The organism is Candidatus Nitrosocosmicus sp. R (assembly GCF_054408505.1).
Window position 1 is genome coordinate 2546789 of sequence record NZ_CP167090.1, and the last position, 461373, is coordinate 3008161.

Annotated in this window: 471 protein-coding genes and 8 tRNA genes (2 of these 479 only partly in view); 219 read left to right on the plus strand and 260 right to left on the minus strand. The window is 33.3% G+C overall.

What is annotated here, in order from left to right; all coding sequences use genetic code 11:
* On the minus strand, nucleotides 1-200 hold the 5' end (the start) of the coding sequence (locus AAGU22_RS13175) for a trypsin-like peptidase domain-containing protein (protein WP_458719566.1). It extends 1654 nt beyond the left edge of the window; only the first 200 of its 1854 coding nucleotides appear in the window; its start codon is at nucleotides 198-200; its stop codon lies beyond the left edge, outside the window.
* Nucleotides 201-618: 418 nt separating this feature from the next.
* On the opposite strand from AAGU22_RS13175, the gene AAGU22_RS13180 reads away from it, so the two are divergent.
* The 3 genes from AAGU22_RS13180 (at nucleotide 619) to AAGU22_RS13190 (ending at nucleotide 3025) form a co-directional block, all read left to right on the plus strand.
* Nucleotides 619-999 carry a VOC family protein gene (locus AAGU22_RS13180; RefSeq protein ID WP_458719567.1) on the plus strand — a complete coding sequence of 127 codons (381 nt, stop codon included), beginning with the start codon at nucleotides 619-621 and terminating at the stop codon, nucleotides 997-999.
* Between the two features lie 696 nt (nucleotides 1000-1695).
* Complete coding sequence (locus AAGU22_RS13185) at nucleotides 1696-2283, plus strand: dihydrofolate reductase family protein (protein WP_458719568.1); 588 nt, start codon at nucleotides 1696-1698, stop codon at nucleotides 2281-2283.
* Between the two features lie 265 nt (nucleotides 2284-2548).
* A complete protein-coding gene (locus tag AAGU22_RS13190) occupies nucleotides 2549-3025 on the plus strand; it encodes a VOC family protein (RefSeq protein WP_458719569.1) in 477 nt (158 codons plus the stop codon).
* Nucleotides 3026-3601: 576 nt separating this feature from the next.
* On the opposite strand, the gene AAGU22_RS13195 is transcribed toward AAGU22_RS13190, so the two are convergent.
* The 3 genes from AAGU22_RS13195 to AAGU22_RS13205 all read right to left on the minus strand — a co-directional run bounded on the left by AAGU22_RS13195 (nucleotide 3602) and on the right by AAGU22_RS13205 (nucleotide 6062).
* Nucleotides 3602-4168, minus strand: a complete 567-nt coding sequence (locus AAGU22_RS13195) for a hypothetical protein (protein ID WP_458719570.1) — start codon at nucleotides 4166-4168, stop codon at nucleotides 3602-3604.
* Between the two features lie 845 nt (nucleotides 4169-5013).
* Nucleotides 5014-5529: a nitroreductase family protein gene (locus AAGU22_RS13200; RefSeq protein ID WP_458719571.1), complete on the minus strand. Its 516-nt coding sequence runs from the start codon at nucleotides 5527-5529 to the stop codon at nucleotides 5014-5016.
* Nucleotides 5530-5879: 350 nt separating this feature from the next.
* A complete protein-coding gene (locus AAGU22_RS13205) occupies nucleotides 5880-6062 on the minus strand; it encodes a hypothetical protein (RefSeq protein WP_458719572.1) in 183 nt (60 codons plus the stop codon).
* A 336-nt stretch (nucleotides 6063-6398) separates the two neighbouring features.
* On the opposite strand from AAGU22_RS13205, the gene AAGU22_RS13210 reads away from it, so the two are divergent.
* The 11 genes from AAGU22_RS13210 to AAGU22_RS13260 all read left to right on the plus strand — a co-directional run bounded on the left by AAGU22_RS13210 (nucleotide 6399) and on the right by AAGU22_RS13260 (nucleotide 16591).
* A complete protein-coding gene (locus tag AAGU22_RS13210; RefSeq protein WP_458719573.1) occupies nucleotides 6399-7424 on the plus strand; it encodes a WD40/YVTN/BNR-like repeat-containing protein in 1026 nt (341 codons plus the stop codon).
* Between the two features lie 134 nt (nucleotides 7425-7558).
* Nucleotides 7559-7819, plus strand: a complete 261-nt coding sequence (locus tag AAGU22_RS13215; RefSeq protein WP_458719574.1) for a thioredoxin domain-containing protein — start codon at nucleotides 7559-7561, stop codon at nucleotides 7817-7819.
* Nucleotides 7816-8307, plus strand: a complete 492-nt coding sequence (locus AAGU22_RS13220) for a hypothetical protein (RefSeq protein WP_458719575.1) — start codon at nucleotides 7816-7818, stop codon at nucleotides 8305-8307. The genes AAGU22_RS13215 and AAGU22_RS13220 overlap by 4 nt, the downstream gene beginning before the upstream one ends.
* Before the next feature lie 195 nt (nucleotides 8308-8502).
* Nucleotides 8503-9156: a DM13 domain-containing protein gene (locus AAGU22_RS13225; RefSeq protein WP_458719576.1), complete on the plus strand. Its 654-nt coding sequence runs from the start codon at nucleotides 8503-8505 to the stop codon at nucleotides 9154-9156.
* Nucleotides 9157-9409: 253 nt separating this feature from the next.
* Complete coding sequence (locus tag AAGU22_RS13230) at nucleotides 9410-9778, plus strand: cupin domain-containing protein (protein ID WP_458719577.1); 369 nt, start codon at nucleotides 9410-9412, stop codon at nucleotides 9776-9778.
* Nucleotides 9779-10124: 346 nt separating this feature from the next.
* Nucleotides 10125-10562, plus strand: coding sequence for a hypothetical protein (locus AAGU22_RS13235; RefSeq protein WP_458719578.1), 438 nt, complete (start codon nucleotides 10125-10127; stop codon nucleotides 10560-10562).
* Between the two features lie 111 nt (nucleotides 10563-10673).
* A complete protein-coding gene (locus AAGU22_RS13240; protein WP_458719579.1) occupies nucleotides 10674-11882 on the plus strand; it encodes a cation:proton antiporter in 1209 nt (402 codons plus the stop codon).
* Nucleotides 11883-12952: 1070 nt separating this feature from the next.
* Complete coding sequence (locus AAGU22_RS13245) at nucleotides 12953-13444, plus strand: hypothetical protein (protein WP_458719580.1); 492 nt, start codon at nucleotides 12953-12955, stop codon at nucleotides 13442-13444.
* Between the two features lie 186 nt (nucleotides 13445-13630).
* Nucleotides 13631-14302: an AlbA family DNA-binding domain-containing protein gene (locus AAGU22_RS13250; RefSeq protein WP_458719581.1), complete on the plus strand. Its 672-nt coding sequence runs from the start codon at nucleotides 13631-13633 to the stop codon at nucleotides 14300-14302.
* A gap of 292 nt (nucleotides 14303-14594) precedes the next feature.
* Complete coding sequence (locus AAGU22_RS13255; protein WP_458719582.1) at nucleotides 14595-16250, plus strand: hypothetical protein; 1656 nt, start codon at nucleotides 14595-14597, stop codon at nucleotides 16248-16250.
* 164 nt (nucleotides 16251-16414) lie between these two features.
* Complete coding sequence (locus tag AAGU22_RS13260; protein WP_458719583.1) at nucleotides 16415-16591, plus strand: hypothetical protein; 177 nt, start codon at nucleotides 16415-16417, stop codon at nucleotides 16589-16591.
* 109 nt (nucleotides 16592-16700) lie between these two features.
* Here the strand turns inward: AAGU22_RS13260 and AAGU22_RS13265 are convergent, their stop codons facing one another.
* Nucleotides 16701-16928 carry a hypothetical protein gene (locus AAGU22_RS13265; protein ID WP_458719584.1) on the minus strand — a complete coding sequence of 76 codons (228 nt, stop codon included), beginning with the start codon at nucleotides 16926-16928 and terminating at the stop codon, nucleotides 16701-16703.
* An 840-nt stretch (nucleotides 16929-17768) separates the two neighbouring features.
* Here AAGU22_RS13265 and AAGU22_RS13270 point away from each other — a divergent pair.
* Nucleotides 17769-17996: a hypothetical protein gene (locus tag AAGU22_RS13270; protein WP_458719585.1), complete on the plus strand. Its 228-nt coding sequence runs from the start codon at nucleotides 17769-17771 to the stop codon at nucleotides 17994-17996.
* 162 nt (nucleotides 17997-18158) lie between these two features.
* On the opposite strand, the gene AAGU22_RS13275 is transcribed toward AAGU22_RS13270, so the two are convergent.
* On the minus strand, nucleotides 18159-18668 hold the full coding sequence (locus tag AAGU22_RS13275) for a universal stress protein (RefSeq protein WP_458719586.1): 510 nt from the start codon (nucleotides 18666-18668) through the stop codon (nucleotides 18159-18161).
* A gap of 224 nt (nucleotides 18669-18892) precedes the next feature.
* Here AAGU22_RS13275 and AAGU22_RS13280 point away from each other — a divergent pair, with 224 nt between their 5' ends.
* Together AAGU22_RS13280 and AAGU22_RS13285 are read left to right on the plus strand one after the other, a co-directional pair.
* Nucleotides 18893-19090, plus strand: a complete 198-nt coding sequence (locus AAGU22_RS13280; protein ID WP_458719587.1) for a DUF72 domain-containing protein — start codon at nucleotides 18893-18895, stop codon at nucleotides 19088-19090.
* A 202-nt stretch (nucleotides 19091-19292) separates the two neighbouring features.
* Nucleotides 19293-19484, plus strand: a complete 192-nt coding sequence (locus tag AAGU22_RS13285; protein WP_458719588.1) for a hypothetical protein — start codon at nucleotides 19293-19295, stop codon at nucleotides 19482-19484.
* Between the two features lie 34 nt (nucleotides 19485-19518).
* Here AAGU22_RS13285 and AAGU22_RS13290 read toward each other — a convergent pair whose 3' ends face one another.
* Both AAGU22_RS13290 and AAGU22_RS13295 read right to left on the minus strand, forming a co-directional pair.
* Nucleotides 19519-19932: an ATP cone domain-containing protein gene (locus AAGU22_RS13290; RefSeq protein WP_458719589.1), complete on the minus strand. Its 414-nt coding sequence runs from the start codon at nucleotides 19930-19932 to the stop codon at nucleotides 19519-19521.
* A 529-nt stretch (nucleotides 19933-20461) separates the two neighbouring features.
* Entirely contained in the window at nucleotides 20462-20791 is a 330-nt protein-coding gene (locus AAGU22_RS13295; RefSeq protein ID WP_458719590.1) for a hypothetical protein, read from the minus strand.
* Between the two features lie 82 nt (nucleotides 20792-20873).
* Here AAGU22_RS13295 and AAGU22_RS13300 point away from each other — a divergent pair, with 82 nt between their 5' ends.
* Together AAGU22_RS13300 and AAGU22_RS13305 are read left to right on the plus strand one after the other, a co-directional pair.
* Nucleotides 20874-21317, plus strand: coding sequence for a Rieske (2Fe-2S) protein (locus AAGU22_RS13300; RefSeq protein ID WP_458719591.1), 444 nt, complete (start codon nucleotides 20874-20876; stop codon nucleotides 21315-21317).
* A gap of 70 nt (nucleotides 21318-21387) precedes the next feature.
* Nucleotides 21388-22038 carry a flavodoxin family protein gene (locus AAGU22_RS13305; RefSeq protein ID WP_458721787.1) on the plus strand — a complete coding sequence of 217 codons (651 nt, stop codon included), beginning with the start codon at nucleotides 21388-21390 and terminating at the stop codon, nucleotides 22036-22038.
* Between the two features lie 279 nt (nucleotides 22039-22317).
* Here AAGU22_RS13305 and AAGU22_RS13310 read toward each other — a convergent pair whose 3' ends face one another.
* From AAGU22_RS13310 to AAGU22_RS13320, 3 genes are all read right to left on the minus strand, one after another.
* A complete protein-coding gene (locus tag AAGU22_RS13310; protein WP_458719592.1) occupies nucleotides 22318-22581 on the minus strand; it encodes a hypothetical protein in 264 nt (87 codons plus the stop codon).
* 392 nt (nucleotides 22582-22973) lie between these two features.
* On the minus strand, nucleotides 22974-23108 hold the full coding sequence (locus AAGU22_RS13315; protein WP_458719593.1) for a hypothetical protein: 135 nt from the start codon (nucleotides 23106-23108) through the stop codon (nucleotides 22974-22976).
* 240 nt (nucleotides 23109-23348) lie between these two features.
* Complete coding sequence (locus AAGU22_RS13320) at nucleotides 23349-24983, minus strand: sensor histidine kinase (RefSeq protein ID WP_458719594.1); 1635 nt, start codon at nucleotides 24981-24983, stop codon at nucleotides 23349-23351.
* Nucleotides 24984-25017: 34 nt separating this feature from the next.
* Between AAGU22_RS13320 and AAGU22_RS13325 the strand changes: the two genes are divergently transcribed.
* A complete protein-coding gene (locus AAGU22_RS13325; RefSeq protein WP_458719595.1) occupies nucleotides 25018-25161 on the plus strand; it encodes a hypothetical protein in 144 nt (47 codons plus the stop codon).
* A gap of 497 nt (nucleotides 25162-25658) precedes the next feature.
* Here AAGU22_RS13325 and AAGU22_RS13330 read toward each other — a convergent pair whose 3' ends face one another.
* Nucleotides 25659-27959, minus strand: coding sequence for a CDC48 family AAA ATPase (locus AAGU22_RS13330; protein ID WP_458719596.1), 2301 nt, complete (start codon nucleotides 27957-27959; stop codon nucleotides 25659-25661).
* Between the two features lie 69 nt (nucleotides 27960-28028).
* Nucleotides 28029-28592 (minus strand): archaeal heat shock protein Hsp20, encoded by a 564-nt coding sequence (hsp20, locus tag AAGU22_RS13335; RefSeq protein WP_458719597.1) that lies wholly within the window; start codon nucleotides 28590-28592, stop codon nucleotides 28029-28031.
* 126 nt (nucleotides 28593-28718) lie between these two features.
* On the opposite strand from hsp20, the gene AAGU22_RS13340 reads away from it, so the two are divergent.
* Nucleotides 28719-29078 carry a hypothetical protein gene (locus tag AAGU22_RS13340; RefSeq protein WP_458719598.1) on the plus strand — a complete coding sequence of 120 codons (360 nt, stop codon included), beginning with the start codon at nucleotides 28719-28721 and terminating at the stop codon, nucleotides 29076-29078.
* Here AAGU22_RS13340 and AAGU22_RS13345 read toward each other — a convergent pair.
* The 3 genes from AAGU22_RS13345 to AAGU22_RS13355 form a co-directional block, all read right to left on the minus strand.
* The gene (locus AAGU22_RS13345) at nucleotides 29037-29333 is read right to left on the minus strand and encodes a hypothetical protein (protein ID WP_458719599.1); all 297 of its coding nucleotides are present in this window, start codon (nucleotides 29331-29333) and stop codon (nucleotides 29037-29039) included. The two genes, AAGU22_RS13340 and AAGU22_RS13345, sit on opposite strands and share 42 nt — an antisense overlap.
* A 19-nt stretch (nucleotides 29334-29352) precedes the next feature.
* A complete protein-coding gene (locus tag AAGU22_RS13350) occupies nucleotides 29353-29658 on the minus strand; it encodes a hypothetical protein (RefSeq protein ID WP_458719600.1) in 306 nt (101 codons plus the stop codon).
* 1124 nt (nucleotides 29659-30782) lie between these two features.
* Nucleotides 30783-32612, minus strand: a complete 1830-nt coding sequence (locus tag AAGU22_RS13355) for a thiamine pyrophosphate-dependent enzyme (protein ID WP_458719601.1) — start codon at nucleotides 32610-32612, stop codon at nucleotides 30783-30785.
* 259 nt (nucleotides 32613-32871) lie between these two features.
* On the opposite strand from AAGU22_RS13355, the gene AAGU22_RS13360 reads away from it, so the two are divergent.
* A complete protein-coding gene (locus AAGU22_RS13360; protein WP_458719602.1) occupies nucleotides 32872-34149 on the plus strand; it encodes an alpha/beta hydrolase family protein in 1278 nt (425 codons plus the stop codon).
* Between the two features lie 221 nt (nucleotides 34150-34370).
* Here AAGU22_RS13360 and AAGU22_RS13365 read toward each other — a convergent pair whose 3' ends face one another.
* Nucleotides 34371-36335: a helicase C-terminal domain-containing protein gene (locus AAGU22_RS13365; protein ID WP_458721788.1), complete on the minus strand. Its 1965-nt coding sequence runs from the start codon at nucleotides 36333-36335 to the stop codon at nucleotides 34371-34373.
* Nucleotides 36336-37051: 716 nt separating this feature from the next.
* Between AAGU22_RS13365 and AAGU22_RS13370 the strand changes: the two genes are divergently transcribed.
* From AAGU22_RS13370 to AAGU22_RS13385, 4 genes are all read left to right on the plus strand, one after another.
* Nucleotides 37052-38029, plus strand: a complete 978-nt coding sequence (locus tag AAGU22_RS13370; RefSeq protein WP_458719603.1) for a bactofilin family protein — start codon at nucleotides 37052-37054, stop codon at nucleotides 38027-38029.
* Nucleotides 38030-38843: 814 nt separating this feature from the next.
* Complete coding sequence (locus AAGU22_RS13375) at nucleotides 38844-39464, plus strand: cellulase family glycosylhydrolase (protein WP_458719604.1); 621 nt, start codon at nucleotides 38844-38846, stop codon at nucleotides 39462-39464.
* Between the two features lie 130 nt (nucleotides 39465-39594).
* The gene (locus AAGU22_RS13380; RefSeq protein ID WP_458719605.1) at nucleotides 39595-41406 is read left to right on the plus strand and encodes a hypothetical protein; all 1812 of its coding nucleotides are present in this window, start codon (nucleotides 39595-39597) and stop codon (nucleotides 41404-41406) included.
* A 2-nt stretch (nucleotides 41407-41408) separates the two neighbouring features.
* Nucleotides 41409-42188 (plus strand): hypothetical protein, encoded by a 780-nt coding sequence (locus AAGU22_RS13385; protein ID WP_458719606.1) that lies wholly within the window; start codon nucleotides 41409-41411, stop codon nucleotides 42186-42188.
* A 270-nt stretch (nucleotides 42189-42458) separates the two neighbouring features.
* On the opposite strand, the gene AAGU22_RS13390 is transcribed toward AAGU22_RS13385, so the two are convergent.
* Together AAGU22_RS13390 and AAGU22_RS13395 are read right to left on the minus strand one after the other, a co-directional pair.
* Complete coding sequence (locus AAGU22_RS13390) at nucleotides 42459-43952, minus strand: MFS transporter (RefSeq protein WP_458719607.1); 1494 nt, start codon at nucleotides 43950-43952, stop codon at nucleotides 42459-42461.
* A 491-nt stretch (nucleotides 43953-44443) separates the two neighbouring features.
* A complete protein-coding gene (locus tag AAGU22_RS13395) occupies nucleotides 44444-44911 on the minus strand; it encodes a winged helix-turn-helix transcriptional regulator (protein ID WP_458719608.1) in 468 nt (155 codons plus the stop codon).
* 90 nt (nucleotides 44912-45001) lie between these two features.
* Here AAGU22_RS13395 and AAGU22_RS13400 point away from each other — a divergent pair, with 90 nt between their 5' ends.
* Together AAGU22_RS13400 and AAGU22_RS13405 are read left to right on the plus strand one after the other, a co-directional pair.
* Nucleotides 45002-45385, plus strand: coding sequence for a hypothetical protein (locus AAGU22_RS13400; RefSeq protein WP_458719609.1), 384 nt, complete (start codon nucleotides 45002-45004; stop codon nucleotides 45383-45385).
* 214 nt (nucleotides 45386-45599) lie between these two features.
* Nucleotides 45600-45971, plus strand: a complete 372-nt coding sequence (locus tag AAGU22_RS13405) for an antibiotic biosynthesis monooxygenase family protein (protein WP_458719610.1) — start codon at nucleotides 45600-45602, stop codon at nucleotides 45969-45971.
* A 176-nt stretch (nucleotides 45972-46147) separates the two neighbouring features.
* On the opposite strand, the gene AAGU22_RS13410 is transcribed toward AAGU22_RS13405, so the two are convergent.
* Genes AAGU22_RS13410 through AAGU22_RS13420 form a run of 3 tightly spaced genes read right to left on the minus strand, consistent with a single transcriptional unit; the run spans nucleotide 46148 to nucleotide 47375 of the window.
* Nucleotides 46148-46396 carry a hypothetical protein gene (locus AAGU22_RS13410; RefSeq protein WP_458719611.1) on the minus strand — a complete coding sequence of 83 codons (249 nt, stop codon included), beginning with the start codon at nucleotides 46394-46396 and terminating at the stop codon, nucleotides 46148-46150.
* Nucleotides 46393-47001 carry a hypothetical protein gene (locus AAGU22_RS13415; protein ID WP_458719612.1) on the minus strand — a complete coding sequence of 203 codons (609 nt, stop codon included), beginning with the start codon at nucleotides 46999-47001 and terminating at the stop codon, nucleotides 46393-46395. The genes AAGU22_RS13410 and AAGU22_RS13415 overlap by 4 nt, the downstream gene beginning before the upstream one ends.
* Nucleotides 47002-47027: 26 nt before the next feature.
* The gene (locus AAGU22_RS13420; RefSeq protein WP_458719613.1) at nucleotides 47028-47375 is read right to left on the minus strand and encodes a hypothetical protein; all 348 of its coding nucleotides are present in this window, start codon (nucleotides 47373-47375) and stop codon (nucleotides 47028-47030) included.
* A gap of 131 nt (nucleotides 47376-47506) precedes the next feature.
* Between AAGU22_RS13420 and AAGU22_RS13425 the strand changes: the two genes are divergently transcribed.
* Together AAGU22_RS13425 and AAGU22_RS13430 are read left to right on the plus strand one after the other, a co-directional pair.
* A complete protein-coding gene (locus AAGU22_RS13425; protein WP_458719614.1) occupies nucleotides 47507-48505 on the plus strand; it encodes a GAF domain-containing protein in 999 nt (332 codons plus the stop codon).
* A 245-nt stretch (nucleotides 48506-48750) separates the two neighbouring features.
* Nucleotides 48751-48987, plus strand: a complete 237-nt coding sequence (locus AAGU22_RS13430) for a hypothetical protein (RefSeq protein WP_458719615.1) — start codon at nucleotides 48751-48753, stop codon at nucleotides 48985-48987.
* Nucleotides 48988-49847: 860 nt separating this feature from the next.
* Here AAGU22_RS13430 and AAGU22_RS13435 read toward each other — a convergent pair.
* Nucleotides 49848-51557, minus strand: coding sequence for an ATP-binding protein (locus AAGU22_RS13435; protein WP_458719616.1), 1710 nt, complete (start codon nucleotides 51555-51557; stop codon nucleotides 49848-49850).
* A gap of 686 nt (nucleotides 51558-52243) precedes the next feature.
* Here AAGU22_RS13435 and AAGU22_RS13440 point away from each other — a divergent pair.
* The 3 genes from AAGU22_RS13440 to ligD all read left to right on the plus strand — a co-directional run bounded on the left by AAGU22_RS13440 (nucleotide 52244) and on the right by ligD (nucleotide 56414).
* The gene (locus AAGU22_RS13440; RefSeq protein ID WP_458719617.1) at nucleotides 52244-52366 is read left to right on the plus strand and encodes a hypothetical protein; all 123 of its coding nucleotides are present in this window, start codon (nucleotides 52244-52246) and stop codon (nucleotides 52364-52366) included.
* A 142-nt stretch (nucleotides 52367-52508) separates the two neighbouring features.
* Complete coding sequence (locus tag AAGU22_RS13445; protein WP_458719618.1) at nucleotides 52509-52913, plus strand: hypothetical protein; 405 nt, start codon at nucleotides 52509-52511, stop codon at nucleotides 52911-52913.
* Nucleotides 52914-53438: 525 nt separating this feature from the next.
* Nucleotides 53439-56414, plus strand: coding sequence for a DNA ligase D (gene ligD, locus AAGU22_RS13450; RefSeq protein WP_458719619.1), 2976 nt, complete (start codon nucleotides 53439-53441; stop codon nucleotides 56412-56414).
* Nucleotides 56415-56526: 112 nt separating this feature from the next.
* Here ligD and ku read toward each other — a convergent pair whose 3' ends face one another.
* The 3 genes from ku to AAGU22_RS13465 form a co-directional block, all read right to left on the minus strand.
* Entirely contained in the window at nucleotides 56527-57387 is an 861-nt protein-coding gene (ku, locus tag AAGU22_RS13455) for a non-homologous end joining protein Ku (RefSeq protein ID WP_458719620.1), read from the minus strand.
* 1058 nt (nucleotides 57388-58445) lie between these two features.
* Nucleotides 58446-58637: a hypothetical protein gene (locus AAGU22_RS13460; protein WP_458719621.1), complete on the minus strand. Its 192-nt coding sequence runs from the start codon at nucleotides 58635-58637 to the stop codon at nucleotides 58446-58448.
* Between the two features lie 391 nt (nucleotides 58638-59028).
* Complete coding sequence (locus AAGU22_RS13465; RefSeq protein WP_458719622.1) at nucleotides 59029-59373, minus strand: cupin domain-containing protein; 345 nt, start codon at nucleotides 59371-59373, stop codon at nucleotides 59029-59031.
* Between the two features lie 532 nt (nucleotides 59374-59905).
* Between AAGU22_RS13465 and AAGU22_RS13470 the strand changes: the two genes are divergently transcribed.
* Nucleotides 59906-61015: an endonuclease/exonuclease/phosphatase family protein gene (locus AAGU22_RS13470; protein WP_458719623.1), complete on the plus strand. Its 1110-nt coding sequence runs from the start codon at nucleotides 59906-59908 to the stop codon at nucleotides 61013-61015.
* Between the two features lie 291 nt (nucleotides 61016-61306).
* Here the strand turns inward: AAGU22_RS13470 and AAGU22_RS13475 are convergent, their stop codons facing one another.
* Both AAGU22_RS13475 and AAGU22_RS13480 read right to left on the minus strand, forming a co-directional pair.
* Nucleotides 61307-61549, minus strand: coding sequence for a hypothetical protein (locus AAGU22_RS13475; RefSeq protein ID WP_458719624.1), 243 nt, complete (start codon nucleotides 61547-61549; stop codon nucleotides 61307-61309).
* Nucleotides 61550-62014: 465 nt separating this feature from the next.
* Nucleotides 62015-63079, minus strand: coding sequence for an MBL fold metallo-hydrolase (locus AAGU22_RS13480; RefSeq protein ID WP_458719625.1), 1065 nt, complete (start codon nucleotides 63077-63079; stop codon nucleotides 62015-62017).
* A 484-nt stretch (nucleotides 63080-63563) separates the two neighbouring features.
* On the opposite strand from AAGU22_RS13480, the gene AAGU22_RS13485 reads away from it, so the two are divergent.
* The gene (locus AAGU22_RS13485) at nucleotides 63564-64025 is read left to right on the plus strand and encodes a hypothetical protein (protein ID WP_458719626.1); all 462 of its coding nucleotides are present in this window, start codon (nucleotides 63564-63566) and stop codon (nucleotides 64023-64025) included.
* Nucleotides 64026-64377: 352 nt separating this feature from the next.
* Here the strand turns inward: AAGU22_RS13485 and AAGU22_RS13490 are convergent, their stop codons facing one another.
* The 3 genes from AAGU22_RS13490 to AAGU22_RS13500 form a co-directional block, all read right to left on the minus strand.
* Nucleotides 64378-64611 carry a YwbE family protein gene (locus AAGU22_RS13490; RefSeq protein ID WP_458719627.1) on the minus strand — a complete coding sequence of 78 codons (234 nt, stop codon included), beginning with the start codon at nucleotides 64609-64611 and terminating at the stop codon, nucleotides 64378-64380.
* Between the two features lie 125 nt (nucleotides 64612-64736).
* A complete protein-coding gene (locus AAGU22_RS13495; RefSeq protein ID WP_458719628.1) occupies nucleotides 64737-65270 on the minus strand; it encodes a CBS domain-containing protein in 534 nt (177 codons plus the stop codon).
* 448 nt (nucleotides 65271-65718) lie between these two features.
* Entirely contained in the window at nucleotides 65719-66315 is a 597-nt protein-coding gene (locus AAGU22_RS13500; RefSeq protein ID WP_458719629.1) for a hypothetical protein, read from the minus strand.
* Nucleotides 66316-66567: 252 nt separating this feature from the next.
* Between AAGU22_RS13500 and AAGU22_RS13505 the strand changes: the two genes are divergently transcribed.
* Entirely contained in the window at nucleotides 66568-66822 is a 255-nt protein-coding gene (locus AAGU22_RS13505; RefSeq protein WP_458719630.1) for a winged helix-turn-helix domain-containing protein, read from the plus strand.
* On the plus strand, nucleotides 66822-67289 hold the full coding sequence (locus AAGU22_RS13510) for a hypothetical protein (protein ID WP_458719631.1): 468 nt from the start codon (nucleotides 66822-66824) through the stop codon (nucleotides 67287-67289). The genes AAGU22_RS13505 and AAGU22_RS13510 overlap by 1 nt, the downstream gene beginning before the upstream one ends.
* A gap of 219 nt (nucleotides 67290-67508) precedes the next feature.
* On the opposite strand, the gene AAGU22_RS13515 is transcribed toward AAGU22_RS13510, so the two are convergent.
* Complete coding sequence (locus AAGU22_RS13515; protein WP_458719632.1) at nucleotides 67509-67658, minus strand: hypothetical protein; 150 nt, start codon at nucleotides 67656-67658, stop codon at nucleotides 67509-67511.
* 336 nt (nucleotides 67659-67994) lie between these two features.
* Between AAGU22_RS13515 and AAGU22_RS13520 the strand changes: the two genes are divergently transcribed.
* The gene (locus AAGU22_RS13520) at nucleotides 67995-68447 is read left to right on the plus strand and encodes a hypothetical protein (protein WP_458719633.1); all 453 of its coding nucleotides are present in this window, start codon (nucleotides 67995-67997) and stop codon (nucleotides 68445-68447) included.
* A gap of 245 nt (nucleotides 68448-68692) precedes the next feature.
* A complete protein-coding gene (locus AAGU22_RS13525; protein WP_458719634.1) occupies nucleotides 68693-69589 on the plus strand; it encodes an arginase family protein in 897 nt (298 codons plus the stop codon).
* Nucleotides 69590-70215: 626 nt separating this feature from the next.
* Here AAGU22_RS13525 and AAGU22_RS13530 read toward each other — a convergent pair.
* A complete protein-coding gene (locus AAGU22_RS13530) occupies nucleotides 70216-70518 on the minus strand; it encodes a hypothetical protein (protein WP_458719635.1) in 303 nt (100 codons plus the stop codon).
* Nucleotides 70519-70886: 368 nt separating this feature from the next.
* On the opposite strand from AAGU22_RS13530, the gene AAGU22_RS13535 reads away from it, so the two are divergent.
* Entirely contained in the window at nucleotides 70887-71426 is a 540-nt protein-coding gene (locus AAGU22_RS13535) for a VOC family protein (protein ID WP_458719636.1), read from the plus strand.
* Nucleotides 71427-71898: 472 nt separating this feature from the next.
* Here AAGU22_RS13535 and AAGU22_RS13540 read toward each other — a convergent pair whose 3' ends face one another.
* Both AAGU22_RS13540 and AAGU22_RS13545 read right to left on the minus strand, forming a co-directional pair.
* A complete protein-coding gene (locus tag AAGU22_RS13540; protein WP_458719637.1) occupies nucleotides 71899-72339 on the minus strand; it encodes an SRPBCC family protein in 441 nt (146 codons plus the stop codon).
* 470 nt (nucleotides 72340-72809) lie between these two features.
* Entirely contained in the window at nucleotides 72810-73319 is a 510-nt protein-coding gene (locus tag AAGU22_RS13545) for a cupin domain-containing protein (RefSeq protein ID WP_458719638.1), read from the minus strand.
* A 1426-nt stretch (nucleotides 73320-74745) separates the two neighbouring features.
* Here AAGU22_RS13545 and AAGU22_RS13550 point away from each other — a divergent pair.
* Nucleotides 74746-75618 carry a dienelactone hydrolase family protein gene (locus AAGU22_RS13550; RefSeq protein ID WP_458719639.1) on the plus strand — a complete coding sequence of 291 codons (873 nt, stop codon included), beginning with the start codon at nucleotides 74746-74748 and terminating at the stop codon, nucleotides 75616-75618.
* 192 nt (nucleotides 75619-75810) lie between these two features.
* Here AAGU22_RS13550 and AAGU22_RS13555 read toward each other — a convergent pair whose 3' ends face one another.
* Nucleotides 75811-76671 carry a glucose 1-dehydrogenase gene (locus tag AAGU22_RS13555; protein WP_458719640.1) on the minus strand — a complete coding sequence of 287 codons (861 nt, stop codon included), beginning with the start codon at nucleotides 76669-76671 and terminating at the stop codon, nucleotides 75811-75813.
* A gap of 556 nt (nucleotides 76672-77227) precedes the next feature.
* On the opposite strand from AAGU22_RS13555, the gene AAGU22_RS13560 reads away from it, so the two are divergent.
* On the plus strand, nucleotides 77228-79090 hold the full coding sequence (locus AAGU22_RS13560; RefSeq protein WP_458719641.1) for an ATP-dependent DNA ligase: 1863 nt from the start codon (nucleotides 77228-77230) through the stop codon (nucleotides 79088-79090).
* 44 nt (nucleotides 79091-79134) lie between these two features.
* Here AAGU22_RS13560 and AAGU22_RS13565 read toward each other — a convergent pair whose 3' ends face one another.
* A complete protein-coding gene (locus tag AAGU22_RS13565; protein WP_458719642.1) occupies nucleotides 79135-80046 on the minus strand; it encodes a DNA-formamidopyrimidine glycosylase family protein in 912 nt (303 codons plus the stop codon).
* 252 nt (nucleotides 80047-80298) lie between these two features.
* Between AAGU22_RS13565 and AAGU22_RS13570 the strand changes: the two genes are divergently transcribed.
* A complete protein-coding gene (locus AAGU22_RS13570; RefSeq protein ID WP_458719643.1) occupies nucleotides 80299-80751 on the plus strand; it encodes a hypothetical protein in 453 nt (150 codons plus the stop codon).
* A 204-nt stretch (nucleotides 80752-80955) separates the two neighbouring features.
* Nucleotides 80956-81504, plus strand: a complete 549-nt coding sequence (locus tag AAGU22_RS13575) for a hypothetical protein (protein ID WP_458719644.1) — start codon at nucleotides 80956-80958, stop codon at nucleotides 81502-81504.
* A 163-nt stretch (nucleotides 81505-81667) separates the two neighbouring features.
* Here AAGU22_RS13575 and AAGU22_RS13580 read toward each other — a convergent pair whose 3' ends face one another.
* On the minus strand, nucleotides 81668-81823 hold the full coding sequence (locus AAGU22_RS13580; RefSeq protein WP_458719645.1) for a hypothetical protein: 156 nt from the start codon (nucleotides 81821-81823) through the stop codon (nucleotides 81668-81670).
* 284 nt (nucleotides 81824-82107) lie between these two features.
* Here AAGU22_RS13580 and AAGU22_RS13585 point away from each other — a divergent pair, with 284 nt between their 5' ends.
* The 3 genes from AAGU22_RS13585 (at nucleotide 82108) to AAGU22_RS13595 (ending at nucleotide 85020) form a co-directional block, all read left to right on the plus strand.
* Nucleotides 82108-82230, plus strand: coding sequence for a hypothetical protein (locus AAGU22_RS13585; protein ID WP_458719646.1), 123 nt, complete (start codon nucleotides 82108-82110; stop codon nucleotides 82228-82230).
* 697 nt (nucleotides 82231-82927) lie between these two features.
* On the plus strand, nucleotides 82928-83419 hold the full coding sequence (locus tag AAGU22_RS13590; RefSeq protein WP_458719647.1) for a hypothetical protein: 492 nt from the start codon (nucleotides 82928-82930) through the stop codon (nucleotides 83417-83419).
* 251 nt (nucleotides 83420-83670) lie between these two features.
* Nucleotides 83671-85020, plus strand: a complete 1350-nt coding sequence (locus tag AAGU22_RS13595; RefSeq protein ID WP_458719648.1) for a Glu/Leu/Phe/Val family dehydrogenase — start codon at nucleotides 83671-83673, stop codon at nucleotides 85018-85020.
* 206 nt (nucleotides 85021-85226) lie between these two features.
* Here the strand turns inward: AAGU22_RS13595 and AAGU22_RS13600 are convergent, their stop codons facing one another.
* Complete coding sequence (locus AAGU22_RS13600) at nucleotides 85227-85625, minus strand: DUF1428 family protein (RefSeq protein ID WP_458719649.1); 399 nt, start codon at nucleotides 85623-85625, stop codon at nucleotides 85227-85229.
* 104 nt (nucleotides 85626-85729) lie between these two features.
* Between AAGU22_RS13600 and AAGU22_RS13605 the strand changes: the two genes are divergently transcribed.
* From AAGU22_RS13605 to AAGU22_RS13615, 3 genes are all read left to right on the plus strand, one after another.
* Nucleotides 85730-86029, plus strand: coding sequence for a winged helix-turn-helix domain-containing protein (locus AAGU22_RS13605; protein WP_458719650.1), 300 nt, complete (start codon nucleotides 85730-85732; stop codon nucleotides 86027-86029).
* Nucleotides 86030-86031: 2 nt separating this feature from the next.
* Nucleotides 86032-86652 carry an MEDS domain-containing protein gene (locus tag AAGU22_RS13610; protein ID WP_458719651.1) on the plus strand — a complete coding sequence of 207 codons (621 nt, stop codon included), beginning with the start codon at nucleotides 86032-86034 and terminating at the stop codon, nucleotides 86650-86652.
* Nucleotides 86653-87081: 429 nt separating this feature from the next.
* On the plus strand, nucleotides 87082-87912 hold the full coding sequence (locus AAGU22_RS13615) for a hypothetical protein (protein ID WP_458719652.1): 831 nt from the start codon (nucleotides 87082-87084) through the stop codon (nucleotides 87910-87912).
* 261 nt (nucleotides 87913-88173) lie between these two features.
* Here the strand turns inward: AAGU22_RS13615 and AAGU22_RS13620 are convergent, their stop codons facing one another.
* Together AAGU22_RS13620 and AAGU22_RS13625 are read right to left on the minus strand one after the other, a co-directional pair.
* Nucleotides 88174-88362, minus strand: coding sequence for a YybH family protein (locus AAGU22_RS13620; RefSeq protein ID WP_458719653.1), 189 nt, complete (start codon nucleotides 88360-88362; stop codon nucleotides 88174-88176).
* Between the two features lie 33 nt (nucleotides 88363-88395).
* A complete protein-coding gene (locus AAGU22_RS13625; RefSeq protein WP_458719654.1) occupies nucleotides 88396-88611 on the minus strand; it encodes a hypothetical protein in 216 nt (71 codons plus the stop codon).
* Between the two features lie 986 nt (nucleotides 88612-89597).
* On the opposite strand from AAGU22_RS13625, the gene AAGU22_RS13630 reads away from it, so the two are divergent.
* Nucleotides 89598-89924, plus strand: a complete 327-nt coding sequence (locus AAGU22_RS13630; protein ID WP_458719655.1) for a hypothetical protein — start codon at nucleotides 89598-89600, stop codon at nucleotides 89922-89924.
* Here AAGU22_RS13630 and AAGU22_RS13635 read toward each other — a convergent pair.
* Nucleotides 89908-90192, minus strand: a complete 285-nt coding sequence (locus AAGU22_RS13635) for a DUF6895 family protein (protein WP_458721789.1) — start codon at nucleotides 90190-90192, stop codon at nucleotides 89908-89910. The two genes, AAGU22_RS13630 and AAGU22_RS13635, sit on opposite strands and share 17 nt — an antisense overlap.
* Nucleotides 90193-90257: 65 nt before the next feature.
* On the opposite strand from AAGU22_RS13635, the gene AAGU22_RS13640 reads away from it, so the two are divergent.
* Both AAGU22_RS13640 and AAGU22_RS13645 read left to right on the plus strand, forming a co-directional pair.
* Entirely contained in the window at nucleotides 90258-90476 is a 219-nt protein-coding gene (locus tag AAGU22_RS13640) for a hypothetical protein (protein WP_458719656.1), read from the plus strand.
* A gap of 614 nt (nucleotides 90477-91090) precedes the next feature.
* A complete protein-coding gene (locus tag AAGU22_RS13645) occupies nucleotides 91091-91687 on the plus strand; it encodes a dihydrofolate reductase family protein (RefSeq protein WP_458719657.1) in 597 nt (198 codons plus the stop codon).
* 237 nt (nucleotides 91688-91924) lie between these two features.
* On the opposite strand, the gene AAGU22_RS13650 is transcribed toward AAGU22_RS13645, so the two are convergent.
* A complete protein-coding gene (locus AAGU22_RS13650) occupies nucleotides 91925-92326 on the minus strand; it encodes a DUF1428 family protein (protein ID WP_458719658.1) in 402 nt (133 codons plus the stop codon).
* Nucleotides 92327-92488: 162 nt separating this feature from the next.
* Between AAGU22_RS13650 and AAGU22_RS13655 the strand changes: the two genes are divergently transcribed.
* Together AAGU22_RS13655 and AAGU22_RS13660 are read left to right on the plus strand one after the other, a co-directional pair.
* Nucleotides 92489-92794: a hypothetical protein gene (locus tag AAGU22_RS13655; protein WP_458719600.1), complete on the plus strand. Its 306-nt coding sequence runs from the start codon at nucleotides 92489-92491 to the stop codon at nucleotides 92792-92794.
* A gap of 19 nt (nucleotides 92795-92813) precedes the next feature.
* Entirely contained in the window at nucleotides 92814-93110 is a 297-nt protein-coding gene (locus AAGU22_RS13660) for a hypothetical protein (RefSeq protein ID WP_458719659.1), read from the plus strand.
* Nucleotides 93111-93443: 333 nt separating this feature from the next.
* On the opposite strand, the gene AAGU22_RS13665 is transcribed toward AAGU22_RS13660, so the two are convergent.
* On the minus strand, nucleotides 93444-94202 hold the full coding sequence (locus AAGU22_RS13665; RefSeq protein WP_458719660.1) for a cysteine hydrolase family protein: 759 nt from the start codon (nucleotides 94200-94202) through the stop codon (nucleotides 93444-93446).
* A gap of 340 nt (nucleotides 94203-94542) precedes the next feature.
* Nucleotides 94543-95997 (minus strand): amidohydrolase family protein, encoded by a 1455-nt coding sequence (locus AAGU22_RS13670; protein WP_458719661.1) that lies wholly within the window; start codon nucleotides 95995-95997, stop codon nucleotides 94543-94545.
* 814 nt (nucleotides 95998-96811) lie between these two features.
* Between AAGU22_RS13670 and AAGU22_RS13675 the strand changes: the two genes are divergently transcribed.
* Nucleotides 96812-96940, plus strand: a complete 129-nt coding sequence (locus AAGU22_RS13675) for a hypothetical protein (RefSeq protein ID WP_458719662.1) — start codon at nucleotides 96812-96814, stop codon at nucleotides 96938-96940.
* A 314-nt stretch (nucleotides 96941-97254) separates the two neighbouring features.
* Here the strand turns inward: AAGU22_RS13675 and AAGU22_RS13680 are convergent, their stop codons facing one another.
* A complete protein-coding gene (locus tag AAGU22_RS13680; protein WP_458719663.1) occupies nucleotides 97255-97977 on the minus strand; it encodes a CbtA family protein in 723 nt (240 codons plus the stop codon).
* A gap of 44 nt (nucleotides 97978-98021) precedes the next feature.
* On the minus strand, nucleotides 98022-98240 hold the full coding sequence (locus tag AAGU22_RS13685) for a CbtB domain-containing protein (RefSeq protein WP_458719664.1): 219 nt from the start codon (nucleotides 98238-98240) through the stop codon (nucleotides 98022-98024).
* A 317-nt stretch (nucleotides 98241-98557) separates the two neighbouring features.
* Between AAGU22_RS13685 and AAGU22_RS13690 the strand changes: the two genes are divergently transcribed.
* From AAGU22_RS13690 to AAGU22_RS13700, 3 genes are all read left to right on the plus strand, one after another.
* Complete coding sequence (locus AAGU22_RS13690; protein ID WP_458719665.1) at nucleotides 98558-99214, plus strand: DUF4443 domain-containing protein; 657 nt, start codon at nucleotides 98558-98560, stop codon at nucleotides 99212-99214.
* A 209-nt stretch (nucleotides 99215-99423) separates the two neighbouring features.
* Nucleotides 99424-99837, plus strand: coding sequence for a ChuX/HutX family heme-like substrate-binding protein (locus AAGU22_RS13695; RefSeq protein ID WP_458719666.1), 414 nt, complete (start codon nucleotides 99424-99426; stop codon nucleotides 99835-99837).
* A 478-nt stretch (nucleotides 99838-100315) separates the two neighbouring features.
* On the plus strand, nucleotides 100316-101365 hold the full coding sequence (locus AAGU22_RS13700; protein ID WP_458719667.1) for a zinc-binding dehydrogenase: 1050 nt from the start codon (nucleotides 100316-100318) through the stop codon (nucleotides 101363-101365).
* Nucleotides 101366-101492: 127 nt separating this feature from the next.
* Here AAGU22_RS13700 and AAGU22_RS13705 read toward each other — a convergent pair whose 3' ends face one another.
* On the minus strand, nucleotides 101493-102905 hold the full coding sequence (locus tag AAGU22_RS13705; protein WP_458719668.1) for a carotenoid oxygenase family protein: 1413 nt from the start codon (nucleotides 102903-102905) through the stop codon (nucleotides 101493-101495).
* Nucleotides 102906-103068: 163 nt separating this feature from the next.
* On the opposite strand from AAGU22_RS13705, the gene AAGU22_RS13710 reads away from it, so the two are divergent.
* From AAGU22_RS13710 to AAGU22_RS13725, 4 genes are all read left to right on the plus strand, one after another.
* Nucleotides 103069-103341, plus strand: a complete 273-nt coding sequence (locus tag AAGU22_RS13710) for a hypothetical protein (protein WP_458719669.1) — start codon at nucleotides 103069-103071, stop codon at nucleotides 103339-103341.
* Nucleotides 103342-103391: 50 nt separating this feature from the next.
* Nucleotides 103392-103895 carry a hypothetical protein gene (locus AAGU22_RS13715; protein WP_458719670.1) on the plus strand — a complete coding sequence of 168 codons (504 nt, stop codon included), beginning with the start codon at nucleotides 103392-103394 and terminating at the stop codon, nucleotides 103893-103895.
* A 249-nt stretch (nucleotides 103896-104144) separates the two neighbouring features.
* The gene (locus AAGU22_RS13720; protein WP_458719671.1) at nucleotides 104145-104297 is read left to right on the plus strand and encodes a hypothetical protein; all 153 of its coding nucleotides are present in this window, start codon (nucleotides 104145-104147) and stop codon (nucleotides 104295-104297) included.
* Between the two features lie 3 nt (nucleotides 104298-104300).
* A complete protein-coding gene (locus AAGU22_RS13725) occupies nucleotides 104301-104549 on the plus strand; it encodes a TMEM175 family protein (RefSeq protein ID WP_458721790.1) in 249 nt (82 codons plus the stop codon).
* 309 nt (nucleotides 104550-104858) lie between these two features.
* On the opposite strand, the gene AAGU22_RS13730 is transcribed toward AAGU22_RS13725, so the two are convergent.
* The 3 genes from AAGU22_RS13730 to AAGU22_RS13740 form a co-directional block, all read right to left on the minus strand.
* Entirely contained in the window at nucleotides 104859-105374 is a 516-nt protein-coding gene (locus AAGU22_RS13730) for a hypothetical protein (protein ID WP_458719672.1), read from the minus strand.
* Nucleotides 105375-105743: 369 nt separating this feature from the next.
* Entirely contained in the window at nucleotides 105744-106196 is a 453-nt protein-coding gene (locus tag AAGU22_RS13735) for a hypothetical protein (protein WP_458719673.1), read from the minus strand.
* A gap of 389 nt (nucleotides 106197-106585) precedes the next feature.
* Nucleotides 106586-106954: a hypothetical protein gene (locus tag AAGU22_RS13740; protein ID WP_458719674.1), complete on the minus strand. Its 369-nt coding sequence runs from the start codon at nucleotides 106952-106954 to the stop codon at nucleotides 106586-106588.
* 383 nt (nucleotides 106955-107337) lie between these two features.
* Here AAGU22_RS13740 and AAGU22_RS13745 point away from each other — a divergent pair, with 383 nt between their 5' ends.
* Together AAGU22_RS13745 and AAGU22_RS13750 are read left to right on the plus strand one after the other, a co-directional pair.
* Nucleotides 107338-107463, plus strand: a complete 126-nt coding sequence (locus tag AAGU22_RS13745; RefSeq protein WP_458719675.1) for a hypothetical protein — start codon at nucleotides 107338-107340, stop codon at nucleotides 107461-107463.
* 853 nt (nucleotides 107464-108316) lie between these two features.
* Nucleotides 108317-109657: a hypothetical protein gene (locus tag AAGU22_RS13750; protein ID WP_458719676.1), complete on the plus strand. Its 1341-nt coding sequence runs from the start codon at nucleotides 108317-108319 to the stop codon at nucleotides 109655-109657.
* Between the two features lie 544 nt (nucleotides 109658-110201).
* Here the strand turns inward: AAGU22_RS13750 and AAGU22_RS13755 are convergent.
* Nucleotides 110202-110621, minus strand: a complete 420-nt coding sequence (locus AAGU22_RS13755; RefSeq protein ID WP_458719677.1) for a hypothetical protein — start codon at nucleotides 110619-110621, stop codon at nucleotides 110202-110204.
* A gap of 72 nt (nucleotides 110622-110693) precedes the next feature.
* Between AAGU22_RS13755 and AAGU22_RS13760 the strand changes: the two genes are divergently transcribed.
* Nucleotides 110694-110831, plus strand: a complete 138-nt coding sequence (locus AAGU22_RS13760) for a hypothetical protein (RefSeq protein WP_458719678.1) — start codon at nucleotides 110694-110696, stop codon at nucleotides 110829-110831.
* A gap of 75 nt (nucleotides 110832-110906) precedes the next feature.
* On the opposite strand, the gene AAGU22_RS13765 is transcribed toward AAGU22_RS13760, so the two are convergent.
* Nucleotides 110907-111314: a hypothetical protein gene (locus tag AAGU22_RS13765; protein WP_458719679.1), complete on the minus strand. Its 408-nt coding sequence runs from the start codon at nucleotides 111312-111314 to the stop codon at nucleotides 110907-110909.
* 530 nt (nucleotides 111315-111844) lie between these two features.
* Entirely contained in the window at nucleotides 111845-112441 is a 597-nt protein-coding gene (locus AAGU22_RS13770; RefSeq protein WP_458719680.1) for a dihydrofolate reductase family protein, read from the minus strand.
* Nucleotides 112442-113081: 640 nt separating this feature from the next.
* Between AAGU22_RS13770 and AAGU22_RS13775 the strand changes: the two genes are divergently transcribed.
* Both AAGU22_RS13775 and AAGU22_RS13780 read left to right on the plus strand, forming a co-directional pair.
* The gene (locus tag AAGU22_RS13775; RefSeq protein WP_458719681.1) at nucleotides 113082-114317 is read left to right on the plus strand and encodes a Vgb family protein; all 1236 of its coding nucleotides are present in this window, start codon (nucleotides 113082-113084) and stop codon (nucleotides 114315-114317) included.
* A gap of 1373 nt (nucleotides 114318-115690) precedes the next feature.
* Complete coding sequence (locus AAGU22_RS13780) at nucleotides 115691-116284, plus strand: hypothetical protein (protein ID WP_458719682.1); 594 nt, start codon at nucleotides 115691-115693, stop codon at nucleotides 116282-116284.
* 452 nt (nucleotides 116285-116736) lie between these two features.
* Here the strand turns inward: AAGU22_RS13780 and AAGU22_RS13785 are convergent, their stop codons facing one another.
* Both AAGU22_RS13785 and AAGU22_RS13790 read right to left on the minus strand, forming a co-directional pair.
* A complete protein-coding gene (locus AAGU22_RS13785) occupies nucleotides 116737-117228 on the minus strand; it encodes a hypothetical protein (protein WP_458719683.1) in 492 nt (163 codons plus the stop codon).
* Between the two features lie 195 nt (nucleotides 117229-117423).
* Nucleotides 117424-117984: a hypothetical protein gene (locus tag AAGU22_RS13790; RefSeq protein WP_458719684.1), complete on the minus strand. Its 561-nt coding sequence runs from the start codon at nucleotides 117982-117984 to the stop codon at nucleotides 117424-117426.
* A 1055-nt stretch (nucleotides 117985-119039) separates the two neighbouring features.
* Between AAGU22_RS13790 and AAGU22_RS13795 the strand changes: the two genes are divergently transcribed.
* From AAGU22_RS13795 to AAGU22_RS13805, 3 genes are all read left to right on the plus strand, one after another.
* A complete protein-coding gene (locus AAGU22_RS13795) occupies nucleotides 119040-119327 on the plus strand; it encodes a hypothetical protein (protein WP_458719685.1) in 288 nt (95 codons plus the stop codon).
* A gap of 289 nt (nucleotides 119328-119616) precedes the next feature.
* The gene (locus AAGU22_RS13800; protein ID WP_458719686.1) at nucleotides 119617-119838 is read left to right on the plus strand and encodes a hypothetical protein; all 222 of its coding nucleotides are present in this window, start codon (nucleotides 119617-119619) and stop codon (nucleotides 119836-119838) included.
* Nucleotides 119839-120265: 427 nt separating this feature from the next.
* Nucleotides 120266-120628, plus strand: a complete 363-nt coding sequence (locus AAGU22_RS13805; RefSeq protein ID WP_458719687.1) for a nuclear transport factor 2 family protein — start codon at nucleotides 120266-120268, stop codon at nucleotides 120626-120628.
* Nucleotides 120629-120809: 181 nt separating this feature from the next.
* Here AAGU22_RS13805 and AAGU22_RS13810 read toward each other — a convergent pair whose 3' ends face one another.
* Both AAGU22_RS13810 and AAGU22_RS13815 read right to left on the minus strand, forming a co-directional pair.
* Nucleotides 120810-121898, minus strand: coding sequence for an NADP-dependent oxidoreductase (locus AAGU22_RS13810; RefSeq protein ID WP_458719688.1), 1089 nt, complete (start codon nucleotides 121896-121898; stop codon nucleotides 120810-120812).
* Nucleotides 121899-122154: 256 nt separating this feature from the next.
* Nucleotides 122155-122310 (minus strand): hypothetical protein, encoded by a 156-nt coding sequence (locus tag AAGU22_RS13815; protein ID WP_458719689.1) that lies wholly within the window; start codon nucleotides 122308-122310, stop codon nucleotides 122155-122157.
* 337 nt (nucleotides 122311-122647) lie between these two features.
* Between AAGU22_RS13815 and AAGU22_RS13820 the strand changes: the two genes are divergently transcribed.
* The gene (locus AAGU22_RS13820) at nucleotides 122648-123127 is read left to right on the plus strand and encodes a pyridoxamine 5'-phosphate oxidase family protein (RefSeq protein ID WP_458719690.1); all 480 of its coding nucleotides are present in this window, start codon (nucleotides 122648-122650) and stop codon (nucleotides 123125-123127) included.
* Between the two features lie 632 nt (nucleotides 123128-123759).
* On the opposite strand, the gene AAGU22_RS13825 is transcribed toward AAGU22_RS13820, so the two are convergent.
* On the minus strand, nucleotides 123760-124368 hold the full coding sequence (locus tag AAGU22_RS13825) for a hypothetical protein (RefSeq protein ID WP_458719691.1): 609 nt from the start codon (nucleotides 124366-124368) through the stop codon (nucleotides 123760-123762).
* An 874-nt stretch (nucleotides 124369-125242) separates the two neighbouring features.
* Nucleotides 125243-126784 carry a pyridoxal-phosphate dependent enzyme gene (locus AAGU22_RS13830; protein WP_458719692.1) on the minus strand — a complete coding sequence of 514 codons (1542 nt, stop codon included), beginning with the start codon at nucleotides 126782-126784 and terminating at the stop codon, nucleotides 125243-125245.
* A 108-nt stretch (nucleotides 126785-126892) separates the two neighbouring features.
* Between AAGU22_RS13830 and AAGU22_RS13835 the strand changes: the two genes are divergently transcribed.
* Entirely contained in the window at nucleotides 126893-127144 is a 252-nt protein-coding gene (locus tag AAGU22_RS13835; protein WP_458719693.1) for a hypothetical protein, read from the plus strand.
* Nucleotides 127145-127220: 76 nt separating this feature from the next.
* Here AAGU22_RS13835 and AAGU22_RS13840 read toward each other — a convergent pair whose 3' ends face one another.
* A complete protein-coding gene (locus AAGU22_RS13840) occupies nucleotides 127221-127643 on the minus strand; it encodes a hypothetical protein (RefSeq protein WP_458719694.1) in 423 nt (140 codons plus the stop codon).
* Entirely contained in the window at nucleotides 127633-127863 is a 231-nt protein-coding gene (locus AAGU22_RS13845; RefSeq protein ID WP_458719695.1) for a hypothetical protein, read from the minus strand. Before AAGU22_RS13845 ends, AAGU22_RS13840 begins: the two co-directional genes overlap by 11 nt.
* Before the next feature lie 507 nt (nucleotides 127864-128370).
* On the opposite strand from AAGU22_RS13845, the gene AAGU22_RS13850 reads away from it, so the two are divergent.
* A complete protein-coding gene (locus AAGU22_RS13850; protein WP_458719696.1) occupies nucleotides 128371-129981 on the plus strand; it encodes a S8 family serine peptidase in 1611 nt (536 codons plus the stop codon).
* Nucleotides 129948-130520: a hypothetical protein gene (locus AAGU22_RS13855; protein ID WP_458719697.1), complete on the plus strand. Its 573-nt coding sequence runs from the start codon at nucleotides 129948-129950 to the stop codon at nucleotides 130518-130520. The genes AAGU22_RS13850 and AAGU22_RS13855 overlap by 34 nt, the downstream gene beginning before the upstream one ends.
* Nucleotides 130521-131165: 645 nt before the next feature.
* Here AAGU22_RS13855 and AAGU22_RS13860 read toward each other — a convergent pair.
* Together AAGU22_RS13860 and AAGU22_RS13865 are read right to left on the minus strand one after the other, a co-directional pair.
* Nucleotides 131166-131375 (minus strand): nuclear transport factor 2 family protein, encoded by a 210-nt coding sequence (locus tag AAGU22_RS13860; RefSeq protein WP_458719698.1) that lies wholly within the window; start codon nucleotides 131373-131375, stop codon nucleotides 131166-131168.
* Between the two features lie 630 nt (nucleotides 131376-132005).
* Entirely contained in the window at nucleotides 132006-132872 is an 867-nt protein-coding gene (locus tag AAGU22_RS13865) for a tetratricopeptide repeat protein (RefSeq protein WP_458719699.1), read from the minus strand.
* Between the two features lie 949 nt (nucleotides 132873-133821).
* On the opposite strand from AAGU22_RS13865, the gene AAGU22_RS13870 reads away from it, so the two are divergent.
* The gene (locus AAGU22_RS13870) at nucleotides 133822-135306 is read left to right on the plus strand and encodes a tetratricopeptide repeat protein (protein ID WP_458719700.1); all 1485 of its coding nucleotides are present in this window, start codon (nucleotides 133822-133824) and stop codon (nucleotides 135304-135306) included.
* A gap of 588 nt (nucleotides 135307-135894) precedes the next feature.
* Nucleotides 135895-137037 (plus strand): hypothetical protein, encoded by a 1143-nt coding sequence (locus AAGU22_RS13875; RefSeq protein WP_458719701.1) that lies wholly within the window; start codon nucleotides 135895-135897, stop codon nucleotides 137035-137037.
* A gap of 4 nt (nucleotides 137038-137041) precedes the next feature.
* On the opposite strand, the gene wecB is transcribed toward AAGU22_RS13875, so the two are convergent.
* Complete coding sequence (wecB, locus tag AAGU22_RS13880; RefSeq protein ID WP_458719702.1) at nucleotides 137042-138247, minus strand: non-hydrolyzing UDP-N-acetylglucosamine 2-epimerase; 1206 nt, start codon at nucleotides 138245-138247, stop codon at nucleotides 137042-137044.
* Between the two features lie 569 nt (nucleotides 138248-138816).
* Between wecB and AAGU22_RS13885 the strand changes: the two genes are divergently transcribed.
* From AAGU22_RS13885 to AAGU22_RS13905, 5 genes are all read left to right on the plus strand, one after another.
* Nucleotides 138817-140118, plus strand: coding sequence for a glycosyltransferase family 2 protein (locus AAGU22_RS13885; protein WP_458719703.1), 1302 nt, complete (start codon nucleotides 138817-138819; stop codon nucleotides 140116-140118).
* 365 nt (nucleotides 140119-140483) lie between these two features.
* Nucleotides 140484-140711, plus strand: a complete 228-nt coding sequence (locus tag AAGU22_RS13890; RefSeq protein ID WP_458719704.1) for a hypothetical protein — start codon at nucleotides 140484-140486, stop codon at nucleotides 140709-140711.
* 796 nt (nucleotides 140712-141507) lie between these two features.
* The gene (locus AAGU22_RS13895; protein WP_458719705.1) at nucleotides 141508-141729 is read left to right on the plus strand and encodes a zinc-ribbon domain-containing protein; all 222 of its coding nucleotides are present in this window, start codon (nucleotides 141508-141510) and stop codon (nucleotides 141727-141729) included.
* A 564-nt stretch (nucleotides 141730-142293) separates the two neighbouring features.
* Nucleotides 142294-142515 carry a hypothetical protein gene (locus tag AAGU22_RS13900; protein ID WP_458719706.1) on the plus strand — a complete coding sequence of 74 codons (222 nt, stop codon included), beginning with the start codon at nucleotides 142294-142296 and terminating at the stop codon, nucleotides 142513-142515.
* Nucleotides 142516-142579: 64 nt separating this feature from the next.
* Nucleotides 142580-143098, plus strand: coding sequence for a hypothetical protein (locus AAGU22_RS13905; protein WP_458719707.1), 519 nt, complete (start codon nucleotides 142580-142582; stop codon nucleotides 143096-143098).
* A 705-nt stretch (nucleotides 143099-143803) separates the two neighbouring features.
* Here AAGU22_RS13905 and AAGU22_RS13910 read toward each other — a convergent pair.
* On the minus strand, nucleotides 143804-144175 hold the full coding sequence (locus tag AAGU22_RS13910) for a hypothetical protein (protein WP_458719708.1): 372 nt from the start codon (nucleotides 144173-144175) through the stop codon (nucleotides 143804-143806).
* Between the two features lie 1076 nt (nucleotides 144176-145251).
* Between AAGU22_RS13910 and AAGU22_RS13915 the strand changes: the two genes are divergently transcribed.
* Both AAGU22_RS13915 and AAGU22_RS13920 read left to right on the plus strand, forming a co-directional pair.
* Complete coding sequence (locus AAGU22_RS13915; RefSeq protein ID WP_458719709.1) at nucleotides 145252-147036, plus strand: sensor histidine kinase; 1785 nt, start codon at nucleotides 145252-145254, stop codon at nucleotides 147034-147036.
* A 453-nt stretch (nucleotides 147037-147489) separates the two neighbouring features.
* The gene (locus AAGU22_RS13920; protein WP_458719710.1) at nucleotides 147490-148488 is read left to right on the plus strand and encodes a hypothetical protein; all 999 of its coding nucleotides are present in this window, start codon (nucleotides 147490-147492) and stop codon (nucleotides 148486-148488) included.
* A 134-nt stretch (nucleotides 148489-148622) separates the two neighbouring features.
* On the opposite strand, the gene AAGU22_RS13925 is transcribed toward AAGU22_RS13920, so the two are convergent.
* Nucleotides 148623-149600: a hypothetical protein gene (locus AAGU22_RS13925; RefSeq protein WP_458719711.1), complete on the minus strand. Its 978-nt coding sequence runs from the start codon at nucleotides 149598-149600 to the stop codon at nucleotides 148623-148625.
* 197 nt (nucleotides 149601-149797) lie between these two features.
* Here AAGU22_RS13925 and AAGU22_RS13930 point away from each other — a divergent pair, with 197 nt between their 5' ends.
* The gene (locus AAGU22_RS13930; protein ID WP_458719712.1) at nucleotides 149798-150796 is read left to right on the plus strand and encodes a hypothetical protein; all 999 of its coding nucleotides are present in this window, start codon (nucleotides 149798-149800) and stop codon (nucleotides 150794-150796) included.
* 478 nt (nucleotides 150797-151274) lie between these two features.
* Complete coding sequence (locus AAGU22_RS13935; RefSeq protein ID WP_458719713.1) at nucleotides 151275-152615, plus strand: patatin-like phospholipase family protein; 1341 nt, start codon at nucleotides 151275-151277, stop codon at nucleotides 152613-152615.
* A 560-nt stretch (nucleotides 152616-153175) separates the two neighbouring features.
* On the opposite strand, the gene AAGU22_RS13940 is transcribed toward AAGU22_RS13935, so the two are convergent.
* The 6 genes from AAGU22_RS13940 to AAGU22_RS13965 form a co-directional block, all read right to left on the minus strand.
* Nucleotides 153176-154117 (minus strand): DUF726 domain-containing protein, encoded by a 942-nt coding sequence (locus AAGU22_RS13940; RefSeq protein WP_458719714.1) that lies wholly within the window; start codon nucleotides 154115-154117, stop codon nucleotides 153176-153178.
* A 513-nt stretch (nucleotides 154118-154630) separates the two neighbouring features.
* The gene (locus AAGU22_RS13945; protein WP_458719715.1) at nucleotides 154631-154804 is read right to left on the minus strand and encodes a hypothetical protein; all 174 of its coding nucleotides are present in this window, start codon (nucleotides 154802-154804) and stop codon (nucleotides 154631-154633) included.
* Between the two features lie 187 nt (nucleotides 154805-154991).
* On the minus strand, nucleotides 154992-155120 hold the full coding sequence (locus AAGU22_RS13950) for a hypothetical protein (protein WP_458719716.1): 129 nt from the start codon (nucleotides 155118-155120) through the stop codon (nucleotides 154992-154994).
* Between the two features lie 79 nt (nucleotides 155121-155199).
* Complete coding sequence (locus AAGU22_RS13955) at nucleotides 155200-156261, minus strand: hypothetical protein (RefSeq protein WP_458719717.1); 1062 nt, start codon at nucleotides 156259-156261, stop codon at nucleotides 155200-155202.
* 589 nt (nucleotides 156262-156850) lie between these two features.
* The gene (locus AAGU22_RS13960) at nucleotides 156851-157723 is read right to left on the minus strand and encodes a GNAT family N-acetyltransferase (protein WP_458719718.1); all 873 of its coding nucleotides are present in this window, start codon (nucleotides 157721-157723) and stop codon (nucleotides 156851-156853) included.
* A gap of 610 nt (nucleotides 157724-158333) precedes the next feature.
* Nucleotides 158334-159485, minus strand: coding sequence for an L-dopachrome tautomerase-related protein (locus AAGU22_RS13965; RefSeq protein ID WP_458719719.1), 1152 nt, complete (start codon nucleotides 159483-159485; stop codon nucleotides 158334-158336).
* A gap of 430 nt (nucleotides 159486-159915) precedes the next feature.
* Here AAGU22_RS13965 and AAGU22_RS13970 point away from each other — a divergent pair, with 430 nt between their 5' ends.
* The gene (locus tag AAGU22_RS13970; protein ID WP_458719720.1) at nucleotides 159916-160416 is read left to right on the plus strand and encodes a hypothetical protein; all 501 of its coding nucleotides are present in this window, start codon (nucleotides 159916-159918) and stop codon (nucleotides 160414-160416) included.
* A 179-nt stretch (nucleotides 160417-160595) separates the two neighbouring features.
* Here the strand turns inward: AAGU22_RS13970 and AAGU22_RS13975 are convergent, their stop codons facing one another.
* Nucleotides 160596-160724 (minus strand): hypothetical protein, encoded by a 129-nt coding sequence (locus AAGU22_RS13975; protein ID WP_458719721.1) that lies wholly within the window; start codon nucleotides 160722-160724, stop codon nucleotides 160596-160598.
* Between the two features lie 344 nt (nucleotides 160725-161068).
* Between AAGU22_RS13975 and AAGU22_RS13980 the strand changes: the two genes are divergently transcribed.
* On the plus strand, nucleotides 161069-161695 hold the full coding sequence (locus AAGU22_RS13980) for an alpha-ketoglutarate-dependent dioxygenase AlkB family protein (protein WP_458719722.1): 627 nt from the start codon (nucleotides 161069-161071) through the stop codon (nucleotides 161693-161695).
* 459 nt (nucleotides 161696-162154) lie between these two features.
* Nucleotides 162155-163375, plus strand: a complete 1221-nt coding sequence (locus AAGU22_RS13985) for a glycosyltransferase family 2 protein (protein WP_458719723.1) — start codon at nucleotides 162155-162157, stop codon at nucleotides 163373-163375.
* 152 nt (nucleotides 163376-163527) lie between these two features.
* On the opposite strand, the gene AAGU22_RS13990 is transcribed toward AAGU22_RS13985, so the two are convergent.
* From AAGU22_RS13990 to AAGU22_RS14005, 4 genes are all read right to left on the minus strand, one after another.
* Nucleotides 163528-163890 carry a hypothetical protein gene (locus AAGU22_RS13990; RefSeq protein ID WP_458719724.1) on the minus strand — a complete coding sequence of 121 codons (363 nt, stop codon included), beginning with the start codon at nucleotides 163888-163890 and terminating at the stop codon, nucleotides 163528-163530.
* 547 nt (nucleotides 163891-164437) lie between these two features.
* On the minus strand, nucleotides 164438-165634 hold the full coding sequence (locus tag AAGU22_RS13995; RefSeq protein ID WP_458719725.1) for a Rieske 2Fe-2S domain-containing protein: 1197 nt from the start codon (nucleotides 165632-165634) through the stop codon (nucleotides 164438-164440).
* 103 nt (nucleotides 165635-165737) lie between these two features.
* Nucleotides 165738-166187, minus strand: a complete 450-nt coding sequence (locus tag AAGU22_RS14000) for a hypothetical protein (RefSeq protein ID WP_458719726.1) — start codon at nucleotides 166185-166187, stop codon at nucleotides 165738-165740.
* Nucleotides 166188-166661: 474 nt separating this feature from the next.
* Nucleotides 166662-166832 carry a hypothetical protein gene (locus AAGU22_RS14005; protein WP_458719727.1) on the minus strand — a complete coding sequence of 57 codons (171 nt, stop codon included), beginning with the start codon at nucleotides 166830-166832 and terminating at the stop codon, nucleotides 166662-166664.
* Nucleotides 166833-167006: 174 nt separating this feature from the next.
* Between AAGU22_RS14005 and AAGU22_RS14010 the strand changes: the two genes are divergently transcribed.
* Nucleotides 167007-168203 carry a glycosyltransferase gene (locus AAGU22_RS14010; protein WP_458719728.1) on the plus strand — a complete coding sequence of 399 codons (1197 nt, stop codon included), beginning with the start codon at nucleotides 167007-167009 and terminating at the stop codon, nucleotides 168201-168203.
* A 295-nt stretch (nucleotides 168204-168498) separates the two neighbouring features.
* On the opposite strand, the gene AAGU22_RS14015 is transcribed toward AAGU22_RS14010, so the two are convergent.
* Together AAGU22_RS14015 and AAGU22_RS14020 are read right to left on the minus strand one after the other, a co-directional pair.
* Nucleotides 168499-168744: a hypothetical protein gene (locus AAGU22_RS14015; protein ID WP_458719729.1), complete on the minus strand. Its 246-nt coding sequence runs from the start codon at nucleotides 168742-168744 to the stop codon at nucleotides 168499-168501.
* A 10-nt stretch (nucleotides 168745-168754) separates the two neighbouring features.
* On the minus strand, nucleotides 168755-169282 hold the full coding sequence (locus tag AAGU22_RS14020; RefSeq protein WP_458719730.1) for a hypothetical protein: 528 nt from the start codon (nucleotides 169280-169282) through the stop codon (nucleotides 168755-168757).
* A 938-nt stretch (nucleotides 169283-170220) separates the two neighbouring features.
* Here AAGU22_RS14020 and AAGU22_RS14025 point away from each other — a divergent pair.
* Entirely contained in the window at nucleotides 170221-170823 is a 603-nt protein-coding gene (locus AAGU22_RS14025) for a DDE-type integrase/transposase/recombinase (protein WP_458719731.1), read from the plus strand.
* Nucleotides 170824-170876: 53 nt separating this feature from the next.
* On the opposite strand, the gene AAGU22_RS14030 is transcribed toward AAGU22_RS14025, so the two are convergent.
* The 4 genes from AAGU22_RS14030 to AAGU22_RS14045 form a co-directional block, all read right to left on the minus strand.
* Nucleotides 170877-171248 (minus strand): hypothetical protein, encoded by a 372-nt coding sequence (locus tag AAGU22_RS14030; protein WP_458719732.1) that lies wholly within the window; start codon nucleotides 171246-171248, stop codon nucleotides 170877-170879.
* Nucleotides 171245-171586 (minus strand): hypothetical protein, encoded by a 342-nt coding sequence (locus AAGU22_RS14035; protein ID WP_458719733.1) that lies wholly within the window; start codon nucleotides 171584-171586, stop codon nucleotides 171245-171247. Before AAGU22_RS14035 ends, AAGU22_RS14030 begins: the two co-directional genes overlap by 4 nt.
* 215 nt (nucleotides 171587-171801) lie before the next feature.
* Nucleotides 171802-172059 (minus strand): hypothetical protein, encoded by a 258-nt coding sequence (locus AAGU22_RS14040; protein ID WP_458719734.1) that lies wholly within the window; start codon nucleotides 172057-172059, stop codon nucleotides 171802-171804.
* A gap of 526 nt (nucleotides 172060-172585) precedes the next feature.
* Nucleotides 172586-173242 (minus strand): hypothetical protein, encoded by a 657-nt coding sequence (locus AAGU22_RS14045; RefSeq protein WP_458719735.1) that lies wholly within the window; start codon nucleotides 173240-173242, stop codon nucleotides 172586-172588.
* A gap of 141 nt (nucleotides 173243-173383) precedes the next feature.
* Between AAGU22_RS14045 and AAGU22_RS14050 the strand changes: the two genes are divergently transcribed.
* Nucleotides 173384-174724, plus strand: a complete 1341-nt coding sequence (locus AAGU22_RS14050) for a hypothetical protein (protein ID WP_458719736.1) — start codon at nucleotides 173384-173386, stop codon at nucleotides 174722-174724.
* A 526-nt stretch (nucleotides 174725-175250) separates the two neighbouring features.
* Here AAGU22_RS14050 and AAGU22_RS14055 read toward each other — a convergent pair.
* The gene (locus AAGU22_RS14055) at nucleotides 175251-176279 is read right to left on the minus strand and encodes a hypothetical protein (protein ID WP_458719737.1); all 1029 of its coding nucleotides are present in this window, start codon (nucleotides 176277-176279) and stop codon (nucleotides 175251-175253) included.
* A gap of 524 nt (nucleotides 176280-176803) precedes the next feature.
* Here AAGU22_RS14055 and AAGU22_RS14060 point away from each other — a divergent pair.
* Nucleotides 176804-177193 carry a DUF1428 family protein gene (locus tag AAGU22_RS14060; RefSeq protein WP_458719738.1) on the plus strand — a complete coding sequence of 130 codons (390 nt, stop codon included), beginning with the start codon at nucleotides 176804-176806 and terminating at the stop codon, nucleotides 177191-177193.
* A 425-nt stretch (nucleotides 177194-177618) separates the two neighbouring features.
* On the opposite strand, the gene AAGU22_RS14065 is transcribed toward AAGU22_RS14060, so the two are convergent.
* A complete protein-coding gene (locus AAGU22_RS14065) occupies nucleotides 177619-177855 on the minus strand; it encodes a hypothetical protein (RefSeq protein WP_458719739.1) in 237 nt (78 codons plus the stop codon).
* Nucleotides 177856-178303: 448 nt separating this feature from the next.
* A complete protein-coding gene (locus AAGU22_RS14070) occupies nucleotides 178304-179062 on the minus strand; it encodes a hypothetical protein (protein ID WP_458719740.1) in 759 nt (252 codons plus the stop codon).
* Between the two features lie 97 nt (nucleotides 179063-179159).
* Here AAGU22_RS14070 and AAGU22_RS14075 point away from each other — a divergent pair, with 97 nt between their 5' ends.
* Entirely contained in the window at nucleotides 179160-180482 is a 1323-nt protein-coding gene (locus AAGU22_RS14075) for a hypothetical protein (RefSeq protein ID WP_458719741.1), read from the plus strand.
* A gap of 113 nt (nucleotides 180483-180595) precedes the next feature.
* Here AAGU22_RS14075 and AAGU22_RS14080 read toward each other — a convergent pair whose 3' ends face one another.
* Both AAGU22_RS14080 and AAGU22_RS14085 read right to left on the minus strand, forming a co-directional pair.
* Entirely contained in the window at nucleotides 180596-181552 is a 957-nt protein-coding gene (locus tag AAGU22_RS14080; RefSeq protein WP_458719742.1) for a M43 family zinc metalloprotease, read from the minus strand.
* A gap of 18 nt (nucleotides 181553-181570) precedes the next feature.
* Nucleotides 181571-182086 carry a hypothetical protein gene (locus AAGU22_RS14085; RefSeq protein ID WP_458719743.1) on the minus strand — a complete coding sequence of 172 codons (516 nt, stop codon included), beginning with the start codon at nucleotides 182084-182086 and terminating at the stop codon, nucleotides 181571-181573.
* Nucleotides 182087-182502: 416 nt separating this feature from the next.
* On the opposite strand from AAGU22_RS14085, the gene AAGU22_RS14090 reads away from it, so the two are divergent.
* A complete protein-coding gene (locus tag AAGU22_RS14090) occupies nucleotides 182503-182787 on the plus strand; it encodes a hypothetical protein (RefSeq protein WP_458719744.1) in 285 nt (94 codons plus the stop codon).
* Nucleotides 182788-183389: 602 nt separating this feature from the next.
* Here AAGU22_RS14090 and AAGU22_RS14095 read toward each other — a convergent pair.
* Complete coding sequence (locus AAGU22_RS14095; protein ID WP_458719745.1) at nucleotides 183390-183674, minus strand: hypothetical protein; 285 nt, start codon at nucleotides 183672-183674, stop codon at nucleotides 183390-183392.
* Nucleotides 183675-183925: 251 nt separating this feature from the next.
* On the opposite strand from AAGU22_RS14095, the gene AAGU22_RS14100 reads away from it, so the two are divergent.
* The 4 genes from AAGU22_RS14100 (at nucleotide 183926) to AAGU22_RS14115 (ending at nucleotide 187952) form a co-directional block, all read left to right on the plus strand.
* Nucleotides 183926-184228, plus strand: a complete 303-nt coding sequence (locus AAGU22_RS14100) for a hypothetical protein (RefSeq protein ID WP_458719746.1) — start codon at nucleotides 183926-183928, stop codon at nucleotides 184226-184228.
* Between the two features lie 90 nt (nucleotides 184229-184318).
* The gene (locus AAGU22_RS14105) at nucleotides 184319-184534 is read left to right on the plus strand and encodes a hypothetical protein (protein ID WP_458719747.1); all 216 of its coding nucleotides are present in this window, start codon (nucleotides 184319-184321) and stop codon (nucleotides 184532-184534) included.
* Nucleotides 184535-185641: 1107 nt separating this feature from the next.
* Nucleotides 185642-187378: a PQQ-dependent sugar dehydrogenase gene (locus tag AAGU22_RS14110; RefSeq protein ID WP_458721791.1), complete on the plus strand. Its 1737-nt coding sequence runs from the start codon at nucleotides 185642-185644 to the stop codon at nucleotides 187376-187378.
* A 262-nt stretch (nucleotides 187379-187640) separates the two neighbouring features.
* Nucleotides 187641-187952, plus strand: a complete 312-nt coding sequence (locus AAGU22_RS14115) for an antibiotic biosynthesis monooxygenase (protein WP_458719748.1) — start codon at nucleotides 187641-187643, stop codon at nucleotides 187950-187952.
* A gap of 711 nt (nucleotides 187953-188663) precedes the next feature.
* Here AAGU22_RS14115 and AAGU22_RS14120 read toward each other — a convergent pair.
* On the minus strand, nucleotides 188664-189071 hold the full coding sequence (locus AAGU22_RS14120) for a hypothetical protein (protein WP_458719749.1): 408 nt from the start codon (nucleotides 189069-189071) through the stop codon (nucleotides 188664-188666).
* 228 nt (nucleotides 189072-189299) lie between these two features.
* The gene (locus AAGU22_RS14125; RefSeq protein ID WP_458719750.1) at nucleotides 189300-189611 is read right to left on the minus strand and encodes a hypothetical protein; all 312 of its coding nucleotides are present in this window, start codon (nucleotides 189609-189611) and stop codon (nucleotides 189300-189302) included.
* 414 nt (nucleotides 189612-190025) lie between these two features.
* Here AAGU22_RS14125 and AAGU22_RS14130 point away from each other — a divergent pair, with 414 nt between their 5' ends.
* The gene (locus AAGU22_RS14130) at nucleotides 190026-190280 is read left to right on the plus strand and encodes a hypothetical protein (RefSeq protein ID WP_458719751.1); all 255 of its coding nucleotides are present in this window, start codon (nucleotides 190026-190028) and stop codon (nucleotides 190278-190280) included.
* Nucleotides 190281-190883: 603 nt separating this feature from the next.
* On the opposite strand, the gene AAGU22_RS14135 is transcribed toward AAGU22_RS14130, so the two are convergent.
* From AAGU22_RS14135 to AAGU22_RS14145, 3 genes are all read right to left on the minus strand, one after another.
* On the minus strand, nucleotides 190884-191375 hold the full coding sequence (locus AAGU22_RS14135; protein ID WP_458719752.1) for a hypothetical protein: 492 nt from the start codon (nucleotides 191373-191375) through the stop codon (nucleotides 190884-190886).
* A 472-nt stretch (nucleotides 191376-191847) separates the two neighbouring features.
* Nucleotides 191848-192294, minus strand: a complete 447-nt coding sequence (locus AAGU22_RS14140; RefSeq protein WP_458719753.1) for a hypothetical protein — start codon at nucleotides 192292-192294, stop codon at nucleotides 191848-191850.
* 278 nt (nucleotides 192295-192572) lie between these two features.
* Entirely contained in the window at nucleotides 192573-194639 is a 2067-nt protein-coding gene (locus AAGU22_RS14145; protein WP_458719754.1) for a hypothetical protein, read from the minus strand.
* 362 nt (nucleotides 194640-195001) lie between these two features.
* Between AAGU22_RS14145 and AAGU22_RS14150 the strand changes: the two genes are divergently transcribed.
* Nucleotides 195002-195793, plus strand: coding sequence for a hypothetical protein (locus tag AAGU22_RS14150; protein WP_458719755.1), 792 nt, complete (start codon nucleotides 195002-195004; stop codon nucleotides 195791-195793).
* Between the two features lie 52 nt (nucleotides 195794-195845).
* Here AAGU22_RS14150 and AAGU22_RS14155 read toward each other — a convergent pair whose 3' ends face one another.
* Nucleotides 195846-197225: a hypothetical protein gene (locus AAGU22_RS14155; protein ID WP_458719756.1), complete on the minus strand. Its 1380-nt coding sequence runs from the start codon at nucleotides 197223-197225 to the stop codon at nucleotides 195846-195848.
* Between the two features lie 285 nt (nucleotides 197226-197510).
* Between AAGU22_RS14155 and AAGU22_RS14160 the strand changes: the two genes are divergently transcribed.
* The 5 genes from AAGU22_RS14160 (at nucleotide 197511) to AAGU22_RS14180 (ending at nucleotide 199640) form a co-directional block, all read left to right on the plus strand.
* Nucleotides 197511-197813 (plus strand): hypothetical protein, encoded by a 303-nt coding sequence (locus AAGU22_RS14160; RefSeq protein ID WP_458719757.1) that lies wholly within the window; start codon nucleotides 197511-197513, stop codon nucleotides 197811-197813.
* Entirely contained in the window at nucleotides 197804-198004 is a 201-nt protein-coding gene (locus AAGU22_RS14165) for a GNAT family N-acetyltransferase (RefSeq protein ID WP_458719758.1), read from the plus strand. The genes AAGU22_RS14160 and AAGU22_RS14165 overlap by 10 nt, the downstream gene beginning before the upstream one ends.
* 48 nt (nucleotides 198005-198052) lie before the next feature.
* Nucleotides 198053-198187, plus strand: coding sequence for a hypothetical protein (locus tag AAGU22_RS14170; RefSeq protein WP_458719759.1), 135 nt, complete (start codon nucleotides 198053-198055; stop codon nucleotides 198185-198187).
* A gap of 106 nt (nucleotides 198188-198293) precedes the next feature.
* Nucleotides 198294-198416, plus strand: a complete 123-nt coding sequence (locus AAGU22_RS14175) for a hypothetical protein (RefSeq protein WP_458719760.1) — start codon at nucleotides 198294-198296, stop codon at nucleotides 198414-198416.
* A 408-nt stretch (nucleotides 198417-198824) separates the two neighbouring features.
* Entirely contained in the window at nucleotides 198825-199640 is an 816-nt protein-coding gene (locus AAGU22_RS14180) for a glycoside hydrolase family 26 protein (RefSeq protein WP_458719761.1), read from the plus strand.
* A 314-nt stretch (nucleotides 199641-199954) separates the two neighbouring features.
* Here AAGU22_RS14180 and AAGU22_RS14185 read toward each other — a convergent pair whose 3' ends face one another.
* The 3 genes from AAGU22_RS14185 to AAGU22_RS14195 form a co-directional block, all read right to left on the minus strand.
* On the minus strand, nucleotides 199955-200227 hold the full coding sequence (locus tag AAGU22_RS14185) for a hypothetical protein (protein WP_458719762.1): 273 nt from the start codon (nucleotides 200225-200227) through the stop codon (nucleotides 199955-199957).
* 197 nt (nucleotides 200228-200424) lie between these two features.
* Nucleotides 200425-200772, minus strand: a complete 348-nt coding sequence (locus tag AAGU22_RS14190) for a hypothetical protein (RefSeq protein ID WP_458719763.1) — start codon at nucleotides 200770-200772, stop codon at nucleotides 200425-200427.
* Between the two features lie 64 nt (nucleotides 200773-200836).
* Nucleotides 200837-200927 (minus strand) — tRNA-Lys (locus AAGU22_RS14195).
* 238 nt (nucleotides 200928-201165) lie between these two features.
* Between AAGU22_RS14195 and AAGU22_RS14200 the strand changes: the two genes are divergently transcribed.
* Together AAGU22_RS14200 and AAGU22_RS14205 are read left to right on the plus strand one after the other, a co-directional pair.
* Entirely contained in the window at nucleotides 201166-201438 is a 273-nt protein-coding gene (locus tag AAGU22_RS14200; RefSeq protein ID WP_458719764.1) for a hypothetical protein, read from the plus strand.
* A 457-nt stretch (nucleotides 201439-201895) separates the two neighbouring features.
* On the plus strand, nucleotides 201896-202159 hold the full coding sequence (locus AAGU22_RS14205; protein ID WP_458719765.1) for a hypothetical protein: 264 nt from the start codon (nucleotides 201896-201898) through the stop codon (nucleotides 202157-202159).
* A gap of 60 nt (nucleotides 202160-202219) precedes the next feature.
* Here AAGU22_RS14205 and AAGU22_RS14210 read toward each other — a convergent pair whose 3' ends face one another.
* The 3 genes from AAGU22_RS14210 to AAGU22_RS14220 all read right to left on the minus strand — a co-directional run bounded on the left by AAGU22_RS14210 (nucleotide 202220) and on the right by AAGU22_RS14220 (nucleotide 205579).
* A complete protein-coding gene (locus tag AAGU22_RS14210) occupies nucleotides 202220-202696 on the minus strand; it encodes a hypothetical protein (protein WP_458719766.1) in 477 nt (158 codons plus the stop codon).
* A 77-nt stretch (nucleotides 202697-202773) separates the two neighbouring features.
* Complete coding sequence (locus AAGU22_RS14215) at nucleotides 202774-204492, minus strand: helicase C-terminal domain-containing protein (RefSeq protein WP_458719767.1); 1719 nt, start codon at nucleotides 204490-204492, stop codon at nucleotides 202774-202776.
* 109 nt (nucleotides 204493-204601) lie between these two features.
* Complete coding sequence (locus AAGU22_RS14220; protein ID WP_458719768.1) at nucleotides 204602-205579, minus strand: EF-Tu/IF-2/RF-3 family GTPase; 978 nt, start codon at nucleotides 205577-205579, stop codon at nucleotides 204602-204604.
* A gap of 145 nt (nucleotides 205580-205724) precedes the next feature.
* Between AAGU22_RS14220 and AAGU22_RS14225 the strand changes: the two genes are divergently transcribed.
* Nucleotides 205725-207092, plus strand: coding sequence for a DEAD/DEAH box helicase (locus AAGU22_RS14225; protein ID WP_458719769.1), 1368 nt, complete (start codon nucleotides 205725-205727; stop codon nucleotides 207090-207092).
* A gap of 305 nt (nucleotides 207093-207397) precedes the next feature.
* Here the strand turns inward: AAGU22_RS14225 and AAGU22_RS14230 are convergent, their stop codons facing one another.
* Nucleotides 207398-208144 (minus strand): hypothetical protein, encoded by a 747-nt coding sequence (locus AAGU22_RS14230; RefSeq protein ID WP_458719770.1) that lies wholly within the window; start codon nucleotides 208142-208144, stop codon nucleotides 207398-207400.
* A 53-nt stretch (nucleotides 208145-208197) separates the two neighbouring features.
* Nucleotides 208198-208755, minus strand: a complete 558-nt coding sequence (locus AAGU22_RS14235; RefSeq protein WP_458719771.1) for a hypothetical protein — start codon at nucleotides 208753-208755, stop codon at nucleotides 208198-208200.
* A gap of 516 nt (nucleotides 208756-209271) precedes the next feature.
* Here AAGU22_RS14235 and AAGU22_RS14240 point away from each other — a divergent pair.
* Nucleotides 209272-209694 (plus strand): acyl-CoA thioesterase, encoded by a 423-nt coding sequence (locus tag AAGU22_RS14240; RefSeq protein ID WP_458721792.1) that lies wholly within the window; start codon nucleotides 209272-209274, stop codon nucleotides 209692-209694.
* Nucleotides 209695-210017: 323 nt separating this feature from the next.
* Here the strand turns inward: AAGU22_RS14240 and AAGU22_RS14245 are convergent, their stop codons facing one another.
* Both AAGU22_RS14245 and AAGU22_RS14250 read right to left on the minus strand, forming a co-directional pair.
* The gene (locus AAGU22_RS14245) at nucleotides 210018-211070 is read right to left on the minus strand and encodes a hypothetical protein (RefSeq protein WP_458719772.1); all 1053 of its coding nucleotides are present in this window, start codon (nucleotides 211068-211070) and stop codon (nucleotides 210018-210020) included.
* 429 nt (nucleotides 211071-211499) lie between these two features.
* Complete coding sequence (locus AAGU22_RS14250; RefSeq protein WP_458719773.1) at nucleotides 211500-212420, minus strand: hypothetical protein; 921 nt, start codon at nucleotides 212418-212420, stop codon at nucleotides 211500-211502.
* A 194-nt stretch (nucleotides 212421-212614) separates the two neighbouring features.
* Here AAGU22_RS14250 and AAGU22_RS14255 point away from each other — a divergent pair, with 194 nt between their 5' ends.
* Both AAGU22_RS14255 and AAGU22_RS14260 read left to right on the plus strand, forming a co-directional pair.
* Nucleotides 212615-213229 carry an NADPH-dependent FMN reductase gene (locus AAGU22_RS14255; RefSeq protein WP_458719774.1) on the plus strand — a complete coding sequence of 205 codons (615 nt, stop codon included), beginning with the start codon at nucleotides 212615-212617 and terminating at the stop codon, nucleotides 213227-213229.
* A gap of 104 nt (nucleotides 213230-213333) precedes the next feature.
* Entirely contained in the window at nucleotides 213334-214248 is a 915-nt protein-coding gene (locus tag AAGU22_RS14260; RefSeq protein ID WP_458719775.1) for a DNA adenine methylase, read from the plus strand.
* A 77-nt stretch (nucleotides 214249-214325) separates the two neighbouring features.
* On the opposite strand, the gene AAGU22_RS14265 is transcribed toward AAGU22_RS14260, so the two are convergent.
* The 3 genes from AAGU22_RS14265 to AAGU22_RS14275 all read right to left on the minus strand — a co-directional run bounded on the left by AAGU22_RS14265 (nucleotide 214326) and on the right by AAGU22_RS14275 (nucleotide 218096).
* Nucleotides 214326-215426, minus strand: coding sequence for a DNA topoisomerase IV subunit A (locus tag AAGU22_RS14265; RefSeq protein WP_458719776.1), 1101 nt, complete (start codon nucleotides 215424-215426; stop codon nucleotides 214326-214328).
* Between the two features lie 12 nt (nucleotides 215427-215438).
* Nucleotides 215439-217886, minus strand: a complete 2448-nt coding sequence (locus AAGU22_RS14270; protein ID WP_458719777.1) for a DNA topoisomerase VI subunit B — start codon at nucleotides 217884-217886, stop codon at nucleotides 215439-215441.
* 69 nt (nucleotides 217887-217955) lie between these two features.
* Nucleotides 217956-218096 (minus strand): hypothetical protein, encoded by a 141-nt coding sequence (locus AAGU22_RS14275; protein WP_458719778.1) that lies wholly within the window; start codon nucleotides 218094-218096, stop codon nucleotides 217956-217958.
* A 202-nt stretch (nucleotides 218097-218298) separates the two neighbouring features.
* Here AAGU22_RS14275 and AAGU22_RS14280 point away from each other — a divergent pair, with 202 nt between their 5' ends.
* The 6 genes from AAGU22_RS14280 (at nucleotide 218299) to AAGU22_RS14305 (ending at nucleotide 224480) form a co-directional block, all read left to right on the plus strand.
* Entirely contained in the window at nucleotides 218299-218478 is a 180-nt protein-coding gene (locus AAGU22_RS14280) for a zinc-domain-containing protein (protein ID WP_458719779.1), read from the plus strand.
* A gap of 151 nt (nucleotides 218479-218629) precedes the next feature.
* Complete coding sequence (locus AAGU22_RS14285) at nucleotides 218630-219031, plus strand: S6e family ribosomal protein (protein ID WP_458719780.1); 402 nt, start codon at nucleotides 218630-218632, stop codon at nucleotides 219029-219031.
* Between the two features lie 91 nt (nucleotides 219032-219122).
* A complete protein-coding gene (locus tag AAGU22_RS14290; RefSeq protein WP_458721793.1) occupies nucleotides 219123-220385 on the plus strand; it encodes a translation initiation factor IF-2 subunit gamma in 1263 nt (420 codons plus the stop codon).
* 6 nt (nucleotides 220386-220391) lie between these two features.
* A complete protein-coding gene (locus AAGU22_RS14295; protein WP_458719781.1) occupies nucleotides 220392-220841 on the plus strand; it encodes a hypothetical protein in 450 nt (149 codons plus the stop codon).
* 19 nt (nucleotides 220842-220860) lie between these two features.
* Nucleotides 220861-221520, plus strand: a complete 660-nt coding sequence (locus AAGU22_RS14300) for an MBL fold metallo-hydrolase (protein WP_458719782.1) — start codon at nucleotides 220861-220863, stop codon at nucleotides 221518-221520.
* A gap of 74 nt (nucleotides 221521-221594) precedes the next feature.
* A complete protein-coding gene (locus AAGU22_RS14305) occupies nucleotides 221595-224480 on the plus strand; it encodes a peptidylprolyl isomerase (RefSeq protein ID WP_458719783.1) in 2886 nt (961 codons plus the stop codon).
* Between the two features lie 35 nt (nucleotides 224481-224515).
* Here the strand turns inward: AAGU22_RS14305 and AAGU22_RS14310 are convergent, their stop codons facing one another.
* On the minus strand, nucleotides 224516-225496 hold the full coding sequence (locus tag AAGU22_RS14310; protein ID WP_458719784.1) for a deoxyhypusine synthase: 981 nt from the start codon (nucleotides 225494-225496) through the stop codon (nucleotides 224516-224518).
* A 173-nt stretch (nucleotides 225497-225669) separates the two neighbouring features.
* Between AAGU22_RS14310 and AAGU22_RS14315 the strand changes: the two genes are divergently transcribed.
* Nucleotides 225670-226692 carry a deoxyhypusine synthase family protein gene (locus tag AAGU22_RS14315; RefSeq protein ID WP_458719785.1) on the plus strand — a complete coding sequence of 341 codons (1023 nt, stop codon included), beginning with the start codon at nucleotides 225670-225672 and terminating at the stop codon, nucleotides 226690-226692.
* 64 nt (nucleotides 226693-226756) lie between these two features.
* Nucleotides 226757-227218 (plus strand): aspartate carbamoyltransferase regulatory subunit, encoded by a 462-nt coding sequence (gene pyrI, locus AAGU22_RS14320; protein ID WP_458719786.1) that lies wholly within the window; start codon nucleotides 226757-226759, stop codon nucleotides 227216-227218.
* A gap of 210 nt (nucleotides 227219-227428) precedes the next feature.
* On the opposite strand, the gene AAGU22_RS14325 is transcribed toward pyrI, so the two are convergent.
* Entirely contained in the window at nucleotides 227429-227998 is a 570-nt protein-coding gene (locus AAGU22_RS14325) for a CBS domain-containing protein (RefSeq protein WP_458719787.1), read from the minus strand.
* 76 nt (nucleotides 227999-228074) lie between these two features.
* On the minus strand, nucleotides 228075-230081 hold the full coding sequence (gene rqcH, locus AAGU22_RS14330) for a ribosome rescue protein RqcH (protein ID WP_458719788.1): 2007 nt from the start codon (nucleotides 230079-230081) through the stop codon (nucleotides 228075-228077).
* 241 nt (nucleotides 230082-230322) lie between these two features.
* Between rqcH and AAGU22_RS14335 the strand changes: the two genes are divergently transcribed.
* Genes AAGU22_RS14335 through cobM form a run of 4 tightly spaced genes read left to right on the plus strand, consistent with a single transcriptional unit; the run spans nucleotide 230323 to nucleotide 232773 of the window.
* The gene (locus AAGU22_RS14335) at nucleotides 230323-230616 is read left to right on the plus strand and encodes a hypothetical protein (RefSeq protein WP_458719789.1); all 294 of its coding nucleotides are present in this window, start codon (nucleotides 230323-230325) and stop codon (nucleotides 230614-230616) included.
* A 4-nt stretch (nucleotides 230617-230620) separates the two neighbouring features.
* Nucleotides 230621-231214, plus strand: a complete 594-nt coding sequence (gene cbiT / locus AAGU22_RS14340) for a precorrin-6Y C5,15-methyltransferase (decarboxylating) subunit CbiT (protein WP_458719790.1) — start codon at nucleotides 230621-230623, stop codon at nucleotides 231212-231214.
* 39 nt (nucleotides 231215-231253) lie between these two features.
* A complete protein-coding gene (cobI, locus tag AAGU22_RS14345; RefSeq protein ID WP_458719791.1) occupies nucleotides 231254-231985 on the plus strand; it encodes a precorrin-2 C(20)-methyltransferase in 732 nt (243 codons plus the stop codon).
* The gene (gene cobM, locus AAGU22_RS14350; RefSeq protein WP_458719792.1) at nucleotides 231982-232773 is read left to right on the plus strand and encodes a precorrin-4 C(11)-methyltransferase; all 792 of its coding nucleotides are present in this window, start codon (nucleotides 231982-231984) and stop codon (nucleotides 232771-232773) included. The genes cobI and cobM overlap by 4 nt, the downstream gene beginning before the upstream one ends.
* On the opposite strand, the gene AAGU22_RS14355 is transcribed toward cobM, so the two are convergent.
* Nucleotides 232770-233066, minus strand: coding sequence for a hypothetical protein (locus AAGU22_RS14355; protein ID WP_458719793.1), 297 nt, complete (start codon nucleotides 233064-233066; stop codon nucleotides 232770-232772). The two genes, cobM and AAGU22_RS14355, sit on opposite strands and share 4 nt — an antisense overlap.
* A gap of 415 nt (nucleotides 233067-233481) precedes the next feature.
* On the opposite strand from AAGU22_RS14355, the gene AAGU22_RS14360 reads away from it, so the two are divergent.
* Together AAGU22_RS14360 and AAGU22_RS14365 are read left to right on the plus strand one after the other, a co-directional pair.
* Entirely contained in the window at nucleotides 233482-233745 is a 264-nt protein-coding gene (locus tag AAGU22_RS14360; protein ID WP_458719794.1) for a hypothetical protein, read from the plus strand.
* A gap of 105 nt (nucleotides 233746-233850) precedes the next feature.
* On the plus strand, nucleotides 233851-234543 hold the full coding sequence (locus AAGU22_RS14365; RefSeq protein ID WP_458719795.1) for a hypothetical protein: 693 nt from the start codon (nucleotides 233851-233853) through the stop codon (nucleotides 234541-234543).
* A gap of 17 nt (nucleotides 234544-234560) precedes the next feature.
* Here AAGU22_RS14365 and AAGU22_RS14370 read toward each other — a convergent pair whose 3' ends face one another.
* The 7 genes from AAGU22_RS14370 to AAGU22_RS14400 all read right to left on the minus strand — a co-directional run bounded on the left by AAGU22_RS14370 (nucleotide 234561) and on the right by AAGU22_RS14400 (nucleotide 242661).
* Nucleotides 234561-235490, minus strand: coding sequence for a ribonuclease Z (locus tag AAGU22_RS14370; RefSeq protein WP_458719796.1), 930 nt, complete (start codon nucleotides 235488-235490; stop codon nucleotides 234561-234563).
* Between the two features lie 7 nt (nucleotides 235491-235497).
* Entirely contained in the window at nucleotides 235498-236400 is a 903-nt protein-coding gene (locus AAGU22_RS14375; RefSeq protein WP_458719797.1) for a ribose-phosphate diphosphokinase, read from the minus strand.
* A gap of 299 nt (nucleotides 236401-236699) precedes the next feature.
* Nucleotides 236700-238814 carry a hydantoinase/oxoprolinase family protein gene (locus AAGU22_RS14380; protein WP_458719798.1) on the minus strand — a complete coding sequence of 705 codons (2115 nt, stop codon included), beginning with the start codon at nucleotides 238812-238814 and terminating at the stop codon, nucleotides 236700-236702.
* 86 nt (nucleotides 238815-238900) lie between these two features.
* The gene (gene murI, locus AAGU22_RS14385) at nucleotides 238901-239704 is read right to left on the minus strand and encodes a glutamate racemase (RefSeq protein WP_458719799.1); all 804 of its coding nucleotides are present in this window, start codon (nucleotides 239702-239704) and stop codon (nucleotides 238901-238903) included.
* 43 nt (nucleotides 239705-239747) lie between these two features.
* Complete coding sequence (locus tag AAGU22_RS14390) at nucleotides 239748-240140, minus strand: metal-dependent transcriptional regulator (RefSeq protein ID WP_458721794.1); 393 nt, start codon at nucleotides 240138-240140, stop codon at nucleotides 239748-239750.
* A gap of 180 nt (nucleotides 240141-240320) precedes the next feature.
* Nucleotides 240321-240683 carry a hypothetical protein gene (locus tag AAGU22_RS14395; protein WP_458719800.1) on the minus strand — a complete coding sequence of 121 codons (363 nt, stop codon included), beginning with the start codon at nucleotides 240681-240683 and terminating at the stop codon, nucleotides 240321-240323.
* 325 nt (nucleotides 240684-241008) lie between these two features.
* Nucleotides 241009-242661: a PQQ-dependent sugar dehydrogenase gene (locus tag AAGU22_RS14400; RefSeq protein ID WP_458719801.1), complete on the minus strand. Its 1653-nt coding sequence runs from the start codon at nucleotides 242659-242661 to the stop codon at nucleotides 241009-241011.
* 199 nt (nucleotides 242662-242860) lie between these two features.
* On the opposite strand from AAGU22_RS14400, the gene AAGU22_RS14405 reads away from it, so the two are divergent.
* A complete protein-coding gene (locus AAGU22_RS14405) occupies nucleotides 242861-243499 on the plus strand; it encodes a cyclase family protein (RefSeq protein WP_458719802.1) in 639 nt (212 codons plus the stop codon).
* A 401-nt stretch (nucleotides 243500-243900) separates the two neighbouring features.
* On the opposite strand, the gene AAGU22_RS14410 is transcribed toward AAGU22_RS14405, so the two are convergent.
* The 6 genes from AAGU22_RS14410 to AAGU22_RS14435 all read right to left on the minus strand — a co-directional run bounded on the left by AAGU22_RS14410 (nucleotide 243901) and on the right by AAGU22_RS14435 (nucleotide 251058).
* Nucleotides 243901-245007, minus strand: coding sequence for a hypothetical protein (locus AAGU22_RS14410; protein ID WP_458719803.1), 1107 nt, complete (start codon nucleotides 245005-245007; stop codon nucleotides 243901-243903).
* Nucleotides 245008-245102: 95 nt separating this feature from the next.
* Nucleotides 245103-245783 (minus strand): YqaA family protein, encoded by a 681-nt coding sequence (locus AAGU22_RS14415; RefSeq protein ID WP_458719804.1) that lies wholly within the window; start codon nucleotides 245781-245783, stop codon nucleotides 245103-245105.
* Nucleotides 245784-245868: 85 nt separating this feature from the next.
* The gene (locus AAGU22_RS14420) at nucleotides 245869-248295 is read right to left on the minus strand and encodes an FTR1 family iron permease (protein WP_458719805.1); all 2427 of its coding nucleotides are present in this window, start codon (nucleotides 248293-248295) and stop codon (nucleotides 245869-245871) included.
* Nucleotides 248296-248538: 243 nt separating this feature from the next.
* Nucleotides 248539-249000, minus strand: coding sequence for a hypothetical protein (locus AAGU22_RS14425; protein WP_458719806.1), 462 nt, complete (start codon nucleotides 248998-249000; stop codon nucleotides 248539-248541).
* Between the two features lie 136 nt (nucleotides 249001-249136).
* Nucleotides 249137-250366 (minus strand): ammonium transporter, encoded by a 1230-nt coding sequence (locus tag AAGU22_RS14430; protein ID WP_458719807.1) that lies wholly within the window; start codon nucleotides 250364-250366, stop codon nucleotides 249137-249139.
* Between the two features lie 359 nt (nucleotides 250367-250725).
* The gene (locus AAGU22_RS14435; protein ID WP_458719808.1) at nucleotides 250726-251058 is read right to left on the minus strand and encodes a hypothetical protein; all 333 of its coding nucleotides are present in this window, start codon (nucleotides 251056-251058) and stop codon (nucleotides 250726-250728) included.
* A gap of 124 nt (nucleotides 251059-251182) precedes the next feature.
* Between AAGU22_RS14435 and AAGU22_RS14440 the strand changes: the two genes are divergently transcribed.
* Together AAGU22_RS14440 and AAGU22_RS14445 are read left to right on the plus strand one after the other, a co-directional pair.
* Nucleotides 251183-252211 carry an alcohol dehydrogenase catalytic domain-containing protein gene (locus tag AAGU22_RS14440; RefSeq protein WP_458719809.1) on the plus strand — a complete coding sequence of 343 codons (1029 nt, stop codon included), beginning with the start codon at nucleotides 251183-251185 and terminating at the stop codon, nucleotides 252209-252211.
* A gap of 151 nt (nucleotides 252212-252362) precedes the next feature.
* A complete protein-coding gene (locus AAGU22_RS14445; RefSeq protein WP_458719810.1) occupies nucleotides 252363-252674 on the plus strand; it encodes a hypothetical protein in 312 nt (103 codons plus the stop codon).
* Nucleotides 252675-252759: 85 nt separating this feature from the next.
* Here the strand turns inward: AAGU22_RS14445 and AAGU22_RS14450 are convergent, their stop codons facing one another.
* From AAGU22_RS14450 to AAGU22_RS14460, 3 genes are all read right to left on the minus strand, one after another.
* Nucleotides 252760-254004, minus strand: a complete 1245-nt coding sequence (locus AAGU22_RS14450; protein WP_458719811.1) for a multicopper oxidase domain-containing protein — start codon at nucleotides 254002-254004, stop codon at nucleotides 252760-252762.
* A gap of 678 nt (nucleotides 254005-254682) precedes the next feature.
* Complete coding sequence (locus AAGU22_RS14455; RefSeq protein WP_458719812.1) at nucleotides 254683-255162, minus strand: hypothetical protein; 480 nt, start codon at nucleotides 255160-255162, stop codon at nucleotides 254683-254685.
* 255 nt (nucleotides 255163-255417) lie between these two features.
* A complete protein-coding gene (locus tag AAGU22_RS14460; RefSeq protein ID WP_458719813.1) occupies nucleotides 255418-256188 on the minus strand; it encodes an asparagine synthase C-terminal domain-containing protein in 771 nt (256 codons plus the stop codon).
* Nucleotides 256189-256258: 70 nt separating this feature from the next.
* Here AAGU22_RS14460 and AAGU22_RS14465 point away from each other — a divergent pair, with 70 nt between their 5' ends.
* Both AAGU22_RS14465 and AAGU22_RS14470 read left to right on the plus strand, forming a co-directional pair.
* Complete coding sequence (locus AAGU22_RS14465; RefSeq protein ID WP_458719814.1) at nucleotides 256259-257044, plus strand: 6-pyruvoyl trahydropterin synthase family protein; 786 nt, start codon at nucleotides 256259-256261, stop codon at nucleotides 257042-257044.
* Nucleotides 257045-257213: 169 nt separating this feature from the next.
* Entirely contained in the window at nucleotides 257214-259586 is a 2373-nt protein-coding gene (locus AAGU22_RS14470; protein ID WP_458719815.1) for a valine--tRNA ligase, read from the plus strand.
* Between the two features lie 38 nt (nucleotides 259587-259624).
* Here the strand turns inward: AAGU22_RS14470 and AAGU22_RS14475 are convergent, their stop codons facing one another.
* Together AAGU22_RS14475 and AAGU22_RS14480 are read right to left on the minus strand one after the other, a co-directional pair.
* Entirely contained in the window at nucleotides 259625-259993 is a 369-nt protein-coding gene (locus AAGU22_RS14475; RefSeq protein WP_458719816.1) for a DUF6659 family protein, read from the minus strand.
* 270 nt (nucleotides 259994-260263) lie between these two features.
* A complete protein-coding gene (locus AAGU22_RS14480) occupies nucleotides 260264-262327 on the minus strand; it encodes a discoidin domain-containing protein (RefSeq protein WP_458719817.1) in 2064 nt (687 codons plus the stop codon).
* 318 nt (nucleotides 262328-262645) lie between these two features.
* Between AAGU22_RS14480 and AAGU22_RS14485 the strand changes: the two genes are divergently transcribed.
* The gene (locus tag AAGU22_RS14485) at nucleotides 262646-263572 is read left to right on the plus strand and encodes a hypothetical protein (protein ID WP_458719818.1); all 927 of its coding nucleotides are present in this window, start codon (nucleotides 262646-262648) and stop codon (nucleotides 263570-263572) included.
* A 52-nt stretch (nucleotides 263573-263624) separates the two neighbouring features.
* Here AAGU22_RS14485 and AAGU22_RS14490 read toward each other — a convergent pair whose 3' ends face one another.
* Nucleotides 263625-264101, minus strand: a complete 477-nt coding sequence (locus tag AAGU22_RS14490) for a RidA family protein (protein WP_458719819.1) — start codon at nucleotides 264099-264101, stop codon at nucleotides 263625-263627.
* 83 nt (nucleotides 264102-264184) lie between these two features.
* Here AAGU22_RS14490 and AAGU22_RS14495 point away from each other — a divergent pair, with 83 nt between their 5' ends.
* The 3 genes from AAGU22_RS14495 (at nucleotide 264185) to AAGU22_RS14505 (ending at nucleotide 268270) form a co-directional block, all read left to right on the plus strand.
* Nucleotides 264185-264973, plus strand: coding sequence for a plastocyanin/azurin family copper-binding protein (locus AAGU22_RS14495; RefSeq protein ID WP_458719820.1), 789 nt, complete (start codon nucleotides 264185-264187; stop codon nucleotides 264971-264973).
* A 344-nt stretch (nucleotides 264974-265317) separates the two neighbouring features.
* Nucleotides 265318-267429, plus strand: coding sequence for a thioredoxin domain-containing protein (locus AAGU22_RS14500; RefSeq protein WP_458719821.1), 2112 nt, complete (start codon nucleotides 265318-265320; stop codon nucleotides 267427-267429).
* A 79-nt stretch (nucleotides 267430-267508) separates the two neighbouring features.
* Nucleotides 267509-268270: a hypothetical protein gene (locus AAGU22_RS14505; RefSeq protein WP_458719822.1), complete on the plus strand. Its 762-nt coding sequence runs from the start codon at nucleotides 267509-267511 to the stop codon at nucleotides 268268-268270.
* Between the two features lie 7 nt (nucleotides 268271-268277).
* Here the strand turns inward: AAGU22_RS14505 and AAGU22_RS14510 are convergent, their stop codons facing one another.
* A complete protein-coding gene (locus tag AAGU22_RS14510) occupies nucleotides 268278-268586 on the minus strand; it encodes a hypothetical protein (protein ID WP_196817289.1) in 309 nt (102 codons plus the stop codon).
* Nucleotides 268587-268704: 118 nt separating this feature from the next.
* Here AAGU22_RS14510 and AAGU22_RS14515 point away from each other — a divergent pair, with 118 nt between their 5' ends.
* Nucleotides 268705-269079 carry a hypothetical protein gene (locus tag AAGU22_RS14515; RefSeq protein WP_458719823.1) on the plus strand — a complete coding sequence of 125 codons (375 nt, stop codon included), beginning with the start codon at nucleotides 268705-268707 and terminating at the stop codon, nucleotides 269077-269079.
* Between the two features lie 58 nt (nucleotides 269080-269137).
* Here AAGU22_RS14515 and tolA read toward each other — a convergent pair whose 3' ends face one another.
* The 4 genes from tolA to thpR are packed head-to-tail and all read right to left on the minus strand — an operon-like array spanning nucleotide 269138 to nucleotide 272567.
* Nucleotides 269138-269779 (minus strand): cell envelope integrity protein TolA, encoded by a 642-nt coding sequence (gene tolA / locus AAGU22_RS14520; protein ID WP_458719824.1) that lies wholly within the window; start codon nucleotides 269777-269779, stop codon nucleotides 269138-269140.
* Between the two features lie 57 nt (nucleotides 269780-269836).
* A complete protein-coding gene (locus AAGU22_RS14525) occupies nucleotides 269837-270595 on the minus strand; it encodes an RIO1 family regulatory kinase/ATPase domain-containing protein (RefSeq protein WP_458719825.1) in 759 nt (252 codons plus the stop codon).
* Nucleotides 270579-271979, minus strand: a complete 1401-nt coding sequence (cca, locus tag AAGU22_RS14530) for a CCA tRNA nucleotidyltransferase (protein WP_458719826.1) — start codon at nucleotides 271977-271979, stop codon at nucleotides 270579-270581. Before cca ends, AAGU22_RS14525 begins: the two co-directional genes overlap by 17 nt.
* A gap of 6 nt (nucleotides 271980-271985) precedes the next feature.
* Nucleotides 271986-272567, minus strand: a complete 582-nt coding sequence (gene thpR / locus AAGU22_RS14535) for an RNA 2',3'-cyclic phosphodiesterase (protein ID WP_458719827.1) — start codon at nucleotides 272565-272567, stop codon at nucleotides 271986-271988.
* 97 nt (nucleotides 272568-272664) lie between these two features.
* On the opposite strand from thpR, the gene AAGU22_RS14540 reads away from it, so the two are divergent.
* Both AAGU22_RS14540 and AAGU22_RS14545 read left to right on the plus strand, forming a co-directional pair.
* Nucleotides 272665-273264: an AAA family ATPase gene (locus AAGU22_RS14540; protein ID WP_458719828.1), complete on the plus strand. Its 600-nt coding sequence runs from the start codon at nucleotides 272665-272667 to the stop codon at nucleotides 273262-273264.
* 7 nt (nucleotides 273265-273271) lie between these two features.
* Complete coding sequence (locus tag AAGU22_RS14545; RefSeq protein ID WP_458719829.1) at nucleotides 273272-273658, plus strand: RNA-binding domain-containing protein; 387 nt, start codon at nucleotides 273272-273274, stop codon at nucleotides 273656-273658.
* A gap of 17 nt (nucleotides 273659-273675) precedes the next feature.
* On the opposite strand, the gene AAGU22_RS14550 is transcribed toward AAGU22_RS14545, so the two are convergent.
* Nucleotides 273676-274569, minus strand: coding sequence for a sulfurtransferase (locus AAGU22_RS14550; protein ID WP_458719830.1), 894 nt, complete (start codon nucleotides 274567-274569; stop codon nucleotides 273676-273678).
* The gene (locus tag AAGU22_RS14555; protein ID WP_458721795.1) at nucleotides 274566-276203 is read right to left on the minus strand and encodes a nitrite/sulfite reductase; all 1638 of its coding nucleotides are present in this window, start codon (nucleotides 276201-276203) and stop codon (nucleotides 274566-274568) included. The genes AAGU22_RS14550 and AAGU22_RS14555 overlap by 4 nt, the downstream gene beginning before the upstream one ends.
* A 348-nt stretch (nucleotides 276204-276551) precedes the next feature.
* Between AAGU22_RS14555 and AAGU22_RS14560 the strand changes: the two genes are divergently transcribed.
* Nucleotides 276552-276679 (plus strand) — tRNA-Trp (locus AAGU22_RS14560).
* Nucleotides 276680-276909: 230 nt separating this feature from the next.
* Here the strand turns inward: AAGU22_RS14560 and AAGU22_RS14565 are convergent.
* Both AAGU22_RS14565 and AAGU22_RS14570 read right to left on the minus strand, forming a co-directional pair.
* A complete protein-coding gene (locus tag AAGU22_RS14565) occupies nucleotides 276910-277227 on the minus strand; it encodes a hypothetical protein (RefSeq protein ID WP_458719831.1) in 318 nt (105 codons plus the stop codon).
* Nucleotides 277228-277574: 347 nt separating this feature from the next.
* On the minus strand, nucleotides 277575-278174 hold the full coding sequence (locus AAGU22_RS14570) for a hypothetical protein (RefSeq protein WP_458719832.1): 600 nt from the start codon (nucleotides 278172-278174) through the stop codon (nucleotides 277575-277577).
* 109 nt (nucleotides 278175-278283) lie between these two features.
* Here AAGU22_RS14570 and AAGU22_RS14575 point away from each other — a divergent pair, with 109 nt between their 5' ends.
* Nucleotides 278284-278700 (plus strand): VOC family protein, encoded by a 417-nt coding sequence (locus tag AAGU22_RS14575; RefSeq protein ID WP_458719833.1) that lies wholly within the window; start codon nucleotides 278284-278286, stop codon nucleotides 278698-278700.
* Between the two features lie 171 nt (nucleotides 278701-278871).
* On the opposite strand, the gene AAGU22_RS14580 is transcribed toward AAGU22_RS14575, so the two are convergent.
* A complete protein-coding gene (locus AAGU22_RS14580) occupies nucleotides 278872-280356 on the minus strand; it encodes an FAD-binding oxidoreductase (RefSeq protein WP_458719834.1) in 1485 nt (494 codons plus the stop codon).
* 347 nt (nucleotides 280357-280703) lie between these two features.
* Between AAGU22_RS14580 and AAGU22_RS14585 the strand changes: the two genes are divergently transcribed.
* The gene (locus tag AAGU22_RS14585; protein ID WP_458719835.1) at nucleotides 280704-280988 is read left to right on the plus strand and encodes a hypothetical protein; all 285 of its coding nucleotides are present in this window, start codon (nucleotides 280704-280706) and stop codon (nucleotides 280986-280988) included.
* A 455-nt stretch (nucleotides 280989-281443) separates the two neighbouring features.
* On the opposite strand, the gene map is transcribed toward AAGU22_RS14585, so the two are convergent.
* Nucleotides 281444-282337: a type II methionyl aminopeptidase gene (map, locus tag AAGU22_RS14590; protein WP_458719836.1), complete on the minus strand. Its 894-nt coding sequence runs from the start codon at nucleotides 282335-282337 to the stop codon at nucleotides 281444-281446.
* A gap of 102 nt (nucleotides 282338-282439) precedes the next feature.
* On the opposite strand from map, the gene AAGU22_RS14595 reads away from it, so the two are divergent.
* Nucleotides 282440-282513 (plus strand) — tRNA-Pro (locus tag AAGU22_RS14595).
* 35 nt (nucleotides 282514-282548) lie between these two features.
* Here AAGU22_RS14595 and AAGU22_RS14600 read toward each other — a convergent pair.
* From AAGU22_RS14600 to AAGU22_RS14625, 6 genes are all read right to left on the minus strand, one after another.
* Nucleotides 282549-282953 carry a 30S ribosomal protein S11 gene (locus AAGU22_RS14600; RefSeq protein WP_134483782.1) on the minus strand — a complete coding sequence of 135 codons (405 nt, stop codon included), beginning with the start codon at nucleotides 282951-282953 and terminating at the stop codon, nucleotides 282549-282551.
* 39 nt (nucleotides 282954-282992) lie between these two features.
* A complete protein-coding gene (gene thiL / locus AAGU22_RS14605) occupies nucleotides 282993-284012 on the minus strand; it encodes a thiamine-phosphate kinase (RefSeq protein WP_458719837.1) in 1020 nt (339 codons plus the stop codon).
* Complete coding sequence (locus tag AAGU22_RS14610) at nucleotides 283999-285324, minus strand: phosphomannomutase (protein WP_458719838.1); 1326 nt, start codon at nucleotides 285322-285324, stop codon at nucleotides 283999-284001. The genes thiL and AAGU22_RS14610 overlap by 14 nt, the downstream gene beginning before the upstream one ends.
* Nucleotides 285325-285386: 62 nt before the next feature.
* Nucleotides 285387-285797: a transcriptional regulator gene (locus AAGU22_RS14615; RefSeq protein WP_458719839.1), complete on the minus strand. Its 411-nt coding sequence runs from the start codon at nucleotides 285795-285797 to the stop codon at nucleotides 285387-285389.
* 81 nt (nucleotides 285798-285878) lie between these two features.
* Nucleotides 285879-286172, minus strand: a complete 294-nt coding sequence (locus AAGU22_RS14620; protein WP_196817305.1) for a 4Fe-4S dicluster domain-containing protein — start codon at nucleotides 286170-286172, stop codon at nucleotides 285879-285881.
* A 100-nt stretch (nucleotides 286173-286272) separates the two neighbouring features.
* The gene (locus AAGU22_RS14625) at nucleotides 286273-286494 is read right to left on the minus strand and encodes a hypothetical protein (RefSeq protein WP_458719840.1); all 222 of its coding nucleotides are present in this window, start codon (nucleotides 286492-286494) and stop codon (nucleotides 286273-286275) included.
* 129 nt (nucleotides 286495-286623) lie between these two features.
* On the opposite strand from AAGU22_RS14625, the gene AAGU22_RS14630 reads away from it, so the two are divergent.
* Genes AAGU22_RS14630 through AAGU22_RS14645 form a run of 4 tightly spaced genes read left to right on the plus strand, consistent with a single transcriptional unit; the run spans nucleotide 286624 to nucleotide 290511 of the window.
* Nucleotides 286624-287451: a class I SAM-dependent methyltransferase gene (locus AAGU22_RS14630; protein ID WP_458719841.1), complete on the plus strand. Its 828-nt coding sequence runs from the start codon at nucleotides 286624-286626 to the stop codon at nucleotides 287449-287451.
* On the plus strand, nucleotides 287451-288260 hold the full coding sequence (locus tag AAGU22_RS14635; RefSeq protein WP_458719842.1) for a class I SAM-dependent methyltransferase: 810 nt from the start codon (nucleotides 287451-287453) through the stop codon (nucleotides 288258-288260). Before AAGU22_RS14630 ends, AAGU22_RS14635 begins: the two co-directional genes overlap by 1 nt.
* A 47-nt stretch (nucleotides 288261-288307) precedes the next feature.
* Nucleotides 288308-289570, plus strand: a complete 1263-nt coding sequence (locus AAGU22_RS14640; RefSeq protein ID WP_458719843.1) for an MBL fold metallo-hydrolase — start codon at nucleotides 288308-288310, stop codon at nucleotides 289568-289570.
* A gap of 59 nt (nucleotides 289571-289629) precedes the next feature.
* Nucleotides 289630-290511 (plus strand): DNA-3-methyladenine glycosylase 2, encoded by an 882-nt coding sequence (locus AAGU22_RS14645; RefSeq protein WP_458719844.1) that lies wholly within the window; start codon nucleotides 289630-289632, stop codon nucleotides 290509-290511.
* 15 nt (nucleotides 290512-290526) lie between these two features.
* On the opposite strand, the gene AAGU22_RS14650 is transcribed toward AAGU22_RS14645, so the two are convergent.
* From AAGU22_RS14650 to hisI, 4 genes are all read right to left on the minus strand, one after another.
* On the minus strand, nucleotides 290527-291378 hold the full coding sequence (locus AAGU22_RS14650) for a hypothetical protein (protein WP_458719845.1): 852 nt from the start codon (nucleotides 291376-291378) through the stop codon (nucleotides 290527-290529).
* Between the two features lie 77 nt (nucleotides 291379-291455).
* On the minus strand, nucleotides 291456-292799 hold the full coding sequence (locus tag AAGU22_RS14655; protein WP_458719846.1) for a ThiF family adenylyltransferase: 1344 nt from the start codon (nucleotides 292797-292799) through the stop codon (nucleotides 291456-291458).
* Between the two features lie 43 nt (nucleotides 292800-292842).
* Nucleotides 292843-294069: a threonine synthase gene (gene thrC, locus AAGU22_RS14660; RefSeq protein ID WP_458719847.1), complete on the minus strand. Its 1227-nt coding sequence runs from the start codon at nucleotides 294067-294069 to the stop codon at nucleotides 292843-292845.
* Between the two features lie 80 nt (nucleotides 294070-294149).
* A complete protein-coding gene (gene hisI / locus AAGU22_RS14665; RefSeq protein ID WP_458719848.1) occupies nucleotides 294150-294476 on the minus strand; it encodes a phosphoribosyl-AMP cyclohydrolase in 327 nt (108 codons plus the stop codon).
* A gap of 125 nt (nucleotides 294477-294601) precedes the next feature.
* Here hisI and AAGU22_RS14670 point away from each other — a divergent pair, with 125 nt between their 5' ends.
* A complete protein-coding gene (locus AAGU22_RS14670; RefSeq protein WP_458719849.1) occupies nucleotides 294602-295981 on the plus strand; it encodes a TiaS agmantine-binding domain-containing protein in 1380 nt (459 codons plus the stop codon).
* Here AAGU22_RS14670 and AAGU22_RS14675 read toward each other — a convergent pair.
* The 10 genes from AAGU22_RS14675 to AAGU22_RS14720 all read right to left on the minus strand — a co-directional run bounded on the left by AAGU22_RS14675 (nucleotide 295963) and on the right by AAGU22_RS14720 (nucleotide 305826).
* Nucleotides 295963-296079: transfer RNA gene (locus tag AAGU22_RS14675), tRNA-Met, on the minus strand. The two genes, AAGU22_RS14670 and AAGU22_RS14675, sit on opposite strands and share 19 nt — an antisense overlap.
* Before the next feature lie 430 nt (nucleotides 296080-296509).
* A tRNA-Leu gene (locus AAGU22_RS14680) sits at nucleotides 296510-296628 on the minus strand.
* Between the two features lie 52 nt (nucleotides 296629-296680).
* Nucleotides 296681-297607 carry an ABC transporter ATP-binding protein gene (locus AAGU22_RS14685; RefSeq protein WP_458719850.1) on the minus strand — a complete coding sequence of 309 codons (927 nt, stop codon included), beginning with the start codon at nucleotides 297605-297607 and terminating at the stop codon, nucleotides 296681-296683.
* A 42-nt stretch (nucleotides 297608-297649) separates the two neighbouring features.
* Nucleotides 297650-298777, minus strand: a complete 1128-nt coding sequence (gene dnaJ, locus AAGU22_RS14690) for a molecular chaperone DnaJ (protein WP_458719851.1) — start codon at nucleotides 298775-298777, stop codon at nucleotides 297650-297652.
* A gap of 42 nt (nucleotides 298778-298819) precedes the next feature.
* The gene (gene dnaK / locus AAGU22_RS14695; RefSeq protein WP_458719852.1) at nucleotides 298820-300739 is read right to left on the minus strand and encodes a molecular chaperone DnaK; all 1920 of its coding nucleotides are present in this window, start codon (nucleotides 300737-300739) and stop codon (nucleotides 298820-298822) included.
* The gene (locus tag AAGU22_RS14700; protein ID WP_458719853.1) at nucleotides 300740-301393 is read right to left on the minus strand and encodes a nucleotide exchange factor GrpE; all 654 of its coding nucleotides are present in this window, start codon (nucleotides 301391-301393) and stop codon (nucleotides 300740-300742) included.
* A 109-nt stretch (nucleotides 301394-301502) separates the two neighbouring features.
* Complete coding sequence (locus tag AAGU22_RS14705; protein WP_458719854.1) at nucleotides 301503-301934, minus strand: translation initiation factor IF-2; 432 nt, start codon at nucleotides 301932-301934, stop codon at nucleotides 301503-301505.
* A 494-nt stretch (nucleotides 301935-302428) separates the two neighbouring features.
* The gene (locus AAGU22_RS14710; protein WP_458719855.1) at nucleotides 302429-303043 is read right to left on the minus strand and encodes a hypothetical protein; all 615 of its coding nucleotides are present in this window, start codon (nucleotides 303041-303043) and stop codon (nucleotides 302429-302431) included.
* Between the two features lie 70 nt (nucleotides 303044-303113).
* Nucleotides 303114-305207 carry a minichromosome maintenance protein MCM gene (locus AAGU22_RS14715; protein WP_458721796.1) on the minus strand — a complete coding sequence of 698 codons (2094 nt, stop codon included), beginning with the start codon at nucleotides 305205-305207 and terminating at the stop codon, nucleotides 303114-303116.
* Nucleotides 305208-305232: 25 nt separating this feature from the next.
* Nucleotides 305233-305826 (minus strand): hypothetical protein, encoded by a 594-nt coding sequence (locus AAGU22_RS14720; protein WP_458719856.1) that lies wholly within the window; start codon nucleotides 305824-305826, stop codon nucleotides 305233-305235.
* A 109-nt stretch (nucleotides 305827-305935) separates the two neighbouring features.
* On the opposite strand from AAGU22_RS14720, the gene AAGU22_RS14725 reads away from it, so the two are divergent.
* Nucleotides 305936-306955, plus strand: a complete 1020-nt coding sequence (locus AAGU22_RS14725; protein WP_458719857.1) for a replication factor C small subunit — start codon at nucleotides 305936-305938, stop codon at nucleotides 306953-306955.
* On the opposite strand, the gene AAGU22_RS14730 is transcribed toward AAGU22_RS14725, so the two are convergent.
* From AAGU22_RS14730 to AAGU22_RS14755, 6 genes are all read right to left on the minus strand, one after another.
* Nucleotides 306952-307224: a hypothetical protein gene (locus AAGU22_RS14730; RefSeq protein WP_415310744.1), complete on the minus strand. Its 273-nt coding sequence runs from the start codon at nucleotides 307222-307224 to the stop codon at nucleotides 306952-306954. The genes AAGU22_RS14725 and AAGU22_RS14730 overlap by 4 nt on opposite strands.
* 90 nt (nucleotides 307225-307314) lie before the next feature.
* A complete protein-coding gene (locus AAGU22_RS14735) occupies nucleotides 307315-308124 on the minus strand; it encodes a 7-carboxy-7-deazaguanine synthase QueE (protein WP_458719858.1) in 810 nt (269 codons plus the stop codon).
* Entirely contained in the window at nucleotides 308111-308842 is a 732-nt protein-coding gene (locus AAGU22_RS14740) for a 7-cyano-7-deazaguanine synthase (protein WP_458719859.1), read from the minus strand. Before AAGU22_RS14740 ends, AAGU22_RS14735 begins: the two co-directional genes overlap by 14 nt.
* Before the next feature lie 22 nt (nucleotides 308843-308864).
* Entirely contained in the window at nucleotides 308865-309272 is a 408-nt protein-coding gene (locus AAGU22_RS14745; protein WP_458719860.1) for a hypothetical protein, read from the minus strand.
* 389 nt (nucleotides 309273-309661) lie between these two features.
* Nucleotides 309662-310063 (minus strand): zinc ribbon domain-containing protein, encoded by a 402-nt coding sequence (locus tag AAGU22_RS14750; RefSeq protein ID WP_458719861.1) that lies wholly within the window; start codon nucleotides 310061-310063, stop codon nucleotides 309662-309664.
* A gap of 29 nt (nucleotides 310064-310092) precedes the next feature.
* The gene (locus tag AAGU22_RS14755) at nucleotides 310093-310746 is read right to left on the minus strand and encodes a hypothetical protein (RefSeq protein ID WP_458719862.1); all 654 of its coding nucleotides are present in this window, start codon (nucleotides 310744-310746) and stop codon (nucleotides 310093-310095) included.
* 125 nt (nucleotides 310747-310871) lie between these two features.
* Between AAGU22_RS14755 and AAGU22_RS14760 the strand changes: the two genes are divergently transcribed.
* Together AAGU22_RS14760 and AAGU22_RS14765 are read left to right on the plus strand one after the other, a co-directional pair.
* Entirely contained in the window at nucleotides 310872-312200 is a 1329-nt protein-coding gene (locus tag AAGU22_RS14760) for a cytosine permease (RefSeq protein ID WP_458719863.1), read from the plus strand.
* A gap of 57 nt (nucleotides 312201-312257) precedes the next feature.
* Nucleotides 312258-313466, plus strand: coding sequence for an NAD(P)/FAD-dependent oxidoreductase (locus AAGU22_RS14765; protein WP_458719864.1), 1209 nt, complete (start codon nucleotides 312258-312260; stop codon nucleotides 313464-313466).
* A 252-nt stretch (nucleotides 313467-313718) separates the two neighbouring features.
* Here the strand turns inward: AAGU22_RS14765 and AAGU22_RS14770 are convergent, their stop codons facing one another.
* The 18 genes from AAGU22_RS14770 to AAGU22_RS14855 form a co-directional block, all read right to left on the minus strand.
* Nucleotides 313719-314630: a metal ABC transporter permease gene (locus tag AAGU22_RS14770; protein ID WP_458719865.1), complete on the minus strand. Its 912-nt coding sequence runs from the start codon at nucleotides 314628-314630 to the stop codon at nucleotides 313719-313721.
* A gap of 10 nt (nucleotides 314631-314640) precedes the next feature.
* On the minus strand, nucleotides 314641-315381 hold the full coding sequence (locus AAGU22_RS14775; protein WP_458719866.1) for a metal ABC transporter ATP-binding protein: 741 nt from the start codon (nucleotides 315379-315381) through the stop codon (nucleotides 314641-314643).
* Between the two features lie 47 nt (nucleotides 315382-315428).
* Nucleotides 315429-316454 carry a metal ABC transporter substrate-binding protein gene (locus tag AAGU22_RS14780; protein ID WP_458719867.1) on the minus strand — a complete coding sequence of 342 codons (1026 nt, stop codon included), beginning with the start codon at nucleotides 316452-316454 and terminating at the stop codon, nucleotides 315429-315431.
* 97 nt (nucleotides 316455-316551) lie between these two features.
* Complete coding sequence (locus tag AAGU22_RS14785; protein ID WP_458719868.1) at nucleotides 316552-317487, minus strand: urease accessory protein UreD; 936 nt, start codon at nucleotides 317485-317487, stop codon at nucleotides 316552-316554.
* Nucleotides 317488-317503: 16 nt separating this feature from the next.
* The gene (gene ureG / locus AAGU22_RS14790; protein ID WP_458719869.1) at nucleotides 317504-318214 is read right to left on the minus strand and encodes an urease accessory protein UreG; all 711 of its coding nucleotides are present in this window, start codon (nucleotides 318212-318214) and stop codon (nucleotides 317504-317506) included.
* Nucleotides 318180-318902, minus strand: coding sequence for an urease accessory protein UreF (locus tag AAGU22_RS14795; protein WP_458719870.1), 723 nt, complete (start codon nucleotides 318900-318902; stop codon nucleotides 318180-318182). Before AAGU22_RS14795 ends, ureG begins: the two co-directional genes overlap by 35 nt.
* A complete protein-coding gene (locus AAGU22_RS14800) occupies nucleotides 318892-319458 on the minus strand; it encodes an urease accessory protein UreE (protein WP_458719871.1) in 567 nt (188 codons plus the stop codon). The genes AAGU22_RS14795 and AAGU22_RS14800 overlap by 11 nt, the downstream gene beginning before the upstream one ends.
* A 121-nt stretch (nucleotides 319459-319579) precedes the next feature.
* Complete coding sequence (locus AAGU22_RS14805) at nucleotides 319580-319999, minus strand: hypothetical protein (protein WP_458719872.1); 420 nt, start codon at nucleotides 319997-319999, stop codon at nucleotides 319580-319582.
* A gap of 6 nt (nucleotides 320000-320005) precedes the next feature.
* Entirely contained in the window at nucleotides 320006-321565 is a 1560-nt protein-coding gene (locus AAGU22_RS14810; RefSeq protein ID WP_458719873.1) for a TCP-1/cpn60 chaperonin family protein, read from the minus strand.
* A gap of 120 nt (nucleotides 321566-321685) precedes the next feature.
* The gene (ureC, locus tag AAGU22_RS14815) at nucleotides 321686-323413 is read right to left on the minus strand and encodes an urease subunit alpha (RefSeq protein ID WP_458719874.1); all 1728 of its coding nucleotides are present in this window, start codon (nucleotides 323411-323413) and stop codon (nucleotides 321686-321688) included.
* A 12-nt stretch (nucleotides 323414-323425) separates the two neighbouring features.
* A complete protein-coding gene (gene ureB / locus AAGU22_RS14820; RefSeq protein ID WP_458719875.1) occupies nucleotides 323426-323800 on the minus strand; it encodes an urease subunit beta in 375 nt (124 codons plus the stop codon).
* Between the two features lie 64 nt (nucleotides 323801-323864).
* Entirely contained in the window at nucleotides 323865-324167 is a 303-nt protein-coding gene (locus tag AAGU22_RS14825; protein WP_196817341.1) for an urease subunit gamma, read from the minus strand.
* A 117-nt stretch (nucleotides 324168-324284) separates the two neighbouring features.
* Entirely contained in the window at nucleotides 324285-324884 is a 600-nt protein-coding gene (locus AAGU22_RS14830) for a hypothetical protein (protein WP_458719876.1), read from the minus strand.
* A gap of 169 nt (nucleotides 324885-325053) precedes the next feature.
* Complete coding sequence (locus AAGU22_RS14835; RefSeq protein ID WP_458719877.1) at nucleotides 325054-325284, minus strand: urea transporter; 231 nt, start codon at nucleotides 325282-325284, stop codon at nucleotides 325054-325056.
* Complete coding sequence (locus tag AAGU22_RS14840) at nucleotides 325281-326177, minus strand: urea transporter (protein ID WP_458719878.1); 897 nt, start codon at nucleotides 326175-326177, stop codon at nucleotides 325281-325283. The genes AAGU22_RS14835 and AAGU22_RS14840 overlap by 4 nt, the downstream gene beginning before the upstream one ends.
* A gap of 83 nt (nucleotides 326178-326260) precedes the next feature.
* Nucleotides 326261-326473: a universal stress protein gene (locus AAGU22_RS14845; RefSeq protein WP_458719879.1), complete on the minus strand. Its 213-nt coding sequence runs from the start codon at nucleotides 326471-326473 to the stop codon at nucleotides 326261-326263.
* A complete protein-coding gene (locus tag AAGU22_RS14850) occupies nucleotides 326452-326703 on the minus strand; it encodes a universal stress protein (RefSeq protein ID WP_458721797.1) in 252 nt (83 codons plus the stop codon). The genes AAGU22_RS14845 and AAGU22_RS14850 overlap by 22 nt, the downstream gene beginning before the upstream one ends.
* On the minus strand, nucleotides 326646-327014 hold the full coding sequence (locus AAGU22_RS14855) for a hypothetical protein (RefSeq protein WP_458719880.1): 369 nt from the start codon (nucleotides 327012-327014) through the stop codon (nucleotides 326646-326648). Before AAGU22_RS14855 ends, AAGU22_RS14850 begins: the two co-directional genes overlap by 58 nt.
* A gap of 105 nt (nucleotides 327015-327119) precedes the next feature.
* On the opposite strand from AAGU22_RS14855, the gene AAGU22_RS14860 reads away from it, so the two are divergent.
* Complete coding sequence (locus AAGU22_RS14860; RefSeq protein ID WP_458719881.1) at nucleotides 327120-327659, plus strand: histidine kinase; 540 nt, start codon at nucleotides 327120-327122, stop codon at nucleotides 327657-327659.
* 23 nt (nucleotides 327660-327682) lie between these two features.
* Here AAGU22_RS14860 and AAGU22_RS14865 read toward each other — a convergent pair whose 3' ends face one another.
* The 5 genes from AAGU22_RS14865 to AAGU22_RS14885 form a co-directional block, all read right to left on the minus strand.
* On the minus strand, nucleotides 327683-328588 hold the full coding sequence (locus AAGU22_RS14865; RefSeq protein ID WP_458719882.1) for a ParB/RepB/Spo0J family partition protein: 906 nt from the start codon (nucleotides 328586-328588) through the stop codon (nucleotides 327683-327685).
* A 515-nt stretch (nucleotides 328589-329103) separates the two neighbouring features.
* The gene (locus AAGU22_RS14870) at nucleotides 329104-329496 is read right to left on the minus strand and encodes a hypothetical protein (RefSeq protein ID WP_458719883.1); all 393 of its coding nucleotides are present in this window, start codon (nucleotides 329494-329496) and stop codon (nucleotides 329104-329106) included.
* 8 nt (nucleotides 329497-329504) lie between these two features.
* Nucleotides 329505-329690, minus strand: a complete 186-nt coding sequence (locus tag AAGU22_RS14875; RefSeq protein WP_458719884.1) for a hypothetical protein — start codon at nucleotides 329688-329690, stop codon at nucleotides 329505-329507.
* An 83-nt stretch (nucleotides 329691-329773) separates the two neighbouring features.
* Nucleotides 329774-330034, minus strand: coding sequence for a hypothetical protein (locus tag AAGU22_RS14880; RefSeq protein ID WP_458719885.1), 261 nt, complete (start codon nucleotides 330032-330034; stop codon nucleotides 329774-329776).
* Nucleotides 330035-330397: 363 nt separating this feature from the next.
* Entirely contained in the window at nucleotides 330398-330835 is a 438-nt protein-coding gene (locus AAGU22_RS14885) for a hypothetical protein (RefSeq protein WP_458719886.1), read from the minus strand.
* Between the two features lie 256 nt (nucleotides 330836-331091).
* On the opposite strand from AAGU22_RS14885, the gene AAGU22_RS14890 reads away from it, so the two are divergent.
* Nucleotides 331092-331523, plus strand: a complete 432-nt coding sequence (locus tag AAGU22_RS14890; RefSeq protein ID WP_458719887.1) for a hypothetical protein — start codon at nucleotides 331092-331094, stop codon at nucleotides 331521-331523.
* 547 nt (nucleotides 331524-332070) lie between these two features.
* Here AAGU22_RS14890 and AAGU22_RS14895 read toward each other — a convergent pair.
* The 3 genes from AAGU22_RS14895 to AAGU22_RS14905 all read right to left on the minus strand — a co-directional run bounded on the left by AAGU22_RS14895 (nucleotide 332071) and on the right by AAGU22_RS14905 (nucleotide 333918).
* On the minus strand, nucleotides 332071-332430 hold the full coding sequence (locus tag AAGU22_RS14895; protein WP_458719888.1) for a hypothetical protein: 360 nt from the start codon (nucleotides 332428-332430) through the stop codon (nucleotides 332071-332073).
* Between the two features lie 644 nt (nucleotides 332431-333074).
* Nucleotides 333075-333386: an FUSC family protein gene (locus tag AAGU22_RS14900; RefSeq protein ID WP_458719889.1), complete on the minus strand. Its 312-nt coding sequence runs from the start codon at nucleotides 333384-333386 to the stop codon at nucleotides 333075-333077.
* Nucleotides 333343-333918, minus strand: a complete 576-nt coding sequence (locus AAGU22_RS14905) for a hypothetical protein (RefSeq protein WP_458719890.1) — start codon at nucleotides 333916-333918, stop codon at nucleotides 333343-333345. Before AAGU22_RS14905 ends, AAGU22_RS14900 begins: the two co-directional genes overlap by 44 nt.
* A gap of 343 nt (nucleotides 333919-334261) precedes the next feature.
* Between AAGU22_RS14905 and AAGU22_RS14910 the strand changes: the two genes are divergently transcribed.
* A complete protein-coding gene (locus tag AAGU22_RS14910) occupies nucleotides 334262-335071 on the plus strand; it encodes a CHRD domain-containing protein (RefSeq protein ID WP_458719891.1) in 810 nt (269 codons plus the stop codon).
* A 603-nt stretch (nucleotides 335072-335674) separates the two neighbouring features.
* Here the strand turns inward: AAGU22_RS14910 and AAGU22_RS14915 are convergent.
* Nucleotides 335675-336244 (minus strand): HdeD family acid-resistance protein, encoded by a 570-nt coding sequence (locus tag AAGU22_RS14915; protein WP_458719892.1) that lies wholly within the window; start codon nucleotides 336242-336244, stop codon nucleotides 335675-335677.
* A gap of 1595 nt (nucleotides 336245-337839) precedes the next feature.
* On the opposite strand from AAGU22_RS14915, the gene AAGU22_RS14920 reads away from it, so the two are divergent.
* Nucleotides 337840-338295, plus strand: coding sequence for a universal stress protein (locus tag AAGU22_RS14920; RefSeq protein WP_458719893.1), 456 nt, complete (start codon nucleotides 337840-337842; stop codon nucleotides 338293-338295).
* 124 nt (nucleotides 338296-338419) lie between these two features.
* Here AAGU22_RS14920 and AAGU22_RS14925 read toward each other — a convergent pair whose 3' ends face one another.
* Nucleotides 338420-338944 (minus strand): hypothetical protein, encoded by a 525-nt coding sequence (locus AAGU22_RS14925; protein ID WP_458719894.1) that lies wholly within the window; start codon nucleotides 338942-338944, stop codon nucleotides 338420-338422.
* Between the two features lie 248 nt (nucleotides 338945-339192).
* Nucleotides 339193-339420, minus strand: coding sequence for a hypothetical protein (locus tag AAGU22_RS14930; protein ID WP_458719895.1), 228 nt, complete (start codon nucleotides 339418-339420; stop codon nucleotides 339193-339195).
* A 294-nt stretch (nucleotides 339421-339714) separates the two neighbouring features.
* Between AAGU22_RS14930 and AAGU22_RS14935 the strand changes: the two genes are divergently transcribed.
* The 3 genes from AAGU22_RS14935 (at nucleotide 339715) to AAGU22_RS14945 (ending at nucleotide 341028) form a co-directional block, all read left to right on the plus strand.
* The gene (locus tag AAGU22_RS14935) at nucleotides 339715-340011 is read left to right on the plus strand and encodes a hypothetical protein (RefSeq protein ID WP_458719896.1); all 297 of its coding nucleotides are present in this window, start codon (nucleotides 339715-339717) and stop codon (nucleotides 340009-340011) included.
* On the plus strand, nucleotides 339995-340561 hold the full coding sequence (locus AAGU22_RS14940) for a patatin-like phospholipase family protein (RefSeq protein ID WP_458719897.1): 567 nt from the start codon (nucleotides 339995-339997) through the stop codon (nucleotides 340559-340561). The genes AAGU22_RS14935 and AAGU22_RS14940 overlap by 17 nt, the downstream gene beginning before the upstream one ends.
* 173 nt (nucleotides 340562-340734) lie before the next feature.
* The gene (locus tag AAGU22_RS14945) at nucleotides 340735-341028 is read left to right on the plus strand and encodes a DUF3734 domain-containing protein (protein WP_458719898.1); all 294 of its coding nucleotides are present in this window, start codon (nucleotides 340735-340737) and stop codon (nucleotides 341026-341028) included.
* A gap of 40 nt (nucleotides 341029-341068) precedes the next feature.
* On the opposite strand, the gene AAGU22_RS14950 is transcribed toward AAGU22_RS14945, so the two are convergent.
* Complete coding sequence (locus AAGU22_RS14950; RefSeq protein WP_458719899.1) at nucleotides 341069-341197, minus strand: hypothetical protein; 129 nt, start codon at nucleotides 341195-341197, stop codon at nucleotides 341069-341071.
* 272 nt (nucleotides 341198-341469) lie between these two features.
* On the opposite strand from AAGU22_RS14950, the gene AAGU22_RS14955 reads away from it, so the two are divergent.
* On the plus strand, nucleotides 341470-342207 hold the full coding sequence (locus AAGU22_RS14955; protein ID WP_458719900.1) for a cysteine hydrolase family protein: 738 nt from the start codon (nucleotides 341470-341472) through the stop codon (nucleotides 342205-342207).
* Between the two features lie 1207 nt (nucleotides 342208-343414).
* Here AAGU22_RS14955 and AAGU22_RS14960 read toward each other — a convergent pair.
* On the minus strand, nucleotides 343415-344005 hold the full coding sequence (locus AAGU22_RS14960) for a hypothetical protein (protein ID WP_458719901.1): 591 nt from the start codon (nucleotides 344003-344005) through the stop codon (nucleotides 343415-343417).
* Nucleotides 344006-344226: 221 nt separating this feature from the next.
* Here AAGU22_RS14960 and AAGU22_RS14965 point away from each other — a divergent pair, with 221 nt between their 5' ends.
* Nucleotides 344227-344400 carry a hypothetical protein gene (locus AAGU22_RS14965; protein WP_458719902.1) on the plus strand — a complete coding sequence of 58 codons (174 nt, stop codon included), beginning with the start codon at nucleotides 344227-344229 and terminating at the stop codon, nucleotides 344398-344400.
* Nucleotides 344401-345467: 1067 nt separating this feature from the next.
* Here AAGU22_RS14965 and AAGU22_RS14970 read toward each other — a convergent pair.
* Together AAGU22_RS14970 and AAGU22_RS14975 are read right to left on the minus strand one after the other, a co-directional pair.
* Entirely contained in the window at nucleotides 345468-345980 is a 513-nt protein-coding gene (locus AAGU22_RS14970) for a hypothetical protein (RefSeq protein ID WP_458719903.1), read from the minus strand.
* A gap of 73 nt (nucleotides 345981-346053) precedes the next feature.
* Entirely contained in the window at nucleotides 346054-346833 is a 780-nt protein-coding gene (locus tag AAGU22_RS14975; protein ID WP_458719904.1) for a hypothetical protein, read from the minus strand.
* 101 nt (nucleotides 346834-346934) lie between these two features.
* Here AAGU22_RS14975 and AAGU22_RS14980 point away from each other — a divergent pair, with 101 nt between their 5' ends.
* Nucleotides 346935-347261, plus strand: a complete 327-nt coding sequence (locus AAGU22_RS14980) for a hypothetical protein (RefSeq protein WP_458719905.1) — start codon at nucleotides 346935-346937, stop codon at nucleotides 347259-347261.
* Nucleotides 347262-347366: 105 nt separating this feature from the next.
* Here the strand turns inward: AAGU22_RS14980 and AAGU22_RS14985 are convergent, their stop codons facing one another.
* Nucleotides 347367-348014: a hypothetical protein gene (locus AAGU22_RS14985; protein WP_458719906.1), complete on the minus strand. Its 648-nt coding sequence runs from the start codon at nucleotides 348012-348014 to the stop codon at nucleotides 347367-347369.
* A 310-nt stretch (nucleotides 348015-348324) separates the two neighbouring features.
* Entirely contained in the window at nucleotides 348325-350532 is a 2208-nt protein-coding gene (locus AAGU22_RS14990; RefSeq protein ID WP_458719907.1) for a heavy metal translocating P-type ATPase, read from the minus strand.
* Between the two features lie 205 nt (nucleotides 350533-350737).
* Between AAGU22_RS14990 and AAGU22_RS14995 the strand changes: the two genes are divergently transcribed.
* Both AAGU22_RS14995 and AAGU22_RS15000 read left to right on the plus strand, forming a co-directional pair.
* Entirely contained in the window at nucleotides 350738-350968 is a 231-nt protein-coding gene (locus AAGU22_RS14995; RefSeq protein WP_458719908.1) for a heavy-metal-associated domain-containing protein, read from the plus strand.
* Nucleotides 350969-351169: 201 nt separating this feature from the next.
* Nucleotides 351170-351694 carry a winged helix-turn-helix transcriptional regulator gene (locus AAGU22_RS15000; RefSeq protein ID WP_458719909.1) on the plus strand — a complete coding sequence of 175 codons (525 nt, stop codon included), beginning with the start codon at nucleotides 351170-351172 and terminating at the stop codon, nucleotides 351692-351694.
* Nucleotides 351695-351716: 22 nt separating this feature from the next.
* Here AAGU22_RS15000 and AAGU22_RS15005 read toward each other — a convergent pair whose 3' ends face one another.
* Nucleotides 351717-351860: a YHS domain-containing protein gene (locus AAGU22_RS15005; protein WP_458719910.1), complete on the minus strand. Its 144-nt coding sequence runs from the start codon at nucleotides 351858-351860 to the stop codon at nucleotides 351717-351719.
* 123 nt (nucleotides 351861-351983) lie between these two features.
* Between AAGU22_RS15005 and AAGU22_RS15010 the strand changes: the two genes are divergently transcribed.
* On the plus strand, nucleotides 351984-352781 hold the full coding sequence (locus AAGU22_RS15010) for a hypothetical protein (RefSeq protein WP_458719911.1): 798 nt from the start codon (nucleotides 351984-351986) through the stop codon (nucleotides 352779-352781).
* A gap of 72 nt (nucleotides 352782-352853) precedes the next feature.
* Here the strand turns inward: AAGU22_RS15010 and AAGU22_RS15015 are convergent, their stop codons facing one another.
* A complete protein-coding gene (locus AAGU22_RS15015; protein WP_458719912.1) occupies nucleotides 352854-353021 on the minus strand; it encodes a hypothetical protein in 168 nt (55 codons plus the stop codon).
* A gap of 136 nt (nucleotides 353022-353157) precedes the next feature.
* Entirely contained in the window at nucleotides 353158-353583 is a 426-nt protein-coding gene (locus AAGU22_RS15020; RefSeq protein WP_458719913.1) for a hypothetical protein, read from the minus strand.
* Nucleotides 353584-354319: 736 nt separating this feature from the next.
* Between AAGU22_RS15020 and AAGU22_RS15025 the strand changes: the two genes are divergently transcribed.
* Both AAGU22_RS15025 and AAGU22_RS15030 read left to right on the plus strand, forming a co-directional pair.
* Nucleotides 354320-355786 (plus strand): MFS transporter, encoded by a 1467-nt coding sequence (locus AAGU22_RS15025; protein ID WP_458719914.1) that lies wholly within the window; start codon nucleotides 354320-354322, stop codon nucleotides 355784-355786.
* 263 nt (nucleotides 355787-356049) lie between these two features.
* Entirely contained in the window at nucleotides 356050-356964 is a 915-nt protein-coding gene (locus AAGU22_RS15030) for an NAD(P)/FAD-dependent oxidoreductase (protein WP_458719915.1), read from the plus strand.
* Between the two features lie 397 nt (nucleotides 356965-357361).
* Here the strand turns inward: AAGU22_RS15030 and AAGU22_RS15035 are convergent, their stop codons facing one another.
* Entirely contained in the window at nucleotides 357362-358573 is a 1212-nt protein-coding gene (locus tag AAGU22_RS15035) for a cation:proton antiporter (RefSeq protein WP_458719916.1), read from the minus strand.
* 113 nt (nucleotides 358574-358686) lie between these two features.
* A complete protein-coding gene (locus AAGU22_RS15040; RefSeq protein ID WP_458719917.1) occupies nucleotides 358687-359100 on the minus strand; it encodes a hypothetical protein in 414 nt (137 codons plus the stop codon).
* A 212-nt stretch (nucleotides 359101-359312) separates the two neighbouring features.
* Here AAGU22_RS15040 and AAGU22_RS15045 point away from each other — a divergent pair, with 212 nt between their 5' ends.
* Nucleotides 359313-360755, plus strand: a complete 1443-nt coding sequence (locus tag AAGU22_RS15045; protein WP_458719918.1) for an ArsB/NhaD family transporter — start codon at nucleotides 359313-359315, stop codon at nucleotides 360753-360755.
* 464 nt (nucleotides 360756-361219) lie between these two features.
* Nucleotides 361220-361678, plus strand: coding sequence for a universal stress protein (locus AAGU22_RS15050; RefSeq protein WP_458719919.1), 459 nt, complete (start codon nucleotides 361220-361222; stop codon nucleotides 361676-361678).
* Nucleotides 361679-361882: 204 nt separating this feature from the next.
* Here AAGU22_RS15050 and AAGU22_RS15055 read toward each other — a convergent pair whose 3' ends face one another.
* The 4 genes from AAGU22_RS15055 to AAGU22_RS15070 form a co-directional block, all read right to left on the minus strand.
* Complete coding sequence (locus tag AAGU22_RS15055; protein WP_458719920.1) at nucleotides 361883-362746, minus strand: potassium transporter TrkG; 864 nt, start codon at nucleotides 362744-362746, stop codon at nucleotides 361883-361885.
* Between the two features lie 104 nt (nucleotides 362747-362850).
* On the minus strand, nucleotides 362851-363714 hold the full coding sequence (locus AAGU22_RS15060; protein ID WP_458719921.1) for a CBS domain-containing protein: 864 nt from the start codon (nucleotides 363712-363714) through the stop codon (nucleotides 362851-362853).
* Nucleotides 363681-364994 carry a hypothetical protein gene (locus AAGU22_RS15065; protein ID WP_458719922.1) on the minus strand — a complete coding sequence of 438 codons (1314 nt, stop codon included), beginning with the start codon at nucleotides 364992-364994 and terminating at the stop codon, nucleotides 363681-363683. Before AAGU22_RS15065 ends, AAGU22_RS15060 begins: the two co-directional genes overlap by 34 nt.
* A 112-nt stretch (nucleotides 364995-365106) precedes the next feature.
* Nucleotides 365107-365198: transfer RNA gene (locus tag AAGU22_RS15070), tRNA-Pro, on the minus strand.
* A 92-nt stretch (nucleotides 365199-365290) separates the two neighbouring features.
* Here AAGU22_RS15070 and ahbA point away from each other — a divergent pair.
* Nucleotides 365291-366304 (plus strand): siroheme decarboxylase subunit alpha, encoded by a 1014-nt coding sequence (gene ahbA, locus AAGU22_RS15075; protein ID WP_458719923.1) that lies wholly within the window; start codon nucleotides 365291-365293, stop codon nucleotides 366302-366304.
* Nucleotides 366305-366334: 30 nt separating this feature from the next.
* Here ahbA and AAGU22_RS15080 read toward each other — a convergent pair whose 3' ends face one another.
* The 7 genes from AAGU22_RS15080 to AAGU22_RS15110 form a co-directional block, all read right to left on the minus strand.
* A complete protein-coding gene (locus AAGU22_RS15080; protein ID WP_458719924.1) occupies nucleotides 366335-367327 on the minus strand; it encodes an aldo/keto reductase in 993 nt (330 codons plus the stop codon).
* Nucleotides 367327-368157 carry a DUF1802 family protein gene (locus AAGU22_RS15085; RefSeq protein ID WP_458719925.1) on the minus strand — a complete coding sequence of 277 codons (831 nt, stop codon included), beginning with the start codon at nucleotides 368155-368157 and terminating at the stop codon, nucleotides 367327-367329. The genes AAGU22_RS15080 and AAGU22_RS15085 overlap by 1 nt, the downstream gene beginning before the upstream one ends.
* A gap of 77 nt (nucleotides 368158-368234) precedes the next feature.
* Nucleotides 368235-369068, minus strand: coding sequence for a chlorite dismutase family protein (locus tag AAGU22_RS15090; RefSeq protein WP_458719926.1), 834 nt, complete (start codon nucleotides 369066-369068; stop codon nucleotides 368235-368237).
* Between the two features lie 231 nt (nucleotides 369069-369299).
* Complete coding sequence (locus tag AAGU22_RS15095) at nucleotides 369300-369545, minus strand: hypothetical protein (protein ID WP_458719927.1); 246 nt, start codon at nucleotides 369543-369545, stop codon at nucleotides 369300-369302.
* Nucleotides 369546-369794: 249 nt separating this feature from the next.
* A complete protein-coding gene (sufC, locus tag AAGU22_RS15100) occupies nucleotides 369795-370586 on the minus strand; it encodes a Fe-S cluster assembly ATPase SufC (protein WP_458719928.1) in 792 nt (263 codons plus the stop codon).
* 172 nt (nucleotides 370587-370758) lie between these two features.
* Nucleotides 370759-371274: a cupredoxin domain-containing protein gene (locus tag AAGU22_RS15105; protein ID WP_458719929.1), complete on the minus strand. Its 516-nt coding sequence runs from the start codon at nucleotides 371272-371274 to the stop codon at nucleotides 370759-370761.
* Between the two features lie 431 nt (nucleotides 371275-371705).
* Nucleotides 371706-372308 (minus strand): DNA replication complex subunit Gins51, encoded by a 603-nt coding sequence (locus AAGU22_RS15110; RefSeq protein WP_458719930.1) that lies wholly within the window; start codon nucleotides 372306-372308, stop codon nucleotides 371706-371708.
* Between the two features lie 132 nt (nucleotides 372309-372440).
* On the opposite strand from AAGU22_RS15110, the gene glnA reads away from it, so the two are divergent.
* The 3 genes from glnA to AAGU22_RS15125 all read left to right on the plus strand — a co-directional run bounded on the left by glnA (nucleotide 372441) and on the right by AAGU22_RS15125 (nucleotide 374522).
* Complete coding sequence (gene glnA / locus AAGU22_RS15115) at nucleotides 372441-373847, plus strand: type I glutamate--ammonia ligase (protein ID WP_458721798.1); 1407 nt, start codon at nucleotides 372441-372443, stop codon at nucleotides 373845-373847.
* 88 nt (nucleotides 373848-373935) lie between these two features.
* Nucleotides 373936-374010 (plus strand) — tRNA-Val (locus AAGU22_RS15120).
* A gap of 212 nt (nucleotides 374011-374222) precedes the next feature.
* Nucleotides 374223-374522 carry a hypothetical protein gene (locus AAGU22_RS15125; protein ID WP_458719931.1) on the plus strand — a complete coding sequence of 100 codons (300 nt, stop codon included), beginning with the start codon at nucleotides 374223-374225 and terminating at the stop codon, nucleotides 374520-374522.
* A 114-nt stretch (nucleotides 374523-374636) separates the two neighbouring features.
* Here AAGU22_RS15125 and AAGU22_RS15130 read toward each other — a convergent pair whose 3' ends face one another.
* Both AAGU22_RS15130 and AAGU22_RS15135 read right to left on the minus strand, forming a co-directional pair.
* A complete protein-coding gene (locus AAGU22_RS15130; RefSeq protein ID WP_458719932.1) occupies nucleotides 374637-374918 on the minus strand; it encodes a hypothetical protein in 282 nt (93 codons plus the stop codon).
* Between the two features lie 533 nt (nucleotides 374919-375451).
* Nucleotides 375452-376042: a hypothetical protein gene (locus AAGU22_RS15135; RefSeq protein WP_458719933.1), complete on the minus strand. Its 591-nt coding sequence runs from the start codon at nucleotides 376040-376042 to the stop codon at nucleotides 375452-375454.
* A 734-nt stretch (nucleotides 376043-376776) separates the two neighbouring features.
* Between AAGU22_RS15135 and AAGU22_RS15140 the strand changes: the two genes are divergently transcribed.
* A complete protein-coding gene (locus AAGU22_RS15140) occupies nucleotides 376777-377262 on the plus strand; it encodes a ferritin-like domain-containing protein (protein ID WP_458719934.1) in 486 nt (161 codons plus the stop codon).
* Nucleotides 377263-377655: 393 nt separating this feature from the next.
* Here the strand turns inward: AAGU22_RS15140 and AAGU22_RS15145 are convergent, their stop codons facing one another.
* The 4 genes from AAGU22_RS15145 to AAGU22_RS15160 form a co-directional block, all read right to left on the minus strand.
* On the minus strand, nucleotides 377656-377934 hold the full coding sequence (locus AAGU22_RS15145; protein ID WP_458719935.1) for a hypothetical protein: 279 nt from the start codon (nucleotides 377932-377934) through the stop codon (nucleotides 377656-377658).
* A 22-nt stretch (nucleotides 377935-377956) separates the two neighbouring features.
* On the minus strand, nucleotides 377957-378160 hold the full coding sequence (locus tag AAGU22_RS15150; RefSeq protein ID WP_458719936.1) for a hypothetical protein: 204 nt from the start codon (nucleotides 378158-378160) through the stop codon (nucleotides 377957-377959).
* 1239 nt (nucleotides 378161-379399) lie between these two features.
* The gene (locus AAGU22_RS15155) at nucleotides 379400-379654 is read right to left on the minus strand and encodes a hypothetical protein (RefSeq protein WP_458719937.1); all 255 of its coding nucleotides are present in this window, start codon (nucleotides 379652-379654) and stop codon (nucleotides 379400-379402) included.
* 615 nt (nucleotides 379655-380269) lie between these two features.
* The gene (locus tag AAGU22_RS15160) at nucleotides 380270-381196 is read right to left on the minus strand and encodes a pirin family protein (RefSeq protein ID WP_458719938.1); all 927 of its coding nucleotides are present in this window, start codon (nucleotides 381194-381196) and stop codon (nucleotides 380270-380272) included.
* A gap of 218 nt (nucleotides 381197-381414) precedes the next feature.
* Here AAGU22_RS15160 and AAGU22_RS15165 point away from each other — a divergent pair, with 218 nt between their 5' ends.
* The 3 genes from AAGU22_RS15165 (at nucleotide 381415) to AAGU22_RS15175 (ending at nucleotide 385064) form a co-directional block, all read left to right on the plus strand.
* Nucleotides 381415-381786, plus strand: coding sequence for a winged helix-turn-helix transcriptional regulator (locus tag AAGU22_RS15165; protein ID WP_458719939.1), 372 nt, complete (start codon nucleotides 381415-381417; stop codon nucleotides 381784-381786).
* A 196-nt stretch (nucleotides 381787-381982) separates the two neighbouring features.
* The gene (locus AAGU22_RS15170; protein WP_458719940.1) at nucleotides 381983-383662 is read left to right on the plus strand and encodes a PQQ-dependent sugar dehydrogenase; all 1680 of its coding nucleotides are present in this window, start codon (nucleotides 381983-381985) and stop codon (nucleotides 383660-383662) included.
* A 244-nt stretch (nucleotides 383663-383906) separates the two neighbouring features.
* Nucleotides 383907-385064: a hypothetical protein gene (locus AAGU22_RS15175; protein WP_458719941.1), complete on the plus strand. Its 1158-nt coding sequence runs from the start codon at nucleotides 383907-383909 to the stop codon at nucleotides 385062-385064.
* 164 nt (nucleotides 385065-385228) lie between these two features.
* On the opposite strand, the gene AAGU22_RS15180 is transcribed toward AAGU22_RS15175, so the two are convergent.
* Entirely contained in the window at nucleotides 385229-385444 is a 216-nt protein-coding gene (locus tag AAGU22_RS15180; RefSeq protein ID WP_458719942.1) for a TFIIB-type zinc ribbon-containing protein, read from the minus strand.
* Nucleotides 385445-385734: 290 nt separating this feature from the next.
* Here AAGU22_RS15180 and AAGU22_RS15185 point away from each other — a divergent pair, with 290 nt between their 5' ends.
* The 3 genes from AAGU22_RS15185 (at nucleotide 385735) to AAGU22_RS15195 (ending at nucleotide 388468) form a co-directional block, all read left to right on the plus strand.
* A complete protein-coding gene (locus tag AAGU22_RS15185; protein WP_458719943.1) occupies nucleotides 385735-386022 on the plus strand; it encodes a hypothetical protein in 288 nt (95 codons plus the stop codon).
* Nucleotides 386023-386341: 319 nt separating this feature from the next.
* Nucleotides 386342-387313 carry an alpha/beta hydrolase gene (locus AAGU22_RS15190; RefSeq protein WP_458719944.1) on the plus strand — a complete coding sequence of 324 codons (972 nt, stop codon included), beginning with the start codon at nucleotides 386342-386344 and terminating at the stop codon, nucleotides 387311-387313.
* Between the two features lie 417 nt (nucleotides 387314-387730).
* A complete protein-coding gene (locus AAGU22_RS15195; RefSeq protein WP_458719945.1) occupies nucleotides 387731-388468 on the plus strand; it encodes a VIT1/CCC1 transporter family protein in 738 nt (245 codons plus the stop codon).
* Between the two features lie 55 nt (nucleotides 388469-388523).
* On the opposite strand, the gene AAGU22_RS15200 is transcribed toward AAGU22_RS15195, so the two are convergent.
* Nucleotides 388524-390665: a DEAD/DEAH box helicase gene (locus AAGU22_RS15200; protein ID WP_458719946.1), complete on the minus strand. Its 2142-nt coding sequence runs from the start codon at nucleotides 390663-390665 to the stop codon at nucleotides 388524-388526.
* Between the two features lie 288 nt (nucleotides 390666-390953).
* On the opposite strand from AAGU22_RS15200, the gene AAGU22_RS15205 reads away from it, so the two are divergent.
* From AAGU22_RS15205 to AAGU22_RS15220, 4 genes are all read left to right on the plus strand, one after another.
* On the plus strand, nucleotides 390954-391919 hold the full coding sequence (locus AAGU22_RS15205) for a metal ABC transporter substrate-binding protein (RefSeq protein ID WP_458719947.1): 966 nt from the start codon (nucleotides 390954-390956) through the stop codon (nucleotides 391917-391919).
* A gap of 42 nt (nucleotides 391920-391961) precedes the next feature.
* Nucleotides 391962-392801 (plus strand): metal ABC transporter permease, encoded by an 840-nt coding sequence (locus AAGU22_RS15210; protein ID WP_458719948.1) that lies wholly within the window; start codon nucleotides 391962-391964, stop codon nucleotides 392799-392801.
* An 83-nt stretch (nucleotides 392802-392884) separates the two neighbouring features.
* Nucleotides 392885-393745: a hypothetical protein gene (locus AAGU22_RS15215; protein WP_458719949.1), complete on the plus strand. Its 861-nt coding sequence runs from the start codon at nucleotides 392885-392887 to the stop codon at nucleotides 393743-393745.
* 78 nt (nucleotides 393746-393823) lie between these two features.
* Complete coding sequence (locus AAGU22_RS15220; RefSeq protein WP_458719950.1) at nucleotides 393824-394207, plus strand: CopG family ribbon-helix-helix protein; 384 nt, start codon at nucleotides 393824-393826, stop codon at nucleotides 394205-394207.
* A gap of 22 nt (nucleotides 394208-394229) precedes the next feature.
* On the opposite strand, the gene AAGU22_RS15225 is transcribed toward AAGU22_RS15220, so the two are convergent.
* Nucleotides 394230-394303: transfer RNA gene (locus AAGU22_RS15225), tRNA-Thr, on the minus strand.
* Between AAGU22_RS15225 and AAGU22_RS15230 the strand changes: the two genes are divergently transcribed.
* Together AAGU22_RS15230 and AAGU22_RS15235 are read left to right on the plus strand one after the other, a co-directional pair.
* Nucleotides 394299-394709: a hypothetical protein gene (locus AAGU22_RS15230; protein ID WP_458719951.1), complete on the plus strand. Its 411-nt coding sequence runs from the start codon at nucleotides 394299-394301 to the stop codon at nucleotides 394707-394709. The two genes, AAGU22_RS15225 and AAGU22_RS15230, sit on opposite strands and share 5 nt — an antisense overlap.
* Nucleotides 394710-394772: 63 nt before the next feature.
* A complete protein-coding gene (locus AAGU22_RS15235; RefSeq protein ID WP_196817408.1) occupies nucleotides 394773-395000 on the plus strand; it encodes an LSM domain-containing protein in 228 nt (75 codons plus the stop codon).
* A gap of 65 nt (nucleotides 395001-395065) precedes the next feature.
* Here AAGU22_RS15235 and AAGU22_RS15240 read toward each other — a convergent pair whose 3' ends face one another.
* Nucleotides 395066-396196 (minus strand): hypothetical protein, encoded by a 1131-nt coding sequence (locus AAGU22_RS15240; RefSeq protein ID WP_458719952.1) that lies wholly within the window; start codon nucleotides 396194-396196, stop codon nucleotides 395066-395068.
* Between the two features lie 328 nt (nucleotides 396197-396524).
* Here AAGU22_RS15240 and AAGU22_RS15245 point away from each other — a divergent pair, with 328 nt between their 5' ends.
* Both AAGU22_RS15245 and AAGU22_RS15250 read left to right on the plus strand, forming a co-directional pair.
* Nucleotides 396525-397535, plus strand: a complete 1011-nt coding sequence (locus AAGU22_RS15245; protein ID WP_458719953.1) for an MraY family glycosyltransferase — start codon at nucleotides 396525-396527, stop codon at nucleotides 397533-397535.
* 661 nt (nucleotides 397536-398196) lie between these two features.
* Nucleotides 398197-399273: a PhoU domain-containing protein gene (locus AAGU22_RS15250; RefSeq protein ID WP_458719954.1), complete on the plus strand. Its 1077-nt coding sequence runs from the start codon at nucleotides 398197-398199 to the stop codon at nucleotides 399271-399273.
* A gap of 227 nt (nucleotides 399274-399500) precedes the next feature.
* On the opposite strand, the gene AAGU22_RS15255 is transcribed toward AAGU22_RS15250, so the two are convergent.
* Nucleotides 399501-399839 carry a P-II family nitrogen regulator gene (locus tag AAGU22_RS15255; RefSeq protein ID WP_458719955.1) on the minus strand — a complete coding sequence of 113 codons (339 nt, stop codon included), beginning with the start codon at nucleotides 399837-399839 and terminating at the stop codon, nucleotides 399501-399503.
* A 270-nt stretch (nucleotides 399840-400109) separates the two neighbouring features.
* Between AAGU22_RS15255 and AAGU22_RS15260 the strand changes: the two genes are divergently transcribed.
* Complete coding sequence (locus tag AAGU22_RS15260; protein WP_458719956.1) at nucleotides 400110-400370, plus strand: winged helix-turn-helix domain-containing protein; 261 nt, start codon at nucleotides 400110-400112, stop codon at nucleotides 400368-400370.
* 86 nt (nucleotides 400371-400456) lie between these two features.
* On the opposite strand, the gene AAGU22_RS15265 is transcribed toward AAGU22_RS15260, so the two are convergent.
* Both AAGU22_RS15265 and AAGU22_RS15270 read right to left on the minus strand, forming a co-directional pair.
* Nucleotides 400457-400885 carry a universal stress protein gene (locus AAGU22_RS15265; protein WP_458719957.1) on the minus strand — a complete coding sequence of 143 codons (429 nt, stop codon included), beginning with the start codon at nucleotides 400883-400885 and terminating at the stop codon, nucleotides 400457-400459.
* A gap of 115 nt (nucleotides 400886-401000) precedes the next feature.
* Nucleotides 401001-401276, minus strand: a complete 276-nt coding sequence (locus AAGU22_RS15270; protein WP_196817415.1) for a winged helix-turn-helix domain-containing protein — start codon at nucleotides 401274-401276, stop codon at nucleotides 401001-401003.
* 392 nt (nucleotides 401277-401668) lie between these two features.
* On the opposite strand from AAGU22_RS15270, the gene AAGU22_RS15275 reads away from it, so the two are divergent.
* The gene (locus AAGU22_RS15275) at nucleotides 401669-401971 is read left to right on the plus strand and encodes a hypothetical protein (protein ID WP_458719958.1); all 303 of its coding nucleotides are present in this window, start codon (nucleotides 401669-401671) and stop codon (nucleotides 401969-401971) included.
* Between the two features lie 48 nt (nucleotides 401972-402019).
* Here AAGU22_RS15275 and AAGU22_RS15280 read toward each other — a convergent pair whose 3' ends face one another.
* Both AAGU22_RS15280 and AAGU22_RS15285 read right to left on the minus strand, forming a co-directional pair.
* Nucleotides 402020-402274 carry a winged helix-turn-helix domain-containing protein gene (locus AAGU22_RS15280; RefSeq protein WP_196817417.1) on the minus strand — a complete coding sequence of 85 codons (255 nt, stop codon included), beginning with the start codon at nucleotides 402272-402274 and terminating at the stop codon, nucleotides 402020-402022.
* 80 nt (nucleotides 402275-402354) lie between these two features.
* A complete protein-coding gene (locus AAGU22_RS15285; protein WP_458719959.1) occupies nucleotides 402355-403569 on the minus strand; it encodes a Cdc6/Cdc18 family protein in 1215 nt (404 codons plus the stop codon).
* A gap of 523 nt (nucleotides 403570-404092) precedes the next feature.
* Here AAGU22_RS15285 and AAGU22_RS15290 point away from each other — a divergent pair.
* Nucleotides 404093-404674, plus strand: coding sequence for a hypothetical protein (locus AAGU22_RS15290; protein WP_458719960.1), 582 nt, complete (start codon nucleotides 404093-404095; stop codon nucleotides 404672-404674).
* Here AAGU22_RS15290 and AAGU22_RS15295 read toward each other — a convergent pair.
* Both AAGU22_RS15295 and AAGU22_RS15300 read right to left on the minus strand, forming a co-directional pair.
* Nucleotides 404565-405287 carry a hypothetical protein gene (locus AAGU22_RS15295; protein WP_458719961.1) on the minus strand — a complete coding sequence of 241 codons (723 nt, stop codon included), beginning with the start codon at nucleotides 405285-405287 and terminating at the stop codon, nucleotides 404565-404567. The two genes, AAGU22_RS15290 and AAGU22_RS15295, sit on opposite strands and share 110 nt — an antisense overlap.
* A gap of 80 nt (nucleotides 405288-405367) precedes the next feature.
* On the minus strand, nucleotides 405368-405733 hold the full coding sequence (locus AAGU22_RS15300; RefSeq protein ID WP_458719962.1) for a hypothetical protein: 366 nt from the start codon (nucleotides 405731-405733) through the stop codon (nucleotides 405368-405370).
* An 88-nt stretch (nucleotides 405734-405821) separates the two neighbouring features.
* Between AAGU22_RS15300 and AAGU22_RS15305 the strand changes: the two genes are divergently transcribed.
* Together AAGU22_RS15305 and polC are read left to right on the plus strand one after the other, a co-directional pair.
* Nucleotides 405822-406565, plus strand: a complete 744-nt coding sequence (locus tag AAGU22_RS15305; protein ID WP_458721799.1) for a phosphoglycerol geranylgeranyltransferase — start codon at nucleotides 405822-405824, stop codon at nucleotides 406563-406565.
* Between the two features lie 20 nt (nucleotides 406566-406585).
* The gene (gene polC / locus AAGU22_RS15310) at nucleotides 406586-410203 is read left to right on the plus strand and encodes a DNA polymerase II large subunit (protein WP_458719963.1); all 3618 of its coding nucleotides are present in this window, start codon (nucleotides 406586-406588) and stop codon (nucleotides 410201-410203) included.
* Between the two features lie 20 nt (nucleotides 410204-410223).
* Here polC and AAGU22_RS15315 read toward each other — a convergent pair whose 3' ends face one another.
* The gene (locus AAGU22_RS15315; protein ID WP_458719964.1) at nucleotides 410224-411843 is read right to left on the minus strand and encodes a DNA-directed DNA polymerase II small subunit; all 1620 of its coding nucleotides are present in this window, start codon (nucleotides 411841-411843) and stop codon (nucleotides 410224-410226) included.
* 91 nt (nucleotides 411844-411934) lie between these two features.
* Between AAGU22_RS15315 and AAGU22_RS15320 the strand changes: the two genes are divergently transcribed.
* The 4 genes from AAGU22_RS15320 to AAGU22_RS15335 all read left to right on the plus strand — a co-directional run bounded on the left by AAGU22_RS15320 (nucleotide 411935) and on the right by AAGU22_RS15335 (nucleotide 414517).
* A complete protein-coding gene (locus AAGU22_RS15320) occupies nucleotides 411935-412456 on the plus strand; it encodes a stage II sporulation protein M (protein ID WP_458719965.1) in 522 nt (173 codons plus the stop codon).
* Nucleotides 412457-412562: 106 nt separating this feature from the next.
* Complete coding sequence (locus AAGU22_RS15325) at nucleotides 412563-412856, plus strand: NADH-quinone oxidoreductase subunit I (RefSeq protein WP_134484161.1); 294 nt, start codon at nucleotides 412563-412565, stop codon at nucleotides 412854-412856.
* Between the two features lie 151 nt (nucleotides 412857-413007).
* On the plus strand, nucleotides 413008-413730 hold the full coding sequence (locus AAGU22_RS15330) for an SAM-dependent methyltransferase (RefSeq protein WP_458719966.1): 723 nt from the start codon (nucleotides 413008-413010) through the stop codon (nucleotides 413728-413730).
* Nucleotides 413731-414025: 295 nt separating this feature from the next.
* Entirely contained in the window at nucleotides 414026-414517 is a 492-nt protein-coding gene (locus tag AAGU22_RS15335) for a DUF192 domain-containing protein (protein WP_458719967.1), read from the plus strand.
* A 164-nt stretch (nucleotides 414518-414681) separates the two neighbouring features.
* Here the strand turns inward: AAGU22_RS15335 and acs are convergent, their stop codons facing one another.
* Entirely contained in the window at nucleotides 414682-416616 is a 1935-nt protein-coding gene (gene acs, locus AAGU22_RS15340; RefSeq protein ID WP_458719968.1) for an acetate--CoA ligase, read from the minus strand.
* Between the two features lie 232 nt (nucleotides 416617-416848).
* On the opposite strand from acs, the gene AAGU22_RS15345 reads away from it, so the two are divergent.
* Complete coding sequence (locus tag AAGU22_RS15345; protein WP_144734504.1) at nucleotides 416849-417106, plus strand: winged helix-turn-helix domain-containing protein; 258 nt, start codon at nucleotides 416849-416851, stop codon at nucleotides 417104-417106.
* Nucleotides 417107-417269: 163 nt separating this feature from the next.
* On the opposite strand, the gene AAGU22_RS15350 is transcribed toward AAGU22_RS15345, so the two are convergent.
* The gene (locus AAGU22_RS15350; RefSeq protein WP_458719969.1) at nucleotides 417270-418151 is read right to left on the minus strand and encodes a CdvA-like protein; all 882 of its coding nucleotides are present in this window, start codon (nucleotides 418149-418151) and stop codon (nucleotides 417270-417272) included.
* A gap of 117 nt (nucleotides 418152-418268) precedes the next feature.
* On the opposite strand from AAGU22_RS15350, the gene AAGU22_RS15355 reads away from it, so the two are divergent.
* Nucleotides 418269-419939: an FAD-dependent thymidylate synthase gene (locus AAGU22_RS15355; RefSeq protein ID WP_458719970.1), complete on the plus strand. Its 1671-nt coding sequence runs from the start codon at nucleotides 418269-418271 to the stop codon at nucleotides 419937-419939.
* A gap of 52 nt (nucleotides 419940-419991) precedes the next feature.
* Here AAGU22_RS15355 and fen read toward each other — a convergent pair whose 3' ends face one another.
* From fen to AAGU22_RS15375, 4 genes are all read right to left on the minus strand, one after another.
* Nucleotides 419992-421020, minus strand: coding sequence for a flap endonuclease-1 (gene fen, locus AAGU22_RS15360; protein WP_458719971.1), 1029 nt, complete (start codon nucleotides 421018-421020; stop codon nucleotides 419992-419994).
* A gap of 751 nt (nucleotides 421021-421771) precedes the next feature.
* The gene (locus AAGU22_RS15365; protein WP_458719972.1) at nucleotides 421772-422032 is read right to left on the minus strand and encodes a hypothetical protein; all 261 of its coding nucleotides are present in this window, start codon (nucleotides 422030-422032) and stop codon (nucleotides 421772-421774) included.
* Nucleotides 422033-422698: 666 nt separating this feature from the next.
* The gene (locus AAGU22_RS15370) at nucleotides 422699-422821 is read right to left on the minus strand and encodes a hypothetical protein (protein ID WP_458719973.1); all 123 of its coding nucleotides are present in this window, start codon (nucleotides 422819-422821) and stop codon (nucleotides 422699-422701) included.
* A gap of 241 nt (nucleotides 422822-423062) precedes the next feature.
* Complete coding sequence (locus AAGU22_RS15375; RefSeq protein WP_458719975.1) at nucleotides 423063-423821, minus strand: SDR family NAD(P)-dependent oxidoreductase; 759 nt, start codon at nucleotides 423819-423821, stop codon at nucleotides 423063-423065.
* 198 nt (nucleotides 423822-424019) lie between these two features.
* On the opposite strand from AAGU22_RS15375, the gene AAGU22_RS15380 reads away from it, so the two are divergent.
* Nucleotides 424020-424343 (plus strand): TFIIB-type zinc ribbon-containing protein, encoded by a 324-nt coding sequence (locus AAGU22_RS15380; protein ID WP_458719976.1) that lies wholly within the window; start codon nucleotides 424020-424022, stop codon nucleotides 424341-424343.
* 592 nt (nucleotides 424344-424935) lie between these two features.
* Nucleotides 424936-425898, plus strand: coding sequence for a GNAT family N-acetyltransferase (locus AAGU22_RS15385; protein ID WP_458719977.1), 963 nt, complete (start codon nucleotides 424936-424938; stop codon nucleotides 425896-425898).
* 876 nt (nucleotides 425899-426774) lie between these two features.
* On the opposite strand, the gene AAGU22_RS15390 is transcribed toward AAGU22_RS15385, so the two are convergent.
* The 3 genes from AAGU22_RS15390 to AAGU22_RS15400 all read right to left on the minus strand — a co-directional run bounded on the left by AAGU22_RS15390 (nucleotide 426775) and on the right by AAGU22_RS15400 (nucleotide 430033).
* The gene (locus AAGU22_RS15390; protein ID WP_458721800.1) at nucleotides 426775-428244 is read right to left on the minus strand and encodes a cytochrome P450; all 1470 of its coding nucleotides are present in this window, start codon (nucleotides 428242-428244) and stop codon (nucleotides 426775-426777) included.
* A gap of 211 nt (nucleotides 428245-428455) precedes the next feature.
* On the minus strand, nucleotides 428456-429319 hold the full coding sequence (locus AAGU22_RS15395; RefSeq protein ID WP_458719978.1) for an arginase family protein: 864 nt from the start codon (nucleotides 429317-429319) through the stop codon (nucleotides 428456-428458).
* Nucleotides 429320-429424: 105 nt separating this feature from the next.
* Nucleotides 429425-430033 (minus strand): VTT domain-containing protein, encoded by a 609-nt coding sequence (locus AAGU22_RS15400; RefSeq protein WP_458719979.1) that lies wholly within the window; start codon nucleotides 430031-430033, stop codon nucleotides 429425-429427.
* A gap of 615 nt (nucleotides 430034-430648) precedes the next feature.
* Here AAGU22_RS15400 and AAGU22_RS15405 point away from each other — a divergent pair.
* Entirely contained in the window at nucleotides 430649-430912 is a 264-nt protein-coding gene (locus tag AAGU22_RS15405; RefSeq protein WP_458719980.1) for a hypothetical protein, read from the plus strand.
* A gap of 574 nt (nucleotides 430913-431486) precedes the next feature.
* Nucleotides 431487-431789, plus strand: a complete 303-nt coding sequence (locus AAGU22_RS15410) for a hypothetical protein (protein WP_458719981.1) — start codon at nucleotides 431487-431489, stop codon at nucleotides 431787-431789.
* 676 nt (nucleotides 431790-432465) lie between these two features.
* Here the strand turns inward: AAGU22_RS15410 and AAGU22_RS15415 are convergent.
* Entirely contained in the window at nucleotides 432466-432663 is a 198-nt protein-coding gene (locus tag AAGU22_RS15415) for a hypothetical protein (protein WP_458719982.1), read from the minus strand.
* A gap of 452 nt (nucleotides 432664-433115) precedes the next feature.
* On the opposite strand from AAGU22_RS15415, the gene AAGU22_RS15420 reads away from it, so the two are divergent.
* From AAGU22_RS15420 to AAGU22_RS15450, 7 genes are all read left to right on the plus strand, one after another.
* Nucleotides 433116-433532 carry a VOC family protein gene (locus tag AAGU22_RS15420; protein ID WP_458719983.1) on the plus strand — a complete coding sequence of 139 codons (417 nt, stop codon included), beginning with the start codon at nucleotides 433116-433118 and terminating at the stop codon, nucleotides 433530-433532.
* A gap of 317 nt (nucleotides 433533-433849) precedes the next feature.
* The gene (locus AAGU22_RS15425) at nucleotides 433850-434416 is read left to right on the plus strand and encodes a macro domain-containing protein (protein ID WP_458719984.1); all 567 of its coding nucleotides are present in this window, start codon (nucleotides 433850-433852) and stop codon (nucleotides 434414-434416) included.
* Between the two features lie 397 nt (nucleotides 434417-434813).
* Nucleotides 434814-435527 carry an SDR family oxidoreductase gene (locus AAGU22_RS15430; protein WP_458719985.1) on the plus strand — a complete coding sequence of 238 codons (714 nt, stop codon included), beginning with the start codon at nucleotides 434814-434816 and terminating at the stop codon, nucleotides 435525-435527.
* Between the two features lie 387 nt (nucleotides 435528-435914).
* Nucleotides 435915-436082, plus strand: a complete 168-nt coding sequence (locus AAGU22_RS15435; protein ID WP_458719986.1) for a hypothetical protein — start codon at nucleotides 435915-435917, stop codon at nucleotides 436080-436082.
* A 294-nt stretch (nucleotides 436083-436376) separates the two neighbouring features.
* On the plus strand, nucleotides 436377-436574 hold the full coding sequence (locus AAGU22_RS15440) for a DUF1326 domain-containing protein (protein ID WP_458719987.1): 198 nt from the start codon (nucleotides 436377-436379) through the stop codon (nucleotides 436572-436574).
* A 262-nt stretch (nucleotides 436575-436836) separates the two neighbouring features.
* Nucleotides 436837-437808 (plus strand): DUF2182 domain-containing protein, encoded by a 972-nt coding sequence (locus AAGU22_RS15445; RefSeq protein WP_458719988.1) that lies wholly within the window; start codon nucleotides 436837-436839, stop codon nucleotides 437806-437808.
* A gap of 119 nt (nucleotides 437809-437927) precedes the next feature.
* Nucleotides 437928-438569, plus strand: a complete 642-nt coding sequence (locus AAGU22_RS15450) for a DUF1326 domain-containing protein (RefSeq protein WP_458719989.1) — start codon at nucleotides 437928-437930, stop codon at nucleotides 438567-438569.
* A gap of 30 nt (nucleotides 438570-438599) precedes the next feature.
* Here AAGU22_RS15450 and AAGU22_RS15455 read toward each other — a convergent pair whose 3' ends face one another.
* Nucleotides 438600-438725 (minus strand): hypothetical protein, encoded by a 126-nt coding sequence (locus AAGU22_RS15455; protein ID WP_458719990.1) that lies wholly within the window; start codon nucleotides 438723-438725, stop codon nucleotides 438600-438602.
* Nucleotides 438726-439087: 362 nt separating this feature from the next.
* On the opposite strand from AAGU22_RS15455, the gene AAGU22_RS15460 reads away from it, so the two are divergent.
* The 3 genes from AAGU22_RS15460 (at nucleotide 439088) to AAGU22_RS15470 (ending at nucleotide 442518) form a co-directional block, all read left to right on the plus strand.
* Complete coding sequence (locus tag AAGU22_RS15460; RefSeq protein WP_458719991.1) at nucleotides 439088-440068, plus strand: hypothetical protein; 981 nt, start codon at nucleotides 439088-439090, stop codon at nucleotides 440066-440068.
* A 285-nt stretch (nucleotides 440069-440353) separates the two neighbouring features.
* Complete coding sequence (locus AAGU22_RS15465) at nucleotides 440354-440569, plus strand: dodecin family protein (RefSeq protein ID WP_458719992.1); 216 nt, start codon at nucleotides 440354-440356, stop codon at nucleotides 440567-440569.
* 278 nt (nucleotides 440570-440847) lie between these two features.
* Nucleotides 440848-442518, plus strand: coding sequence for a S8 family serine peptidase (locus tag AAGU22_RS15470; RefSeq protein WP_458719993.1), 1671 nt, complete (start codon nucleotides 440848-440850; stop codon nucleotides 442516-442518).
* 544 nt (nucleotides 442519-443062) lie between these two features.
* On the opposite strand, the gene AAGU22_RS15475 is transcribed toward AAGU22_RS15470, so the two are convergent.
* Nucleotides 443063-443584, minus strand: coding sequence for a hypothetical protein (locus AAGU22_RS15475; protein WP_458719994.1), 522 nt, complete (start codon nucleotides 443582-443584; stop codon nucleotides 443063-443065).
* A gap of 448 nt (nucleotides 443585-444032) precedes the next feature.
* Between AAGU22_RS15475 and AAGU22_RS15480 the strand changes: the two genes are divergently transcribed.
* Nucleotides 444033-444422, plus strand: a complete 390-nt coding sequence (locus tag AAGU22_RS15480) for a hypothetical protein (protein ID WP_458719995.1) — start codon at nucleotides 444033-444035, stop codon at nucleotides 444420-444422.
* Nucleotides 444423-444761: 339 nt separating this feature from the next.
* Here the strand turns inward: AAGU22_RS15480 and AAGU22_RS15485 are convergent, their stop codons facing one another.
* Nucleotides 444762-445787, minus strand: coding sequence for an LLM class flavin-dependent oxidoreductase (locus AAGU22_RS15485; RefSeq protein ID WP_458719996.1), 1026 nt, complete (start codon nucleotides 445785-445787; stop codon nucleotides 444762-444764).
* Nucleotides 445788-446017: 230 nt separating this feature from the next.
* Here AAGU22_RS15485 and AAGU22_RS15490 point away from each other — a divergent pair, with 230 nt between their 5' ends.
* Nucleotides 446018-446230 (plus strand): hypothetical protein, encoded by a 213-nt coding sequence (locus AAGU22_RS15490; protein ID WP_458719997.1) that lies wholly within the window; start codon nucleotides 446018-446020, stop codon nucleotides 446228-446230.
* A 12-nt stretch (nucleotides 446231-446242) separates the two neighbouring features.
* Here AAGU22_RS15490 and AAGU22_RS15495 read toward each other — a convergent pair whose 3' ends face one another.
* The 3 genes from AAGU22_RS15495 to AAGU22_RS15505 form a co-directional block, all read right to left on the minus strand.
* Nucleotides 446243-448678, minus strand: coding sequence for an ATP-binding protein (locus AAGU22_RS15495; protein ID WP_458719998.1), 2436 nt, complete (start codon nucleotides 448676-448678; stop codon nucleotides 446243-446245).
* Between the two features lie 550 nt (nucleotides 448679-449228).
* Nucleotides 449229-449525, minus strand: coding sequence for a hypothetical protein (locus tag AAGU22_RS15500; RefSeq protein ID WP_458719999.1), 297 nt, complete (start codon nucleotides 449523-449525; stop codon nucleotides 449229-449231).
* 431 nt (nucleotides 449526-449956) lie between these two features.
* The gene (locus AAGU22_RS15505; protein WP_458720000.1) at nucleotides 449957-450316 is read right to left on the minus strand and encodes a hypothetical protein; all 360 of its coding nucleotides are present in this window, start codon (nucleotides 450314-450316) and stop codon (nucleotides 449957-449959) included.
* A gap of 381 nt (nucleotides 450317-450697) precedes the next feature.
* Here AAGU22_RS15505 and AAGU22_RS15510 point away from each other — a divergent pair, with 381 nt between their 5' ends.
* Together AAGU22_RS15510 and AAGU22_RS15515 are read left to right on the plus strand one after the other, a co-directional pair.
* Nucleotides 450698-451123, plus strand: coding sequence for a VOC family protein (locus AAGU22_RS15510; RefSeq protein WP_458720001.1), 426 nt, complete (start codon nucleotides 450698-450700; stop codon nucleotides 451121-451123).
* Nucleotides 451124-451279: 156 nt separating this feature from the next.
* Nucleotides 451280-452698 carry a cupredoxin domain-containing protein gene (locus tag AAGU22_RS15515; protein WP_458720002.1) on the plus strand — a complete coding sequence of 473 codons (1419 nt, stop codon included), beginning with the start codon at nucleotides 451280-451282 and terminating at the stop codon, nucleotides 452696-452698.
* Nucleotides 452699-452807: 109 nt separating this feature from the next.
* On the opposite strand, the gene AAGU22_RS15520 is transcribed toward AAGU22_RS15515, so the two are convergent.
* Entirely contained in the window at nucleotides 452808-453302 is a 495-nt protein-coding gene (locus AAGU22_RS15520) for a DUF899 family protein (protein WP_458720003.1), read from the minus strand.
* A gap of 193 nt (nucleotides 453303-453495) precedes the next feature.
* Nucleotides 453496-454491 carry a hypothetical protein gene (locus AAGU22_RS15525; protein WP_458720004.1) on the minus strand — a complete coding sequence of 332 codons (996 nt, stop codon included), beginning with the start codon at nucleotides 454489-454491 and terminating at the stop codon, nucleotides 453496-453498.
* 104 nt (nucleotides 454492-454595) lie between these two features.
* On the opposite strand from AAGU22_RS15525, the gene AAGU22_RS15530 reads away from it, so the two are divergent.
* A complete protein-coding gene (locus tag AAGU22_RS15530) occupies nucleotides 454596-455234 on the plus strand; it encodes a hypothetical protein (protein WP_458720005.1) in 639 nt (212 codons plus the stop codon).
* Between the two features lie 291 nt (nucleotides 455235-455525).
* Here AAGU22_RS15530 and AAGU22_RS15535 read toward each other — a convergent pair whose 3' ends face one another.
* The 3 genes from AAGU22_RS15535 to AAGU22_RS15545 all read right to left on the minus strand — a co-directional run bounded on the left by AAGU22_RS15535 (nucleotide 455526) and on the right by AAGU22_RS15545 (nucleotide 456837).
* Nucleotides 455526-456185 (minus strand): thermonuclease family protein, encoded by a 660-nt coding sequence (locus AAGU22_RS15535; protein WP_458720006.1) that lies wholly within the window; start codon nucleotides 456183-456185, stop codon nucleotides 455526-455528.
* Nucleotides 456186-456291: 106 nt separating this feature from the next.
* The gene (locus AAGU22_RS15540) at nucleotides 456292-456474 is read right to left on the minus strand and encodes a hypothetical protein (RefSeq protein WP_458720007.1); all 183 of its coding nucleotides are present in this window, start codon (nucleotides 456472-456474) and stop codon (nucleotides 456292-456294) included.
* 69 nt (nucleotides 456475-456543) lie between these two features.
* The gene (locus AAGU22_RS15545; RefSeq protein WP_458720008.1) at nucleotides 456544-456837 is read right to left on the minus strand and encodes a hypothetical protein; all 294 of its coding nucleotides are present in this window, start codon (nucleotides 456835-456837) and stop codon (nucleotides 456544-456546) included.
* Nucleotides 456838-456977: 140 nt separating this feature from the next.
* Here AAGU22_RS15545 and AAGU22_RS15550 point away from each other — a divergent pair, with 140 nt between their 5' ends.
* Entirely contained in the window at nucleotides 456978-457457 is a 480-nt protein-coding gene (locus tag AAGU22_RS15550; protein ID WP_458720009.1) for a DoxX family protein, read from the plus strand.
* A gap of 363 nt (nucleotides 457458-457820) precedes the next feature.
* Here AAGU22_RS15550 and AAGU22_RS15555 read toward each other — a convergent pair whose 3' ends face one another.
* Nucleotides 457821-459104: a hypothetical protein gene (locus AAGU22_RS15555; RefSeq protein WP_458720010.1), complete on the minus strand. Its 1284-nt coding sequence runs from the start codon at nucleotides 459102-459104 to the stop codon at nucleotides 457821-457823.
* 1061 nt (nucleotides 459105-460165) lie between these two features.
* Between AAGU22_RS15555 and AAGU22_RS15560 the strand changes: the two genes are divergently transcribed.
* Together AAGU22_RS15560 and AAGU22_RS15565 are read left to right on the plus strand one after the other, a co-directional pair.
* Nucleotides 460166-460453 (plus strand): cupin domain-containing protein, encoded by a 288-nt coding sequence (locus AAGU22_RS15560; RefSeq protein WP_458721801.1) that lies wholly within the window; start codon nucleotides 460166-460168, stop codon nucleotides 460451-460453.
* 404 nt (nucleotides 460454-460857) lie between these two features.
* Nucleotides 460858-461373 carry the 5' portion of a M28 family metallopeptidase gene (locus AAGU22_RS15565; RefSeq protein ID WP_458720011.1) on the plus strand. 471 nt of this gene lie beyond the right edge of the window, so only the first 516 of its 987 coding nucleotides appear in the window; its start codon is at nucleotides 460858-460860; its stop codon lies off the right edge, out of view.

Below are 461373 nucleotides of genomic sequence, written 5' to 3' on the forward strand. Positions count from 1 at the left end.
TTTGCATTTGTAAAATTGTCATCAGTATTAGGCATAGATGGCGATGCTTGTTGAGCAAAAGCACTAACAAAGATCTGACTGCTTGTAACCATCGTATCAATTGTATTTGGTATTAAATAGAAGCCTAAAGATAATGCTACAATTATGGCAGAAAAAAATAGAAACCTTCTCTTATCATTCTTTAATTTATCTAATAGCATATAGATGTCTTAATGTCAATTATCATATTTAAAAAGTACATGTTTAACTTACTGGTCTACTTTATTGAATACATAGATCGAAGATTATATAAAAGCGATAAATTGGGAATACTAGTTTAGTGTATAAATTATCGTTTGACTTATGCTTGTGTAAAAATATAGAATTATTCTTTACTTTATCATTGAATTTGAACAAAAGTCAAAAAACTACTTAGTTTTTAGGTGATAAAAATGACTATTTAAAAATTATCTAACATATCATTATTTCAATTATGATAGAAATATGATTCCCAATTGTCATTGATATTGATATATAATTATTGTTTCTCCGGTTATCAAAATTTGTTAATTATTATAAATTATAGAGTTTAGTTCCAGCAATGATTATTTAACATATCATTTCATTAAATACATCAAAATGTTGGGAGACAAAAACCTTACGGTAAATATTGCTGTTAAGGATCTGAGTATAGCCAAAAAATTTTACGAAGAAGTAATAGATCTAAAACAGGTTGGATCTGAAGGATTGAGCTCGATAATGTTCAGGAGCGGTACCACTGACCTTCTCATTTATCAATCTCAATATGCTGGAACCAATCAGGCCACGGCAGTAACTTGGTATGTAGGTGAAAACATAGGAGATATTGTACAAACACTTAAAGCTAAGAGTGTAACCTTCGAGCACTATGATCGTCAGAACGTAACAATAGAAGGGGATATTCATATTGATGGTAAGATGAAACTTGCATGGTTTAAAGATCCTGATGGTAATATCCTAAGTATTGTCAATGAACGATAACACATAAACATGTGCGTGGGGATGGGCGTGAAGAAAAAGTTCTACTTAATAATACACCTTAATAATAAGAACTACTATAATCATGAGCCAAATTACCACTAGGAACTCTATCTCTAAGGATAAGATCTGTTACTAATAGGTAAAACGCTATATTTTAATCAATATATAAAACATAACTAGACTAGTTCCATATGCTATAGATTCTACTTCGGGATTAACAAACAATAATTACTTGAAAAATTCAAGTATTTGCTTTATAAGAAAGTTTGGTCTCTCTTCAGAGATAAAATGTGTGTATATTAGCTTAATTCAACTCGACCTCCTTTTTTTGAATCAGTCATTGTCTTATCGTATTGTATATATCTTAATTCTATAAAGTCACATGTTACTATAGATAGAGAATGAGTTTAATCTTGAATCACATCCACATGATTTAATTGTGATGTTGGTAAAGAAGAAAATTCCATTATCTATCAATTTATCTCCACTGGAACAACTTTCTGCCTATTATCGTTTTTTTCTTACAAAGCAATATGCATTTCAACTATACATTTGATCCCGTGTATACTTATTAGGCGCCCTTGATGTCTTATTATTCATGACTAATCCTAGCTTGCAAGAATGTTTTGAGTTTGTCAATGAAATTCGGCAAAGGGAACACAGGATCTTCTAAATGAGAATTGTGAGGGAGTACAGATGAACAATAACAAAGAGGTAATGAGAAAATTAAGACTACAGGTGCAAATTTCAGTTGATGGTTGTATCGCAGGACCAAACAATGAAATGGACTGGCTAGTCTGGGATGATAAATACATAAAATATGTAAAGGATATAACAGAATCCGTTGATACCATTATTATGGGACGAAAAATGGTCTATGGCTTTATTCCATATTGGACAGACGTTATGAACAAACCCGATGATCCGATGAATGCACTAGCTAAAAAAATGATTGAAATTCCTAAAGTTGTATTCACTAAAACACTAAACAAACCTAGGTGGATAAATACAGACATTGCAACAGGTGACCTCAAAGACGAAATAACCAAATTAAAGAACCAAAATGGCGGGGATATCATAGTTTACGGTGGTGTTTCTTTCGATTCCTCTTTGATTAAAGAAAAACTAATTGACGAATTTTATTTATTTGTTAATCCCGTTGTAATTGGAAACGGAAAAACTATCTTTAAAAACCTAGAGGAGATTCAAAGATTTACCTTGATCGAATCAAGAGGATTTGACTGTGGTTTAGTTTTGCTCCACTATGAGGTAAAGAAAAATTAAAACCAAAAGGAGTGAGAAAATAACTGGAATAATTAGTTGTTGTTCTTGTATTTAATATCTTGATTGTCCTCTCTATTTATATTTGAAAATTTCAGATCTTTCAATATAATGTATGTTGAAATATTTTAATACTATGTCAAAAAACACATGAAAACTTACGCTGAGTAGTACTATTATACACATTTAATTACAATATTTATAATTAACAAACAGTCAACAAACTTAAACAAGCTATTATAAATTTAACCAATTTATAGAATTATTAATGAACGATGTAAAAAAAATTCCAGATGGGTATCATTCAATCACACCTATGTTAATAGTAAAAGATGGACTAAAGGCAATTGAATATTATAAAAAAGTGTTTGGAGCAATTGACAAGGGAACCATGATGATGCCGGATAATAAATCCATAGCTCATGCAGAATTAATGATAGGCAATTCAAAAATTATGTTATCAGATGAATTTCCAAAAATGAAAAGTTTATCGCCTACTAGTATAGGGGGAAGTCCAGTATCGTTGTATCTATATGTCGAAGATGTGGACAAAACATTTAATCTTGCAGTAGCTGAAGGAGGAAAATCGTTATTCCCAGTTCAAGATCAGTTCTATGGTGATAGACATGGAAGCATCCAAGATCCGTTTGGACATATCTGGGCAATCGCTACACACATTAAGGATCTAACAAAAGAAGAAATGAAAAAGGCAGCTGAAGAAGCATTTTCAAAAATGTCAGTCTAATTTGATTAAGGAATGCAGTACTGATACCATTTAAGTTTGTAAATAGAACCTAGTCCTAAAAGGATTTGTTAAACATCCTTGTTCTAAACATCAAAATGGTGGATATGTCTAAATTAATCATATAATCTAGGTGGCTTACAAAAAGAGTTTACAAAAATGGTATTCATATAAATCATTTTGAATATTCAGTATTTGAAAAGTATGAATAATTCTTGAAGTATCGTATTTGGACCTTTTTTAGTGACAAAATATGCAACGGAAACCACCCGGCCAGTTGTAATTTTAACATTATTTAGACTCGCTAAAAAAGTGAGAGAAAATAGTATTTAGAAAATCACAAGAAGAAATAGAAATGAGGAGTACTGTAACGCATATTCCTTATATCTATAAGAAATGAGATCGCCTCTAGCAAGAGATACTTATTTGAGGCGTCTAAAAATTTTCTTAAAGTTAACAGAGCCGAAAATTGGGACATCCTAAACTTCAATTTGATTATTCTATGTAATACTACCGTCTGCATATTTTAGAAAGAAACTGTCTTTCGTTATCTTTTGTCATTACAATGCCATATTAGTACTAACTAATAGTAAATACAAATGGTTTTGTAACGTTACCAGGCTGCATATCCTCAGTTAGGTAATAAACAGTGGCGGTCGCTGGAGTTTTTCCCGCCTTGATTGCTTGGTATAATGTACCTGGAACCGGACCGGCAACTGTTACCTCTTCTCCTTGGTTTAATTCGAATGGGGATGAATTAGCGGTGCAGCCTTGGAGTTGATCCTGTCTTATGACTACATTTGCCATGAAGAACGCAGTTAAAGGTGAATCACAACGGCCAGCAGGTAATATTATTGTGTCTGGTGATTTATTAACCACTGTTGCTAGTAGTTCAAAAGAGTTCCCCGTCTTTACATTTGAAGGTGAAGGACGAATATCTACTAGCTCTACTCCGGTACTTGTTGCATTCACTGTGGAGATGGTATTGGAAGATTGAGAGTATGCATACCGATCTTGGTCTAATGAAACACCGAGGAAAGTGGAAGTAATTAGTATGGCTACTAACGGTAATAAGACAACTCGTTTAAATTTGCCGTTAATTGTCGCCTTCTCATTCTTCTTCGAGTGTTGATTTGTATTTGTCACACATTATTCATTCAAACCTATTTTATAACATTTGCTATTAGTTTTGAATACCTTATCCAATGATTATAATCATCACCAAATTGGAGAAAGGCTGAAAAACTGATTGGTTTGGTATTCAACAAAAAGTCCTTAGTATCTTTGATTCCCGTTATTGTTTACTAATCATTAGACTATAATTAATTCTTAAGTATTATGAGCAATCAGTAATTTGATAGTAGAATAACGAATTTCTATAGAAAAATTAATGAAATTGTTTATTCATTTCCTATTTCTTAGAATTAAAAAAAATCAAGTAATTTATACTCATAACACATTCATTACTAAATCCACTGGCCAGTTACTATACAGGCTTTTATCTAGATTCTACTAAAATATGATACACAAGAAAAAGTAGCAGAATCGTTCTATCAAAATATTGGATGCGACTTTACCATTGCAGATCGGAGATTAGATTTGGGGTTAGCCATTCACAGAATTGTATTATGGAATAAAAGCATAAGAGAACAATTAGTACATTTGGAGATGAGTATGTTCTTCTCCTGGATCTATATTGATTTTTACGAGTATCGTTTGATAATTCTTGATCTGTGTAGATTTATAGTTGATGAGTAAAGATCAGTATGAAATTTACTAATCAAAACTTGACTATGGAGTAGGTATCGGTAGGCAAGCTCTTAAGACAATTAATATTGAAGGGATCACATTGAAAATTAACTTGATAATATTGAAGTACACATCAAGATTTCTGTCTATAAATCCGTTAAATTAGTAAAATTTGTTACTAGCTCCCATACGCCCCGAATGACGTATCAGAATAAATCTCTTTAAATCTTCTCTGTGACCCTTTACAATAAATTATCCGAATTTCCAAAAACTTCTTTGTAAGCCAATTCGTTTAATGGTTTGCGATTTTTCCTCTTGCCTGTAACAGCCTTTTTAGGATATCCAAAACCCACTACAGCAGAGATGCTAAGATTAGATGGGATATTGAAATCGTTTCTCATTTCATCTTCTCTTATACCCGTATATAATCCTGAACCAACACCATTATCCCATGCAGATAATTGTATATTTTGTATAACTCTTCCTGCATCTAGTACATGAAATCCGTATTTTGGATCTGTTAATATTATGATAGCAAAATTTGCTCCAATTATCCACTGCCCACTAGTACTATCTTCAGACAATTTCTTTAAGTTATTTTTTTCTTTTATTACTATGAATCTCCAATGTTGAGTATTTAGACCACTGCCACTATACCTAGCAGAATCAAGAATTGTAGATATTATGCTTGACGAGACATTCTCATTATTAAATTCTCTTATATCCAGTTTTGTGGCAATACAATCAATAGTCTTCATGTTCTGAAATATATTAAGAATACTACATATTTAAAAAATTTCAATTTCTCTTTAGATATTTAGGAACTCGTACAGTAAAGTAAAGCAAAACAAGATAATTAAATTCTGATATTTTCAAAAGTCTTCAAATCGTGAGATCGACATATTCATCCAAATATAGATTTGCGATTTAGTTTTATATACAAGATTCTCGAAACATATATGATAAAACAGGAAATATTTAGATGGAAGGAATGATTCTATTCCGTATAAGATCAATAGTTTTCTCCAAAGAGGAAATAGAATGTTAGTTGATATTATGGTAGTAAAAGATATTATCTTACCTCCAATCTCGTTACGGTCTGAAGTAACTATAATTTTTCGAATGTTGTTATATATGCATAAGCTATCTTTTCGTTGTCAGAATATGATAAAAAACATTCTGCTCCCCTATCATGTTTGATTGGATCTGTAACAGAGGCTAGTAGCACTTTAGTATGGTCAGGCACTATGGTAATATTATCGTCCTCATATTTTGCAGCATAGTCTGACATTTCCAATAATCTGCCGTAGAACTCTGCAGAGTTTGGTTGATAGATAAAGTGTCAATCAATCATCCTTAATTTTAGATTTAATCGATATTTTACTATTGGCTTAATAGTTAAAATTTTTTATTTAGTATGTTCGTGATAGTCTTAAATTGCTACCTTATCAACATCTTATTCCAACTCAATTTTATAGTCAAATTTGTTATTAGTTTCAATGGATGACGCGAACTAATAGTTATGACGATGATTGAATAAAAGTATCTTCTAGTCAAGTTTGCATTTCATATACCTTCAAAATTAATTCTTAAATAATGTTATCTAGAAACAATAATGATTTTATAGTTGACTACAGTCTTAGCTTCGCTACAAAACTCACTTTTGGTAGCGAATTCTTCAAAAGATGGATGGAGAGTTCAAGAACACTTGATAGGATTGGATCCAAGCAGCCTGGCATGTGATTCGCAAAATTCTGATAGGGCGTATTGTGGTACTTTTGATAATGGACTTTGGAAAACTGATGATAATGGCTATACATGGAATAAAACGTCGTTAAATACCTCTGGTTGTAACATCATGTCTCTTGCTACACGCTCTATGGAAAAAGGTGAAAAGAGGTTTGACAAGTTATTTGTAGGAATGGAACCAAGTATAATTTATTCGTCAATTGATGGAGGTAATACATGGGAAAAGATCGATGAATTTAATAAATTGCATTCATCTTCGAGTTGGTCATTCCCTCCAAGACCGTGGACTCATCATGTTCGTTGGATAGAACCTGATGTAAATAATAAAGAATCTATTTTCGTTGCAATTGAGGCAGGAGCACTAATCAAGAGTGTTGATGGAGGAAAGTCATGGATAGACAAAGCAAAAGATGGGCCATACGATACTCACACATTAAGAACTCATAAAAAGGTCCCACAAAGACTCTACTCAGCAGCAGGAGATGGATATTTTGAAAGCAGAGATTATGGAAATACATGGTACAGACTAAATAAGGGACTAGAAAATCATACTTATCTTTATAGTGTTGCTGTAAATTCTGATAACCCTTATAATATTATAGTATCGGCAGCTAGTAATGCTTGGAAGTCACACTCCATAGAAGATCTAGAGACCTTTGTATATAGATGTGATTCTGACGAAGAAAATCAAGAATGGGTTTTGTCTAATCGTGGTTTACCTGAATCAAAGGGAACAGTAATTTCTATTCTTCAATCTAATCCCAAGATCAAGGATGAATTCTATTGTTTGAATAATAGAGGTATATATTGCTCTGAAGATTCGGGAATATCGTGGAATATATTAGACATTCCTTGGCCTAAGGAATATCGTTTACAACATCCTTGGGCTTTGGCGGTTAGATAATAACTTGCCATGGTTAAAACTTTAGACCAAAACCTTTAACGATTGGTATGATAGATATTCAGACCAGGGTTTTGTTATTGTAGGAGTACATTCACCAGAGTTTGATTTTGAAAAAAATCTAGGAAATGTACAGGATGCTAAAAGAGTTTGGTATCAAATACCCTATAGTCCTCGATAGCGAACACAAGACATGGGATACTTATAACAATAATTATTGGCCAAGGCACTATCTAATAGATTCTCAGGGATATATTAGAGATGATCACATTGGGGAAGGCGGCTATAATGAGACCGAAAAGACCATTCAAACACTGCTTGCAGAAAAGGCTTCTTTAGAAAATAAACCCGAAATAACGTTTAACCTAAACAAATCAAATCAATACTGTCTAGTATGACTTTGGGTAGCCTTGATTATATGAACCCTAATCAAAATCTCTCCCCTGAAATTTATCTTGGATATTCCACAGCCAGATCTCCATTAGGTAATATAGAGAGCTTCCAACCGGATGAATCAGTCGACTATAAATTTGATCCAAATAAAACGTCTTTGGAACCTAATATCGTTTACTTTGATGGAATTTGGAAGAACAAAAAAGACAATATGGAATTAATTAATGATAATGGTAAAATCATTCTGACCTATTATGCAAAAGCAATAAACATGGTTGCATCAGGTAATGGTCAACAAGTATCTATCTTAGAAAACAACCTGTCAAAAATAGGCATTGATAATCATGCTATTGATGTCCAAAAAGATGGAAACGTTATAGTCGACAAACAAAGGCTATATAATGTAGGGCTTTATGACGACTATGAGCCAAGATCAATAATGATTGATGTGAAAGGTAAAAGGTTTCAGATATATACATTTACATTCGGGTAAAACCTACACTATCTAAAATTCAACAAAAGTATATCATATCTTTCCTTTCATTTCAATTTTAAAGATCTTGTTTTTGCATCATTATGACTCACTGACTTGTACATAAAATTATCAGAATACCAAAACCAATATTTGGAACAGATTTGGATCTAATATGGAAGATCCTTTATAGTCTTTCAATCTAATCTATTCTTTATGAATGGTAATGGACATTACCCTATTTTTAAGAAAATTACTTATCTAACTATTGGTGTAGTTGCCTTGATGATAACAGTTTATCTAGCTTCGCCATTGTTCATATCAACAGAAATAAATGAGCAATTTCCTACCAATTCCGCTTCTTCAATATCTTTTGATAAGTATATCAAAATGGGCGAGGATGAAAGGGTCAGAGCCGCAGAGAACATGAGTAATTCTCAGAAAAACCAACTGATGATTCAATATGCCAATTCAAGCAATGATAGCAGTAACAACAAAATTGATGAATCTATAAATAAAACTGTTACTTCATTTGATCCAAATCAACTACTAATTTCAGGTGTATTTACCGGTGTTAACGATGGAATTCACAATGCAGAGGGCATAGCAAAAATTATTCCCCTCCAGGACGATACAAATGTACTTAGATTAGAAAATCTAAAGGTAACAAATGGACCTGATCTGTATGTTTATTTATCAACAGATAATAATGCATTAGATTTTGTAAATCTTGGGAAACTAAAAGCTAATAATGGAAATCAAAATTACGATATTCCTCTCGGTACTGACTTGTCAAAATATGACACCGCCCTGATATGGTGTAAGGCATTTTCGGTTCTATTTGGTAGTGCTGAACTCAAAGTTCAATAGAAAAAAAATTGTAGATTTAGTCAATACATTACAGTTACTAATATAGTAACAATCTGTGAAATATTCTTGTTTATGTTGGCTTTATACATACATACATTGAAGGGTAGATAGTATATCAATACTTTTTGCCACGACCAGATCATTTTGTACTATACAAATAATTGGAGTTATTCAAAAATTTGGAACAAAATTGGAATAGATATGGAATAATGCTTATAATCAAAGCATTACAAACCTACTTTTGATAATAAAAATGTCAACAACAAAATTACTAGTAAAAAATTTTGACTCTCCTGATGAAGTAAGAACCTTTGAAAAGGGAAAAGTTGAGATTGTAAACTTAGGCAACGTCATAATTGGTAGAGCAATCCTCGAGCCAGGTTGGAGTTGGGGGAAATGTGTAAAACCATTAGTCAACACAAATAGTTGTCAGGCTCCTCATACCTCAGTAATTATCTCCGGAAGGATGAAAGTAAGAATGGATGATGGAACCGAAATTGAAGGGGAACCCGGAGATACCGCAGTAATTCCACCAGGGCACGATGCTTGGGTAGTAGGAGATGAACCCTGTGTTTCTATTGACTTTACTGGTATGGGAGATTATGCAAAGAAATCAGAATAAGAGATATAATCCTGCTTTGGTTATTAAACCAGATATCTTTTGGTTTTCAAAGATGATTTTTTATGAATGATTGCTTTTTATTTTGATAATCCATTCATTTTATTGCAAGCAAATCAAAGTACCTACTAAACTAGGGACCTACTTGCTTCAATAGTTTGTAATCTTTCCTTTATACAACTGAAAATTAATCCATTTATCTGGAAAAAAGGTAGTTTAAAAATTAAGTTAAGGAAATTCATAATTTTTTGAGTCAAGCATGTTATAACAAGAAATAATTTTTCTTTCCGACTGTGATTCAGAGATTTTGAATTAAAATGATTTATTCGTCTAATTTCATACTAAATCAGTGAAAGAATATGATGTGGAAAATAAAAACTACGATAAAATAAGGCATCTAGTAGAAGTTGACGATGACATTTTGGCTGTTTTTATTATGGTATCTTCTCAAATGAAAGAATTGTATATTGCCGAGAATTCCAGCATTGATAAAAACTATGTAGATTCTGCAATAGTCCCAGCTTTGGGGCTGAACCTTAACCACGTCAGAGATGATAAAACACCTCAAACAGATAAAATACCACATGCAGCAGTAGTAAATAACAATATTCTTGGAAGATTAAAATGGATAGTTTTAGAATATGAAAATTTACGAATACTAAAAATCTATGAATTTGAGAAAACTATATTCGTTCTAATAAACAGTAATACTCAGCTAGAACACACGGTTGATAACATATTAGGTTACTACTACGATTTGGATGATATACCAAAAAATTTGTTCTAAGATTGTTAAGCATCGTGCTTGTAGAATTAGTTCGTTGGGTACAATTAAGAAAAACAATCTACTTTACTGTTATATTATTATAATGAAAATATTGTAGGATATTTGTAGTCGATGGCATCTGAATCTGTCTTTATTCATATTATCATTTCTCTTTCTATTCTTCTATTTTCTGCCAAAATATTTGCAGAAATATTCCAACGGATAAAGCAACCGGTCGTATTAGGTGAATTATTGGCAGGCATAATCGTTGGTCCCTATGCCTTGGGTGGACTCCCGTTATTTGGAGGTGAACCTTTGGTGGTGCTTGATGAAACCATCAAATATATCGGAGAATTAGCTGCCATCATAATCTTGTTTATTGCGGGACTTGAGATTACACCAAGAGAGTTTCTAAGAGGTGGGATGGCATCATTTACAGTTGGCGCATTAGGTGTAATTGTACCATTCTCTGTTGGATTTATAGTTCTTTCAATATATGGCTTCGATTCATTTGAAACACTGCTCATAGCCACGGCATTAACAGCTACAAGTATAGCGATTTCTATTCAGGTATTAACCGAATTAGGAAGGATGCAATCAAAAGAGGCTCGACTTATACTTGGAGCAGCAATAGTCGACGATATCCTTGCGATAGCCATATTATCAGTTGTTGTTACTATGGTTCAATCAGGTAACACTACTCCTCAAATAATGGATATCGCATTCATAATTCTTAAAATCCTTGGGTTATTTGCAGTGTTACTCATTGGTGCTATCTTTTTCATTCCAAGAATATTGCATAGAGAAAAATTGTGGAAGTCAAAAGGTAGTATAGAAGGAATTACTACAGCCATTTTCTTTGGTATTGCAGGTCTTGCCGCCTATGTAGGTCTATCTCCGATTGTAGGTGCATTTGCTGCAGGAATGGCCGTAGCTAGCACTAAGTTAGTCAAACAAGTTGAAGAATATGCTCACAAATTACAATTTATTTTTGCACCTCTATTTTTTGCAATTATAGGTGCTCAAGTTGATCTAAGAGGTGTTAATATAGATGTTTTGATAATTTCTGGAATAATCATAGCAATAGCAATTTCCACAAAGTTAGTCGGATGTGGGTTACCGTCTATGATATTTCTTAAGGATAAACAAGGATCGATTAGAGTGGGGATAGGGATGATATCTCGTGGTGAGGTCGGATTGATTGTGGCCGGTGTAGGGGTAACATCGGGAGTACTCTCTACAGATATCTATACATCAATAATTATTATGGTGGCTACCACTACAATAATTACTCCAATCTGGTTGAAAAAATCATTTAAGAACAAGTTGGCAGAAAATTAGATAAAGTAGTCGATTATGGCACAGGCATAGGTGACGGCTCTGGAGATGATAAAATAAAGAGTGGAATAGGCGATAACGTTGAATATATAATAACAATCAATTTCCAGACCAGATCATATTCAACATCGAATCCCTCTGGCCCCGAACCTTTAATCAAATTCCAAGAAGAGAACAAAAATTATCTAATGAGTATAATATTACCTCTGAATCCATTAAAGGCTAATTTAGGATCTAATCACGAATATCAATACAACCTCAAATTTGTACCGTTAACAATATAAATCCGACCCGGCCCATTTGTCACAATACGACCTAAAGGAAAAAGCATCATTTCACAAAATATTATTTTTTTATCTGCATTTTTGATTTCTAAAGATACAGTAAAGAAGAAAGTTAACAAGCAATTAAGTAAATTATCGTCTAAAATCATGTTTGATAGTGATACGAATACGGTAGTTAATTCCTTAATAAGCATCAAATTATTTCTAGTTCTCTTTGTAACCTTTATCTTCGTATCTATCAGAAAGAAAAAAATTTATTTCACTAGTAATGAAAATTTGGTGTTTGAATCATGAGTTGCAATGGTATATGCGAACGATTCTAAGCAAAAAGAAATCATACGATTCCATCTAGATATAAGGAAGGACAGAAGAGATGTAGCGTATGCGAGATTTTTATAAAATGGGACGAAACTTATTGTCCTTGTTGTAACTATAAGTTAAGAACAAGATCCTTCCGTGGTTGGGAAATGAGGAAAAAGTATAGGGAAGAAACAATAAAACGATACTAATCATTATCCTCAAAATATATACATTCAAATTGATTGATGTTTGAAACAATGAATTTAGAAAAGATGATGCAACAAGGATTAAGTAAGCATCTGACTATTACCCGCCGTCGCCCTCTAAATGGACGGCGCTATGACTTATGGTGAATAGCAGTTAATCAACCTAAGGGAGCAACTGACTACCATTGTAATATTTAAGCTGTTAAAATTAACTGTATATACACTAACTATTCATCTACAACAAAATACTTTAATTACCAATATTGATCATGGATGAGATAATATGCAACCAACTTTTGAAAAAAAAGTAATTGTCTATGGTTTATTCATAGCAATATTAGCTGGATTAACATTTGTTATAGGTCAGATACTAATGGAAAATGGCAACAAAGTATTAGGGCTATCAGAACAAAATAATCAAACATCAATACCACATAATGCAAAAGGACACGAGTCTCATCAAGTCATTATATTTCAAAATTCTAGTGATGGTCTAAAATATACAGGAATGGTTACATTCAGTCTTTCAAAGCCGGTAGATGTCATTTCATTTGAAGAGGTTACTAATGGACAACCTGTAAACGCGACCAAAAAGATTTGGGAAGTCGGAGATAAAAAATTTGTACCCCGCACACTTTTAAAAAATGTAACTGAGGGATCTGTCAGCTTTAATGGGAGTGGCATATTAGCGCACAGTACTGCTGGAGATAAATACACTGGTTCGTTTACTCTCAATGATACCGCTATTAGCAACAACAATAGTAGTAGTCAATAGATTTTTTGGTAAATACAAAGGACTAGTATTGAATGGTAACCGCCCATAAAGGGCGGCGCAATCATCTTCCGCAGTCCTTATCATATGAAGAATCAGCAATATTTACCACATCAATCCCCGGATTGGTTTTTACCGCCTTAAAACAATTTTGTTTTATAAATAAATTACAACATATATAGAATATATTTGGATAATTATGGTGTAAAAATCTATTATGAACGGGAAAGCAACATCGGTGAGACCATTGAGGACGAAGTTAAGTATGAATACCGCCTAAACACAATACCAACTTTAATCAGCCTATTATTGTACAGGAAGGGAACGAGTCAAGTAGTCGACAAAATCGATTATAAATCCGCGGATTTGTCAACAAGTAAGAGGATTGAGGCTCTTAACACTTTCGAATATATTTCCGACTTAATAAGAGAAGGCGAATCTAAAACTGTCGAATTCAAAGGATTTCAAAACTACAATAAAATATCTGTCAGAAAGGATGAATTATGCGAAACAGTACTGTCATTTGCAAATACATCGGGAGGGATAACCATTATTGGGGTAAAAGATGATAAAAGAATTATTGGATTTAAAGACCAAACACAATTTGATAAACTAAAAAAGGATTTGACAAACTTGATCGACGGAAATTGTGAGCCTCTAATAACATGTTTTATGGAAATTGTTCAAACAGACAAGGGCGAAAATTTACTAATTATTCACGTACAAAAGGGCAACAATCCACCCTATATAAGGAAAGGCAATAATGGCATATTTATTAGGATAAATGATTTGGATAGAGATTGCAGTAGGGTAGAACTAGATCACTTGATATCAAGTAAGAATGAGAACCTGTTGACTTAAAAAGAAGTGTTATTCAGTAGCGAGTTAGTAACATCATATATGACAGAGTATATCAAATAGAGCTCTTATTTTAAAGGTGATAGTAATCATAGTGGGTTATCTGATAAAAAGATTCTATTCAACCTTGAACCATATCCCCCCGGAATTTCCCTCTGGTGTGCTAATTCTTTTTGATAAGTTTGTTATAAAATTCAACTCCAGGGTTTTCCCCTACTTTTAATTGTATAGGTAATGAGAAGGTTTATACTTTTTATTCATAGATATCAAACTGTTGTATATACGTTCTAAACTTATGCCATCATTTTCAATTATTGTAATTTTGACAGTATCCATAGTTTCTTTGGCTTCCGTGACAGTTCTTTACCATGAAGGATCTGATTCATGGATCACAGAATCTGCTTTTGCTCAACTTACTAATAACAATATTATCCAGATTGTAAGCACTTCTACCTTTACAGACGACTTTGGTAACTTTCATGTTATAGGTGAGGTAAATAACACATCAATAGACCCCCAAACAAATATCATAATTACTGCACTTTTATCTGATACAAACACCAACGTTTTAGTTGGAAATCACTCTGCATTCTCGTCAATATCAACTCTTAGACAAACCGAACTATCTCCATTTGATATAGTAATACAGGATCCTCAGATATTAGGCAAGTTTAACTTTATGGAATTTTCTACTACTTCGCAACCTGCAATAGAGAAACCAGCAAACCTTGTATTGAATGGAACTAGTGCCTATTTAGACAATATTGGAAACCCTCATATCACTGGTAATATAATCAACCAAGGACAATCACCTGAACAATTCCTAAATCTAGTTGCAACATTCTATGATAGTTCAAGTCTAGGAGTTGTAGGGACTCAAAGTTTTGGCCTAAATGTTGGCAACTTATCTCAAAATCAGATGACACCATTTGATATCACTATCTTTGATAACAAGACAAAATCTCAAGGCAAGTTCTATTCCCTAAATATGGATTCTACTCAAAGTTCAATGACTTTTCCAACCAACACAAAGTTTCCCTTTGCATCTCTTGGAGGGTTTGTCGATGGTGGGCTATTCTTAAATTCACCGCTAAATGCAAATCCCTTACCTGCAACAGGAAATAACTTTGATAGTGATAACGATCAGTCATCCTCATTAGGTTCCGATAATGAAAATTCGGATGGATCTGATGAATCAAACAATGATTTAGAAATTGATATAGATGTTGAAAAAGATCCTATTGTAAGAGGGAACGTACAAACCGTTGATGTAACGGTTAGTGATGCAAATACACAAGAAAAGATTGCAAGCGCCGATGTGGCATTCAGGATATTTTATGCTAGTGAACACGATGAAAGTGGTAATAGCCAGACAAATGGAGATGGTGTAGCGACATTCCAAGATGAAATTGGGCCGAATTCGAATCCCGGCACCTTTGATGTCACTGTAAAAGTCAACGCGCCAGGATACGGTACAGAAACCGATCAAACAAGTTTTGAGGTAATTAAAAAATCTGACGTCAATAATGGTACTAGTAGTCAAAATAATTCCACAGGTGTTGAAAACAATAACGGTACTTTGACTAATGGCAGTCAAAATGAAAGTAATGATGATTTAGACTGTGAAGATATTGACGAATCGAACATTCCCGTAGGAGACGATCCAAATAACCTTGATGCTGACGGAGATGGCCTAGGTTGTGAATCAGATGGAGGTAATGACAGTCAAACAAACAATGACGGTGGCGAAGAACCAAAGACCGACGACGAAACTACACAAGAGATTCTAGAAGGAATTGACGGAACCGTAATAGGTGGAACAACAGGCGATTCATCCGATAGTAATTCTGAACAAACAGATAGAGATGGTGATGGAATAAGTAATGAACAACCATCAGACGATGGGGATACTGATGGTAACGGTGGTGACGATGAAGATCAGGATACCTAAGAAAATGGTGAAGAGCAAGATTAATGAAGAAGAAAACAGTGATGACTCAGATAGCGACAATAACGACTAGTTAACTATACTATAACAGGAAATACATTAGATTCCGTGTACCTCATTTTCCAATGGGGTGATTCAATTTTATATACAAAGTTCTCAAATTACATATGATTAAACAGGAAATATTTCGATGGAATAATACTATAATGGATGAAATCAATAATTTTCTTCAAAGAGGAAATAAGAAGATAGTTAATATTCAGATAGTGAAGGATTTTGATGCTATGGTCACTGGAGTAAATTATATAGTCTTTTATGAGGAAGATGCTGACTTCACATTTTAATTTTTATAATTGCATACGAGTTTAATAACAGTATTTTTCAAAAATAGAAACAAAAGGAGTAAATCAGGATGTAGGAGTTGCTTAATCACTAAAAAATTGCATATTCAATCTAATACTGACTGTTGGTTTTCATAGTTGTAGTTGTGGAATTTGAATTACCAGGTCCGCTAGTAGTTGTGGTGGTGGTAGTGGTAGACTGAGAGCCAGTATCATTTCCAGATAGGGAATTATTGCTACTATTGGAGGCCTGATTTATCGAGTCAAATGTGTTCTCAATATTATTATTTACTGCATTATTTATCGAATCTGTAAGACTCTGAGCATGTGCAACTTGCACGATAGATAATAAAAATATAGGTAATAAGATTAAACCGAAGTTCATGATATACATAGTATGACATACTATAAAGGGATTTGAATATCAGGATACTGACAATTATTTCAATGAGAATCACGATTTAGCGATGAATTAGTGTCATTATTCAAAAATAAAATTTCATGTTTACGCAGTCCATAATAAATTTAGAAATGGAGAATAAAAATTAGTTACACTCGAAATTTTAGAATATACAATTACATGATATAGGATAAACTCAAGGATTAATCAAAGAAGAAAGGAAGAAAAATTTGTCATAGGAAATAATCGAGGATTTGAACCCTGAGAATACTTTATTTATAATTAGAAGTTGAAACTAAATCCTGAATATGATTTCACAACTCGCCTGTATACCCACAAATACCTGACCGGGATGAACTAACAATAGGGAAAGTCATGTCTTTACCACATTCATATTTCACACATAGGATTTACAAAACGAAGATTGTGTTTTACCACCTTCATTATCATAAAGACAGATAGTACATATCTCCCGTAGCATTTTCTTTTTTGCATTTAATAATCTCGTAATATCTGGTCGATAAAAAGAGTAGACAAATATGGGCCCACTTATTATTCGTTGCAATAAATCCATAATTTCTGGCATCACATCCTTGCATTGTAAACACGTTTCGCAAACCCTATTTTGAAGATCTTTACTATCACTAGACTATAATATTTGTCGATGGAAAAATGTTCTCTAATTAAATAGGGCAATTATCTTACTATTTCTTTTTTGTAAATTATATGTATAAAGTTTAGAATCGTATCATTAATATTTTAAGTATCCAACTGAATATTGTGATAACTAACGTTACTACTAGTGCAATTGTAGTGATGTCCTTACTTTTGGTAGGCTTTCAATCATCGGTATTTGCCCAAAGTTCATCAGATTCAATTAATTCACGGATAGAAGAAGCAGAAGAAAGGATAAACCAGAGTTTGAATGAGAATCAAGATATAGAATATCCAATTGATATAGATATCAAATGGATACTCTTTTTCACCGATCTCTTTGCAATAGATTAAACCATCCTTTATAACCTTACAAGAAGAATTTGTGGTGGAAATAAGGAGTATAAATACTGTTTAAGTGTACCAATGATTCTAAACAACTGTTAGTACATGGGAATGCTCATAACCTATAGTGAAACGTGATGCATCCACGGTGTTCTCAAGACCAACTCTTCTTTAATGTACCACTAACACAGGACGTTTTGATATTTCGACTAAATTTCTTGAAACACTGCCAAGCGCCTTTATTTTTGAAATACCTCCTAATCCAACATTCCCCGCAACTATAAGATCTACTTGTTCTTCTGTTGAGAATTTTACTATGCTCTCAGCAATTGTCCTGCTAGAATTACTTCCTTTGAGCAACTTAGTTCTTATCGAAATGCCTGATTCTGGATATCGAGTTTTGATCTCCGATAACTTATTTAACCATTCTGTCTCCATTATCCGATTCATTTCTTCTATGAATTGAGATAGAGAAACAACTTGATTGGTCTTAATAGACTTCACAGGTTTTTCCAATCCTGAGGGCACATGAAAATAACGAAGTATAGTTATCAGTATTACTTCACTAGGTTTATTTCTTACATCGTTGGCACTGGGATTCATAAGTTTGAGCAGATAAAGCACATATTCCAAGGCCTTTATGGATGGAGTAGACCCATCGATAGGAACTAAGATTTTCATCAAACTAAATTACTTATGGTATAGTATATCTTTGTTCATAGATATCGTTGTATAACCCATCCCCCAATTTTGTTGATCAACAACCATTCCATGTGGTAAATTTTTGAATATCATGGAATACTCTTTTGTAATCTCTGCGTCACAGAAAAAGAAGATACTCCGTATAGGCATAAGCGAAAATTGAAATAAATTCTTTTAATTGCTTGCATTAATCATAATTAATAATGAATATGTATGTTGGATGCTCTGGATGGACATATTCTGGATGGAATGGTGCATTTTATCTAAAAAACCTTGAGAAATGGCAGAGACTATCATATTATTCAAGGTTTTTTAATTTTATAGAAGTTGATTCAACTTTTTATTATGTTCCTTCCAGGAATGTATTCCAAGGCTGGAAAAACAAGACACCTGACATGTGAACAAATCTCCATCCCTCTAACATGTCTAGTCCGTGTATAATTACTTTCGAAAACCAAACCAACTTACACTTCATGAGTTATATCAAGTTTAATTATTAGCGTGGAGATAGAGTCAATGAATCCTTTTTTAGTAGTAATAGCACAACGGAAACCTTCGGCCCCATCTGTTGTACCTTTTAATATTTTGATATTTCAATTTTAAATGATAATCATTTCAAAATCATTTTCTTTAATTTCGCTGATACCGGATTCATTTTGTAATAGTAGTTACACAATTAAATTTGCACTTATTATAGTTATCGATAAAGTCAAGGAAAAAGTAAAAGATGTAAAAGATGCAGTTGTAGACACTACAAAGGATGTTGCAGATAAGACAAAGGATAAAATAAATTGACTACTACTTTTTTGTTCCTCACAAAGGATCTTAGTTACCAACTCGTTGTACTATCTTTATCTTTTACATACTGTTTTGAATGAGTATTTACTGAAGGAGATACTTTTGAATCATATTTATTATTTTGTAGGTGTTCTTCATTCATTGGAGTTACATTATTTTTACGGTACCCTGAGAATGACTCGGCTATCGAATCATGGTTTCTCTGCTTTAATTCTTCTGTGATATATTCTCTGAGTTTACTCGAATAAATGAAGTTATCTAGTGGAGGATTTTGCGCGAGCTTACTGGTGATTGATTTTGAAATATCTTTGGCAAGTAGGAACGGTGTACCAGCTCTACTAATTCCCCTCACAAGCTTTTCCTCGTCAAATTTTTCAGAATTTCCACTCTTTTTTTCTACCATTAATTCGGATAGAGGTGCTTTTTCTTGCGGATTCTCAGTCATTATATTATATTGCGTTAATTCTATAAAAGACTAGATCATTTAGTGTCAAACTTTATCAGCTTACCAATTCAATTAGTTAGTTTTATTTAATTAATCCACTTCTAATTACAGTTAATGGATACAATCCATTACCATTAAAACAGAAAAACAAAATTTTAAGATAGGACAATTTTAAAATAACATAGCAGAAAGATATTGCAGAATTGTCTTAACAAACTCTAATATTTATTATTCGTATTATTATATGTACATCAAATATTGTCTATGCGAAGCAACAGGTCAAATCAACTGGCACCAGGTTACGGATATGACTACTAATAGATCAATATTTGTTATTCATTCAAACCTTTTTCTATATATTAATGCAATCGATAGTGCCCACAAATGTTGCAGTCCAGTATTATTATGTTATGGAAGTAACGTTAATCATCTCAGCCATGCTATCAGGATGATATTCACAATAATATTTCAAAACTTGTGGTTGACCTGTATTAAACACAAATTGAGTAGACGAACCGTGTTCTACTTCTTAGGCTTCGGCTAGATGTTCCCCACCTTGTTGAGGTTCGATCTTTAATTCGTGTTCGGCAGTGTCATTTTGATAGATGCTAATCAAAAATGTGTAGCCTGTATTAGCTTTGAGGTTCAGAATCGGGTTAAATCCAAGTTCATCATTTTTCCACACATAAGAGTCTCCTATTTGATTGGCAGTTAATTCAATGATACTATTTTCATCGAGTGTTTGTTGTGTCTGCCCGAATGTAACTTGATTAAATGGAAAATTTAATGGGATAATTAAAAGGCAACTAACAGATATTATGATAAAGTTGTTTGTCAATACGTTTAACTTTAAACACATTCTCTTATACTTTCTTTTTATTGTTTATTATTTACCAGTTGTATTAATAAGAATCTGAATTCATAAGATCAATTGTAATTTCATGAATGAAGACAAGCAGATGGAGTCTAATGATTCCTCATATCGTTACGTAGGTTTATCAACAGACATAAAACGTGGATTCTCTAAAAGCTATCTTATTAAAAACGAAGAAGAAAAAAATATAGAAATAGCGGTTTTTAATATTGATGGGGTATTTCATGCAATCTCTAATTCTTGCATACACAAAGGAGGGCCACTTAGTAAAGGGTTCCTTGACGGAGATATAGGGACCTGTCCTTGGCATGGATGGAAATACTCTGTAAAAACTGGTGAATCTTCTCATGAAGGTGGAGATAGTGTTAATTCATATAAAGTCAAGATAATAGAAGATAAGATATTTGTAAATTCAATTCCCTCAACTGTTGGAAAAAGAATATTTCAGCCTCATAAAGCCTATTTGAATCTAAAGAACTCTAGAAAATTATTTAATCCACAAGTCCAATAATAAAATACTTCCGGTAGATGATAAAAAAGTAAGAATTCTTGGAATTTCTACGACAAACACAAATGATAAAATAGCACCACGTAAAAGCACGTCTGAGGATACATTAAATTTAGCTCTAAAATATGCCAAAAAAAATTTAGAGGTTGAAACTGTCATGATCAAACTTCGGGATTTGGAATTCAGTCATTGTGAAGGATACTATTCAAAGAATGCTAACGCATGTATTTTTCCTTGTTCCATTTCAGAAAGAGACAGTGAAGATCAAATGATCCAAATTTATGAAAAAGTAATTCTGTGGGCTGATATAGTATTCATTGCTACTCCAATACGGTGGGGTAGTGCGAGTTCCCTATACTATAAGATGATTCAGAGAATGAACTGTGTTCAAAATCAAATGATTACCCATGATCGATATCTAATAAGAGATAAGGCTGCTGGTTTCATAATTACAGGAGGCCAGGATAATGTTCAACATATTGCTGGAGAACTTTTGTCATTTTGGTCACAATTGGGCTTCATATTTGGTAAATTTCCGTTCGTTGATTGGACCAGAGGTTGGTATGCTGAAGATACGGAAAATAATTATGATGAAATGATGTCGGGTCTTAGCGTAAATACCAATACTGTAAAAGAAAGTAAAAATTCGAAGATGTATAAAGATTTGGTTAAGACAATTAATGGCGCCTTCGAAATGGCCTTACTTGTAAAACAAAACAGATAAGTCTAATAGTAATGTTAAAACACCTTCCCTATTTATCATTTGCAACAAATTTGTTCCTCAAACTATGTCAGCTACTACCACTACCATGAGCAAAATGACAATTCCATTTGACATATTGTTATAGAATCGTATTGAATGGACAAATCTCCTTCGATATAATGGGTTTATCTATTGGATTTGTAACTGATTTGCTACTCATATCACATTCAGAGGAGATTTTTATTGATCATAATCTATTTTAATCAACATAATTTAAGTGCTGTTAATTGGGAATATCAATTATGGTATAGTGTATCTTCTAAAGTGAATTTTGCTGAAGGTAGTGGACTCCAATAGTCTTATTAGATCTTGTTTTCCATAATAATGTGGTATACCTTGGCCATCTTGCGCCATTAAGACTACTTGAAATCCTGCAAAAATTCTTTTCTTACAATACCTTATCAAATTATCTGCTTCTTTTTCATTACTTAGGACATCCATTGTTGTTGCAAAAATACCAATTTCAACGCCTTGTTCCGTTATAAATGCGGCATCGAAGTTCATCTATTAATATTGGTAAACATGATTTAAGTAATTCAATTAATGGATTTAGACTCAACTAAAATGATTAGTCGCACTCCAATTTGAAGCCATACTCATTTTCAGCAAATTCAATCGAATTTCCACAATACCAATAAGATATCCACGTTAGAAGGTCAAGAATTAAATCCCCTCCTAGGGCCTTATGTATAGTAGCTTTCAATAAAAAAGTAAACTTAGTGAATTGACTATCCTAATAATTTAACAAATACTATTAACTATGTTACAGCTACTATCAATAGAAACTAACTCCCACGTATAATAATTGTTATTGATTTATAGTATCAAAATAAAAAATTGGCAGTAAGACCTTTAAATTAATCTTTACCGCCTTCACGTGCTACTCTTTTACGGGTTTACTCGTCTGCTGCTTGAAGTCCCCTTTCATCATGTGGGGCCTCTCCACCTGCTCTTGCTACTCTTTCTCTAGTTTCTTCATCTGCCGAGGCTAGGCCTCTATTGCTGTTTTTATCATTGTTATTTCGTGCCATTGTAAATAATTTAATATAATATTTTATTTAACTAATAGAGGACTTTTGCCTGTGTATTACTGTTTGAGAGAACCCATGACAGAGACTATGCTCAGGTCCAAGAATCAAAACGAGTTTCGTAGATTTTTGAAAAGAATTTTGCTAATTTTATAATACCTATTATTCTGGCTTAAATAATATGTCGTATTTGAATAAAATATTTTGAATAAAATAGTTTGCTAGCCTCTACCCTAAATATTTTTATCTAGGTAAACTAAACACAAAAGTAGATCCAATTCCATCGTTATTGTTAAAAGCCCAAATTCTACCGCCGTGAGCCTCGACTAATTTCTTGGTAATAAATAGTCCCAGACCGGTTCCAAAATCAGAGTCTGTTGTAAATTTTTCAAATAACTTTGGCAGAATCTTTGATGATATCCCTTTACCAGTGTCTGATATAGCAACATATATCATTTCTTCTTCTTTTTCGATTTTTTTTCGTTCTCCTTCGCTACTTCTTTTTTCTAGTATCAGGTCATCTGACGTATTATTACTCTTTTCTTCTGTAATATGATTTGTTTCGTCTAATTCTGTTTGATTCAAATTGAGGTCAAAATCGTTGCTATCTCTTATCATGATATTAATAATATCGTCTTTTTTAGAAAATTTGATAGCATTATCGATTAGATTGACTAGAATTTGATTTAATCTTAATTTGTCAGAATAAACCCAATATTGTTCTCCCAGGTTATTATTTATAAAATTCATTTTGATACCTATCTCTCTGACTTTTTGGCTAAATTCAACCTCAATAAGATTATCTATCTCTTTAACTAAATCTACTTTTTCTCTATGGAGTATAATGTTACCCTTACTATTAGACTCAAACTTTGCAACGTCTAAGAGATTATTAGTTAAGACATTTAATCTTAAAGCATTTCTAGAAATATTTTCATGATGCTCATGAAGTTTCACCATAATTCTTGATAATTCTTCATCTGTGATTTTTTGTCTATTTTGCAAGATAAAGTCAAACAATTCATCATTCATTTCAGAATATCCCGTTATGGCTTGAGTTGGTGTTCTCAATTCGTGGGCTGCCGTATTTATAAAATCATCCTTGATTTCTCCCTCATGCTTTAGTTCTTGAGCAAGAATACTTTGATTATATATCATTTCAAATATTGAACTATACGATAAAACTGTTGGAATACTATTAGAATAGATAGAGAAACCAATTAACGGATTTGTTTTTCCTTCCTCCTCTTCTAAGTTCTTTATTTCCATGATAAGACAATCTTTTTTATCTACCACTAATGATTTTATTTTAATGTCAATGCTTGGTGCAATATTTTGAATTTGGATATTGTTGTTGATAGTGTTAGTTAAAAGTGCAAGAGACAATGATTTTTTGACTGTAGAATCTATTGGCACAAGCATGCTAATCTTTAGATTTTCTTTTTGATTAGACATTTCCTTTAAAAGTTCAAGTGTTCCTGTCTTTTCCTGGAGATGAAATGCACCGGGAGTAGAGTAAATTATTTGTATTTCTTTATCGGCTTCTCTAATCATCTCAAATTCTTTACTTTCTGCTTTCGCATAATCACTAAAAACAGTGGTAACTGGTGAGACTATTCCTTTTTCTATTTCTCTTATCCTTTCTTCTGAAGGTATGCCCTTATCCCAGAAAGTATCAAAAACAAACTGTTGTTGGTTTACAATTTCAGGCACATTGCTAAATATAAGTTGGGGTATGGGTTGTGCTTTGTGAAGGGTTGCTACAGCCACATATTCTTTTTCATCTGCTACCTCAAAGTTTCCTTTCATTCCTTCTAAGTGTCTAATTTCAGAGAATTCAAGCATTTCCTTACAATACTTGAGGTTGTCTGCAGTCATCTCAATCACATATCTAAGTTTTATCCCTCTTTTCTTGAATGCAGCAATTCTTGCATTCTTGATGGCTTTTATCTCTACAAATACTGAAGGTGCAGTAGAACTAACACAAGAGTCAATCTTTTCTCTAGCCTTATTAACAAATTCTATAATTGCGCTATCTGCCTCTTCTGAACCATGAACTACTTTAGTAAATGGATTGCCTTCCTTATCCTTTAAAATATCTGAAGGAAAATGTCCAGAGTTATCAAATGGCTCGCGCCTATTCTCATTATTTTTAGTTATAAGTGCACACCCAAATCTTTATTATGATTTATAGTTTTCACTGGATGAATGCGTCCGCACATAATATTTCATGACCATCAAAGTATAATAACATCGTTCTAACCATGAGTTTCTCGTTTGCATCCTAGTCGTCATGTTTTGACCTAGATATTAGAAAAAATTGACAATCTGGTGTTTGAAATACTTGAAATTCAATCGAGTTTTGACCAAATGATGATAACCCCTTAGAAAGGCCTAGATTCGAGTCCCAACTTCATCTAGTTCTTTGAATTAGGAATTAGTAACAGGTATCATGTTTTAGAAAATTACTTAATATTGAATTAGCTATACTAACCTGATCTTTCTATCCAAGTAGCCCAAAGTATTCTTACTATTTATTATATAAAAAATGTGTTATAGGCGCGATGGGATCTTGGTATTTGGTATATCTGACATGTGGAAATCATTTCTTTTCCTTATCTTTTTAAGTGCATCTTCAAAATGTTTCATGCTTATTTCTAATCCTGTAGATTTTGATTGGTTCTTCGGGATACCATCTTTCCGATCATTGTCAGGACTACCAGAAATTTCATCAGCATCTTCTAATTTTCTTGATTTTTCTCTTAAGAATATGTGTTCTTTTATTGCAGCTATAGCTGCCGCATTAACCAATGCTTCCAAATCAGCACCCGTATATCCTTCAGTTAGTTCTATCACTTTGTTAATATCCCATGTTGAATCTAGTGGTTTCTTTTTGGTATGTATTAGCAATATTTGTCGCCTAGCGTCTTTATCTGGTAATGGAACATCTATGATTCTATCAAATCGTCCTGGACGCAACAATGCTTCATCTATTATGTCGGGTCTATTTGTAGCGCCTATTATAACTACACCTTTCAAGTCTTCAAGGCCATCTATTTCAGTCAATAATTGAGATACCATTCTTTCAGTTACATGGGAATCCGTTGCTGAACTAGTATTTCTTCTGGGTGCTATTGAATCTATTTCATCAAAGAAAATAATACAAGGAGCAGCTTGTCTTGCTTTTCTGAAAACTTCTCTAACTCCCTTTTCTGACTCGCCAACCCATTTAGATAACAATTCAGGCCCTTTTATACTGATAAAATTTGATTCTGAAGTGGTTGCCACCGCCTTTGCTATCAGTGTTTTTCCAGTTCCGGGATGTCCATACAGTAATAAACCTTTTGGAGACTTTACATCTCCTTCTGAAAATAAATCTGGATACTTAAGAGGCCACTCAACTACTTCGGCTAATTCGTCTTTAATATCAGAGAGGCCACCAATATCTTCCCAATGCACATTTGGTTTTTGAACCTGTATTTCTCTCATCGCAGAAGGTTGAATATCCTTCAGTGCATTTTCAAAGTCATCGTCAATTATTTTTATTTTGTTAAGAACTTCTATTGGTATTTTTGATTGTTCCATATTTATTTTCGGTAGTTCTCTCCGTAAAGAACGCATTGCGGCCTCTTTTGATAGAGATTCTAGATCCGCACCTACAAATCCGTGAGTAATTTTTGCAAATTGTTCTAAATTGATGTTATCCACCAGAGGCATTCCTCGAGTATGGATTTGAAGTACATCATACCTACCCTCTCTATCTGGTATTCCAATTTCAATTTCTCTGTCAAATCGACCAGGCCTTCTTAAAGCTGGATCGATAGCATTTGGCCTATTTGTAGCACCTATTACTACCACTTTTCCTCTAGCCATCAAGCCATCCATCAGAGTTAATAATTGAGATACGATTCTTTTTTCTACATCTCCAGAGACCTCTTCTCTTTTTGGAGCAATAGAGTCAATTTCATCGATAAAAATGATAGAGGGGGCATTTTCTTCTGCCTGTTTGAAAGTGTCCCTTAATCGTTCTTCCGATTCACCGTAGAATTTACTCATTATTTCTGGTCCCCCAATAGAATAAAAGTTGGCGTTTGTCTCATTAGCTACTGCTTTTGCCAGTAATGTTTTTCCCGTTCCCGGAGGTCCATATAAAAGAACACCTTTAGGAGCTTCTATTCCAATTCTTTCAAATATTTCGGGATGCCTTAGTGGTAGTTCTATCATTTCTCTGACTTTTTGTACCTCGTTTCTTAGCCCACCAATGTCTTCATAAGTAATCCGAGGCATAGCCCCTCTTGTTGTTCCTTTAGGAATAGCGCTAATAATAAACTCAGTTAAATGAGAATCTATGATAGTAACCTTGTTGGCAGGGCTTATACCATTAATAACAAAACCGATTTTTCTTCCCATTATATTTAATGGAATCACATCACCCCTTGTTACTACTCTACCATCGAGCAATTCTGGAAGATGCTCTTCTAGACCTGCTATGTTTAGCTCTTCTGTAGGAGAAAGTATTAGCTGTTCCGCTTTTTCTATATTATCAACCTTTCTAATGGTTACTCTATCATCTATTCCTTCACTAATATTGTTACGTGTATAACCGTCTATTCTTATCAAACCTTTGCCATAATCAGAAGCTGGGCTAGACCACAATAAAACATATGTACTTTTATTTTTCTTATTAATAACTTCGATAACATTTCCAGGCGATAGACTCATCATTTCCATTACCTTTGGATCTACAAGAGCCATTCCCTTTCCTACGAATTTCGAATTAGTTTCAGCAATTTTTAATGATTTTGATTGATCTCTAATATAAGGATCACCTTTATTATTAGAATTATCGGTCATATTATTCTCACACTCACACATCCTCGTGGTGATTTAATAACAAAAATTATAGAAATAAAGTATTTTACTTTACTCTATCTTTATCTCCTTTCCTTTAGATTTTAACGGAGCTTTCAATTTGACCTTTAATTCTAATATGCCATTTGAATAACTGGCTTTGGCCGAGGTATCTACTATCTCTGCATTTAGCGGTATTTCGGTATGATACTTTTTGTCGCCTTTTTCAGCATGTATTACAATTTGCTTCTCCGATGCATTCAATTTGATATCCTCTTTTGAGATACCTGGCATTTCTGCTGTAATTGTTAAGGAATTGCTCTTTTCGTCGACAGAAGTATCCACCAAAGGTTCTCTCGTATTTGATTGTTGCACCAATCCTTTTGAACCGGGCTTAATATTTCCGAATTCTCTTACATGCGGTTTTCCATCAGGGCCCACTGTTATTTGGTATCCATAATAATAAGGAAACCTTGAAGCTTCTCTAAACGAATCCGCAGTTAAAGGACTTATACCCTGCGCCGTATTAAAGACTCGATTTAGCATTTCTTCAGCTTGTGAAAATTCCCTATCCATGTCTCCAAAAAAATTTCTGAATGAATTTCTTCTTGGAATTAAATCCCAATTGTCAAGCATTCAAATCACCTGACAGTTTGTAATACATATTACATTATATATTTTTTTCTAACAGTAGGCGCCAAAAACATGTAAAGTAAAAAATATATTACATATTATGAATTTAGGTAGTTTGGTGATCAAGTTATGAATCCAAAAGAATTTGTAGCAAAAATCATCGTTGGACCAATAAGATCACGACAAAGATTTGTAAGGAAATATTCCTCAATAAGGTGGGTGCTGTTACCTGCTGGTATCCTGCCCTTACTATCTTTGATAAGTACGAATTTTTTTGTGTACGCACAGAAATTAAATGATGAAAATCAACAGCAACAGATCGCAGACCAGATGTATGAAACACTAAATATTGCTCGGGCAAAAGTGGAAACTGCAACATCATTAGGAGCCATCGGAAATGGTGTACCAGATATATATGGTATCCCCGTCCAAGACGGCGCTGTTAACTTAGGCGTCTGGCACCTCCTTGTTGTGTATTTTTACAAATAGATTCAACCAGTTTTTGACATGGTCTAGTTTACACTTCTCTTTACTACATGGAAAGTAATCGTCAAATCCTTCAGTTCGATCCTTGATGTACTGCATAGTTCTTTCAATCAGACTTTTCTCAAACGAAGAATTGATATGGTGTTTTAGTTTTAGGAATCTACAAGCCATTGGGTACCAGGTTCCACCGTCTGTTGATACGACATGTTTTCCGTGAATCTTGATCAGACCTGAAATAAATCTCTCTGCGATAAGCATGTTCCTCTCCTTGGATTTATTAGCTAAGAAAGAGTGCGAGAATTTGCCTATTTTCTGGTTCGATTGCTGCCCATAACCAGGAGTATTCTGAGCCGACTTTTATTAATGTCTCATCAATGAGGTATTCTGATATTTTTGTTCTTCTTGTTGAAACCTTTCGAGGTTTATACCTTTGAATCCAATTCCAAATTGCAACGTGACTTCTATTGATAATATGTAAAAAGGACAATGCCTTGGCAGTATTTCTAAGCGATAAGCCAAGAAAGTACAAATACAGACCATAGTAAATATGCTCTGAAGATGTTTTATTTCTTTTACTTAACATAACAGAAATAGAGCGTCTTTAAGCTAAAGATTTATCGTTAAGTTAACAGGGCCTCCAAGACCTTCTAATAGTTTTTATAATTACTGCGATTGGGAGTATGCTGTCTTATGTAGCTGTCAAAACGTCGCTTAAATATGCAGATAAAATAAAGATTTCCAGAACTTCCATTTGTCACAATATGACCTAAAGGAAAAAGCACCATTTCACAAAATATTATTTTTTTATCTGCATTTTTGATTTCTAAAGATATAATAAAAAAGAATATTAACGAGCATTTAATTAGATTGTTATTTACTTTCATATTTTGTAGATTTACGGATACAGCTGATCAATCCCTAATAATTATCAGATTATTTCTGGTCGTCTACGTTGTTACCATACACTGCCTAACTAAAAAGAAAAAAATTTTATTTCACTAGTAATGTGTGTCATTATCCTATTCTTTGCCTAAATTGGATATACCGCATATTTTTCCTTATTTTATTTCAAATTTTCTAAATCGGCAGAAAGCTAATTTTAAGCCAAAATGTTTATAACAACAATCAATTAACTATTAGTAGGTATGAATCTTTGGTTAGTCTTTTGCATATGTACTTGTAAAACTGCTATTTGTATCTAATTTTTTCTTGACTGTTTGAAGAGTTTCAGACTCAAAAAATGTTTCTATGAGACGGATGCCCTAAATAGGAGGTAGCTTTTATTACATAACCTATCATATAAGGAATAGTCAGATCTATAAAACTAACATACCACAGACGATAAAAACTTGCAATTATCAACAAAGTTTGTGAAGTAATAAATAGCGTTTTGAAAAGTATAACATATCTCCGACAAGAAGTATTGATTAGGATATTACTCATACAGTTCGTCATAAAATACCTTATATCCTTAAAACATTAGGTTCCAAAATATTATACGATAAATAACCATAAAATTTCAAGACCGAATAACTACAAGCATACAAGCTATTAGTTCCATTATTTGTTACTAGTCCCCACGGATGAGGCTTCTATTAATATATTGTATCGAAATAAAAGATTGGTAGGAAATTTAATCAAGATTCATCGTCTTCTCTTGATACACTCTTACGTGTTTCTTTGTCGGCGGCCTGTAGTCCTTTTTCGTCATGTCTCATTATAAGAACCCTTGTGATCATGATCTTTTAATGAATTATGATGATGGAAACCTCGCAATCTTTCATGGATCTGATTTCTATAGAGTGTTAAGCCTATCCTGGAGGCATATGGTTGTCCCCTTGCAAATGATTCCGCAATGTTCTTTACAAACTCCGGTTCCACTTTTGGAGGCATTGGAGGATCAAATGGATCTACATACGCTTCAATAATTGTGGGTTTTTTTTCCTTCATTGCTTGGTGAATGATTAGTCCTACATCTCCTGGTTCTGTAATAGTATAGCCTTTTCCACCACATTCATCAGCAAAACTTGCAAAATTAATAGGAGTAAATTCTACAGCATATTCGGGGTTTCCGAGAAAAGCCATTTGTTCCCACCGTATCATTCCTAATGTGTTATTTTTTATTATCACAACCTTGATTGGTAAATCATATTGAACTGCTGTTGCAAATTCCCCCATTAACATGGTGAAACCTCCATCCCCGACAAAAGCCACCGATTGCCTATCTGGAAATGCAATTTTGGCTGCTATTGCATATGGCAAACCACATCCCATTGTTGCAAGAGTACCCGAGAGCGAAAATTTCATTTTATCATGAACAAAAATATACCGGGCGGCCCAAATAGTATTGGTTCCGCTATCTACGGAGATAATGGCATCATCATCTAATTCATTGGAAACAGCAGTAGCTATGACTTGAGGTTTAATGGGCTTGTCAGTACGACTGCCTTGTTCTTTTAACAAACTTGCCCATTTTTTCATTTCTTTTTGTTTTGATGTTAAAAATTCGTTATCTTCTTTATATCTTTTGTTTAGGAGCGGAATCAGAGAATTCAGTGTTTGTTTGGAGTCTCCAACCAACCCTATATCCACAGGATATCGTAATCCGATTCTCTCAGGTAGAATGTCAATTTGAATTCCTCTTGCTTGTCCGGGTTTTGGAAGATAGTCAATATATGGAAAGGATGTTCCTATCATTAGTATCGTATCTGCTTCATTCATTGCGTCACTGGCGGGACTCGTTCCTAACATGCCAATACCTCCAAGATTGTAGGGACTGTAATCGGAAATTACGGCTTTTGCCAAAAGGGCTTTGACTACAGGGGCATTAAGCATTTCACAAATGGTAACAACCTCGTCACTAGCGTCTAGAGCTCCTTGACCGACCAGTATTACTATCTTTTTTCCATCGTTGAGAATATTTGCAGCCTTTCTTAGTAATTCCGGACTTGGAATAACGTCATGGTTAAAAATATCCGAGGTATGGCCCTTTACCTTATGTGGGGAATATTTACCTTTTAATTTTTGTTCTTGGACATCTATTGGAATGGTCAAGTGACTCACTCCTCTACGGCCCAAAGCATTTCTGCATGCTATATCTACTGCCATTTCAGCATGTTCTGGTGAGTTTATCATGTTGTTATATGTAGCCACATCAGAAAACAGCTGCAAAAGATTGACATCTTGTTGATAGTTGGAGCCAATAAGATCAGAATAGGTGGTACCTGTAATAGCCAGGACAGGTGTACTATCAAGTTTGGCATCATACAATCCGGTTAAAAGATGTATGGCACCTGGCCCGGACGTAGCAACACAAACTCCTAACTTTTTTGTATATTTAGCATAAGCACAAGCCATAAATGCTGCGGATTCTTCATGTCTCACCAAAACAAACTTTATTTTGTCTTGTCTTTGTCTTAGTGCTTCAATAAAACCATTGATACCATCACCGGGTAACCCAAATACAACATCTACACCCCAATCTATGAGTGCCTCAGCCACAATATCGGCCGTTTTAAAATTCTCATATTCATTCATATATTATGAAGTATATCATGAAAGTATTTAGTGACACTCATAATTTTAGACTCTTAAATATGATCATCCTAGGATCATGATTTTTTCCTTGTGATAGAACCCGACCCTAGGGATCTAACCGCAACTGGACTCCGATAAATTTGACTATTAGGAGGTGGTTTTTGACTTTGGAGATATGAAAAATAATTCATTTATGATAAAGCTTGAAATTATTTTATTTATATACTGATAATTCATTGGCTTCATATGATATAAGTAAATGAAGCTAGTTTTTGAAGATCCTACATTTTCTTTACAATTGCTGAGAGCAATTAGTGAAACATATTCTAGAGGAGCTGATATTGGAGAATGTCTGTCAACAGCATATCGGATTAAGGAAGGTAATTTTGATAGTTGGTATGAAGAATGGCTAAAGACAGCAAAAAGGATCCATACTTATGCGGAAGATTGTATTAATAAACATCATAAAGTGAGTGCACGAGATGCTTATCTACGAGCATCAAATTACTATCGTGTATCTGCATTCTTGTTGGTCGAGCCTGATGATCCAAGAATTCAAAATACTATAGAATCAAGTAAAAAATGCTTTAAGAAAGCTACGGCGTTATTTCCATTTCCTGTGGAACAAGTGGAAATTCCATATGAAGGAACCACTCTACCAGGTTACTTTTTTCACGTACCAAAATCAAATCATAGTATAATTGATGATCTAACAAATAGTAGAAAAAATCTTGACAATAATGAAGGCACTCTCTATCCAACATTAATAGCCCATGGCGGTTTTGATTCCACATTGGAAGAGCTATATTCTTTTGCAGCTGCACCAGCAATAGAAAGAGGATATAATTGTTTGATATTTGAAGGACCAGGCCAAGGAGAAGTAATTCGTAAACAGAAAATTCCTTTTAGACATGATTGGGAAAAAGTTGTGACTCCTGTACTAGATTTTGCTTTATCAAGAAAGAGTGAATATAATATAGACCCAAAAAAAATAGCTCTAATGGGCATAAGTATGGGTGGGTATTTGGCTGCAAGGACCATTGCATTTGAACCTCGTATATCTGCATGTGTTCTTTATAATGGCGTTTATGACGGATATGATTCTATAAAATCTGGATTCCCATCAGAATTATCAGATGCAGTTGAAAAAGGTGACTCAGAGTTTGTAAATTCATACCTAAATCGTTTGATAGAAACAGATGCAAACATAAAATTCAATATGAAACATGGGATGCATACTACCGGAAACAATTCACCCTACGAACTAATTACTGGAGCAAAAGCGTATTCAATCAAAGATATTATAAAAGATATTAAAACACCCACCCTCGTGTTAGATGCTGAAAAGGATGACTCATTTCCAGGTCAACCTAAAAAGGTTTACGATGGGCTGGTTTCTGTTCCATCTTCATCCAAAGAATATATACTTTTTACTGAAGAAGAAGGCGCCGAGGAACATTGTCAATCTGGGGCTCCTGCAATTACTAATCAAAGGATATTTGATTGGTTTGATCAAATATTAATGAATAATCCTTAATTTTTTTATTTCCTATTAAGATCTTTTCTGGTTCACTATTACTTAATTGATCTTGTTTATCATCTACATTTATCATGATGAATCTTAATTGTTATTATATTATAGTATATGTATATTTTAGATACCAATAGTTGATAGAATATAGATAAATAATGAGATCAATATGACAAGGAATTCAGATGTGTAAATATGATAAAATGATAAGCAAAATTTTCTACCCGCTAACCTTTGATTGCTTGAATAAACCATCCGGGTAGGGTGTTTCTATTCTTTCTTATAAAATAGCTAAAAGCCGAATCCAAAACATATGTCCTTGCCCAATCATCTTTGGATCTAACTGATCTTCCATATGCCTGTATTAATCTTAATGCTGTCTGCCAATAATACCATTCTTCATCAACATCTCTCTTTGCATTAGTCCACCTATCACTTTTGTTTGGATATGGCACTTTAGTTATAATCTGAAATCTTGACAGGTCATCCTTCAAATCAAGTCCTGTGTGAAGTGAGGGTGAAATAAGTACCGTTGGTTTTGGAGTGGAAGAATGTTGAGATATAATTTCGTCTCTTGGTATTTCTGGATCAGTAATTAGGAGCCTTCTTGCATTCTCCTTAGATAGATTTTCTTTGATAAAGTTAAGTTGCTCATACGATGTTGTATGGATTATGCCCTTGTCATTTTTATGAGTAGACATTAAATTATCAACGACATTAGAAATTTTAGACATAATATCAATAGATTGTAAGTTACTGTAATTAAGATATGCAACTTTTAGGGGATAAATTGCTCTATGCTCTATTGGAAAATCAGATTCAACTTGAATAAATTTTACTTCATCAGAATCTAAACCAATACTTTTACAAAATGCCTTGTTATTTAGGATAGTCGCACTCATTATCAGCGTTTTGGATCCCTTTTCAAAGACAGCCTTACAGTAGGGTGATATATCTAGGGGTTTTAATTCCACTTTCTCTACTTTGTAATTGTCTTTTTTGATATCTGAAATTATCCAATTTTTTGGGTTTGCAAGTATGCTGTTTATTGTTCTTGTCAATCTTTCTGTGTCTTTAATAGCATCAACAGTAAGCTCATCGCCAAGAGTTTTTGTATTATCTTTTGATGCAATTTCAACTTTAGCATATTTCTTTGCTATTTCTTCATCACTTTCAAACAATTCAGTTGCAGAAACTATTCTCTTTTTGTAATCTCGGTTTTCTGATAATAACTTTCTTGAATTATAGTATTCAAATTTAACATTTCTCTCCATATCCAGTACGGATGCCAAAGAATCATTACCAATTGCAGATAATATGTTGGTTTCAAGATCTATTAAAAAATCAATCCATCTTTCAATACTGTCATAACCATAATCAACTATATCAAAATTACCCACATACCGTTTCCATCTTTTTTTAGATATTGATAATCCCCTAAACTTTACAATTTCTGTTTCTAAAAGATGTCCCTCATCTAATACCAAAAGTTCCCTTTCAGAAAGGCGTTTATTATATGGTAAGAATGCAAGAAAAATAGAATAATTGAATATAGAATGACTGGATGCCAATGCGATATTTAGTTGATTGAAGTATTCACAAGGTTTCCACTCTCTTCGTATCTTTAGTTTGCTTATAGGTAACCATTCAGAAAATTGTTTTTGATATTTTCGTTTAGTATCACTGTCAATGTATATTTTTTCATCCTTTGTTCTTTCATTAATTGTCTTAAAGTCTTTCGCAAACGTCCTGTACTTGCAGCCATCCTCTTTAAAGGATTCATTAGTTATACAAGTTCCATATTCAACAGTCGTGTGATAACATTCATTTGGATTAGATGAAGCACATATACCACATTGATAGGTTCCATTGTCTACAAAGTCTTGTTTAAGTAAACAAGGGAAGTTATTTTTTCCCTTAGCTGCCTTAATATATTGAAAATCATTGGAATATTGGGTTTGTAAGTCTTTGGTAGATGTACAGATATAGCTTGAACCTAAGCTCAAAGCAAGTGCTATGGCTACTGCACTTTTTCCAAATCCGGTCGGAGCTTCTAATAACACATATCTGTAACCAGAATTAAAGGCAGTACGTATGTCCTCTAATACCCTTTTCTGATTTTCTCGTTGTGTTGAAAATGGGAAATTCCCTATTAGATCAGATTTCGTAAGGGGTTGTGGAAGGTTATACAGCTAAATTCATTTTATATTATCATGACGGTATTATAAATTTCAGTTCTGTATCATGCTCAGAGATGGAAATGGTAGTTTGAAATTCACAACATAATCGCAAATTTTTAGACCAAATGACAAAACCTAATTAAAAAAGATTTAGCATGATTAGGGCGAGTATGTACAATCCATCTTTATTCGAACCTAGTGCCACTAGGAACTTAATCCCCCGCAGAGCAGCTCTTTGGTCATGACTGGACTCGAAGATATTATATCTTATCTCTACCGATTAATTCATTAAAATAACGGAAAAAACAACCGGTGCGTGGTTAATATAGACACAAGGCGAAGGTAATGGAGTTATGCAACAATGCCCAGACTGCGGATATTGTAATAGGAACCTTTCTTCCTATTACACAATTATTCTAACTATAAGTTTTATTCTCTGTTCATAGTGCTATTCAACGACATTATTCTCTTATTTGACTATCGGTTTGTTTGTTAATGCATCCATAAATATTCTCGAATATCGATTAAATGGGTAAAGTCATATTTTTGCTTAAATTAAAGTATTAATAAAATGTAAGGATGATGATAATAGATGAAATGTTTACCCTATAAATTTAAATTTGACTAGGTATTGGTTATCTAATAAAATGTTGCGAAATAGTGTTTCTGCTAGAATAAAATATTTCTTCATTTTCTGTATAACAGCTCTAGTTTTAGTACCATTAGTTATGCCAGATTCTGCCTTTGCTTTGCAAGCTATTTCGGGAAATCAGATTTCAATACAAGAACCTATACAAGATGAAGTGTTAATCTTTGGAGAAACGGTAAGTATTGACGCACCTGTCAAAGGAGCGATAATATTTGCAAATATTATTCATGTCAATGCACCGATAGAGGGTGACCTTCTTGCAGCTGGGCGACAAGTAACGGTGAATGCAGATGTTTCAGGAAAAATTGTAGCTGCTGGAAATACGATAGATTTGGGGGGAAAATCAACAAATGCAATATTAGCAGCTAACAACATACATTTCGATCCAACTTCTGTGGTAACTAAGGACGCGTATGTTGCAGGCGGAACTATCACCAATGAGGGTAATATATCAGGACAACTGGTAGCGATGACTGACAATTTCCAAAACAATGGCACTATCGGAGACCTAGAGGTAAGGAGCCCAGACTCAATGATGCCGGATATAGAGGGGTGGCTTAATCTTTTTGGTATTTTGTTTGTAATAGGATTTGGTATTTTAGGTATCATACTTGTCAAGTTACTACCAAATCAGTTTGATTCAGTTCGGTTGGTTATGAAAAAATCCATAATAAAAAACACGGTGGTGGGATTTCTATTAATCATATTGTTCGTAGTTGTAATAGTACTATCGGCAATCACTGTGGTAGGTATACCAGTCTCAGTTTTTGGTTTATTGGTTCTTCTCATTGGGTTAATCTTCTCATCTTTAATGGTATCGTTTGCTATAGGAAAAAAAATCCTCGAGTTATTGGGGCGAAAGCCGTCGTCAGGAGATATCAACAATATTTCTTCTTTTTTAATTGGATTTGTCATACTCAATCTTTTGTACGTAGTTCCTATTCCCTACTTTGGTCAAATAGCCCAAGTGATCGTGACTAGTATGGGATTTGGAGCGATTTACTACACGGTTCACAAAGGTCGGTCTCCAGTTTCTAATGATAGGGTGACTATATAATTATTGTAATGCTGATATACGGGGTCGTTCTTATGTAATAGACTGACTCTTTCCTCCAATAAGTGTGTAGTAGATATCTCTGTGAGATAAACCAGAATTGCAATTGCAATTGCAATAATAGGTAAGGATGTAACTTTTTTCTAGTTTATATAGGCTGTCGAATTCTTTTTGAAATCAAATGTCCATATTTGCATTAGAACTCTACTATCACAGGAAACATGATCCACACGAATGAGAACTACTATCAATATGTTGTCAACTAGACATTCATCGAAATCATCATACATTGATATCAGTAAAGAGAATCAATTTGACTCCTAGACTCTAGTTGGTCTAGTAATCGATAACCTGGTTTAAAGCCAAAAATGTTTATAGTTAATGAAAATGAGGTTTAGATAAACAATGAAAATTGGAGTTAATTTTGACGGTTTCAAGATCTCGGATTACCAAAATCGTTCAAAACTCATACCCCCATAACGATATATACAAGATTCCTTCAAAATTTTCCAAGAGCACGGTATAGATATTGTAAGAATTCCTGTTTATTGGGAGTCTTATGAAAAAGATCCAGAAGGCTTTATTCAAGAATTAGACATTATTTCAGATGAGGCGGATAAAAGCAATATTTCATGCTTATATGATAACCATCAATGGGAATGCTCTTCGTTTCTTGGATATGGAATAGGTTTTTCCAAATTCCATTGTATCTCAGCTATATCAAGACAATTCTTCTAAACATGATTCCTTTAAACCACCTTTTAAAGAAGATGTAGAAAAATTTTGGAATAATTGGTGGGATAAGGCAATCAAGTCTTTGGATGGAAGGGATGGATGGGATTTACAGATAGAATACTTTCAAAAAGTAATTGAGACTGTAAATAATAAAACATCAACTATCGCATTTGAACTTTTAAATGAACCTCAGGTGTTTAGGCATGGTGATTTTAAAAAGGTTTCAAGGTATCATGACAATTTATTAATTAAGGTTGCGGAAATAACAGATAAGATCCTGCTATTTTGTTATACTTATGCTGGCCGTATTAGTGCATTTAATTTTCCTTGGACACAGGCTAGAATTAAGCCATCCATTGCTGTAAGCAATAAAATCATGTATGATATTCATCCATATCCTCCATACTACATAGTAATGTTGTATTTTAGATTAATAGCAAGACTAATGAAAATGGATACCTTGCTGGTTGGTGAGTATAACTCAGGTACTGGAGATGGAATTGAAATAAGCTTAAGCCAGCACAGCAAATATTTGAAAACATTCAAAAAGTTTTTACCGCATGGAGTAATGTTTTGGCAGTGGTCCTATATAAAGGACAATGGACACCCAGCATTTAATTTGGCCAAAACAGTTGATGACAAAATATCATTAAATAATAACTTTGATAGTTTTGTCAAAGCCATAAAAGAAGCCTCAAATTAAACGATCATTTGGAATTAATTACAATATTGTGCTAATATCTTAATAATAGATGCTTTCTGGAATTATCAAAATCTTAACCCTGACTAATTCTAAAGCAAAAGATAAGTATATCTTTACGTTGTAGAATCTATTGAGCCTCACAGAAAAATGTGATATTTATGCTGCTATTCATGATGCAGGAATTAATAGGGTGGTTAAACATCTTATGCAACAACGCCCGTCTCTTTTTAATTTTGGTACTTCCTTTTTAGCATCAAATCCAAATCTATTATGTGAAAAAATTATAGCTGTACCAGAAGTAAACAGACAACAGAATCTTCTTTTAACAATACTCGATCCAATCCCTGTCATAGGCTTACCAATAAGCCAGTCTAGTTCAAACAATTTAGCAATAAATTTTGCAATTCAACTTTCCAAAGCTGAAATAGATTTTTACGAAGGGAATATATTTTCTTTACCTTCAGAACTTGCCCCATTAGCAAATCAACGTTTGGCTGCTCATTTCAAAGTTTGTTCCGGTTTGGATTGTCTCGGTGACTTGCCTTTCCTCAGAAGACCTCCAAATACCAGACCGTCTACTTCCAAACTAGAATGTTTTTGTCTAGATTTGTATGCTATAGGCGGATGCAAAATTTCTGGATTAGCAGAAAGCCAAAAAATAGGGCTTAAAATTGATGGTATAGAGATAGTAGATTTAAAGCCTCAAGGTCTGGAAAATGCGATCGAATGTTATGCCAAATCTGTTCTTAATCATGGAATATTTCCCCATGTTGCTGAGATTATTTCCAAATTGACATTTGGGATAATTACTATTCCTCCGTCTACCGGAAGTTTCCAAGTATCTGGTAATTTTCAGCTTTCTGGAACAACGACCGTTCCTAATAATCCTGCAATCGAAGATGATCAATTAAAAACATTTATCAATTTAGATAATTTGGACTTGGATATCGTATTCTCACCAGATACTGGTGGTAGTGGTGGTAGTGGTGGTAGTGGTGGTAGTGGTGGTAGTGGAACAATCACAAGAACAGTAAAATCACGTTCAAGAACAGGCACTTTTGATCTAACCGCTGCTATATCCGAAACCACGTTCAAAAAAATATATGGTGCTCTTCTTGAAGGATTTAAATTTTCAGTATCAGACACAGGCGGCTCTGGCATATTCTCTGTTGGTTATACAGTTTCGGCACATCTAGAGAATGGGCCGATCGATTTGCGTAACAACGATTCTGTTCTAATAAGTGAATTAGATGTTAAATGGGATATATTGCAACTTAACATAGGTATAGATATTCCAACACAAACTATTGGTGGATTTTGTCTCGTTCCAAACCCTTTTGGTGGATGTTTGATTCGTGCTCCGTCAATTGATCTTTTTGAAGCATCTCCTGATATTTCTTTACCCTTGAACTTGGGTGGATTAATAACATCTGAAATTACTTTGAGTGCAATTCCAAAGGTGTTTTATGGAGTTGGCTCTGGAGTTCCAAACAGATGGCAACTTACTTTAGTCCCTACGCTTCCAATCGACTTCGATATAATTGACATGGCGGACACAATTGGAGATTTGTTTCATAATCTGATTGTAAATGCAATCGTCAGTCTTCTTAGTTCTTTGGGACTTCCTGACTGGGCTATATCTTTTATAGATACCGTGCTTGGTGGAATAGAAGGAATAATTCGAAACATTTTAGATATTGGAGACGACGTGGGTGAATTTATTTTAAGTTTGATTAGTAATGCCGGTCTATTCCAGGACTTGATCGATAAACTGGCTAAATTCATTGCCCTAACGATTTTGGAACTCAAGGATCCCTTGGAAGTATTAGAGGGAAATTCTGCCATACCTCTAATTCCAGTAAAGTTACCAATTGAATTTTTGGATGTTCGGATTAATGGTAATGGTAATGAGTTGATCCTTGAAGGAGATGTGGGTAATTAAATATGAATATTAAAATAAACCGATTTTTGTTTAGTCAGACCAATATTGATAGTGGGTCTCTCACTCCACATTCTACCATTGTTTGTAAATTTACAGATCCTGGAGAATATCAGGGTATTATGATGAAAGGATCGGGAATAGTTAGCAGATTTAAATTAAATGTTCTTGCGGAAAGATCATCTAATAGGTTATCATCTTTATCTACGACAAATTCTAAGGAGGTTTCTCAACTCTCCGATGAAAACAAGCAAGTAAATGATACTTCTAATCAGATAAACATCGATTTAAGCAATATTATGAGTCTTTATACACTAAAAAAAGGGGACTATGCTGTTTTCTATGTCTCTACTGGCGCTGGCGGTTATTCGATAGAGATTTATCGATTCGAAAGGGGATCACAAATAAAAACATTTGATAGCAAAGAATTAAAGGATGGAGTGATTTTCTCTGCGATGGTAATTAGACCCGGTACTTATTTGATAACAAATACAATAAACAATGCTAAGGCAGATTTAATTGTAAACTATCCAGAACTTGGAAAGATGAAGAAAATTCTCATACCGATTAATTTAGAAATCAATACTAAAGAAATTGTCCCAAACAAAATAAACATCGATCCATCTCAGGGATTGATTTTTAAAATTAATACTCTATCAAGAATAAGAATTGAATTGACAAAACCTGAGGACAGACCACTAAAATTACACAGAGAACAGTTTGTTATAAGAACCAAAGGAGATGAAAAATTCCTTAAACGATTTAGGATGATTCCTCGTAAATAAGGACATTGACCAATTTATTTTCGGTATTATACATAACAAAAACAGATACAGCACTTAAGAAAAAATTACTACGAGTGGAATGTGTAAGAAAATTAACGATTCATATATCTAATTTTTTCAGATTACAAAAGCCCCTTATGATTCTTTAATTCATTATAACGGTTATCAACCTTGAAGGATAGATAATCAAATATCAAAAAGATTTTTAAAATAATATCAATCCTGTATTGTTTCTAAAAAATTTGGGGGATACTATCCCGGTATTGTTGCTTAAACCGCTGCAGTATGTATCGTTTTTCTTCTTAGTATAAATGCAAATCCAAGGGATACTGCCGATAGCAATACTGCAGTAGAAAATACCAGATCATATGACTGAGCTGATGGATATGATACTTTTGTTCCGATATTTTCATGATCAGCCATATATACTCCAGCCAGGGCCGGACCTATGGCCATACCTATGAACAATAATAGTGCACCAATTCCTACGGATATTCCAGTAAATTCTTTTGGGGAGGAAGACACTATTATATTCCAAATTGCGGTCATTGTAAGCGATAAACCTGAGGCGATTATGGCCAAGTTTACAGAAACTATGAACTCCGTTGCATGGAACATTAGTAATCCAAATGTTCCAAATAGGCTAACGATTCCACCAATTATTATTGGTTTTGTACTGCCTATCTTATTTATGATAAATGGAGTGATGCTTGCAAACACCAAGAAACTGATCATGAAAGGTAACTGAACGTTTGCAGCGTCTATCGAATCACCTCCGAAACCTAACGGAGCTGGACTCCTCACCAACTGGACTATCGTTGGATAAATCATGAACATAGTGATTCCTGTAGCTATTAGTAGGATAAATGAAGGTAGAAGAATTTTATCTCTTAACAATCTCAAGTTAACAAATGGGGGTATAGCCCTTCTTTCTATTATAACAAAGACGGATAATGCGATTGCAGATATTATGAATGCTCCCGCAATTTGTAATATATTTTCATTATTTACACCAATTTGAATGATAGTAAGTGCAATGAGAAATGAAGATATTGTAACTGAAAGAGCCACTATACCTTTAATATCTATAGAAAACGGTTTTCCCTTTTTCTCTGAAACATTTCTTTGTATTTTTGAATTATTTGATCGATTTGGTACTTTGTATTCCTTTACGAATCTTGCAATTAATAATGTTACCAAAATAGCGAAAGGTATTATAGCTAGAAAAGTAGCATGCCAACCAAAGGTTTGGATTATGCTAGCTCCAACCAATAGTCCAACCACTGAACCAGCTGAATATGCAGAACCAAAAACCCCTACAGCTATAGATAGTTTAGCAGGCGGAAACGTATCTCGAAGAAGACTAAATGCTGCTGGAACAGCTGCTAACCCAACACCCTGAATAATCCGGCTAACAAGTAGAAAAGTTATGTTATCTGCAAATCCGCCGGCGGTGAGTCCGGTTATATATATTGCAAGTAAGGATAGTAAAACTTTCTTTTTCCCATACAGATCAGAAAGTCTACCAGCAACTGGAGTCATCACTGCAGCTACAATTAAGTATGCGCTGAATATCCATGCAGCAGTTCCATAAGATATATCCAAATCATCAATTATTTCTGGTATTGCAGGAAGTAGCATGGTTTCTGAGAAAAAAACTGTCAATAGAGTACTACTAAGAATTGCTAAAGTTAACCACGCATGGCGACTTACAACCGTCGTTGCGTTAATCATATTATTTTTTTCATTCCTATCTTTGATCATATCAACTTACCTTATCTCATTAACTATAATAAAGTAAGTATTTAAAATAGTAGGTGACGATTTGGTAAGTAGAAAGAAATTCAAAGAATAAATAATAAATAATTATTAAAAAGAGATATAAAAAGTTAACCTATAGATTCTATACAAAGTAATGATAAAAGATGGGCATTATTATTTGACTCAGTCATATATCAAATGAATAAACTTTGTCTAACAAAAATCTTTAATTTTGACGTTCAAATAATTTATTCATATTTATACCAAATCGAGATATTGAAATGAAATATATGAGTAGCCATTTTAATTGTTGTTTTTTACCATTACGATAAGAGACCTAGGAAAGAAAATAAAACATGTAATATAATATCTTGTAAGAGAGTCAGTCGCAATTTAGATAGTAAACCTGCCAATATTTTTGATTTTCTCTTTCTATAAACTTATTAAATTAGAATCTAGGAATAACTTTTCAATATGTGCAAAGGTTGACTAATTTACATATAATTTCGTAAAGATTTGGCGGTTATCTTTTCAATTTTAATAGGATCGGGGTTGTCAAATATTTGATCACAACAATATTTGAACGAAAACAACGCCATCTGTTCCATTATTGGTTGTAATTCTTTACCTTTTTGAGTAAGATAGTATTCTATCCTAATTGGCGTTTCATTGTATACATGACGTTCAATAAGACGTTTAATAAGACCATCCTTTTCCATCTCTTTTAGCCGTATTGACAAGGTTTTTGGGTTGATCTCTTCTATAGAATTCAAAAATTCGTTAAATCGTTTTTGTTTATCGTAATGCATATTGCGTAATGTTAAAAGAGAAAATTTTTTGCCAATTATATTAAAGATATTAAACACAGGACAACATTTGCATTCCATATCGTCTATTATCTTTTGGTGAATTAGATTTTCTTTCTTTTTTTGATACTGCTCTGAGGTTTTGAGTTCTACCAACTTAACAACCCTATATCTACTTACAGATTAATTACTTACCAGTTTATATACTTACCTTATTATAGTTAATAACACAAAGTGATTTATGAAATGATAGAAACTCAATGTTACTCAAATTGTGCGTCTTACCCCAGAATTGGAGAAGCGGCAAGACATAATCAGAATAGTGCAAGTGTGTGTGGATGCCAAACGATACCTAATGACTGCTACAGCTGTTCTTACTGTGATACAGATCCAATTGAAGCAACAAAGAAACTATTAGAAAGCTCATTTTTTACTGCATTAAAGGAAATCCATGTGGAGAAAATTAAGAAAATTATTGAAAGAGAATGGGGAAGTACCATTGATAGGACCGCTGAATTAGCTGTTAAAACTATTGAAAAACAATGGCAAGCTTCTGTATCATCGTCAAGTACAAACAAAGATTTCTATGAAGAACTAGGAAAGATAATGACATCTAGTAGGAAACAATAACAATATGGAATTTTGTTTTAATTCATCATTTTTTATGTCATTTAATGGAAATCAGCATTTAATAGTTTTTTATTAAAAAATACAAGAATTCAACAACAAAGAATTTGTAAATATTATAAGATAAATCTTTTGGCTTGACTTCAATCATCCTAATAGATGCAAAAAGTGCCCTTATACATAATCTTGAAATATTTTATAGTAGTTATTAGTGGAAATGACCAAAGTAGTTGAAATGGATGAAAGCGTATCAATATTCTCTCAAATGAATGAAGATGCTGGTCCAGTTATATTGATTAACAAATTTAATGTAAATCCTTCCGAGTCCGATGAGTTTGTAAAGGCATGGGCCGAAGAAGCAGAGAATTTTAAAGGACAGGCCGGGTTCATTTCTACACAATTACATAGAGGCATTGGGGGGAGTGGAATATTCATTAACTATGCAGTTTGGGAGTCTGCAGCTCAGTTTAAGAACGCGGTTAACAAAGTTATGAATCCAAATGACAGAACGTCTAAATATCCACCAAGTACCATTGCGTCACCTCACCTATTCAAAAAGGTGGCAGTAGCGGGAGTATGTGTTGACTAAAACATCAGAATCGAGTCTGGATATCTTTTTCGCATACATTATCTATTGCAATGGCATATAACAATACTGATTTAGTAGTGAAAATTTAATACGCTAATGGACTTTGAATAGATAATTTAGATAGCCTTAAAAATGATGACAATATGAAAATGGTAAAAGAAAATATGTCTAATCATCTAACAAACCCTTAGCTGCCACATTGCAAATATTCCTTTTCTGTTTTTCTCGTCGGCATATGATTGGTACACTCCTACTGTACTTTTGAGGAATTCCAAATTTCCAGTAGCGTTAGTATCAAAGAATGCTGCACCCAACCTTTGTATTGTGTTCTCTATCATACTATTCATATCCTTAAGGGAGTAACTGGAACTGCCGTGCTGAGAGACAAATGGTGCTCTACCGACAACAGTCGAGTACCATCTCATACTTGAATTTGACTCCGACATTCTGCTTGCTTGATACTATCTTTTCTATTTTCTAATATCTTTTGTATTCCTTCAAGCATAAAGCTATTTGAATCTGATGAAATTTTTTCTCTTTCTTCCGAACTTAAGAATGTGTTGTTCTGTATTCCCAAATTGTAAAGAACGTTTTCATTCATGACTCTTTTGGATGATGATAAGTCCGTGATGACCTTTAGCAAATTTGTTTTTGATATTTCTCCTTTGATGATTGTTTTACCGATATAGTCATTAGTATAATACATTTCACCACCAATTTCTTGATTATCAGTTACTCTGACATTGTACTTTGAGATAAAATCCTGCACTTGATCCTTAGTTCCCGTATACACTATAGGTATAATTGAATTTGGTTTTTCTATTGCATTATATTCATGTGCTAAGACTCGCAATTCTCTTTCAGCTTCAAGGTCCTTATAGTCTGAGTAAGCAGATCCTAAAATTTCATAACAGATACCATCAACATTGACATTCACATTTTTCTTTGGATAATAGGTGAAGGCTAATGAAAAGCTTACAGCTCCTGCAATTATAAAAATGATAATTAATGGTATTGCTAATCTTAACATATTCTGTCTACCTTTTATTTTGAAGATTAGCAATAATCTGTATAGTATGTATAGCGTCTTTCTACTTCTTTATTGTTTCCACTATTTATGCTATGAATTGCTTTTCTTAATCCACCCTTTACGTAATCTCTGAGATATTCTGTTTGTGTATTTGAAGGATATAGATTAGCCAAAACATATTCGAAATGTTTCATAAATTCCACCACCTTTTTTCTATACTCTTCCTTTGTAGGATTCTTGTTGTTTGTTACCTTAAACCATGTTGTAGCACATGGGGCCGCATATCCCCTTGCCATATCATCAATTACTCTGTCAATTTCAAACAAATCTAGTTGCATGATATAATATACGAAAGTCCAAGTAATATTCTTCATTGAAACAAAAATATCACGATATTTCTGAAACGGAAATAATGTTATGAAGTCTTTTTGATGTACAGGACAGCAGATTTTCTATTTTTTCCGAAATAGAAATAAAGAACAATTTATTATAGTTTGTCATAAAGATGATTGATGAAATCGATAAAGTAATTCTTTCTGATTTAAGTAAAAATGCTCGTATACCTGTGGCTGAAATTGCAGACCATATTCGACAAATGGAACATAAAATAACGGAGAGAGCCATACGATATAGGTTAAAAAGGTTAGAGCAATCTAATACTATTTTGGGATATTCTCCCATCTTCAATCCATCCCTTATCTCGGATAAGATAAGCAGAACCATTCTATTAAAATTCAAAATTACTAGAAATACTTCTGACCTCCTGGAAAGATTAAACAAATACATTGAAAATTCAGATTTCTGTTTGTTTTCTGCTAGAATGAGTGGAGACTTTGATTTCATATGTCATTTTGTTTTTGATTCCATAGAACAATATGAGTTAGAAAGTGATAATTTTATCAACCGCTTTACAGAGTTGGTTTCAGAATATCGAACTTATGATTCTAAAATCATAAAAGCAACTCCTTATTCTATATTAGACGAACAAGAATCCAATGAAAAGAAATTCAGAATTTACAAAATAATAAATTCATTAAGGAAATCAGAAAATCTCAACACAAAGCTTCAACTCACAGTAGACAGCTTGGTCAAATATTTTGATGCTACATTTGCAAGAATGTGGTTGTTTGATAAAGATGGCATAAATCTTATCTTAAAATTCAGCTCAGGAAAATACAGAAACAACAACGGCGAGTTTTCGAAAGTATCAATAAAGCTAGACAGCAAAATAGGCACAATTGTTAAGAGAAATAAACCAGTCATTACAAATGATGTAGTAAACGATCCCAGAATTAAGTATCCCATATGGGCGGAAAAAGAAAAGCTGAGATCATTTGCAGGTTATCCAATAACCCATGCTGGAAAACCTATAGGAGTACTGGCAATGTTTAGTAAAAAGACTCTGTCACCTATTGAATTTGAATTACTTGGAATTTTCGCTGATCATATATCAAAAGAATTATCTGCTTTCTACGAAGCCAAGGAATTGTTAAACATGTCGTGATTTTACTTAGCTGACATAATCTTTTTTTTCTTGGATAAAATCCCAATAAAACAAGGAAGTTGGTTCCTACGGGCGAGTAATAACTAAACTTGTTATAGAAAAAAATCATGTCAACAGAATATACACATGATCAGGTAGATCTAAATGTCCGAATAAATCATCATGACTAAAGTATTATTGTTCGATTATCTTTTTTATAAGAAAAATAAGTATGCCTTAAATCAGATAATGTAAATGAATGTCATGTGACTAAAATAGTTAAGCTACAAGTCATATCGCCACCAAACACAGAGATGAATACAACTTTTACTTTGGATGATAAAGATGTTTTGTTCAAAAGGATCGCACTAGAATCCCACATTTGTGGTTATTGTGGATTTGTCTTGGCAGAAAATGTAATGGTTTATAATTATCGCGACATAATATCGCAATGTCCTAATTGTAAATCTTTTAATGGGGCACCAGAAAATGATAATTTTTAGTAGGCGGTTAGGATAAACTTGTCATCTCCAGGTTTATATAATTCAGACTTTATCAAATTAAATTAGATGTCAAGTTTGACGCGGCATCAGCAATATGAACATGACTGCGTGCCTGTTAATGATCCTCCTGTTAAATCCTCTAATAGTTGATCAGATACTTTCGTCGACTATGGACTTCTTTCATCTTAAATCATGAATTGATAAAAATGATAAATAACGCAACGAAGATTTTACTCTTAATAAAAAAGATTCTCCACCTCATTTCTGAAGTAGGACATGTATGTCATCCGTCTCTTTCCTATAATTTTCGTATTTCGTTTACTCCCATATTAAAAGATGGGGTAATAGATGTGACTGAATGATGGCGCCTTGACTAATGCGTATTTTTGAATAATTTGTTAAATATTGCTAATTTTTTTCACATAAAAGAAATCATATGTTTGAATGTATTAATGTATTGTAATAAAATATATATAAAATATATTTCTCAAATATTTACGGGATGATAAAAAGAACCAAACTCCAAGTTATAATTACAACAAGAAAAAAGAACAAAGGCAACCCGCGCCCCATGACGATATAATAGTAATTATGATATGGCAAAATTTTATATTTTATACATTTAATTTGTACATCTTGTGACCGAAAACCTTTATTCTTATATAGAACTGGCAAGTAATATTCGGGGTCATAAACTAGGTTTATGCTGATGATACAGAAGTTACCAACAAATTTAAATCAGAAGACTAAAGTAGTCATAATCACTTGTCTAGTGTGATTATTTCTCCATGTAAAAACCGTCGCGAATTATTAATTGTTTAACCTTTAAAATAGAAACATACGTCAAGAACTATTTTAGATTACTTATCTGTTAAAGGTAAATTAAACGAAATGGTGGCTCCGATTCCATCTTTATTATTTTCAGCCCAGATTTTACCTCCGTGCGCTTCTATAATATTTTTCGATAAATACAATCCCAGTCCTGTACCTTGAAAAGACTTTGTCGCAAATTTGGTAAACAATCTAGGTAATATCTCATTATCTAATGCAATACCTGTGTCTTTTATACTAACAATAACCATAAGTTGAGGGTAATTGTCGCTTCTGGAAGTGGTAATGGTACTAGTTATCTTTTCAACACTTGTAGTTATTGATATAACTCCTCTCCCTGTATCTTGTTCTGAAATTGATTTAATAGAATTATCAATTAAATTAGAAATTACTTGTCCTATTCTTCTGCTATCCGCATCCACTAGATATTCGGTATCAAAATGGCATTCAAATTTTATTTTTTTTGTATCATCCAAGATGTGTTCTAATTCTTTAATTACGGTCACTATCAATTCATTAAGGCTAAAAACCTCTTTATTTGGTTTAAATAATTTACTTTCAAATCTAGTAACGTCCAAAATTTTTTCATTCAAATAGGATAATTTCTTTGCATCTTTTACTACTCTGTCCAGTAATTCCATATGATGTACATCTTTTGTCTTATCTCTCACATACTCAGTCAGTCCGATGATTGGAGTAAGAGGCGTTCTTAAATCGTGAGCCACTATGTTTATGAATTCCTTTTGCATTTTGTCATGAATTTTTAATTTTTCATGTGCATCTTTTAGTTCCTGATAGATCTCTGTTTGTTTCCAAATACTATCAAATATTGCTACATAGGATAGTACTGTGGGTGCACTATTTGAATAGGTTACAAATCCGACAGCCTCTGATATGATTTGTTTTGCATCATCTTTAGTTTCCGCAACGAGAGACTGCTTTCTATCTATTACCAGTATTGACACTTTAGATAGGGGTTCAATGTATTGGATTATAAAATTAGGTTTATTTAGTATTGTTATCAGCCTCTCCATTTCATTATCTTTTGGAGTTAGAATTTTAATAATTATCCATGGTTTAGCATCTCCTAACTCCTTTAGTAACTGAAAAGTACCTGATTCAGCCTGTCTATGAAATGCTTTAGAAGTAGACATTATTACCAGTATTTCAGATTCAGCAGAGTTTAAAAGATCAAAGACTTTATTTTGAATGTCTACAGGACTATTCCTGGATTGCATAACTTCGGGAACAATTCCTTCTTCTATTTCCATTAGTTTTTGTGTAAGAGGTTCAGCCTTTTTCCAAAACATTTCAAATATGTATTGTTGTTGTTCTATTACTTCTCTTTCATTGCTGTATATAACAGGATTCAAAAGTTTTGTTTCACTCCAAGTTGACATGCCTAAAAATTCCGAATCATTTACACATACAGATCCCTTCACCCCATCAAGATGTCTGAGTTCACTTACAATTTCACCTAGCTTTTTGCAGTATTGAATATTATCTTTTGTAATCTCTGTGATGAATCTGATTTTTGCACCCCGATTTTTTGCTTTAATATAATTACTCTTATAAATTTCTGATTTTATAATTATAGAGGGTCCATTCTTATCTACGCAAATGTCCATTCTCTCACTGACATTCTCTAAAAAACTAATTCCGTAACTTACTGCAGTATCCATATCATATATCAAATCAGTTTTTCGATTACGAAGTGTAGTTTGTTCAGAGATATTCAACTACTATAGTAAATAGTGATGTCGTATATAAAAATAATAACAAAGTTCATTGATCTGAGACATTTAATATGCCAATAACAAATAGAAAGTGAATTTCTTAATCCAAATTAATAAAACGAAAATGAATAACTATGAATGTCATTCTAGTTAGTTAATTAGAATTGAATCAACAAACACTGTTTAACTATTCAAGAAAACTAAACTAATAACAACAGTATTTGTCTTCATGTGGTACACTTTGCACTCTTTTTAATGAGTGATATATACCATAAGATCAAACCTTCAACTGATTATAGGTTAACAGAATATGTGAAATGTAAACTCAAAGACAAAAAGCAAATTAGGTTGCTTGATTTTGTGATTATAATCGGGGCAAAAACTCCACACCCTTAGTGAAAATATTCTGAATATTTCATGTATTAAAAGCATCTTTTTAGCTTAAAAAATGACTCCGCCAATGATAGTAACATTAATCATCAACAGATCTTTTGGATTTATATTCATACAAACATTGCTACCGATACAAATGCAACCATAATATCGAAACTAGATCTGGAACTCGGTGAAAATTCATAGTTTGTCTTGTAAGACGGATTTGATAATTCTACCCTCTACCTAAGTCTAAAATTCCATTGTTTTTTCTCTTTCAATACTAATTATATAAATGATATTTCCTTAGATATTGTATGTGCTTTGAATATGAATTACTCCAGAAAGAAGAACAAGAGAAAACGATAAAGAAGGAAAAGAAGATATCCCAGCAACAATCAGAAATTGGAAAGGTAGAAGAAGGGTCAATACCTGCCTAATTTTTTTAAATCGAAAAAATAAATAATTAATCGAATATTATCATTAATGATACAATTACTTGAAAATAATCTCACTAAAATCCAATATTGAGGTCTAAAAGTTGATCTTTTAAATATTTTCGTTTCTAGATGTTTATGTGAAATGCCTAGTGAAGAATCAAGGAGAAAATTTACCGATTGGTTTAGGAAAAATTATCCTCAAGAATATTACTTCTTTCATAAAATAGAGTCAAATCTTGACAAACTATATTCAACTAAACATCTAGGTCTTCATGAGGGGGAGTTTGCTGAAATTTCAATAAATGTACAAAAACGCGAGGGGGGTAAATATCACCTGGCCGCTGATCCATTTACATCAATTTTTCTTGGTTCAATATGCAAAACAATGATGGATGAATTTGCTAATAACATGGAATCTGTTGCCTCTGATAGAGTTCGAAAGGAATTTGAAGATAGATTCAGTATCGAATGTCTAAATTGCAAAGTAATAAACCTTACAGATTTGAAATATTGCAATACTTGCGGCTCAGAACTTTCATCAAACTAACAAACTTTATGATTCATTTGAAAGTCTTATATATAATAACCATATTTTCTTTCAATAATAAATAAGGATATATCTTCAAGTCTATGAATGATGCAATGTAAGTAGCTGATAATATACATAAGAATAGAGTAAACTGCAAAATGAGTAGACGAGATAATTTAAAAAACAACTTGGGAACGATTGCCTTATACTGTATATCCTCCTTTTTTATCATTATGGGATTTATTTTTACTGCCTATTGGTTAATGGGTGCCTTCTATCTTTTGTTTTTTATGTTTGCAGGAATGATGTTGTTAGGATTTGGTGGATTTATTTTTTTAGTCTATATATGAATAAGTTGAACAACCAGAATAAAGCCTTGTAGTTGACCTATGAAATGGAGTGGATCTTTTTAAACCGAATTAGAAATGCTAGTTATTATATCCTTTAGATCTTATATTCTACCATTAAGTCAAAAAATGTATCTATATGTTTATTTTATAGTTTTCCAATTATTCAAAGATATTCGATTACAATGAATTGGACATGTTAGACGAATACAGGAAGAAAAGGAATTTTAAGGCATCTCCTGAGCCCATTGGAAATAACAATCTGAGTAAAGAAAATTTTCCAGCTCCAGGCGATGCAATCATCTCAAATGACGATCTTAACCAATCAAAATCAAGACCTCGGTTTGTGGTCCAGAAACATGAAGCGACTAGATTGCATTATGATTTTAGATTGGAATCTATTAAGGAGGATATTCTCTTATCCTGGGCCGTCCCTAAGGGACCATCGCTGGATCCATCCATAAAGAGGTTGGCAATACAAACAGAAGATCACCCTGTGGATTACTTGTCATTTGAAGGAGTTATCCCTGAAGGAAACTACGGTGCTGGAACTGTAATAGTATGGGATACTGGTGAATACAGCTTGGAAAAAAGATCTTTAACGAAATATTCTGCGAAAGAACACCAAGAGAATATCCCAGAAGGTTTAGACGTGTCTGAGCTAGAAAAAAAATATGGAAAGATTACGTTTGTATTATATGGACAGAAATTAAGAGGCAAATTTTCTTTGGTGAAAACTAGGACCAAAAATCAGTGGTTATTAATTAAATTAAAGGATGATTTTGCTTGTGGCTCAAACAACGGTGACACGAATGGTGAAAAAGAAATAACAGAGAGTAGACCTGAATCGGTGTTAACAGGCAAAAAAAATAGAGATTTAATGCGATACAAATCCAGCAAGACTCTAAAAAAAGATGTAAAAGTTGACAACAATATAATAAAATACTCTGCGGAGATCCCAGAGAATCCAGATATACTGGATAAATTGGAGGATCAGAGTCTTGGCACTATGAATCGGGCATCTGCTAATCGATCCTTAAAACAAATGTGCTTTGAAGGAATAAAACCTATGTTACCGTCTCTTACGGATAAACCATTTAACAATAAGGATTGGATATTTGAAATAAAGTGGGATGGGGTAAGGGCTATCACTCTTGTGGATAGGTTAAATAAAACTTGCACGATTAAATCACGTGTAGGTGATATTATTACTCAACGCTATCCTGAACTTGAGAACACTTTTAAAAGTGCCCTAAAAGAAGATATGTTCAAAGACTTTGTCATATTGGATGGGGAAATCGTTATTTTAGATAATGATGGATACCCCGATTTTCAAAACCATCAAAAAAGGATGAATGTTGATTCTATAAAGAGTATTGAAATTTTGTCTGAACAATATCCGGCAGTTTATTATGTGTTCGACATATTATATTTAGACAATAATAACCTCATGCAGATACCATTTGCAGAAAGAAGAAAGATACTAGTCAACCTGGTTAAGAAAGAGAACTCAAAAATACGAATATCTGACTTTGTCGAGGAATTTGGGATAGATGTTTTTCAGACCATAAAGAGGATGAGCTTGGAAGGGATAATTGGAAAACAGAGGAACAGCAAGTATCATTCTGGTATCCGTACAAGAGACTGGCTTAAAATAAAAAATATCAAAACCCAGGACTGTTTGGTGATAGGCTATACAAGAGGTGAAGGCAACCGAAAGAATTATTTTGGATCTCTCTTACTTGCAGCAATCGATAATACTCAAAACGATATTCATACTAATACCAATAATAATAATGACAATTCCAAAAATAACATTAGTAACTTACGATTCATAGGTCATACGGGTAGTGGATTTAGTTTTGAAAGCCTCTCCTTAATTCATAAAAAACTAAGAGAAATAGAAATTCCATATTGTCCTGTTGATTACATTCCATATCTTAACAGGGAAACAGTATGGGTAAGACCCATAACAGTAGTAGAAGTGAAATTCAATAATTGGACCTGTAACAAGATAATGCGGGCACCTATATTTCTAAGAATTAGAGAAGACAAGCCGCCATACCAATGTGTCATTGAAATTTCAAGTCTTACAAATTCAAAGTTTGCAGATACCATAGAGAAGGATGAAGATGATAATGACTTAAAATTAACCAATAATAAGAACGGTGTTCCCATAACTAAACTTGACCAACAATTTTCCAATTTGAAAAAGGAGTTTTGGAGCGCAACAAAATATCGTCCACCTATTACAAAAGGAGATTTAATGGAGTACTACGATAAAATAAGCGAACTTCTACTACCTTATCTTAAAGACCGGCCCATCTCTCTTAGTAGGTATCCAGATGGAATATATGGAAAAGCATTTTATCAAAAGGATTGGAAAAATATAAAACCACATTATGTTAGAACAGTAAAGGTATATTCAGAATCAAATAATGATGAGATCAACTATATAGTATGTAATAACAAGGAAACTTTACTATGGCTTGTGAATTTGGGATGTATTGAAATACATCCATGGAATAGTCGGGTTAATGATTATGATCAATGCAATAAAATGGATGTAATAGAAACGGAAGAATGTGGATTAAATTATCCAGATTTTATAGTTTTTGATTTGGATCCATACATAAACATTGATAAAAAAAATGAATCAAAGGAACCAGCCTATAGTTTAGCTGCTTTTAGAACGACAGTTGAAATTGCTCTAGATTTGGAAGATATTTTTAATGAATTGAATATAAAATCATATGTTAAAACTTCTGGAAAAACAGGATTGCACATATTCCTACCAGTAATTAACATGTATACATACAAGCAAACGAGGGAATTTGCCAGAGTAATATCTCAAATCCTGAATAAACGCAATGCCGGTCAAATTACTACAGAATGGAAAACAACGGATAGAAAAGGAAAAGTATTTTTAGATTATAATCAAAATTCTATTGGGAAAACACTGGCGTCTGTTTTTTCAACAAGACCGGTAGAAGATGCGACGGTTTCAGTTCCACTAACATGGGAAGACCTGGTAGACATTATCCCTACCGATTTTACAATAAATACAGTACCTGACCTTTATAAGAGAAAAATAGATCCATGGAAGGATATTTTATCACACAAGCAAAATCTTGAAGAAATTCTTGAACACATTTCCGATTTCAAAGTTTAAGAAAAATATAGCAGCCTGTCAATAACTAACTTCATTAAAAAGATGTACTATTACATCAATTCTTCTTCTAAGGCAGATATACCCGGCAAGATTTTTTTGTTCATATTTTGCATTAGTTCTTGACAGTTTTGCTTCTTTGAACACTTGCTTTCAAAGCCTCCAATAGGTTATTACTAGTATCCACTAAGCCTTCTTTTTCTTCAGTTTTGTATGTGATCCCTTTAGATTTTGCAGTTACCATTTTTTCTAATTGTTTTGTATATTCATCCGAATATTGTGTCTGGTCAAATTGTGAACTAGTCAAATTTCCTATTAACATTCTCCCAAGTTCCAATTCTTTCTCATCTATAGGTACCGAAGATGCAGAAGATTCAGACCCCGGCATTCCGTCTATTTCATCTATTGGTGTTATCTCTTCTTGGTACATCAGTTGATGCATTACCATACCCCTTTGATATGGACGAATGGCGACCACATGTTCTCTATCTTTTAACACAACCTTTCCTATCGCGATTTTATCTGTTTCTTTAAGGGAACTAACAAATAATCTATAGGCCTTGGTAGAAGCCGATACAACACTTTCTTTTTGTTTGCTTTTTCTTTTTCCACTTGTTTTATCCGTAAAAGGGGAGACATAATAACTCTTTTCGATAAGAATAGTGTCAAAATCTTTGATGTCAATAAATTCTTTGATGTCAATTGTTTTAGTAGTTTCTGGTTGAATTTTATCCAAATCTTCTTTTTCTATTATTATATATTCGTCCTTTGCAATCTTGTACCCTTTTTTTATCTCTTCATACGGGATTTCTTTTTCCTCTATTGGACACCATCTTTTATACTGAATTTTATGTCCTTTTTCATCCAACTGGTTAAACGAATATTCGTTACTGCTATCAGATACTGTAAATAACTTTATTGGAATGTTTACTAACCCAAATGAAATGCTGCCGTTCCAAATACTTCTGGTTCCCACAAGTAATCTAAAACAACATGACTATATGCGTATTTATAGCAATACATACATTATCATTTTATTTTGAATTAGTATTTTTTTACAAAAGATAGTAAGTAGCTTTTTGTCGTCATTTTTTATTTAAGAGATAATTGGAACCGTCCTATAGTAGAAAGGCAATACGACCAATATGCTTCCGTATGATCCATATCATGGATGAATTTCTATCCATCTTCTATTCTATTTTCATTTGGAACTTTGTCATTACGATCGCAAACGCATTCAAAAATCAAGAGGAAAGGTATGTAACAGGTCCATGTATATCATTTATCAAGGGACGCGAGTAAAGCGGTATTGTCAAATAGTAGATGGATGAAAAACAAAGGATAGTATCTAATGGAAATAGATGAACAAGATAACTATCGTCTGGTAGTAACGACGGAGCAACCCACTATTTACTATCCTTTGTCGTTGAAACTTGTTTCTCTAATACTGTAGTAGCAGTCATTCTAGTGGTAATGAGTGCAACATGTATCTAGATTCTGATTCACAAAAACCTAGCTTCTGAAGAATCAATATTATTATAGTCCGGCAGTAATAGTTATTAAATTTCTTTACATCTTTTATATATTCTATGATGGTCTTTAACAGGAAATCCATTAGATTAACATCAATGGGCTGAGATAATTTCCAAACACCAGACTCAACCAAGATGAGTGATGAAGAAATTAGAAAATATATGAAAGCAGCAATATATTATATTTTTACTTTAAATAGCAAGTTTGCTCTAAATTAGTAGAGAATAAGAGCAAATATGATTGTTAATTAAATAAAAAAAGTGTGATCATATCTCTTCTTCATATGGTAGTAGTCTTAAATTCACTTTGATCATAGATTCTAACATATCAGGAGAGTCTAGAAATTCTAAGTTTCTCATTTTTTATTGCCGTTATGTTATTATTGAAAGCATGTGCTAGCTCAGCTAACATTGTGGTAATCCGTAAATAACTAAAATAAAAGTAATATTTGATAAGAACTTTACCTTCTATTGTTTTTTATCCTAGTGTTAAAGCCTCTTGTCATAAAGTCATATTACTATCAGTTGAGATACTTGCGGACTCTTGGAGATCCTTTTGAATATTGGAAATACTATTAGATTGATTAGAATACTCTTTGACTCCAAGATTGTCTGGTGTTAAATTACTAAACAAATAGTTGATGTCTTCAGACATGTTTTGGAGGACGAGACCGTCGGAACCGAAGGAATTCATCGAGATCAATATTGGCAATATCATCAAAATGACTGCATATTGTATCATCAATATAATATTTCATTAAAGACTAAAATACATAGTCAAATATTTACTAGTTAAATTCTTGTGAAATAATCGTACAAAAAGGTTAAGTCATGGTTTCAGAAATGTTAGAAATCATAAAAGAATATAGTGACAGTAGAATACCAAACTAAATTCTAATCATTTTTGAATACTTGATTTCTTTGATGTGATTGAGAATTAGTATTAGATGGATCATGTAATTGTCTATTGGCTAGGCTGATTGAACTAATCATAAAACCACGATTGATTAGAATACTTTAATCCAACAAAATCTAAATTTAATCAAATTACAATATTGAGAAATCCAAAAGTCAAGTAGAATTAGTTATTTCCAATGGTTTCTGTTATCTAGGAAAATTTGACCATATTGCTCTGCTATGTTTGATTCTGTTTTGTAAGAAACCTTGCCTTTGCCAAATAATTCACCAACCTTGAAAAAATAATGCTCTAGTTCGGGAGGACTCATTATAAGAGCGTGTCCACCTTTGCGGCCTACCTCAAATCTATGTGGAGTTCCTTTTGGAACAAAAATTGTATCCCCTGATTTACCAATTAACGATTTTTCACCCGACATAAATTCATATTCGCCTTCAATTATGTAAAAAGTCTCAGGGCCCATTGGATGCATATGTAACGCAGGACCCAAGTAAGGTGGGTGGATTACATCCATTACCGTATATTTTCCATTTGTCTCAGAAGTGAGAACCTTTATAGTAAATATTGCACCATGAAAATTGAATGGTTAATCCTTCACAAGAGCTATTTTGGATTCTAGGGCTTATATTTTTTAATTTCGACGATAGTTATCTGTGCAATAATTATTTGTCTTGCATCATGTAACCACAGAGTAAAAGGATATTGATGCACAAGAAAATCAAAAATTGATAGAATTCAAATCCTTCTTAGAAAGTAGCAGCTTGGTATTTTTTTAGTTAATTGTCTCTTTAATTATTTTTATACTTATGATGAGTTCTTGATAAACCTAGTATGATCCTGTCTTGATAAAGATCTCGGTTGTTATGTTTATCTCATCAAAGTGAAGTATAAGAATACAAAATGTCCTAACAGTTAATCACAATACAGTTGATGCGGTTCTACATTCAAATTTTGTTATTTTGATTAATACATTTAATTTGCAATTGTCACTCATTGGCAATATAATAAAACATATTTATATTATCTTAATCATAACAGATGAGTAAATGCGATTAGCCTCGTTCAATGTAGAAAATATGTTTGAAAGGCCTTCGGTAATGAATTTGCCATCATGGGAAGATGGTAAAACAGTGTTAAAGGATTTTGATGATTTAATTAATTTGATCCAAAACAAGATATACTCTGAACAAATCAAAAAGGAAATACTGCAAATAATGAAACGAAATACGGGGTTACTAACAAAAGGTGAAAGTAAATTCATTCGTCTTGTAGAAGTCCGAGCAAAGCTAGTTAAAAAGCAACAAGGTGTATATGTCGTCTTAGCAAAAGGGCGAGATGATTGGATAGGATGGTTTGAGCTCAAAAAAGATACCATCAAAGAATTAGCCATTGAAAATACTGCGAGAGTTATTAATGAATTAAAAGCAGATATTTTATGTGTAGTTGAAGCAGAAAATAGGATTGCACTAAAGCGGTTCAATGATATGGTGATACCAAAGGTAAATGGGCAGCCATACGATCACACTATGCTTATAGACGGCAATGATGAACGAGGTATTGATGTTGGTATTATCAGTAGAAAAGGATTTGAAATAAGATCGATGACTAGCCATGTAGATGATATTGATTCAGACGGATTAATATTTAGTAGAGATTGTGCAGAATATCATTTAACTACTCCTTCGGGAAATGATCTGTTCTTATTAATAAATCATTTTAAGAGTAAAGGTTTTGGTGCTCAACAAGACAATGACAAAAAACGTACACGTCAAGCAAAGAAAGTCAGAAAGATTTATGACGAATTAAATAAAAAATTTGATTTTATTGCTGTTATAGGAGACTTGAACGATACTCCTGATAGTGCTCCTTTACGTACTCTACTAGGTAGTAACTCCAATTTATTAGATATTATGAAACATGAAAAATTTGTGGGAGATGATAGACCAGGCACCCATGGTAATGGAACAAAATCAGGAAAATTAGATTATATATTAATGTCTCCAGAATTGGCCAAAAAGGCTAAACTTGGTGGAATTGAGAGAAGAGGTGTGTGGGGAGGTAAAAACGGTGATCTTTTTGCCCATTTTCCTGAGATGAAAACCGCTAAAGATGCACCCTCGGATCATGCTGCCTTATGGGTTGATCTTGATATTTGACATCGAAGATCGACTTCATCTTTATTAATATCTAACATATCAAAAATATTCCCTTAACTCTAAAAAACTGACATATTTTTACTTTTACTTTTACTTTTTATCGGAACCTGTTACTAGAGACGCAGCACCAAGATATTAAGGTGAAGTCATTTTCATACTAAATATGAAGATTGAGACCTCAAAATAATTCTATCATTATTGTTAGATTTGTATCGAAAAATTTTTCTAATTTTTACTATGATTTCTTATTTCTTAATTCTTAATTCTTTTATGATTTCTTGTTATGAACTGTCAAGAAATATTGGTAAATAATTTTTGTATTTGCTTCTTTACGTCTTTTGGCATATTAGGATCTTCAATTATCATGTGAAGGTCAGTCCTAGTAATACAAAGTCCATTCTTATCTATTTTGTAAAACCATTCGATATCGTCAGGGCTTAGCATGTCTATTTGTTTATTGCATCCTCGCATTCCACAAATGGTTAGTTCATCTTTACTAAAACAAATGTGTCCAACCGGGCATTCAAAGATCATATAATGGTTATACATTCGACACATGTAAAAATATTTATTTTGTTCCATGCTCGATCTTGTCGTTTTATTATATCCATATTTGACTATGTGATGTAGTTCATCTAATATATTCAGTTCATAATTTCATAATTATATTACATCATACTAAAGCAGAAAAAAATAGCAGTGTTATTTTAACAAATTCAAATATTTAAGATTCGCATTGAAGTATATAAGTCAAATATTGTCTGCATGAAGCTGCAGGTCGATTGTAGCAAGAATTAGTTCGTGCCAAGAGACATTGGGGTAAGTGGTCAATATTTGTTATTCGTTCATTCACTATTTTTTGTTACTGTAATTCGTTTGAATTCTATAAAAAGTAGTATGTTATGATGGTCACTTCTTAAGTATTTCAAATGAAAGGTGATCTCTCAGTACACATGAGTAAATACTAAATTTTTGTATACTTTACCAAATGTAGTTATATTAAAGGGTCGAATCGAATGTAAAGGTAAAGGTAGTACAAGTACTTGGTTGTAGAAATTTTTCAGGTAGTTCTTGAATTATTCGGTTGGTAGCTTTCCATCCCGTGCAGTGACAAGGGATCAAATATCTTGGATCTATCTTTTTTAATTCTGTTATTGTTGGTTCGATTGCATCCTCATAAATGCCTCCACCAGTTAGATGAAAACCCCCGATCACTGCATATATCTTGTTGATTCCAGTAAGCAATTTGGCGTATTTAATTGTATTAATAATACCCGCATGTGCACATCCACTAATGATTATCAATCCTTTGTTCTTGATATTTGCGACAATAGCTTGATCATCATTTACTAAAGGATCGGGAATAAGGGTACTTGTATTGAGGTCTTCTTTGTACTGCAATGGAAATCCCTTTTCGTAAGTAGTCGTTCGTGGAATCCAACCAGTAACTAGTAATTTAGGTATTGAATTGTCAACAACAGTGTAGTCGTTCAAGGGGTATTGATATTCTTCTATTCTGTCTTGAGAAATTAAACTGGGGTCTTTTTTTGTCATTATAACTGCTCCTTGTCTTCGTAATTCCTCTTTATCGAGAAATGGCAATCTTGCCTTATCCTTGCCATTGGGGAATATTATCCATCTTCTCAAAAAGGCATCGGGATGGCAAATTAATCTAACAGGCTTGTCTATTTTTTTGAGGATACTTAATAGGCCAGTAAAGTGATCGAAATGTCCATGACTAAGTATGATAGAATTTATGGAATTGAGGTTTATTCCTAATATTTCAGCGTTAGATAAAACACCATTTTCACTGGTTCCACAATCAAATAGAATTACGTTTTCATTGAGTGATTGGTCTTTGTTTTGATATGTCATATAGTCATTAGATATAGCTCTAATCAGAGCTGAAAAACCATGCTCCGCCACGGGTGGAGGAGGAGGAAGAAATTGTTCATTTTTCATCATGGGTGGGCGAATTGCAATTAACGATGATGGTAACAACCTGTCAGTATAATTATCCACTAATAAGGTGATCGATAAACTGTCAATTTCAGGGAGTGTCACACACACAAATGAGAGTCTAATGAAAAAAAAGTTTTCTATTAAATTGATTCAAAAAAATCTGATCTGTATACTTTGTATCGATTCTATTTTCTTGATATCAAAATATTGAAGCTCTTGTTTCTAATATTTGGAAAAAACCTCTTAAATTCCTATTCAAATATTCTCTTTCTATTCAAATTCTAAAATGGCTAGAGACTAATTAGTGCAATCAGATGGCAATTCTAATATATTTTTCTATGATGTCCATGATATGAATAGACCCCCCCCTCCAAAACGACAACCAAAATAATGAAATTGAGAACTACAATGATGACAATAACAAAAAAGAATATCACCATCCATTCTATCCTGTACTTACAACTAATTACAGGAAGAAGTTGAGTAAACAATGCCCCTCATTCTTGATTTTTTTAACTGTAGCAACATAAGTTTGGAAAGTTTTTGAACAAAAAGTGCAGAATAGAATGTAGTGTAGTTTATAAAAATGAAGAATTATGAATTCGTCCGGATGTGGATATTATTTCACTTAGGGTATGTAAAATCAACGGAAAAGGCCTCAGAACCTGATGAGGTCCATTCATTCACTTTGATTGACGTCTGGCGATTGCTAAAGTTAAGTTTAGTTTATGACTATCCAACAATTCTTGAATTGTGGAATCTCTCGGAGGACTTGCAACGTGATGGTCTAATTCATATCGATGAGGATGTCGTCCTATCTAAATCACATCTATCTATTTCCTCTGAAGGTTTGTCATTTCTTATAAATGTCTTAAAAGAATCAAAGACAAATAGTGATGTAAATAGAATCAAGGAAATATTGTACGAATTGTGGGCTCGTGAGGCAAGACTAAAGAAACCTTTTGCGTCTTTTAGCCTTATTTCGAAAGAAGCCATTAAAGAAAGACTAGAAAAATTTTTGAGAGAGATTGAACAAGGGAAAAAATAATTGAATATATAATAAAAGAACATGATGAATCAATTTAACTGATTCCAATGATTATGGATATCGATCTAGTAGTAGGCTTCACTATGTATTTGGTGTTCTTTCCACATTTGCCTTACCTATAGCACTTTACTGGGCCACCGTGCCATAACAGTATTTATAGATGTCAAAATTAAAGGACAAATCAAATTGAGATTTTCCATTTTGTTATCATAGTAGGATTCAATCGATCTATTTTATGATATGAAAATAATATGTGAGAATGAATTACTTTGATAAAGGAATGGAATTATGGAATAGTAACCATGAATACGGAATATACACTTTCAAAATAGTAGATGAGCATTTCCCCTTCTTAGAGGAGGTTTTCTTTTGATATGTCCTTATTAACTGATACATTTACTACTTCCTTAACTCTACCAATTATTCCATCTTCTAAAATTACTTTGATTCCGTGGGGATGAAATTTGGATTTGGTCAATATTTCCTTTACTTTTCCTTCACTTACCTTTCCTGTCTTTTGGTCGCTTTTTTTTATCACTCTTACTGTTGATCCAATTTTGATAGTTTCTCTGTTATTCCCAGACAATGATATATTTATTATATTATCACATATAAAAGAAATTAAGTGAGTCTATCTATGGGATTATTGTAAGCAGACTTTAGTTGATAAATTATTTTGTTCATAATGACCAAGCCACTCAAAAGTTATAATCATGAATGATCCGAATCATTTCTATAGTATTTTAAAATTTCCTCGGTTTTATTGTCTTCATTTACATCTTTATCCGAATCCGTATCAGAGATTAGACTAAATTTTATAAAATCTGTTGTAGTGATTATTCCTATCGGTTTAATGAGATCTTTATCTTCTAACGCGTCATTATTATCCATGTTTTGTTTTGAATCTTTAGATATGACGAGTAAATGTCTTACCTTGTTCTTTAACATCAAGTCTGCTGCCTCTGAAGATGATAAATCCGCATTAACAGTAATTAGAGGAAATGACATTACTTGGCTTGCTAATAATTGAGTACTATTCTTGTCAGTAACGCACACTTTTCTCGCAAGGTCCCTCTCGGTGACAATTCCTAGAGGTATGCCGAATCTATCATCCATCACTACAATTGAACTAACCTGTTTATCCCTCATCTTTATGGCGACCTCCTGTGCAGAGGAGGTAGATCCGACAGTTTCGAGTTTTTTTGTCATTATTTTACTAATTTTAGTTGCCCCTTGGGTTGGCATTGGCATATACAAAGATCAAACTGTATCCGTTGGTATAAATGCATTAACTTCATTTCTTTTACAAACTTGTACAATACTGTGATTATTTATTTTCATTCTACAATTAATTCCATCTGGATATATCCGTCACAAATGTTTAAATGATATATTCAAATTAAATTAGATCAAATTAAATTAAATTAAATATCGACCTGCAATCTATTGTGTATCAAAAATTGTTCGGTACATGAAGAACATAATAAGAGAAGGCTTTATTTTAAATCCAAACCGAAATCCAAATGATACAATAATTAAAAATAGTAATTAGGACTGTTATGAAATTCTCCCTTGCTGAGTGATAATATAAAAATCTGAACACTTATGATAAGCAAGTATTTCTCTTTCTGACGTCAATAGGTAGACGAATACCTACTAATTACTTTCAGGACATACCCTTTTATCAATCTAATCATTTAACAGCATTTGCAATCTTGTTTAGTGCTTCATCTACAGAGTTACTTATACCGTCTTTTGCGAATCCCTTTCCAATGCTAGGTATTTTAGACATGTCTAGATTCCATATTATGCTAACTTCGGTCTTATTGGAGTCACTCCCCTCCTGTTGTAAAGATATGGTTTTAACCCCAGTAACAGCGCCTTGAGTTTGATTTTCAACAATTGTAAATTGTTGTGGAATAATGGTTATTATTTGATGAGCTTTATTATCCATAAAGGGCGGTGCAGGAACAGTAACTTCTCTTTCTACAGTGTTGTCTGATTTGCTAATGTTTTTTACAATCGAAATCGGCCAATAATCTGGATTCTTGTCCACTTTTGAAATGATATTCCACACTTTATCCTTTGAAGCATTGACTACCTTTGTAGCATTGATGGTGTCTGTTTGCTCTGCATAAGCTGTCATAGTAGTAGTAGTAGTGCTACTGCTAGGTCCAGAGAATAAAACAAGTAGTGTTGAAAATGCAATAATTGCTACTGTTGTTAGTGATACCTTAGTGGCAGTAGCTCTTACAGATTTTTCTATTCTTAATTTTTGTGATTTTATCATCCTGAAAATATTATATTTGATTATATTAACGATGCTGGACCTTTGAGACGTAACTTTGTTCCCTTATGATTTTATACGTATCCTGTTTGTTATACTATGTTTATACGATGAAAAAGTACATACATATGAATATATTCGCAGAATGGTCAAACGATACCCTAATTGGACATATGAAAACATTTTGTCTGTTCTGATTGATTCATTGTGGTTCATGAATACCGTGATCGAATATTTATCAGGAAGGATATTCTCTTGAAACTTTGTGAATATGGTGAAATTAATCAGAGTAAGCTTATGAGTTACTGTGGTTTGAATAATGTTAAACATAAAGAAATCTTGGACGATATGGTCAGAAAAGAATTGATCAATAGAATGGAAGAAAATTGGGGTAGCAAAGTCATAATCAACTACAAAGTCTCAGAAAGAGGAAGATTAATCTTGAATGAAATTCTGGCACCTTATGAAGAACTATTTCCAAGAAATAATGAAAAGGAGAGGCGAGACTAATGAAAAAATCAAACAATAATGATAATGAAGACAACAATGACAACAAAAATAATTCTGATAACAACAATACAAGATCAGATTCTAGTATTTTTTACATAATGGATGGGATAATTGATCAACTAAATAAAACCAAGAAACTTTTCATTATAATGTTACTAACTATTATGATCATTCCTCCGATAGCGTTTATATTAACATTCATGTTATTTGGATTTCCGTTTCATGATGATGGCTATAATAATTGGACAAGAAATGGTCATTGGGGAAATGACTCCAATTCTGCTTCTAATTCTGGATTTAACTCCTCTTTTAGATACCTGCCACTAATTCCTGTAATTGTTTTTATCGTGTGGATGGGCATAGGGATCAGGCAGTGGTTTGTTCTTTCAAAATGGGACAAGAAATACAAGAAATATAGAGAATTACAGAAAAAAATTGACAAAGATTTGGGCAAAGATGATACCTAAAGGTCATACTGCTAGAAATCAATTCAATAAAAGCACTGAGATCGTAGTCGAAGTTTTAACAATGGTGATAGGTCATGATATGAACTTCCACAATTATAGACTCAAGGCAATAACTAACATCGAACTTTATACAAAGTATCTAATTAAATAATTTAGATCCGATCAATCATATTTTCATGCGGAGCTAATGTGGGTTACTTTGTATTCATATTAATATATTTATTTATTTTTTAGACATTCGTTACAAACCCAAACATTGTCGACATATTTTCCTTCTTTAATTTGGCCTTCTTTTTCTACTTCTGGTTCTATGTGATCACTAACGAAGCTACCACATTTACTACAAGTAGGTATTAAATTTTTGACCATGTTTATTTTTGAGATAGGATGCTTCTTAAAAGTTTTGGTAGATAAGAATTACGCGATTTAGTCAAACCATGTGTTTGATATATCAATGTCATCAAATGGAACAATCCAAATATGGTATAATTCATTAATTTGAGTGGCGAAAAAACGCATAATAAAAATTGTTTGACGATAATCTGTCAATCTAAGATTAGATAATTGTCCGCAATTGTAAAAAATTTTGTTCATTATTTGCCTATTAGGAGTTGTTCTTTTCAGTCTAATTCTAAAACTGCTAGAATATTAGAGTATTGCACCTAGTTAGCAATCCCAATATATTTTTTTCATAGTATCAAAGGTATGAATAAAACAAATATTCACAACCAAAACAAAATCAAAAACAAAAACAGCAAAATCTTTGTCGCATCAATTGCAATAGTGGTAGCATTAACCCTATTTGTCAGTCCAATACTCAATGTAGATGATGCTTTAGCCACACACAACAAGAAAAATAAAGCAAAACAGTCCATAGACCAATCACAATCGTCAAACCAAAATGCTGGATGTGTATCAGGTGGAACAACCTTTCTATCATGCAACAACCTTAGTTTCCAACACCAAAAGAACAGTGGAAACAACGCATTAGCACAAGGTGGACAGGATGGAAACTCTGCAGAACAAAGCATCAGCCAATCTCAATCCTCCAGCCAAAACAGCCAAGTAGTATCAGGTGCAGATACAATAGGTTCTGGTAACAACATCAACGTCCAAAGTCAAGAAAATACAGGAAGTAACGCATTAGCACAAGGATAAATAACCTTCTCCTCCTTTTTTTCTATTTAGTCATTTGATACTACAAATATAACATATTGTATGCCTATGAATCTAATACCCGTTAACATTTTCTCTCAACTATAGAAGATTATTTTAGATTTTCCTTTTTTTAGATGTAGCGACATATGTTTTCTAGAATATTTACCATAAAAGCTCTGAGTCTGAGTCCATCTAAACAAAATATTATACATAACCTAAAAAATAACTTTGATTCATGATCTAGGTTGACAAAAGGACCAAGATATGTAATAATAGATGCCCCTTCAACACTTGGATTACGAAATACGGGAGTACAAAATCTTCCGAAGGCATTGAAGAACGCAGGGTTAATGGATAGATTAAATGCTACTTTTGCTGGTCGTGTTCAACCATCAATGCATTATGATCCAATACGAGACCCTATCACACATCTGTTGAATGGCACTTCTATTGCGTTATTTTCAAAAGACCTTTCTAAAATAGTAAATATTGAAATAGAAAAAAAGAATTTTCCGATCGTTTTAGGAGGTGATTGCAGCATTCTCATTGGCGTCCATTTAGGATTGAGAAAAATTGGAAGATATGGATTATTTTTTATTGACGGACATTCTGATTTTTATCAACCTCGGGCATCAACAACTGGGGAAGTTGCTGATATGGAATTATCTGTTGTGTCAGGCAGAGGGGCAAATATTCTTTCTAATATTGACGGCCTGAAACCACTTGTTCTGGATAACGATATCGTTGTTTTTGGATATCGTGATGCTGAACAATCAATGAGTTACGGAAGTAATGATGTACGAAATACCAGAATGCAGGTATTGGATCTTTCTGCTGTACGAAATTTAGGAATAAAAAAGGCCGCCTCTCTGGCGGTTTCAAATTTTCTAACGAGTGAGGATTTGTCGGGTTTTTGGATTCATTTAGATGCTGATGTATTGGATGACAGAATAATGCCCGCGGTTGACTATAGGTTGGGTAATGGGGGGCTAGAATTTTCCGAATTATCCTACCTTCTAAAAATCCTCATTTCGTCTCAAAAGGCAATTGGAATGACCATAACTATCTATAATCCAAATCTAGATGCTAGCGGTTCTATTGCAAAAAACTTTGTATCATGTATTGCCAAGGGGTTATTATGAGATGAACCATATTTACAAAATTTTTCAAATATTTTATTTTTTCTAATTGGGATGGTTTCCATTTTTTGATTTATTATATCAACTGCACTGCAGGAACACTTAATCATATTACTCATATTTGAGTATCTACGTGAAGTTGATCAACGTCTTTTTTCCCAAGTAGTAGATAGAAAAGTATGAAATTTCAATAAGGTCTTACAGGTAAAACGCAAGACCTTATAGGGAGGATATTGTCGTGAGTTTTAGTGTTCATTGAACATATTAAAAACTTTTTGAAATCTAATTTTAGGTTTAACACAAGATTCATCAAGAATTTAAGAATAAAACCCAGTTGGTATGATTGTTGTTAGTTAAACTTTTCAGGAATAAAATAATATATATATCAAAGAATTTGCATAAGACTCAAGAAATTTCATGGTACAAAATAAGAATTCTGGTAAACATATTGTCGTTCTTACATTCGTTGGAGTTTAATAAGGTATTAGATTTCAATGAGGAGGAATAGATATTTTATAGCTGAATCGGATAAATAAAATAAGGAAAATTTTAAGAATTAATTAGTCAAGTGATCATCGACTACTTTTATAGTTTTCAGCAAATGTAAATCAGACGGAGAAGGATATTGATTAGAGCCTTCCATGTTTAAAATAGCTAAGGTAGTTAAAGTGAATAATCTCTATACCATTTTGATCTGTTATCGTAATCGACTTTTCTTTTGCATCATGTAAAAAATTAAGATACAAAAGGTTACCACCCGATTTTTCATATTCATTACGATGGGATTTTCTATCATCATTAGATGGACGAAGAACTAAGATCTCCTTGTCGAAATCGATTATTAATTCATGTGTTAAACCTTCAAAGAAAAAATAAATAAAAGGCGAATTGGCATCCAGAAATTCCCGCATCCGCATAGGGTTATCAGACATACAGAGTATTTAGAATCAAGCTAATTAATTATTTACTATAGTGAAAATGAATTTAGTATCTTATTGTATTATTGGGAGATAGGATTAAAATTCTAAAAAAGTACTATCATCCACGACAAAGTCCGTTTTGTAGAGATATGGGTGAAGAGATAAGGGAGCAAAAATTAGCTAGTTTGCGGGTTTTAAAGGATATTTCCATTTCTTTAATGATGTTTTTAGAATGAGCCTTACGTTAGTATGGAACATAAATTGCATTCATAGTCTAAATTGCATTCGCAACACATGCCCTTTTAAATCTTTGAACTATTGTTGTGACTATACTTTTGATCCCTTGCACACTTTTATATTTTCAACTTATATCTTTCTTGATGAATGAATCAAATGTATCAAAAATAGGTGAAGAGAAATCAAGTCATATACAGAAAATTACTCCGTTTCTTTGGTTCGATAATCAAGCTGAACAAGCAGCAAATTTTTATGTCTCAGTTTTCAAAAACTCTAAAATGGGTCAAGTTACCCGATATGGAAAAGAAGGATATGAGATTCACGGCATGGAAGAAGGTACTGTAATGACAGTAAATTTTGATATAGAAAATCAAAAATTTATGGCCCTCAATGGTGGTCCAGTGTTCAAATTCAACGAAGCCATTTCGTTTCAAGTATTATGTGACACTCAAAAAGAACTGGACTATTATTGGGAGAAACTGTCAGAAGACGGAGACAAAAACGCACAGCAATGTGGTTGGCTCAAGGACAAATATGGGGTTTCTTGGCAAATAGTACCTAAGGTGCTGTCTAAAATGATACAAGACAAGGATCAAATAAAATCGCAAAGGGTGATGAAAGCAATGCTTCAAATGCAAAAGCTCGATATACAAACTTTAATTCAAGCTTATGAGAAAAAATAGGATCAATTTAGTTTTATGAAAAATTTGAAAATTCTGTTTCCTTTTTTATCTCGTGTAGAATAATTAGAGATAGTTATCGTTATTGAATTTGCGATCAAGACAGGTTTATCTCATCAATAACATTTGGGATTTTATCTTTCTTTACACCTTTCTATTGATCTTACATTAATTTATGATAGGTTGTCAAGCTCCTGTTATGAACATGTCTGTAAAAATATTAAAAGTTGATCAAGATAAATACTCGTTGCCAAACTGTAAGGTTCTTTAAGCGTCCGATTATAATAATCCTGTTCTGAACATATAACTATCTAAATCTTAATCATTTCTCATATCAATCAAAAGATCCTAAATACCCATAAAGTTACAGAATCGATCCTCGTCAGGTGGAATTTATTGTTATATTTATTTTTCAAAAATATCAATTAACATCGTAACTATTAGGAAATATAGTTTGAAAATTACATATCGTCGATCAAATGGCCATCTGTTCGACCCTTTGTTTTAAGGCCTCATTCATTTTCGTAAAACTTTGATACATATCTTTATCCAAACTATTTCCTACGATACCGACAAGAATCCCCGTAAAGACCTCTTTATGTACAAAGTGCACGTGATTTGTTTCAAACGAATCAATTGTAAAAATACGTTCTCCATTGAAAAATCCTGGTATGAATGATTTTCCATACCAACGAAGCTCATGATCAGGTTCTACCTTAGTTACGGTTGGTTGATAATTTCTATTCTTTCCACCTGACGTGTGAAGATATATTTTGAGCTTTGCGCCAACAATCGGTGTTCCCTCGATTTGACGAATAAAAGGGTTCCACTGTGGAAAGTTCTTAAAATCTGTTAGTATTTCCCATGTCTTACTAGCAGATGCGCTAATATCGATCTCTGTAAGAATTTCTTTCAACTTACATTATAGTGATAAAAGTAGTTGTTTATACTTTCTTGATGATATACCTGTGCTAGTAGAAATTAGTTGTTCGGCTTAAATGTCTGCTCATTCCATTATGGATCGGAGGATGAATTGACGATGGTATTTTTTAAGTTATATTTTGTAATTGATTTTTTAGATATTATTGCTAACAACCATATTAGATTTGTCAACTTAATCTACTAGAAATAATCAAAACAAAACATATTTTAGTAGCGCAATGACCGCATACTACATTTTTGCTCAAATAGACTAATTGATGTGTCTCTAATTTCACGAACTTTCCTAAAATACCCTAAAATGCCTTTATAGAACATTATTGTAGCTGCCTACTCAGATACAGATACAACCATAATCATAATTGGAATAGGATTTCATTTAAGGATATTGACATAAAAAATAGAATGTCCGCCGAGTTTAATTTCATAGATTTACTCAAGGATGTCTTAATCTAATCCGGGAGCAATTAACACATTTTTCACTAGTCGTGGAAGATTACTAAAGAATTTCTGGTCTGTATTAAATACAGCTTCAAGGACCTCGTCAGAATATGAGCTGAGGCCACCAACCAGTCCTATAAACTCTGGATTTTCATTACCTAAAAAGGAAGCTACAGTACCATTATTTACATCATCTGATTTCTCTAGATAATGGAAATATCCTGCAGGAACAAAAAAGACTTGACCTTTACCAATTTCGGATGTCTCTATCTCCTTATTAGAACCATATACGGTAAATCGAACTTTTCCTTCTATCACGTAGTTCAACTCTCCCGCATTTGGATGCCAGTGAGGTTCGCGAACTCCACCTTTTTCCATGCGAAGTAAGACTGCTCCCATCCCCTTTAAAACTGGAAAGTTATCTGCATTTATTACCGTTCTGTTACCGTGTGGCATAGAGAATTGAGGTTTTGTTCCATCCAAATCAAAAATGATAGAAGACTTGTGATCATTCATTTGCAATTTTTGTTGATAATCTTAATAAATTTTATTATGAGATCTTGATATTAGCTGACCATTTCTGATAAATCTCAACAGTACTTTTAATATGTTTATGAAGGTACTCATCTTTTTAAAACATAGTAGTATTTTAGAATATTAAATCATAATTTGTTTAGAGACTAAGAAATGATCTAGAGTATTAACATGGATCATAATCCACCGACTGTTAAACATATACTGGACACATGATAACTAGTCATTTTGATTAATATTTTCATAAAGTCTCATAAAACTGTCTACTACAGTGCGTTTATAGCATCTATGTTCTTCCTAATTCATATGGACATATACGGGATAGAAAAATAATCCTAAGTAGATTTTTGTACATATTTTGATGTATTATTATGTATACCATGAATCCTATGATACAAATAAACATAAGAAGGAAAATTGTATGCACGCATACAAGCAGCTTCATCTTGAAACACTCGTTATGTTTCACCATATTGACTAAAATAATATGACGGAATCTCTAAAGATCAAACTTTGAATTAATGCTAATGCCGATACTGATTGGACAATATCACCTTGATTTTTATCGATAAATGGAGATGGACCGACTTAAGCATTCAATTGAGGTGAAAATTCTGTTCCAATAAAGTGAAACGATTAATTAATGATTTATGTTACTCTGGTATTATTTGACAAGAAAAACCATTAAAGAATTAATACATTTTCGCATAATTTTCACACATGTGATTCAGGCAATATTGGTTAAGAAAAAGAACAAACCAAATCAACTAAGAATGATACTTGTTTGAGTCGTTTTGTTAAATACATTTGTGATCTTGAAATCAAAGTTCCTCACTATAGAGACCAAGAAATGAGTTTATTGTCTATGGCAATAAACCTTTAATCCTCATTTCTATTGGACTATACGGTTGCAGTGAACACCTTAGCCGTATAGATAAAATCTTTCCGACTTGGTATAAATAGGATATTCAATAATGTTATATCAAAAAATAAATAAAATATTTATATACATACTATACTATTCTTTGTTCGTACCCTTGCTAGCTAATTGCCATTATTTCAAGACTTTGTAACTGGTATTGTGATGTTTGTTTAACAATTCAAGTTTTGAGTATAGCAGTATCATTAAAATTATTCTGTGACCTATATGTAAGCGCACATTAACCGTTGACATGTTAGCCATCTTGTACTTTGATATTAAATTAGACGGTCATCGCAATCTTGCGAATAAACCATTATTTAACTTTGGTAATTACCCAAACCCTTTCTCCAATTGACACTTTTTATCACATTAGTTGACGACTTGGAATCATTCCGTACAATAAATAGAAATCAAGTTTTACCAGTCTAATTCAAACATTATCGGATTTACAAAATAGTTAAAAGCAATAATATGTTTTTATTCTTGATGAAAAAATCTACCATAATTACTTTACTAGCAATTTTTATATTTCCCTCCTTCTTGATAGCGTCTACACCGACAACCCATGCTCAACAAAGTACCGGTTTATCCGCTATGACTTTGGTGAGTTTTGGGGACAATAATTCATCTACCGGCGCAAATCTTCAATCAATAGAAAACAAGACGGTAACGTATTTTGGAGGAAACACCACAGGCTATTTGGTTTATCCAAACCAAAACCAAAGCGGCGAAAAAGCAGTACTTCCTGCTGTCATTCTGATCCATGAAAACAAGGGATTGAATGACTTTATCAAAGAATCCGCCAATCTGCTTGCCAAAAACGGATATGTGGTATTAGCTGTGGATCTTTTTAATGGCGAAGTCGTCACCAACAATTCAGGACGCTCAGGAGAACTAACTGGGGCGATTAGGGAAAATCCAGACATTGCGATAGAAAACATGAAAGCAGCTGTAAATTATTTGAAATCCCTTGACAATGTCGACCCGTCAAAGATAGCATCCCTGGGTTGGTGCTTTGGTGGTCAACAATCATTGCAATTAGCCCTCAACAGCAAGGATGATCCTCTTGCCGCCACAATTATCTACTACGGTAGACTAACCAATGATTCCCAAGCGATTTCGAATATTACATCACCAGTTCTAGGAATATTTGGAGGGAAGGACCAGTCAATTTCGGTTGACTCTGTCAAGCAGTTCCAAAAGGCTTTAAATGATACTGGAGTGCCAAATGAGATCTATGTTTATCCTAATGTTGGTCATGCCTTTGCAAATCCATCTAATGATAATTACGCCCCAACAGAGACAGCAGATGCATGGAAAAAAACTCTAGACTTTTTAGGTAAGTATTTACAAAGCTAGTTGGACCCGAAAAGACAAAATTATTGAATCATTCAATAATTTTTGTTCCATACTTTTTATTCCGATAATCATTAATGGTAATAGTTCATCTAATATTTCTTCACATTTTTGTAGCAGCTTTTTTAAATCTACATTTATAATCTGATTTTTTGGTAGTACGGGATCTAATATTATCTACCTTCTTATATCGTGTCACATTGAACCTTTTGGAAAAATATGAGTGGAATTATGATCGTAATCAAGAGAAAACGAGGGGTATAGGGTCATTCCTCCATCAACTATCACAGTGCTTCCAGTTATGTAGCTAGCCTTATTGGATGCAAGAAATTCCACCACGTTTGCTACTTCTTCGTCCTTTCCTATTCTACCCATGGGTATTTTTCTTAAGGTGTTTTCACGTTCCTGAGCATCAGTACGTAAATTAATATTCATATCCGTGTCTATCGCACCTGGTGCGACAATGTTTACTCGTATGTTTTCAGTAGCCAACTCTAGTGCCATGGTTTTTGTCATCATATCGATTCCACCTTTTGCGGTTGCATATGGTACATAATGGGGTCTTGGAATAATCTGGTGAACAGAAGATATGTTAATTATACATCCGCCGCGAGGATTATTTTGTACCTTCATTTGTTTAACTGCTTCTCTACTGCAGATGAAAGGACCAGTAAGATCTACTGATATAATATTATACCAATCCTGAAGAGTTGTTTCAGTCAGTGGAATTTCTTTTTGAATTCCTGCATTATTAACTAATACATCCAATCTTTGAAATTTATCTACTGTGTCATCAATCAATCTTATACAGTCTTTCTCTTGTGCAACGTCTCCTGGGATAGCAATTGAATCACATTTAGTGGTTTTTTTTATTTCTTGTACTACTAGTTCAGCTTCATCTATACTTCTTGAATTAATTACTATAGATGAATAATCCTTCGATTTTGCAAAATTTAAGGCAATAGCCCTGCCTATTCCCTTACTCGAACCTGTTATTACTGCTACCCTTTCTCCCGACTTTGATATGCTTTCATTATCTTGATTATTGTTATTCATGTTATGCTGTGTGATATTAATGAAAGGTATTTTAAAATGATCAGGATGGAATCTAGATTTAATAAACATAATACGATATAAGAAAAAAATTATCAATACATACAAGTCGAATAAATTATTTGGACGTATTGTTGACTGTCAATCACTTGTCCCTGAACTTAGTCAGTCATCATACAATAATTCACAGCAAGTTGGATTTAATAAGAATATGTCAAAAATGAAGCATAATAGTTTTAGAGACATACTAAATATGGTGGAATAGATTTAACCTGAAGAATAATAATCGCAATATAAAAAACAACATGAAGAAGTGAATATTTGTACCAAAGATTTACCTGGTCATATGGCATATTCCAATTCTAAAATTCAACGGTCCCTGCTGAATTGAGCATCTTGAAACAATGAAAACTTATGAAATTGAATGTCCAAAGTAAATAATTTCTTTATTTATAATTATATCTTTATATTTTTGAACAATATTATCTTGAAATGTTCTCACAATACCTAATATTGGGGTAAAATTATCTAACCATACATTTGATTGAGTGGGATTGACTTGACAGATGATATTCGCCACAAGGTATCTTATTTTTCTACCTTGGTTGAGACATGTGAATCCATACGGATTACGACAAGCAAGAATAAAAAAGTCGATTTAATCGTACAATATATTTCAGGCTTGGATGAAGATTCTCTACCTATTGCAGTTCTATTTTTGTCTGGAAAGATTTTCCCAAGGGGATCAATTCAGAATCTAAATGTAGGGTTTAGAACAATACTACAGTCTCTGTTAGAAATCTCTAGATTAGATAAGACAGATGTTATGCGAATTCATTTAGAACACGGCGATATGGGAACCATAGCCGAGTATGCAATTTCTAAAAAAAAGATAGTAACACTTTTCAATACCGTAGAAACTCTGGAAGAAAAACCAACCTTAAAGGAAATATATGATCAGTTTAAAAGAATAGCAAATCTTGGAGGTCCACGGTCTAACAACGACAAAAAAAATATCTTAAAAGGATTACTTTTGAGATGCTCACCTTTGGAGGCTAAGTACCTTGTAAAAATAATATCAAATGAAATGCGGATAGGTTCCTATGATGGCCTTATAGAAATAGCCATTGCAAAAGCATTTGAAAAAAATATTGAAAGTATTCGGGAAGCAATGCTGATGTCCGGTGATATTGCAAATGTAGCTTTATTGTCGAAAAGAGATAAATTGAACTTAGTAACGATTAAACCATTTGTTCCTATGAGTTTCATGTTGGCGGATGTCATGTTTACTGCAGATGAGATTGTCAAATATTTTGATAGGCCCCTTCTTTGTGAATACAAATATGATGGTATCAGAGTACAATTGCACAAATTCGGGAAGGTTTGCAAACTCTACTCTCGCAATCTTGCTGATATTTCATATGCATTTCCAGAATTAACTAATTCTGCGTTGGATGTACGAAGAAAAAAATTAAAAACAAGTCAAAAAAAGCATAATATTCTTTCTGATAAAAGTGATGTCAGTGATATCGATCGTGACGATATAAATTTCATTTTGGATGGTGAACTAATAGCTTTCAAAAATGATAGACCATTACCATTTCAAGAACTACAAAAACGGTTGAGAAGAAAAAGCATGACAAACTCCATTTTATCTGAAATACCAGTTTGTTATATTGTATATGATGTAATGCTCTATGATCAAAGACAGGTAATCAAAGATACTCTTGAATCTAGAAAGAGATTATTGGAAAATTTTCAGTTTAAAGATTCTATTATTTCTATTGCTCAAAGCAAGTTAGTTTCATCTGTAGATGAAATAACCAATAGATTTCGAAAAAGTAGAAATGAAGGGCATGAGGGCTTGGTCTTTAAAGATCCTTTATCGCAGTATTATCCTGGTAAAAGAGGAAAATATTGGATAAAATTGAAGGAGGAGTTAGATACGATTGATGCGGTTGTAGTAATTGCTGAATATGGTCATGGAAAACGAGCAGGAACACTCTCAGATTATACTTTGGCAGTAAAAGATTACACCACTAATTTTGTCGACAACAAATTAGCATCGGAAAATGGGAATAATGTTTTTGGTGATCTGAAAATAATCGGTAAGGCATATTCGGGTCTATCCAATAAAGAGATTGATTATATGACCGAGAAATTGAGGTCAATTATAATAAGAGATGAAGGTAGCCAGATTATTGTAAGACCTGAAATTGTTCTAGAGGTTTCTTTTGATACCGTTCAAAAAAGCGATCGACACAGCAGTGGATATGCTTTACGTTTTCCTAGAATAAAAAATATCAGATATGACAAAGAACTAAAGGACATTGATGGATTAGAAAAAATTGAGTCTACATACCAAAATCAATTCCATATAAAAAATAACAGTAAATCAAAAAATAGTTTTAAAGCTGCCTGATGCAACTTACATGATTAAAAAGACTTGGCATATATCTACCAATATTAGTGGACATTGGTTCGCTGACAATTGGGACACCAAAAAGTAGGCCTTGTTGTTAATTTTCTTTCTGATACAATTTTGGTACCACATATCCAACAAGGTTTTCCAGATCTTCTAAATACCCAATGCGTTGTATCCCACGAGATCTTTTCTTTATCCTTGGGCTTTCTTATTCTACCATTATTTTCATAACCGTATTTCAATATCCTGGGTACATCCATTACAAGATTATTCAATTCATCCTTAGAGACTTTCGTCACTTTTTCAAGAGGATAGATATTATTTAAGAATAAAATTTCTGATTTATACTTGTTCCCGATTCCACTCAATATTTTCTGGTCTAATAAGACATTTGAGATTATCATTTCCGTATTTTTAGATTTTGATTTTATGATGTCCATTACTATATCTTTGTCATAATTAGGGCTCAATGCATCTGGGCCCAACGATACGATAGGTTCCGTAGTTGCAGGATCATTCAATGAAAATTGTAATATTGGACCATTAAACTGAATCAAAACCTTATCCAAAGTAATAATGGTTAATCTAGTCCTAGAGTCTTTCCTCACATCTGATACCTCATCTCTTTTAAGTTGAATTTTATCTGTGTTTTTATGCGTTCTTTTTCCATAGGAGGAACGCGGTGGTGATTTTGCAATCCCACTTTCATATTCAGTTCTTTCATAAATTCGCCATTTTCCCCACATCATCATGTGATTCCTTAGATACACCCCAGAAGAAAATTTAATGATAATATTTTTTCCGAATGTCTTCACATATTCAATAGAGGATCCGATTATTTTATCTCTAAGACTGTTGTCAATTTTGTTATGCAAAATATTGATTATTCTTTTACCCGATAGTGCATTCCATATCTTGTCTGCAACAATCTTTACTTCTGGTCCTTCAGACATGCTTAACAAAAAGAATGTCTACATTATAGTTTTTATTCCGCTATTATTTTTTTTGATTACTGATTATTACATACTGTGGCAAGTAATGTGGTAATCTGTTACTGTTTTGCTATTAAAATCAAATGGGTTGGAAAATACAAATTCTTATCATTTGTAAATACAGCTAATATTGATAATTCTAAAACTGCTAGAATATTAGAGTATTGCATCTAGTTAGCAATCCCAATATATTTTTTTCATAGTATCAAAGGTATGAATAAAACAAATATTCACAACCAAAACAAAATCAAAAACAAAAACAGCAAAATCTTTGTCGCATCAATTGCAATAGTGGTAGCATTAACCCTATTTGTCAGTCCAATACTCAATGTAGATGATGCTTTAGCCACACACAACAAGAAAAATAAAGCAAAACAGTCCATAGACCAATCACAATCGTCAAACCAAAATGCTGGATGTGTATCAGGTGGAACAACCTTTCTATCATGCAACAACCTTAGTTTCCAACACCAAAAGAACAGTGGAAACAACGCATTAGCACAAGGTGGACAGGATGGAAACTCTGCAGAACAAAGCATCAGCCAATCTCAATCCTCCAGCCAAAACAGCCAAGTAGTATCAGGTGCAGATACAATAGGTTCTGGTAACAACATCAACTTTCAAAACCAAGAAAACTCTGGTAGCAACGCAGCAGCACAGAGCTAAAATTAATTTTTTACATTTTTATTCCTTCTTCCAGTTTATTTAATGATTAAACAATCTATCAGTAATTGCATTTTAGAGCCCTACTTCCATTAGGAACTTTTTACATAGTTGTGATCTTTTGGTTTGTGATTTACACATAATTAAATATAGGATAACGTGGCCTTATTTGATGCTTTTATATTTATGATTGATATTTAGAGGAGCATGAATAAGACTCTGTTAACATACACAATGATGCTCTTTGGACTTGGTCTTTCCATGATATACTATGATCAAGTTGCAGTTGGCCAAAATCTTGATATTGATGATAATACTGGACCATTTAGCTTTTTAAAAACAGGAACAAACTCTCTTAATATTTCAGAACCAATATATCAAACCATCATTGGAAATTTCATAGATACAAAAGAGCTTTCCAATACTCCTACACTTGTAACAGAGGAATCATTCCTCGAAGAGGCGATTATGAAAGACATAGGTAATGTAACAAACAGGATGACCTTTATCAATACATATGATGCTCAATCGGCTGCAATACAGGGAAGAGGCAACGGAACGATTGAAACCAAGGATGGTCAAAGCATAGGATGGATATCTTTGGACGTTGGAATCCTCAGCGAAAAAGGTCCTGTCTTTCATGGAATAATTCTATTTAATGACACCAATAGTGAAAAACTATCATTTCTAAATGGTAAATTAGGAATATATAAAGATGCTCCGGAAATCCATAGAACTATTTGGTTGTTGGACTAGCTATCACCTAATAATTTTTACTACTCTATCATGATATCGAGTCCTCTTGATATGGAACCCTACTACCACAAGGAACTCAATCCCCACATATGAGAACTGTTCCTAAAAACTTATACAACTTCTTGAATCAAAAGAGAAAGTTTGTTTGTTTCTATTTGTAGAATTATTCTTTTTTATCCTCTTCCTTTTCTAAGATTTCCTTTTTGATTGATTTGAATATTTTTTTATCCTTTTCTTCTGGGGTATTTTCAGATATTCCTACTAAATTTGATTCCTCAAACGCAAATTCATTTTCTCCGCTGTCATTAACCGATGACATATCAGGAACTTTTATACAAAAAGGATATAACTATCTATGTCTGAGTTTTCTTGAACTTCAGAAGTCATCACTTTATTGAGATTCTATTCAACCTTGAATCGTATCTCCACATGTCCGACAAGTAATTGAGTTTAGCAGACGGAATGGAATGAGTAAATTATAAACGTATACGAAAACATCCAAACCCGTTGTGAGTAAATCAAGGTTATCCATTTCACAGTGGTGCATAAAGCCTTGCATCTTTGTTCTTATAATTATATAAGCGATGTTTTCTAACTCATTGTATGTGCTGTGATTACGAAATACCACTAGAAGAAGAAGAACAGGAAAAAACGATAGAAAAAGAAAAGAAAATAATCCAACCACACTTAGAAATCAGAAAGACAGAAGAACCCATAGCAGCCTAAATTTTTCTGTTTTTATGTATATGATGCGATAATACATTAGTATTATGCTATAGAACCTAACCACCACTGGGAACTTAATCCCAACCAATGAGGACTGATATTAATATAGCATATAGTCCATCATATGATGATATTTATTATGTAAAATATAAAAATCTGTATCCTCATATGTCGTTAATATTTAATCGTCTTTGAACATTTCAATTTCCATAGCCTGTAGCGTTTTCCCCATTATTACTACATCAATAACCTGCAAACTCTTCCACCTAGATTATTTCTTTTGTAATTTTTAATATTTTCAGCATAATGATTGCTTAGCTTTCATCGTGCTAGGAGGACTGAAATTGTAGATTATTGAATTGTTAAATAAAACAGTCTGGAGATTCAAAGATCATTGCTTTATATACCTTCCATACTCTCCTATCCAACCATTTCTATTATCTGATGAGTTCTCTTCATATTTGTCTTCACTAACGGTATGAACTCTTGGTTTTTGTTTAAGGTTGTCCCATCCTCAAACTCTTTTTGAAAAGGATACTATAAGGTTACTACCTCATTACCAATAATAAATTAAATGTTTTATTCATGCTAATTAGACACAAACTAGTATTTACTTTAAGAAAAATTAGTCATATCAAATTTAAGCTTTGTCGTCACATTAAATGAGTCAACTTGGGTGTAGGGAGGTATTAGTGTTTTGTCAGATCGATTTAATACTGATAGTAATCTAGATGTTCATACTAACGATAGAGCGAAGACTAAATCCTTAAAAGCATTTGATTGGATAAAAGCAGCAAAAATAATAAAAGAAAACAGCATTCAAAATGCAAGCATGGGATTAGGTGTTACTTTAGATGATACTATCTCCATATTACAAAATGGAAAACCAATAAAAATTACTGACAATATGTTTTTGTCCAGTGACTCTAATCCTGTCCTGATAAACAATGATACTGGAGAAATAGTGAATTGTTTCTTTAACATCAATGAGCAAGATATGGAATACAACAATCTCTATATTCCAAGTTCAACGGAAGTAACAAAGTTATCAGGATGGTCGAAATCAGCACTCGCTATTATTAAAGAGGCGTTTTATTATAAAAATATCCCGGAAAACAAATTTTCACAGGTTTATTTGCTATGCTCACTTTTCTACTTCTGGAGGATATTAGAGTGTGGGTGTCTTTAACAATTTTCAATGCTCATGGATAAATCCATAAGTATCTCGACCATTATCATTTACCTATTTGATCAGGACTGACCAGTTGTTTGATTATGTTTATTTTTTATGTATAGAAGTTATGGATCAGTGTATTAGAACCCACTACCACAAGGAACTTAATCCCCACGGGCACGCGATAAATTTGACTAAATTCTCTAACTCGATATCCGTACCTACATAACATGATTATAACATATCATAAATAATAGAAATCTGAAATGGTTAACCCAGATTCATATTCGTCGCACTCAAATTTAGGATCTAGTATGGAGCAATACCCAGTGGAGAATTCCGGATGGTCCGAAATAGACGAATGGGGGCCCGAAAAAGTATTGCAGGTATATGATCCTGACACTGGTATGAAAGGTGTTTTGGTTATCGACAATACCTCTACTGGTCCTGGCAAAGGAGGAATAAGGTTTGCGGAAAGTGTTACCCCTATGGAGGTATTTAAGCTTGCAAGAACAATGACCTGGAAATGCGCATCGGCGGGACTACCATTTGGTGGTGCTAAAGGAGGAATTATAGCAAACCCAGGTAAAGTAAACCAAGTAGAATGGATTAAATCCTTTGCCAAAATGATAAAACCTTATTGCCCCTCCCAATATATTGCAGCTACTGACGTTGGTACAACCGAATTGGATATGGCAGTATTTGCACATGAGATCGGAGATATGCGAGCATGTACTGGTAAGCCGCAAGAACTTGGAGGAATTCCTCACGAACTGGGAACAACTGGATACGGTGTGAGTGTAGCACTAAGAACCACAATTGATTTTTTAAAAGAATCCAAACGTAAAGGATTAAAACCTTCCAGGCCCTTTATAGATCTCACAAACAGTTTAGATACAAAAAACAATAATATCAAAGTAGTTATTCAGGGATTTGGTAATGTGGGTTCATTTACTGCAAAATTTCTAAATGATTTAAATATAAAAGTTATAGGCGTTAGCGATGTCTCGGGATTTGTATTTGATGATAATGGTTTGGATATTCCGCAATTAATGAGAGATATGAAAGACAAGTCCAAGTTAAGTGATCTGTTAGATAATCAACAACAACAGCAGCAACATCTTTATAATATTTTGGATAAAGATGAAATTTTTAACGTAGATTCAGATGTTTTTATTCCTGCAGCACTGACCGGTGTTATCAACGATAAGACTGCATCCAAGTTATTAGAACATAATGTGAAGATCATTATAGAGGGGGCAAATATTCCTACTACTCCATCAGCTGATCAATATTTAGTGAATAATAATATTTTAATCATTCCGGATTTTCTTGCAAATTCTGGCGGTGTAATCGGATCATTTGTTGAGTATCAAGGTCGAACAGAAAAAGAAGCCTTTGATCTAATTGAATATAAAATTGCAAATAATGTTAAAAGGGCACTTTACAACTCAGTACAATTAACAGACCAGGAAGGTGATAATTCACAACTTAATGTTAGAAAGGTTGCGATGGAAACAGCAAAACAAATAGTATATAGAGCAATGTTATTAAGAAAGGGTGCAATTAGTGTCGCAAGAGAAGCCTATGCAAGAAAAGAGCGAGTTAATTTTTAGGTAAATTAAATTGTTGTTACTGATACAAGTAGATGAACAAAATTGTGATTTAAATCAATTCGATATATTCAATAAAATTTATCAAAAAATTTAGTTGGTGTTTTATTGTAATCGGGATCTTTGGAGATTCGATTGACAGAAAGCATCGGCTAGAAGAAATAAAAATACTCAAGTGAAAAAATTATGATTTCTCTATCTGATTTACTTTACAATTGTCTGTCAAATTCTCCGGTTATTACTTTTGAATCAGGGGAAAGAAGCCTTGTCCATTCTTCATAACCTTGTTGACATTCCTTATCGTTCGACATTTTTGCACAAAGTTCATCTCTATGTTTCTTATCTTTATACGACATAATGGTTATCCATACATCTTCATCTGTACTAGCTGAAACTGATTTAGAAATGTTTTCGAATCCTTCCCAACTAGTATTTACTGCAAGTCGAAATAACTCATAATGTATTTCCTCTTTATCAAACATTTCAGATGACTTTTTTTCAAGTGCTGTTAATGCTTCGTAATTCCTTTTTGGTGATCGTGCGATCATAAATTCTGTATAACTATAGTTCTTGTTATTACCTTGTTGATTGTTCATATTATGCTTCAAAATTACTCTACATTGAATAAATAAAAAGGATAACTCCCCAAGGGGAGGTTTATTAATAAGGAAAAAAGTTGTTAATTAATCTGCCAAAACCAAAGCGAAATAAAATGGAATTATATTATGATATACTCAAAGGTATTTTAGATGAGCTAGTTGACAATGAGAGTGGTTATGGTAATAGTAAAGTAAAACCCACACGAGTACAACTTAGGAGCAATCTTGCATACGATAAACTTGCCAAGTATCTTAATGAATTAGAGAGCAATAAGATGATAATAAAGGATCCACTTCAAATAACTCCAAAAGGAAGAGATTTTTTAAAGGATTTTGACCGAATTGCTTCCTTTTTGATAGAAATGGGTATAAGATACTTTGATTCATCGAAAGTAGTGGGGTTGAGAAATTAACAATGGGTATGCATGATGATAACGATGGTGAAATTTATCACCCACTGACATTTGTTGACCAATTAGAAAAAAACAAACATATAGTGTTATTATATGATGACCAAAAATATGCCTTTTGGATAATAGCTAGGTATTTTCTAAATGGTCTTAATAAGGGTGAATCATGTATTTTCTTTACTTCAGATAATCCAGATGAAATAGAAAATAGATTAAACAAGGAAGGTATTGATGTAAGATATTATAAAAATAATAACTTGTTACGTATCTATACCATTGAAAGATCGGATTATAATAAACGGGATACTTTAAGCGTGCTTAAGCATATAAGAAAAGATGCCACCATAGGAATGAAGCCCCCATTTAGATTTGCAGGAAGAACAATAACAGATACAGAAACAAAGGAAGGAATGAAACTAGGCATTGTTTTGGAAAAAGTTGGGCATGAAAATTTTGACAGTTTTAATAATTCACAAATGTGTTTTTATGATATCTCTAAAATAGAAAAATCGATGAGACCAAGATGGATCCACGATCTTTTGAAAGCTCATCACTGTGTTATCTACGCATCAGAACCTAATAAAGCAGTAGCATTTAATACTAATCTACTTGAGGATGAAGATTAATAATAAAATATAGGACTGAAGTACCACATTCAACCTTTTTTGAATTCTTTATTGGATAAAATTGAATAAGTTTTCTATAAAATATTATTTTTGTATTTGTCCCGTCGAGTATTGCCAGAGTTCAAATCCCTCTGCCTTGTTGTGAGAAAAAGACAATACAAAAACTAAACGACATAGATCTTAAATAATCTACCGTAGTTTTCAAAAAGCTTAAATCATTTATCCTCATACCGGCGCCTAGAATCCCATTTAAAATACCGATATCAGTACTAATCCCCACGAATGAATACTACAATTACTTATCCGAGTATTGACATGATTAAGTTCAAAAATAAGAATTACGCTTGTATTTAAGATATTCTTAAATATTTAATTATTTCATACATTCCGATGTTAAAAGATATCCTTGTTTCACGGAAGATTTATTTCATGTCTTATTATGTTATATTTATTTTCTTTGGAGTTTTTGTGACAGGCTTCACAGTATTCAATGCGGATAATACACTCTCCTTTGCAAGACATGATACAATGGATTCTATTTATCAGGTAAAACTAGGAGAATCTTATGAACCAAAAATTTTGTCTATTAATTATCAAGTTGAACCAGCATTTTCTAAAATTTCAAGTGTCAATCCTACTACTAATAGCGGCAGTAACAGCAGTATTAGTACATTTAGGGACAACTCAGAATTTAGACAAGACATTAGTGGAAAATATACAAATCCTAATTATGGTATAACAGAATTTGAAATCCCCACCGGCTGGTTTGCAACAGAAAGTATGAATGGCGATAATGGTATTATCCTTACTATGCTTCCCGGAACAACTGAAGAATTTTTCACAAAGTTAAATTCTCTGTCTAACAATGAGACACTGCCTGTAATGAATCTTGTTGTACAAGATAAGGAAGATCTGAGAGAACGACAAATGTCATCTTCTTTGTCTGCTGCTGGGCCATCAAATCTTTCCACGGAGTGTACAGAATTGACCTCCAATTCGACCACTATGATAAACGATAAACAGTTTCAAATTTCAACAATGAAATGCTCAACAGCGGATAAAACATCTATAGCAGATGGTATTGACTTTGGTCATGAAGAAATAACAAAGGCTTACAGATATGATGCACCTACTACAATGTATGTACTACAATTGGTATTATCTAGTGACTATTCATCAAATCAAATAGTAAATGATACATACTTATCTAAATTCCAACCAGTCATAGATGATGCAATTCAAACATTAAAAATAGGATGATAGCCAAAGATTCTGATTTGGTTATTTTTCATTAATTTTACAATATTGCTTGTCTGGATTCTATTCACCATTGAATCGTATCCCTACGGATGAGAACTGTTACTGATAATCTTACTAATTATTAAATTACGAAGACTGGATCTGGATGATAGAAGTAAAACAAGAAATTAATTCTAGGACCTACCATATAGCAAATCATTATTTAGCTTCTATTAATGAGCAAATAACCGAACCAATTGTTCTAAAAAGTTATAGCTCTTATTAGTCAGTTCCCCAAGGATTATCTATTACAAATTTCCATGTTCCATCACCTTGTTGACGTAGCACATCTGCAGATTTGGCCACCATATTAACGGAATTACCATCAGCTCCAGTTCCGCTAAATGACCATTCCGTAGTTACTAGAGCAAGATCACTTGCTTGAAGTACTCTCTTAACCTTTAGATCCAATTTACCTTTCAAGTCAATGAAATTACGTAGACATTAGCGTATGGATTCTTGATCCTTTGCAAGCTGTCCTGGCTGGGTTGCAAAACATGCCCCAGCCTCATAGAGTGTCATGAGGGAATCCATATTTCCTGTGTTTATACCTTCAACTACTGAACTCAATACTTCTTCAGGTGTCATTCTTTTAGACATAAAGGGATTTTTGTAATATCTTACTTTAAGTTTATCATAAAAAAGGAGATAGTCAAACACCTAAACTTGTTCACCATTTTCAATTCCTGTATAGAATATTGATGTTATATTAGAACCCTATTACCACAAGAAACTTAATCCCCAGCGGCCCGCGATAATTTGACCATAATTTGGGATTCAGTTTTGATAAGACTGAAATATTACCGTGTTTAACATCCTTTAATAAAATGTAAAAATGTTTGCGCACATCATTGACCCATAACGATCAAAAACAATCCAAATTGTGATTTCCTTGCAGTGTTAGCCATGATTTCATCTATCACAATTAGAGAGAACATGTGATTAAACTGATGACTTATTTCATAAACAACTCAGATAATGGAACCCCTTAATCGATTACCTATTGTATTGTAAAACGTAAAGATCTAACACAAACTGATTGAGGTTAGCTTAGGTGGTTGTATGGATGCGCAACGACAAGCAATAAATAATTCCAACTTTCTGAATGAAAGGGACATAGGTAAAGCCGTATCTGACTAGACATGTGATTACAGTAATAAACACGATGCAAACAAAACAAGATTAATCAGTTTACATGGAGAAATTATCTTTGCGTTTCCATGACTGTTACCAGGGCCGCTAAAAATGATTAGATATATAACTCTTCATATTTGAAAAGTGAACGTTCTGCTTATGAAGTCTTCTGTAAACTAAATTCTTGAAAATAAATTTAGATCCGGTTACCTCGAAATGTTTCTGCCCTAAAAGATCGAAAGTACAGGGATCAAACCTATGAAATTTGAAGAGTTTGCGCTTTTCGCCTAAGAAAATTATGGGGGTCATGAAACTGCAGGACACAAACCTAACCTCAATTTTAATAAGCGGTTACCTAACCCACCTATAAGTTAGAAAGCAACTAGCAAATATCGGTGTCTGAAAAAGTTTATCGCTGTTAATATAACCTTATATGATATAATCCATTTTCACAGTTCAATGAATAAGAATATTTATGACAGAAAAATGGAGTATATAAAGGAGGTAATATTATGGTGGAAGTAGTAGAGCTTTCCATTACCCCGACTAGAGGGTATCCCGGGGTCTACAAGGTGGACATCAGCGGTTCCGGCTTCGTGCCAAATCAGACGGTGTATTGGCGATTACGTGGCGAGGACCCCGGGTCTGAAGATTTTATCAGTGCTCCTAGTGGCGGAGGCGTCGTCGGCCCAGATGGGACGTTCTTCTTCACTGATAGCGCTACCGGCGCGAACTTGAACGAGGACTGGGGGGGCCAAGACGAGGTCTTTGCCGATGTATACTATACTTATGTTGGCGGGTCTCACCACAAGTCCAACACGATCAAACGCAACTTCTGAATTCCGATTGCTGCAGCAATGACTGAGTTAAGCATGCTGCAGTGCCCGAAATCAGCGCGCTTGGGAAGGAGTTAAGCTCAGACAAATAATGAGGAATCCATCTATTAAGATGTGTTACAACATTGGAATCTTTCAGAGAACTAAATCCGAAATCAGACAAATGAAATACTTCATGCGTAACTGCATATGCAATTTCCCCCCATACAACCCATGTCTTTGGACATTCCTTAACAGTTGTGTAAAAAATGGCGTATATGTTTGTGTAAATTTATAGTGTTTGTTTAGACAGCATATCGTAACATCTTTAGCTTTCTATTTTGAATTATCTTTATTATGAGTGATATTTTCCTCATGTTGATTTCTGATAATGAAATAAACAAGTTGTATGGTATGATGCAAATTGGGAATGAAGAATCTAGTTATCGTTTCAAGATCATTCTGTTTAAGAATAAAGAATATACAGTTCCTGAGATAAGGATGGCTATCAATCATCACTATGTCGACATAAGAAAATGGATACATCGATTCAATGAACATGGTGTCGAGGACTAGTATCAAGAATATACAAGTACAGGTCAATCAAGGTAACGACAGGGATTGAGAAAGGATTGTAGAGATACCACCCAAAATCCAAGAGAAGGTTATGCTCTACCTTTCTCAAAGTGATATTTAAGGGTGCTAGCAGGGTACATATCCAAGGAACTTAACCTTGGATATATTGACAATTTTTAATTGGTGAGATGGAGCAATTAACTCTATTACTTTTATCGGATCTGATTTTGTACTGGTGTAATAGAATCTCATTGCCACAAAGGACAATCCCCACGGATATATTCAATCCGAGACAAAATATTCAGAAATTAACTAAAATCATACTGCTTTCTTTTTAACTACCTGGAGACTACAAATCTAATGCATTTCATAGTTTCAAAGTATTGACATTGAACATGAGAAATCAGAAACCATAATGCAACATTATGCAATGAAAATTAGGGAACAGTATACATTTCTAATATACTTTTGATCCCTTGTATACTTATTAGGTATTTGTGTGCTCTATTCCTCATGGCTAATCCTAATTTTCAAGAATATCTTTTTGAGTCAATGAAATTAGTCAGAAGGAAGAAGCAGGATTTTTTAGATCCGAATTGCAGGGGAGAGAATAGATGAGTGATAACAAAAAGGCAATCAGAAAATTAAAACTACATGTAGGGATGTCCATTGATGGTTGTATTGCAGGACCCAATAATGAAATGGACTGGATAGACTTTACTTGGAATGAAAAACTGAGAGAATATGAAGACAAGTTACACGAACCAGTTGATACCATTCTTCTGGGAAGGAAAATGACTAATGAATTTATTTCCTATTGGTCTAATGTGATGAACAAACCTGAAGACCTCGAATATACATTTGCTAAAAAAATGATGGAAACACCAAAAATTGTTTTTACTAAGACACTTAATAAATCAGAGTGGCCAAATACTGAAATTGCAACAGGTGATCTCAAAGATGAAATTACAAAGTTAAAGAATCAAGAAGGTGGTGGTGATATCATAGTCTATGGTGGTGCCTCATTTGATTCTTCTTTGATTAAAGAAAACTTGATTGATGAATATTATTTGTTTGTCAATCCTGTTGCAATTGGGAATGGAAAGACCATATTTAAGGACCTAAAAGAGATTCGTAAATTAAACCTTATTGAATCCATAACGTTTGACTCTGGAACAGTTTTGCTTCACTATGAGGTAAAGAAAAACTAAAAGTAAGGTGTATCAATAAATGAATGGAAAAGTCAGTTGGTTATTTTTTTATATTATTCCATTTATCCCACTGTCACATAAAGATATCCAGATGGGCTATCTTCTAGCGTATTCATTCTTCAAAACTTGATCCACTTTCTATCTTGTTTTATACCATTATCTTCATAGTAACTGGTTTGGATTATTTATTTGCAAAAAAATATGATTATTAATTAGATAAAATCATTATTAGACTATTCAAGATATTTCTTCCGATTTACTAAAGTCTCCAAACACTATTGGTCCAGGCGTAATGAGTTTCATAGATTCATCATACAATTCGGCCGCCCTTTTATCGTCTTCCAAAGCCTTCATAACCTCCTGAACATGATTTGTATCTCTGTAGAATTGTATTTCTAACCATACATCCTCGTCATCATTGGCAGAAATGGTTTTTGACAAATTTACAAAGCCCATCATATCCTCTCTTGCATTCAACCTATACCCATATTTTGACACGCCGTGTTTCTTGAAAAAAATATCAGTTTGTTTGCCAATCTTTATTAATGCATCATGATTCTTCTTTGGGGCACGGATGAAAAAAATTTTGAGAACACCACCGGAATCTTTTTGGTTTGCAAAGTTGTCCGAACCACTCATATGAATTGATAGAATATGGTATTATAAAAATAACAAAGGGATCAATAGTATACCAGCGTTAGATAATTATTCGGATAAGTCAGTTTAAAAATAGTTTTTGATTTAATTTGGCCCTGTTAACTTAACGATAAATCTTTAGCTTAAAGACGCTCTATTTCTGTTATGTTAAGTAAAAGAAATAAAACATCTTCAGAGCATATTTACTATGGTCTGTATTTGTACTTTCTAGGCTTATCGCTTAGAAATACTGCCAAGGCATTGTCCTTTTTACATATTATCAATAGAAGTCACGTTGCAATTTGGAATTGGATTCAAAGGTATAAACCTCGAAAGGTTTCAACAAGAAGAACAAAAATATCAGAATACCTCATTGATGAGACATTAATAAAAGTCGGCTCAGAATACTCCTGGTTATGGGCAGCAATCGAACCAGAAAATAGGCAAATTCTCGCACTCTTTCTTAGCTAATAAATCCAAGGAGAGGAACATGCTTATCGCAGAGAGATTTATTTCAGGTCTGATCAAGATTCACGGAAAACATGTCGTATCAACAGACGGTGGAACCTGGTACCCAATGGCTTGTAGATTCCTAAAACTAAAACACCATTTTCATTCCTCATTAGAGATAAGCCTGATTGAAAGAACTATGCAGTACATCAAGGATCGAACTGAAGGATTTGACGATTACTTTCCATGTAGTAAAGAGAAGTGTAAACTAGATCATGTCAAAAACTGGTTGAATCTATTTGTAAAAATACACAACAAGGAGGTGCCAAACGCCTAAGTTAACAGCGCCTTTAATTTGGTATAATATTTTATAATGAGTCTAGATGAAGGAGAACCAAAGTCCAATCAAAATAATGCCATTAAACCTTTTGGAAAGTTTTTGGAGCCTTCGATATCATTCCAAGATATTACTGAGATCAAATAATAGCTTTTCTTGATACGAAAATTAAGAATTCTCAAATAGACCCAGACCTTTGATGCCTACATATAATAGAGAAATATAATAGAGAAATCTAGTTGTCCTAACTTGGTAGTAAACAAGTAAACCGACTCGAACTGAAACCAGACCATTCGATTTTGTATTTCAACCGGCTAATCCTAATGACTTATTCTAAAGGTTAACTTGTTCAGCAGGAAATTTCCTAGGGTCTAGTAAATTAAATTCCTCTAAAAAGGCTTCGGCTTGTTCTTCTGACTCCATAAAGGCTTTAGCTTCACCTTTTCGCATCCGGTCTAGTTTCCCGATCATTTCTTTAAATTTCTCAGCATTCATTACTAATCCATAGTAATCTTTTACTCTTTCCAGAGTTGTTTCATAATGTCTCTTGTCTCCAGACGCAGTAGCATCAGATATTATTGACACATCGTAACCTAAGTTAAATCCTTCCCTTAGTGAAGTCTCTACACAAATAGAAGTATCAATTCCAGTAAATACCAACAAATTAATGCCCTGACTCTGAAGCATAATTCGGAATACTGTATCTAGAAAAGCAGAATCCCTTCGTTTTAGAATTACAGGATCTTTCTCTTTAGGTTTTAGTTCATCGATTGTTAATCCATCCCAAGTACCTCTAATACATATGGGTACTTTCAATCTCTCCTGTCTTGATTTGGGTAAGATGTTATGGACGTTTGTAAGAATATCAATGCCACTAGCTTCCTTTACTGCTTCGGTGTAAAAAACAGGAATACCCATACTCCTGCAGAATTCAATTAAATCCTTAATCTTTGGAATAATCTCTCTATACAGAGAGGTATTCATACCAATTTTATCATACGATCCTCCCTTTGACACGAAACCATTCTGCATATCTACAACTATCAATGCAGGTGCCACGGTACGGCCTGAAGGCAAATTGACTTTAAACAATTTTTCATTCTCATTACTAATCCGCTAAAGATAAACATTTAATTACAGACATGCTGGGGTATGGTTGATTCTTGTTCTTGTTCTTGTTGGTCATATCCCTAGTATACATTGAATATTCATATATTGTCAGCACCTTCTGTCTAGATTATAACCATTGAGACCGGATTATGTTTTGTGATAGCAAAACACAAGCGAATACAGTGCTCCGCAGGTATCACATATCACATCTTAACATTATTCGTCGCGTCTATGTGGATGGATCTTGATATTTAACTCAGACTATTAAGGATTCATCCACACATTTTATCTAGAATAAGACAAATAATTTTCTAGAGGGTGTTTACTTTGATAATAAACTGCTTCTATTAACAATTTTACCGTTGTTGATTACCATTTCAATATTTTTTGTGTTACTAATATTTTCAACTGGATTTGATAAAAGCACTATTAGATCGGCCTCTTTTCCCTTCTCAATCGTTCCTGTATAATTTGATATTCCCAAGGCTTCTGCACCATTTTTGGTTGCTATCTGAAGAATATTTGACGTAGGGATTCCTGCATTTGCAAGCAATTCCAGTTCATGATGAAGGCTTTTTCCCGGAACAAGGTCAAAGTTTGGAATATCAGTGCCGCTCAAAAGCTTTACTCCATTATAGTACATTTTTTTTGTTAGCTGCAAGACTTTGGGCCATATTTGTTGACCATTAGCTGGATCAACCTTTACCATTGATTCATAAACACTCAATGTAGGATCGACATATACATTATTCTTTACTAGGGCCTCTATCATTTCATTTATTTCTTTACTGTTAACCTCTACTAGTTCTAGCCAAAGGAAATGATCAAAAGGACCATCACCATATTTCATAAAAGTTTCCCTATTCTGAGATGATAATAAGTACGGGCTTACAGGTACACCATGAGTTAAGTAATCAATTTTGTCATCAGCTGCCTCTGTCCAACTGGTTAGAAATAGATGGCCAATTACTTTGAGCCCTAGAGAGTGAGCTTTATCTATTGCCTCCTTCACTAAATCAGGTGTCAGACCCACATACAATTTGATAAAATCAACTCCTGCTTTTGCCTGATTGTGAATCTCTTCATCAACTTCTGATACTGAATTAACTTTCTTTTCTACAAAAGGTATTGAAATATTGGGTGAATTTAATAATCTTCCAGCCGTAAATATTTGAGGTCCTAACGCGCTTTCAGAGGACACATTATTTTTCAAACCCGCAGATAGCTCTGTCGGACCACCGGGATTCCTGATGGTTGTAATTCCAAAAGCCAAAAGCTTCTGCAGAGCCTCATCCGAGTATGTTTGGTTGAAAGAGTTTTTCATAATCCCAGCTACATGTGCATGCATATCAAATAAACCTGGGATAACGTATTTACCGGAAAGGTCGATTAGAACAGAATTGGGATAATTTTTATAAAAATAATATTTGTCAGGACTATCTTTATCGATTACTTCTAAAATCTTATTTCCACTTGTGATTATTGTGGAGTTTGATCTTAATTTAGAGTTACCATCTACAATATTAGTATTGTATAAAATCACTAGGTCATGTGAGTAGTTTGTATCATTTTGCGTGAATTTTGCTTTATTTGACTGTAGAGGTGGCGGTTCTAGTGAGGATGCTTTTATTAAATTATCTGCATTGGAGGAACTGATTGTTTCTGCTTTCACAAAATTAAAAACATTAAAAATGCTATAGCCAAGGGAAAAAATTAATATGATGGTTATTGAGTTTGTTAATTTCATTTTATCGAGATTTTTCACAACTTTTAACAATTATAATAAATCAGCACTCCGATTATAATGATTGATTTCTAGTTATTATGGATGTCTTATTTTATAATTGGTGTTGATTGTTTTTTATCTTTTTTATATTAATTGCTTAAATAAATGGTTATATGCAAATGATGAATTTTTAGTGACTCTGAATTCATGTATTGGGGTTTACAACCTGTTCATAGTATTCTATCTAATAAAGTAGGAAGAAAAATTCTCATATTTCCTGGAATGTTCGTTCAAAATATAGGAATTTAGATAATATACTATATAAAAAGATTTCAATGATTGGATATTAGTAATGTCCTACTAGGGATAGGAACAGCTTTAGTTTACTCGACCTAGCTTGTTGCAATTAATGATATCACCAATCTAAGCTGGTGAACAATATCGTTAGATGTTTGAAGGTTTTAGAGAGATATGTGATTCGTTCTTGGGTAATTGGAATAAGACAAATCTCTGATTTATTTATTGTGTTTGTTGTAATTCAGGCAGCTGCACAAACAGATAGATTTGACTTCTGGTATCGTTGATATACTTTTAATGAAAGAAAACCAAAACACGATGCTTTTGCCAATTTTCGCTATCTACAAGATCAACATTTGTATTAGAATCCTACTATCACAAGGAACTTAATTCCCACGGGTCACCTGCTACGATGACCATTTCTAAATAATCTAATTAATATTGATTAGACATATATCCACGAATAAATTGATTTAGCCGTTTTGTCTACCATCTCAAACCCCTATTGCACAAACTGAATTGTCGAATCCATTCAGCAATAGTGCCTTAATTAAATTAGATTTAACTAATGAAAGACTTAACAGAGCCATTTGATTATAAAATAAGTATGGAAACCGATCAAGATTTAGAGGAATTAAAAGAAGAACATGAACAAGAGGAGGAAGAAATAAGAGATAAATTAGAAGAGGAAGAATAGGAACAACGGATTAGAGTTCTTACCAAAAAATGAAAAAAACATTCCTTGGAAAACAATGACATCGCAAATATCTCAAGGTACATTATTAGTTAATAATCTTTATATTTTTCATTATTCTATATACTCTTAGAATCCTATTTAGAATATTCACTGATAAATAATTTTTACATAATTAACTAACTAGTTGAAATTCAAGATCAAGTTATACTCAAATACATCCGGATCATTCATTTCAAGTTGTAATTGATACTGGTATATGATTAAAAATACTGTGACCGGTTAATGCTATTGACAGTGAGGAAAAAAGGCTGTTGTTAGGCAGTTATTCTGGCTGTTTCATGGGGTTTAAATTTATTCCACATAATTCCAAATATAGCACCTAGAACTAAATAGAACATAACCATTGTACCAAAAGTAACGGCTCTAAATGCGTTGACTAAATCCATTGGTGCAGTTATTTCATCAGGATTTGCTGGAAATACGGCATAAATAAAAGCAACTAAGCCCAAGTAAATTATGGGAATTACATACTTAATGTAACTGATTTTACGTAACTTATATATGAGAATACTGGCGCCCAAAGCGATTAATCCTGATGCCAGTTGATAGCTAGTATACAAACTATCCCTTAATCCAATAGTCTCTGGATCGCCGACAGCAGGTGGGTTTGTAGGATATTTGATGAAAGGAACGATATATAATGATAAACACATTATGGCTGCTAAAATGAGTGCTTTTTTCCTATCATCCGAAGAAGGCAAATACTTTCTCGATATTACATAAACGATTCCTAAAATCGCACCATATGTTAACCCTAAGAATGCTCCTGCAGCAAAAGTTCCTTCCTTTTGCCACACCCTGTAAGTACTTAATTCATCAAAATCAACTACTTCACCAGATGCGATGCTGTTATCCACCTCAATTCCTATCGCTTGATCTATGAATGGCTCTGCAACAAAATAATTAACGCCTGCTAAAATTACTCCAGCTATAACACCTGACAAAATAGATACAAAAATAAATGTTAAAGATTTCATGTTCTATAATCTAATTCACATGTGAGGATATAAAATGACAAATATTAATGGCATGGAAATCCCGCTGCATGTCTTATATCATGAGTAAATTCATGAAGCCATATTGTGTCATATGCTTCATTTCCTTGTACCAAACTAAATAATTGGCCTTGATCATATCCGACTATGTAAACACTAAAAATTGCGATAATGGCTAAAACTGCGATTGAAACCTTTGGAATTCCATCTTTTTCTACAACCCTTTGATCATGATGTAGACTCACACTGCATTTACCATTTTCGAGATATATAAAGTATTGTATGGTTTATCCAACATCTTGTGTTTAGGACTATATGGGAAGTCGGAGAAAATAAAGTAACAATGGAATCTACAGATCTGAATTTTTTTTAATGGTTCAATACTATGTGTTTTATTAGATAAAATTTTAGATCAAGATTATGAAGATTTATTGACTCAGTAATTTGGAGTCTAACTATTCAGAATCTGATCTTGACATTAATTACTGCATCAATCATGAGAAACAGATAAAAAAAGAGATAAAATTAAATTTGTAAGATACTAACTTATAATGTGCATCTTGTGGTCAATACCCTAAAAGCCATATCTAGCAGATACGCACCTAGTAGAATTCTTTCTTTCAACTCTGCTCATGTATTCAAGACACTACAATTATTAAAAAGGGACGGGCACGTTAGTAGACTTTTACTGATTAATGAGTTGGGTCTAGGAGAAGGTTCCATAAAGACTTTGATAAAGCATCTTAAAATGGAAAAATTAATTCTTACAACTCAAAAGGGAACTATGATGACTGAAAGGGGGGAAAAGATATTTGAAGAGATGTCACAATATATTTGCTCTGAAACACAAGTGCCCAAAAGCTCGATATCTATTGCTGAATATAATCATGCCATTCTTTTAAGAAAAATGAAATTTGCTATTAAGCAAGGCGTTGAGCAAAGGGATGCAGCAATTAAAGTGGGGGCAAAAGGAGCTACAACACTTTTGTATAATAATGGGAAATTTCTTATCCCGGGTTCTAAATTTAATGCTCTAAAAGAAGAAAAAGCTATGGAAAAGCTGTTAAAAGATAATCTAAAGCCCATAGAAAACGATATCATCGTGATTGGAAGCGATGACAATAACTACATAACAGCCGAGCTTGCATCAAAATCAGCTGCACTTCAGACGCTCGAAAATCATGAAGATCATAAGGGATTAGAATTTATCATTAGATAGTTCAAAACATAATAATAAATAATAATAAAACAGGAATAAGCAAGATATAATATTCACATAAGCAAATTAAATGTCAATTATGATCAATAAGTAATGAAATAAATTGGAAACATAGTGTCGGGCCTGTTCTTTCTTAGTGTGTATACCCCTAGAACATATCCCGATCAATATTACCAATTCTTATTAATGTGACCTTTTTTAAAACTTATATGAATAATCTAGTGAAAACTACTTTCGAAGAATTAGTAAAAGATGTAATTTTACTTGATGACGTTATGTTATCGATAAGAAGTGATGGTGCAATAGCAGAGGTCAAACTGGAAAAAAATACACCTTTTCGAATTAAGGAACAATGGGCCACTATAGGAGATGAAAAGGGGGCATGGCATATTCACGTTAATATTCAAGAAACAAAGGAAGCCAAGTTCATCATAGAATCAAGCGAAGATGGTAGAAGAAGGTATAGCATTAGATTCTTTAATTCTGGAAATAGATTAATCTTGCGTGTGAATTTCATGAAAATGTATACTGCAGAAAATGAGGTAATTAAGGAAAGCTTAACAAGATATGAAAATTTATTCTCAAAATATGGGAAAAAAGAAACAATAGTGTTACAATCCTGATGTTACTAAAGGCGATCATTACAAAATGGTCCAAAGAATAAACTATTACTCATAGTCGCCATCTAGCTAGAGATAAGGTCGATTTTTTTATAATTAGAAATCAAATATTGATAGCTTTAATTAGGTGGTAACATATTAATCCTAGAAAACGAATTTGTTGTTTTATCGATTTCTAAAACGAACTATAAAATCATATGTTATAAATCTATCAAAAATCACATATGATGAACTTTTTTGATTCTTTCTAAGTCAAAGTTTGTGAATATTAAAAAAATCCAAAATTAATATGAATAATGGTAGATTACTCCCAGAAATTGATATATAGGAAAAAGAGAAAATTCCAAAAAGTTATGGCAAAATCAATAAATTCTACAACATAAAACAACAAGGTATATCTTGAACCTTTATTTTTTGATATAGTTGTGAAAAGATTTTTCTATTCCTTTGACACCCATTCAATAGAAATGGAGGCAATTAAATGAAGGCAGCAGTTTTTCGCGAGCATGATAAAGACCCCGAGAAGGTTGTAAAAATAGAGGATATTGAAGTCCCAAAATTAAAACCTGATGAAGTCTTGATAAAAGTTGAAGCAACTTCATACAATTATAATGATTTGTGGGCTATTTGGGGGAGACCAATTAAAGTTCCAATGCCCCATATTTCGGGGACAGATATTTCGGGTACAGTGGTGGAATTAGGCGAACAAGTCACCTCGCTTGCAAAGGGTGATAGGGTGGTATCTCATGGCAACCTAAGTTGCAGGATTTGTAGCATGTGTACATCAGGTAGAGAATATGATTGTGAAAAAAGACTAGTTTGGGGTTTTCAAACAGGTCCACTATGGGGAGGATATTGTCAATATGCTCATCTACCAGAAGTCAATATAGCAAAAATAAACGACAACATATCATTCGAGGACGCAGCGGCGATCTCGATGGTAGGAATGACTTCATGGCACATGCTAGTTGATAGAGCCAGAATTAAACCGGGGCAGACAGTTTTGATAATGGGTGGAACAAGTGGCGTTGGAATGGTGGGCATTCAAATTGCAAAATTATACGATTGCACTGTCATTGCAAGTGCAGGCAACCAACAGAAAATGGACAAATGCTTAGAACTTGGCGCTGATTTTGTTGTGAACCACAGACAAGAAGACTGGTACAAGAGAGTAAGAGACGTCACTCAAAAAAAGGGAGTCGATATTGTGTTTGAACACATAGGTAAAACCGTGTTTCCACAAGAGGTATCTCTTTTAAAAATGGGAGGGACATTGGTATCTACAGGGGCTACCACTGGATACGATTCTACAATAGATCTGAGGTATCTTTTCTTTAGAGGAATAAACATAGTGGGTGCAACGCAAGGTACTAAAGCAGAGCTCGAGGAGGTTTTGTTTTGGACTTCAAAGAAAAAAATTAAACCATTGATAAACGCTGTGCTGCCCTTTAATGAAATGGTAAAAGGACACGTGATGATGGCTAAGGGAGATCAAATAGGTAAAACTATCACGACGCCACAAAAACTTTAAATTTAAATGAAGTATCAATTCATTAGAAAAAATTAAAGTAATCAAAAATATGGTGAGTGAGGAGTTAGTAACACAAACGTATGACCACTCCACCAGTTGTATTATTTATTATTGATCCTCTGATTCCTCAAGTATGTCCATAATACTGACCGTGAATTCCAAATGGAATATGATGCGGTACTAATGCTCTTGCAATTTCTTTAAATGATTTTGAATCTAGAATTAGTAAGAAGGATTGACCACTATTTGGATCAAGTACGACCGACAAAATAACCCCGTCATCTTCCCTTTTGGCACCAAGTCGAGGGACAAAAACTGGTTCTCCGGGTTGACAATTCTGTTCACTCCAACTAACAAAGTCTCCAGTTTGAACATTAATCTTGACCAATCGGTTTGTAAAACTGGTAACTGAGGACATCCCTACAGCGTATAAAAAGTCATAATTCTTCATGTTAAGATGATTATTTATCCTTGGTAACTCTAATCCCTCATGCATTATCTTGTATCCCACAGAGCCGTTGTCTAGACTTATCGTAAAACGACGATATTGACTAACAGGAATATCCATAGGCTCGTTTCCTCTTAATATATCAAGATAGAGAGAATTTATGATACTATTATCCTCATACGTTATCATATCAATGACTATATTATTATCTACTTCAAATGCGTTTATATGATGAAATGCAAAGAAAGGTTCACAGGAGTAGATCCCAACTACCTTTCCATCTAGTCTATTAATCAATGTAATTTTTGTTCCATGTCCTGGTCTCCATTTAAAATTTTCAATGAATGGTCTGCCTGATAGAAGCAAATCAAGGGAATTAACTACAAGTGGAAACTCTACAAGAATTATATAATGTTCAGTTAGACCAAAACTATGCATGTATGAAGGTGTTTTGACTTCAATAGATGTTATCAAATTGCGAGTCTTTCCAGCTGTGATGCGATATACATTATATTTGCTATTACGAGAAAAATGTGTAAGATAGTTGAATGATTCGTTGGTATTTTGATCGTAGTGGGGATGAGCAGTAGTAAGACTCCCTAATAGTTTGTCATCATATCTCAATACCCCAATCGTATCAAGGGTTTCAGGATCGTACTCTATTGGGATTGGAGTTTCTGTCATAGCTATAAATTTATTATCAACTTTTGATATGTTTACGTTTGTATTATCTGTAGTATCAAATGAGAACACTGAAGAGACCCTGCTAAATATCGAACGGCAAGGATCGGTTGCAAATTCACGAAATGATATTTTTCCATTTTCTTTTGTCTTGATAAAAGCATTACTCTTAATGAATTTGTTAGTATATGATACTTTTCCCGCATTGAAGGAAAATTTGTGAAGCATAGCCAATCCATCAAACCAATGCTTTAAAGATTGTTCATCCAAGTCAAATTTGGCAGGTCCATTTCTAATAAGAGATCCTGACAGCCATTCAGGGATTTTGCCCTGCACGGGTAGATCATCGAGCATAATTTCTTCCTCTAAATCGGTAAATCCTAATTGTGACATGTTCTTTACAGCATTCATTTCTAATCGCGATCCTCATTTGTTATCAATATATGTGACTTCGCTTCCATTGGGTTTAGAAACTGTAAGAAATTCTCCCCATGATTTATTGAAGACTGGTATTTGTTATAATTTTTTTTTACTTTTTTTCCATACCTAACTATTGGAATTTGTACTAGATTAGATGTTTTCAACGGCATCGTTTAATATCAATGAATGTATTGATAGATTCGAAATGCAGCAACTAGCTGATCTTTTGTTCATTCTTGCAAGTGTGGACAGACTAACCCTGCTTTCTGAAATAGATATAAATAAACAGAGACTTTCGCAAATTACTTCCAAAATTTCTGCAACCCCACAAGAGACTTCTAAGCATCTCATGAGATTGCGTAATGCAGAAATAGTAGAAAAGGACCCAGAGGTTTTTTTAACCTTACAGCGTTTGGTAAAACCATAATAAGATTACTACCGGGGCTAAAATTTGCAAGTAACAATCGAGAATATTTTTTGTCCAATGATTTATCACTTCTTCCACTAGAGTTCAATGAACGACTTGGCGAGTTATATGATTCAGAATTTACAGACAGAGTAGGACCTCTTTTATCGTATATACAACAAACAGTAACCGAAGCGGAAGAATACATTTGGTTAATGGCAGACCACCCCATCGGAGGTGATGAATACGTGGGTGGCAAAAAACTAGATACTAGTAACGTAAAATGGAGGGTAATCATTCCAAGAGGAACCGATTTCGATGAAATAATTCTTCGTTACCGGTCACTACCGACAAAATACAAAGGAAGAATTGAATATGTACTGATCGCAGATTCAAAAGATATTAAGGCGGGTATTGTGTTAAATGAAAAAAGAGCTGGAGTAACTTTTCCAGATATGTCAGGAAAATTGGACTTTAATATCGGGTTTAGGAGTAACGATCCGTTATTTCATAAATGGTGCTTGGATCTTTTTAATTCTTACTGGAACAAGGCAACAAGAAAAATAGTTGTATAGTTAAGATGGATTAAATCGATCAGATTCCTACTCACCTCATACTTATTTAGTTGGTTCATTCGCATAAAACAGAAATAAACCATCACACATTAGATCGGTAGCTGATAAGATGCCTGATCTTGGCTGCTAGAGACAAGAATTGAAAAGATATTGACATTCAATGGACTATTGAGATACTTTTTTACTAAATAACTAAATTGAGTGATCATATTATTTTTATTTGAAGTTAACTATCAAGTGCAGATAATAATGGTTATGCTCAACAATGTTAGACTAGATCACGTAACATCCTTTGGAGACGCTGTATTTGCTTTTTCAATTACTTTCATAGCAATTTCCGTTCAAATACCGGCTTTGCCAGATAAACTCTCTGAACTTGAAGTTGTAAACAGGATGTTTTAGCTTATCCCTCAATTTGAAATGTATTTCACAAGTTTTGTTGTTATAGGAATTTTTTGGATAAAATGTCATTTGATTTTCAATAAGATAAAAGGTTCGCAAAGTGTGATATTGTGGCTTAACCTTATCCTATTGTTCTTTGTTACTTTGATATCATTTGGAACTTCACTGAGATTTGAAAATCAATATATATCAACTTTTGTCCTTATCGCACTCATCTTGACTGCTACTAGTAGTTTGCTTTCACTAATATAGATTCATGCAATCAGATACAATTTATTGATAGACGATAATATGACAAACCGTCAGAAAAAATCATACATAATTCAAGGAATTATCCCCACTCTAATATTTGCTAGTTCCATTGGAATTGCTTTTATAAATTTGCAGCTTGCACATTATATGTGGATTCTGATTATTCCATCACAGATATTTTTTAAAAGAAAGACTCACTTAAGTTAATTCCATCCGGTTTGTTAATACTACTCGAATTTGGAATGGATCTTGTTAGGTAGATATATTTTTACTAATAGAACATGAATATAAAAATAAAATAGGGATTTACTAGTAATCAACTACAGTAGTTTTGTTTAACAAATTAGCCATTAATGCAGGAGACCCGATTATGGATCCGTCTATTATATCAGAATTATCATATCCTGCTATTTTTAAGCATACTTCACAAATCACAACATTTCCTCCATTATCAATAAAATCAGAAACATTTTTTGTCAAAGTTTCTAATCCCAGATAATGGTGAGGATTCTTTACACCTATCTGTACACCCTCTATACTAAGCATCAAAGTCACATTATAACCCATTCTTAACATGGTTTGAGAATCCAATATGGCAATAGTAGATCTCCAAGGTTCATCACTACTTAGATGGTAAACAAGCTTGGTTTTATTAACTTCCTGCGCGAATGTAGAAGGCACAGAGAGATTAGAAAAAGAATGTATATCGTTAAAAAAAATCATACTAGCGGTTGTATAAAAAGAGATTAGCAATCCAAAGATAAGAAGAATGGAAATAGACGGATTAATTTTAAATTTAATTGCACCTAGACTAGTCTCAATCATATAAATAATATCATTTCAGGTGACTATTAATCTTTATAGTTTTAGTTCGATAAATGCGGGTCCTAAAATGGACTACTTTTCTTAATGATATCATATTTTCTTTATTTTAGTTTTAATACTCTCTGGAGTTCATGAAAATAATTCAAATAGTGACTGATTGTAAATTTTGTTTGAATCAGGTTTCTAGTCCTGTTTTCGTTTCTATTTTTAATGTCGGATCTAAATAGTTTACTAAATACAAAATAAATAATAAAGTAAGCAGATAATGATATCAATTACAAGCCAATTCATTGCCTGATTACCTCCCTCCCTCATTTGATACTCGATTTTTATGAAAATCACAAGAAATTAGATGTTTCGTGCATACATCTACTGCTGAGCAGCTGCGTTACTTCCTGTATTTTCTTGACTTTGGACGTTGATGTTGTTACCAGAACCTATTGTATCTGCACCTGATACTACTTGGCTGTTTTGGCTGGAGGATTGAGATTGGCTGATGCTTTGTTCTGCAGAGTTTCCATCCTGTCCACCTTGTGCTAATGCGTTGTTTCCACTGTTCTTTTGGTGTTGGAAACTAAGGTTGTTGCATGATAGAAAGGTTGTTCCACCTGATACACATCCAGCATTTTGGTTTGACGATTGTGATTGGTCTATGGACTGTTTTGCTTTATTTTTCTTGTTGTGTGTGGCTAAAGCATCATCTACATTGAGTATTGGACTGACAAATAGGGTTAATGCTACCACTATTGCAATTGATGCGACAAAGATTTTGCTGTTTTTGTTTTTGATTTTGTTTTGGTTGTGAATATTTGTTTTATTCATACCTTTGATACTATGAAAAAAATATATTGGGATTGCTAACTAGATGCAATACTCTAATATTCTAGCAGTTTTAGAATTAAGAAATTGTAGTTCAACAACAATAGGAGATTGCAAGATTGAATGAGAAGTAATTTCTTACTTTGTCCTAGTACCTATATATAATCTTCTAAATCGGACATGCAAGGCATATTATTGGAAACAATTCTCATCCGTGGGGATTCGTGTAGATATCGGTATTTTAAATAGGATTCTAGTATCAATAATAGAATGAGACACAAACTTTTATGTATAAAGAGGAACCATATTGCAAAATAATAGATCTTGGTTGTGAAAGTCCCAATATACAAGGTCTGCAATCACAGTCAAAAATTATATTAATGGATGGTTTGTCATACTCTGACTGTGAGATATTCTGGACCTTTCTTAGGACTGTTTGTCATTTCATAACAATCATATATACTTCCATCATCTTCGTCAACCACACAAACATGAAAATCCTCATTTGTATTGATTAAACCAGACGGCATAACTATTCTAGTTGTATACTGTCCGTCAGGACTATCAGGATCATCATCATACATTGCATCAATTAAATCGATATTGTCTCGCGAGTATTCCGGATATTCTTCTATGTAGAAGCTTACATCATTGGGTCCATTTCTTGAACTGTCTATAAACGTCACCTCTACTATAAAGCTGCCCCTTTGAGCGTAAGCTGTAGGAACTAATGTAAGAACCAGAGAAATTGATATTGCCAATATAATCTCCTTCTTTATCATGTTGACATAATAATACCATCATTAATATTTAAGAATTGCGAATCATTCCCAAAAGTATGTTAGAACATACATCAAACGTGAACATAATTTGACTAATGAAAGAGTACAAGAATCAGATTATTTTATTATATACCAAACCTTTCCTATTCTATTAAATTAAGATGTCATATGTAAAACAATAAAATAATCAACGATTTGTTAAATGTATTACAGAAGTACAGGTTTTGCATTTTGGAGAACATCGATAATACAGGGATAAAATGGTTATATAGTAGTCACCATATTGGTTCGGGTATACAATCATGATAATGTGTCTTGACAGCAAAAATGCGTACGAGTCGTGCCCAATTATGGATAGAAGTATGGGCGTTAGAAAAACAACAGATAATAGAGATATGAGTAACAATGCACTCATCTCATCTGATTATTTGAAATTAGTATGTGACTTTAAGTCGATTTTAAAATATGACTGCAACAGTGAGGAGTAATAGAGATGAATCCAAATGTTGCGGTTAGTTTCATTATAGTTTTGACATTAGCCATGATAATGTCATCTAATATCTTTGCTAGTTCAGATGGAGGTAGTTCAGATGGAGGTAGTTCAGATGGAGATGATGGCTCATCAGAAAATGAACAGCCAGAAGTAGAGTCAGAGCCTGGAGTATCAGAAGAAGAAACTGAGCCAGAAACTGAACCCGAACTTGTAAATTGTCCCAACGGTAGTCAGGCAGCTACAAATGAAGAATGTGGTACAGAGACAGGTACAAGTATAACACCATCACCAGGACCATCAGCAGAATTACCAAATGTTCTGTGGGGTGATTATTTCTATACTAATCCTTGCCAATCTAATCCCACCGATCCCGCTTGTAAATCATCGACAACTACTGGTACAACAACAGGAGCACCATCTGGTTCCATTCCTGGTGATTCAGGATCTGTCAAGAATGATATTTGTACGAAATCTCCCGAAGCTCCATTTTGTAAATCACAAACAATTATTGGTACAATTGATGACACCCCAGCTGCAACATTACTTTTACCATATTTTGAAGTAGATCTAGACAAAGATGAAACAACAACACTTTTCCCAGGTAATAATCCTGTTTGCCAATCTAATCCCACTGATCCTGCTTGTAAATCATCAACAACTCAAGGTACAACAACTACACCAACACAACAATCCACCACTTCAGGTTGGCAATATCTTTGCTTATCTAATCCCACCGATCCCGCTTGTAAAGAATCAACAACGCCTGGTACAACTACAACTACTGGTACAACAACAGGAGCACCATCTGGTTCCATTCCTGGTGATTCAGGATCTGTCAAGAATGATATTTGTACAAATCTCCCGAAGCTCCATTTTGTAAATCACAAACAACGACAAGCTCAACTACATTTGAGGAAACTCAAAAGGAAGCTGATTCGCGTTTCAGTGTTGGTTTTGATGCTATTTGCCTCCAATCTAATGATCCCACTGATCCTGCTTGTAGATCCTCGACAACGCCTGGTACAACTACAACACCAGCTACAGGTACAACAGCAAAACAAGTAGAAGTATCTAAAAATACAGATGGAACATGTCCAGCAGGATCTCATATAGTAGGGTTTGGTGGAAAGACAGGGTCAAATGCTCCTAGTGGTTCAAAGTGCATTTCTGATAACTCATCAGCGAAAACAACTACGCCGGCCAAAACTACAACACCAGCTACAACTACAACGCCCCCTGATTCCGGTCCGATCTGTTTTAGTACATTTCCTCCCAGTCCCGAATGTAATAAAACATCAACTACGCCGACCGAAGTAGAAGTATCTAAAAATACAGATGGAACATGTCCAGCAGGATCTCATATAGTAGGGTTTGGTGGAAAGACAGGGTCAAATGCTCCTAGTGGTTCAAAGTGCATTTCTGATAACTCATCAGCGAAAACAACTACGCCGGCCAAAACTACAACACCAGCTACAACTACAACACCAGCTACAACTACAACACCAGCTACAACTACAACACCAGCTACAACTACAACACCAGCTACAACTACAACACCAGCTACAACTACAACACCAGCTACAACTACAACACCAGCTACAACTACAAAGACGGTTCTAGTTACTAAAACAAATATTAACAATGATCAAGTCACTGTGAGAAATGATGGAGGATTGACAGTACGAACGCTTGACGGAGCAGTAACACCCACTGCAGATTGTGCCCCACAATCCGCAACTACTGTCTTGGGTCCCTCCCCAATGGAAAATGGGAAAGCACGAATACTCGCAGCATTTGATCCATGTATTCTTACTAGTGGGAAAGTCTTACTCAATTTACCAGACGAAAAAGGAATTCAACTTGTAGGAGCTAAAATACAAGATGGACAAACAACACAATCCGCAATAGTCCCAATACAGAGAATAGCTTCTACTGCTCCAGGTCAAGCACAATATTTTATAGACCTGACCGAACAATCTACAGGTTTAGACCTTGTAAGTGGAAATCCTGTGAATCTCGGTAGCAATGTCAATGCATTACTTCTAATGAATCTAGGCGGAGAGAATGTTCAACTTAGTGCAGACAACAAAGTAAATATGGACGCTGCTCTCAAACAGGGTGCTATAACAGCAACAGCAACACAACCGACACTAGCGTCACAATCACCTGTATCTGTAGATGGAAGTTAGATAGCTAGTCTTGCTGTAGGTAGATTCAATTATTTCAGCAAAGTTAGCAATAAACATGATAATGTAACTAATACCTATATTTCTCAAATCAAATCTATTATTTTAGAAGAGATCTCTAAGAGATATTCACTTCTTATTTGCACTACTATATTACCAAATAAAAGATCATTGAGTTTGGGCGCGTGGGGATTAAGTTCCCTGGAGTAGTATGGTTCTAATACAAATACGGACTCTATCAATAATTGGTATAAGTTGATGGGCACTGAATCTATTAGACACAAGAACTGTGAGCAAACATGCATCATAAACATCCACGATAAAATCCAAGAAAGAGATGTTGAAGTAAAATAATCTTGTCATTGCTATTCTTTCAAAATCTGTCTACCTTAGAGTGGATCATTATAAGAAATGACAAAACAAGTAAACTGTAACTAATATCTTAATGACCAATTTCAATTCAAAGGTATTAATAACTTGATTATTGTTGTGAGATGATTAAATCTTTATTATATAAAAATTATTCCATACTCATAAGCCAATTTGTTCACTTTGTCTTGCTCTTCACGGCTTGATAGAGTTTTTTAAATTGTGGATAATTGTCTAAATCTCTTTCAACTAGTGAAGCGGATTTCAGAAATGTGTCATCATAATAGCTGAGTATCATAGGTTTAATGAATTCAACCAATTTTTTGTCACTCATGATTTTTTCATTAATCATAAACGAAAGCCATTCTAAGCTATTGAACATGCGAGAAAACCATGGACTTCTGACTTCATCATATTGAGGTCCTACAGGTATTTTTGCCAGTTCCCTGTCCACATCTCGTAGCTCTTTCATGACATCACCTAATGATGTGATTTGATCAATTCTCTTCGAGCGCTGGAATGTGACAATAGTAAAAAATAATGCTATTGCATATATCGCGGCGACAATAATTTGAATATAATCTGAAATAAATTCCATGAATGGACTTATAGGTATAGTATGATTTTAGAGTTGACTTTATCATATAACCGAATATCCAATCTGGGCCAATTGTCGCAGATAATTGCCTCTGGACGGCTCCATTCTACTACTACTACTACTACCACGACCACCTCCATAACCGGATCCGGAAATTCGAATTCTATTATCGCTACGATGAAACAACCAATAATAAATAATATTCATTAGTAACAGTCTGGGCGCGTGGGGATTAAGTTCCAGTGGTAATATGGTTCTATTACAAAACAGGTTTAAAGTTGAGTGCTAATAAGGTAAAAGCCTGTCTATAAAAGACTTGTCTGCTTCCGTATATTTCTTAAATTCATTGCATAAATCTTTTAGTATTTTCTTTTTTTCATAAAGAGTCATTTTCGAATCGCCATATTGATACTGCGCAACTACTTCTACTGCATTTCTTTGTTCCAGTCGAGTCATGACCTTATCCATAATTATTTTGTAAAGTCTACCCACTTTAGCATCAGAATATCCTTGTTCGAGTTTACGATCGATAAAGGCCTTAAAATCGTTCCTATGAAATAATAGTGTTTCAGGAAAAGTATCATATATTCCGGACATGTCACACATATACTTTAGGATTTTCCACTCCAGCTCAATCAAATCGTCTGTTGTAAAAAATTTTCTGTATATTTCTTCACAGGTATCATCATTCATGATAAGTCAGTCTAATGATCCGGTTATTTAAACTAGATTCGGATAGCTGTTATATGAAACCGGAAAATTATAAGATGTAAAGTGTCGAAATGAACCAGCCATATCCTTAGTAAGACGAAAATTCATCAACATCGAATGTTTTAGGTATAACTAATGTGATAAAATGGGAACTTCACACTTTGATTTATGAGTTCATCAATTACGAAGGATTCAAAGAAACTCCTTCTTTTTAATTATCTCTTGAGGTTTGTACTATTATACTCAAATACATATATTGCAAAATAAACATAATTTCTGTGCAGCTAGATATTTGGTATGGTGTTGAATACATCCGTGGGGACACGGTTCAAGGTTGAATAGAATCTCAGCATATAATGAGATAAAACAAGATAAAATTTGGAATAGATTTTGAAGGAAAAAGTGCGTTATGAGTTTTTCGGATCGGTATATTTACACATTAGTTTATGGAATGGAATAATACATAAAAGAAACTAATAATTCTTCTATCTATTTATTTAGATCTATTGTTTTCAATTTCTCTTTACTTCATAGTGGAGCAAAACTGTTCCAGAGTCAAACGCAATTGATTCAATAAGTGATAGTTTACGAATCTCTTTTAGGTCCTTAAATATGGGCTTTCCATTCCCAATTGCAACAGGATTGACAAACACATAATATTCATCAATCAAGTTTTCTTTAATCAAGGAAGAATCAAATGAAGCACCACCATAAACTATGATATCACCACCACCTTCTTGGCTCTTTAACTTTGTAATTTCTTCATTTAGATCACCTGTTGCTATTTCAGTATTTGGCCACTCTGATTTGGGTAGTGATTTAGTAAAAACAATCTTTGGTGTTTCTATCATTTTTTTAGCGAATGCATACCAGGAGTCATCGGGTTTTTTCACAAAATTAGACCAGGTTGCGATAAATTCATCAGTCATTTTCCTTCCCAGGAGAATGATATCAACTGGTTCGTGCAACCTGTCTTCATATTCTCGGAATTTTTCATCCCAAGTAAAGTCTATCCAGTCCATTTCATTATTGGGTCCTGCAATACAACCATCAATGGACATCCCTACATGTAGTTTTAATTTTCTCATAGCCTTTTTATTATCACTCATCTATGTTCCCACCAGAATTCTTAATTTGAAGATCCCTTTTTTTATAAATTCGGTTGACTCAAAAGTATATTCTTGTAAATAAGGATTAGTCATGAGCAATAGAGTATTAGCGGTCCTAATAAGTATAGACGAGATCAAAAGTATATTAAAAGTCCTTTTTGGTCAATTATTTTCTTCACGTATTGTAGTTCTCTAATCCAATTTCTTAGTCTCCATACCGACAAGTTTTGAAATAACGTAATGATTCAGATCAAATATTCGCTAGATGATCAAAAGAGTCGAATTCTAACCAATTTCTGAATATCTATATTTGCTTGAATATAATCCTGGGAACAAGGTTCAAGGTGAATAGAATATAGAATTAATTCAACACTAGCATAAGAATTAAGTTTCTATTCCCGTCGAGTCATAATATCATTACTAGATAACAGAACAATAAGTTTGGGCACGTGGGATTAAGTTCCCTGTGATAATAGGGTTCTAATACAAATGAAAGACTTCAGTTATTATTCACTACGGTGATAAGAAGGTATTCGTCTTTATGTAATGTCTGTGGATCAACTATTAGACCAAAGTCGCTTAAAATTCAGAATTACACTTTAAATAACTTTCTGTGTATTCAATGAATGGAATAGGAACTATGTCTAATCGTTTTATAATATTCATTATGCTATTTGTGGTTATATTTAGTGTTAGTTTTTTGGATACATCATTACAAATCACGGCCTTTGGATACGATAAGGAAAAGATGATTGGCAAGGATTATGATTACAATAAGGATATACAGATTAAAAACAATCAGTTGTTATCCTCAAACTACAGAGGATATGGGTATACCTTAGTATCTTCACCATTAATAGAAGATAGCCAGAAGATACCGAAATCAAATAATTTGTCCACATACTCAGACAACCAAAATATAACAATAAGAGAATACCCTGTCCCTCAAGGCTCAAGACCGCATGACGTAGCTCCGGCTACATCTATGCTTTATGTTACCGATAATGTCTCAAGGAATTTATTAAAAGATATTGTTTGGTATACCGCACAGGCTTCTGGTGAACTTGGAAAGTTAAATACAACAACTGGAAAGACTTCACATATTTTCCTAGGAGAAGGTTCGGCTCCTCATGGTGTTATAGCAGGTCCTGACGGCGCACCATGGATTACTGATGGTGGATTAAATGCAATTGTACGAGTAGATCCTTTTACAGAAGATGTTACTACCTATTCATTGCCACAAACTGTTGGATATACAAATCTTAATACTGCTACATTTGATAATAATGGAACTTTGTGGTTTACAGGACAGAGTGGAATATATGGAAGATTGTTTCCATCAACAGGAGCGATGGAAATATTTGATGCACCTAATGGCGCAGGACCTTATGGTATCACCACTACACCAAATGGATCAATATACTATGCATCCCTAGCTGGTAGTTATGTAGGGTTAGTAGATACAAAAACCGGAAAAGTAACTGTTTTAGAACCTCCCACCGCAGATCAAGGGTCAAGAAGAGTTTGGTCCGACTCTGATGGAAATATTTGGGTATCAGAATGGAATGCAGGTAAGCTGGGAATGTACGATCGTCAAATGGACCTATGGAAGGAATGGAAATTACCTGGAGATAACCCTAAGCCATACGCAGTGTATGTGGATACCGATGATAAGGTGTGGATAAGTGATTTTGGTTCCAATTCGATGTATAGATTTGACCCATTAGACGAATCCTTCGATAAATTTGATATTCCTAGTCCAGGAGCTAACGTAAGACAGATTCTTGGAATAGAAGGTGAAATTTGGGGTGCAGAGTCGGGTAGTGACCGTCTCTTATTGATAAAAACAATTAACTCACGTACAACAGATGGGTAGATGAAATCCTAATCATATTTTGCGTGTTTATCTTGACAAATCAAAGGGCAGGCATCTAGTTGTAAATAGAACATACATCCGCATACAGCTATAGTCCATCTCATTTCAAATTTTTAAGTAAGAATAGTAACAGGTCTCATCCGTGGGGACACGATTCAAGATTGAATAGAATCCCGATACATAAATTACTAAAATGTGAAGAACAAACAGATCTAGAGTGTTCTAATATAAGCTGCATGTGTCATTTTATTTCTGGTAATCGGTAAAGGAATAATGCTTCTTCAAGTTATAATATCATCTTCAATGGGGAGCCTATTACAATTCTTATTTTTTTAACTTAAAAATTTTATCATATTTCTGAAATATCTTATAACCAGATTTTACAAATTTAGCTGATTTATAAATTTTTACAGATGGCTTGATAAATTTTAAAGGAAACAAGACTGGTATAAGAATAGTCAAGAGAATATCTATCCAATATTTTTTTAAAAAATATCTCAAATCTTTACCTACATATAGATATTTAATAAAGAGATCTATTGATAGCAATAAAAATAGGAGCCAAGGGATAAACTCAAAGTAAACTTTGTATTCCTTTGGTATAGGTATAATAGAGTCACTCATTCCAAACAAGTCATAATCATAAGACAAAAAACCAATGACTAATAAAATTAACAATGCAAATATCGCTAGATCATTGACAATAAGTAGTTTTTGAACCTCCTGCATTGTTATATTTCGAATACAATTTACGCATCATATAATATAATTAGATAGTTGTAATATAGATTTTAGAATTTTTGAAAATAGTGTATTAATCAAAGTCCGACATACTAACAGTGATGGTATTGGTATAAGGAAATTTTGTTAAAGTCAAGAGCCGTTTGTCGCTGTCCTTGACACGGATAGGAGATCTTGTAGCAAAAACCGGATACTACAAATCATTGATGAATTCTAATACGATATTCGTTCTTTTTTAAGTATATTTTCTGTCTTTAATAACCGTAAGTAAATTAGTTTATATAAAAAACTATAATACATGGGATTATTGAGAATGAGGCCAATATCTTTTTATTGTTTCACAATTATGATAATTTATGAAATCCTGTCTGAGAGAAGGCTGAAGAGAAGCAGAGTTGTAAATAAGAATAATTTTTTAATTAGTCTCTCGATGACGAAACGTTTCAGAAAGATAACAATTTTGGTTCCAGCATTTATCGATAATGGTTTTGTCTGCTCTAAATTGTTTTCCGCTCTAAATATATAAGAATATTATAGATGATAATTTCGAAATTATCTTTTAGAAGTTAATATCCTAATTGTCTTCATTAATTATTATATCTCATATTTTACGTTAATAAATCACGTTTAAAATGTTAAAGTCGAAAAACACAAACAAAACTACACTAGTATTAGTAGTGTCTGTATTAGCAACCATAATGACATTCGGTCCTTCAGTATCGAATTTTCAAAGCGCATTTGCAACCAATGGTGTAGATAGTGAACAATGTAAGGATGATGAAGATTACTATGAAGATAATGAAAAAGCATGTGATAAGGATCTAAGACTTCACTATGGTGAAGATTATGATGGTGATTTTGGATCTAAAACAATCGATGATGATGGTGATGATGACCATGATGATGGTGATGGAAACTCAGCATCTCAAGCTATAGGACAATCTCAATCCTCTGAACAAAACAGCCAAGTAGTATCAGGCGATGATACAATAGGCTCTGGAAACAACATCAACTTACAAAACCAAGAAAACTCTGGTAGCAACGCTTTAGCTCAGGATGGTGGAGATGATGGTGATGGCAATAGTGCAAGACAGGGAATTGGTCAATCACAATCCTCTGAACAAAACAGCCAAGTAGTATCAGGCGATGATACAATAGGCTCTGGAAACAACATCAACTTACAAAACCAAGAAAACTCTGGTAGCAACGCAGCAGCACAACAATAACCTTTTCTTTTTTTGGCCAATTCTATTACCACAATCTATCACTGACTGCTAGATGATGAAAAATGAAAGAAACGATAACTAAAAGAAGTCGTCTTGAATTATACTACTATATACTAAGATCCTGTATCATGAACGAAAATCATACAACAAGATCTTTGAATAGACAACTTAAGGTACCATATTCTTTATTAAATGAGTGCTTGATTTACTTAGAAACATTAGGCTTTTTAGATATTAACTATAAAGAAAAAACAATCAAGACTACTTTAGGGGGCCAAGACTATGTACGGAAATTTGGCTATTTAATGCAACAGGTAGGTGATATAACCCGCCTAACAACATAAAAATGTGTTTTTAACATTTCAAAAAGTTTTGTTACCGGTTTCCCTTTTATAGCCTAAGACCAAAGTTCTTCATAAAACTCAATTTAGTGAGATTGAGTCATTGTGAAATCAACCTAATTTAGATCTCGTCAGTAGAAACACATACTTGTGAAGTGACCAATGAAGCCGGTCCCTTAGACTGAATGATAAGATAAGGTTAAGCAGGTCTTCTTTTTCCCACAGTTCAGTTTCCAAATATGGGCTCAATCTCTTGGTTTTCTTTTTATCTATTTTCAAGAAGGACGGTGTGACCCATTCTTTTATTGGAATGTATATTTCTTTATAATTAGAATCAGAACCTTGCAATCCGCTAGAGTTTTTAGTATTATGTAACCATCTATAGAAATATTTTATTCTACCAAGATAGTCATTCCATGTTTTTATCCACCTTTTATCAGGATCCATTTGAGAACTCTTAATTTTTGTATCAAGAAAAGCTATTATTTGTTCCCTCTTACTGATAGAATTAAATGATATGGAAGGTTCCAAACATTTTCCAAAAGCTATAATGGTTTTAAGATTATTATTTTGATATTTATCAGATGTACCAGAGGATTTCATAAATTCATAAAATTCCTTGACCAATATTTGATTAGATTTGTTTGGTATGTTCTGAATCAATCAAAAAGGAAATCTTAGAAAAGGAAGAAGATAAGACAGAATAACTCTACAAATCAGTGAAGTCATTTAGCGTAATTATAAAATAAAAAGTGAATTAATTATTGTTATTGTTGGCTTTTGATTATCTCTGTATTCCTATGAGTTTGTATTATTCTGCTCATCGTTAATACTCTCGTCCTCACCGCTTTCTTCAGATTGTGTACTAAAGTCATTATCCTGTTCATTATCGGCAACATTGTCCCCTTCAAGAGTTTCAGAAGTTGACAATTGTTCTGTAAACTCCTGTTGAGGAGGAACATTTTCGTTAATACCGTTTGGATTCTGTTGTGTTAGCGGTTGAGTTTGCTCAATCATACCGGGTGGTATTCGTTCGCTAAATGGAGGCTTTGGTGGTGTAGTGGGGTTTGGATCCTGTTCAAACATTTGAATATAGCGTTCCCCGCAATTCTGATGTACGCCTCCAGGGCCTATATCGCAATCAGTGCAGTAGGTCACTAAGGTACCAGCAGGATTACTAGGACTGCGATTAATAATATGTTCCTGACAACAGGTTACTTTCACAGTTCCTGTTTGCTTACAATCGATCTGACCAGAAGGTACACCATAGGCAAAAAATGAATATGTAGTATAGTAACTTATAATAACCGCAACAAACAGCGATAATACAGTTGTATATTTTATGGAATTAGTTAGCAATGAATTATCTCATTTGTGAATGCTATTAAGGATTTTTGTTTTTAGTCAATAACACAATGGATAAAAATATACTATCGAATATTTTGATCTTTATTAATAAAAGTGTGAAGTTTATTGATTCATACAATTAGGTCACATACGTGGGGATATCGTTCAATGTTAAACAGAAATTAGAATCAAATTGACACATGCGACAGGAAAAGATTCAAGTCTGAAAATCATAATATCATTACCATATAAGATATCAGTGAGTTCGGGCGCGGGGGGATTAGTGCTGATATCGGTATTTTAATTAGGATTCTAGTAAGAAATTAGGGAATAGCCTTTCTTAAAAACTTTATGAAAATGCCATTCATCAAAATTTGGATTACGTCTCATCGGAAGTACATTAATGGATCGGGCCCCAGTTGGCTTCATGCCGATATCAGTCCTTTACGGTAAATTATATAGCATTCAACAAAATAATTTTATAAACTGAAAAAAATGATAATATTTGTAAAGTTATATCAAATATGATATTATTTACTGTTATTAGCACTGGGGGTGGGACTCGAAGCCCGGGCATAAAAACAGGGAATCTAACTTTTTGACTCTATTAACTTGAGTTTAATCGAAAATTGATTTGAATTAACCTCATTCAAATGAACCAATTATGTAAGAATTTCATATATTCTAAGTACGATTTATGACCTTTTGTTCCAAAATGAATTAACTTACTGAAAAGCAATATTAAAAAATTTTGTAAGAGCCCTGATTTCTTAATTAAAACCTTAAAAGTGGAAAGGGCTAGATTTATTTGAATATTAGGTAGTGATTGGTTTATGATTAAATTCAAAAAACAAATTACAAAGTTGGCTTATTTTTCAAAAATTTCTCATAGGTAAAAAAAATCATCAGTTGTCTTTACACTTCTGATGAACTACCTCCTTATCAGCCTTTGTTTTGGATTTATTCTTGAAACAAATCCAAAATCCAAAAGTTTGAAAGAAAATTATAATAAATTAATTTATCAACAAAGTGAATCGAATATGTTAATTGGAGATAACATATAAAAAATGCCACAAAGATGTAAAGGTACATGTCAACAACTCTTAGAGTGCAACGACGATTTGGACAAAGAAGTTAGAAAATATATTCGATATGGTTACTTAAAAGGATATAAACGATGTTCTATTTGTGAAGTTTTCATAAAATCATTAAATCCTAGTAACGTGAAATGTTTTTGCTGTGGTGTACAGCTAAGATTGAGACCTTATAAATCAACACTAAAGGAAAATTTCAGAAACTCATTGAATAACAATAACCAATGTAGGAAAAAGAAATCTATAACGATAACTACATGAAAAAATTTTGTACTCAAAATTCTAGCCTAATATATTCATAGAAAATTGAGTATCAAACCGGGGTTATAATCCGTGAAGGGGATGGCAGGCTTACTCACATATGATTGAAAGATGTTTGTGAAAGAGTTAGACGACAAGACATAGATTGTTTTAATCGAACTATTTTAGGATTGAAATATTAAACTTACTATAATCTATCCTTGCCAATCAATTTTCCTTCCTTTTTTGCCTTTTCACATCAAAGCTTTGACATATAAAGTTATATACTAGTGTTTTGTGGGTTATCTACATGACGCAAAACACGCAAAAGGCAATTAATGTCGAACACCAACAATATCCCATAATCTATTGCAATGTTTGCAATTCACTGCTAATCAAAAGAGCCTCTTGTATTTGCTGCGGACTTGACTATTGTATTTTTCATCATTTACAACATCTCATAAACATTGGAGCAATGCCACGAGATACAGACATTGCGGACTTCAGAAGACAGATGGAAAGTATGAAATAACATATTTTTTTTAAAATAAATGATGTTCCTTGTGTTCTCTGATAAATTCATCCACAAGCTTTTTTGGGGAATAACTAATGAGCATCGAAGAACGGGGATACCTCCATTAATTAAGGAAAAATATCCCTCTATAGTATACTAATAGATTAAAAGTTAAATTTAGATACAAAGCATTATTTTCGGTATGATTTAAAGTAACAGTTTGGGCCCGTGGGGATTAAGTTTCCTGAGGTAGTAGGGTTCTATCACATCATCAATCATTCTTATGATAACATCTTGGCAGATCTCGTATTAGTTTAAGTTAGACAGCATCAGAGAATATTACGAGAAGGGTCGGCCTTATAGCTGACCATATTAGGGGAACGTGAAGATCCATTGGCCCATATATGGGCTAGTCTTTATTAATATATTTACTTAAATTATGTTCATGGTAAATGCAAAGGATATTGTATTGGAGTTTGTAGATGCTCTGGAGCGAAAAGACTTTAAAACTGTTAGAAGTCACGTAAGCGATAACATATCGGTCCTGGCACCTGGACCTGTTGAGCTAACAAGATTTAACCAGGCTGACCCATATGTGACATATCTGGAACATGCTAACCTACCAACATTTGAGATCAAGAAAGAGTTTGAAGATAACAATGATGTCTGCATTCTTTATGAAATGAATTATCGTGAGCCGCTCGTGATGATCTTTGTATGTGCATGGTTTCAGGTGAATGACGATAGGAAAATAAGTTCAATAAGATTCGTTGCAGATATAAGATCTTTGTTGAAAGAGAAAAAATAGAGGGAGATAACAGTTGCAACAGCTCAAGGCTTGGAACCAATGGGCTTTGAATCCTTGAAGTATATGAGACCTGTTAATAAATAATATTAGTATAAAAGGATAGATTTTGCTTCTCGAGCAAGAGAATTATTCTATCTATCATCCTAGTATTCGTTCTCCATGATGTCAATTGTTTAACAACTTAATACAATCTAACTAGAGTTCTACCTATAGTATCCCCTCTAAAAAGACCAGCAAAGGCCTGCGGTGCATTTTCCAATCCTTCAAAAATACTTTCTTTAAGTTTTATCTTATCTTCCCTAATCCATTTAGACATGTTGGTATTAAATTCATTCAAAATATCATAATGATCACTCCAGATAAAACCTTGAAGTTTGAGTCTATGCGAAACAGCCAATGAAAGATTGGAAGGACCTTCAGAGATGGATTTAGTGACTCTTTGGTTTTGGTCTTGATTATCGGAGGATGCATCGTCATTATAATTGTATTGAGAGGTAGTTCCACACAAAGCAATCCTTCCAAAAGTATTCATGTTGTTAATAGCAGCTTCAAGGTGTTTACCTCCAACATTATCAAAGTATATGTCGATTCCATTTGGACAAGCTCTTTTTAGCTCCTCAGTCATGTTGTCCAAACCGATCTTTCTATAGTTAAAAGCGTAGTCTACTCCGAGTTCATTAACTAACCATTTTACTTTTTCATCACTACCGCAGCTACCTACAACATGACATCCTTTTATCTTGGCCAACTGACATGCAACGGAGCCCACACCTCCTGCAGCTGATGATACAAATACAGTATCTTGCCTTTCTCTTAGATTGCATATTTTAAAAAGACCCACGTATGCTGTCATGCCAGTGATTCCAAGTAAACCAAGAAAAGATCTTAATGGTGCTAAGGTTGAATCGACTTTTGATATGGATTTTTTTTCAATTTGCGTATCTTTGTCGATCCAATATTCTCTCCAACCAAAATTGGCTTTGACATAATCACCTACTTTAAAGTTAGAACTTTTAGACTCGATTATTTCTCCTATACATCCACCATCAAGTGGTTTATGTAGTTCAAAAGGAGGAGCAAACCTAGTACCTTTGACCATATAGATACGCAAAAATGGGTCTATGGACATCCAAATGTTTCGAACCAAAAAATCACCCTCCTCTTTTAGGTCTGGAATTTCCACCGTCACTAGCTCAAAATCTTCTACTTTTACAGATCCTGAAGGACGCTTCTTTAAATGAACTTCATGACCTAATCTTTCGTTTTTCAAATTACAGACACCTAGACGTTGACAATTCAAATGACCTTTTTTGTTTGAAAAAATTGTGTAAATAATCAAGGAATCGAATATTTTGAGTATAATCTAATAAATAGCAACATATGAGAATAAATGTCTCTAGTCTACCTAGATGATATCTAACTGACTGTAGTCCTTGCGAACATAAAAGGCCAAATTTGGAATATTTCATGAATAATCTGTTACATGTATATCGACTGGAATAATATGTGGATTTCCTTTTCTCAATTTACTCTCTTGTATAACCAAAAATTATTTGATCCATTGTTACTTCTCCATCTTGTGGAAAAGTAATTGTCAAATCCACGTCTATGTCTCTTCGTGTATTGGCTAGTAATTCAGTAATTGCGACACAGTGGTTGATGCCTGCTATTCTAATTACCATTTCAATAACTGCATAGTTGGAGCTACAGTATTATTCGGAGCACAATATAACAGGAAAATACAAAAATCTGCTGCTGGATTTACATTTAAATCTGATCTACTACTTTACGGACTTTTTATTGTAGGGTCGTTGGTTATTGAATGTTATCACTTATCTACTAATTTACATCCAATTAAAGCTCTGTAATCGGAATAACCATTAGACATTTTTTGTAATGCTGACATATGCAAAGAAAAAGAGAGAAAAAGAATTCTCAGACAGCTTGACTCAACCTATGTGAAAAGAGGGAGTGCTATCATTGGGCTATGTTTTTATTTAATCCCTTTCAAAACATGCTGTGAAGATCATTGATGCAAGTGAACCAGAATTTGGCGGTCCAATGACAGAAGAAGAAGTTAGAAATTTCTTGGTCACCAGTAACAAAAATGTTCACATTTCAACTTTAGACAAAAAGGGAGAACCCAACATACATCCTACATGGTATTATTTTGATAACAATAATAATAAAATTTACATAGAGAGTGGAAGAGAATCTAAGAAAACTCAAAACCTAAGAAAGAATAACATCATATATTTTTGTATAGACGATGACAGAATACCTTACAAAGGAGTTCGTGGCAAGGGAACAGTAAGAATATCTGATGATGTTGATTATAACCTACCTATAATGGAAAAGATTGTAGTTAAATATCTTGGAGGCATTGAGCATCCCATGTCACAGACTATCATAAGTAACATCAGGACAGGGGATGCCATTTTATTAGAGATAACACCAAAGTTTTATGCAACGTGGGATCACGGCAAAGTAAAAAAGTAGAAGGAAAATTGTACAATAATGATGTGTTTTCAGAAGGCAAATAAATAGGATTTGCAACTCCCAAAGATAGCCCATACATCTATAGTAGACTAACTAGATGAGAATCAATAGAATATTAGAAACGATAGGATAGAAAAGTATAGAAAATATGTGAATCAACGATCTGAGAATGTCTATACTCTGCTTCATTAGACGATTCAATTTTATACAATATAGTCCAGATTTATTTTCGAAAATTCAGTTTCTCCAAGGCTGAATATAATGCTTTTATCAACATTTTCAACCTTATGTTACCATTACTTGTAACTATTTTTTATGGTGAACTTAATTCAACATTACGAATCTTTGGTGAAACATAAGATCATTTGTTTGAACATGTGTTTTTGTTTACATGTACACTCCCAATGCTATTCAATTCTTTGATTAAACTCTTTGAATGGAGTTTATTTAATCGGTATGAACAATCTATCTATTATAGCATTTTCAAGAAATAATGATTTATTAATAGATTCAGCTAAATTTTTTATTTGATAATCATTACTTTTTGAATCACAGAATTAGTGTATCTATCTTAGAGAAATTAAACAATTGGATATTTTAATGAAATTGGTAATTGATTCTAACTTTGTCAATTAAGAGAATCCATCGCCCCGGACCGTAAACTTTCTCTTAGTATATCGCATATTTTGAAAGTAAGTCGCAAAATAAAGGATACTCCCTACAAGCACTCCAATAATCAAAATATTTATAGACACAACAATTGGAATTACAAATTCATTCATTATAGTTGGATTTTCTTTTAGAGTCGCAGAATCATTTCCAGTAATGATAAGGTCAAAGATTCCAGATCCAACTAGTCCGGCATAGATTAAGGTAATTGCTACGACCGCTCCTCCGACATTTACCCCGATTAAGTTAACCCATGCAAGCAGAGATTTTATACCTCTTATTTTCAATCGTAAGTTTATTTCAAGATGATTATAAAAGGTGGCCGTCATGGATATGAGAGTAATCAATATCATGTAAAAAATGTAACCTAAGAATATCCATTTTGCAGGTCCTTCAAACGATAAAGAGAGAAGCTGAATAATGTTGATTTTAGAGGAATAGGCTAACTGTATTATTGTGCCCGAAGTGGTTGCTACAATAATTAGCATGCTTTGAAGAATTGCTGATACAATAAACCTTTGAGACCAAATACTCGTATTTGATTTACTCAATGCTTCATTCAGGTTTGCCATACTATCATTGTCACGTTCGGACTAATAAGATAAAGCCCATATATGGGTTTCTTAGCGGTTCAAATCAATAAAGTAAAATAATACCAGAGATAACTTAGATCAGCAGAGAATTATCAATATTCAGTCCTAAATACAAAAACAGATCCGATCAGAATATTATGGGACAAAAGAGTAATTATAGGGAACAGTATCTTCAATAGTATTAGGAATATTTCCATAAACTATTCCACATGATCGGTTAGTGAAACGTGATAAAAATTCTACTCGATGGCAAATTTGAGATGAGAGGCTCTGATGTAGAATTTAAGAGTAAAAAATCAAATAAAAAGAATTTGAGAATGATATAAATTAGAAATTTTACTGCTGCAGTCATTAAAGAAAGATCAAAAGCATACATAGCTATGTGCAAACATCGAGACCTTAATCCAGGAATAAGAATTATAATTAGTATTATAGATCACCTTGCTACCATAGATACCGTACGCCGCTAAGGCGGTATTTTGATATCCTATTATTCATTTAGATAAAACTGGAAGGGATTTTTCTTTAAAAAAACAACATATCAACTAATCAGTTATGGTAGTTAGACTGACTTAGAAAGAACCAAAATGAAGATTCAAATTTGATAACTAGCGTGAGCCTGATTACAATAAGATATCCACATCGTATAGCTTTTCAACCCAATTCAGTCCAATTACTAAATATAACAGCCGTATAGCCAATAACAAACTCGAACCTAGTACGTCATAGATGCTTAGCATTGTATCTTGCTGCAAAATGACCATAAATTAGAGTTTCTAAAAGCAGTAGTACCGAGATCACTATTATCAATTATGTTGTCGTCATCAGAGTAATGACAACTTTACGAATCTTCTTAATTTTTTTTAAATGAGTTGGAACTGATGAGTGAACTTCCGTAAGGGGTAATGGTGTAATAGATTCTAATTGGTTTTCCTCGAAAACTTTCAGCTTTTGATTTTGAAATAGCACCCATCTTTTCCAGTTCATTAAGATGTTGATATAAAGTAGATATATCGATTTTTAGAGAATATTTTTTTACAGCCCTCTTGTGCAAATTATATGCATAATCTGGATAATTTTTTAGTAGTGAGAGAATCCTAGTTTTGGTGTTTCCAATTGGATAAGCAGAAATTTTTTTATTTTTTTCAGATATAGATCCTCGTTTTATTATCTGTCTGTGTTGATATCGTATCTTGTTAATTGCATCAAGAGTTTTCCAATTTTTTAGAACATCGTTGCTGCTACCATGGCCCATAGTTACAATACATACGATATTTTCGTCATAATCATCAATACCGTTGGATTCAATCAGTTTAAATAAACCAGCAATCGAAGAAACACCTGCAGGTGAAGCAAATATGCCATCACTTTGAGCTAAAAAAGATACCGCATCCATCAATTCGCTATCTGATACTCTTATTATTGATCCACCACTATTGTTGATAACTGTCATTGCCTCATTTTGATACGAGTCCATCGCGGGTGGGAAAAGTTCTGGTGCAATTGTTGTCAATGACTTTTGCAGATCCGAATGAGAGGTTTGCAGGTTAGAAATGGAATGAACTCTTTTGTTTATATTTTTATTTTTGAGAGAATCACCAAAACTATTCGTCTGGCTAAATCCTGTATTCAATAACAAATTTTCTTCAGCAGTTACGCCATGTATTTTTACATTCTTATTTCTTTTGCCATTATTTTCAACTAATCCTAAAGAAATTAATTCTTTAATTGAATGGTCTAGAGTATAAATTAGTGTCCCTTGACCCAATGAAACTATTATGCGGTCAGGTAATTTCCATCCAAGTTGCTCGCATATCTCAAACCCTAGACTCTTTAATCCTTCGGTAAAAAAAGTATTATTGTAGCTAAATCTGTGATAGTTTGAAGGAAAAACTTTTTGTTTATTAGCTAAATTAATCTTTGTCCCATAGACAATAAGTTGGTAAAGAACATCCGGTGATAGTCCCCATTCTTGGTTATCTAACACAGATAATTCACAGTTAAAACCTGCTCGCGCAGAATACGCAGCCAATGAAACTGCTAGACGCCCTACCACACTCCCGGTTATTGTGTTTTTGTGATTATTGGACAGCCCGAGCCATCTACACATCGAGATTTCGGCAGAAGTCCCTCTGTCCATATATGAAGTAGTAGGATTTCGAGTTTCATCTTTTATCCTTAAATTTATTAAATTAAACTTTGTTCCTATCTTAGAGATTCTAAGTGGTGTACCACCTTCATCCAAACTGACGACTGACTTAATTATTTCATTATGAATATTCTGCGACCTTTCAGAAGTAATTGGTATTAGGTTATAGAGATACTTCCAAGAGGTGGGAGGAGAACTTCTAAATTCTTTACTGTTGACATATTTGTTTGTGAGGCAGTTATCCAACCGTAGTTTACCATTGCGGCATTTTTCACAACTTATGACTGGATTTATTTTTATAATATTAACCACATTTTTACAATTCTCACATATTAGGGGGACATGGAGATCCATTTGCCCATATATGGGCTAGTTTTTATTAATATATTTACTTTAAGTATGATCATGGCAAGTGCAAAGGATATTGTAATGGAGTATTTTCAAGCAACGGATCGCCAAGACTGGCAATCGGCCAGAAGCTATTTGAGTGACAATTTTTCCTACTTGTCTCCTGTCAATTCGTTTGATAGAGCTGAACCGCTTCAGGAGTTATTGGAGAACCTGATTGTATATTACAAATTAATCGGGCATTTGACTCATTCTTGAACGGATGCTCATTAAGCCAATCTCTTACATAAGGAAATGAGCAGGTTAGTAAAATAGGACCGGTTCCGGTTTTTGCTTATGGTATTTCGCCTTCGCCATACTTTTCTTTAAGACGAATATGCTTTATTTTTAGCAGCGCACATTCATGGGGACGAGCATCTAAATCCCAAAGTAAAGTTAAAGCAGCTTTATTTCTTTTATAATTATCATATTTGACAATAGTTAGAATATCTTCTTTTTCCCACAGTTCAGTTTCCAAATATGGGCTCAATCTCTTGGTTTTCTTTTTATCTATTTTCAAGAAGGACGGTGTGACCCATTCTTTTATTGGAATGTATATTTCTTTATAATTAGAATCAGAACCTTGCAATCCGCTAGAGTTTTTAGTATTATGTAACCATCTATAGAAATATTTTATTCTACCAAGATAGTCATTCCATGTTTTTATCCACCTTTTATCAGGATTTGCCTTGTGAATCCTTGTTGATTCATGTATCAATAAAAGCTATTGCTTGATCTCTTTTATTGATAGATTGAAAGAATATAGTAGGTTCTAAAAACTTTCCAAAAGCTATAATGGTTTTAAGGTTATTATTTTGATATTTATCAGATGTACCAGAGGATTTCATAAATTCATAAAATTCATTAACCAAAATTCTATTATTTTCATTAGGTATAGTTTGAATATTACTTACGGTTGTAGAAAGTTTAACTGGCAATCATATCACTCCTTGATGACTATATTCGTTAATGTTGATCTTATATATGAACCCTATTACTCAGCGGGCCCGTGGGGATTCGTGCTGATATCGGTATTTTAATTAGGATTCTAAAGTTAATTATAGGAAGACATACTTAAGCTTTTAAAAAATAAACAGATATTTCCAGGAAATTTCAAGATTATTTAAATGAAGAGAACTCATCATAATTAATAAAACTCACAAAGTTAATCAAAAGAAATGACAGGTATTACCAATACGAAACACATTACCTAAATTCATCTCCTTTTTCATAGGCAAATGTATTACTAGGTCATTTCATCAATAACAACAATATTTACTTGTTAACTTTTGATAATAAATACGATATTAGAAATATATTCAGTTTATTTGCAAAATACTGCAATAAGCTTAAATATATGCATTATTCTAATTGCTTATGGCTATTTTTCCAGAAGTTTTAACAATCTCAGGAAAAAGGGTAATTATTGATAAATCAAGTTGCTGTTGTCATTTAGAAATCCAATTTCATTGGAGAAAATAGAAGGACTATTAACAGAAACCAATTTTGAGTTAGAGAAAAGTTATCAGAGGAAGACAAAAAATGACCAAAGAGAATCTAAGCCTGAAACCATTAACGATACTAGAAAACGGTTTTGGATTCATGCGCTTAGCGATGTAACAGTTAGTGAAGACGGTCTTGAAGTCATAAGAGATCTGTTTAGTAACGATTTGGCTTGGATAGGTCCGGTATATCATTTACCAGAGAAATTCGATCTAAGAGATTTATTTTCTCCATTACCGGATGTCCTTCTTATAAAATTTGTTGCAAAAACGGATGATCAAAATAACGAATTTTTGCATTTAATTGGTGATTACCACTTGCAAGAGGTGCCTGAAAAATCCAAATATCTAAACGGGTACCGTTACTTTAAGATAACGAATCCTGAAAATAATAATGCTTACCAGATCAGAGATGAAATAGTAAATAATTCACAAATTACTTTAGATGTAAAATTTGTAAATATGCCTCTAATTGTTCCGACGGCTTTGGAACCAAATGATCCCGATTTTCAGAATCAATGGAACATGATACGGATTAGAGCTGGAGGAAAGGGAACAACAGCCTGGAATATATCAACAGGCAATAATACTGTCGTTATATGTATTTTAGATTCAGGGTGCGATCTAACCCATCCTGATCTGCAAAGTCGATATTCTATGCCGGGAATAAATTTGGATACTATGCTACCTGATGGGTCACCCACAGGTCCTATAGATGAAGCTCATGGGACGTGTTGCGCAGGCGTAGTAGCTGCAGTTTTCAACAATAACCAAGGAGTGGCCGGCTTAGCAGGAGAATGTCAGATAATGCCTCTTGCATTTGAGAATTGGACTGATGATGAAGTTGCAGTCGGGATAAACTTCGCAGCAGATAACGGAACTGACGTAATCAGTATGAGCTTTGGAAATGATTCTTGGGATACAACCATAATTGATCCAGCCATACAGAATGCGTTTAACAAAAACGTTGTGATGTGTGTTGCAACGCATAATTTCAATAGTGCAATTACATATCCAGCAACAAATCAATTGGTAATGGCTTGTGGAGCGTCCGATCAGAATGATAATCGCAAAACACCGCTTAGCCCTGATATGGAGAATTGGGGATCCAATTTTGGTCCTGAGATGTCAGTGGTTGCGCCGGGAGTTCTTATTCCGACAACTGACAGACAAGGGTCTGATGGATATGAATCAGGTGACTATAAGAGTGACTTCAATGGGACATCATCTGCAACACCACAAGCAGCAGGACTTGCAGCGTTAATTAGAAGTATATTTCCCACTCTTACAAATGTTCAAATACGTGATCGTATCGAAAAAAATACTGATAAAGTCGGAGCAGTAACTTATACAAACACACCCGGTCATCCAAACGGAACTTGGGATCAAGAAATGGGTTATGGTCGAATTAATGTCCTAAAAGCCTTAATCAATTTGGAAGATCTATGGATTGCGTGGAAAGGCTCTGGTAATGATAACCTGAATGTTATGAACACAATGAACAAAATAAAAAAATTGTGTTGGATGAAACAAGTGATACATCTCCTGCATTGATTGCATTTAACAGTAGTTTCTGGATTGCGTGGAAAGGCTCTGGTAATGATAACCTGAATGTTATGGATGTGTTTAATCCAAGTAGCAAAATCATTCTAAATGAAACAAGTGATACTGGACCATCGTTAACACGAAACGCAGATCTCTTAATGATTGGGTGGAAAGGCTCTGGTAATGATAACCTGAATGTTATGCACGTATTTGACCCAAACAGTAAAATCATTCTAAATGAAACAAGTGATACTGGACCAGCAATCATGCGATTAAACAGTAGTTTCTGGATTGCGTGGAAAGGCTCTGGTAATGATAACCTGAATGTTATGGATATCTTCGTTCCGAGCAGTAAAGTGGTACTCGATGATACAAGTTCTCATGGGCCTTCTCTGACCACATTCAGCAACAGATTGATGATTGGGTGGAAAGGCTCTGGTAATGATAACCTGAATGTTATGGATTCTAGTAATTCCACTAGCAAAGTTATACTAAACGATACTAGCGACACAGCCCCTTCAATAGCTCACTTCGATCCAATACCTTAAACCTTCTGATATGGATAAAATGATATCTGACATGATACCTGGTATTGCACTATCAAGAGAAAGCAATGATACACATGGGGACGATCTGGATACAGAAATTGATACTGACACAGATAGCATTATACAAAACAAAGAATAACTACACATTCAAAGTAAATTCTTATTCTTACAATGTTATATTCACAGAACAATAGATAAAGGGATCAGTAACAAAAGAGCTGAACATGGCATTGAAAGAGTAAATTAAGAAATGTGAAGAACAGGACTAATTAATTCATAAAATATTCAAAACTAATCTGGATGCGTGGGGATTAAGTTCCTAGTGGTAGTGGGGTTCTACACTGATATTTATTTTCTGCATTTCGACATAAAGCACAGACCCGGTGTGCTTTGAATCCATAAGATAACGGAGAGCTCAAGAATAATTTCTTATTTGCATCAAACTTTAGAGAACAAAGGTGAAAAATCTGCATACAATCTTACCGAAGTTAGTAAACCCTCTTCATTTCTATCCGTACATGCCACTGCATTTATAGGGATTTCTTTTCCATCTTCTAATACAAAATGATTTATTATCTCGGATGAAAAGGAAGAATCCGTCACATAGATATTTAATAGATCATGAGTGTCTTCTTTATATAAAGTTCAAAGTGAAGCAAGATGTGTTATAATTTGATCTTTTCCGCTTACAGGCGGATCATTATTTATTTGCATAGTGCAGTCATCAGATAAATAATCTTTATAAGATTCAATATCCCTCTCATCTATAGCATTCAAGTATCCTAAATACCATTGAAATGTTTTTTCTGATAGTTGATTGATTCTAAGTTTATCATTTCTTATTTTTGTGGCCATTTCAAAGTCAAGCCACTATAAAAAATAATAATATTTATGGGTTATTTTGTTTTTATTAATTTTTTAATGGATATATTATAAAAAATCTTCAATATTTGTCAGTAGTTATTATTTTTATATAAGTAGTAATGATTCAGAAAAAGAAAGAGAAGGAACGTATTGGAATTGCCAACATCCCAGCAAAGAATATTATTATCAATTAGGATCCCAAACTCTATGATTATCACTGTTACTTATGTAAAAATCTGCAGTTTTAGAATTGAGATCTGTGCAACGGGAAACGAATAGGGTTCAATAACATTTAACGGGAAATGAATTCTTTGATAGAACTGTATACATTAGCGCCTAATCTTTATGAATTTGGTATGATGTATAGTAACAGTCTGGGTGCGTGGGAATACGATTCAAAGTTGAATAGAATCTTAACCCATACAACATTTTAATTAGATGAATCCACAGTTTTCTTTCACAGACTCTGCATTTTTTTAACTAATTAGCGATTTCCTATTTACTGCTTGGAAAACCCACGGTCGAGGTTCGGTGCAAAGAGTCACAGATCTGTATCTAGTTTGAGATTGTATTTAGGAATTTAAAGGTGTTCTTGATATTGCCCTTGTATTAACTGCTGATTTATTCCTCTTCTCCACCACTGTCGTCACCACCTTCACTTCCAACGCTACTATCATCATTATTATTCTGTCCACCTCCATTAATGCCACCATCATCAGTTTCATCATCATTAGAATTTCCTAAATTATCCAAAGTATTACCTTTAGTCACAAGGATGTCTTGATCATTGGGATCTATCGCTAAAGCTCTGTCAAAGTATTCGATTGCCCCAGTAGAATTTCCTAAATTATCCAAAGCATAACCTTTACCAGCTAAGGCATCCAAATTATTAGGATCTATCGCTAAAGCTCTGTCAAAGTATTCTATTGCCCCAGTAGAATTTCCTAAATTATCCAAAGTATTACCTTTAGTCACAAGGATGTCTTGATCATTGGGATCTATCGCTAAAGCTCTGTCAAAGTATTCGATTGCCCCAGTAGAATTTCCTAAATTATCCAAAGTATTACCTTTACCAGCTAGGGCATCCAAATTATTAGGATCTATCGCTAAAGCTCTGTCAAAGTATTCGATTGCCCCAGTAGAATTTCCTAAATTATCCAAAGCATAACCTTTAGTCACAAGGATGTCTTGATCATTGGGATCTATCGCTAAAGCTCTGTCAAAGTATTCTATTGCCCCAGTAGAATTTCCTAAATTATCCAAAGCATAACCTTTACCAGCTAAGGCATCCAAATTATTAGGATCTATCGCTAAAGCTCTGTCAAAGTATTCTATTGCCCCAGTAGAATTTCCTAAATTATCCAAAGTATTACCTTTAGTCACAAGGATAGAAGTGTCTTGTGAATCCATCTGCGCTATTGCAGCAGGAATTACATCATATTTTCCGGTAGCTAAAAAAATTAACACAAATAAAACAGATATGTTCAATAAAAATTTAAGATTATCCATATAGATTACAAAATTTTTCATCAGACTTGATAATCTTTAATTAATATAAAAAGTTATACTTTTTCATCTAATCTTTAATAGGACAACTGCAAAGCAGAACGTAGACTATTTTCAAACGAAACCATGTTTTCATTACTCAGCGGGCCGTGGGGATACGATTCTTGGTTGAATAGAATCCTGACAATAATAACCTTAAAATTACAAAGTATTTCGAATATATCGAAGTCTTCTTTAGGTAATTGATCAGTATCCTCTAGTTCCTTGGTTGCTTTCGATGTAATTGTTTGTTAGAATTTTCTTGGTTTCATTAAATACGTACAGAAACTTATTATTTAATCAGAATTTGATGAGACTTGAAATATTTGGAATAATAACTAATTTGTTCTAATCACACTATAATTGATTGACGCAAATATTTCCATGTTTCGATCCTTTGGTTATTAGAGTAGATTTGTTGTTGTTTAATACAGAATATATTTTCTTATCATTTATCAATCTATGTGCTAACATATGAGTACAGCTATAGTAAGATTTATCAGATCTTCCTTCTTCATTTGTTGCAAAACACCAGTTTCGGATTGTCCTCCTTTCTTTAAGTTTAGATTTATTGTAATTTTCTACATGACTTTAATCAAGAAGTAATTCACCAAGTGATTCTAATAAATGGAAAAGTTGCTAAGATTAACGATTGATAGGAAGTATACAAGATATTTTTTTGAATGCATTAAATCGTGCATTATTAGCTAATAAAAATAGTTATAAACTAAAAGAATTAACTTATTTATTCAATCGTAAACTAATGTTATTATATATTTTTTTATTGACTAAATACTTATTGAATAGAATAAGTAAATCTTTAACGCTTGATATTAATATAATAAACTCTTCTTGTCATCGTAATATATTGCATCAAAAACCTATATTGGCTATGTTTATCTTAATTCTATCTATGATGATTATTACGTCTGAACATACAAGGATCCCAACACTATCTATAGAATACCAGATAGCACAGGGTCAACCAAGTCAGGAAGCACCACAAGTATATGATCCAGAGATAAAAATTGCTTCACCTGAATATGGAGCGTATAATAGCGCCAATACAAACTTTGGTGGAACTGAGGATGAAGTATCAGTGCAAAGTATTTTAGATTATCAAAAACTGATAGATAAGAAGATAGTTTGGGCATATTTTTCCAATAACTGGATCGATGAAATCAGATTTCCCGAAGAGTCTGTAAAAATAATAGATAACTTGGAGATCGTCCCGTTTATTAGAATGATGCCCCGTACTACTTTCGTAGAAGGAATTGCAGATCCTGTTTTTACTTTACAAAGTATTATTGATGGAAAATTCGACAAGGAGTTAACCCAATGGGCTTTAGACGCTAAGAGAACCAATATTCCACTAATGGTCGAATTTGGTACAGAGGCTAATGGAGATTGGTTTCCTTGGAGTGGGATTTTAAATGGAGGTGATGAGACAGATAATTATGGAGATCCTGAGGTACCAGACGGACCAGAAAGGTTTCGAGATGCGTACAAGCACATTATTGACTTGTTTAATAATCAAGATGTAAATAACATAACATGGGTTTTTCATATGGTGCCACCAGAAGATGCAGGGAATATAGATCCTAGTGAAACATGGAATAGCATAAAAAATTATTATCCAGGAGATGATTATATTGATTGGATAGGGACAAGTATTTATGGTTCTATTAAACCAGGGGAGGAATGGAAGTCTTTTACAGATGTTCTCAACAATATTTACACAGAACTTTCATCATTATCAAGTGATAAACCTATCGCAATCCTGGAATTAGGTGTAATTAATGATCCACAGAGTGGTGATAAGAGTGAATGGATTCAAAGTGCTCTGCAAACCATAGAAAGTGAAAGTTATCCTAGAATTAAAGCTATAAGTTATTGGAACGAAAAATGGGAAGACAGTGATGTAATTGACTTGACAGTGAATTCGTCTAGAGAGGTTGCTGATACTTTTAGAAATATAATTTCTTCATCCTTTTTTTTGACAGACGCTCAATATCAATTTGATGGAGAGAATCAATCAAATTACGTGGATGCCTTAGCTGGTAAAGGTTATGCGTTGGATAATTCTGGGAATTATTCAGGAGCTGTAGAGTACTTTGACCATGCTTTGGACATAGAACCCAATAATGTGGATGCCTTAGCTGGTAAAGGTTATGCTTTGGATAATTCTGGGAATTATTCAGGAGCTGTAGAGTACTTTGACCATGCTTTGGACATAGAACCCAATAATGTGGATGCCTTAGCTGGTAAAGGTTATGCTTTGGATAATTCTGGGAATTATTCAGGAGCTGTAGAGTACTTTGACCATGCTTTGGACATAGAACCCAATAATGTGGATGCCTTAATTTGGAAACGCTGAATTTTTGTTTGTTAGTATCCAGAAAGAAAATTGTTATAATCACACATTTTTTGTCATGATTTGTATGAGTAAGATTATTTAATTCTAAATGAATATCATTGGATGTTCGCTCATTAATAATTTTTTTTATTTAATCATTTCACTTTTTTCTTTAGCTTTTCAAGTATGAATTTATTATACTTGGTAAAGAGTCTTTCGACCTAAAAACTCAGTGATCGAAAATGTCACTTAAGACATTAAATAATCCTTTGATTCTAAAACCCCCAAAGTGACATAGCGGATAAGAATTAATTCGATATATGAAAAATTTGAAAAATCCATAACAGTTACAGGACCTTAAACATATTATTCAGTAGGCCAGAGGAGATGAGATATGTTTACATGTTTGGTAGTCAAAATTTTATACCTTGGAATAGGGTGTAGTCACTAAAGCTATTGATTAAATTAAATAAAAATCGTGCCTCCATATAGAAGTTCTGAGATATAACTAAAAAAATCAATTAAACTAAAAGAAAAGTGAATACTGTTATAATTGTGATATATTTTGCATATTATATTCTTAAATGAAACAAACACCGAATCTTAATAGTGAATCAGCCCGAAATCATTGATAATAACATTAATTGGTTGTTGTTTTCTGATATTCGTATAAAAGAAGGAGAAGACCAGGGAGCACTATCTGGCTGGAAGGATTTGACCGACTCTTCTTTACCTTTTATTTATAGCGAAATAGTAGGTTATGCAATAACATGCTATTCATGGATTTTTTTAAAAAAGAATAATAAACTAGCTTTAACTGCGGCAGAAGAAAGTTTTCAATGGATAAGTAAGAACATACAAAATAATTTGTTAACTGCTGGAAAGATAAACAATAGTAGTGGCTTCAATTTAAAGGGAGACCTTCAAAATCAAATTTATTCCTTTGATAATGGCATAATTATAGCAGGATTACTTAACTTGTACAAAATAAATCATGATTCGGAAATTTTGAATCTAGCTTTAAGAATTGCAGATGGATTAATAGAAAAGTTTTGGAAAGGCGACCGAATGTTAGCGTTACTAGATGCTTCATTTAATCAAACAGATTATGGAAAAGGAAAGTGGTCTACCATTTCAGGCCCTTATCATACAAAAATAGCTTTTGGATTTATTAAACTGTTCAAGGCTACGGGCAATTCTATTTATCGAGATATTTCGTGTTCACTATGTGACTTTGGTTTAAGAATGCAGGATAAAGAGGGTCGTTTTATAACCAATACAGGTAACGATCTTACTTATTTACATCCTCATCTATATTCTTGTGAAGGTCTACTTTATTCAGGAATAGAATTGATGGACAATAATTATTTTAAAGCTTCTTTAAAAGGATTGGAATGGGCCATCAAGTTGATGTATACAAATAATGGTTTGTTGCCTAGGTCTACGAAAGAGAATATCGAGCAATCAGACTGTATTGCACAATTATTGCGTTTATTGATCATATGCAGATCAAAGTTGAATACAAATAGAAAGTTGGATATAGACAACATTATCGAAAATCTCAGGAATACTCTTCTTAACCTATATATTCAAAGTGGTAGAGAGATGGGTGGGTTTAGATATCAAAGATCCTTTAATCAAATATGTACATGGTGTACAATGTTTTCATTACAGGCATTTGAATTTTACAACAGCATGATAGATAAGGATGATGATAAATTAGCAATGGATTTAATGGAATATTATATTTAAATATTTAGGAAGGACTCATTTGTCCTATTTGATCCATTCTTCTCGGCATTACCCTTTCATGTAAAGGAATGAGCTCTCCTTTTTTAAGAACTTCGATTATTTTTTCGGCGGAATATCCATTACCGTATGGGCAATCGGTAGGCTTTGACTGAAATACTGGTAAAGAATTCAAAATATTATTAATTGCATTTTTCATTGCAACGTATTCGACATTACATAGTACTGTATGTCCCGATAGTATTGATTCATATCTTTCTGTAGATTTTCTTAAAACCAATGCTTTTTTGTTTATTTGAGGTGCTGTTATTTCTTCTTGGATTCCGCCCGAGTCAGTGATAACAAACTGACAGTTTTTCATCAGACTTACAAAATCAAGGTATCCTACTGGATCAATAATTTTCAAATTCTTTCCCGTGAACTTGCCCAGGTCGAATTCTTTTAACTTTTGCAAGGTATGTGGATGTACAGGAAAAATACAATTAAAGTCAAATTCAGACAATACTTCTAAAACTGTTTTGAGATTGTGAGCATTATTCACATTTTCTTCCCTGTGCAAAGTCAAAAATACATAATTTTCTGAACCCATTACAATCTCTTCATATTTACTTAACTTGTCCTGTTCATTATTGTCGAATTTTTCCATACTCGATTCTAAGCAAAGTCTAATTGCATCAATAACTGTGTTTCCCACTAAATATATTTGCCCCTGTACCTTCTCTTTTTCGAGAACAAGTACGGCTTCTTTAGTAGGTGCAAATAGCATATCAGAAATGTGATCAGTGACCCTTCTATTGTATTCCTCTTGCATCTTCCAGTCATAACTTCTTAATCCTGCCTCGATATGAATAATTGGAATTCTTAATTTTGAAGCTGTTAATGCAGTCGCTATAACACTATTGGTGTCACCTACGATTATAACTGAAGACGGCTGGGATAATTTAAGGATCTTTCCAGTTTCGGTGATGAGCATGGAGAATTGAGAGATAGCATCGTCAGGATAATTTAAATCAATAAAAAAATCAGGACTTCTCACTTTAAATTCCTTGATGAAATTCATAAAAAGATTAAAACTATAATGTTGGCCAGTGAATATGAAAGTGTATTGTATTTTTTGCTCATCGAAAAGTTTCATTATGGGATAGAGTTTAATAATCTCAGGTCTGGTCCCTGCTACAAGTGCAACTTTGTGACATTTATCTCCAATTTCCATCTTTAACTGAAATTATAATTCGAACAAACTATATATAATTTAGTATTTGCGTTTTAACTATTTGACTGAGAATATAAATATCGAGTACGACTTAAATTGTTCAATATCCATCCTTTATATAAAATAATGTTCTAATATAAGTGATGAATTATTTCGTAAATGTATCGGGATTAAAAGTATTATACCATTTATGCCACTTAATGTTTACTCATTTTATCAAAAATAAATTTAGTATATTTTCTTGTATAGGATCAATGTATTTTGTAAGGTATTTGTATTTCTTAACCAAAGGTTACCCGTCAGATAAATTAAGAATTCGCAAAAGCTCGAGCAAAAACCTATGCATCACCTCAGGGGTGGAGACCAATAGTTCAGAAACCTTGATCAGTAAATCAAGCTTTATACCTTACAAATTATCAAACTTTTAGGTTGATAATTGCAAATGTATATTAATTCACTCAACTTCTTGTAGAAGAATACAATTGAGCGTTCCTGCTATAATTATTTTTTTGTATATACTAGTATCTTTTACTGTTTTTATTTTTTCTAGTTTGATTTTATTGTATTTAATGGGTAGCTTATTGAGATCGGGTAAACTAAAAGTAGAAAACGTCACCGATAATATATATGAATTGAAGAACTTTGATTATCCTGTAGTATCTATTTTGCTTCCTGTTTATAGAGAAGAAATTTCCTTGCCTTTTCTTTTAAAATCCATATCTGAGCTACACTATCCAAAAAATAAGTTGGATATACATTTATTGATGGAACCTGATGATGATTTTACCATTAAATCCGTTAAATCCATTCCATACAATAATATACGAAATGGGAAAATAGAATTCGCAAATAACATGCCCATTAAGCTGCATATATGGGATAATACTGTTGTTAAAATAAATTATATTTATTTGGATCCAGCGAATTCAAGATCAAAACCAAAATCACTCAATATTGGTTTGGTTTCAACAACAGGACGGTATCTAATTGTATACGATGCAGAAGATAGACCTCAGCCAGACCAGCTTTTAAGAATGGTAATTTATATGGAAAGACACCCTGAGGCTGATTGTCTGCAGGCAAAGCTAGGTTATTATAATACATGGCAATCTTTGCTAACGAAACTGTTCGCCCTTGAATATTTGAATCATTTCACAGTTCTCTTACCTTTAATTTATCACAATGGTTTAGTTGTATTATTAGGGGGCACAAGTAATTTCTTTAGAACCATCGCACTGAAGAGACTTGACGGCTGGGATGAGAAGAATGTTACTGAAGACGCAGACTTAGGTGTTCGCCTCGCACGCACTAAACTAATAACATTACCATTTAATACTACGACATGGGAGGAAGCTCCACCTAAGCTCTATCCATGGCTTAGACAAAGGGTACGATGGAACAAGGGATTTATGTACACGGCTAAGACCCATTTTAGAGAACCACTATCCTTGATAAAAGATATTGGATTAGGAAGTACTATCTTTTTATTTTATCAATTAACTGGACCAATAATTAACATGGTATCCCTGCTGGGATGGATAATCTTTTCAATAGTCTTAGCAAATTTTTTAGGAATTCCGTTATATCCTATTTCTGAGTGGATCTCAGAGGCATATAATTTCAACCCTTTTCTCTTTTATTCTGCAATATTTACTTTCGTAATTGGAGTTGCATTTGTTGAAATAGTCAGCGCTCTTAGTCTAAAAAGGAACAATTATGCAAAAAGAAAATATTTACTTGTTCCGCTTATGCCATTGTATAATATTTTGTTGAGCGTGGCTGGATTTGTCGCCATTATAGAATTTATATTTAAACCCCAGGTATGGCATAAGACTTATCATGGATTTTCGATGGAAAATAATAAGATATAGTTAGATAGCTTTTGTAGTTAATAATTTGTCTCTTAATGAAAGTAATAGTTACTACCTCAACTTTCTTGTTTCATGTTTATACATTTATTTCAAAGATTAATACAAGCAGCTTGAACGACTTTCCTAAACAAGATGCTCCGAGGCTAACCTGCTTCTCTGATATTCGTATCATACAGGTTGTTCATATTATCTTTGTATTAGAGACAGCACGTTTTTGGAATCTATTGGACATCAGATACAAAATTTATAAAATATAGAGCATAAGATTATAACTTTTATTAAATTCATTGAAATAATTTGAAGAGTTAAAGTTTATAGTAATAGTTAAAGATTTTTTTAAATAGAATATTATTATATAAAAATTAATGTTATCTAAAATAATAATTGCAGCAGTTATCTTCAGTGCCCTACTATCTGTAGCAATTGCTCCTCTGGTCACCAACCAAGCCTCGGCGAGAATCAGTGAAGGTTGTGAGAAAAATGGTAACGTTAAAGAAGGATCTTGTCATGGAAATACTGACAAAAATGGAAAGGATTCAGTGTGTATAAATCCAAATAAAAAACAAGTTTCAGATAACGCCTGCCAAAAATAAACCCTTTTTTTGAATTATTTGGAGTATTCTACTAGCACCCTTGTAATACATTATTATTATATCATGACTTGATGACAGTTTACCCTCATTCTAACTGTTAAGGAACTATAACAAATTTATCGAATAGTTTACTCAGATAGTGAGATTGAGAGTTCTACTTAATCTTTGACTAATTGTAATTTTAAATTTTAGGTATGATTGTATTTATGAAAAATTATACAAAGACAATTATCTTTGGTTATCAATAATGGAGTTCCGGCTCTACTCATTCCTGTTAAGAGTTTTTCAGCACTAAAGTTTTCTCGCTTATAACTCTTTTTTTAACACTTAGATTCGACAGAGAAGAGTTTGACTTTTCGATCATTGTACTATCATACTCATTTAAGTATAAAACCCTGGCGAACATTGATAGTCACATTTTGAATAAAATCTGCTGAAATATCCATTTAGAAATATGGAGCTTACCTTATGGAACGATAACATTTTCAAATTAATAATATGCATATCCACTTCAAGCATCTGACAAATGATGTTATGCTATCCTCATACAGCAAGTTTTACTTAAATCCTATTAATTAGCTTCTCCTTATCTGCAATCGTTTCAAATCATCTTGCAGTCATCTTTATGATTATTTTTCATCTTGATTGTTTGAATCTGTAAAGATGACCTGATATTTATAAAACAAATTGGCATCAATACCAGAATACGAAAATTTAAGAAATTGTCACTATTTCTTGCTATTAATCAAATATGCTTAAATATTCATAATAATTGAAAAATCAATGTCATACATATATGGTATATTGTAGAAATTGTGGTAGAGAGCTACCAACTGAAAATGCGAAGTTTTGTTCAAATTGTGGAAACATAACAAGTCCTAACAGTAATGTAGATACTACTACTAATTATGTTTCTGAGAAAAAGGGATCCAGTAAGAAAAAAATTATCGGCATTGTACTTGGTATTATAGTTGCATTTTTTGTAATCATTGCTATAGCGGGAGCTTCTGTACCATAAGGTACGCTGCACAAAACTGATCCTGAAAAACCTGCTAAGTCTTCCATTTGAATTGACTACGTCGTATAACAAACGCCTTACATTATCGCTTTTAGTAGCGGTAATATTGATATGGTCAAAATTGAAAAGCGCTTTCGCTTTCTATAAAGATTGAAGAACTATCTCTTAATCGTATGACATTGTCAAAGATTTCGGTGAGCCATTTCTAGAAGAAAAATTTATTAGAACTAATTTCTTTTAAAAAGTATAAAAAAAATCAAAAATTAAGTAGTATCGACATTGGAGGCATTATCACACTAAGCATTTCTTCTGTACTTTTTTTAATCGTAATTACCAATTTTGAAGAAGGTCCTACTGCTTCTTCATTTCATTTAACAGACTTTCAAATCATTTTACTTTCAATTAGTTTAGTATCAATATTGTTATTCATTAATTTTGAACGCCAATATAAAAATACTAAATCCAATATATCCAATTCTAATCACCCAATAGTTGATTTTGCTATTTTGCATAGTCATCAAGCTATTTTGCTGTCAATTGTATGTCAATCATGACAGGTTTTTAATGTATACTATAATACATATAATTCCTATTCTTTCTAAAAGTCCCACGCCGTTGGGATTTGGTAACAATGCTATAGAAACCTCTTATATAATGTTACCAATACCAATGTCTTCAGTCGTAGGAGCTACTGTTATTGGATTTTTTGTATCTAAAATAGGTGATCCAAAATCAATAATCATAGGTGCAATAGTTATTACAAGCGGGTTTTTTAGGCATTACTAATTTTTACTTAAGCGAACAATATGTTTCAGTATCTATTTTTGTTGTTTCAATAGGATATGTGTTAATGCATATTTCGGCTATAAATCTAATTATGCTATGTGTTCCAAAAAAAATGATTGGTGCATCTGTCAGTGTTGCAATATATTTGAAATATATCGGTGCTGCCGCAAGCCCTGCCATATGCGGAATATATATGGGGATCCATCTCTCATCGGTATTTACTAATAGTAACATTAATCCTAACGGGATACTACAATTATTTCCTTCTTCTGAATCATATCAGTTTGTATTTCTATATTGCACCACTATAGTTATTATTATTATTTTTATTGCTATTATAGCCAATAAATTATCACCAAAATGTCAAAATTATTCTAGCGAAGAACGAGGTGAGATTGGTAATATTGCCAATAAATTCATTAATGAAATACAAAGATGGGAAGGTATAGAAATTAAACCTCATGCATTTGGAGGATTTCAATTTAAAATAGATGGAATTGATATAGGTCATATACATGGAGATAAGATTGTTGATCTCCCCCCTCTCTTCACATATCCAACTAAAGATTTCTTTATTAAATGAAAAAAATAACAGTAATATCAAATCATCTGATTATCATATTTATCCTGGATCAAAATGACTCATATTTCTTGGTATTAATGGATTTCAAATTTCAATATGACTATATTAGAGTCCGTACACACTAATTACAATAATATATGAATATGGCTGGGCATATTTATGATTTAAAAACGTTGTTGTTGAGAGGTTTTGTTTCTGCCAGATTGGAACCATAAAGGTTTAAGTTTATTTTTTGATTACAATTCCGTCAAAAGAATATTGACCTTGTAATTTTTCAGGTACAACGTTTAATATAATCCAAGATTAGTTGACGTTAACGTATCCAAAAAGGCGCAAATCCCGTTAAGTCATAATATCATTATCACGGAAAAGATCATTGAGTTTGGACGCGTGGGGATAAGGTCCTTGTGGTAGCAGGGTTCCATTACTGCTTCAAAGACATCTCATTTCCAGGATGTTCTTATGATAAATCAGCTAACTCTTAATTCTGGTCTAGTTAGTCCCATAATTTGATCCATAATTTATGATTCACAACCTAGGAAGACAATGATTTGTATGGTGTTTGCAGCACCATCCGATGTTTCTATGAGGGAAAATTAGTAATCTGACTGACCAAATTAAAATGGTTTTTAGTAACTATCATAAAAATTAGTGTTGAAATCTAAAAGATTCGGAAACTATTTCTAATTTGATTATATCTTCTTACTATGGTTTACATGGACCTCCATACGGATTACAAAGACTAAAGGGATCACCGGTATTAGGAAGGTTATTCTGAGCACCTTGCGATCCAGTGTTACCCTGATTATCTTGTTGTTTTCCGGAACTCAAGTTTAGTGGTTGTTGTTGTTGTTGTTTTAGCGACTCTTGTATAGATGGATTCTGAAGATTGTCAGATTGAACTATTGTCTCTGGTGGTGTTAATTCCAATTGAATTACACCTTGACTAGTTTGTTGTGTATCATTACCATCATCAGAAGTGGCCTGAACGCTTGGTATAGCAAAACCTGATGAGTTGCCTACTACAACGATAATTAATAAAGAAATAACAACTATTGTTATTTTGACCTTTCTCATGAAGTATCCAAAGAATCCATGTATTTAAAGCCGACTACTAAGAGAGAAGATTTGGGAGTAAAATCTACCTTGTTGATACTTTTCTCTTTTCTATCTGTTTTAATTCTCAGACAAGTATATTTGGGGTATTATTTCCTAAAATTATCTTCATTAATGGAAAAACAAAACCAGAATCCATTTTAATGACAAATTTGCTTCACAAACCTCTGGCCCCATATTAATATTCTCGCTTTAATACTTTATATTTTATTTGTTGGTAGTCCCTTTTAGGGTTTCAATAACAATGTGAATTAAAATCATTGGGTGAAAAAGAATTAAAGGAATAGAAGAGGACTAAAAAGAGAGTTTATTGAAACAATTCAAGATCCGAAAGAAATTCTAGATGTAATTCGTAAAATAATTTCTTAGTTTACAGAAGAAATACAATTAATAATTTCAAATAAAAAACATATCAACTATTTGAATCGGACTATGTATAATTGTGCTTAATTTTGATAAATCATATACGATATCTAGTAACAGTCTGGGCGCGTGGGGATACGATTTAAGGTTGAATCCAACCCTCACTCAATAAATCAAACAATTGATCACTATAGGAGACAATAACAAATAATAAATTATGAATTCAGTCTAAAACAGATCGATGGAGATATGAAATGGGAATTTTATGAGAATATCTATTCTTAATAGTAGTGAATTGAGATCGCAAGTATGAATGATTCTATTTATCATTTTTTATTAGCCTTTAGATAGTTGAGGAGGTCATGATAGGAGGGAGGAGTGCTCATATCGGTATTCTAAAAGGATCTCATATTTATTCATCCAATTTCGATTTAAAGATTATTGCAAATGATCTAATATTATTGATCTCGTGAAATAATAACCGATAGCATGGTTATACAGACAAAATGCTTTTCTCGTATATTAGGTCCAGAAAAGGATGTTAGTAAAAAAATCCAATTCATCCTAGTAAGGACCGTTAGTGCATATTATCTAGAATGCTTATCTAAATTTATTTTCAGAGCCTAACAAAAACGAAATCTTAATAAGATCTATTTTGCATGATTAACCCATAAGTGAGAAAATTCGAGAGAGATGTTAGAGAGTTTACGCAAGTGCTCTATGGACAATCAGAAACACTTGAGATGTCATGTAAAGTAGTTTCAAGAGCCCAAGAAAGAGTTGATATATGCGGAGATTCTACTCTTCCGAGTGTTTCTATAGAGGTCTCACCCTGGCATGAAGAATTGTTAAAACTCAAGGATAGAAATATTGTACACCGTCAGATTACAGAAATCAATAATGATAACATTTTTTATTGTAAGCAGTTAATGGAAATAGCGGATCTCCGACATTTACCCAATGTTAAAGGGAATTTTGGTGTTACTGAATCAGAGTATTGTGGTTCCGCTACAATGGTACAAGCAAATTCACCTAATCAGTTGATCCACTGTACAGTAAAGTCGTTCGTAGAACAGCAACAATCATTTTTTGATATGCTGTGGGATAAGGCCATCCCAGCTGCGACGAGGATAAAGGAGCTTGAATATGGAATTGAACCTGAAATTATAAAGACAATTCAAGAGCCACTTGAAATAAAGGATTTGTTGATTCACTTACTAAATTCTGCACAGAATCAAATTAAAATAATAATACCCACTGAAAACGAATTTAACCGCTGGATTTCTTCAGGATTTTTCACAATTCTCCATGATATATCTCGCAAAAAAAAATTTGATGATGAAAAGAATACTACTAACTCATTTAATCTTCATCGTGACTTTGGGTATCCAGCTCGACCAAAATTTATTAAACTGTTGCTTCCATCAATTTCATACAATCCCCAAGTAGCACACAAGATTGAGGGATATAATGATTTAATGATTCAATGTAAAGAAATTGAAACAACGATAGATGCTAAATCAGTAATAATAATTTTTGACAAATCATACTCAATTGCAATAGAAGTGAAGAACGATAATGCAACAGAGTTTGAATCTGCAATTGGTTTTGCTACTTATAGTAACAGCATTCCAACAGTTTTTTCCTATATTTCCATGTTTGAAAGTTTCTGGAAACAAACAGAATTGGTAGAGAAATTGAAAGAATCAGATGAACTTCAAAAAGATTTTATACGTATTGCAGTTCATGAGTTAAAAAATCCCATTCAGCCTATAGTAACTTTATCGCAGGTATTGCGGTCAAAGTTCACGGACAAAGAAGATTTAGAAGTTCTTAATATAATCGATAGAAATGCAAACAAACTAATTCAGCTTTCCAACGATGTATTAGATGTTACCAGAATTGAGACAAAAACTCTTAGACTTCACAAAGAATCCTTTGATATTGTTGAGGCCATAAAAACTTTCGTTAATGAATATAATCAACAATTGTTGAATAAGAATATCAAATTGACTTTAAGATCAATTGAATTCGACAGATATTTTTTGAATGGATATGATACGGATGAAGAAATATCAAAGATTCAGGCGGGAAGCGAATTTAGAGATCTATTAAGGCATGTAGTTTACGCGGACAAAGATAGAATATTACAGGTTATGTACAATCTATTAAACAATGCGGTTAAATTTACTAACAATGGAGAGATAGATGTATATATTTTAAAGGAGAATCAAAAAAATACTAGTATTATCCATGTTAGGGATTCTGGAATAGGGATAGACGATCAAATAATAGACAAGTTATTTTCAAAATTTGTAACCAAGTCAGAGAGAGGAACCGGTTTGGGATTGTTTATCTGCAAAAATTTGATAGAAGCCCATGGAGGAAGGATTTGGGCAAAGAATAACATTAATCAGACAGGCGCGACTTTTTCATTCACCTTACCTTATGATCCCTGAGGTTTTAATGATGCCATAATATGATGCAACAATCATAACAAGTTCCTGTAATTCTGCTAATAGAATTAAAGAAACTTAGTGGAATAAATTAGTCTGGACCCGTGATGATACGATTCAATGTTGAATACAGTCTAGCACCTTTAAAGGAACGTAAATAAATAATCCATCCTAATGTAGAGAACTGAATTATGTAATGAAGAATGTGATAGACTACAAAAATATCAGATATAAGTCAAACAGAACTTCAATGTAAATAGAAATTAATTGTCACTGAATTTCTATTTCATGGAATACATCTATCGTAATGATACTGGCCTCACAGGAGGCAATCATACGAATCTTATGAGAAATAATTGAACTGGATCACCAATAATATACCATAATTTCTATTCATATTTCTTATCTCAATCTTACTTATTGAGGTGAAATTAATAAAACTTTTTAATAAAATAAATGTCAAGTATATACCAGTTGGATGATTTAACATTTCGACAGTTAAAGGAGTCCAGATACTATCAACCTGAAATTACAGACGTGATTATTGATCATAAAATGATGCTTGATCTGGTTGTGGATGCTGTAGGTGTCACAATGAAGGGCTACGATACGGTAATAGATTCAGTCATGTATAATTTTCTATTAAAATATTTCAAACACGGAATTGACCTCATTGATAAACGCATAAAAGAAACAGGAGTTAAAATGCGAATGATTGTTGACGCAACTAGTGAAAATATTGATTCACTAAATGCGATAAAATTCTACGAAATAAAACATATAGACGGAATAAGAGGGAATTTTGGAATATTTGACAATAAAGCGTACATGGTTTTCATTTTTCATAAAGAAAGTGAACAGCCTGACCAAACATTATGGAGTAATTCTAAAGAACTGGTAGATAAACAGCAAACATTATTTGATAAAATGTGGGACATGGCTATCCCACTTTCTGTAAGGAATAGGGAATTAAGGTATCAACAGTTTCCATCGTATCATGATGATATTACGAATTTGAATGATATCAAAGAAGAAATCAGCAATCTTATACAGCAATGTAGAAAAGAACTACTGATAATTTCATCAGTCAAGTTATTGAATTTAATTCTATTAACATCTGATTTTTTAAGTCTAATTTCAGTTGTATTAAAACGTGGTGTAAATATTAAGATTCTATCTAACACTATTGATACAGATATTGAGAACAAATTTAATTTTGTTAATAGTCTTGAATTAGGTGGCGAAATACGATATGGATATTCAAATCAATTGGATAAAATTAATGAATTAATTTTGATTGGCGATGGCAAAGTAATGCTACGGTCCAAACATGAACCATCAAACGAACCTGTAGCGCATTTGTCTACTGACGAAGCCGATGTACTGGTTCAAGAGATATTATTTGAAAAATCATGGAATGAAGTAAAAAGCCTAGATATATCGAATAGTAACTAGGTTTTTTTAGATAATAACATTTGCAAATCAAAAGTATACAAAGGTAAAAGTCAAGATTGTATTTAATCCAACGACTCATCATATAATAAATGAAAATAGTGGTATCGACTTATTGACCTGATATTAATAGGTGATCAATTTTTTATCATCTCAAGACTTTGGATTTCATTCCAATATTTCTCAAACAACACTTCTTGAACTAAAACTGTATGTTCTTCATTTGAAGATAATGCAAATATTTTCCCATCTTGTTGGTGTTTTGTTTGCAATACTTGTTTTCCATCTGTTAAAACTACCATTTCATTAAAACAACAAAGGCTTTTACCATAGCCATATATTATGGGATTATCTTCATTTTGGAGATTCAATTCTGAAATTTGTCTTGAAAACGTTTCATCGGTTTCATCGGTTAATATTTTAACTGATACTCCTCTCTTCTGAGCAGATTGAATTTTACCAATATTATGCCTATTCATAAATAATTGATTTAAAGACCTTAAGGATGAAAAAATTAGTAGTTCTTTTCTACTTTGTTCTAACGTGTAGTCAAGTTCATCTTTGAATTCATATATGTTACTGATCATTCGCTGATACTTTGGTTGATCATTCCTATCTAACTCCCTTATTCGGACAGAAAGTGGGATGCTAATTTCCCATAATTTTTCAAATAGACTAACTTGTCTCTTTACTAAGTCAGGACTATTACTAAATAATGTTTGATCAGGTAAGTCACTCTTTTGATGGAAGAGATACACCATATACGCCTTCTGATCAGTAATGCCCATATTTCCACGTAAGTTATCCACATGACGGATATTCGGAAACTTTAATGAGTTGACGCGGTCAATATTTTCTTTAGTAGTTTCTACAATTAAGTTCAATTCTATTTCTCCATTTTCTATTTGCTTTTCAACGACTTTAGTTCCATCTTGAAAATATTTCCACGCAGAGTCAAATATTGGAGGATCCCATACGGTTAGGTGGCCCTGTTCAGTTAACGGAAGACCTCTTCTCACAAGTTCATACATCGAATAAGGATCAGAAATTATATCAGTAATTACAGGATTTAGGAAATTAGATTCAATCAATTGATCAACGGTTGACTCATCCACAAAACCATACTATAACGGAACGTGTTAAAAACATCGCGGTAGCAATGACAATTCCTGAGGTTTAAGAATCTTGTAATATTCATATTGAATATATCTGTGAGGATAGGGTTCAAAGTTGAACATAATATCAGTAAAGTGATGACTTATAGGGGTCAAATCTTAAAGACTTAATAAATTTGTGTACCTAAGTTGATCATTTGGGTCAAGATAGTTTTAATTTTGATACTGACGATGCCCACCTAAAAAATACTACTCATATCTTGTATGACCCGGAAATTATACGCAATAAAGGTGTGGAATTTATACAAAACGTGAATGAAAGGATGGATATATGCGTAGACACTAACGCACCTTCGATTATAGTAACCATTCAAGATTATTTTATCAATTATGCGGCACTTACAAAAAGAGGTTGCAAAATCAGATTTCTAACTGAAATAACCAAAGATAACTTGGTATATTGCAAGGAAATAATGAAAGTTGTTGATGAATTCCGTCACTTAGACAATATCAAAGGAGGAATAGCAGTTAGTGAAAAGGAATTCATGTCTACAACACAAATAATTCAAAAACAATTACTTATTCAGTGTATATATAGCAATATACAGCCAGTTGTAGAACAAGGTCAATATATTTTTGATTCATTTTGGAGCCATGCATTTCCTGCAATGGATCGAATTAAAGAATTAGAAAAAGGAGTAAGGCGTGAATTCATTGAGACTATTCGAAATCCCACCGAAATTGAAAAATTGATAAAACAGATGTTTCAATCCTCTATTGATGAGGTATTAATAATACTTTCAAATACTAATGATCTCCATAAACAGAATATTGAATACATTATGAAATTATTAACAGAATTGGTTTCAGTATCAGATAAAATAAGAATTAAATTATTGATGCATCGAAGTCAGCATACTCATGTTATAGTAACAAACTATTTGTCAGATTATCCAAAGATGGAAAAAGTTGAAATTCATTATTTAAAAGATTCATTTAAGACAAATTTGATGTTATTGATTTCAGACAAAATGTTATCTTTAGCGATCGAAATCAAGACCAAGGAACAAGAAAATCTTTATACAAAATCATTAAGGTCAATTGGATTAGCAACATATTCAAATAGTGAACCTACTGTAAGTTCTTTCTTAGCAATTTTTGAAAATTTATGGATACAGTCAGTAAATAGTTCATGATCTACCAAATATTTATCTCTGGTTGAATATATCTGTGGGGATACGGTTCAAGGTTGAATAGAATCCTTTTATCCATCGATATTTTCATATCGTATAAGAAGTAAAACTAGTCGATGGTGAATAATCCGCGATTATTATTTTTGGTCCTGATCTTTTCTTTACTTATCTATTACATCCGTGGGGATTAGTTCCGATATCGGTATTTTAAATAGGTTTTCAGATGAAGAAAAAATATCAAACTTAAAGATCATTTCATACAGATGAACAAAATATTAGTACTTGATGTTTAAAATCTTGCTCATAATTCTAATCAAAATACTTATTAATATACTTAGAAGATAATCCTATTTTCAATCCTGACTACGTATTTATATAGATCATAAGTTTCGATACAAAGAAATTATATATCATGTAAATGGAGATAATATACAATATATTACAAAATCCTTAAATATGGTAAGTAATAGATTGTTTTGTTATGGATCCTAAAGATATTCCATTTACTCAAAGGGCGTTAGTTTTACAGGGAGGAGGAGCCCTAGGTGCTTATCAGTTGGGTGTATTAAAAGTTCTATGTAACAAGGTTGCTAAAGAATCTAAAAATAGAGCTAGCAAAGACGCGCCATTGTTTGATGTTATAGCTGGGACATCAATAGGTGCGATAAATGCCGCAGTACTGATAGGCAATGTGGTAAACAGAAATAAAACCTGGGAACAAGCACTAGAAGAGCTTGAAAATTTTTGGACAGACGAGGTAAAAGGTGTATCATCTACACCTGATCTTAGCAGATGGTGGTGGACTAAACATAATCCAAATTTCTCAAATATGATTAGTGTGTCTAAAGATGCTTTAACAAAGTATTATTCGGTAAAGGAGTATTTAAAACATGGAACGCCTAATGTGTGTTGGCCTCAGATACCAGAATATGATTCCAAATTTGGAGATTTAGAGAATATATGGTTTGTAAATAGTAGTGCACCACTACAAGATACTATTGAAAGATATGCGAAACAAGAAAATAGTAAAGAATTAAGGATAGCGACTAATTGGGACAGGAGGGAGCCTCGTCTACTTGTAGTTAGTGTCGATATAGCTGAGGGAAAAACAACAACATTTGATAGTTATCACAGAAAATCAAAAGATCCCAAAAATTCAGCATATGAAGGTGATGGCATTGATATAAATCATATCATGGCAAGTGGTACAATACCAATATTTTATAAATTTAGGAAGATAAAAGGACATCAATTCTGTGATGGAGGTATTTTAAGCAATACTCCATTCAGAGAACTTTTGCAAGCACATTATGATTATTGGACTAGTATAGCAGGCGAAGATAGTGATAGAATTCCAGACCTAGAAGTCTATATCATAAATTTACATCCTTCCAAAATAACCATTGATTCTATTCCACACGATTATGATGGAATAAAAGATAGAGTAAATGATATAGTTTATTCGGATAGAAATTCTCACTATACTGAGATGGTTACAGATTTGGTAACAGACTATAGAGACTTGATCGATAAACTAATAGATCTCACAAAAAGCTATGTAGGGAAAGAAGAGATCAATGCATTTGAAAATAAATTTGAGAAACTCATTAATAAAACAAAAGCAAAAAGTAAGACACATACAGGAAGAGATAGAACATATAAAGATCTTTTAAAAGGGCGATTTAGACTAACTAAAGTAATTCGAATAGAACCGAAAAGCTATGATAACCCTATTTCTGGCAAAGGATCAGATTTTACCTCCATAACTATTAAGGACCTCATAAAAAAAGGCGAACATGATGCGAAAGAGATCCTTAATTAAATAATTGTATCTCAAAGAACCAGTATAATTACTGAGATTCAATTATTTCATAAAGAATTAGACAGGGGTCATTTAGAAATATTAAATGGACAAGAACCGGCATTATTAACAAATATCAGATCAGCGAGTTTGGGCGCATGGATATTAAGTTCCATGTGGTAAGAGGGTTCTATGACATAAGGTATCTTAAAAAGAAGATATGTAATATTTAATATCGACTAGAAATAAAAACAGACATCTGGATTAAAATCATGAATGTATTTAAAGAATATTTTATTACTTATTAGTTGGATTACATCTAACCTATTTTGTTTTATGTAGTTAAATAAATATGAATTCTTAATACGCATATGCTCCTTCAGCAGGTCTACATTGATTACACAAGGTGGTTTTTTCATCTTTGTTGTTCTTTGTTATACTTACGGTAGTTCATCAATATGTCCATCTGCCTGTGGAGGTATGCTATTCCAAGTATCTACCACAATATTCATCGCTCCGTCATCCATCAATTTTGTTTTATTCATTTCATCTAGATATCCCATATACCCATTGTGATTATCTCACGTGGAAATCAAATTTCCCTCGGGAATTAGTGAATCCAATATTCCATCTCTGTCAGCGTCACAAATAGGCAATATCTCGTTTCTTACGTTAAATTCATGGTAATTAAGGGGTAAAGATGCTGAAATAGAGGAGGGGTATTTTTGAAAACCACTTTGCCCTAATGCCAAATCTCCTGATTCGTATGATGGATAAATTTGTAAGTAGGATTTTGGTTCTAGATAATTATCATCTGGATTAAACAGGTTGTAAAACTCTATTACTTCATTTTCTATAGAATTCCCATATGCTTTTGACTTTATGGTTCCAGTATTGGTAGGGTCCAAAAAGAGATCATTTAATTCCTTACTAACTTCTTCGTTATCTACAGCAGCACCTAACAAATGGACTGATGTAATTTTATTACTATCATTAGTCCATCTTGTATCATTATGCAAACTTTCTAATGCGCTAAGAATTACTCTTGCGCCAAGTGAATGACCTATTAATCTGACCTCCGTATTCTCGTTTTCTTTCTTGCAATCCTCCAAATTTTCAATTATGTAGTTAGCTAATTTTGGTCCATTTTCTGTAGCGATTTTCTTAGCATTGATCCATCCCATCCAGTTCAGGTCTGCATAAGTAATAGTATTTGAATCCCAGCTAAATCCAACTAATGTATTGTTGAATCCATTTGACTGTAAAGACAACAATGTTCTTTCAAATTTCTTATTTGCATTTGAATCATCGGATCCCCATCCATGAACAAAGATGACAACTTCAGGATAACAGTTTGATAGATTTAATCGGGTGAAATCTGTCTTGGTATGGTTATCAAATAGTTCCCCCGACTTAAGGCTGAAATGCTCTCGAGTAGAGACGACTGGAATATTTTTACTTTGACCCCATGCTAATGAAGTTAATGAGTTGATGTAGAATGAAACTATCAAAAAGGTAATCATGAAAATTTAATATTGCTTTTAATTGCCATCTAATGGAAATAGCGAATTCAACTTAATATAAACTCGTGCAATATCAATTATTTTAATCCCAGCGACTTCGCTGAAAATACATCGTCATTGACTATTACTCAACGCACTCGTTCAGTCATTACGAATAATCATTAAGTCTGTTTTAATTATTAGCATATTCTATATTCTAAGACGACAGAATACAACAGATTTATGATAATTGGATATATCAATCTCCTAGAGTTATATTTGTGTCAAATTTATCGCGGGCCAGTGGGGATTCGTGCCGATATCGGTATTTTAAACAGGATTCTACTTTCTAGTATGTCATAACCAAATTTAAAAATTACTCCATCGATTATTAAGAAATTAAGTATCCAAAATTTGAGGATAATAAATTGATCCTAGATTTCATTGATACCTACAGTATACTATAATTATTCTTCCATCAAAGAATGATTAAGATCATATGCAGTAGGTATAGTAAGAGGCTTTAATTGATCCCTAGTAGACATAGAGAGACTGTTGTAGAGGTACCTTAAATGAAGTCAAGGGATATTCCAAATCATCAATAATCTCTTCAGTAGGGATCTTGAGTATTCCTAAATGTATGTCAATAGGAATGGGATTAAACTCATAATCATCTATTGGGTCTGGTTGAAATAAGAATCGCGGCATAGAAAAAGGTTTTAACCATACTAGAATTTAATAATTGCAACATACTAAATATAATCCAAAGTAATATGTATCATAGATGTAGAACAGCATCCGTGGGGATACGGTTCAATATTAAATATAGTCCTCTGCATATAGTGAATCTTTCTCGATATCAAGTATAAATTATTCAAATTAAAAAATTATATTGTTATTTCTTATTACCATGAACTTCATTCATGACATATTGTATATAATCGACTATTTCGGGTTCAGTCAGCGACGTTTTAACTCCGGATGCTTCTTCAATTTCATCTTCAAGATTTTTTGCAATAGTCAACACTTTGGATTCTAATTCTTTATTTCTTTGAGCAGTACCAAGACCACCTAGAAAATTGGCTTGTTCAGTTACTGATTTCTTAATCGATTCTTAGGAGAGCATTATCCTGAGAAACAATTTGGGTGGCCGCATATAATCCTGTATAGATAAGGTAGCATGACAAGCCAATAAGAGAAACTGAAACTAGTCCATAAGGCGGATAAGCGGCTTGTACAGCAACTGCAGTTCCAGTAATATAGAAAAGTAAGAATCCGAATGCAGTCAATATCAACTGAGTTCTGACTGCAGTACCCACTTTCAGAGTTCTTGCAATTGATAAGAAGGAGATCCCAAATATAATGCCTGCAAGAATTCCACTAAAAGAGAAAATGAGGATATTGAAAAAAGCATTTGCATCATCACCCACATTAAAATACCCCAGGGTAAAAAGAGGAAATTGTATATTGTAATAAATAAGAGATATAATCATAATAGACCAAAACTTGAGTCTTCCAATTCTAGGTAGGTGCCTATATAGTAATTTTACACTGCCTATCCATGTTAAGATAAATGCAACTAGGGAGCAACCACTGTTAATTAAATTAATTTGACTTCCTAAAGCCACATTACTAAATTCAGGAAAATACGCAACATCACCTAAAGAGATGATCGGCTCTTGTTGTGCCAATACATCCAATGTATACATCAAACCGAATAATCCATTTGCAACATAGAATATCATAGCAAGTGTAAATATTAGCAACACACTATTTTTATTAAAGTTCTTATACCATAGAATGAATGCCCTTGCCAATAGTCCCATTATGCCGATCCAAATTCCATAACTAATAATGTGAATAATGGATAGAAACGAAGTATGGTATTCTTGATATATCACAATCTGTAGAACAACCGAAGTTAACATTATTGCAATTAGTATTTGCAAAACGAATATTATGTTAAAGACTAGTTTGAAATGAATATATTTTACTTCCGTCAATTTTTCGATACTTCTAATAAGATAAATGAAATAGAAAGACGATAAAATTAGAAATATTGTCAAACTGACATATAGTAGGATCCCATACAAAGAAGATATGTTTTCGACAATAAAATCCGCTACAATGCCGATCTGAGAGTCTATCATAATGGCGATAACCATGGCGACAAAGACAATTAAAATCCTATTATTTTTGGATTTATAGAAAGATACTAGCCTATCAAACATTTCGGATCATATTTCTAATCCTTATCTAATGCTGTTGAATTTAAAGAATTATTTATAGATATTAAAAATTAGATTTAGAACTTCAGTCATAGTACAAATCGAATATTATGTAATGTTTAGGTATTATTACATTTTAATGATAAAGTTTTTCTAAATGATTTAGGAGATGGAATAAAACTCAAAAAGTTAAAACTCCGAGAATAGGTATTCCATACATCTAATTGTATTATCTCAGTTTGAATTCTTCCGTGGGGATACGGTTCAATATTGAATAGAATCTCTCCCAGGCGATAATATAATCTGTCATACGAACTATAATTATGTTGGAATATGATAACACTTCTGCATTTCTTTTGTATAGTGAAAGACTTAAAGAACCCTATTACAATTCTCGGTAAATTTTTACTTTTCTTGACGTCAGTTGATTTTGAAGTTAGATTCTGGTGACTAACAGATTAATTCAATGAGTCAACAGTGATATTGTCAAAATGAATGTGTGATAAGAATGAAGTGGTAAATACGATCAGTAAGCCAAGGATGGAAGATATGGTAAAGTTGGTTCCATGTAAGGTCCCAATGCCATTAGATTGGCCGGCCATTGTATTCTAAATCCTTGTTCAAGTAACCACATAACAATTTCTCTGTTTTTTGCAGGTACAAAAAAACCTGGTCCTGTAATACCAAATGATCCTGCAATTAGCGCTTTGAGATCATCATTTGATGAAGCGATAGAATGGCCAAAGAGTCCCAGTCCTGCAGAATATCCACGAATTTTTCCTTCCCGTTCTATTTCTATTGCAACTCCTTGACTTATTGCTTGGTGCAACTCTCCCTCTCTCGCGAATCCATGGGCCCGGGTGCAAAGTTTATTACATTCCAAAATATCTTCATCTGTTTCAACCTTGTGTAACTTCAAATCGTTTATATCCAAATTTTCGTTTGACAGATTTCCTTGCATTAAGAAGAGTGGCTCTCGTAAAGTAAAACCTGATTTTGTATATAGTACAAAGGAACGAATATGGCTTGGTGATTGTACTAACCTGACTTGATCGTAATTTTGACTATAAGCGTGAGATACTACAGCATTCATCAATACACTACCCACCCCACTACCTTCTGCAGCAGGATCCACAGTTAGTGGCCCAATTACTGCTATCGGCGATGGAGGAAATTTATGAAGGAAAATACTACCAAGAATCTGTGTGTCCTTCTCCGCAAGGATACCGTATGAGTTAGGATTATCTAAGAGCATCCTGACTAATCCTATTGCGTATTCTTCAGATGGTTGTTCGGATGGATATCCATGAGCAGACGATACTGCGTTATGAGCCCTGAATCCGATTTTTCCACAGATCTCTGCGTCTGTTTCTACGATGGGCCTGATGCTTACAGACATGATAAATGACTTCGTCTAGTGCTTATTATAACTTCTGAAACTGCATTCTTTCCTAACTATATCCAAATCCTTCGATTGTAATATAATTTAGGACTATTTGGAATAGGTTTACAGGTAAATGTTGAATTGTTTAAAGAATCGATTCTAACAAGGGCTAGGAATTAGCGTAATATTCAGGAGGGTCTTAACATCATTCCCAAATAAAGTATCATTTAGTTTGGGCGCGTGGGGATTAAGTTCCCAGTGGTAACTGGGTTTTACGACGTTTCCAAGAAGATTTAATATTCTCAACTAACAGATACGTTATATTATTATGTTGAACGACAATTCAGTATATTAAATGATTAGCATGGTATCATTAAAATGACAATATCGGTATCCTATTCAATGATGTAGGTTGACATATCTGTTTTAATTCCTGTTGTCATGTTTATAGGCAGAACAGCATCAATCTCTAATTATGAAAATTATCCATATTAAGTACGAATTCTATTTGCAATTGATGCGTTAATATTATTCTTAATAACATAGTTTCATTCCTTCAACTAATCAAGTGGTAATCTATTCAATGTTTAACAGAATTAAGAAATGTGCGTTTTTTAGAAATGCTCTATCGCAACATCACCGGTTGTGCATTTACTCGTATACGGAACAATGTATAAGGCTTTATACGCATATCTTTTCCCCTATTATAACGTGCTTGACGATGCAACTGATTGGCAGTAACATAAAGATATCCATCGGTTGCAAGGGAAAGTGTATCAGGCCATAATAGGCGATGATCGTATGCCAAGGCCTCCCATACATTATCTGAATATCTAAGTCGGAGAATAGCGTTATGCTCATAATTAGTTGAGTATATGTTTCCTTCAGTATCCGATTCAAGACCGTCCGAAGCACCTCCCCTGTCTCCATGATTTTGTATAGTGGTGGCAACGTCTTCATCGGAAATATCGCGGTTAACAAGTACATCAGTGGCCACACTGTACAATTTACGACTTCCAAGTGGACAATAATATAGTCTAGAGCCATCAGAGCTGATTGCGATACCATCAGCACCCATGCCTGCTCCCTGTTTTATAGATCCATTAGGTTGATGCTCTAGAAATGGTCTTCCTTCTACAAGAGGAAGAAATGTTTTGATATCTTCCGGTTTAGTAGTAGGATGATCATTAAGTCGACGCCAGCTTTCTCCTGAATGAAGATCAACTACTATTATTGCATTGGGTCCCTTTTGAGATGAATCTGTAATAAATGCCATCCCGTCGTTTCCCCTGCGTAAATCAAAGCGAATATCATTGAGGTAAGTGGTTGGTTGAGCAACTGTTTGAGGAAATAAGATCTTTTTTACTACTTTGTTGGTATCTAAATTTACACATATCAATTTTGGACCACCATATTCTGTGGGCTTGAATAGGGGACTCCCTGTATCAAGAATCCACAACCGATCAGCCGGATCTACAACTACAGATTGGACAGACACGAGTGTTGATGCCTGATCTTCTTGATCTACTTCGTTTATTGATTCGTCAGGATAAGCAATAGGCTGACCATTCTGAATTTCTGCAACTGTAAATTTAACGTCGTCTCCCCATTTTGGGAAGTTTACAAAAATGCGTCCTTTATGAGATACTGTAACACCGGTTGGCATGGCATCATTAAAAAAAGCTACAGGTTCTAAAGCACCTAGCGATTCTGAGGAGGGCAATTCACCTGATGGAATATCTTTAGACATGGTGGATTTTTCAAAATTATTTGACATGATATGTAATCAAAAACATATTACTAATAGTTATAAGATATAGAGATTAAAGGGCAATAATAACCACATTTACTATTGTAACCATGTTGTGTTTAACCAATATCTGGAGAATTAAGGATGTACCACTCCGGTCATCTGCTTTTTTAGTGTCTATTACTCTACTGAATATATTTAACTATTAGAGTTTGTCTTAATATATGAAGTTACATTTGTTATTTACAAGTATCATCGTCATTTAAAAAAATGTTTAACATATCAAATTAGATTACCCTATCTTATTCTATGGTTTCAATTTCCTCTACATTACATGCAGCACATTTTGTCCTTATTAGTTTGTCTCGCAAATTCAGTATGATCCGCCATTATGGTCTTGAAAATCCTTTTTTGGTATTTGTTATTAACACTTGTTTTATAACAACATGTATTAATTATGGCCAAGGAATCAGGCATAGCCAAATCGATAGGTGATCAGAAAGAGGATGACATTCAGGAAGCCGATCAGTTACTTTTCAATTATTTGAAAACTGGACAGAAGGTGTCAAAGAATGAAGCTAATTATAAAGAACAACAAAACTATGATAATGAAAGAAATAGAAAACCATCTTGTGACAAGTGTAAGTTTAATCTTCCAGCCGAGCAATTATGTCATATTGTAGATGGAAAAATCGATAATGAACATGGCATATCCAGATACTTTTCTGCTAGAGGTGATGGAATGCTTCCAGGAGATATTGCTTGGCATCATGTAAAAAGGAGTGGAAAGTTAGATTATGAAAAAGGACGTGTTATTAAGGAAGCTCTGCAAGGATTTCAATGTAAAGATTGTAAATATTATATGTATTCACATAGATGCTTAATATTAAAGGGCAATTTAGAACCGGAGATGAGTTGTGCGTTTATTGTAAAAAATGGCAATGGGATAGAAGTATAATTAGGTAAAGAATCACAAGATACTAACGACATAACAGCTAAAGCTGTAGGTGGAAGTTAGATATAGATAGTCTTTTGCTGTAGGTAGATAGTTACAATTTTTTCGCTAAGCGTAGCCATTAGCGAATTGATTGATATTGTTTGCATTGAAAGACTATCTCAGGTAAGAAACACGAACTCTTAATACGCGTATGCACCATCAGCCGGTCTACATTGATTACACAGGGTGATTTTTTCACCTTTGTTATTCTTTGTTATAGTCATTACTTCCACATTTTCCATACCACATTCACCACATTTACCTTTCATAAATATCCATAGTTATGAAACCTTAAAAGAGTAAGCAAACTTTGTGAGAAGTCGGTTCATTCGAATACTTTCATTTATCTCCAAATAGTGACTAACTAATATACGGTAATGTTCAATATCATAACTAGAAGTCTTTCTTGATATGATACTATTAAAGGAATGGGGTGGGAACATGTGTCAATCTGCTCATATCTATGATTTCAATATAATTATATAGGCATTGCGAACTAATTGCAATAATCTAATTCCAACATATTTAGAATCAAAACTCGAAGCAGTTGAAATGGTTAGACCCTGTCGGGATTGTAAATATATAAAATAAATATTGATAGAAAATATGTTAAATGAATCTTTTTGGTGACAAATTTGTTAATATATTAAACAAAGATGGCGAAGCAAACTATTATGGAAAGATAATGTCAACATCAGAAGCAAAAACATACTATGATTTGTTACTAAACAATATAAAATGGAAGAATGATGAGGCTTTGTATCAAGGAAAGCACATAGTTACAAAGAGAAAAGTTGCCTGGTATGGAGATCAGGGTTTTCTTTACACTTATTCTAACACTACAAAGCAAGCAATACCATGGACCAACGAGTTAATAGATCTCAAAAGAAAAATAGAACTGATGACAAATTCGCTGTTTAACTCTTGTTTACTTAACTTGTATCACGATGGTAATGAGGGAATGACCTGGCATAGCGATGATGAGAAATCAGTGGGGAAGAATAATGTTATTGCCTCCTTAAGTTTTGGAGCGGAAAGAAAGTTTTCATTTAAACATAAACGCACAAAACAAACAATTTCACTGCTACTAGAGAATGGAAGTTTGCTTTTGATGAAAGGTAGTACGCAATTAAATTGGCTACATTCCTTACCTCCATCTAGTAAAATAATTCATCCAAGAATAAATCTGACTTTTAGAACAATTAGAGACCAATCAAGCCATGACACAATGTTGACATAAAAACATCTTACCTTCGCTATGAATAAGGCTGTTTTTACCATATCAATAATAATCGTAGGCGAGGGAAGTCGAATGGAAAAGATACAATCGAGTTCACTAGCCAGTTAGAGTTCTATGGTCCTGAACAGTATGACGAATTATGGGATCTGAGTATGTCTATCGGTTCTCAATTATTTACAGAATATACATAATTATGGTAACAGTCTGGGCGTGTAGGGGTCAAGTTCCGCATGGTACCAAGGTTTGGTCATATGCGACCTACAGTATTTGAATTTATGTGTTAGTAAATTGTAGGTGAGTCTTTCCAGCCTTCATTTAAGTTATCATAATATTTCTTTCAAGTAGTAATTACTTAACTATCCACTATCTGGACATGTTCACTTCTCTATCAATTTATATATTAAATGCAAATATCAAAAACAATATCAATATCGAACAGTTAACTTTAAGTACAATAATTTGGACTCTTTTTCCCCTCATACTGATATAATTTTTATGACCATGTTTATAGTTCAAGCAAGCAGTCTATTTTGGCTGATCTATTTTGTGATCGAATCTATCTTATCCATCATAAAAGTACCAAAACTTTCATCTTTTTCAAATTTACATTTAGTCGACTTTCCTTTGGTGAGCATAATCCTTCCAGCAAGAAATGAGGAAAAATATATTGAAAAATGTCTTGAAAGTCTATTAAGTCAAGATTATCCTAATTATGAAATAATCGCTATTAATGATGATTCTTCTGATAAGACAGGCGAACTGCTTCATAAATATAGTATTAGTCATAGTAAAATAATTTATATTAATTCATCACCAATACCAAAGGGTTGGACAGGAAAGAATTGGGCATGTTACCAAGGTTATCTTAAGTCAAGAGGAAGTCTTTTTCTTTTTACTGATGCAGATACTACAATTTCTTCCTCGACGTTATCGTTAGCCGTAACTGATCTAATATCTGAAGAACTTGATTCTATTACTGCAATTCCTAAAACATTAGCAAATGATTTCTGGACCAAAATAACTTTACCAATACTATGGATTTTTTCGGCAGTAAGATTTTCACCAATAAAAGCAAATAATCCTAAAACTCGCATTGGATTTTTCTATGGCAGTTTTTTTATGATGAGAAGACAAGTCTATGAAATTGTTGGCACTCATAAGATAGTAAGCGGAGAAATTGCAGAAGATGCAGAATTAGGAAGAATAGTCAAAGAAAAAGGGTATGCGATCAGGGTGTTTCACGGAGAAAAGCATATTCAAGCACTTTGGTCAAGAAATTCAATAGATTTATGGCATGGTTTGAGAAGAATCATAATACCATTATACCAAAATGACAGGAAAAAAGCTTTCATACTAATAATTACACCAATTGCTCTATTGATATTACCTTTACTTATACTAGCATTTGTAATCACAAGTGCAGGTTTTGGAAGAGATTTTTTCCTTAATCTACCGTCGTTATATTTGGCAATTGCTTCCATTCTATTAGTAATATCGAACAACGTGTTACAATTAAGATATGTCTTGTTTCAAGGTTTACGTTATTCATTGGCCTTTCCTCTATCGGGTTCTTTATTGCTGGTCGCTTTTGCTTCCCCTTTAGTTAGGTCAAAACAACGGGAGTTAATCAAATGGCGAGATAGAATGTATTCTACTAGAATAAATGATAAAAACAAATGAATTTAAAAATATTCATCATTGATACCAAAAGAGGGTCTTTTGCTAATTTCTAATTAAAAGTAATACTCCCTAACAGAATACTCTTCATCTCCGTAGGCAAAGATCGATATATGCTGTGATAGGTCTCTTATTAACACTATTTTTTATATTACTTAGTAATACTCGGAGAGTATCTTGTTTAAATTATTTTCAAATTCTTCTCTGTTTTGACCATCTATTTTATTATTTGTAGTAGTCTGCTCTTCTAATACTAGGTTATTGATGGCTTTATCGATTTCAGCCAATCCGATCAAGGCTTTATTCAATCTATTAGATAAGAAAAAGACGGTTGAAAAGATATAACTGATTTTGTCATTATCAAATTCTAGTTTTGTAGATGATGGAAAAATGGTGTCCAATTCTTTTCTCAACTCCTTGCTACAATGTTCTATACATTGTGGATCACCTTTGCAATTTTGTAATTGTTGAGTCCAAGATGCCAGGCATTTGATTACTTCTGTAGAATAATTTGTCATAATAATAATGAATTAATATAGTACTTATAGTATGATTCAGTATGCTTCTCTAGACTTGAAGGTCTAGGTCGAATCAGGAATCATTGGTTATATAAAATGTGGAAATTATAATAATAGAAAGAATGTCCCGTGTTTCTTTTTCGTTTACCGAAAGTCATTATTGCGGCAAGGAGGAATGACCAAACACGGAATTAGCTAACAATAGCTTATCTATCGACTCCAATGTCAATATTTGTTTTATATCTTCATCCATGGAAGAATACTGTATTGATAAGCATTAAGAAAGTAACAGCAACTCATTCTCCAATTCACGATATATGAATAAGAATTATGTTCTAGTATCAACAATCCTTAATTAAGAAACTGACTGACTTGTTAATAATCTCCTCAGAGATATCAACTTATAGTATGGCTCGATGCATTAAATAGAAAACTTAAATTATTTGTCCTTCCCATAAGTTCATACTTTAATTAGAAAAATGAGAATTTTTCACAATCATTCTATCTTTGTCCATATTAAGTGAATTTATGCGGTCTGATTCAAGGCTTATTTGTTCTTTGGAAGAACATTTTGATCATATCTGTTTTGTTTCACAAGTAAAGCCATTTCTAAAGCACCCTTAATGGTACTTACCAAATCTTTATTCATCTTAGAATTTTTACGTTCTTTTGTAGCACCAGTATTCATATTCAAGCTAGAGATCATTTCATCATGATTATTTTCCGTATCTTCGGCATACCAACCTCTAGTCCATCCAACAAAGGGAAATTTACCAAATACAAATCCCATCTGTGACCAAAATGACATTAGTTCTCCAGCTATATGTTGAACGTTGTCCTGACCTCCAGTAATAATGAAGGCAGCAACCTTATCTCTTATAAGATATCGATTATGTGTAATCATTTGATTTTGAACACAGTTCATTCTCTGAATCATTTTATAGTACAGCGAACTTGCACTACCCCATCTTATTGGAGTAGATATGAAGACAATATCTGCCCACAGAATTACTTTTTCGTAAATTTGTATCATCTGATCTTCACTGTCTCTTTCAGAAATAGAACAAGGAAAAATACATGCATTAGCGTTTTTTGAATAGTAACCTTCGCAGTGATTGAATTCTAAATCTCGAAGTTTAATCATAACTGTTTCCGCACCTAAATTGTTTTTTGCATATGACAAAGCAAAATCTAATGCGGTCTCTGACGTGCTTTGACGTGGCGCAATCTCATCGTTTGCATTAGTAGTAGATATACCAAGAACTCTTATTTTTTTATCGTCTACAGGAAGTACACTATCATTAGATTTATGATTCAAATAGTCATCTACTGATTCCTTCAATTTCAAATAGGCTTCATGAGGCTGGAATATTCTTTTTCCAATGATGGTAGGAATAGAACTTACATATATTTTGTCTTCTATTATTTTGACTGGATAAGAATTAACGCTATCTCCGCCTTTATGGGGAGATTTACCAGTCTTGACAGAATATTTCCACCCATGCCACGGGCAAGTGACTATATCTCCATTGAGGAATCCTTTGCTCAATGGTCCTCCTTTGTGGACACAAGAATTAGATATTGCATAATATGTTCCATCAAGATTAAAAACTGCTATTTCTGCAATTTTTTCTTCTTCAGTTTGAATTGAAAAACTCTTAGATGATCCACTTTTTATGTCTGCGGTTAAACCTACATAATGATACGAAGAATTATTAGTATCTAATCCTTCTCCTTCATCCATAAATTCTTATAGATAACATAATATATCTAAAGACATCGTATTCCTGATTTAAAGCTCGATCAAAATTTAAATACAAATCCAAAAAAAGGTAGATGTTTCGAACTTAGCTTTGAGCAGCTGCGTTGCTACCACTGTTTGTTTGGCTTTGGACGTTGATGTTGTTACCAGAGCCTATTGTGTCTCCACCAGATACCACATTGCTGGATTGGCTTGAAGATTGGGATTGACTGATGTTTTGGTCTGCAGAGTTTCCACCTTTGCCGTCATCATCATCTTGTGCTAATGCATTGTTTCCTGTATTCTTTTGGTGTTGGAAGCTTACATTGTTACATGATAGGAATGTGGTTCCACCAGAAGCACACAAGGCATTTTGAACTGAAGCTTGTGATTGAGATATGGATTGCTCAGCATGATTGCCTTTTTTCTTTTTGGTTGCAAAGGCATCATTATCCATCGCTACAATGGGACTTGCGAAAAGAGCTAATGCGACCACTATTGCAATTGATGCTACAATGAGTTTTTTGTTTTTGTTGTGAATATTTGTTTTATTCATATTTTTGCTAATATAGAAAAAATATATTGCGTTTGCTAACTAAGTGCAATACTCTAATATTCTAGCAGTTTTAGAATTAATTAAAGAAATCAGAAACCAATAGGGTTCTATAGCATTTAGCAAGAAATAAATTCTTTGATTAGAATGTGTATATTAGTGCTTAATATCTGATAATTTGGTATGATATTTAGTAACAATCTGGGCGCGTGGGGATTAAGTTCCCTGTGGTAATAGGGTTCCAATACATTCAAACTAAAACCAACTACCGAATATGAAAAATTAATTTGATTAAGCCACAATCTATAACCGATATGTAAGGATATCAAGCCATTAAATTCGACTCATAAACATACTTTCTTTCAAAGTCGTTAAGATTCCTATATGATTAAGGATTTGATTATAAATGAATACTTAAAATCACAAAAATTAGATATTGAAATTTAGTAATCTTTTACTTCTTCTTTGAACTTCTCCTTATTGTACTGTACCCATGTCCTTATCAGGGTCTTTAATTTTATTTCCCATTGCCTTAGCACCTGCTTTAATTTTGTCCCCTGCTTCGTCTAACGTGCTTTCTGTATCATCAGCTGTATCTCTTACATCTTCTTGAAGATCGTCTTCTCTGTTAAGCGGTTCTTCCGACATTGTAATTGCTAGTATAACAATCTATATAGCCTATATCACTAAATATTTCCAAATACTTTGGTTATTTTGTCATTTCAGAATATACGTTTGTACTCTCGACTTTGTAGAACTATTTTAAGTATGATATACTTTCTTGGGTGTATAATTAGAGTGGTTGCAAATTTTAAAATCTTAATGGTCTGTACTGAATATCCTCCCATGCAAGGTGGTGTAGGTCGTTATACAAACAACTTGGTTAATTCACTGCGCTCAAATAATATAGATGTTACAGTCGTGTCTAGTTCAGATGGTTCTGGCGACTACAAAGGCATCTCACCACATAACAAGAACAATTCAGAACTATTACTACAATTAGTAAAAGAGACGAAAGCAGATATAGTACATGTGCAACATGAGTTTGGACTTTACGGCTTTTACCTAAATTCTTTAGAGCCATCTAAAACTTCAACAGGTCTTGATAAATTCTATGATAAATGTTTAACTCCAATAGTAACTACTTTTCACACTTCGATGTACTTTAAGCAATGGATGAAATTAAGAAACATTAAAGAAAAAGATAATGATAAGGATTTTCTAAGGATCTTCGCACTTTATAAATACTGGCAACATTTCATTAATTATTCTTCTATGCATAGAATCAACAAAGACCTTATGTCTAAGAGTGTATATGGAATTGTCCTTTCAAATTACATGAGAGAATTAATACCCAGAACAAATGTAGTATATCACGGATTGGTACCATATTTTAAAAATGAGATATCACGTATTGAAGCAAGAAAGAAAATGCATCTTCCAGAGAATGGAAGACTAGCCTTAGCTCAGGGATTCATTACTAATACGAAAGGATGGGATATAATAAGAAAAATAAGAATGCCAAAGGAGTGGAGACTGGTAGTAAACTATTCAAAGAACTTTTATAACAATGAAAAAATCAATTTTAAATTTCATGATGATAAAGTTATTAATTTAAACAAAAGGTATCTATCAGAAGAAGAACTTTCGTTATTATTTTTTTCTTGTGATGTGGTATTTTTACCTTATAAGGTATGTTCAGGTTCTGGTGTAATGTTTGACGGCCTGGGACATGGAAAACCATTTGTTGCTTCTGACCTAGGTTTTTTTAAAGAATTCTCATCAATGAATCTGGGAATTGTAACAAAGCGGGATCCTCGTAAATTTGAAAAGGCATTTGAACAAATGGACAAACATTACAAACATTATGAATCAAGTGTTAAAGAGTTTAAAAAAGACTTAATTTGGGACAATATAGCAAATCATCATATATCCATATACAAAGGCATAATAAAAAACAAATCATTAGAATTACCTACCACAGATATAATTCACATGCCTAAGAGTGTAACAGGATGATAAAGATATACCTTACAATAATTCATTTCTGGCAGTTATATAATCAAGTTGTTAAATCCAAAACTAGTAGGGTTCTATAACACTTTATGATATAACAAATTCTTTGACCAGGTATGCAAATTAGTTACTAATATTTGATAGATTTTGTACATATATTAGTAACAGTCTGGGCGCGAGGGGATTAGTACCGATATCGGTTCTTTAAAAGAGATTCTATCGTATAAAATAATTAGATAAATATAAAGATTTTTTGGAATGTTATGATTTGAAAAAGATTTGCAGAAATATAGGATTATTAAGGCTTATCTAGCGGATTACCATACCGGTCATTGTCCAAAGCGCCTTTGAAAACTTTATCATAACAGGTTTCTGCATCATTTAAAGAAAATGTTGATTGACTGTTGGCTATCCTTGTTGTACAATTAAAGTATCGTGTAAGTGCATTAGCGGCATCAACGATAGTTATCTGATTGATTATTACTAATGAAAATACTATAAAGGATATTTTCAGTATCCCTTTACTAGAAATTTTAATAGACACCTTATCTTATTCACTCAATATTCCCGAATAGCATATTGAACCTTTCAATATCATTATCCCCTACACTTTCGCTTGATTGTACATCAGAATTATCATTTAAAGATTGTACATCAGAATTATCATTTAAAGATTGTACATCAGAATTATCATTTGAAGATTGTACATCAGAATTATCATTTGAAGATTGTACATCAGAATTATCATTTGAAGATTGTACATCAGAATTATCATTTGAAGATTGTACATCAGAATTACCAAAGAACACTTCATTGTAGCATGTCGTTACCTCATTTTTTGTAGGTTCTTTTTCAAAATAATTATCTTCTTCAACACCTTTACTATTATCTATCTTTTCGTCGATACAATCATAAAATACAGGAAGACCTTTGTCTAAAGTAGCGTTTCCCGTTTGAATCGGTATCAAAGGTACTGCCTCACCATATGATATATTTACTTGGATAAAACTAGTTGCTATCATCAGAATAACAGTTACGAAAAGTGTTGGAAAGAATAATGATTTTTTAAACCAATCCTTCATGCAGTTTTAAGAGGGAGAAACCATTTAACTTATTCTACAGTTTCATAAACTTTTTTTATACATGACAATTACAAGATACAATCTTAGTTTATAATATGAGGTTCTATTAATACGATAACGAATTTACATATTGGTTTATAATATGAATTCACCTAGATTCATTCTATACCCTTTTGTAATGAATTGAAACTTTCTTACAATCCAGCCATCGAAGATGTAATCCCCAAATATTTTTCAGTCTGGACGCTTGGGGATTAGGTTTCTGGTGTTAATAGGGTTCTATTAATTAAAAACCTATATCTATCACAGTTTAGGAATACTTCTCAACCTCATTTATACAATGGTGGCACGCCATATGGAAAGCTGTATAATTATTATTAGATTGATGATATCGTCCATTTAATTAGCTGATTTTTTGAGAATTGTTACGGAATCTAAATTAATCTCCTCAGGACTTTCTTCTTCGTCTCTTTCCATAAAACTAGAAGTCATAATAGATTATCTGCAATTTTATATATTTAGCACAAGGATTCAGATAGTATCCTTGAATAGAACAAAGTTGGCCGAAATAGTCATGGATAATAAACACAACTATTATTGAAAAATAAATCACAAGGGATCAACGAAGCCTGTAACTGTAATTTGTTAAATTTATATAATTTTGAAGCGAATTATATTGACTATATTTTAGATTAGTATCATTTTATAAATTTATCAGTATCACAATATCTATATTTAACATCGTCTCCAGGTAAACATTCAGATATATCCACAAACCGATAGCATTTGAAGCTGAATAAAAAATCTATTTATGACTATATTTATCCACTCTTCCAAGAATTTCTCTTGTTACTTCCATAAATATTTTCTATAGGCTTTATCGGCTCTGTTAACTTAAAGAAAATTCTATAGCTAAAGATGTCCTATCTCTTTTTGTTATGCATATTAAAAGAAATAGAACACCTTCAAAGTACATTGGCTATGGTTTGTACTTATACTTTCTAGGTTTATCTTATAGGAACACATCGAAAGCACTATCTCAATTTGTCAAGAGAAGTCATGTTGCAGTCTGGAAATGGATTCAAAGATATAAACCCAAGAAAATTGCTAGAAAGAGGAAAAGAATATCAGGGTTTATAATCGATGAAACTCTTATTAAGATTGGTTCGGCCCACATGTGGATTTGGGTAGCTATCGAGCTTAAAAGCAGAGAGATTCTCGCACTAAACATATCCAAAGAAAGAAACATGCTCATTGCTGAGCGATTTATTTCAAGTTTGGTCAAGATTCATGGAAAGCATCCTATATCAACAGATGGTGGAACCTGGTATCCACAAGCCTGCAGGTTCTTAAATCTCGATCACTATGTCCACTCCTCTCTGGAGAAAAGTCTGATAGAGAGAACGATGCAGTACATAAAGGACAGGACTGAAGGATTTGACGATTATTTTCCTTGTAGAATGAAAAACTGTAAACTAAAGCATGTACAAAACTGGTTGAATCTATTTGCATATCAACACAACAGGGAAATATCACTTTAAGTTAACAGAGCCGCTTTATCATTAAGCCTATATTATATCAATATACAAAAAATTTAAGCCTTGGATGTAGATTGTTTTAATCCAAATATCTCCAACAACGCATAGTCGTCTAACTTTTTCATTTCTGTGTCTGCATTTGTATAATCATTGTCCTGATTAGTCCATATCCAGAGCAATCCTTTAGACGTAACTGCTATACGCAAGTTTTTGTCTTTTCTCTTTGAAGCAGTTTCATTAACAAGCTTGTTTATTTTATCAGTAAGTTCAATAAGCGTATCATCATGTGCGTCTTCCTGCATCTCTTTCTTCATCCGCGGATGCATGAAAAAGAAACCTTCTTCTTTCATATGGGGAGCTACACATTCACTTCCAGAGCTAATACAATGAAAATGATGTCCATGTGTTTCTAAAGCGTGAGATGTCATACCAGACCAAATACCTCCGACATTTCATCATCAGATAATTCTGGTGAATCCAGAGCCGTTGAAGGACCCTTATGAGTCCATAAAATGACGAATCCGTGAGAAGTTTTAGCAATACGTAAATTTCTATCACTTCTTTTTTGAGCTGCCTCATCAATCAAGCGGTTTACCTCATTAGTAAGATTGACCAAAGATTCATCTTGAACCTCATCTTGCATCTCTGTTTTCATTTGAGCCTTAAAAAATACTGGCTCCTCTGGTAACACATGAGAAAGACAGTTACTACCAGGAGCGTCACAATGGAAAGTTCCACCTGGTGTTGTTAGTTTATGCCATGGCATATCTTTTCTCTTGATGTTATATATTTAAGTATATACATTTTAATAAATTTAGTATTTATATAAAATAAATTCAATTGACAGCCCAATTTAGGCAATTTATTAGAATATTTGGTAATCAAACATTATTTTTTGTTTTTTATATTACAAATAAATCATTAATGAAAGGTCAAAATTGACATTCTCTTTGGTATCAATTAGAGCAATAAACTAGTCTACTACTTTGATAATAATACCATTATATTTACTCGGTTCGAGTCTCCAGAGTAACTGGATATAGAATAAGTAGCAAAATCATCCAATTTAAATCCGTCTTTCTTTACGTCATCAACAGCCCTCCATATAACGTCTACATAATCCGAGTTCAATACAACAGCATTTGGACTTTCGTATAGGACTTCTATGTTACTTAGGCAACCTAATGGATTACATTGCTGATAGGTGGGTCCAGACATTAATTTGATACTTGGTAACATCTTCCTTCTTGGTGGATGGAATTTTCACTTTAGATAACCTAATACACCTTTGTAATTTGACAGTGTGTAAGAATCTTTAATGACTTGTCGCATGCGTTAATGCCGATTTCTTGATTTTCTCTGTGAAGATCGCAGGTCTTCTACTACCATTTTTTTCTTCTTTTTCTTATGCCATCACACAAGTAAATAATATGATATCAGATCTTGAGAGTTATACAACGTCAAGATACAAAATTCCTTCATCGGCAAATATTATATTTAAATTCAATAAATTCAAAAGAAAAATTGTGTTCAAAAGAATAACTGAGTACGTAGTTTGTCCTGATCATAAGGATCGATTAGGACAGTTTGGGCGCGTGTGGATTAAGTTCCTTGTGGTAGTAGGGTTCTAATACGCTTGACTGAAACCAAATTAAATTCAGAAGTTGCTTAATGTTATTCTCCTCAATGAAATTATTAATTTTTGTTTATAGGTTAAAGAATCAGTTAACATAATTTGATTCCACAATTTGTACAAAATTTATCATTATTTGGCAATTATCGTATATTTTATATCCTGGGCAAAATTGGGTTCGGAGCATCCTAGATCTGTACAAAGCAGACTGGATTTGAAGTGCACTGGATAAGTACCATTTGCAATTGGTTCCGTTATTATATAAAACCCATCAGCCAAAACTTGGGAATTACCACCTTGAATTACGCCAAAAATTCCGTTATCAGGAAATGTAACATTAAAGGGATCTGTATGAGATCTAGATTTAAGTAAGCTTTGATAGTCGTATTCTTTATCACCGATTTTAAGATACAAACTATTAACGCTATCCTGATCCTTCTTTGCACTTGCATCCAATTCCTGTAATGAAGCTTTTGGAAATTCCTTGTCAGACCATTCTACTTGCATTACGGGAATAAGGAGGCCCTTCCCAATTGGGACTTCGCATGTCCTTTCGGATTTGCCACCATTGTTAAAAGCTAAGTAGAATACTGATGAATTTGAATTTGATTGTCCCGTAGCGCATTTATCTCCCGTAGAATCGTTAATAGGATTGTCCTTAGCTGGAAGAGCTAATGACCATTTCCAAAAGTTTTTGATATGATCATTGTAAGTTTGGCCATATGGTTTAGCCGATGGGGGAAAAATATTTAATGAAGTTAAACCAAGGATTGGCGATAAATTAGACAAGAATATTAAAAAGACAAACAGGAAACATAGTGTGGGAAAATATGTTAACCATTTCAACGTAGTTGCTTATTTAGTGCTCTAATACTAGAATGTTACGTTTATTTTTTAGATTAACTCTGCGATAAGTAGTCATAGTTGAGGATGGAAAATAAGAAACGCTTTAACAATAAATTTTTTCTTGTAATTATCTTGCTTTTAATGGTTACCGTGATAATTGATACCATAATTGTTAAAATTAACGATCTAATTGATAAAAACTTCATTTCCTTGCAAAGCAAGGTGATCTTATTTTCTGTTAATAGCTCAATGTGTATGTTTTTGCAATTCTTTGCATTAAGGTATGTAAGAAGTTCATTTAATACAAGGGGACTAAATAATGTCTTAAAGACAAATGTATTTTATGTAGTTTCGATGGCATCCGTATGCATTTTAACATCTTTGATAGGATTACTCATATTTCAAATGTTCATTAATAATTATTACGACACATCAATAAGTATTTCAATAATAGTGATGAGTTACTGGACTTCAGCAACTTTAATCTTATGGTTATCATTCTTGTTTTTTTCATGGTATAAATCTACTCGTAACTTCATAGTCTTTTTGTATTTTGTATCAATGATATTGATTTCATTTAACCTAATTATAACCTCCACGTACGCAAGTGCCAAAGTGAGTGATAGACCAAATCATGCTGGAGAATACATTGGATCATCAGGAGATAATTCTGGTGGCAGATATCCACTTTTAGATAGTGTATATAGAGTTTCTATTTTTATGTCGTTTTTTTGTATTTGGATTACAACAGCAATACTTATGAATTATTATAGAGAGAAACGAGTTAACACCATTATATATCTAATTATTTTAGCTGTACCATTTGTTTATTTTTTATTAACTTATTTTTATCAATATATCCTAAGCAACATACTGATCTTCTATCTTCAAATCGATCCTGTAGTTGTATCAATTATGATAGGTGCATTTCTTTCCATTAGTAAGCCTGTCGGAGGATTGATCTTTGCAATTGCATTTTGGAATATAGCTAAAATCATTAGATATGAATTAAGTTTAAAAACATATATGATTATTTCTGGATGGGGGGTATTTCTAATATTTAGTGCAAATCAAGCAGTAGCACAAATTGTTAGCCCGTACCCTCCTTTTGGACTCGCAACTATAACGGTATTAAATTTGGGTGCATTTTTTATGATGATTGGGATTTACAATTCAGCAAAACTCGTTGCTGTAAATAATAACTTACGTAACTCTATACATAAACATGTATTAGAATCAAGACTGCTAGGTACAATAGGAAAAGCTGAATGGGAGAATGAAATTCAAAATATAACATCAAAAATCAATAAGGATAATAGCTATCTTATGGCAGAGGTCAAACAACCCCTGGAACTAGACCAAAAGGAATTACAGGAATATCTGATCTGGGTAATCGAGGAAGCAAAGAAAGAAAACAAACAGTAGAAAGAAAAAAGTTCAACATAAATATCAAACTAAATACGGCACAGCGGTACTATAAACAAGTAGCTTGTTCGTGGGGATACGATTCAAGATTGAATAGAGTCCATTAGGAACAAATTGATCGAGGGTCCATGACAGAACATAATCTAAATCTGAGTCAAATTACTCAGAAAGGCGTATTAATATCATATTAAAGCCAAAAAAATTGAATTAGGAAATGACTAACTGAAATTCATAATATTTCAACGTCGTTGATATGACCTTTAATTTTATTATGCATTGCTAAAAGGGAACGCTGAATTATTGCCATTAGACTAAAGGATAGTATGGACCACATACAAAAAGGCGTTGAATAATGATGAAATTAGTTTTTTAAATTCATCATAAACTACATTTTGTTCCAAGATATTATGCGCACTAAAATTTCTAATATGATCACTATAAGGAGATCTTTTAGTTCCTCATTAATTTTCTTGCGCTTTATCTTTAATTTGTCGGACATTAATTTTGGAATTATACTGTCTGGAATTCATTGGTTTATGGATAATCCTTTATTTCCCATAAAGGATTCAAGATCTGTCTGAGTATTCCATTTATTCAAGTTGTTTATATGTATAATAAAATTATGTATTGTTAGATTTGCTGTTTTTAAAATAACTTCTATTACTAAACACAGATTGAAAATAATATCGACTATTTTCAACTTGATGAAAGCATTATTTGCCTCAAATTTTGAGATACTTTTTTCCAATGATATCAAAGAAATAAGATTTGAAGTAAAATAAATTACCAGTTCAAAGAATTTTTTATTGCTAAGGATTTTTTCATCCAAATTCTGCATGGTAAAAGTTTTTTTATACTGCCTATTATATTGATCAATAAATCGACTTAATCTATCCCTTAATTTCTTAATGAAAGGATACATATGGTTTTCTTTGTTATCCGAAAGAGTAATTGTAGTATAACTGGGTGCATTTAATGGATATTTGATGGATCGATTTACCTTTCCAAGATCTTTGTCAAGTATAAATGCTTGATATAAATAAAAAAAGGCCATATCAATGTTCCCTAATAGTATATAAGTTTCAGCAATTGAATAATAGAGAGCCCCTTTATGAATATTCACTGATTTTCCCTGTTGTCGCTCTTGTCTTTCCCAACGCTTAGTAATTCGCAGTAATTCATACCATAACGAAAGACCTATTAGGTCCTTTCCATCTAATAATAATTTCTTCCAATATGAATAAAACATTCCATAAAATTCTGATGCCGTTAAAGCAGCATAGTATTTATTCTTCTTTTCTAAGTTAGCGATCATTTCAAAGACATGATGACACAGAGATTTCAATTCGGGAGGAAATTTTAATCTGGTATTCTTTTTGTCTGGATCAAATATGTTTGATTTATTTTCATCGTGTTTTTCGAGATATAAATCTATTTCCTCCTGCAAAGAAAATTCTTTGAAACCCATTCTTTTATTAATCAATTTAGTAACAGTACTTTTATGTATCTCGACCCTAAACTGGGTTGTATCATGGATAAATAAGGGTTTATTCATAATGTCATATTTACATGTGTATTCATTAATCAATATTTTCTATCTGTTGAATTGTGGACATTCTTAATAAGATAGAATCCTACATTATCTCTGAATGGCACTCAGAACGGAAAAGAGTAAAACGGCACTAGTATGTCTCTTGGGAGGCGCTAGGGTGATTCTGTCCATTCTCAATCCCGTGATAAAAATGGAGTAATGGCGTTTGGACAAATGTATTGTCCTTAATCAGACAATTATCAACTATGAATAATAATCTTCATATTTGGATAGTATATTGACCTGTTATCCGTGGGGATTAAGTTCCCAGTGGTAATAGGGTTCTACTACTAATGAAAGATTTCATGTATTATTCACTATTGTGATAAGAAGACTTTGTTTGTGTGATATCAGTAGATCTATTATCAGATCAATGTAACATGTAATTCAGAATTACATTCTTAATTTACACATTTTGTGTTGATACAGCTAAGTATACTTTTGTTCCCTTATCCGTTTTTATACTCCAAGAAATAATACTATTAGTCATGAGCATATCTAATTTAACTGACGCAAGTATTGTTTCACATATTATCTACAGGGTACCCAAAAAGAATCATGACGCAATGTTGCGAATATGCAAAGAGGCCTATGATATGTTCAAACAATACGGTATTCTACACTATGACGCCTTCAAGCTTAGCAACTCAGACGTACCAATGGAAGGGTTTGCTAATATTGCTAGTATCGTTTCTGCCAATATAGATGAGGAAGTTTGGATTGAGTCGATTTATTATAAAGATCGCCAACACATGAATGAAGTAATGGCAAAGATGGAAAAAGACGAAAAAGCTGACCAAATGATGAAACAATCAATGGATCTATTGCCTCCGGGTGCAAAGTTTATCGTCGGCGATTTTGAACGTCTGAGTGTCTAGATATGAGGTAGTCGAGTAGTAACTTTCCTTTTGGAAGTCCCCTAGAAATTTTTTCTCTCACTTTTTATTTTATTTAATGCTATTTTTTATCTAACTAATTTATCTACCTTGTCCCCATTGCACTAGCCTTAACTATTCATATTTAAAGTAATTAATATCATTACTATGCATAGTATCATTTAGTTTGGGCGCGTGGGGATTAGTGCTGATATAGGTATTTTAATTAGGATTCTACATCTCATTCAGTAAAGATAAATTTAAAGATTATGCCAAAGAATTTATCCTATTAATTTCGATGCTATTTCAGAGACTTTTGAATTTATCACATGCGGTGATCCAATGAGGATACAAAATATTACTTGACTTAATTTAGAATAAGTATGATTATGATTCGGATTAATTAAAATATATCAATCTAGGTAATTTTAACTACTGCATTTTGGTAAGAAATCCAAATCATCGATATCTATATGCTCTTCAGAAGAAATAGAAAATTCAGTGTCGAGTGTGGACTCGCTAACAACAACTCTTACTCTTTTTCCATTTTTGTTTACATAAGGGAAGATTCTTCCTGAGAGAATTAACCGAGTGATAATAAAGATTGAATGAATCCCTTGATCTTTAAATCCTAATTGGGTTATAAATCCACCATTATCTTTCATAACACAATTTACTTCATATTGCTCCACACTATTTCAATTACAATTGAGTAACGAGGTGATATTTTTATATTTTCTATTGCTGTATCTTAATCAGTCAATTAGTCAATGTATTGAGATTAAAATTATCATCCTGATTCGTGGGCATACGATTCAAGGTTGAATATAATCATACTTGTTAATCTTCTTAAATCAGATCGACAATGTTCAAACCACTAACGACCTGATACTTGTGAATTGTTTCTGTCAATTGGGCCAATACAATTTGTTAGAATTGTAGTAGATTAACATGTAATATCAGAATCATAATTAAAGTTGTATGAATTGTAATTTTGATTATCATTTAAATATTAACAAGTTTTCCAAAGAATAACGATTATTGATGAAAATAAAAATAATGAAGTTTGCCTCAAGATCATAAATTTATCTTCTACTAAATGATCCTTGACCTCTATTTAACCGTCAAATTATACATTACATTTGAAATCCTATTCTCATTGGAAGGCTGTCCTTCAAATCCGGGTTTGAAATATGTTTCTTTGAATTCTATGGTGTGGTTGCCGATGTCTAAGGGTTTCACAAATAGGAAATACCCTCCTGCCATGGCTCTCCATGTCCCAGCTGGAAGTTCATAATAATTATCCTTAGCGAGAGTCTGATTGTATAGATAAGCATCTGGAAGATAGAGATCCCTGTCTTTTGAATTCATAACTTCAATTCCATCAACTTTGGCAGTGAATTCAACTGAATTTAAGCCGATATTTACACAATCCTTTAACTCTTGATCTGTTTTGAATCCTTCTGCAAAGCTACAGCCACCACCATAAATTTGAACTAACAAAGCTTTTTCATGTGGAACTGTGCATTGTCTTGTTTCAGGTTCAGAGGATGAGAATAGCAAGTTCCTCCCATCTGGAAGAAACCAGACATTATTGTCAGTTTGATTCCATGCACACTTTTCGGGTGAATACGCCTCTCGCGGATGTATCTGACTAAAATTGTCGGGATTTTGTAGATTTACTTTATTTGGCAGATTATAATGCCAGTTCCACCATTTTGCAATCCATTCTGAAAATGAAAGTCCATAAGGTTTTGAGTCCTTTGAATAGATTAGATCTGAGCTATTGACAGCATTAACATTTTGAGAGCAAACCATAGCAAAAAGTACTCCTATAGAGACCACACTTATAGTGACAAAGTGTTTAATCACAATTGATATTGCTCACTTGTATTATTATTAAGGTTTATCATAATCTCAACTGATCGGTTTTAGAAAGGTTATTTTATACGATCTTCATTTCTATCTTGTGACACATTCAAGCACCACATATTTGATTTTCGTTGTGGGGATCATATTGCTTGTTTTGTCATTCGTTGATACAATAGTAATGAGCCTGTACTTGGACTCCATTGTAAAGCGTCAATCATCATTCACTCACCTTGTCTTTGTATCTATTGTAGTTGTCAGTATTACAGCTCAATGTTTGATACTTTATATAATTAGAAAAAAGAATTCCGCGGAAACAAAGCCAAAGACAAGATCCTCAATGTTATTTGAAATTTGGGGAACTTTATCTCTTTGTGTACTTGCCTCTCTATTTCTATACTTGATAGCATTGCTACTATATCAAAGAGCGTATTTTTCAGATATTTTCAAGTTAGTAGTTTACCTAAGTTATGCTTTTTCTATCATCAACATAGGACTACTCGTGATATCCCTTACCTCATGGTATAAAAGAAATCGCGGCATGGTAATGTTGCTCTATGTATTAGCACTCTCCGCGTTCCTGATAAACGAAATATCCAGCATTTTAATGCTAAACTCTCAGCTATCTGGTCCTTCCCAAAAAATTTCTTTTGTTACTAATCCATGGGATAATAGAAGCCTCTCTTTATCATCATTTACTGATTTTTACAAGATAACTTCTATTCTTTCGTTTACTCTGGCCTGGCTTGCGACTTGTTTGTTACTGCACCATTATTCTAGAAAACTAGGCCGATGGAAATTTTGGTTACTTGCAACGTTACCCCTTGTGTACTATTTAGGAAATCTCGACATAATTAGAGCAAGTATTTTTAATTACGTACTAAACTCAAATCCACAACTACTTTCTACCGTTCAGTTCACACTAGGAGGAGCCAAACAAGCGGGAGGTTTTTTCTTTGCCATCTCCTTTGTAATGATATCTAAAAATGTCGATAATCAAAAGCTAAAGTTATATTTGTTGATTTCAGGGACAGGCATAATGCTACTATTTAGTAGTAACCAGATTTCGCTTGTGCAATTAATTCCATATCCTCCTTTCGGTCTTACCACTATATCACTGATATCTTTTTCATCATTTTTGTTATTGATAGGATTACACAGTCTCGCTCACTCAATGGCACATGATAAACAGTTATTGGAATTTGTTAGAAAATTAGTCAACCAAAAGGCATCAAAATTCCTTCTTGACATTGGATCTGCACAATGGCAAAAAGAAATTGACAGAACAGTATCTATGATTTTGAATTCAAATTCTAGCCTTATCAAAGAGAGTAGCTCTCCAACCTCCTTAACCGAGCAGGAAATTAAAGACTACATCTATGAGATTTCAAAGGAGATAGAAAAAATGAAGGAGGAAGGATAAGCTATGTCCAACATGCGACAAGGTACTGAATGAACGAAAGTTCATGTTGACAATTGTATTCCTAAAAAGTTAGTTAGAAGTTCATAGATAAAGATCGTATCACAATTACTTGATTATTCAAGTAATGTCCTTCTCAAAGAAATAAGACACTCATACATTAATGCAACTTGATCCCCAGTAAACATTAGCTTGAAATCATCATCCCAGTAGTCCATATGGTTCATAACTAAAGGGTATACATCACTTCCACCGCACTTGTGTTTTTCAGAATATCCCATTAGGCGTCCTTCTTGTGGACCTCTTTGTGGAGGAGTGTCGTCTAAACTATCATCATTATTACAAATAGAGGAATCATCTGGACCCCAAATGTGATATAAACCTAGCCAGTGCCCTATTTCATGAGTCAGAGTTCTACCCTTATCGAAAGGAGGTTGAGCAGTTCCACTTAAACCGACGCGATGGTAGTCTATGACTACTCCATCTGTTGCTTTCACATCTCCGACAGGATCCCTGCGAGGATATTGCGCATAACCACCGGCACCGTCCAGGTTACAAACCCATATGTTTAAATATTTAGCTGTATCCCATGCATCTTTACCACCCTCACATGTGGATTTAACTGGTTGTTGTTTTAGTGGCAAATTTCCTGACTCTTTACCGACAGGAGGAGCTTTAAAGGATATTTTATCAGTTGGGGTTCTGGTAATTCCATTAGTGATGTTACCGTAATCGTCCTTATCCGCCAGTATAAACTCTATATGTGAATCTGCAGCAAGTTTTTTTTCTCGAAAGTATGTAGAAAAAAGAACATTATCTATATTTTTGTTCCGAAAGTCCTGGTTCAGTACTTGAAGCTGTTCATGTATTTGTTTTTCGTCAATGTTTTCAATTTCTTCATGATGTATTATGTGGAAAACCACGTGAATACGATAGATCCGATCGTCAACAGAATATTCAGAATTATTAATTAATTGTTCATATTGTTCTTTTATTAACAACACATTGTTTTCATTTTGACTGAAAATTAGAGAGTTGTAATATTCAGTCCCACATCCAAATTCCTTATCCATACCTAATCAATAGGAGGATTAATGTACTCCACCATCAAGTCCGTTTACGGTACTATAAAGAGTATATACTCTTCCGGGTATGTCAGGCGGAGAAATCATTTCCAAATGTTTTACACGAGGACAATTCTCGATTGTATCACAGTCTCTAAATTGTCCTGAAAGATCTGAAGCCGCCACCAATTTCGCTAAACTAAACCTACGATCCTTTTCCAAAACATATGCAATTGCCATAGTTTCAGGTGTTCCTCTAGCATCCCATTGATACAAGTCCAAATATTCATTCAGGGAATATTCAACAATAGGCTTCAAGTCATCCTGATGATTTAAAATATAATCAGATAACTTACCATCAGTAGGCTCCAATGCGTTAAAATCTACTTCTATAAAATATAGACCACTTTTAGCCTGTCTATTTTCTGCATAATTGTCTTGTTTCGGAATTGATTCCCTTTCGATTATAATAATGTCAGTATTAAGTGCTCGAATGTATTTGGTTTTCTTAATTTGAAATTTATCGCCCCAAATTCGTACCATATTGTTCACTATTGGGTGATATTAAAATACTTTTCCAATTTTGAGCTTTTTTGAAATTCTTCATACTCAGTATAAAATATCCAAATAGATAAGATTTACGATATTTTCGAAATATATGCAAGATAACCCAATACTTATCTTAATTCACAATCTACTATCATATTCTCAGGAATTCTTATCTTAATCCAATTCAAAGAATCTAGAGCCTAAAGCATCAGGATTATGAGACTATAGGTTTAGGTACCATAGAAGACCTAGTGCTTGGCATTACTATCGAATTGATAGTGTAGGTATAAAATTGGTATTAGACATCAATATAATAAAGGTATCATTCTTTGAAAAATTGAAGATTGTGACTACATAAATTCAATATAACTTTTTAAAAGTTTATTAGATAAATTGTTTTGAAAAAGCCTATGAGTGCAAATAAAAACCAAAACTCTAATAAAACGAAACCTCAAATTCAACTTTCCTTTATGTCATCTCCAAGAGCTCAAGCAAGTATACACAATTTTGGTGTACGTGATAACATGGGTGAGCTTGTAGCCAACTTAAGTGACTTAAAGGATTGGTTTGAAGGATACAAAGTTGATAGCATTGAGCTATATGTCGAAGGGGCCGTAACAAGTGGTGCAATCACCAAACTATTAGTTTCATTCGAAGGAAAAGGTGGATGCAAAATAACATTAAAACCACAATAAATAATTACGGATATTGGGTATAGCCCAGTCACCTGCTGATACGGTTTAAGGCTGTATAGAATATAGAATTAATTTAAGAAGGTGCCCAGATATAGATTCGAATTCCGGCAATCATGATATCATTACCAGTCAAAGTATCATTTAGTTTGGGCGCGTGGGGATTAGTGCCGATATTGGTTCTCTAAAAGAGGTTCTATTTCTTTAGAAGGTATTGTTAAATTTAAGGGTTTTGATATACCATGGGTATTGAATAGGATGCAACAAAGATTAATATTTTAACTTCATACATGAAGGCTACTTTGAAAGATTTTATGTATTTGTCCAAAGTTAATCATCTTCTCACTACGTTTGCGGTAAAGCGCGTGTCAAAGGAACATTTGATGACTAAAATTTGATAATTTTGGCTATGGCATAATCTTGTCTTTGTTCTCCTTCCATCTCATCATTTAGAATCAGGGCGGCATTAGGAGGATCTACGGCAAAGTTGTTTGGCACCCAACTTCAGTTGCCGATAAAATCGGTTGTGTTAACAGATCCTACTATTCTGTCTATTCTGTCAGGTCTATCTGAAAATAAGCAATTAAAGATATTCCTTACGTTCCCTAGCAACTGGGGTTAGGTCCAATACAACAAGGTTGGCATACTCCAGTTTCATTTGCTGAAGGTAGACTTTCTGTTTCGGTCATTGATGTTGAGTTTCCGCCGCCGGTCATATTGCCCATTGATGTCATGTTGTCATCCATGTTCATGGTCATATTATCCCCCATTGGAGTTACATTTGGAATATTTGGAAAAGTCGCAAATGCTGCTATCGGTGATGTCATTCCCACAACAAAGGAAACAGCTGCTATGATACTTGCGACTGCGATTAAGTTTAACTTTTTCATGAATCTATAGTAGTGTTTTACTACCATATAACACATTTTGATATTTATGTAAGAATTTGACAAAATTGTTTGCATAGTTAATAAGACTGCATGAATCTTTTAGCTTTGAGTATTTTTCATAAATTAGTTATGAATTTTTTTTAATGATAGATTCAGTGGATTTAATGATAATCCAATCAGCGCTCGAAGAAATTGATAATATTTTCATGTTTGTGTAGTTGATATGGACCGAGTGGGATATGCGGCAATAATTGGTATGGAACCCCCAACAAAAGATGAAGGTAGCAATAGCATGGGTAAATCTACTCTATTCTACTTTGTCCTATTCCCCTTCTGTCTTACCTATGGCCCCAAATGGATTGGCTGCGATATTCAGTCTTTCTCCAAATGTTTGTCCATTGTCTGTTGATACCTTGGCAACAGGAAGAAATGATGTCTTATTTCTTTCCCACCAGGGCACAATTATGTTTCCGCCTTCTGCAGATATTTCCGCGTTTACTGAATCAGAGTTATCTGTATTGCTTACATTGGTTATATCAAGACCTTTTTATTAGATTTTCAATATTACTTGAATTTTTATTATTTGTTAAATTCATTATTTAATATTTAAAATGCTTTAATATAGCGTCAGTAGGAGGTATTTAATGAATAATAAAATTATTGCCACAATCGTAATTATTGCAATGCTTGCTGGCTTTGCGTCTATTGTCGCTCAAATATCCCAACAGGCCTCTGCTACAGCTACTTTTTGCCCTCCCAAAGGTGAGAAATTTAAAGGTGCGCAAGTATGTAACGAAGAAGGAGGCTGCAAGAAAATATTCACACCAAGTGGCCGAGAAAACACAAACAGTAAATGCTAAGTGCTCAATTAAATGCAAACACAGTATAATGATCAGTCATTATATTAACAACCACTTTTTATTGTTTTAAGTGATATATTGTATTGGAATGGATTAATTGATTGTTTTGCCTGGTATTCCTAACTTTTGTGTTATTGTCATGTAAGATTATGATTCTGTTCTTTAATGTTTTGAATAATTCAGTTAATTGTATTGCTAAGTCTATTCATTAGCTACTATACTCTCCAATAGATCTGGATTTATTGAAAAAGATACAACCCTTTTAGAAATAAATAATTATATAGTACTACATTTAGTAAATCATTTCACTAAATGCCATGAATATTTTGCTGCTCTTATGTGCCATTCCCCTTTGACCCGTAATTCTAGGTTTATAGTTTTCCGGTATCATATATCTTATTTCCAGTGCCACATAAGAAATGCCCCCGTTATCAAATAGAAAATTTTATTTTTTATTTAATCTATTTGTGAAAGAAAATTACCATATCAAATATCATTTAGTTTGGGCGCGTGGGGATTCGTGCTGATATCGGTCCTATAATGTAGATTCTATTATTTCATTGAAACTGTTAAATTTAAAGATTACGATGATTGAATTAAAGATCAAATTTACCGAACTAAATTATGAGATAGACTAATTTATGGTTATACTGGACCGCAACATTTGTGGGTACCTTATTAGTTGCATCAATATATAGAAAAAAGGTTTTGAATGAATAACAAATATTGTTCTACTATTGGCAACATCTAGAATCCGATCTCCTCCGATTCAACGTGTTCCTTCATATAGATAATATTTGAAGTACATACAATAAGATGACTATTAAATATTAGAGTTTGTTAAGATGATTCTGCAATATTTTATAGTAACTTTTTTCCAAAAAGGTAGAGATATTGATAATAAAAATTACAACAAAAAATATCAGATGAAGATGACTTTAAGCCTTGATGTAAAAATGTGGGCTAAAAACAATAAGGATGGGAAAGGTTCGACATTTTCCTTTAATCTTCCATTACTCATAAAAAAATATACATTAAAAAAATGTTCTATATCTTCTAGTATAGTTATACATAATCAATAACTTTGAAATTACTACTAGTAAATTGGTGTACCGAAGTCACAATATACAAGCATTTCCAGTATTTAGCTTTTTTGTGTTTTTGTTAATTTCATCCTCTTTTTGCTCAACAATTCAACTCTCTTATGGTGCCTACGCCAAAGCTCCTCGGTCACCATATGGACCTACAGTGAATGACGATACTCTCACAGTTGAAAAAGTTACAGATAATTTGGATATTCCTACGAGCATGGCATTTCTAGGTCCTAATGACATCCTGGTTACAGAAAAAACTACAGGTAAGGTAATGAGGATCTTGGATGGACTGGTGATGCCGCAGCCAGTTTTGGATGTCCCAGTAGCATCACTAATTGAGCGAGGATTACTCGGGATAGCTGTTTCCAAGAATATAGCAGAAGGAAAAACATATGTTTTCCTCTATTATACCGAATCTGGAGATGGAATAGATGAAAGTGACGCAAATAATCTTGTCGATCCATTGGGAAATAGGCTTTATCGTTACGAATTTGTTGATGGCAGATTAATAAATCCAGTTTTGTTATTGGACTTGACCGCAATTCCTCCAAACGCTAGGGGTGAACATAATGGAGGCAAAATCCGAATTGGTCCAGATGATAATGTATACTTGATAGTTGGAGAAGTGGGTGGTCACAGAACTCAGGCACAAAATGTGTTCGATGGTCCAGCTCCAAATGGACTTGGAGGCGTACTTAGAATTAGTCAAGATGGTGGAATAGTAGATCCAGATAATCCTATTTTTGGTGATGGATTACCTCTAAATGTTTACTATGCAATGGGCATTCGAAATAGTTTTGGTATGGATTTTGATCCTCTAACAGGCAATCTTTGGGATACTGAAAACGGACCTGACACCGGTGATGAAATAAATTTAGTATTTCCGGGATTTAACAGCGGCTGGGTTCAAATTCAAGGTTATGAAGATGATGATTTACTCGAGAATGATGCATCTGAAGCTAATTTGACAGAGTTTGGAAATAGTGAATATGCAGATCCAAAGTTTGTTTGGGATACGACGATAGGCATAACTGCACTAAAGTTCCTGAATTCAGACAAACTGGGTAAAGAATATCAAAACAATATGTTCGTCGGAGACATTAATAATGGTCTCCTATACCGATTTACTTTTAATGAAGATCGAGATAATATTTTCATCAATGATACTTTTGTTGGTGATATCGATTCATTAGATGATAATGAAATAAATGACCCTAAAGAGAATCAGCCAATAATCTTTGGACAGGGTTTTGGAGGAATAACTGATATTCAGGTCGGTCCAGATGGCTACCTATACGTTTCAAGTTATTCAGGCTCTTTATATAAAATACTACCAGTATCTGACAGTACTACTCCAAAGAATCAACCTAACTTGACCCCACAAAACACTACCTTGACAAATCAATCCGTTTCTGCAGTCATTTTGGGAATAGACGGTGATAATTCCTATTCACCAGAACCTATCGAGATTGAATCTGGACAAACAGTAACGTGGATTAATGGAGATACCATATCTCATACGGTAACCTCTGGACAAGATGGTGACTTGGATGAGGGCACTCTATTTGATTCTGATGCTATAATTCCAAATCAGTCATATAGTCTGACATTTGATAGTCCTGGAGAATTCGACTATTATTGTATATATCACCCCACTATGGTTGGCGAAGTAATAGTGAATGGACCAGATGCATCTACATCTACATCAGAAGATTCTCCAGATGAAGAGTCAGATGAAGAAGATGAATAGATGAGGATTTTAGGAATGAAAATAAAGACAGATATAGACTGCTAATTGAGAATTTTGATAAACCATGGATCTATTTAACTTTCTAGGAGACTATTTATACTCTGCCTTACGTCTACATGTAAATCTTTTTTATCGAATGAGAATATTAGCTCATTAGTTAGAATTTATAAGAGGATGAAAACATATCTTGTCCTATTGTTCATCGTATTTAACTATCTTCCAATGGATTAGCTTAAACACCGATAATATACATACTAGTTTGATGGAAAAAAATAGTATCATATTAATAAATAACTTTATGGTTGAAGACACTAATAATCAGCAAAAAGTAGCTGACATGCTTGAGGATGCTTCTAAACAAATACTAAGTAAACATGATGGTTTCATTTCAATACGAATTCACAAAAGTTTGGACGGAAAAAGGGTAATGAGTTATGTACAATGGGAAAATAAAGATGCAATTGAAAAAATGCTTAACGATCCAAGAGCAATAATACAAATGAATGATATTGCACGTGTTGCTAAGGTCGAGAGAACATTGTATGAACTGGTATTTACCGAAGAGAAAATATAGAGTAGAAAACCTCAATGATTCCGTATTAGGTAATAATCAGATAATAATTAAATATCGGTAATTATTGAAGATAGATGTAAGTTACAAGTTGAATAACTGGTAAAATGAATGGATTATTTTGTTTGCTTTTATTCTCCTATTTCATTAAGTACTTAATTACGTCTATTATAATCTTTATAGTTAATATTAATAGATCTCAGCTCAGTTACGAATGTAATTTTATCTATAGATATTCAACCAGAAGAAGTTGGGACTCGAATCCATACGTATAATCGCGGAGTCATCAAATAAACATTTTAACCTCATTCTAGGCGCCGGAGGGGAGACTCGAATCTACACCTTTCCGACGTGGGTTCTATCGAAAGACAATTGCATATTCATAAATTGAGTGTTTTTCAAAAAGCTCGTTCTCCTTATAGTCGGACCCATGGGGTATTAAGTTCCCTTTGGTAATGGGTTCCAAGAATAGGGTCATTAGGTAACTAATAAAAAAACTCAGTTGGTTTGCCGGGTCGGATGTCGGACATATTTGCCTGTAATCAACAACTCAATATTATTTCTAATTTTTTTATACACTCTGGTTCGAACCCGTAGGGATTAAGTTCCCAGTGGTAATAGGGTTCTATCGCCCCGAAAATCGATTTTAAAGTCATAGAAATAGGTGGATTTTTACTATCTTTTGCAGATAAACAATTTGAACTTATTCAGCCGTTAATTCTTGAACAGATTTTTAAATTCACCATTAATAAAACCAGTACCAGGAGTTAATAATTTCATAAGCTCTTCGTAGATATCTAAGCATTCTTTATCCTTTGATATTTTTTCTACAACATCAAGACGGTGTTGTTGGTCTTTGTATGTTACCATATTAATCCATATTTCTTCATCGTCAGGATTGATGGGAATTATTTTGGATACATTGACGAATCCAGGTATATTTTCAGCACTTATAAGACTAAAGCAATCATAGGTTACCTCCTCCTCTTTCTGAATAAAATCTTTCAAGCGGGTTGTAACTCCCAACAAAGATTCATGGTTATTCTTGGGAACTCGATAAAAGACAAATTCTGTGTATCCTTTAATATTAACAGCATGTGTGGTATGATCCAAGTTACTCATATTATTGACTTTTTCTGAAATTGATTTATAATAAACCTTAGGGAACAAAGTTACTTCTGTAAGTCAGACTTTCTTAATACGGGAAGCAATTTATTCAAAGTAATTGATCTACATCAATACTTGAGATATGATATCGAGTAACAGTTTGGGCCCATGGGGATTAAGTTCCCTGTGGTAATGGGGTTCTATAATAATTTGAGGTATCAGTTTTTAGATGACAACTTGGACTTAAACCTGATTTGTATGCTTAATATGCTTTCTCATCCGTGACCATGCTTGTCTAGTTTTATAATCCATAGGCCGAATATCTGATTCTTTAAGTTTCCCATATTGATCAAATTCTCGAGCAAATGCTGATTGTATTCTATTTAGAACTTCTTGTCTATCAGTTTCTACAATCACAGATTCAGTAGTATTTATCCCAAAATCATCAAGAATCTCTTCAGTAGGGATTTTGAGTATTCCCAAATGTATGTCTATAGAAATGGGATTAAATTCATAACCATCTATGGGGTCAGGTTGAAATAAGAATCGCGGCATAGAAAAAGGTATAACTATACTAGAATTTAATAATTACAACATACTAAAGATGAGCTGAAATAATATATATCATAGACGTAGAACAGCATCCGTGGGGATACGATTCAAGGTTGAATACAACCCTAATATTAAAAAAGATAAGATAATCAATATATTTATGTCATCGTATTTTTGAAGGTATTAAAATCAAAATGTTTGTGATATAAAGCCAACAAATGAGGACAGTATTTTGGAATTGCTAACAAATTCTAAAACTCGTGTTATAACATTATTACGTAATAAACTTTAGTATTAATAGTTTATGAAAATGTACCTGCTATATTGATTTCAAATAATTAGATCTTTGTTTGTTACCAATTCCCTAAATGATTTATATATCATTATGTGTATTACTATATTAGGAGAGTGTTACAAATGAATAATAATAAAATACTACCATATTATCGGTTTAGCAATTGTTTTGATCTGGTTCCAAGTAAAGAGCTCTATGATAGATACGAAGCATTCAGAGACTTTGATGATAGTTATAGAGGAATAGATAATAAGATCAGTGTGTTAAATCACAATTCAGTGAATGTACCAAACGAGACAGTAGGAGTAAGAGAATATGAAACACAAGAAGTGTCAATGTACTGGAATAAAAAAATAAAAGACGCATCAATAAACTGAAAACCTGTGTTGATGTAAGCGCTAATCCAATTTACTAAACTCCTTTGTAGAAAAGCAGGATGCAGATGAAGGTATATTACAGAAACCATCATCAGTAAATGAAATAAATCAGTCTGCAACTGTAGAATAGGAACCCACACAATCTTGCCTAGGAGGCCAGGGGTCTATAACATCCAATATCACAGTAAATTCTTTGATTTGAGTACCTATATTAGTGCCTAATATGTAATGGATTTAGTATAGCATTTTAGTAACAGTTTGGGCGCGTGGGGATTAAGTTCCCTATGGTAGTGAGGTTCTAATACTAAATAGCAATAGTAGAGTTGGTAGAAGATAAAGTATTACCATACGAATTAGTAGAATAGAGTCCAAACTGGTTCATTTAAGTAAACAGTTCCCAGAGGTTTTTCATTTTTAAAATGATCATTATCTCAAACTAGAAATGAGGTAGAAAAAGATGTTTGAAAATCCATATTCTTCCTGTTCCTCATTTCCAGGGATTTATGTCGCTGACTTTGGAAAGGTAGATTTGGTAAAAAGATGTACATAAATAGTATTTAATCTTGATAGAAAAAAGAAGGAATTAGCTCATCTCAATGATACTTACTGATTATTTGTAAATAATACTCCCTCATCGAGATTGATAAATGGTTCTTCAGGATGACTACCTTTTTTGTTCGTGAATTGTTGGCAACTTTCCGCGGTATTAAATCCGGCCTCTTGGGGCGAGAATGGAGTAAACACAGCACATACGGAATACGGAGCGCCATCCTTAAAAAGACCTCGTGGAGTTTCTATTTGTTGTAACACATAAGTATCAATATTATCATTTACACTAGCTTGCATATTTTGAAAAGACGAATCTCCCGTTGGAACAATGCAAAATGCTTGAGGATCATTAACTGAATCAAGTGTGACTGTTCCTTCATATACACAATAACTAAAAGTTCCTTCTAAATTCTCACTCCATTGAACCGTAGGTGTAATCTCTAATCCACCCCCTGACTGTGACAGGGCAGGACTAACTGGAAGATTGTACAAATACAATATAGATGCTATAGATAGAACACATACCAATAAGGAAATATTTTTCATCAATATGATGTAATAAACAAAATATTTAACTAAGCATTCTAGTAATAACACTTCTTGATCATGGTGAAAGTTAGTTTGGGCGCGTGGGGATTCGTAACAAATTTGACTATAACTGTGGGTTCAGTATAAGATTTTGTATGAATAACTTGCGCTTGCCATTGCCATTCTATCATTCATTATTTACATTAGGACCTGAAGTCAAAGACTGAATAAGTCGATCATGTATTCTACTAAAAGAACATACTTATTATAACTGGATAGATCGTCAGCATGGAAAATGATCCCAATAAAATTACCATTATTTTTGTCCGTCCAGCATTACAACTTGTAAAGTTTTGGTAGCAGACAATTTGTAACCGAATGATGTTTCAAGATTAGTGATAGTATTTGAACTCGCGATATTATAATTAGATTCAAAAATTCTGGTTCTAATAACGCTAACAGAGTAAAGTTGTATTAAAAACTATATTTTTTATGGTGATGGTGACAAGACCTTACCACCATCTAACGTACTAAGCCCATCACCTTTTGTTGGAATACGTGGACTAGTGTTCTCCTCGCTGTTAGAATCATCTTCCACTTCTGCTCCAGAAGTGGGAGGTATGCTAGGAACTGTATTATCATTGTTTGAATCATCTTCTACTCCAGAAGTGGGCGGTATGGTAGTATCTTGATTGTTTGAATCTTCCCTTACTTCCTCTCTTGGTGTGCAATTGCTTGGAGGATTAGTATCAGCGCAGACGGTACAGTATTTCTTATCCCCAAAAATATCACAACATTTGACGGTATACCCATCAGTTACTGGAACGCACCAGTAGGACGATTTTACTGGTTTTGACATTACGCTGGATGAAAGTGATCCGGCAATACATATCGAAATTAATAATGTTATACCAATAATGATTAATATATTATTCACAGTCACTTTTCCTTTAAGAAATTTATAAGTATTTCCTAGTAAATAAAGAAAAATTACAAAAATGTATAGATTTAGTCTGAGTGAGTGGAGATACGATTCAAGGTTGAATATAATTTCAGTCTGGAGTATTCAATTCATGGGAACAAGTATGAACCGCTTTATTTAAGGCAATTTGCTTTAACATTTGAACAAAATCCATTTTATTATCAAAGGCAGTCTACTTAATACAAACAAAAAAGAAGCGTAAAGAATGATTTCAGGGAGTGGCTATATGTTTCTTAGTTAAAGAAATTAATGTTTGCTTCAACAAAATTATTGTCGGCAAACTCAATTGGTTCATCTTCACCATCGTTCCATAATACTATTCCATTTACATTATTCAGAGTTTTTGTTTCACCAGTATCTAAATCAGGTCCTTCTTGGTTATCAGTAATTGTGGCTTCGTATAAAATATTTGAATTAGACTCTGATTGTTCGACTTGATTCATTTCCACTTCAACTGCATCAGATAAACCATCATTCAAGTTGGCTGCAACTAGTCTTATGTCATCATTTTGAATAAGATTCAACTCCAAAGTTGCAGAATCTAAATCACAGTTATCAAAGAAGGCAATAACTCTTACATCTTGTGGATCTATTTGTTCAGATGATAGATCTACAGTATCAGAAATATCGGCACATGAGTTTGACGGAGTAATAATGTATTTGTTATTATCGTCATCATTATTATTACCATTGTCGTTATCATTGTCATCATTATTGTTGTTTCCATTATTATTGCCGTTTCCCCCTTTACCATTGTTTTCACAACCAATACCGTCGTTATCTTTGTCAAGTCTGTTAGGATCGGATGAGGTCACTTTGACGCTATTTGGTATATCATCGCAATTAAGAATGTCAGAACCTGAGCCGTTTCCCCCTTTACCATTGTTTTCACAACCAATACCGTCGTTATCTTTGTCAAGTCTGTTAGGATCGGATGAGGTCACTTTGACGCTATTTGGTATATCATCGCAATTAAGAATGTCAGAACCTGAGTCGGATTCATTTGACTCATCTTCTTCACAGCCTATCCCATTACCATCTCTATCAAAGTCCTGCGTATCTGGAGGATTTACTTTAAAGTTGTGGTCCGAAATCTCATTAGGTTCAATCTTTCCATCATGATCACAATTGAGGCCACGTTGATTAGGTGAAATACAGAAATCAGGATAAGAAGGATCACAAGAAGTTTCTGCACATCCATCTAGTTCAGGGCTGTCTTCACAGATATTTTCTTTAGATCCACAGGTTTTTCCATCAGATCTAAATATCATTCCCTCTGGACATCCATCTGAATCTGGAATACATCTTCCAGTTTCATCATCATCTACCGTATGGTATCCGTCCGGACATCCGCCTTCAGGAACACATTGATCATCATCATTATTGAAAAATCCATCAGGACAATCTCCTTCAACAGAAGCACATCTTGGTAAATCAGGATTCAACAAACAATCGTTGTCTGGACCTTCACTAGTAATACTGATTGGAGAAAAGCCCGTATTTCCATCGTTCTTACCCTCATCGCTGCTTTCACAACCTACACCATCATTATCACCATCAAACCCGTTTGGATCATCTGATCCTACTTTGAAATTCTTATTTGAAATATCTCCACAATCTAGATCTCGTTTCTCAGTCTCTTCGACTAGAGGAGGAGATGCATTTTCTGAGCTAAAGGTTAATCCTAAAAGACTCTGTCCTAAGGCGGGGTCTGTAGTAGTAGTTGATGATGCTAAGGCGGGGTCTGTAGTAGTAGTTGATGATGCTAAGGCGGGGTCTGTAGTAGTAGTTGATGATGCTAAGGCGGGGTCTGTAGTAGTAGTTGATGAACTCGATTGATCTCCACCACCGGAATCTCCACCACCGGAATCTCCACCACCGGAATCTCCACCACCGGAATCTCCACCACCGGAATCTCCACCACCGGAATCTCCACCACCGGAATCTCCACCACCGGAATCTCCACCACCGGAATCTCCACCACCGGAATCTCCACCACCGGAATCTCCACCACCGGAATCTCCACCACCGGAATCTCCACCACCGGAATCTCCACCACCGGAATCTCCACCACCGGAATCTCCACCACCGGAATCTCCACCACCGGAATCTCCACCACCGGAATCTCCACCACCGGAATCTCCACCACCGGAATCTCCACCACCGGAATCTCCACCACCGGAATCTCCACCACCGGAATCTCCACCACCGTCACCCTCAGTGGTGGCATATGCAAGTAGGTTTACTGATGCATTAGGAGAAGAAAAAAGGATAGTGGATGAAACTGGAGCAGTGACCATCGGAACTGATATTGCAAGTATTAACAATAATACTGGTATTTGATAAAATATTTTTTTCTAACACTGTTATTACGCATTGAAAGGTTATAATTGATGGTGTAATTCCAATTAATATCCATTTTATAATTTTCTTATAGATAAATCGTATATAACATTAAATTGTATCATATCCCCAACAAGAAACAATTGATTTGAATGATCAGGGATTTGACATATATTGACAATAGTAATGCAGCCACCACTACAAATTCTTATATATTGTACACTTAAATACATGATAGTTGAATTCAGCCTGTTTTAGAACCGGGTTTCTCATTGTATTTTTTGTAATCTTTTCTCTACTACTATATCTAACCTTACCAATGTCATCATCGTCCTCTCTAAATACTGTCTCGGCTTCTCCTTTTAGTAGTTCGACAGATAACAACATCGTCAATAGCAGTAACTTAGCATTACCTTTAGGTAATAATCCTAATTCGGGTATACAAGATACCACCACCAATAACAAGAATGGTCAATCTGGTTTCGACATTCAACAAGGATTGCCTCTTTCTAAGACAATCGGAATATATGATCTACCTAAGAATATTATATTAACGGATGATTTTGGCAAAAATAATAAAATTCCAATAAGAGCATTTTTTTCTGAAGGTTTGATTACACAATTAGAAAAGCCAAGTGTAAACAAGCAAGTAAAATTCAAACTTGATGACTGGAATCAAAACATGATTCTTGGCTTTCAGGATTCGAGTACTTTGAATTTTGTAAACATAAAAAATATCCTGGTAGGACAAATCAAGTCTTATGATTCTGTAGAGGATGCTTTAGAAGATGCTACCTATTGGGAGAATGTTCCACTTAACGATGAAATAATGTTACGATTTGAAAATAAAGGGTTAAACTTTATCATAATGGAAGTGACCTTTCAAAACGGAGTTTCTGGAGTTTACCATGCAATTTTTAACCTCGATACTTACGGAAGTGAATCTGGTGCTGATGATCTTTTAGATTATAGAATGGATAAAGAGGATGCTAATTACAACATTGTTGATGATTCAAAACCAGAAATTGAAGTTAACAGTCCATTTTGGCAAATAAGTCAAATAATTGTTTGCGAAGATCTGAAATATAATGGGTTTAGAGTATGTGGTTGATGTTACCACACCTTGTCGAATTCTTTTGTATTAGCAAATAGTTAGTCCCTAGCTAATCATCATTGTCACCACCATCATCATCATTATCATCGTCATCGGTATCTTCATTTTCATCATTGTTGTTGTTGTTGTTATCATCATTATCTTTATCATTTTCATTATTACTATCGATTATAGAAATAGTATCCAGGTCTTCAGTTCCAGACGGATTTTGAACTCCTTCCTCGCAAATTTTGAATCCATACAAAGACAAATGAGAACATATCAAAGTAGATGATTTCTGATAAAATACAGGAGTATTTAGGATATCTTCTACATTTAATGAATCAATGACATTGTAGTTCGCGCCATTATCTTGTTCGCGTTCAAATTCAGAATCAGAAGATGATTTAGTTCTCTGATCTGATTCAACGTTTACAACAGAAGAATATATCCCGCTGGTGCCATTTGAAAATTGAACTGATGCGACCAAGTAATGCAATCCTGCATTATCAAGCCGAAGTACCACTTCATCGTTAAGTGGAATATCTTTCCAATATTGAGAGCCTTCTAGTATATCTGACAAAGAATCATATGTCTTTATTTGACCCATAATCAAATCATTTACTTTTACAATTCCAATATTTGGTCTTTCAACAAAGTGAAAGGTTAACACTGGATTATAACCAAAAACACTTCCTTCTGGAACACCAGATGTATTTGTTTCTGTTGTAATTCCACTATTATCAGTAACAAATCTTAGCGGAAGACGAGCATTATTGTCAGTATTGTCAGTTAATACCAGGTTCTCAGGAAGCAAATTTCCAATCGTAGTTGTAGCGGTAGTAGAAGAGGTGGCTGGGCTAGTAAAGTTTGAAATATCTCCAGAGTTTGATAACTGAGTTTGATTGGCAGTAGTAGTTATTGCAGAAGATAATGGATTCAAGTTATTTTTTGGTTGACTAATTATCTCGTAGGAACCTATCATTTTTTGAGCAACTGGCATATACTCTGAAAACCATTTTGGATCTGCAACATAGTTGATACGGTAAACAACTCCATCACTGATGGTAAAAATCCTCATTACGTCAGAAATGCGATTTAAAATATCCATTTCCTTAGAAAAAATGATTTTAGCAGGTTTTCCAGCCAAAGTTCCATCGGTTATATTGTTGATTTGAAATTCTGTGTTAATAGTAGAAAGCCTATTCAAATATTTATTTGTAAAATCATTGAGATTTAGATTTGAGGATGAGATATTTTCTACAGCCAGGATAACATGAGCTGGATTATAGATATTTATCAGAGTAGCTGATTTTTTTTCTCTTATCTCGGGTGCTGAAAAAGTGACAATTGAGTTCTGGTCAAGGCTTTCTGTATTCTTCCAATTATAGGGATACTGTATTTTAATTCCGTAATCAGTATTCTCATAAGGAATAAAATTTTCATTCATATTTTCTGTTGGTTGGGAAAATACCGAACTAACATTATAAGAACTAAAAAGCAAAGTAACAAAAATGGAGACAACACCGAAGGTGATTGATAAGAAAGGTTTTGATTTACGCTGCTCCAGAATAAACAACAGTTGGTTTGATCAGCATTCATTCTTAAATCTTTTGTCATTAGGAAAATATCAACACATCGAAAGTTAAATCATTGCTCATATCGACCAGTTCGCGACTTGGATGGATCATCTGAAAAATATATATATTGTTTTTGACACTGCTTTTAGCAGATAATGTTTGCTAATTTCCTAATAAGAGAATTTACCAATAAGGATTCTAATAGTGTCTCTTTTCTGATTTTAAATATTGTTGATAAAGGGTTTAACATTAAAGTTGATTTAAACGGTTTAGATTCGGATTTAGTTCATTTGGGAGAATATTACAATCAACAGAATGGTGGTTGTCTCTATGTAGCAGAAATTGAAGATAGCAATAAGATAATCGGTACAGCAGCAATAAGAAACCTCAAGCAATTTCATTCGGCTTGTGAATTAAAAGGATGTTTGTATCAAAAGAGTATAGAAAATTGGGAATAGGGCAGAGGTTGTTAGATAAGACTTTAGACTTTGCAAGGAAGGCTGGCTATTCTAAAATTCTTTTATACAGCTCAAGTGATTTGAAAGCGGCCAGAAATTTATACCTTAAGAATGGCTTTGTAGACATAAAACGCTACAATGACGATTATAGAGCTGATGTGTTTATGCAAAGACAATTGTCTCGTGTTTAAAAGACGCAACCGCATCCAGTTTCGACGTACGGAGGTACATAATCTCCGATGCCTTACAAATTTCTAAAACTAAAACACCATATCCATTCCTCATTTGAGAAAAGACTGATAGAAAAGAAGATACAATATATCAAAGATACAACAGAGAGTTTCGACGACATGAAAAATAAGCATATGAGTTGAAAGAAGTTTCAATTGTGAAGATCGTTTCATATGTTTTGGCGCCGGTTGTCTCAAAACAATTACTTGTTGCGATGTCGATTAAATATGATGTTTTATATTATCATACATGTCAGAAGCTAACGAATTTAAAGAAAATGAAAATGAGGCAACTACAACAGGTTTAGACAAATACAAAAAAGAACACGAAGTAAAAGAAGACGAGCCAGATGCCATTGCTAGTGCTGACTAAGTCAATACCCTGCCCTTTCACAGTTGGATGACTTTATAGGGATTGACACTTTATGGATATTATATTCTATTATAACAATCGACAATATACATAAGATAAAAGGTGCCCTAAGCAAGTTTGCTAACTGCGCATCTTTATTATCACTATTTAAGAACTTTATATTTACTCCTAAGATACATTGCCGTAGCTTTTGAGTGGAGGCACACGATTAATAAATAAAAATGATAATAAATTATAAAAGAATCAGAAAAGCCTTCAGGTTTTTGTAACTAATTGTATATATTGTTGAACCATACAACAGCTTTTGGTACAATATATTATTGATAAAATTTGAATATTTCATATAAAAATTAAGCAATAAAACCCATTCATCTTAATCTTTATAAAAAATCAAACCCAGTCCAAACCATGATAATCCATGGGGCCATGACAGACCTGACAGGCGAGGAGCTGGTGACAGAGGAGACAATCAGGGGGTTCAACGAGATGGCGGGCAAAAAAATTTCAATGGCCTATTTTTCCAACCACTGGTTCAATGGCATAAAATTTCCAAGGGCAATGGCCACAGCGGCCAGGAACCAAAGGACAATGCCGTGGATAAGAATGTGCCCTTGGGTCGATTGGGAGAGACAGGGCAAGTACAATCTTTTCTCAATAATAGACGGCGCATTCGACAACGAGCTGAGACAGTGGGGTGTGGATGCCCGTGCTTTTGGCTCAAAAATGGTAGTTGAGTTTGGTGTTGAGCAGAACGGAAACTGGTTTCCGTGGTCACGAAACATTTCCCCAGACAAGTTCAAGAGCGCTTACCGTCATATAATAAATACAGTTAATACCCCGAATATTGAGTGGGCCATACACCTTGATGTTGAGGGTGACAAGCCCTTCAAGGACTATGACATGGCCGAGGCGTCCTGGTTTGGAGTGTCAGCCTATGGTGAGGAATCACAAAGAGGCGCAATGAAGGCCTTAACTTCAAAATACAACGAGCTAGTTGCACTGGGAGATGGAACCAAGAAATACGCGGTGCTGGAATGGTCACTAGGGAAGGAATGGGATACAAGGTCGTTTTTGCAATCACTGATAGATAACAACTTTCCAAAGATAAGCCTTGTTTCTGTATGGAACGAAAGGACGCAGGGCGAGATTGACAGGAGGATTAACTCTACTTTCACAAACCTGGCTGCGTACAGAAACCTCATCGCCAACTCTATCTTTGTCTGATTTTCAAACTCAATACCATCTCTATGTAATTGCAAAGTTTATTGATGATACAATATGTCTAAAAATGTAAAGAATGATGGAATTTGTCAATATACTTCTAATATGTGCTTTATCATTCTCAGGAACTTCGTCCTTTTATATCATATTCGGATAATATTTGTCTCGATAATACTCTTGAAAATGTTTTAATAATCCGTCCCTTGTCAGTTGCTTTCCAAACGAAGTTTTACCTTCTGACACAAAGAGCCTATCCCATGAATTTTTAGAGAAGGGACGATTTAAAATCCATTCTTTGACATAAGGTTATGAATGAATCAAGGAACAGTTCTTTGCTCAGTTTTGCCGTTAATTGTTATTTCAGTAAAATGTTTTAAACCATCATAGGTTTTTTTGAACTTTATATCACCGATTTTCAAATTTACTAGTTCGGATGGACTACAGAAGGTATCGATGGCCATAGAAAGGAACGCCCTATCTCGCTTCGAAGGACAATATTTTAGAAAGACTTCACATTCTCTTGACGTCCAAAGATCCGAAGATTTGTATCTTGAAACCTCTTTTCTCGATAGTCTCATAATTCTGTTCATACATTAAGGCGTTTTTCTGTTTTTGACGTCTGGATTATTTTTATAATGTAACCATCTAAAGAATTTGAGTAAAATGAAATGTCTATTATTCCATGTACCTATCAAACTATGGTTTGGATCAATTTCTTCAGATTTTCTAAATTTATTTAGATAAGATAAAATATCTTGCTTTGTAATATTCTTCAGATTGGTAAAGCCTAAAATTTTATAAAATTCAAAAGTACTTTGTTTTTACCTTCTTTTGTTGATTCCTTAATATTTATTTCATTTTGTTGTACAATAATATAATCACAAATTGTCTCTGTGCTTTGAAATGAGTTATCCAAAAGTTTGTATAAAGATTTTTTAATATAGGGTTCTTGATATTTGCAAATAGAGTTTATAGATTCCTCTAGTGCCTTCTCCTTTGATTCGGAGAGAGTATGGTCTGGTTGAACTAGGTTTTGCAAATTGTCAATATTATTCTGCCGCTTTTGGTTAATAAAATGTTCATATGAATCCGCGACTAAGGCGCGGGGAGTGGGATTCGAATCTACGTCTTTCACACGGGGATTCCAACCAATTAAAGCAATCATGGTAATCTTGTATATGCTTGTTTTATACCAGGTTCGGGCCCGTGGGGATTCGAACCCCAGACAGCCGGATTTCTTTCTATTAGCAGTTAAAAGTCCGGTACTCTACCTGGCTGAGCTACGGGCCCATTACCTTTCTATATAAAACTAGTATAATTTAATTTTATAGATTAATGAGAGGTAGACCGACCTCAAGCCAAATTACTCCTATAAACCAAGCGCGAAAAGATGAAAAACAGTCAGAAAAGGTACAATTATCTAAAAAAATAATCGATAAATATTTTTGAGAATTATACTATCCAATAAAAGCAGTAACATGTATCCAAACTATGATATAATTAATTTCGATTATACATTCTGATTATAATGAGTAACATAACAAAAACCCACAAAGTTGGACTTTTTGCAATGTTTATTGCAGCAGCCTTAATTGGTTCTGTAGTAGCCTTTGGTGATAACATGGCATATGCAGGTGGAAAGAACAAGAAATCGAACGATGCAGAACAAGAAATCGAACAAGGACAAGAAAATAAACAATCAGGACAATGTGTTACTGGAACAATATCATTGATTAACTGCAACAACGTAGGATTACAACTCCAAGGTAACGACGGCAAATTGGCTTTAGGCCAACAATAAACTCTTTTTTTGTCTAAATTTTAATATATTTTGTAATTTTACAGTATTTTATCCAAATAGTTTATCTATATTCGGATCCTTTTGAAATAATTTCTTGCATGTTTTGTCATAAAAATTCTAAAACAGTCTCGTTCTTACAATTTCTTTATAAAAATTTTAAAATTAATCAAAAAAATTCACAATAACTTAAAACAGATGAGGAACACCACTCATTGAACAGGCACATATCATCCGATCAATAAATAATTGAATCTCCGGCTTGTTTCAATCATAATTCGGTGAGTAGTATATTGTTATTACGGTACCTTTAATTTATGCAAGAACCAAAAAATAAAAATAAAAATAAAAAGATATAAACTTCTGATAAATAAATACGCTACAATATTTTATATAAAAATGATAGTAACATGTATCCAAACTATGATATAATTAATTTCGATTATACATTCTGATTATAATGAGTAACATAACAAAAACCCACAAAGTTGGACTTTTTGCAATGTTTATTGCAGCAGCCTTAATTGGTTCTGTAGTAGCCTTTGGCGACAACATGGCATTTGCAACCAAAAAACACAATGACTCAGAACAAGAAATCGAACAAGACCAAGAAAATAAACAGAATGGACAATGTGTATCTGGAGATTTCACATTAGCTGGATGTAACAACGTAGGTTTAATGTTCCAATTCCAAGACGGTAACATAGCCGCAGCACAACAATAAACTCTTTTTTTCTTTTTGTAATATCAAAATCGATATTTTACCTTATACTAATAGAAAAAATTAATTATTAGTTTTTAGCCTGTCAAATAATAGTTCTCCAAGTAACCATTTTAGTGAAACAATATTATGATTTGCCATTTTATTATCTCGTATTTGTAAAACAAATCTATCGTGATCCTTATTCTCAAGATCCTCAAATTCTTTGGATTTAGCATGGAATTTTTCTTCACGGTAAAATGCAGTTGATCCCGCACTATCAATAAACATAACAAAAGAGACATTAACGTTGTATTTTTCAATAATACAAATATTGTGTTTTTTATCGCCAAGCATATTTTTTTGCGAATTATTCTTGTACTCAAATTTCAAGATATTCATATAATATTCTAAGAGTGGGATCATTTTCCGTATAAAATTTTTAAAAACGCTTGATTCACTTGGACAAATACCATAGTCGTTGACAGACCACTTAAAAAAATATGAACCCATTCGTATAGTAGGTTTTAAAGAATAGTCATGATTAACCTCATTTGTCAACTACGAAAGCATCTCCGCAAATAGTCAAAATGAAATGAATATGTGTATGGTTAATCACTATAAAGTGTGTTATATCGCTATCTTGTAATAATAGCTTCCGAAAACCATTTGGGAATCATTTCTTTCCCGTTTTTTAATAAAAACGAAACACTGCTATCAAGAATATACGTATTAGCATAATCATCAGCATTTCTGACACTTCTCCCATATGCTTGTATAAGTCGAAGTATTGTATTCCATTCATACCACTTTGGATTACGCTGTTTTAGTACTGATATTTTCTTGTCAGTTAAATCAGGATACGGAACTTTTACTATTACTTGGAATCTAGAAAGATCGTCCTTAAGGTCCACTCCTAAAAACATGGATGGAGATATAAGGACAGTGGGTTTTGTACTTTGAGTGTGTTTTAATATCATTTCATTTCTATCAAACTTTGGATTGGTTTCAATGAGTCTTGATAAATTTTCCTTGGACAAGTTATTCTTGATAAACTGAACTTGTGAATACGACGTTGTATGAATTATGCCCTTGTCATTCTTATGTACTGAAAGAAGGTTATCAAGTACTTTGACTATATTTGGTAAAGACTCGCTCATGGTCCTTGCATTTAGCCAGGCTACATTCATCAGATATATTGGTCTATTTTTGATTGGGAAATCTGAATTTTCAACTCGTATAAACTTTACATCTTCGTTCTTTAATCCCACCGCCTTACACAGATTTTCTTTACTTAGAATAGTAGCGCTCATCAATAATGAAATAGACCCTTTATCAAAAATATCTGTAAAATAACTTGATACAACCAGCGGTTCTAATTTAATTCTTGAAGGTTTATTGTCTATTTCATTTTTAGTAATGTTTGTAACTAACCAATTTTCTTTGTTAATACGTAAATCCTCTAAAAATGTAAACAAATTTTTTTCATAATTGATGGCATCAATAAGATTTTTTTCGCTAACATGTATATCCTCGCTGTTGCCACCGGATCCCAAAATATTTGCGGATTTCTCAACATAACTAGTAAATTGCTCTTTTAATCCTGCACAAAAATCTATCCATGTTTCGACATCGGTCTGCTTATTATCAGGTAAATTTATTTTTGGAAAGAACCTGATTAAAGATTCTTTACTAAATATGATATTTTTGAACGAAGATACTTCAGATTCTAACGTATGAGCTTCATCTAAGATCAAGAGCTTTCTTTTGTTTACACCGGATGAATAAAAGAGATCAGATAGAAAATATTTGTAATTATAGATGGTATGGCTAGATTTTATAGAAATCCATTTTTGGTGATAATAATGACAAGGCTGCCACTCGATTTTAACAAGCTGGGAATGTTCTTTTGCTTTGTCATAATATTTTTTTAACGCGTATTTGTTTATATCTACGTTTTCATAAATGGTACCTTCAGATTTTACATCATAATCACTCATTCTAGTCTTATAAATACAATCAAAATCATCGTCCTTCAGGCAAGGTCCATATTCACAACTTTCTCTTATGCCCATATCCTCTTTAACGATGCAGGGAAAATTATTTCGACCTTTAACTTCAGAAAGATATGGAAAATCTCTATTATACTGAGTTTGAAGATCCTTTGTTGATGTGCAGATATGAGAACTCCCCAGAAATCGTGCTAGCGTTACTGCTACCGCACTTTTTCCAAATCCCGTTGGTGCTTCTAAAAATATGAATTTGTAATCAGATTTGAGTGCTTGATCAAGTTCATCAAGTACTTTATCCTGGTTAGGACGTACATAATCCAGAGGGAAAAAACTTCGAATAGACATAAGAGGGGATGATTATCTGTAGACAAATGGATTATTAAAGCGTAACCTAATAATCATGCAAAAAATGATTCAATTTGTTTGGGCAGAACAGACAAGTAATAGCTATAATTCACTCCATAATTCCATGGCCCATAATCCGCATACTCTTTGAATCCGGTTTAAATAAAATACACAAATCGTTCTCTACAAATGCCAGTGGTTTTTCAAATGAAATCAATAAAATTGAATCGGGCATTACTTTTATTTTCACTGTCCGTATCTGAAGCCCTACACTCATCATATAATTCTGTGTTTCAGATATTTCTTCTTTAAAGTATGGATTCTTGATGAAATTTAGTTGAAAGTCAGTTGCTGCTATTTTAGCAAATCCTGGAGATGTAATAACATCTCCTCTCGATATATCCTTAGCAGATGCCCCCTTAATCGCCAGACCTACACGAGAATTTTTCTTAGAGGTATTAACTGGGTCATCATGCATTTGAATGGATTTGATCACCACAGTTTTGTTTGATGGACTTAGAACTAACTCATCATAAGTTTTAATCTCCCCCTGTTTCACGGTTCCCAGAACTACTGTACCTACTCCCTTGACATCAAACACATGATCCACTACAATACAGGCTTTAGAGGGTTGGAGGCTCTCATCTCCTTTATCTTTTAGATCTGTTTCTGTTTCTGTTTCTGTTTTGGATTCCATTTCAGCTATACTGTTTTTCAGCTGTTCTAAACTATCCAGTATTTGAAATGATGATAAGCCAGTATTCTTTATGATATTTCTTATTTTTTCAACGTCGATCTCATAGCCATATAAAATAAAACCATTTTTTATGCCAAAAATATCAACTGCTATTAGCTGTTCGCCAAGAAAAGAATCGAGTTTGGAGATATTGATGATAACGTAGTTAGACATTGCTATAGACTGTAGAAGAGGCTGTAGTTTTTCAGGATAAGTATTAGGGAAACAATAAGAAATGATTTTATCATTAGTTTTTCTATCATATATGGTAATATCACTTGAAGTCCCTTTTTTTCCCAACTCATTCGCAATTGTTGTATCCCCTAGTAAAACAAAATTAAAACTATTCAAAACTTTTGATTAGTTAGTTTTTTTTAAATAAAATCGTTGCTTTTAGATCAAATAATGATCAAATAACCCACAAATTGGAACATTATAATGCATTGCTTTTTATATAGTACATTCACATATAGAAATCCTGAGCTGAATATATTAATTGGTTAGTTTTGAAGAACTTGGTATTGAAAAATCTATAGTTAAAGCATTGAAAGAAACTGGAATCGAACAACCATTTCCTATTCAAGAATCAATAATTCCACTTATTTTAAAAGGAGAAGATGTTATTGGTAGATCGAATACAGGAACTGGTAAAACAGCCGCATTCGTACTACCTATGTTGAGTAAGTTAAATCCGAAAAATTTTCTACAAGGACTAATTTTAGTTCCTACCAGAGAATTGGCTATACAAATTACAAGTACTATAAATGAACTTGTAAAATATAGCAACCTGAGGTCCGTTGCAATCTATGGCGGGCAGAATTTCCAAATGCAGAGGAAAATACTCAATAAAGGTGTAAATATCGTAGTTGCAACCCCAGGAAGACTCTTGGATCACATGAATCAAAGAACTATTACGTTAAGCAAGATTAATTTCCTTGTCCTTGACGAAGCAGATAGAATGTTAGATATGGGTTTTATTGACGATATCAAAGAAATCCTATCTCATATTGATAGTAAAAAGCAAATTTGTCTTTTCTCTGCAACGATGCCTGACTCTATTATGCAGCTTGCCAAAGATCAAATGCATAATCCGAAGCAAATTAGCATTGAAAAGACAATTTCACAGGCAAACATAAATCAATCATACCTGATGCTTTACGAAAAGGACAAATTTCAACAATTAGTTAGCACTTTGAAACCTATTTCAAACAATGACGAAAGTCATATTATTGTATTTACGGCAACAAAACAAAGGGCTAGAGATCTGACGTATAAATTGAGAAACGACGACTTTTTTGTAGATAGCATTCATGGAGATTTAAATCAGAGACAAAGGGAAAGTACCCTTTCAAGATTTAGAAATAAGAAATTCAACATTCTTATCGCTACAGACGTCGCATCAAGAGGATTAGATATTACTACTGTCAGTCATATTATCAACTACGACATACCTGATGATGTAGAGACATATTTCCATAGAATAGGGAGAACAGCAAGAGCAGGAGCAAATGGTACCGCACTTTCCTTTGTTTCACAACACGACATGTTTACCCTCAGAAAAATACAGAATATCGCAGCAAACTCGCTAAAGAATTTAAACACAGAATATGGAATAGAAGTAGATTTCAAATTCAATAGTGCTCCCAGGCCTAATCGCTTTAGATCGAATTATGGTAGAAGAGGATATAGTCAAAATAGGGTTCCAGGAGAACAAAGGTCAAGGAATAATTATGACAATAGTAATAGCAGGTATCCATCTAGGAATAATTATGACAATAGTAATAGCAGGTATCCATCTAGAAGACTGAGCGGTATTACTAGACCCCTTGGTCGAAGGAATAATTATAACAGAGACTCAGACTAAGAGAGAGAAAAAGAGACAGGCGTACGTGCGCAGTGTGTAACACTTTGTGTTTGCGTTTGAATCAACTTTTATAAATTTTTTAATATTCTATTTATTATCAGATCATCATATAGTCACTGAATTTTCTCACATACTGTAAAATTTTGATAGTCAAGTAAGCCACAAAAGAATTATCGATAAATTAGACGGGACGGGATCTTTTACATTTAGAATATAGAAATATGGAATGAAAAAATTCAGTCTTGAAACTACTGTTTGAAAACCAGTAATTCAATTAAAAAAAAGACGGAAAGATGGATCTAATCTTATTCGTGATGGTCGCCGCTTAAATGAGCGATTTCATTAACCCCTATGACTATAGTGGATGTTGCTGGAAAGTCGATACTATCTGTAGAGTTATTTTGAATTGCTATGTCTGTAATAGGAGTTGTTTCATCTGATGCAACATCTACATGATAGAGACAGAGTTCTCCAGGAGTAGACAATGGATCTACAAATTCTAATTCAGCTGGCTGTAAATTAGGAGCTTGACCAATTAGGACATTTACATCGGTAGAATTAGCATCGCTACACGGTAGTTTTGCTGCAATGTGACCATTCATAATTTGATATGGTGTAGAGTCATACAGATGGATAAAATCGCCTTCTGGTAAGCTTTCACCTTCTAATAATATAGTTTGAGAATCCCTAGTGACAGCGTTTTCTTGAGAGGTCTCATTTCCGTTGAAATATGCCTCTACTTCATCTCTAGGTGTTGCACTACTGGCATTATCAGCTCCAGGTGTTGCACTACTGGCATTATCAGCTCCAGGTGTTGCACTACTGGCATTATCAGTAACCAATCCATCGGTTGTTGTTGGTAATAATTCTTCAACGGGCACACTATCGGTTTCATTAGTGAAATTCTGCTCTGCTGCATCTGTTGCATTCAAAGCCTCAGACAAGGTTACATTTTGTTGTGCGTAAACATTTCCATTAACAGAAAATATTGCTGATGCGAGTACAAAAACTACAAAAATAGTTACTTTTGTACTAGTCGATTTGTTAGTCATTATTTTATATTAAAAATACTTGTATTTATGTCATTTTTAGTACAATCATCGAATTATTCATTCACCTTTTTTACATCTTTATGCCTCCTTGATTTCACAATAAAGGATATTCCAATCAGAGCAGCAAGTAGTATGTAAATATAATAATAATTCACTACAAAGGTTTGTAAAAGATCATAGATTCTTTCTGCAATTGGAACTTGAACATCAACTTCGAATTTAGAGTTCAAAATATTTAGGGTATAGAAAATGTCCTTGATATCCACAAATAGAACGTACTTTCCGGGCTCACTAAAGGTATAATTAAAATCGTAATGGCCTTGTCTAACCAGTGTAAAATTATTTGGATTTGAAAATACAGGCTTTCCGTCTTTAAAAATAGAAAATGAAACTGGAAGTTCGATTAATTCATCTCCTGCGTTAGAAGTAAGACGGAAAAGAAAGGAGGTATCTTTGCCAATCATGGGTTTAGATGGATTTACTAAAAGCTCTACCACGTAATTTCCTATTGTTTGAGTTTGAGTGCCATTAAAACTAGCATCATTACCTCCAAAAAAAGAATGTGCAAAAGCTAGGTGTTCAGTGTCAAGTGGGGAGAAATAAATTACCATAGACAAAGAAAAGAAAGAGACAAAGAACAATAACCAAATATTTGACGCTTGAAAACGTCCAAAGATTCTGACTAGAGAAGGATGATAATTTACAAGAAATGTTAAACCTAGAAAAACGATATATTTAAAAAAAAACAAAACCTTGCCAGATGAAAACATATCAATAATTGGTCAAAGTTTAATATAAATTCAATAAACTGACCATAAAAATACTTTATGGGCACGAATAAGTTCTGCATTTCTTGACAAAATAATATCATATATTACTCAGACAAACTTGAAAAACTAGGGAAAATATATCATCAATCAAACCCCCTGATTTTCTATAAAATGAATGAATCCTCAATCGACTGACGAGCATGGCTTGATATGCCAAAGAAATCAGACTATTTTAAGAATTCAAGAATTTAATAAGTCTGATTCCATATGATGGGTATATTGACAAACGAGTTTCAACCACCACAAGATAAAGCCAAAAAAACAGTCCAAGAATCAGAAGCAGAGACGACAATAGTAATGCTGCCTTCCGATGCCAACCCGCTTGGAAATGTTTTTGGCGGAATGATTTTAAAGTACGTGGACCTGTTGGCTGGTTTAGTGGCAAAGAGACATGCAGGTCATGCAAACATTGTAACAGCAAGCATAGATAGCATGACATTTCTAAAGCCAGTATATATTGGAAATGCCTTGATTTTAAAGGCAAGAATAAACTACGTTAGGAGAAGTTCTATGGAAGCTGAGGTAAAAATAGAAGCAGAAGATTTAAACAGTTCCCAAAAGGTTCACACCGGCACTGCATATGTAACTCTAGTAGCCCTAGACGAAAAAGGAAAGCCAACAGAGGTTCCTCAATTGCGTTTGAGAGATGAGGATGAAAAAAGAAGATTTTTAGAAGGACAGGCCAGGATGGAAACAAGGCTAAAGAATCGGAAAAAATAATACAAAAGAGGAGCCATAACAGGAGTTTATCGATTTTCAATACTAGTATTGCGAGAATGACCCCTAGTCAACTGCAACTACTACACGATATCAAACGTCAATAGCCAAAAATGAATAAATCCCTTAAAATACCTTCACAGCGACTCTAGTGAGCACATTGAGAGTAAGGAATTCCATGAAATCATCAGTAGGATAAAGGTACATTTAGTTTGAAACAGTAGTTAGATTTTAGATGTTTCTATTACTATTAGAGAAAGCGAGATTAATCATACCAACACGATTAGACCGATCCTGATTGGATTGGGGATTCACTATTATTAATTTCAACTCAAAACCTTAGATTCATCAAGGGGATATACATACACATTAGCTTTCTCATCGTCTATTTTTAAGGAATCCAGCAGTATGGAACCCTTCAATTCTGATTTGTCTACCCCCCATCCATTTTTTCCCAGAATACAGGTATCGTCTATGTCATAGTTAAGAGTAGCAGGATTGAATGGCTCCAACGTAACTCTTTCTTCACCTAACAACCCTTTGGCCCTTATGGATTCAGACATTTTTCTGCCCCCGTCATTTAACAAATACTTAACACCATACTTTTCTCTTAAGATCCTAAGTCCTTTATGCATATCAAATTCTTTTCCTGTATCAATGTAAGTGATAAGTCGGGATTCTTTGATGGTCTTTGAAAGATGGGCATAAACCGTACTGGTAGTAAGTATTACTACCTTTTGATTGTTTATCGGGTTCAACATTGCTATCTTATTTTTTTCATAAAATTCAACCAAATGTGATTCGGCAATACTTTCTAGTGAACGGACGGAAATGATAAAATAAAAATTATCTGGGTGAACAAGTTTCCTTGAAAGATTCAAAAGGTCATTATGCAGAGATGGATGCGGATCCTTTAAGTGCTTTCCAAAAAAATCCCAAGACCAAATTTGACCGTAGTTCTCCATCATGTTATTTACAGTTACCACAATAGCTTGATTTCCTAAAATCATACGATGCAGAGAAGCAAATATATTGTCACCTAGCTTTCTACTCCCGCCTGTGAGCAACGTAACACCCCCTCCTCTCAATCCAAGTAACTTAAAAATAAAAACGCCACTATTGGGTGAAAAAGCTTCGGCTGCAATAAAACTTGTAGCTTGATATGGCACACTCAACTTACTGACGAATTCATCCGAAGCGCCGATTACTATGTAGGGAATTATTTTAGACAGATGATTACAGTTTAAATCCCTATTAGTATCGTATATTTTGATACCTCTTTTCTTATAATGAGTAAAAGTATCGTGATCTAATAGATTATTTTCAAATAGCAGTCCGAGTTTATCAAAGTAATTCTTTTTGATCGAATCAGAATCCATCAGGTTTTTTATGTAAAAACACAATAATAAGTACACACTTGATTATTCATTCTCTAATTTTTGAAATACATACCTCAATCATTTATGATCGCTATTCCTGATTATAATGTTAATAACATAAGAAATTCAAAAGTATGTTCAATATCCGAAATATTATGGACATTGTGGTTTGTTTGAGTATTTCCATTTCGAAATGAAATTGTCTATTTTATTTTAATAAAGTAATCAAATGTGATACTTGAACAATCAATTCTTTATACGGTGATGAATAACACTGATCTAGTTAAAGGGTTTGCAAATTGCAATCTACAGGATATCAAGAGAAAGACTTCAACTTTGAATACCACAATGATTGCATTTAAGAAATGAAATCATCGAATATGACAGATTTCGAGCAAGATCAAGAACAATAAATAAAGCCAAAAAAAATTAGCTGTTGTAGTTGTTGGCGCAATCTACAATTTCACCTGTGGACAAATAATCTCCTTGGTCATATGCTCTTTCAAAGCAGGTAGTAAGCAATAATTTGCGCTCTTGTTTATTCACAGTGTTTTCGTTGTATACTTTTGCATCTTTGTCGTTATCATTGTTATCATCATCATTGTTGTTGTCTTTTGCATCTTTGTCGTTATCATTGTTATCATCATCATTGTTGTTGTCTTTTGCATCTTTGTCGTTATCATTGTTATCATCATCATTGTTGTTGTCTTTTGCATCTTTGTCGTTATCATTGTTATCATCATCATTGTTGTTGTCTTTTGCATCTTTGTCGTTATCATTGTTATCATCATCATTGTTGTTGTCTTTTGCATCTTTGTCGTTATCATTGTTATCATCATTTACATTTACATTCATATTGTTAGTATCGTTAGGATTACTATTATTTGTTACAAATGAGGAGGATTGTGCGGGGGTAGAGCTACCAGCATTAGAATTTGTATCCACGACTCGAACTACGCCTACGCCAGAACCATCTGTCACGCCGGTTTGAGGACCATCAGTTGACGTCAAACCTTGACTTTGGCTACTTGGTATAGAAGAAGACATTGATGGGTTGCTGCTGCTACTGCTGCTGGTACCCATGTCACTACCACTATTGTTACAATTTTCAGCTGATGATGCTGTATACACATAACTTGTCATGAAAGTCACTACACAATCAGCATTTTGCATGGCAGAGTCTTTATTAGGATCGTTTGGGGATGTATACATTTGAAAGTTATTGTTGTAGTTTACCAGATCACCCGTAGCAGCATTAACCAATTTGATTGACGAAAAGTTAACTGAACTTATAACTAATAATAAGAAAATTGCAGATATGAAACCCGAAGTTAGTTTATTGTAATACATTGTCATGATTTTTTTAGTGGATATTCTTTATGAGGATTGTTTTTAATAATTATGTACTTATTTTTTTCTCAATACTATAATTCAATTCTAGTAGAAGATTAGTTGTCATTGGTTTCTCTTATTGTCTTTGAACAGTTATTGTAGTTTAAAAGGAAAAGTAAATATTCAAATAATAAACAATTAAAAAAAAACTAATGACAATAAAATTATTGGGAATTGCAGGAAGTATGAGGAGCAATTCCTATAGTTTTAAAGCATTGGAGCACGCTTTAAAAATAGCTAAGAATAATTATAATGCAGAGATTAATTTATTTGACCTCAGGAAATATAGATTGCCTATTTATGAACCCAATTTAGATCATGATCAAATTCAAACAGCAGAGAAAGAAAGCTTACAAATAGCAAATACTTTGGTCAAATGGGCAGATGCGATTATTTTGACTTCCCCCGATTATCATGGCTCAATGTCAGGAGTATTAAAGAATTTTCTAGACTATTTTTGGAAGGAATTTTCTGGAAAAACATTTGGATACATTTGTGCATCTCATGAAAAAGGCCTTACAGTAATGGAACAAATGAGGACCGCAGTAAGGCAATGTTACGGTTGGAGTATGCCATATGGCATATCCACAAGCTCCGATGACTTTGATGATGCAGGCAACATAACAAATAAAAAAACACTACTAAGGATAGAAATGCTATCTAGAGATCTAGTGTATTACGGAAAAGCTATTAGAAATCAATTTCTCACAGACGCATCAAATAAAGTCAAAGAATCTTATTCATTTCTTACATCAAATAAAGACTGAACAATAATACTAATAAAAGCATTTTATTAGTTTCTACTATAATTTAAAGACATAGAAAACAATCATATGTCTTAATGACAATTTAATCAATAATTACATACCAATTGTACAAAACCAATACAACATCTTTTTTAAAATGGGCAGGTGGAAAGAGAAGGCTAGTTACATTATTAGACAAACTTACACCCACTAACATTGACAGATATTTCGAGCCCTTTTTAGGTAGTGGTGCTTTTTTCTTTCATTTAATCCAATCAAGGAAACAGTTAAAAGCTTACTTATCAGATTCAAATCCTCATTTAATTAACACGTACAGAGAAGTAAGAGACAACGTAAATGAACTGATAGAAATCCTGATGGATCATCAAAAAGGTTATCTTAAAAATGGAGAAAAGTATTACTATTCTGTTAGAGATGATCAAAGTAATAAAACCAATACAGAAGCTGCAGCGAAGTTTATTTTCTTGAATAAGACATGTTATAATGGATTGTACAGGGTAAACAAGATAGGAAATTTTAATGTTCCCCATGGTAGGTATTTTAATCCAAAAATATGCAACAAAGAGAAGCTTAATGATTGCTCAAGTTTGCTTAATAGTGCGGAGGTAAAGATTGTTTGTGATATTTATAAAAATACTACTTTAAAGTGTAAAGACAATGATTTTGTCTATTTGGACCCACCCTATTTTCCAGTATCAAGAACATCAAACTTTACAGATTACACTAAAGAAAGTTTTGGAATTCAGCAACACCAAGAATTGGCGAGTGAGTTTGACAGACTAGACAATATTGGCTCTAAAGTATTGCTTTCTAATTCTAATTCAGAGTATGTTAAATCATTATATAAAAAATACTGCATTTTAAAGGTGAAATCTACCAGGAGTATTAACTGTAATGCAGATAGAAGAAGTGATCATCACGACTTGATAATCTCAAATTACAATAGAAGAATAAAAGATACAGAGAAGACAACTCACAAGTTAAAAAAGCCTATGATATCAAAAATAGTAAGCGACTGATGCATCGATATATGCATGCATATACATATGCTTCCTATCAATTAGTAATAAAAAAACACTAAAATTCACGAGCCCACTCAGATTAAACCTACCATACGGAGTTTTTGAGGCAAATAGGTTTCGGATAAATATTTAAATCCATGTTTAAAAAAAGCATCTAATTCGCATTTTTCCTTTTTATGTAGAAAGAGATTTAGTTCTTTTTGCCATTGTTTATTTTGCATCCAAGGCTTCTTTTTCATGTCATTGGCTCTATTAATATCTTCATCACTTGCTGTCAACCGAGCAACTTCTGGAATGTTATATTGATAAATATCTGAAAACATCATTCCAAGGACCTGAGCATTTGGAGTTACCAGCCTTTCACTATCATAACTCAACGATTCACTACCAATTTTGTACCTTAACGCAATACCTAAGCCCCAAGGATCTGCATCGGCAAAAACTACCACAGGTTTTTTCCATTGTTCATTTAGAATCTTCACCATCATTCTTGTTGCACGATCCGGTTCACCCGATCCAGTCAATAAAATAGCGTTGTATTTCTGAATAAAACCAGATTTTCTTATATTATTTAGAACAGTGTCTTTTTCGACCACCATTACAAAGTCCGCCTTGACATCGTCTATTTGGACATCCCCCATGTTGGTTGGGATAAGTTGAGATGTAGCTCTGCTTCCAAGATTGCAATCTATGATATCGCCACCAACCCGTAATTTTATAGGGCCAGAAATCATTCCTTTAGGTTTGGAAGTTACAGAAAACTCTTCTCTCGGGATTCCAGTTAAAAGTTCGACAGCTTTTATTGCATTATCAGAATCCTCTTGACCTGTCCAAAATTTTTGCTTGTTTTTATCATCTCCTACATTACTAAGGGTTGCATAATACATCCCTCGAATAGTACTTTCCATTTCTTCATCAAGTAGTTTTTTTACCGCATTGGCCATGACCAAATATTGAGCAAAAGTGGGTATTTTCTTTACACTGTCGGGACTAACTTCAATTTTTTTGTCACCTGTTGTAAGCATTCTCTTTTCATCAGACCAAACAGTATTATCATATCCTATTTTTGGTAAACCCAAGATAGGCATTTGATTTTGCTTGATCACATCATCAGATATTTTTCTCATAATCCTTTTTATGATAGTCACAAATTCTTGTTTTTTTGCAGTAGACAATAGATAGATTATTTATTTCTTTTTACCCTTATTTACCCTTTTACTATAGGAATCTATCGTTGATTGAACTTCTTTGGTTTTAGATTGATTTGGAGATCTGTTAAAAGATTTATTCTTTTTTGCTCTGTTAGCATTTATTTTCACAGCGAGATTCTTGTTTTTCTTATTTGTAGTGCTCTTTTCTTTGATGATTAACTCCTTGTTTGTTCCTTTGGGTTCTTTATTTTTAGTAACATTTCTTGGAGGGTCAACCTTACTTAATTTACCAGCTAAGCTCGGATCGACCTTTTTATTGTCTTTTTTCTTATTTTCTAACTTGTTCAGGTTTGGTTTAGAAGAGGCCATGCTTTTGGTCTTTTGGATATCTTTGGTCTTTTGGATATCTTTGGTCTTTTGGATATCTTTGGTCTTTTGGATATCTTTGGTCTTTTGGGTCTCCTGTATGTCCGGCTCTAGATCTATATCCACAAGATCCATTTTTTGAGATGGTTGAACGGGTAAAGTGGACTCAGCAGAAGAAGCGTCTCCCATGTCTATTTGGGGCTTTTTAGATAAATGATTCTCAATCAATCTAGTAAACGATTCGTTTAATTTTGAATTTTTACTACCAAGTGATTCATTTATTGAATCTACTATGAACGGTAGATAGTGTTTATATAGTCTGATCTTATTTTCTGCCTCCTTTAATTTGAGCTCTTTGCGTATTTGTGTACTTAATTTCCTATATAGTTCAGATAGACATGATTTCATATAGTATTTCAGTTCGCCTTCTGAAGCAATGCTTTCTTTTCCGGCGGTTTTATAAGGGATTTTGGTCGAACAAATATGGAAAAAAATATGCAACGGCAAAACCTCAATGACTCTATCTTTTTTTGATTCTTTGTTGACAGAAAATTGTTCCTTTGCTTGTTTTTTAGTGATCCCCATCTTATTAATTTCTACTTCTGATATAACCTCTCTAGCGACGTCGGACCCTTCATCGTATAATAGAGGAATTTTATTAGCAAAACGATATAACTTGAATGACGGAATATCACCACCATAAGCCAAACCAGTTTCAACAACTGTGGGCCTATTATTTATGACACATGTTCTTGATGTATAAGTGGTAAGGACAGGTTTGAGGACTTTAACTGAAAAATTTGATTTTGATAAAATATTTTTGAATGGTGTTGGTGTTGGTGTTTGTTCGTCATTTTGTTCTGATTCAAAAGTTGATGCAGTAACAGTATCATTAGTTACTTGAGGATTAGAATTGGCATTAGTAAGAATAGGTTTTTCAGCTGTGGCAAGGGCGGGGGCAGGGGCTGTAACCGTTACTCCTGTATTATCATTCCCTTTATTTGATACAATAGTATATTCTGACATCATTCCTATTGTGAGAACTTCTCGACCAATAGGACTCAAATGATCTGTATTCGGATTCTGGAATTTAGTTTTTTTGCAAATGTTTACAATTTTAATAAGATCATGCTCACTGAAATCACCAGTAGAGGTCTTTAATGACAATCCAGTATTAGTAACAATATCCTTTGCTTTTTCATAAGAAAGTTTCTGAAAAGACGAACTTAAAATTTTTGGTAAAGACATTTTTTGAGTTTGGAATTTAGAAATGGCTTTTTTTAAGGTTTTTAGATCCATATCAGAAGGATGGGGCAAGATTTCTTGTGCCGGATTAGGCATTATTGATGTCCTTCTATTAAACTGAAATATACCATCATCTGTTTCAAAGGTTATGGATGAATATGGATTTACAATACTCGTTTCAGAAACATACTCATAAATTTTGTTCTTAGTAATAGGTACCAACTTTGCTCTCAAAATAACTTCTATCCGAAAACCAGATGTGTCTTGAATACGAGATTGCTGTTTAGGCTGCAATTTTTTTGACAATACAATAGGTTTATTGGTTCCAATATCAGTTCTTAACTCAAAATAATATTCATCCTGCTCATCAATTGATTTATTCCATACTTTTATTGGAAAATCGGTATCCTTTGTAGAAAAAGCCGCTACCATTTTCAAACCAACTCCAAACAGTCCCCTTTGCTGTTTCTCCATGTATTTAGCAGAAGTTAGAAAAGAGCAAACTGCTATGGGTAGTTTATCTGAATTTATCCCGGTTCCATTATCTTCACACGCCAACATCCATAAATCATTAGCTTGATCAAAAATTCTTAATGAAATTTTAATAGACGGCAGAATCGAAAAACTTTCGCAAGAGTCTAACGAGTTTTCTATCAGCTCTCTAATGGCCATGTATAAAATACGTTCACCGGTAAACCCAGCTAATGCGGAATTATCCACAAAAAATTCGGATTCTGCCTTCTTATTATAAATAATTTTATACTTTTCTAGCTTTGTTGTTGATTGAGAGATATCCCTCTTTAATTCTTCAACTTCTACTTTTACTTTGTCTTCTGCAGAATCTAAGACGGTGGAGGCAGATTTATTCGGCATCAAATACTTTTATTAATATCTTATTTGATTTAATCGTTATTCATGCCCCTTGTATATTATTTGCTTAATCTAATCGATTTGAGAACCATATGGCGTAGATGAATTTTTCAGTTCCTTTAATGTAGGTGGAAGAATTTCTACATAATACCGTTTTCTTTCCTTTTGAATAACTAGATAATCCAAGCCAGAGCCAACTATATTTCCATTCAATAATTCTTTAATTTTCAACCAGATTAAATAGATACATTAGTCAATATTTTTGGGTTTCCATGATATAGAATTTGATTTTAAAGGTTGACATGATCATGCTAAACTGTCAGACAAACAGTTAATTTATCAAACAACTGTTTACTTTATTAGTTTTCAAAGAGTAGTGTAAAAATATTTAAGAATTCAACAACCAATGTTCTCCATGGATGCCAGATGTGTAAATTGCAACAACAAGGCTAATTTTGATATTGAAAAGAATAAGATAAAATGTGAAAAATGTGGAATAGAAATAGACTACGATGAGTATATTGAACAGATGAAAGAAAAAGCTGTTACTTTAGCAGATAATTTTCAATCAAGTTGGGATAAGGGAGGATTCTAAGTAATCTAAAAAATAACCTGAATGCTATTGGTTTGTTGGAAAAAAATAAAAGTTTAGAGTGAAAATTTCTTTGAACTGAACAAAGGATGATGAGAAGGAATGTAATTTTTAGCAAGATTAATTAAGGCTGAAAATTTATCTAATAAAGACTTTGGTAGAATTTAAAGTAGTTATTTCAGATTCAACGGGTAAAAGCACTAGTCAAGAGTTAAAGGATAAGAGTGCTCAACCACTAATAGGTTCTAAGCTTGGAGACATATTAGAATCGTCTATTTTAGGATTTAAGGAGGGGAAAATAAAATTAACCGGCGGGAGCGACAAATCAGGTACACCTATGAGATCAGATCTACACGGTGCTACAAAAAAATATGTCCTCATGACAAGGGGTGTTGGAATGCGAAATCTAGCACCTGGAGAAAGAAAAAGAAAATTGGTCAGGGGGAATATGATCACAGAGGAAATCTATCAATTAAATTGTCGACTGATTGATGCGACATTGCCTGAAAAAGAGCAACAATCTTCAACACAAGAAGAAGCCCAGGTAACTAAATAAATTCAAAAAATATTTCTGTTATCTTCATCTCATAATTATGAGGTTAGTACTTTAAGTAAATTAATATTTGAAAGGAAAAATACAACAGGTATTGCACTGGAAGGATACTTTACCTGAGTGGTATATTCAAAAATATGGTTATCAACCATGTATAAACATAGGTACCTCAGGACATGTAGATCATGGTAAAACTACACTTATTGAAGCTATAACAGGAGTTTGGACAAGCGGTCATAGTGAAGAGCTTCGACGAGGAATTACGATTAAAGTGGGCTATGCAGATGCCGCTTTTTATAAATGTCCCAGTTGTCAGCCTCCATCAAATTATTCTGTTCAACCTACATGTGGTATATGTAATTCAGAAGCACAGTTATCAAGAGTAGTAAGTTTCGTTGACTCGCCTGGTCATGAAAGTTTAATGGCTAACATGCTTTCCGGAGGTGCTCTGATGGATGGCGCAATATTAGTTGTTGCAGCCAACGAAAAAGTGCCACAACCACAAACTAGAGAACATCTATTAGCATTACAGGTATTAGGGATTGAAAATATTGTAATCGTACAAAACAAAGTCGATCTAACTGAAAAAGAAAATGCAGTAGAAAATTATAACCAAATAAAAGAATTTGTAAAGGGAAGTGTAGCTGAAAATGCTCCAATAATCCCCATATCTGCACAACATAAAGCAAATATCGATGTATTAATCGAATACATTGAAAAATATATTCCCACGCCAGAAAGAATTCACAATAAAAATGGTATAATGCATATTTTGAGATCTTTTGATATCAACAAACCAGGTACACCAATTAAAAACATCAAAGGAGGAGTATTAGGAGGGGCTTTAATTCAAGGTGAATTTGAAACAGGCAGCGAAATAGAAATTTTGCCTGGAATTTACAATGAAAAGAAGAACAAATATGAATCTATTTTTTCTGAGGTAGGGTCATTAGCTACTGGTGCAGGATTGGTGGACAAAGTGAAACCAGGCGGATTGGTCGCAATAGGTTCAAAACTGGACCCGTCATTTATAAAAAGTGATTCATTGATCGGTGCAGTGGTTGGAAAACCGAATTCATTACCCCCAGTTGTCGATGAAATTACGATAGACATTAATTTATTTGATACCGCGGTTGGAACACAGGATTTGGTCAAGGTGGAACCCATCAAAACCAAGGAAAATTTAAGATTGAATATCGGAACTGCGGTTACTATAGGAAATGTTACGAATTCAAAAAATCAGAAGATCGAAGTAAAAATAAAGAAACCGATATGTTTGATGCCCCAAAGCAGAGTGGCTTTAAGCCGAAGAATAGCAGATCGATGGCGATTGATAGGTGCAGGAATAGCTGTATAAATCAAGATGGAGGTTATTTCTGACACTAGTTTTTTAATGGTTTTATGTTATGATCCAGTCAAAAACCTGGACGCTCTAGAATCTAGATTTGGAAAACTGCTATGGCTCATTCATCCAGAGACGATTAATGAACTAGCACAGTTAGAAAAAACGGCAGGAATAAAGAGATCAAAAATTGCCAGTCTTTCCTTAAAAATAATAAATGATCGGATAAAAAAAGGGGATTTCAAGTATTTAGACAACGATGAACTCAATAAGTTAGAAATAACACAAGCCAATTCAACAGTCGATTCCATGTTATTAAATATCTCAGCAGAAAAAAAACTCCCATTAGCAACGCTAGACAAGAATTTAATAAAAAGGGCCCTTAAAAAAGGAGTTGATGTATTCACATTAAAAAGCAATAGAATTATTTTTGTACATTCCAAAGTTAGGTCAAATTTAAATTCTTCCTGATTACTTTCATTATACATATATGATGAATATTGAAGGGATCGAAATATGGTGGAATGGACATGATGGATTTAGAATTGAAGTAAATGGTAATAAAATTTATGTTGATCCGTATAAATTAGTTTCATCATATGCTCGCAAGAGTGATGCAGATATACTTTTGATTTCTCATAATCATTTTGATCATTTAAGTATAGAGGATATTAATAATGTGATAAACGAAAATACAAAAATAATTTGCTCTCATGAATGTGTCGAAGTATTAAAAAATAATTATAAAGATAATGAAATAATTCCCTTAAAACCCAAAGAAGCAAAGATGGTTGGGAATATAGAAATAAAAGGTATAGAAGCATATAATACCGATAAAAAATTTCATCCGAAAAAAGATGAAAAAATTGGATTTATCATAAATGTAAATGACTTGAAAATATACCATACAGGTGACACAGATATTATTCCAGAAATGGAAAATGTAAACCCAGATATTTTATTTGTGCCTGTTTCGGGTACTTATGTAATGACCGCAAAGGAAGCTGGAAAAGCCACAAATGAGTTAATCAAGCCCAAAAAAATAGCGATACCGATGCATTATGGATCCATTGTAGGAACTGTCAAGGACGCAGAAGATTTTTGCAAAGATGTGAACATTTGTAAAACCGCAATAATGGAAATTGAATAAACCGGCATAATCAAAACCATCATCACTAAGAATGATTAAATAAAGTTTAAAAAATCATAATAAACGTGTAGGTAATGGCAGGAAGAGAGTTATTAAAATCAGAGAAGAGTCGTAGGACAACTAAGTATCTTCTTATAATCGCAGTATTATGTTTAGCTTTTAGCATTGCATTCATTCTTAGAGCATACCCAATCAAATATGGATTTTATTTGAATGAATTTGATCCTTTTTTTGATTTTAGAGCTACAGAATATATAGTAAATAATGGATATGGACCGTATCTTGAATGGCATGACTACAAGTCATGGTTTCCAGACGGCAGAGAAATTGCTGAAACGTCGCAGTCTGGCTTACACCTAACTGCGGCCACGCTCTACAAAATTTTTGGTATGAACATGTCTTTAATGGATTTCACAATATGGTTTCCGGTCGTCATAGGATCTGCATCCACTGTACTTATGTTCTTGGTAGTAAGAGCTATAACCGGAAGCACCATTCCAGGATTAATTTCATCCCTTTTCTTTGCTGTGAGTCCTGCAATAATTCAAAGGGGAAACCTGGGATGGTTTAAGTCAGAGCCACTGGGTCTTTTTTATGGATTAGGCGGCACATACCTGTTCTTATCTGCCTTAAAGGATAAAAAATACAAATTTTTGATCCCCAAAGCAATTTTTGGAGGAATCTTAATTGGGCTAGCAGTAACTTCTTGGGGTGGAGCTCAGTATTTCGTAATCCCTATCGGTATTTTTATAATAGTCCTTGGGTTTGTTTCCAAAGATCTTAAAAATAATTTAATTGTGGCAGTTCTTTTTACGGCTTCAGTTATCTTAGTTGCCGGGGCTTTTCCGAGGCCAGGCATGTCATTTGTTCTTGGATTGCCAGGTTTATTGTTAATGACTAGCTCGCTATTCCTGTTAGTCACTACCGTAGTAAGGTTAAAAAGTTCTGAGAGAAGGGCGACTTTAAAAACTGCAATAATTCTAGGAATTTTTGCAATAATTGGAATGTCCATAGTGGTCGGTGGCTTTTACAAAGTCCCTTCCTTTAGATATCTCAATGCAATAAACCCATTTCTTTCGTCAGAGAACAAACTAGTAGAGTCTGTTGCAGAACATTTCACACCTACGATAGTAGACTACTTTAGACAGTTTTCAATTCTGATCATTTTTGCGGGGCTAGGAATATGGCTAGCATTTAAGAACAAAAATAATACCAATATGATTTTTGCATTGATTATAGGGCTTACCGGAATTTATATTAGTGCAACATTTGCAAGGCTTTTGGTATTTGCGTCAATAAGCATAATTATATTATCAAGTATAGGAATCTATCAGTCAATTAGAGCCATAACATCGATCAGGACAGAAGCGGAACAAACACTAGCAACTTCAAATAGGAACGAGGCAAAACCCCAAAAGAACATGAAACTCAAAAAACAATTTTTACCATATGCAGGATTTGCAGCCATTTTGGTAGTAATGTTATCCATTCCTATGGTTTACGATACTAACACAAATTGGATAACTTCTGCAGATGTTCCTACATCCATTGCTAATGGAGGTACTAATTATCGATTAACAACGGATGATTGGATAGAAACACTAGATTGGATGTCCAAAAACACACCAGTTGATTCAGTGGTAACAGCATGGTGGGATTACGGCTATTGGATCACAACATTAGGAAATAGAACATCCATTGCAGATAATGCAACAATTAATCAAACAAGAATAGAAACAATAGCAAAAATGTTCATTAGTCCTGAAGAAGAGGGATGGAAAATTGCTAATGATCTGAAATCAGACTATATTTTGATATATGTAGTTGGACAAAAATTGCCTTCTTTGGATCCTAGCAATCCAAGTCCCCTATATGTATTAGGAAGCGGTGGAGATGAAAGTAAAAAGCATTGGTTTATTCGAATAGGTGGATTTAATGAAACAGAATATGTTGAATCTAATGGAGATACACCAAAACAAAAGTACTGGGATTCGCTTTTGGGGAAAATGATGCCGTTTCAAACGATTGGATTCTATAATCCAAGTAGTGGAACATTATCGCCAACATATCAGCCTAATGCGATACCCTTTTACATAAAGGATATAAAGTATCCAAAAAATAACACTTCAGAACCACTATCTCTAGTATACGCTTCAAAGAGTTTCGAAAGTGATGAGCCAGGATTATTTTTTGGAGTGTTGGTGTACAAAGTGAACCATGATTTCAAAACAAACAATGCAAATGGCACCTCCTCCTCCAATACTACTACCTTAGCTAACAATCTAACAAATGGCACCTCCTCCTCCAATACTACTACCTTAGCTAACAATCTAACAAATGGCACCTCCTCCTCCAATACTACTACCTTAGCTAACAATCTAACAAATGGCACCTCAACTTTGTTTTTAGAATCTAATGTTTTAAATAATATCAACAATACAACATCAAACAATAATATGACTACTACCACAAATAACACAGCAACTATTGAAACTACTCAAGGTCCAATAAAAATTGAATTTTATCCTGATGTCGCACCAAATCACGTGAAGAACTTCCAAGATCTGGCTAGTAAAGGATTTTACGACGGTGTAGTATTTCACAGAATAGTACCAGGTTTCGTTATTCAGGCTGGAGACCCAAATACAAAAAATGACAATAGTAGCAGAGATACTTGGGGTACTGGAGGTCCCGGATACACAATAAATCAAGAATTCAACAGCATACCTCATGAAAGAGGAATATTATCAATGGCTCGAACAAATGATCCTAATAGTGCTGGTTCACAGTTCTTTATTGTATTAAATGATTCCAAATTTTTGGATAATCAATATACAGTATTTGGAAAAGTAACAGAAGGGTTAGAAATTGTTGACAAAATTGCAAACTCAACTACTAACGCAATGGATCAGCCGGAAGATCCCAATACAGCTCGAATCAATAAGATCATCCTTCAATAGATCAAGCTCCAACCTCCATCTAAGAAGTACATTTTTTATTTTGATATCAATCCGTGGTAAATGAATGGTAACACAGTGCTCACATCTGCATGTATGGTAATTTGCTTAGCTTGTGTAGTAACCTTTCCCCACGAAATAGCCTCGGCAACTGGAGCTCCGCTTAAGCTTCCATCCCATTCAGATGCGGTTGTAATATATACAGCATAGTCCAGTCCACCTCTATACTGATTCCACCATAGAGTATGATGTTTTGAAAGTCCTCCTCCCATCATGAAAGCTCCAGTCTTTTTTGCATCAAAAATTATCTCAGATAATTTTGTCTGATCTTTTAGGATATCAATTTTGAAATCTTTATGAGATTGATTAAATAACCAAATCTGGTTACCCACCGCTCCATCAACAATCCCTGGAACAAATACAGGAATATTGTTCTTAAAAGCCCAATACAAAAAGGACGATTCGTTTAAGTGACTTCCAATATATCTAATTATTTCAGATGGTGCAAATTCTCCCGAAGATTTTGAACTATCGTATAATTTTTGCAAAAAAGACTGAACTTTATTTTCAATAAGAGGTCCATAATTTTTGTTCGGAATTAAGATGTTGCCTAATCTATGAATATCTTTCTTTAGTAGAAATTGATCATCTAATCTAAAATCACCTTCATAATATGAGGAAAAGGATTTAGCTATATCGTGATCTAATGCACCGCACGTTGTGATAATGCAATCAAACATCTTATTCTTTATCATATCACGTACGATACCTCGGTTCCCCGTAGAAATAAGGGCACCGACAAATGATATGAACTTCGTACAGTTTTTTTCATTTAGCATATTTTTGAGTATTTCAACGCCATTAGCCAAATGCCTTCCCTCAAATCCACCGGAATCAGCCATATTTTTTAAAATCTGGTTTATCGATGTTCTTTGGTTTATAGAATAATCCCGTACATCCTTGGATAAATAATTTGGACTATCTCTAACATCAACATTCTTTTTTTTGACTTGTCTCAATAAAATGATGTAAATATTTTCACATTAATAAATTACTTTAAATTATATACTTTACTCGATGTTGTCTAACTGGATTACAATTATAATAAGTTCGATCTAGATTAAAGGGATTGAGTCATAACCGACATAGTTTTTCAGGAAAAAAAATTGACCCCCCGGAAATCTTTGCGAATATGAATATATCAGAATTGATAGATTTATTCAGAAAAACAGGATATAATGCAAGGAGATTAGCAGAGGCTGCAGACATTATGAAAAGAATGGTAGAATCTGATGCGACAATTTGTTTGACTATAGCAGGAGCATTAACTCCAATAGGATTTGGGAAGATTATATCAAGTATGATAGACAACGGTTTTGTTGATTGGATTGTTACAACAGGTGCAAATGCCTATCATGATTTACACTTTGCATATGACTTGCCGGTTAGGCAAGGCCATTTTGATGTTGATGATGATATATTATATTCGAAACAAATCGTGAGAATTTATGATGTATATATAAAAGAATATGGGACCCTTCAATCCCAGGATACAATAATTCAGAGAAATATTCAAAATATATACCAAAAGCATATCGACATGACAAATAGCTCAACTGCTGATCTATCTTATTTAATAGGAAAAGAAGCTGCTGAAAAATCCAAGGCGCCTGACAAATCATTTATGGTCTCAGCATACAAATCTAATGTCCCTGTGTATATACCAGCACTCAGCGATTCTTCAATCGGATTGAACATGCTACCTTCAATGCTTGATGGAAAGGCAGCAATCAATCCTATAAAAGATATCGCAGAATCAACAGCAATCTTATGGAAAAGTAATGTGTCCGGTGGTTTAGAGTTGGGTGGAGGAGTACCTAAGAACTTTTTTCAGCAGACTGGTCCAGCCCTGTATCAAATTTTAAAAATCAAGGAAGGAGGACATGATTTCATAATCCAACTCACCGATGCAAGACCCGATACAGGTGGTCTATCTGGAGCGACATTACAAGAGGGTAAAAGTTGGGGAAAGATTAAAACTTCGCACAAAGGAAATGTAATAGTTTATGGCGATACATCGGTCTATTTTCCAATTCTTTGTTCTTATTTGCTGAGTGAATGTAAACCAAGGAGTAAAAAACAAATCTACAAGAAAAAGGACTCATGGGTTGAAGAGATGAAAACACAATATATAAAAAAAAATAAAACCAAATAGCAGAATGAATAAAATAATAGTAATATAGAAAAAACAGAAAATAGACTAATGTATCTGTATACACATGTCAGAATTCAATCAACTTTTGGTAAGAAGAATAAGAAATGGTACCGTCATTGATCACATAGAATCGCCCAGAGCACTGCTTGTTCTCAACATATTAAATATTACAGGTCAAGAGGGGAATGTAATAACAGTAGCTTTAAACGTACCAAGTGTTAAACAGAAGAAAAAAGATATCATAAAAGTGGAAAACAAGTTTTTGGAAAAGAAAGAAACCGACAAGCTCGCATTAATTGCTCCTAATGCAACCATCAATATTATTAAAGATTATAAATTAACCGAAAAGAGAAGAATTCAGCTTCCTGATAATATAATAGGTTTTTTTAAATGCCCTAATTTAAGATGTATTACAAACACCGAAGAAGGATTAAGTTCTAAGATCGAAATAATTGACAAAAAAAATATACTATTGAAATGTCAATATTGTGCACGATCTATAACGACTAATGAATTAATTAAGTAGAACATAAACATCAAGAAGAAGACTAAGAATTGAAAAGAGGAAGAGAGATGAAATCGTTTTTGGTTTTTAGTTTTTGTTATTTTCAAATGATTTGAAAAAAGATTGAACGTTTTATGATACGATCACTAATTCATTCGTGTGTAAATGAAAAGTGTTATCCATCAATAAATGCACAATACTATACGATCAAAATATGCTTGTCAACCTGTATTACTCCCCTCTGCAAACTTCACAAGTGTAAGAACCATCTGCATAAAGTAGAAAATCAGACCATTCACCACATTCATCGCAATATCCAGAAATATTTCGTGGAGAACGTCCAATCTCGCCTCTTATAAGCAGTGATTTTTCAGAAACTACATCAAATAATTCTGGTGTAACGGCAAGAACATCAGACACCGAAATAATTCCGACTAAGTTACCTTTATGTGTCACTCCCAAACGCTTAATTCCATGTTGTCGTAAAAGTCTGGCAGCGGATGTAATACTTTCCTCTCCAGTAATTGTAATCAAGTGGTTCATTATATCCGAAGCTTTAATATCAGATGGGATTGAACCGGCAGCTATTGCTTTGGAAACAATATCCCAGTCAGTAATTATTCCAAGCGGTTTATCGTTATCTAAAATAATAATGCTTCCAATTTTAGCATTCGTCATAAGTTTTGAAATCGTAACAAGGTCATCGTTTGGTCCTGCATGAACTATAGGGCTATTCATGACATCACTGACTAATACACGAGTGGTCATGGCAGTAGTTTCATCTCTAATATCTTTAGACACATCAAATCTTCAGAGTTTGAATTTAATTACTTTTCTATTCTTATTTCTATTCGTACCCATCAAAATTTGAATTTAATTACTTTGATAAAAAATTATTGAAATCATATTTTAACTCGCCTTTTTCAATAGGCAATAGTTTGAATTGACCTACAGGTAAGATTCTTACTATTTCATCTATTGATAAATGCTTTAAATGGTTTATCAAACGTTCAGGAAATTCATTTTTTATAGAGTAATCTACAAAATCAGATTTTATTTTTTTTGAAGCCTTTACAACATCGAAGCCTGATGGCATCATATTTCTTAAATATATGGATCTTTTCAAGATTGCAGAGAAAGGTCCAACAATAAATAATGGTCTGTCTTCAATAAAAGACAAACCAATTGCAAGCTTTATTTCCAAATTTTTTACAAAATTTCTCTTGCCTTCAATTATAAATGCCCCTTTTGGAAGAAACTGACCCGTAGGTGCGCCTTTTTTTACCTGAGTAGGATAGACCCAATATGCATCAGCAGAAGAAAGATTATCTTTCCAAGACCTACTAAAAGATACAGTTGCCTGAGCAGTTTCAATGATACTTTGTGACAAATCCGCGCTGGTTTTGTTATTAGCGTTTTTTAATATAAAGAAAGGAGAACCATTGACCTCTGCATGAAAAACATAGTCGTTTTCTGTAAGATGTCTTCTTATTAGTACTGAATTTGACGATGAATCCCTGCCACCTATAGCCAACACATCGTCAGTTGAAAGAAACCATCGATATTTTTCATACCATTCCTTATTGGTCAAAATCTTAATTTCTGATGATGGTTTTTTGTTTTTCTGTTTTTGAATTTTGTCCATTTGTTCAATCAATTTTGAATGAGAATTTTCTATGGTAATCAATCCTCTTTCCATGTCCTTGGCGACATTAAATAGCAAGGAAGAAATTTTTGGAATGTTAGAATTCCCTATATCTATAGGTATTTTTTCATCTACAATCTCTAGATAATCTTTACCTTTTATGCTCAAAATTTTAGCATCAGAAGCATGGAGTAATTTTGTAATCGAGTGTTTTTCTGGATTCAACACACCGTCAGTCTCTTGCATAAGCAGATTGGCAAATTCTCTGAGCTTGTTTGATTTTGCGATAACAAGGTCTTTAGCTTTTTTCTGTTCATCCAAATCATGCTCTAATGACTCGATCTGCTTTTCTAATTCGGAGTTTCTCGATGAACTAGTATATAAAACGGAATAGTTTAGGAATTCATCAATTGCATCAGTGTACAAACTATATTTTCTAATATGATCCAGAGGAACATCGGATGGTGTTATTGGGCTTACATCTGCAGGATTATTCTCATCATCTAAAATAATGCATGGTTCATGTCCAATACCGGTTGAAATATTTCTTATTAAAGAAGTCAATTCTTCGAATAGGTTCTTTAGTTCAACTGAAGTAAGATCTCTAACTTTCTTATTTGGGACTTTACTATTTTGAACTGCCAATTCGATAAATTTCTTTGAAATTGATAATGTTCGTCCTAACCATCTTTTTATATCAATATTGTCCTGATCGCTATTCTTGATTAAAGACAAAAAATCGTCATAACCTAAAGATAGTGGATCAGCTCCTCTAGAGGGAGGGGGAAAATACTTCAGCCCAGGTTTCAACACCCTATGTCGAACGTTAATGGGATTTAGAATATTCAAAATCTTGTGAGAGTCATTGCAAATTATTATGTTGCCATGACCAAACAATTCGACAATTAAGTAATATTTCATTCCTTGAATAGATTGAAAAACAAATTGAACTATTCGTTCTCCAGGTACAACAGAGATATCGATCAGTTTCGAGCGTTCAAGATCAGTCTTAATTTTTTTTAAAGAGTCATTATCTTCAATAATTGAATATTTATATTTGGTAATACAGATTCCAAAGGAGGAAACTAGAAGTGAAACATCATTTTTTTGTGAATGGTGAAATTTTAGGATCAGAGCGTTTTTTGTTATAAGAGAAATATTGCTTACATAATAAACATTATCAATAACTGTTTTGATGTTATTTACAATATATCTAAGTTCAATCTCTGAAATAGCCATCTAAATTTATCATGATCTTGTTGAATATAATAAGATACAATATGCCACTATTCAGAATTAGATTAGCAGAACCAAATGAAGTTGAATTCAAGAATAGATTATTAGAATTGATTGTATTGTGAGACTGTGTTCAAACCCATGGATAGTCCAATTGGGTCATTGTGCTTGCAGACTTTGTCTTTTTCTGATCGAAGAAAGTAGGAATTAAATGTGGCTGATTAAAAACTAATAGCGCATATCCTTGCAAATAGAAGATAAAATATATTATTTAAGAGTCGTTATGGCTGCAATCGCAGGATCCATTTTGGGTGCCATCGTAAAACCTAATTCTGATCAATCCAATACTATAGGATTAACAATATTAGTAGGCATTATTTTTTATTCCGTATCTCATATAATTGCAAGTAGGATGGTTGGGGACATTCCTAAAGAAAAAAAGAAAAAAGTAATTACAATAGCAATTTTTGGTTTTATTTTCATGTTACTTACATTTATGGTATTAACATATACGGTGTTAAACCAACATATCATATGAAACGATGGAAATGATTTGGAATTATAAAACTCCTGGCATTCCTGATGAATTTTTTGACAGGATAGACAACGTACCAATTACAAAAGAAGACATACGATCTATAATAATTAGTAAACTACGACTAAAAGAAGGGTTTACAACATTAGATATTGGATGTGGTAGTGGCAGTATAACTGCGGAATTGATTCTTCAAACAAAAGGTAAAGTTTATGCCATTGATATGGACAAGGCTGCGATTGACCTAACGGAGAAAAATTTATCGAAATTTGGGATCTTAAAGGATGCCATGATTATTCATGGATTAGCTCAGGATGTATTACCCAAGTTGCCTAATGTTGACGCAATTGTAATAGGTGGAACTACTGGGGAAACCAAACAGATAATAAAATTAGCTATTTCCAAGTTAAATCAAGGGGGGAGATTAGTGGTCACATCCATCTTGATAGAAACTATATATAATGCACTTAGGACCATGCAAGATTCGGAATTGCAAGAGATAGATATAACTCAGGTGACTATTGCAAAGGCAAAAAAAACCAGCTCAGGGACTATGATGATTTCAAGAAATCCGGTAATAATCTTCTCCGGTACAAAGTAAAATACAAAAACTTTAATTAATATTTTCTAAAAATCCTTTATGGGTAATTTTACACTACATTGTGTTGGCTGTGGTCCTGGTGATCCCGATTTGCTAACTTTGAAAGCAATCAATGTTATTAAAAATGCTGATGTGATTTATACCCCAACTGCTAGAGAGAATAAACCCAGTGTTGCATTGTCAATAGTCGAAAAATTTCTCGCCAAAGAAACTGAAATTCGTCAATTAGTTTTTCCCATGGTAAAAGATTATGAGAAATTAAGAGAACATTGGAAGAGTAATGCCAAAGAAATAGCAGATGCGGTCAGAATTGGAAAAAAAGCCGTTTATTTAACTGTAGGTGATCCATCTCTTTACAGTACTTGGATATATATTCACAAAGAAATGTGCAAGACCCATAAGGACATTGAGATAGAGATAGTACCAGGAATAACATCCATTTTCTCGTTTTCTGCCGAAATTAAAACTCCGATAGGAGAAGGAGAGGAAATAATAGGAATAATTCCCGCATGTTATAATCTAGACAGGTTAAAAATAGCAGCAGAATGTTGTGATACACTGGTGTTCTTAAAGGACGGTCGATATTTTAATAATGTAATAGACATACTAATGGAATCAAGTTTTCCAGAGGATTCAGATATTTTTATTGCTGAAGATGTCTCAACCGATAATGAAACATTACAAAAAAGGAAGCTTGTTGACGTGGCAAAAAACAAAAATGAAAACAATGATAAGTACTTTTCAATAATGATAGCCAAAAAGAAAAAATGATCCAAAAGAATACAGTTTATTTTGTAGGTTCAGGACCAGGAGACCCTGAATTAATTACAATAAAAGCAAAGAATCTTTTAGAAAACGCCGATGTAATAATATATTCGGGATCGTTATTAAATCCCGAATTATTGAGGTATGCTAAAAGAGATGCTCAATTACACGATGCAGCGAAATTAGACAGATTAGAAATATATGAAATTCTAAAGGATTCTACAAGAAAGGGCAAGTTGGCGATTAGGTTTCATGATGGAGACCCAGCTATTTTTAGTACTATAAGGGAACAAATAGACAGATTAGAGAAAGATGAAATCGAATGTAGTGTTATTCCTGGAATTACATCACTTCTTGGTGCAGCCGCATCGATGAATCTAGAATTAACTTTGCCTGGTATTACTCAAACAATAATCATAACTCGCGCAGAATTCAGAACACCTGTTCCAGAAAGAGAGCGAATTTCAGAATTGTCAAAACATGGATCGACCATGGCATTTTATTTAAGCGTGCATTTACTTGAAAGGGTTATTGAAGAATTATTGGAGGGTGGAGTTTATACTAATGATACACCAGTTGCAATAATATATAAAGCAACATGGAAAGATCAAAAAATACTAAAGGGTACTCTGGGTACCATTACAAAGAAAGTCAAAGAAGAAAGGATTGTTAAAACTGCATTAATAGTGGTTGGAGATGTGATAGCACCAAAAAAATATGAATTTTCAAAAGTTTATGATTCACAGTTTACCCATGGATATAGAAAAAGTAAAGAGAGTAATTCTAGCTCTTAATTGAGAGGGACACGCTGTAATTCTTTTTGATTTACAGTAGCCCAAGCCCCCATACCTCGTCCCTCAGGTCCATTGAAATCTATAATTTGACTCAATATGATTTCTGTAGAAGCCATTGGAGGCCATAACATTGCCATATAATCGCCCTCATTACCTGGTTTATTCATATCAGCCAAAACTAATTTTTCTGTTTTCAAACCAATATCACCAAGTCTTGATTTAACAGTTTCAAATAATTGCTTTTGACCATGAACTATCACATAAACATTTTTTTCGGTATCAAGATTAGACATACTAAACCTAATGCGGAGTATTTATAAAATGATTACTAATCATCACCATATCATACAAGTCCATGGCGGTACAATTTCATTTTCAATATCATTATCATCATCATTTTTACCAGTCAAATCAACAACCTAGTAATTGAAAAATTAATCGTTTTGAAGAATTTGTTAAAAATGTCATGAGAATAAATAGGATCCAATAGTACAATTACTCAGGATTTTGCTATCATTGATTATTCATTTCTCAAAACATCAATGATAAAAAAATAGTAGAAAATCACAATAATTTGTAAATTTTGTATGAATTTACATACCTAGTTCGAAAAACACACTTGTAGAAAAGAATGTTTAAATATATTTAAAATTTGCAATTACTAATTAAAAAACATTTAATACCATCCTTGATTAACTTAGATGCAACATGACATTACCAAAGGGATTTGGTTCACAAACTAATACTCAAAAGAACAGAACATTTGATGAATGGTGGGCAACCGTACCTGGAGATTTGAAAACAAAAGCTCGCAAGGGCGATGAAGCCAACAAGGTTTTATTGAATCAGGTAAATTATGTGTTACTCCATCTTCATCTTCAGGGTAAACACGATACAAAACCATCACATGAAGAATTAAAAGACTGGCTTCATAGTGGTCAAGTAGACGTAATGCGTCAAATCAAAAAATAATATTTTTTTTAAAGTAATATTTTTTTATTATATATTTAATATAACATAAAAACAACGAAAATAAAATATATATAAATATACTATTAGATAAAAAGTATTCGAGTTTTGAAGAGAGGTAGTCATATAGCAATTTTCGATACTTTTAAAACTCATCAAGCAAAATCAACTAGAGAATCCAAGAGACAAAGAGGAATAATAGCACATATAGCGTTAGAAAAAGACCCGAGTGGAAAAACTAGGACTTCAATAGCTCATATTTTAGCCAAGAAATATGGGGTAGCCTGGCAAAATATTTACTCGGCTATTTTTAAAGATCTTGACGAGGTATTGATACCCGCAAACGTAGTAAAAGAAGGTGGCAGATTACCAATAAAAAGGGGTCCAAAAGCCCTTCAAATTGAGGGAATACCGTACTATGAGCTCACTAATACAGGCCTTATAATTGCATCAACCATTGAGGAAACAGGTGACATTAGATTGCGAATGAAGCTGCTTGAGCTTTACCTATTGAATTCAAATGCGAATAATACAAGCATTAATGAAAATAATAGTATAATAAATGACGGAATTTTATTACTATCACGATATGCCCCGACCTTTATTTTGAAAATAATAAACGAGTACATTGTGGCATATAATCGTGGAGAAATAGAAAGACTAGATAGGCTTGACATTGAAAATCTTAAGAAGGTTATATCCAATCAAATAACAATTGAAAAAGAATTGGTAGAGGCCTGTATGGTGTTATCTAATGATAAGAAAGAAGTATTAAAGAACTTTATAGAAAAGATTAGTTAATGAACGGCATCGAGATGCTATCTCAGGTAATGAACCGGTATTATTTTTAGATCAAATGCCAATTCGGTATGAAAGAATACGGATTTGGCTTCATCTAATAAGACATTTAGATCTTTATATCTACTACTAAAGTGGGTCAGACATAATCTATGTACGGAAGCCATTTTAGCTAGAGTTGCAGTTTCGATCGCAGTAGAATGATAGGATTCGATTGCCCTTGTAAGTTCATTGGATGAGAATGTTGATTCGAAGATCAGTAAATCACAATTTCTAAAAAAATCGCACAGACTGTCAGATGGACGCGTGTCTCCAGAAATACCAATTTTCCTACCAGGTCTTGTAGGACCAACAATATCATGAGAATAAAATAATTTATCATCATAAATGACATCAACACCTTTTTGAAGTGAGCCATACAATTCTCCTTCAGGAATACCTAATTCTTTTGCTCGTCTCGCGTCAAATTTTCCGGGCCTATCATTTTCAAGCAAACAATATGCATATGAACAAATATTAGGACCATGTTCGGATTTACAGTATAATATCTTATAGTCCTTTTCCACTACAACAGTTCCTTGAGAATTAGGAATTACATGAATGTCTAGTTGAAAAGTTAATTTGATGTGGAGCAATTTCATGTTCTCAACTAAGAAATCATATATTAGTTCTGGACCGAAAATATCAACCGCGGCCTTCCTACCTTGTAGTGATAGTGTTTGTAGAAAACCCAATATGCCCAAAATATGATCAGAGTGCATATGAGTAATGAATATCATAGTTTTCTTATTAAACCCCAATCCAGTACGAATAAAATTATATTGCATCCCCTCCCCTGCATCAAAAATCAACAAAGTCCCATTTCTATTTACTACAAGAGAAGAAAGTGACCGGTCTACTGCAGGCATCGCTGCAGACGTTCCAAGGAAAATAACTTCGAGATTTACCATCTAATGCTCAATCACGTGATAAAATAGAGGACAAGGTTTTTGCAATCTCGCTACTCAAATCAATCTTTGAACAGGATCTTGGGATACTATTGGTAGAAACAATCTCATTTATTCCAGAACTCTTTAACAAATTTATGGATTTCTCATCCGACAGGGCATGAACGCACATCACAAAGACTTTGCCGCAACTATTATTTTTTAATATATCCACAGCCCTGAGTATAGTTCCTCCACTAGATACCATATCATCAAGAATCACAATATCTCGATTAGTAACTGAAATATTTAGTTTTTCATCCATGGTAATATTTCCAGTGAATCTATCTCTATTTTTTCTTAACCCAAGGAAAGAAGCATTCATAATTTCAGCAAACTCTTTTGCTCTAGGAACTCCTCCAAGGTCTGGTGATACAATAATAGGTTCTGTTAAATTAAAATTGTTAATGGCATATTTTGCCAGTAATGGCATAGAAGAAATATTAAAAATGTCATAATTGAAATAAGATAATGCCTTAGTACTGTGTATATCAACAGTTATCAGATTACGAGTTCCAAAATATCCAAACAGTTTTGCTATCATAGACATGGTCACAAATTCTCCTTCCAGAAATACCCTATCCTGCCTAGCATAACCCATGTAAGGGATAACCGGAATAACTTCAGAAGCGCCAGAGTCGTTACAATATGACAACATCATCAATGTCTGTAAAAAATGCGAATCTACAGAGGGATAAGTAGATTGTACAACAATGCATTTTTTATCAAGTAAACTCGCATTAATTGTTATTTTACTTTCTCCATCAGAAAAAGTGCGTAATTCGACTTCAACAGGATCAACATTTAAACACGAAGCAATAGAATTCCCCAATTCTATCGAAGAAGGTCCCGGCAATACGACTACATCTTTCATGACATGATTGAAATGATATGAGAATCTTAAAAATGTTGAACTATTGATAATATCATATTAAGTATGTTCGAATTTCTACAATAGTTCAATTGGATTGATATAACTGATATGTATATCCGATTTGATATCAATGTTCACAAGAATACACATTGGAAAAACATGATAAAAAAATCAAGATCGCGGAACATCCATACTAGGAATGTGATTGAAAATTATTTACCACTTTAAGTTATAAATATGTAGAGATCAATTTGATACAATTATGTATCAGTATAAAATCATACTGTGCAATATTATATCTATTGCTTAATAATCAGCAAGACATCAGAATCAATTTTATCTAACTGTTCTCTAATAGCTTGAACTACTTGTTCGTTCGCGTTTAGGCTAGAAAAATCCAATAGTTGAAACCCATCAACCAATTGAACATTTGGAGATAGATCAGAATTTGAGGAAAATTTAGAAATAATTGATGGGAGATCTGCAGACATTTTGGTTGAAAAGCCATGCATCAGTTTGCCATTATCCAAAGAGAGGCGCACTCTCCCAAATTTATCTAATATCAATATAGATTGCATTCTTGTTTTAAAGAATAATTTTTTTTTCTGATAAGTATTCATAAAAATATAATAATTTCCTAGTTTATGTTCCAAAGTAATGTCTCCGTCATTATGAAACAAGGTTTTTGCAATCTCTACTACTTCCTCTTGTTTTAACTCTCTAGAACCGACATTATTTAAGTCTAGAGTAACATTACCGATAACAGTGACTCTCAAAATTGAACGATCGCTTATATATTCCGATTGAACAGATAGTGAATCAGGAGATGCATTTTTTCTAATAGCTAAATCTTTAATCTCCGTTATTAATTGAGTAACATCTTCTGGAGTAGGATTGTTAATGGTTTTCTCTTTCTCTTCATAAATCATTCCTGTGGCTACACCTATGGATGAAATGACATCGGCGTAATCTGCTTTTTTGTATTCAAAACTGAGTTTCTTAGCAACAAGTGGTACCAAAACGGAAGCACCTCCTCCTCCCCCGATAACCACTATTCTGCTCTTTGATAATTTGTACTCTTTTACCATTGGAATTATATAATCCGATATCTTTGAAACAGAAATATCTAGAACTTGACTAGCAATTTGCTCAGGCGACATTCCCATATAGATAGCCAACTTCGTAAATGCAATCCTAGCTGAATCCGCATTTCCATATGCATTATCATTTTTTGGGATGAGACCTAATGCATTAGCGGCACATGTGTTGGTGATCCCGTATGCTTTTCCTCCAGGAACTTTGATACTAATATAGTCATTAGGATCATTGTTCAATGGACTAATAGGTACAATTTCACCCTTTATCAATTCATCAGGATCGGCAAAACAAGAATAATCTAATCCTGCAATGTGTGAGGATCGAGGACCAACATCAATAATTTTTCTCTTTGATGAAAGTCTCAATAAAGACCCCCCAGCAACCCCACAAATTCTTACATCAAGTGATCTTATACAAGTTGGATGTTCCATTATGTTCACATAACGCATTTCAGGCTTTCCATCCTTAATTATACTGATGTTAGTTGAAGTACCACCAACTTCTATAAATATGCCTTCTAAAACCTGTAAGAAGAGCAAAGCGCCTACAACACTTGCAGCTGGACCTGAAAGCACTGTTATTATTGGCTTGTGTAAAAAAGAATCCAATGTGGTTACACCACCATCACCTTTCATTATCATTACGGGTACATTTATGCCTAAGTTATTGACTGCAGATTTAACATAATTTGCGGTACTTGTGGCTTTTGGAAGAATGCTAGCATTAATTGTAGCTGTCAAAGTTCTGATCTCTAATCCATAAATTCCAGTTAATTCATGCCCGGCAGTACAAGGAAGTTTAGAATGCTTCATTACAAATAATTCGTTACTTGGATCATCGACTCCGAAAGCCTCACTTACAACTATGGATTGAGCTCCCTCTGAAACCAGATTCTCTATGGATTTTTCGATCCCAGGCTCCTCTAAATATTTAGAGGTATCCAAAAAGGTATAACAGGTTCTAAGAAATTTATTAGAATTTAGGGATATATCTTTAATATGAGTTCTTTTCACGACATTTGTTTTTTCCATTCCTACACCCATTCCAATAATGCCAACTTTTGATACGTCTCCCTCAAGAAAGGCGTTGACAGCTTGGGTGGTACTATGAGAAATTAACTCTATTTCTTTATGGTCTATGTCGCACATCTCAATTAATGTGGATAAGGCGTTAACAATACCGACAGAAACACCGCCTTCTAAAGAGTGTGTTGTTGAAACAGATTTTTTTCCTAGTATTTTTTTTTCAATTACGTCAATAGCTACGGCTTTGGTAAAGGTGCCCCCTACATCTATTCCGATCCTAATTTTTTTCAAACCTTTTGCTCACTCGCTTTCATAAAAACCAGAAAAACGTTTGTTTCATGCATTCCAAGTAATTTAAATGCTACCATATCGAAGAGTTACATTTGTAGTGAGACATCAAATATTATTTCTTTGATTCCCATATATCTAAGGATTGACTGAAAGTTTTTTTTATCTGCAGAAACAAGAATTTCGAGCTTGCCTTTGGTATTCTTGTTCTTATCCAAGTCTCCAGTATATTTGAGATAATTCTTCACATTTTTTGCAACTTCAGCTGAAGAATTGATGAACTTTATAGATGGCAAAATAGCTTCAATATAATTTTTAACAAATGGTAAATGGGTATTACCTAATGCAATAACATCAATCGTGTTATCAATATTTGAGTCAATTATTTCTCGGATTTTATCATAGGTAAATTTCTGATCAAATAAAAATGATCCACTTTCAACTAGATTAATAATCTCTGAAGAATCTACCTTATCCACAAATATCTGTTGGGGTATTTCTTTTTTTATCAAGTAATTGAACTCTTTGCTATCAAGCGTACCTTTTGATGCCATTATTGCTATGTGTTTTTTCCTACTCAAGTTTATTGTCTTATCAAGTGGTAGTTTTGTTGAAATGATAGTTGTAGAAAAATTGTTCTTAATTTCATCATAAATTTGAACAGAGGGGGTATTTGATGCCATCACTATTAGTTTTGGCTGATATCTCTCCAAAAATTTGATGGATTTTAGTATTATTGACTTTAATTCACTCTTAGTTTTATTTCCATACGGAAAATTCTTTTTATCAGCAAAATACAAAATATTCTCAGAGGGAATAATCTTCCTCAATTCTCTCACAACAGATAGCGAACCCAATCCTGAATCAAAAACTGCAATTGGCCTATATAGCATAATTAACAGTATCTAATAAGAGGTAAAAATGTTTGAAATATAATTATTTTCCAATACAACAATTACCCTCAGGGATATGATATCCATGTGGACAAATCTTGGGATGTTTTAACAGGGTACATAGTGCATCGGTAAAAATTTCTTTCATATGATGCTCAATGCCACAAACCATCTCTTCATCTACATCGATTTTTAAGGCATCTTTCATGAGTACTTCTAACAGTCGAGTGTTTCGTATCATTTTTTTTCCGATGTTCTCACCCTCTTTTGTAAGTGTCACTATGGAACCCTTTTTATAATCAATTAAAAGAGAATCATTTAACTTATGAAGCATTTGAACCACTGATGGTTGTGTAACATTTAAAATTTTGGCTATAGAACTAACCTTTAACTCTTGGCCACTTTCTGAAATAGACCACATTGCCTTCAAATACATTTCAACATGCTCGGCTTCTGCGGTGCCTACATACAATTGCTCTGGGAGTCCAGAATTTTTCGAATAAACAGTCAATGTATATGATTACACGTTATATTTTTTAACTTTATTGATTCAAAAGTAATTGAAATAAAAAAGCTAAAGGTAAGTTCATTCATTTTTAATAGAACGTCATCAGACTTATTGCGAGATAGAACAAGGTAAGTTTCGTTCGTTTTTCTTAAATTGTAAAAGGACTTGTTTTTTGTTCAATATCAATTCTACTGACTGGATTTTACTTTTGTAAAAGACAACTTTTTTTCCTTTTTCATTTATCACAATTCTATCTATGAATAAAAATCCAAGATCCTTAAGTTTTTTTATTTTTTTGTATGTCGAGCTAATAGGTAGGTCATTATCCTTGCAAATTTCAAAAACGGTTTTGGAATCTTCGATGGTAGACATTACAATCTTGTAAGAAAATCCATCAAATAATTCCTTCAATAAAATTGAAGCATTCTTATCTTCTTGATTCAGTAAATATCGCTGATCAGACAACATCATTTAGGCTACCCTAATTGTTAGGATAACCTAATATTTAAACGGTGTTATATTATTCAAGTTTAATCTACAAAATTTTAATATAATTTTTTCAAATTGTACATACTATATGCACCTATTTCAAAAAAATGGTTAATAATTATTGGGATATTTGGATACTTTGAATAAGCAGTATTATACTAAAATATATTTTAACCCAGTCATATCTAAACCAGTTTAGTTTTTGTTATTATATAAAAAATGAAGTTGTTTCCAAATTCTAGCATTATAGAAAATCTAATTCCAAATAGATAAATTAATACGAACAAAAGCGTATAGTAGGTTCTTGCTATTTTACTACAATCTCACCAACCATCGATGGGTGGTAAACACAATAATAATCAAAAGTACCCTTATTATCAAATTTAAAGCTGAACGCTTGTTTTGAAAGTATAGCGTCCGAATCAAACAATTGACCTTCAGTAGGATCGCTGTCTGAGCCAGAAGTAGCAGTATGCGATATGGTATCTGCATTATACCATGTAATTGTATCACCTGAGTTTATAGTAATTGGATTTGGTGCGTATGAGTTGTCACCGCTGATGCCATTAATTGTTACCAGGATAGAACCTTCAGGTACAACACCAGATTGTGATGATGGAGATTGAGTTTTTGGAATTGTACTTTGTGAGGTGGGCAATATTTTGTACAAATCCCCTGTATAGCTTAGGACATACATATACCCGTCAGGTCCCACCTGGATATCGGTAATTCCACCGAAACCTTGTCCAAACGTAATTGGGATACTTTCAACAGGATTGTCCACTTTTTTATCAGCTAACGCAGCTGCACCCCCTACATTCGTGTTATTTATAACAATATCATCGCGTGCTTCATTTAAAGTAAATCTATATAAATTACCATTATTAATGTCACCTACAAACATATCATTTTCATATTCTTTACCCAACTTATCTGAATTCAAAAATTTTAGTGCAGTCGGACCTATAGGAATATGCCAAGCAAATTTGGGTTCTGCATATTTTCCGTTTCCAAAACTCACAAGATCATTTGGTGTCGCCCCGTTACCCAACAGATCATCGTTAGAGAATCCTTGAATTAAGGACCAACCACTATTAAAGCCAGGAAAAACCAGGTTAATTTCATCGCCTGCTGTAGGACCATTCTCTGTATCCCATAAATTACCAGTCATAGGATCAAAATCGATACCGAAGCTATTTCTAATACCCATTGCATAGTATACACCTAAAGGCAAGTCAGCACCAAAGATTGGTTCATCATCAACTAATCCACCATCTTGAGAAATTCTGAGAACGCCGCCTAAGCCATTAGGTGCTGGACCATTTCCAATATTTTGTGCTTGAGTCCTATGACCTCCTACTTCCCCCATTATCATATAGACATTATTGTCCGGTCCAATTGTTACTTTACCTCCATTATGATCAGTTCGATTAAGATTATTTGGAATTGCAGTCAAATCCAAAAGGAGGACAGGATCTATTAATTTACCGTCCACATATTGATAACGATAAAGTCTATTTCCTAATGGGTCGATATTATTGGAAACATCACTACCATCCTCATTATTTCCAGATTCAGTGTAGGACAAGAAAACAAAAATTTTTCCATCCAAGTGATTTGAAGCAGCAATCCCCAATAATCCGCGTTCGATTTTTGAGGCCACAGATAGATCAAGTAAGGGATTATCTTGTACCTGACCATCCAATACTCTCATAACCCTCCCAGTATTTTTTTCAGTAACCAATATATCATTATTTCCCACAAAAGTCATGCTAGTTGGAAATGTCAAATCGGAAGTAACTTTTTCAACTGTTAGGCTATCATCATTGATTGTAGGTCCATCTGGGGAGGGCTGAGCTTTAGAGTAAGCTCCATAAGAAAAATAAACGGAAGAATAATTTGAAGATAATAGTATTAAAATGATTGCGAAAGAATAAAACAACAGTTTAATGTTATACACAAGTCTTATCAACAGAAAAAATAAAACACGAATTAATTAAAAGGTTACGTAGTATTGTTTTTAAAGATATTCACCAAAATAAGAAATTTAATGTACCCAAGTAGGGTCTTCATCTAATTATTCAGAAAAAAATCCAGGTTTATTTTAGAAATTATGAATAATGCTAAATAGGACCATTGAAAACCTCTTGTGAGAACTATTGCAGATAATCGATCTAACCTTGGAAATTGATGAATCTATTCAAGTTTTTCCAGACTCACCAAAAGTAAACATTTTACAGTGGTCAAATTTCGACAATCACAAATATGCTTCAGAAGTATTGTTTTCTAGTACACATGTAGGTACACATGTAGATGCTCCGTATCACTTTCAAAAGTACGGCAACACGGTAGAAAAAATTCCACTTAACAGATTGATAATTAACAAAAATATCAAGGTATTAAAAATTGAAAAAGAAGATGACGAAAAGATCGAAGTAGATGATCTAAGGGAATACAACATTATGAAAAATGATACCATATTGATCAACACGAATTGGGTATTGAACAGAGCTTTGGATACTTATTTCAATAAAAACCCTGGACTATCAGAAGCAGGGGCAAAATATCTGGCAGAAGCCGAGATTAATTTGGTAGGAATTGATGGTCCCAGTATTGATCCCGCTATCGATCATGACTTTAATTCGCATAGAATTTTTAGTGCTAATGACATTCCAATAATAGAAAATCTGACAAACCTAGATAGACTACTGAATAAAAAATTTACTTTTGTGGCATTACCGTTAAAATTAAAGAACTGTTCTGGGTCACCCGTAAGAGCACTTGCCATAATGGCTTAAAAGAATCACAAAAGTATTTGACAGTAAAGAAAGATTTGAAATCAATCGAATTAATTCCATAAAATCGTTATCGATTATGATAAGATGTTGAATAATACCATAAAGCTCAAGGATGTAAAATGAATGAGAGAATGAGAGAATGAGAGAATGAGAGAAACCTTAGTTCTATGTGACTAGTATGTATTTAAAGTCGACACATAAAATTCCTCTAGCGCTAATAGTTAAATCACAAACCCTGATCCATTGAACCCAGGTCAACAACACAATTTTATTTTAAAAGAACATTCGGGGTCACCTTGTTTTTGCAATGGTATGATACAAATTTGCTTTTCAATGGTCAAGTATCAAAATCATGACAACTGAAATAGGAAATAGGAAATAGGAAATCATTTGTATAGATCTTAACAAATGTTTTTTCTATTCTTGGATTTTGTATTACTGATTAGGCCAACTAGTCTATAACCATATTCAAAATTATGTTTAACATGATTAATTCCATGGGTCAAATGTGTTTCGAATTTACCATCCAAAATGTTTTCTATATAAAACTGGACCTTTTTGATTGAAATCTGTGAATGTCGAATTTGTTTATCAGATAAGGAACGACCAAGTTCGGATTCGATTTCTGTTTTAAAATCTTTTAATTCAATGAGCTTATCATATCGAAGAATTTTATTATAATTATTACAAATGTCATGTAACTTTTGTAGTTCTTTCTCAGGCAATACAGATAAAGATTTTTTGACTTGATCAGGATCTCTTTGAACAATTTGTGCCAATCTTAATACCATTTCATCTGTCATGTAATCAGTGTTTACTAATTCAGAAGCATAGGATGGAGAATTGTCTCGTTTAACATCTGTATATGTATTTTTCATAGTCGAAGGCATCCTAACAGTATCTACACTATCAATCGGTTCTTTTGAATTTTTGATAGATTTTTCTGGCAAAAATTTTAGTTCTTTTGACGGATAAGAATAAGCATGCTCTAGCAAAGATGACTTTTTGGACTCATAGTAAGTCTTTAACTGAAAAAGAGATACCTTTTTGCCATCTAAATCTGACTTGAAAAATATTATACAAAGGACATCCACAAGTAAGTTAGGAAACTGAATTTTCATATTTTTGTCAAAAGTATCATAGGTATGAAGGAAGTCATTACAAATTTCAAAGACAACATTGTCGAAAGTAGACAAAGTAAATGGAATAGAATTGACCTGTTTTTTTATCAAATGATCTATCAAAAACTTGTATGACATAATAAAAAAATCGTATACATCGCTCTTTTGTAATACAAAGGTATTTTTCTGTATGATAAAAGTAATCGTCTTCAACAAAATCATATATGGATTTACAACCTTAATATCTGGAAATAAAGTGTGAAAATCCTTCATTATAGTAGTCATATAGTCATCATCACTTTCTAAATTATCAAGCCAATTAATCCCAAGTTCTTTATAACTTTTCTTAAACAGAACATTGAAATCAATATTTGAGTCACTATCCATTTTTAGACATGATATATGGTATTTTTTTGTTATTAAACATTAGAAAATAATTTAGGTGAAGAAAATTATATTAAAATGTTATCTAAATAGATACTCTAGTTATTTTTTTTTGGGTCATCGTCAGAAGCTCCGTCAGAAGCTCCGTCAGAATTATCTATAGCCCAGGGAAACCATTTACCAATTATTTTGGCCCAATCAAATTTAAATGTAAAATATAATACCAAAGCTAATAGTAGTATAGTTAATATAGAAATCAAAATAGTCGAATATTCATTATTATAATCCGTTACAACAAGGAATCTTTCCATTATTGGTCTGCCCAATAATACGGTTCCCCATACAATTATTGCCCCTAGAATAAACTTGCCTGCGAATGTAAATATCGCGAATTTAGGTAGGCTGTATTTGGCAATCCCGAGGGGGATATATACCAGATCGTCTGGTATAGGAGTTAAAGCTGCCACAAAAACTCCTATGCCACCATATTTGCCTAATAGTTTTTGAAGAGGAAGCATCCTGGTTTTTGTCTTTTTACTTAGGATGTTCCTACCATAATAGCTTGCGGTAAAGATTATTGTTTTGGCCAGAACTGCCCCAATAGTACTCACTAAAACAATTAGGTTGGGGTCCAGACTTTTATCTAAGGCTGAAGTGACTAAGATGGGAAAATATGGGACTGGAATGAATGGAATAATACTACCTATAAAGCTGATTAAAAATATACCAATGTAACCTGAACTGCTATAAACAGAATAAAGGTCCGGTATATCAATCAAACAAGAGAATATTAAATTACCAAATATAACTACTTTATCAATTTTATTAATTTTTTATAATAAATATAGTAAATATTAGAAGTCTTTATCCCCCCTTTTGTTCCTTCTTATCTTTTTCGGCCACGGACTTTCTCATCGAGGCTATCTTTTGTTGTCGTCTAGGTTGAATAAATAGAATATAGAGAGACCCACCCAGATATATTGCAAGTAAGATGAGTTGAGCCACCACGGTTTCTACTGTTGGGTGGATCCCAGTCATCGTTGCAACATTAATATCTAATCGAGGTACTATGTTATATATAGGAGTAGTAGAAATCCATCCAAGTTCCTGAAATTCACGTACTGCATTACCTAAGAAGGTTATTGACATAAAAGCTCCAACTGCCATAGTAAGTCCAAACAAAACTCTTAATGGTAATTTCCTTCCCAGTTTTCGAATTATGAAGACAACTGCAATTATTACAGCTAGACCCAATACTAACCCTGCAAGTACGTATATCTCCATATATTTTGCAAAAGAAAATAGAGCTTGATAAAACAAGACTGTTTCAAAGCCTTCCCTATACACAGTAAAGAAAGCCAACAAAATAAATACCATAAAACTACCTGTAGTCGTTGCTTGCCAGACTTTAGCTTTAACAAATTCAATCCATTTCTTAGTTTCAATCTTGTTTAGAACCCAGAAGCTGACCCAGAATAGCACAGCTACTGCGGCGATGCCAGCAATAGCCTCAATAAGTTCTCTTTGTGCCCCAGATATTTCTATTATAAATTGAGCAATAACCCATGTTACAGCAGTCAGTGCTATAGCAAGTACAATTCCAGCGTATACATGCTTTTTGAACTTTTCATTTCGAGATGCCTCCAAGTATGTCAAAATGGCACCAAGTATCAAGGCAGCTTCCAAACCTTCTCTAAAAATAATTGAAAATGATGAAGAAAATGCAATAGCAGGTGCAACTACCCCGATACCTGAAACAAACCGTTCGGATTCATCTAATCCACTTTTAAGGTCTGCAATCTTGGAAACGACCTCATTAGATGGAGCATTTGATGAAATGAGGTTGCGTAATTCAGCAAATTTTATTTCCATTTCGAGAGTAAAATCTGGATCAATTGGTCTTAATGGTATTTCAATATTTTCATAACTGTCAAGATATGCAGATCTAGCGGTTGCTAGTGCTTGAGAAGTATCATTTTGATTGTAGATAGCTATTACCTCATCCAGTTTAAGTCTGATTGTATCTATATCGTTACGAACCTGACCCTTGAAATCTTCCGAGGCTTCGCCCATAGAACGCCTCTCTCCCGTGTAAACTCCAAACCCTTGTTTTAGAGAATCAATATTGGCAGTATTCGTAACAAAAGAAGAGGACAAGGTAAAATTATTGTTTGACTGTGCTGCATTGGGGGTACTTAGCAATTGTTTGGAAACTTGCAGATCAGCTTTAATGCTAGAAATGTAAGATTCAATGTCAGCAAGTGAGGTTTGATTTTTGATTAAAGCACGCAGATTTTCTCTCATATTTGTTTCTATTTGCAACATTAAGGTGGAATTTACCTCCTCGATTGGGGCTTCAAGGTATTCAAAATTATCTAAATACGCAGAGGATACATTTTTGTCTGCAGCAAGATAATTACCATTTTGAATGGAGGAAATTGCATTATTTAGTAGAATATCTATGTTATCATAATATGCCTGGAGGGATGGATCAACGGTGCTAGATGTACTTGGCATACGAATATTATTAGATTCATTCAGATCATTCTCTATTGCAGAGACTATTCTTGAAAACTCTGGTGTATTATCGCTTTTGGAATCTATTATTGTATTCAAATTTGTGATAAAATATTCTATCTCATTAGATTTTGCATCGGTCATATTTGGTTTTAATATTTCAAAAATTATATTTGATTGATTCATCAATCCTCTTGTATTCTCATAATCTATCATGGCAAATTTTGCAACATCAGCGTCGGCAATTTTTGAAGTGTTCAAATATAACCCATATGAATTTGAAGCATCTCTTAGTAGATATGACATGGTTTGAGATTCAAGAATTGAAAAATCTTGTGCAGGAAGTGTATCTTTCAATTTTGAATAAAAATCATTGATTATGTTTTTAGAGTCGGTTATGTCAGCAAGAATAACAGGAGAATTTGGATCAGCACGAGATTGTATTCCGACTTCAGTAAGGTTAGATTCCAAATTATTAGCCAATTCTTCATCAACTGCAATCGCAATAGGTTTAGTCGATGGATAAATTACAGAGTGAGGAATATAAGCGTGCTCGAATAAAAGAGAATTGTTATTATTATTTATTTTATTTAATAGGATATCAAGTTGCGTATCTATTCTATTTAAATTAATATTCAAAAGCAATAGATCCTCGTTTGATACTGTAGGATTTTCAATAGAAGTAGAATTTTGAGCTAGAACATTATTTACAGATGAAATTGATATATTTGCGATCAACAATAGTAGGATAAAAGTTGCAAGTAGTTTTACCACATTCTTTTACCTCGAATACAAGCACTAAAAATTAGACATGGCGTTAATACTAATGACATTAGGCCTCCCTAATTTTGTTAGATATGCAATTTAAACATTCTTTGATAAATTTGCTATGTTTGACATAACATGATTAAAAGTATTACAATTATATGGCAAAATTATCTATTAATTATATAAAAATATTATCATAAATTAAATATAATAGTACATAGTTGTCGAAAAATAAAAAAAATTGTTAAATCAAAGGGTTAATGCGACGTCTGACGATAACGTATTTGATAGTGTTTCAGTCTTATTCAAATCAGTTAGAGTGACATTTGTTTTTACATTTGTTAGAGAAGGGTCAGCAAATGAAGTAGCAAATTGGATAATCCCACCATCAGTTATTGTAAAGCCGTTTGGATAGGAAGAAGTCTTTATTAGAGTTCCATTAGCTGCAAACACCTCCATTTTTCCGTTAATGGTGGAATCCACTAACGAAAGATCCTTGGTTTGATAGTCAACCAAAAGTTTTACTTGATTAAGGGATGGATTTGAAGTTAAAGGTCCGAAAGTAGCATTATTTAGACCTATAGTAATTTTTTCTAATGATTGTGCGTTTATGCCATTAAATGAATAGGCACCAAAAAGTAACAAAGTAGCAGCAAATAGAGTTGCAGAAAGCAGCACAATACTTTTGTGATTTGCTAATGAATTAGACATCAGTTTAAAATTTAATATAATACTATAAAAACAATATGTTAAGATATAATTATACATTTTAGTAAAATAATTTATAAGAAATTTATTAAAAAAAACAAAATTGGATTTTATGAAGATAAAAAATCAAAAAGTGAGATCATTTATTTTCATAAGCCACCTCCTGGTGATACGAAATATCCAGGCCCAAGTCCTCTTCTTCTTCCTTAGCTCTAATCCCTATTGTATAGTCTAGAATCTTTAAGATTACAAATGTTCCAACAAATCCCATTAGAGCACCAACTCCAACCCCTAAAGCCTGGATTGGTAACTGCATTGGATTTCCATATAGCCAACCGTTTGGACCAATTGGATTAATTGCCTGCGTCGCAAATAGGCCTATCCATAAGCTGCCAATTATTCCAGTAATTCCGTGAACAGAGCTTACATCCAAAACATCATCAATCTTTAATCTCTCCTTTATCAGTACAATTCCGTAATAGGATGCCAAGCCCAATACTATACCTAAAACGAATGCCCATTGACCTGTAATGAAACCAGCTGTTGGAGTTATTCCAGCCAACCCAGAAATTGCACCATTTATTGCTGCGCTAACGGTAGGCTTTCCAGTCCTCTTCCAACTTAGTAGGATCCAAACAAGTGCACAAGTACATGCTCCTATTTGTGTGGCAAGCAGGGCACTTGCAGCAAGGGCTCCTGATGCTAGAGCACTACCGGCGTTGAAACCAAACCACCCTAGCCACAGAAGAGTAGCTCCTATAGCCGCAAGTGGAAGATTATGAGGCACCATAATTTCTGGACCAAATCCTTTTCGTCTACCCAAGACCAAAGCCGACGCTAGCGCCGCCATACCCGCACTTGTATGGATAACGATACCTCCTGCAAAATCAAAGACGCCTATCTTTGCCAGCCAACCGCCACCCCATATCCAATGGGCGAGTGGGTAGTAAATTACAAGGCTCCATACTATTATGAAAATGAAAAAAGCGTTCCATTTCATACGTTCTGCAAAAGCGCCAGTAATCAGTAGAGGAGTAATGACTGCGAACATCATTTGATAGGTAGCAAAGTTAACTCCAGGTATTGTGGGGGCCCAAACAACCGAATCGTTATATGGTACATTGTTAAAGAAAAACCACTGAAGGTCCCCTATAATTCCATTAACGTCCGGTGCAAACACCAACGTGAAGCCTACTATGAACCAAAGGGTTGATAGTAACGCCATTCCCGTCATAGTTTGCATAATAACGGACAAAGAATTTTTTAATCTGATTAACCCTGCTTCAAAAAAACCCAGAGCAGGAGTCATCAAAAATACTAATCCTGTGGAGATTAACATCCACGTCGTATCACCAGTATCTATTGCCAACGGTCACAAAAGGTTTATAGTAGATTATAAAGTTTTTCCTTTTTTGCTTAAAAATTTCAATCAAAATGGATAGATTAATAAAATTATCATAAAATTTTGATTTTTTGATTAACAGATTTTAAAACATACAATATTTAAGGTTTATAATTTTGATTCCTTCGAATGTGTAGAAAATTATGCTGATTTATTCTACATAGTGATTGGTTGCCAAAGTAGAAGTTAGAATTAAGGAAAAAATATTGCAATTGTAGTAACTCCATTTCAGTCACTTAGGATAATGAAAAATTAATCGGAGAACAGTACCTGATTTTAAGTATCTCGATCTAATAAAAAAAATGATAAATTATCTTTCTTTTTGTTTACCTATTGGAATTTAAGAAATTTTCCCAAAAATTCTTGAATTCCAGTTTCTTTGTTTCAAAGCTTCCCTTATCTGTTAATTGAGATTGAGGTTCAAAGCTTCCCTTATCTGTCAATTGAGATTGAGTGGTATTAGCTGTGGAATTTTCAGACAAACCTGTATGACAGGATTGACCATTGTTACAGGTAGTCACAACACAGGTATCGTTTCTACAATTTTTTTCGTAATATGTAGAACTACTACTACTGCTATTAAGCGAATATCCATAAGGAACTTGAACTACGGAAAACCCGATAACTAATATTAGCATAAAAATAAGATAGGCGTTCATTAACAAAAATTACTGTTCATCGCATTTTTAAATTTTGATGCAATCTAAAAGATGATTACTTACTAAATATCAACAATAAGAAATCAAAAAAAATATTATAGATAAAATATCACTGAAATAAAATATGAAAGCTCTTTTCTTTAATAAGCCAGGCATTGAAAATTTGATCTTTGGTGATTACCAATTACCAGATATGAGAGAAAATGAAGTCTTGGTAGAAACTAAGTGTATTAGTGTCAACCCCATTGACTATTATACTATAACCGGAATACACGGAGTAAACGGCCCAGCAATGAAAATAAATCCGTATCCTCATATAGCCGGCTCTGAAATATCGGGGATTGTAAAAAGCAAAGGCGAGAGAGTAAATAATACAATTAAAGAAGGTGATCGAGTTATAATATATAATAGAATATTTGACGGAATTTGTAAATATTGTATAAATAATCATCAAATGCTTTGTGAAAATGCCGGAATGGTAGGTATTTCAAGAAACGGCGGATTTGCAGAATATATTACAGTTCCTCAACAAAATATCGTAAAAATTCCCGACGAACTAGATTGGGAACTGGCCTCTAGTTTGCCAATAGCTGGCTTGACTGCTTTCAATGCAATACAAGAATCAACACTCAAATCAAGAGATAATCTTGTGATATTTGGTGGTTCTGGCAATACCGGCCTTTTTTGTTCCCAATTTGGTAAGATTCTTGATGCGGTAACAATATCACTTTCTACTAAACCATGGATTAAGGAATATGGCGTAGACTACGTTTTACCAATTGACGAGAACCTCAGAGAAAAAATATCAGAGATTACTAATGGAGCCATGGCTGATGTTGTCATAAATTCACTTGGAGAAAAGACGTGGGCCAAAGGTATGGAGATAGTTGGAAAACTAGGAAAAATAATTACATTTGGTGTACTTACTGGCGGTAACTTATTCATAGATGGCAGACTATTGTATAACAAACAAATTACAATTAAAGGTACTACTGGAGGATCTGTTGAAGGTTTACTAAACCTTGTAGAGATGGCAAAAGGGCAAGACATTAGAACCAGAATTTGGAAAAGATATTCTCTTGAGGATTCAAGAATGGCGATAGAAAAGGTTTTTGACAAAAACAAAGAAGGTAGAATCATTATTGAAAACTAACGGATTTTAGTTATGAATCTTCACTAGTAATATAGTATTTAATGAATATTATACAAAGTAATATCATATTACATAATTGAAATCATAATGATACATTCTAAATTACTAACTAAGGTATTACTTTTATAATAAGAAAAATTATTGATAGTATATGAATAATCTAGGCAAGTTATCCGTTGTAATGATAGCTATTTTCGTAGCAGGTAATTCCATATATCCAGTTAGTCAGCTGGTAAACGCACAATTGGATATTTTAGAGACACCTACAAATCCAAATAACACCTCAACAACAACAACAACGACAGCAACTGCAAAAGCCGTGGACACTGATAAAAATGCAAAGATAAAAGAAGCATTAGCTAACATATTTGAAATATATCAAGCTCTCGCAGGAAAGGGTGATGTAGATACTTTGCTAAAGCTAAATACCATAGAGAGGATATTGATAGAGTTATCGAGATAACATAATATAATAACTTTAATTTTTTTTTGTTTTAATTTAATAATAATTTTTCGGATTTATATAAGTAATTAAAAAAAAGGGTGGTTTATGTTGTTGTGGTGTTTTGACCTGTTGTTGTGGTGTTTTCACCGTTCCATGCTAATGGAGTACCAAGCATGTATGGTTTTACATTCACTGGAATGCTGTTTGCACCAGTTGGTGGAATTGCATTTGATGGGTTTGCATCATCAGTCAGGCCTAATAAGTTGCTTGTACCATTGTCTGGACCATCAACTACGATTAATCCTGCTTGACCTTTGAACAATTGTGAGTAGTCATGGTTTACAAAGGCGTAAACTCCTGGTTGGTCAAATACTACATCAACAATTGCATCATTAGATCCACCTAATGTGTATGTTTGTTTACCAATTCCGCTAACTATGCTACCATCAGTGACTCTGTCAAGTATTTCACCTACAATGTGGAAGTTGGTCGGAAGGTCACCGTGATTAAGTAAGAAGAATCTTACGTGGTCGCCTTGTTTAAAGAACAATGTTGTTGCATTTGGTGTCTTGGTAATTACTGGATCATATCCAAATGGGATACCATTTATCCATGAAGCAGTTGGAGCATGAGCGAACATTGCTGCGGAATCATATTGGCCCGATGGGTCTAGATAGTATTCTGAGAATTGGAATGCAACTTCTTTAGCATCTGGAGATACGTCTGCTGTTGTTAGTGCATTAGTACCGTTCTCTATAGCTACACCCTCATAACCTGTATAACCATCTACTGGATCAACAATCACAATACCAACCATTCCTTGGAAGACGTGTTGGTCCATTGTCAAAACAGCATTTCCTTCACAGTGATATTTGAATACTCCTGGTTGACTTGCAACAAAGGTATATTGCTTTGAATCGCTTACATTAATTGGACCAAAGTTTGGAACTGCACTTATTGTGGATGCATGATGATCCAAGCTGTGAATCAATGTATTATTTGGATGGTTAATGATATTAACATTCAAAATATCACCTTGAGTTAATCGAATAGTTGGTCCTGGGATAGTACCATTCCATGTTAATGCGGCTACACTTTGACCACTTGGTAATGTGAGATTTTTCTCAATAGCAACAAATGTTACATTTTTCACTGGTGCTTCACTTTCAGATGCCTCTTCAGTAGAGATCGGTGTGAAAGCTCCGCCCATAACTAAATTCATATTGGCTAATGTTAATTGACTTTGTTCACTTGATATTGCAAGTGATTTCATGTTTATGCCAGGAAGTAAAATTAATCCGGACATTAGAACAGCTGACAAAGCAAAAATTGCTAGTTTACTCTTCATTGAGCTAAATTAGATAGAAGATATTTTTAAACCTTTTGGACATAAGAATTATATAGAAAAATGTATCATTTCCAAAATTTTTATAAATATTTTCAACTATTGTAAATAATTCAAAATATCCCTCAAAGAAATAAAATATTGAACAGTTATTAAACATATCAAATATTTTTTATATTTTATAGATTAATTTGAATAAACTTAGGTATTTCTGGGAGATATATGTCAATTTAGTGTATAAATGATAGTCGATCAAGGATAATTTCCCATATAAAAGGAGATAACCAGTTCATTCGATTTATTTCAGATGCTAGAGTTTTCAATAATAATTAATAAAATGTGGATAATTTTGTCTATGAATGAGGTTTGAATTAACTTCTCACAGGGAAGGGCATTATCTAAAATATGACGAATATTTCATAATCAATTTCGCATTTAAGTTATAATTGAACAAATTTCTACTCAATTGTGACATAAATAGCTATAGACAGTATACGTAGGTTATCCAAGATGTGACGATGTAAAGACTCCGTCAGTTCCAAAAAAATTGCCACCTTATAGAACAGTATATTATGACCTTCTCAGAGAATATGAAGCCAGGTTTTGGATACCACACATATGCACCGGGAAAGACGTATCAAAATAAGTTGAATTTAGCAAAATAATGCGATTTTACATCTTTTAGTCTATTGGATCTTTATTTTCTTTAACCTTTTCCTCTAAATAATCCGGCAACTGCATAATTGGAATATTCAAATATTCAGCAATAGAGCATACTTGGTATATTTGAAATAGAAATTCTTTTGGATCAATTTCTTCCTTAAAACAGTGTATAGCCATATTTTCAAGAAATGAGTCCGCTTGTATTTCGGTTAATTTCAGACCATTTAGTCTATTCTTTAGCCTTATTGATGAAGCGAATCGAGTCAGATCAAGATTGTCCTTTTTCAACAAAACTGCAACAGTCCTCAGCAGGTCCATATCTTTTATGCTTTCTCTTTTAGCTTGGACAATAATGTTTGAGACGCTACCATAGCTTATTTCAAGTTCATCTGCAATAATATTACGAGGCTTGGCCTCAAGCCATGCACTTATTACTCTTTTCTTGATAGCGGATGGAACCTTTTGACCCATTTGTAATACTAATCTATAAATATTCACATATAATTAAAGAACTCCATTACAGCACGAAATACGATAAGAGCAAAATCAGGGTATTTGACCATCATTTGACCATCATTTGACCATCATTTGACCATCATTTGACCATCATTTGACCATCATTTGACCATCATTTGACCATCATTTGACCATCATTTGACCATCATTTCAAGGAATAAGAAATAAAGTCAAGAATTATTTATTCACAACTCAGAGACTAGTGACACTAATAACCAACGATTGTACGTTGTATTTTTAAGATAATTTATTTTTTAATAAATACTTGTGAATCAAAGACCCGTATTGGATAGCTTTCTTAGGATGCATGGCTGCTTCTTTTGGAACACCTATTCTCATTGCAACCTCTCGCAAAATATGCTTTCTTAACAAATCATCTTGGCCCTTTATTTTATATTCCAAAGGGATAGTTTTTGCATATTCAATAAATGCTCTTGATAGAAATGGTTGGTATGATCTAATATTCAGTTCTGCTATCACATTGGAAATTTCTCTCATCATGTGATCTTCATTGGCTAATTTTTCTTCCATGTAAGTGGTTACTGAGTCTTCACCATTTTGATAGTATGATCTGTATCGATCATAGCCACAAAATAACTCATCAAAACCATTGGCGGTAAGGAAAGAATCTCCTAATTCATGATGTTTTATGATCTTACTAATCTGATAAAAAGCAATACAGTTTTCAATGTGTGAAAGAATGTTACAAGATATTTTTGATTTTACAGACTTAATGTCATCTAGGATGTCTCCCTCCTTAATTTCATAAGCTATATGATTCATAGACAAAGAGAGAGAATTGGAAATAGATTTAGAAAATACAAGGTCATGGGAATTGGCAAAACCAATTGTTACTAGGTAGACTTGTTTATCCAGATCTTTACAAATTTTTGCCAATAAAGAACTATCAACCCCTCCAGAAAATGCAATTACAATCTTATCAGAATTTTTTATGAACTTTTCTACCGTAGAATACAAATATTTGGTTAATTCGTCGGATATCAGCACTTTTACGTTTGGGTTACCTTTGAATATATTTGTAATAATTATAATAGAGAGAAAATAAATAAAAATAGATTTGGATAAAGATCTGAAATACATAGGTCAAAGCAAAAACTTAATCAAGAATAGAACAGGCTATTCAATCTCAAAACTATTGGACTTTCTAGAAATACGATATAATTACGATAATGTTTTAAATGATTCAAAATTAAGTATAGATTTTAAAATTGGAGATAAGTTCATTAAAATAATTGAAAACGATACCGACATGAATGAATTCAAAATCATTCAAGAGAAATTCCCATTTGTAGATATGATTGCGATAGGAAGATCATCTTACCTAGGCAAAATAAATGAGATGCAGAACATCTTCCTGTTTGACAAAGAAAGTAAACAAGTTGGTTCCATATTTATCGAAGACCCATCATTATCCTTTGATTATGCTCACATTTTACCGCTGGTCGAAAAGTGTTCAATAATTCACGGTCATACATCTACTGTCATGGTAGAAATCATCGGGGAAATGAAGAATAACCTAGTGATCGACTTCTCAGAGGCTAAAAAATTAATAAAAGAAGCTTTATATCAAATCGATCATAAATTTTTTATTAATAGAAAATATCTAAAGAAGGAAGATAAAGATCACTTTTTTATTGAATTTGATGGTCCAAAAGGATATTTTGATTTAAAAGTTCCAAAATATACAACTTATCTTTTAGAAGGCGAGGCGACTGTGGAAAATCTTTCCACAGAAATAATAAGAATGCTAGCAGATAAAATGCCTCAGAATGTGCAAGCACTTGGTGTATATATATACGAGGGAGTCAATAAAGGCGCTCATATTCTTTCTTATATTCGGTAAACCTAATATTGAATAAAATTCTGACACTTTCATTTCAATAGAACTATATTCTAAAATTATTCAAGATTCAAACTACGTCTAAAATTCTATTTAGAAGGGTACAGAACTTTCATTAAGACATCTAGGAAGGTTAATAACTAATTAATAAATGAGTATTACAAATTAAAGATTGAGTTCAAAGATTACAGAAAAGATATGGTCGCCAGATATTGAGAGAAAGATCATAGAAGAATGGAAAGCTAATAATGTTTATGACAACGTTGAAACTAATCAGAGTAAAGATGAATATTTTGTAATAGATACACCCCCTCCCTATCCATCAGGAAGACCGTGGCATATTGGTGCAGCTGCTCACTATTCGCAAATTGATATGATATCAAGAGTTGCCCGCTTAAAGGGCTTTAAAGTTATTTTTCCGATTGGCGTGGATCGTAATGGCATTCCTGTGGAAATTCATACAGAAAAAAAATACAAGATCAGAATGAGAAATACAGAAAGGAAAGAATTTTTGAAGTTATGTAAGCTAACTCTTGACGATACTGAAAGTGAATTTATAGAAATTCTCCAAAGCCTGGGTTTAAGTGCGAATTTTAAACAGAAATACCAGACTGATTCTCCGGATTTCAGAGCTTTTACTCAATCAACATTCATTGAAATGTGGAACAAGGGATTAGTATATCTTGGAAATAGACCAAACAACTACTGCATTGATTGTGGTACCACAATAGCAGATGCAGAAATCATATATGAAGATATTGAGACGAAATTAGTTTACATAAAATTTTTCTTAGAGAATAGTAATGAATTCATCGTTATTGCCACTACCAGACCAGAACTCCTATTTGCATGTCAAGTGGTAATTGTGAATCCAGATGATGAGAGATATATAGAAATGCAAGAAAAGACTTTGAGAATTCCGATCTTTAATAGAGAAGTGAAAGTAAGACCACATCACTCTGCTAACAAAGACTTTGGATCTGGAGCAGTTATGATTTGTAGTTATGGTGACCTAAAGGATGTTCAATTATTCAGAGAATTGGGTCTGATGGAAATTAGATCTATCGATATGAATGGAAAAACAACAGAATTTGCAGGGATGTTTTCCAATTTACGTATAAAGGAAGCAAGAAGTAAAATAATAGACGAGCTAGAAAAGCAAGGATTAGTAGAAAAAATTGAAATTATTTCCCATAGAACTCCCCTTTGTGAAAGAAGTAAAACCCAGATTGAAATTATTTCTTTGGAAGATTATTATCTAAAACAAGTTGATTTTAAGTCGAATTTGTTAGAACAATCCAAAGATATAAGATTTTATCCAGAAATGCATAGACAAATCCTATTAAATTGGATAAATTCAATTGCCATAGACTGGCCTATCTCGAGAAGAAGATTTTATGGAACTGAAATTCCGATATGGTATTGTACAAAATGTAAAAAACCAAACCTTCCTGAACCTGGAAAATATTATAGACCCTGGGATGAAACCCCACCATTTGATAGATGCATATCGTGTAATAATGACAAGTTTGAAGGAGAGAAGAAGATTTTTGACACATGGATGGATTCGAGCATAACCCCTCTTTATATTACGAAATTTTACAAAAATAGAGAAACTTTCAATAAAATTTACCCTGTCTCCATTAGACCTCAAGGAAAAGACATTGTAAGAACGTGGCTTTACTATACTCTTTTAAGATGCTTGTACCTTACGAACCAAATTCCATGGCAGAGTGCGTGGATAATGGGGTATGGAGTTGATGAAAAAGGGGAGAAAATGAGTAAAAGTAAAGGAAACGTAATTGACCCTCTCCCTATAATTAAAAAATATGGTGCCGATGCTTTTAGGTTTTGGTCTGCAAGTGAGACAAATGTTGGGTATGATTTTAGATGCTCTGAGCAAAAAATCCAAAGTGCACAAAAATTCTTATCAAAATTGTGGAATATTGGAAGATTCATCTCTAATTTTGAGACAATTGATGAAAACAATAAACCTCAAGAGCTAAAAACGACTGATAAATGGATTTTATCAGAACTTGCAAGCATGACCAAAAAATGTCTTGAAGGTTATGAAGAATTGAATTTTTTTATCCCCGCTAATGCATTGAGAGAATTTACATGGAATATTTTTGCCGCCCATTATATTGAAATGATAAAAAGTAGAGCATACAACGATGAATCAGAAGAAGAAAGGAAATCAGCTCTATATACAATTCATAAATGTTTTAGAACCATATTACTTTTGTTAGAACCGATTTCTCCATTCATTACATACGAGCTGTGGAAGAAAATCTATGAGGACGGAGAGATGGTTTCAGAGCAAAAAAAAATTCCCTCTGTGGAGAAAGAATATGATGCATTTATTTCATCCACACAACACATTATCAAATTCAATTCAGAAATATGGAATAAGAAAAAGGAAACCATTTCTAGTGTTACAAATAAGCCGCTTTCCTTAAAAGACCCTATAAAAACACAGATACCCAGCGAACTAGAGTTATTTAAGGATGATTTGATAATGATGCACAATATTATAGTAGAGTAAGAAATTTCTAAAAAAGAAGGTAAATAGGCTATTGAGTGTTAAGCCTTATTTCCACTAACTATATCCAGAATATCTTCTGCCAAATCAATTACGTTTTGAGACTCTAGGTTAGGCTCTAAAGTAATCAACAACATTTTCTTGTCTAAATAAAACGTTAGCAATGATAACTTCTCACGTTCTACATATACAAAACGAGCTCTACCCATAGTATCGTCAAACCTTTCTCTCATAGACTTTCTAAGGGCAGTATGAGTCAAATACAATTCTTCGCTTGGTTGATCAACAATAGAATCAATTCCGTGACGCATTCCACCAACTATCAAAGAGCCGGTTTCATCTATTAATCCAGCATAGCGGATACCCTCATTTAGCTCAAAAATAGTATCAATTATTTTTTGGTAGTCCATAAATAAATAGAATAGTCACTATTTATTGAATGTTAAGATTATCTTCATGTTTATTTCAATATAATCCAAAAAACATTTTTATTCGAATGTATAGAAATAGTAAAAACTTTGTAATTATGAAGATCTTATTATAAGTAAATCTTCTTAATCGTATTAACCTATAACGTATAAACGACATAACTTTTTAATAATTTTTTTGTTAATTAACATATGAGGAACAAAAGTATAGAAGAAAGGTATAGAAGAGAAACAGAGGCAAGAAAAGAAGCACTAATTTGCAGCTATTTCCCTCACACTAAGGTTCTTTATATCGACGTTTGAAGTTCCGTCCCATCGGAATGTAGCTGCCGGACCTCCCCATGAAATCAATTCATCTGGACTTCCCCCACATCTATCACCGTCTTCACCGAATCCGCCGCTATCCGTATAACCAAACACTTTCTTCCATTGACCATTATTGTTTTCGTCGACCCAGTTTTCGAGTTTTACAGCAGGCTCACCATTTACGACAGTGTTATACATGATAGCTTTGTACCCTATCCATTTATCTTCGATAGAATCTATGTTTTTCTGGGCAGGTGTAAATGAGTAACCTCCTGAATGCCATTGTTCTTTAGCAAAACGAGAACGTCCATCTTTGAACAAGCCTCCTTTGTAAGCGGTTCCTTCACAGGGTTCATCCGAGTTATGATGACCACCACGAGAATACCATGTTAAATCAAAGTCAGAATCCGAAGCCGAATTTATCTTAACATATCCGGTCATTTCTATATTCCTCCAATCTTTTATGTCTTGCATGTATCCCTGGGCTGACAGTTCTTTTTGATCATATGTTTTAATAGCATCTTGGTGATATCCGGAATTAGTCATTACATTCATCCTAACCTTATCAGATGTTACCTTATATGATCCATCAGCATTTTTCTTCAAGGTCAGTTTGGGATCAAACCTATTGTCAGAAGACGGGTTATTCATATTCATGAACCATTTTTCACCGTTTGGTTTGTCAGGATAAATTTTTTTTATGCCAAACACATCTGTTTGGTTACCTGTGCCGGGGTCTGTTTGGTTACCTGTACCTGGGTCTGTACCTGGGTCTGGACCTGGGTCTGGACCGGGACCGGGACCGGGATCAGTTGATGAAGGTTTAGAGAATGCTCGGATCTCAGAAATAGAAGCCCAATCATTTTCTGTATTACCATTTACAGTAACTCGAATGTACTTTGCTGTCAAATTAGAGTCTTGAATCAAATAACGTTCATGTGAGTTGGTTTGCCCACTGCTTTTGCCTTCAAATAGAGGAGTAAAGGTAGTACCATCCTGAGAGGTGGACAAGATGAAATTGTTTATCCTTACATCACCTCGATGCCATGCAATATCTACAGCACAAAGTATATCGTTTTTCTCAAGCTCAGTTTGAATATAAGAGCCTGACCCGTAGTTTGACCATCGAGTGTTAAAGTTATTGTCAAGTACGTTTTGGGGTCTGTTACCATCATCACCACTGGCACCTATTCTAGTAACTTTATCTTGAATACATCCTGCAGGCAATTGACCTGGGTTGGTGTCTGGACCGGGACCGGGACCGGGACCGGGACCGGGACCGGGACCGGGATCAGTTGATGAAGGTTTAGAGAATGCTCGGATCTCAGAAATAGAAGCCCAATCATTTTCTGTATTACCATTTACAGTAACTCGAACGTACTTAGCATGCAAGTTGGGATCATTAACTACATATGGTTCATATGAATTAGTATCACCGCTGGACCTGCCAGAAAAGAGAGGAGTAAAGGTAGTACCATCCTCAGAGGTTGAAATCATAAAGTTGTTTATCCTTACATCACCTCGATGCCATGCAATATCTACAGCACAAAGTATATCGTTTTTCTCAAGCTCGATTTGAATATATGAGCCTGACCCGTAGTTTGACCATCGAGTGTTAAAGTTATTGTCAAGTACGTTTTGGGGTACAGTATTACCATCATAACCACTGGCACCTATTCTAGTAACTTTATCTTGAATACATCCTGCAGGCAATTGTTGAGCAGGACTAGGAGCTGGTGCGGGAGCTGGTGCGGGAGCTGGTGCGGGAGCTGGTGCGGGAGCTGGTGCGGGAGCTGGTGCGGGGGCAGGAGATGGTTCAGGATAGGGGTTTGGCCAAGGCCAAGAATTTCCACCGCTTCCCGGTGAAGGCATTCCGTCTAGATACCCACCTATTATATCATTGATGTTCACACTAGCATATGCATTGACTACAAGGTTGGATAATCCAGGTGTAGAAAGAATTAAAGTTAACGCTAGAAAAACATATAAAAAGTTATTATATTTTTTCATTTATACACTTACCTCCATTTAAAATTGTATTTCTTTGTAAATTCAAATCAATTTCGATAAGTAATAGTGCAGTATTTATGCTCATTCTAAGAAATTAAGAGGATGTCATATTTATGAGACGCTTGTTTTTGTTATCAAAGAAAAATAAAGTAATTAGTTATGAAAGCATGATGATCAAAAATTCTTATTTAAATTATACCATCATTATTTTACTACTTTTTAAGACATAAGAAGAGAATGTTATATAAAATTATATGAATTTTTATTACAAATTAAAACATATTTCATAAATATTAACAACCGTAATATAAATTAGAATTGTTTCAATATATTAAGATTAAAAATGTAGCAATCATAAGTGTATTTATTGTCTTTATTATTAGTTCTTCGACATCGTTTGGTTTAAATAATAAGATTTTTGCTGCCCCCATTGACCTGCCTAAAGTCAGTCTGAACCATAATGGAGGCATAACCGATCTCAGCCCAACATTAACTGTGAAAGATAAAATAACGACCAAAGTCGGTCAACCAGAGGACACGGAGACTATTGAATATAAATCGTTAATATATGCTATAAACAGGGGAGATCAGATATCGTTTAACTTTGAAGAGGAGCCCTCTCAAGTTGATGCTTTTCTGATAGATTACGAAACAGATTATAGCACTTTGTGGGCCTTAGAAAAAACGCCAACCGGAGAGTATATTGCAAATACTCCCTCACCTGGTCTTTACAATCTCGATGTACATGCTATATATCCAGACGGCGAATACGTATCATACTCTAAGTTACTCAACGTTGTAGATAATAATCTCAATCTTCTAAGTCTAACTCCTCAAAATAATCAATGTGGTAACGAGGTAACACTTGATAAGTTAACTGCAAGTGGCAATCCAGCTACAAGCATTTTGAATCAAGTAATTAATCAGCCATTAATTAAAGAGCTGTCATTTGGGATTATCGATGAATTGAACGTCCAATTAAATGATGTTAAAAACATTTGTGGAATTCAATTAGGGCTTAAAAATTCACAAAATAATATCAATTTCTTTGCAGTACAAAGTTCAACAGACGGATCACAATATTCTGATCCAATAGTTTTTGCAAACACAGGATTCAGCGGTGAGTTACCAGAAATGTACATATACCCATCTTCAGTTGAAGCCAAATACTTAAAATTAATTCCTCTTGGAGGTACATTGGAAAAAGGCTTAGGAATTACTGACTTTAAGTTATTTGGTCAGTAATGCCTAAGGCAATGGTTTAAAACATAAAAAATAATAAGCTTATTTTGAATTTTTATGTTTGAATTTGAACAATAAAATCAATTTCTACTGGAGAATTTAACGGTAAACTATTTACTCCTACAGCTACTCTGGAGTGCCGGCCTAGATCTCCAAATATCTCAATAAGGAAATCTGAAGCTCCGTTAATGACTTTTGGATGATCCGTGAAAGCATCATCACAATTAACGTAACCTGTTATTTTGACTATTCTTTTTACTTTATCCAAGTCACCAATAAGGCTCTTAATAATAGAGAAGGCGTTTAAACAACAAATTTTACAAGATAGTTGAGCATTCTCGATTGAAACTTGTTTGCCCACTTTACCTCTAAATTTCAGGTCATTTGATGAAGAAGTTATGTCAATTGGAAGTTGACCTGAAATAAAAAGTAGATCGTTGACGTTTACTATCGGGACGTATGAACCTAATGCTTTTGGTTTTCCAATTGGAATAACAAGATTCAAAGACTCTATTTTTTTTTCTGGTGTCATGTTTGAATATTCCATAATTAGAATTAAAAGGTTAACTTTTGTATTCAGTAACCTTTTTAATATCTTTGACTTTTGTTGTAATTATGTCAAAGGAGGGTGACCTTCCAAAACTTCCAATCAAAAACAGGAAAATAGGTACTATAGGTATCTCTGTTATTGTGATAGGTTTATCATTGTTATTTATATACATATTGTGGGCATCCTTTGGGTATATTGGACCTTCGTTCTCATCCGATGTTTTAAATTTGCAACAATCAACTTTAAGAGCTCTATATCACTTACCAGAAGAACCAGTAATTACAAATCCTACAGTACTACAAATCCCACCCTCACTTCGCCAGTTTTTGACAGACAATGCAACCAGTGGTTCAACCAATGCAACTAGTGGTTCAACCAATGCAACTAGTGGTTCAACCAATGCAACTAGTGGTTCAACCAATGCAACTAGTGGTTCAACCAATGCAACTAGTGGTTCAACCAATGCAACTAGTGGTTCAACCAATGCAACTAGTGGTTCAACCAATGCAACTAGTGGTTCAACCAATGCAACTAGTCAAGCTTCAAATAATGCTCAAGTATCAATAGTTCCAGGAGCATCCACTTTGACTGATACGGCATTCAGTCCAAATTCTATCGAAGTCACTGTTGGTCAAACTGTAGTGTGGACAAACGATGATTCCGCATTCCATACAGTAACATCTGGAACTGCTGGTGCAACAGACGCTGGTAAGGAATTTGATTCGGGTCTAACTGGTCCAACAGCACTAACTAGTAAGGGGAAAACCTTTGAGCATACGTTCGATAGAATTGGTGATTATCCTTATTTTTGTACCTTACATCCAGCAATGGTTGGCACTGTGATAGTGAAGTAAAAAACAAAAAGGCATTTTAATTTGTCTGTCTTCGTTGATGAAATTAAAGACGTAGACGTATCCATTAGATTTGTTTAGTGTTCATAGTGGGTTTAAATAATCATCTTTACTCCAAATGCAGATAAAGAACAACAAAGATAATAGCCACCGGAACAGAGACCTCAACATGAAATTGAAAAGGAGCAAAAGAAAAGAACATAGTTGAACACAAAATTCTAGTCTTATGTTTCCCGCTAATCTGTGGCTAAAGATTTACCCATTTTGTCTAATTGAGATATTTTCAGAAGTGTATAAAAAAAGGGATGATCAGTACATAATAAATATAATCATGCATCTTCAGAGACATGGATAATCGTTTTGACAATGCAAAACCCAATTCGTTGATCAAAGAAAATAGTCCCTATCTATTACAACACGCTTATAATCCAGTTAACTGGTTGGCATGGAATGACGATTCCATCAATTTGGCAAAAAAAGAGGACAAACCGATCTTTCTCAGCATAGGATACAGTTCATGTCATTGGTGTCATGTAATGGCACACGAGTCATTTGAAGATACCGAAGTTGCAAAAACCATGAATGAAAAATTCATTAATATAAAGGTCGATAGAGAGGAAAGACCAGATATAGATGACATATATCAAAGAGCATGTCAACTAGTAAATGGTAATGGGGGTTGGCCATTATCGGTATTTTTGACTCCTGACCTCAAGCCATTTTATGTCGGTACATATTTTCCAAAGGATAGCAGATATGGTATGCCCGGTTTTACCGAGATTTTGAATCAACTTTCTCAGGCCTATACCCATAAGAAAAGCGACATAAATAAGACCACCTCAGAATTTGTAGGAGCGCTGATAAACACATCAAAAGATATTTTGATCAACAAAACTGTAGAAATTGACAAGACAGTTCTAGACGAATCTGCATTAAATTTATTGCAAATGGCAGACTTTATTCATGGAGGTTTTGGAATCGCCCCTAAATTTCCTAATGTATCTAACTTATTATTTTTGCTTCGTTACTATGATATATCAAATATTGAAAAATTCCAAGACTTTGTAACTTTAACAAGTGAAAAAATGATCTTCGGAGGGATACACGATCATCTGGGAGGCGGGTTCTCGAGATATTCGACCGATCAAAAATGGTTAGTACCCCATTTTGAAAAAATGTTGTATGATAATGCATTATTGGTTATTTTGTTTTCTGAATTGTATCAAATCACCAAGGAAAAAATATTTAGAGATACTGTTGAGAAAACTTTGGATTACATTTTACGGGTGCTTACAAATAAGGAAGGAATTTTCTTTTCAGCTGAAGATGCAGATTCTGACGGAGAAGAGGGAAAATTTTATGTATGGTCTAAAAGAGAGGTCACCTCAATCATTCAAAACCCTTTACACCAAAATATCTTCTGCGAATACTTTGATATAACAGAAGTAGGGAATTTTGAAGGGAATAACATACTAAATATCAAAACCTCCGACGAACATCTAGCAAGAAAGTATGGACTAGATGTGAAAGAGGTTAAAAACATCATAGCTGTAAATTCTACAAAGCTTTTTGATATCAGGGAGAAAAGGATAAAGCCTCAAAAAGATGATAAAACAATTTTATCATGGAATGCGCTATCCATATCTGCTTTTATCAAAGGTTATAAGATAACGGGTAAAGAAGAATATATAAGAACTGCTCTAACCGCAGTGGACGTCATCGAAACAAAGTTAAAATCCAAGGAAGGCTATTTATATAGAATTTATAAACAAGATAAGGCCAAAATACTTGCTTATTTGGATGATTATGCTTTTTACATAAATTCTCTTTTGGATCTACTTGAGGTAAAGACAGATCCAAGGTTCATCGAACTAGCATCTTATTATACAGATGTTTTGATAAAGCATTTTTGGGACGAACAAGAAAATAATTTCTATTACTCTTCCGACCTGCATGAATCGATTCTCACCAGAACCAAAGTCTTGTATGATTTGGCTTTACCAAGTGGAAATTCGGTTTCAATATCAAATTTGATCCGTCTTTATCACATAACAGGGAAAAACAATTATTTAGAGATGGCTGAGAAAATGATGAAAGGATCCATATCATCCGCACTGGATAATCCATTTGGTTTTGGCTGGTTATTATCATCGACATACCTATATGTTAAGAAACCAACCGAAATTACAATTTTTTCAAAAGATGATAAATCGGATATGATTGATAAAATGAATAAGTTGTATATTCCAAATGGTATTTTTTCTATTTTACACGAGGACAGCCTGTCAGAAACGCTAGATCAGTACAATTTATTCAAAAATAAGACATTAATTAAAGAAAAACCTGCTAGCGATTTTGCAATAATATGCAAAGACTTTACTTGTTCGCCTCCATTGACAGATTTGAAAAAAATAATGGATATTTTGTCTTCAAATACATCAAAGGAAAGAATTAAATAATTTTTTTTATGATTGTATCACAGTGTCAATTCTTCCGCAATTCAGATTTTTTTTTGTCATTGGATTAATTATTTTGGGTATGGGATCAGTTTCTAATATGGATGTTTTTGGTCAAATGGAACAAACATCCAATAATTTTGATAAGGCGAAGTCATCTAGTGATGAGGCGATTTCTTTAATTGATTCTTTGAAAGGATCATCATTACTTGACTCGGTAGTTGAAGGTATGCAAAATTTTTCTTTCCCGATAGCAAACCAATCAGATAATAACGATAATGACAATTACACTGAGATCTCGCAAACATTAGACAATGCCTTAAATTATCTTGGACCGAATAATACTACATCAAATATTACAACTGGTTCTCCGGATAAAAATAATATTACCATTTTATATAACAGTAACAATCTAACCAATGATGATATTACTAGCAATAATAACGGTAATAATAACATAGAAAACATGCAATCTATGATGATACTGCCCTATCCTATGACGATTTCTTCAAAGGATTACATTCCGCTATATAGTTCAATGCCATTGAAAATTTTGAATGGAAACATTCTCGCAAAACTTCCGTGTAATTCAACTAATCCATTATTGCAAATCGTAGGTACATCTGCCGATAATAATGTGTTTCCCATTCAGATGAATCTAGTTTCTAACTTTTCAAAATTAGGGAGTATGTGTATGTACCAATCACTAATTCCCAATGATTTATCCAATCTTTTATATTCACATACGATAACCAATATTTATTTATACAATCCGCTTAACTTCTCACTCGAAGTCCCAACAACAACTTCCATTTTTATTGGAATACATAAATTGACAGAGTGATCATTTTTTAGATCGAATACATTATTCCACCAGAGACTATAGGAATAGATTCTAAGTTCGACAGATCTTTTATACGTGCGATAATGGCATTGAACCAAAGACTATCGATGCCTTGACTCCAAATTGTTATTTTTTTATAGTCCCTTTCTTTCCCTTGATGAAAAAAACCTTTGCAATCTTCGACTGTCATGTTATTATATTTTTGACTAATTTCTTCAATAGCTAAATTTGCTTCTGATGGCAAATACAATATAGTTAGAGTAGGATATGGAATAGTATCCGCAGAAGTAGATGATGATGATGCATCGTTAGCCATGGTTATATTATGTTTTAGACTTATATGATGATTTCGTTGAAATATTTAAAAGATTTTGAGACGATAAATCATTGAAAATTCATAAAAGGCTATATGTTTATTATTTTAATATAACAACATGAATGCTGATCAATTCACAAAAAGCATACTAGAGTTAGATAATGATATTTTATTCAGTGGAGTTATTGAAAAATCCGGACATTTAAATATTAGCAATCAAAGGGATTCGCTGGACAAACATCTAAAAGGGAGAAATGCGGAACTGATTATTTCTGAATCTGCATATACAATTGATTTAAGGAAGGCGTTCATTAAATCTTTTGGAAGTTTAAACTCTATTTGTTATCAATATAGTTCGCTAAAAATATTGATTATCCCAGTCAAAGAACATGTGTTATTCTTAGTAATCAACAAAAATGTTAAAGCAGATGATTTGACTCAGAAAGTTTACAATATTATTAATTCAACCAAAGAACTGGATTTATACTCTTAGAGGTCCTTTATGATTGAATAAAAAATAACTTGATTTTGTTGTTAGTAATTTATAAAAATTATTCTTTATGGTTCTGATGCTGTGACCAAAAATCTAACAACCTAAAATAAGAGGAAGTTGCTTCTTTAATGGTATGAAGATATGCCTCTCGTAATTGTTCCCATAGCAAAAAATAGTTAAAATTATTTTCCAAAGTTTTATCGACATATCCTTGTTTCCCATCGAGCCTGTTTGAATTCAAGTTATTTGTAACCAAGGAATCATTTTGTGATTTTTGTAGAACGGCCTTTTGTTCTGCTTCTAGTTTGGCCTTTTGTTCTGCTTCTAGTTTGGCCTTTTGTTCTGCTTCTAGTTTGGCCTTTTGTTCTGCTTCTAGTTTGGCCTTTTGTTCTGCTTCTAGTTTGGCCTTTTGTTCTGCTTCTAGTTTGGCCTTTTGTTCTGCTTCTAGTTTGGCCTTTTGTTCTGCTTCTAGTTTGGCCTTTTGTTCTGCTTCTAGTTTGGCCTTTTGTTCTGCTTCTAGTTTGGCCTTTTGTTCTGCTTCTAGTTTGGCCTTTTGTTCTGCTTCTAGTTTGGCCTTTTGTTCTGCTTCTAGTTTGGCCTTTTGTTCTGCTTCTAGTTTGGCCTTTTGTTCTGCTTCTAGTTTGGCCTTTTGTTCTGCTTCTTCTTTATTGGGTGTTACGTAACCTTTTGGAAGTGTCATAGCTGAAGTGACACGAGTGAAGATTAATGTTTTTCTAAGATTCTTAAAATAATTAATTCAAATTAATGCGATTATTGAATCAAAATTTTTTCTTGACTTGTCCTTTTTATAGATGGATAACAGATTTAAGAACTCTACTCTCTTTTTGTCATAATTAACAAATTTTTTTATTTGATCTGAAATGATACCTTTGAAAATTAACCCTTGAAATGCGGATGTAACATTATTAACTTTTCTTATGCAACTAGCACTTTCAAAATCCACTATAGTGCATTTTGAACCACAGTGGGAAATTATTACATGATTATCCAACTTGTTTAGTTGACCATGATCTATGTGTAGTTTGTCAAGTGTGTAACATTGAGTCAAAATATTAATGATGATTTTTCGTATCAACTCTAAGTTCATTTTTGATTTTAAGAACCAATTTCTTGCGGATAAACCTTCTATAAACTCCATTAAGAGAGCATTTCTTGTATAAGAGTAAACCTTGGGTCCCAATTGGTTTCTATTTATACGCTGGTAAAATTCAAATTCATTTTTCATATCAGTTCTACACGAGTCAATTCTCTTAATTTTTAGTGCCATAGTTTTACTATGTATATTTTGAACTTTGAGTACCAGTCCTTCACTTCCTTTCCCCAAAATCCTAATAGCCTTTAGAAGAGTATTGCCTTCCAGAATTACAAATTTCAGATTTAACGATCTAAGTTCACTCAACCTAGAATAATAATCAGAGGTACTAAACCTGGGATAACATAATAAATCAATCAAATTAGCTGATGATAAAATAAATTTGTTAGAATACTCTTGCATCCGTATATAATAATTCAGAAACGGTATTTTTTATATGTTCATCCAAAGAAGGATATTGACCAAGAGTATATATTTTGAAGGATCGAATAAAATCACTCTTCAAGCCTCTAGGGATCCCTATTAGATCAGGCTTATTCGTGAGAACAAATTCCAAATAGTCTTTTGCGTTAGTGAATTCTCTAAAAAGAAGGGACCTAGTTCTGGAATTGTTGTCTAACCATTTTAACGGAGAACCAGCATTAATCTCTATAAATTTTTCTAGGTCATGTATTCTAAATATTTCGGGACCTATTTTAATAGATAATTTAGAAATTGTTAGAGATTCAAATAACAAAGCAATAGCACAAACTTTTTCCTTTTCATGCACTCTACCGTGATATTTCAATACTCTAAAACCATATGATTCGACAAATTTACATATGGACCTGGTCATTTTCTTTAGCTGTCCCCAGATGACATCAGACGGTCTATCACTATATTTGAATTCAATTACCAGAATGAAAGAAGACAATAAATCTTTGAGATTATTGTTTGAGTGAGATACCGGTTCCTCTCGAAAATAATTATTGCCAGGATTTGATAAAAACTTTCTTGAACTCTGGATTAGAGTCGCTACTGAGCGTGATGAAATAGCACTGCCCAAATTTCTATTTTCATCGATTGGATCTAATATTACCAGAAAACTATCAAAAATCCTCTTATACTTTTCCTGTTCATTATCAGGTCTTATGATGTTGATAACAGAGTTATCAGCAGAGTAAGTAGAAAAAAATTGGATAGTAGATAAAAAAGATCCAAATTTCAAAATTAAGACTTCACAAACATATCCACTAAACCCTTCTATAGAAATCTCCGCTCCATAAATTTTTAGAGATTTCAAAAACTTCTTAAGTACTCTCACTTGATTTTTCTTTTCCTGGTTCAAATTATTGATTACATAAGAGGTATGGAACGGAGAACGGTCAGCTGCACTTTTCCAATTCCCGAAGGAAACATTATAGCACGGGACAATGTTAAATTTAACTCCATCAACATAAGATTCCACATAAGGATGATCTGCATATCTAAGATACGGAGAGTACTCCTTTAGAGACTGCATTCCAATTAACTTTCCGTAAGCTTCAAAATGACCATAATCAACATCATTTTTAAATTTGATAAAAATATCGATATCGGCTTCATTTTTAAGCCAGGTTCCTTTAGCAAAAGATCCACCGAATACGATTTCATTTATCATAAAACCAAGTTTATATTCAGAAACACAAGATTCAAGTTTATTCATCACCTTGTTAGCCATAGCATGAAGGGTAATCTCTTCTTCTAATTTAGGAGTACAATCCTTCAATACTCCTTCGATTAATTTATTGATAATAGGATTACTCATTTCTTTTTATGCTCGTGCATCAATGGTAAATAAATCAGAATATATAGGACCATCTGCTGTGAGGATGCTTTGCTTTAATTTAATTTGGTATATTTCATCTGTAAATGGATCAAATTGAAAAACAGGATCAAAAGATACACGACTCTTAAAATGTCGATTTATACGAAAAATTGTAAGATGAGGGACATATACGGATTTTTCTTCACTAAAATCATTTTGTGTTTCCTTCCCGTAGCCGATATCTTTTTCCAGCAATTTTGAAATTGCATCATAAAGGTCATTTAATTTTTTAGAACTTTGATTATCCAGCCCTAACCAGATAACACTAGGATTAGAATTTTTTGGAAAACACCCTATGTTAGTGAATCTAATCTCAAATGGATCAAAATCTAAACTTTTCAAATTGGATATAATTTCTTTTACTTCAAAATTGGTCTTTTCCCCCAAAAACATTATTGTCAAGTGAAGATTATACCTGTTGATGAGTCTAACATGTTGTGGAACAAATTCATATTGTTTCATAATTTGATTCTGAATATTGATTATTTTCTCAACCTTTGGAATATCTATTGCCACAAATATACGCATGAATACAATCAGATGAAGTTCTAACTATATTAATTCTCAATAATCAAAGTAATCAAAAAACAAATATTGATAGAATGTTCAAAGATTAGATTAGAGGTTGTCGGTTCTAGACCAATTCATAATTTGCTTGACGGGAATGCCTGGTGCAGGAAAATCGACGGTTGCTACTTTCCTCAAAAGTAAAGGATTTCATCTAATAACTATGGGAGACATAATAAGGGAAAAAGCGGTTGAAAACAACTTGCCGATGGATGACAAAAGTCTTGGCGAATTGATGAAAAATTTGAGAAAGCATCACGGAAATGAAGTTGTTGCAAGGTTAGTGATGGAGAAGATTAAAGAATTGGAAAATGTTAGTCTTATTGTAGTAGATGGAATTAGAAGTTATGAAGAGTACATGGTATTAAAAAATATAGGTTTTGTAAAGTTATTGGCCATTCATGCATCATCAATTATTAGATATAACCATATAAAATTACGAGACAGGTCTGATATACCATCAAATCATGAAAAGTTTTTACTAAGAGATGAACGTGAGATGAGTGTAGGTATAAGCAAAGCAATAGCTCTGGCGGACGAATCGATTTCAAATAATGATCTATCTTTAATCGAGCTTAAGAATCACGTAGAAGTAATTATTAAGAAGTGGTCAGATGAGTATAACAACCGGAAGCAAAAAACTTTTCTTACCATATAGAACAAAAATGGAACTTGAAAGTATAGAAGTTATTGTTATAACTCCAATTAATTTGACTGAAGACGTACAAAAAGTGGTTTTTGCTGTCAAAAACCTATTACCAGATTCAGAACTAGCAATAAGAAAGAATAATTTGTATACCAAGATGAATAATTTTGATGGTTTGAGAAAAATAAAAGACAAGATAAGGTCGAAAAAAACATTGGCTGTTTTACAGAGAATTCTGTATAACAATTACAATATGCAAAGTACTTGGTTTTTACTAAATAAACAGGCTGCATTTTCTGACGTAGTGGTATTAGTAGAAAGCGAAAATGAATCCCCATTGGGACCCATAAAAATAACTTTGAACGGCTGCGAATTAGAAAGAATTAATGAATGGTTTGAGAAATAGAGGAATAAATAAAACACTCACTCTGCTGAAAGGTCCCAGTAATTAGCATCTTTAAATTCGATTTTGGGTTTTCCAAGAGATTTCCACTCCTTAAATGATTTTGGATATAGCTTCACGTTTGAAATTCCAGCTGTCTTTAAGGCAAAAAAGGCTAATCCTGACAACGTTCCGACGCTTCCACAGTAAGTAATTATCTCATTGTTTAAGTCAATACCCCTATTTTCCATGAATCGTTTAAGTTCGGAAGGATTTCTTAAAATGGAATTTTCCGAGCGCAACATGGTGTATGGAATATTCTTTGAATTAGGAATATGTTCTGTTAAGAAATTCAATCTTTCTCGAGAATCAATTATGATCTTATTTTTATCATTTTGAGCATTTTCTATATATTCAGCATCTGCAAATATGGAATAGTCCATATTAATAGAATGTGAAACTTTAGAATATTTATTAGATTTTCTTTCAATTTCTAAACCTAATTTTTTCCAATTATCATAGGTAACTTCCAATAATGCAACATTTCTGTGCCCAACAAACTTAAATGACCACGCTACCCTTGACGCTAGTGCCCCAAATGTATCATCATAAATGACTACAGAAGTGTCATTTGATATACCAAGGTTATTCATAATATTAATTATAGACTCGGGGTCATCGTTGGATAATAATTCAGCTAATGGTAAAGAAACGGCCGTCTTTATATGACCTTTCAAATATTCGTCCCTTTTTCTGACATCCACAACTCTAACTTTATTTTTTTTTATTAGGGTTCTTAGAGTATCAATATCACATACATGATTCAAAGAAGGTGTTGATGGAGGTTTTGCTTTTACATGTTTATTTACTATCTTTGCCTTTGCCTTTACCTTTACTTTGACATCATTTTTCTTTCGCTTTATGGATTTGCTCAAGCAGCACATTCGCCTCTAGCAGTTTTTGCGACAAAATTGGTATCAGTTCCATAATCTTTGTAAAAATCAGGGGCGGTGGAAAATGCAGGTAACTCAATTATAGGTAAAAGTAGCTTCTTCACATCATCTACATTCTTAATTTCGCCAGATCCATTTCCATTTGAAATTTTGTAAACCCATTCATTTAATTTTTCATTACCTGTCCTTTCTTTCTTGAAATGTTCAAATATTTTGAGAACTACATCCAGCACCTTTTTAGCTGGAACACGCATTATTGCCTTGCCCAGTTCGCCATTCTCGCCAGTACTACCCGCAAAAAGCATTGTATAGATTGGAACCATGGATGTCCCAATCCTAGTAGCACCACCATAGAAACCGATAGTTGCGACCTCATGCTGTCCACAAGAATTAGGACACCCGCTAATTTTGATAGTAGAATCAACAAAGTCTTTATCTAAATCAATATTTAATTCCAAAAATTTACTTTGGATTTCTTTTGCAAGTCTATGAGAATTAGTAATAGCTAGATTACATGATGTAGTTCCGGAACAACCCACAGTAGATACAATTGTATTTGCACCAGGATTTCCTAGTCCATTGCCGGACAGTTTTTGGAAAACCTTTGTTAATTGATCTGCTTTTATATATCGGACGAGAAAGTTTTGCTGAGGAGTCGTTCGGGCCTTTTTTTCTAACGAAAATTCCCGGATACATTCTGCAAAAATCCGTAACTGACTAGAGGTGATATCGCCTGCACCTAAGGTTATATACACACTGTAATAACCAGACTGTTTCTGAGCAACAACATTGGTATTTAACCATCGAGTGTATGGCGTGTCTGCAGAATTGGAATTTATTACTGGTAATCTAATTTTACTCTTTGTAGAGATAGAGGAAATTGAAGTATTATTCAAATCTCCAGTATTCAAAAAACCATCGTATGATTTTCTTGTGGGTATAGAAATTGTTGCTTCAACCAGGATTCGTTCCTTCAATAATAAGCTCTGAAATTTTTCCCATCCGATTTCGCTGACCAAATAACGCATTCTATTTCTTGCAAGATTTTCTCTATTTCCTAGTCGGTCATAAAGTCGAATTGTAGCTATAGAAGTAGATAAAAGCCTAGATTCTGGAGTAAACTCCTCTAATAAATGGCCTATAAACGAGGCAGCGCCTAAACCACCTCCCAAGTAGATCCGGAAGCCCCTTACTCCATCACGGACTGTAGGAACGAGGCCTACGTCGGCTATCCTTACATAACCATGTTCTGAACAACATGAAAAATTAAATTTAAATTTTCTGGGAAGATTCTGACAAATAGGATTTCTTAGAAAAAACCTCGCTATTGCTTTAGCGTAAGGAGTAGTATCAAATGGTTCATTAGGACAAACTCCTGCAAAATGACTGCACATTACATTTCTAATGGTATTACCGCAAGCCTCCCTAGAAGTAAGTCCTACTTCAGCTAAACCGCGAAATACTTCACTTACATCTTCCAATTGCACCCAGTGCAATTGAATATTTTGTCTGGTAGATACATGAGCAGATCCGATTGAGAACGATTCTGATAGACTGGCAATCTTTTCAAGTTGGGTAGGCGTGATATCACCACCTGGAACCTTTATTCTTATCATGCTAAATTCACTATTTAATCTAGAACCATACGCACCGTTTTGAAGTCTAAAACGCCTAAATTCATCTGCATTCAATTTATCTTGACGATATAGCTTTACCTTATTAGCAAAATATTCAGATTCTTCTGCTAAACCCCATTTTTCATTAGTCTCAAGTTCTTTATTTTTCGCTGAAGAAAGAACATCATAATCAATAGATTTTGCCAATGTTAATTATATTGTGTTTAACAAACCTTATATTTTTTATGGAATATGCTTATTTGGCGTATATTGAGCAATTTTCGGAATCATTTACTAATTCAAATTTAGAAAAACTTATAGTTACAATTAGAAAACCTATATTAAGGTGGGGTCGTAGCGAAGCCAGGCATCGCAACGGGCTCCAGATCAAATAATGGGCAATTATTGAAGAAACCCGTGGATCAGGGGTTCAAATAATATAAGTACATATATTAGAACAATTCCCTTCGGCCCCATCTCCCCTCAATCATTCTTGGGTTTACACAATGACAATTAGAGACATTTAATGGATAAGAAGGAACAAAGGGTTGTAACATAATTATCAAAAAGCAGTAATAAATTATTGCACATATATACACATTATGATAAACGGATAGAATCTTGCGGTCCAATTAACAGAGTGAAAAATTTGAGTATTAACCAATATAAACTCTGAAAAGACGAATATTAACACAATTTTGGAAAATTATTTGTTCTTCTTGAAGCTAAAATAACAAGAATGACATCGATCTTTACCATAAATAACGCCAGAGTTACCACATTCAGAGCATTTTTTCTCATTATCAACAGTGGAATCCAAGGATTTTATCTTTTGAATACATTTGTCACATAACGGAGCATCCAAATTATGACTAGATATGAAGACGTCTCCACATTGTGAACACCTGAAACTATAAATTTTTCCTCTAGGTTTCCATTTCCTGAATGGATTAGAGGTGAAAGTATATAGTATTTTTCTAAATGGATTGGCCATAAGGTATATAGTATTTATGCAATCAGACATTTTAGTTTAATGGCATAGGAATTCAAGAAAGGATAATACGACAACCAAAACAGAGAACTATACGCTTCTATATAGTTGTCTATTCCCTATTCGGATAAAAAAAACTCCTGAGGAAATCAATATCAAAGAAATAAATAAAAATAAGGGATTTATCAATTGTCTAAGATATTCAGGTGCACTTGAAAGATAATTGCAATGCTCCTCACAAATCTTTGTAACTGGAAACAGTAGTAAAATCAATCCAAATAAAATCAACATGATGACTCCAACTGTAGAGATCAAAGCACCTAGTTTAATCATACGACGATATCTCAATGAAGTACCCATCCAACAATCTTACCTTAATACTAATATTCAAGTTTGGATGCATCTATAGTAACGTATCTGTATTCACCATTTTTTGAGACCCTATTGAATTGTTTGTTATAATATAAAAAAGGAACATTGTCTTTCGTGTGAAGGTCCCAAATCTTATGTACTTGATCGAAATACACTTTTCTTTTTTTCATTTTGCGTCTGATTATTTCATGACATAATATATGAGATATTTTTGCACAATTATTATCAGCAAAAAACTTTTCATTTTTGAAATCTGAAGAAAAAACTTTGGGTCTCAACCAAGCGGCTTGTCCAAAATTCTCACCGTGATATGCATCCATACGACAATCCGACCATAAAGGTCCAAAATAAGTGAGATAGAAATGAAATATGGAGAAACCTCTTTCTCGATGATCCCTTAATAGATATGCGAGATTGATCCTATCGAATAATCTTCCAGGAATTACTGGTAAGATATCCACCTCTACAGACAAATCTTCTTTAAATTCACGTTTAATCCACCACTGAAAAAATCGCACCATCGAAGAAACATAACCCCAATCTTCTTGATATCGTTTCTTCCATTCTTCATTTTTTGATACATAAATAAAAAAAAGCTTATCTTGCAATAATAACCACACATCATACATCAATAAAATTTTTGACACATTAAAAGTCTATTAAAAACACATTCGCATACAAAAAGTTCATAATTTAGGAGCAATATAGACAAACTAGATGTCGTTTAGAAAATTAGGTGCTGTAATACTTTTAGTTTCAGATATGAATAAATCTGTTCAGTTCTACAGAGAAACTCTAAATTTGCCATTAAAGAAAGAATCTGACGAATGGACAGAATTTTTCAATAAGGAAACAGTATTGGCATTGCATCCGATTAAACACAAAGAGCATCCGAAGCAGCTGAAATCGGGCCAACATATTCTGCTTGGTTTTTCTGCAAGTGATTTTGATAACACAATAAACAAACTAAAAGAGAAAGGTGTAGTTTTTTTTAAAAATCCTAAGGAAGAAGTTTTTGGACAGCACGCAATAATAGAAGATCCAGATGGTCATCTGATTTCAATTGTAAAATTAACAGGCAACCAAAATGAAGAGGAAGGATTTGATTTTTTGGGGTTAGTTGGTGCAGAATAGATAAATCATCATTTTTTATATAAACAAATAACGATACAAGTTACAATTCGTATATAGTAAAATCATATTAGATCAAAATACAATATCAAATATCATACAAAACTCACAGGTTATAGTAATCAACGTATCAAAGGATTTTGAAAAAAAAGAAGGCGCCATTAATGGATTGAATTATGGGACTTTCTTACCCGGATTTAGTAAATTTAGTGGATCAAATGACTTTTTGAGATAACTAAAATAAGAATAAACGAAATTATTGTATACACTCTTTATGAAAGGAGTCCTAGATATCCCATCACCGTGTTCTGCAGTGATAGTTCCACGATATTCAAATATTTTTTTAAAAGTCTCATAAGTAATATTTTGTAGAAGCCTCGCTTGTTTGGAATCATCCTTGGAATTATTATGATTATCTAAAATGGGACGCGTATGGAGGTTTCCATTACCTACATGACCGTATATGACATACGGAAGACCATATTTGTTATAAAGTGATAAAAGATAAATAATATATTCATAAAGATGATCGATTGAAACCGCAGTATCCTCAATTATAGTAAATGGTTTTCTGGTTCCCACGGTATTCTTTATAGCCATGTTCAATGCATTTTTCCTTGAGTGCCATAATTTATTTATTGAAACTATGTCATGAGCATGTTCCACGATCTTGCCGTCAGGATATATTCTCCTTTTTAGTAAATTGTGTATGTTAGATATCTTTTCCTGAAATTGATAAAAATATTCTACAAATAGCAAGCAACCATTCTTATTTAACGTATTCGACTTAATTGAAGAGTCCATAACGGAATAATCCAAAAGTTCAACAGCGACAGGCACAGTGGAGAGAATTTTCTTAGTATATAAACAAGCAGACAAGACATCAGAAAAATACACTAAGAAGAGAGATCTGAAAAGAGGTAGATCCAAGACCTTTATTCTAAGAGAATTAAAGATTGATAATGTTCCTTCTGAAGCTGCAAAAATATTTTGAGGTTTAAATTCGGGAGTAAAAATAGAATCTAATCTATAACCACAGGAATTCTTACTGACATCAGGATAAAATGAAGCCAATTTATTTTGAATAGAAATTAGAGGAGATAGAATTTTTTTTAATCTACTGTCACAAATACCATTTTCAGCAAAACCTTCCTCTCCGTCTGAATAGATAATGTCAACATGATCCAAATATCTAAGGATACTCCCGTATCCTAAACCATGTGGTCCAGAAGAATTATTGGAAACCATCCCTCCGATGGTGCAATAATTACTACTTGCAGGATCAGGTGGTAGAAACTTGTTTTGTTTTTTTAATTCTTTATCCAAGATACCCTTAACTACACCAGGCTGAACGCTTACAGTGCCCGACTGGATATCCAAATCAAGAATCTTGTTCATGTATTTAGTAAAATCCAAAATCAATCCATTAGATAGGCTTTGACCAAGTAAACTTGTGCCTGCACCACGACAAGTAACAGACAAGCCATTTTTGCTAGCATAATTCAAAGACGTTACTATATCCGCTTTATCTTTAGGGAAACAAATTAATTCGGGGTAAATTTGATGATAGCTTGAATCTACAGAATAATAATCTCTAATCCAGGATTCATTAGAAATATCACCGCTGTAGGAAAGCTTTAGTTCATCATATACATCCATTGAATAATTAAACACCTACATACAATATAATATTTTTAGTGTATGAAGAAAAAAGACTAACTTCATGAAAATCTTTAATTTTTTTATCTCGATATAATAACCTTACTGGTTTTTGATCAATAGAAGGAAAAGAAAAAAGTAGGTGAACAATGACATTAAAGAGGTATTTAAGTGAATATAAAACATTATAGAAATGGTTACCAAAGACCAATGATTGGTATAAAGATGACAGTAAAACAAATATCAATATCCATAAAAATTTGATCTGTTGTTCATAGTTAGTCAGTAAGATTTTGCAGAATGGTATACCCATATTTATATCTGATATTTCAATCATAGTGATTGTAATGAAAGTAAAAATACGGATTTCTCGGGATACTAATCATAACTTTGATACTTCTACTAATCCAGGAGTTTTTGTAGGACTAGAATGGGTTTGGGCTAGTAATATGGTTATTTCAACAGTTGATGTTGGAGATGGTCCGTCTGCTCTGGCGTTTAACCCAAGCAATAATAACATCTATGTGACCGACCCAGTCTCAGATGATGTCTCTGTTATCCAAACAAATAGCTCCAAACCTATTGTTGATGGAATATCCGATCAATCCATAAGCATTAGCAATTTGGTTTGATCGTATGGAAACAATATGTAGACTACGACGATTCTTCTATAGCATATCAATAGACATGTATTAATTTATCCTAATATTATGGACGACCCGATGTCAGGAGTAATAACTCTCATTACAGTAAACCTAAGTAGAAATAAATTGCATGTTAAACTAATTGTAATATATAAACAAGAAATAGAACATGAACTCGATGAGGTGTTATAAAAATAACTCCAAGAATTATTCAACCGCAACCATCCGAATGCTTCACAGGTTTAGGAAATAACATACATGTGCAAGGTAAGTTTAGTAATTGAAATACTGCACTATCAAAATATGAAGATCGCAAAGATATTTTATTCATATATATATTCATTCATTGACAATCATCAATTAAGATAACAGAGTCGAGTCCTAGAAAATTATCAAGATAAAATAATTATTTTCGTCTTATTTGATCAAAATAAAAATGAAAACTATTTTGTAATTATATGACTCAGATTCTCCAATATAAAGATTGTATGTTCTGCCTGAGATACAACTTTGTTATTACCCTCAACAAGAATAGGATAGGATCTAATATTTTTCCTCTTAATTAGATAGTCTAACATTTCACGAGCTTTAGATTCAGTGAAATCATTTACCAGCCAACGTAACGCAAATGGAAGTGTTTTAAACCTATTCCATAGATATATGATGAATTCATCCGTGTCCTTATTTTTAGTAGGTTTTCTTGATACTAGTGAAAAAATATTTCTGGTCTTACCCTCATAAACTATGCCTAGTCCATCTTTAGTTGTTACAAATGGTTCTATTGCGTAGGCCTGATTAGGCATTAGTGAAAATGAAGGTCCATAAGTCTTAATGTTAGGGATAGATTTTCCGGCATGTATGACATACTGTTCTAAAGAATGTCCACTAAGATTTTGAATCGGTTTTAGACCATTGTAGGTTATGGTATTCTCAATTGTTTTTCCAATATCACTTGATTTAGTAGCACGCTTTGCAATCTTGGTAGCTTCATATAATGACAATTCTGCTATTTTTATTAATTGATCATATTTTGAATCATATGAAACAGTAACTGCGGTATCTGCAACGTAACCATCTATATGTACGCCTAAATCAATTTTAACAACGTCAGTATCCTTTATCACAATTTGATCGTCTGGTTCAGCAGTATAATGAGCAGCTATCTCATTCAAACTAATATTAACAGGAAAAGCAGGTTGACCACCTCGCTCATTTATTTCACTCTCGATAGAATCACATATTTCATAAAGTGTCCTACCGACATGATTTTTTTTCCTAGCGTTTTCTCTAACTTGAGCAGCTATTCGACCTGCACGAATATAATTATCTAGAGACATGAATTAGAGATAATAACCCCCCACAATATAACAATAATGCAAATAATGATTTATATTAATTGAAATAAGATTAAAATTAGACAAAAAATTTCTCATTAGAAAGGGATCGTAGTCTAGCTTGGTAGGATGCCAGCCTTGGGCGCTGGAGGTCGTCGGTTCAAATCCGGCCGGTCCCATTACTAATTAATAGCCAAAAACAAAAAGAAAAAAATTATACTCTTCTGCCTCTACGACCACCAGGTTTTCTAGTAGTATCATGAGGAACTGGGGTAACGTCATCTATTCGACCTATACGAAATCCAGCTCGAGCCAGGGCTCTTATGGCAGCCTGAGCACCAGGACCAGGAATTCTTGGTCCAACTCCACCTACTGCTCTTACGCGTATATGGAGTGCATTAATACCCTTTGTTTTGGCAGCGTCAGCTGCAGAAACGGCAGATTTCATAGCTGCATACGGAGAAGATTCATAACGATCTGCTGTTACATGGCGCCCGCCCGAACTAATGGAAATAGTTTCTGCACCGCTTATGTCTGTTATATGGACTAAAGTATTATTATAACTACTAAAAATATGGGCTACCCCCCATTTATATTGAGTAATTTCCTCTTGTGACATGAATGTAGAATTTTTTGATTGTCACATTTAAAAACCTTCTTAAGTAAAATGCGTATATCCTTTTTTTTTAAGCAATTTCTTATTTCCATTGGAAGTGAGAACAAATACTCGCCCATTCCCACTAACTACTTTGCCGATAATATACAATTTTAGTTGATGCATTTTCAAAATCTTGGAAATTTCCAGTAGATTTTTTTCTGATATTGTTCCTACTATATTGTATTCCTCACCTCCATAAAATACTAGGTCGTGAAAATCAAGATTATTTATTGATAAAAACTCCTTCAATTTTGGTGGAATAGGAATCTTGTCCTCCTCTATTAGTAAGTTCACTCCACTTTGTTTTGATAGCTCTTGTAGTGAAGAGGCAAGGCCATCACTAGAATCCATGGATGAAGAAAAATAATGGGCAATAAATATTCCAAATTCATAAGAAGGAGAAGGTTTTAAGACGGAATCAATCGATCTTTTTCTAAAGTAACTATCGGGGCTTGATAGATTGTTTATTAGAATTTTCAATCCTGAAGAACTATAACCGAAAATACCAGAAACAACCACATAATCACCAATACACGCCCCATTTCTTCTAGGTATGTTTACTACCGAAGATAAAGATCCAAACATACAACAATCAATTATGATTTCCTTAGATTCATTAATATCACCACCAACAATATCTATTCCAAACTCTTTTGAAGCTAAAGACAACCCATTAATTAGTCTAGAAATTTCAGAGTTTTTTAATGATTTGGGTAACCCTAATGATATTAAAGCGGCTTTTGGCATTATTCCTTTTGAAACCAGATCACTCACACTAGAAACCACAGATTTTCGGGCTATTTGTTCAAATGTCATTTTGGGTGGGACGTCAGTATGTTCAACTAACATGTCACACGTAACAGCCAAAAATTTATTATCACTAAATTCATTAGATGAAGAATTTAATGAATCTAAAGGCATAATTGATATGTCATCCTTACCTAAATATGGTTCCATATTATTGTTATCAAATTTAGATACAATTAAATTCAGTATTTGTTTCTCATTAAATTTTTTCATAGATTTCAATTATTTTATTATGAAATAATTTATACATAGAATCTACTTTTTCTTTTGTTGACTCCAATGATATTCTAAATGCATGTTCGGTATTTGAGAAACGTATAAGAATCCAAGAACTTTCGTCCAGAATGAATTTCAAACCATCAGTATATAATACATCTGTTGAATAGGATTTTAACGAAGATAGTATTTTCTCAAAGAGATATTTACTATCAATTTTAGGATCTATAGAATGCTTTGTTCGTATTTGTTTAAATTTTGAAGATAGATTCATACATTCATTAATTGTATTCTGATCTAATGAGCTGATAATAACGCTCGCCAATAACCCATCCCTACAAGAAGTAAAGCTTGGCATGATGAATCCCCCGCTACTTCCCTCTCCACCTGCTTGTGAATCGGTTTCAAAAATCCTTTTTATCACGTTTGATTCTCCAACTTTAGATACAAAGACTTGACCACCATGATTATTGACATATTGTTCAATTGAGAGACTAGAGTCGAGGCTAATGGTAAATCTTTTGAATCCGTTATTGCGTACAACGCCAGCAATACATAACAATAAAGTCGAATCAGGATTAAGCTGAATGCCTTCATTGTTAACGATTACCAGTCGATCCCCATCCAAGTCAAAGGCAAAACCAAAATTCAACTTGCTTATTTTAACTAATTCACATAATTCCACCAAGGGATCAGATGTTGGGTCGGGACCACGAGAAGAGAATCCCAGCTTGTCATTTATTCCAAGATATTTTACATGATAGGAATCAAGCAACTGATTAGCATAATTGCATGCTGCCCCCCCTCCAAAATCGATACCAACTTTGAAATTATCATTTGATTGATTTGGTTGTGGAATATAGTTTGTTATATCGTTCAAAAAGCTGGCATTAATTTTGAAATATTGGCCAATTTTAACATGAACTTGGATTTTCGTTTTTAATACCTGATCTAAATCTTCCTCAAATAATCCTCTCCCTTTTATAAGCATCTTCAACCCATTCCAAGTTAGCGGGTTATGTGATGCTGTAATCATTAAAGCACCAGAATATTTTCTGGACTCTCTAAACAAAACTGGTGTAGGTGCAATACCTAGATCATAAACATTAATCCCTTGTTCTAAAAGACATCCGATTACGATATCTGTAATTATGCCTCCTGATGGTCTACTATCTCTTGCAATTACACAAGTCTGCATATCATAATTATTTTTCAAATAAGATCCATAAACCCTAGAAAAACGGGCTATCTCTTGTATACTAAGGTCATCTCCAAATATCCCCCTTATTCCTGAGATAGATATCTTCACGAAAATAAGGAGGTAGATGCAATAATTTATGTTAACTGGATTAAAAAAAGAAAAGTAATAGATCAGGAGAAACGCGAACCGGTCAACAGTACTTCGCATTGTTCACAGATTCTTTTGTCTATATTTGACTCAATACTATGGTGTACATCACATATTATGAAAGTATATCGCATAAAATTACATAGTTGAATAAATTTTGTCATCGTACTTGGAGAATAAGCATTATTTGTAGAAAGGTCTTTGGATATATCGTTTATCATTTTCATAACTTCAAAATTATCTTCCAGTTTAGCTACCAATGAAAGATCGCCCCGGGTTCCTCTGATGTAATTACTAACTGCAGCTTGAGTAATCCCAAGAAGTTTTGCTACAGTCTCTTCTTTAAGATCATAATCTCGAATTAATCTTTTAGACAAAATAGCACGAATAGCAGGAATCAAAGATTTGGATTCAATTTCAGAGGGTAACAACATAATAATAATTTCTAAATTTCTAATTATATAAAGCTTTTTTTAAGAATTAAAATAAACAAAAAATAATTGGGTGATATGGATTTAGCCTTCTTCCCAGCCTTTATCAAATACACCGTTTTTATGTAATGGAACTGGTTGGCCTGCAGTATATTCTAATGGTCTCATCCAGAATATAGCATGAGTTGGACAAACACCTAGACATGCACCGTCAGAAATACATCTCTCGGGATAAAAGACAAATGCTTTGCCTCTTTTCCAACCTTCAACAGGTTTAACACGAAGTACATCCGGACCTAATGCGGTACAAATTTCTACACAAAGCGCACACCCAATGCATCTTTGTTCATCAACATCTGGAAGTATAGCAATTGGCATCTAATAATTCACTACTCGTCTTGTAACGATAAAACTATTTAAACTATATGCCAATAACAAAACAGTGTTATACAAAAGATAAAAAACTAGATAATAATATCTATTTTTTGATTTGACGCATTACGTCTACTTGACCACTATGAAGCCAGTCTTTTAATTCTTCATGTGATGGTTTTGCATCATGCTTACCCTGAAGATGAAGATGGAGTAATACATAATTTACCTGATTCAATAAAACCTTGTTGGCTTCATCGCCCTTGCGAGCTTTTGCTTTTAATTCCTCCGGAACGGTTCCCCACCATTCCTCAAATGATCTTACCATTAAAAAATCAGCGCTTAGTTACTTTATAAATATTTTGAAATATTAAATCACAGATACAGAAATCAGCATGAAAAAATCTCATATTTACGACCTAAAAAATACATATAACCTATAATCAGTTTTTAAGGTATGCCCTTTTTGATTGAAGATATTAATTACGCACAAAAGGAACTAAACACATTTAGATTAAAAACCTCGGGCATCAGAGATGGGTCTATTCATGAGAGATTCATTTTTCCTTTTCTTTGCGGTTCATATTTTACATACAGAAAGGTAGACGTAGAAAGAATAACATCAATAGCTAAAGCGGTATCTAAAGATCCAACTTACTTAGATGTTGGATGTGGTTATGGCGATTTCTTGGAAAAAATTATTCAATATTTACCTAATGCAGAAGGTATTGAAAAGAGCGCCGACATATTTTTCAAATTAAGAAGATACAAGCCAGATTATATTAAAATTGGCGATGCATATAATGGAATAGAAAAAAAATATGATCTAATATTTGTTGGATGGATGGAGCCGGGGGTCGATTATAGGGATAAAATTGCTGCAAGTACAGATGTAATAATTACAACTTTCGATAAGGGTGGACAATGTGGAATGAATGGAGAATGCGAAATGGATGAGTATGGGTTTGAAAAAATAGCAAGCTGGATAACTCCATCCTGGATTGACGTTAATACAGAACTATTGAACAAATATTATTCAAAAATACCACACAGAACCATTGAATTTTTAAAACAGCTAAGGGGAGCGCACAATTTATGGTATGTTTATTCTAAACCAAAATACAAAGACATCATAAAAGAAACATTAATCAAATCTAGTAAAAAAGATAACAGTAGGGATGTTTATGAGCATGAAAAAATCTTGGATGAATGTGGATTTAGTTATAATGAAATGCTCCCTTCAAATCCGGATATTTGCTTATGGAAAATGAAATTTGAGGAATAATGCCTCCAGAGATAAATGATTTAGGTATTGCATTAAATGCATTAAAAGAATTTAGAAAATATTCTATTTCATCTCATCATGAGAGATTCATTTTTCCTTTTCTTTGCGGTTCATATTTTACATACAGAAAGGTAGACGTAGAAAGAATAACATCAATAGCTAAAGCGGTATCTAAAGATCCAACTTACTTAGATGTTGGATGTGGTTATGGCGATTTCTTGGAAAAAATTATTCAATATTTACCTAATGCAGAAGGTATTGAAAAGAGCGCCGACATATTTTTCAAATTAAGAAGATACAAGCCAGATTATATTAAAATTGGCGATGCATATAATGGAATAGAAAAAAAATATGATCTAATATTTGTTGGATGGATGGAGCCGGGGGTCGATTATAGGGATAAAATTGCTGCAAGTACAGATGTAATAATTACAACTTTGGATCAAGGTTTGAGCCTTGCAGTAGAGTTTGAGGGACATGGGTTTGAAAAAATAGCAAGCTGGATAACTCCATCCTGGGATGACATAAACACAGAAATAACTAACAAATATTATTCAAAAATACCACACAGAACCATTGAATTTTTAAAACAGCTAAGGGGAGCGCACAATTTATGGTATGTTTATTCTAAACCAAAATACAAAGACATCATAAAAGAAACATTAAGAAAATGTCTTAAATATGAAGGGCAAAGGGAAATACGTACATATGAATTTGAGGATGTTTTAGATGACGCAGGATATGGATATTTAGAGAGCATTAAAAGTAGTAATGAAGAGTATCTATTGTGGAATATTGATTTTAGTTAGTAGTAATGCAAAAAGACTAATATGATAAATAAATTAAGTAGTTTTCATTGAAAGTTACAACGTTAGGAGCTGCCAGAGAAGTTGGAAGATCCGCATTCTTGATTAATTCAAATAATACAAATATTCTACTAGATTACGGAGTTCTTTTGAAGAAGGAACCTCTTTTTCCGATTCAAGTGAATCCAAAGGATATCGATGCAGTCGTAATAACTCATGCACATCTGGATCATTCAGGATGTGCTCCATCCCTTTTTCTTCAAGAAGATTCAAATCTAGAAGCTTTAGCAACTATGCCTACATTTGAACTCTCCGAGCTACTAATTCAAGATATGATAAAAATATCAGGCTTCTATCTTCCTTTTCAGTATCATGATTTAGTGAACATGTTAAATCATGCAAGACATTTAGATTACAAGAGTAGTTACACCATAAGGGACACAAACATTACTTTTCATGAATCGGGACATGTTATAGGTGGTGCAACAATTTTAGTTGAATCAGATGGAAAAAAACTGTTCTATACCGGCGATATGAATACACGAGGTTCCAAGGTTCTGAGACCTGCCGACCTTGATGTAGGCGAAATTGATATGTTAATAATTGAGAGTACTTATTCCCAAGCAGAGCAGGTTCCCAGGGAACAATCTGAAAGGGAATTAGTAAAATTTGCAAAGGAAGTGGTCGAGAGGAACGGTGTATTTTTTATACCTGCATTTTCTGTTGAAAGAGCTCAAGAAATTGCTTGCGTACTTAAAACATATAATTTTCCATACAAAATTGCTATGGATGGGATGGCATTAAAAACCAATGATATCATGCTCAGATATCCAAAGTATCTTAGAGACCCTCAGATGTTTAAGAGTTCGATTGAAGATGTTGAAAGAATAACAAGCTGGCAAAGAAGGAAAAGAGTAGTTAAAGAACCCGGAGTAATAATTTCTCCGGCTGGTATGTTAGTTGGCGGTACAGCGGTTTTTTATATAGAGGAAATTTGCAAGAGCCAATACAATGGAATTGCTCTGGTTTCCTATCAAGGGGAGGGAACGCCAGGAAGATCATTACTTGATAAGAGACAAGTAACTTATAATGGAAGAACAATAAAATGTTTGGCAGAAGTAAATAGATTTGACTTTTCAGGACATAATAGTAGGACAGAATTATTTGAGATTTTAGATAAGGTGAAAGGAAACCCTCAAGTAATGACTGTTCATGGCGATAACCTATCATGCACCAAGTTTGCAGAAGAAATTATTGAAAAGTATGGGTATAAGGCTCATGCTCCAGAAGCCGGCGAAATAACCACGGTTTAACCAAGAAAAGAAAACAATGTTACATATAACAGCAACCCCCTGGTAAAATTTTCTTACAATTGAATAGCAGATGTACTCTCAATATTAATTCAACCATTAATAGCGGACAATCCTTTCTTTGGGAAAAAAGAGATAAATCATGGTATGGAATATATGAAGAATCGATATTAAAAATAACTGAATATGAAAACAAAGGTGAAAAAACATACGAATATGATTCTTTTCCTAAAATAGAGAACTGGCAACAGCATGTATTTAGATTTGATGACAAATACGATCAGATTATGAATGAAATTTCTGGAAAGGACATGATAATGGACAATGTAACAAGAAAATATCCGGGATTACGAATTATGAGACAAAGACCAATTCAATGTATTATATCATTCCTATGTTCGAGTAACAACAATATCCCAAGAATTCGACTGATATTGAGAAATCTCTCCAAGAAATTTGGAAAAAAGGTGGAATGGGATAGTAATGAATTTTATACATTTCCAAGTCTAACAACGCTACACACTACTTCTGTACCAGAACTCTTACTTTGTGGATTAGGATATAGAGCAGAATTTGTAATAAAAACAGTAAGAGAAATAGTAAAGCAAGAAATTGACATGGTAAAATTAGCAGAAATGGATTACGATAAAGCAAAACAAGAAATATTGAAGTTAAGTGGAGTTGGAGACAAAATAGCAGATTGTATATTATTATTTTCCTTAAACAAATTAGAAGCATTTCCAATTGATACTTGGATTATAAAATTTTTTCAAAAAAAATTGAGTCAAATCTTAGACGAAGATATGAAAATAAATGAAAAGATCACTCCCAACCAATATAGAGAGTTATCGAAAAAAATTAGAGAACACTATGGAAGATATTCTGGATATGCCCAGCAATATCTTTATTATAGTATCAGAGAAGAAAATGGAAGAAGATGGTAGTAGGCTATAATCCATCTACTTATTTCTCTGTTTTTTATTATCGGTCGATTTCTTTGAAGATTTAGAAGTTGATTTCCTAGAACTGGAGGGCGTATTTTTTGTTGTTTTGGTGGACGTCCTAGAACTGGAGGGCGTATTTTTTGTTGTTTTGGTGGACGTCCTAGAACTGGAGGGCGTATTTTTTGTTGTTTTGGTGGACGTCCTAGAACTGGAGGGCGTATTTTTTGTTGTTTTGGTTATAACATTTTTCTCTATTTTTAGTATTCTTTTATCCATTTCCTTAAGTAAAGATTGAGTCTGTTTAATAGATACGGACTGCTTTTCAATAGAATTGAGACCTTTTTGTAATGGTTGCGTTACTTTTTGTATCTTTTGAATTTCTTTAAACAGTTTATCCACATTCTTATTAATGATCTCTAGGTTTTTCGTTATAGGAGTTAAATCAATGTCCCTATGATCAGAACTCTTTTTCATAGTTTTCTTTCTACTTGCGCGATTCGATTTTCCCTCTTCATCTTCATCTTCATCTTCATCTTCATCTTCATCATCTTCATCTTCATCATCTTCATCTTCATCATCTTCATCTTCATCATCTTCATCTTCATCATCATCATCATCATCATCATCCTCTTCTAATTCTAATTCTAATTCATCATCCTCTTCATCATCCTCTTCTAATTCTTTTTCTAATTCTTTTTCTAATTCTTCTTTTTTATCTTCGTTATTATCTTCTTTTTTATCTTCGTTATTATCTAAATTATTAGATTTTGAAGTGTCATCATCTAGAGATAGAAAGTGATCATCAGCTACTATTAATTTCTCTTTTTTATTAATGATAATAGGAAAATATTGAACTTCTAAAGACATATCTATACAGTGAAATAAAATACCAAATATTAAAACTGATCTCTATAAAATATTACAAAGTAATAAAAAAATACTAGCTAACTTAGTGGTTTCAATTCCTCCGTAAAAGTATTGTAAATAGACAATGCTTCTTCTTCGCTTTTCGCTCCCACAATCGTGGCGGCTCCACTCGTAAGGAAGCTAATAAGTAATTGATTTTGAAAGGACACTGTTATACCCAAATTGCCTTTTGATTTCAATATATACCCATTAGATTCGGCGATTTTCAAAATATTTGTTAAATCAACCTCATTTGTAATTTGGGCTGGGGTAACAGTGTATGTTCTCTTGCCTCGATCTCTTCCGCATAATTCTTCTACCATAATAGACGGAATTTTGATATCTTTTTGTTCAACATGCAATCCGCAAGAGGGACATTCATCATGTCTATTCATTTGAATCTTATCAAAAACTAAATCATTTAGATCGACGTATAATAATTTATTGACTAATGATGGCTGCTGTCCAATTGCGATTTTTACTGCTTCAGATACCTGAATTCCAGAGACAAGATAAAGAATTGATGGATGTACTCCCTCAGTACTACATGTTGGCATTTCATCTTCAGATAATTCAGGAAAGATGCATCTAAGACAAGCACTCTGATTTGGAAGAATAGTACAGACTGAACCAACCATTCCAAGAGCTCCAGCATAAATAAAAGGTATGCCTAGTCTTAGGCAAGCATCGTTTAGAGCATATCTAGCATCGATACTATCCAAAGCATCAATAACTATATCATATCCTTTAATTATTTTTTCAGCGGTAAATTTAGTAACGGAAATGGGAATAGCTTCTATTTTAACACTAGGATTCATTTTCTGTAAACGTTCCAAGGCAGCTTCAACTTTTACCTTTCCTATATCTGCATCAGTGTACAAATGTTGTCTGTGAAGATTAGAAATCTCTATTACATCTCTGTCAACTATTCGAATCTCTCCTATTCCCATTCCAACTAATTGAGATAAAACCGGGTTTCCTATTCCTCCTGCACCGACAACACATATTTTTGTATCTTTGAGTTTTTCCATCCCGACATAACCAATTTCCTCGAGCATAATTTGCCTCGAATATCTTAGCATATCTTGATTGGTTATTTCAGCTCCACCGGCAACTGCAGGCAAAATATAAATAGAATCACCTTCATTCAAAACTGAACCCATCCCTGCATTGTTAAAACGCATATTTTTTCCATTAATATAAATATTAATTAATGCTCTAGGCTTTCCATTAATGTCTATAACTCTACGTTTAAAATCATCACCCATAATACCGGATACAATGTTGAATGCTTCATCCAAAGTTGAAGCTTCGATAGACATTTTTTTTTCTCCTGCACCTTTGTTTAAAACTGATGGAACAACAAATTCTATTGTGGTCAATTTATAATTAACACCCTAATTTTTTCGATTTATATCCGTTTGTTCAACGTATCATTGCAGAAACTAGCCTGATATCAGGTTTTACTGAACTAGGAGTAGGAAGGAGATCAGTAATAGATTCAGTAGTTTTAAGTCCGTTACCAGTAACATAACATACTATATTTTCGTCTTTATCGATTCTATTTTCCTCTATTAGTTTCTTTAAAACACCTACTGCCACACCACCAGCAGGTTCGGTGAATATTCCTTCGGATTTTGCAAGCAATAAAATGGCATTTTTAATTTCAGAATCAGTAACTTTCTCCCCTATTCCATTATATTGTCTTAGACGTTTTAGTACATATATCCCGTCACCAGGATCCCCTATTGCCAGGCTTTTTGCAACAGTATTAGGTTTTTCTACGGGTATAACTTCATTAGATCTATTTTTATAAGCATCAACAATAGGTGCACAACCATTAGGTTGGGCAGCAATTATCCTTAAATTAGAAATATCAGAAATTAATCCTAGGTTCATTATTTCTTCAAATCCTTTACAAATGGCATTCAACATAGCTCCACTTCCTACTGGAATTACTAGTACATCAGGGACGGTCCAATTCAATTGTTCCAATACTTCAAACGCTAGTGTTTTAGAGCCCTCGACGTAGTAAGGTCGCATATTTATATTTACAATTCCATAACCATTAGAATCTCCAATTACCGAAGCAATCCTATTAGCATCATCATATGTACCATCTACCGCTACAAATTTGCCTCCGTACGACAAAGCTTGTGCGATTTTAACATCCTCTATGTCAGAGGGGGCGAAAATGTAACAAGGTAAATTTGCCTTTGCTGCATGAGCGGCGGTAGCAGATGCTAGATTTCCAGTAGATGCACAACCCACGGCAGATAAATTCATCTCTTTAGCTTTTGAAACTGCAACCCCTGCTGGCCTATCCTTAAAAGAGAAAGTTGGATTTACGGAATCGTTTTTAATGTATAAATTCTTAAATCCGCCAAGACTATTACCCAAATTATCTGCTTTTTGTAACGGAGTGATCGCACCATTTAAACTGACTATATTTTTCTTATCTTCTATCGGAAGAATTTCAAAATATCGCCAATAAGTTAAATCTGAACGACTTTCAAATGTATTCTTAGTAATGGTAGTATCTATTTTATATTGGACATCCAATGGCCCAAAGCAATCCTCACAGATATATATAAACCTTGGGGAATACTCTTTATTGCATTCTCTGCATTTTAGTGCACTTATAATTCCCATTATTTCTGAATACAAAGGAACAATATGATAGATAAATCTCTCTAAATAATATTTAGTATTACTTAACTATTAGGAATCAATCAGCCTAATTCATTATGAAAACACGAACGATTTCCTGTATGACAGGCAGGTTTCATAGAATTAACCAGATATAATAATGCATCAGAATCACAATCAACTAATATTTTTTCTACTGGTTGAATATTCCCCGATTCTTCACCTTTCATCCACAATCTATTATGAGAAGTACTCCAAAAATGTGCATTTCCAGTTTCAACGGTTTTGGTTAAGGCGTATTTATTTGCATACCCAAGCATCAAAATATCTTTAGTTCTTATATCTTGAACCACTACAGGGATGATTCCATTTCGTTTTTCAAAATCGATTTTATCTATGGTTTTTAACAACCTGAAATATTGGATCAAAAAGGTATAAGAATTTTCTATAATACTAAAATTTACTCCTAAATCTTTGGGGTATTTTTATTAAATAGTATGAGATACTCATTAAAATAAAGACATAATTGTTGCTAATGAATAATTGGAATAAACCTAGTGACGAGAAAACTCTGCATATAGGATTTGATGACACTGATTCAATAAATGGAAGATGTACTACTCACCTATCTTATTTAATATCAAATATGTTAATAAGAAAATTTCAGGTAGAATTTGTTGATTTTCCACTATTAATAAGACTAAATCCTAATGTTCCTCTTAAAACTAGAGGAAATGGTGCAGTCTGTTTAAGAATAAGAGGTAGAAATTATGAAAAAATCAAAGAGGAGATCACTTATACCATAGAAAACTATTCCGAATTAGAAAACGGGGCTAATCCGGGTTTAGTTTTTTATGAAGGGAATGACATTGGCAAAGACTTGACAACGTTTAGTGAAAGTGCTATGAATACCATATTAAGTAAACAACTAGCCATAAAAATAGCGAATAAGAATGATATGCAATTCAGCATTTTTGGAAAAGGATATGGAATTGTAGGTGCGCTTGCAGCAACAGGTTGTCTTTTAGATTCGGATCATACATTTGAAACAATTGCATACAGAAGTAAAGAAAATATCGGAACTAGCAGAAAAACAGATAACCTTAAAGTAAAAAAATTAAGCGAGCAATCATATCCATATACCTACAATAATTTTGACATTAAAAATAATAGGATACTAATTACCCCTCGTGGGCCTGACCCAGTGTTTTGTGGTATTAGAGGAGAAGATCCATTTATAACCACATTATTTCTGAAAAACTTGTGTATCGAAGAAGAATTACACGGCTATATGATATTCAGATCAAATCAAGGAACGAATTTACATCTAGTCAAAGAGAACAGTGGAATTAACATTAAACCATTTACCTCAGGACGTATAACTTGTCAAGTTGTATCTACACCATCCGTAATTAATGGTGGACATGTAATATTCAAAATAAAGGATGAGCTTGACAGTATCTTACCAGTTGCGGTTTACCAACCTACAGGTCTAACAAAGATTGCAAGCATGTTAATAATTGGAGATAGGATTGAGGTAGGGTATGGCTCACATCTAAAATCAAATAATCAAATTACACTTAACCTAGAATACCTCATAATCAAAGAATTAGCAAGAGTGTATAACATTAGAAATCCCACTTGCGAGAAGTGTTCTAAAAATATGAAATCGGAGGGAAAGAATAAAGGATATCAATGTCATATTTGCAAAACAAGAATTAGAAATAGTGTAAAAATGAAGACGGAAAAGGATAGAAAACTAAAGTCGGGTCTATATATTCCGGAACCTATTGCGCATCGACATCTTACCAAACCATCATCCAGGTATGGTATGGAAAAGCGATTTAATAGTATGGAAATAAAACAGTTGTTAACAAGTATAAAATGGATAAAAGATAGCGGGGGGTTGATTTGAACTTACGGCTGGCTTTAAAGGCACAGAAACCGCTCTGCGGGTTATGAGCCCGCCGGGATAACCTAGCCCCTAAAAAGGTCTGGCTTCCCCACCCCGCTAAATAATATTGGTAATATAAGGAGTATATATACGGTATAGATGAATGAATTGAATCGGGACCGAGCAAAAGGGTAGAGATTCATTTCCGGTTTTTTATTTGCGAGACTATGTCTTGTTAGTTTATTATAAGCATATCAAAATTATTTGATACAAGTGCATTATTCTAATTACAACATACGAATTTGAATAAAATAAAACACATAGTTAAAACGTTTAAAGTGCACTACAAACTAACTGTCGTGTTGCTATTCTGAAATATCTATTTGATAAGACGTCAACAATTAATTAGTTTATTATCGTAACTTTTTCATCTTTCATGGCCAAATAATCACTGCATTTGTTAAAGGAGTATATGATCATCTTAGTCATATTAGTTATAGGCAATGGAAAAGGCTTGGTAGGAATAAAAAAAGAAACTTAAGTTTCTAGTGCGGGAGATGGGATTTGAACCCACGGACCCCTAAGAGATGAGGTATCTCAATTATCCTGGTTTCTGAGCTTCGTGTTTTAAACATCTCACGCCTTTGACCAGGCTTGGCAACTCCCGCATAAAATATTTTTAAAAAGCCCAACATATATTCTAATAAAAAATAAAAAGAATCATTCCATTTCAGCTCCACCGACAAGATTTACGAAAATATCATCTAATGTGATAGGAGATACAGAAAATGACAAATTATTACGAACCAAAATATCAGATATTTCTCTTAAATGATGCTCAAAAGTAAATAATCTTATAGAGTCAGAACTCATACTAATTGTCTTCCCAAAAGAATTAATGAAGTTTCTTAAATCATAAACATTATAATCCTTTGATATGTTAATGTCAATCCTTATTTGATAATTTAGAGTATTTCTCAAATCGTTCATGTTGCCTCTAGAAACAACCCTACCTTCATCAATAATGAATATGGAATCAGACAACATTTCGGCTTCGTCCATATAATGAGTAGTCAAAATAATTGTTATTCCTTTATTTTTCCAATCTTTTATGATAGACCATACCTGTCGTCGTGATACTGGATCCAAACCGATAGTAGGTTCATCCAAAAATAGCAAAGGTGATTCAGTTGCCATGGCCATCCCAACTAAAATTTTCTGTTTCATTCCTCCCGATAGATTCAACGCAGGAATATCCTTTGCAGAAAAGAGATCAAGTCTTTGTAATATGTCAGATGTTTTCTGCGATGCGGACTCTTTCTTTTCGCCTCGTATCCTCAACCAATTATAAATATGATCCCACGGAGTTAATGCGCGTAAGGGTCTTCCTTCCTGTGGAACTATAGAAATTTTTTGACGTATTTTTTCTGGTGACTGGAGTATATCGTCACCGAACACCAATATCTTTCCAGATGTGGGTAACAATTGAGTAGAACAAATACGTATAAAGGTAGTTTTTCCGGCCCCATTTCTTCCCAATAATGTAGATATCTTTCCTTTTTCGATTTGTAAAGAGATATCATTTAATGCCTTTTTATTGGAATTTTTGTATATTTTACTTACATTAAAAGATTCTATTGCTATCATATAGTATTGATCTAAATTTGTACGAAAAATAGTTTTTATAGTTCAATTTTTTTTGAATTCCTCTGACAATTCTTTTAATAGATTTTTTTGAGTATCATTAATCTTATCAGGCAATTTTACTTCGATTTTTACGTATTGGCTCCCTCTTCCAAATTTTCCATATCTTGGCAAACCTTTTCCTTTGATTTTAAAAACAGCATTAGCTTTGGTACAAGCAGGAATTTTCAATTTTTCAGTTCCATCTACGGTTGGAACCCTTGTTTCCGTTCCTAATATCAAGTCAATAAATGAAACATCATAATTATACATCAAATCTCCATCATCAAGTACTTTAAAAAGTTGATGCGGGATTACATGTACACGTACCAATAAATCACCATTCATTCCACCCTGAATGCCTTCCCCTTTTCCAGAAATTCTTAGTGTTACTCCGTCCTCAACACCAGAGGGTATATCGATCTTTAGATTATTTGTTTTTCTAACTTTACCATTACCATGACAAGTATTACAAGGTTTTTCTATTATTTTACCTTCTCCGTGGCAAGTATTACAGGTATCTAACGAAATAAAGGTGGAAAACTGATTTTGGTTATAAACTCTGCGGGTTTGTCCTTGGCCGTTACATGTAGGACAAATTTTTGGTGAAGTTCCTGGGGAAGCACCTGTCCCCGAACAAACCGAACAGTCTTCGATTGTTGGAATTTGTATCTCTTCCCTCTTACCTTTAACTACTTCCTCCAGAGTCATGTCTACGTCATATAGTAAATCTCTGCCTCTTTGTCTTCTGTTTGAGGTTCTGGAATTGAAGCTAAATGGATCATTATTAAAACCACCGCCTCTACCGCCGCCCATTCTACCAAAAATCTGTTCAAAAATATCGCCTACATTACCAAAGCCAATATCTTTAAAAATTTCTGCGAAATTGTCTTCAGATCCCCTAAATACTTCCTCATTACCCACATGACCGTATGTATCATATCGTTTACGTTTCTCCTGATCAGATAGTACAGCATATGCTTCAGAAATTTCTTTGAATTTTTCTTCTGCTTCAGGCGATTTATTACGATCGGGGTGGTATTTTAACGCAAGTTTTCTATATACAGATTTTAGCTCATCCTTAGTAACAGTTTTTTGAACTCCAAGTACATCATAATAATCTTTTTTACTCATAACAAATCACAAAAATAATTAAGTGTGGAATTATTCTCTTAATCAAGTATTATTTGATTTATTGGCGGCGGTGGCGTCCTCCGCAGCAGCAGTAGCAGCAGACTTTGGATCGTTATTTTCAGGATTTTGATTAAAAGTACTATCACTTGGAGGTGGAGTATCAGACCCCACATCCCCTGGGTTTGAAGCGTTAGCAGCATTTTGTTGAACGGCCTGATATGCAGCTGTACTTATTTCGGCTAACGCGTTCTTTAAATCGGTTATTTTTGTTTTTATGGCGTCCACATTATTGGCTGTTATCGACTCTTTTAATTCCTGGATTGATTTATTTACTTTATCCTTTTGCTCTGGAGTTACTTTATCTTTTAAGTCTTGATTAATCAATTTTTCTGCAGAATATAGTAAATTGTCTGATTCATTTTTTAATTCTGCTTCTTCTCGTTTCTTTTTATCTACTTCAGCAAATGCATCTGAATCTTTCTTTAATTTTTCGATTTCTTCTTTAGATAATTTAGAGCTTGCAGATATAGTAATCTTTGATTCCTTGGATGTAGCAAGATCTTTGGCAGTCACGTTCAAAATTCCGTTGGTATCGATATCAAATGTGACCTCTATTTGTGGAACACTTCTGGGAGCAGGAGGTATACCCGACAAATTAAACATGCCTAGTGAAACACAATCAGAAGCCATAGTTCTCTCACCCTGGACCACATGGATGGTTACAGCAGTCTGGTAATCTGCAGCGGTAGTGAATACCTTACTCTTTTTGGTAGGAATAGTAGTATTTCGTTCAATCAGAGTTTCTTTAAGTCCACCCATAACCTCCACACCAAGAGTCAAAGGAGTAACGTCAACCAACAAAATATCAGTAGATACTTCACCTGAGATTATTGCACCTTGAATTGCAGCTCCCAACGCAACTGCTTCCATTGGATCAACACCACGTTCAGGTTCCTTGCTCATGACAGATTTTACAAATTCTCTTACTATTGGCATTCGTGTAGGGCCCCCAACCAAAACTATTTTTTCGATATCTGAAGCTGACAATTTTGCATCCTTGATAGCTTGTAGCATTGGATTTCTACATCGTTCCACTACAGGTCGCAATAATTCCTCCAATTTTGCCCTATTCAAAGGAATGGCAAAGTTCTTTGGACCAGTAGATTGATCGTATGCCAAAAATGGTAGGTTTATTTCCGTGGTGACTATATTTGATAATTCGATTTTTGCCTTTTCTGCAGCTTCTCTAACCCTCATCATCGCTGCTTTATCATTTTTGATGTCTATTCCAGATTGGTTTTTAAATTCATTTACAAGATAATCTATCAAAATATTATCCATATCTGTACCACCAAGTTGAGTATCACCTGAAGTGCTCTTTACCTCAAATACACCACCACCCATTTCCATAATGGTAACATCTAAGGTCCCTCCTCCAAAATCAAAGACCATAATTTTAAGATCATGATGGACTTTATCTAATCCAAATGCTAGTGAAGCGGCGGTGGGTTCATTAATTATCCTTACTACTTCTAGTCCGGCAATTTCTCCGGCATCTTTTGTTGCTTGTCTCTGATTGTCATTAAAGTAAGCAGGAACAGTAATTACAGCTTTATTGACCGTATCGCCAAGAAATGCTTCAGCATCCTTCTTGATCTTTTGAAGAATAAATGCAGATACTTGTTGTGGAGTATATTCTTTCCCCAATGCTTTAAATTTGTAATCGGTACCCATTTTCCTTTTAGCTGCAATAACAGTTCCCTCAGGATTTGAAAGCATTTGACGTCTGGCAGGTTCCCCAACCATTAATTGACCATCCTGCGAAAATGCAACTACTGATGGAAAGGCTTTCCCTCCTATTGAGGCGCCTTCAGCAGCTTGTATTATAACTGGCTTTCCACCGATCAAAGAAGCAGCGGCAGAATTACTAGTTCCTAAATCAATTCCTATTATTTTTCCCATTTAAACTTCATCTCCTTTTGTATCCTCTTTATTATCATTATCGATATTTTTAATTATCTTTTTGGAAACCTCTACTAAACTCGGACGAAGGACACGATCATTTAATAAATAACCCTTCCTAATTTCCTTAGTAATAATATTTTCTTCCGCACCATCTTCAACATAAGAAAATCCTATAATTTCATGAAAGTTAGGATCAAAGACACTATTCAAAGCTTTTATTTCTAAAACATTTTCTTTTTCTAAAAAGAGATCAATATTTTTTAGTATATTCGTCAATCCTTCGAGAATTGAAATATCAACTTTATGGTGCTTTAATGTATCTAATGCACGCATAAAATCTTCGCGTAAATTAACCACGGTTGACAAGATATCGGCCTTCACTGAAAGTATCCTCAAGGCATTTTGTTTTTCAATATTTTTTCTATAATTATCGAAATCTGCTAAACTATATTTTAATTTGTTAAATGTGTCGTCATACAATTTTCTATAGTGTTCCAAATCGTCTCTTGTTTCCTTTAATTCGGCAGCCATATCTTCAATGGATAAATCAGTTTTTAAATTTTCATTAGATTCATTAGTGTTATCATCTAATAACAGATAATCATTATTTTGATCATTTTTTACTTGATCTTTGTTTTTAGTTTTATCCATAATAATAAATTTGGTTAAATCTAATAATTACATATCGATTATAGTGAACCCGGAAGCAAAGAAAATAGGATAAGAATATTTTGCATCCAGTTGATATCGCGATTTGCAATCAAGCATAATTACTTTTTATAGAAGATCTTGCACCGCAAGCTTCACATATCATAAAGCCTAACTTTTTAATTTTTTCTGTCCTAGTATCTGGGCTACCGCAAACAGGACAAATAACATAGTCCTTTACATATCGATCTATCAAACCTCCGAATGAAGATATAGGTTTTCTGCCCAAAAAAATAACCCGTTCACCAGTAATATATCCTGCAGATGCTAATTCCTTATTTAAATATAGTAATAATTTTTCAGGATCACGTCTTAATGCCTTCGGAAAATCCATGAAATTTCTAAAAATTGTTCGTTGGCCAACCCATATTACTCTTGGAACAGGAACTTCAAGTCTGGCAACTTCTTTCTTTACCACATTTCCTAGTTTATTTTGTAACCTATCTAACAAGGATATATAACCAGATTCATCTTGGATTGACATGTTATAGATTACAACAGACCAATTAATGTACGTTGTGAATAATAGATCTCTTGTATAAATAGCAGAATTTAGCAGTCATGTAATCACCTTGATGCTTTCTTTCTGTATATCTTTTATTGTTTATAACTTGGTAAACATATTATCCAGCATATAGTATATAGTATATAGTCACAATCTGGCTATTGGATTGTGGATTTTATTATCGGTATTAATTTGTAATTTTTTGAGAAAAGTTAACCTGTGTCACTTGCGACACATTCATTTAAATAATTTTCCTTAATATATCTATACCACATTCCATTTATAAGTAAATAAACGGTCAACAACATTTTCAACCTCATCTGCAATACAAATATCGTTTGATTTTTCTTCTTGTATTATCTTTAAAATAATTTAGAGAAATCACATGTATTCACACATATCTTTTCATAAAAGCTGTTTGGACATTACAGAAGAGATCTATAATTGATTTATATAATTAACAAGTAATAAGATCAGAATATCGATCTATACCCGGATGTATTATTTTGAATTATCCAATCAACAAATGGATGCAAAGTGTTATAAGGTAAATCAGCAGATTTTTCCACGTTATAGCTTAACATAACCATCCGATTTAACAATAAACTATGTAATTTTTTATCTAATTGATCTCTTTTAAAAGGATCATAAATTTCAAAAAAACATTTTTGTCTGTAGTATGAAATATGGTGAGCATAACAATACATGAGCAAAGTAGGGTCTCGGCTAATCCTTTTATTTATCTCCCTTTCTTCAAATGCAGGGCTATTTTGCATTTCAACATAAATTTGAAGAACCCTTCTTTGATAATTCTCTTTTATCAATTCAATATTAGACGGAGCTATGTTTTTTGATAGAAAAATGTCACGCTTTAGTTGATCAATAGTTTTTCGTGTGATATCTTTTGCTGATAATACATCTAAATCATTTTTGACTCCAAAATCTTTTCCGAAGAGAAAAAAAATTCCTAAAATTTCATGTTGATCGACGAATGGAAAGTCCAAATCTCCATCAAGAAATTTTGATAGTCTTTCGTAAATGTTACCAGGCAAAAAGAATCCCATATAGGAATCAGAAACTATAGTCAAGGCAATTGAAGAGGTAGGATGTATATAATAAATATTTTTTCGTGTTGTATTGGTTGTTTATATAAAGTCACTAGGCTTTAGAATAGAATCCAGCTTTTCTTTCATAAATTTGACCATCGTTCATTGCCTTTTTTATGTGCAATTTAGCATCTGAATCACTAAATTTACCGGTTTTGACTAGTTCTCCAATGAACACATTCTCTTCAACGTCATTCTTTTCTTCTCCGGAAAGACTTGAAAATATTTCCATGAAAAGTTTTAGTTTTGATATTTCGCTGAAAGGTTTTCCATGCAATACACCCAGATCAACTTTACCAGTATTGACATCAACGCCTGCGGTTTCCAGCATTCTTTGAACTAGAAACAACGATCTTTCTGCATCTTCTCTTTCGACTTTATCTTTTAACAGCAATCTTGCGCGAGCAGTAGCAAGTCTCACTAGGCCTTCCAATTGCCTGGGTGTAACGGTAATCATACTATCTGAATCAACATTTCTCATTTTCATATAATAATCACGAATAATATTTATCGCCTCTCGAGTCAGCTCGGGTTCAATAATTTGTTTAGCAAATGTCAAGTATTTACTGAAGAGATCTATATTAATAGCGGCCTGAGATGATTTTTGGGCATCCTTATGGATTTCTAAAATATGGCTGGCGATTTTACTATCCTTTTCTTTTTCTGGAAGATCGCGTATCACATAAACAAGATCAAACCTCGTAAGAAGAGGAATTGGAAGATTTACATTTTCAGTGATATTTTTATAAGGATCATATTTGCCATACATGGGATTCGCAGCGGACAGTATAGAGGTTCTCGCATTTAATGTCGCCACAATACCACCTTTAGCAACTGAACAAGTTTGCTGTTCCATAACTTCGTGAAGGGCTGAACGATCCTCAGCTTTTATTTTGTCGAATTCATCGATACAAACCAACCCTTGATCTCCAAGTACTACAGCACCTGCTTCAAGCATCATTATTCCGGATTTATCTCTCACTACAGCAGCTGTTAGTCCTGCTGCAGTGGAGCCTCTTCCAGAAGTATATAATCCCCTAGGAGCTATTTTTGCGGCAAATTTAAGCATTTCAGACTTGGCTGTTCCAGGATCACCAACCAATAGGACGTTTATATCGCCTCTTCGTGTTGATCCATCATCTAATTTTTTGGTAATTGACCCCACAATTAAAAGCAAAATGGATTCTTTTATGACTTCGTGTCCATAGATATGCGGAGCAAAGGATGATACTAGTTTGTCATAGATATCAGGTTTTTTTGACAAGATCAGTATTTGTCGTTCATCTTCTGCACTGATTGAAATTCGCTCCATTGATCGAGTTTTCTTATCTCCAGCCCTACCCCCAAGATATTCTATATTATTACCTTCCATTCGTAATCTAAACAAAGAAGTCTTTTGAGTGGTGGAATTTCCCGAAACAAAGGAAGCTTCTTGATCTATTCTAATAATTCCTGTCAACATAATCCTATCCCCTGGTCTGCATTGGTCAACCAAATCACCAAGAATTGTCACTTCTATATAGTGAGGGAGTTGCCCTGCAGGAAGATCCTCAGGCAATTCTTGTAATCTAACCAATTGAAAATCGATAAATAGACTGCTTTCTACATCCATCTCCATTTCTTTTTCTGAGCAATTAACGCATCTTTGTGGTTTTTTTAAAGATAATCCCTTTAATTGTGAAAAACTAATTTGATTGCAATTTAGACATCTATAGGCAATTCTTTTTCCTAACGGTTTAACTTCTGAGGAACGTACTACCATTCCGGAAACACCAAGTAACTTATTAATAACATCGGCATTTATGTCACGCAGTCCTTTTTGAACAGCGTAATTTCCTATTCTTACCCGAATATGCTCTCTAATCTCATTTGTATAATCTGGATGTATTTCCAATAGAACAGAAATAACGGCCTCATTAAAAGCCGAAAGCATTTCATCTGGATTATGTGTAATGTCCTTTGCAAGTAGTGGACTGAAACTATCAAAATCAATATAATCAATAGTAATAGAAGTTGATGATGTCGCCATCATATTATTAATTTTATCAAAATACTTGTAATTACCGTCACGATCCTTAAATGAACGTAAAAAAACCTCCAATTCATTTGATAATGCAGAGATGGTTTGTTGTTCTTGTTCCTGCATATTTGATGGATTTGGAGGATCAGCATTACTCAATCTTTAACACCAGTTTTTTAAAATTAGACGTCATATTGTGGAAATTCTCATAGAGAAGTTTTTCTTCTGACGATAGCTTTTCTTCGAGTTCTGGCACTAAAGGAGAAGAAGCAGAGAGTTTGACTATCTTTTGTAGTCTAGAAGCTATGAATGGATTCAAAGATACTATTAATGATTCCCTATCTTTATCTTCGATGGTACGAAGATAATTATTTACTCGTGCATAAAAATCTGGTTCTATTGTAGATACCTCATGACTAGGTGATATTCTTTCTCGATTTAATGCTCTTTTAATATAAGATAATTGATCATCATCATGAATTTCTACTACACCTTGTTTGCTCAAAATAATAGAGATCCATCTCGGAACCGAAGTCATATCTCCTTCTTTTGCACTAATAAAAATAAGTGGTCTTATAGATATTTCAATATCCTTTAAATACATTACTCGTACATCCTTTAGTAGATATTCTAGAGTAGAAAAAGTATAGAAGATTGAAATATCATCTATACCTGAAATTAAGTTATTTGCAACATCAGCATCAACTTCATCAATATCGTCATGTGTAGGCAGCAATGAATTCACAAAATGTAATTATCATTCTTAGTTAATAAAATTTCAATGTCGTATTAGCGGTATCCTCTACAGAGTATTGAATAATTTTAAATTAGAAAAAGATGGACAGTACATAACGATGGAAAAACGGCACCAGGAGCAGAAGCCAGAGATTATTTCTGATATTATGTGGGTCGAAAAATACAGACCAAAACATCTAGCTCAAATAATTAATCAAAAAGAAATTGTAAAAGGCTTGGAAAATTTAATGAAAAAACCTAACGAATTACCACATTTATTGTTTACAGGATCTGCAGGGATAGGTAAAACTACCACAGCTTTATGCCTTGCAAAACAAATGCTAGGAGATAACTGGAAAAGAGATACTCTAGAGCTCAATGCATCAGATGAGAGAGGAATAAAAATGGTTCGCGAAAGAGTAAAAGAATTTGCATCGATCATGAAGATTTCAATAAATCAAGAAAAAAATGAGAAGCCCTTCAAGATCATTATTTTGGATGAAGCAGATGAAATGACCACAGAGGCTCAAACAGCTTTGAGAAGAATAATAGAAGATAGTGCTAGAACTACTAGGTTTATTTTTATTTGTAACTATCTTTCACATATAATTGAACCAATACAAAGTAGATGCGTCATTTTTCGATTTTCAAAGGTTTCTGAGGAAGAAGTAATTGAATATTTGAATGATATATGTAAAAAAGAGGGAGTAAAAGTCGAAGAGAAAGCACTTCGTAAAATATATGAACATGCAAATGGTGATTTAAGACATTCGATCAATATATTGCAAGCTGCCTCAGTGAACGGAAATATAAGTGCCCAGCAGGTTCAAAATGCAATAGGTATATCTGGAAAAAGCATAATAGCTGAAATAATAAAATTAGCCATTAATTCCAAATTTAATGAGTCAAGAATAAAACTATTAGAATTACTATATGTTTATGGAGTTTCAGAAACAGATTTTCTAAAATATGCCAATGAAGAGATTTATAAGCTTGATCTGAAAGATCCCTATGAAATTTCATCTATAATTGCAGAATACGATTATAGACTTGCAAATGGTGCACACCCTGAAATACAACTCGCAGCCTTTTTAGCACAATTAGGCAAGATAAATTTGAAAAAAGACAAATCTAATTAAAAATCATCCTCAAACTCATCGCCACCATCCTCTTCTGTAACATCATCGAAATCTTCTTCGAATTCTTCACGTTCTTCCGCGGTCTTATATGGGATATCCGCTTCTCCTAAGTTTCCACAAACTGGACACTTAAATTCAATTGTTTGACCCTCAAGGTCTAGTAGAAATTCTTTGGTGAAGACCTCATCACAGTTTGAACAAACAAGAGTAGTTTGTATATTTTCTTGAGTGAATTTATGCGACTGTACCCGAAAGATTGTGTTCACCATACTTATTTTACCTATAAAGAATCGGTCTTTATTATAACCTTATCTTTTTATAAATCTAAGGTTTTTTAACAAAATAACTATCTAAAAATATTAACTCATGTCCAATAATTTATGCATTTGTGGAATCACTCTTACATCTTTATAAAAACTACAAACTTCATCATATATTTTCAATATTTGCTTAGTTGAGGGAGAGTCAAATTGATAGCTAGGCTGGAGTGTTAGACCACTCAAATTGCCAATATTTGGACGCTCAAAAACTCTAGAAAGCAAATCTCTAACTTCATTTAATGTTGTGGAATTCGTAAATACGACTTTTATAAATGAAATTTTATCGCTTCTATTTAAAGCGATATCCAAACAGCTTAGTTCGTTTTTTAAAAGATTTTCATAGGATTTGGATTCGATTACTTTCGAATCAGATGTTTTAAATTCAACTTTACAAATATCAAAATAAGGCAAAACCAATTCAAATCTTTTCCAATCAAAACAAGATGATTCCAGATATGTTTTCATCTTTAATTCGTTTTTAACAAAATCCGCAAGGGCAATCAAAGATTGAGTTTGTAATAAAGGTTCTCCTCCAGTAAAATTGATTTTATATAGGTTTGGTTGGAGATGTTGAAGGATAAGATATTTAGCTTCATTAATTGTATAACTTTTGCCGCTTGTAGGCGATAGAGAGTATTTTGTATCACACCAATGACATTTGAGATGACAGCCTGAAAAACGTATGAATAGAGTCTTTGTTCCTGCAAGAATGCCCTCGCCTTCAATGCTTACAAACATTTCATTTAATTGAACCTTGTTATGTTTGTTGGTAACAGAAAGACCGTCATCATGATCCACATAATTATCAGCACCGTTATCATTATTGATTTTTGGATTAATAACTGACATAATTTGTTTTATCCTCCAAACCAGCTTTCAAAATTGCTTGTTTTCGATTCATGCAAGACTCACAAATCCCACAATGATTTGAAAGGTTAGTTTTTTTATCGGTAGATCCCAAATAACAGCTCCATGATTGAAAAATCTTGTCGCCCAATATTTCATAGCCTATCAAAAGCAATTCAGATTTACTTAGGTTATCCATGGCGGGAGACCAAATATGAAGCTTTTTTCTTATCCCCAATTTAATTCCATCAATTTCAGACAGATAAAGTACTTTTTCCAGAGAACGTGTAAAAGAGGGACGACAATCAGGGTATCGAGTATCTCCTGAATGAGCACCGTATATTACCAGAGGAATATTTAAAGAAGTTGCCCACACAGAAGCAAGAGTCAAAAAAACAGTATTTCTTAAAGGTACTACCATACTATAGTCAAAAGTTGATGGAATTTTAGATTTGGATCCGGTCAAAATATTTGTTTTCCCAAGCAAGGTTTTTAGAAACGATATGTTAATTATTTCGTGTTTTTTACTCTTCAATAATTTTGAAAAGCGCTTTGCAACGAGCAATTCATTGGATGCGCGTTGTCCATAATCAAAAGAAATCAAATACAATTCTAATCCCATTTTTTTTAGATACGCAGCTGTGCTGATAGAATCCAAGCCACCACTAAATATACAAACAGCCTCAGAAAAATTATGAATGGGACTAAATTTTTCTTTCAATTATGATTACTACCCTCATTCACTAATGTAAACCTGACGATGATGCTGCTGGAGCATTGTCATCAGCGTTCTTAAAATATCCCACTAATCCCCCTAATCCGTATGAAACTGAAATCATGACTCTAGTAGAAAAAAGTATCATCTCATAATGATCTGTGTAATTATAATAAATTGTAACAACTAACAAAGATGAAAGAAGCAACGCCCCAGTTATCAATTGCTCGATACTGAAAATTTTAGAATATTTTTTTAAGAATAGGAAAGTCGAAATGTTACCCAAGGATAAACCAGTAAGCAATAGAAATGGATAATATTTTTGGAAAAATGGGATCAAGAGAAATGGTAGAGCCCAGGTTAAACCATTTATCAATTTTATAAGAAATGGCCAAGAAATACTTGTTGAGACCCGGTCTCGAAATACTTTTCGCATTGATAATATAGGTTTCAAAAAAAGTAATAACGAGACAGCAAAGCAGCCTATCCATATGATGTAGTAATAGAAATAACTGAAATTATAAACAAATACTATATGTGATAAAATCGAAGATAATCCAAACCACACAGATATAAAAAAAAATATGAATGAGAAGACCCGGGTCATTCACTTTAAAAAACTTCACAGAGTATATAATTTAATAAGGTAATCCTAAAAATATGTGACCTGTCAGAAAAAACATGAAGGCCTGTAAATTATGCAATAAAGTAAAATTTTATTCTATTAATTATTTATTTTCTGACACTTTGTGCAATGAGTGCTATATAATCCTGAAGGAAAAATCAGCCAAGGAAAGGAAAAATCATTCCATTTCCTAAGGCTAATTACTCTTGAACATATCCACACTTATTACAAAATTTAGAAGAATATTTGATTGTACCGCCACAATTAATACAGTATTTTTTTTCAATATCTCCAGATTGTTTATTGTTTAAAGTGTTTTCATGTTGTGTAGAGTAAAAATCTGCGATAGCACCAGTGGGTTTAAAGGTCTCATCTATGTCCGGAAGGTACCCAGAAGGAGCAGAGGACATCCCGGTCTTTGATTCGGATTTTTCTTCCAAGTATGAAAGTAGACGGGGAGTAGGTGTATCTGTTTTCGAATCTTTGATTTGTTCACCCAACCAAATCGCAAATTTTTTTAGCGTCATTTCAGGTGTGGAAAAGGTTAGAGAATGGGTGGACATGTAATCTTCAGTAGCCAATCTCCCATTAAAGATTTTCATAATATATACTAAAAAATTGTGTTTATTAATTATTGTGAATTGCCGCATTTATTACAAAATTTTGCTTGTTTTGGAATTGACGCAGCACAAACAATACAGTTTTTTTTCAACCCTTTTGAATCAGCTGAATCTTGCTTAGTAATTATTATATCTACTGGTTTATAGGTAGGAACCTCTTGCGGCAATGGGAAATCGTATTCTTCACTGGTGGAAGATGGAGTCGAGGGGTAAGTGGGATGAGAGGTGGAGGAGGTGGAGGAGGTGGAGGAGGATCCCGCATGACCGCCAGCAGATATAAAACCATCTACTCCAAAACCACCGCCTCCACTACCACTACCACTACCACTACCACCATTCCCTGATCCGGATGGATAAGAGGAGGGAAAAGTAGAGGGGGAGGTAGAGGGTGGCGAGGTACTAGACCGTTCACCTTTGCCTTTGGCAGAACCAGTTTTATCGAGTGCTGTTTTAAGTTCGAGAATTACACGACATGCTAAAAAATTTAAAGCTGAAGAAGATACAAGGAATTCACCCATTCTTGAAAAATATTCATTACTTTCCATTTTTCCTTGTTTAAATAACTGAGTTGAATCAAAAAAAGATTCATAATTATCTTGAGTATCATTAACTAATTGTTTTAGTTTCTCGATTAAGAGACCCAGTGTATCCACTCCAAAGGACATTACTTGAAAATGAATAAGAACAAATTTAAATTTATGTAATTACTGCAACTATAGATAGCAATCTATGACAAAATTATACTTGACAATGTTATCATCTTATAAAAATAATTCTGGGTGAAATAGTTGTGAAATTTTTAAAAGACAATTCAGACTTTGGTATAAATCCATTAGATAAGAAATATAAGGTATTATCAGGCAAAAATTTTTTTGTATTATGGTCTAGTTTAGGCATTGGATTACTGGTAATTTCCGCAGGATCATTTATCTCCTCTTCAAATTTATCAGAAGCAATTATTGCAATAATTGTAGGATCTATTGTAGGCTCGATATTATTAGCCTTAGCAGGCAAAATAGGTAGTGACCATTCAATTCCTTCAATAGTTAGCATGAGACCAGCCTTTGGTCTGCATGGCTCATATTTTCTTACAATCTTAAATATCTTTCAATTAATAGGCTGGTCGACTTTTGAGATAACAATATTATCAAAAGCTGCAAGCATTTTTAGTAATGGATATATTGATTTTTATATTTGGTCGATCGTTTTTGGAACAGTAATCATCCTCTTTTGTATTTTGGGACCCTTAAAAATAGTTAAACAATGGTTAACCAAGTTTGCCGTCTGGGTCGTATACGGTTCAACAATCATCATGCTCATAAATATAATATTGGGTGCCAACAATCTAGATACAGCCAGTTTATTAAATTCAGGTTCTAGTGAATTTAGTTTTTTTAATTCTCTGGATTTAGTCATTGCTATGCCATTATCATGGCTACCTCTGGTCGCAGATTACAATAGGTTTGCTAAAAAAAGCAAAAATGCTTTTTTGGGAACATTTATTGGATTTTCAATTACAAACTGTCTTTTTTATGTAATTGGGCTCTTATTAGGCATTAGTGACATATTTGCAATACTACTTGCAATTCAAACCTTCTTTTACGGATTTGTCTTGCTGGTATTAATCGTAGATGAAGTAGATAACGTTTTTGCAAATATTTTCTCATCTGCAATGTCATTTAAGAACATATATAACAAAATAAATTACAAATATCTTGTTGTTTGTTTCACAATAGTAGGAGTAGTACTGTCCAATTTAATTCCAATTTATCAATATGAAAACTTTTTATTGATAATAGGAGCACTATTTGCCCCCCTTTTTGCAATTGTTTTGACGGATTATTACATCATAAGGAAGGGGCGAATATCTGTCGAGAAATTCTATGAAAAAAACAACAAGTTCAAAATATCAGCCTTCTTTTCATTTTTCGTTGGAAGTATTACTTACTTTATTCTCTCTCCTGTTTCGCCGCTTCATGTAGAGGATTTTGCACTAAATATAGGTTCAACGATTCCAAGTATAGCAATTTCGATTTTAGTCTTCTTAGTAATAGAACTTTTAATAAAAAAAGTTAAATTGAAAAATAATGAATATTCTACAGACAAGAAAATTGAGTAAAAAGATGATGTAAAATGTCGACATTGAAAAAGAGAATAGTAATCCTGGGTGCAGGCTATGCGGGGATTTTTCTTAGGTACTAACCTTTCATCAAAATTAAACAAGGATTCAAATGAAATAATACTGATTGATAGAAACAATTATCATCAGCTAATGCAAGAAATACATCTAGTAGCATCTGGTTTTAGAACTGCAGACCAATTGAAAATTCCAATCTCATCCTTAATTCAAGGGAAAAATATACATTTTATTCAAGACGATATAAAGAGAATAGTTCCTGACAAGAGTCTTATATCTTTGAATTCAGGAGATATCAAATATGATGAATTGATAGTTTGTTTGGGATCTTCTACAAAATACTTCAATATACCAGGTGCTGATAAATACACCCTTCCTATTAGATCAATATACGATGCTTCAATTATTCATGATCACATTTCAAAAATAATTAATGAAGAAAATAAAAAACACAATATAGTAATAGTAGGAGCCGGGGCCACAGGTATAAGTCTTGGGAGCACTTTGGCGGAGATGATAAATGCTTCACCAAATAAAAGCAACATTAAAGTAAACATAATCGAGGCTACCTCAACTATATTACCTGGATGGGATATCAGAGTCAAAAATAGAACTGAAGAGATTTTAAAAGACAAAGGTATAAGGATTTTCCATAACTCACTTGTGGAAAGAGTAGAAGAACGTATTCTATTTCTTAAGGATGGTCTAGAGATTAATTCTTCATTAATAATTTGGACAGCAGGAGTAAGAGGATATAACATAGATATAGAGCCTACAATCGACAAGACCAATGATGGTAGAATAATAGTAAATGAATATTGCCAAACTAATCAGTATAAAAATATCTATTCGATTGGTGATTTGGCAGCAATGAAAAACTCTAAAGGGACATTATATCCTCCATTAGCACAAATCGCAGTAAGGCAAGCACGTTATTTGGCAGACAACATAGCAGAACACTATACCAAAGGAAACAATCCAAAAGAAAAATTTGATTATGAAATAAAAGCTCAAATAATTTCTGTAGGGAGTGATGAATATGTTGGATTGTTAAATAATTATGTGGTGAGTGGAGATCTTGCAAAGATAATTGATGAATTTACCAAACAAACGTACATGAAATCGTTGAAGACCGGAGGGAAAAACATATCTGTCAATCTATATGAAAATGACTTTTTTTCGCAAGTGATGGCAGGTATAACCTTCGCTGGATTCACATTCTTTAAAGGTTTAGAAAAATTGGCATAGTACTTTAAGATAATAAAAGATACTCTAATTTTTCTCTCTTTTGTTTGCTATAATTAAGTGGCAATTCAAAAAAAAATAATACAAACTTAGTTTTTCATTTATTTGGATTCAAAACTGAGTAACAATAGGATTACTTTTCAATATTAATATCAATATTAATATCAATATTAATATCAATATCAATTTAGTACTTCGAATTCGCAGAAAATCTCAAAAAAACAGCTAAAGAAAAGAAATTGACTCGATGGACCTTTATGGATGTTTATGTTCGTGTTCGTGTTCGTGTCGATGTTCATCAGTGTGTAAGTGGGGATGTGAGTGAGACACACCGCCATGGCTATGAGAATGATATATTTTCTTAAAGACAGCATATAAAGCCGTTATTCCAAAGGTCAAAGTAATAAACATGACGATGGTGGGACCAGATGAAGAATCCAAAAAGAAACTAGCATACATGCCACAAAAAGATGCAACCGATCCTATGATAATCGATAGAAATAAAACACTTGAAAAATTATTTGATAACATCCTGGCAGAAATGGCTGGACCTACTATTACTGACGCGAGTAATGTTACTCCAATTGAAGACATTGAAACAATAATTATGGTAGCCAGGACAAATGAAAAAAGTAGTTCGATATATGAAGTCTTAATCCCACTTATTTTGGCACTTTCGTTATCAAAAAAGGAAAAAACTAAACGCTTATGAAGGAAAAAGAAGAAGGCGCCTGAAAGCATTGTTACTGAAACAATAATATAAAGATCTTGTTCGGTAATGGCCAAAATATTTCCAAATAAAAGTGATTCGAAATTCCTGGTATACCTATTTGTAATGCTTACGAGTAACACTCCAAATGCAAAAATAGCGGTGGTGACCAGCCCTATTGCGGCATCAGGTTTAATTTTATTTCTTTTGCTTATTTCATATATCACAAAAGAAGCCAAGTAGCTCCAAACAATTGCTCCAACATAGTAATTCAAACCTACAATATTTCCCACTATTGCTCCTCCAAAAGCAGCATGTGAAAGTCCATGACCAACATAGCTTAGTCCTCTTAAAATAATATATACTCCAGCTAGGCCACAAATACCCCCAAGCAAAACTGACACGATAACTCCCCTAACAAAAAATTCATAATGAAATGGTAACAGAAGATCAATCAAATGATCTGCACTATTTTATTTTGTAATCTGAAAGTCCATATGTTTTTAAAAGGTTATCTTCTTTAAGAACATCTTGTGGATGACCTTCAGCGATCACATATTTATTAAAACAAATAATCCAAGGAGAACGATTGGCAATATGAGTTATATCATGAGTGGACAAAATTACAGTCATACCATTGTTGCTGAGTGTTTTTAGTATATCAAATATTTTTTCTCTTGAAACATAATCTAGACCCGTTGTTGGCTCATCCAAAATAAGAACATCAGGGTTTCTAATCAATGCCCTGCCCAAAAAGACACGTTGTTGCTCTCCTCCAGAAAGTGCGCGAATGTGTCGTTTTTCGTAGCCGCTTAATCCTAATATTTTTAAAGTATCTTTTATTTGATTTTTCAATTTTTTATCTATCCATGGAAGATAACTTTTGTAGTTCCATGATCCCATTGCTATGACCTCTTGTACAGAAACTGGAAAATTCCAATCAATGGTTTCTATCTGTGGAACATATCCAACAGATGGATAATAGAAAATGGAATCACAGTCATTGCAAATGTACTCGATATCTCCATTCCAAGGTTCGTAAATCCCACAAATTAGTTTTAATAAAGTGGTTTTTCCAGATCCGCTAGGACCTACTATAGAAACAAATCGACCTTTTGGTATAGACAAATTGACTCCCTCGACTACAAAATCATGATAGGTAAATCCATAGGATACACCAGTTAATTTTAGATATTCAAAGGAGCCCATCTTAATGATATCATTTGAGATGTTTATTAATATTTAATGAAAAAAAATTATGGTGTGTATGTATTCTCAGGATTTATGTTAGATAGGCTGCTAGTATTTCCCCCTAATGGGACTACCATGTGCTCCATATTATCAAGCATCATTCCTACATACGTATGGTTAGGACTTGTTAAATTACCAGGAAGTGCATCATCTCTCAAGGTCTGTACTATATCTACACCAGCTTCTTTAGCTATTTGATCGGTAATTCTATTTGAAAAGACCTCTGATGCAAAGATGGCAGGCACCTTTTCAGCCTTTATTTGATCGATCAATTTGGCTATATCAAGAGGCGATGGTTCTGAAAAATCTGATGGTTGCACAGCACCAATCACGGTCATGTTATACCTTGGTGCAAAGTATGCCCAAGAATCATGATAGGTTATCAATTTTCTATTTTCGGGCGGTACACTTTGTACTGCTGCTTTTATTCCTTCATCTAGCTGTTTTAGTAAAGCAATGTACTTTTCAGCGTTCTCTGTATAATAAGCAGTATTATTGGGATCCATCTCGATTAGCTTATCTTTAGTTAAATTAGCAAACTTCATAGCATTTCCGGGATTTAACCATACATGAGGATTAGGATGGCCCTGTTCTTTAGGGAAACTAAAATCAAATATCCAATCTGTTGAATTAATGGTACCAACAGCAAGTTTTAACAATTGAATGTCGGGTTTGTTCTTAAGTGACTCATTTACAACTTTTTCCATATTGTCCTCTAGAAACAATCCATTAATGATAACAAGATCTGCATTGCTTAATTTTACTATATCAGATGGAACGGGTTCAAAGGTATGTGAATTTACACCTTCTGGTACCAAACCGGTCAGGTTTATTTTGTCTCCGGCTATATTTTTAACAATATTAGTTATTGGAGACACAGATGTAATGACGTTTAATGTTTTATTAGCTGCATAAACGGAATTCAGATTATTATCAATGCTTATGGAGGAGACCACTGCTAGCAAAGACAAAAGTATTGTAAATGTAGCTACAAACAGTATTTTGGTGTTATTAAAAAAATTTTCTGACATTCTGAATCATTATAAATGATTTTATAAATTTTTTTAATAGCGAGTTATTGGTTTTGGGCCAAAAAATGCATTTATAGTAGATAAGGGGCTGCTTAGATCATATCTTTCTCATTTTGCTAAATGAAACATTTAGAACATTTTTTCTTACTATTCTAACTATAGAATAAATAATGTCACGGATATCATAAACAAATGAGCCTAACAACCGGATCAATAAACCATTTTCACCGGGCAATTTTGTACATCCCCCAATAGCTTCTTTTGTTCCAGACAAAATTTCTAGTATTTCATTTTGTATGATGTTTACTTTATCCTTAGGGGTTAGAATATAAACACTCCCCAGTATTTCATAATTATTCAATATTCCAAAAGATTGTATATTTTCCTCCTTGGGTTCTATTTTTGCTACATCAATTAGTCTTAATTTATCATCTTGATTTACTGACTTGACTTTCATATAACATATATCGTATTCAAAAGATTCATTGCTAGCAACCCTACCAGGAGTTAATATTTCAGAATAAATACAGGTAGCTTCATCATGAACCTTAATATTTGAAACCTGATAGAATCTAGAATCTCTAAATGGTATTATTTGATCAGGTATATATTCTAAGTAACAATCTTTATCAACATTCAAATTTATTATTTGAGATCCAAAGTTTTTATTCATCCTGTATATTCTAGTAGCACTTTGAGTAGTAACATGTGACTTAGCTGAATTAGTAAGTGTAATATCAATTCTATACCTATCACCTTGTAAAATGCCTCCAGATGGAGAAATAATATAAACATAAGCCATCTCGGGAAATGTTTCTTCAAGATAAAGGGCACGTTTTATGCACAAAGGAACCTTGTAATATTGGTGTTTTATGGATGTTTTATGACTACTTGGATTATATTCTAGACCAAGTTCTAAAATACCTAATTTACCTGATTGTCCTACTGCCAATTGTTCCAATGGATTATCGTAATTTAGAATTTCAGCAGGAATATTTTCAGGAGTACAATAAGAAAGATTATACAAACTCATTGAAATCAATAAAAGATTAATTGATGGCTACCGATTTAGGAGGTGAATCAAATAAGACATTCTTTACGATTTGTTCTGCCACGGTTTTAACACCCTGACCTGTTTTGCTATTAACAAAAACATATGGTTTTTCATTTCGAACAATTTTGGCGTCTCGCTCCATGATGCTTAGGTCAGCACCTATGAAAGAGGCAATATCTATCTTGTTGATTACCAATAAATCAGACGTTTCGATTCCAAGTCCACGCTTTCTTGGATATTTATCCCCTCCAGAAACATCGATAATATAAATAAAATAGTCGGCCAGCGCAGGACTAAATGTGGTTGTAATGTTATCGCCTCCACTCTCAATTATTATCAAATCAAGATTGGGGTGCTTGGATTCCATCTCCTCTACAACAGATATATTAATTGAAGGATCTTCTCTCACTGCAGTATGAGGGCAGCCTCCTGTAGCAATGCCTATTACTAGATCCTCTGGCATTAATCCTTTTTCGGTGGCAAGGTTTTTTCTCATTCTATCGGCATCTTCTCTAGAAACAACATCGTTAGAAATAATTCCAACGTTATATCCATCATTCTTTAAAATAGGAACTAATTGTTCGATTAACATGGTTTTTCCTGATCCAACAGGTCCGCCTATGCCTATACGTGGTATTCTTGAAAGTGCCACATAAAAATAAAGGAAAAAATCAAGTAATAAACATTTTTGAATCCATCTGTTCATGATGCATTTGAATTATGTCAAGTTGAGGAATAAATTGCCACATACTCTCAAGAGGTCTATTGATATTTTTTTTCACTGTTGATAGAATCACTGGTTTCATCTCATCTATAAGCATCTGCCCCTCAATATGCTGAAGAATACCCAATCTAAGGGTAGCTCCAATTACACTGACAACAAACCCATACAGCAACATCAAACCAGATCGCTCTTTAGTTATTTTCATAGAATTGCATCCCAAGGCGTATGATAAAGGATAAACTCCCTTTGCATGACCGCTCTTAATATTTTTTGAATAGAAATCCAAATATTCATCATTATGAATAAATGCAGAAACACATCTTAGGAACTGGATTCCTGATCTTGTTGAGGCCGAACGAGTCTCATCTACAAGTCTCATAAAATAATATGTATTATCCAATTCTAATAACGACATAAAGTCTTTCTTTTGAATACAATTATACACATTACCTACAACACAGCAATCAGTAGGTCCTATTTGCTGTAAAAGGTAAGCTTTGATGAAATCCGAAATCTCGCCGTATGTTAGCTTTCTGTTTTTATCATAAAACAATAATTCCAGGCCATTTGAAGTCGTGTACAAACCCGTTGGAAAAAAAGAATCAGATAATTGTAAGAAACTTAAATCCGCAATGGATGGTATTGATTCGATATCCTTATCAGTGTGCATGAATGTCAAATCCCTGATCAGGTTCAAAAATGAGTTGCTCTGAGCGAATTTCTATGTAGTCTTTTAAATCTGACAACAATCTCAAAAATAGATTTATTTCATCGGGACTTTGAATAGGAAAAATTATATCACGATTTTCGATTTTTAATGGCCTATGTAAGTTTCCAATAGTATGTCCTACCTTTAGTGCCAAGTTAGTGAGTTCATTATCGTTGGCTCGCTCATGCTTGTGTTCATGGTCATCTCCATGGTCATGGTTATTGTGTAAATGATTTTTAATATTCAAGATAGCCACAAGCTCAGGAGATAATTTTATGACTATCATTTTAGTATCATCAAGAAAAACTACATCACCGTCTCTAAGATGGGTTCTAGAAGGCAAAATAAATCCGATATCAGTTTCTTTGTCTGAAACTTTTCTCATTCTAACCTTCTCGGTTTCAGATCTTTGAATTACTACATTCTCGACGGTATTTTTTTTAACTGACTCTTCATATTTTTGATATAATTGTGAATCTTTCTTTATGTTTCCTATAATAGTTGTAATGGTTAACATCAGATATCATATAGAGGTCAATCTTATCCATAAAAACAATTTTAATATCTTAATCTTATTTTGAGTCAAGCTAAGATATTCGTCAATATTATTTTCTGACCAAACAGAAACATCTTGAAACTTATGTTTTATTGTCTCTACTGACGTTGTCATTAACACTTTCTAGATCATTTGTGTTGTTTTTTGGATCGAGATCTGGATTAGGATTCCTTATTTTGTTCACAGCGGTTATCATATTTTGTAAATTTTGAGTGTAATCATACTTTCCGTAGTGTTTATAGTTGCTAGGATCTAATTCGACAAATACTAGCCCTCCATCAGATATTTCAATTTTTGAACCAACCTCAAATTTTTGAGCCACCACACATTGTCTTACCAAGTGATAAGGATAATCAAGATTGAGGTGAGATTTGGGGTCTATCAAACCTGAAATCGAAAACAATTTTCCAAATTTGACAATCACATGTCTAATTTGCAAAGGGTCGATGATTAACATAGAATCATCAATATTGGACTTTTCAGTACAATGTCTAATTTGCAATAGTAATCACCTTTTTGAATCAGCAAGTGCTTGAGGATTGAGGTCGTCTGCAGCTAAATTCTTATCAATCCTTAAAACAGATTTGGCCATTTCGCCTGATGCTTCCAATGCCATTGTTTTTACTAAAACTGGATCTAAAACGCCTTTAGAAACCATATTTACAATTTCACCACTGTCGATATCAACTCCATATCCATCCGGGGAAGCTTTAGCATTCATTACTTTTTCTAAACCGTTAAATCCGGCATTTGTTAATATTTGTCTCATAATACTTTCAAGTGCAGATGTTACCACTTCTAGGCCTACTTGCTCCAATCCACTGAGTTTGAGTTTTTTGATTTTTTCAATAATATGCAATTCGGCAGCACCACCCCCTGGAACAATTCCGTAATTTAATGCAGCTTCTGCAGCATTTATTCCATCAATTGTTGATCTCCATCTCTCTAACGATGTTTCCTTTGTAGAACCTGATATCAGCACAGTGATGATCTTCTTTCCTCTACCATTTTCCAAATATATTATACCGTTATCCTCATCCTCGTATATTTTCTCAGAATCACCAAGGATATCTTTATTTTTTAGATCATCTAGTGTTCGCACAGGTTTTGCGCCCGTATATCTTGACAAATATTCTATTTCTTCATTTGAAATGTGGACCGCAAATAATCCCTTTGATACAAAAAGATCTTCGACTATTTGATCCACTTCAGGTGAAGCAATAAAAAGAGTATTTGCTCCCGTTTCAACTATGGTATCAACAATTTTTTTTGATTTTTCCAAACGATCTTTTTCCATAGTAAGAATATCTTGATATTTACTATTTTCTTTGATCCATGACTCTTTTACGGGTTTTAGATCCAATCTCAAAATTAGAATTTTCGAATTTTCAACTTTGCTGGGAAGTTCCGGATCTATTCTTTTTCTTTCCAAAACAATGCCATTAAAAATTTTATCTTCAATATCTACTCTTCTTATTACCTGTACTGCCTTATCAAAATCATATAATCCGTTGTAAATCGCATCTTTTCCCACGGTACGTAACGCTTTAACTACCAACGTATGCAATATTCGACCATCCAATTTTGATGACAAGCTCGTTTTTACGATTTGATCGAGTTCAGGAGCATCAAGGTTGATCTTTATGGCACTTTTTTTTAGCAATTCGCAAGAATGTTTTATACCACTTTCAATGCCTTCAACGACCTTAGTAGGATGTACCGCAAGTTCACGAATTAATCTTTTACCTTCTTTGATCATCTCGGCTGCCAAAATTACAGCCGTTGTTGTTCCATCGCCTACTTTTTGCTCCTGTCTTTCTGCAATTTCTACTATCATTCTCGCGACAGGATGAATTGCTCTCAATGAAAGTAATATGGTAACACCGTCGTTAGATACATGTCTATTCATTGATTGATCGATCAAAAGTTTATCCAACCCTTTTGGTCCCAGGGTGGTTCTCACCGTTTCAGCTACGGCCATTACCGCGTTTGAATTAGACTCTAAAGCATTGAATTCAATATTTTCAGCAATTGGTTTCCAAACTCCAAAATTTTGTGGTGAAGACATATTTTCTAAAATTAAAGACCAAGAGATAAATGTATCAGAAATATTAATGCTGAATAGAAATTAAAGCAAGATAAACTTTAGAAAGAAAAAAAGATAGTTGGAAGTGGTTGGGAAGAACCCTTATGCCATAAAGTATCTTTGTGCTAAAGTTAGTTCCTTTGCTGGATCAACAGTAGCGATCTGCCCGTCAATCTTTACTTCATATGTTTCATGATCTACAGTAATTTCTGGTGTTTTATCATTCCACAGCATGTCTTTCTTTCCTATACTTCTGCAGTTTTTAACAGCCAATGTAGTTTTTTCTAATCCTAGTTTCTGAGGGACGCCAAGCTCTAATGATTTTTTTGACATGAAAGTAAAAGAAGTCTTCTTTACAGCACGCCCCATAGCACCAAACATTGGTCTATAAAATACCGGTTCTGGTGTTGGCAAAGAAGCATTTGGATCTCCCATTATAGACCAAGCAATAAACCCACCTTTAAAGACCATTTTTGGCTTTGCAGCAAAGAAAGCATTGTTGTACATGACTATATCAGCATACTTTCCTACTTCAAGGGATCCTAGATAGTCTGCGACACCATGAGTTATGGCAGGATTGATGGTTGTTTTTGCAATATAGCGCTTTGCTCTTAAATTGTCGTTGTCACCTTCCTCACCTTTCAGTTTTCCTTTCATTTTTTTCATTTTGTCGGCAGTTTGCCATGCACGAATTACAACCTCTCCAATTCTACCCATAGCTTGACTGTCTGATGAATACATACTAAGAACTCCCTCATCATGCATTACATCCTCGGCTGCTATTGTTTCGGCTCTAATTCTAGAGTCTGCAAAAGCGACATCTTCTGCAACACCAGGGTTAAGATGGTGACAAAACATGAGCATATCAAGGTGTTCATCAATAGTATTGACAGTAAATGGTCTTGTAGGATTGGTTGAGGAAGGTAAAACGTTTTGTTCTGCTGCGATGGCAAGTATATCTGGAGCGTGACCACCACCTGCTCCTTCTGTATGATAGCTGTGGACAACTCTTCCGTCGATGGCATTAACGGTATCCTCTAAATAAGCACATTCATTTATGGAATCAGTGTGTATTGCAACTTGAACATCAGTTAAATCAGCCGCACGAAGTGATGCATCCAAAACAGCAGGAGTAGTTCCCCAATCTTCATGATCTTTTAGTCCACAAACACCGGCTTCGATTTGTTCCATTTGGGTGGCTAACGATGGATGAGAATCATTGCCTTTGCCTAAAAATCCATAATTCATTGGAATGTCCTCTACTGATTCTAACATCCTACTAATGTTAAATGTACCTGGAGTACACGTGGTAGCATTAGTACCATCTGCAGGACCAGTACCACCACCTATCATGTTACATATACCATTACTGATTCCATCTATGTACTGCTGCGGAGAAATCATGTGAATGTGGGTATCAAAATGTCCTGGAGTACAGATTGTATGCTCACCAGCCGTTGCCTCAGTACATGCAGATACGATTAGGTTTCTATCAACACCATCCATTACTAATGGATTTCCGGCTTTTCCGATACCTGCAACTTTACCATCTTTAATACCTATATCACCCTTCACTATCCCAATCACAGGATCAAGCACTACAGCATTCGTGATTACATAGTCCAAAGCACCGCCTGCACTGGTAACACCAGGTGTTTGAGCTTGACCATCTCGAAGTGTTTTTCCTCCTCCAAATACACATTCATCTCCATGAGTTATGAGATCCTTTTCAATCTCAATTAAGAGATCTGTATCACCTAAACGAACCTTGTCGCCTGTAGTTGGGCCAAAATGATCAGTATATTGTTTTTTTGTTACTTTTAAGACCAATAATATCCTCTCCTAATTACCCATTCCTTTAAAACCAAAGAACTTGGCTTTTTCCATTGTGGATTTCTTTATATTTGATGACTTCATACTTCCATTTGTTAGACCATTAAATCCAAAGCAAACTTTTGATCCCCCTAATTCACACAATTCAACTTCCTTTGTGTCACCTGGTTCAAATCTTACTGAGGTACCAGCTGTTATATTTAATCGATAACCAAATGCTTGCTCTCTTGGAAAATCAAGAACTTTGTTGATTTCAAAGAAGTGTGTATGTGATCCTATTTGACATGGCCTGTCACCAGTATGTTTTACAGTAATCTTTATGGTTTTTCTGTTTTCGTTGCAAGGTACATCGCCTTCAGATAAAATATATTCTCCTGGAATCATTATAAATTAGAACCTCCGTTTAAATTCAATTTAGAAATAATTTTAATTGTCATTCATAACTCACCTATTGAACTGGATCATGAACGGTAACTAATTTTGTCCCGTCTGGAAATGTAACTTCCACCTGTACTGTATGTATCATCTCAGGCACTCCCTCCATAACATCCGCTCGTTTTAAAATATTTCTTGCAGACGTCATTAATTCTGCGACTGATTTTCCTTCTCGTGCTCCTTCTACAACAAAATTGGCTATATAAGCAATTGATTCAGGATAATTTAGTTTTACTCCTTTCTGTTTTCTACCCTCGGCAATTTGTGCTGCCGTCCATATCATCATTTTTTCAATCTCTCTTGGGGCTAACATCATGTTTAATTCACATATAACAAACCTAGTGAGTTATTTTAAAATTCAAAATAATAATTAATATATATGAACAATTACCATTATCAAATATTTAGTCGATGTCGACTAAATCGGATGTCATTAGTCAGAAATTTTAACAGGTAAACACATCTTTAACCAATAGTATGTTTTGTCGTAGTGACCATTTTTTCCAGTTGGGAGTCTGAATTCATATTTTTCTTTCATTGTATGAATTACGAGTACATTTTCATTTATAGCAGTGCCAAGCATATTAGAAATCAAAGTTCTGGTATCAGGGTAAAATACCATTTTTTTTACATCCGGGTATTTGATAGAGACTTCGTTGGACGTGTCTGCTGCTCCTGCTCCCGCTGCTACTGAACCGTGTTCTTTAGAAATAAATGAATCCTTTATCTTAATATCAGAGTATTCTAATTTTTCAGACAGAACATAATAAAGATACGGTCCAATTCCAGCAACAAAACCCGGATCTGTCAGTTTTCGTAACACATTTTTTTTAACCATGATAATTCTAGTAGGGGTAAACGTAAGAAGATAATCAATCTTCATGGGTTTGCTTTTAATATAACCCGAAAGCCTCAACACAATAGGTTCAATATTTTGAGCAAGCATTAAATCATAAAACTTCTTAATTTTTTGACTATCTGACATTTTTGAATCAGATTTGATTTTTTTCAGATTTATCTCAAGCTCGGACACTACAGTAGTAAGATAAAAGACGTAAAATATACTTTAATTGAATGATTTTAAAATAACAATTAGGTCAAGGCAGGAAAATTCAAGAATAGATAGAACAAAAGAAAATGAAAAATTAATGGCGCTGCTGATCGGTTGGTGGGTTTGTTGGTTAGTCTTGAATAAAACTAGACTATCCTGCCCTAGACCAGCCTATCCCTGCGGGTATGTTAGTGAATCCGAAAATAGCAATCATGTAAACCCATGCAGTGAATACAAATGGCCCTGTAAGTGCAGGTAATCCCCACTGACCAAAGAACTTTTGGAGCGCAGGCATTACCACCACGGAACAAGTTACTGTAGCAAGGATCGCCAGTAAGAATGACTGTGGAGTAAGAGGCACAAAACTAGTTAATGCAATCATAACCAGTACCTATTAAACCCGTGCAAACCAATCCTAGTCTCATGAGTAGGCAGCTTCATCAATATAGATAAAGCAGCACCAATTGCTGATCCTATTAAGGCCATAACTCCAGCAAGATATAACGGCGAATATTCATTCCATCCTGATGTATACGCATTTGTAAACCAAGCTCTATCTTGTACACCAGCTATTGCAGGTGCCAATTCAAATGCCAAAGTCAGACCTACGACCCAGAAAACACCAGTCTTCCAATTCTCCACAAAGGTAACCTGAGATACACCTTTGAAAGTAGCAACGATGAATTCTTTGGCGGTCCATTTGAATTTTTCAGGTGGGAGAGGATTATCGCTTCCGGGAATTTTGTCCTCTTTAACAGCAGGAGGTACTTCAGGCCAAACATCATATCCATATCGTTTACTCGCATACATCATAGCCCAAGTAGTGAAGATAAACGAAGATGTAAATCCTGGGATTGCCACTGCATTAGTAACGCCGGGTGCCTGTGGACTAAATATATCGCCCATAAAATGCGAAAACGCCATCCAAGCTACTGCAGTTATGACTGCTCCAAATATCGAGAGTGTCAATGTCACCCTGTTGGCTTTTACAAACGGTCCAGACCAGAAGGCCATTCCGGTTAATATCGAATTATACCCAAACAACCCAAAAGTAACTAGTGTATAATCGGCACCCAGTAGTAACGCAGTTCCTGCACCAATTAATCCTGCAGCTACCATCATGATACCTGCTTTGCGCGAAGCTAGTAGGACACCTGCAAGAATAAAAATACCAGTTACCGGCGAACTAATCAAAGGAACTTCAGAGATGCCATTAAACAGTATATAGAAGAAATCTACAAAAGGGTCTCCTGACGAATATGTTGGTACTCCCATACAAGGATTTTGTACAGCTATAGTTTAACGATTTGTATTAAATATCAGTTTATTAATCAAGTAAAACCCATTAATCTCATAATTTAGTTTAGCAATAATACGGGTTTGTTTGATTCAGAAAGAATTTTCCTTGTTACATGCCCAAGATCATCAGAATTTCCTAACCCTATTGTTCCAAGAACTATGAAGTCTACATTTAAGTCATTAGCAGTTTTAATAATTTTGTTATTAGGATCCCCTATTTTCACAACTCTTTCACATCTTTTAGAATTCTTTATAAGGATACTAGATAACATTTGTCGTCCTCTTTCTCGACTCTTTTAATTAGCTCAGTAACGTACTCAGTATTTTGTTCGTAGTCATCAGGCCATTCAATTATATGTACCACATAAATTATAGAGTCAGCTTGGAAAGCATGACTAGCATAATCTAATGCTCTTATTGAACATGTGGAACCATCAACAGCGACTAGAATTCGCTTAAAACTTGTATTAATAGGGTTTTCAGAGGGATTGTTTTTGGGTATAGAAAACCATGGTCATAATTTCTAATTTGAAACTTTGATCTGATAATAAATAGAAGATTTGATAAAACAATTGAAATTTCTCGTTTTGATTCAATAATCGGTTTTACTATAAGAAAACAAGCTGCAGAGATCGTCCAGACAATACTTAGTAATATCCAAAACAAGAAAAACTCGTAGGAAAATACATACCCAGAGAAAAACAATGGTAATGGCCAGATCACAACCAAAATGAGTGTAAAAAAGATTCCGTATTTGTACCCAAATATAGTTCTCTTCTTTAATAACGCTTCATCATTGTCTTCTTTTATCAAAGATCTGATTCTCTCCTCTACAACTACGATCCGCTGTTTCGTAATGTTGAAATTAAAGTTCTAAACTATAAATAATTAGATCAGTTATTTTGTAATATTAAATCAATGACAGATTCCATAGACGAGTTAATTCTTTCTGCTTTGAGTAGGGATGCCAAACAGGATTTGAATGAAATTTGGGATTTTTTAAGGAATTATGGACATAATTTAAGTTTGGAGCAGATAGATTCTCGCATAAAAACACTTGAAGATGAAAAAATAATTTCAAGATATACAATTTCTATTGACACCAAAAAAGTACGACATAGAATAATTAGAGTAGTTTTGGTAACTTTTAGGCCCTCACAGCACCTGGCAAGCCGAATCGAAGGATTAAAGAAGTACCTTCAGGACGCCCCGTTTGTCTTATTTTCAGGAAAAACAAGAGGTGGATATGACTGGATCACAATTCAAGTATTTTCATCGCCCGAAGTTGCTGACGAGGAGAGCGATATTTATAGAAACTTGTTTGGAGATATAATCCAAACTTACGAAGTATATGATTTTTCTCCAATAAAGGAACCTACATTTAACGCTTTTACCTATACAGATAAAGAATATAAAAAATTCTTGAATGAATGGATGCCTCCATTTCTTGGAAGGTAATAGAAGATAGAAGATTCAAATAATTATTTCGGATTATTTAGATATCTTGCAGGTTTAGCTATTTTCAAGTTTTTAAATCTAATTGTATCATCGATTAACGAGTGAATTTTAAGACGCAAGTCCATCAAAAAGCTTAAGATATCTGTACTTTGATTTGGTTCAAAATTTAGCTGAACTTCCTCTATTATGCTATCTAGCCTAGCAAGAGTAATTTTTAATGCAAGGGAAGTTTTCTTTGTTATTTTGAGTGTTTTTATATTCTTAAAATTAATATTTTCGTTTGCAATTAATTCCAAGTCGTCACCTGAAATACCTTGTTTGGAAAATACAGCTTTTACTTCTCTAATTTGTCGAATAGTTAATTCATTTTCTATAATATGATCTGTAAAATGAATAATATCATTTGGTGAAAAAGTAGTTAATTCCAAGGCTTGGCTTACACTCAATTTGTTTAGCATTATTTTTTCTTTGACATCCTGTGGAAGTTTTAAAAGTTGAATCCTGTGTGAAACATACTCCTCACTTTTACCTATTTTTTTAGCCAGTTCTGTAACACCTCCCCAACCCAGGTCTTGGACATATTTCCTAAAAGCCTCTGCTTCCTCAAGTGCACTCATCGATTTTCTCTGAATGTTTTCCGTTAATTGAATTTCAAATGCTTGTTTGTCATTCATTTCCCTTATTTTGCATGGAATATGACGCCACCTAAGGGATTTGCTTGCATAAAAGCGTCTATGACCAGCAACTATTTCAAAGTTATTTTGATATGGACGTATCAAAATGGGTTGTAGTAACCCATGCTCTTTGATACTCGAAACGAGTGATTCTACTTCTTGATAATCATTAAATTTATCTCTAATTGAAAACTGTGATGGGCGAATCATTTTTATCTCTATATGTTCCACTATACTGGTATCGAATGCATGCATAAATTAAATAAAATAGTCTAATACTTATACGTTTTCATCTCATCTATTGAAATCTTATACAAAATTTAAATAAAATTGTAAATATCATAATTTAATAATTCATGCTATAAACTATCTTTATATCACATTTATGTTAGTATATTAATTAAACCTTCGATAAATAGTGTTTTGATTATTTTAGAAATGTCTTTGCAAAGTCCAATTCGATATGAAAAAGATGAATGTTTCCTTTATAACTAAAACAATCAAACATTTAGTTTGATTCTCGATATCTTATATTTCCTCTTTCTTAAAAGAATTCAAAAAGGACATTACAATTTCGCATATTCCCGTGGGAACATGTATTCTGTTTCTTTTAATAAAAGTCAAAGACCATAAAATCTACATGCAATGATGCAGAAAAGGTCTCTTTGTGTGACGGATGAATAAATTAGATAAATAAAACTCATGATGCATCAATCCACCTTTTTGCACAATCCTAACATCATAATGTACTGTAGGATAGTCAGTTCCAACTAGGCATGCAGGAAGAAGAAACCTACAGCAATGATAACATATACGACTGTCACCGTAACTCCTTCTAACCAATTAATGATTCCATCACGAGATATGTAACCTATTATCATTATTCCTAATAATATGCTGATGAGCTCAAATAAAGTAAAATCTAGAGTAAAACGATGACCCGATATAATCCCAATTATAACTAAAAGTAGCACTACAAACAAGGCAAGTTGAGTTCCCGAACCGATTCCTATATTTAGAGCTAGATTCATTTTTCCCTTTAGTGTGAAAGCGATTGCACTTGAATGTTCGGCGGCGTTTCCCATTATACCTACTGTTACCGCACCTATGTATAATTCAGTTAATCCTAATTTTTGCCCCACTGCTTCCACAGAATCAACCATTATTCCACTTAATTGCTATTCGTGTTACAACAAACAAAAGATACAATAAGGATTCTTTTTTTACTCCATCTTTGCTTTTTACTATTTTCTTGCTCACTATCTTTTTCTTCTTTACTAGTAGAAGATAGAACTGGTTTTTGTAATTTCAAAGTAAATATAATGCTAGCAATATAAATTCCAAGTAAAAAAGCCACTACGTCGCTAGCCAGCTACAAGTTCAATGGGTTTTCACTATTTGTTAGTAACAAGTAAGAAACCGAGATAACAGTTGGTATAGTTAGTCTACGACGGAGAACAATAACAGAGTCGATTGTAACCCTACCCCTTCCTTATCAAATCGCTGTTCTCTAAACCTAAAAGCACTTATCGCACTGCTTAAACCAGGAATGAGCAGGATGTTGGCAAGTATACCACCTATCATCGTACCTTTGAAGAAATCAAAAAGGCCCTCGTTGATAGACACTATTCCAACAATAATCTCAGTAGGATTTTCAAGAGTTACCATTAATAAGGAACCAATTGTTATCCCGTAATACAAAGGATTTCAGTAGAATCACCAATCATCTTTGAGAGTGGAATTAATGCTATCGCAGAAACAATAAATGGATCATAGTATCCGGCATTAATTTATCGCAAAACAATAGCAATTGGAATAAATACAAGAAATATGTATAATAATGAAGACTTTTTCCCTTTTTTGAATTTCAAACCCCATCTCCTGAATTTGAGTGTTTAGCTCTAATACTTAAAGAACAAGGATTAAGGTTCATCTGAGATCTTAAATCCATCACTTGTTATTATATTTTCAATGTGATAAGATCTTACTGCTACTAAAAACAGAAATCTAAAAATTGTTTCAGATTATTCAAATATAATTTGATCGATCAAATTATATTGAAATTCATTGCTCAAACGGCGGGGTTAGTGGATAGACACCAACCTGGTCTGAATATGCTGGTTTTGGATCCTTATCATCTTTTGGTTCCATAGTAACAAACAGATCAGTATATGTGTATGGATAAACTTGTGTAGATTCTAAACCAAAAGTTCCATCCTCCTTCACCATGCCAACAGTCAACGGATATTGAGATGCACCGTAGTTTCCGTCATAAAGCCATACTTCAAAAACTTTACCTTCTGGGGGATCGTAGTTCACCACTCCTTCTATGTCTAGTGAGTGACCATCGGATTGGATATCTACCAACCCGAATACATCAGCTTGACGCCCAACTATTATTCCGGATTGATCAGTGGTTAAAGCGTAGCCGTTTGTTACATAGACTACGCCAATTAACAATGCTATAGACATATATAATATGGATATTCTTAGCGAAAACATCTACCGACTAATAAATGGTTCTTGTATATAAAGATTGAAGGGTGTTTCAAACTTATCTATTTTTCTAATTTAGAAGACAAAAAGAGTATTAATCGTATTAGTAGTAACTATCATTTTACATTCATATTATACAACAACAAACTATACTCAACATGATATCAAAATAATAAAAGGTATTGGCATAATTTGATATGGTTTTTTCTTGTGAATATATACTAGAATTAAGACATTTATACTTGTTCTTGTAAGAGGAGTTATGAAATCATACAGTCGTAATACAAAAAAAGCAGGAATCGCTTTTAGTATTGCCATTTTAACAGTATCCATAATGCTAGGCAATGGTGATATGTTATATCAAAATAAAGCAGTAGCACAAGTTGATAATTCCACTGTTATTCAAGAATTTAATGGAAAGCTTGACCAAATACAGACAAAATTTAGAGAGTTTGTCGAACAGAATAAGATCAATACAACGTCTCTAACTTTACCTAATAGCAGTAGTATATCCGAAGCTTTACAAAAATTAAATTCAACTAAAATACTTGAAGAAGTATCTAATGCATTTAACAAAGCTTTAAGCGAAGCAGGGATTACAAATACAACTGAAGGGATGAAGGATAAATATGGTGGAGATTTATCCAAGCTCGTTCAAAAGTTTGAAGAGATAAAAGGTAACTCAACAAATTAGTCTCCAAAACCCTCTTTTTAAAAAATATTTGAGTATATTATATTTTATTATAATAAAGTACTCGTTTGTTTAATTAAGTAAATAGTAGTTCTAGAATATAGTGTTAATACTAAGTAGATGATAATAAACTATTTACTTTTTAAAACTTGCCAATATTTTTATAAACATGTAATGGATTTTTTGGACTCGATATTTGAGAATAGATCAATGAAAAATACTTTGAATTCTTTCATATAACTAGGAAAACAGAAAATCTTCGACAGAATATGTCGTTACTAGTAGTATTACTACCATCGTTATAAATCAATTTTTTTAGACATTCCAGGTATTGATCATTAGTCAAAAAAATAAAGGTTCTTAGCTATTTATAATCGGATAAATTGACGCTTTTCTTATTGATCGTGTCATTGTCTATCATGTAGACATATGGTTTTTTATTTTATTTTATTTTAAACTTGAGGAAAGACTTGATCAATCAATTGTCCTAAATGATCGGATTTGGGCTTATTCATTACTCTAATATTATTAATTGATGGAAAGAATTTGATTATGCATTCTTAAGACGCTTTTGGTAGCTTATTCTCAATATTAGAAATACTGGTGAAATAGAAATTGGAATCATAACAGCAATATCATGAGATAGAAAAGATACGATCAGAGTTGTAGTGTATACGATAGGGATCACACTAACCTGAATCAAGAAATATCGGGCTTTATGACCTAAAGTCTTGCGTGTTTTAATAATACTCACCAATGTAATTAAAAGTAGTCCAGCCAAAATTTGAACAATACAAGAAAAAATCAATGCATTTTCATTTCCTAATTGCAAGAGCCCTATTAGAGAAACAGGAGTAAGAGTTATCGTTACCAAAAATATTAGAGAAATGAAAATGGTGACATCTTCCAAGTTCTCTGTATAGTCTAAAAGTAGAGTAAATCTTGACCAGTAAAAAAATACAACTATAAAGCCGCATATGTATGCTACAAGAGCATGGAAAAATACATCTGAATCAAAAAAAACCCTGGTTCGGAAGTTGCTATAGTGGCAAGATAAAAAACACTGAATCACTGAATGACCTTAGCCTGTCAGTTGTAAGGAATCCTTTTATTGTCCTGTCAATATCATGTTACGAACATTATAATCATAATAAGCTGTATCATTAGGTTTTCAAAAATTTGAAATTGAATTAGTAGATCTTTTTGCACAATAGCTGAAGTTAAGTGAAATATTGTTACTAGTTCCTGTTGAATCTTAAGGAAAAGTTTTCATTATTTCATACTTTTGCCTTGCTAATAAAATATTTCTTGACATATTTAGAATAAAAGGATATAATTTGTTGTATCAAAATCCACTAACAAATAGAATTTTATGAATTTCTTTTTACATATTGTTATCGACAAGCCTATGACAAGTCACATTGTTTTCATACTTGTCTTAGACGAGATGCTATGTTTGGTATCAAAATACCAAACAAGTAAGCCAAACTAACACCTAACAATGTTCCTAACACTCTTTCATCAAAGTGATATTCAATATTAGTAGATGTCGGATCACCCGTACAACACTGACCAAAAAACCAAAAAGGTTGTAAATGCAGGTGAGATATACCAACGAATTGAAATTGTAGCTGATGCTGTAATTAATGAAACTGCACAAAGGGATGCGATAGCAATTGGTGGTAGACTTTGACTCAAGAGCCAAGAGGCTATCAGAGCGCCCACAAACACTGAAATTGCACGCCCTACGCTCCGCAATTTCTGGATATCTTTGCGTGGGCGCATCACAAACAATGCGGCTCCAACTAGCCAACCAATATGATCAAATCCTAATGCAAAGCCTATAGTAGTTGCTGTAGCAGCCATCAAGCCCAGTCGTAAGCCATAATTTCTCGACTGTACGCGACTCATTAATGGGTATCTCAGGAGGTTGTTGTGGTTTGTGCTCTCTAAAACATAAGGACCATCCATAGGCAACAACAGAGCCTATGATATAGAGCAACGCTAGTGGAATTGAATTAGCAAGTCCTTGATAACTGAGTCCAACGCCTGCAAGTGGCAAACAGATTGTTAATGCTACGGTACCGAATGATCTTCTAGATAAAAGTAGTGCTGCACCAAATGATAGCAAGAACATACCCGGGATTGCAACTATGGCCCATTGTGCCATAAATGAATCCAACATTAAGAATACGCCTATCAGTATTCCAACAACAATTATCTTTCGACGCTGTTTACGTGTTGGAGGTAGACCCATAATTGAAGCAGGTAATGCCCCAAGAAGCAACGACAATCCCGCTTCGACATGACCGGTGGCGATAATTATTACAGGTATAGCCGCGATCACAGCGGTAAAACGAGCATTACGCCAACTCCATACGAGATTGTTACTTTTCATTGCCGCTGCTTCTTTCTAAAAATTATATTTATTATAGATTGCTTGCTATAACTTATGTTTAATGCGATTTACAATAGACGTCTTGGTTTATCATCTCAACGATTAATCCCAAACATGAAATCAATATTTAACAAGGTCTTTAGATCATGTTTTTGTAGGATTTTCCAATCATAAACTATCAATGACGACTTTTTAATTATCATACTATCCAACTTTAATCACATAATTTAATCATCATAAAGCATTTTTGTTTAATTTCATTTCTATTTACTAGGAAAAAAATATAGATCTATAACAATTTACTACGTTAAAGTTAATATACAATACTGATTTTAATACTTCAATGAAAATTAATACCATCTTTTTGTTGACTGTTGTTGGAGTGTTTGCAACTTTTTCATTATTTACAATGTCGACCACCACCAACTTCAATGCAGTTGCTCAATCTAATGAAACGGCAGTTGCTCCATCTAATGAAACGGCAGTTGCTCCATCTAATGAAACGGCAGTTGCTCCATCTAATGAAACGGCAGTTGCTCCATCTAATGAAACGGCAGTTGCTCCATCTAATGAAACGGCAGTTGCTCCATCTAATGAAACGGCAGTTGCTCCATCTAATGAAACGGCAGTTGCTCCATCTAATGAAACGGCAGTTGCTCCATCTAATGAAACGGCAGTTGCTCCATCTAATGAAACGGCAGTTGCTCCATCTAATGAAACGGCAGTTGCTCCATCTAATGAAACGGATAGCAACCCAGATTTCTATGCAAATTTCACAAATCCAGTTATGGTTTCGAATTCTGCTGCAACAGGTAATGCAACCTTTACTCTTGGAGACGGCTCAACTACGATGTACTTTGTAATTACCGGGAACGGACTCGGGAACATTACTCAAGCTGTTATATTACAGAGTACAGGTGGCCGTACTACAGACTTGGTTCCGCTTTATTATGCACCAACTTCGGGATTAATTACCACAGGTTCTGGAACTGCTGATGGGAATTTCACATCTGCTAATTTCGTGGACGGACTTAAAGGAAAACCGATGTCAGATTTGGTCAAAAAAATTCTTGATGGAGAGATATATCTTGCAATAAAGACAGTTGATTTCCCACTTGGTGAAATTGCAGGAAAACTAGTACCAGTAAAGTGAGATAAACTCCAAGCATTTTTTTTGATTATTTGCAATTTGAGAATATCAGTACATAATGCAGCTCTTTTGCAAATAATATCGATATAAATTTCTATGATTATTTTTTATTAAGATCTTGATTTGATATTGATTTTATTCTTCCATGATACAGACTAAATCCCATATTTATGAGGACATGACTCAACAAACGGTTCTACTCACTAAAGAAAAAGGGTTGTGGTTTTCATTCTTTAGAACCAGATTTGAAAGAATGTATTAATGTTGCAAAGTTTAATATTAGTTTATCCTGATAAAAAAAGATTTGAAACATTCAAGAATCGTTTGAAGCTAGTCTTAGGAAATGTTTTTGTTTTTTTTTTTGGAATAATTAATGGTCAGAATCCCATCATTTAATGGAAAATAAATACACATGATATACTAGTAAAACAAACTAATTCTAAATATTATTTCAAATTTGGTTGGCTTTAAGTGAATGTATGATAAATAAAATGAAACAGGTTATTTGTTCATTAATTTCGAATAAAAGAAATTAAATTGAAATTAAAGGTGATTAAGTGAGTTCACACCCACTAAATCACTTCTAATTTTGTCTTTTTGGCAATACTAGCCTTTTGTTGGTTTTGGTAATGACAGCCTCGAACCAGTGACACCAGCGACAATGATTTGGATACCGACTATCAGTATTGCGATAGATATCAATATACCTGCTATAACAGCACCCCATATTGGAGACACCATTATTAGTATGGCTATTATGATGCTGAATATACCTGCTATGATACCGAATACTCTTGATCCTCCGTGCATGGATCTGCCAGCCAAGCTATGAACTATTCTAGCTATACCGTCACAGAACAGTGCAATAGCAAGTACAAACAGCAAGAATACAGTAGAGCCTAGAGGATATGCCACAACAATGCCTGCAACTATAAGGACAATAATCCCAAGACCAATTGTACCCCACCTAGATGATCCCGGAGCTGGACTGAAAATTCCGATTAAAATTCTTTCAATTCCTACAAATATCAAAACTATGCCAAGTATATAAACAACAGTGAAAGTTGTGATTGCAGGGAAAAATAGAGCTATCATTGATCCGACAACAGCTATTATTCCTAAAACAATCTGTACTGCACGCATCCATCCTGGAGACTTTGTTTCAGATAACGTCATACACTATTGAATAATGTCTGCTTATATAAGGGTTAAATAACAAGTAACAATGTTAATGTTCTTTTATATTGTTTATCTGCAATATATGGTGCCGATCTATTCAGTTAGATAGTAAATTAATAATCATTGTACTACTGCCATTTAATTTTATTCATAATATGGATCAATTGTCAATAATAAAATTCTTTTTTCGTGGTCCTTTATGGATCTCGATATTTAGGATTAGAAATGGGTAATAAAAAATAGTGATAGATTCTTATGGATTTAAATTCACCTATTTTCTGGATAGGTTGTTTCTATAGTCCGTTTTGTCTATAATAGTCTATGAAAGTCAAGAAGAATCATAACCAAGATTACAGAAAACGGACCAAAATCCTAGTCATACCTTTTAAAAAAATTAACAGATTGTAATGGCATAATAAAATATACAGTATTGATAGAATTAGCATTCTAAACAAAGATACAGAACAGGTATCAAAATAATGAAAGTGATCGATTAATGTACTACAAATGGAGTTATTTAAAGAGCAAAAGGAATGTGATTTCTATTATCCATTTCAGTTTAGTGATAAAAACAACAAGATAATCACAGCAAAAGTAATCAAATAGAAGGTATGCAACAGCAAATTGTTCATAACACCAGTCAATCAGGTTGGACGAATTATTCCAGTAGTAAATCTATAGGTCTAATTAATTTGGTTCATAGAAATAAACAACACAATTTCAAATTTTCAATGTCATAATCTAGATTTCAAATAAGTAAAAATGATACGTAGAATATGATTGCTTAGCCTGTTTATACAATTGATACTATTATAAAGTACCATTTAAGAATAATTTATGATGTATATTATATTCATCAACAATTCATCGTTTTCTCCTTTGTAAAATAAATAAAGTTTAATACAAGAGATAAGGATCGAATACCTAGAAGGTAATTCAGATTAATGAGATAGCGGATGCGAAAGAGCATAGAGGATACTTTTCAGATTTTATCCACAAGGAGGCAAGTTAAATAAGTCGACAGTATAATAACACGATCTTTTAAGATTTGGTATTTTAAGTCAAGGAAACATCAAGACATGAATTGTCAGCTAGAATCATTTGATAAGAAAATACACAAAGTTTTTCTAAAATGTATAGTTAAAAAGAAGAAATTACCTGGATAATATTATTGATTAGATACACATACTGGCTTTCTATTACTAATATTTATGTATCTCGACCATGGGACCAAATAAATATCAAATGAAAGAACGTGTTTGATTCGGTTTAGTGTTTATGATTAATCGAATTAAGCTATAATAATTACGGAATACTAAATCTCTTGTCTGAGGGTTTTAGGACCATCTATTGTCTATTTCTATTATATTTAGTGATATCAGGACCTCAATGGAACGCTTTTTGGATGTAATGAAACAATTAGACTATGTCAATCACTCTGTAAAAGAATAATTAACTAATACAAATACGCGAAATAAGGCCGACTTATTGTGTTATTAAAACAGTAATATCAATACTTTACTTACTCAACAGAACCAATTTCGAGACACAATGCTTTTTATAATAAGAAGCATACTAATTAGCAGAATAACATGTTTTCTAAAATTTTAGTTGGTATAGATGGATCGGAATATTCTAGAAACGCTGTTAATTATGCTTTAGATCTTGCTGTAAAAGATGGATCGGAATTATTTCTTTTAGCGATTGTTCCTTCCAAAGTTCATCATGGTGACGCATCAGGAGTATTTGGTATGGTATCTCCATCATATTTTGATGAATATAAGAAGGAAGCTGAAAAGTGGTTTGAAGAAATAATAAATCACATAAACAAAGAAACCACCATAGATACCAGTACTAAAGTCAAATCAGAAGTAATTACCACCCCATTTTCAACTCCAGCTTCAATTCTAAATTATGCAGAAGAGAGAGACGTCGACTTGATAGTAATTGGTACTAGGGGAAACTCGGGTCTTAAAAAAATGTTACTTGGTAGTGTAGCTTCTGATGTTGTTACTTATTCTTATTGTCCTGTTTTAGTGGTTAAATAAAATCTATTTTACCTTTTATAGGAATTATACAGGCAATAGTATAATCTAGATTAATAGTATCTATAGATATTAAGATCAAAATATTTTATTGAGAACGACACATATGAAGGATTTACTTATCAAATCAAATCAAATCATCTTGATGTAATTTATCTAATAATGGTCTCAAATTAATGCCAATCTCTTTTTCCCCTAAAATTATGTTGGAACCGAGACCCAAAACTATAGACAACATATTCCTATCTTCTCTAGCAGTGTAAATTGAACTTCCAAATATCTTGAATTCAATATGATTGTCATGTATCCATTGCTTCCATTTTCTTGTTCTTTGAGCATTTTGTTCTAATGAGTTTATCACATAATCCAAATCAATTCCCTCTTCATTATCAAGTAATTGAAGCTTAACCATAGGGAGCATGACATTGCCACCTTTCACTGATTGTTTTTCTTTATTCATTTGTTCTATGATTTTATCTTCAACTTCATGAGCGTCTTGTGACTCATCCTTATCCTTATAATTGTCTACATCAATGTCATAATTTGGAAAAAAATAACCTGTCAAATTTTTATCCCAATCGTATATTTTGTACACTGTATCAATGTATTCTAATTTCCACAGTGGATTGTCTCTATTTCCCCTTCCAAACATAATAATACAAAGTGTGAGTTGATATTTTTATGTTGATAAAATAGTATAAGCATTATTTCTAAAGATTTTTTGATATGAAAATGAGGCAAATGCTCTATTGATTTCTAATACTTCTTATATTGTATGATATTAAAAATGTGAAATCCAGAGCTTGGTTCAAGCAGAATAACATTTGATTTTACTTTTAGGTAAACTGCAGTTGTCGGGTTCTTGTATAAATTCTAAATCATAAAAAAATTGGTTTTGTTTTAGACTTTGTATGACTGTAGTTCGCTTAAACTAATTTTTAAAAATACTTCAGCGCCATTGTATCCCTCGACTTTATCTTTTGGTAAACTATACTCCTTGCGATCTCCCTGAGACGTAATTATTACTGAATCGTCATTTACAGCATCTACATTCCCTGCATCTTCAAAGTCTTTTGATCTCACATTTTTATGTATAATACTTTCCCAATCTTGTATCGAATCTGCCATATTAATTCAACGTATAGTCATTGACGAATTATTTAAGCATTTATTTAATAGTTGTACGAAAAAAATATTTTATAATATGTGTAATAGAACATTTCTTAAGCAAGAGTATAAACCATTAAGGTTAAATTCTTGACACTTGGATAAATTTTATGGTCAGAAGTATCCCTGAGTCGGAGCGCATTTTGGTCTTTCAAGGTGGTGGGTCGCTTGGAGCTTCCGGAGCAGGAGCGTACAAAGGGATTTATGAGCTGTTAAAAAAAAGATAACAGTAAGTCAATTTACAACAAATCTACATTGGACATAATCGCTGGTTCCTCGATAGGTGCGATTAATGCAACCATACTAACAAGTCATGTAATTGAGACTAGTTCATATGATGGTTCAGCGGAAAAATTAATTGATTTTTGGCACTATCTTTCTAAGGAATCGATGGTCGAAAAAAATCCTTTTTTCGAAGAATGGTGGGATTTTTGGCATTCAATTTATAGCCATGTAGCGTCAGGAGAAGCTGCCAGAAGGGTACTACTCGTCCAAGGAATTTTCGCTATTTGGCGTACCCAACGTGTTCACTCCCATGACACCACAATCTGACACAAAGTATTTTGATATCCAGAATACATGGTATAGATTTGACATCAAGCCTTTAAAGCGAAGCTTGGAGCGATTTGCAAAGTTTCCAATAGCGACGAAATGGGAAGACGGACAAACAAGGCTCTTATTAATATCGGTTGATGTCGCTACCTCTTATCAGGCTGTTTATGATAGTTATAAACGAAAGGACGGCACCAGATGTTCTGAATATGGTAGGCAAATAAGAAAGCATGATGGCACAACGGGATTTGAATATGTTATCCATTATGACGAGGGCATCACGTCCGATCATGTCATTGCTAGTGCAGCATTCCCAGTTAACTTTGATTATGTGAATTTGAATGTTCAAAAATATGATGTTTCTCAACGCAATCAGATAATCTCTAATGAAACAAAGATTGACAAATTAGAATCTAATGAGTATAAAATTCAGCAGAGAAAATTCTGGGATGGCGGCTTGATGAATAATACTCCTTTGATGAGCGCCATCCAGAAACATAGAGACTATTGGTATTATACGAGAGTTATAGTAAATAATATCCCTCCTTAGGGATAGATATAGTAAATCTGCATCCGTCTGTACAAGAGGAGATCCCCATTGATCATGACGGGGTATTAAATAGAAACAACGATATAACTTTCTCAGACAGATCCATTACAGAGGAGGGATATCTATTACTTATTTCAGACTATGTAGATTTAGTTAAACAGTTTATAGATTTGTTGATTGAAACAAGGATAAAAAAAGAAAAAATAGATTCTATTTTGGATAGCAAAGTAAGACCTCACGGTATGTTTTCTAAGATAAGAACATACAGAAATATTGTGGAAGGCCGATTCAATATAACAGATGTAATCAGAATAGAAAGAAAGAATGATGAGGATACAATTTCAAATAAAACATACGATTTCTCTTCTAAGACAATAAACGAATTATTGAAACAAGGTTATTTTGATTCGATTGAATATGTTAAGAGAAATCAACAGGACAAGAATAAAGACGATATAAGCAAGTAAGAGGTACAATTTGGAAATAATGCTTCTAATTTTCAATCATTCAAGTCGAAGGTTTTGATTTTGCAAAAAGAACATTCAGCTTATCACCTTCTTTAGGAAAGTAACCTATATAGTTACTACAAATAATCCCTGGTCTTCCTTCTAAGGTGACTGTAAGATTTACTACCACAGTTAAGCTATTCACCAAATTTCATCTTCAATCATTTATGTATTCATGACGATCTCTCAACTTGTTGACTTGTCGGATGGAGTTGCGAAGAGTAATTCTATTATGTCAAACATCATCAAACTAGGTGCAGTCAGCTAGAAAACATGTACAAGCCGTAATCAATATATTCAGAGATCATCTTATTATCAGACAGACTAGAAACAAATTAACATCGGGGCTTGTTACTCTATAGTTAAGATCATGTTTTTAAATTACTAAAGATAAATATGTGGATGTTTCAAGTCTCTGCTGGGAATCAAACTTTCAACCTAGGACTCATAGTTGTTGATATGCAAAACGGGTTTGTAAGCAAAGGAGGATCTTATGATCTTTTAGGAATGAATACACAGGAATATCAAAAGATTATCCCCAAAACCAAGGAGCTAATTTCCTTTTGTAGAAGTAAGGGTATACCAATATTTTATACAGAAGCTGTTAGAGAATCAAGTGGTATTGATCTGTTAACTCGAGTTCACAGGTTGTTACCTTTAGCAAGAGAGGAACGACTCAAAGTTCCTATAACTGTAAGAGGCACATGGGACGCTCAAACAATAGACGAAATCAAGCCCACAGAAAATGATCATATTGTCATCAAGAGAAGAGATGGCGCATTTCAAGATACAGAATTAAGGGTTTGGCTTCAAAGTGAAGGGATCAATACATTGATCTTTTGTGGAGTAGATACTTCTATATGCGTTGAAACTTCATTACGAGAAGCATTCAATAGTGGATATGACGTAATTATCGTATCTGACGCAACTGCTTCTGGAATTCCTAAGCACTATGAAACAACACTAGAAAGGGTACGAGATTATTACGGTTTGGTAGTCGATGTAGAGCGTTTCTATAAAATGATATCCGCTCTGGAAAATATTAAATCTGGTCAAATTAGCGGTAGCCAATTATCAGATGCATACGGTAAATTTCTTAAAGAATTCAGTTTACTTGATATCAGAAAAGAAGAAAATTAATGCACAAAGTAATTTTAATAGGATTTAGATTTCCATGAGCGAGTAAATGATTAAGGAATGACGAAATTAATAGTAAATGGTATTTTCTTCTAGCATGAGCGGGTTCACTTTGATGGATAAATAACTAAACTTCAAAACATCGCCAAATAATTTTACTGTCTTTAGGATTTAAGAGTACTACCTAGTTATTCCCCTTAATGTACGCAGTCCTTCTGATATTACTAGAATCTTCTCAGGTTTAAGACCAATGTTGATACTTCTTTTCTCTTTTCTGCGAAATAATTACATTACTGGTCAATGCTTATTTCTGGTAGAAATTAATATAGTTAAAAAAAATTTTGGACTATTCTTTCTAAATATTCTTTCTAAAGTCAGTTACTGGCTTACCATTTATCATTACACTCATCTTTTTATCACTCAACCTATTCCTCATCATAAATTCAAGAAATCTTGAAACTAATAATTTCGCTACCATGTAAAAGACAATAATTTAGAATTCAAAATGAATAAAAAAATGGAGTTTTAGGCGATTGCCTTTCTAAAGAAATGTAGGGCCTAAAAGCGAGGTGTAGAGTATGTAGTTTCATCATCAATTTTATAATGTGTACTCTGTATTGTTTATGTACCAAGTATAGGGAACAAAGTTTATCTTTTTCCATATGACAAGAAATTACCACCACTTCTTTGATCTCACGTTTATCAGAAATTGACATCGGTATGTCATGGGTTATCTAAGTATCTTTTTAGGTTAGATCAGACTCCAGTTTAGCACTGGCATGAGCTTCTGTGGTGATTATAGGTCGTAAGAATATCAGACAAGTTTGAATTGAATTTCTCACAAAGGTATTTTGTGATATCGATCGCAGATCTGGATCACTTACCACATTGAGTAATATCTAGGTCGATTCTCATAAAGCCATATAAGCCATAAAGAAAATATACATCGCAATAATACACATGACTTTCAATACCACATAGTATGCAATATTTAGATAAAACAACACTGAGTATGAAGGTAATCGATTCTTATTTCTTTATTTGTGTTCTCTTTTATTTTTCAATTGATCCACAAGAAAAGTTGCAAAGGCGCCTGCTGCCCCAGCAATCACAAGCGCTATAGCGTCACCCCATATCCCCCAAAAGGCGATAAATGTTTCACTTGCAGTTAAAGGTGGTAGTACAGTAATTGTTAAATTTGCTTTACTAGTTATATATCCAATTGTAGGATATTTCTTAGGTATATGAAACTCTGGATCTCCAATTCCAGTAACTGTATCATTAAACATAGGCAATTTTGATGATGTGGTTTGTTTAACATTGAAGCCAAAATTGGTATATCATATACGCCTACTGGTGTCTGTGGGGAAGCCTTTACCCTAAATAATGGGGGATGAACTCTTTCGGTAGATACATTCAAGCCGTCAAAATTGTAAGATGGGCCGTCGTCAAATATTATACTAGTAACATTATCAGAAAGGGGTGTTTCAAATTCAGAAGGAACCAGATCCTCGTCTCCTTGTCTTATGACTAAATCCTTTGGATTTATTAATATATTTATTGTACTGGGCGGAACAGCAATCCATTTTATAAAATCCCTAACTGCATTTGATTGGAAGGATTCTGCCGTATAAAACGACAAACCATAATTGCTGGGATAATGTATGGAATCAAGATCCAATCGAAGGTTAACATGTCCTGGACCTATTGTAGAACCATCAAATGGTATAGTGTAATTTTCATTAGAGTATACAAGCGCACGGGAACTGTAGATGATAATTGGTAAAGATATTCGCTCCATTTTCCGTCCTTTGCTTCAATAGAATAATCATAATTTGCTCCGTTATATCCTGAATTTTCAGGTAGTGTGATAATAGCAATAAGCACACCATATCTTACACTTTTATCAGGCCAACTATATATCGAAGCAATTTGGGAATTTGATGTTAACCAAAAGGTATTCAAAGTTTTTTCATCACTAACGTAATTTACGGCTAATATGTTTGCATAATCAGACCCCAAATGAGTACTTGCATTGCCATAAGTTTGAACCAAATCACTCCTCTGATACTAATTTCCTTGTCAGAGATTAAACATTCATCAAATGCAGGAGATACAGCAAAAGTTTGGGAAAATAATGTGGAAGAAATATCGCGAATAATAATACTAATACTATTGATAATAATACGGCTGTAAATACAATATCAAAGGAGAAGAATACCGGAAAGTGTCTTTTCATAATTTGCAAATCCTGCAAGTAAATTGCTACACATTGAAAATTGAATCACATGTAAATAAGGCTTTATCACACTGCAAATGAAACTAACTAAGGGCAGATATATTTCAAGAAAATTAGATTTGAAACACAAGGTCATCTTTATCCTTTTCCACCCATTTCATCGATTCACTAGTTTTTGGTAATTCTTTACTGTTAAAGAGATTTAGAACTTAAAAGTATATGTATAAAAAAGTTTGAATGAATAACAAATACTAATCTACTATTGACAACATCCTGAATCTCGTGCTATTTGATTTGACCTGTTGCCTTGCATAGACAATATTTGATGTACATGAAATAATACGAATAGTAAATATTAGAGTTTATGAAGACAATTCTGCAATATTTTATAGTATCTTCTTTCCTTAAAAGAACACGAACTTGATAGGCTAAAAATACAAGAATAAATCAAACGAAGGCTTGGGATTAGACAATCTTTGTTGTTACATAATTTAGAATATTAGAAATAAGTAATCCTTAAAGAATATATCTTGAATTTCTAAATCATGCGATTTTGGTAATAAGGGATTACTTCTTAGGTTAACAAGATCTGGATTTATTTGACTCCATTCGAGATAGATCATTTTGTATTAGAATTATTGGTAAGGCTATCTTTTTGATAATTAATGTTGAAAGTCGGTAAGGAATCTAGTTAATACATAAATTAATGTAAAATATTACAAGTACCGTTTTTAAACTCATTTATTCTATATTTGGTTTCTATAGGAAATATTTGAACCAAACATTCAATGGGGCCAGAGGGATTAGAACATTGCTAGTAGAAGGGGTCAACTAATTCTTGATTAATAATAATTTAAACCAAAATTTCAACAGGTTATTCATAATGAGTATGGAGAGGATGGGATTTGTTCACATGTCAGATAGTCATGGGTTTAAACTAAGCCAAGTTTTGTATGATATGATTAAACTGAATGGAAAATCGCTAATCCGTAAATACATCTTGTTTCATGACTATTTCAATTGTCTATTGATGTGAATAGATATCAAGTTTAATTTGCTCTTTATCTTTCAAGATTATGCTACTATAGTCGGTTACTGGCTTATCATCAACCGTTGCATTCACTTTTTTACCACTCAAGTCTATTCTTCCCCATATATTCAAAAAATCTTGCAACGTATAATTTCTCTCTGCTATGGAGCCCACGGTAATTCGTCCTTTATCATTTGTAGTGTATAACGGAGCCATACCTGGCATAGTCTTTTCACCTTCTTCATCCATTGGCATACCCGGTACTCCATACTTATCCAAAGAATGATCCTTCCACAAGGATTTATTTATACCTATTTGACTAGGTATTACAACTGGTTTATTGTCAAGTATGATACTCAAGTTAGAATGAAAATAGACCGCAAAAGGATTTACATTTTTTGAGGTTAGACTAGTATTTTGGGGTTTTATAGATAATTCAATATATGCACTTACTATGATCCCTACCACAATCAAAGCAATAATAAAAATTAGTTGTCTTTTATTCATTCTTGGTTATTTATTTAATTATTATTCTGGCTGAAAGTTCATGGCATTCAGTTCTAATTTGAAACAATAAAATTTAATGCATCATTTGAGCCCTTGAATTTGCAATAGACGAATTATTTGCCTCCTCTGTTGTGCGACCGTTCGCTGTAGTGGTGTTATTATTATTACTAGAATTATCCAGGCCTATTCCGCTAATCATCGTCCCAAACATTTCATTGTCTCCCGAAAAATGACTCCCTGTTTTATTAACATCAATCATAAGGCCTAGTACCTTTTTGCCCATTAGATGAACTGTAATGGGTACTTGGCTGTATTCAATTCCATTATCTGAATGAATATCTGACGTTCCTGTAATTACAATGTCATTACCAGCAAATATTACATTGTCTGATTTAAATTTGTTAATTATATGATTGTGAGATAGACTACCATCTGGTTTTATCATCGTAAAATTAGCTGTGAAATCAGCAGTCATGTTTGGGGTTCTTAGACTTTCATTTATTGACTCTTTGATATCTAAATTCCACATTCCACCTTGAATCCAGGTTACAATATTATCTTTAATTTGATTATTGGCAAAATGACCATATGCTTTCACGATGCTGGTATCATTTTGTTGGGTACTTGAGGAGTTGTGCTTCACCATCTCGTTAAAATTTGAAGGATTATCGGTATCTGTTTGTGCAGTGACTAAGTATGACTGTGTAATGGAAGGTACAAACCTGCTGTTACTACTAGAGTCTATCGACGAATATATAATACCACCAACCGCGAATCCTAAAATAAATATTGACGCTATAAAGTAATATGAATGACTAGAAATATACAAGTGCAATATTTTGTGACTTAACACATAAAAAAATTTCGCCCTTTGTGGGGATTTAATAGTCAAAGCAGTCTTAACATACAACTGATATTATGATAGTTAAATCCTTTTATGATATATCATTTCTAATGAATCCAAACTTTGCAATCACGTTGATATTCATTATGATGTTGTTTGCATTCAGCGGAATAGCTATGAATGATGACTCGGCTATGGCACAAACAAACTCAACAACTACAGGTGATTCTGAAAGTAATGCAAAGATGCATGTTGATGAAGCATTAAAGGCTCTACAGTCAAATGACAACAGCGGTGCTACAATGCATCTATACGTAGCGTCTAATTCTACTACAGGCTCTGCAAAGATGCATGTTGATGAAGCATTAAAGGCTCTACAGTCAAATGACAACAGCGGTGCTACAATGCACATCCAAGAGGCTCAGAAAAATCTTTAGTAAATTAGAAATAAGATATTCCAATTTGTTTTATTTCTATTAGTATTTTATTTTTAATCCTCTTAATTTGTTTAAGATTGGCGAGTCATTCCTAAATTAAGGTAGTTAAATTTGATTTACATTCTTTTTTATTTTGTCTTTGTCTTTTAGTTGATATGCCATTAAAATAACCAATATTATTTCAATAATTAGAGTTATTATACCATTTGGCTCCAACTCATTTATTGGTGTCCCTTCAGGTGAAAATGGAGGAGTGACAAGTCTTACAAGTACAAAAGTGATGACGAGTATTGAATTTCCAATGATGCCTATGTAATAGAGGATATTTCTAAGAGTATACTTTCTAACAAGTAATAGCGTTATACCAAAAACTATTTGGGCCAATCCAGAAGCCAAAAATACCATACCCCATATCCATGACTCCTGTGAATGTTCAGGAACCAAAAGTACATGAATAATACCAACAGAAACAGATAGTATTGAAATCGCTATGATTAAGTTCCTTGATCTTGTTTTATTATCTTGGTTATCAATACGTTTTTCAGGCTTGAATTTGAAAATAAAAAGACCCGCGAATATCCCAAGTGAGAAAATTCCTAGCCATTCTGTGATTGGAGATATTATTTGTTCAATTGGATTTTCTTCTGTCATATTCATACTATCATCGTGGTCCTTGACCATGTTTTCAGACACACCTTCACTAGAAGCAAGAGCATATTGAATACCACCTATAATTCCTTGACAAATTGACAAACAAAATGATAATACCAAAATAACTAAACATGATGTCGTATTATCCATGCTAATCTTAATGTAAGATCTATTCTTTTATAGTTGATGTCTCTTACTTCATGAGTAAGACCTTTCTCGTTAATTCTCTGCTTCTTTTAGATTAGCATATGTTAAATTGATCAAATTACAGCATGTATGACTCGTCTGTCTGCTTTTCTTGATGCCAATTAATATATTTTCCAATGTACAAGTATAAGAATACATTATGATAACCTGAATAAATAAGGAAATAGATACTTCTTAATACAATGAAAGGTTCATTGAATTTTTCCTATTCTGGTTTATATCTTCCTAGCAATAAGGAATTTGTAACCACTGTTACTGAGCTCATCGCCATTGCTACACCTGCAAGGATTGGAAGCCAACCAAATACTGAAAGTCCAAAAACGGGAACTAGTGCACCAGCTGCAATAGGTATCAATCCAGTATTATAAGCAAAAGCCCAGAAAAGGTTTTGTTTTATTTTTGAAACAGTTTTCTTTCCTAATTCTAGAGCAGTTATTACATCTCGGATGTCATTCTTAATCAAAATAATGCCACCAGTTTCTTTGGCAACATCTGTTCCTGATCCTATGGCGATTCCTAAATCAGCTCTAGCTAAAGCAGGCGCATCATTAATTCCGTCTCCGACCATTGCAACAACTTTATCTTGTTTTGTCTTTAAATTAGCAACAATCTCTTCCTTTTGATTTGGTAATACCTCTGCTATTACCCTATCAATTCCAATTTGGGAGGCAACAGCCTTTGCAGTTCTTTCATTATCTCCAGTAAGCATTATTGGTTCGATTCCTTGATTTTTTAATTTCTCTATCACCTCTTTTGCTCCCTCCTTGATTGTATCAGCTATTGCAATTATTCCAGATAGGCGATTATTTATTGAAACCAAGACGGCAGTCTTACCTTCTTGTTCTAGTTGCGAAAGTCTAGTTTCCGTGTTTGCATCAACAGATATCTTATTGTCATACATCATTTTTCTATTTCCTATCAGTATGTTTTGGTTGATGTATACAGCCTGAAGACCGTGTCCTACTACTGCTTCAAACGAATCAGGAGAGACTATTCCGATACCTTCTTTTTTTGCTTTACCTATGACAGCCTGAGCCAACGGATGTTCAGAACCAGATTCTGCTATAGCAGCTAGTCTTAATAGTTCAAGGTTATCCATTTGATCAAATGCTATTATGTCAGTAACAGAGGGTTTTCCTTCTGTTAAGGTGCCAGTCTTATCAAATACTACAATATTTACTTTGCCTGCTATCTCTATATGTTCTCCGCCCTTATACAAAATACCATATTCAGCACCTTTTCCAGCACCCATCATCAAAGCTGCAGGTGTGGCCAATCCCAAAGCGCAAGGACATGCTATTATCATTACAGAAACAAATGCCAGTATAGAGTAGGTTAATCCCGCATTTCCAATAAAGTACCATCCAAGAAATACTCCAATTGCTATTATTATTATAGCAGGAACAAAATACTTGGCAACCTGGTCTACCATTTTTTCCAGCTTTGCTTTACCTGTTTTAGCTTCTTCCACTAAAGTGATAATCTGAGATAAGACAGTATCCTGACCAATTTTTGTTGCCCTTACTTTTAATAAACCATTCTTGTTAATTGTAGCTCCTATTACTTCATCTCCCTTTACTTTGTCTACAGGTATGCTTTCACCTGTTATCGCAGATTCATCTATGGAAGACGAGCCATCAATTATTGTTCCATCTGTAGGAACTCTTTCACCAGGTCGTATAATCATCAAATCTCCTTCCATGACCTCTTCGACTGGTATTTCTATCTCTCTAAATTCCTTGGAAACTAATTTTAGCCGAGAACTATCCAAGGAAGTGCTGTTGCTATTATCACTTTTACTTGCAATATTTTTTTCTCTTATTTCGGCTCTTAGTACTCGTGCAGTTCGCGGTTTTAAGTCTAATAACTTTCTTACTGCATTGGATGCTTTTTCTTTTGTCTTTGTTTCAAGCAGTCTTCCTATCAAGATAAGAGTAATTATGATTGCAGCCGTTTCAAAGTATACTGCTGTAAATGGAAAGTATCCTGGTATTATCGTAACTACGGCACTATAAACATAAGCCGCAGTGGTACCTATAGCAATTAAGGTATCCATATTTGATGCTTTAGCTTTAATGCCATCCCAAAATCCTCTGTAAAAACGCCATCCAATCCAAAATTGTATTGGAGTCGCTAAAGCTAAAAGTATGTAATTAGTATATTCCATCATTTCCATAGGTAGAAGGTGGCCCAGTTGTGGAATCATATGAGGTAGACTGAGTAAAACTATGGGTATAGTTAGCGCTATGCTTATTGCAACATGTTTCTTTAACTTTTTTAAAGCCATCTCAGGCTCGAGAAATTCATTTAAACACTGAGATGAGCAAAAATAATAAGTAATTCCATCTTTTGTATGATGAATTGAGCTTTCCTGCTCTTCTACAAACATACCACAAATAGGATCTTTTGCCATATCATTAATAGCAGTTAGAACATATATAACAACAAAGCTTTACAAATGTAAAATACGAAGAATCAAATAAATTGATAGATCAAAGAATATAGTAATATTTCAAATTAGTAGAGAGATACTTCAAGCCTACAGATTGTAGATACTCTTTTCTCTATTTTGAAATTTGAAATTAAGATATTAAACTAAGAGGATGAGATAATTAATATTGCCATCTTATGAAAAGACTCATCTTAAAGTTGTCGGAATGTATTGTACAACCTGCAAACCCATTGTAGAAAAACAACTAAAAAATAATAATGGAATTAAAAAAATTGATATAAACTATATGACAGATAGTGTGGTTGTTGAATTTGATCCCACTTTAACAAATATTAAAGAAATAAAAGAAAGTTTAGAAAATTCAGGTTACAAATTCGTGAGAGCACCTCGTTATTAATTATAGGCATGTGCCTTTAGCATTATATTACAATATCTCTCATTAGCGATAAGATATGGTAAACGATATTCGGATACATCGAAGTAGTTAAAGCTTTAAAGCTTAGGGTCTATCTCCGTATAGATATATCTAGACTCCTATATCGAACTTTACAAATGTAAAGAGTATTATATCGTTATTAACCAAAAAAGTTGAACCTGAATGCCTCTCAGTCTTGATGAAAACGATATATCTATTCTCAATTCAATCTTAGAAGACGGTAGGAAATCTTTTAGACAGATTTCAAGAGATACCGGAATAACAACTCCAACAGTAAAAGCCAGGTATGAAAGACTCGTAAACGTTGGATTTATCAAGGGTGTTTTACCAGTCTTTGACTTTGAGAAAATAGAATCGGATGTGAGAGAAGAAAAGAATTTCATTCAATTAGATGACCTGAAAGAAAATGCTAAAAAGAGAAAGAATATTCACAAAAGCACTCAGAATAGTAATTTAAAAAAAGAGATAGACGATATTCAAAAAAGAATTACAAGTGGTCTGGCGATAAATATTGTTTGCGATTTTTGCGAGGGCCCTGTTTTTGATAAACCTAAAGTTCTAAAGTTTGCAAATATTGAAAGATTCTTTTGCTGTACCTCTTGCAAATCAGGGTATAGCCAAAAATACCGAGGAAGAATAGAATCAATTAAAAAAAAATATGAGGGAAAATCTGAGCTGCATGAGTAACGTCTAATACAAATGGTTTGTATCAATATCCATATTTTGAAGGATTTTGCTCGAACTGTTGTTTACAATTAGCAGAGCAAAGATATACCTTGTTTCCGTTTATGTCTGATACATGTTTTGCAGTTTTTTCATCCACATTCATATTGCAAACTGGGTCTTTTGCCATGTAGTAGAATAAGTAATAATATATTTAACTATGAGACTTTACAAATGTAAAAAGCTGCTAAATTTCAATATTTTACATTTGTAAAGCTAGCCTGTTATATTTGACTTTAATTAATATAGTTACATGATAACACAAATAAAAACAAACGGTAACTCTCATGTACATCATCAACAGCAAATGCAACAGCAACGACACGAACTAAAAGAAGAGCGTTATAGTGTCAACCTAAAATATACTCCAACGATCCCAGAAGCAGGACGACCTACTCTAATTACTATAGAAATTATCGAAAAGCAAACTAGAAAGAGGATAAAGGAGTTCGATATCCTTCATGAGAAACTAATGCATGTCATAATCGTTTCAGAAGATTTGTCTCACTTTTCACATATTCATCCTGTATTTAATGTGGAAAGAGGCATTTTTACCGTCTATCATGTATTTCCAGAAATAAAAAAATACAAAATATGGGTGGATTTTAAACCAAAGAACGCAGATCAGACTCTTGTTTCATTAAATCTTGATACTATGATTGGTACTTACAGTAAATCAATATCCATTACTAAGGAAAGACAATTTACCAAGCAAATAGATAAGAATTACTACGTCAATTTACTTATTCCAAAAGAAATTAAATCAAACAAACCAGTTGACTTAACATTCGTCATATTAGACCAAAATTCAAATCCAATTACCGATTTGACTCCATTAATGGGAGCTGGAGGTCACAGTGTAATAATAAGCAGCAATCTACAAGAATTCTTGCATGTTCATCCAACCAAAGAGGTAAGTTCCAACTGGAAAGGTGGACCTGAGGTTTCCTTTAACACTGTATTTCCGCATTCAGGTCTGTATAAAGCATGGGGACAATTTCAGCATCAAAATGTAACAATAACAGCTGATTTTGTTTTAGAAGTTGTATGAGAAGGTTGTCTTACTACTATCTAATAACAATTTAAATCTCATACAACATAATTCAAATAAAACCACCTTTTTTTAGATTCCTTTTGTAGATGTTCTCTTTAACATAGCAGCTCCCAAAATTACGACCCACGCTAAGAAAATTATCATCGATATTCCTCGAATTCCTTCAAAGTTAGGATATGCAAAAGCAGAGTAAGAAACCTCGATTCCTGCCACTATTGTAAGGATACCTACTATCACTCCACCAACTCCTATCCATCTGTTGACAAGTATGTTCTTTGCAATTGCAAGACCAAAGATTATTGCAACAGTACCTTGTAAAAGTCGAAATACGCTATTTACCCCATACTCAGTCCAGCGAATTCCTTCTGCAACCCTAAAGATTAGATTCTTTTTCTTCCTCCTGTGGAGAAGCCATCCAAGAATCTACTGCAAACTTTAATGCAACACCGTCTACTGCTTGGAGAATAGCAAAAGTACTTGCAGTTATTATTGTAAGAGCGAATCCAAGCCACGCCAATAAGGATATAACGCTTGATTCAGAATTTGCAAGTAAGCGATAGATAGCGACAAACCCGCCAACAAAAACCATCATTGTTCCAACGAACTGACCTATATGAATCCCTACCCAGAGTTCACTATTGGCATATTCTGCTAATACTCGTGGATGATTGAATGGATCTTCACCTGAAGGGTGAATCATCGTAGACAAAATCATGATTACTGCTCCAGCAATAAATGAAACTGATCCTAAAATAAGCACAGGTCTCTGATACAGATTGGTTGTGGTAGTATCTACCAACTCAGAAAAGGTCTCCTTTATTTGCATTCAATGTACAGAGCAAGTTTTTTATTCCTTTACCTTGGAGATATATAATATTTATGGGAAGCAAAGTCAAAATCCGAGATCGGGGTATTGTTATGTATCATTTTCGAATGGTCGGGTATATTATAAAAGAAATTGAAATTCATAGAATTCAATAATCAGTTATGGATGTATCAAGCACTAATAAGAGGCTAAGAACGATGTTCAAAATACATTGGCAAGAATTATTAGAAAAGTAACAGAATTGGCTGGCTGTCCTATACTTTTGATCCATTAAGTAGTTTTTAAATAATAGTCTTATTCTCGGTTTATGAATATGATGTTTATCTATAAAATAAATTACGATATAAATAATCATGAAAAATTTAAAAAAAACTTGAGTTGTTTTTGTAATACCTTCTGTTATCCGCAACAGCAATAACACGAACTATTTTCCTTTTTTTCTATTCTTCTGCCGTCATTTTCTTGACAACAATTATCTGGTTCATCTTATTCATTATTTTTATCTAATATGAACAGATAGTTAAATACCAGGCTTTACAAATGTAAATTGGGTAGACGTTTAGTATTCTTTACAAATGTAAAGTCACTATCTTATCTATGTTTTCTTGCTAAGGAAAATGGATATGACTACAATAGAAAAAGGCAAAACAATCGGACACAAGATTTCAATTAAGTCAACATTACAAAATCTACAATGGAGGATAGCATAATGACTTTTGTATCTTCCTCTCCAAGTTCAATATCATCATCGATACCCGCAGCAAACCCAAACAGGTGGAAAGCATTATCGATATTATCATTAGCTCAATTCTTAATAATACTTGATACGTCAATCATTGGAGTAGCATTGCCTACCATACAAGAACATTTTAACATAACTCAAACAGATTTACAATGGATTTTTAACGCATATGTAATTACTTTTGGTGCTCTGTTATTACTTGGTGGAAGACTATCAGATATTGTAGGACAGCGTAAGGTGTTTACTATAGGATTTCTTATCCTCACAGGGGCTTCAGTTTTAGCAGGTGTTGCAATGTCAAATGACATGCTAATAACTGCCAGAGTTTTACAAGGACTAGGTGCTGCTTTGATTGCTCCATCAGCACTTTCCATAGTAATGAATCTATTTGCAGGAAACAAATCAGAAATGAATAAAGCCATGGGTATTTGGGGAGCAGCTGCACCGGCTGGTGGAACTGCAGGAGTCTTTTTAGGTGGTATTATTACTGCATGGTTTGACTGGCCATGGGTATTTTTGATAAATGTTCCTATTGGAATAATAGTTCTCGCTTTAATTCCTAAGTTGATACCTCGGGGAATAAAAAAGAAAGGAAGGGTTGACTATCTTGGCGCACTCACCATCACCGCATCTTTAGGTCTATTGATTTATTCGATTGTTACAGCCAATGAAAATGGATGGCTATCCTTACAAACAATATCTATGTTAGGAGCTTCCATTGTATTACTGGGCGCCTTCATCGCAATTGAGAAAAGAACTAAAGAGCCTTTGGTACCTCTTGGAATATTCAAAACAACAAATCTTCTATCTTCAAATATTGTCATGGTTTTGTTGGGAGCAGCATGGGTCTCAATGTGGTTTTTCCTTAACCTCTACTTGCAACAAATACTCCATTATGGGCCTCTTGAAAGTGGACTTGCGTTGTTGCCAATGACAGGACTCATCATGGTGATGATGATATGGCTGATGCCGAAATTGATAGGTAAAATAGGAATTAAAGAAAATCTCATAATGGGACTTGGACTTTTGACTATAGGCATGATTTTGTTTAGTTTTACTCCTGCTAACACAGGCGAAAACAATAGTAACAATTTCATATTTATGGTCTATGTATTGCCGGCCTCTATTATCTCTGCATTGGGAATGGCCTTCTCTTACATACCCATATTGACTTCAGCTGTATCAAATGCAAGTAAAGAGCATGTAGGTATCGCATCGGGGCTTGTCAATACTACTTACCAGGTCGGTTCAGGATTAGGACTTGCGATTATGGTTGCGGTATCTACAGCCTATTCAGAATCTTTGGTAAATATTGGAATGAATACATTAGAGGCCATAAATAGTGGGTTTCATCTATCGTTCACAGGTGCTGCAATTATTTCTGCAATAGCTGCAATTATATCAATAATATTGATAAGGACAAAAACGCAATAAGATGAGACTCGAAGCCTTGCTTTAAAAACAAAGAATCTACCATTCCGATTTAATGATATGAAATGGAACAAATGGGATTTGTTTACATGTCAGGTAGTCATGGGTTTATACTTTGATAATGAGTGTAGGATTTGTCCTGCAATTTCGACTTCCATATGGCAATAGACAAAACTTGATGAATTGGGATGTTTTATGAGCATCAATAAACTATCATATGATTAAATTTTTTACTCTACCTTTCCTACAGATAATTATAGAATTATATGAAAAGGTTATTTGATTGTGCTATTATTGGAGGAGGTCCTGCGGGTCTAAACGCTGCCCTGGTATTAGGACGAGCAAGACGAAATACTGTCTTATTTGATAATGATAATCCAAGGAATGCAGTTACACAGGAATCTCATGGATTTATTACTCGCGATGGAATAAAACCTCAGGAATTTAGAGAAATTGCTCACCAAGAAATAAGTAAATACCCTTCTGTCATATATGAAAAGGAAGAGGTAACTTCAATAACTAAAAAAGATCAATTATTTGAATTAGTCACTTCTGATAACGAACTTTATCAATCAAAGACTATCATCATATCCACGGGCTTAAAAGATGTTCTACCAGACATAGAGAATATTTCTGACTATTATGGTAAGAGTTTATTTAATTGTCCTTACTGCGACGGATGGGAATTGCGAGACAAACCTTTAGCTGTTATCATAGAAGAACCAACACAGGGTTTTCATTTCATTCAGACTATTTATAATTGGTCTAAAGACCTTATTGTAAGCACAAATGGTAAGCCCATTCTAAATCCTGATCAAAAGCATTTGATTCATAATAAAGGTATAAAGATTATCGAAAGTAAAATTAAAAACTTTGAGGGAAAAAATGGACAGATGGAAAAAATACATTTTGAAGATGGAGAAAGCATTATTATAAAAGGAGGTTTTGTTTTACCTCAACCTATACAGGCCTCTGATTTTGCTAAAAAATTAGGATGCGAATATAATTCATCAGGTGGTATTTCAGTAGACTTCTATGGTAGGACAAATATCCAGGGAGTATACGCAGCGGGTGATGCTTCTATATTTGCTCCTGCACAATTAATTATCGCTGCGGCGGATGGACTTAAAGCAGCTGCAGGTGTAAATAGGGATTTAATACAAAAAGAGTTTTTAGAATAACTCGATTGTAGGTTGGTCACTATTTCCAAATCCTGTATAATTGACAATGGATATGGGCATGAAATGATCTAATTTTTTTGCTCATATTGAAAGGAAAACGAGTACAAACGTAAGAGCAATATCAATAATCTTTCCATACTTGTTATAGGTATAATAGAGTTTTATTATGATTTTATTATTTATTATCTAAAAAACAAATTTAATAATATTACCTTAATTATTGACAGAAATAAAAATACCTGGGAAATTTTTGTTTGTTCTAGATACTAGTAATCATATTGTTAGAGTTTAGACATACTTGGGAGTAGGTCGTGCTAAAGGCAAAGAAATGTGGAGAGCATCTATAAAAGTTTCAGAAAGTATCACATACCCAATAACCATAATTTCATGGCCATCTTTATTTTTCAACTAATTCCTTCTTATAGGACTTTTTCAACCATATGGGTGTTATAATTGTTGTAACTGCAACCATTATGATTATTGCAGTATAGATGTCTGTGGATAGCACTCCTGTTGTTACTCCCACACCAGCAACAATTAATCCTACTTCACCCCTAGACACCATACCTATTCCAACTCTCATGGATTTTGCTTTATCTTTTTTGAGAAACAACATCGATGGCAATCCGCATCCTACAAGTTTTGTGAGAACGGCTATTGCTATGATTATCCCAGCGATAATCAAAACATCGATATTGATGCCTCTTAAATCTACTTGAGCACCTATAATTGCAAAAAACAATGGTGCAAAAATAAACTGCAATTTTTGAGCATACTCTTCTACCTGTTTTATTAGTTTGGTACTAGCAACTGCCATTCCTGCAGCGAATGCGCCCACTATGGGAGACAGACCGACATAGGCTGCAACACCGGCTATGCCAAAGAATATTGCTGTTGTAATTCCTTCGATACTACCCCTTGACCTCCATAGTTTTTCTCTGTGTAGAATTTTTGGGATAAGAAAAATGGCGCTAATTAATAAGACAGCAAACAATCCTAGAATTTTTACTATTAAAAATGCTATGTCCATTATTTGCGGCGAAGTATTCCCTGATTGCACCATTGTGAGAACAACAGATAATATTGCTATGGCAAGAATATCATCAACTATTGCCGCACCCAGAATAAGCCTAGCCTCCTTAGATTGCATTTTACCTAGTTCGGTAAGCACTTGAATAGAAATGGCTATACTTGTAGCTGTCATTGCTGTAGCAATTAAAAGTATTTCAAATGAATCCAATCCGTACAACGAAAGGATCATAAAGCCTACTGCAAAGGGTATGATTACTCCTAGTGCACCAACGGTAAATGATGCTGCTCCACCTCTTAGAAATTCTCTTGGTGTAATCTCTAGGCCTGCAATAAAGAGGATGACAATGGCTGCTAGTTCTCCTATATACTTGAGTGTTTCATCAAGGACAACCAAAGGTTGGCCATCAAATAAAGGGAGACCGCCTAAAGCATAAGGACCAACAATAATACCAGCTAAGAGCTCTCCCAATACAACTGGTTGCTTTATTCGCTGAAATATCTCTGCAAAAATTTTAGCACTGAATAAAAGAATAGAAATGGATATTATGATATGTATAAAAGCAGATTCAGCAGCCATTGTATACTGTTTTTGTTATTATTTTCATTATAATAATATAACAATCTTATCTAGATAATTGCTAGTTGAAACCTTTATTTTCAAATTTATAGAAACTATAAAATAGAATAATTTCAGAATAAACTTTTAGGTATTTCATCCAAATCATAATAATAGCCTAATATGTTATCAACAGTATGCTCTAACTGAGTATTACTGTTTATCAGAACAAATATAATTTTGTCGTATTCATATATCTTTAATATTCTCAGCTTATCATATTCTAAAACAATCCATCTTATATTACCTAAGATACTTTTACTTTTACCCTCTAGTTCTGCATTCTCTATTGTTAATTTTTCATTTTCTGTGCTAATGTTTAAGTCTAATTCATTGACGATAGAATCGACATAGGCTCTATTTATGTTAGAATTTTTGGCAATGTACAATTCTTTTATTTGAGATGACATCACAATAAAAACTGCCAGAATATCATCATCCACTTCTACTAAATGTTTTATTTTATCATAGTTATCACCTTTATTCATATTAAGGATGTCTTTCAATAATTCTATTCTATTATAGCCAGATAAATCATTTTAAGATGATTTTATTTGGATTCAAATTAGACCCATCCTCAATCGTCTAATTGCTTTGATGATGCATGTTAGGGAGATTTTCTGAATGATTGGATGAGAGATAAAAAATCACAACCTCTATATTTAAAAATGGCTTTAAACCTTTTCAAATAGACTGCTGGATGCATAAGAAATATTCAATTGGTATTTTGTTAATTGCAATTTACATTGTTGTACTTTTTACTGTTCCTCCCTTACTATATGAAAGGAGTGTCACCCCAATTCTAGCGGGCATCACAGTAATCATGGTTGCTATCTATGTTTTGCTCGGACTTGATATTATTCATCGAACAGTTATCGCAATGTTTGGAGCAATTCTGTCTATCATTCTAGCTATCGTACTAGGCTCTATTCAGGCTGAAGATAGTCTTGAATTTGTTATCGAATCTGTTGATTTTAACACCATCGGTCTGTTACTTGGAATGATGATTATGGTAGCAATCCTGGGAGAAACGGGTGTTTTTCATCAGGTCGGAATAAAACTCGGCAAAATTAGCAAAGGTAACGTTTGGATATTGATGCTGTTACTATGTGCCTTTACTTCCGTTGCATCAATGTTTGTAGACAATGTTACTACTATTTTACTCATGGTTCCAGTTACACTTTCTATAACACGAACGTTAGGAATTCATCCAATTCCATTTATTATGGCACAAGTTCTGGTTTCTAATATCGGAGGGGCTGCAACTCTAATTGGTGACCCTCCAAATATCCTGATTGGTTCAGCTGCGGGAATTGATTTTAACTCTTTTTTAGTTCACATGGGACCAACAGTAGCCATTGTTTTTGGATTTTCCTTACTCCTAATCAAATTGTTCTTTAATAAAGAGTTAAAAGGTGAACAAAAATTAGAACAGCAAGAAGATATCCAAGAGTTAATGCATAGAGATGAAAATGCGATATTAATACATCATAAAGGATTACTGATAAAATCCTTAATTGTATTAGTAGGCGTTATCGTACTATTTTCTTTGCAGACTATCACTCATTTGGAAGTATCCATCATAGCCATTGGGGGTGCTGCAGTATTATTAATCATAAGTAGAGTGTCACTAGAAAAAATCTTGCATGAAGTCGATTGGGCTACTCTGTTATTCTTTATAGGTTTATTTGTTATCGTTGGAGTTGCTGAACATGCAGGGTTAATAGATATACTTGCGAATCTAGCTATCGAGATAACAGATGGAGATCCTTGGTCGACTTTTGTTCTGGTAATTTGGTTCTCAGGTATTGCAAGTGCCTTTGTAGACAACATACCACTTACAACTACAATGATTCCGATGATTCATACTTTAAACGCTGACCCCACCATAGCAGCTGCCTTTGGTCCTGAAAGTGGATTTCAATTTAGTCCTCTGTGGTGGGCTTTGGCGTTAGGAGCTGACTTTGGGGGCAATGGCACATTAATTGGTTCTAGCGCTGGTGTTGTTGCTGTAGGATTAAGTGAGAAGTTTGGACACCACATTTCTTTTTCAAGGTGGATACGCATAGGTTTTCCGTTCATGCTAATAACTTTGGCAATAGGAACAGTAGTTCTATATGGATTTCTTATGCTAATACATTAGAGAGAACTATTTTAATTCCTCATTGTTCATTTTAGATATGAGCATCTATACAATAAATTATTTCAATTTCTAAATTATATAGAACAATAATCTATGCATCCAAGGTAATGAGCAAATAATTAATTGAATTACTACCTATGACTGTCCTCAATGGGCATATTTGAAGAATCTAAAATATACTTTGGTCAGTATGAATATATTGAATCTGATAAACTCAAGGTCTGATTTATATGAAGAATTAAAAGTAAAGGTTAAGGATAATAACCTTAGAACAATGCTTTGATAGCACAGCAAAAATATTATAAAAATATCAAATCAAACAATGGTTAATAGTATAGCATCCAAATTAAAGAAACTAAACAATTAATATCTCAAATTGACTTCGGGATAAATTCACTAACGTATCATAAAAAACATATTCATTCATTTATTAGATCATATACCTGAGATTTAGAGAGGGACTGATGATACAAAACATCTTAGTAACAGATGATGGCACAGAGGTTTCGGATAAAGCACTTGAAATAGCTTGTGAAATAGCTGGACCATGTGGTGCTTGTATTACATTACTGCATGTTATTGAGCATATTGAAGATCCGGACACCATGATATTTGGAAACAATAGAGAACTTATTGAAAAAGCAAAATTAATGAATTTAAGGCCGTCTATGGAAAATACATGGCATAAACGAGCACAAAATAAGATTAAAAAGTTAAGTAAACAAAACCTTCGATCTGACAGCAAATGCTTAACTGGGGATATTGCAGAAAAAATCTTGGGGTACGCTCATGCTAAGAAAGTTGACATGATTGTTATGGGTAGCAGTAACAGACTGAAGGGTATTTCAAAAATAAAAGCATTAGGTAGTGTTACTCGAAAGGTTTCAGAATTGGCAGACTGCCCCGTACTTATAATTCATTAACCAGTTCCCCTGTTTTATCAAATCTGTCCGTTTGCAATACAGCAGTATAGACGATAAGTAGATTATCTATCGGGTTAAGTTGTAGATACAAAGACAACCGAGTTAATGTATTAATAGTCTGATATCAAAGTAGCAGTCATTAAGTATATAATTTGTTTTGGTCCCTTATATCAATAAATTACCTCATAATTTTGTAATAAGGTTTTATTTGGTGCCGGGGTTTGTAATTTGTGGTTTTTTCTTAGATATTTTCACAAATAAATAGATTATTGTAATTATTTCAAATCTACCTACTATCATATTAATGATGAGAACTATCTTTGATATGGGATCCATCTCCACAGAAGTTATACCGGTGGATAATCCTGTTGTAGTCAATGCAGAAACAGAATCAAAAAGTGAATCCAAGAAATCCTGTTTATCGATATAAGAGATAATCGTTCCAGTAATAAGTGACACTGCGATAAATAATATTACTACATATATTGCTTCATCAAATATTTTTTCTTCTTCTTTAATTTTTGTTGGCTTTGACTCAATAGCAAGGTATCTCTTGTTATATGGTGATGCTACTGCAGATATCGATCCACCACTATTTTCTGAGCTGAATTTTTTACCAGTAACTTTTTGAATTATATGAAGTATTCGACCTACTTTTATACCACCTGCAGTAGAGAATGCAGTTCCTCCAATTAACATTGCTATTATTAATACCACTTTTGCTTCTATCGATATCTGGGCGATGTCAAGGAATTGAAAACCAGAATTAGTCGCAGCGCTTATAACATGAAATACAGACGCCATTAACTCTGATTGTACTTCCAAAGTTTTACTTAATACAAAATAAAAAATAATTATACAAATTAAAATTATTCCCGTATACAAAAATAATTCTGGGCGAACGCTGGTTGTATGCATTTTCTTACTAAATATCGCATAATGAAATACGAAAGGAAGTGCCGAAATAATCATACCTATCATAAGCGTAGTCAGTTCAATGTTGTTTTGTGAATCTAGGGCTGTAGAAGTAGGAGCAAATCCTCCTCCGGTAACGGTCCTAAAAATCAAGGTGAGAGAAAATAGTATATCTGCCTGTCCGCCTAAATATAAGAAAAAGATAAGAACAATTGCATAAAAACTAAAGATAACACCTATTGTTAGTATCAGCTGTCTTACTTTGAGATTTCCACCCCTATCATTCCTCTGATGTGCATCAACTTTCTTTCAGGATAGAAAAAAGCAACTATCAAGTATACGAAACTTAGACCACCAATATATTGGGTGTATGAACGATAGAAGTCAAAGCTTTTGGGTAACTCTTCAGGAAATGATATAAATGAAAGACCGGTTGTTGTAAATCCAGACGCACTTTCAAAAAAACTATTTATAAAAAGTGTTACCGGTCCTTGCTCTGGTGGAAACGGATTTACATAAATATATGGGATGCTCCCAAAAAGACTCAGAAGTACGAAACTTGAAACCATAAGAAGTGAGGCCTGTCGAAGATTCATAGGCATTCTTTCGCCGTAAGAATTTAATACGAAACCCGCTAAAGACATGGAGGTAACAGAAAGAAAAATTCCTACTGCTGAAGCAACTTCTCCCATCAAAGATGCTAATATGGCAGGGACGATGAGCAAAAAACCTGCAAACTGCAGTATGAAACCTAGATTACTCATTATAGGCTTGTAATGTTCTCTGATTATTGTTCGATATGGCCTAAATGTTTGTTCCAAAACAGACGTCCTAATGGCATTAGCCAATCCCTCTTGAGTCACAATACCTAAAATATGTACATTATCGGTTACCGGCACTCTCTTTATTGCATTGAGTCTCATAAGCTCCAAAGCTTGTCTTACATTTGCTTTTGCAGAAATAGTTATGATAGGAGAAGACATTATTGTCTTTATAGACACTTTATCTGAATCCTCACCTCGCATCACAATCTTATCCAAAATATCGCTATCGGTTATAATTCCCATATATTCATCATTTTTATTCTTTACAATAATTGTCTCAGCTTTGGCATCATGCATTTGCTTAACGGCTGTGGATCACCCATAGACGAAAAAGAATCTAAGAGATTTTGTAATATACTGTTCATCTGTTGATACTTCTCCTCCAATTCTCTTACCTTTCTATTTTCTTCCTCTTTGATTTCTTCAAATGCTTGAGGTACTAGTGGATAGGAACATTTTGAACAATACTTATTTTCTAATGGGTTCACCAATTCACACCTAGGACAGTTTAATACTGAGGGTATCCTTTTAATTGTCTCTTCAGAATATATGCCATTGTATTCGAGAATTTTATTTTTTAATTCATTGCCCATTCTTCTTTTTATATAGCGAGCACCTTGTTTTGAGTTCATAGACCAGCGAACCTTCTTCTTCAAGGCATATTCTGGCAAATGATCACTATCATTGGTAATAGCAGAATGGCGAATGCAGTATGGATTCCATCTTTTAGTAACAAGTAAATGATTCAGTTTTTCGATTTCTTTATCGTCTTTTATAAATCCACTGTCTACCATAGTTACAATTCTTTTTCTTAATTGTTGCATCATAGTCCATAATGCCTCAGGATTAATCGGCGAACCATTTACTATACTGCAAATGAGACTAGCATTAGGTTCATTTCTGAAAGGATGTTCATTAAGCCAATCTCTAACATATGGAAAAGACAAAGTTAGTAAGATCGGTCTCGTCCCAGTTTTTGACTCGAACGGAATTTCACCTTCGCCATATTTTTCCTTTAATCTAATATGCTTTAACTTCAACGAGGTTATATCATGATTTCTACCATCAAGGTCCCACATAAGGGCAAGTGCTGACTTGTTTCTTCTGTGATTTTCGTATTGTATCAGTATCAAAATATCATCTCTTTCCCATAGCTCACTTTCAAGATAGGGACTGATCCTTTTGGTATTTTTGTTTTTTATTCTTACAAAATTGGGTGTTTCCCATTCCGTTTGTTCTGTATCATTTTCTCGATTGTATAACCATCTATAAAATTGCTTTATTCTATTAAGATAATGATTCCAAGTTGTTATCCACTTGCCATCTGGATCTTCGCTTTTAGGCTTTATTTTAGTATCTAGGAATTCTAGTATTTCGTTCTTAGTTTTTATGTCAAAAAAACTTCTACAATCAAGGAAATTTGAAAATGGAATAATTACTCGAAGATTGTTTAACTTATGGTTATCTGATAAGTTGTTCTTATTCATATAGCAATAGAATTCTTTTATCAGTGACGCATTAGACTTGTTGTCGAGATGATCTAATTTGTCAAGTAATGTCGAAAGACGATAAGGCATTCTAGTCATTACCTCTTACATATTTGAAATCCAACAACAATAGCCAATATCTAGAACACAAGTTATTCCTATAGTTATTTTCCATCTGAAATATTTAACCCCATATGATCAATGGGGCCAGAGGGATTCGAACCCTCGACCGCCAGCGCCCCGGGCTTATACCCAAAAATTGGATGGTATCCTGCCAAGCTAGACGATAGCCCCCTTGTTTATTAAAAATAAACCTCTCATTTTTAAACCTAAGTATACAACTAATTGCAGAGAAATTCTAAAGATACATTTTAATAATTAGTTAAATGCTTTATAGCATATCATTTATGCTGGTTAATGAATTAGATGCCATAGACAAAGAAATACTTAATGATATTCAATGGTCTTTTCCTTTGGTTGAAAGACCGTTCTTAGAAATGGCAAATAAATATCAATTAAAAGAAGATGAAGTTCTTGATAGAACTCAAAGATTAAAAGATATTGGAATTATTAGACAGATAAGTGCAATTTTTGATACTCGTAAGTTAGGATACAAGAGTGCGTTAGTGGCTTTTTCAGTGGATAAGAATAAGATAGATTATGTCGCTAATGAAATAAACAAACATCCAGGTGTAAGTCACAACTACGAAAGAAATCATGAATACAATGTTTGGTTTACGTTAGCTGTATCTCCGGATGCAGATATGAAAACCGATTTAGATAGAATGGCCTCCCTAGATGGAGTTTTAAAATATAGAGTATTACCAACGCTAAAAATGTATAAAATAGGCGTGAAATTAGACATGGTAAATGATGATCCTGAAAAACCTAGTCCCACAGACGACGTAAAAAAAATGGATGCAAAAGCAGAGAAAATATCAGAAGTAGATAAAGAATACATTAGACAATTACAAAAAGATATCAAAATAATTAGAGAACCATTCAAAACAATCACGGATAATTTGGGAATAAATCTGGAAGAGCTCTTTAACAAAGTTAAGGAATATCAAAATATGGGCATCATGAGAAGATTTGCAGCGATACTTAGGCATAGGCAAGCAGGCTTTACGGCAAATGGAATGATAGTATGGAATGTGCCGGAAGAAAACATAGATCAAATAGGATTAAAAATCGCTTCTTTTCCGCAAGTAAGTCATTGTTATAGACGACCTATATACCCAGACTGGGAATTTAATCTTTTTAGCATGATTCATGCTAGAACAATTGATGCAGCTGAAAAAATAGCAAAGGAAATATCTGCAATAATTAAAATTGATAGATACAGAATATTGTTTAGTTCCAGAGAATTTAAAAAAGAAAGAGTAAAATATTTCGAGTAAATTACGGTTTTTTTAATTAAAAATTTTTAATTATGCCAATAATTTAGGCATATCAAAATTTTTTTCATACATTTGTTCGATTTGCAGTCTCTCATCTTCATTCAAATAATTACCATCAGAAATTTGAGCAAACAAATCTATTTCTTCAATGCTTGTGACAGTTGGTAATAGAACGGAGATTTGTTTTTGCGATAAAATATACTTCATAGAAATTTCAGTAATATCCCATCCATGAGAATTAGCAATGGGTTTGAGTTTTTCTATTTTTTGCATCGCTTGTATAATCCATTCTTTTTTTCTATTATTTCTATGGTCATTCTTATCAAATACGGTATGTTCATTTACTTTGCCAGTTAAAACTCCCGATGCATCTGGTACTCTAACCATTATGCCTACTGAATTATTTCTTTGATCTACAGCATCAAAAAATACCCTTCCAGGATCCTGTTCTAATATATTATACACAGTTTGTAAACAAACTATATTCCTGTTTTTTATAGCATGAATTCCTTCTTTTTCCCATCCTATTGCAGGCCCTAAAGCAACACCGTGACTCTTAATTTTTCCAGAGCTTACTAATTCATCTAATTTGTGAAATAATTTATCGTTTTCTATCGCATCCATCTTGGGATTATGTAAACTATATACATCAATAAAATTGGTTTCCAATCTTTTCATGCTTTCTGACAAAGCATAATCTAAGAATTCTGGAGTGTGCTTTTGGGGAATCTCGCCATGTCCTACTTGCTTTGCATTATACATATCATAACCCCATTTAGTGGAATAAATTACCTCATTGCGCATATCCTTAAAGGCTTTTGCTAACAATTTTTCACTCTTGCCCCTTCCATACATATCAGCAGTTTCATAAAAATTAATTCCTAAATCAAAAGCATGTTTTAGCATCTTTATAGACTCGTCTTCTTCAAGTTTTTTTCCCCACCAGTCTAAACCTAAAGTCCATGTCCCAAATCCAATTTCACTAACTTTAATTCCGGTATTTCCTAAGTTACGATATTTCATTAAATTATACTCCTCACTTTTTCAGATAATTTATTGAAATTATCGTCGTCTATACAAGGCTTACTAATTGACTTTAAATATTCAAATGGCTTTTCGGGCAGGTGATTTTCAAAATATGCTATCAAGTCTGGATCATGTGAGTCAATTTGAATCCAGGACTTGCAACCTACCCATTCAGGTTTGTTAATTAATCTTAATGGGTTATTTAATTTGTATGCTCGTAACAACAACAAATAAAGCGGCTTTTTTGGATTATAATCAAATCGAGATTTGAGATAATCATCAGTCCATATATGGAAATTCTCTAATTTTTTTAACGTAGTTAAATCGGGCACTTTACTAAAATGAGTTATCTCAACAAATGATGTAATCTCAGTTGTTTTATTTGAATCAGGCAGAGTTTCGGCACTGTCTAATCCATTTTTTCTGTTTAATTCATCCAGGGTTGTATGATAGTCCATACGGATTGATTCTTTAGCTTGATGTTCAAAAGTTGGGGATAAGAAAAAGTTCTTGAATTTTAGTTCAAAGCCGTTGCGAAATTCCATAATACCTCCTTTTCTGAACGATAAAATTTGATTTCCAGATTCTAAAGCTTTGCAAACTATAGCCCACTCTTTTAATGCCCCTAGAGGATCGGCGCTGGATTTTGATTCATTATTAAGACTTTGAGTATTATTGACTTGGGCTGAGTTTGCTGCTGCAGCATCTGAAGAAATCGTTGAATATGTTCTTTCAGAATCAAGACCGATTCTTTTCAATTGGATAGTTCTAGAACCAGAACCTATAATATCATTAAAACCATTATCTAAAAAAGAATTAGAAATCATATAAACACCAGTTTACAATTGTATTGTTATTATAAATAAATATTATTAACCACTGATCTTCGAATAATAGAATGCTTTTAACCCAGGCTCTTAATTATCTCCTCTATATTTTTTAGGACACATGGGATCATCGGTGTATCTTTAATGATATATTTACTAACTTGAGTTTCACGTAAGTCTATGATCAAGCTCTGGAATCTTGAAAGATTGTCAGTTTCAAAAGCCAACATGAAATCCTGATCATCAATTCCAAATGAATATGTAGTATTAAGTCGAATTTCAGGATATTTTCTTCCAACTCTTATATGTTCTTCCATCATTTCTTTTCTTTTCTCAAAAGGCAAAAGATACCATTCCCGAGATTTAATAAATGGATACACTACCGCATATTGCAATGGCTCCTCATCAGTTTCAAATCCAAGTTTAACCTGATTTGAATAAAATGATTTTCTAGTTAAAGAAAGATATGTGGATGTAGGTTCTATATATTTTCCCAGTATAGTAGTATAAATTTTTGTAGCCAGCACCTGAATATTTTCTAGTGATGACGACATGGTCCAAATCATAAATTCACTATCGTGTCTTAAACCGATGGTAGAATAAGTTCTAATTTTCATTTTCTTGCGTGCAGCATTTAATAATTCAAGAAACTCGCGCGAAGCCTCATCTTTGCCCATCTCATTTAGCCAACGCCATTTGGGATCTACTTTATAAAATGTAAAGGTAAAGAATTTTTCAGAGCTATTCTTGTTGTCGGATTCATCAGTCTTGGCATCCGATAGCTCAGGATCTTTGATGGATACAGCGCTCACACCATTATCTTTTATTGCATTATCTAAATTATCAATTTTATTTTTTTTAATACCAGATAAATTATCAACTTCTGAAGGGCTTTTATTCTTGTTTCGCATGACTTGTATGCTATCTTAAATTAATAAATAGTTTAATACAGTCAATTGATATTAATTTTTCAAAATAACAGTGACCTGCTGAGCTTAGATTAGCTTAGTTTAGTTTAGTTTATCCTATCCTAACGACTGTAGGATATTAGTACATTCTCTGAGACAAAATAATAGATTGAATAATTCTATTAATAATATCACTACTAGACCAGGATTAATACTACCATTCTCATATACGAATTATTCGTAAATCGAAGAATGATTTCTCTGGGAAGGATTTATATATTTCAGGCCACGGTTAGCAGTATCTTTTTTATTCGCAACCTTTTTCTTTTTATCCTTATCCGTTATTTTTTCTCTAACTTGATCGTCTCTTTTACTTTCCATGTATGTATTTGTAGGCCCAAAAGCAGCAGAATGTGGCTCAAAGAATGTCCCATGATCCATCAGATCATTGTTTTTTATTATTCTTACCTTCTTTTTCATATGGATCATCTTTTTTTCATATCTCGAATTACAGATTATCTCGTTTTTACTCCTTTGCTTGCAAGCGGACCTAAGACGTCGTGGTTGCAACTTGGTATAACCAAGCAAGAGAGGATAATAAACTTACTTTAAGGTAGATGGAAAAAATGAATGAAATTATGATGATCTCCTATTGTCTATTCGTCGTCGACCCCGCTCGGTTAAGAGTGGTTCAATGCCGGTTTTAGTTAACTCCGTTATAGTTGCCTTTTATACAGCATCTACTGATTCATCAGATAGTCCAAGCCAAGCATATCCTTTGGACTCTAATTCTTCCGATAGCTCCTTTCCTGCTGTTTTTATTATTTTTCCTTTTGACATCACATGTACTTTATCTAGTTTTTTCAAATAACGCAAAATCCTTGCATAGTGAGTAATAACTATTACTCCTGCACCCGTTTCAATTAATTTATTGATAGCCTCAGCAACAGACTTTACAGCGTCTATATCCAATCCAGAATCAGGCTCATCAAGAATTGCAAGATTTGGTCTTAAGACCAACATCTGCATTACTTCAGATCTCTTTTTTTCTCCTCCAGAAAAACCTTCATTAAGATATCTACTTAAAAAGCTTGGATCTAGACCTACATTATCAAGATTTCTCTTTAGATATTCGTGGAATTCCTTTACGGTTATGAAAACTTCTCGATCCTTTTGTTCGGCTGTCAAAGATTTACTCAATAAATTATAGGCATTGCGTAAGAAATGACTATATCCTACCCCAGATACTTCAGTTGGATATTGAAATCCTAAAAACAATCCCTTCCTTGCTCTTTCATCTGTTCTTAAATTAATAATACTTTCATTATTGACTAAAATATCACCTGAAGTTATAGAATAACGCGGATGACCCAACAAAACGTTGGCTAATGTGCTTTTTCCAGAGCCATTTAATCCCATAATGGCATGAACTTCACCTTTATTGACATCCAAATTAACACCGTTAAGTATTTTTTTATCTTCAATATTGACATTTAGATCTTTGATGGTTAAGAATGACATAAAATTTTATATGTCAATACATAATATAAATATTCGGCAAAATAACACTGTTATAATTATAAAATTTATATATTTAGTATAAATCTGGGTTAATTAATTGATTAAAGTATAATAATTTGTAGTAATTATTTAAAAAAAGAATACAAAGAAAATAAATTTTTGTGAAAAAAAATTAAGTTATTGTTATTGTTCCTTTCATGAATGGATGAACAGTACAATGGTAATTATGTTCACCTGGACCCATTTTTTCTGCAGGTACGCTAGCTTTAGCAGCTGGCATTATAATACTGGTATCAAAAAGTTTTCCGATTTCTGGGTCCTCTGGTCCAGTTCCGCTTGTAGCCGTGTGTGGAACGGTATCCTCGTTAACCCAAGTCACTAATGCATCACTAGTTGCACTAGCAGGATCAGGTCCATAGGCAGGATTTCCTTGTGTTGATGAACCCTGTAATATTTTCACTTCAACTTTGTTGGCAAATGCAGATTCATCTACAGCCGCCGATGATGACTCTCCAGCTGCATCCGAAGCACTAGCTGCAGGAGCTGGTGGAAGTTCTTGTCTGTAAATAGAATCGACTATCCCCGCTTTTGGAGTAGCTGCAGTAAACAAATAATATGCAATTATTCCGACTATAACCGCCATCCCCATTAGCGTATAAAAAGCTCTTTTGTCAGTCTTATCAGCCATATTGACAACAAATTGTATAAAACGCCCTTATTAATTTCTTTTACGATTTTATTTGACCAAAAAGACTGTAATTTCAAATTTATCATCAAAATGGAAAAAGAAATACCAATGGACGAATCCAAATGATATGACTTTTATTTCTGATTTCTGATATTTTTATTGCAACAAGAGAATGCTGAAGGGGAAAGAAAGAATTAACTGTAGTATATGTAATGACAGAATTGGTGATTTTAAATATGAAGCAATGCCACAATGGAATATTTCAGGATTCTTATGTAGCAAATGTTATTCAAAAAAGATATCAGAATACTATATAAAACAAAACCCAGAAGAAAAAAAATTAAAGTAAAAGCACACTAAGCTGGACTAACCTGGGCGTGGCCGGATTGGACAAAGCTGAAATCAAAACTAGAGATTCATGAAATTTTTAATTAATCGACTTTACGGATCTCAACGGCCCTATTGTTTTCGATTATAGATCTAGCATTCTCAAAAGGTAAAATTGCCACATCATCTCTTTGATAGGGACCATATTTATTCATATTAACGCCTACAAATTGCTCCATGGAATCTAAAAACCTTATAATTACAAAATTCTGATTTATTGAAGATACGATCTTTTCCAAAGTTTTCGATTTTCCTTCAAGTAGCATTTTTAGTACTATGTTAATTCTTTGCTCTCTTTCTCTATTTCCGAAAAACACGTATTTTTCTTCATCTGTAAGGTTAGAGTATTCAAACATATTTTGTGATTTCGAACTATTAAAAATTTTTTTGCATCTTAATACGAATATCAAAGTCGTTAATTTGATAACCAAGTTTATTAAATTGGAATTAATTTCTTTAGAAATTTTCTCCGTAGTCTCATTATTCTCTTTTTCATTTTGTTCTTTTAATAAAGAAACAAGGTTTGAAATATTTTGATAAAAATTGTGAGGGACGGGCTGAGGTCCATTATCAAGATGGATTTCTCCTTTTAAAATATTAAAAATTTCATCTATTTTTATTAAATTTGTTGGCTTTCTATGATCCACCAGCTCTCACACAATTTGTATACATGATAAGCTTAATTAGAGGTTTTTATTTTACTATATCGAATATTTCATTTGCCTTATAAAGTTATAGATGGAAAAATTGAATCTTTGAACTTTACCGCAGAACAAATAATGATGAGACTAAAGGATGAAGAAATTAAATTTATAGATTTACAGTTTACTGGTTTAACTGGTAGATTCCATCATACTACAATGGCCTCTAATATGTTCAAAAAAGAAGATTTTGAATATGGATTACCAAAATTGGATGGTTCTTCAATTAGAGGTTTTACTGAGATCCACGAATCCGATTTGATAATAAGACCAGACCCTTCTACATACGCAATAATACCATGGATAAAAGAAGACAGAACAGCTAGACTAATTTGTGACATATTATCAGGAGGAGAAAATAGAAAGCAATTCAAAAAAGATCCTCGTGGTATTGCAAGAAAGGCCGAAGAGTATGTTAGACATCAAGGATATTATAATTCATTTTGGGGACCTGAAGTAGAATTCTTTGTTTTTGATAAATTAGAAGTAAATACAATGACACCATATAGATCTCAAAGTTATAATATTATATCAAAGGAAGCGCCGTGGTCAACAGAGGGTGTAGGGTATGCACTCAGATTAAAAGAAGGATACCTCCCAAGCGCCCCAGGCGACACACTAATGCAGTATCGTAATGAATGCGTAGATGTTTTGAGTAATAATTTTGGTATTATTTGCGATGCCCATCATCATGAAGTAGCAACGGCGGGACAATGCGAAATCGATATAAGATTTGATACGTTAGTTAATGCTGCAGATTCTGTTCAAAGCTACAAGTATATTGTTAAAAATATAGCCAAGAAACAGGGCATGATTGCAACTATGATGCCTAAACCAATCGCACTTGATAACGGTTCAGGAATGCATGTTAATGTGAGTTTATGGGATAAAGAAAAAAATCTATTTTATGATATCAATGATTCATATGCAGAAATGTCACAATTAGCCAGATATTTTGCGGCCGGAGTATTAGACCACGCTCCTGCATTGGCTGCAATAGTTGCTCCTACAACTAATTCTTATAGAAGACTAGTGCCTGGATACGAAGCACCAGTGTACATTGCATGGAGTACCGGCAACAGATCTGCAATAATTAGAAATCCAGCCCATTATAAAGGTGAAAGGTTTGCACACATGAAAAGGATAGAATTCCGAGCTCCTGATCCGTCGTGCAATCCATATTTAGCATTTTCAGCAATAATATCAGCTGGTCTAGACGGGATAAAGAAAAAAACATCGATACCTGACCCGATAGATGAAGATATTTTTAAAATGGCACCACAGCGCAGACGCGAATTAGGAATAAGACAATTACCACCTTCACTTAGAGAAGCATACGAGGAATTAAATATTGACAGAGAATTTTTAAAGCCGATATTTGACGATGAAATTATAGATTCAATAATCTTGCAGGAAGCTAAGGATCATCAAGACGTTACCATAAGACCCCATCCACATGAGTTCTCGCTGTATGCAGATGTGTGAAATGTAGGTTGAAATGGCAACCAAGACCAACAGTATGATAAAACAAAGGTTAATAACACTGGATTAACACAGTTCTAAATAATTTTTTGGAGGGGTTGTCTAGACTGGTTAGGATACCTGCCTTACACGCAGGTGGTCATGGGTTCAAATCCCATCCCCTCCATTGTATTCACGGAATTACACAGAATGCCTTTATCTAAAAAATGAGATAAGTATCAAGGAATCAACTAAAGAGACAAAAATAAAGAGAATTGCCCACCTATCAAAAAGCATTTTCATCATCAACAATCATTTATGGCATAAATTTGTAGTAAATGAAATGAATTGTTCAAATATAAAGATAATATATAAAAAGTCTCATTGTAAACATATTTCATGATACTTAACTTAAATGTCAACCTGGGTAATGGTTATGTTCATGGAATAGCATCAAATAATCAAAAATCTTATAAAATAAATATACAGGAAGGTTCAGAAATTCACATGGTTCTTCCAGAAGAGTTGCAAGTAAGTTCTAAAGAAGGATTGATTTTTTTTACAACTGAAACAGGATATGATATTTCTCTACAGTTAAGTTTTAAGAGAATGGAAACAGATATGATATTAATTTATACAGATATAGATACGTTAATGAAGTTAGCTAAAAATCTCCCTATTCAGATGGAGATAAAATAATACAAAATAAATATCTTTTTTAGTAATGCAAATACGCTCATACACTAGATTCTATAATTATTAAGTTATGTATCATAAATTTAGAGTGTATTGGGCAAAGTAAACTACAATAAATCATTCTACCTCCTTTCCTGTAATTTCGAATAAATATCGGTGACCATTCCTAGTTCCGAGATATTTATAATCCTCTAGATTCTCTATTATATCGCCATCCATGATCCATTGAAAAGTTCTTTTTTCTTTTTCACTTATAGAATCATCTTCAATACAGACTAACGTATCATGTTGATCTATGCTGTAATTGTAACCAATTACCTTGGTTCCCTTCGTTAAGAGAAGGGTAAAGGGACTTTGCTCATTAGGTCCAGGATCAAATCTATGTACTTTTAATTTCATAAGATAAAATAACGACCTCTCTTAATTATTGTATTGTCCTAAACTTAAGATGATAAGTTTGATAATGATATATGATAAAGATAATTGTCTGATTAAATTAAACAGATTTTGTCATTACTAATAAGCTAACATGACTAATCCAATGTTACAGTATTGTTAATTCATATAGATGAAAAAATGTTGAAAAATTAAATCTGACAATATTATTCAACAATCATACAACATCAATCAACTTGCCTGTCAATGCGATCAAAATTGATTATAAGGCAGTACTGTATCACATATGTGTATTAAAGAACAATCCAGTCATTGAATCAAAAAAAAATGGAATTCTTTAATTTATATCGAACCCTAGAGACAAACATGGATGTAATCATAGAAGTCAAAAACAAAATCTATAAGAAAAAAGGAAATAAATAAAGAATATGGAAGTAACCATTTCTATCTTTTGATCTTACTAATTCATTTTAGTTCCAAACAAAAGAACATAATGATTCTCAGATAGTAAACCATACTCTGTTGTTTCCATTGACTTATTTGATCGAGTCAACTTGTTGAGACTTTTCATGACTTTTTTGGTTCCATTTTCCGATTACAATTGACATTGAACTGATCAGTGCAGTAATAGCGTCTAAAAAGAACTGCTTGCTCAAACCATCATAAAATATAACCTTGTATAAGTTAATTAACGGGTGAGACCTGATCATAGAAATATTCTTTGGTAATATGAGACTATATAACTCGATATATGTTAAATCTAGTTCTTTCCCAGTAATTTGACTTTCAATATTTTTGTCCAGTTCAAAGGTTGTTCGGATTATAAAGCCATCAGCTAAATCCTTTTGAAATTCCAAAAACAATAGAATAGATAACCCCGACGAATAAGGCAATTGTGGTGATATTTGTGCCTGAAATTCGATACCTTCTGTTTTATTTTCCTTTGTGGTATCCTTTGCTTCATGGCCCCATTTTTTTAACCAATCAATTAATTCATAAAATTTTGATTCTTTTAATTTCATCAATTCAGTTCCATTTTTGCCTGCGTCTTTTTCAACCGTTATCTCCTTACTTACATTACTAGAGGTAGATTCAGCCGAAGTATCGGTATTGTTCGATGTAGACATCTTCTTAATTAAAATTAAAATATTATTTAAATAATGATTTCAATCTCAATTATGAGACTAACTATTAGTTCAATATTATAAAAGAAACTTATTTGTTCTTATCAAAGTAATCACTCTTACTAATTGAATTGAGGGAGAAAAAATATTAAGATCTCCTGTATGATAAACATACAGAATTATAAGAATTGATCATGTTCTTAATTCGATTCGGATCCGAAATCTCTTCATTCCAAATAGTCTATTATGAGACTAATAACATAGATGGAGCATCTATTACTCAGGTAATATACTGCAATCAAGGATTAGCTGTAAGTTGCCATGACTATTTAATAATAATCTTTTATCGGTTTCGATTCTACATACTGAAAATTACTGAATGTCAACTAATAGTATTTTTGGATATTCGGAATATTATGGTAGTTAATTGGTAAGAGATACTAACAGGAATTTCTGTTAAATGAACCGTGGTTTCAAAAAATTGCAACCTCGTAAATTATTCCTGCAAAGATTTGAAGACATATTGTAAGCCTCATTGCATCTAGGCAATAACTAATCAATGAATACTTGGTTAGCAGATTTGAATTGAATATGGAATAAGTTTGAAGGAATTAAGCATGGAAAGTAATGTGTATTAATTTGTACTAATATTTCATTAATCTGTACTAATTTTTTATAAAATTTCATATAATATTGAAATATTTATATAAAAGAACTGTGTAACATATTTGATCAATATGGGTAAAATGTCTAAAGAAATAGCTGGACCTGGTGTTGAAGGTACAGTACAAATGCTAAAAAAAGCATATGGCGCTGAATTATCTGCATTTCATTACTTTTGGTTCGTATCACAGAATATAGAAGGATTAGGAGTATTGCATCAGGGTTTCTTTGAAGATAGAGCAAAGGAAGAATTAGGACATGCAAAAAAAGTTGCATTTAGGTTAATGCAGCTAGAAACACAACCAACCGATGAACCATCACAATGGGAACAAGACAGTGGCCTCGGAAAGCTACAACCTTCAAGATATTTAACACTTAGAAGTGCATTGGAAAAAGCATTAGAATTTGAAAGGGCTGTAATTAAACATTATAATGATTTGGCAAATAATGTAAAAGATAAAGACCACGCAACATACCATCTTGCATTAGAATTATTAGATGCAGAGTTGGAAGATGAACAAAACATAGAAGATATTTTAGCAAAGCTAGAAATCAAATAAAATATTTTTCTTTTAATTTTTGATTTAAAACAATGATATAAATATATTGTAAAAGTACTTAGTCAGGTTGACGGACACCATTTCTAAATATTCTACTTTTTGTACAGCGTGTAAGATTAGCGTAAATTTATCGGATATTAAATTTGTTAAACTAGCAAATAATATGGCGACAATTGAAGGCAATTGTACTATTTGCGGTCTCAGGTTGATGAAGGGAAAGATTATGCCAAAAGCAGGAAAAAATCCACTCCAAAAGAGCAAAAGAAAAAATAGTAGAAGAAAATTAAGTCCTTATAATTTGTTAAAGTCGAAGAAATGATTCTGAATTATAGTAAATAAATGGTAAGAAAAACAATATTATGTTTTGTGATTGATTTTCAACAAATAAGTTAATTAGCCATTATTTTCTCTTTTTCTATTGGATGGAAGCTCCAAACCGATAATGCCCATCATTGATTCGCCTATGGGTTCAAATATAGTTCTGAGAGATTCATCATCATAATACTTTGCTATATCAGACAACTTTGATTCGATTTTCTTTTGTTCAATTTTTAATAAAACATATCTAGCTATAAGGGCCTTAACCTCGTCTGCTTTATCTTCCTGAATAGGATGCTTCCCTGATGAGGTAGAATTTGATGTATTAGAGGTGGTTTTAGTAGGCAATACCAATTTTATTAGTTACTTCCTAATACTATGGGGCATCTTTGAGGACTACGATAGGACCATATCTTATTGCCGTCTCATTTAAAGCAAAAGTCATTTGGTCGATTGAGTCAAGTATTCCATCTGTGTTTTCGCAAATATAGGTTATAAAATTGTCTTCAGATTCTTTTTCTTCATTTTCATTTATGAGTGACGATGATAATAAAGATTGTTGGTGGTCGATAGTAGACATTAGTATGGCCTAATTAATCCAGCCTAATATTTAAATTGTTTCATAATATAGAATATCAAATCATGTTCTATTACCATTGCCATTACCAAGGGTACAACATTATGTTAGAAAATGATAGAATTGTGGGTATATTCACATATCATCATCATTTTTGTACAGGTTAATTAATTCGCTCTTTATTAACACATTTAATAACCAGTTCATAATTGCATACAACGCTAAAAAGAAAATGAAACTGACTTTTCATTGATAAGTTAATAATTTTTTTGAATTTTTAATTAGTTCGAATTTTAATTAGTTCGATAATAGTTGAAATCTCAATTATCGCATTGAATTTTTTCAAGTTTCTGGTATCATAAGGGTTGTAATATGGAAAGATTTAGAACTCGATATAATTATGTCTAAATTCAATTCAGGAGGTTGAATTCGTTGAATCATAAAAAACCCGTAAAATTCCATACAAGATTTGAGCATTAATTCTTTCTGCTGATAATATCTGGCTTGCACTAGGATCCATGGAATAATTCATAAATATTTATTCATTTTTGTAATTTTGTTTTGCACCGCAGACCGAGACCAAATCTCACTTTTGAAAATCTAGATCAATATTAAATAAAACATTATCTAAAGTTAGAGCAAAGTTCCAATGAAACCATTGGTTGACTTTGAATCGGTAAGAAAGGCTACAATCATGACATAAGTTCACATAACACTTTTTGTAGCAATATGTAACAAAATCATGAGTAGGTCATCCATACCTAAAATGATGCCTTGATTACTGTTTTAGTGACAAACATATCTATTGCATGTATATTTTCAATCAAACAATCAGGTATATTACTCAGAATTTTAGATTTATAGAATCAAAAACGAAAATCTAGATCAATATTAAATAAGTATTTGAGCAATTCAATGATACTACTCGGAAGTCAATAGTGCAAAGAATTTCATCCAGTCAAACCTAATGTGATATTTGGGGAGTAATAAGGTTACAATCATGTGATAAGTATCTTCTATTGAGGAGTGTTTATGACTGAATGAAAGCAATTTCATCCAAACGGATTTATTGATGTTTTTGAGGATACAAAAACATGGGAGGCAACTTGAGACCTTATTGACGCCTTCATTACTCTTCCACGTATCAAAATTTAAGGAAAAAGGGAGGAAAAAATTAATTACTACATAAAAATATCAACAGGTCTGAATAAAAAACCAAATAGTCTAGAAATCCAGACTATTCTATTGTTGACCTAATGCGTTGTTACCATCATTTAAGTCGAATGACAAAGCAACGTTGTTACCAGATGCCGCAGAATCCCCATATTCAGAGAATACTTCACTAGATTGTCCAGTAAACTGAATCTGTAAAACTCCTTGGGTCGAGTTGTTTGATTTAATCTTTTTTGCAAAAACACTTTGGTTATCGGTGTTCACATTCAATGCACCTACAACTAGCAGTGTAGTTGTAGAAGCAATTACCACTACAAGAATCATCGATTTAATTTTTTATTCTAGACATCTTAATTATATTTCATATCAAATAATCAAAGTATTTAGATTATCGAGCAAAAAACTGTAAAATAATTCTAGAACCTACCTGATTTTATATCCTAAATTTGCATGTCAAATATTGCATCAATTATTTCCTTGCATTTTGCATTTTGCAGTCATAAGCTAAAATACTTAAATCCCATTTTCTATAAAAAGATACTAAACAAGGAACAGATCATTAATAGTGAGATCATTTTTGGGAAAATAGGAAAGTGGAATGGAATGTGATATAACATAACAAGAATATCTAGATCCTCAATTCATTTTCTTTATTTTGGTAAAAGAAAATCAAGTTTGTGTGTATAAATATGTCATATCGTATTAGTAAAACTTTGTCTGATATTGTTATCTACATCAATCTTTGCAAAAGGGTAGAAGAAAATCAACGATCCTCTAGTCAATTAGCGTTACTTTCACAAATATCCCACTAACTAAAAAACTAGTAAATTAACTTACAATATATTACTAATCATTATACTTTGGTTTATTTATTTTCATGATACAAAATTAAGATAGGATCTGCTTATTGAGTAAGTAGGTAGTCTCCTACTACAAGTTTTAATGAGTAATAACACCCAATTTACCATTCCTATAGTCTTCCATTGCCTGATATATCTCCTGTTTTGTATTCATTACAAAAGGACCATATCGTGCTATAGGTTCGTTTAGTGGAACACCTGCAATGAAAAGAAATTGTAATGATTCATTAGCATCTTTGGATGACTTTATCTTTATCTCCTCCCCGTCATTATTAAAAATAATTACGTTTCCTCTTTTTGCATGCTTTTCATCATTTCCAAAAGTACCTTCACCTGATATCACATATACAAACGCATTATAGTTACTTTGAAGATGATGTATAATTTCAGACCCTGGGTTTAAGGTAAAGTGCAAATACTGAATGGGAATTTTTGTCCTAATTGCTGATTCAACGTTAAAAGCCTCTCCCGCAATTACCTTTACATGTCCACTATCCTCTAATAATTTGACAACTGGAATTTCTGAAGAAGGAATATCTTGATAATGTGGATTAGTCATTTTATCTTTCTTAGGCAAATTTACCCACAATTGAAATCCGTGTAATCTCCCCCCTTTCTTACTGAACTCCATTTCGGGCATCTCTGAATGGATTACTCCTGATCCGGCGGTCATCCATTGAATATCTCCGGCATTGAGCTTTCCTGAATTCCCTGACGAATCCTTATGTTCAAAAATACCCTCTATCAAATATGTTACCGTTTCAAATCCTCTGTGTGGATGATCTGGTGCTCCCTTGGCTTCCCCAGGTTTGAAGTCCATTGGGCCCATTTCATCGAGAAGTAAAAAGGGATCTATATGAGATAAAGAATTGGTAGGAAATGATCTATTGACTATAAACCCATCACCTTCGGTAGTCTTTAGACTGTTTATTATTTTATTAATAGAACGATTTTTGTTGATAACTTCGTTTTGATCTGGGTGTTGCTGTTGTATTTTTTCCACCATTTTATTTCGTTAATCTTGTATATAACTATAGTAGTAATTTATTACTTAGTTAGTTATTAGTATTTAACCATGATTCGGCGATTTTTTGGTTGTTACCTAAAACCAAGATACACGACAACTAAATCGGTGGAATGTATTTGATACCGTAGTAATAATAACAATAAGATTATAAAATTTTAATACCTGATAAGCTATTATAATTTGGACAGGAAGTTCTGATGAAAGAAGAAAAATGCGATATAGTAGATATATGGGAGGTATTAGGAAAAAGATGGTCACTACACATTCTAAAGAATTTGAGCACTAATGGAATAATCAGATTCAACGAACTTAAAAGATTGATACCAGACATTAGTAGTACTGTTTTATCTCAAAGATTACTGGAGCTAGAAAGGGAAGGTCTAATATCAAAAAAAATTTATTCAGAAATTCCCGTTCGGGTAGAATATAGTTTAACACCTAGGACGAAAGAATTAGAGACCATTTTGCAACAACTAAATGATTGGATAAATAAATGGAAAGCATATGAGAAAAGAAAAGAAATCAAGAGTGTGACAGCGACCATATCAAAATCTGCTCCTACATCATAAAGATTATCAGCAAGTTAATCGCTGCGGGACGAGCAATCCTTTGATGTGGTGTATTTTTTGTAATATTTATTCAAGTAATTTAACATCTTTTCATTATTCCTTTATGAAATAGATCTTTGTACTAAACTTTATACTCATTATGACAGTCGTATCGTTGTTAAGATTCATTCAAAAACTTAATTAGTATACAAAAACGATGGTATTTACTGACAAAATCATGCATGAACGCAAAGTCTTGACTTTTTGTACTTTAATGTTAATCATCTTTTCTTCAACATTTTCATCTTATATTCAGTTTTCTTATGGGGCATATGCTAAAGCCCCTCTGTCTCCTTATGGCCCCACCGTAAATGACGATAATCTTACAGTCGAGAAGATAACGGAAGGTCTTGATTTTCCTACGAGTATGTCCTTCATTGGAAACAACGATATATTAGTAACGGAAAAAGAAACCGGTATTGTAAAGAGGGTGCTAAATGGTCAAGTACAGGAAACACCGGCACTCGACGTGTCCGTAGCCAATAGCATAGAGCGTGGGCTTTTAGGAATCGCAGTATCTAAACAACCGGACGGAAAAACATATGTTTTCTTGTCCTACACTGAATCCGGTAATGATGCAGACGGTAGTGATGTTGAAGACAACGTCGACCCGTCAGGCAACAGACTATATCGCTATGATTATGTCGATGGCAAATTGATAAACCCTGTCCTTTTATTTGATTTAACTGCTATTCCCGAAAATGAAAGAGGAGAACATAATGGCGGTAAAATTCGAATTGGACCCGATAATAATGTGTACTTCATAGTTGGAGAGGTAGGAGGTCATAGAACTCAAGCTCAAAATATCGCTGATGGTCCCGCCCCGAATGGTCTGGGAGGTGTTTTGAGGATTTCTCAGGATGGTGGAATAGTCGACCAAGGCAATCCTATTTTTGGAGAGGGATTGCCGTTGAATGTATACTATGCTATGGGTATTCGAAATAGTTTCGGTTTTGATTTTGATCCTTTAACAGGTAATTTATGGGACACAGAAAACGGGCCTACAGTGGCAGATGAAATCAATCTTATTTTGCCAGGCTTTAATGGCGGTTGGTCTCAGGTTCAAGGCTATTTGAACCAGGATCTACTAGGGCGAGGAATAACATCTGAAGATGAACTTGTAACATTTGGTAACGGCAAATATACTGATCCGAAATTTGTATGGGTTACCACAATTGGAGCTACAGCATTAAAATTCTTGAATTCTGAGAATTTGGGTAAAGAGTATGCAAACGATATGTTTACAGGAGACATCAACAATGGCTTGTTATATCGATTTACTCTGAATGAGGCACGTGACAATATACTTATAAATGATACTTCTCTAGGTAATGTTGCAGCACTTGCTGACAATCAGGTTGATGAGACCACCGAAAATCGACCTTTAATATTTGGACAAGGTTTCGGCGGAATAACCGATATTCAGGTTGGCCCAGACGGTTATCTTTATGTATTAAGTTATACCGGTGCGTTATATAGAATAGTACCCTTATCTGAAAGTAATATTCCCAAAAATCAACCTGATTTAGCCTCTCAAAATGAAACACAAAGTGCAGACTCTATCCCCGTGGTCATTGCTGGATTAAAAGGTGATCTGTCATATTCACCTAACCCAATTAACATAGAAGCTGGCCAAACCATAACGTGGTACAATGGTGATTCCATATCGCATACTGTAACTTCAGGACAGGATAATGACGGGGATGAGGGTACTGAATTTGATTCTGATGCAATCATACCTAATCAACATTATAGTCTGACATTTGATAGGTCTGGAGAATACCCATATTATTGTATATACCATCCTACAATGGTAGGCGAGGTAATAGTAGAATAGAATAATCATTTTTAGAAAAATAGTATTTGCTTTCATCAGACATATTTAACCCTATATGAACATTTATTAAAACTCCAATTCACATGATATCTAATTTGAGCGCAAAAATCGTAAAGAAATTCATGTTTGTAATTAATGATTGTTTAGGATATCAAAATTAATCGACTATAATTTATGATATATATATAATATTTAACTAAATAGAAATGTGAAAATCTCTGTATCGTTGATTTCGAAATCGGTTGTGCTAGTTTTCACTATTTATACTTTTTTGTCCTTAGTTCTAGAATACGAAGTACAAGATGTTTCTAGCACAATCATCAACGAATCTTCATTTACGTCGATAAATCCATCTATTTTGATAAATACGACAAAGGTGTCTAATTGCATACCGCAAGACATTATCGATAACAATGGTAACAATAATTCAACCGCATTATCCAAGACCGAAACCAACAAGACAAATGAAGCAAATATCAATAATGAGACTACAGGTATTTGTAAAATTCTTAGAGTATCAGATTCGATCTCCTGCACTGAATATAATGGTAATCAATCTGAAATACCCTGTGAATCAAACGATTCTGATGAAGATAGTCTTAAGATAGATAATTTTGGAGATAACGGTCATCTATTAGCCGACACAAAATTTGATCAACAATATTCATTTGAATTAAATGATCCCGTGGGTCAAGACAAAAAATTCAGAGTAACTATGGACTTTGATAAACATGCACAAAGCGAGAATAATGATATAAACTCACCTCGATTAGAGATAGTAAGAGAAGATTCAGAAGGAGTACCAGATATGTCTGCCGCAAAGAATCAGGAAATAATTTGGCACGGAAACATACATGAGTATTTTAAGGAACCTAAAGATAAATTTGAAAATGAAACATACATATCTCTTCAATTTAATACCGGACGTCACGGAAGCAATGACCCAGATGAAGAGCGTGGCTTTGGAACATTGTTTGATGTTTCCGGCAGTAGTAATCCAAACCTATTAGAATATCGGGATGATGGCAAGTATGTAAAATATGATTTTAATACTACAAAGGAATTAGCACAGGACAGTTTTATTTTCCATCAATTAGATAAGAATGGTAATCCCATATTTAATAACAATCTGACAAACAAAGAAAATGTAGAACTTAAAGTAAGAACGTTGTTGACAGACAAAGATACTAGAATGATCGAAACATTTATTGATAATGGCTCGGGTAAGGAAACGCCCTATTGGACCTTAAATAATCTCTCCAAGTTAAAGGAACAAGATGATGTTGATGACCAAAACGGATTCATGGAGACTATAAATCAAGGATCTGGATATGTTATTGCACGCACTGATAACATTGATACCAGGCCCTCGTCCTTTAAGTCATTTTCTTTTGATTTGTAGTATTCTATCTATCTTAATTTTACGGGCTTTGGTTTTTCAGCTGATAAGATAAAAATCAAATAAGGTCATAAACAATAATTTTTTGCTATAGGATGTATTAATCGATCAAGTAACCGGATTGGTATAATATTCACATTAATAAAAAATACCATATTTAGTACTGATTATTCAAAATCAAACATCTCGTCAGGGGAGGCATCTTTACGATATTCACCCTTGTAAAAATAATAACCCTTATCTTGTCCATCACAAACATTGTTTTTTTCCGATTGATTTCTTTCATGAAGTTCAATCCCAATGTTGTTATTAGCAGCTATTTTTTCGATTTCACCGCAATCTAACCATATACCTTTACATTCAGGACATTTATCCAATTCCACGCATAATCCATAGGTCAAGCCATTTCAGAAAAACAATTTGGACATTTCAAAATATCAAATGAATTTCTGTTGATGATATAAATAAAATGATCCTATCAATTAAATTCTTAGAATAATTATTGTGATTTTATAATATAATATAATTTCTACAATTCATTTCTATAATACTGGAATAATTGAATTGATAATCCATATCTATTGCTACAATTAGCTTCTGTAATTATTTTCGGCCCCATATCATAATAAATGTCAATCAATAATCTTATTTACTATAGAGACAAATTTAATTAATGAGCGAATCTACGAAATTTAATTATTCGATAGTTAGAGAGAATTCAATTAATAATTTCATCAAGGATCTGCTAGAGGACAGGATTGAATTTGATTATTCAAAGGGTATTAAGGAAGATAAAAATGAAGTTTTTAATGCGGCTATGGATTTAAAGGCAAAAATAATTCCATATCTAGCTGTTGAAAAGGACTACGCCAATAAAGAATATCACAAGCTTCAAGAAAATATATTTTCTTGTTATCTGACCCTAAAAATTTTTGGAGTAATACGTCCAAAATTAAGTTAGGTTAATTACCTTTCATGTGTTTTATGAAAGAGAATAATATCATCACATGATTCAACTGACATAGACAGTTTGTTTTTATAATGAGCATCTGTACATTTTTTGTTCGACATTAAGTAATCAAAACTTATTTTCAACTCTGATTAAATATTCCTCTAAAAGACATACAGTTCAATTAATTGGTACGTAAAAACCGAAACTAACTGGATGAATTTTTTGTGTAGTAGTATAATCAATAAATAAATTTCTAATTGGTAATATTTATAGACCATATTTCCTGTATTTAACATTAAAGTATAAGATTTATTTACAGAATGTTATTATGACTAATAATTTCATTGGTGTTGAAAAAACTACAAAAAGTTTTTTAGATAAACTACAAAACAATCCCGGTCCCCCTATTTACAAATTATCGCCTAGCGATGCTCGAAATGTATTATCAGGTCTTCAATCGGTACCAGTTGCAAAGCCTGCAGCTGATGTACAGGATCTCTCCATCTCTGGCAAATCAAATGAAAAAATAGATATTCAAATTATAAGACCGTTCAATAGCGGCGATAAAACCCTTCCTGTTGTGGTCTATTTTCATGGTGGCGGATGGGTTTTAGGAGGAATAGATACTCATGACAGACTGGTAAGAGAATTGACCAACTCCATTAATGCTGCAATTGTATTTGTTAAATATAGTAGATCTCCTGAAGCTAAATATCCAAAAGCTCTAGAAGAAGCCTATGATTCAATAAAATGGATTTCAGAAAATGGTAACTCATTGAATTTAGACTCTTCTAGAATGGCTGTCGTAGGAGACAGTGTTGGCGGCAACATGGCAACCGCTGTTGTGATGCTTGCCAAGGAGCGTCAGGGACCAAAAATTCTTTATCAGGTCCTTTTCTATCCGGTTACCGAAGCAAATTTTGATACCGAGTCATATCGATCTTTTCAAGAGGGTTACTTTTTGACTAGAGAAGCCATGAAATGGTTTTGGGAAAGCTATGTTTCAGATAAAGCCGATTTGAAAAAACCCACAGTTTCTCCATTGTTATCTTCAATAGAACAGCTCAATGGTTTACCACCAGCACTTGTAATAACAAGCGAGTTTGATGTATTAAGGGATGAAGGGGAAGCTTACGCACATAAGTTGATGGAAGCTGGCGTAAACGTAACTGCATGTAGATATCAAGGCACTATTCACGATTTCGTAATGTTAAACGAAATTGCAGGTACGCCAGCAACAAGAGGTGCAATTGAACAGGCATCTGATAAGTTAAGAAAGGTATTATGGGAAAGAGAATAGACATTTTAGATACTGTTTAGTCAATTTTTTTGACCACACCATTTCTCATTATTTACTGAAGAAAGAAATACGATTGTTTTCAATAGAGTTTTGTGAATTCATAAAGTACGTATATCTATTTAAAAGACTAGATAGAACATGTTACTAACATTATTGTTATTATTTTCAATATTTTAAGTGGTCCAATGATAATTGTATCAAGGATATAATGTGATTGGATCGGATTTGATTGAAATAGTGTAATACCCGTAAAGCTGAGTAAATTGATCCATATGTTCATATTCAGAATTCCATTTGTTGATGTCTGTCTGTCTGTTTATATGTCTATGAATGTCATTTTTCAAGTTTTTCAAACAGGATTGAAATCGACTTGATGAATTTATTAAATATCAATACAGTAATTAGGTAGAAAACATATTGGATAAAGTACAAAGTTATCATGTTGAACCTCACATAAAAGAAAGTAACTACATTAGAGATATTGTTTTTGGTTTTGGTGATGGAGTTAATACTTCTTTAGGAATAGTAGCTGGCATAGGTGGTGCCTCTGTGGGTGTGGATATAGTCATTTTAGCTGCGGTAATAGGAATGTTTACGGGTGCTAAAGCCATGGCAGTACAAAATTATCTTGCTGTTAAATCCCAAATAGAGATTTTACAATCCGAAATCAAAAGAGAAGAATATGAAATTGAAAATACTCCCGAGGAGGAAAGAAAAGAGATAGAAGAAATCTACAAGTCCAAAGGGTTTGTCGGTGAAGAATTGAATATGGTTGTAAATAAGATTACATCCAATAAGGGAGTGTGGTTGAAAACGATGTTAACAGAGGAGTTGGGTCTGAATCTAGAAATCCTAGGCAATCCTATAAAAGGAGCTATTGTTATGTTCGTATCATTTTTGGTAGGAGGCATCTTACCAATACTACCATATTTCATAGTCAAAACTGGCTTAATCAACAATTTTACGGCATTCCTAATAGCCATTTCTATGAGTTTATCGTCATCTTTTATGATTGGTGCAATTAAAGGTAGATTAGCTAAAAAAAGCTGGGTAAAAGGAGGATTGGAAATGTCTCTATTAGGAACAGGAATTGCGTTACTTGGTTATGGAATTGGATCTGAAATGAATAACCTAGGAGTGGTTGACTTTGAATAACAGATATTGGTGTTAAGGCATTTGGTTTAGATATATGCAACAGATGAGAAAGAATTTAAGAAGAATATTTTTTTTTCAATTTCTTGGCTAGTTTTGGACCTATTTTTGGGATCATAGATAGTTTTGATTCTGAAATTAGTAGGAGATCGTTAGGTACGTTGATTCCAGCCCCATGAAGAGATCGCGCTCTGGCCCTGCCTATATCTTTCATCTGTACCAATGGAACAAGCTCTGCCTTTACTCCATGCTTAATTCGACTTTCGAGTGAAAAAAGAACGGGTAAAAGATCGTTTCTGTTTAACAATTTACATATTTCGAATATTGAAGAGATTAACCAATTAGACACTTCGACAATTCTATGTATATCGCCTGGCTCTACACCAATTCTCTCATTCATCCTTTTTTCTGTAGACTCATTGATCCATTCGTATAGAGTCCATAGACTTCTAGAACAATCCATTATTTCTACGTCTGAAAAAAATTCATCATAATTGTTATAAAACAAATAACTGAACTCCTCGATGTCTTGTTTTCTAAACGAAAGTTTAGGATAAAAGTCTGGGCAAGTGGTAATCATATGAAGGAAACCAAATACGTTGTTGATTTTTACAGACCTTGGTTTTATATCATCTATGGTCTTCCTAAACGCAACAGCAGTCTCAGGATTAAGATATAAATTTGAAACTAATTTTCCAAATCCGGTCACATTATACATATTGTTTTGCAATCGAATTAGATCTTCTTCTAGAAAATAATCTAAAGATGAATCTATTTTATCAAATAGGGAAGTATTGTTCCTATCTTGAAATGAATAAAATGTCTTTGAGAACAAGTCATAGATATCATCTAGACTAATTCCATTAAATGAAGCAATTACACCCAGTAGATGGATTTTGATCGCTATTAGATTCCCAAGGTTTGAATTTAGAGGTTCAGGAATCCCCAATATATAATGATCATACAAGTCTTCATAAGATGTTCTTGAATCTGAAATAATTATAGATTCTCCATAAGCATCATATTGAGGTCGTCCAGCTCTTCCACAAAGTTGTTTATATTCAAGCACACTAATAGGAACTGAAGCACCGTATACAAAATCATACCGGGTAACATTTGTTATTATGACTCTACGTGCAGGGAGGTTGACGCCCGCAGCTAGTGTGGGTGTTGCAAACAGGGATTTTATGATTCCACTTTTAAAAGCCTCTTCAACAACCCCTCTACTTGAAAGACTTAATCCTGCATGATGAAACCCTATGCCAGTAGATATCAAATTTGACAAATTTTTAGTTAAATCCGTGTCATCACCCTCCTCCAAAATTTGTTTAGAAACCTTTAAGGTATTTTTCCTTTCTTCTGGTGAGAGGGTTTTGGATACAACCTCTGAAACCTTCTTAGCTAAGGATACGGCTCGTTTTCTTGTTTCAACAAAAATAAGATTTTGTCCATTACTATTTAGAGAATCCATGACTAAATCGATAGCCATCGAAGTGGTGTCCTTCCCTGACTCAGAAACCTTAATTCTGGAATCGTCATTAGAATATATTATCCCATCAGAATATACCCCTTCTATCAATTTTGTTGGTCTCCAAGTGCTTTCTATTAATCTTGATCCTAACCATCCTGCGATTTCGGAGGCATTAGTGATTGTAGCACTTAAGCCAAGAATCTGAGATGATGAATAGTATTTTTTTATTTTGGTTAGGACCATTTCTAAAACCGGTCCCCTATCTTGATCTCCGATTAAATGAATTTCGTCTGAAATAAATAGTCCAACATTTGATAACCATGAAGCATTATGTCTAAGAATCGAGTCAATTTTTTCGTTTGTCATAATAATTATGTCAGCTGAACTTAAATCGGCGTTTGAAGTATTAAAATCGCCAGTGCTAATCTTTATTCTTATTTTTCTGGAAAATATACCAGATTTATCTATAGAAGTAAATTCCAAATATTTTTCATAAGCTAATGCTCTTAATGGTGTAAGATATACTACTTTCTTATTTTTTTCTAAGGATTTAATTGCAGCTAGGATGGCAATTAATGTTTTCCCGCTTGCGGTAGGAGTAGTAATTAAAATATTAGAATCTTCTAACAAGCCTTTTTCTATAGCCAATTGTTGTGGAGGATATAGAGAGGTAAAACCTAAAAATGAAAGATAAGAAGAAATCCTATCATCACTTAACTTCAATTGCATGTATAAATTACTATTATTAAGAAATCGTATTACATATTAAATTTCTTTCATTGATAAACAAGCTATTGTTTTTAAGGATAGGTAAGGATTTCATCGATAAAATTCTTGCATGCTCCGGGTTGTGCATTTGAAATCAATTGGCATTTGATTAACTAAAATGAATTGAAAAATGTTTATGATCACGATAATTGACATTTTTCCCCTCTGGTGGTTATTATTATGATATTACTAATAAATTAATAATAATTAATAAGTAAACTTTATATTATTAATAACCAAATTATTTTCATGCGAGAGAATTATAAGACTTGGATCTCTTTTTGCTTTATTGTTTTAACCATAACTTTATTTTCTTCAATTATTCCAAAGTCTATTGCTACCAGTAATTTATCACAAAATAACAATAATAATAATAGTATCAAAGAATCAGAGAGTCAGAGCTTAATTTCATCAAATAATACAAATCTAAAAATTTTCTCATCCTTTTATCCGATTTATGATTTTGTCAAGAAAATAGGCAAAGACAGAGTGGATGTTTCAACTATAGTACCTGCCGGTATAGAACCCCATGATTTTGAACCTACAGCCAAACAAGTAATTGAACTACAAAAAGCTGATGTGATTTTTATTAATGGAGCAGGATTTGAATCCTGGATTAATAAGATAGGAAATGCAAACGTAGTCGACTTGAGCAAGGATCTCCCAATTGAAAATATAAGATCTACTCCAGATCCCCATATTTGGCTTGATCCCAATTTGGTTAAAGCATATTCAAAAACTATATTTGAAAAATTTATATCTTTAGATCCTCAAAATACAGATTATTATACGAGCAATTTTAATGAATTTAATAGCAAACTAGAACTACTAAATTCAGATATTAATATGAACTTGACTAATTGTGATCTGAATGATTTTATCGCATTTCATGATGCTTTTGGCTATTTTGCAAAAAGATACGGGTTAACTCAGCATTCAATTAGTGGTTTATCACCTGAAGGAGACATTAATCCTCAAAAAATTACAGAGGCAATAAAATTAGCTGAGCAATTAGGTGTAAACATTATTTTTTCAGAAGATAATATTGAGCCTAGACTTTCAGACACAATAGCAAAAGAAATAGGAGGGAAGGTAATGAGATTGAGTCCGATTGAAATGATTACACAGGAAGAACAAACTTTAGATAAAGATTATTTCTCAAAAATGTACGATAATTTAGATAATTTGAAAATAGCGCTCAAATGTGAAAATTAATTATTTGAATTATATAGAATATGAAAAAAGAATTGAATAGAAATGATTGAAATTCTCCAGTATGAGTTCATGCAACGTGCCCTTATTTCTGGAATAGCAATTTCTATAAGTTGTTCGCTAATTGGACTGTTTCTTATATTAAAAAGATTTTCTTTGTTTGGGGATGCAATGTCGCATGTAGCTTTTGGAGGGATCGCATTAGGATTGTTTCTAAAGTCTAATCCTATTTGGGTATCATTAATTGTTTCGATAATTGGAGCATTAGCAATCATAAAATTGAATTCAAGCAAAAGAATCTATTCAGATTCGTCTATCTCAGTTCTATTATCTCTAGGGCTAGCGATGGGATTAGTATTAATCAGCTTATCTGGAGGATTTTCTATAGATATAACAAGTTATCTTTTTGGAAGCATATTATTAGTCAATATTGAAGAAACATTGAGTACCATACTTCTAAGCGTTATAGTTATTACATTTGTTATCTTTTATTATAAAAAATTAATATATCTTGTATTTAATGAGGAACAAGCATTAGTAAATGGCATCAATACAGTTGTATTAAATATTTTATTCATTACTTTGGCAACCATTGCAATTGTAATGTCCATTAGATTGATAGGAGTACTAATGGTTTCGTCTCTCTTAATAATTCCTAATGTTTCTTCGTTGCTACTAGGATATGGATTCAAGAAAACCATACTATTCTCAATTTGTTTTTCTTTGATATCTGTTATTTTGGGAATAATTTTAGCATATGAATGGAATATTACACCTAGTGGAATGATAGTAATAACATCCGCTGGAATATTCTTTGGAGTAAATGTATTAAAGTTATTTTCTTCAAAAATAAAAAACAAGACTGAAACAAAAATAAGATCTTGACAATTAATAGTTTTTATCAGCTATTACCCGATATTATTATGTACTTGTATAACCAGTATGTTTTTAAAGAAATGAATTTTGGTATGAAATTTACGTTTGTCTTTCTTTTTGCTTCATCACTTTTATTTTTTACTTGCTTACTTATTTTTGACGGTATCACAGTTTTTGCTCAACAAGAAAATAATACCACCACTATAAATACAAATGATCAATTCGGTATTGAAAAAATATATCCTACCAAATCCGATGGCAGGGAATGGTATGTCAACATGTCTAACCCCAAAAATGATCCAAATGTAACTTTTACTTTTAATCCTAGATTAGCCAAACAGGATGATGGATCTTGGAAAATAAGGGATGACAAAATTCGAATTAATGTAGACACATTAAATGGGACAGAAGAATGGAAAAATGTTGAAATTACGGGATATGTGAAAATAGACTCGATAATCAATCCGCGTAAAAGTGTTATAACAGACATTGACTGGGTAGCAAGAACTGATCAACATAATGAAGACTTTCCATGTCATGGCCTATCCCTTCACGGGGGCATTTATCCGGATGGTTCTGTAGCATGGAAAAAAGAAATATGGTTTACCGGAGGATATACTAAAGAAAAATCAGTCCCTAAAATAACCGACTCATTGATGAATAGATGGATTGGCTGGAAAACTGTGATCTATAATACAAATAATGATTCCGCGGTTAAAATGGAATCATATTTAGATAACTCAAATTCTAATCATTGGGTCAAAGTTTTTGAAATTACGGATAACGGAGGCTGGTATGCAAGTAGTTCGGATAAAGTATTCTACAGTGCAAATTGTGGTAGATCCAAAGATCATATGGTTTTGAATTCAGGACCTATTGTTACGTTTCGCGCAGATAACGTAGTTTTGAACTTCAAGGATTTGAGCATAAGAGAAATAGAGCCACCAAAGTAGGATAATACTGATTTATCCATTGGAAATTACTCGTAAATGGAAAAAACAAATATTATGAAATGATCATAATAAAAAACATTGCCAATCATAAGCATTTCACTGAATGAAAACATAATCCAAGAACTAGATAAATTGCAAAAGTTTTTGGGTTTTTCAGGCAGATCAGAAATCGTAAGAGCTAGTGTTAGAAACCTACTTTTAGAAGAGAAAAGGATAGATGAATTGTCAGGAGTTCTACATTCAGTTCTTCTAGTAATACATGATGAAAAATCCGATCAAGAAATCAGTGAAATTCGACATGGATTTGATAAAATAATTAATACCCATATTCACAATAAGATAGACGAAGATAGATGCCTTGAAATTTTTGTACTTTATGGTGATGCAAGAGAGATTAAAAATATTACCAAGAAATTTCAAGGGAACAGAAAAATGGATCAAGTTAGGTTAGTGGTAACATAGTAATTCAACATATTAATTTGAAAGCCATAAGTGGGATTTGAACCCACGGCCTAAGGTTTACGAAACCTTCGCTCTGCCAGGCTGAGCTACTATGGCGGCAGCGTTAGAACCAATCTGCGATCAATTTCCAAGTATTAGAAGTATGAAAAAGTTAAATAATAATGTATTTTTTTTCTATGATGTGACAAAATGCAACTTACATGAATTTTTTTTTGACTGGAATTGTAATGATTGCAAAGAAGAATATAAGAATTTGAAGGGAACTAACGAAATTGAAGAAGAGTCACATGAGGAAGTAGAACCTATCAAGGGAAAGAAAATAAAGAAGAAGAATGATTACAAAGAATTCACAGAAGAGAGAGCTAAAAAACTCTATGAAGAAATTTTTTTGCAGTATTTAAAAAAGGGTAACATAAGTGAAGCAGAATCCATTGAACGCTCAAAGAAGATAATAAGAAAACAGTGTTTAATGCGCAACATTGAGCCTTGGTCATGGGTCTAATCCAGATTCAGAATTGAATAGTTAAGTTAAACCTAAATAACAAAAAAAAGTTATTTAACTTTATTGTCATCACCGAATAATCAATCTAATATTTTACAAGGAAGTGTAAATAAAGACATCCTTCTAAAACTAAAAGGAAAGAGAACTATCAAGGGAAAGCTGAAAAGTTTTGATCAATACATGAATTTAACACTGGAAAATGCAACTGAAGTTTTAGAGGGAGATAAAGTTCAACAAATGGGAGAAATATTCATCAAAGGCGAAAACATTGTTATTATAGCAACAGATTGATTATATGAATAAACAGTGATTCTTGTTAATAATTATAATCAAGTTTTTCAAAAGATTAAGTTAAATTATTTAAAACTACCTCGATCTTTGGCACATTCAATAATTTCCGAGTCAGATAGATAGTTATCAATGCTAAATGCTCTATCAAAACATGCAGAGATTTCCTTTGAATGTTTGTTATCAGTCTTACCGTCATTGTCATTATTATTCTTAATGTTGTCGCTTAAAGCATAATTGTGAAGGCTATTTTGAGAATAACTACCTCGATCTTTGGCACATTCAATAATTTCCGAGTCAGATAGATAGTTATCAATGCTAAATGCTCTATCAAAACATGCAGAGATTTCCTTTGAATGTTTGTTTTTGCCATCTAGAGACTCACCTAATTCGCTATTAGTTGGATTAGTATAGATATTTTTGTTGATTGATTTATGGAATGACTGGAATGAATAAGGGTTGGATACTGGTTGATTCATATTTTGCTGTTGTAACCCCGAGAAAGTTGAAGGGTTGGATACTGGTTGATTCATATTTTGCTGTTGTAACCCCGAGAAAGTTGAAGGTTTGTCTTGGGGTGGAGACTTGATAAAGGTTGAAGGTTTGTCTTGGGGTGGAGACTTGATAAAGGTTGAAGGTTTGTCTTGGGGTGGAGACTTGATAAAGGTTGAAGGTTTGTCTTGGGGTGGAGACTTGAAGGTATCCATATAATTGCCATTAGCTGTATTTGATGAATCAGAAGTAAAAGTGGGAGTACTAACGTCACCGTCAGCAGTATTTTTGCTCTGAAATTCATGATAGAATGGATTATTCTTACTTAAATTGTAAGGATTGCTACTAGAGGAGGAGGATACAGAAGTAGTACTATCAGGGGCTTTGTCTGGAGATGAAGAAGATACAGAAGTAGTACTATCAGGGGCTTTGTCTGGAGATGAAGAAGATACAGAAGTAGTACTATCAGGGGCTTTGTCTGGAGATGAAGAAGATACAGAAGTAGTACTATCAGGGGCTTTGTCTGGAGATGAAGAATTTATTTTATTGAAGTTGTTAGTACAATCAGAATTTATACCAATAAGCGCACTAGTCATCATGCTCGTAATACAATCAGTAGTTTGGGCGATCAATGAATTATCAGGAACCAAACTTATTTGACCGTACGAAGGAGTAAATGTTGCATATATAGTTGAAAACGATATCAATAAAAACACCATTAGAATGGGACTGATTTTATTTGCTATGTGCACGAAAAAATAAAACAATCATACTTTATAATGAGCACTTTAGAATGCTAGTATTAACTTAACAATATATCTATTATACATAAATAAGATAGATTTTTTTTATAAATTAAAAGGATGATTTGGTATGTTTATGATGTGATCTTAGTCTGTTATAGACTTGTTTTATGTGTAAAGTGTTAGGTGATACCTCGATAGAATCAATTTTGTACTATCATTAAAAACAAAATTGTAGTTTTTTGGTTAAATTGACCCATATTATATATATAGATAATCTATAATAAAATAGTTGTTTTTGCCTAATTTTGAAGAGTTAGTAATAGGCACTGTTATCGCATCTATTATCGCTTTTCTAATAAATCTAATTTTAATGCCAAGTTTTATTAAATTTCTAAAACTCAAAGGAAAGGTTGTAAATGATAATCACAAACCAAATAAACCCAAGGTTCCTAGACCTGGGGGGCCGATATTATTATTAAGCATTGTCATTGGGGAACTAATTTTATATTTCATTACCGGGAATCTCGAGATAGTAAGTATTTTACTTACTACGACTATTGCCTTCATAATAGGAATTATTGACGATTTTAGAATAATGCCGGGATGGTTTAAACCAGGAGCATTGATTTTAGCCTCAATACCTCTAATTATTTTTCACATATATGATAACGAATTAAACGTGATTTTTGGGAGTGTGTTTATCCCCATCCTATACATCCCATTAATATTAATATCAATACCACTAGCGGGGAATACAGTAAACTCAATAGACGTATTCAACGGGGTAGCGACAGGATTCATGATTATAACGATGTTTCCAATAATAATTAGTACCTTTTTGTTTGGAAATCTGGAAATTCTTATGATCGAGATACCATTTTTAGCGGCTTTGTTAGGATTTTATATATTTCACAAATACCCCAGTAAGATATTTCCAGGAGATTCAGGTACGCTATTGATGGGAGCTATGTATGGAGCGTTAGCAATTGCGTCTAAATCAGAAATAATTGCAATCATAGCATTATTACCAGCAATAATGAACTCATTTTTGTTCTTGAGTAGTGTAAGGAAGATTGTTGAACACAGAGAATTGAAATCTAGACCAACTATACTAAATGAAGATTATACACTACAGGCTTCAAAGGATAAGAACGCGCCCATAACCCTAGTTAGATTAATTTTGTTGGATGGAAAACTTTCTGAAAGAGAAATAGTCATGAAAATTTATAAATTGGCTACCTTTTCGTCATCGCTTGCACTAATCACAATATTATTACAATTTATTATATCCAGTGGATAGAATAGGAGGAGTAGGAGGAGAAATGAATTTTTTAGATCTCAAATTCTTTATCTTTTTTATGTGGGTGCTGGTCATGACAGCATGTATTTTTATTATTTTTGTTATAGCCCCAATCAGTAAATTTCAAATAGATCAAAATGATTCGCTATCTTTTCTAAAGACTTCATTTATTCAGGCAATATTAGCAGTTATTATAGTTGGAATTTTAATAATTGTACTGAATAAATTTAAGAAAGTATATTTGTTAAAAAAACTTTCGGGTAAAAATAAAAGTTAATCTATTTCTGCAGTATAAACCTGGATTAAGTTAGAAAATCCCTTTTTCTCTACAAAATTCCAAATCTTTCCACAAATTGAACATGTTATTATATTGTCTTTAGATGAGTACTCTAAGCTATAATGGCTACAACGAATTTGATACTCATATTTGAGCGACTCTAATTCCTTAATCGTATCTATATGCCTGACAGAATTTTCTGTCAATATTATTACTTAGAATCAACATAATATAATCTATTAATCAAGAAAATTAATATAGTTTCAAAAAAAATAAGTGACCTATAGTCGAATTCATATAGATATAGTAATAATATTGAATAACAATATAATAACCATTATTATTAAGAATCTATATATATCAATCGTATAGATAAATATAATATTGAATAAATTGAATTCGGACATTAGAAAAATTCAATTTACAGGTAGATCCACATACATTTTATCATTACCCAAAAAATGGATTGAAGAAATGAATCTTAAAGCAGGTGACCATGTTTCTATCTCCCGAGGTTCAAACAATTCGCTATGTATTACTCCAGAGCAGGAGAAGAGATTACAAGACTCGACAAACGAAGTTAGCATTCAGGTATTGATTGATGAAGGTCCCAACACCCTAAAGAGAAAGATTGTTTCAATGTATTTATCGGGATATAACCTGATAAATCTAAAAGCGAAATCTGCAAGGATTCAACCCATACAAAGAGAGGCAGTTAGAGAAGTGGTAAGAAGAAGTTTGATAGGAACAGAAATTATTGCAGATTCCTCCGATATAATTACCATCCAAGTTTTGTTAACACTACCGGAACTATCAGTTAACACGGCTGTACGGAGGATGTTTCTAATAGCTTCCTCAATGCATAGAGATGCCTTAGTGGCGTTAAAGGAAAAAAATTATGATATAGCGATGGGAGTAATCAGATCGGATGATGAAGTAGATAGATTTAGTCTCTACATATTAAGAAATCTAGTCATGGGTACTAATAATGAAAGAGTATTACAGGAAATAGGGTTAAAAAATGCCTCCGATTGTCTTAGCTATCGAGTTACTGTAAAAAGTATCGAAAGAGTTGCTGACCATGCATCGAGAATTGCTTCAAAATCAATGGAAATTCAAAGTTTGATCCCTCCTTTGATAACCGAGAAATTGGAGAAATTGAGTAATTCTGCTTTGGAGGTTTTGACATCTGCAGTTGAGGCTTTCTTAAGAAGAGACTACAATTTAGCTGATAAAATTGCAGATAAATCAGATAACGTTCTTGGTATTGAAAGAGAGATAATGTTGTTCTTGGATTCATTAGAAAATAAGGATATCGACAGTCACAATATCAATGCGGGAGTAAAATTAATACTTGAAGATATACGCAGAACTGTAGAACATGCAAGTGATATTGCAGAATCAGCCATGAATCAAACTGTAGGAGAGATAATTAAAGTAGAGAAAAAGGGAGAGAATTGAAATTAGATATTGGTTTGTAGTAAAATTTGATTTATTTTAGAACAAAGGCTACAGTGCATATTGCAATTGTCATGAATACAAATGGATCTAAGCGAATTACATACAAAACACCAAACTTGTTTATCCATGGAATTAAGAAAATAACAATTATTATAAATATTATGAATAAATAATAACATTAATTAGATAATAGAGCGGAATAATATGCTATTTTAATATTAAAAATATTAAATGGCAGATTCGCCTCTAGCCTTTGTTCTTATGTCTATTGCCTCCTGCACTTCCGATATGAAAATTTTGCCACCTATTTTATTACTAAGTGTATCCAATAAATTATTGACTAGTTTATCTACCCCATCGTCCCTCACAACTATTTCAATTTTTGTTCTAGGAACAAATTCCGGAGTGTATTGCATAGTACCTCTCCCAATTGAAACAGGTTCGGCTTTAGATATTCCTTTTCCTTGAACTCGATAGTGACTCATTCCTCCGATGTTATTATCCTTTAAAACGGCACCAACAGTTTGTAGTTCTCTGTCTGGAATTATTATTTCAATCTTTTTCACTATTATTGATCAACCATCATATTTTTTATATAACATATTTAAAACATCAATGTGTTCACTGCATTGCAGTGAAATAGTATCATAAAATAATTGAAAAAGATAATATTTATAAAATCTATTAACTATATTATGGGCATATTACTATATATAAATTTTAAAAGTATATTGTAAAATAGTAAACGAATGTAGATCGAATGTTCTGATCGAAAGACATGATCGAATGGACAGCTTTTAATAAATACTTGATCTACAATGTTCTATTTGATAATAATGAAATATAGAAGTAGAACAGAAATAACTGTCTTAATACTAGAAGCAGCAAATGGTGGGGCTACAAAGACAAAAATTATGTACAAATCATTCCTTTCATACGCACAGTTAAAAGAATACTTTACAATGCTAATTGAGAATGCTTTGTTAGAATATGAAGATGGATTGTTAAATATCTATAGAACAACAGAAAAAGGCTTACGACTATTAAAGATATATAATCAGATAGAAGAAATAATACCACAAGTTCATTCAAATTAGTGACGTTCATTTATTATTACATAGACAAACTAAAACTATAGATTTTGATAAATAATAATCTTCGATTCATTGTAATTATTTTATATCTATTTAACCACTAGTACCGGAATTTTACTATGATGTAATACTCGATGAGAAACACTGCCCAGTATGGCGTGTTTGAATTTCCCTCTACCTCGACTCCCTATAGTAATATAATCAAAATTGTTTTTCTCGATATAATCAATTATTATGGACCCAACATTTTGTCCTTCCAAAAATATGGTTTCTGGTTCTAAACCATAGTTTTTTGTTCTATTAACAGCATTTTCAAGAACAATTTTGGCTTCTTTTTCTAGCTCTGCCATTATAGAGTTTACTAGTTTTTGAGATTGAATATAAACGAAAGGAGGGATTTCAAGTACATATAGGACTATCAATTTTGAGTCTAATTTGGAACTCAAGAATGAAGCATGATCTAAGGATCTCATTGAATTTTCAGAACCATCCACTGGAGCAAGTATTCTGGAATTCATTAGATAGTATGAGTGAATTCAATGATATAAATCTAATATTTGAAATATGTTCTCATAAAAAGTAAATAATATAGGAAAAATTTTGTATCTTAGATATAAAAATTAAAAGAATATATTAAAAAATGTCTTTATTAGAGGTATTTATTGTGCTTGGGATTAATTCTTCTATCTGATTATATATCTTTAATAGTCGTAAGCCTTTTTCTGTTGTTCTATACTTTTGAGTTCCATCTTCATATTCTAACAAAGCATTCTCAATTAGCATTGTAAAGTATTCTTTTAACTGTGCGTATGAAAGGAATGATTTGTACATAATTTTTGTCTTTGTAGCCCCACCATTTGCTGCTTCTAGTATTAAGACAGTTATTTCTGTTCTACTTCTATATTTCATTATTATCAAATAGAACATTGTAGATCAAGTATTTATTAAAAGCTGTCCATTCGATCATGTCTTTCGATCAGAACATTCGATCACAACAACTGACATACTAATCTATTTCATAAAAAATATGACATTTACTGATTTCGAGTTCCTTAAGTATGTATTAGAAAATCTTAATGAATTAATGTTATTAATCTATTTAGCTATTTAGTTACGAATTTGCTGAAACCAAATTTTAGTTTATTTTACTTTGGTATAAACAAATATTCAATTAAGTTGAAATCGTTGAAATCAATATGATATATTTTAACAAGTTTGTTTTTTTCGAAAACAAGGATAAGATATGGTCTCTAGGGTTTAGATTACGATAATTATTTAAATTACAATCAGGCAATGATCTCATGTCTTATGGGTCTGCTACTCCATCGGAGCCTTCAACGAAGAAACTAGTATTAATTTTTGGTATTATTGCTATAGGTGCATTTATTGTTTTGAGTATTTTTGTATTTCCTATTAAAAATTTAATCAGAGACGATGTTACTGCCGAGGTTAAAATATTAAGTAAAAATGAAGGAATTTGTGTTGTTGATACTGCTGATCATCCTAGAGGTATTAATCAATGTCCCTACGAGGCTGGAGATATAGTAATCGTAAAATACAAAGAGGGAACTTCAGACATAATAAGTCACGAATTAAAACTCTAAAAATAAATATATTATTTGGTTTTAGTTATTTGAGTTGAATTAAAGAAATTATTTTATTGTGCTTGGGATTAATTCTTCTATCTGATTATATATCTTTAATAGTCGTAAGCCTTTTTCTGTTGTTCTATACTTTTGAGTTCCATCTTCATATTCTAACAAAGCATTCTCAATTAGCATTGTAAAGTATTCTTTTAACTGTGCGTATGAAAGGAATGATTTGTACATAATTTTTGTCTTTGTAGCCCCACCATTTGCTGCTTCTAGTATTAAGACAGTTATTTCTGTTCTACTTCTATATTTCATTATTATCAAATAGAACATTGTAGATCAAGTATTTATTAAAAGCTGTCCATTCGATCATGTCTTTCGATCAGAACATTCGATCACAACAACATAGATAAGAAATTATCATCCTTTAGTGCTTTGGATACCGTATCAGAAGAAACAGCCATTTTTATTATTTGAGATCGGCCATACCTACCATGGCTAACGACGTTTGAAGTAATTAATCCAAGTTGATCCAATTCACTAATTATTTGAGTGACTCTTCTTTGGGTCAAAGAATCATGTTCAATCTGTTTACATAATGAAGTATAGATATCATAAACATCTCCAGTCATACCAGTTTGAGATTTCATGATAGATAGAACAATCAATTTTGTATGTGTAGTGGAATTTTTAATGACCTCATAATTTGTGTCTTTTTCAATCTTTTCTTGTGCTTCTCGAATATGATTTTCAGTAACCATATCAGCCCTTTCTCTTTCCGCTATTTCAGCCGCTACTCTTAATAGATCAATTGCCTTTCTAGCGTCCCCATTTTCCTTCCCGGCCACTGCTGCGCATAAATTAATCGCTGCCTGACCAATAGATCCCTCATTAAATGCAAGTTTTGATCGATCATTTAGGATTTCTTTTAATTGAATTATTGTATATGGATTGAATATTATTTCCTCCTCACTTAGACTGCTTCTAACTCTTGGGTCTAGTTTGTCTTTAAATGTAAGACTATTAGATATTCCTATCAAAGATACAAACCCGTCTCCCAACATACGTTCATTTGCTCTAGTAAAGTTATATAAAACATCATCTCCATTCCTATCAACCAAGGAATCAATCTCATCTATAATTAAAACTACATGAAGATTATTTTTTTTTAAATATTCAAGAATCCTATCAGTGGCTTCGCCCATAGACAAACCAGTAAAATGAACTTTTAATTTCCTGTCGAAGCGATTAATCCCTATATCTTCCGCAATATCATATAATACCTTGTATGATGTATTTGAAGTCTTTGCGTTAATGATAGTAACGGTAATCTCTATTCCATGCTCTATTGATTTTTTTTTTAATCTAGTAATTACATTTTTTACAACAGCAGTTTTCCCAGTTCCAGGTTTTCCAAAAACTAAGAGATTAGAAGGTCTACCATTCTTTAATACGACTGATAATACTTGAGCAATTGTTTTAGACTCTTCGTCTCTAAATGGCAATTTTTCAGGAACGTAATCGATTGTTAATGTTTTTCTATTCTTAATTAAATTAGCTCCAATAACAGCCTTATCAAATATATTATCTAAATAATCTGAATCCATCATCATTTCTTTCCGTTAATAGTATTGATAAATCAACACAGACACACCCCTATTTTTCTATTCGAATGATAAAAAGATAATGTCATGTTAATATGCTAACTGTTATTAACATTTAATTTTAAACAGGTTAATCAATTATTTTATACATAATAATTAAATAAATTAATATAATTCTACTATCAAAATCAATATTAATTGCATAAGAAATAGAGGGGCCTGTGGCTTTCAAACAAAATTAACATTAATCTTAACAGTTAAAAATAATTAGATAATAAACGTGAATTAACCCCTTTATTTCCACTGGAGGAATCTAAAGTTCATTCACAACGATAATAAACGTGAATTAACCCCTTTATTTCCACTGGAACTAGAAAAACCTTTAAGAGGATAATCAAATTAACTTTAGAAATATATACAACAATAATTATGTGCTTATTTTAGTTAACAAAAACTAATCATTTAGTTATCAATTTTTATTCCATATTGTTAAGTTAACATATGTTATCAAATTCACAGAGACGATAAATTGTCCACTGGAAAAAAGAGAATAAAAATTGAATTAGAGGACGCTGAAGGTGGAAAATATAATTTATCTCTAGAAGGCAATTTATCAAATGACAAAATTCAAAAGGTTCTTCAATTAGTGGAATCATTGAACATCTCTAAGGATGATTTAAATAATAATATCCAAATTCCTATGGAACAAAATAAAAGTTTACAAAAGTATGACTTAGGACTCAATCAATCTAACAACTCTATTGGATCAAAGATATGGGCATTGATCGAAAACAACTTTGCATTTAGTTCTTTTACATCTTCAAATGTAGCCGAATCCTATGAAGAATCATACGGTGAACAGTTACAACTTAGTCTCATATCTACTTATTTATCAAGATATTTTGAAAAGCAAAAATTAGTAAGGAGTAAAAGAGGGAAAGAATGGATTTATAAGTTAATTAGAATTCAAAAAGATATTATTTCGTCCGTTGGGACACCTACTACTTCTCAATTAAGTCGTTTAATGGATTCACATTACCCGGAAGATCAGAGTGAGAATGACTTTTTGAAGCAGAATGCTTTGACAACAGTTTACGACCTTCGACTGTGATATTATACCTGAAGGGCTTTGTGCTCATATCTCTATCAACTAATTTCTCTTCAAATAATTTTTTCATTAATCTAGAAGTGTGTTCTCTAGTCCTACCCACTACCCTTTGAACCTCCCTAGTAGTCAGAGATTTATCCTCTAATTTCTTTAGGATGTATTCTATTGTACTATTCTGACGGTCTTCTTCCTGATCCACCGACTTGATAGAGTCTTGTGATGGTATGTCGTGATTAGGAGGTGATGTTTCAATTTTTGGATTGCTTACGTAGTTTTGGAATGGTGATATTACAGAATTCTGTGACTTGATCTTGTTGTTGGATATTATATTTTCATCTAATAATTTTATTAAACTTTGGATATCGCTTAATTTTTCATTGGTCTTATTAGTTCTGTCATATAAGACTCTAAATTGTTCAGAAATGAGATTAGTCTTATTAATTTGATCCTTTATTTGACTTTCAAGCTGAGAGATTTTTGTTTCAATATTGTATTTCTTAAATTTTTTGTTTTTTAACTGCTTGTAAATTTCTAAAGCTAGAATTGATAATACTATAGCCGAAACAAATGGAATTAAGGTATAATTTAATATTAGTGATGCAATATCTATGCTCACATATAATTTAGTAATACAGTGTGATATAACTTTATTGTATGTGATAATTTAACGTTTAATATTATAAACTTAGTGATATATCACATATCAATTATTCTATTAATCAAATCTTCTATTACATTTATCACATTAGTTATCTCTTTATCGTGATATTTAGCGTGATTGTCTTCAAACATTCTAAGTTTGATTAACATGGAGTTTAGAACGGTAATTTGATCATCTTTCATTACATTTATTAGATTTAGTAGTAGGATGGAATAGAACAATTTCCGCAGTTTTGTCTTTGATTGCTTAACTTCTCTGTAGTATGCGCCTGAACTTATTTCCTTCGGCCTCTTCTCTTTTTTCTTGAAATTATAAATTATTTGTATTTGTCTGTTGGTAAATAGAGATTTTTCAATTAATTTGGAAAGAAATAAATTATTTATATCTTCTTTGTTTTCCATCAGCTATACGATATTGTATAGTTAATTATACTATTTTAAATAAACTTAGCACAATCATTAAATTTAATTCAATTAGTATACGTGTAGTATTAGATTGAGTCGGGTAGAGAACTATATTAATGATGAATTGAAAAAGCATAAAAAAATATGTTTTGCTTTATTAGATTCGGAGAATTTTGAAGACATTGCTGGTGTTGCAAAAAAAGTTGAATCACTTGGTGCCTCAGCTATTTTGGTGGGAGGTTCGTCTGCCATAGATCAACTGGATTTAGACAAATTAGTAATATCAATTAAGTCTATAATATCTATTCCTGTTATTTTATTTCCAGGAAACGTTACAGGTGTATCTCCCAATGCCGACGCGATTTTATTTACATCATTGCTAAATTCCGAGGATCCATATTTTATTTCAGGAGCTCAAGCACTAGGTGCATTGTTGGTAAAAAAGTATAATATTGAACCATTGCCAACAGGATATATAATAATTGGTGATAACACTACAGCTTGGTTTATAGGGAGAGCAAAAGGTATACCTTTTGAAAAATCTAATATTGCTGTCATGTATTCATTGGCTGCACAGTATTTGGGTATGAGGTTTGTTTACCTGGAGGCTGGATCCGGCGCAAAAAAGAATGTATCTGCGGAAATGATTTCAAATGTTAGAAAGTATTATGATGGCTTATTAATTGTTGGAGGGGGCATTAAGAATTCCTTGATAGCTAAGGAATTAGCAGAGGCAGGGGCAGATATCTTAGTTGTAGGAACATTATTAGAACGGGATCCGGATTGGGAAAAAAAATTTAACGACATTGTTATGGCCATTCGTTCCTGAATTAGTGCAATTGAATAATTATGAATTTGATTGATGAGGCCAAAGTAAGATTAAAAAATATTTCAATTCCAAGTTACTATTTAGAGTATCAAATTGGTTTGCTGGAACAGGTAAATAAGCTTCATGTGGTAGCCGAAAAAGCAAGAAAGAAAGGTTTAGATGTTACGACTTATGTTGAACCAAAAATTGCCTACGACTTATCTGACAGAGTTGCAAAAATGCATAATATAGATATATCAGACCGATTAAGGACATTACTAAATTATACTACAAAAGAGAAAGCAGCTCTTAAAATAGCCGAGGAAATTGCAAAGGGGGAATATGGATCTGGAGATCTTAGGACAAGATTAGAAAATGCGGTTAGGGTAAGTTTAGCTGTGGTGACGGAAGGAGTCACTGTAGCTCCATTACAGGGTATATCTGACGTACAATTGAAAAATAACAAAGATGGTTCACAATATCTCTCCATTTCATTTGCTGGCCCAATAAGATCTGCTGGAGGTACTGAAGCAGCACTAACTATGCTTATAGCTGATCATGTAAGGAGAGTATCTGGACTTGCAAAGTATCAAACAAATTCTTTTGATGATGAAACTGGCAGGTTTATAGAAGAATTAAGATTGTATGAGAGGGAAGTAGGGAACTTTCAATTTAAAGTCTTAGATAAAGATGTCGATTTTTGCATCTCTAATTTACCAGTTGAGATCGATGGAGTAGATACAGACCCAGTTGAGTTAGTAATTCATCGGGAGATGAAAAGGATAAAAACGGATAGAGTTAGAGGTGGAGCACTCAGGGTTATGAACGACGGTTTGATAGGCAGATGTAGAAAACTCACAAAATTGGTCGAAACACTCGAGTTAGAAGGTTGGGATTGGCTTGCAAATATGAATGGTGCAATCCAAACAGGCGATGATGATACTGTGAGTCATAGGATGTCTGAAGTAATTACAGGCAGACCAGTGTTATCTATGAACAAGAAAATTGGTGGATTTAGGTTACGATACGGAAGGTGTTTTAATACTGGATTCGCTACGATAGGAATTCACAACACGATTCCTGTACTATTGAATTCTGCCGTAGTAGTTGGAACACAAATTAAAATGGATGTCCCTGGAAAAGCTTCTACAATCGCCCTTGTGGATACCATTGAACCACCAATAGTAAAATTAGATGACGGAACGGTCTTGCAGATCAATACCGTAGAACAAGCCCTAAATTTAAGATCACGAGTAGTCAAAATATTATACCTAGGAGACATTCTGATTAGTTACGGAGATTTTCTTGAGAATAATGCACAATTATTACCAGCAAGTTATGTTGAAGAAATATGGACCCAGGAATTATTTGAAAAATTGAGTCACATCAATGAAGTCAAAAATGACTTTGTTGTTGAATATGATAAGTTTGTTAAATTGAGTTCGAATCCCTCTACAATACCCCTATTTAGAGAGGCATTGAAAATATCGATCCAATTCGACATTCCACTACATCCTAAATATTCCTTCTACTGGGAAGCTATATCAATAAAAGATTTTTTAATAATTAGAAATGTCTTGATATCTTTTATTTCTCTATTTAACAGAAACGGAGAGATTGAATCAACTACCGAGGAAATTAGTCTATCATATGATCATAAACTAAAAAGTATTCTAGAAAAACTAGGCGTGTTCCATCGTCTAGATACATCTAGTAATACTATAGTATTGTTAGATGGGTCTCAAATTATTGCGTTAGTGTGTTTATGTATTCCTGAATTTCAATCCATACTCTCATTCTTATATGAAAATCGCGATAAAATCCATTTTTCAACAATTTCTAATTATATATCAAAGGATGGATTTATAGGAGATATAGGTGGAATTGTTGAAAGTTTACAGTCGGAGAAGGGCGAAGGTAAAACAACTGTCATCAAATTAATAAATTCCATTTCATCAATTAAAATACGTTCAAAATTTTCTTCTTCCATATCTGTTAGAGTTGGTAGACCTGAAAAAGCCTCAGAGCGTAAGATGAAACCCCCAATTCATGTTTTGTTTCCAGTAGGTAACAAAGGTGGTCCCATGAGAGACCTCCTAAAGGCTTCAAACGCAGATTCTTTTTATTCTGAAAAATCAAATCGATATTGTTATAATTGTAATATTCCATCCTTAGGTACTAACTGCAATTATTGCAATCAAGCGACTCCTATCAAATTTATTTGCAATGTCTGTAAAGTTGAATCTCTTGATTTATCATTTGATCCTATTGATAATATAAAAAAAAGGAACAAATGTTTGAAATGTGGTAACGAATATAAAACATTTTCTCCAATTAAGTTTCCTTTAAAGACCTTGATAGAAAAAGCCGAAACAAGGTTGAGCTTTAGGGTAACTTCTCCTTTAAAGGGAGTGAAAGCATTAATGGGGAAAGACAAGGAAGCGGAACAAATTGAGAAGGGCATTCTTAGAAAAAAATGTGGTTTATCTGTGTTTAAGGACGGTACCATAAGATTTGACGCTACGAATGAACCTCTTACCCATTTCATGCCATGTTTTATCGATACATCCATTTCAAAATTAAGGGAATTAGGGTACAAATTTGATTATCGACAAAATGAACTTGATTCTGATAGACAAATCGTAGAATTGCTGATTCAAGATGTTATAATTCCCTTAGATTCTGCAAAATATCTTTTAAAAACGGCTAAATTCATAGATGAAGAATTAGTTACCCTATATGATTTACCACCGATTTATAATGCTTATACCGAAAATGATCTGATCGGACATTTAATAGTGGGATTAGCTCCACATACTTCTGTCGGTATTATTGGGCGCATAATAGGTTTTACAGAATCACAAGTTTGTTTGGGTTCTCCAATATGGCATTCCGCAAAAAGAAGAGATTGTGATGGTGATGCCGATTCAATTATCCTACTATTTGATGCATTCTTAAACTTTTCATATTCTTTCTTACCAGATAAAATAGGCGGGTTAATGGATGCTCCATTACTAATACAACCTATTGTATTACCTCATGAGGTTCAACGACAAGCCCATAATGTTGACATTGTGGAAAAATATCCACTAGATTTTTATAAAAATACGTGGTTGGGGGTTAAAGCAGCTGATGTTTCTGATACGATTGAAATACTAAAAAATCGAATAGGGAGTGATAAACAATTTTATGATTATGGGTTTACCCATACTAGTAGCACTTTAATATCCAACATAAATCGAAGTGCTTATTCTACATTAAATACAATGGGCGAAAAATTAGAAATGCAAATATCCACAGCAAATCTTATTAATTCTGTAGACACAAACGAAGTGATCTCTATGGTCTTGACGACACATATTATTCCTGATATAATGGGTAATATGCGTTCTTATTGTTCGCAGTCGTTTAGGTGCAATAAGTGCGGTGATAAGTATAGGCGAATTCCTTTGTATGGTAAATGTCTTACTTGTAATAATACTTTACTACAGACGGTTACTCGAGGTTCGGTAGAAAAATATGTTCTTTTAGCAGAAAACTTGAGTAACAGTTTTAAAGTCACTAATTATCTAAAGAGTAGAGTTGAATCACTTATTGTGGAGCGAAATTTTGTTTTTCAATCAAAGAAAGAACAACCTACAATACTTGATTATTTATAAAATCATTGATTTTTGGTTTATTAGTTTGCGAAATTTATTTGATATGGTCTTAAAGTGGCCAAATTAACTACAATTGCTATACCAGGTGTAGGAGTAATTCCCATAGCGCGCTGAAAGGGTGTTTGGGTTTGCCATGCGCCAGAATTCACTACCAAAGTTCCCTTATAGCTATCCACATCAATTACATGTACATGACCAGAATGGAAAATATCCGGAACGTCTTCAATAACCATCATATCCTCTAATTCTGGAGCAATAGGTGTTCTTTGACCGTATATAGGTGATAGATGTCTTGATTTAAGTAAAATCTTCATCGCCTCTGCTGGTTTAGAATAACTTAAACCAGGAATTGTAGCAATCGTATCGTCCAAGCTTTGACCATGAAACATTAATGTTTTTACTCCGTCCATATTGATCATGCAGGGATTTCCTAGCATAGTGATATTGCTTAAAGAGTAAATCTTATCAGCATATTTCCTTGGTATTGCTGGTTGAGGCAATGCTCGTCTTCCCAGGTCGTGATTTCCTGGAATCATAAAAACCTTAATGTGCTTAGGAATCTTCGCCAACAAATTTGTAGCATGCTCCATCTGGGAAAATGAATCCTTTTCAAATAATTCTCTGTCTTGATGTGGAAATATCCCTATTCCATCAATTAGATCCCCACAAATACAAATATACTTTATTTTAGAAACAATATCTTTATTCTCTTCTTTTCCATTTAACCAATTCAAAAACATTTGAAATTCATCTTCCATGAAGAATTTACTACCTATGTGCAAATCAGATATTAACACGCTATATACCTCAGAATGAGATCTGTTTGGAATTCTGTCTGGTACATCTAATGAGAATATTTTTTTTATTATGTGGTTCTTTCTTTTTGAATTATTCTCAAGTTCTACCATTACCATTTGATCCAAAATTAATGACGAAATCTGTTTTTTTAAATCTTCATCGTATGCAAATCCCTCTAATAATCCACTCTGATCATCAATAGTTAAATTATAACTATTCTTTTTGATCTTCTTTTCCATAATTAATCCTGCTATGAACAAAGATTCTTCCAAATTCTCCTTAGACTGTGACTTTGGATTTAACCTTGATTGGTTAAGAAATTGTTTAATGAACGCTATTTTTTTTATTCTTTTACTGTCTGGTCTATTAGATAAAATTTTTAAGGATTTATTAAATCGGCTTCTAAACAGTGATGTATACCCTTCAACCCCTTCACCACTATTAATACTATTATTGGAATCATAAATTATGTTGTTAACATAATAGTTATTCTCCAAATCATCAGAATCGCGAGTTACCAATTCTAAAATAGTCTCTTCATTATTTTTTTTAATATCCATGATTTCCGAATGATCTAGTTTGTTAACGATAGTAGTACCATTATTAGCATTATCATTTACAATCAGTGAACTATTTGTTGAAAACTTTAAAATACTCTTTATATCGTCGGATAAAATAACCTTAGACCCGTCTCTCTCTCTTTTGATCATAAGAATCTCTTCAACTATTTGATACACATCTGCCTGTAGATTATCAATTAACACTAAAGCATCGGGATGAATCTGAAATCCTTTGCTGGTTATAAAGGAAATTATTTTTAAGAGATTGGAATTATCGGTCAATAATCAAATTAACTAGTTGATGATATTCTTTAAGTCTTTTTATATAAATAATAAAGTATTATAATTGATAAAAAACGTATTATAGTTGGTTATGCTTATTACATTTAAAAAGAGACTGGTGTTTTTCTTTATTGCCATGTTATTTTTCTTGGGTATTTTTTATCTTGGATTTTCCTTTAGAATGGATGAATCATTTTCTAAGGAGTTATCAAAAAACTTTATTGATCAGATAACTGACATAGACGAATTTGGTATATTCTTAAATAACCTAAAAATAGCATTAGTGATGTTTATTCCAGTCATAGGCCTTATAATGGGAACTATTTCTGGATTTTCTACCGGTTTAGTGTTTAATTCAATAATGAACCTATCAGATGTTACGTATTCTAATCCCTTGGTCATTTTCTTGACACCATTTGGAATCCTAGAGCTAGCCGCGTATGGACTAGCAATTTCTCGAAGCTGTATTTTATTTTTTGAAATACTAAAGAAGAAATTTACAAAAAAATCTTTATTTTATCTGCTAATCGAAGTAGCATTAGTTTCTGGAATGCTTTTTGTCGGGGCAATAATAGAGTGGATGATGATTGAAAATATTCCAAAAAGATTATAATTATCTGTCATTCGTGCATGGCTTGTGGATTATTTTATATCATTGTTATAAAATGCCATAGTGTTTAAATAGTTTTAATGAAGATTTACCTACAGTGAATTATTAGATGCCAGTAGCAATACTTCCAGATGTTAGTGAACAGCATTGTATTGGGTGTGCTTTATGTGTAGAAATTTGTACAGCTCTTGGTCCGGATGTATTAAGAGTAAAACCTGTGGAAGGTTGGAAAAGAGGTAAAGCATTTGTCTTTTATCCAGAACGATGTATCTCTGATGGTGCTTGTATTGGCGTTTGTCCAACAAAAGCAATTTTCTGGATGAGACCAATGGAATATACACCAGGACAACCAATTCCATTAAAGAAAAACGCCATATTTACGAAAGGCTGGGAAGAGGGCTAACTCTCCACCAATTTTTATTTTTTCTCTAAATTTTAGAATTCAGTAACCATTACGAAGCTGATAAGATTCACATTTAGCGTATTAATATTCTAATATAGTTTTCTCTAATATTTAGTACTTAAATATCCAATAGAATTACTAAAATGGCTAATTGACAAAAAAATTGTATGTTGTAGGCGTGGGTCCAGGATCAGAAAAATATCTGACGGATTTTTCAAAAGAAATTATCAAACAATCTCGTTTTATTATAGGATATAAATATACTCTAAATACGATAGATCACCTACTTGATAGATCATTTAATCAAGTATTTGAAATAACCATGAAAAATCAAGAGGAGATTTATTTGAATGTATATAATAATTTAATGAGAGAAAATGATATATGCACTGTTCCATTTACAGGAGATGTAAATTTCTCAGAATCAGAAGTTGTGGACCGGCTTTTATACCTGTTCGGTGATGAAAATGTCTGCATTGTCCCTGGCATCAGTTCTATACAAATAGCAGCTTCAAAGTCTAGAGTTCCATTGGATAAATCTACCATCATAACTTTTCATGTCACCGGTGAGATTGAAGAAAAAAAAATAGAACTGGTTAAATCAATTGTTGATAAGAAAAGTGTAATACTAGTGCCAAGACCATGGCCGTCGGACCCATCAAAAAACTTTATGCCCTCTGAAATTTCATTATTTATCAAAGAAAAAGGACTGGACACTTCAAAAATTGATGTTTGGGTATTTGAAAATTTGACAAATGAAGAAAAGGAAACAACTTTTACTGGAAAAATGAGTTCGCTAGAAAATAAAGACTTTAACGATTTATCAGTAATGGTTATAGATCAAAACAAACGACAAACTTACTTGGAGTTCTAAATTTATTCTTTCCCTATTTGTATTATTTAAGTTTTGAATGTAAATAAAATATATTACAATTAACTTTGTATAATGTTGAATGAGCAAGAACGAATTTAGATGTTGTATTGAATGTGGTTCAAAAATGTCTAAAAATATTAAATTATGCCCAGCCTGTGGAGAATCTCAGGGCTAGATTTAAATATTTTTGCTAGACTCATTTTCCATTTTATTGCTCTTATTTTTAGATAATCATGGCAGTTTATTTTCACGTATAGTCATTATTAAAATACCTCTATTTTTTAATAATTAGACGATGGTAAAAAAAATAACTCTCCTTATTCCCGTGATTATTTCAGCCTTTGTAATAGGGATTTTAGGAATTATCTTTGTTCCATCAGATATTAAGAATGCAAACATCAATTTTTCAAAAGGAACTATAAAAATAGACGAAAAACTTTTGACCGTCGAAATTGCTGATTCGGATTTTGATAGACAACGATGGCTAACATTTAGGAACGACAAACCTGATTTGGATTCAGGGTTACTATTGATATATGATAAACCTGATTTATATTCAATGTGGTTGTTAAATATAAAATATCCATTAGATTTAATGTGGTTTGATCGAAATGGCGATATAGTTTATATTAAAAAAAATGCTCAACCCTGTGATAATATACTAGATTCATCCAAATGCACATTTAAGAATACAAAGCCGGCAGGATTTGTGTTGGCTAGTTCATCGGGATTCATCCAACACAACAACATAACAGAAAGTTCAAAATTAGAAATACTTTCAGTTTGAAACTCTATTTTTCTCTTTACTGCACTTACTTTTGTCAAGAGCAGTATCACTAACTCTTAAGTTCAACAACAAGAAAGTAAAAGACAGAATTGCTTTAAACAGGTAATAAATAGAGTAGGATGTGGCTTATTTAGAGAATCAAGAGTAGCCAGATTGTATTATTTTTATAAATGCTTATTTATTTCTTGTAGTTCATGAGTTATTTCTTCAATGGACGCCTCATCCTCAAGGGTAGTGATATCTCCAATAGTCTCGTTGTTTACAATAGATTTTAGAAGTCTTCTCATTATTTTGCCACTTCGTGTCTTTGGTAACTTATTTACAAAATAAATCTTTTCAGCAGATGCAATTGGCCCTATTGTATTTTTGATGTGGTCATTTACCTCTATGTCTAAGTGCGAAGATAATTCTGCTCCTTTTCTTAGTACCAGAAATGCGACGATTGTTTCACCTTTGATTTCATCCTTTTTACTAGTGACAGCTGCCTCAGCGATTGAAGGATGAGAGATAAAAGCACTTTCAAGTTCTATAGTTCCTAATCTGTGACCGGCAACCTTCAATATATCATCTGCTCTTCCTAGTATCCAATAATATCCATCATTATCTACATATGCAAAATCACCTGCAAAGTAACTATTATGTGTTTTTTCCCAGTACGTTTTTTCATATCTTTCGTTATTGTTCCACAATGAAAGGAGCATTCCGGGCCAAGGTTTTTTTACAGTTAAATATCCTTTTTTATTGGCTTCTACTTTTTTACCATGGTCATCTACTATTTCTAATTCTATGCCTGGTAATGAAAATGTTCCAGAACCAGGTTTCATTTGGATAATCTCAATTCCGGTGCACATACTTATCATGATACCACCAGTCTCAGTTTGCCACCACGTATCTATTATAGGACAATTACTTTTACCAATTGTATTGAAATACCACCTCCAAACCTCTGGATTTATTGGCTCTCCTACCGTGCCCAATAGTCGCAAACTTGATAAATCATACGAATTGGGTATGTCATTTCCATATCTCATATATGATCTCAAGGCTGTGGGTGTGGTATATAGAATGGTTACCCCGTGTTTTTCAATAATATTCCAATATTGACCTTGGTCAGGGTAATCTGGTGCACCCTCATAAATAATTTCAGTTACTCCATGCATCAATGGTCCATATACTATGTAGCTATGTCCGGTTACCCAGCCTATATCTGCTGTACAGAAAAATACATCCGTTGGGACAAAATTGAAGACCCATTTTGCCGAGTTAAACAAATGAGTCAAGTATCCTCCGCTTCCATGGACAACACCTTTCGGTTTACCTGTGGTCCCTGATGTATATAATATAAACAAAGGATCGTTACTTTCCATCCATTCTGACTCACAATAGTTGGATTCTTTGTTTACTAAATTTTCGAACCACATGTCTTTTTCATAGATATCTATATCTTCATGCGTTCTTTTAACGACTATTACTTTTTCAACAGTAGGGGTTTGTTTTACAGCTTCATCAACTATTTTTTTCAATGGTATTATTTTCCCTCTTCTATATCCTCCGTCTGATGTAATTATTATCCTGGATTCAGCATCGTTCACTCTGTCAATGATTGATTGAGAACTAAACCCTGAAAAAATAACAGAATGAATTACTCCTATTCTAGCACAAGCAAGCATTGATATGACTAATTCGGGTATCATAGGTAGGTAAATTGTGATTCTGTCTCCTTTTTTTATACCCAGCCTTTTGAGTGCGTTGGACAGTTGATTCACTCTATAAAACAATTGATTATAGGTAATAGTAACAGATGTTCCATCTTCCCCTTCCCAAATAATCGCTGCCTGATTCTTCTTTTCACTTGTTAGATGTCTATCAAGACAATTATAGGCGGCATTTAGTTTACCTCCTAAGAACCATCTAGCAAAAGGAGGGTTCCAGTCCAATACTTGCTCCCATTCTTTAAACCATGCCAAATTCTTTGCACAATTTGACCAAAATTGTTTTGGATCTATTTGGGATATTCTTTTTAATTCTTTTATCTTTTTTCCATCTAGAGAAATGATTTCTTGATGTCCATCATCCTTGCGATATTTGGGATCAATCATAAAAAAGGAAAGATTTTTCTTTACTTAAATGCTTTCGTTATTTATTATAGTGTATTATCTATATACGATTCCTCTATCAAAAACCATTCACAATCATACCAATTTACACATATTATTCATTCAAAAATTTTTCTTTCAGTGGCAATTTCAAATTACATAATAAACTTATATAGGAATGTTATATTTGATTGTTGCAATAAACTAAAATAAATAAAGAGAACGAAAATAAAGTGTGAAATATAGAAGTCGAACTGAAATAGTTGCCATGATACTGGATGCAGCCAACGGCGGAGCAACCAAGACAAAAATCATGTATAAAGCATTTTTAAGTTATGCCCAGTTACGTGAATATTTATCAGTATTAATTGAAAATAATCTAATCGAATATGTTGAAGGTTCTCAAACTTACAAAACCACCGAAAAAGGCTTAAACTTTCTTAAAATGCACAATGAAATTGGAGAACTCTTAAGTTCAACTACTCAAAAGTAAAACTACTTTTCAAATTTTTATAAATTCTTGTAATTTATGTTTTTTTTAATAAATTTATAAGTGTAGTCAATCAAATAAATAAAGAGTGAAGGAATGATCAAAAAACAACTGTGGCTTTCTAACCAAAAGCCTGCATATTTCAGATCTTTTTTGTTATTTGTACTCAATAATTATTTGTAGCCATTATATGGGTGGATTCGTTGTTTTCTATATTATTTCCTAATGACGCCTCTACATAGTTAGTTACTTCATTGGTAGAACTTTCACCACCTTCTGCATTTGATCCTATCTCTTGTTGTTCCTGGTCTTGTTGAATCCCTTGATTATAATTCGTATCTTGTTCCGATTCTTGGGTTAGCTTTTGAATATTGTAATCTAATACCTCTTCTTTATCTTCATTTTGAACGTTTAATTGATCATTCTTGATTTCACTATTGTTTGAGGTAACCGTATTGTCTACTGTTTGTTGTGTAAGCTTGTTAATTATGTTATTTATTTCTGTTTTTTCTAAGTTGACGTGTTCTATTAATTCATTAGTGTGCATAGTTATCTGTTGATAAATATCTTCTGTTATTTCGTTACTCTTATATTGCAACTTTGCATCAAATAAAACTGCTTTTATCCTTTTCGATTCCATATCTATTTCAGATATTCTCTGATGAAGTCTCTCGATAATCTCTTTGGTGTTTTCGCCTAAATCATCCAACCTTTTTTCATACTTTAAGTATACCAATTCTGCATCGTCTTTCATATTGTCGTTATCAGCTACGATTTCTTGCAAAGCTTTTATCCTCTTCAATGTCAAAGATTTTTCTCGCAAGAGCTTTTGTGCATCTAAGCGCCATCTCGGAATAAAAATGACATAATCTCCTTGTACCAACAGTTGTTCATATGGTAAATTTTTTATACCACTTGATCCACAATCAACACTAACAGACTCTATAGATCCTTCTATATCTGTGATGATACCTACAACTTTTCCAATGAATGTTCCATACATGTCTTTAACTTTTTTACTGACAAATTCGAGCTTCAATTCGCTCATGCAATTCAATTTGTAGATGAGTATAATGCTCGCTGTGTGAAAAAGATTTTATAATATTGTAAGATTTAATCAACAATAAATACAATTACATGCATACAATAAACTTTGAATAAGACGTTGAATCAAGAAAATTTTGATAATGATGAAAGAAAAAAACTCGAATCTCATTTTTCCAATTCAGACAATAGTGTATTTGTAATAATTACTCCACATCAGGTCGATCGGGGAGCTTTGATGTCTAGATATTCTAGGACTGATAAGACGATGAGAAGGATATTTATTGATGAATTTCTACCAAATCCCAATAGAGGTCTGGAATTTTATAACAGAGTCCTTTTAGAATATGGCGATGAATCTGTAGCTGAACTCGGGACAGCTCAATGTGCTTTGGAATGGATATCCAATATATCTGCACAAAAAATAGAAGATCATAGGATCGGATTATCATTTTTAGAAAAATCATCCCGCTACGTTGCATTTGATAAAAAAATTAACGGAGTTTATAAATATTTTAGGGATAAAAAAATCATGTCTTCAGTTTATGCCGACAAGTATATACAGTCATGTGATTTGGCATTTGAAACTTATTCAAAGAATATCTTACCTATGCAACAGTATTTAAAAGAAAAAATTCCAATAGATAATCTTGTTTTTAACGATTCTGAAACAAAAACTGATACCCTCTTTAAAAACCTAAAAAGTTCTAAAGATATTGACAATGCAAAAAAAATATATAATTCATCCATCAAGGCCAAAGCTTTAGACATATTGAGAAATCTCCTTCCATCTTCAACTCTCACTAATCTGGCAATTACAGGAAATGGAAGAGCGTTTGAATATCTTTTGTTTAATATGAACTCCTCCGAATTAGGAGAAATCAAAAATTTAGGTGATTTATTATATAAAGAACTGGAAAAGTACATTGAACCCTTTATCAAACGATCAAAAGATAGACACAGCATTTCATATTGCAAATACCTTGATAATACCGAGAAATCAATTTCAAGAATTCTGGATAAGGATCTTTATCAAAAACATGATGAGATTTCCGTTAATGACATTTCATTAGATACTTTCATTAATATCAAAAGTTTCACAGGTGTCAAATTGCTTTATCATATACCCAATATTGAAGCAGAAATCAAATTGGTTGCCTCTATTTTGCATGAATATGGTAGAGGTCTATCCATGTCTTTTTTACTAGATCTTGTTACTACCTTCTCTGAAGAAAAGCGACATGAGATTATTCGTGCATATTCTCATTTTAGAGAAAATAGACGGCATAGACCTGGAAGAGCTTTTGAGGTAATTGATTATTCATTTGAATTAGTAACTAATTATGGAATGTTTAGGGATCTTCATAGGCATAGACTTTTGACTATGAGTCGACAGTTGTTATCTACAAAATATGGGTTTGATGTTCCAGAGGAGATTAGTGAATTAGGAATAGAAAAGGATTATAGTGATTGTATGTATCATAGTGCTGATACTTACAAGTTAATCTCATCTACGATGCCTGCAGAAGCACAATATGCTGTAACTTTTGCTTATAGGTATCCATATTTTATAAAAATGAATCTTCGTGAAGCATGTCATATGATTGAACTAAGGACAACTCCGCAGGGCCATCCAGACTATCGAAATGCGTGTCAGAAGATGTATTCACTGATAAAGCAGGTCAATCCTGTTATTTCTGAAGGTATCAAATTTGTAGATATGAATAGTTATGATTTAGAAAGATTCAAATCAGAAAAAAATACCGTATTGAAAAAATCTAATATAAATTAATCGATACATTCTGATCTCTTTTTATAGTATCTCAATATTACTACTTTTTTCATTAAAACCATTTGTCAAGAGATTGACTTCTTTTAACAATACTTTTTTCAAGCCTTCCCAAGTGGTTGATAACCCTTTCATTGGAGAAATTTTTCTCATCACAAAGATATTTTATGGTTTTTTCCTTCTCTATCTCATTAAATTCAATATTTAAGTCCTCTACGTCAGTAACTTGGGGATTCAGAAATATTTCCCTAATTTCATTGTATGGAGTGGTCAATAGTTCTGCTTTTATTTTTTCTATGTCTTCAATCTTCTTGTACTTTTGTATCAATTTTAGGGCATTTTTTGGACCGATGCCACTAAATCCATCAGGATTAAAGTCAGTACCAATCAAGATTCCAACATCCACAAGCTGCTGGTGAGTTAGATTATTGGTCTTTAGTACTTGAGAGTACTCTATTATTTCTGGTACGATATCAACATACACATTTCTGTTGGGGATTTTTCTTTTCCCACTAACTGTCAAATTCCTTATCAACCTTTTAGCACCAAATAGTATTGAATCATAATCTTGACTCACGGATGAATATGCTAAATCCTTCTTAGATAGAAGTGCGGCGGTTGCTTCCCCTTCTGACTTTGCAGTAATATATGGAATACCCATCAATGACAATAAGCATTTTGATTCTTCAATCATTTTAGAGGTTAGAATTGAAGTTCCCTGACTAAATTTTTTTGCGTCATCTAATCTTCCCTCTTCCAATGCTACATTATACTTTTCAGTTGCTTCTTCTTTGACTTTTCTTCTTCTTTGAATTTCTCCTGATTTCAATCTATGAGGTAGTCCGTCGAAAATATATACTAATTTGACTCCATCACTAAGTAAATTTATGTTTCTATAAAAAAGTCCACTGAGATGACTGGTGGGTTCTCCTTGGTTGTTTGCTAGTAATTCTCCAGTGGGACCTCTAATTGTCGCTAAGAATTGATAAATTACATTGAAAGCATCTATCGCAACCACTTTTCCATCTAAATCAGAAATTCTGATAGGATTAGATGTAATCAATGGTTTTAGGTTTAATCCCATATTCTGATGTTCTACCCTTTATGATTTTTAAATATTTGATATCTTACAGTCTTGTAATAACGAGACTACTATTTATTATTCATAATAAGATCAGTTCAAATAAATAAGCCTACTAAAAGTAAAATTTAAACATTGATACATAAATTATTCATACGGTGTATAGGCAGTAGCCAAATAACTAATTCTAATACCTGTATCAGGACTGGTCAACTATAGAATAATGAATGTCACATAGTTAAGACTGTATTAACAATAGTTCGCACAGGATATTAACGGTTCTAATTATACAAGAGATCTATTGTATATGTCTTAAATTCTATTAATAATTTGTCCCTGGGTATTATTCAAATCTCTTAGAACTATCTTTGATTCGTTAATTTCCTGCTTCAACCCATCTTCTATAATATCATTTGATCTAAATATTGTGGAAATTCTGAAAGAGGTAAAGGCTTGTTTTCCTTCTTTCTTTATACATTTGTTTATTCTTCTTTTTCTATTTGACCATCAAATACTTTGCCGTTTTCATGTTGAAATCCTGTGAAATCAACAGATCCATCAAGTAAATACATTCCTTTTTCAGCATGTGGATTCATTCTTTAGGGTTAATATTTCCATTTGATTTTAAAAAATTTATTAGATCGTAAATAACATCACATATGAAACCTGGGATTATATTATTACGTGTGCAAATTAAATAAATGTCCAGAACAAAAGAAAAAAAATTTATCATCGTCATTCACTCCTAGTAATTTCAACATTTGCCATTCCTAAACCCCTCTGCACATTCACCAGCGGCAATGCCTGATTTTTTAACTAAAATGGCAGATTCTCTTATATTTTCTATATCTGGCTTCACCATTTTTTCTTTCCATTTTGTAATTATCCCTGTGACGGTGCCTTGACTAATGCCAGTTTCTTTTGCTATTGTGTCTCTTGTTTTACGTTCTAGCAGTCGTATCACTAGTGATTCCTTTAACGACTGCCTTTGATCAATTAATTCTACAAGAATCACACTAATATGACTAGGTTTAAAAGCAAATAGAATTTATCGTCATTTTATACCTTTTTCTCATGTAGCGTAGAAATAAGAAGAATATTGATTCACAATAATAAAAGAATTTTTGTAAGAAATTAATAAAATGTATAAAATATAATAAACTTGTATATACTATAATAAATTAGAAAAGAATTTGGAAATTAGTTAATGAATATCCTGATTTATTATTAATATTTGAATCTGTCTAAATGGACTAACCTTTCAGAGTTTTTAGAATTAACAATCTCTACTAAAGGTTTAATCTTGGTACCTTGGTACCTGAAAATCTATTATTACCTATGAGAAGAGGTTTGGGTTTAACTTCTCATAGGTAAGAGATACTATTGAATACCTTGAATATTTTCACCATTAATTTAGAATTTAAGTTTTAATCGAACAAATTTCTGTTCGATTATGCTATAAAGATCTATAACCAGGTATAGTTCTGTTCTATCTCCAAGAAAAACAGCTCCTTTAAATATCAGGTCTATAGCGAGCTTTTCAAAGCGAATGAAATCCGGTTTAGAGCATTCAAATCTGTGCATTCTTTCACAATATATAGATCTTGATTTCTTTTGACGACTATATTGATTTTCATATTGGTAACAAACTATTTGTTATGGGAGTAATTCGGAGATGAGACTATCTTAATGAAGTAGCAAATCCGAGTGGGTCTCTAAATGGATTATCAGAATGTTTTAAAACATCTATTCCCAAAATACTTGATACATCAACTGCATCTTGGTTACCTTTTATTTTACTCATGATATTTAGTTTGTATAGTTTAATCGTATGTAAGCCCTAGTTTGAATTGAAAACTATTTTTACATAAGATAAATTGTTAAAATGATATTTTTTCCGTTAGTTTTCATATATTTATTATCCTCGATTAAAACCTCGGTGAAACTAATCCTATTCTATATTCATTGTGTCAACTTAACTGAGTAGTAAAAGCACAAGTATCTAAAACGAATCATATATCCGTTGGTTGACATAAAAAAAGATACTATAGTTTAGCTGATATTCCCCCATCTAGCGTCATCACTGTTCCGGTTATCCACTTTGAATCATCTGAAGCTAAAAATAAAATGGCATTAGCAACATCCTCTGGATCGCCAATCCTTTTTAATGGAAATGATCCCTCTAACATCCTTTTTGCGTTTTCGTCCTGTAAATATGGCTCCATCATAGGACTGCGAATGGTAGACGGTGCTATACAATTACATCTTATATTGTATTGTCCGTATTCTACTGCTATACTTTTTGTTAACATTATGATACCTGCCTTTGTGACACCATATACTGAAAACGGTACCCTTGGAATGGCTCTTATTCCCAATAATGATGATATATTGATAATATTACCTGATTTTTGTTCGATCATCAAGGGAATCACTGCTTTGATAGGCTGAAACGTTCCTTTTAGATTAACATTCATCAAGTTCGTCCATTGATCTTCAGTCATTAGATGGAATGGTGTAGGATCATTAATTATTGCTGCACAATTTATGAGACTATCTATTTTATCAAAAGCAGTCAAAGTTTGTTCAATGACACTTAATACTTCAGATTCATGAGATACATCCGCCGCCATATGTATCAAATTATCATTCTTGCCCAACTCCTCTACCGTTTTTTTTAATTTATTTTTATTTCTAGAAACTAAAACCACTTTACTACCTTCTTCAAGTACTTTTTGTGCTACTGATTTTCCAATCCCACCAGATGCACCTGTAATAATAGTTACTTTTCCATTCAGTTTCATGAAATAATTACGTTGCAATTAATTAAAAGGCTTTTCAATTTTACCCGTACAATTCTCGATGTTTATGTAAAAAGGTACTAAAAATGTAGTTATTGATAGAATGTAATGAATATAAATAATTATATCGGGCAATATTATCTATTTAACGATAAGAATTACGACAAAATAGATTAATATTGGAAAAATCTTATTTTTTATATGGTTAACGAATTAACTTGTCCTAATTGTTCAACCATGATGCGCGCCAATCAAAGATATGGAGTTGATATCGATTTCTGCCCATCTTGTAAAGGTATATGGCTAGATAGAGGAGAAATAGAAAAAATCGCTAATGCTTCTAAAAGATATGATGAGGACCCTGCATATTCAAATGAACGTCTTGGAAATTATGACGAATATCCAAGGGAAGTAAGAAAATACCGAAACGACGACGATTATGATCATCATCGGTATGAATCTAGTCAATATAGTTACAAAAAGAAAAAACGAGGATTTTTCACCGACTTTTTTGATTTTGATTAACAAGTAACAAACAAGTAACAAACATCATATTTTTCAAGCCATTCGAAATTTATCAATCTATCTTATTCGAAATTATCAAGAATCAAGAACTTATCCATCATAACTTAGGGTTCCCCTCTCTATTTCGATTTTTGCTGCTATTTTTGATATCGATTTTCTTTTCTCTGTTTAGTATGATTATTATGAGAAGAGGAAATATGAAACCTAAAAGAATCATTATTTCTAATGTAATGACTAAAAAAAAACCATTAATAATCAACCAAACGTAGCAAATTGTTGAAATAAAGTCATACGTACTCTTCAGCATATAATTTGGATATATTTTACTTTATAATAAACTAAAAGATCAAGGTCTAAAAAATTAATAAAACCTCTCTCATCTCCTCGAGGCACAACCCAAAAGATTTCATGAATCTCCATAATACATAAAGAATCTGACTAGTCTATTCTTGGTTTTTCATCTGTATTATCATCCTTGATGATTAAATATTGATTATATCATTTTGAAAAAATTGCATTTAATAGCACGCAGAGATTACCGTGATTGGATCGGTATATTATAATAATATTTGGGAGTTTGATCATTCTTGACATGAATATCCGTAGGGCTAGATCCTCTGACAAACATAAAGTCTTGAATTTTTGCATAAATACGTTTGAATGGGGGGATTATATTGATAGAGCTTGGGATAATTGGATAAGTGAGCCATCTAGTCTGCTATTTGTCTGTGAAACTCAGTTATCATCTTTCATTTCAAAATCAGATCTCGTAGGAGTAATTCATATTCTTCAATGTTCAAATAATTCATTATGGATTGAAGGGCTACGGATAAATAAGCTATATAGAAACAATGGTTTTGCCACCGCCCTCTTAAATCATAGTATTGATTATGGAATCGAGAATAACTTAAATGAATGCTGTGCTTTGGTTTCTCAAGATAATTTTGCTTCGCAAAAAATGCTAGAAAAATTAGGATTTTTGAAACTCTTCACCTGTACTTATTATAATATAAAGTTGGAAAAATTAGGATTTACGGGTAAGAAATTATCCACATTTACAAATATATCATCAATCAAATTAGTTATTAAGACACCACAGTTGGCTGACGTCGCCAAGATTCACAGATACTTATCTAATCCAAATACAACAAAGATTATGGATGATAGATATTTTGATTCTTGGAGATTCTACAAATTCAATATGGATTATTCAAACTTAGTTTTACTAATAAAAAGTAATGAATTATTGATTGTTTTAAATGAAGATGATAGAATAGTAGGAGTTATAATGATGAAAACAATTGTTAGTCAAGATAGCTTCGACAAAAAATCTATCATACAAATTAGTTACTTTAATTGTATCAAAAGGTCGTTATACTTAAAAGTCTTATACCTATTACTAGAGAAATATCATAATGATATGCGATTTGATAATATTCAGGTTTTTTTACCGACTTTTCTAGGATTAGGAAAATTTCTTAGTTTCGAATCAATTGATTACTCGGATCGGTTCTGTCTATATACAAAAAAAATTAAGGATATTCGGAATAAGTAATAATTTACCTCATGATTAAAACAACATCATATATTGTTGCATTATTCTGCTTAATCGATTCTAATATACTAGAAATATCCAGCAGAAGTGGAAATTCAAAATAGTTGTTGTTCAAAATCGATATTGTTCATTGATCCAAAATATACTTTGGATAGGGATATTAATAATATCGACTTCAACTCGAATAACCATATATACAAAGTTAAATTCGAAATAATTCTGATGAGAAGTGAAAAATCTATCTGGTTTCCTCTTTTACTTCTTCTTTTCCACTCAATATTAACTTATAATGAATTAACATTCTTCTAGGCATACTGGCTAACACAGCTTTCCCGTAAATTAATAAAAATTCAAAATTAATAAAAATTCAAAAATAATTGTAACCAGTAAAAATATCGTCATAGCCTCTCCAAAGAAAAAGAAAGTCAATTTATAATCCATCTTTGTTTTTTCGAGTAATCCAAGCCTCAAAATTATACTACGAGAAGTAATTACTATACGTGTTATGGTGGTCAGTATATAGGAGAAGTTGGAAAACCGTCCGAGATCAACAAAAATTATGCCATTCCTATTTTTATAGAATCTTAATGTCTTATCAGAATATTTGTTGGCTAGATATAGGGAGACAGCAAAAGCAATCAAATAGGGAACTATAAATTAGATTGGAACCCCAATGATGAAAAATGAACTATAGAGTAAAAATAATGTAAGCGCGAATTGTATAATTGAATGGGTGATAACTTTTCTCTTATTTAATTTTTCAAACTTTTATTACTGATTTAAATCTCATGTCTATGCCACTAGTTCATCTTATTCTTTGATTCATCAATTGTGCAACCTTGTATTCAAGCAAGATATGGTTAATGATATCTGATTTCATATCGATCTAATCCTTGACTTCATCTTTATACCATTTTTTGGATTAAGTGTGATTCCGGGATCCATTCTAATTTTTTGATTTGGGATAAGCTCTAATTTCCAATAACTTGAAACGGTAGCAATTAATAGTATGCCCTCTTGCCATGCGAAAGATTCCCCTATACAACCACGTATTCCTCCTCCAAATGGGAAATAACTAAACCTTGGTAAATGTCTTTTAAACTCATCAGTCCATCTGTCAGGATTGAATTCGCTCGGATTATCATAATATCGACTATCATGGTGCATAACATATTGACTCATTAGGATTGAAGATCCCTTTGGAATCGTATATTTATCAATCAAATAATCCTCTTCAACCAATCTACCAATGCTCCAAACAGGTGGATAAATGCGCATTGATTCTCTAAATATTTTTTCAATATACTTGAATTTAGGTAGATCTTTGATAGTTGGATTTCTATAAGTCTTTTTCTTTCCATCTATATTTTTTAAAAGTACGGAATCTATTTCTTCAAACATTTTTTGTTCTACCTCCGGATGTTGGGATATGAGATAATAAGTCCATGTAATTGCATTTGATGTGGTTTCGTGTCCTGCTATGAGCATGGTTATAACATTGTCTCTAATTTGGTGATCAGTCATGGGGTTAAAGTCCGATATGGTGCTTGTTTGATGCTCGTCAAATTCATTATTTTGTTCCACTTTTGAATTAATGGTTGATAGTAATTGTGCTTGTATTAGCCTTGATAACAAGTCATCCTGCTTCTCTACTTGTTTACTTGATCCTTCACCTTCATCGATAACGGTAGTCTTCTTTCTATCTTCAATTAATTGATAAACTATGGAATCAAGTGTTTTTATCGATTCCCTACTATTATGTACTTCTGGTAGAATTTCAAAATGATCCAAAATGTGTCCTATTGGATGTTGAAGGCGTTTAAAGTATTTCTTTGAAACTTCTAATGCAGACGAAAATTTAGATGCCTCGTCGGAATCAATTTCATAATTCATAATAGATTTACAAATTATTCTTAGAGTAACATTCATCATTTCTTTATGAATATCCATGATGCAGCCATCTTCCCATTCTTTGCACATCAAGGATGTCTTGTCTACAACGATTAGACCATAAGAAGCAATTCTCTTTGGTAAAAACAACGGGTGAATTATTTTTCTTTGACTATCATGTTTCTCACCCTCACTTGTTACTAAGCCTTCGCCCAACAATCTTTTGGCTGTTTGCAGCCTTTTACCTTTTCTAAAATTTTTATGATTATAGATCAAAATTTTTTCAATGTAATCTGGATTATTTATTAAATATACATGACCATTACCAATTTTAAAGTGAGTGATCTCTCCATAACTTTGTGCAAAATTACTTAAGGTTTTGATTGGATCTTTTGACAATTGACGTAGTAATCTTAGAGAAAATTTTGATGATGGTCCTGGAGGAAATTCTAGTATTGTCTTTGACCTTTTAGATCAAAACAGGGACAACTTGCTTATATAAGTTGGTCAGCTTTTCTATCCATATGATAATAAATATTTTATGAAAAATTATCTTATTTGAAATGTTGTCGTAGTTATCGTATCGTAGAACTCTAGCTTACAGTGGTTAGAAAAATAGATTATTAATAATTATACGTCTAGTATTATATTTTAGAAACAATAAGGGTTAGCATTGCCTGAGATCAATTGAAGCAATCGATTCAAGCAAAATTCTAGAAGCTAGAATTGAAGTTGCGTTATTGATGTCAAAATCCGGTAAGAGTTCTACTATATCAAGACCGAGAATACCTGAACCAACTGCCACCTTAATCAGAGTTATCAAATCAATACTTGATAGGCCCCCTGCTGAGGGGACTGAAACTCCCGGAGCAAAGGCTGGGTCCAAACAATCAAGATCAATGGAAATATACTTGTTACCTTTGTTACTTTTTGCTTTCACTTTATCCATAATTTTCGCAATTCCGAATTCATTTATATCTAGAGGTGTAACAATGTCTAATCCTGCTTTGAAAGCATTATCTAATTCTTCTGGCTCGGCCGAACGCGTTCCTATCAAAATACTTTCATTAAAATCTATCCATCTTGAAGCATCATGCAATACGGAACCATAATAGTCATCTGTCGTTGAAACAAAGTCGGGATGAGCATCAAAATATACTAGTCCTGTCTTACCAATATAGTCCCCTATTGCATGCAATATAACAGTAGTAATCGAGTGATCTCCTCCTATGACGATGGGAATTTTTTTTGAGGAAACTAGTTCAAATATTAGTCGGTACAAGTCTTCTCTCCTAATATTGCCGTAATCAAAAATACATTTTCCATCTATTATTCCACGCATTGGGCATATTGGAATAGTTTTTCCTCCTCTCTCAAAAAAGTTAGACTCGTTAGATGATCTTCGAAGAATGTCTGGACCCTTTATTGTACCCTTTCTCTTCGCGTGGGATTTAGATTCATCAGGTACACCAATTATAACAATATCAGCTTTTGAGACCTCATTTACATTTGAATAATTAAGAGTAATCATGTATCAATATTTAATTAGTTTTCATAATAATCTTGCTCCAGCTTAATTCATCCGACAATGGATCTTAATATGGAAGTAGATGTACGGCAAGCGTCACTATGAATTTCAATTTCTATTTTTTCTCAACGATCTTATTTTTACAAAAAATCTTTCGAGAAAAACAGCCCATTTAATCTTTAGGAAGAATACAAATAAAATACCAAATACGATTATTGATATTATTACTGTAACAATTAACGTATTAATATCTAACGACATTTCAGAAAAATTTCCTATTATTGGTTTGCCAATAATTATTGTTCCCCACACTACTATTACATTCAATAACATTTTGGAAGAAAATGTGATCAAGATGAATTTTAGAGGATTATATCTGTACATTCCAAATGGAATAAAAATAATATTGTCGGGAATAGGTGTAATACCTGCCAGAAATATCGTTAGACCTCCATATTTTCTTAGGATCCTATAAGTTTCTGGATAATCTTCTGAATTAAAGTTTCTTTTTAAATTACCAATGTTTGTTCCATAATAGCTAATCATATATACAATTGATTTAGCACTTACGGCTCCAAGTGCACCAAATAGAACTATTAAATTTGGATCTAAATCAGTGACTAAAACTGCTGTCATTAGAATGGGAAAATAAGGAATTGGAACAATAATTAGCACCGCAGAAATAAATGTCAAAAGAAATATCGCTAAGTAATCCATTCCCTCAATGAAGTGTATAAAGTCAAATATCTCCATGGTAATAAGTACAATACTTATACTTGATTAATTACTGTTTTTTTTAACCAAGATGGGGTCTTTGTGTAATCATTGCCCAAAAAGACATCCGAACTTGTTAACCTCAAATCTTTTTGATATATTTGAAATTATTTAATCAATAAATAATGACTTACTATAATCTTATTCCAATTTTGTCTATTCATTTTATCAAATTCAACCTACTGGAATATTTTTAGTGGTGTCTATAGTCAAATATTAATATGTTACCTCCGTAAACTTTAGATTTTTTCAGGATTACCTGTGTTTGCCTACGCGGATAAACCTAGATAGGCGCAATTTTGATTGTCATATTTGTTAATTTTGGAAATAATTAAAACTCTGGGGATCATAATTACATTACTGGTCTGAATAAGTAATTGGAATTGTAAGATCATCCCCTCGTAGGTTTAGATATAATCAAAAATCTTGAATTTAGCCATTATAGTCAATATTCTGGTGACAATATATTAGATTTTGAGATCGTTACTATGTTTTTATTGTATTTCAATTCAAATTAGAGCCAATAAATTTATTTAATACCCTATAATAGATTGATTATTGGATAATAAACAGAAAGCAACAAAAGCAACAAAAGCAACAAAAGCAACAAAAGCAACAAAAGCAACAAAAGCAACACCTGTAAAAAGTGGAACAAAAGCAACAAAAGCAACAAAAGCAACACCTGTAAAAAGTGGAACAAAAGCAACAAAAGCAACAAAAGCAACACCTGTAAAAAGTGGAACAAACGATATACCAGTGGTCAAAAAGACTGTAACCAAAACCAAATCAAAGCCATCTACAAAGAAAGAGAAATCTCTGTAAGTTAGTTTTTTCACAATTTTTTCATATTTTATTTAAATCTGGTTCTCTATTTTATTTGCTCTAGAATTTGAATGACAAAACCTCAATTCATTGAATCGTGATACAATAGAATGTTCAAAATAACTAGAATTAGGATCGTCTACAATCGTGAGTTCACCGATAGCAAGAACCATGTCCTTACAAGTGTAGTTTCAGTAAGAAGAATCAAATTGACCAAGGTTGTTGAACAATATTCGTTCTATTGTTATATATTATTAAATAACATTACCTAAAATGGATTACATTGTACAGATAATTCTGTAAAGTCACAAAAATTAGTGTCATTCTTTAATTTTATCTTCGGTATATAATACTATAAAGGCTTACCTCGGAATAGATTATACTTTGTCTATGCAAATGTGATTACAATAAACAAATAATATGATGTTTGTATGATGTTTGAATTTTAAACATGACGTTAAGATTAGTCATAGAATAATCTTGGGAACTGTTGCTTTCTACTTGTGCCATCATAAAATGACTATTAATCAAGTTGTAGTTTACATAGATAAAGGAGGACTCGAGTTAAGTAGATATGGGAATTAATATAGTATATACTTCTGAGGACAATAAATTTAAGCCATTCAATCTATACTTTGAGCCATATATTTCTGAAAGCAACGCCGCTAATCATTCTACTCTGAAGCTAGTTAACAAGGATTTGGCATTAGAAATTTACTTGGAAAATAATGATAATGAACTTATCATAAATCAAAAAATACAACGCGATCTTATGCTGTCATATGAAAAAATTGTGATCGAATATGATGATAGTAAACAAATATTCCGAACTTTGAAAAAAGTTAAAGCAAATTTAGAGAACTTAGTTAACCAATGATTAGAATATGACAAATATTGCTATTGAAAATAGAGGCGGACGGTCAAACATGTATACAACAGGTAAATTAAATTAATATATTGATAATTAAAAACAAGGGCGATTTTATTTTCAACAATGACTTTGAATACAAATACTTTTTTCAAGTGTACATAACATGAAATTTGCACTTGGACTTATTGATATCAAATGTCTCCTTTATTTAATTCCCATTATACTTGGATATTTATTAGATATTGTTAGTGGTACTTGATGCCTACCGAGTCAACGTTTCTTTCTTTTCTCAAGCTGCCTATTTTTCTTTAATCACTATTAAATTGTCTTAACCAGGATTGCTGAAATATGTTAAAGAATAGAGACATAATATTAGTTGACAATATAGTACAATATTACACTGCGTAATATATATAAATCTAGTAAATAACTAAATGTAATGAATAAAAAAAAGCAAATGATAAAACTGAAAATTATTAGTCGATCTCCATATCTAATGGGTATAAGAAAACGGATAAAGATACATAGTGAAAAATAAAGATATTACTAAATGGAAGTAATATAAATATCATATTAGTATTATCCCATGATATATTCTTCTATTTATCGCCATATTATGAACTCTGTCTTAGAACCCTTAACCTTGAAGCACTAAAACTATATAATAGTATTATAAATATATTCAATCAATAGGTACAATTGACTGTTCTTCATAAGGTGCCAGAATTTCATTCAAGATTAATCTTCCTCTTTCTGAGACTTTGTAGTTGATTATGACTTTGCTACCCCAATTTTCTTCCATTCTATTGATCAATTCTTTTCTGACCATTTCATTCAAGATTTCTTTATGTTTAACATTATTCAAACCCCGGTAACTCATAAGCTTACTCTGATTAATTTCACCATATTCACAAAGTTTCAAGAGAATATTCTTCTTGATAAATATTCGATCACGGTATTCATGAACCACAATGAATCAATCAGACCAAATTACACATTGATTAATATTAAAATTTTTGATAAAGATAAGCACCTAGACTAGTCTTCATTTAATAGTTTGAAAATAATTTATGACCTACGATTTTATCCACTTTGCCGATACTTACACTCCTATCTATGAGGGGGAAGAATTATGGGATGGATTGTTATATTATAAGGATCAATCATAGAAATATATTGTAGTAAGATGTCTAAAAATAAAAAATAAAAAATATAAAAAATCAAGCAGGTTATGAAGAGTTTACTGAAACTTTTAACACCTGGATCAGGGTATTAATGGGGGTTCTCTCGCATTAATGCTTATTAGTATCGAAAAAGGATATAGTAGAATAAATGACAACAAAAATTTTCGTGAACCTGCCTGTAAAGGATCTAAACAGGGCGGTAGAGTTCTTTACTATACTTGGTTTTAAGTTTAATCCTCAATTTACGGATAAGAATGCAACATGTATGATAATCAGCGAGGATATTATTGTCATGCTACTAGTTGAAGAGTTTTTTAAAACCTTTACTAAAAAAGAAATTTGCAATACTTCAAAAAATATAGAGGCCATAATAGCACTATCGGCTGAGAGTAGAGAAAACGTTGATGAAATGATTAATAAAGCAATAGAGGCTGGAGGGACTGAACCGAGAAAACCACAAGACCATGGATGGATGTATGATCGTGCTTTTGAAGATATTGATGGACATCTGTGGGAGATAATATACATGAATGAAAGCGGGTTAAAATCAAATAACACAGCGTGATAATATAATAAAAGATAGACTTGATCTTGTTGCTTATATCAAGTCACATCTAACAAAAAACTAAAAAAATTTAAAATGAACTATAGTGGAGATGTATCGGAATTCAAGTAGTTGATTTTCTAATCTAATATATTTTACTGGCAGACCTCATTACTCCATATATTGTGCATGATTTTACAAATGGCTTGTTTAACAAGGTAGATAAGACTCGAATTAGTCCTGCATATCAAAAGCTATGAATCCTGAATCATCTTCATAAAAAAATTAATACCGTTTAGATTAAATAAAATGGAATGTTTTCTTGCATGATGCTATAGATGACTTCTAAGGTAATAAATGAAATTAAGATTAAAGGTGGTAGGGTGCTGACACTAGTTGAGGGGGATATTACTGAAAGAATTGTCGATGTAATAGTCAATCCCGCAAATTCTTACTTACAACATGGTGGTGGAATTGCTAGTACTATAGTAAGGAAAGGAGGAAGTATTATACAGGAGGAAAGTGATAAGATAGGTTTTGTTCAAGTAGGATCATCCACAATAACTTCTAGCGGAATTTTGCCATGTAAAGCTATCATACATACTGTAGGTCCAAGAATGGGTGAGGGGAATGAGGATGAAAAATTGAACAAAGCCATCAATAGCTGTCTTGAACTTGGCTTGCGAAAAGGATTTGAAAGCATCTCAATCCCTGCAATCAGTTCAGGTATATTTGGTTTTCCAAAGGATAGATGTGCCAAAATATTAGTAAATGAAACGATATCTTTTCTGGAAAACCTGGAAGACTCACCCACAGGTATTAAGTTAGTAGAATTCTGCATACTTGGGAAAGACACCTTACAAGCTTTTCAATATGAATTCGAAAAATCAAAAACAGAATCCTAAAATCAGTACAATTGTTCTTCAATTATAAATTTATTTGACTTTAGTTAAGAAAGGAATAAGAATTAATATTTATGAATTTTTCCTGTTGTTGATTAAAAAACAACCTGTTATCATTATTATCTTTTCTGAAGAAGCAACCTTGTGAATTGATGATATGATATTTAGAGCTATTGAACTTCTGCCAACAGGACGAAGTAATAATAAAATTAACAGTTGCAATAGTAACTTATTGGTCAGAAATAATGATCTTCTCGATCATTTAAAGGCTTTAGACCACTTTTATGAGCGGAGTACTCTAAAGCGGATAACGAATCTACAGATGCTTATTCTTCATATACCAAATAATCGTTCTAGTATATTTTAATATTAGGTAAACTAGACTTGATAGGTGTTGTATGTGGATGGAAAAATAGCTAATAAAAAAATTGCATTGGTAACAGGTGCCAATAGGGGGATAGGATTTGAAACTTGTAAACAACTTTCGCAATTAGATATAACTGTTCTGTTAACCTCTCGTGATCCTACAAAAGGTGAAGCTGCAGCTAGACAACTAACAGACAAGGGACTAGATGTAATCTTTTTTCAATTGGATGTATCAAATAAAAGTAATATAGAGGATATCTTTACAAAGATAAAAAGACAATTTGGACGTCTTGATATTTTGATTAACAATGCTGCGATTCTATATGATAAAAATCAATCTACTATTAATGCAGATCTAGAATTGGTAAGTAAAGCATTGACAACAAATCTATACGGTCCATGGCTTTTATGTCAAGCTTTCATTCCACTAATGGAAAAAAACGGCTTTGGCCGTATAGTTAATGTATCCAGTGGTGCAGCTTCTCTGCATTATATGGATGGTGGAACACCCGCCTATGGTATATCAAAAGTTGCACTTAATGCCTTGACTAGAAAATTAGCCTCAGAATTAGGACGAAAGAATGTATTGGTAAACTCGATTGATCCTGGATGGGTGGCAACAGACATGGGTGGTCGTGGTGGACGCCCAATAGAAGAAGGTTGTAGAGGGATCGTATGGGCTGCCACCTTGCCAAATAGTGGCCCGAGTGGAGGATTCTTTTATGACGGAGAACCTGAACTTTGGTAATGATTCTAATGAAAAGATAGTTCCGTCGTCTATCTTGTTTCCTATCTACTTACAGGCACCAAACCATTCTGGATCTGAACCTTGGCTCGTAAATTTAGAATGATTCAATAATGAATTATTTGACTAAATTACCCTTGATGTTATATTTTTTCCATTCACTGTTATACACAGCATAACAACAAAATAAAAATTCTATCAGGGAAAATATGGATCGTATTATTCCATCATTCAGACAATCGATGGAAATTGAAAAATAATTGGTCTGAATCTAAATAAAATTATCATTTAAGAATGATGGACAAACGTTTGACCTAATTTTTGAAAATGCTAAACTATACATCCTATCTATCTAATATCTGTAATCCCATCTAATTTGATTCCATTATTATGGGAACGCTTTTTCATAACCATGAGGTACTATCTACATTAGATGACAAAGAAAGAAGAAAGGTGATTGATAGTAAACTAAATCCCGACTTAACTTTTCAAGATAATAGCAAAACGAAAGGAAAAGATATACTATTTGATAAGACCTGTGAAAATGAAAGGACTTGATATATATGCCTTACATGAGGATGATAGAGAATGATTGTTGAATATATACTCTGATATATGCAGATATGATGGTAATTATAGTTTTACAAACGATAGCAAAGATTCAAAATTAGATAGTTTTTCTATATATTTATTTCATCACACTTCTGGTCACCAAAAAAAATAATCAAAGAAATAAAAGGAGAGATATAACTAATAAAACCCCCCAAGGACAAGATTATTTATTACTTATATCAACAATTACATTTCCTGATTATATTAAAAATTAATATGATTGCATTATGGTAATGTAATATGTCATCTCCCTCTTTTATAGATCAAATTCCAACCTGGACTTTAAATGTATACTATGTTGAAACATGTAACTGTAATTATGGATGTCCATACTATTTTAATGGTTTTTGCAGAACACTAGTTTTATTTCATATTCGTTTTGGAAATTATGACAGTACAAATTTTCAGGGAATTAACATAATTTTTGCATTTTCATAACCAAAAACAATTTATGAAGGTAACGAAAATGCTCAGTTATTTAGTACAAAAAATTCAGGCGAACAATATACGCGAAGACAACTTCCAAAGGACTATTTGGAAGCTTGCTGAGGCTGTAAAAAAAGATGAGCATTACTGCACCATATCTTAATTTTGATCATTCTGGTAAAAATGCATATATTCAATTATAGAATACAAACGTCCTTATTTTTTAATAGTTATAGTATCGGTCAAGTTAATAAAACAAAATAGTGCAACCTAATTGGATAAAGTTCAAAAGATAATCTTAGTCTCGATTATTTCTGTTTCTGCAATTGCATGGATTTTTTCCTTAGTACAACCAGATATGATGGAAGCAATGATGACCTTAAATCCCATAGCAACCTCAATTTTTATATTAAGCTGGACTATTGGAATGGCTGCCATGATGTTTCCTGCAATTATTCCCATGATATTGCTATACAATAAGTTGATATCAAAGAGTCTTGACGATAGTAGTCATAATCATAAAAGTGATTATTACACAAGTTCTGTACTAGGTAACTTTAAACCCGCGGTTGATACTCCCAAACCACAAAAAAATGGACGATTTTCCTTTATGTCATTACCTTTCGGTTTACCAATCAAAACAGCTGCATTCATAGGAACTTATCTTTTGGTGTGGACATTGACTGGTATTTTCCTTCTAGTAATATGGTCTATTGTGATGAATAGTCTTCTTGTTACCTACAGTTCAAGAGATATTGAAATTGTTGCAGGATTAATACTTTTGATTTCAGGTATTTATCAATTTAGTTCTCTAAAACGAAAATGCCTCGGATATTGTGAATCTCCTTTGGCTTTTTTTATGAAAAGATGGAAGGGCAATAGGGTAAGAAGCGGGCTAACAATGGGTTTCTATCATGGATTATATTGTCTTGGATGCTGCTGGCCCTACTTCCTTCTTATGATTGCCTTAGGTTGGATGAATATTTTTTGGATGGGATTGTTTGCAGGGATAATTTTTGCAGAAAAAATATGGTCCAAGGGAATTTATGTATCCAAAGCGACTGGAATTGTTTTTATGATCATAGGTATACTCGCAATGATAGGAACAATATCGGTTATACCCGAGGATGAAACTATGGGTTCACTACATAAAATGGAGAGGATGGATATGAGTAATTCAAATCCTGATAAAGGAGTTGGTGTAATTGACAATACTGTGAACATGAACATGAACAAGTCAAAATAGGTAGTAAAATAAATTCATTTAACTCAAAATTCTTGAAAAATTTTTATATTAAAGGCTCTGACGACAAATACTTTAAACAAAATAATGTACTTTAAATTTTAATAGACTAATCGGTATCTATGACCACAAATAGTATACCTTCTTGGAAAGCATCGGGGGATTGGTTTGACGTATGTAAATGTAAGATTCCTTGTCCCTGTGAATTTGCACAAGAACCAACCTATGGCGATTGCGAGGGTGTACTTGCATATCATATTAATAGCGGAAATTATGGTAAGATATCTTTAGATGGGTTGAATGCAATAGGTCTAGGTTCGTTTGAAGGTAATATATGGGCAGGTGCTACAAAAATAAACCTTGGTTTCTTTTTTGATGAACGTGCCGACAAAGAACAAAGAGAAGCTCTCCAAATGATATTTAGTGGAAAGGCTGGTGGATTTATGGCCGAATTAGTCAAATTGATAGGCGAGATTAAGGGGATAGATTTTGCGCCCATAAAATTTGAAGTTTCAGATGATTTGAGCTACTGGAGTGCAGAAATCCCTGGAAAAGTACTTGCAAAAGCAGAAGCTCTTGGCGGTCCAATGACCCCAGCGGGTAAGCGGGTTCAAACAATAAATCCACCGGGTAGTGAGGTGGGCCCAGGTGCAGTAGCTACATGGGGAACAGCTTTAAAGGATGAAGTGGATGCAATGGGTTTTAAATGGAAAAGAGAGGGCAGATCTAGCAAACATATACCGTTTGCTTGGGAAGGTCCATAAATAGTGTTACACAGCTAACCATTGCAATTATTATTTACCAAGAATCGTCTTGATTAATCCTATGGCATATTCTTCAGAAGGTTGTTCCGATGAATAGCCGGGAGATGATGAAATGGATTTGAGTCTTATACCCAATCTCTCCACAGGTTTCTGCATTATTTTCCTCCACTGGTCTATTTTTGAGACTCATTTATACCACATATGTTATCTGAATAGTTGTTATTATACATCTATTTAGTAACTCAGTAACTTTTCATATTTCAAATTTGTGGAATTAACCTACGTTTCTACATCGATATTGTTACTAATCAGAGTAGAATTAGGCTGACTAAAAAATGTAGTCATCTTTAATTGAAGAATTTTGCCGAATGTGTAGACAAATATAAACAACTATTCCAAATGAGTATTATAAGAACTTTATAGAAAACTATTACAAATTTTTTTAATAGAACTAAATTTGCAAAGTATATTCAAAAATTATTATATCATATATTATTACTAAAGAAGGCAAGAATAGAATGTTAAAGTCAAATAACACAAAATTAACTGCAGTATTAGCTGTAGCAGTATTTGCTACATTAATGACGCTTGGTCCTACAACATCCAATTTTCAAAACGCATTTGCACATTATGGAGTGGATATAGATCAATGTAAGGATGATGAAGATTACTACAAAGATAACGAAGAAGCATGTGACAAGAACCTAAAAGCACACTATGATGACGATTATGATGGCGATTTTGGTTCTAAAACCATCGATGAAGATAATGATAACGGCAATAACGGCAATAACGACAATAACGACAATAACGACAATAACGGCAATGGAAACAGTGCTTCACAAGGCATAGGCCAATCTCAATCTTCTAGTCAAAACTCCCAATGTGTCTCTGGTGATGATACAAATGACTCTTGTAACAACGTAAGTGTCCAAAACCAGGATAATGATGGAAACAACGCAGCTGCTCAAGATGGCGGAAACGGTAAAAAAGGCAAGGGCGGTAATGATGCTGACCAAGGCATAGGCCAATCTCAATCTTCTAGTCAAAACTCCCAATGTGTCTCTGGTGATGATACAAATGACTCTTGTAACAACGTAAGTGTCCAAAACCAGGATAATGATGGAAACAACGCAGCTGCTCAAGATGGCGGAAACGGTAAAAAAGGCAAGGGCGGTAATGATGCTGACCAAGGCATAGGCCAATCTCAATCGTCAAAACAGAATTCCCAATGTGTCTCTGGTGGTAGTCTGGGTAATTCATGTAACAACGTAAGTGTCCAAAACCAGGATAATGATGGAAACAACGCAGCTGCTCAAGATGGCGGAAACGGTAAAAAAGGCAAGGGCGGTAATGATACTGACCAAGGCATAGGCCAAGATCAAGATAGCGAACAGAATTCCCAATGTGTTTCAGGTGAAGATGCAACTGTTTCTTGTAACAACGTTAGTTTCCAAAATCAAGTAAATAGTGGGAATAATGCGTTAGCACAAGACTAACATCCTTTTTTTATTATTCTGACTATATTGATTTGAAAATAAATTTAATATATCAAATTCTGTCTTCTAACTAAGTAAACTTTATCATTTACTGTAATCATCGCATTTAAAATCTTACCTGTTTTAATTTTTTTTTGATAACTAATAAGCAAATTTTTGATTTGAATTTCTTATTTATTCATTGTTCAGAATATTAACTTTTATTTTTCAAAATAAAGGTCAATTTACCTACGAAAAACCATGTTACTAGATTATCTATTTAACATATATTCTATAATTTGAAACATGACACATGTAGCAAAAATAACAGAAATAGTAGGCTCATCGGACAAGGGTTGGGAGGATGCTGTTCAGGTAGCATTAACTGAAGCGACAAAAACAATTCGCGGCATAACTGGAATCGAGTTAACCGATATGACAGCTAGGGTGGATCCAAATACGGGAAAAATAACTGAATATCATTCTACGGTAAAGATAGCCTTTGGGGTGGAACATTCCTAAGAATCACCAGATAAGGGACTTGAATTTCCTTTTTTCCATAAATTAGCTTTATTTTTTTGTCATGATACGCCTTGGGTAGGAAAATTGTGATCGCGACTTTCTATATATACAAAAATTTAGTATGATTTGCTGTTTTGGTTTATATGATATTCTGCTATTAAAATAGAAAGAATTCTTTAGTAAGATATCTTGACATTTCTTTTAGCCCAAATGATTATTTTGTGTTTGTGAATAAAAAACGTAATATTATTACAAAATTGATTGTAACTTTTTTTATAATGACAACGGGATTCTTGTCATCTATTTCTGCACCGATATCATATGCACAAAGCGGTGGTGGTATTCCTGATATTCCTTTTTTTAATTTAAATAATGATAATAAATTTAACAATAATGAAAATTCTTATGGCGATATTAACAACAAAGAGAATAACAATTTAAAAGAATTATACGACATGATTCCAGGTCTAGATAAAAAAGACAACAATGATGTAGGCAATTCAGATTATAAAACTGGTAACAAAGATGCTCATGAAAAGACTTTGAATGAAAAGTCCGTAGATTCAAAAAATAATGATGAAAGCAAAATTAATGATTATGAAGTCTATTCTGATGATGCAATAGATGGGATAGGCAACTCGGGTTCTGGAAACGAAAAAGATGAAGGAACAACAGCAACAACTCCCAGAATTCTTACCTCTATCCTAGATAAATTGCCTTACTCTGATGTTTTATCTAATTCTTTGTTACCGTCCTCCTCCTCCTCCTCTCCACCACCTTCTTCCTCAACATCTAAAATGGGAGAGGTAATACCGGGTCAATACATTGTAGTACTAAATGATGACGCCTTGAATTTGCGTGACATTCTTTCAGAGGTTGCAAAAAAGGTAAATATTGAGGGGACTGAAATACTCCATATTTATGACGATGTATTAAATGGATTTGCAATTAGCGTTCCAAATGAAAGAGTTATCGAGGTGCTTGAACAAAGCCCATTTGTAGATTATATCGAAAAAGACAAGACAGTTAAAGCATTTGCTCAAACACTGCCAAGTGGAGTCAATAGGGTTGATGGAGACCTAAGCTCTACCAAGTCAGGGAATGGTGGTGGAGCCATCAATACAGACATAGCCATCCTGGATAGTGGAATACATACTAGCCATTCTGATCTAAACATCTATCACCAGAAATCCTTTGTCTTAGGTACGTCGTCAGGAAATGATGATAACGGTCATGGGACCCATGTTGCAGGAATTGCAGCAGCCAAAGACAATTCCATAGGAGTAGTTGGAGTAGCACCTGGAGCAAAACTGTGGGCAATCAAGGTGTTGGATAAAAACGGTTCGGGAGCCTTATCGACCATAATAAAAGGTATTGACTATATTAGGCAATACGCAAGTCAAATAGAGGTTGCTAATCTTAGTCTTGGCTGCGAATGTAAATCTTCTGCGTTTGATACTGCGATAAACAATGCTGTAAAGGCTGGAATCACGTTTGTAGTAGCTTCGGGAAATTCGGGAAAAGATGCTTCTACATTCTCCCCTGCCAATAATCCCAATGTTATAGCTGTTTCAGCCATTGGAGATAGTGATGGCAAATGTGGAGGAACGGGTCCTAGCACGGGTTTTGGAAGGGATGACACACTGGCAAGTTTCAGCAATTATGGTGCAGTTGTAGATATGGCAGCACCTGGAACCAAGATATATTCTACTTACAAAGGGAACTCATATGCGACAATGAGTGGATCAAGCATGGCCTCACCACATGTTGCCGGAGCAGCTGCATTATATGAGGCCTCTCATCCTGGTGCTTCACCTTCAGAAGTACGCAACGCGTTATTAAGCAGTGGATCAACATCATCAACAACATGTGATGGAAAAGGCCATGGTTACTTTACAAGTGATAGAGATAATTATAGGGAACCATTGTTGTATGTAAAAAATTATTGATGATGTTGTTAATACCAATATTTAACCAACAAGTATGTAAACAAGCATAGATGCAGAAATGAAATATGTATTTTATACTATTTCTGTGATTCCTGTTTTAAGCCTCGGGAGTAGGACTCGAATCCATACCATATAATCACAGATTCATAAATTAGAATTACCTCTGGATCCGAACTGACTTAATTTTCAAAGATTAGAAAGAATATATTTTGTAAATTTTAGCGCATTTACAACCGAAATAATGTAGAATAACATTAGTTAATGGTAAGTAGATCCAATCAAACCTGTTTTTTCTTCTTAGCCTATCGAAAAACTAGTCGTAATTTCCAATTTTATGATTATAGATTTCACATAATCTGTTTGACAAGAGCATTTTAATGAATGTGGTACTCGATTGCAGGGAAAGTTAGACGAATACACGAAGTGCAGGTACACTTGGGATCATTGGTACAGAACAACCCTCAGTATTACTTCTATCGAGTAAGAACGTAGTCAAGTCGTGGCGAAGCCACCAAACTATGAAAAAAGGATTTAGACGATAATGCTAACCTATTGTGAATACAAACGGTTGTGTAATGTTTGCGATCTGTCCATTCTCAGTCTGGTAATGAAAAGTGGCGCTCGCTGTTGTTTGTCCAGCTGCTATCGCTTGATAAATTGTGCCAGAAGATGGTCCCGCTACAGTAACTTCTTCTCCAGATTGTAATTCGAAAGGAGGTGAAGTTGCAGTACAGCCCTGCATATATCTTATTACAACATTGTTGAGAAATTGTGCAGATATAGGTGAATCGCATACTCCTGCAGTAAATGTTATCTTATTTGGTGAATCATTAACAACTGTTGCAATAATTTGAAATTTGCTGCCAGACTTTAAATGTAAAGGCGAGGGAAGTATATCTTTCAGCTCAACGCCAGTACTTGTAGTAGTATTTGAGGTCGAGTTTGTTTCATTAGATTGAGAGTTTGCATATTGGTTCCCTAACCCCGGTAAACTTAGGAGGGTAAAAGCGATGATTGTGGCTAATACAGGTAGAATAATACATTGTTTTGTTTTATAAAATTGCATTAGGAATCTCATAGATTGTGTCTACCATTCTATTTATATTTATCCGTCGTTGTGAACATGTCGCTGCACAATTTCTAATTACCCTATTTGAGATAAAAAATATGGTCGATTTCCCGTCATCAATGGAGGGTGGTAAGTTCTATGCCAATTCCGACTAAACTAAAGCAGTTGCAATAGATACATTTCAGTTAGTAGAAAGATCAAACACATACTTGGAAAGTACATTACATTATCTTCAAACAAATGGTAGGATAGAAAGATTCTACAAGATATTCCAATCAAAGATAATTTAATTTGAATCCTTTGATATATTCATAACAAGGTACAACACCAAGAGACCTCGTATGTCTTTGAACTGGATGAATTAGAAAAACCTCTGATTTCATGAAACTATAATCCTATAGCAATAGAAGTAAGCTTAAAATACCGTGGTTGGAGATTGTGACTTATGACTAGTTCAAATGAAAATGCCAGCCCTCAGAAGGTTAAGGAACAGAGTGATGAGTTGAGGACAAAGTACCCAATTTTTACTGCCATTTTAGAAAGAATTCCAGACATGGATTTGAAAGAAGTCCTTAGCGTAATCGTAGTAGTTGATCCTGTAAGGACTTTATTGAAGACTCGCGCTAGGAGATTGGCATTCATAGGGGAGGATAAGAACCTTGACCAGATAGTTGAAGAAAGTCTTAATGAGGTGAGGACAAAACACCCAGTACTGGCTGGTATTCTAGAAAGAATCCATAACATGGATCTAAAAGATACTGCAATAGGATTATTAGGAATTGATGCAATGGAGTCACTGTTAAAGCTTAGAATGCTAGTGATTCTAACTTCCTAATCCTCTTTACTAAGTTTAGAAAAGATGAATTTTTAAAAGATCTCTTATTTTCAATATTCATTTAACTGTTATTTTTAGTAGAACTTCAATAATTCTCTCTGTAACTCATATTTTCTTTTCCTTTTCCTTTTCTTATTTTAGCAAGATTTTATTCCCTTACCTTCTCTAACATTAAGATGGTTGCTATCAAGTGATCGCTTTTATGTTTCTCTTATTTTCTTAACTTTCCGTCTGTTTTATGATCGACTTCTGGTGGTGTTTACAAAGAACAATATTTTCTAATACGATGATAAGTAGCTATTTTCTGAAATGTGTATCTTAAACATGCTGTAAATCGATTTAACCGAGTTTGTGTAGGACCGGAGCTACTCGGGAACCTATTAATTCCGTAGCTCGCATAAGCTTTTCGTGAGGTAATGATGCCGGATTCATCATGAAAGTAACTCGGGATATACCACCGAGCGCTTGACTGTGTCTAATAATTTTCTCTGTAACTTCTTCCGGATTGCCTATGAGGAGCGCTCCGTTGGGGCCCCGCTGGGCTTCAAAATCCCTACGAGTTATTGGAGGCCATCCACGTTCCTTTCCTATTTCGTTCATGCTATGTGCATAGCCCGGAAAAAAGTCATCTACTGCCTCTTGAGTGCTCTCTGCCACATAACCCAGCGAATGTATACCTACTTTAAGCTGATGTGGTAAATGACCTGCCCTTTTTCCTGCCTCTCTATATAGATCTATTAATGGTTTGAAACTGGGTGTTTGGCCGCCGATGATTGCGACCATCAGAGGTAATCCAAGTAAACCAGCTCTAACAAAAGATTCCGGAGTTCCACCAACACCTATCCATATAGGCAGAGGATTCTGCAAGGGTCTTGGATAGATTCCCTGTCCAGTCAGAGCAGGTCGATATTTGCCAGACCAATGGACATGTTCATTTTCACGAATCTTTAACAGCAATTCGAGCTTCTCTGAAAAAAGAGTATCGTAGTCATCCAACTTCAGGCCAAACAATGGGAATGCCTCGATGAATGAGCCGCGGCCCACTACCATCTCCGCCCTACCTTGAGACAAAAGATCCAAAGTTGCGAATTCTTGGAATATCCTTACGGGATCGGCTGCACTCAATACCGTTACTGCACTGGTAAGGCGTATATGTTTAGTTCGTGCTGAGGCCGCTCCTAGGATGACAGCTGGAGCAGAATCAAGGAATCCATAACGGTGATGTTCGCCTACTCCAAATACGTCCAACCCAATTTGATCTGCATATTCAATTTGTTCAACCAATCTTTGCAAGCGTTCGGATGAACTTATTGATTTCTTGGTATCAACATGAAAAGCTGCAAAACTGTCAATTCCTACTTGCATCTGATATACATCAAATATGAATATTATTTAAACAAAGTAGTAGTTCTTAGCTTAGTAAATATGAATTGCCATACTAGTTTTATCATAATCTTCTAATACTTTCAATAAATAATAGGAATAATCATGACGTCAACTTATAATCAATATAAATGGTATATGGTTTACGTATTGAATGCATCCTAAAGCGTTACTGCTATCTTCAAATATTTAATAATAATAAAATGTTATCTATGAAAATTCTAAATACAAGTCTTGGCTTCGGAAAGCCAATGACAGAGAGACAGTTAGAGGATTATTTGGATAAAAGCATCCTTCAGATGCACATCGAAACATTAGATGATAAGAAGGATCCAAATATCCATCTTATGAGCAAAAATAACAAGGCTCATGAGGTTAAGTTCATTGTGATAGTAGGGTTGCCGTTGTCGCCAAGATTCCAGTGATGGATCCTTATATTATGGATCGCATGGTAAGGTGAACGAAAAGGTGGCACCTGTTCCATTCTCATTATTCCTTGCCCAAATCCTTCCACTATGGGCTTCTATGATACTCTTTGTGATGTATAATCCCAGTCCAATTCCTTTTTCTGACATGGTTGTAAATTTGGTAAACAACTTAGGTAGTATCTCCCTGTCAATGCCTTTCCCGCTGTCCTTTATGGATATAACCACACATTTTTGGTCGTTTATGAATTCTATATCTAGTATAATATTTATAGTGTCACCATCATTTGTAAACTTAAATGCATTATCCAATAAATTGCAAATAACTTGTGCGATCCTTGACTTGTCCAGTCTAACCAAAAGAGAATCGTGAATTATGTTATTGTTTAATTGTGAATAAACCATGCGAGTTTTGTATCTGTCACAATTTGTTATATTATGCGGGTTCATAGGTTCCATTTTACTAGTATATTGATTTTCGTATTCCATCACCTGTTCTAGCAAAAACAGTCTTAGATCAACGGTCTCTTTCCTAAGAGTCAAGGAGTTTGTTTCTATTCTGGTAATATCTAGAATACTATTTGTTAATGATACCAATTTTTTTGCATTTCTTATAATAGCATCAATATAGTCATTTATCTCTTCTCTGTTCACCTGAATCTGTTGAGAGTTTCCTAATTCCTTTGAGTTTACATTTGATTTGAGCATTTCAGAAATTGCCAGTATTGGTTGTATAGGGCTCCTTAATTCATGAGCAGCAATCCGAATAAAGTCTTGCTGCAACTCTTCACTTTTTTTTAGCTGCTGATATATTTCGGTTTGATTCCACAAGTTCTCAAATATTGAAACATAAGATAAAACGCCCGCTTTGCTGTTTGAATATGTCGATATCCCTATGGCTTCATGAAACTTTTCTTTGGAATCATCCTTTAGTTCCATTACAAGTGATACCTTCTTGTCGACTATAAGAATGGTGGATCCTGTTTCAATTAAAGTTTGGGTGGGCCTTATCTGAACTTTCTTGCTGTTATTGTTGTCATTATTACTTGTGTTGTATATCAACAAACTTTGTTTTTTCAATCTTTCAACAAATTTCTCTGTCTTCTCGTTGTTAGGGATCAGCATTCGTATCTTTACATTTCTGTTTACTGCTGCTTGGGTTATCAATTCAAACACCCCTAGTTTCCACTGCCTTAGAAACGCGTTTACAGTTGGAAGTATTAGCATTATCTCTTTATTTGATGATCTCAGCAGATCAAGATATGCGGTTTCCGCGTTGTTTGACCTTGAGATGATATCCACTCTTTCAGTATCAAGTCCCCTTTCTGTGTCCTCTATTATGTCTATAGCATCTATGCCATTTTCCCACAGTTCCTCAAATGTTAGTTTGTACTGGTTGATGTATAGGACGTCATTTGTTGTAAACATCTGCTTAATGGTTTTTCTATCTTGATTGTGATCAATTTTTTCAGAATTTGAGAAAAAGACTCGGTCAGTTACTAGGAAGTTTGGTGGAGGCAGGGTTCTGATACTTCTTATTTTAATGCCAATGTCCATGAATAACTTGGCTACGTTGGCGTCCTCTCTACGACTCAAGTCTGTGATCCACCTTACACCCTTGTGATAACCCTTGTCATACTTTTCCATTATTTCCTGGTATACTGAAAAAAAACAATCATGTACTATTTTTAGCAAGCCGGTATCTGAGCAAATTAGTATTTCTTCACCATCTTTACTCAAAGACCTTATCTTATCGTTTATTTCATCCTGATCATCAAGAACCCTTGTTTCTATTCTCTCATGTCCATCCTCGATCTCCCTAATCCTTTGTATTGCGGGTATGGCATTGGCCCAAAGACTCTTAAAAACATACTGCTGCTGCTCTACTATTTCCATTACGTTACTATGGATAAGGTGGGACACAGGTTTGGCTTCTTGTAATTTAGCTGTAGCAATATATTCGCTTTCGCTTACTGCCATACCCCCTTTCGCATTGTCCACATGACGTACCTCAGCTATTTTCATCAGTTCTTTACAATAATTGATATTGTGTTTTGTAATCTCAGAAATGTATTTGATTTTGACTCCCCTTTCATATGCATGTCTCATGCCTTTCCTCAATTTTTCCACGCCCATTGCTACTGTAGGCCCTTGGGAATCAGCGTAATTATCCCACCTATCTTTCGCATTATTCAGTGTATGTACAATTAATTCCGTAGTTTTATCCTCGCCATAGACAACCACTGTTTTCTCCCCAATTGAGTTATTGTTATTTTTATCTTTATCACTTCTAATGGCTTTGAGATTTTTGTCGTAACAAGCGCTATGTTGATTATTAGAATTATGATTTTTATCTTCCTTGATTAATCGGTAAGACGACTTTTTATTCTCTTCATCACCATGCCTTTTTCCTGTTTTTTCCTTCTCGGTATTGTCTTTGATAGTCAATACTCAACAATATCAATATCATTTCGTAGAATTTAAGCATATCGCTTTTTTGTTAACTTCACCCTTTGGTCAAAACACGAAGTTATTGGATGGGAGGAGGAGATGAGATTGGAATCTGTGTCTTTAAGGCGTGGGTTCTATCGACATCCTAGTATTAAGAGTTAGATCATTATTTGAGAAGAGGGTGAGATGAGATGAGATGAGAGGAGGTTTATCTACGTGACAGGTAATCATGCATTAATCCAAAGTAGTAATTTATTTCTGAACAAACATCCGACAATGTTAAAAGACTATTGTGTGTATTGGAAAAATCTTAACTGGCATATAAATATTAAAACAAAATTATGAAAATAATCTGCTTAACATTCACTAGTTTCTACCCTAACAGTTACTACTATTTTTAAATCATTATTTTGGCTTATTTTTATTCTTGTACGATTAAATTACATCATAGTTAATTTGGTTCTTTTGATGTATTAGAATAATTTAGATTTATTGTAATAACTTTTCTTATTTCTAGTAATATTAAAATTTATTAAATCAAGAAGTATTAAGCGTCTGTGGCGCTTTCACATAAATCTCTTGAATTGCCGTCTACTGACATGCACCCTTCAATAAAGCCTTGATAGTACTGATCTCTACAGTTATCGTACGTTCTTTGATTAAATGGATGATCTTCGCCATCGATTATTCCACGTTCATAACAACTTACGCTATCATCACTACTTGCATTTACTGTAGTAAGAGTCCCCGGTGTAGTCATAAATAGAAGAGGTAACAGCATGATCGACATTCCTTGTACCAAAGTATTGAATTTTTTATCATTTCCAATGTGTAATGATTCCATCAATTAAATTATGACCGTAACTATTTATATATTTAGTAAATAATGGACTTGATTGATAATGATGGCCAATATATAGCAATTTATATAACATCAAAAGTACCAGCTACCTTTGGGATTTAAGTTATTAAACTATTATTGCATCATAAGATTAAAGGCAGTTAGGACAAAAGATGACATCATTTATTTAGAACCAAAATCGAACCCTTGTTTAAGTGTCAAACTTTTGCTCGATCTTAATTAAGAGTGAGATTAATCCATACCGCATAATTGTGGCTTTTCTGTGAACATAATGGCTGTTTTATTAATTTTATGTCTACAAGATTGTAACATGGGGAAAAATTTGAATATCCCGAATTTAGATTTATCCTGAATTAAATAATTCCTTGTTTCGGGGTGTGAATAGTACTACTAGTTAGTATGAGGCCAACTAGTTAGTTGAGGCTAAAGAATTTTTTAGCTTCAACATAGACGTTACCTAATACTTCTGAAGTTTCATTAAGAATTGCTCCTGATGACTTTGACGTAGCTATTTTTTCCGTAACGTTACGTAGGAATGATCCAGTCTCAGTTATTGCTCCTTTTATTGATTCAGTTGCTTCTTCTTCTGCAGATGTTGTTATTGCTGGAGTAGTAGTAGTATTAGTGTTAGTAGTGGGCGGAGTGCTGGTTTGGTTCATTGTTGAATTTGTCTGACCATACACTGAATCCAACGTACCTTTTGCTACTATCAATACCATCCCAAAAACAAATAAGATTCCAAAAACTACACGCATTTCTTTCTTGCATTTCATTTTATTCATATGTTAGTGATATTATATTTATCCTTATATCCTATATCATTTCGTTAGTTCTTGCAACCATGGAGTCTTGTTCGAAAACAAGGAATCCAGTTCTTTATGAATTTGATAAAAATGAGGAGAATGTAATATGAAGTCGTGAATGCAAAATTCGGATTCATATTTAAATTACAAGTCTATGGAAAATTAACTTATAGAAATGACCAGCACAAAATGCTATAATCACAAATCATAGATATTTATAACAATAGGGGGATATTTCATAATCATTTTCAAAATGCAGGTACCTAGATAAAATAAATTCTACTATCTATCAATAGGGTCTATGACTGAAGTAAAAAAATTCCCGATGGATATCATTCCGTCACACCCGCTTTGATTGTAAACGATGGGTTAAAGGCTATCGAGTATTATAAAAAGGTATTTGGAGCTAACCAGCGAGCATGTATGATGATGCCTGATGGAAAGAAAGTTGCTCATGCTGAACTCGAAATAGGAGATTCATTGATTATGCTAGGAGACGAGTTTTTAGAGATGAAGTTCCTTTCGCCTACCATGATTGGGGGAAGCCCCGTTTCTTTGGTTTTGTATGTTGAGGACGTAGATAAAACGTTTAATCTTGCAGTATCTGAAGGAGCAAAGGTGTTAGATCCAGTAACAGATCAATTTTGGGGAGATAGACTTGGAAGCATTGAGGATCCTTTTGGACATCGGTGGTCAATAATGACGCACATAAAAGATCTTACCACAGAAGAACTGAAAAAGGCTGCAGAGGAGGCTTTTGCAAAGATGTCGAAGTAACCTTAAGGTAAATTAAAACGAACTAAAAAATTATTTTTCTAATTATTCTCGAATATTTGCGCAAGGTTTTTCAATCAGACAGTTATTTGCAATATAGGGAAATATTTGATTACTTATCGTAATTTAATTTGTTTAACATTAATTCCATCAATTCTATTGTTGATACCCTCTCTTACTGATAATTATATACTGGGACAAAATCAAGGAAACGTAAGTGGTGTTCAGACCACACAGATGTATCATTATTTTAATTACGATGACAATGTATCAATGAATTATCCATCAACCTGGTCAGTGAATGAAACAGACATAACGCCTGAAGACCGAGTCAACCTTATCGCAGGGTTTGTATCGCCGTTTGAAACCTACAATGATACTTACATTGAATACGTATCGATAAATAGGGACGATGGAATTTTCTCTGAAGTCGACCTAAATGAGTATTTAGCAGAAGCGATCAACACTTACAAAGATATCGCCAATAACTTTACATTAATTGAATCTTCAACTTCTGACTCTCTTTCAAGTCAACCTGCTTATTCTCTGACTTTTACCGAAGTTCTCAGTGGCGAAGATGGTCAAGAACCGATTACACTTAAAAACTTTGAAACTGGAATTTTGTTAAACAATACTGCATATTTTGTTACTTACGTTGGACAAGAGGAAAAATTTGATAGATACTTTCCTGTTGTAGAGCAAATGATCAACTCATTCAAGTTGCTCTTACCCGCGTCCTATGATGAAGGCCTAGCGCCACCTTTAGTTACAAATCTCAATACATCTACAATTGGATTAGAAGAATCTATAACAGGCACAAACGAAACCACCACTTCAGCTTCTACAGGGTCTAATTCGACCAGTTCTAACCCGATTGTACCAAATAATTTAACTAATAGTCAAATTGGACAAAAAAACAATACAACCGAGTCTGCTTCAAAGGGTGGAGAGGCGAACTTATCAACAGGAGGTCAGCTTCATGAAAGTTCCCAAATTAACGATACTAGAGGTAGTGAAAATGCCCAGTTGAAAAAAGATAAAGCAGTAGATATTCAAATAAAAGCGGCTGAGAAGAACGGCTTCTTTGGAACGGTAAACTTTGTACCAAATGAAATTGTTGTTGATATCGGCACTATCGTCGTATGGACCAACAATCATTCATCCGTACATACTGTTACTTCTATTAACAATAATACTTTCATAAATAACGGCATCACAACGGGTAGAGATGGAATTCCACTTTTTGATTCTGACTATATGAATACCGGTGATAAGTTTTCTTACAACTTTACTCAACCTGGACGTTTTGATTACTTTGATAAAAATGATGCTAGTTTGAAAGGAATAGTGTTTGTCAAGCAGGCACCAAGTCTGATTAATAGTACTTCATCCTTGCTAGATAATGAAAATACTAGCCCAGCTAATGTCAATCCCATTTCAAATGATTTTAATAGTTCAAATAATAATAAAAGTGGAATGCTTGACAATCTTAAAGATGTTAATAATTCTAGTGCAAAGTCCAATAATGGAACTCTCTCTCAACTGGTACAATCTCTCCGTCAGATCATTAACCGTTAACTAATATAGCGAAGATGGGATTTAAACTCCTTTCTTGCATTCACGGACCAGAACTACTTGACAATATCGCATTAGAGTATGAATAAATAGAAATAAGGATAGGTGGTAGCTATTTACCATATTCATCATATTCATCATATTCATCATGACGACGAACCCAATATTGCAGAAATTCGTGACCTCTCTCATCTCGACCCTTGGGAACCAAGTCAAGATAATTATATGCTACATTCAACATATCTATACCACGCGCATAAGTTGAATAGGTGTGAAAAATATGACCTGCAGGATCCTTAAAAAAATACACTGACTCCTTCCTTCTCTGAAACACCTGTGTCTTGTGCAACATAATTATAAAACACTCTTTCTTTGCTAATTCTTCCTGCGTGAAAGATACGTGGTAGTCGAAATTAAAATCACTATCAGAAGAAGAGACCCAATTAAAATCCCAACCCATCCGTTTTTGGTAGGCAGTTATCTTGTTGTATGGAGCACGTGATACAGCAATCATAGTAACATCTCTTTGATTCAGGTGTATAATTATTTTATTGAAGTTGTCGGCCCAAAAGGAACAGCTTGGGGAGTGGGCGAATAGATATGCCATTTGTAATTTTGTGTCGACCGTTCTGTGATCAAAGAGGAACTCAAACATAGTTGGGTGGAGGAGGGGGAAATGGAATGAATCTATGTCTCTCGAACTGAGGTTCAATGTCCGTATATTAAGCAAACCAACTATAGAACCGAGAAATCGGCACAAAATAAATAAAAAAATGACACGATGTTTGTTAAGCAATCCTTTAAGAAATCAAATTTACGGAATCTATATGAGCCCGTACAAAGAAGGATTGAGTAGGATCGCGATCAGCTCCGCCGGTTATTGTCAGGCCATACGGATCTTTCCAGTTTTGCAGAATGGGAGGAATTGGAGCTGACTTTAATGAGTCATTAGAAAGTGCATTTCCTGTTTCATCATCTAATTGCCAAGAGATATGCTCAATTGGGATTGTATCAGATAGTGGAAGATTATTGTAACTTCTTAACAAATAGTGATCTGTGTCCCGGTTCACAAGTTCAACTAAGAAATTGACATTCTTGGGATCGGTTTTAAAAACGAACCCCCCTACATTGACTGTTATTCCAAATGCCTTTCTGTCATGTGGATAATCTCCCACAGTCTGATCTGTATTTGTATCCTTTGTTGGAAGTCTATAAGTATATTCACCAGTTATTGGAGTTCCGACCTTCGCATTGCCATATAATAGATTCGATCTATCGTCCATCTGTGTTACTGTTCCTATAAAAGATATCTTTATTTGATTGGATTTTGGTTCATCAGAAGCATCGTCCAATGTAGGCACATTATTTGTACCCTGTCCTTCTTCTGTACCTTGTCCATTATCAGCTGCAGGCACATTATTTGTACCCTGTCCTTCTTCTGTACCTTGTCCATTATCAGCTGCAGGCACATTATTTGTACCCTGTCCTTCTTCTGTACCTTGTCCATTATCAGCTGCAGGCACATTATTTGTACCCTGTCCTTCTTCTGTACCTTGTCCATTATCAGCTGCAGGCACATTATTTGTACCCTGTCCTTCTTCTGTACCTTGTCCATTATCAGCTGCAGGCACATTACTTAATCCGGTTAAATTTTGCAATCCTGGAATTTTACTTAAATCGACGCCTCCTATCGTTTGTGAATATGCTAAATTCGAATAGGGACCTAATATCCAACTAGCTGTTAATACTAATGCAATTAACAAAATAAAGTGTTCTTTACAATTTTTAATTGTCATACACTTCTTATCAACTCATGTGGATATATAAAATAATTTCGTCAACTGATCTTATGTTATAGAAAAAGCCTTTATAGTAATGGAAGTAGAATCAAAATATGATAATGGTTAATAAAAAATCTTTGATTTTTCAGTTTCTTGTTTTTACTGCTTTATTGGTTACTCTTTCAACAACTTCAATCAATTTAGACCCAGATAATAAACTTCAAAAAGTTTTCGCTCAAGATGAGAGGGAAACTTCTTTGATAAAGGACAAATCAATATTGGAAAAGCCTAATGATGACATGGTGATAGTCAAAGAGCCAAACGGAGAGGAACAGAGTCCCTTTGTGAAGGACAAATCAATATTGGAAAAGCCTAATGATGACATGGTGATAGTTGAGGAACCGCTTCCTGATGAAGACTTTGTAGAAAGTGGAGATGCATACTTGACTATTTCTACCATCTTTAAAGGAATTAGTGATGATAATTATCGATATGTACAAAACGTTGGTGTTTGTGTAGGGTCTGAATTGATAGTAAGCAATAAAGAAGTATCTGCTGTTCCTGCTTGTGCAAAACATTCTGAAAATGGTGTAAAATATACCGTTCAGGCACCAGGGAAAATATATGTATATTTGTCCTACTTGCTTGAGAATTATGCCATGGATTTAGGCTCTTCATCATGTGAAAATAGGATATTTCCAGGAGAGTCTCAGTCGTGTACTCTAACCGTCACACTCAAACCATCACCTTTTAAATAACCTCTCTCCTTCTTCCTCACTTTTTTAGAGCATGGAATTACTTCTACAAATGGTTCAGCGGACCAATGACAGAATAAATGGAATGAGTGTTTCTTGATATGGACAATCATCATAAGATTTGTGGGCCAACATATGGTATATGATTTTATGAAAAAATTACAGCAATATCATAGCTGCACTTGTCATTAATAAATAATAAATTTAAGAGATTTAGAAAATCGAATGCGAGGTCATATCGTTTTTCAGGTTATAGTTAGATATTGCACTTTATTATTCACAGTTGGTGTACCATTATCCTTCGCAACCAATGCCATCGCCATCAGCATCAAGGTTATTTGGATCATTACCTCCAACCGGGATGTTCTTCTCATCAAAGTCCTTACAATCTAAATCCTTACCATCATTATCCAATTGATTATTATTGATACCACTAGACTCTACCTTGTCCTTATTATCTTTATTACTATTATTTGATGAACAGCCATGCTCTTGTGCCCAATTTGAATCAGCAAATTCAGATACATCACAGAAATCTTGATAAACATCAGCAAAACCACTATCCAGTATCGCTTCATTAACGTTAACACCGTCACAATATACAACTGCAACTGTTCGACCATAGGTAAGTCCTTGATTATTATCTGGATCTACCTCTGAATTCTTATCCAAACATTTTTCTGTCATGAAATTTTTTGCCTCATCAAATCCTGATTCATCTGTTTCTGGTGCATCTATTAATGCTAGCCTTACTGTTATTGTTTCTCCCTCTGTTGTCGTTACATCAAGAGTATCTCCATCTATGACTTTTGTTACTGTTCCACTAAAGTTTGACGAAGAAGTGGTAACTAAATCCGAATTTGGGGAAGTCGCCCAGACTTGATTTGAAAAGGTAATAGTTCCCAAAAAAACTAGAAAAATAAATATTGTCTCATAAAATAAGAAATGATGCAATACTGATTATTATTATATTCGATATATAAATATACAAAAAATAAGTAGGGTTATTCTACAATATCTACTTGTCTAGTTTAGTTTCATCTTACATCAATAGTGATCACTAATTATTTTCTTCCTCCTCATCATTACTATCTGATTCATCATCATTTTCTTCATTTGCAGTTTCATAGATAGATTCTCCGCCATCATCACTTCCATTGTTGGACGTATCTGGCTCTTGTTGTACATCATTTCCCGAATTTTCCTGTTCTTCACTTTGTTGTTCTTCTAAAATTTCATCCATCACTTCAATTATCAGGTTCTTATCTGGGTCATCATCTTGCCAGTCAATTGAATCATACTTAGGATCATTTCATGGATCTGTTGTTTGTTCTGGTTGTTGTTCATCATCATTATTTGTTTGGTTATCATTCCCTTCATTAGTTTCACAACCAATGCCATCGCCATCAGCATCAAGGTTATTTGGATCATTACCTCCAACCGGAAAGTTTCTATCGTCCATGTCCTCACAGCTTAAATCATTGCCATTACTATGTCCTCGACCGTTGCTACCACTTGACCCAGAGTTTTCATCTTTGTCGTTATCGTTATCGTTAGACCCTTGATAATTATTTACCACAGGAAGAGGAGAAGGAGTAACAAACAATCCACCAGTAATAAATTGTTCAGTTGTAGTTCCACCGTTGTCAAATATAAACTTGGGATTAAATGGAGGACATAGAATTTTGAGTTGAATCTACGTTAAGTGAATAGAATGCAGCTTGGGATTCTGAAATAATAAAATTAATGAAATATAAAACGGATGATTTTCCTTTTTTAGTGATGCATTTAGAAAAAATTTCTGCGTTCGCTCCTTTGCCTATAAGAATAATGGCTGGAATTGCCTTTATAATCCATGGTTTACCAAAATTTGAAAATTTACAAGGCACACAAGGCTTCTTTGCATCCGTTGGTATTCCTGCAGATTTAGCTCTACTAATAGGGCTACTAGAAGTAATAGGAGGAGTATTATTAATAGTTGGACTACTTACAAGAATAACCGCCATTCTTTTTACTATAGAAATGATTTGTGCTGTCCTTATAGTGAAAGCAGACAATGGTTTTATGGGACAAGGTGGCTTCGAAGTTGATTTGTTATTGATGTTTATTTCAATTAGTCTGTTATTATCGGGACCTGGCAGATTATCTATAGAAAGAGATATACTAAAACGAGAGATTTTCCCAAAAATTTCGTACAAAAAGAATGACAGTTCTGACAAAAAGTGAAGTAGTTACTTTGGATAATGCCATGAGTTCCTAAAGAGCAAGTGATATATATGAGAAATAGCTTAATATGGGAACTTCTGTTTCCATCAAAAAGGTTAGGTATTCTCCTATCTTTTTTTCTTGGAAGAATAAGAACTTGAAAATACTATAAGAGATAAGAATAAAGAAGACGAAGTTGGGAGACCTGAATCTCTCTTTCAGACATGGTGGCTTACAAAAAAAGCATTAGTGTTAACAAAAAATTAATTTTAATTGAAATGGAAATCCTTAACGCTTACTTTAGAAAGAATTCATATATCATTAACATTTAGAATTCTAATTCCCACTTTGTGAGTACAGAAAGTCTACTATGGGACTAGATTTTCATTTAGTTTTGATTTCATCAATGACCTCCTCTAGATATTTCTTAATTTCAGCCTCCTGTATTGAGGGGGAAACACCGGTTTGACGTTGCATTTCTATCTCACGTTCATGAGCCTTTTTCATTACTATGTTTCTTGCCTTTTGTATCTCTTCTTCCATCTGCGCGGTTCCTATATCATGAACAAGCTCTAACATTGATTTTCTAACAGATCTCCTTAGATCGTTATCATGAGAGAGAGATATTGCGGAGGCATACAATCCAATGCTAAATAAATAGGAGGATAATAACACCAAGGAATGACCGGCCACACCATAGGTCGGTTGCAACGCAGAGATCTCGTTTGCTATGCCAATTGCAGTTATTCCCATAGCTGCAATTGTCAAATAATCTTTGACTTTCTGGGATTTTAAATTTTTAGTAACTAAATAAAATGCCAGTCCAAATAGGAGACTACTTGCTATAGTGCCTGCACGAAATATCAGCCTAAAATAATATTTGTATGGAAAATCTGCCGGCAGGGAAAATATTAATCCGCTACCTATGAGATATAAGACTAAGGGAACAGCCAAGATTATCCAGAATTTGAAATCAAGCTTGTGAGTTTTCTTGTAGTAGTAACCGAGTAATAATGCGGTTCCAATCCAAGTCAGAATATATGGACTTAATGAAGTAAGATAAATAATTTGATTGTACAGGGCCAAACTTGAATTTGGTACCAAGTAAAGCGTAGTGTAATCAGGGTTTACTGTTTTATACATTATTGCACCATCGTATTCATCAAAAACCTTGTAAATAAAAGAGGCCGTCGGAATTACACCTTCTGCGGATTCTTCCTTAACTATTTGAACAAGGACCAACTTGTCAAAAGCATCTCCTGATATAGACAGCGCAAGTGCTGTTGCTGCTAGACCATAAAATAATACCACAAAGTTTCTTTTATGTAATTTATACCATGTAAAAAATTTAAAGCTAATTATTCCCATTATTGCGGCAGTTGTCAATGATGCTATTGCATTAAAAGCGATAACAAGATGTTCAGTCCCACTACATACCGTAAAGTATTCTGGACAGTTTGTGATGTTAGTATACAGTATAAAGAGCAAAATTCCAAATAATGAAAACTGAATAATGCTAACCATTATATGCATTATTCGCATCAAAAGTGACCTCTCTAAGAGATCCTTGGTAATATACCTAGTAAAGCCCAAAAGGATTAAAGATCCAATGCCGTATCCAAAGACTGTTGTAAGTGTAAAAAGAACAATCTCGCCCGCATTATTCAAGTAAATGATTTGGCGGGTAGTTAGTAGATTTAATATAATTAGAACGACTATAACAGCTGCCGTAATTATGGATAATTTCCTATTGTTAAAAAGAAAACTGTATAGTTGCAATTTTTCCAATCAGATACAATTCCTAAAGCAGTATAAAAGTGTATTTAAGTATTCAATTCAATTTCGAATTAGTCTTATTTTGAAACATATATCAAATGCTTGAAATAATTGGAATATTAACATGCCATTGTATTGTTTTGGTGTCTCTTAGTCTTGATATAATATTATGATATGTGATATAGAGACAAAATACAAATCTTTGCTAAAGATAACAAGTTGACAAAAGATCTGGTGAATAATGAGTTGCTGTTGAAATGAGTATTAGTTCCCTTCATATAGGTGGAATTATTTCTCTAATTGATATCTCTTTAAACTCGTCCTCAATCTGATCCTTGAATTTGCCTTGATTCTAAACAAAGAAAGGTAGTTTATCTTTTACGTTTCATATTTGCAGGTCCAAAGTCTCGAGAAAAAATGTTGATATTATTACTCCTACTCTATCTATGGAACAAATCAAAGTCAAAAAAAGTAATAGACATAATTAATAGCCTAATGGAAATTAAAGAAGTGGGGGAAGAAAATGGGTATTTCACATTATTTCTCAATTGCATTAGGTGTCAGAAATTATACAAGATCCAAATCCACCAAAATGCAAAGGTAGAATTCGACGTAAATAGTATGATATATCTGATCTGAAAAATCCATTTGAGCCAAGTGTGGAATTAGAGTTCATTCATAAAGTATACACCAAAAAGTTCAGTCAATTCTAAAAGCATGAGTCTATATATCTTCTTGAGTTCTACAGACTATAAAATTTTCTGAACCTAGTTGTAAGATTTTACAATTATTTAAATATTAATGTTCTCAAATAAGTAAATGATGAGTGATGAGCGATAAAAAGGATATTGAAGCCTTTTCCCAAGACTACAACAAATTAAATAGACAACATAATCTTAATGGGATAGTTTAAAATTCTTGTATCTGGCAATCAAACTGAGAATAAATACTCCATAGTTGAATTTACTTTTCCTCCAAGTGAAGATTCGGAAATACCATTACACAAACACGGAAACGAAGCATTGGTAATGCACGTGATTGAAGGCAATTTTTCCTTTAGATACGGAAAAGAAACCTTAAAAGGAAATAAATCTATGGTATTAAGTTTTGAAAAAGATAAAAGTCATTCTTATAGAAAAATTGGAAATGATCAGGGCAAATTACTTGTAACATATGCTCCCGGAGGATTGGAAAACTTTTTTAGAGAATTGAGACTTTCCAAGATGGATGATAATAGATAGTCTATACAGTTTGATTCAATTATAGTTCATTTGTTAGAAAGTAATTATAACTGGAGATTTATTTTTGATTAAGTTTCTCTATTTACAAAACGAAAAAAAGATAGGGCTGGGACTCGAATCTCTGTTTTTCACACTTGGGATCCAACTTCGATACTTCAACCCAATATTTAATTATACAAAAAATACAATGATCTTTATCCATTGACAAATCTCTGGTTCTATAAATTTAAATAATACCTTTCACTATTGTATTAGTATGCGTTTGGTAAACAAACCCAAAAACCATTTAATTGAACTCGCTTTAAAAGCAATCGAGTTAGTGAAGATTCATTACCAACATTCTACTAGGATATTTTGTATGGTATTCGAATATATACGTAATAATTGCATTGGAAGCTTTTGAAATGAGTGAATATTCAAGTATCGATTCGTTTTCAGTAGAAAGCAACAGAATGCTTGCTAAAAAGCCATTTAGTGATAATCAAAAAATAACCGCTGATAGGATCGAAACACATACCCGTTCAGTATTAGATCAAGTGAATACCGATAATTTAAGACAAAATCTGACCAGCTTATCTAAATTTCATACTAGACATTCAAAATCACCTCTCTTGAATGACGCTAGTGATTGGATAATGAACCAATTTAGAGGATCAGGTTACAAGGATTCTTTTTATCATTCCTTTAAATCAACCATTGATGATAAAGAGTTTAGTCTTAGAAACATAATATGCAATAAGGAGGGTTTTGATAAAAAATTGATTATCATTTGCGCTCATTATGATTGCATTATGGAGAATAAAGGAGATTCAAATAGTCGTGCTCCGGGAGCAAATGATAACGCTAGTGGCGTAAGCGCCATCATCGAAATAGCAAGGGTTTTAGCAAATGAGAACCTTCAACATTCTCTCCAATTTGTT

Coding starts and splice junctions, on each gene's coding strand:
- ureB (WP_458719875.1), bottom strand. CDS start 323,800: ATGATTCCAGGAGAATATATTTTATCTGAAGGCGATGTACCTTGCAAC.
- AAGU22_RS14185 (WP_458719762.1), bottom strand. CDS start 200,227: ATGAACAGAATTATGAGACTATCGAGAAAAGAGGTTTCAAGATACAAA.
- AAGU22_RS14355 (WP_458719793.1), bottom strand. CDS start 233,066: ATGTCTAATCTTGATACCGAAAAAAATGTTTATGTGATAGTTCATGGT.
- AAGU22_RS15395 (WP_458719978.1), bottom strand. CDS start 429,319: ATGATTACTCTTAATTATTCAAATGTAAATGAGGTCTCAAAAGCTGAT.
- thiL (WP_458719837.1), bottom strand. CDS start 284,012: ATGAAAAAATTTAATGAGAAACAAATACTGAATTTAATTGTATCTAAA.
- ahbA (WP_458719923.1), top strand. CDS start 365,291: ATGCTTTATAGCATATCATTTATGCTGGTTAATGAATTAGATGCCATA.
- AAGU22_RS14705 (WP_458719854.1), bottom strand. CDS start 301,934: ATGTCAATCCAAGATGAATCTGGTTATATATCCTTGTTAGATAGGTTA.
- AAGU22_RS13765 (WP_458719679.1), bottom strand. CDS start 111,314: ATGAATGATGATACCTGTGAAGAAATATACAGAAAATTTTTTACAACA.
- AAGU22_RS13935 (WP_458719713.1), top strand. CDS start 151,275: ATGGATCCTAAAGATATTCCATTTACTCAAAGGGCGTTAGTTTTACAG.
- AAGU22_RS15375 (WP_458719975.1), bottom strand. CDS start 423,821: ATGAAACTGAATGGAAAAGTAACTATTATTACAGGTGCATCTGGTGGG.
- AAGU22_RS13565 (WP_458719642.1), bottom strand. CDS start 80,046: ATGTCTGAAGGACCAGAAGTAAAGATTGTTGCAGACAAGATATGGAAT.
- AAGU22_RS13340 (WP_458719598.1), top strand. CDS start 28,719: ATGAATCCAAAAGAATTTGTAGCAAAAATCATCGTTGGACCAATAAGA.
- AAGU22_RS14120 (WP_458719749.1), bottom strand. CDS start 189,071: ATGAGTAACTTGGATCATACCACACATGCTGTTAATATTAAAGGATAC.
- cca (WP_458719826.1), bottom strand. CDS start 271,979: ATGAGTAATCCTATTATCAATAAATTAATCGAAGGAGTATTGAAGGAT.
- AAGU22_RS15370 (WP_458719973.1), bottom strand. CDS start 422,821: ATGAGTAAAATAAAAGGTAACCAAGATGCAGTTGATGTATCAAGTATT.
- AAGU22_RS13960 (WP_458719718.1), bottom strand. CDS start 157,723: ATGTCTGTAAGCATCAGGCCCATCGTAGAAACAGACGCAGAGATCTGT.
- AAGU22_RS14025 (WP_458719731.1), top strand. CDS start 170,221: ATGCATATTAAAAGAAATAGAACACCTTCAAAGTACATTGGCTATGGT.
- AAGU22_RS14920 (WP_458719893.1), top strand. CDS start 337,840: ATGTTTTCTAAAATTTTAGTTGGTATAGATGGATCGGAATATTCTAGA.
- AAGU22_RS13975 (WP_458719721.1), bottom strand. CDS start 160,724: ATGAAAGGTAAATGTGGTGAATGTGGTATGGAAAATGTGGAAGTAATG.
- AAGU22_RS13630 (WP_458719655.1), top strand. CDS start 89,598: ATGGTGGAAGTAGTAGAGCTTTCCATTACCCCGACTAGAGGGTATCCC.
- pyrI (WP_458719786.1), top strand. CDS start 226,757: ATGTCAGAATTCAATCAACTTTTGGTAAGAAGAATAAGAAATGGTACC.
- AAGU22_RS14065 (WP_458719739.1), bottom strand. CDS start 177,855: ATGAAAGATAATGGTGGATTTATAACCCAATTAGGATTTAAAGATCAA.
- AAGU22_RS13755 (WP_458719677.1), bottom strand. CDS start 110,621: ATGGAATTTATTTCAGATTATATTCAAATTATTGTCGCCGCGATATAT.
- AAGU22_RS15460 (WP_458719991.1), top strand. CDS start 439,088: ATGTTAAAGTCAAATAACACAAAATTAACTGCAGTATTAGCTGTAGCA.
- AAGU22_RS15480 (WP_458719995.1), top strand. CDS start 444,033: ATGACTAGTTCAAATGAAAATGCCAGCCCTCAGAAGGTTAAGGAACAG.
- AAGU22_RS13240 (WP_458719579.1), top strand. CDS start 10,674: ATGGCATCTGAATCTGTCTTTATTCATATTATCATTTCTCTTTCTATT.
- AAGU22_RS13485 (WP_458719626.1), top strand. CDS start 63,564: ATGAAGAATTATGAATTCGTCCGGATGTGGATATTATTTCACTTAGGG.
- AAGU22_RS13895 (WP_458719705.1), top strand. CDS start 141,508: ATGGTATATTGTAGAAATTGTGGTAGAGAGCTACCAACTGAAAATGCG.
- AAGU22_RS14965 (WP_458719902.1), top strand. CDS start 344,227: ATGAGTACTTGCATTGCCATAAGTTTGAACCAAATCACTCCTCTGATA.
- AAGU22_RS13205 (WP_458719572.1), bottom strand. CDS start 6,062: ATGTCAGACTATGCTGCAAAATATGAGGACGATAATATTACCATAGTG.
- AAGU22_RS14735 (WP_458719858.1), bottom strand. CDS start 308,124: ATGTCAGTTATTAATCCAAAAATCAATAATGATAACGGTGCTGATAAT.
- AAGU22_RS14090 (WP_458719744.1), top strand. CDS start 182,503: ATGAGTGCAAATAAAAACCAAAACTCTAATAAAACGAAACCTCAAATT.
- AAGU22_RS14650 (WP_458719845.1), bottom strand. CDS start 291,378: ATGTCTTTAGAAGTTCAATATTTTCCTATTATCATTAATAAAAAAGAG.
- AAGU22_RS14175 (WP_458719760.1), top strand. CDS start 198,294: ATGTCAGAAGCTAACGAATTTAAAGAAAATGAAAATGAGGCAACTACA.
- AAGU22_RS14390 (WP_458721794.1), bottom strand. CDS start 240,140: ATGTATTTGAAGGCAATGTGGTCTATTTCAGAAAGTGGCCAAGAGTTA.
- AAGU22_RS13710 (WP_458719669.1), top strand. CDS start 103,069: ATGTTTTCAACGGCATCGTTTAATATCAATGAATGTATTGATAGATTC.
- AAGU22_RS14940 (WP_458719897.1), top strand. CDS start 339,995: ATGACACCACAATCTGACACAAAGTATTTTGATATCCAGAATACATGG.
- AAGU22_RS14255 (WP_458719774.1), top strand. CDS start 212,615: ATGACAATAAAATTATTGGGAATTGCAGGAAGTATGAGGAGCAATTCC.
- AAGU22_RS14250 (WP_458719773.1), bottom strand. CDS start 212,420: ATGTATTACAATAAACTAACTTCGGGTTTCATATCTGCAATTTTCTTA.
- AAGU22_RS14745 (WP_458719860.1), bottom strand. CDS start 309,272: ATGCGAAAAGTATTTCGAGACCGGGTCTCAACAAGTATTTCTTGGCCA.
- hsp20 (WP_458719597.1), bottom strand. CDS start 28,592: ATGCTTGACAATTGGGATTTAATTCCAAGAAGAAATTCATTCAGAAAT.
- AAGU22_RS15465 (WP_458719992.1), top strand. CDS start 440,354: ATGACACATGTAGCAAAAATAACAGAAATAGTAGGCTCATCGGACAAG.
- AAGU22_RS13370 (WP_458719603.1), top strand. CDS start 37,052: ATGCCAGATTCTGCCTTTGCTTTGCAAGCTATTTCGGGAAATCAGATT.
- AAGU22_RS14865 (WP_458719882.1), bottom strand. CDS start 328,588: ATGCATGCATTCGATACCAGTATAGTGGAACATATAGAGATAAAAATG.
- AAGU22_RS15215 (WP_458719949.1), top strand. CDS start 392,885: ATGAAATTTACGTTTGTCTTTCTTTTTGCTTCATCACTTTTATTTTTT.
- AAGU22_RS14700 (WP_458719853.1), bottom strand. CDS start 301,393: ATGGATAAAACTAAAAACAAAGATCAAGTAAAAAATGATCAAAATAAT.
- AAGU22_RS14475 (WP_458719816.1), bottom strand. CDS start 259,993: ATGGACTACCAAAAAATAATTGATACTATTTTTGAGCTAAATGAGGGT.
- AAGU22_RS15140 (WP_458719934.1), top strand. CDS start 376,777: ATGGGTAAAATGTCTAAAGAAATAGCTGGACCTGGTGTTGAAGGTACA.
- polC (WP_458719963.1), top strand. CDS start 406,586: ATGAATTTGATTGATGAGGCCAAAGTAAGATTAAAAAATATTTCAATT.
- AAGU22_RS13570 (WP_458719643.1), top strand. CDS start 80,299: ATGAATAAAACAAATATTCACAACCAAAACAAAATCAAAAACAAAAAC.
- AAGU22_RS14035 (WP_458719733.1), bottom strand. CDS start 171,586: ATGCCATGGCATAAACTAACAACACCAGGTGGAACTTTCCATTGTGAC.
- AAGU22_RS13465 (WP_458719622.1), bottom strand. CDS start 59,373: ATGGATGTAATCCACCCACCTTACTTGGGTCCTGCGTTACATATGCAT.
- AAGU22_RS13225 (WP_458719576.1), top strand. CDS start 8,503: ATGAATGGTAATGGACATTACCCTATTTTTAAGAAAATTACTTATCTA.
- murI (WP_458719799.1), bottom strand. CDS start 239,704: ATGCTATATAGGCCAATTGCAGTTTTTGATTCAGGATTGGGTTCGCTA.
- AAGU22_RS14625 (WP_458719840.1), bottom strand. CDS start 286,494: ATGGTAAGATCATTTGAGGAATGGTGGGGAACCGTTCCGGAGGAATTA.
- AAGU22_RS14980 (WP_458719905.1), top strand. CDS start 346,935: ATGAATCCAAACTTTGCAATCACGTTGATATTCATTATGATGTTGTTT.
- AAGU22_RS14885 (WP_458719886.1), bottom strand. CDS start 330,835: ATGTTTTCGCTAAGAATATCCATATTATATATGTCTATAGCATTGTTA.
- AAGU22_RS14670 (WP_458719849.1), top strand. CDS start 294,602: ATGAATAATTGGAATAAACCTAGTGACGAGAAAACTCTGCATATAGGA.
- AAGU22_RS14300 (WP_458719782.1), top strand. CDS start 220,861: ATGATGAATATTGAAGGGATCGAAATATGGTGGAATGGACATGATGGA.
- AAGU22_RS15045 (WP_458719918.1), top strand. CDS start 359,313: ATGCATAAGAAATATTCAATTGGTATTTTGTTAATTGCAATTTACATT.
- AAGU22_RS14730 (WP_415310744.1), bottom strand. CDS start 307,224: ATGGTGAACACAATCTTTCGGGTACAGTCGCATAAATTCACTCAAGAA.
- AAGU22_RS13330 (WP_458719596.1), bottom strand. CDS start 27,959: ATGACCGATAATTCTAATAATAAAGGTGATCCTTATATTAGAGATCAA.
- AAGU22_RS15105 (WP_458719929.1), bottom strand. CDS start 371,274: ATGGCTGATAAGACTGACAAAAGAGCTTTTTATACGCTAATGGGGATG.
- AAGU22_RS14080 (WP_458719742.1), bottom strand. CDS start 181,552: ATGGATAAGGAATTTGGATGTGGGACTGAATATTACAACTCTCTAATT.
- AAGU22_RS13515 (WP_458719632.1), bottom strand. CDS start 67,658: ATGGTCAAAAATTTAATACCTACTTGTAGTAAATGTGGTAGCTTCGTT.
- AAGU22_RS15500 (WP_458719999.1), bottom strand. CDS start 449,525: ATGGAATCATTACACATTGGAAATGATAAAAAATTCAATACTTTGGTA.
- AAGU22_RS14725 (WP_458719857.1), top strand. CDS start 305,936: ATGGAAAAACGGCACCAGGAGCAGAAGCCAGAGATTATTTCTGATATT.
- AAGU22_RS14500 (WP_458719821.1), top strand. CDS start 265,318: ATGGATAATCGTTTTGACAATGCAAAACCCAATTCGTTGATCAAAGAA.
- AAGU22_RS13905 (WP_458719707.1), top strand. CDS start 142,580: ATGCATATTTCGGCTATAAATCTAATTATGCTATGTGTTCCAAAAAAA.
- AAGU22_RS13805 (WP_458719687.1), top strand. CDS start 120,266: ATGGTAAATGCAAAGGATATTGTATTGGAGTTTGTAGATGCTCTGGAG.
- AAGU22_RS14295 (WP_458719781.1), top strand. CDS start 220,392: ATGGAGGTTATTTCTGACACTAGTTTTTTAATGGTTTTATGTTATGAT.
- AAGU22_RS13945 (WP_458719715.1), bottom strand. CDS start 154,804: ATGCCGCGATTCTTATTTCAACCAGACCCAATAGATGATTATGAGTTT.
- AAGU22_RS15380 (WP_458719976.1), top strand. CDS start 424,020: ATGGTTAACGAATTAACTTGTCCTAATTGTTCAACCATGATGCGCGCC.
- AAGU22_RS15200 (WP_458719946.1), bottom strand. CDS start 390,665: ATGCAATTGAAGTTAAGTGATGATAGGATTTCTTCTTATCTTTCATTT.
- AAGU22_RS15210 (WP_458719948.1), top strand. CDS start 391,962: ATGATTGAAATTCTCCAGTATGAGTTCATGCAACGTGCCCTTATTTCT.
- AAGU22_RS15000 (WP_458719909.1), top strand. CDS start 351,170: ATGCCTCTCAGTCTTGATGAAAACGATATATCTATTCTCAATTCAATC.
- AAGU22_RS13285 (WP_458719588.1), top strand. CDS start 19,293: ATGATAATCATTTCAAAATCATTTTCTTTAATTTCGCTGATACCGGAT.
- AAGU22_RS13900 (WP_458719706.1), top strand. CDS start 142,294: ATGTATACTATAATACATATAATTCCTATTCTTTCTAAAAGTCCCACG.
- AAGU22_RS13290 (WP_458719589.1), bottom strand. CDS start 19,932: ATGACTGAGAATCCGCAAGAAAAAGCACCTCTATCCGAATTAATGGTA.
- AAGU22_RS13555 (WP_458719640.1), bottom strand. CDS start 76,671: ATGAATAACAATAATCAAGATAATGAAAGCATATCAAAGTCGGGAGAA.
- AAGU22_RS14505 (WP_458719822.1), top strand. CDS start 267,509: ATGGGATCAGTTTCTAATATGGATGTTTTTGGTCAAATGGAACAAACA.
- AAGU22_RS14715 (WP_458721796.1), bottom strand. CDS start 305,207: ATGCAGGAACAAGAACAACAAACCATCTCTGCATTATCAAATGAATTG.
- AAGU22_RS15485 (WP_458719996.1), bottom strand. CDS start 445,787: ATGCAAGTAGGAATTGACAGTTTTGCAGCTTTTCATGTTGATACCAAG.
- AAGU22_RS14635 (WP_458719842.1), top strand. CDS start 287,451: ATGCCTCCAGAGATAAATGATTTAGGTATTGCATTAAATGCATTAAAA.
- tolA (WP_458719824.1), bottom strand. CDS start 269,779: ATGACACTTCCAAAAGGTTACGTAACACCCAATAAAGAAGAAGCAGAA.
- AAGU22_RS14860 (WP_458719881.1), top strand. CDS start 327,120: ATGACAGATTCCATAGACGAGTTAATTCTTTCTGCTTTGAGTAGGGAT.
- AAGU22_RS15030 (WP_458719915.1), top strand. CDS start 356,050: ATGAAAAGGTTATTTGATTGTGCTATTATTGGAGGAGGTCCTGCGGGT.
- AAGU22_RS13320 (WP_458719594.1), bottom strand. CDS start 24,983: ATGACTGCAGACAACCTCAAGTATTGTAAGGAAATGCTTGAATTCTCT.
- AAGU22_RS13870 (WP_458719700.1), top strand. CDS start 133,822: ATGTTTATCTTAATTCTATCTATGATGATTATTACGTCTGAACATACA.
- AAGU22_RS13615 (WP_458719652.1), top strand. CDS start 87,082: ATGTCTTATTATGTTATATTTATTTTCTTTGGAGTTTTTGTGACAGGC.
- AAGU22_RS15165 (WP_458719939.1), top strand. CDS start 381,415: ATGAAAGAAGAAAAATGCGATATAGTAGATATATGGGAGGTATTAGGA.
- fen (WP_458719971.1), bottom strand. CDS start 421,020: ATGGGATTAAACCTAAAACCATTGATTACATCTAATCCTATCAGAATT.
- AAGU22_RS14545 (WP_458719829.1), top strand. CDS start 273,272: ATGGAACTTGAAAGTATAGAAGTTATTGTTATAACTCCAATTAATTTG.
- AAGU22_RS15300 (WP_458719962.1), bottom strand. CDS start 405,733: ATGGAAAACAAAGAAGATATAAATAATTTATTTCTTTCCAAATTAATT.
- ureG (WP_458719869.1), bottom strand. CDS start 318,214: ATGAACAGATGGATTCAAAAATGTTTATTACTTGATTTTTTCCTTTAT.
- AAGU22_RS15150 (WP_458719936.1), bottom strand. CDS start 378,160: ATGTCTACTATCGACCACCAACAATCTTTATTATCATCGTCACTCATA.
- AAGU22_RS14435 (WP_458719808.1), bottom strand. CDS start 251,058: ATGAACGCCTATCTTATTTTTATGCTAATATTAGTTATCGGGTTTTCC.
- AAGU22_RS14775 (WP_458719866.1), bottom strand. CDS start 315,381: ATGGGCTCCTTTGAATATCTAAAATTAACTGGTGTATCCTATGGATTT.
- AAGU22_RS13230 (WP_458719577.1), top strand. CDS start 9,410: ATGTCAACAACAAAATTACTAGTAAAAAATTTTGACTCTCCTGATGAA.
- AAGU22_RS14955 (WP_458719900.1), top strand. CDS start 341,470: ATGTTTCAAGTCTCTGCTGGGAATCAAACTTTCAACCTAGGACTCATA.
- acs (WP_458719968.1), bottom strand. CDS start 416,616: ATGATTGATCCCAAATATCGCAAGGATGATGGACATCAAGAAATCATT.
- AAGU22_RS15440 (WP_458719987.1), top strand. CDS start 436,377: ATGTCATCTCCCTCTTTTATAGATCAAATTCCAACCTGGACTTTAAAT.
- AAGU22_RS14890 (WP_458719887.1), top strand. CDS start 331,092: ATGAAATCATACAGTCGTAATACAAAAAAAGCAGGAATCGCTTTTAGT.
- AAGU22_RS15040 (WP_458719917.1), bottom strand. CDS start 359,100: ATGAATAAAGGTGATAACTATGATAAAATAAAACATTTAGTAGAAGTG.
- AAGU22_RS13785 (WP_458719683.1), bottom strand. CDS start 117,228: ATGAAATCCTCTGGTACATCTGATAAATATCAAAATAATAATCTTAAA.
- AAGU22_RS14620 (WP_196817305.1), bottom strand. CDS start 286,172: ATGCCAATTGCTATACTTCCAGATGTTGATGAACAAAGATGCATTGGG.
- AAGU22_RS14180 (WP_458719761.1), top strand. CDS start 198,825: ATGATAATCCATGGGGCCATGACAGACCTGACAGGCGAGGAGCTGGTG.
- AAGU22_RS13780 (WP_458719682.1), top strand. CDS start 115,691: ATGTTAAAGTCGAAAAACACAAACAAAACTACACTAGTATTAGTAGTG.
- AAGU22_RS14825 (WP_196817341.1), bottom strand. CDS start 324,167: ATGATGTTAGCCCCAAGAGAGATTGAAAAAATGATGATATGGACGGCA.
- AAGU22_RS15205 (WP_458719947.1), top strand. CDS start 390,954: ATGCGAGAGAATTATAAGACTTGGATCTCTTTTTGCTTTATTGTTTTA.
- AAGU22_RS14105 (WP_458719747.1), top strand. CDS start 184,319: ATGAATAATAAAATTATTGCCACAATCGTAATTATTGCAATGCTTGCT.
- AAGU22_RS14970 (WP_458719903.1), bottom strand. CDS start 345,980: ATGAATAAAAGACAACTAATTTTTATTATTGCTTTGATTGTGGTAGGG.
- AAGU22_RS14585 (WP_458719835.1), top strand. CDS start 280,704: ATGAAAGTAAAAATACGGATTTCTCGGGATACTAATCATAACTTTGAT.
- AAGU22_RS15080 (WP_458719924.1), bottom strand. CDS start 367,327: ATGAAATATCGTAACTTAGGAAATACCGGAATTAAAGTTAGTGAAATT.
- AAGU22_RS14900 (WP_458719889.1), bottom strand. CDS start 333,386: ATGGCTGCTACAGCAACTACTATAGGCTTTGCATTAGGATTTGATCAT.
- AAGU22_RS13315 (WP_458719593.1), bottom strand. CDS start 23,108: ATGGCACGAAATAACAATGATAAAAACAGCAATAGAGGCCTAGCCTCG.
- AAGU22_RS13355 (WP_458719601.1), bottom strand. CDS start 32,612: ATGAATGAATATGAGAATTTTAAAACGGCCGATATTGTGGCTGAGGCA.
- AAGU22_RS15400 (WP_458719979.1), bottom strand. CDS start 430,033: ATGGATTACTTAGCGATATTTCTTTTGACATTTATTTCTGCGGTGCTA.
- AAGU22_RS14395 (WP_458719800.1), bottom strand. CDS start 240,683: ATGATGTTGTCTGATCAGCGATATTTACTGAATCAAGAAGATAAGAAT.
- AAGU22_RS14910 (WP_458719891.1), top strand. CDS start 334,262: ATGAAAATTAATACCATCTTTTTGTTGACTGTTGTTGGAGTGTTTGCA.
- AAGU22_RS13185 (WP_458719568.1), top strand. CDS start 1,696: ATGAACAATAACAAAGAGGTAATGAGAAAATTAAGACTACAGGTGCAA.
- AAGU22_RS13220 (WP_458719575.1), top strand. CDS start 7,816: ATGACTTTGGGTAGCCTTGATTATATGAACCCTAATCAAAATCTCTCC.
- AAGU22_RS14925 (WP_458719894.1), bottom strand. CDS start 338,944: ATGTTTGGAAGGGGAAATAGAGACAATCCACTGTGGAAATTAGAATAC.
- AAGU22_RS14155 (WP_458719756.1), bottom strand. CDS start 197,225: ATGAATGAAAATTTTATTCCTTATGAGAATACTGATTACGGAATTAAA.
- AAGU22_RS13980 (WP_458719722.1), top strand. CDS start 161,069: ATGAATCTTTTTGGTGACAAATTTGTTAATATATTAAACAAAGATGGC.
- thrC (WP_458719847.1), bottom strand. CDS start 294,069: ATGGGAATTATAAGTGCACTAAAATGCAGAGAATGCAATAAAGAGTAT.
- AAGU22_RS13705 (WP_458719668.1), bottom strand. CDS start 102,905: ATGAATGCTGTAAAGAACATGTCACAATTAGGATTTACCGATTTAGAG.
- AAGU22_RS14750 (WP_458719861.1), bottom strand. CDS start 310,063: ATGAAAATCTTTAATGGGAGATTGGCTACTGAAGATTACATGTCCACC.
- AAGU22_RS15425 (WP_458719984.1), top strand. CDS start 433,850: ATGACTTCTAAGGTAATAAATGAAATTAAGATTAAAGGTGGTAGGGTG.
- AAGU22_RS15050 (WP_458719919.1), top strand. CDS start 361,220: ATGATACAAAACATCTTAGTAACAGATGATGGCACAGAGGTTTCGGAT.
- AAGU22_RS13495 (WP_458719628.1), bottom strand. CDS start 65,270: ATGCCAACCCAAGGGGCAACTAAAATTAGTAAAATAATGACAAAAAAA.
- AAGU22_RS14450 (WP_458719811.1), bottom strand. CDS start 254,004: ATGAAGAGTAAACTAGCAATTTTTGCTTTGTCAGCTGTTCTAATGTCC.
- AAGU22_RS14780 (WP_458719867.1), bottom strand. CDS start 316,454: ATGTCAGAAAATTTTTTTAATAACACCAAAATACTGTTTGTAGCTACA.
- AAGU22_RS14270 (WP_458719777.1), bottom strand. CDS start 217,886: ATGCCGAATAAATCTGCCTCCACCGTCTTAGATTCTGCAGAAGACAAA.
- AAGU22_RS15470 (WP_458719993.1), top strand. CDS start 440,848: ATGACAACGGGATTCTTGTCATCTATTTCTGCACCGATATCATATGCA.
- AAGU22_RS14085 (WP_458719743.1), bottom strand. CDS start 182,086: ATGGTACGAATTTGGGGCGATAAATTTCAAATTAAGAAAACCAAATAC.
- AAGU22_RS14230 (WP_458719770.1), bottom strand. CDS start 208,144: ATGACTAACAAATCGACTAGTACAAAAGTAACTATTTTTGTAGTTTTT.
- AAGU22_RS13200 (WP_458719571.1), bottom strand. CDS start 5,529: ATGAAGACTATTGATTGTATTGCCACAAAACTGGATATAAGAGAATTT.
- AAGU22_RS13535 (WP_458719636.1), top strand. CDS start 70,887: ATGAATGAATCAAATGTATCAAAAATAGGTGAAGAGAAATCAAGTCAT.
- AAGU22_RS15415 (WP_458719982.1), bottom strand. CDS start 432,663: ATGAGTTACCGGGGTTTGAATAATGTTAAACATAAAGAAATCTTGAAT.
- AAGU22_RS15230 (WP_458719951.1), top strand. CDS start 394,299: ATGGCGGCAGCGTTAGAACCAATCTGCGATCAATTTCCAAGTATTAGA.
- AAGU22_RS15095 (WP_458719927.1), bottom strand. CDS start 369,545: ATGAAAAAGAAGGTAAGAATAATAAAAAACAATGATCTGATGGATCAT.
- AAGU22_RS13770 (WP_458719680.1), bottom strand. CDS start 112,441: ATGAGTGATAATAAAAAGGCTATGAGAAAATTAAAACTACATGTAGGG.
- AAGU22_RS15185 (WP_458719943.1), top strand. CDS start 385,735: ATGAGCGAATCTACGAAATTTAATTATTCGATAGTTAGAGAGAATTCA.
- AAGU22_RS15265 (WP_458719957.1), bottom strand. CDS start 400,885: ATGAATTCCAGAATACTTGCTCCAGTGGATGGTTCTGAAAATTCAATG.
- AAGU22_RS13350 (WP_458719600.1), bottom strand. CDS start 29,658: ATGTTAAGTAAAAGAAATAAAACATCTTCAGAGCATATTTACTATGGT.
- AAGU22_RS15450 (WP_458719989.1), top strand. CDS start 437,928: ATGACCACAAATAGTATACCTTCTTGGAAAGCATCGGGGGATTGGTTT.
- AAGU22_RS14870 (WP_458719883.1), bottom strand. CDS start 329,496: ATGGTTGATTCTGTGGAAGCAGTGGGGCAAAAATTAGGATTAACTGAA.
- AAGU22_RS15270 (WP_196817415.1), bottom strand. CDS start 401,276: ATGAAATATAGAAGTAGAACAGAAATAACTGTCTTAATACTAGAAGCA.
- AAGU22_RS13385 (WP_458719606.1), top strand. CDS start 41,409: ATGAATATTAAAATAAACCGATTTTTGTTTAGTCAGACCAATATTGAT.
- AAGU22_RS14375 (WP_458719797.1), bottom strand. CDS start 236,400: ATGAAAGATGTAGTCGTATTGCCGGGACCTTCTTCGATAGAATTGGGG.
- AAGU22_RS15320 (WP_458719965.1), top strand. CDS start 411,935: ATGCTTATTACATTTAAAAAGAGACTGGTGTTTTTCTTTATTGCCATG.
- AAGU22_RS14095 (WP_458719745.1), bottom strand. CDS start 183,674: ATGAAAAAGTTAAACTTAATCGCAGTCGCAAGTATCATAGCAGCTGTT.
- AAGU22_RS15420 (WP_458719983.1), top strand. CDS start 433,116: ATGACAACAAAAATTTTCGTGAACCTGCCTGTAAAGGATCTAAACAGG.
- AAGU22_RS13460 (WP_458719621.1), bottom strand. CDS start 58,637: ATGAATTCCTTCGGTTCCGACGGTCTCGTCCTCCAAAACATGTCTGAA.
- AAGU22_RS15475 (WP_458719994.1), bottom strand. CDS start 443,584: ATGCAATTTTATAAAACAAAACAATGTATTATTCTACCTGTATTAGCC.
- thpR (WP_458719827.1), bottom strand. CDS start 272,567: ATGCGTATATTTGTGGCAATAGATATTCCAAAGGTTGAGAAAATAATC.
- AAGU22_RS14060 (WP_458719738.1), top strand. CDS start 176,804: ATGAGCATATCTAATTTAACTGACGCAAGTATTGTTTCACATATTATC.
- AAGU22_RS14440 (WP_458719809.1), top strand. CDS start 251,183: ATGAAAGCTCTTTTCTTTAATAAGCCAGGCATTGAAAATTTGATCTTT.
- AAGU22_RS14280 (WP_458719779.1), top strand. CDS start 218,299: ATGGATGCCAGATGTGTAAATTGCAACAACAAGGCTAATTTTGATATT.
- AAGU22_RS13275 (WP_458719586.1), bottom strand. CDS start 18,668: ATGAAAATCTTAGTTCCTATCGATGGGTCTACTCCATCCATAAAGGCC.
- AAGU22_RS14020 (WP_458719730.1), bottom strand. CDS start 169,282: ATGAAGGATTGGTTTAAAAAATCATTATTCTTTCCAACACTTTTCGTA.
- AAGU22_RS14115 (WP_458719748.1), top strand. CDS start 187,641: ATGGAAAAAAATAGTATCATATTAATAAATAACTTTATGGTTGAAGAC.
- AAGU22_RS13815 (WP_458719689.1), bottom strand. CDS start 122,310: ATGGTAATTAGAATAGCAGGCATCAACCACTGTGTCGCAATTACTGAA.
- AAGU22_RS13700 (WP_458719667.1), top strand. CDS start 100,316: ATGAAGGCAGCAGTTTTTCGCGAGCATGATAAAGACCCCGAGAAGGTT.
- rqcH (WP_458719788.1), bottom strand. CDS start 230,081: ATGGCTATTTCAGAGATTGAACTTAGATATATTGTAAATAACATCAAA.
- AAGU22_RS15065 (WP_458719922.1), bottom strand. CDS start 364,994: ATGCCTTATCGTCTTTCGACATTACTTGACAAATTAGATCATCTCGAC.
- dnaJ (WP_458719851.1), bottom strand. CDS start 298,777: ATGAGTAAAAAAGATTATTATGATGTACTTGGAGTTCAAAAAACTGTT.
- AAGU22_RS13575 (WP_458719644.1), top strand. CDS start 80,956: ATGAATAAGACTCTGTTAACATACACAATGATGCTCTTTGGACTTGGT.
- AAGU22_RS14245 (WP_458719772.1), bottom strand. CDS start 211,070: ATGGATTCTGATTCGATCAAAAAGAATTACTTTGATAAACTCGGACTG.
- AAGU22_RS13675 (WP_458719662.1), top strand. CDS start 96,812: ATGAAAGACTTAACAGAGCCATTTGATTATAAAATAAGTATGGAAACC.
- AAGU22_RS14765 (WP_458719864.1), top strand. CDS start 312,258: ATGCGGGGATTTTTCTTAGGTACTAACCTTTCATCAAAATTAAACAAG.
- AAGU22_RS13415 (WP_458719612.1), bottom strand. CDS start 47,001: ATGTTAAGATTAGCAATACCATTAATTATCATTTTTATAATTGCAGGA.
- AAGU22_RS13605 (WP_458719650.1), top strand. CDS start 85,730: ATGGAATTATATTATGATATACTCAAAGGTATTTTAGATGAGCTAGTT.
- AAGU22_RS13860 (WP_458719698.1), bottom strand. CDS start 131,375: ATGGCCACAAAAATAAGAAATGATAAACTTAGAATCAATCAACTATCA.
- AAGU22_RS14800 (WP_458719871.1), bottom strand. CDS start 319,458: ATGTTAACCATTACAACTATTATAGGAAACATAAAGAAAGATTCACAA.
- AAGU22_RS15490 (WP_458719997.1), top strand. CDS start 446,018: ATGAAAATTCTAAATACAAGTCTTGGCTTCGGAAAGCCAATGACAGAG.
- AAGU22_RS14915 (WP_458719892.1), bottom strand. CDS start 336,244: ATGACGTTATCTGAAACAAAGTCTCCAGGATGGATGCGTGCAGTACAG.
- AAGU22_RS13800 (WP_458719686.1), top strand. CDS start 119,617: ATGACGCAAAACACGCAAAAGGCAATTAATGTCGAACACCAACAATAT.
- AAGU22_RS13645 (WP_458719657.1), top strand. CDS start 91,091: ATGAGTGATAACAAAAAGGCAATCAGAAAATTAAAACTACATGTAGGG.
- AAGU22_RS14055 (WP_458719737.1), bottom strand. CDS start 176,279: ATGAATAAACCCTTATTTATCCATGATACAACCCAGTTTAGGGTCGAG.
- AAGU22_RS13405 (WP_458719610.1), top strand. CDS start 45,600: ATGACCAAAGTAGTTGAAATGGATGAAAGCGTATCAATATTCTCTCAA.
- AAGU22_RS14370 (WP_458719796.1), bottom strand. CDS start 235,490: ATGGTAAATCTCGAAGTTATTTTCCTTGGAACGTCTGCAGCGATGCCT.
- AAGU22_RS14905 (WP_458719890.1), bottom strand. CDS start 333,918: ATGAAAAGTAACAATCTCGTATGGAGTTGGCGTAATGCTCGTTTTACC.
- AAGU22_RS14600 (WP_134483782.1), bottom strand. CDS start 282,953: ATGTCACAAGAGGAAATTACTCAATATAAATGGGGGGTAGCCCATATT.
- AAGU22_RS13795 (WP_458719685.1), top strand. CDS start 119,040: ATGCCACAAAGATGTAAAGGTACATGTCAACAACTCTTAGAGTGCAAC.
- AAGU22_RS13345 (WP_458719599.1), bottom strand. CDS start 29,333: ATGCTTATCGCAGAGAGATTTATTTCAGGTCTGATCAAGATTCACGGA.
- AAGU22_RS14495 (WP_458719820.1), top strand. CDS start 264,185: ATGTCAAAGGAGGGTGACCTTCCAAAACTTCCAATCAAAAACAGGAAA.
- AAGU22_RS14510 (WP_196817289.1), bottom strand. CDS start 268,586: ATGGCTAACGATGCATCATCATCATCTACTTCTGCGGATACTATTCCA.
- AAGU22_RS13390 (WP_458719607.1), bottom strand. CDS start 43,952: ATGATCAAAGATAGGAATGAAAAAAATAATATGATTAACGCAACGACG.
- AAGU22_RS14170 (WP_458719759.1), top strand. CDS start 198,053: ATGCCTTACAAATTTCTAAAACTAAAACACCATATCCATTCCTCATTT.
- AAGU22_RS15280 (WP_196817417.1), bottom strand. CDS start 402,274: ATGAAATATAGAAGTAGAACAGAAATAACTGTCTTAATACTAGAAGCA.
- AAGU22_RS13595 (WP_458719648.1), top strand. CDS start 83,671: ATGGTTAACCCAGATTCATATTCGTCGCACTCAAATTTAGGATCTAGT.
- AAGU22_RS13425 (WP_458719614.1), top strand. CDS start 47,507: ATGATTGATGAAATCGATAAAGTAATTCTTTCTGATTTAAGTAAAAAT.
- AAGU22_RS13990 (WP_458719724.1), bottom strand. CDS start 163,890: ATGACAAATTATTCTACAGAAGTAATCAAATGCCTGGCATCTTGGACT.
- AAGU22_RS13995 (WP_458719725.1), bottom strand. CDS start 165,634: ATGGATGAAGGAGAAGGATTAGATACTAATAATTCTTCGTATCATTAT.
- AAGU22_RS15540 (WP_458720007.1), bottom strand. CDS start 456,474: ATGGATGAAATTTTAGAAGAACAACAAAGTGAAGAACAGGAAAATTCG.
- AAGU22_RS13640 (WP_458719656.1), top strand. CDS start 90,258: ATGAGTGATATTTTCCTCATGTTGATTTCTGATAATGAAATAAACAAG.
- AAGU22_RS13695 (WP_458719666.1), top strand. CDS start 99,424: ATGAATAATCTAGTGAAAACTACTTTCGAAGAATTAGTAAAAGATGTA.
- AAGU22_RS14785 (WP_458719868.1), bottom strand. CDS start 317,487: ATGAGTTTGTATAATCTTTCTTATTGTACTCCTGAAAATATTCCTGCT.
- AAGU22_RS13500 (WP_458719629.1), bottom strand. CDS start 66,315: ATGATAAAATCACAAAAATTAAGAATAGAAAAATCTGTAAGAGCTACT.
- AAGU22_RS13255 (WP_458719582.1), top strand. CDS start 14,595: ATGCCATCATTTTCAATTATTGTAATTTTGACAGTATCCATAGTTTCT.
- AAGU22_RS13300 (WP_458719591.1), top strand. CDS start 20,874: ATGAATGAAGACAAGCAGATGGAGTCTAATGATTCCTCATATCGTTAC.
- AAGU22_RS14410 (WP_458719803.1), bottom strand. CDS start 245,007: ATGGATAGTGACTCAAATATTGATTTCAATGTTCTGTTTAAGAAAAGT.
- AAGU22_RS14515 (WP_458719823.1), top strand. CDS start 268,705: ATGAATGCTGATCAATTCACAAAAAGCATACTAGAGTTAGATAATGAT.
- AAGU22_RS14565 (WP_458719831.1), bottom strand. CDS start 277,227: ATGTCTGATTGCATAAATACTATATACCTTATGGCCAATCCATTTAGA.
- AAGU22_RS13970 (WP_458719720.1), top strand. CDS start 159,916: ATGGCCAAGGAATCAGGCATAGCCAAATCGATAGGTGATCAGAAAGAG.
- AAGU22_RS14795 (WP_458719870.1), bottom strand. CDS start 318,902: ATGCACACTGATAAGGATATCGAATCAATACCATCCATTGCGGATTTA.
- AAGU22_RS13475 (WP_458719624.1), bottom strand. CDS start 61,549: ATGATCTTTGAATGCCCGGTTGGACACATTTGTTTTAGTAAAGATGAA.
- AAGU22_RS14845 (WP_458719879.1), bottom strand. CDS start 326,473: ATGTTATCTAGTATCCTTATAAAGAATTCTAAAAGATGTGAAAGAGTT.
- AAGU22_RS14575 (WP_458719833.1), top strand. CDS start 278,284: ATGTCGTTTAGAAAATTAGGTGCTGTAATACTTTTAGTTTCAGATATG.
- AAGU22_RS13885 (WP_458719703.1), top strand. CDS start 138,817: ATGGGTAGCTTATTGAGATCGGGTAAACTAAAAGTAGAAAACGTCACC.
- AAGU22_RS15550 (WP_458720009.1), top strand. CDS start 456,978: ATGAAATATAAAACGGATGATTTTCCTTTTTTAGTGATGCATTTAGAA.
- AAGU22_RS14305 (WP_458719783.1), top strand. CDS start 221,595: ATGGCAGGAAGAGAGTTATTAAAATCAGAGAAGAGTCGTAGGACAACT.
- AAGU22_RS15005 (WP_458719910.1), bottom strand. CDS start 351,860: ATGGCAAAAGACCCAGTTTGCAATATGAATGTGGATGAAAAAACTGCA.
- ligD (WP_458719619.1), top strand. CDS start 53,439: ATGTTAGACGAATACAGGAAGAAAAGGAATTTTAAGGCATCTCCTGAG.
- dnaK (WP_458719852.1), bottom strand. CDS start 300,739: ATGGGAAAAATAATAGGAATTGATTTAGGAACTAGTAATTCTGCCGCT.
- AAGU22_RS14215 (WP_458719767.1), bottom strand. CDS start 204,492: ATGTCTATTCGAAGTTTTTTCCCTCTGGATTATGTACGTCCTAACCAG.
- AAGU22_RS13910 (WP_458719708.1), bottom strand. CDS start 144,175: ATGAGAAAGGTCAAAATAACAATAGTTGTTATTTCTTTATTAATTATC.
- AAGU22_RS13955 (WP_458719717.1), bottom strand. CDS start 156,261: ATGGTTATCGCCATTATGATAGACTCTCAGATCGGCATTGTAGCGGAT.
- cbiT (WP_458719790.1), top strand. CDS start 230,621: ATGGAAATGATTTGGAATTATAAAACTCCTGGCATTCCTGATGAATTT.
- AAGU22_RS13180 (WP_458719567.1), top strand. CDS start 619: ATGTTGGGAGACAAAAACCTTACGGTAAATATTGCTGTTAAGGATCTG.
- AAGU22_RS13550 (WP_458719639.1), top strand. CDS start 74,746: ATGAAAAAATCTACCATAATTACTTTACTAGCAATTTTTATATTTCCC.
- AAGU22_RS15125 (WP_458719931.1), top strand. CDS start 374,223: ATGATACTTAACTTAAATGTCAACCTGGGTAATGGTTATGTTCATGGA.
- AAGU22_RS13890 (WP_458719704.1), top strand. CDS start 140,484: ATGTTATCTAAAATAATAATTGCAGCAGTTATCTTCAGTGCCCTACTA.
- AAGU22_RS15525 (WP_458720004.1), bottom strand. CDS start 454,491: ATGACAATTAAAAATTGTAAAGAACACTTTATTTTGTTAATTGCATTA.
- AAGU22_RS13400 (WP_458719609.1), top strand. CDS start 45,002: ATGATAGAAACTCAATGTTACTCAAATTGTGCGTCTTACCCCAGAATT.
- AAGU22_RS14200 (WP_458719764.1), top strand. CDS start 201,166: ATGAGTAACATAACAAAAACCCACAAAGTTGGACTTTTTGCAATGTTT.
- AAGU22_RS14235 (WP_458719771.1), bottom strand. CDS start 208,755: ATGGTAATTTATTTCTCCCCACTTGACACTGAACACCTAGCTTTTGCA.
- AAGU22_RS14490 (WP_458719819.1), bottom strand. CDS start 264,101: ATGACACCAGAAAAAAAAATAGAGTCTTTGAATCTTGTTATTCCAATT.
- AAGU22_RS14960 (WP_458719901.1), bottom strand. CDS start 344,005: ATGGAGCGAATATCTTTACCAATTATCATCTACAGTTCCCGTGCGCTT.
- AAGU22_RS15090 (WP_458719926.1), bottom strand. CDS start 369,068: ATGCGAAACAAGAATAAAAGCCCTTCAGAAGTTGATAATTTATCTGGT.
- AAGU22_RS13735 (WP_458719673.1), bottom strand. CDS start 106,196: ATGAATAAAACAAATATTCACAACCAAAACAAAATCAAAAACAAAAAC.
- AAGU22_RS14030 (WP_458719732.1), bottom strand. CDS start 171,248: ATGACATCTCACGCTTTAGAAACACATGGACATCATTTTCATTGTATT.
- cobM (WP_458719792.1), top strand. CDS start 231,982: ATGATCCAAAAGAATACAGTTTATTTTGTAGGTTCAGGACCAGGAGAC.
- AAGU22_RS13610 (WP_458719651.1), top strand. CDS start 86,032: ATGGGTATGCATGATGATAACGATGGTGAAATTTATCACCCACTGACA.
- AAGU22_RS13280 (WP_458719587.1), top strand. CDS start 18,893: ATGAATATGTATGTTGGATGCTCTGGATGGACATATTCTGGATGGAAT.
- AAGU22_RS13445 (WP_458719618.1), top strand. CDS start 52,509: ATGCCTAGTGAAGAATCAAGGAGAAAATTTACCGATTGGTTTAGGAAA.
- AAGU22_RS15520 (WP_458720003.1), bottom strand. CDS start 453,302: ATGGCATATCTATTCGCCCACTCCCCAAGCTGTTCCTTTTGGGCCGAC.
- AAGU22_RS14615 (WP_458719839.1), bottom strand. CDS start 285,797: ATGTTGTTACCCTCTGAAATTGAATCCAAATCTTTGATTCCTGCTATT.
- AAGU22_RS13965 (WP_458719719.1), bottom strand. CDS start 159,485: ATGTCAAATAATTTTGAAAAATCCACCATGTCTAAAGATATTCCATCA.
- AAGU22_RS14125 (WP_458719750.1), bottom strand. CDS start 189,611: ATGCCGCGATTCTTATTTCAACCTGACCCCATAGATGGTTATGAATTT.
- AAGU22_RS14580 (WP_458719834.1), bottom strand. CDS start 280,356: ATGGATGTATATGATGAACTAAAGCTTTCCTACAGCGGTGATATTTCT.
- AAGU22_RS15455 (WP_458719990.1), bottom strand. CDS start 438,725: ATGCAGAAACCTGTGGAGAGATTGGGTATAAGACTCAAATCCATTTCA.
- AAGU22_RS15155 (WP_458719937.1), bottom strand. CDS start 379,654: ATGATTCTTGTAGTGGTAATTGCTTCTACAACTACACTGCTAGTTGTA.
- AAGU22_RS14040 (WP_458719734.1), bottom strand. CDS start 172,059: ATGTTACCAAGTATCAAATTAATGTCTGGACCCACCTATCAGCAATGT.
- AAGU22_RS13510 (WP_458719631.1), top strand. CDS start 66,822: ATGAAAAAATCAAACAATAATGATAATGAAGACAACAATGACAACAAA.
- AAGU22_RS13825 (WP_458719691.1), bottom strand. CDS start 124,368: ATGGCAAACCTGAATGAAGCATTGAGTAAATCAAATACGAGTATTTGG.
- AAGU22_RS14010 (WP_458719728.1), top strand. CDS start 167,007: ATGGTCTGTACTGAATATCCTCCCATGCAAGGTGGTGTAGGTCGTTAT.
- AAGU22_RS14990 (WP_458719907.1), bottom strand. CDS start 350,532: ATGGCAAAAGATCCTATTTGTGGTATGTTTGTAGAAGAGCAGGAAAGC.
- AAGU22_RS15130 (WP_458719932.1), bottom strand. CDS start 374,918: ATGAAATTAAAAGTACATAGATTTGATCCTGGACCTAATGAGCAAAGT.
- AAGU22_RS15035 (WP_458719916.1), bottom strand. CDS start 358,573: ATGGCTGCTGAATCTGCTTTTATACATATCATAATATCCATTTCTATT.
- AAGU22_RS15505 (WP_458720000.1), bottom strand. CDS start 450,316: ATGAAATGCAAGAAAGAAATGCGTGTAGTTTTTGGAATCTTATTTGTT.
- AAGU22_RS14205 (WP_458719765.1), top strand. CDS start 201,896: ATGAGTAACATAACAAAAACCCACAAAGTTGGACTTTTTGCAATGTTT.
- AAGU22_RS13360 (WP_458719602.1), top strand. CDS start 32,872: ATGAAGCTAGTTTTTGAAGATCCTACATTTTCTTTACAATTGCTGAGA.
- AAGU22_RS13530 (WP_458719635.1), bottom strand. CDS start 70,518: ATGTCTGATAACCCTATGCGGATGCGGGAATTTCTGGATGCCAATTCG.
- AAGU22_RS15350 (WP_458719969.1), bottom strand. CDS start 418,151: ATGAGCGAATTGAAGCTCGAATTTGTCAGTAAAAAAGTTAAAGACATG.
- AAGU22_RS15285 (WP_458719959.1), bottom strand. CDS start 403,569: ATGATGGATTCAGATTATTTAGATAATATATTTGATAAGGCTGTTATT.
- AAGU22_RS14555 (WP_458721795.1), bottom strand. CDS start 276,203: ATGATAAGAATAAAGGTTCCAGGTGGTGATATCACGCCTACCCAACTT.
- AAGU22_RS13650 (WP_458719658.1), bottom strand. CDS start 92,326: ATGAGTGGTTCGGACAACTTTGCAAACCAAAAAGATTCCGGTGGTGTT.
- glnA (WP_458721798.1), top strand. CDS start 372,441: ATGATGAGACTAAAGGATGAAGAAATTAAATTTATAGATTTACAGTTT.
- map (WP_458719836.1), bottom strand. CDS start 282,337: ATGTCTCTAGATAATTATATTCGTGCAGGTCGAATAGCTGCTCAAGTT.
- AAGU22_RS14005 (WP_458719727.1), bottom strand. CDS start 166,832: ATGTCGGAAGAACCGCTTAACAGAGAAGACGATCTTCAAGAAGATGTA.
- AAGU22_RS13215 (WP_458719574.1), top strand. CDS start 7,559: ATGCTAAAAGAGTTTGGTATCAAATACCCTATAGTCCTCGATAGCGAA.
- AAGU22_RS13730 (WP_458719672.1), bottom strand. CDS start 105,374: ATGATTGAGACTAGTCTAGGTGCAATTAAATTTAAAATTAATCCGTCT.
- AAGU22_RS14145 (WP_458719754.1), bottom strand. CDS start 194,639: ATGGTCACTGCTCCAGTTTCATCCACTATCCTTTTTTCTTCTCCTAAT.
- AAGU22_RS14240 (WP_458721792.1), top strand. CDS start 209,272: ATGCTGCCTTCCGATGCCAACCCGCTTGGAAATGTTTTTGGCGGAATG.
- AAGU22_RS13745 (WP_458719675.1), top strand. CDS start 107,338: ATGGGCGTTAGAAAAACAACAGATAATAGAGATATGAGTAACAATGCA.
- AAGU22_RS14685 (WP_458719850.1), bottom strand. CDS start 297,607: ATGATAGCAATAGAATCTTTTAATGTAAGTAAAATATACAAAAATTCC.
- AAGU22_RS14160 (WP_458719757.1), top strand. CDS start 197,511: ATGTTTGCTAATTTCCTAATAAGAGAATTTACCAATAAGGATTCTAAT.
- AAGU22_RS15025 (WP_458719914.1), top strand. CDS start 354,320: ATGACTTTTGTATCTTCCTCTCCAAGTTCAATATCATCATCGATACCC.
- AAGU22_RS14630 (WP_458719841.1), top strand. CDS start 286,624: ATGCCCTTTTTGATTGAAGATATTAATTACGCACAAAAGGAACTAAAC.
- cobI (WP_458719791.1), top strand. CDS start 231,254: ATGGGTAATTTTACACTACATTGTGTTGGCTGTGGTCCTGGTGATCCC.
- AAGU22_RS14360 (WP_458719794.1), top strand. CDS start 233,482: ATGACATTACCAAAGGGATTTGGTTCACAAACTAATACTCAAAAGAAC.
- AAGU22_RS14130 (WP_458719751.1), top strand. CDS start 190,026: ATGAATAATAATAAAATACTACCATATTATCGGTTTAGCAATTGTTTT.
- AAGU22_RS14840 (WP_458719878.1), bottom strand. CDS start 326,177: ATGGGAGTACCAACATATTCGTCAGGAGACCCTTTTGTAGATTTCTTC.
- AAGU22_RS13545 (WP_458719638.1), bottom strand. CDS start 73,319: ATGAATGATCACAAGTCTTCTATCATTTTTGATTTGGATGGAACAAAA.
- AAGU22_RS13585 (WP_458719646.1), top strand. CDS start 82,108: ATGTGCTGTGATTACGAAATACCACTAGAAGAAGAAGAACAGGAAAAA.
- AAGU22_RS15275 (WP_458719958.1), top strand. CDS start 401,669: ATGTCTTATGGGTCTGCTACTCCATCGGAGCCTTCAACGAAGAAACTA.
- AAGU22_RS15435 (WP_458719986.1), top strand. CDS start 435,915: ATGGGAACGCTTTTTCATAACCATGAGGTACTATCTACATTAGATGAC.
- AAGU22_RS14930 (WP_458719895.1), bottom strand. CDS start 339,420: ATGGCAGATTCGATACAAGATTGGGAAAGTATTATACATAAAAATGTG.
- AAGU22_RS13940 (WP_458719714.1), bottom strand. CDS start 154,117: ATGATTACCTTTTTGATAGTTTCATTCTACATCAACTCATTAACTTCA.
- AAGU22_RS15160 (WP_458719938.1), bottom strand. CDS start 381,196: ATGGTGGAAAAAATACAACAGCAACACCCAGATCAAAACGAAGTTATC.
- AAGU22_RS13775 (WP_458719681.1), top strand. CDS start 113,082: ATGTCTAATCGTTTTATAATATTCATTATGCTATTTGTGGTTATATTT.
- AAGU22_RS14050 (WP_458719736.1), top strand. CDS start 173,384: ATGGAAAATAAGAAACGCTTTAACAATAAATTTTTTCTTGTAATTATC.
- AAGU22_RS14135 (WP_458719752.1), bottom strand. CDS start 191,375: ATGAAAAATATTTCCTTATTGGTATGTGTTCTATCTATAGCATCTATA.
- AAGU22_RS13470 (WP_458719623.1), top strand. CDS start 59,906: ATGCGATTAGCCTCGTTCAATGTAGAAAATATGTTTGAAAGGCCTTCG.
- AAGU22_RS15190 (WP_458719944.1), top strand. CDS start 386,342: ATGACTAATAATTTCATTGGTGTTGAAAAAACTACAAAAAGTTTTTTA.
- AAGU22_RS15325 (WP_134484161.1), top strand. CDS start 412,563: ATGCCAGTAGCAATACTTCCAGATGTTAGTGAACAGCATTGTATTGGG.
- AAGU22_RS13295 (WP_458719590.1), bottom strand. CDS start 20,791: ATGTGTTTAAAGTTAAACGTATTGACAAACAACTTTATCATAATATCT.
- AAGU22_RS13310 (WP_458719592.1), bottom strand. CDS start 22,581: ATGAACTTCGATGCCGCATTTATAACGGAACAAGGCGTTGAAATTGGT.
- AAGU22_RS14315 (WP_458719785.1), top strand. CDS start 225,670: ATGAATATATCAGAATTGATAGATTTATTCAGAAAAACAGGATATAAT.
- AAGU22_RS13410 (WP_458719611.1), bottom strand. CDS start 46,396: ATGAGATGGTACTCGACTGTTGTCGGTAGAGCACCATTTGTCTCTCAG.
- AAGU22_RS14755 (WP_458719862.1), bottom strand. CDS start 310,746: ATGTCCTTTGGAGTGGATACACTGGGTCTCTTAATCGAGAAACTAAAA.
- AAGU22_RS15170 (WP_458719940.1), top strand. CDS start 381,983: ATGGTATTTACTGACAAAATCATGCATGAACGCAAAGTCTTGACTTTT.
- AAGU22_RS14835 (WP_458719877.1), bottom strand. CDS start 325,284: ATGATTGCATTAACTAGTTTTGTGCCTCTTACTCCACAGTCATTCTTA.
- AAGU22_RS15010 (WP_458719911.1), top strand. CDS start 351,984: ATGATAACACAAATAAAAACAAACGGTAACTCTCATGTACATCATCAA.
- AAGU22_RS13520 (WP_458719633.1), top strand. CDS start 67,995: ATGAATAAAACAAATATTCACAACCAAAACAAAATCAAAAACAAAAAC.
- AAGU22_RS14810 (WP_458719873.1), bottom strand. CDS start 321,565: ATGTCTTCACCACAAAATTTTGGAGTTTGGAAACCAATTGCTGAAAAT.
- AAGU22_RS13190 (WP_458719569.1), top strand. CDS start 2,549: ATGAACGATGTAAAAAAAATTCCAGATGGGTATCATTCAATCACACCT.
- AAGU22_RS13660 (WP_458719659.1), top strand. CDS start 92,814: ATGCTTATCGCAGAGAGATTTATTTCAGGTCTGATCAAGATTCACGGA.
- AAGU22_RS13245 (WP_458719580.1), top strand. CDS start 12,953: ATGCAACCAACTTTTGAAAAAAAAGTAATTGTCTATGGTTTATTCATA.
- AAGU22_RS14525 (WP_458719825.1), bottom strand. CDS start 270,595: ATGCAAGAGTATTCTAACAAATTTATTTTATCATCAGCTAATTTGATT.
- AAGU22_RS15385 (WP_458719977.1), top strand. CDS start 424,936: ATGAATATCCGTAGGGCTAGATCCTCTGACAAACATAAAGTCTTGAAT.
- AAGU22_RS13655 (WP_458719600.1), top strand. CDS start 92,489: ATGTTAAGTAAAAGAAATAAAACATCTTCAGAGCATATTTACTATGGT.
- AAGU22_RS15410 (WP_458719981.1), top strand. CDS start 431,487: ATGGGAATTAATATAGTATATACTTCTGAGGACAATAAATTTAAGCCA.
- AAGU22_RS13680 (WP_458719663.1), bottom strand. CDS start 97,977: ATGAAATCTTTAACATTTATTTTTGTATCTATTTTGTCAGGTGTTATA.
- AAGU22_RS13260 (WP_458719583.1), top strand. CDS start 16,415: ATGATTAAACAGGAAATATTTCGATGGAATAATACTATAATGGATGAA.
- sufC (WP_458719928.1), bottom strand. CDS start 370,586: ATGTCATTCTTAACCATCAAAGATCTAAATGTCAATATTGAAGATAAA.
- AAGU22_RS13920 (WP_458719710.1), top strand. CDS start 147,490: ATGTCAAGTATATACCAGTTGGATGATTTAACATTTCGACAGTTAAAG.
- AAGU22_RS13580 (WP_458719645.1), bottom strand. CDS start 81,823: ATGTCATCGGTTAATGACAGCGGAGAAAATGAATTTGCGTTTGAGGAA.
- wecB (WP_458719702.1), bottom strand. CDS start 138,247: ATGGAAATTGGAGATAAATGTCACAAAGTTGCACTTGTAGCAGGGACC.
- AAGU22_RS15260 (WP_458719956.1), top strand. CDS start 400,110: ATGAAATATAGAAGTAGAACAGAAATAACTGTCTTAATACTAGAAGCA.
- AAGU22_RS15085 (WP_458719925.1), bottom strand. CDS start 368,157: ATGATTTCTAATTCTTTTTTAGATAATGGTTTTAATGATATTATAGGT.
- AAGU22_RS14480 (WP_458719817.1), bottom strand. CDS start 262,327: ATGAAAAAATATAATAACTTTTTATATGTTTTTCTAGCGTTAACTTTA.
- AAGU22_RS14425 (WP_458719806.1), bottom strand. CDS start 249,000: ATGTCTAATTCATTAGCAAATCACAAAAGTATTGTGCTGCTTTCTGCA.
- AAGU22_RS15335 (WP_458719967.1), top strand. CDS start 414,026: ATGGTAAAAAAAATAACTCTCCTTATTCCCGTGATTATTTCAGCCTTT.
- AAGU22_RS15530 (WP_458720005.1), top strand. CDS start 454,596: ATGGTTAATAAAAAATCTTTGATTTTTCAGTTTCTTGTTTTTACTGCT.
- AAGU22_RS15060 (WP_458719921.1), bottom strand. CDS start 363,714: ATGCATGATGCCAAAGCTGAGACAATTATTGTAAAGAATAAAAATGAT.
- AAGU22_RS13720 (WP_458719671.1), top strand. CDS start 104,145: ATGGTTATGCTCAACAATGTTAGACTAGATCACGTAACATCCTTTGGA.
- AAGU22_RS15135 (WP_458719933.1), bottom strand. CDS start 376,042: ATGTCTACATCGAACAATACCGATACTTCGGCTGAATCTACCTCTAGT.
- AAGU22_RS13420 (WP_458719613.1), bottom strand. CDS start 47,375: ATGAAGAATATTACTTGGACTTTCGTATATTATATCATGCAACTAGAT.
- AAGU22_RS13440 (WP_458719617.1), top strand. CDS start 52,244: ATGTGCTTTGAATATGAATTACTCCAGAAAGAAGAACAAGAGAAAACG.
- AAGU22_RS14150 (WP_458719755.1), top strand. CDS start 195,002: ATGTCATCATCGTCCTCTCTAAATACTGTCTCGGCTTCTCCTTTTAGT.
- AAGU22_RS14445 (WP_458719810.1), top strand. CDS start 252,363: ATGAATAATCTAGGCAAGTTATCCGTTGTAATGATAGCTATTTTCGTA.
- AAGU22_RS14000 (WP_458719726.1), bottom strand. CDS start 166,187: ATGAATAAAACAAATATTCACAACAAAAACAAAAAACTCATTGTAGCA.